The organism is Vibrio sp. QJM3NY_21 (genome assembly GCF_057785975.1).
Genome location: NZ_CM173513.1, coordinates 1,785,191 through 2,246,563 on the forward strand (window position 1 = coordinate 1,785,191; position 461,373 = coordinate 2,246,563).

General features: G+C 44.5%; 339 protein-coding genes, 4 tRNA genes, 6 pseudogenes, 1 riboswitch and 1 other annotated feature (2 of these 351 only partly in view). Of the genes and pseudogenes, 154 read left to right on the top strand and 195 right to left on the bottom strand.

From position 1 onward, the window contains the following. Nucleotides 1-289, top strand: partial view of an N-acetylglucosamine kinase gene (nagK, locus tag AC3CID_RS08185; protein WP_171316372.1) — the final stretch only. The gene continues 620 nt to the left of window position 1, outside the view; the window shows 289 of its 909 coding nt (coding positions 621-909); the start codon falls outside the window, past its left edge; the stop codon is at nucleotides 287-289. 173 nt (nucleotides 290-462) lie between these two features. Here the strand turns inward: nagK and AC3CID_RS08190 are convergent, their stop codons facing one another. From AC3CID_RS08190 to AC3CID_RS08215, 6 genes are all read right to left on the bottom strand, one after another. Beyond that, a complete protein-coding gene (locus tag AC3CID_RS08190; protein WP_004733780.1) occupies nucleotides 463-729 on the bottom strand; it encodes a DUF2960 family protein in 267 nt (88 codons plus the stop codon). 273 nt (nucleotides 730-1,002) lie between these two features. Continuing rightward, nucleotides 1,003-2,820 (bottom strand): bifunctional molybdopterin-guanine dinucleotide biosynthesis adaptor protein MobB/molybdopterin molybdotransferase MoeA, encoded by a 1,818-nt coding sequence (locus AC3CID_RS08195; RefSeq protein ID WP_488526376.1) that lies wholly within the window; start codon nucleotides 2,818-2,820, stop codon nucleotides 1,003-1,005. Next, entirely contained in the window at nucleotides 2,820-3,404 is a 585-nt protein-coding gene (gene mobA, locus AC3CID_RS08200) for a molybdenum cofactor guanylyltransferase MobA (RefSeq protein WP_488526377.1), read from the bottom strand. Before mobA ends, AC3CID_RS08195 begins: the two co-directional genes overlap by 1 nt. After that, nucleotides 3,382-4,101: an energy-coupling factor ABC transporter ATP-binding protein gene (locus AC3CID_RS08205; RefSeq protein ID WP_171308280.1), complete on the bottom strand. Its 720-nt coding sequence runs from the start codon at nucleotides 4,099-4,101 to the stop codon at nucleotides 3,382-3,384. The genes mobA and AC3CID_RS08205 overlap by 23 nt, the downstream gene beginning before the upstream one ends. 10 nt (nucleotides 4,102-4,111) lie before the next feature. Continuing rightward, nucleotides 4,112-4,810 carry an ABC transporter permease gene (locus AC3CID_RS08210; protein ID WP_017068184.1) on the bottom strand — a complete coding sequence of 233 codons (699 nt, stop codon included), beginning with the start codon at nucleotides 4,808-4,810 and terminating at the stop codon, nucleotides 4,112-4,114. 189 nt (nucleotides 4,811-4,999) lie between these two features. After that, a complete protein-coding gene (locus AC3CID_RS08215) occupies nucleotides 5,000-5,806 on the bottom strand; it encodes an ABC transporter substrate-binding protein (RefSeq protein ID WP_017077255.1) in 807 nt (268 codons plus the stop codon). A 303-nt stretch (nucleotides 5,807-6,109) separates the two neighbouring features. Here AC3CID_RS08215 and AC3CID_RS08220 point away from each other — a divergent pair, with 303 nt between their 5' ends. From AC3CID_RS08220 to AC3CID_RS08230, 3 genes are all read left to right on the top strand, one after another. Next, nucleotides 6,110-7,573 carry a sigma-54-dependent transcriptional regulator gene (locus AC3CID_RS08220; RefSeq protein WP_488526378.1) on the top strand — a complete coding sequence of 488 codons (1,464 nt, stop codon included), beginning with the start codon at nucleotides 6,110-6,112 and terminating at the stop codon, nucleotides 7,571-7,573. Next, complete coding sequence (locus AC3CID_RS08225; RefSeq protein WP_488526379.1) at nucleotides 7,563-9,590, top strand: sensor histidine kinase; 2,028 nt, start codon at nucleotides 7,563-7,565, stop codon at nucleotides 9,588-9,590. The genes AC3CID_RS08220 and AC3CID_RS08225 overlap by 11 nt, the downstream gene beginning before the upstream one ends. Before the next feature lie 286 nt (nucleotides 9,591-9,876). Next, nucleotides 9,877-11,496, top strand: coding sequence for a methyl-accepting chemotaxis protein (locus AC3CID_RS08230; protein WP_171308283.1), 1,620 nt, complete (start codon nucleotides 9,877-9,879; stop codon nucleotides 11,494-11,496). A gap of 197 nt (nucleotides 11,497-11,693) precedes the next feature. Here the strand turns inward: AC3CID_RS08230 and AC3CID_RS08235 are convergent, their stop codons facing one another. Then, nucleotides 11,694-12,581 carry a mechanosensitive ion channel family protein gene (locus tag AC3CID_RS08235; protein WP_017077251.1) on the bottom strand — a complete coding sequence of 296 codons (888 nt, stop codon included), beginning with the start codon at nucleotides 12,579-12,581 and terminating at the stop codon, nucleotides 11,694-11,696. Nucleotide 12,582: 1 nt separating this feature from the next. Beyond that, nucleotides 12,583-14,928 carry an ATP-binding protein gene (locus AC3CID_RS08240; RefSeq protein WP_488526380.1) on the bottom strand — a complete coding sequence of 782 codons (2,346 nt, stop codon included), beginning with the start codon at nucleotides 14,926-14,928 and terminating at the stop codon, nucleotides 12,583-12,585. Nucleotides 14,929-15,379: 451 nt separating this feature from the next. Between AC3CID_RS08240 and AC3CID_RS08245 the strand changes: the two genes are divergently transcribed. Beyond that, nucleotides 15,380-16,963 carry an ABC-F family ATPase gene (locus tag AC3CID_RS08245; RefSeq protein ID WP_488526381.1) on the top strand — a complete coding sequence of 528 codons (1,584 nt, stop codon included), beginning with the start codon at nucleotides 15,380-15,382 and terminating at the stop codon, nucleotides 16,961-16,963. Between the two features lie 187 nt (nucleotides 16,964-17,150). On the opposite strand, the gene AC3CID_RS08250 is transcribed toward AC3CID_RS08245, so the two are convergent. Both AC3CID_RS08250 and fdhD read right to left on the bottom strand, forming a co-directional pair. Further along, on the bottom strand, nucleotides 17,151-19,040 hold the full coding sequence (locus AC3CID_RS08250) for a methyl-accepting chemotaxis protein (protein ID WP_488526382.1): 1,890 nt from the start codon (nucleotides 19,038-19,040) through the stop codon (nucleotides 17,151-17,153). 336 nt (nucleotides 19,041-19,376) lie between these two features. Further along, complete coding sequence (gene fdhD, locus AC3CID_RS08255) at nucleotides 19,377-20,216, bottom strand: formate dehydrogenase accessory sulfurtransferase FdhD (RefSeq protein WP_237290420.1); 840 nt, start codon at nucleotides 20,214-20,216, stop codon at nucleotides 19,377-19,379. Between the two features lie 354 nt (nucleotides 20,217-20,570). Here fdhD and AC3CID_RS08260 point away from each other — a divergent pair, with 354 nt between their 5' ends. The 11 genes from AC3CID_RS08260 (at nucleotide 20,571) to cobB (ending at nucleotide 32,202) form a co-directional block, all read left to right on the top strand. Beyond that, complete coding sequence (locus tag AC3CID_RS08260) at nucleotides 20,571-21,035, top strand: DUF3305 domain-containing protein (RefSeq protein WP_016788660.1); 465 nt, start codon at nucleotides 20,571-20,573, stop codon at nucleotides 21,033-21,035. Next, nucleotides 21,025-21,708, top strand: a complete 684-nt coding sequence (locus AC3CID_RS08265) for a DUF3306 domain-containing protein (RefSeq protein ID WP_171329808.1) — start codon at nucleotides 21,025-21,027, stop codon at nucleotides 21,706-21,708. The genes AC3CID_RS08260 and AC3CID_RS08265 overlap by 11 nt, the downstream gene beginning before the upstream one ends. Nucleotides 21,709-22,007: 299 nt before the next feature. Beyond that, the gene (locus AC3CID_RS08270) at nucleotides 22,008-23,669 is read left to right on the top strand and encodes a 4Fe-4S dicluster domain-containing protein (protein ID WP_488526383.1); all 1,662 of its coding nucleotides are present in this window, start codon (nucleotides 22,008-22,010) and stop codon (nucleotides 23,667-23,669) included. Between the two features lie 9 nt (nucleotides 23,670-23,678). Then, nucleotides 23,679-24,311: a TorD/DmsD family molecular chaperone gene (locus AC3CID_RS08275; protein ID WP_123301705.1), complete on the top strand. Its 633-nt coding sequence runs from the start codon at nucleotides 23,679-23,681 to the stop codon at nucleotides 24,309-24,311. 76 nt (nucleotides 24,312-24,387) lie between these two features. Then, complete coding sequence (locus AC3CID_RS08280; RefSeq protein WP_004733728.1) at nucleotides 24,388-24,588, top strand: twin-arginine translocation signal domain-containing protein; 201 nt, start codon at nucleotides 24,388-24,390, stop codon at nucleotides 24,586-24,588. Between the two features lie 10 nt (nucleotides 24,589-24,598). Continuing rightward, nucleotides 24,599-27,454, top strand: a complete 2,856-nt coding sequence (locus AC3CID_RS08285; protein ID WP_004733725.1) for a formate dehydrogenase subunit alpha — start codon at nucleotides 24,599-24,601, stop codon at nucleotides 27,452-27,454. An 11-nt stretch (nucleotides 27,455-27,465) separates the two neighbouring features. After that, nucleotides 27,466-28,074 (top strand): formate dehydrogenase FDH3 subunit beta, encoded by a 609-nt coding sequence (gene fdh3B, locus AC3CID_RS08290; RefSeq protein WP_004733723.1) that lies wholly within the window; start codon nucleotides 27,466-27,468, stop codon nucleotides 28,072-28,074. Nucleotides 28,075-28,087: 13 nt separating this feature from the next. Beyond that, nucleotides 28,088-29,161, top strand: coding sequence for a formate dehydrogenase subunit gamma (locus AC3CID_RS08295; RefSeq protein ID WP_054542113.1), 1,074 nt, complete (start codon nucleotides 28,088-28,090; stop codon nucleotides 29,159-29,161). Further along, nucleotides 29,145-29,561 carry a hypothetical protein gene (locus AC3CID_RS08300; RefSeq protein ID WP_017059624.1) on the top strand — a complete coding sequence of 139 codons (417 nt, stop codon included), beginning with the start codon at nucleotides 29,145-29,147 and terminating at the stop codon, nucleotides 29,559-29,561. The genes AC3CID_RS08295 and AC3CID_RS08300 overlap by 17 nt, the downstream gene beginning before the upstream one ends. A 412-nt stretch (nucleotides 29,562-29,973) precedes the next feature. Then, nucleotides 29,974-31,194 (top strand): ammonium transporter, encoded by a 1,221-nt coding sequence (locus AC3CID_RS08305; protein ID WP_065205196.1) that lies wholly within the window; start codon nucleotides 29,974-29,976, stop codon nucleotides 31,192-31,194. 273 nt (nucleotides 31,195-31,467) lie between these two features. Further along, the gene (gene cobB, locus AC3CID_RS08310) at nucleotides 31,468-32,202 is read left to right on the top strand and encodes a Sir2 family NAD+-dependent deacetylase (RefSeq protein WP_017087790.1); all 735 of its coding nucleotides are present in this window, start codon (nucleotides 31,468-31,470) and stop codon (nucleotides 32,200-32,202) included. Nucleotides 32,203-32,333: 131 nt separating this feature from the next. On the opposite strand, the gene AC3CID_RS08315 is transcribed toward cobB, so the two are convergent. The 6 genes from AC3CID_RS08315 to potA form a co-directional block, all read right to left on the bottom strand. Next, nucleotides 32,334-33,119: a GGDEF domain-containing protein gene (locus AC3CID_RS08315; RefSeq protein WP_488526384.1), complete on the bottom strand. Its 786-nt coding sequence runs from the start codon at nucleotides 33,117-33,119 to the stop codon at nucleotides 32,334-32,336. Nucleotides 33,120-33,215: 96 nt separating this feature from the next. After that, nucleotides 33,216-34,253, bottom strand: coding sequence for an extracellular solute-binding protein (locus AC3CID_RS08320; RefSeq protein ID WP_029223699.1), 1,038 nt, complete (start codon nucleotides 34,251-34,253; stop codon nucleotides 33,216-33,218). A gap of 227 nt (nucleotides 34,254-34,480) precedes the next feature. Next, nucleotides 34,481-35,515 carry an extracellular solute-binding protein gene (locus AC3CID_RS08325; protein ID WP_017107107.1) on the bottom strand — a complete coding sequence of 345 codons (1,035 nt, stop codon included), beginning with the start codon at nucleotides 35,513-35,515 and terminating at the stop codon, nucleotides 34,481-34,483. Nucleotides 35,516-35,652: 137 nt separating this feature from the next. Then, complete coding sequence (potC, locus tag AC3CID_RS08330) at nucleotides 35,653-36,423, bottom strand: spermidine/putrescine ABC transporter permease PotC (protein ID WP_004733706.1); 771 nt, start codon at nucleotides 36,421-36,423, stop codon at nucleotides 35,653-35,655. Beyond that, complete coding sequence (gene potB, locus AC3CID_RS08335) at nucleotides 36,423-37,280, bottom strand: spermidine/putrescine ABC transporter permease PotB (protein ID WP_004733704.1); 858 nt, start codon at nucleotides 37,278-37,280, stop codon at nucleotides 36,423-36,425. The genes potC and potB overlap by 1 nt, the downstream gene beginning before the upstream one ends. Next, nucleotides 37,264-38,379, bottom strand: a complete 1,116-nt coding sequence (gene potA / locus AC3CID_RS08340) for a spermidine/putrescine ABC transporter ATP-binding protein PotA (RefSeq protein ID WP_017077234.1) — start codon at nucleotides 38,377-38,379, stop codon at nucleotides 37,264-37,266. The genes potB and potA overlap by 17 nt, the downstream gene beginning before the upstream one ends. Before the next feature lie 329 nt (nucleotides 38,380-38,708). On the opposite strand from potA, the gene AC3CID_RS08345 reads away from it, so the two are divergent. The 4 genes from AC3CID_RS08345 to ttcA all read left to right on the top strand — a co-directional run bounded on the left by AC3CID_RS08345 (nucleotide 38,709) and on the right by ttcA (nucleotide 42,413). Beyond that, nucleotides 38,709-39,563 carry a DUF2189 domain-containing protein gene (locus tag AC3CID_RS08345; RefSeq protein WP_114633566.1) on the top strand — a complete coding sequence of 285 codons (855 nt, stop codon included), beginning with the start codon at nucleotides 38,709-38,711 and terminating at the stop codon, nucleotides 39,561-39,563. After that, the gene (locus AC3CID_RS08350) at nucleotides 39,556-40,404 is read left to right on the top strand and encodes a glucosaminidase domain-containing protein (protein ID WP_104215233.1); all 849 of its coding nucleotides are present in this window, start codon (nucleotides 39,556-39,558) and stop codon (nucleotides 40,402-40,404) included. The genes AC3CID_RS08345 and AC3CID_RS08350 overlap by 8 nt, the downstream gene beginning before the upstream one ends. A gap of 122 nt (nucleotides 40,405-40,526) precedes the next feature. Continuing rightward, entirely contained in the window at nucleotides 40,527-41,177 is a 651-nt protein-coding gene (locus tag AC3CID_RS08355; protein ID WP_102448268.1) for a DUF2987 domain-containing protein, read from the top strand. A gap of 342 nt (nucleotides 41,178-41,519) precedes the next feature. After that, nucleotides 41,520-42,413, top strand: coding sequence for a tRNA 2-thiocytidine(32) synthetase TtcA (gene ttcA / locus AC3CID_RS08360; RefSeq protein WP_004733695.1), 894 nt, complete (start codon nucleotides 41,520-41,522; stop codon nucleotides 42,411-42,413). Nucleotides 42,414-42,513: 100 nt separating this feature from the next. On the opposite strand, the gene uspE is transcribed toward ttcA, so the two are convergent. From uspE to ccoN, 10 genes are all read right to left on the bottom strand, one after another. Then, nucleotides 42,514-43,461 carry a universal stress protein UspE gene (uspE, locus tag AC3CID_RS08365; protein WP_004733693.1) on the bottom strand — a complete coding sequence of 316 codons (948 nt, stop codon included), beginning with the start codon at nucleotides 43,459-43,461 and terminating at the stop codon, nucleotides 42,514-42,516. 132 nt (nucleotides 43,462-43,593) lie between these two features. Continuing rightward, complete coding sequence (gene fnr / locus AC3CID_RS08370) at nucleotides 43,594-44,340, bottom strand: fumarate/nitrate reduction transcriptional regulator Fnr (protein ID WP_004733691.1); 747 nt, start codon at nucleotides 44,338-44,340, stop codon at nucleotides 43,594-43,596. 86 nt (nucleotides 44,341-44,426) lie between these two features. Continuing rightward, complete coding sequence (locus AC3CID_RS08375; RefSeq protein WP_004733688.1) at nucleotides 44,427-45,101, bottom strand: sulfite exporter TauE/SafE family protein; 675 nt, start codon at nucleotides 45,099-45,101, stop codon at nucleotides 44,427-44,429. After that, nucleotides 45,091-45,327: a cbb3-type cytochrome oxidase assembly protein CcoS gene (gene ccoS / locus AC3CID_RS08380; protein ID WP_139683896.1), complete on the bottom strand. Its 237-nt coding sequence runs from the start codon at nucleotides 45,325-45,327 to the stop codon at nucleotides 45,091-45,093. Before ccoS ends, AC3CID_RS08375 begins: the two co-directional genes overlap by 11 nt. Then, nucleotides 45,327-47,699 carry a heavy metal translocating P-type ATPase gene (locus AC3CID_RS08385; RefSeq protein WP_488526385.1) on the bottom strand — a complete coding sequence of 791 codons (2,373 nt, stop codon included), beginning with the start codon at nucleotides 47,697-47,699 and terminating at the stop codon, nucleotides 45,327-45,329. The genes ccoS and AC3CID_RS08385 overlap by 1 nt, the downstream gene beginning before the upstream one ends. A gap of 5 nt (nucleotides 47,700-47,704) precedes the next feature. Next, nucleotides 47,705-48,184 (bottom strand): FixH family protein, encoded by a 480-nt coding sequence (locus tag AC3CID_RS08390; protein ID WP_017074288.1) that lies wholly within the window; start codon nucleotides 48,182-48,184, stop codon nucleotides 47,705-47,707. Nucleotides 48,185-48,292: 108 nt separating this feature from the next. Beyond that, entirely contained in the window at nucleotides 48,293-49,267 is a 975-nt protein-coding gene (ccoP, locus tag AC3CID_RS08395; RefSeq protein ID WP_004733681.1) for a cytochrome-c oxidase, cbb3-type subunit III, read from the bottom strand. Further along, a complete protein-coding gene (locus tag AC3CID_RS08400) occupies nucleotides 49,267-49,440 on the bottom strand; it encodes a CcoQ/FixQ family Cbb3-type cytochrome c oxidase assembly chaperone (RefSeq protein ID WP_004733679.1) in 174 nt (57 codons plus the stop codon). Before AC3CID_RS08400 ends, ccoP begins: the two co-directional genes overlap by 1 nt. A gap of 9 nt (nucleotides 49,441-49,449) precedes the next feature. Continuing rightward, nucleotides 49,450-50,070, bottom strand: a complete 621-nt coding sequence (ccoO, locus tag AC3CID_RS08405; RefSeq protein WP_004733677.1) for a cytochrome-c oxidase, cbb3-type subunit II — start codon at nucleotides 50,068-50,070, stop codon at nucleotides 49,450-49,452. Between the two features lie 11 nt (nucleotides 50,071-50,081). After that, the gene (ccoN, locus tag AC3CID_RS08410) at nucleotides 50,082-51,515 is read right to left on the bottom strand and encodes a cytochrome-c oxidase, cbb3-type subunit I (RefSeq protein WP_102437077.1); all 1,434 of its coding nucleotides are present in this window, start codon (nucleotides 51,513-51,515) and stop codon (nucleotides 50,082-50,084) included. Between the two features lie 252 nt (nucleotides 51,516-51,767). Here ccoN and AC3CID_RS08415 point away from each other — a divergent pair, with 252 nt between their 5' ends. The 5 genes and pseudogenes from AC3CID_RS08415 to AC3CID_RS08435 all read left to right on the top strand — a co-directional run bounded on the left by AC3CID_RS08415 (nucleotide 51,768) and on the right by AC3CID_RS08435 (nucleotide 57,317). Continuing rightward, complete coding sequence (locus tag AC3CID_RS08415; protein ID WP_428784240.1) at nucleotides 51,768-52,133, top strand: hypothetical protein; 366 nt, start codon at nucleotides 51,768-51,770, stop codon at nucleotides 52,131-52,133. A 115-nt stretch (nucleotides 52,134-52,248) separates the two neighbouring features. Then, nucleotides 52,249-53,433, top strand: a complete 1,185-nt coding sequence (locus AC3CID_RS08420; RefSeq protein WP_479299361.1) for an FIST signal transduction protein — start codon at nucleotides 52,249-52,251, stop codon at nucleotides 53,431-53,433. Next, nucleotides 53,433-55,157, top strand: a complete 1,725-nt coding sequence (locus AC3CID_RS08425) for an ATP-binding protein (protein ID WP_065205184.1) — start codon at nucleotides 53,433-53,435, stop codon at nucleotides 55,155-55,157. Before AC3CID_RS08420 ends, AC3CID_RS08425 begins: the two co-directional genes overlap by 1 nt. A gap of 298 nt (nucleotides 55,158-55,455) precedes the next feature. Then, nucleotides 55,456-56,361 (top strand): annotated as a pseudogene (locus tag AC3CID_RS08430) (ISNCY family transposase); the annotation flags it as partial. Between the two features lie 353 nt (nucleotides 56,362-56,714). Further along, a complete protein-coding gene (locus AC3CID_RS08435) occupies nucleotides 56,715-57,317 on the top strand; it encodes a DUF2971 domain-containing protein (protein ID WP_054547722.1) in 603 nt (200 codons plus the stop codon). A 93-nt stretch (nucleotides 57,318-57,410) separates the two neighbouring features. Here the strand turns inward: AC3CID_RS08435 and AC3CID_RS08440 are convergent, their stop codons facing one another. The 4 genes from AC3CID_RS08440 to matP form a co-directional block, all read right to left on the bottom strand. Further along, entirely contained in the window at nucleotides 57,411-58,631 is a 1,221-nt protein-coding gene (locus tag AC3CID_RS08440; protein WP_146454318.1) for a hypothetical protein, read from the bottom strand. A 147-nt stretch (nucleotides 58,632-58,778) separates the two neighbouring features. After that, nucleotides 58,779-59,087: a hypothetical protein gene (locus AC3CID_RS08445; RefSeq protein ID WP_017088515.1), complete on the bottom strand. Its 309-nt coding sequence runs from the start codon at nucleotides 59,085-59,087 to the stop codon at nucleotides 58,779-58,781. A 105-nt stretch (nucleotides 59,088-59,192) separates the two neighbouring features. Next, a complete protein-coding gene (locus AC3CID_RS08450) occupies nucleotides 59,193-59,501 on the bottom strand; it encodes a DUF3634 family protein (protein ID WP_488526386.1) in 309 nt (102 codons plus the stop codon). 23 nt (nucleotides 59,502-59,524) lie between these two features. Next, nucleotides 59,525-59,980, bottom strand: coding sequence for a macrodomain Ter protein MatP (gene matP, locus AC3CID_RS08455; protein ID WP_004733655.1), 456 nt, complete (start codon nucleotides 59,978-59,980; stop codon nucleotides 59,525-59,527). Between the two features lie 188 nt (nucleotides 59,981-60,168). Here matP and AC3CID_RS08460 point away from each other — a divergent pair, with 188 nt between their 5' ends. Then, nucleotides 60,169-61,821, top strand: a complete 1,653-nt coding sequence (locus AC3CID_RS08460) for an AAA family ATPase (protein WP_488526387.1) — start codon at nucleotides 60,169-60,171, stop codon at nucleotides 61,819-61,821. Nucleotides 61,822-61,891: 70 nt separating this feature from the next. Next, nucleotides 61,892-62,407 carry a bifunctional 3-hydroxydecanoyl-ACP dehydratase/trans-2-decenoyl-ACP isomerase gene (fabA, locus tag AC3CID_RS08465; RefSeq protein WP_010440782.1) on the top strand — a complete coding sequence of 172 codons (516 nt, stop codon included), beginning with the start codon at nucleotides 61,892-61,894 and terminating at the stop codon, nucleotides 62,405-62,407. 249 nt (nucleotides 62,408-62,656) lie between these two features. Here the strand turns inward: fabA and rmf are convergent, their stop codons facing one another. The 14 genes from rmf to AC3CID_RS08535 form a co-directional block, all read right to left on the bottom strand. Beyond that, on the bottom strand, nucleotides 62,657-62,830 hold the full coding sequence (gene rmf / locus AC3CID_RS08470) for a ribosome modulation factor (RefSeq protein ID WP_017074275.1): 174 nt from the start codon (nucleotides 62,828-62,830) through the stop codon (nucleotides 62,657-62,659). A gap of 160 nt (nucleotides 62,831-62,990) precedes the next feature. After that, nucleotides 62,991-64,751: a DUF3466 family protein gene (locus AC3CID_RS08475; protein ID WP_237290406.1), complete on the bottom strand. Its 1,761-nt coding sequence runs from the start codon at nucleotides 64,749-64,751 to the stop codon at nucleotides 62,991-62,993. Nucleotides 64,752-64,760: 9 nt separating this feature from the next. Continuing rightward, on the bottom strand, nucleotides 64,761-66,677 hold the full coding sequence (locus AC3CID_RS08480; protein ID WP_488526388.1) for an ABC transporter ATP-binding protein: 1,917 nt from the start codon (nucleotides 66,675-66,677) through the stop codon (nucleotides 64,761-64,763). After that, complete coding sequence (locus AC3CID_RS08485; RefSeq protein ID WP_004733650.1) at nucleotides 66,655-66,873, bottom strand: glutaredoxin family protein; 219 nt, start codon at nucleotides 66,871-66,873, stop codon at nucleotides 66,655-66,657. The genes AC3CID_RS08480 and AC3CID_RS08485 overlap by 23 nt, the downstream gene beginning before the upstream one ends. 67 nt (nucleotides 66,874-66,940) lie before the next feature. Beyond that, complete coding sequence (gene rlmKL, locus AC3CID_RS08490; RefSeq protein ID WP_146454327.1) at nucleotides 66,941-69,061, bottom strand: bifunctional 23S rRNA (guanine(2069)-N(7))-methyltransferase RlmK/23S rRNA (guanine(2445)-N(2))-methyltransferase RlmL; 2,121 nt, start codon at nucleotides 69,059-69,061, stop codon at nucleotides 66,941-66,943. Between the two features lie 547 nt (nucleotides 69,062-69,608). Continuing rightward, nucleotides 69,609-70,157: a cell division protein ZapC gene (locus AC3CID_RS08495; RefSeq protein ID WP_004733648.1), complete on the bottom strand. Its 549-nt coding sequence runs from the start codon at nucleotides 70,155-70,157 to the stop codon at nucleotides 69,609-69,611. Between the two features lie 205 nt (nucleotides 70,158-70,362). Beyond that, the gene (gene pyrD, locus AC3CID_RS08500) at nucleotides 70,363-71,373 is read right to left on the bottom strand and encodes a quinone-dependent dihydroorotate dehydrogenase (RefSeq protein WP_017077215.1); all 1,011 of its coding nucleotides are present in this window, start codon (nucleotides 71,371-71,373) and stop codon (nucleotides 70,363-70,365) included. A 353-nt stretch (nucleotides 71,374-71,726) separates the two neighbouring features. Next, nucleotides 71,727-76,568, bottom strand: coding sequence for an NAD-glutamate dehydrogenase (locus AC3CID_RS08505; RefSeq protein WP_102492077.1), 4,842 nt, complete (start codon nucleotides 76,566-76,568; stop codon nucleotides 71,727-71,729). A gap of 228 nt (nucleotides 76,569-76,796) precedes the next feature. Then, the gene (locus tag AC3CID_RS08510) at nucleotides 76,797-77,015 is read right to left on the bottom strand and encodes a DUF2835 domain-containing protein (RefSeq protein ID WP_004733645.1); all 219 of its coding nucleotides are present in this window, start codon (nucleotides 77,013-77,015) and stop codon (nucleotides 76,797-76,799) included. Nucleotides 77,016-77,251: 236 nt separating this feature from the next. After that, on the bottom strand, nucleotides 77,252-79,858 hold the full coding sequence (gene pepN / locus AC3CID_RS08515) for an aminopeptidase N (protein WP_372244846.1): 2,607 nt from the start codon (nucleotides 79,856-79,858) through the stop codon (nucleotides 77,252-77,254). Nucleotides 79,859-80,076: 218 nt separating this feature from the next. After that, a complete protein-coding gene (locus AC3CID_RS08520; RefSeq protein WP_054547714.1) occupies nucleotides 80,077-80,763 on the bottom strand; it encodes a hypothetical protein in 687 nt (228 codons plus the stop codon). Nucleotides 80,764-81,037: 274 nt separating this feature from the next. Continuing rightward, complete coding sequence (prc, locus tag AC3CID_RS08525; RefSeq protein WP_065205174.1) at nucleotides 81,038-83,032, bottom strand: carboxy terminal-processing peptidase; 1,995 nt, start codon at nucleotides 83,030-83,032, stop codon at nucleotides 81,038-81,040. Between the two features lie 17 nt (nucleotides 83,033-83,049). Further along, a complete protein-coding gene (gene proQ, locus AC3CID_RS08530; RefSeq protein ID WP_054547712.1) occupies nucleotides 83,050-83,673 on the bottom strand; it encodes an RNA chaperone ProQ in 624 nt (207 codons plus the stop codon). A 97-nt stretch (nucleotides 83,674-83,770) separates the two neighbouring features. Beyond that, complete coding sequence (locus AC3CID_RS08535) at nucleotides 83,771-84,262, bottom strand: GAF domain-containing protein (protein WP_017077212.1); 492 nt, start codon at nucleotides 84,260-84,262, stop codon at nucleotides 83,771-83,773. An 89-nt stretch (nucleotides 84,263-84,351) separates the two neighbouring features. Here AC3CID_RS08535 and AC3CID_RS08540 point away from each other — a divergent pair, with 89 nt between their 5' ends. The 4 genes from AC3CID_RS08540 to rsmF all read left to right on the top strand — a co-directional run bounded on the left by AC3CID_RS08540 (nucleotide 84,352) and on the right by rsmF (nucleotide 91,799). Then, the gene (locus AC3CID_RS08540; protein WP_114633583.1) at nucleotides 84,352-86,148 is read left to right on the top strand and encodes an ABC transporter ATP-binding protein; all 1,797 of its coding nucleotides are present in this window, start codon (nucleotides 84,352-84,354) and stop codon (nucleotides 86,146-86,148) included. Nucleotides 86,149-86,226: 78 nt separating this feature from the next. After that, a complete protein-coding gene (locus AC3CID_RS08545) occupies nucleotides 86,227-87,564 on the top strand; it encodes a PqiA/YebS family transporter subunit (protein ID WP_488526389.1) in 1,338 nt (445 codons plus the stop codon). Then, the gene (locus AC3CID_RS08550; protein ID WP_488526390.1) at nucleotides 87,551-90,208 is read left to right on the top strand and encodes an MlaD family protein; all 2,658 of its coding nucleotides are present in this window, start codon (nucleotides 87,551-87,553) and stop codon (nucleotides 90,206-90,208) included. Before AC3CID_RS08545 ends, AC3CID_RS08550 begins: the two co-directional genes overlap by 14 nt. A gap of 169 nt (nucleotides 90,209-90,377) precedes the next feature. Next, the gene (rsmF, locus tag AC3CID_RS08555) at nucleotides 90,378-91,799 is read left to right on the top strand and encodes a 16S rRNA (cytosine(1407)-C(5))-methyltransferase RsmF (protein ID WP_488526391.1); all 1,422 of its coding nucleotides are present in this window, start codon (nucleotides 90,378-90,380) and stop codon (nucleotides 91,797-91,799) included. A gap of 304 nt (nucleotides 91,800-92,103) precedes the next feature. Here the strand turns inward: rsmF and AC3CID_RS08560 are convergent, their stop codons facing one another. Next, nucleotides 92,104-93,012 carry a CvfB family protein gene (locus AC3CID_RS08560; RefSeq protein ID WP_004733627.1) on the bottom strand — a complete coding sequence of 303 codons (909 nt, stop codon included), beginning with the start codon at nucleotides 93,010-93,012 and terminating at the stop codon, nucleotides 92,104-92,106. 28 nt (nucleotides 93,013-93,040) lie between these two features. On the opposite strand from AC3CID_RS08560, the gene AC3CID_RS08565 reads away from it, so the two are divergent. Next, nucleotides 93,041-94,396 (top strand): hypothetical protein, encoded by a 1,356-nt coding sequence (locus tag AC3CID_RS08565; RefSeq protein ID WP_004733628.1) that lies wholly within the window; start codon nucleotides 93,041-93,043, stop codon nucleotides 94,394-94,396. Between the two features lie 123 nt (nucleotides 94,397-94,519). On the opposite strand, the gene AC3CID_RS08570 is transcribed toward AC3CID_RS08565, so the two are convergent. Together AC3CID_RS08570 and AC3CID_RS08575 are read right to left on the bottom strand one after the other, a co-directional pair. Next, complete coding sequence (locus AC3CID_RS08570; protein WP_017082222.1) at nucleotides 94,520-95,005, bottom strand: PaaI family thioesterase; 486 nt, start codon at nucleotides 95,003-95,005, stop codon at nucleotides 94,520-94,522. A gap of 176 nt (nucleotides 95,006-95,181) precedes the next feature. Beyond that, on the bottom strand, nucleotides 95,182-96,069 hold the full coding sequence (locus AC3CID_RS08575) for a putative PEP-binding protein (RefSeq protein WP_171312409.1): 888 nt from the start codon (nucleotides 96,067-96,069) through the stop codon (nucleotides 95,182-95,184). A 207-nt stretch (nucleotides 96,070-96,276) separates the two neighbouring features. Here AC3CID_RS08575 and AC3CID_RS08580 point away from each other — a divergent pair, with 207 nt between their 5' ends. Next, the gene (locus tag AC3CID_RS08580; RefSeq protein ID WP_171312407.1) at nucleotides 96,277-97,335 is read left to right on the top strand and encodes a 3-deoxy-7-phosphoheptulonate synthase; all 1,059 of its coding nucleotides are present in this window, start codon (nucleotides 96,277-96,279) and stop codon (nucleotides 97,333-97,335) included. A 12-nt stretch (nucleotides 97,336-97,347) separates the two neighbouring features. Continuing rightward, a complete protein-coding gene (locus AC3CID_RS08585; RefSeq protein WP_004733632.1) occupies nucleotides 97,348-97,830 on the top strand; it encodes a YajQ family cyclic di-GMP-binding protein in 483 nt (160 codons plus the stop codon). Nucleotides 97,831-98,011: 181 nt separating this feature from the next. On the opposite strand, the gene AC3CID_RS08590 is transcribed toward AC3CID_RS08585, so the two are convergent. Continuing rightward, on the bottom strand, nucleotides 98,012-98,953 hold the full coding sequence (locus AC3CID_RS08590; protein WP_171312406.1) for a precorrin-2 dehydrogenase/sirohydrochlorin ferrochelatase family protein: 942 nt from the start codon (nucleotides 98,951-98,953) through the stop codon (nucleotides 98,012-98,014). Between the two features lie 481 nt (nucleotides 98,954-99,434). Between AC3CID_RS08590 and AC3CID_RS08595 the strand changes: the two genes are divergently transcribed. The 6 genes from AC3CID_RS08595 to AC3CID_RS08620 all read left to right on the top strand — a co-directional run bounded on the left by AC3CID_RS08595 (nucleotide 99,435) and on the right by AC3CID_RS08620 (nucleotide 105,072). Beyond that, entirely contained in the window at nucleotides 99,435-100,463 is a 1,029-nt protein-coding gene (locus AC3CID_RS08595) for an amino acid ABC transporter substrate-binding protein (RefSeq protein ID WP_004733634.1), read from the top strand. 71 nt (nucleotides 100,464-100,534) lie between these two features. Next, a complete protein-coding gene (locus AC3CID_RS08600) occupies nucleotides 100,535-101,740 on the top strand; it encodes an amino acid ABC transporter permease (protein ID WP_054547706.1) in 1,206 nt (401 codons plus the stop codon). 1 nt (nucleotide 101,741) lies between these two features. Then, nucleotides 101,742-102,839, top strand: coding sequence for an amino acid ABC transporter permease (locus AC3CID_RS08605; protein ID WP_004733636.1), 1,098 nt, complete (start codon nucleotides 101,742-101,744; stop codon nucleotides 102,837-102,839). A gap of 22 nt (nucleotides 102,840-102,861) precedes the next feature. Beyond that, nucleotides 102,862-103,626: an amino acid ABC transporter ATP-binding protein gene (locus AC3CID_RS08610; RefSeq protein WP_004733637.1), complete on the top strand. Its 765-nt coding sequence runs from the start codon at nucleotides 102,862-102,864 to the stop codon at nucleotides 103,624-103,626. Between the two features lie 295 nt (nucleotides 103,627-103,921). After that, a complete protein-coding gene (locus AC3CID_RS08615; protein ID WP_016767698.1) occupies nucleotides 103,922-104,587 on the top strand; it encodes a Bax inhibitor-1/YccA family protein in 666 nt (221 codons plus the stop codon). A gap of 155 nt (nucleotides 104,588-104,742) precedes the next feature. Then, nucleotides 104,743-105,072: a TusE/DsrC/DsvC family sulfur relay protein gene (locus tag AC3CID_RS08620; protein WP_004733621.1), complete on the top strand. Its 330-nt coding sequence runs from the start codon at nucleotides 104,743-104,745 to the stop codon at nucleotides 105,070-105,072. 58 nt (nucleotides 105,073-105,130) lie between these two features. On the opposite strand, the gene yccX is transcribed toward AC3CID_RS08620, so the two are convergent. After that, on the bottom strand, nucleotides 105,131-105,418 hold the full coding sequence (gene yccX, locus AC3CID_RS08625; RefSeq protein WP_114633589.1) for an acylphosphatase: 288 nt from the start codon (nucleotides 105,416-105,418) through the stop codon (nucleotides 105,131-105,133). A gap of 88 nt (nucleotides 105,419-105,506) precedes the next feature. Here yccX and AC3CID_RS08630 point away from each other — a divergent pair, with 88 nt between their 5' ends. Next, the gene (locus tag AC3CID_RS08630) at nucleotides 105,507-106,910 is read left to right on the top strand and encodes a methyl-accepting chemotaxis protein (RefSeq protein WP_017088499.1); all 1,404 of its coding nucleotides are present in this window, start codon (nucleotides 105,507-105,509) and stop codon (nucleotides 106,908-106,910) included. Nucleotides 106,911-107,039: 129 nt separating this feature from the next. Then, a complete protein-coding gene (locus tag AC3CID_RS08635; protein ID WP_488526392.1) occupies nucleotides 107,040-108,233 on the top strand; it encodes a class I SAM-dependent methyltransferase in 1,194 nt (397 codons plus the stop codon). 72 nt (nucleotides 108,234-108,305) lie between these two features. Here AC3CID_RS08635 and AC3CID_RS08640 read toward each other — a convergent pair whose 3' ends face one another. Further along, nucleotides 108,306-133,829 (bottom strand): Ig-like domain-containing protein, encoded by a 25,524-nt coding sequence (locus AC3CID_RS08640; protein ID WP_488526393.1) that lies wholly within the window; start codon nucleotides 133,827-133,829, stop codon nucleotides 108,306-108,308. 445 nt (nucleotides 133,830-134,274) lie between these two features. On the opposite strand from AC3CID_RS08640, the gene AC3CID_RS08645 reads away from it, so the two are divergent. From AC3CID_RS08645 to AC3CID_RS08660, 4 genes are all read left to right on the top strand, one after another. Then, complete coding sequence (locus AC3CID_RS08645; RefSeq protein ID WP_004733615.1) at nucleotides 134,275-135,540, top strand: TolC family outer membrane protein; 1,266 nt, start codon at nucleotides 134,275-134,277, stop codon at nucleotides 135,538-135,540. Further along, on the top strand, nucleotides 135,540-136,157 hold the full coding sequence (locus AC3CID_RS08650; RefSeq protein WP_171330661.1) for an OmpA family protein: 618 nt from the start codon (nucleotides 135,540-135,542) through the stop codon (nucleotides 136,155-136,157). Before AC3CID_RS08645 ends, AC3CID_RS08650 begins: the two co-directional genes overlap by 1 nt. A gap of 136 nt (nucleotides 136,158-136,293) precedes the next feature. Beyond that, a complete protein-coding gene (locus AC3CID_RS08655; protein ID WP_004733613.1) occupies nucleotides 136,294-136,644 on the top strand; it encodes a DUF2750 domain-containing protein in 351 nt (116 codons plus the stop codon). A 162-nt stretch (nucleotides 136,645-136,806) separates the two neighbouring features. Next, complete coding sequence (locus AC3CID_RS08660; RefSeq protein WP_488526394.1) at nucleotides 136,807-138,840, top strand: diguanylate cyclase; 2,034 nt, start codon at nucleotides 136,807-136,809, stop codon at nucleotides 138,838-138,840. Here the strand turns inward: AC3CID_RS08660 and queC are convergent. Continuing rightward, nucleotides 138,800-139,495, bottom strand: coding sequence for a 7-cyano-7-deazaguanine synthase QueC (queC, locus tag AC3CID_RS08665; protein ID WP_488526395.1), 696 nt, complete (start codon nucleotides 139,493-139,495; stop codon nucleotides 138,800-138,802). The two genes, AC3CID_RS08660 and queC, sit on opposite strands and share 41 nt — an antisense overlap. 58 nt (nucleotides 139,496-139,553) lie before the next feature. After that, nucleotides 139,554-140,222, bottom strand: a complete 669-nt coding sequence (gene queE, locus AC3CID_RS08670; protein WP_323054484.1) for a 7-carboxy-7-deazaguanine synthase QueE — start codon at nucleotides 140,220-140,222, stop codon at nucleotides 139,554-139,556. A gap of 185 nt (nucleotides 140,223-140,407) precedes the next feature. Here queE and AC3CID_RS08675 point away from each other — a divergent pair, with 185 nt between their 5' ends. Next, nucleotides 140,408-141,217 carry a Cof-type HAD-IIB family hydrolase gene (locus tag AC3CID_RS08675; RefSeq protein WP_488526396.1) on the top strand — a complete coding sequence of 270 codons (810 nt, stop codon included), beginning with the start codon at nucleotides 140,408-140,410 and terminating at the stop codon, nucleotides 141,215-141,217. Nucleotides 141,218-141,322: 105 nt separating this feature from the next. On the opposite strand, the gene AC3CID_RS08680 is transcribed toward AC3CID_RS08675, so the two are convergent. From AC3CID_RS08680 to AC3CID_RS08730, 11 genes are all read right to left on the bottom strand, one after another. Then, a complete protein-coding gene (locus AC3CID_RS08680; protein ID WP_488526397.1) occupies nucleotides 141,323-142,735 on the bottom strand; it encodes a bifunctional NUDIX hydrolase/phosphatase PAP2 family protein in 1,413 nt (470 codons plus the stop codon). Nucleotides 142,736-142,807: 72 nt separating this feature from the next. Then, nucleotides 142,808-143,287, bottom strand: coding sequence for a GNAT family N-acetyltransferase (locus AC3CID_RS08685; RefSeq protein ID WP_488526398.1), 480 nt, complete (start codon nucleotides 143,285-143,287; stop codon nucleotides 142,808-142,810). A gap of 185 nt (nucleotides 143,288-143,472) precedes the next feature. Continuing rightward, nucleotides 143,473-143,874, bottom strand: a complete 402-nt coding sequence (locus tag AC3CID_RS08690) for a YMGG-like glycine zipper-containing protein (protein ID WP_488526399.1) — start codon at nucleotides 143,872-143,874, stop codon at nucleotides 143,473-143,475. Between the two features lie 238 nt (nucleotides 143,875-144,112). Next, a complete protein-coding gene (locus tag AC3CID_RS08695; RefSeq protein ID WP_171330671.1) occupies nucleotides 144,113-144,559 on the bottom strand; it encodes a hypothetical protein in 447 nt (148 codons plus the stop codon). A 147-nt stretch (nucleotides 144,560-144,706) separates the two neighbouring features. Further along, nucleotides 144,707-146,611, bottom strand: a complete 1,905-nt coding sequence (locus AC3CID_RS08700) for a propionyl-CoA synthetase (protein WP_171313466.1) — start codon at nucleotides 146,609-146,611, stop codon at nucleotides 144,707-144,709. A gap of 118 nt (nucleotides 146,612-146,729) precedes the next feature. Further along, a complete protein-coding gene (gene prpF / locus AC3CID_RS08705) occupies nucleotides 146,730-147,902 on the bottom strand; it encodes a 2-methylaconitate cis-trans isomerase PrpF (protein WP_488526400.1) in 1,173 nt (390 codons plus the stop codon). A gap of 9 nt (nucleotides 147,903-147,911) precedes the next feature. Beyond that, on the bottom strand, nucleotides 147,912-150,548 hold the full coding sequence (gene acnD / locus AC3CID_RS08710; RefSeq protein WP_488526401.1) for a Fe/S-dependent 2-methylisocitrate dehydratase AcnD: 2,637 nt from the start codon (nucleotides 150,546-150,548) through the stop codon (nucleotides 147,912-147,914). Between the two features lie 101 nt (nucleotides 150,549-150,649). Beyond that, nucleotides 150,650-151,864 (bottom strand): bifunctional 2-methylcitrate synthase/citrate synthase, encoded by a 1,215-nt coding sequence (gene prpC, locus AC3CID_RS08715; protein ID WP_488526402.1) that lies wholly within the window; start codon nucleotides 151,862-151,864, stop codon nucleotides 150,650-150,652. 146 nt (nucleotides 151,865-152,010) lie between these two features. Then, a complete protein-coding gene (prpB, locus tag AC3CID_RS08720; RefSeq protein ID WP_171330677.1) occupies nucleotides 152,011-152,907 on the bottom strand; it encodes a methylisocitrate lyase in 897 nt (298 codons plus the stop codon). 100 nt (nucleotides 152,908-153,007) lie between these two features. After that, nucleotides 153,008-153,727, bottom strand: coding sequence for a GntR family transcriptional regulator (locus tag AC3CID_RS08725; RefSeq protein WP_488526403.1), 720 nt, complete (start codon nucleotides 153,725-153,727; stop codon nucleotides 153,008-153,010). Between the two features lie 379 nt (nucleotides 153,728-154,106). Then, nucleotides 154,107-155,228, bottom strand: coding sequence for a multidrug effflux MFS transporter (locus AC3CID_RS08730; RefSeq protein WP_488526404.1), 1,122 nt, complete (start codon nucleotides 155,226-155,228; stop codon nucleotides 154,107-154,109). A 98-nt stretch (nucleotides 155,229-155,326) separates the two neighbouring features. Here AC3CID_RS08730 and AC3CID_RS08735 point away from each other — a divergent pair, with 98 nt between their 5' ends. Further along, nucleotides 155,327-156,091, top strand: a complete 765-nt coding sequence (locus tag AC3CID_RS08735) for an AraC family transcriptional regulator (RefSeq protein WP_428784465.1) — start codon at nucleotides 155,327-155,329, stop codon at nucleotides 156,089-156,091. A 31-nt stretch (nucleotides 156,092-156,122) separates the two neighbouring features. On the opposite strand, the gene AC3CID_RS08740 is transcribed toward AC3CID_RS08735, so the two are convergent. Further along, nucleotides 156,123-159,293, bottom strand: coding sequence for an HD domain-containing phosphohydrolase (locus AC3CID_RS08740; RefSeq protein WP_488526405.1), 3,171 nt, complete (start codon nucleotides 159,291-159,293; stop codon nucleotides 156,123-156,125). Between the two features lie 450 nt (nucleotides 159,294-159,743). On the opposite strand from AC3CID_RS08740, the gene AC3CID_RS08745 reads away from it, so the two are divergent. The 5 genes from AC3CID_RS08745 (at nucleotide 159,744) to AC3CID_RS08765 (ending at nucleotide 164,362) form a co-directional block, all read left to right on the top strand. Next, nucleotides 159,744-160,715 carry a tripartite tricarboxylate transporter substrate binding protein gene (locus tag AC3CID_RS08745; protein WP_017076146.1) on the top strand — a complete coding sequence of 324 codons (972 nt, stop codon included), beginning with the start codon at nucleotides 159,744-159,746 and terminating at the stop codon, nucleotides 160,713-160,715. Nucleotides 160,716-160,960: 245 nt separating this feature from the next. Then, a complete protein-coding gene (locus AC3CID_RS08750; protein WP_004733594.1) occupies nucleotides 160,961-161,461 on the top strand; it encodes a tripartite tricarboxylate transporter TctB family protein in 501 nt (166 codons plus the stop codon). Nucleotides 161,462-161,471: 10 nt separating this feature from the next. Next, nucleotides 161,472-162,992, top strand: coding sequence for a tripartite tricarboxylate transporter permease (locus AC3CID_RS08755; protein WP_146456782.1), 1,521 nt, complete (start codon nucleotides 161,472-161,474; stop codon nucleotides 162,990-162,992). A 193-nt stretch (nucleotides 162,993-163,185) separates the two neighbouring features. Then, nucleotides 163,186-163,944, top strand: a complete 759-nt coding sequence (locus AC3CID_RS08760; RefSeq protein ID WP_488526406.1) for a sulfite exporter TauE/SafE family protein — start codon at nucleotides 163,186-163,188, stop codon at nucleotides 163,942-163,944. A 226-nt stretch (nucleotides 163,945-164,170) separates the two neighbouring features. Beyond that, complete coding sequence (locus tag AC3CID_RS08765; RefSeq protein WP_004733590.1) at nucleotides 164,171-164,362, top strand: hypothetical protein; 192 nt, start codon at nucleotides 164,171-164,173, stop codon at nucleotides 164,360-164,362. A 174-nt stretch (nucleotides 164,363-164,536) separates the two neighbouring features. Here AC3CID_RS08765 and AC3CID_RS08770 read toward each other — a convergent pair whose 3' ends face one another. Beyond that, nucleotides 164,537-164,950, bottom strand: coding sequence for a VF530 family protein (locus AC3CID_RS08770; protein WP_004733589.1), 414 nt, complete (start codon nucleotides 164,948-164,950; stop codon nucleotides 164,537-164,539). Between the two features lie 425 nt (nucleotides 164,951-165,375). Here AC3CID_RS08770 and AC3CID_RS08775 point away from each other — a divergent pair, with 425 nt between their 5' ends. After that, nucleotides 165,376-166,536, top strand: coding sequence for an HD-GYP domain-containing protein (locus AC3CID_RS08775; RefSeq protein WP_488526407.1), 1,161 nt, complete (start codon nucleotides 165,376-165,378; stop codon nucleotides 166,534-166,536). A gap of 135 nt (nucleotides 166,537-166,671) precedes the next feature. Here the strand turns inward: AC3CID_RS08775 and gnd are convergent, their stop codons facing one another. From gnd to AC3CID_RS08800, 5 genes are all read right to left on the bottom strand, one after another. Beyond that, nucleotides 166,672-168,120: a decarboxylating NADP(+)-dependent phosphogluconate dehydrogenase gene (gene gnd / locus AC3CID_RS08780; RefSeq protein ID WP_004733587.1), complete on the bottom strand. Its 1,449-nt coding sequence runs from the start codon at nucleotides 168,118-168,120 to the stop codon at nucleotides 166,672-166,674. A gap of 29 nt (nucleotides 168,121-168,149) precedes the next feature. Further along, a complete protein-coding gene (gene pgl, locus AC3CID_RS08785; protein ID WP_171330694.1) occupies nucleotides 168,150-168,884 on the bottom strand; it encodes a 6-phosphogluconolactonase in 735 nt (244 codons plus the stop codon). Further along, a complete protein-coding gene (gene zwf / locus AC3CID_RS08790) occupies nucleotides 168,881-170,383 on the bottom strand; it encodes a glucose-6-phosphate dehydrogenase (RefSeq protein ID WP_171313547.1) in 1,503 nt (500 codons plus the stop codon). Before zwf ends, pgl begins: the two co-directional genes overlap by 4 nt. A gap of 437 nt (nucleotides 170,384-170,820) precedes the next feature. Continuing rightward, nucleotides 170,821-171,516, bottom strand: coding sequence for a response regulator (locus tag AC3CID_RS08795; protein WP_004733584.1), 696 nt, complete (start codon nucleotides 171,514-171,516; stop codon nucleotides 170,821-170,823). A 69-nt stretch (nucleotides 171,517-171,585) separates the two neighbouring features. Next, nucleotides 171,586-173,238, bottom strand: a complete 1,653-nt coding sequence (locus AC3CID_RS08800) for an ATP-binding protein (RefSeq protein ID WP_488526408.1) — start codon at nucleotides 173,236-173,238, stop codon at nucleotides 171,586-171,588. 617 nt (nucleotides 173,239-173,855) lie between these two features. Here AC3CID_RS08800 and AC3CID_RS08805 point away from each other — a divergent pair. The 6 genes from AC3CID_RS08805 (at nucleotide 173,856) to AC3CID_RS08830 (ending at nucleotide 181,410) form a co-directional block, all read left to right on the top strand. Further along, on the top strand, nucleotides 173,856-174,083 hold the full coding sequence (locus AC3CID_RS08805) for a hypothetical protein (RefSeq protein ID WP_004733582.1): 228 nt from the start codon (nucleotides 173,856-173,858) through the stop codon (nucleotides 174,081-174,083). Between the two features lie 215 nt (nucleotides 174,084-174,298). Then, a complete protein-coding gene (locus AC3CID_RS08810; protein ID WP_054547677.1) occupies nucleotides 174,299-175,753 on the top strand; it encodes a TolC family protein in 1,455 nt (484 codons plus the stop codon). A gap of 3 nt (nucleotides 175,754-175,756) precedes the next feature. Further along, the gene (locus AC3CID_RS08815) at nucleotides 175,757-176,731 is read left to right on the top strand and encodes an HlyD family secretion protein (RefSeq protein ID WP_004733580.1); all 975 of its coding nucleotides are present in this window, start codon (nucleotides 175,757-175,759) and stop codon (nucleotides 176,729-176,731) included. Between the two features lie 7 nt (nucleotides 176,732-176,738). Further along, nucleotides 176,739-178,151, top strand: coding sequence for an ABC transporter permease (locus tag AC3CID_RS08820; RefSeq protein ID WP_488526409.1), 1,413 nt, complete (start codon nucleotides 176,739-176,741; stop codon nucleotides 178,149-178,151). Further along, on the top strand, nucleotides 178,148-179,302 hold the full coding sequence (locus AC3CID_RS08825) for an ABC transporter permease (protein ID WP_488526410.1): 1,155 nt from the start codon (nucleotides 178,148-178,150) through the stop codon (nucleotides 179,300-179,302). The genes AC3CID_RS08820 and AC3CID_RS08825 overlap by 4 nt, the downstream gene beginning before the upstream one ends. Nucleotides 179,303-179,868: 566 nt before the next feature. After that, nucleotides 179,869-181,410 carry an alanine/glycine:cation symporter family protein gene (locus AC3CID_RS08830; protein WP_054547673.1) on the top strand — a complete coding sequence of 514 codons (1,542 nt, stop codon included), beginning with the start codon at nucleotides 179,869-179,871 and terminating at the stop codon, nucleotides 181,408-181,410. A gap of 184 nt (nucleotides 181,411-181,594) precedes the next feature. Here AC3CID_RS08830 and AC3CID_RS08835 read toward each other — a convergent pair whose 3' ends face one another. The 3 genes from AC3CID_RS08835 to AC3CID_RS08845 form a co-directional block, all read right to left on the bottom strand. Then, nucleotides 181,595-181,777 carry a hypothetical protein gene (locus AC3CID_RS08835; RefSeq protein WP_114634308.1) on the bottom strand — a complete coding sequence of 61 codons (183 nt, stop codon included), beginning with the start codon at nucleotides 181,775-181,777 and terminating at the stop codon, nucleotides 181,595-181,597. A 323-nt stretch (nucleotides 181,778-182,100) separates the two neighbouring features. Continuing rightward, nucleotides 182,101-182,835 (bottom strand): chromosome partitioning protein ParA, encoded by a 735-nt coding sequence (locus AC3CID_RS08840; RefSeq protein ID WP_171330700.1) that lies wholly within the window; start codon nucleotides 182,833-182,835, stop codon nucleotides 182,101-182,103. 149 nt (nucleotides 182,836-182,984) lie between these two features. Next, the gene (locus AC3CID_RS08845) at nucleotides 182,985-183,143 is read right to left on the bottom strand and encodes a hypothetical protein (RefSeq protein ID WP_004733573.1); all 159 of its coding nucleotides are present in this window, start codon (nucleotides 183,141-183,143) and stop codon (nucleotides 182,985-182,987) included. A gap of 301 nt (nucleotides 183,144-183,444) precedes the next feature. Further along, a riboswitch (glycine riboswitch) is annotated at nucleotides 183,445-183,579 on the top strand. Between the two features lie 128 nt (nucleotides 183,580-183,707). Between AC3CID_RS08845 and AC3CID_RS08850 the strand changes: the two genes are divergently transcribed. From AC3CID_RS08850 to AC3CID_RS08865, 4 genes are all read left to right on the top strand, one after another. Next, nucleotides 183,708-185,078: an alanine/glycine:cation symporter family protein gene (locus AC3CID_RS08850; protein ID WP_171330702.1), complete on the top strand. Its 1,371-nt coding sequence runs from the start codon at nucleotides 183,708-183,710 to the stop codon at nucleotides 185,076-185,078. Nucleotides 185,079-185,454: 376 nt separating this feature from the next. Next, the gene (locus AC3CID_RS08855; protein WP_171330704.1) at nucleotides 185,455-186,315 is read left to right on the top strand and encodes a winged helix-turn-helix domain-containing protein; all 861 of its coding nucleotides are present in this window, start codon (nucleotides 185,455-185,457) and stop codon (nucleotides 186,313-186,315) included. Next, nucleotides 186,312-186,773, top strand: a complete 462-nt coding sequence (locus tag AC3CID_RS08860) for a hypothetical protein (RefSeq protein ID WP_171313520.1) — start codon at nucleotides 186,312-186,314, stop codon at nucleotides 186,771-186,773. Before AC3CID_RS08855 ends, AC3CID_RS08860 begins: the two co-directional genes overlap by 4 nt. Nucleotides 186,774-187,249: 476 nt before the next feature. Beyond that, the gene (locus tag AC3CID_RS08865; protein ID WP_054547668.1) at nucleotides 187,250-188,725 is read left to right on the top strand and encodes an aerolysin family beta-barrel pore-forming toxin; all 1,476 of its coding nucleotides are present in this window, start codon (nucleotides 187,250-187,252) and stop codon (nucleotides 188,723-188,725) included. 154 nt (nucleotides 188,726-188,879) lie between these two features. On the opposite strand, the gene AC3CID_RS08870 is transcribed toward AC3CID_RS08865, so the two are convergent. Continuing rightward, nucleotides 188,880-189,515, bottom strand: coding sequence for a LysE family translocator (locus AC3CID_RS08870; protein ID WP_171330706.1), 636 nt, complete (start codon nucleotides 189,513-189,515; stop codon nucleotides 188,880-188,882). Between the two features lie 313 nt (nucleotides 189,516-189,828). Here AC3CID_RS08870 and AC3CID_RS08875 point away from each other — a divergent pair, with 313 nt between their 5' ends. Next, nucleotides 189,829-191,301, top strand: coding sequence for a carboxypeptidase M32 (locus tag AC3CID_RS08875; protein WP_171330708.1), 1,473 nt, complete (start codon nucleotides 189,829-189,831; stop codon nucleotides 191,299-191,301). Nucleotides 191,302-191,403: 102 nt separating this feature from the next. Here AC3CID_RS08875 and AC3CID_RS08880 read toward each other — a convergent pair whose 3' ends face one another. The 3 genes from AC3CID_RS08880 to AC3CID_RS08890 all read right to left on the bottom strand — a co-directional run bounded on the left by AC3CID_RS08880 (nucleotide 191,404) and on the right by AC3CID_RS08890 (nucleotide 193,999). Beyond that, on the bottom strand, nucleotides 191,404-192,408 hold the full coding sequence (locus AC3CID_RS08880) for a metal-dependent hydrolase (protein ID WP_171330710.1): 1,005 nt from the start codon (nucleotides 192,406-192,408) through the stop codon (nucleotides 191,404-191,406). A gap of 205 nt (nucleotides 192,409-192,613) precedes the next feature. Further along, the gene (locus AC3CID_RS08885; protein WP_171330712.1) at nucleotides 192,614-192,961 is read right to left on the bottom strand and encodes a DUF6404 family protein; all 348 of its coding nucleotides are present in this window, start codon (nucleotides 192,959-192,961) and stop codon (nucleotides 192,614-192,616) included. A gap of 228 nt (nucleotides 192,962-193,189) precedes the next feature. Beyond that, on the bottom strand, nucleotides 193,190-193,999 hold the full coding sequence (locus tag AC3CID_RS08890) for a sulfite exporter TauE/SafE family protein (protein WP_171330714.1): 810 nt from the start codon (nucleotides 193,997-193,999) through the stop codon (nucleotides 193,190-193,192). Nucleotides 194,000-194,342: 343 nt separating this feature from the next. On the opposite strand from AC3CID_RS08890, the gene AC3CID_RS08895 reads away from it, so the two are divergent. Beyond that, nucleotides 194,343-195,320, top strand: coding sequence for a DUF1852 domain-containing protein (locus AC3CID_RS08895; protein ID WP_029224723.1), 978 nt, complete (start codon nucleotides 194,343-194,345; stop codon nucleotides 195,318-195,320). 45 nt (nucleotides 195,321-195,365) lie between these two features. Next, entirely contained in the window at nucleotides 195,366-196,394 is a 1,029-nt protein-coding gene (locus tag AC3CID_RS08900; protein ID WP_050621147.1) for a methionine synthase, read from the top strand. Nucleotides 196,395-196,497: 103 nt separating this feature from the next. On the opposite strand, the gene AC3CID_RS08905 is transcribed toward AC3CID_RS08900, so the two are convergent. Further along, a complete protein-coding gene (locus tag AC3CID_RS08905; RefSeq protein ID WP_017077136.1) occupies nucleotides 196,498-196,935 on the bottom strand; it encodes a MarR family winged helix-turn-helix transcriptional regulator in 438 nt (145 codons plus the stop codon). Nucleotides 196,936-197,019: 84 nt separating this feature from the next. Between AC3CID_RS08905 and AC3CID_RS08910 the strand changes: the two genes are divergently transcribed. Further along, on the top strand, nucleotides 197,020-197,466 hold the full coding sequence (locus AC3CID_RS08910; RefSeq protein WP_065204735.1) for a hypothetical protein: 447 nt from the start codon (nucleotides 197,020-197,022) through the stop codon (nucleotides 197,464-197,466). A gap of 44 nt (nucleotides 197,467-197,510) precedes the next feature. Here AC3CID_RS08910 and AC3CID_RS08915 read toward each other — a convergent pair whose 3' ends face one another. The 13 genes and pseudogenes from AC3CID_RS08915 to AC3CID_RS08975 all read right to left on the bottom strand — a co-directional run bounded on the left by AC3CID_RS08915 (nucleotide 197,511) and on the right by AC3CID_RS08975 (nucleotide 204,604). Then, nucleotides 197,511-197,993, bottom strand: a complete 483-nt coding sequence (locus tag AC3CID_RS08915) for a tetratricopeptide repeat protein (protein WP_171316175.1) — start codon at nucleotides 197,991-197,993, stop codon at nucleotides 197,511-197,513. A 27-nt stretch (nucleotides 197,994-198,020) separates the two neighbouring features. Beyond that, nucleotides 198,021-198,572: a class IV adenylate cyclase gene (gene cyaB, locus AC3CID_RS08920; RefSeq protein ID WP_171330716.1), complete on the bottom strand. Its 552-nt coding sequence runs from the start codon at nucleotides 198,570-198,572 to the stop codon at nucleotides 198,021-198,023. A gap of 89 nt (nucleotides 198,573-198,661) precedes the next feature. Beyond that, nucleotides 198,662-199,054, bottom strand: a complete 393-nt coding sequence (locus AC3CID_RS08925; protein ID WP_171330718.1) for a hypothetical protein — start codon at nucleotides 199,052-199,054, stop codon at nucleotides 198,662-198,664. Next, the gene (locus AC3CID_RS08930) at nucleotides 199,047-199,496 is read right to left on the bottom strand and encodes a GNAT family N-acetyltransferase (RefSeq protein ID WP_171330720.1); all 450 of its coding nucleotides are present in this window, start codon (nucleotides 199,494-199,496) and stop codon (nucleotides 199,047-199,049) included. The genes AC3CID_RS08925 and AC3CID_RS08930 overlap by 8 nt, the downstream gene beginning before the upstream one ends. Nucleotides 199,497-199,581: 85 nt before the next feature. Further along, nucleotides 199,582-200,088, bottom strand: a complete 507-nt coding sequence (locus AC3CID_RS08935) for a GNAT family N-acetyltransferase (protein ID WP_171330722.1) — start codon at nucleotides 200,086-200,088, stop codon at nucleotides 199,582-199,584. An 82-nt stretch (nucleotides 200,089-200,170) separates the two neighbouring features. Then, on the bottom strand, nucleotides 200,171-200,752 hold the full coding sequence (locus AC3CID_RS08940; RefSeq protein WP_488526411.1) for a DJ-1/PfpI family protein: 582 nt from the start codon (nucleotides 200,750-200,752) through the stop codon (nucleotides 200,171-200,173). Nucleotides 200,753-200,858: 106 nt separating this feature from the next. Further along, entirely contained in the window at nucleotides 200,859-201,284 is a 426-nt protein-coding gene (locus AC3CID_RS08945) for a hypothetical protein (protein WP_135456411.1), read from the bottom strand. A 185-nt stretch (nucleotides 201,285-201,469) separates the two neighbouring features. Continuing rightward, complete coding sequence (locus AC3CID_RS08950; RefSeq protein ID WP_488526412.1) at nucleotides 201,470-201,877, bottom strand: GFA family protein; 408 nt, start codon at nucleotides 201,875-201,877, stop codon at nucleotides 201,470-201,472. Nucleotides 201,878-201,931: 54 nt separating this feature from the next. Beyond that, nucleotides 201,932-202,021, bottom strand: a pseudogene (locus AC3CID_RS08955) (opioid growth factor receptor-related protein); the annotation flags it as partial. Nucleotides 202,022-202,126: 105 nt separating this feature from the next. Next, nucleotides 202,127-202,480, bottom strand: coding sequence for a YkgJ family cysteine cluster protein (locus AC3CID_RS08960; protein WP_171316167.1), 354 nt, complete (start codon nucleotides 202,478-202,480; stop codon nucleotides 202,127-202,129). A gap of 229 nt (nucleotides 202,481-202,709) precedes the next feature. Next, nucleotides 202,710-203,177, bottom strand: coding sequence for an RDD family protein (locus AC3CID_RS08965; RefSeq protein WP_017072730.1), 468 nt, complete (start codon nucleotides 203,175-203,177; stop codon nucleotides 202,710-202,712). Nucleotides 203,178-203,323: 146 nt separating this feature from the next. Then, nucleotides 203,324-203,950: a LysE family translocator gene (locus AC3CID_RS08970; protein WP_488526413.1), complete on the bottom strand. Its 627-nt coding sequence runs from the start codon at nucleotides 203,948-203,950 to the stop codon at nucleotides 203,324-203,326. 334 nt (nucleotides 203,951-204,284) lie between these two features. Further along, nucleotides 204,285-204,604, bottom strand: a pseudogene (locus tag AC3CID_RS08975) (NUDIX hydrolase). 9 nt (nucleotides 204,605-204,613) lie between these two features. On the opposite strand from AC3CID_RS08975, the pseudogene AC3CID_RS08980 reads away from it, so the two are divergent. Next, a pseudogene (locus AC3CID_RS08980) lies at nucleotides 204,614-204,955 on the top strand (transposase); the annotation flags it as partial. A 154-nt stretch (nucleotides 204,956-205,109) separates the two neighbouring features. Here the strand turns inward: AC3CID_RS08980 and AC3CID_RS08985 are convergent. From AC3CID_RS08985 to AC3CID_RS09005, 5 genes and pseudogenes are all read right to left on the bottom strand, one after another. Continuing rightward, nucleotides 205,110-205,583, bottom strand: coding sequence for a response regulator (locus AC3CID_RS08985; protein ID WP_017062404.1), 474 nt, complete (start codon nucleotides 205,581-205,583; stop codon nucleotides 205,110-205,112). Further along, complete coding sequence (locus AC3CID_RS08990; protein ID WP_488526414.1) at nucleotides 205,570-206,925, bottom strand: ATP-binding protein; 1,356 nt, start codon at nucleotides 206,923-206,925, stop codon at nucleotides 205,570-205,572. Before AC3CID_RS08990 ends, AC3CID_RS08985 begins: the two co-directional genes overlap by 14 nt. 6 nt (nucleotides 206,926-206,931) lie before the next feature. Beyond that, nucleotides 206,932-208,350, bottom strand: a complete 1,419-nt coding sequence (locus AC3CID_RS08995) for an SLC13 family permease (protein WP_488526415.1) — start codon at nucleotides 208,348-208,350, stop codon at nucleotides 206,932-206,934. Between the two features lie 308 nt (nucleotides 208,351-208,658). Continuing rightward, nucleotides 208,659-208,958, bottom strand: a pseudogene (locus AC3CID_RS09000) (hypothetical protein); the annotation flags it as partial. A gap of 101 nt (nucleotides 208,959-209,059) precedes the next feature. Beyond that, complete coding sequence (locus AC3CID_RS09005; protein WP_488526416.1) at nucleotides 209,060-209,548, bottom strand: hypothetical protein; 489 nt, start codon at nucleotides 209,546-209,548, stop codon at nucleotides 209,060-209,062. 92 nt (nucleotides 209,549-209,640) lie between these two features. On the opposite strand from AC3CID_RS09005, the pseudogene AC3CID_RS09010 reads away from it, so the two are divergent. After that, nucleotides 209,641-210,656: pseudogene (locus tag AC3CID_RS09010) on the top strand (IS110 family RNA-guided transposase). A 354-nt stretch (nucleotides 210,657-211,010) separates the two neighbouring features. On the opposite strand, the gene AC3CID_RS09015 reads toward AC3CID_RS09010, so the two are convergent. The 3 genes from AC3CID_RS09015 to AC3CID_RS09025 all read right to left on the bottom strand — a co-directional run bounded on the left by AC3CID_RS09015 (nucleotide 211,011) and on the right by AC3CID_RS09025 (nucleotide 213,075). Next, nucleotides 211,011-211,625 (bottom strand): hypothetical protein, encoded by a 615-nt coding sequence (locus AC3CID_RS09015; RefSeq protein WP_488526417.1) that lies wholly within the window; start codon nucleotides 211,623-211,625, stop codon nucleotides 211,011-211,013. Nucleotides 211,626-211,771: 146 nt separating this feature from the next. Beyond that, nucleotides 211,772-212,635, bottom strand: a complete 864-nt coding sequence (locus tag AC3CID_RS09020; RefSeq protein WP_488526418.1) for a hypothetical protein — start codon at nucleotides 212,633-212,635, stop codon at nucleotides 211,772-211,774. Between the two features lie 116 nt (nucleotides 212,636-212,751). Beyond that, nucleotides 212,752-213,075: a hypothetical protein gene (locus tag AC3CID_RS09025; RefSeq protein ID WP_488526419.1), complete on the bottom strand. Its 324-nt coding sequence runs from the start codon at nucleotides 213,073-213,075 to the stop codon at nucleotides 212,752-212,754. 625 nt (nucleotides 213,076-213,700) lie between these two features. Here AC3CID_RS09025 and AC3CID_RS09030 point away from each other — a divergent pair. Further along, nucleotides 213,701-215,524 carry a M4 family metallopeptidase gene (locus tag AC3CID_RS09030; RefSeq protein WP_488526420.1) on the top strand — a complete coding sequence of 608 codons (1,824 nt, stop codon included), beginning with the start codon at nucleotides 213,701-213,703 and terminating at the stop codon, nucleotides 215,522-215,524. Nucleotides 215,525-215,849: 325 nt separating this feature from the next. Then, nucleotides 215,850-217,070 carry a DUF3103 domain-containing protein gene (locus AC3CID_RS09035; RefSeq protein ID WP_488526421.1) on the top strand — a complete coding sequence of 407 codons (1,221 nt, stop codon included), beginning with the start codon at nucleotides 215,850-215,852 and terminating at the stop codon, nucleotides 217,068-217,070. A 212-nt stretch (nucleotides 217,071-217,282) separates the two neighbouring features. On the opposite strand, the gene AC3CID_RS09040 is transcribed toward AC3CID_RS09035, so the two are convergent. Together AC3CID_RS09040 and AC3CID_RS09045 are read right to left on the bottom strand one after the other, a co-directional pair. Next, nucleotides 217,283-217,600, bottom strand: a complete 318-nt coding sequence (locus AC3CID_RS09040; RefSeq protein WP_054547427.1) for a Dabb family protein — start codon at nucleotides 217,598-217,600, stop codon at nucleotides 217,283-217,285. A 253-nt stretch (nucleotides 217,601-217,853) separates the two neighbouring features. Continuing rightward, nucleotides 217,854-218,093 (bottom strand): VPA0252 family protein, encoded by a 240-nt coding sequence (locus AC3CID_RS09045; RefSeq protein WP_114633641.1) that lies wholly within the window; start codon nucleotides 218,091-218,093, stop codon nucleotides 217,854-217,856. A 272-nt stretch (nucleotides 218,094-218,365) separates the two neighbouring features. Here AC3CID_RS09045 and AC3CID_RS09050 point away from each other — a divergent pair, with 272 nt between their 5' ends. After that, the gene (locus AC3CID_RS09050; RefSeq protein WP_488526422.1) at nucleotides 218,366-219,250 is read left to right on the top strand and encodes a LysR substrate-binding domain-containing protein; all 885 of its coding nucleotides are present in this window, start codon (nucleotides 218,366-218,368) and stop codon (nucleotides 219,248-219,250) included. A 121-nt stretch (nucleotides 219,251-219,371) separates the two neighbouring features. Here the strand turns inward: AC3CID_RS09050 and tnaA are convergent, their stop codons facing one another. The 3 genes from tnaA to AC3CID_RS09065 form a co-directional block, all read right to left on the bottom strand. Then, on the bottom strand, nucleotides 219,372-220,844 hold the full coding sequence (tnaA, locus tag AC3CID_RS09055) for a tryptophanase (protein ID WP_488526423.1): 1,473 nt from the start codon (nucleotides 220,842-220,844) through the stop codon (nucleotides 219,372-219,374). A 771-nt stretch (nucleotides 220,845-221,615) separates the two neighbouring features. Continuing rightward, nucleotides 221,616-223,280 (bottom strand): GTPase family protein, encoded by a 1,665-nt coding sequence (locus AC3CID_RS09060; RefSeq protein ID WP_488526424.1) that lies wholly within the window; start codon nucleotides 223,278-223,280, stop codon nucleotides 221,616-221,618. After that, nucleotides 223,267-224,379 carry a YcjF family protein gene (locus tag AC3CID_RS09065; RefSeq protein ID WP_488526425.1) on the bottom strand — a complete coding sequence of 371 codons (1,113 nt, stop codon included), beginning with the start codon at nucleotides 224,377-224,379 and terminating at the stop codon, nucleotides 223,267-223,269. The genes AC3CID_RS09060 and AC3CID_RS09065 overlap by 14 nt, the downstream gene beginning before the upstream one ends. A 236-nt stretch (nucleotides 224,380-224,615) precedes the next feature. Here AC3CID_RS09065 and AC3CID_RS09070 point away from each other — a divergent pair, with 236 nt between their 5' ends. Then, nucleotides 224,616-225,140: a peptide-methionine (S)-S-oxide reductase gene (locus AC3CID_RS09070; RefSeq protein WP_488526426.1), complete on the top strand. Its 525-nt coding sequence runs from the start codon at nucleotides 224,616-224,618 to the stop codon at nucleotides 225,138-225,140. Between the two features lie 166 nt (nucleotides 225,141-225,306). On the opposite strand, the gene AC3CID_RS09075 is transcribed toward AC3CID_RS09070, so the two are convergent. Then, nucleotides 225,307-226,923 carry a polysaccharide lyase 6 family protein gene (locus tag AC3CID_RS09075; protein WP_488526427.1) on the bottom strand — a complete coding sequence of 539 codons (1,617 nt, stop codon included), beginning with the start codon at nucleotides 226,921-226,923 and terminating at the stop codon, nucleotides 225,307-225,309. Nucleotides 226,924-227,008: 85 nt separating this feature from the next. After that, on the bottom strand, nucleotides 227,009-228,781 hold the full coding sequence (locus AC3CID_RS09080; RefSeq protein WP_065204759.1) for a sodium:solute symporter family transporter: 1,773 nt from the start codon (nucleotides 228,779-228,781) through the stop codon (nucleotides 227,009-227,011). A 530-nt stretch (nucleotides 228,782-229,311) separates the two neighbouring features. Here AC3CID_RS09080 and AC3CID_RS09085 point away from each other — a divergent pair. The 3 genes from AC3CID_RS09085 to AC3CID_RS09095 all read left to right on the top strand — a co-directional run bounded on the left by AC3CID_RS09085 (nucleotide 229,312) and on the right by AC3CID_RS09095 (nucleotide 233,554). Beyond that, the gene (locus tag AC3CID_RS09085) at nucleotides 229,312-229,920 is read left to right on the top strand and encodes a toxin-antitoxin system YwqK family antitoxin (RefSeq protein WP_114633646.1); all 609 of its coding nucleotides are present in this window, start codon (nucleotides 229,312-229,314) and stop codon (nucleotides 229,918-229,920) included. A 477-nt stretch (nucleotides 229,921-230,397) separates the two neighbouring features. Further along, entirely contained in the window at nucleotides 230,398-231,951 is a 1,554-nt protein-coding gene (locus AC3CID_RS09090) for a methyl-accepting chemotaxis protein (RefSeq protein WP_488526428.1), read from the top strand. An 868-nt stretch (nucleotides 231,952-232,819) separates the two neighbouring features. Next, entirely contained in the window at nucleotides 232,820-233,554 is a 735-nt protein-coding gene (locus AC3CID_RS09095; RefSeq protein WP_488526429.1) for an oligogalacturonate-specific porin KdgM family protein, read from the top strand. A 138-nt stretch (nucleotides 233,555-233,692) separates the two neighbouring features. Here AC3CID_RS09095 and AC3CID_RS09100 read toward each other — a convergent pair whose 3' ends face one another. The 3 genes from AC3CID_RS09100 to AC3CID_RS09110 form a co-directional block, all read right to left on the bottom strand. Continuing rightward, a complete protein-coding gene (locus AC3CID_RS09100) occupies nucleotides 233,693-234,409 on the bottom strand; it encodes a 3'-5' exonuclease (RefSeq protein ID WP_473575552.1) in 717 nt (238 codons plus the stop codon). Then, on the bottom strand, nucleotides 234,409-236,271 hold the full coding sequence (locus tag AC3CID_RS09105) for a DUF294 nucleotidyltransferase-like domain-containing protein (RefSeq protein WP_171313004.1): 1,863 nt from the start codon (nucleotides 236,269-236,271) through the stop codon (nucleotides 234,409-234,411). The genes AC3CID_RS09100 and AC3CID_RS09105 overlap by 1 nt, the downstream gene beginning before the upstream one ends. Before the next feature lie 227 nt (nucleotides 236,272-236,498). Then, nucleotides 236,499-237,218 (bottom strand): FadR/GntR family transcriptional regulator, encoded by a 720-nt coding sequence (locus AC3CID_RS09110; RefSeq protein ID WP_054547416.1) that lies wholly within the window; start codon nucleotides 237,216-237,218, stop codon nucleotides 236,499-236,501. Nucleotides 237,219-237,559: 341 nt separating this feature from the next. Between AC3CID_RS09110 and AC3CID_RS09115 the strand changes: the two genes are divergently transcribed. From AC3CID_RS09115 to AC3CID_RS09125, 3 genes are all read left to right on the top strand, one after another. Further along, nucleotides 237,560-238,336 carry an SDR family NAD(P)-dependent oxidoreductase gene (locus AC3CID_RS09115; protein WP_488526430.1) on the top strand — a complete coding sequence of 259 codons (777 nt, stop codon included), beginning with the start codon at nucleotides 237,560-237,562 and terminating at the stop codon, nucleotides 238,334-238,336. Nucleotides 238,337-238,519: 183 nt separating this feature from the next. Then, entirely contained in the window at nucleotides 238,520-239,242 is a 723-nt protein-coding gene (locus tag AC3CID_RS09120; protein ID WP_171313006.1) for a FadR/GntR family transcriptional regulator, read from the top strand. Nucleotides 239,243-239,390: 148 nt separating this feature from the next. Then, nucleotides 239,391-240,758, top strand: a complete 1,368-nt coding sequence (locus AC3CID_RS09125; RefSeq protein ID WP_146456709.1) for an MATE family efflux transporter — start codon at nucleotides 239,391-239,393, stop codon at nucleotides 240,756-240,758. Nucleotides 240,759-241,015: 257 nt separating this feature from the next. Here AC3CID_RS09125 and AC3CID_RS09130 read toward each other — a convergent pair whose 3' ends face one another. Then, complete coding sequence (locus AC3CID_RS09130) at nucleotides 241,016-242,053, bottom strand: polysaccharide lyase family 7 protein (protein ID WP_054547414.1); 1,038 nt, start codon at nucleotides 242,051-242,053, stop codon at nucleotides 241,016-241,018. Between the two features lie 538 nt (nucleotides 242,054-242,591). Between AC3CID_RS09130 and AC3CID_RS09135 the strand changes: the two genes are divergently transcribed. Both AC3CID_RS09135 and AC3CID_RS09140 read left to right on the top strand, forming a co-directional pair. Then, on the top strand, nucleotides 242,592-243,452 hold the full coding sequence (locus tag AC3CID_RS09135; protein WP_054547413.1) for an oligogalacturonate-specific porin KdgM family protein: 861 nt from the start codon (nucleotides 242,592-242,594) through the stop codon (nucleotides 243,450-243,452). Nucleotides 243,453-243,643: 191 nt separating this feature from the next. Beyond that, nucleotides 243,644-245,443 (top strand): hypothetical protein, encoded by a 1,800-nt coding sequence (locus AC3CID_RS09140; RefSeq protein WP_171313009.1) that lies wholly within the window; start codon nucleotides 243,644-243,646, stop codon nucleotides 245,441-245,443. A 928-nt stretch (nucleotides 245,444-246,371) separates the two neighbouring features. Here AC3CID_RS09140 and AC3CID_RS09145 read toward each other — a convergent pair. The 7 genes from AC3CID_RS09145 to AC3CID_RS09175 all read right to left on the bottom strand — a co-directional run bounded on the left by AC3CID_RS09145 (nucleotide 246,372) and on the right by AC3CID_RS09175 (nucleotide 260,275). Next, nucleotides 246,372-247,940 (bottom strand): polysaccharide lyase family 7 protein, encoded by a 1,569-nt coding sequence (locus tag AC3CID_RS09145; RefSeq protein WP_488526431.1) that lies wholly within the window; start codon nucleotides 247,938-247,940, stop codon nucleotides 246,372-246,374. Nucleotides 247,941-248,362: 422 nt separating this feature from the next. After that, complete coding sequence (locus tag AC3CID_RS09150; RefSeq protein WP_488526432.1) at nucleotides 248,363-250,105, bottom strand: polysaccharide lyase family 7 protein; 1,743 nt, start codon at nucleotides 250,103-250,105, stop codon at nucleotides 248,363-248,365. A gap of 237 nt (nucleotides 250,106-250,342) precedes the next feature. Beyond that, on the bottom strand, nucleotides 250,343-252,214 hold the full coding sequence (locus tag AC3CID_RS09155; RefSeq protein WP_146456814.1) for a methyl-accepting chemotaxis protein: 1,872 nt from the start codon (nucleotides 252,212-252,214) through the stop codon (nucleotides 250,343-250,345). 1,068 nt (nucleotides 252,215-253,282) lie between these two features. Continuing rightward, nucleotides 253,283-254,164 carry an NAD(P)-dependent oxidoreductase gene (locus AC3CID_RS09160; protein WP_017076738.1) on the bottom strand — a complete coding sequence of 294 codons (882 nt, stop codon included), beginning with the start codon at nucleotides 254,162-254,164 and terminating at the stop codon, nucleotides 253,283-253,285. 548 nt (nucleotides 254,165-254,712) lie between these two features. After that, nucleotides 254,713-256,791: a DUF4962 domain-containing protein gene (locus AC3CID_RS09165; protein ID WP_488526433.1), complete on the bottom strand. Its 2,079-nt coding sequence runs from the start codon at nucleotides 256,789-256,791 to the stop codon at nucleotides 254,713-254,715. Between the two features lie 217 nt (nucleotides 256,792-257,008). Further along, nucleotides 257,009-258,787: a sodium:solute symporter family transporter gene (locus tag AC3CID_RS09170; protein ID WP_017092953.1), complete on the bottom strand. Its 1,779-nt coding sequence runs from the start codon at nucleotides 258,785-258,787 to the stop codon at nucleotides 257,009-257,011. Nucleotides 258,788-259,558: 771 nt separating this feature from the next. Further along, the gene (locus tag AC3CID_RS09175) at nucleotides 259,559-260,275 is read right to left on the bottom strand and encodes a FadR/GntR family transcriptional regulator (protein ID WP_171316132.1); all 717 of its coding nucleotides are present in this window, start codon (nucleotides 260,273-260,275) and stop codon (nucleotides 259,559-259,561) included. 265 nt (nucleotides 260,276-260,540) lie between these two features. Between AC3CID_RS09175 and phnD the strand changes: the two genes are divergently transcribed. From phnD to phnE (AC3CID_RS09195), 4 genes are all read left to right on the top strand, one after another. Then, nucleotides 260,541-261,497: a phosphate/phosphite/phosphonate ABC transporter substrate-binding protein gene (gene phnD / locus AC3CID_RS09180; RefSeq protein WP_061021537.1), complete on the top strand. Its 957-nt coding sequence runs from the start codon at nucleotides 260,541-260,543 to the stop codon at nucleotides 261,495-261,497. Between the two features lie 143 nt (nucleotides 261,498-261,640). Then, a complete protein-coding gene (phnC, locus tag AC3CID_RS09185; RefSeq protein WP_171313013.1) occupies nucleotides 261,641-262,459 on the top strand; it encodes a phosphonate ABC transporter ATP-binding protein in 819 nt (272 codons plus the stop codon). Then, nucleotides 262,456-263,340: a phosphonate ABC transporter, permease protein PhnE gene (gene phnE, locus AC3CID_RS09190; protein WP_488526434.1), complete on the top strand. Its 885-nt coding sequence runs from the start codon at nucleotides 262,456-262,458 to the stop codon at nucleotides 263,338-263,340. Before phnC ends, phnE (AC3CID_RS09190) begins: the two co-directional genes overlap by 4 nt. An 11-nt stretch (nucleotides 263,341-263,351) precedes the next feature. Then, nucleotides 263,352-264,182 carry a phosphonate ABC transporter, permease protein PhnE gene (phnE, locus tag AC3CID_RS09195; protein WP_135456477.1) on the top strand — a complete coding sequence of 277 codons (831 nt, stop codon included), beginning with the start codon at nucleotides 263,352-263,354 and terminating at the stop codon, nucleotides 264,180-264,182. Nucleotides 264,183-264,265: 83 nt separating this feature from the next. Here the strand turns inward: phnE (AC3CID_RS09195) and AC3CID_RS09200 are convergent, their stop codons facing one another. The 3 genes from AC3CID_RS09200 to AC3CID_RS09210 form a co-directional block, all read right to left on the bottom strand. After that, complete coding sequence (locus AC3CID_RS09200; RefSeq protein ID WP_488527287.1) at nucleotides 264,266-265,063, bottom strand: fumarylacetoacetate hydrolase family protein; 798 nt, start codon at nucleotides 265,061-265,063, stop codon at nucleotides 264,266-264,268. A 331-nt stretch (nucleotides 265,064-265,394) separates the two neighbouring features. Next, nucleotides 265,395-267,548, bottom strand: coding sequence for a heparinase II/III domain-containing protein (locus AC3CID_RS09205; protein ID WP_488526435.1), 2,154 nt, complete (start codon nucleotides 267,546-267,548; stop codon nucleotides 265,395-265,397). A 2-nt stretch (nucleotides 267,549-267,550) separates the two neighbouring features. Then, entirely contained in the window at nucleotides 267,551-269,749 is a 2,199-nt protein-coding gene (locus AC3CID_RS09210; protein WP_488526436.1) for a heparinase II/III domain-containing protein, read from the bottom strand. Nucleotides 269,750-270,082: 333 nt separating this feature from the next. Here AC3CID_RS09210 and AC3CID_RS09215 point away from each other — a divergent pair, with 333 nt between their 5' ends. The 5 genes from AC3CID_RS09215 to AC3CID_RS09235 all read left to right on the top strand — a co-directional run bounded on the left by AC3CID_RS09215 (nucleotide 270,083) and on the right by AC3CID_RS09235 (nucleotide 275,889). Beyond that, nucleotides 270,083-270,418, top strand: a complete 336-nt coding sequence (locus AC3CID_RS09215) for a cupin domain-containing protein (RefSeq protein WP_010438329.1) — start codon at nucleotides 270,083-270,085, stop codon at nucleotides 270,416-270,418. 34 nt (nucleotides 270,419-270,452) lie between these two features. Further along, complete coding sequence (gene kdgK, locus AC3CID_RS09220) at nucleotides 270,453-271,385, top strand: 2-dehydro-3-deoxygluconokinase (RefSeq protein ID WP_488526437.1); 933 nt, start codon at nucleotides 270,453-270,455, stop codon at nucleotides 271,383-271,385. Between the two features lie 73 nt (nucleotides 271,386-271,458). Further along, nucleotides 271,459-272,085 carry a bifunctional 4-hydroxy-2-oxoglutarate aldolase/2-dehydro-3-deoxy-phosphogluconate aldolase gene (locus AC3CID_RS09225; protein ID WP_017069898.1) on the top strand — a complete coding sequence of 209 codons (627 nt, stop codon included), beginning with the start codon at nucleotides 271,459-271,461 and terminating at the stop codon, nucleotides 272,083-272,085. A gap of 1,002 nt (nucleotides 272,086-273,087) precedes the next feature. Then, complete coding sequence (locus AC3CID_RS09230; RefSeq protein ID WP_065204781.1) at nucleotides 273,088-274,854, top strand: sodium:solute symporter family transporter; 1,767 nt, start codon at nucleotides 273,088-273,090, stop codon at nucleotides 274,852-274,854. A gap of 270 nt (nucleotides 274,855-275,124) precedes the next feature. After that, complete coding sequence (locus tag AC3CID_RS09235) at nucleotides 275,125-275,889, top strand: transporter substrate-binding domain-containing protein (protein WP_171308743.1); 765 nt, start codon at nucleotides 275,125-275,127, stop codon at nucleotides 275,887-275,889. 120 nt (nucleotides 275,890-276,009) lie between these two features. Here the strand turns inward: AC3CID_RS09235 and AC3CID_RS09240 are convergent, their stop codons facing one another. From AC3CID_RS09240 to speA, 3 genes are all read right to left on the bottom strand, one after another. Beyond that, entirely contained in the window at nucleotides 276,010-303,771 is a 27,762-nt protein-coding gene (locus AC3CID_RS09240; protein ID WP_488526438.1) for a retention module-containing protein, read from the bottom strand. 675 nt (nucleotides 303,772-304,446) lie between these two features. After that, a complete protein-coding gene (speB, locus tag AC3CID_RS09245) occupies nucleotides 304,447-305,373 on the bottom strand; it encodes an agmatinase (RefSeq protein ID WP_488526439.1) in 927 nt (308 codons plus the stop codon). After that, nucleotides 305,373-307,262, bottom strand: coding sequence for an arginine decarboxylase (gene speA / locus AC3CID_RS09250; RefSeq protein ID WP_488527288.1), 1,890 nt, complete (start codon nucleotides 307,260-307,262; stop codon nucleotides 305,373-305,375). The genes speB and speA overlap by 1 nt, the downstream gene beginning before the upstream one ends. A 442-nt stretch (nucleotides 307,263-307,704) precedes the next feature. Here speA and AC3CID_RS09255 point away from each other — a divergent pair, with 442 nt between their 5' ends. From AC3CID_RS09255 to AC3CID_RS09275, 5 genes are all read left to right on the top strand, one after another. Further along, nucleotides 307,705-308,409 carry a class I SAM-dependent methyltransferase gene (locus tag AC3CID_RS09255; protein ID WP_488526440.1) on the top strand — a complete coding sequence of 235 codons (705 nt, stop codon included), beginning with the start codon at nucleotides 307,705-307,707 and terminating at the stop codon, nucleotides 308,407-308,409. Nucleotides 308,410-308,641: 232 nt separating this feature from the next. Beyond that, nucleotides 308,642-310,078, top strand: a complete 1,437-nt coding sequence (locus AC3CID_RS09260) for a coniferyl aldehyde dehydrogenase (RefSeq protein ID WP_488526441.1) — start codon at nucleotides 308,642-308,644, stop codon at nucleotides 310,076-310,078. Next, nucleotides 310,075-310,653 (top strand): TetR/AcrR family transcriptional regulator, encoded by a 579-nt coding sequence (locus AC3CID_RS09265; RefSeq protein ID WP_488526442.1) that lies wholly within the window; start codon nucleotides 310,075-310,077, stop codon nucleotides 310,651-310,653. Before AC3CID_RS09260 ends, AC3CID_RS09265 begins: the two co-directional genes overlap by 4 nt. A gap of 471 nt (nucleotides 310,654-311,124) precedes the next feature. Beyond that, nucleotides 311,125-312,699, top strand: coding sequence for an ATP-binding cassette domain-containing protein (locus AC3CID_RS09270; protein ID WP_488526443.1), 1,575 nt, complete (start codon nucleotides 311,125-311,127; stop codon nucleotides 312,697-312,699). Nucleotides 312,700-312,813: 114 nt separating this feature from the next. Then, nucleotides 312,814-314,052 (top strand): leucine-rich repeat-containing protein kinase family protein, encoded by a 1,239-nt coding sequence (locus tag AC3CID_RS09275; RefSeq protein ID WP_488526444.1) that lies wholly within the window; start codon nucleotides 312,814-312,816, stop codon nucleotides 314,050-314,052. Between the two features lie 92 nt (nucleotides 314,053-314,144). Here the strand turns inward: AC3CID_RS09275 and AC3CID_RS09280 are convergent, their stop codons facing one another. The 6 genes from AC3CID_RS09280 to thrS all read right to left on the bottom strand — a co-directional run bounded on the left by AC3CID_RS09280 (nucleotide 314,145) and on the right by thrS (nucleotide 318,358). After that, the gene (locus tag AC3CID_RS09280; RefSeq protein WP_488526445.1) at nucleotides 314,145-314,594 is read right to left on the bottom strand and encodes a hypothetical protein; all 450 of its coding nucleotides are present in this window, start codon (nucleotides 314,592-314,594) and stop codon (nucleotides 314,145-314,147) included. A gap of 69 nt (nucleotides 314,595-314,663) precedes the next feature. Continuing rightward, the gene (yqfB, locus tag AC3CID_RS09285; protein ID WP_488526446.1) at nucleotides 314,664-314,978 is read right to left on the bottom strand and encodes a N(4)-acetylcytidine aminohydrolase; all 315 of its coding nucleotides are present in this window, start codon (nucleotides 314,976-314,978) and stop codon (nucleotides 314,664-314,666) included. A 202-nt stretch (nucleotides 314,979-315,180) separates the two neighbouring features. Continuing rightward, nucleotides 315,181-315,534, bottom strand: a complete 354-nt coding sequence (rplT, locus tag AC3CID_RS09290) for a 50S ribosomal protein L20 (protein ID WP_004733517.1) — start codon at nucleotides 315,532-315,534, stop codon at nucleotides 315,181-315,183. 42 nt (nucleotides 315,535-315,576) lie between these two features. Next, nucleotides 315,577-315,771 (bottom strand): 50S ribosomal protein L35, encoded by a 195-nt coding sequence (gene rpmI, locus AC3CID_RS09295; protein ID WP_004733518.1) that lies wholly within the window; start codon nucleotides 315,769-315,771, stop codon nucleotides 315,577-315,579. Nucleotides 315,772-315,875: 104 nt separating this feature from the next. Beyond that, a complete protein-coding gene (infC, locus tag AC3CID_RS09300; RefSeq protein WP_004733519.1) occupies nucleotides 315,876-316,346 on the bottom strand; it encodes a translation initiation factor IF-3 in 471 nt (156 codons plus the stop codon). Nucleotides 316,347-316,429: 83 nt separating this feature from the next. Then, a complete protein-coding gene (gene thrS, locus AC3CID_RS09305; RefSeq protein ID WP_054547396.1) occupies nucleotides 316,430-318,358 on the bottom strand; it encodes a threonine--tRNA ligase in 1,929 nt (642 codons plus the stop codon). A gap of 403 nt (nucleotides 318,359-318,761) precedes the next feature. On the opposite strand from thrS, the gene AC3CID_RS09310 reads away from it, so the two are divergent. Further along, on the top strand, nucleotides 318,762-319,745 hold the full coding sequence (locus AC3CID_RS09310; RefSeq protein ID WP_488526447.1) for a DUF3187 family protein: 984 nt from the start codon (nucleotides 318,762-318,764) through the stop codon (nucleotides 319,743-319,745). A 116-nt stretch (nucleotides 319,746-319,861) separates the two neighbouring features. On the opposite strand, the gene AC3CID_RS09315 is transcribed toward AC3CID_RS09310, so the two are convergent. Next, nucleotides 319,862-320,605 (bottom strand): sporulation protein, encoded by a 744-nt coding sequence (locus AC3CID_RS09315; protein ID WP_488526448.1) that lies wholly within the window; start codon nucleotides 320,603-320,605, stop codon nucleotides 319,862-319,864. A 181-nt stretch (nucleotides 320,606-320,786) separates the two neighbouring features. Between AC3CID_RS09315 and hutC the strand changes: the two genes are divergently transcribed. The 6 genes from hutC (at nucleotide 320,787) to AC3CID_RS09345 (ending at nucleotide 328,151) form a co-directional block, all read left to right on the top strand. Further along, nucleotides 320,787-321,500, top strand: coding sequence for a histidine utilization transcriptional repressor HutC (gene hutC / locus AC3CID_RS09320; protein WP_488526449.1), 714 nt, complete (start codon nucleotides 320,787-320,789; stop codon nucleotides 321,498-321,500). Between the two features lie 113 nt (nucleotides 321,501-321,613). Further along, complete coding sequence (hutI, locus tag AC3CID_RS09325) at nucleotides 321,614-322,864, top strand: imidazolonepropionase (protein WP_488526450.1); 1,251 nt, start codon at nucleotides 321,614-321,616, stop codon at nucleotides 322,862-322,864. After that, a complete protein-coding gene (gene hutG, locus AC3CID_RS09330) occupies nucleotides 322,851-323,897 on the top strand; it encodes a formimidoylglutamase (RefSeq protein WP_488526451.1) in 1,047 nt (348 codons plus the stop codon). The genes hutI and hutG overlap by 14 nt, the downstream gene beginning before the upstream one ends. A 60-nt stretch (nucleotides 323,898-323,957) precedes the next feature. After that, nucleotides 323,958-325,652: a urocanate hydratase gene (gene hutU / locus AC3CID_RS09335; protein ID WP_488526452.1), complete on the top strand. Its 1,695-nt coding sequence runs from the start codon at nucleotides 323,958-323,960 to the stop codon at nucleotides 325,650-325,652. Between the two features lie 14 nt (nucleotides 325,653-325,666). Beyond that, on the top strand, nucleotides 325,667-327,199 hold the full coding sequence (hutH, locus tag AC3CID_RS09340; protein WP_488526453.1) for a histidine ammonia-lyase: 1,533 nt from the start codon (nucleotides 325,667-325,669) through the stop codon (nucleotides 327,197-327,199). Nucleotides 327,200-327,425: 226 nt separating this feature from the next. Next, nucleotides 327,426-328,151 carry a DUF3581 domain-containing protein gene (locus AC3CID_RS09345; RefSeq protein ID WP_488526454.1) on the top strand — a complete coding sequence of 242 codons (726 nt, stop codon included), beginning with the start codon at nucleotides 327,426-327,428 and terminating at the stop codon, nucleotides 328,149-328,151. 129 nt (nucleotides 328,152-328,280) lie between these two features. Here the strand turns inward: AC3CID_RS09345 and AC3CID_RS09350 are convergent, their stop codons facing one another. Continuing rightward, nucleotides 328,281-328,742: a methyltransferase family protein gene (locus AC3CID_RS09350; protein ID WP_488526455.1), complete on the bottom strand. Its 462-nt coding sequence runs from the start codon at nucleotides 328,740-328,742 to the stop codon at nucleotides 328,281-328,283. 66 nt (nucleotides 328,743-328,808) lie between these two features. After that, complete coding sequence (ydiJ, locus tag AC3CID_RS09355) at nucleotides 328,809-331,844, bottom strand: D-2-hydroxyglutarate dehydrogenase YdiJ (protein ID WP_372244045.1); 3,036 nt, start codon at nucleotides 331,842-331,844, stop codon at nucleotides 328,809-328,811. 222 nt (nucleotides 331,845-332,066) lie between these two features. On the opposite strand from ydiJ, the gene AC3CID_RS09360 reads away from it, so the two are divergent. From AC3CID_RS09360 to AC3CID_RS09390, 7 genes are all read left to right on the top strand, one after another. Beyond that, nucleotides 332,067-332,750: a DUF3334 family protein gene (locus AC3CID_RS09360; protein ID WP_004733423.1), complete on the top strand. Its 684-nt coding sequence runs from the start codon at nucleotides 332,067-332,069 to the stop codon at nucleotides 332,748-332,750. A 208-nt stretch (nucleotides 332,751-332,958) separates the two neighbouring features. Beyond that, nucleotides 332,959-333,648: a DUF2786 domain-containing protein gene (locus AC3CID_RS09365; RefSeq protein ID WP_004733422.1), complete on the top strand. Its 690-nt coding sequence runs from the start codon at nucleotides 332,959-332,961 to the stop codon at nucleotides 333,646-333,648. 142 nt (nucleotides 333,649-333,790) lie between these two features. Continuing rightward, nucleotides 333,791-334,459 (top strand): YiaD family glycine zipper/OmpA-like lipoprotein, encoded by a 669-nt coding sequence (locus AC3CID_RS09370; RefSeq protein ID WP_004733421.1) that lies wholly within the window; start codon nucleotides 333,791-333,793, stop codon nucleotides 334,457-334,459. Nucleotides 334,460-334,616: 157 nt separating this feature from the next. Beyond that, the gene (locus AC3CID_RS09375) at nucleotides 334,617-335,711 is read left to right on the top strand and encodes a tetratricopeptide repeat protein (RefSeq protein WP_488526456.1); all 1,095 of its coding nucleotides are present in this window, start codon (nucleotides 334,617-334,619) and stop codon (nucleotides 335,709-335,711) included. 165 nt (nucleotides 335,712-335,876) lie between these two features. Then, the gene (locus tag AC3CID_RS09380; protein ID WP_479274225.1) at nucleotides 335,877-336,065 is read left to right on the top strand and encodes a hypothetical protein; all 189 of its coding nucleotides are present in this window, start codon (nucleotides 335,877-335,879) and stop codon (nucleotides 336,063-336,065) included. 363 nt (nucleotides 336,066-336,428) lie between these two features. Further along, nucleotides 336,429-336,836 (top strand): SulA-like leucine-rich domain-containing protein, encoded by a 408-nt coding sequence (locus AC3CID_RS09385; RefSeq protein ID WP_488526457.1) that lies wholly within the window; start codon nucleotides 336,429-336,431, stop codon nucleotides 336,834-336,836. Nucleotides 336,837-337,146: 310 nt separating this feature from the next. Next, entirely contained in the window at nucleotides 337,147-338,250 is a 1,104-nt protein-coding gene (locus AC3CID_RS09390; protein WP_004733417.1) for a phosphoribosylaminoimidazolesuccinocarboxamide synthase, read from the top strand. 167 nt (nucleotides 338,251-338,417) lie between these two features. Here AC3CID_RS09390 and AC3CID_RS09395 read toward each other — a convergent pair whose 3' ends face one another. After that, nucleotides 338,418-338,795 (bottom strand): hypothetical protein, encoded by a 378-nt coding sequence (locus tag AC3CID_RS09395; RefSeq protein WP_054547386.1) that lies wholly within the window; start codon nucleotides 338,793-338,795, stop codon nucleotides 338,418-338,420. Nucleotides 338,796-338,998: 203 nt separating this feature from the next. After that, a complete protein-coding gene (locus AC3CID_RS09400; protein ID WP_488526458.1) occupies nucleotides 338,999-341,377 on the bottom strand; it encodes a helicase-related protein in 2,379 nt (792 codons plus the stop codon). Between the two features lie 184 nt (nucleotides 341,378-341,561). Here AC3CID_RS09400 and AC3CID_RS09405 point away from each other — a divergent pair, with 184 nt between their 5' ends. The 3 genes from AC3CID_RS09405 to AC3CID_RS09415 all read left to right on the top strand — a co-directional run bounded on the left by AC3CID_RS09405 (nucleotide 341,562) and on the right by AC3CID_RS09415 (nucleotide 345,833). After that, complete coding sequence (locus tag AC3CID_RS09405) at nucleotides 341,562-343,250, top strand: NAD-dependent malic enzyme (RefSeq protein ID WP_004733414.1); 1,689 nt, start codon at nucleotides 341,562-341,564, stop codon at nucleotides 343,248-343,250. Nucleotides 343,251-343,465: 215 nt separating this feature from the next. Next, nucleotides 343,466-344,266 (top strand): SanA/YdcF family protein, encoded by an 801-nt coding sequence (locus AC3CID_RS09410; RefSeq protein ID WP_488526459.1) that lies wholly within the window; start codon nucleotides 343,466-343,468, stop codon nucleotides 344,264-344,266. Between the two features lie 196 nt (nucleotides 344,267-344,462). After that, nucleotides 344,463-345,833, top strand: coding sequence for an SLC13 family permease (locus AC3CID_RS09415; protein WP_054547383.1), 1,371 nt, complete (start codon nucleotides 344,463-344,465; stop codon nucleotides 345,831-345,833). A gap of 330 nt (nucleotides 345,834-346,163) precedes the next feature. On the opposite strand, the gene AC3CID_RS09420 is transcribed toward AC3CID_RS09415, so the two are convergent. Both AC3CID_RS09420 and AC3CID_RS09425 read right to left on the bottom strand, forming a co-directional pair. Continuing rightward, nucleotides 346,164-346,514 (bottom strand): GlpM family protein, encoded by a 351-nt coding sequence (locus AC3CID_RS09420; protein ID WP_004733411.1) that lies wholly within the window; start codon nucleotides 346,512-346,514, stop codon nucleotides 346,164-346,166. A 124-nt stretch (nucleotides 346,515-346,638) separates the two neighbouring features. Next, complete coding sequence (locus AC3CID_RS09425) at nucleotides 346,639-347,934, bottom strand: GGDEF domain-containing protein (protein WP_488526460.1); 1,296 nt, start codon at nucleotides 347,932-347,934, stop codon at nucleotides 346,639-346,641. 304 nt (nucleotides 347,935-348,238) lie between these two features. Between AC3CID_RS09425 and AC3CID_RS09430 the strand changes: the two genes are divergently transcribed. Beyond that, nucleotides 348,239-349,063 carry a DUF2797 domain-containing protein gene (locus tag AC3CID_RS09430; RefSeq protein WP_017070245.1) on the top strand — a complete coding sequence of 275 codons (825 nt, stop codon included), beginning with the start codon at nucleotides 348,239-348,241 and terminating at the stop codon, nucleotides 349,061-349,063. 285 nt (nucleotides 349,064-349,348) lie between these two features. On the opposite strand, the gene AC3CID_RS09435 is transcribed toward AC3CID_RS09430, so the two are convergent. Next, entirely contained in the window at nucleotides 349,349-350,572 is a 1,224-nt protein-coding gene (locus AC3CID_RS09435) for a sensor domain-containing diguanylate cyclase (RefSeq protein WP_488527289.1), read from the bottom strand. A 401-nt stretch (nucleotides 350,573-350,973) separates the two neighbouring features. Next, nucleotides 350,974-351,858 (bottom strand): LysR family transcriptional regulator, encoded by an 885-nt coding sequence (locus AC3CID_RS09440; protein WP_488526461.1) that lies wholly within the window; start codon nucleotides 351,856-351,858, stop codon nucleotides 350,974-350,976. A gap of 238 nt (nucleotides 351,859-352,096) precedes the next feature. On the opposite strand from AC3CID_RS09440, the gene AC3CID_RS09445 reads away from it, so the two are divergent. After that, on the top strand, nucleotides 352,097-352,768 hold the full coding sequence (locus tag AC3CID_RS09445) for a type 1 glutamine amidotransferase domain-containing protein (RefSeq protein ID WP_102483134.1): 672 nt from the start codon (nucleotides 352,097-352,099) through the stop codon (nucleotides 352,766-352,768). A 127-nt stretch (nucleotides 352,769-352,895) separates the two neighbouring features. Here the strand turns inward: AC3CID_RS09445 and AC3CID_RS09450 are convergent, their stop codons facing one another. After that, nucleotides 352,896-354,131 (bottom strand): cysteine desulfurase-like protein, encoded by a 1,236-nt coding sequence (locus AC3CID_RS09450; protein ID WP_488526462.1) that lies wholly within the window; start codon nucleotides 354,129-354,131, stop codon nucleotides 352,896-352,898. Next, nucleotides 354,115-354,771 carry a 2OG-Fe dioxygenase family protein gene (locus AC3CID_RS09455; RefSeq protein WP_488526463.1) on the bottom strand — a complete coding sequence of 219 codons (657 nt, stop codon included), beginning with the start codon at nucleotides 354,769-354,771 and terminating at the stop codon, nucleotides 354,115-354,117. Before AC3CID_RS09455 ends, AC3CID_RS09450 begins: the two co-directional genes overlap by 17 nt. Nucleotides 354,772-355,577: 806 nt before the next feature. Here AC3CID_RS09455 and AC3CID_RS09460 point away from each other — a divergent pair. The 5 genes from AC3CID_RS09460 to AC3CID_RS09480 all read left to right on the top strand — a co-directional run bounded on the left by AC3CID_RS09460 (nucleotide 355,578) and on the right by AC3CID_RS09480 (nucleotide 363,418). Beyond that, entirely contained in the window at nucleotides 355,578-356,624 is a 1,047-nt protein-coding gene (locus AC3CID_RS09460) for a S1C family serine protease (RefSeq protein ID WP_162929976.1), read from the top strand. A 539-nt stretch (nucleotides 356,625-357,163) separates the two neighbouring features. Beyond that, a complete protein-coding gene (trxB, locus tag AC3CID_RS09465) occupies nucleotides 357,164-358,123 on the top strand; it encodes a thioredoxin-disulfide reductase (RefSeq protein WP_004733400.1) in 960 nt (319 codons plus the stop codon). 161 nt (nucleotides 358,124-358,284) lie between these two features. Continuing rightward, complete coding sequence (cydD, locus tag AC3CID_RS09470) at nucleotides 358,285-360,069, top strand: heme ABC transporter permease/ATP-binding protein CydD (protein ID WP_099165423.1); 1,785 nt, start codon at nucleotides 358,285-358,287, stop codon at nucleotides 360,067-360,069. Beyond that, nucleotides 360,062-361,783, top strand: a complete 1,722-nt coding sequence (gene cydC / locus AC3CID_RS09475) for a heme ABC transporter ATP-binding protein/permease CydC (protein WP_488526464.1) — start codon at nucleotides 360,062-360,064, stop codon at nucleotides 361,781-361,783. Before cydD ends, cydC begins: the two co-directional genes overlap by 8 nt. 231 nt (nucleotides 361,784-362,014) lie before the next feature. Next, nucleotides 362,015-363,418, top strand: a complete 1,404-nt coding sequence (locus AC3CID_RS09480) for a hypothetical protein (protein WP_488526465.1) — start codon at nucleotides 362,015-362,017, stop codon at nucleotides 363,416-363,418. Between the two features lie 78 nt (nucleotides 363,419-363,496). Here the strand turns inward: AC3CID_RS09480 and AC3CID_RS09485 are convergent, their stop codons facing one another. From AC3CID_RS09485 to AC3CID_RS09525, 9 genes are all read right to left on the bottom strand, one after another. Next, entirely contained in the window at nucleotides 363,497-365,380 is a 1,884-nt protein-coding gene (locus AC3CID_RS09485; protein ID WP_065204816.1) for a methyl-accepting chemotaxis protein, read from the bottom strand. A 298-nt stretch (nucleotides 365,381-365,678) separates the two neighbouring features. Further along, entirely contained in the window at nucleotides 365,679-367,250 is a 1,572-nt protein-coding gene (locus AC3CID_RS09490) for a BCCT family transporter (RefSeq protein ID WP_017093820.1), read from the bottom strand. Between the two features lie 272 nt (nucleotides 367,251-367,522). Next, nucleotides 367,523-369,121 carry a BCCT family transporter gene (locus tag AC3CID_RS09495; protein WP_054547371.1) on the bottom strand — a complete coding sequence of 533 codons (1,599 nt, stop codon included), beginning with the start codon at nucleotides 369,119-369,121 and terminating at the stop codon, nucleotides 367,523-367,525. Between the two features lie 169 nt (nucleotides 369,122-369,290). Next, nucleotides 369,291-369,929: a response regulator transcription factor gene (locus AC3CID_RS09500; protein WP_017072956.1), complete on the bottom strand. Its 639-nt coding sequence runs from the start codon at nucleotides 369,927-369,929 to the stop codon at nucleotides 369,291-369,293. Continuing rightward, nucleotides 369,922-371,277, bottom strand: coding sequence for a cache domain-containing protein (locus tag AC3CID_RS09505; RefSeq protein ID WP_017078693.1), 1,356 nt, complete (start codon nucleotides 371,275-371,277; stop codon nucleotides 369,922-369,924). Before AC3CID_RS09505 ends, AC3CID_RS09500 begins: the two co-directional genes overlap by 8 nt. 104 nt (nucleotides 371,278-371,381) lie before the next feature. Further along, complete coding sequence (locus AC3CID_RS09510; protein ID WP_017083881.1) at nucleotides 371,382-372,665, bottom strand: TRAP transporter large permease; 1,284 nt, start codon at nucleotides 372,663-372,665, stop codon at nucleotides 371,382-371,384. A 9-nt stretch (nucleotides 372,666-372,674) separates the two neighbouring features. Continuing rightward, a complete protein-coding gene (locus AC3CID_RS09515) occupies nucleotides 372,675-373,247 on the bottom strand; it encodes a TRAP transporter small permease subunit (protein WP_050546411.1) in 573 nt (190 codons plus the stop codon). 210 nt (nucleotides 373,248-373,457) lie between these two features. Further along, nucleotides 373,458-374,552 (bottom strand): TRAP transporter substrate-binding protein, encoded by a 1,095-nt coding sequence (locus AC3CID_RS09520; protein WP_017060957.1) that lies wholly within the window; start codon nucleotides 374,550-374,552, stop codon nucleotides 373,458-373,460. A 593-nt stretch (nucleotides 374,553-375,145) separates the two neighbouring features. Beyond that, nucleotides 375,146-375,538 carry a hypothetical protein gene (locus tag AC3CID_RS09525; RefSeq protein WP_004733388.1) on the bottom strand — a complete coding sequence of 131 codons (393 nt, stop codon included), beginning with the start codon at nucleotides 375,536-375,538 and terminating at the stop codon, nucleotides 375,146-375,148. 220 nt (nucleotides 375,539-375,758) lie between these two features. Here AC3CID_RS09525 and AC3CID_RS09530 point away from each other — a divergent pair, with 220 nt between their 5' ends. Continuing rightward, nucleotides 375,759-376,574, top strand: coding sequence for a DUF2982 domain-containing protein (locus AC3CID_RS09530; RefSeq protein WP_488526466.1), 816 nt, complete (start codon nucleotides 375,759-375,761; stop codon nucleotides 376,572-376,574). A gap of 122 nt (nucleotides 376,575-376,696) precedes the next feature. Here the strand turns inward: AC3CID_RS09530 and AC3CID_RS09535 are convergent, their stop codons facing one another. The 15 genes from AC3CID_RS09535 to nrfB all read right to left on the bottom strand — a co-directional run bounded on the left by AC3CID_RS09535 (nucleotide 376,697) and on the right by nrfB (nucleotide 391,434). After that, on the bottom strand, nucleotides 376,697-377,350 hold the full coding sequence (locus tag AC3CID_RS09535) for an MBL fold metallo-hydrolase (RefSeq protein ID WP_004733386.1): 654 nt from the start codon (nucleotides 377,348-377,350) through the stop codon (nucleotides 376,697-376,699). A gap of 100 nt (nucleotides 377,351-377,450) precedes the next feature. After that, entirely contained in the window at nucleotides 377,451-377,999 is a 549-nt protein-coding gene (gene mepK / locus AC3CID_RS09540) for a peptidoglycan L,D-endopeptidase MepK (RefSeq protein ID WP_065204824.1), read from the bottom strand. Nucleotides 378,000-378,198: 199 nt separating this feature from the next. Beyond that, on the bottom strand, nucleotides 378,199-379,737 hold the full coding sequence (locus tag AC3CID_RS09545; protein ID WP_488526467.1) for a L,D-transpeptidase family protein: 1,539 nt from the start codon (nucleotides 379,735-379,737) through the stop codon (nucleotides 378,199-378,201). 81 nt (nucleotides 379,738-379,818) lie between these two features. After that, nucleotides 379,819-380,907 (bottom strand): DUF1513 domain-containing protein, encoded by a 1,089-nt coding sequence (locus AC3CID_RS09550; RefSeq protein WP_488526468.1) that lies wholly within the window; start codon nucleotides 380,905-380,907, stop codon nucleotides 379,819-379,821. After that, nucleotides 380,897-381,958: an imelysin family protein gene (locus AC3CID_RS09555; RefSeq protein WP_488526469.1), complete on the bottom strand. Its 1,062-nt coding sequence runs from the start codon at nucleotides 381,956-381,958 to the stop codon at nucleotides 380,897-380,899. The genes AC3CID_RS09550 and AC3CID_RS09555 overlap by 11 nt, the downstream gene beginning before the upstream one ends. Before the next feature lie 158 nt (nucleotides 381,959-382,116). Then, the gene (locus tag AC3CID_RS09560) at nucleotides 382,117-383,505 is read right to left on the bottom strand and encodes a di-heme oxidoreductase family protein (protein ID WP_488526470.1); all 1,389 of its coding nucleotides are present in this window, start codon (nucleotides 383,503-383,505) and stop codon (nucleotides 382,117-382,119) included. 112 nt (nucleotides 383,506-383,617) lie between these two features. Continuing rightward, nucleotides 383,618-384,877 (bottom strand): imelysin family protein, encoded by a 1,260-nt coding sequence (locus AC3CID_RS09565; RefSeq protein ID WP_017083887.1) that lies wholly within the window; start codon nucleotides 384,875-384,877, stop codon nucleotides 383,618-383,620. Between the two features lie 176 nt (nucleotides 384,878-385,053). Beyond that, nucleotides 385,054-385,650, bottom strand: a complete 597-nt coding sequence (locus AC3CID_RS09570) for a GTP cyclohydrolase II (RefSeq protein WP_004733379.1) — start codon at nucleotides 385,648-385,650, stop codon at nucleotides 385,054-385,056. A gap of 249 nt (nucleotides 385,651-385,899) precedes the next feature. Next, the gene (locus AC3CID_RS09575; RefSeq protein WP_017063565.1) at nucleotides 385,900-386,076 is read right to left on the bottom strand and encodes a hypothetical protein; all 177 of its coding nucleotides are present in this window, start codon (nucleotides 386,074-386,076) and stop codon (nucleotides 385,900-385,902) included. An 89-nt stretch (nucleotides 386,077-386,165) separates the two neighbouring features. Next, nucleotides 386,166-386,606 (bottom strand): heme lyase NrfEFG subunit NrfF, encoded by a 441-nt coding sequence (gene nrfF / locus AC3CID_RS09580; protein ID WP_488526471.1) that lies wholly within the window; start codon nucleotides 386,604-386,606, stop codon nucleotides 386,166-386,168. Then, the gene (locus tag AC3CID_RS09585; protein ID WP_004733376.1) at nucleotides 386,603-387,157 is read right to left on the bottom strand and encodes a DsbE family thiol:disulfide interchange protein; all 555 of its coding nucleotides are present in this window, start codon (nucleotides 387,155-387,157) and stop codon (nucleotides 386,603-386,605) included. The genes nrfF and AC3CID_RS09585 overlap by 4 nt, the downstream gene beginning before the upstream one ends. Next, the gene (locus tag AC3CID_RS09590; protein ID WP_488526472.1) at nucleotides 387,138-389,054 is read right to left on the bottom strand and encodes a heme lyase CcmF/NrfE family subunit; all 1,917 of its coding nucleotides are present in this window, start codon (nucleotides 389,052-389,054) and stop codon (nucleotides 387,138-387,140) included. Before AC3CID_RS09590 ends, AC3CID_RS09585 begins: the two co-directional genes overlap by 20 nt. 128 nt (nucleotides 389,055-389,182) lie before the next feature. Continuing rightward, nucleotides 389,183-390,157 (bottom strand): cytochrome c nitrite reductase subunit NrfD, encoded by a 975-nt coding sequence (gene nrfD, locus AC3CID_RS09595; RefSeq protein WP_029222016.1) that lies wholly within the window; start codon nucleotides 390,155-390,157, stop codon nucleotides 389,183-389,185. 2 nt (nucleotides 390,158-390,159) lie between these two features. Then, nucleotides 390,160-390,846, bottom strand: coding sequence for a cytochrome c nitrite reductase Fe-S protein (gene nrfC, locus AC3CID_RS09600; RefSeq protein WP_016797526.1), 687 nt, complete (start codon nucleotides 390,844-390,846; stop codon nucleotides 390,160-390,162). A gap of 3 nt (nucleotides 390,847-390,849) precedes the next feature. Next, nucleotides 390,850-391,434, bottom strand: a complete 585-nt coding sequence (gene nrfB / locus AC3CID_RS09605) for a cytochrome c nitrite reductase pentaheme subunit (RefSeq protein ID WP_004733372.1) — start codon at nucleotides 391,432-391,434, stop codon at nucleotides 390,850-390,852. Nucleotides 391,435-391,915: 481 nt separating this feature from the next. Here nrfB and nrfA point away from each other — a divergent pair, with 481 nt between their 5' ends. Both nrfA and AC3CID_RS09615 read left to right on the top strand, forming a co-directional pair. Next, nucleotides 391,916-393,346 carry an ammonia-forming nitrite reductase cytochrome c552 subunit gene (nrfA, locus tag AC3CID_RS09610; RefSeq protein ID WP_017091593.1) on the top strand — a complete coding sequence of 477 codons (1,431 nt, stop codon included), beginning with the start codon at nucleotides 391,916-391,918 and terminating at the stop codon, nucleotides 393,344-393,346. Between the two features lie 127 nt (nucleotides 393,347-393,473). Continuing rightward, nucleotides 393,474-393,818, top strand: coding sequence for a rhodanese-like domain-containing protein (locus tag AC3CID_RS09615; RefSeq protein ID WP_009848845.1), 345 nt, complete (start codon nucleotides 393,474-393,476; stop codon nucleotides 393,816-393,818). A 51-nt stretch (nucleotides 393,819-393,869) separates the two neighbouring features. Here AC3CID_RS09615 and AC3CID_RS09620 read toward each other — a convergent pair whose 3' ends face one another. Then, nucleotides 393,870-394,499: a TPR domain-containing protein gene (locus AC3CID_RS09620; RefSeq protein WP_488526473.1), complete on the bottom strand. Its 630-nt coding sequence runs from the start codon at nucleotides 394,497-394,499 to the stop codon at nucleotides 393,870-393,872. 200 nt (nucleotides 394,500-394,699) lie between these two features. Next, nucleotides 394,700-397,387 (bottom strand): DNA topoisomerase (ATP-hydrolyzing) subunit A, encoded by a 2,688-nt coding sequence (gene gyrA, locus AC3CID_RS09625; RefSeq protein WP_004733368.1) that lies wholly within the window; start codon nucleotides 397,385-397,387, stop codon nucleotides 394,700-394,702. Between the two features lie 258 nt (nucleotides 397,388-397,645). On the opposite strand from gyrA, the gene ubiG reads away from it, so the two are divergent. The 4 genes from ubiG (at nucleotide 397,646) to yfaE (ending at nucleotide 402,693) form a co-directional block, all read left to right on the top strand. Continuing rightward, nucleotides 397,646-398,389 carry a bifunctional 2-polyprenyl-6-hydroxyphenol methylase/3-demethylubiquinol 3-O-methyltransferase UbiG gene (gene ubiG / locus AC3CID_RS09630; RefSeq protein ID WP_017078713.1) on the top strand — a complete coding sequence of 248 codons (744 nt, stop codon included), beginning with the start codon at nucleotides 397,646-397,648 and terminating at the stop codon, nucleotides 398,387-398,389. Between the two features lie 508 nt (nucleotides 398,390-398,897). Further along, a complete protein-coding gene (gene nrdA, locus AC3CID_RS09635; RefSeq protein WP_108176287.1) occupies nucleotides 398,898-401,180 on the top strand; it encodes a class 1a ribonucleoside-diphosphate reductase subunit alpha in 2,283 nt (760 codons plus the stop codon). A 101-nt stretch (nucleotides 401,181-401,281) separates the two neighbouring features. Then, nucleotides 401,282-402,415, top strand: coding sequence for a class Ia ribonucleoside-diphosphate reductase subunit beta (gene nrdB / locus AC3CID_RS09640; RefSeq protein WP_004733365.1), 1,134 nt, complete (start codon nucleotides 401,282-401,284; stop codon nucleotides 402,413-402,415). Further along, nucleotides 402,415-402,693: a class I ribonucleotide reductase maintenance protein YfaE gene (gene yfaE, locus AC3CID_RS09645; RefSeq protein WP_004733364.1), complete on the top strand. Its 279-nt coding sequence runs from the start codon at nucleotides 402,415-402,417 to the stop codon at nucleotides 402,691-402,693. Before nrdB ends, yfaE begins: the two co-directional genes overlap by 1 nt. Nucleotides 402,694-402,872: 179 nt before the next feature. Here yfaE and napF read toward each other — a convergent pair whose 3' ends face one another. Then, on the bottom strand, nucleotides 402,873-403,385 hold the full coding sequence (gene napF, locus AC3CID_RS09650; RefSeq protein WP_488526474.1) for a ferredoxin-type protein NapF: 513 nt from the start codon (nucleotides 403,383-403,385) through the stop codon (nucleotides 402,873-402,875). Then, nucleotides 403,385-403,951 carry a molecular chaperone TorD family protein gene (locus AC3CID_RS09655; protein ID WP_054547352.1) on the bottom strand — a complete coding sequence of 189 codons (567 nt, stop codon included), beginning with the start codon at nucleotides 403,949-403,951 and terminating at the stop codon, nucleotides 403,385-403,387. The genes napF and AC3CID_RS09655 overlap by 1 nt, the downstream gene beginning before the upstream one ends. A 198-nt stretch (nucleotides 403,952-404,149) precedes the next feature. On the opposite strand from AC3CID_RS09655, the gene AC3CID_RS09660 reads away from it, so the two are divergent. The 3 genes from AC3CID_RS09660 to AC3CID_RS09670 are packed head-to-tail and all read left to right on the top strand — an operon-like array spanning nucleotide 404,150 to nucleotide 408,067. Continuing rightward, nucleotides 404,150-406,588, top strand: a complete 2,439-nt coding sequence (locus AC3CID_RS09660; RefSeq protein WP_488526475.1) for a DmsA/YnfE/YnfF family dimethyl sulfoxide reductase — start codon at nucleotides 404,150-404,152, stop codon at nucleotides 406,586-406,588. An 11-nt stretch (nucleotides 406,589-406,599) separates the two neighbouring features. Beyond that, nucleotides 406,600-407,220 (top strand): DMSO/selenate family reductase complex B subunit, encoded by a 621-nt coding sequence (locus AC3CID_RS09665; protein ID WP_004733360.1) that lies wholly within the window; start codon nucleotides 406,600-406,602, stop codon nucleotides 407,218-407,220. A gap of 1 nt (nucleotide 407,221) precedes the next feature. After that, nucleotides 407,222-408,067 (top strand): dimethyl sulfoxide reductase anchor subunit family protein, encoded by an 846-nt coding sequence (locus tag AC3CID_RS09670; protein ID WP_488526476.1) that lies wholly within the window; start codon nucleotides 407,222-407,224, stop codon nucleotides 408,065-408,067. A gap of 177 nt (nucleotides 408,068-408,244) precedes the next feature. On the opposite strand, the gene AC3CID_RS09675 is transcribed toward AC3CID_RS09670, so the two are convergent. Next, nucleotides 408,245-409,483 (bottom strand): CinA family nicotinamide mononucleotide deamidase-related protein, encoded by a 1,239-nt coding sequence (locus AC3CID_RS09675; RefSeq protein ID WP_488526477.1) that lies wholly within the window; start codon nucleotides 409,481-409,483, stop codon nucleotides 408,245-408,247. A 209-nt stretch (nucleotides 409,484-409,692) separates the two neighbouring features. Between AC3CID_RS09675 and AC3CID_RS09680 the strand changes: the two genes are divergently transcribed. From AC3CID_RS09680 to AC3CID_RS09695, 4 genes are all read left to right on the top strand, one after another. After that, nucleotides 409,693-410,601: a DUF3943 domain-containing protein gene (locus AC3CID_RS09680; protein WP_286293022.1), complete on the top strand. Its 909-nt coding sequence runs from the start codon at nucleotides 409,693-409,695 to the stop codon at nucleotides 410,599-410,601. Between the two features lie 253 nt (nucleotides 410,602-410,854). Continuing rightward, the gene (locus AC3CID_RS09685) at nucleotides 410,855-411,367 is read left to right on the top strand and encodes a glycine cleavage system transcriptional repressor (protein WP_065204842.1); all 513 of its coding nucleotides are present in this window, start codon (nucleotides 410,855-410,857) and stop codon (nucleotides 411,365-411,367) included. 183 nt (nucleotides 411,368-411,550) lie between these two features. Then, nucleotides 411,551-413,191 (top strand): Lcl C-terminal domain-containing protein, encoded by a 1,641-nt coding sequence (locus AC3CID_RS09690; RefSeq protein WP_488526478.1) that lies wholly within the window; start codon nucleotides 411,551-411,553, stop codon nucleotides 413,189-413,191. After that, nucleotides 413,191-413,733, top strand: a complete 543-nt coding sequence (locus AC3CID_RS09695; protein WP_488526479.1) for an Lcl C-terminal domain-containing protein — start codon at nucleotides 413,191-413,193, stop codon at nucleotides 413,731-413,733. The genes AC3CID_RS09690 and AC3CID_RS09695 overlap by 1 nt, the downstream gene beginning before the upstream one ends. A gap of 73 nt (nucleotides 413,734-413,806) precedes the next feature. On the opposite strand, the gene nspC is transcribed toward AC3CID_RS09695, so the two are convergent. The 10 genes from nspC to uvrY form a co-directional block, all read right to left on the bottom strand. Beyond that, complete coding sequence (gene nspC, locus AC3CID_RS09700) at nucleotides 413,807-414,940, bottom strand: carboxynorspermidine decarboxylase (RefSeq protein ID WP_488526480.1); 1,134 nt, start codon at nucleotides 414,938-414,940, stop codon at nucleotides 413,807-413,809. Nucleotides 414,941-415,150: 210 nt separating this feature from the next. Next, entirely contained in the window at nucleotides 415,151-416,401 is a 1,251-nt protein-coding gene (locus AC3CID_RS09705; RefSeq protein WP_488526481.1) for a carboxynorspermidine synthase, read from the bottom strand. 8 nt (nucleotides 416,402-416,409) lie between these two features. Further along, complete coding sequence (locus AC3CID_RS09710; RefSeq protein ID WP_488526482.1) at nucleotides 416,410-419,361, bottom strand: diaminobutyrate--2-oxoglutarate transaminase family protein; 2,952 nt, start codon at nucleotides 419,359-419,361, stop codon at nucleotides 416,410-416,412. A gap of 664 nt (nucleotides 419,362-420,025) precedes the next feature. Next, nucleotides 420,026-420,101: transfer RNA gene (locus AC3CID_RS09715), tRNA-Gly, on the bottom strand. A 36-nt stretch (nucleotides 420,102-420,137) separates the two neighbouring features. Next, nucleotides 420,138-420,224: transfer RNA gene (locus tag AC3CID_RS09720), tRNA-Leu, on the bottom strand. Between the two features lie 80 nt (nucleotides 420,225-420,304). Next, nucleotides 420,305-420,380: transfer RNA gene (locus AC3CID_RS09725), tRNA-Gly, on the bottom strand. Nucleotides 420,381-420,427: 47 nt separating this feature from the next. Next, nucleotides 420,428-420,501, bottom strand: a tRNA-Cys gene (locus AC3CID_RS09730). A 266-nt stretch (nucleotides 420,502-420,767) separates the two neighbouring features. Then, the gene (gene pgsA, locus AC3CID_RS09735; protein ID WP_017078221.1) at nucleotides 420,768-421,325 is read right to left on the bottom strand and encodes a CDP-diacylglycerol--glycerol-3-phosphate 3-phosphatidyltransferase; all 558 of its coding nucleotides are present in this window, start codon (nucleotides 421,323-421,325) and stop codon (nucleotides 420,768-420,770) included. Nucleotides 421,326-421,371: 46 nt separating this feature from the next. Continuing rightward, the gene (gene uvrC / locus AC3CID_RS09740; RefSeq protein WP_488526483.1) at nucleotides 421,372-423,204 is read right to left on the bottom strand and encodes an excinuclease ABC subunit UvrC; all 1,833 of its coding nucleotides are present in this window, start codon (nucleotides 423,202-423,204) and stop codon (nucleotides 421,372-421,374) included. A gap of 15 nt (nucleotides 423,205-423,219) precedes the next feature. Continuing rightward, a complete protein-coding gene (uvrY, locus tag AC3CID_RS09745; RefSeq protein WP_004729778.1) occupies nucleotides 423,220-423,864 on the bottom strand; it encodes a UvrY/SirA/GacA family response regulator transcription factor in 645 nt (214 codons plus the stop codon). A gap of 426 nt (nucleotides 423,865-424,290) precedes the next feature. Here uvrY and AC3CID_RS09750 point away from each other — a divergent pair, with 426 nt between their 5' ends. Then, on the top strand, nucleotides 424,291-426,654 hold the full coding sequence (locus AC3CID_RS09750) for a DNA polymerase II (protein ID WP_488526484.1): 2,364 nt from the start codon (nucleotides 424,291-424,293) through the stop codon (nucleotides 426,652-426,654). A 133-nt stretch (nucleotides 426,655-426,787) separates the two neighbouring features. On the opposite strand, the gene AC3CID_RS09755 is transcribed toward AC3CID_RS09750, so the two are convergent. Further along, nucleotides 426,788-427,555, bottom strand: a complete 768-nt coding sequence (locus AC3CID_RS09755; protein ID WP_004729780.1) for a nucleotidyltransferase family protein — start codon at nucleotides 427,553-427,555, stop codon at nucleotides 426,788-426,790. 137 nt (nucleotides 427,556-427,692) lie between these two features. Here AC3CID_RS09755 and efpL point away from each other — a divergent pair, with 137 nt between their 5' ends. The 3 genes from efpL to AC3CID_RS09770 all read left to right on the top strand — a co-directional run bounded on the left by efpL (nucleotide 427,693) and on the right by AC3CID_RS09770 (nucleotide 429,183). Continuing rightward, nucleotides 427,693-428,262 carry an elongation factor P-like protein EfpL gene (efpL, locus tag AC3CID_RS09760; protein WP_114633732.1) on the top strand — a complete coding sequence of 190 codons (570 nt, stop codon included), beginning with the start codon at nucleotides 427,693-427,695 and terminating at the stop codon, nucleotides 428,260-428,262. A gap of 10 nt (nucleotides 428,263-428,272) precedes the next feature. Next, entirely contained in the window at nucleotides 428,273-428,602 is a 330-nt protein-coding gene (locus AC3CID_RS09765) for an HI1450 family dsDNA-mimic protein (RefSeq protein ID WP_488526485.1), read from the top strand. An 89-nt stretch (nucleotides 428,603-428,691) separates the two neighbouring features. Next, nucleotides 428,692-429,183, top strand: a complete 492-nt coding sequence (locus AC3CID_RS09770; protein ID WP_004729783.1) for an RNA methyltransferase — start codon at nucleotides 428,692-428,694, stop codon at nucleotides 429,181-429,183. A gap of 204 nt (nucleotides 429,184-429,387) precedes the next feature. Here the strand turns inward: AC3CID_RS09770 and rluB are convergent, their stop codons facing one another. The 3 genes from rluB to rnm form a co-directional block, all read right to left on the bottom strand. Further along, nucleotides 429,388-430,416 (bottom strand): 23S rRNA pseudouridine(2605) synthase RluB, encoded by a 1,029-nt coding sequence (gene rluB / locus AC3CID_RS09775; RefSeq protein ID WP_004729784.1) that lies wholly within the window; start codon nucleotides 430,414-430,416, stop codon nucleotides 429,388-429,390. A gap of 159 nt (nucleotides 430,417-430,575) precedes the next feature. Then, entirely contained in the window at nucleotides 430,576-431,196 is a 621-nt protein-coding gene (locus AC3CID_RS09780) for an L-threonylcarbamoyladenylate synthase (RefSeq protein WP_017076369.1), read from the bottom strand. A gap of 55 nt (nucleotides 431,197-431,251) precedes the next feature. Continuing rightward, complete coding sequence (gene rnm, locus AC3CID_RS09785) at nucleotides 431,252-432,121, bottom strand: RNase RNM (RefSeq protein WP_488526486.1); 870 nt, start codon at nucleotides 432,119-432,121, stop codon at nucleotides 431,252-431,254. A 120-nt stretch (nucleotides 432,122-432,241) separates the two neighbouring features. Between rnm and trpL2 the strand changes: the two genes are divergently transcribed. The 7 genes from trpL2 to trpA all read left to right on the top strand — a co-directional run bounded on the left by trpL2 (nucleotide 432,242) and on the right by trpA (nucleotide 439,395). Beyond that, nucleotides 432,242-432,367, top strand: a complete 126-nt coding sequence (gene trpL2 / locus AC3CID_RS09790) for a tryptophan operon leader peptide (RefSeq protein WP_009848753.1) — start codon at nucleotides 432,242-432,244, stop codon at nucleotides 432,365-432,367. Continuing rightward, nucleotides 432,314-432,428 (top strand) — a sequence feature (Trp leader region). It overlaps the preceding gene by 54 nt. Before the next feature lie 125 nt (nucleotides 432,429-432,553). Further along, nucleotides 432,554-434,161: an anthranilate synthase component 1 gene (locus AC3CID_RS09795; RefSeq protein ID WP_488526487.1), complete on the top strand. Its 1,608-nt coding sequence runs from the start codon at nucleotides 432,554-432,556 to the stop codon at nucleotides 434,159-434,161. Nucleotides 434,162-434,163: 2 nt separating this feature from the next. After that, complete coding sequence (locus AC3CID_RS09800) at nucleotides 434,164-434,790, top strand: aminodeoxychorismate/anthranilate synthase component II (protein ID WP_004729794.1); 627 nt, start codon at nucleotides 434,164-434,166, stop codon at nucleotides 434,788-434,790. Nucleotides 434,791-434,799: 9 nt separating this feature from the next. Further along, nucleotides 434,800-435,795 carry an anthranilate phosphoribosyltransferase gene (trpD, locus tag AC3CID_RS09805; protein WP_171330543.1) on the top strand — a complete coding sequence of 332 codons (996 nt, stop codon included), beginning with the start codon at nucleotides 434,800-434,802 and terminating at the stop codon, nucleotides 435,793-435,795. A gap of 20 nt (nucleotides 435,796-435,815) precedes the next feature. Beyond that, on the top strand, nucleotides 435,816-437,267 hold the full coding sequence (gene trpCF, locus AC3CID_RS09810; protein ID WP_488526488.1) for a bifunctional indole-3-glycerol-phosphate synthase TrpC/phosphoribosylanthranilate isomerase TrpF: 1,452 nt from the start codon (nucleotides 435,816-435,818) through the stop codon (nucleotides 437,265-437,267). Between the two features lie 131 nt (nucleotides 437,268-437,398). Then, nucleotides 437,399-438,589, top strand: coding sequence for a tryptophan synthase subunit beta (gene trpB / locus AC3CID_RS09815; RefSeq protein WP_054547336.1), 1,191 nt, complete (start codon nucleotides 437,399-437,401; stop codon nucleotides 438,587-438,589). After that, on the top strand, nucleotides 438,589-439,395 hold the full coding sequence (gene trpA / locus AC3CID_RS09820) for a tryptophan synthase subunit alpha (protein ID WP_488526489.1): 807 nt from the start codon (nucleotides 438,589-438,591) through the stop codon (nucleotides 439,393-439,395). The genes trpB and trpA overlap by 1 nt, the downstream gene beginning before the upstream one ends. A gap of 116 nt (nucleotides 439,396-439,511) precedes the next feature. Here trpA and AC3CID_RS09825 read toward each other — a convergent pair whose 3' ends face one another. Together AC3CID_RS09825 and AC3CID_RS09830 are read right to left on the bottom strand one after the other, a co-directional pair. Continuing rightward, nucleotides 439,512-440,309 carry a slipin family protein gene (locus AC3CID_RS09825; protein ID WP_065204854.1) on the bottom strand — a complete coding sequence of 266 codons (798 nt, stop codon included), beginning with the start codon at nucleotides 440,307-440,309 and terminating at the stop codon, nucleotides 439,512-439,514. 69 nt (nucleotides 440,310-440,378) lie between these two features. Then, a complete protein-coding gene (locus tag AC3CID_RS09830; protein ID WP_488526490.1) occupies nucleotides 440,379-441,785 on the bottom strand; it encodes an NfeD family protein in 1,407 nt (468 codons plus the stop codon). 410 nt (nucleotides 441,786-442,195) lie between these two features. Between AC3CID_RS09830 and AC3CID_RS09835 the strand changes: the two genes are divergently transcribed. Continuing rightward, the gene (locus AC3CID_RS09835; RefSeq protein ID WP_422641388.1) at nucleotides 442,196-443,515 is read left to right on the top strand and encodes a dicarboxylate/amino acid:cation symporter; all 1,320 of its coding nucleotides are present in this window, start codon (nucleotides 442,196-442,198) and stop codon (nucleotides 443,513-443,515) included. A 101-nt stretch (nucleotides 443,516-443,616) separates the two neighbouring features. Here the strand turns inward: AC3CID_RS09835 and AC3CID_RS09840 are convergent, their stop codons facing one another. From AC3CID_RS09840 to hisC, 5 genes are all read right to left on the bottom strand, one after another. Further along, complete coding sequence (locus AC3CID_RS09840; protein WP_017078210.1) at nucleotides 443,617-444,924, bottom strand: TRAP transporter large permease; 1,308 nt, start codon at nucleotides 444,922-444,924, stop codon at nucleotides 443,617-443,619. A 21-nt stretch (nucleotides 444,925-444,945) separates the two neighbouring features. Then, nucleotides 444,946-445,425 carry a TRAP transporter small permease gene (locus AC3CID_RS09845; RefSeq protein ID WP_488526491.1) on the bottom strand — a complete coding sequence of 160 codons (480 nt, stop codon included), beginning with the start codon at nucleotides 445,423-445,425 and terminating at the stop codon, nucleotides 444,946-444,948. Nucleotides 445,426-445,492: 67 nt separating this feature from the next. After that, entirely contained in the window at nucleotides 445,493-446,452 is a 960-nt protein-coding gene (locus AC3CID_RS09850; RefSeq protein WP_017076380.1) for a TRAP transporter substrate-binding protein, read from the bottom strand. A 586-nt stretch (nucleotides 446,453-447,038) separates the two neighbouring features. Further along, nucleotides 447,039-447,812, bottom strand: a complete 774-nt coding sequence (locus tag AC3CID_RS09855; protein ID WP_171309102.1) for an ABC transporter substrate-binding protein — start codon at nucleotides 447,810-447,812, stop codon at nucleotides 447,039-447,041. A gap of 10 nt (nucleotides 447,813-447,822) precedes the next feature. Then, a complete protein-coding gene (gene hisC, locus AC3CID_RS09860; RefSeq protein WP_114633740.1) occupies nucleotides 447,823-448,965 on the bottom strand; it encodes a histidinol-phosphate transaminase in 1,143 nt (380 codons plus the stop codon). Nucleotides 448,966-449,146: 181 nt separating this feature from the next. Here hisC and AC3CID_RS09865 point away from each other — a divergent pair, with 181 nt between their 5' ends. The 6 genes from AC3CID_RS09865 (at nucleotide 449,147) to AC3CID_RS09890 (ending at nucleotide 452,794) form a co-directional block, all read left to right on the top strand. Beyond that, complete coding sequence (locus tag AC3CID_RS09865) at nucleotides 449,147-450,034, top strand: LysR substrate-binding domain-containing protein (protein ID WP_054547331.1); 888 nt, start codon at nucleotides 449,147-449,149, stop codon at nucleotides 450,032-450,034. Between the two features lie 286 nt (nucleotides 450,035-450,320). Beyond that, nucleotides 450,321-450,569: a hypothetical protein gene (locus AC3CID_RS09870; protein ID WP_004736516.1), complete on the top strand. Its 249-nt coding sequence runs from the start codon at nucleotides 450,321-450,323 to the stop codon at nucleotides 450,567-450,569. A gap of 146 nt (nucleotides 450,570-450,715) precedes the next feature. Next, the gene (locus AC3CID_RS09875; RefSeq protein WP_054547330.1) at nucleotides 450,716-451,318 is read left to right on the top strand and encodes a septation protein A; all 603 of its coding nucleotides are present in this window, start codon (nucleotides 450,716-450,718) and stop codon (nucleotides 451,316-451,318) included. A gap of 186 nt (nucleotides 451,319-451,504) precedes the next feature. After that, nucleotides 451,505-451,903 carry an acyl-CoA thioester hydrolase YciA gene (gene yciA / locus AC3CID_RS09880; protein WP_017061510.1) on the top strand — a complete coding sequence of 133 codons (399 nt, stop codon included), beginning with the start codon at nucleotides 451,505-451,507 and terminating at the stop codon, nucleotides 451,901-451,903. 194 nt (nucleotides 451,904-452,097) lie between these two features. After that, nucleotides 452,098-452,394: a YciI family protein gene (locus tag AC3CID_RS09885; protein ID WP_004736512.1), complete on the top strand. Its 297-nt coding sequence runs from the start codon at nucleotides 452,098-452,100 to the stop codon at nucleotides 452,392-452,394. Nucleotide 452,395: 1 nt separating this feature from the next. Further along, a complete protein-coding gene (locus AC3CID_RS09890; RefSeq protein ID WP_029225239.1) occupies nucleotides 452,396-452,794 on the top strand; it encodes a GspS/AspS pilotin family protein in 399 nt (132 codons plus the stop codon). A gap of 108 nt (nucleotides 452,795-452,902) precedes the next feature. Here AC3CID_RS09890 and metE read toward each other — a convergent pair whose 3' ends face one another. Next, the gene (gene metE, locus AC3CID_RS09895; RefSeq protein ID WP_054547329.1) at nucleotides 452,903-455,251 is read right to left on the bottom strand and encodes a 5-methyltetrahydropteroyltriglutamate--homocysteine S-methyltransferase; all 2,349 of its coding nucleotides are present in this window, start codon (nucleotides 455,249-455,251) and stop codon (nucleotides 452,903-452,905) included. A gap of 278 nt (nucleotides 455,252-455,529) precedes the next feature. Here metE and AC3CID_RS09900 point away from each other — a divergent pair, with 278 nt between their 5' ends. Then, nucleotides 455,530-456,441 carry a LysR substrate-binding domain-containing protein gene (locus AC3CID_RS09900; protein ID WP_017076389.1) on the top strand — a complete coding sequence of 304 codons (912 nt, stop codon included), beginning with the start codon at nucleotides 455,530-455,532 and terminating at the stop codon, nucleotides 456,439-456,441. 230 nt (nucleotides 456,442-456,671) lie between these two features. On the opposite strand, the gene AC3CID_RS09905 is transcribed toward AC3CID_RS09900, so the two are convergent. Beyond that, nucleotides 456,672-456,872, bottom strand: a complete 201-nt coding sequence (locus AC3CID_RS09905) for a DUF4250 domain-containing protein (RefSeq protein WP_004736508.1) — start codon at nucleotides 456,870-456,872, stop codon at nucleotides 456,672-456,674. Nucleotides 456,873-456,993: 121 nt separating this feature from the next. Next, nucleotides 456,994-457,674 carry a hypothetical protein gene (locus AC3CID_RS09910; protein WP_054547328.1) on the bottom strand — a complete coding sequence of 227 codons (681 nt, stop codon included), beginning with the start codon at nucleotides 457,672-457,674 and terminating at the stop codon, nucleotides 456,994-456,996. 330 nt (nucleotides 457,675-458,004) lie between these two features. Between AC3CID_RS09910 and AC3CID_RS09915 the strand changes: the two genes are divergently transcribed. Then, nucleotides 458,005-460,317, top strand: coding sequence for a YgiQ family radical SAM protein (locus AC3CID_RS09915; RefSeq protein WP_488527290.1), 2,313 nt, complete (start codon nucleotides 458,005-458,007; stop codon nucleotides 460,315-460,317). A 125-nt stretch (nucleotides 460,318-460,442) separates the two neighbouring features. Here the strand turns inward: AC3CID_RS09915 and AC3CID_RS09920 are convergent, their stop codons facing one another. Then, nucleotides 460,443-460,907: a GtrA family protein gene (locus AC3CID_RS09920; RefSeq protein WP_054547326.1), complete on the bottom strand. Its 465-nt coding sequence runs from the start codon at nucleotides 460,905-460,907 to the stop codon at nucleotides 460,443-460,445. After that, nucleotides 460,900-461,373, bottom strand: partial view of an ArnT family glycosyltransferase gene (locus tag AC3CID_RS09925; protein WP_473575783.1) — the 3' end only. Its footprint extends 1,008 nt past the window's final position; only the last 474 of its 1,482 coding nucleotides appear in the window; its start codon lies off the right edge, out of view; it ends in the stop codon at nucleotides 460,900-460,902. Before AC3CID_RS09925 ends, AC3CID_RS09920 begins: the two co-directional genes overlap by 8 nt.

Consider the following 461,373-nt stretch of genomic DNA (forward strand, 5'->3'; position numbering starts at 1 on the left):
AGCGATTGAAATCATCGAAGCGTACAACGAAGGCGAAGCAAAAGCAGCTGAGCACGTTGACCGTTTCATGGAGCTATTGGCTATCTGTTTTGCGAATCTGTTTACGGGTCTTGACCCACATGTTGTTGCACTGGGTGGCGGTCTTTCAAACTTCGAACTTATCTACGAAGAAATGCCAAAGCGTATACCTAAGTACCTACTGTCTGTAGCGAAGTGTCCTAAGATCATCAAAGCGAAACACGGTGATTCAGGCGGCGTTCGTGGTGCTGCATTCCTTAACATTAAGTAATCGAAACTTAACGTTAAGCTAGTTAAAAAGCACAAATAAAAATGCCGCAATCTCGAAAGAGGTTGCGGCATTTTTATTTGTTTGGTTTTCGTTTCTTTAGCTCTTAACTTCTTAGCTCTCAAGTGCAAACGAAAAGCTAGAAGCTACAGATCGAGAAAAAGAAGCCAGAGGGCTTACTTCTTCTTTTTACCAACACCAAGGTTGTCTTTTTGCTTCAACGTAAGCTTAGTAAAGCCTAGCTTACGGAAATAGTTGTCTTGGTAGTTACGAACCGCTTTAGTATCAGAAATAAACTCAAGCTGTTGCTCAGTTTTTAGATACTCAGTGATGTCGATACCTTCAGCTGCAGCGACAGCTTCTTGGATCGTGCGGTGTTCTTGTTTCGAAAACAGTAACTCTTTGTCTTCGTCTTTGTAAGTGTACAGAATGGTACGAGCCATGATGCTCTCCAATAGAATTATTACTTTGCGCGCACTCTACATAAAAACAGTACGTGGCTCAAGGTTATGATAAAAAATCTTAAGATTATCGTTCTTCAGGCTTATCGCTATTTAAGCTTTTCGTCTTTTAAGGAACGAACAGGTTGTCTTTTACAAAACGAACAGAAAAGAAAGCCCCATAACATCGAAAGCTCGATAGAAGGGGCTTCATCTATGTTTTGGCAAAGAGCTTATAAAAAGCGGCCAAGTCAATTTAGGTGTTTGAGCTTTGAATCAAACGCGACCTTGTAGCGGAATGATCGTCACTGTCTCGCCAACTTTCACAGCATCAACCGCTGGCGAGATTTCGATTAAGCAGTTCGCTTCGCTCATTGAACGTAAAATACCTGAACCTTGCTTGCCCGTCGTTTTTACTTCAAGCACACCCGATTCATTCATCGAGAACACACCACGGCTGAACTCAGTACGACCTTGGCGTGAACGCAATTGTTCAGTCGCTACCGCGTTCGCTTTAACTGGTGTCCAGTTGGTTTGACCTTGTAGCTTACGGATCGCTGGCTCTACAAAGTTAATGAACGACACCATCACAGCAACTGGGTTACCCGGTAAACCGAAGAAAGGTTTGTCTTCAATTTTGCCGTAAGCAAGAGGGCGACCCGGACGCATGTTGATGCGCCAGAAGTTAATCTCACCCAGCTTATCTAATGCGAGTTTGATGTAATCAGCATCACCGACAGACACACCACCTGAAGTCAGAACCATATCGGTCTCTAACGACGCAGCGTGAAGTACATCCATCATCTTTTGTTCGTCATCTTCAATGATGCCGTAGTCAACAATGTCACAACCTAGCTTTTGAAGCATGCCGATGATCGTAAAACGGTTCGAGTCGTAGATAGAGTTCGGCTTCTGCTCGCTACCCGGTGCTTGAACTTCATCACCCGTAGAGAACACACCGACTTTTACCTTACGTAGAACAGGGCAGCTACCAAAACCTAACGACGCCATCATGCCCATTTCAGGTGCTTCGATGCGTGTACCACGAGTAAAGACAGGTTGGCCGATTTCTAAATCTTCACCAGCCATACGGACATTTTGTCCAATTGTGATTTTCGCACCTGGGAAGCTAACCTTATCGCCATCTTGGACGGCTTGTTCGCGCATCACAACAACATCAACGCCTTCAGGCATTGGTGCACCCGTCATGATCTTAACGGCTTCACCTTGTTGAACAGTTTGCTCGTAGCTGTGACCAGCCATAACTTCAGCAACCAGTTGGTAACTATCCAGTTCTAAATCTTCACTACGAATTGCGTAGCCGTCCATTGCTGAGTTGGTGTTTTGAGGCACATTGATTGGCGAGATTATATCTTCAGCCAAAACACGACCGTAGCCCTGCAATAGTTCAACTCTCTCTGTGAGATCGAGCGCGTCAATGCTATCAACAATCTTTTGTTGGCCTTGAGTAACGGTTAAACCAGCAGGAGAGAAGGAGTCACAACATACAACAGGTGAATCGTCTTTTGAAGATGAACACGACGCTGTTTTGCTTGTTTTCGATGAAGGGTCGAATGACTGAGCATATTCAATGATGAAATCACGAATTGCCTCTAAGTCGCTGATCGCCATTTGTGGCAAGTCTGATTCAACTTGGCTGTCTGCAGCAATGGCAATAATGTTGTCATCGTTCGGGTATAACCAAGGTTTACCGACTTCATCTCTGTGCAATTCAATTTTAGGGAAAGCTATGTTCTTGCAGCCTTCAACCAAAATCAAGTCCAGCGTGTTGGTATCGAAACGTGTCAGAAGGTAATCAAAATCAGCTTCGGCTTCTGGCGTTTCTGTCATCATCACGTGACGGTTACGAGAAGCGATCAACATTTGATTCGCGCCCGCTTTACGTAAGCGGTAACTGTCTTTACCCGGCTTATCGACATCGAAATCGTGGTGAGCGTGTTTAAGAACACCCACTTTTAAACCCGCATTAGTCAGCAGAGGCAGCAACGCTTCAAGTACTGTTGTTTTGCCTGTGCCGCTGTAAGCCGCAAAGCCCAATAAAGGAAGGTTAGGGCGTTGTTTTGAATCTTTCATTATTGAAGCGTTCCAAATTGGGTGAGTTCTTCTGGCGTATTCAGATTAACAAAGCAGTTCGGCGCGTCGCTAAAGTCGACGTACTCAGTCACACACTCTTTGTACAGCAAGATGATCTTGCGGTCGCCACGCTCTAAAAACGCTTCTAACTTTGGCAGAACACGTTTGTGGAACAGGGTGAATACAGGTTGCTTAAATTCGCCATCGTGAGCCACAAGAATGTCGCTGTCTTCTTTTACTGCTGCACAAAAACGCTCAACAAGGTCGTCACTGATTTGAGGGCTGTCGCAAGGAACAAAGCCTACCCAATCTGTGGACGCGTTTTTAAGGCCAGCGTGAATCCCACCCAAAGGGCCTGGGTAGTCAGGGAAAGAGTCGGAAACAACCGGTGCAAATGCTTGGTAACTGTCTAAGTTACGGTTGGCGTTGATGGTAATGCTGACATCTTGTTGAGACAGCTTGTCTATAACGTATTGAATAAGCGGAGAACCGTTGAGCTCAACGAGTCCTTTATCTTTTCCGCCCATGCGGCTGGCTTGACCGCCAGCCAAAATAACCCAACTAGTTTGCGTTGGAAGCAGCATAAATATTCTCTTGTGCTTTGTTCTTTTTAATAACTTGAAGAAGCGGTGATTCGGTCAAAGTGTTGTCCTTGATCCACCACTGCTTCTTACATAAATCGGTTAGCGCGTTAGTTTGGTGGCTAGTGATGACCAAACTCGCGCCTCTCTGAAGAAGATCTTCGGCCATAATGACCAATCTTTCAATAGATTCTTTGTCTAAAGAAGCACTTGGTTCGTCCATCAGCAAAATTGAAGGCTTAAGAATCCAGGCTCGTGCCATTGCAACGCGTTGACGCTCACCACCAGACAACACAGAAATGTGTTCATCTGCCAAGGTTTCTAAACCTACCATTCTCAGCGCATTAATTATTTGAGCTCGCTTATCTTTTTGGCTCTCTTTGTTAAAGCGAATGCCATAAGCGACATTTTGGTATACCGAACCATCAAAAAGATAGGGGGTTTGATGCAGGTAGATAATGTCTTTGAACTTGAGCCTAGGGAATAAGATCTGCTGCCAACTTTGTGTCGGAGACTGAATGCGGCCAGAGCTTGGCTGAATCAATCCAGACAATATTTTAAGTAGGGTCGTTTTACCCACACCATTATCTCCTTTGAGATAAACGGCATCGTTGGGGCCGATCGACAATTCGGGAATATGGAACAAAACACGCTCTTTGTAGCGCATTGAAATTTGCTGCGTTGTTATTTTTATACTCATGACAGCGTTCCTAAGTTCTTAAATAGCCTTTTCCTCTCACACTGGAAAGGAAAAAGTTAAGGGCTAATGCCAATGCTAATAACACCATACCGAGGGCGACACCTTGAGCGAATGCGCCTTTGTGGCTTTCCATAGCGATAGCTGTTGGGATGTTTCTTGTCATCCCCATAATGTTGCCACCGACCATCATTGAACAACCAACCTCAGTGACGATACGAGAGAAGGCAGCGATAGTTGCCGCTAAAAGAGGGAAGCGCGTTTCCCAAATTAACGTACACGCCACACGAGTCGTTGATACGCCAAGCGTGCGCGCCGTTTCAACTGCTCGGCGGTCACTGGCTTGGAGAGCGCCGTGCATCATCGCGACTAGGATTGGGAAACAGATCAGCATCTGACCTAGAATCATCGCCTTTTGGGTGAACAGTAATTCCCAATCACCGAGTGGGCCAGAACGAGAGAGCATCATGTACATCAACAAACCGATAACCACGGTTGGGATAGCTTGCAGGGTGTTGATCACCGATAACAATGCCCACTTCCCGGGGAACTCGGTATAAGCCAATAAGAAAGCCATAAGGATTGCAGGAACAATCACTAATGAGATGGCGGACAAAGATACGCTGAAAGATACCGCGACGATTTTCCACAATTCGTGGTCAAAACTCACCAGTAGGTTCATTGCATCAATCGTTGTTTGCCATAGGGTCATGAAGTATCTCGTGTGAATCGATAATAGGTCTTTATCGGTAATGACTGATGTTAATCATAGCTGACACAAACTATTTGAGCTTGAATTGGCCAGCTATTGTTTTTAAGAGTGTTTCGTTAACTGTTTAGCTAAGTGTAGTGCTTGTTAGTTTTGGCTAGACCTTCAACGCTACGCTTTACTTACAACCAACTATTCTGCGCTCGCAACAAACAGCTGTTTGCCGTGCAGTTTAAAGTCGTTAATCAATTTCTGACCTTTAGGGTTTACCAGCCAGTCACTGAATACTTTCGCAGCTTGGTAGTTGATGCTCGGGTAGCGTTCTGGGTTAACAAGAATCACTTGGTAAGGGTTAAACAGGTTCTTGTCACCTTGGAAAAGGATTTTAAGATCCAATTTGTTTTGGTAAGCCAACCAAGTACCACGGTCTGTCATGGTGTAGCCTTGCATCTCTGACGCCATGTTCAGAGTAGGGCCCATGCCTTGACCAACACTGCGATAACCACCGAAGTTTGGTTCCATTTTAGTTTGTGCCCAAATACCCATCTCTTTCTTATGAGTACCAGAGTCGTCACCACGAGAAACGAAGGTCACGTTATTGTTCGCGATTGCTTTGAACACATCAGTCACTGCTTTTTGAGATTCGATCTTCGCTGGATCGCTTTGAGGACCAACAATGACAAAGTCGTTGTACATCAGCTTGCGAGGTAGAACCCCGTAACCTTGTTCAACGAAATTCGCTTCAGCCTTTGGTGCGTGAGTCATCACTAGGTCTACATCGCCATTCTCACCCATGCGAAGTGATTTACCTGTACCCGCCGCTAAAACATCAACTTTGATACCAGAATCTTTTTCGAACTCAGGTAATAAGTAGTCAAGTAGACCTGAGTGGTAGGTACTTGTGGTGGTCGCCAATTTGATATGGGTGGTGTCTTCCGCGCTGCTAGCCGTGTAACTGACGATAGATAGAGCTGCAATAGTTAGGGGAATTGCTTTCATTATTATTATGTCCATTCTGTTATAAATGAATGACATGCCTTCAGTTTTAAAGGGCTCACAAAAGGGCATGTGCATAAGACGCTAATTGTTGTAATTAGAAATCTACACCTTATAAGCAATCTTAATGCCAATAAATCATGCATCAGATCTCATTAAATTGCTGTTATTTCGGACAAAACTGCGTCATTTAGCCCTCTAAAATGAATCAAAACATGAGCTAGGACAAAATGTCGCACATTGTCCCTGTTGCACAAAAGGTTAATTGGTACACTCTGTCCCAACTTTCCCCACCGGCTAATCATTATGTCTTTACCTAGTTCATCTACACCCAACCTCAACCCGAACACATTGACTCAATATCAAGCGTTTTCCGTCTTGGTTGTGGATGATGAAATAGGTATGCAAGCTATTTTAAAGAAAGCACTGGGTAAGTTCTTTGGCAAGGTATCGAGTGCGGGGTCGGTTGAAGAAGCCGAAATACTACGTTCGAGCGAGCATTTTGATCTCATTGTTCTTGATATCAACCTGCCAGGTCGGTCTGGTATTGAGTGGGAAGAGGCGTTTAACGACAACGACAAACGTGCCGATGTGATTTTCATGACAGGTTATGCTGATTTAGAGATGACGATATCTGCGCTTAAGCTTGGTGCTTCAGATTTTATTCTTAAGCCGTTCAACCTCGAACAAATGATACAAGCGGTTCTGCGTTGTATGGACAAGCGCCTAGACCAAAGGATGCAATACGCGTTGAAGCGCGATGTTAGCCGTCATATCAAAACCGAACTGATCGGCAACTCAGATAAAACCAAACAGCTTAAACAACTCATCAGTCAATTCGCACCATCAAGAGCATCGGTGTTAATCGAAGGCGAGTCAGGGACGGGTAAAGAGTTAGTTGCTCGTGGCGTACATGAAGCCAGCAAACGAACAGGGCCATTTGTACCAATCAACTGTGGAGCGATTGCTCCTGAGCTTTTAGAAAGTGAATTGTTTGGCCACACCTCTGGTGCCTTTACTGGTGCGAAGAAAAACCGAGAAGGCCTATTTAGAGTCGCAAGTGGCGGCACACTGTTCCTTGATGAAATCGGGGAAATGCCACTGCCAATGCAAGCAGCGCTTTTACGCGTTTTAGAACAACGCACAATTCGTCCGGTAGGCAGTGAGAAAGAGATCGCGGTTGATGTACGAGTTGTAGCAGCAACCAACCGAAACCTTCAAGAAGAGGTCGACAAAGGACACTTCCGCCGCGATCTGTTCTACCGACTCAATGTACTCAAGATTGATGTCGTGCCATTAAGAGAACGTCCATCGGATCTGATTGAGCTGGTTCCATATTTCACCCGTTTGTTATCGAGTGAGCTGGGTGTGCCTGTTCCAAACTGGGCGCATGAAGATATCTTGGCGATGAACGAATACGAGTGGCCAGGAAATATTCGTGAACTTAAGAACTTAGTGGAACGTTGCATCTTATTAGACAAGCCACCAGCTCACTATTGGCGTGAGATTAACGGCGACCCAGCGCCCACCAGCATTTCAGTGACGGTGTCACACGGTGCTGAATTGCCTAATTTGGATAACAATGATGCCGTTGAAGGTTATCCGAACACTTGGACGCTCAAAGATGTTGAGAAAGCACATATAGAACAGTTGGTTAGTTTTCATGATGGAAACAAATCAGCGGCGTCTCGAGATCTTGGCGTTGCTCGTAAAACGTTAGAGCGTAAATACAAAGAGTGGAATACAGAAGGCTCTGAATATGCCGATTAGACGTCAATGGTGGTCAAAGTGGGCGTTCCGATTCAGAACCATGGTGCGGTATCGCCTGCTATTTTTAACGTCTGCGCCGATCATCTTAACTTTATGTGCTCTGGTTGCGATCACTTTGTACTGGTCTGTTCATTACACATGGCAGGGCGCATTGATCGATGTCGATGAGCGCTTGGATGTTGCCGACAACAGTATCCATCTAATTCAGAACCAACAGGCCTATAACGTTCAAGCATTTGCTGAGTCTTACAACTTCCGAATCAAACTCACGAGTGATATTTCGAAAGAAGAGCTCGCACGTTGGGTTTCTGAAAACAAATCTCGCTATGAACTCGATTTCCTGCGCTGGCGTAGCGTCGAGAGCATGGAGAAAAAGCTTGAATACCTCAACATGACACACAAAGAATCGTTCTTTAGTGTATTGAGCCAAAACGAACTCAACGATTTAGACCAAAACCTTGCCAGGCAAGCCGAAGTCCCAATGCTCAATAGTCTAAACGTTGAAACTCGGGGGTTAGTTAGCCGCACCGTTGTGTCGATTCGTGACAAGAATGATCACGTAATTGGTTTTCTTGATGGGGGGATCCTCCTTAATAACAGCACACAGTTGGTTGATCAGATCAGCAATCTCATTTATCCGCAACGCGAGGGGTTCAATCGTCGTATTGGCACCGTTACTGTGTTTCTTGATGACCTACGTGTCAGCACTAATGTACCGTTGAGCAGCGAAGAAAGTGCAGGGCGCGCAATTGGTACTCGTGTTTCTCACGAGGTTCATTCTAAAGTATTGAATGAAGGCAAAGAGTGGCTAGATAGAGCGTATGTTTACGACGCTTGGTACATCACTGCGTATCAACCGATTCATGACCAATTCGATAACGTCATCGGCATGCTTTATACCGGTTATTTGATTTGGCCATTGGTGGAAACGTACTTAACCAACCTTGGTGAAATCAGTATTACGATTGTGTTGTTGTTACTGGCTTCTGGTTTGATCGTTCACCGTGGCGCACGTGATCTTTTCAACCCAATTGAGCGCATCCATAAAGTCGTCAAGCTAGTACAGATGGGGCAAGACAAGCGAATCGGCACTCTTGGTTTGAACGATCAACACGAGCTGACTTTACTCGCTAAACAATTCGACAAGATGTTAGATTTGCTGCACGAACGTAATCAAGAGATCCAACAAGCCGCTTCAGAACTCGAATGTAAGGTTCATTCTCGTACTGCTAGCTTGAAAGAGAAAACCGAAGAACTCGAACTACATATCAAACTATTAAACCAAGCTCGAGACAAGCTGGTGGTCAATGAAAAATTAGCCGCGCTAGGCGAATTAACCGCGGGCATCGCCCATGAGATTAACAACCCGACAGCGGTGATTCTTGGCAACGTCGAATTGATGAAGTTTGAACTCGGTGACGAAGTCGCTCGTGTAGACGAAGAAGTCCACGCCATCATGGAACAGATCGACCGAATTCGAAATATCACACGAAGCCTGCTTCAATATAGCCGTCATGGCGGTGTACAAGATGAGATCACTTGGCAACACATTAATCCAATCGTGGATGAGAGTATTACGCTTGTCAAAACGGGGGCTAAGAAGAAGGGCATTGTGTACGTATCCCAACTGCACGCGAAAACGTCTGTCGAAGTGAACCGCAACCAATTGCTGCAGATTCTGGTTAATCTACAGATGAATGCGATTCACGCTATGGACGGAAAGGGCACATTGACTATTTCAAGTGAAGACTGGATTGAAAATGGCGTGTCTCATGGTGCAATCGTTCATGTTGAAGATGAAGGGTGTGGTATCAAAGAAGAACAATTGAAACGCATCTTTTCACCTTTCTACACCACCAAACGTGACGGTACAGGCTTAGGCTTGTCAGTATCTCAAAGTATCTTGAGCCAAACGGGCGGTGAGATACGTGTCGAATCAGAAGTTGGCAAGGGAAGCCGCTTTAGTATCTACCTTCAGCAAAAAGCGACACCACAGTTATTGGTGTCTAACCTATAATTTTTTTAGCTTTAAGCTCGAATCGAATCCAACCATATTATCACCTGATAATATTTCTACTGCGCTTGGGCTGTTACATGAACGTTTCAGCCCAAGCACGAAAATCCTGCACTACTAAACTATCGCCAACTAAATCTCAACCTCTGACTGTTTGACGAGCACCTCTTTTTAAATATGTAACACAGTGTATATCTTTTGATCTTGATGCATATCATCTGAACTGTACGGATTTTTGATACATTGACTCCAAATTCATAATCAAAAAATATAATAAAGTCAGTCAGCTATGAAATTAAGTAATCTATCTATTAAATCAAAACTTATCTCCATCGTCATTTTATCGGTTGTTCTATTGGTAATGGCGTCATCTTTCAACCTAATGCAACAACGTGAAAGCTCAATGCAAGAGCGCCAAGATAAACTCAGTGCTCAAGTCGAAACCGCGGTCAGCTTAGCGAACTACTATTACAGCCAACGTAACGTACTCGGTGAAGAAGTAGCAAAGAAACAAGCGCTGCAAGCGATTGAAACGCTTCGTTACGACACCACCAATTATTTCTGGATCTTAAACCAACAACTCAACGTTGTTATCCATCCATTAAAACCTGAACTCAATGGCAAGAACGCAGGTAACTTTAAAGATGGTGCAGGTAAACACCACTGGCGTGAGATGGTCACCATTTCACGTACCCCAGAGGAGAAAGGTTTTCTTGATTATCAATGGATGAGCCCGCAAGGTGAACTTAAAGACAAGATCTCATATGTACAGCTATTCCCTGAGTGGAATTGGATTGTTGGCTCGGGAATCTTAGTTGCGGATATTCAAGACGCTTTCTATGCACTAGCGCTCAAAGAGGGACTGGTCGCAGTTGTATTATCAGGCCTGTTGTTTGCTATGGGCTACGCGATTTCTAACAATATCCTTGTGCCACTTAACAAGCTTATCGACAACACCCATAAGATTGCAGATGGGGATCTTCGTGTACGCATGAACATGACACGCAAAGATGAACTGGGCGATATGAGTAATCAAATTGATACCATGCTCAACAAGTTACAAAGCACGCTTCGTACAGCGAATGAATCAGCAGGTTTATCCAGCAACATGGCGAGTCACATTGCACAAGCCAGTGAAGAGGCTGCGACCAGTGTTAACTCACAGCATGCACAGCTTGAGTTGCTATCGACAGCGATGACAGAAATGAGTGCCACCATTTCTGATGTCGCTGTTAATGCTGAAAATACTGCCGCAAGCACCAATAAGGTTGTCGAGCACGCAAATCAGAACGACCAGAACATGCAAGTAACGTCTAAAACCATATCTCAAGTTTCAGAAAACATTTCGACCGCGAACGATCTCGTCAGAGACTTGCAATCTGGTGTCACAGAGATAAGCCAAGTGGTGAGCGTGATACGTGATGTATCTGAGCAAACTAACTTGTTAGCGCTTAATGCGGCAATAGAAGCAGCCCGAGCGGGTGAGCAAGGAAGAGGGTTCGCGGTAGTCGCAGATGAAGTCCGTAACCTCGCAAGCCGCACTCAAAACTCAACCAATGAAGTTCAATCGACGATTGAAAAACTGACTCAGCAAGCAGAGCGTACCTTTAAAGCAATGCAAAGCAGCAATGAGAAAGTCGATCACAGTGTTGTCGCGTCTAACGAAACTCGCCAACAACTCGATGTGATAGTGAATGAGCTTCATAACGCCAACGACATGGTCGCACAGATCGCCGCCGCATCGGAGCAACAAAGCACGGTAGCAACCGAAATGAGTGAAAGTGTCACAGGGATTCATCTTGCGGCAAATGAAGTATTGCAGGCCTCACAATCGCTCGCAGAAGACAGTCAGAAAATGGCCAACACTACCGAGCACCTAACCGATCAGTTGAAGTACTTTAAGGTTTAACCGCTAAGGTTTTTCATAACGAACTATGCCAGTCACAGGTTTCTTATCTTCAAGAGATTAATCCAAGAAGCCCATAACAAAACACCTCCGTACTTGAGATAAGTTCGGAGGTGTTTTCGTTTGTAGATAACTGGATTGTTAGCTCGCTCAACAAAAGAAGAGCATTAAGAAAAAAGAAGAGTGTTAAGCCAATCTTGTTAATGTGCAGTCACTGAAATCTTCGGAGGGTTGATATTGTGTTTTCTAAACTCTTTCATCACACGCAAGGTAATATCGGTTTCAAACAGCTTCTCATACGCCGTGTCGACCACATAGGCCTTACAAGTTAGCTGTATCGCCAAGTAATTATCCGTGATCGTCTGTTTGACCAGAACCGTAACAGGCTTCGGCAAATGGATGTAACGACTAGAAGACGCCGCTTCTTGAATCAAGTCTCGAGCTAGGGTGATGTCTTCATTCATACCGACATAAAATGGAATCACCACCTGCATATCCAGCGCGCCATAGTTACCACTGGTCGTTACTTCGTTTAAGAACTTGTTATTCGGGATCGTGATAATGTCGTCGTTTAGGGTTCTCATTCGAACAGAACGCAAACCAATGGTAATGATGTCGCCATAGTTACCTTCAAACGTGACACGGTCACCAACTTGAAAAGGTCTGTCAATCATCACAGTGATACCGGCGATGAATGATGCTGCCAAGTCTTTAAGCGCAAAGCCGACCGACACGGCGAGGGTACCACCAATCAAAGCCAGTATTTGATCGTTGATTCGAAAGCTCATCATGAACACGATAAGGCCGGTGCTCACGTAAATAAAGAATTGAGTAAACGACTGCAGTTTTTGTAGCAGCATTCGATATTGCACGAACTGACTACCAAAACTGGTCACCAACGAATTGATGAACTTAAGCAACAACCACATTGCGGCAATAACGATCATGGAGAAGAACACGCCGCTCCAACGCACTAAACTCGCAATCTTTGAGATGTTTTCTACGTTAGCTAACTCTTCCGTCGCGAAGGTCGGGAAACTGACAACACTTGCCAAGCCAACAAATAGTAGGATAAATAACTTCTTCATTTTACTTCACCAGTAGATGTTGACGGTCGAGAACATTAGTAATGTGGCGGAACCAGTGCTCAGAAATTCGAGCCTTTTCTTCATGCCAACCAATATAACCACGGCTTTCAAAATAACGTAGAATCCCGGTTATCTCTGCAATGCTCAGCTGAGTACATTCAGACAACACTTCCGGAGACGCTATCTCCAGTTGTACGATAGAGCGAAGTACAGCCAGCATAGGTTTTGGCATATTCTCTAGTTCCTGCGCTTCAGGAACATGGAACAGACGCACCACGGCTTGATCTGTCTCTTTATTGCGGTTCAAAGAGAGCCTAAAGAATCGCAGCGCAACGGTAGGGTTGCCATCAGAGTAGTGCCACAAGATTCGATAGAAGCCTTGGCGTGCACGTTCTTCTTCACTCATGTCATCTTGATCCCACTGCTTAGGGACAACTAAACCATCAAACGATAACGGCTTTTCAAGATCGGTATTGATGCGGCTAGTCAGTAGCTCACCAACTTGTTTCTCTGTCCAACGAGGTAGGAAACACACCAAGTCAAACAGCAGACGCTCGCCACGCGCTCTATCAACAAATCGCCAGCTTGATTTGGCAATCGATATCACGACACGGTGATTCTTTTTAGAACGACGGAGAAGGTTGGTTAAACGAATCAAATCAGACAGGCCACCGACCATTGGCTTAACTAATCGTTGGGCATTATCAATCGCAATTAGGTACGTGGTGTTACTTTTACGTAGGTGCGCCAAGATCTGAATCTCAGTCGCTTCTTCTTCCAAGCCGATGCTCACGGCTAGATGCGCTAAGAGCTCTTGGTAACCCGCGTATGGGCAACTCACGTAAACAGGCTCTGCGTTGGATACTTTATGCAGCAAGGTATAAAGCAACGTTGTCGCACCCACACCACGTTCGCCTGAAACAATACAAATAGCAGGGCTGTCAGACATTAAGTAACGAGAGAGTTGCTTAACCTCATCGCCCGCGTAATCAATTAAGGTGCTATCGATATTACCCGGCAGAATGTACTCATAGGTTTTGTCTCCTTTGATTCGAACCAAGTTTTGTTGGTTTTTATCAAGATCAGACTGCTTAGCCACTTCGATTCGAAAGAGATAAGCTAAGGCCTGACTAAACAACGTGTAACTAGAAAGCAATGCCATGATTCGATGTTGGAAGTTGTAAACACTCAACCAGACAATTCCAATTGCCGTCGCCAGTATATTAAGTAAGAAGGTTTCCTTGCGGTTTACTGCCCAGTTAACCCACACCGGACGATCGGAGATGTGTTGCAGCGTATCGAAGACTTTCGCTCTCCATAATCTAAGTACCGATATCGTGACCAGCACGAACCAGAAAAACAGCGCACTGTAGATCCAGCTGTAAATGGTGCCTTTACCTAGTGTGATGCTCGATATCTGCAAAGTCAGACCTGCAACAATAATACTCCAAACATACCGACGAATAGTCGATAGTCTCAGCGCGATGGCTTCTTGGTTTGATGTGCGACCCAAGCGATACGCAAATTCAAGAATAAAGCTAATAGCAATCGAACCACCTAGAATCCACCACGTGAATATTTCTAGGAAAATCAGGTGCTGCAGGCTAGGAATGCTAGAAAGCACTCTCAAAGAAAGTGTGATGGCGATTAACCAAGCAATCGCACGTTCAGCGCGGCTGATATACCAAATCACACGAACCAGAAAAGGAGGGTTCGTTTTCGCTTCGAGAAAGTTAACTCGAAACAACTCAATCAAGCGAGTGCTGTTGGCAAGCCACCATACTAAACCGAAGTAAATGAATAGCACCTTTAGAGAAGCCCAAATGACAGGCACTGGAGAAATAAAAATGTCTTTAACTAATGCTTTAAAGCTACGAATTTGGAAGTAAACAAGATACTCAATATTGAGTTTGGTTAATTCCCACTCTTGTTTAAATTGAGTCACGCCGTATGGGCCAAAACCGGTTAAGCGCTCTTTGTTCGCAGAGTTGGTCTGCTCTAACAGGTGCTGCTTACTAACGTTCAAGCTATTCAAAGTAACGTAGCTGGTTTGAACGACAAACCATTGATCGGCGTCGTTGTTATCTCTGTAGGCTTTTATCTGTTGCTCGAAGGTTTTGATTTCCTGCTTTTGAACTCGCAGGACTTCGGCAAGCAGGATGTTGACTTGGCGTCTGTCCGACTGCTCCATAAAGAGGGGATCCGGTAGGGAATCAATACGCTTATCCAGATCTACAGCACTATTAGATACCTGAGGCTGAGATTGTAAGTCATATTCCAAGTTGGCATGACTCGGCCAAGAGAGAATGGCCAAAGTGAAGATTAAGAAGCGCGAAAGTGAACGCATAAAAGTCTCTTAGAATTATGAGGTTAGGATTACTATAGTTAGTTAATCTTACTTTGTGAAATCCAACCCCGTATCGGGGGCGAGTACTTTATTCCCGTTTCGGCTGATTTTGTCATGAAATTGTCAGAGATTAGGCTAGTCTTGCCTATGTCTGTTGTTGCTTTGGTCAGGTTAGTTTTACTGTGACCAATCAGCATACGATATATTCAATGGTTGGCATGATTTGGGACGTTATATACCGCCCATTATGGGGCGCTGTTCGATATTTTGTTTTTCCTAAAAATAGATAGTTTTTTAACGACAAATAGAAAATCAAAAATGTGAGTCAGCTCAAACTATGATTTGGCTAGGTTATCACTCACTTAATGGCGAGTAATTGCAATCAAGACTTGCAGTTAAAGCCCTGAAGAAGTAACGTTGCGGCGTTTTTCACATTAAAAAGGTAACGGCATTGATCTCCACAGCAAATATCACCCAACAATTCGGCGCTAAGCCACTTTTCGAAAATATTTCAGTTAAGTTCGGCGAAGGCAACCGCTACGGTTTAATCGGCGCGAATGGCTGTGGTAAATCGACGTTCATGAAGATTCTATCTGGTGAACTTGAGCCGACTGGCGGTAACGTAAGCTACGATCCAAATGAGCGCGTTGCTAAGCTAAACCAAGACCAATTTGCTTACGAAGAATTCACGGTAATCGACACGGTTATCATGGGTCACAAAGAGCTTTGGGAAATCAAACAAGAACGTGACCGTATTTACTCGCTTCCAGAAATGAGCGAAGAAGACGGCATGAAAGTAGCCGACCTTGAAGTTCAGTTCGCTGAAATGGATGGTTACATGGCAGAAGCGAAAGCAGGTGAACTACTTCTTGCTGTAGGTATTGAAGAATCACTGCACTTCGGTCTAATGAGCGAAGTGGCACCAGGTTGGAAACTTCGTGTTCTATTGTCTCAAGTACTGTTTGCAGACCCGCATATCATGCTTCTTGACGAACCAACGAACAACCTGGACATGGACACCATCAAGTGGTTGGAAGATACGCTAAACCAACGTAACTGCACAATGATCATCATTTCGCATGACCGTCACTTCCTAAACTCAGTTTGTACACACATGGCTGACCTTGATTACGGCGCACTTCGTCTGTTCCCTGGTAACTACGATGAGTACATGACAGCAGCGACACAAGCTCGTGAACGTCTACTTTCTGATAACGCGAAGAAGAAAGCACAAATTGCTGAACTTCAAACGTTCGTTTCTCGTTTCTCTGCTAACGCATCTAAAGCGAAACAAGCGACATCTCGTGCTAAACAGATCGACAAGATTCAACTAGATGAAGTAAAAGCGTCTAGCCGTCAAAACCCATTCATCCGTTTCGAACAGTCTAAAGAGCTATTTCGTAACGCACTTGTGGTTGAAAACCTAGCTCAAGGTTTTGAAGAAGACCTATACAACAAGTTCGATGCGATTTTCGAAGTAGGTGAGCGTGTTGCTATCATCGGCGAGAACGGTGTGGGTAAAACAACACTACTTAACACACTAGCGGGTGCCCTAGAAGCGCGTACTGGTGAATATAAGTGGTCTGAAAACTCAAACATCGGTTACTACGCTCAAGATCACGCACATGATTTTGAAGAAGATCTAAACCTGTTTGACTGGATGAGCCAATGGCGTCAAGAAGGCGAAGACGAGCAAGTTGTTCGTAGCTTCCTAGGTCGTATGCTATTTGGCCAAGACGACATCAAAAAGTCGGTAAAGGTTATCTCTGGTGGTGAGCAAGGTCGTATGCTTCTTGGCAAGATCATGATGCACAAGCCAAACATCCTGCTAATGGATGAACCAACAAACCACATGGATATGGAATCTATCGAAGCGCTTAACTTGGCTCTTGAGAACTACAAAGGCACATTGTTCTTCGTTTCTCACGACCGTGTATTCGTAGACTCTCTAGCGACTCGTGTTCTTGAAATCAAAGACGGCAAGATCAACGATTTCCGCGGTACTTACGCTGAGTTCTTGAAAGCACGCGCTTAGTACGCATTAAACATGAATACGTAATACAACGTTAGTACGTATCCCTGATTAAAAAGGCCTCTATCTTTATGAATAAGATAGAGGCCTTTTGTTTTTCATATCAGTTTTTTATATCAGTCTCTTTGTGTTAAAAAACGTCGAGTGGTTGGTCGAAAATACCTTTACTCATCAATGCTTACACTGCTCATTAATACTTAAACTGCGCGACAATCTTCTCAAGCTTCACACTCACGCTCGATACTTGTTCACTACAACGAACTGAACCTGAAATCACGGTATGAGTATCATTGGCTAAATGAGCGATATCGGTAATATTCCGATCGATGTCCGCTGAAACCATGGATTGCTCTTCAGACGCCGTGGCAATCTGGCTGTTTAAGTCGAACATATCTCCAACCTGAAAGTGTATACCTTCAATCGCATTCACCACGTCTTTGGTTTGGTGTTTAACTAATCCCGTTTGTTCTAGGCTTACCGACATCTTAGCGACCGTTTTTGCTATTCCAGACGTTAGGCCATGAATGGTCGATTCAATTTGATGGGTTGAATCGTTTGTCATTAGCGAAAGCTCTCTTACTTCAGACGCCACGACTGCAAACCCACGTCCATGGTCACCAGCACGTGCAGCTTCTATCGCTGCATTTAGCGCGAGTAGGTTAGTTTGTTCCGCAATGCCTTGAATGGTAGTAACGACTTGATTGATTTCGCGACTCTGATCTTCGAGCTGAACAATTAGGTTTTGTGACTCAGCAATATTCTCGGCCAGCACATTAATGCTGTCATTAGTTGCATGAGTTTCTTGTAACGCCTGATGTGCATTGTCTTTGATCTTCTCTGCGTTCATCGCTGCGTTTTCTATGTTCGCCGTCACTTCATTACTGGTCATCACCAGCTCATTAACTGCCGTCGCTACTGATTCAGATTGTTGCTTCTGCTTTTCAGCATTACTCATACTTTTGATTGCCGCTTCTTCAGAGCTGCACGAACTATCGGTCAACACCGTCATCACGCCAGACAACTCTTTAATATTGCCATGCAGTTTATTGATGAAGGTATCGAAGGAATGCGCCAACTGAGCAAGTTCATCGTTGCCTTTGGCATTCATGCGCACGGTTAAGTCACCATCTCCATTCGCAATTGACTCCATCATCACGTTTATCGCTTTGATTCGCGCAAGTATGTTGCGCCCAATGAACACTAACAACAGAGAGAGCAGAGCTACGATAGCCGCACCAAAAAGATGTAGTGTGTTTTTGGTATGTGTACTCGCCGCTGAGATAGCTTGGCTTATCTCGGTTTGTACCGCTTCAATGGCTTGTTCTGTTTGGTGGACGTTGCTACGTAAGGCGCCTCTAAGGCCGATCTCTGCCGACAAGCCTAAATTGGTGTTAGCCAGCAGAAGCGTTTCAACCGCAACTTTGTAGTCCGAATAGGCTTGCTCTGTCGCAACCGACGTTTGAGAATAGGGTTCAAACTCTTTAAGAGCATCAGCTAACGCCATATGTGTTTGGTCATTGATATGAGCGAGATAGTGGAAGTCTTTTTCAATCAACTCCAATAGCGCAAGCTCTAGAGCCAAACTCGATTCAGATTCGATCGCTGATTTTAACGCGGTTCTTTTGCCATCTAACGCAGCGACAAAACCTAAAGGTGCGGTCGTACGTTCAATGTTATTTACTTGTTCAACGATTTGGTGAAACTGTTTTTGATATTGATGAAGAGTGTCCGAAATCCTTGTCATTTGGTCAGACAGGTGCAGCTCGTGCGAGGTGAGAGTTTGGTTCAAAGTCACCAATCGTTGATTCAGGGTGTTGGCGGTTTTGTCGAAGCGTTCTGCGTATTTTTGATCGTGGCGAGACAAGAAATCTTTCTCGTGTCTCCTGAGCGTTAGCAAGTCAACTGAACTCCTGAGGTTTTCAGTCGCAGCGCGCTCCAAGGATTCAAGCTTGTCTAAGCTAAACTGTTCGTAAATGGCGTATATGAAAACTGAAACAAACAAGGTGAGGTTGATTAGAATAAATTTACTGCGTATTGAAAGAGACAGCGAACGACGCTGAGGTTCCGACGGATTACTCATGGTTAATTCCCTTTAAGCCAGTGACGTTAATATTCATCTTTGTTTTGTAATTAATAGATGTATTTAAATGATGAATATGTAACTAATAGCCTATAAGGTTGTTAAAGCAAGATTCGTTTACGACTAAGGTCGAGGGAGCCGTTATTTATCTACAAGCAAAAATCAGTGGGTACCGTTGAGAGAAACCTCCAAGCTATATAGCTTACTAGGCATATCTTGAAATAAACTTTGAACAAATAAAAAATGCCACTAATCAAGGTTATGAGCGGCATTGTTGTTTAGCTATATCATTCGCCTAAAATCAGCTTTAATTAGGCATGAACAGGGCTTTTGAATCTAGCTTTCAGACGAAGCCTGTTCGCCTTTCACATCAAAGTCGATCTTCTCTGCGCCAGTGAACACTTGGAAACGCAGGCCTTTAGCGCGAGCAATGGTCGTGATACCAAATTGCTGAGCCAAATCTAAGCCCATTTGTGTTACGCCAGAGCGTGATAGCAGAACAGGAATACCCATCTGCGCTACTTTGATGACCATTTCAGAAGTCAGGCGGCCTGTAGTGTAAAAAATCTTATCTTCACCAGACTCTTTGTTAAGCCACATCTCACCAGCTAACGTATCTACCGCATTGTGACGGCCAACATCTTCAACAAACGATAGAACCTTGTCGTCTTTGCAAACTGCGCAACCATGTACCGCGCCAGCTTTCTTGTAGGTGTCGTTGTAATGAGTCAGCGCTTCTAAAGCCGTGTAAATTTCAGATTGCTTAATCTTGGTTTGAGGCACCTGGTAATCTTCCAACTGCTTCATCACGTTTCCAAACATGGTGCCCTGACCACAGCCAGAGGTCACCGTCTTCTTCTTAAGCGCTTGCTCAAGTTGGCTCGTATCTTCTTTGGTGATAACCGCTGCAGAGCTGGTTTCCCAATCGATGATGATAGACTCAACCGCTTCAGGGTCAGAAAGGAAGCTTTGGTTCTTCAAATAACCCAAGACTAAGGATTCAGGGCGTGAGCCGAGCGTCATCAGGGTTACGATCTCTTTCCAGTTCAACATAACGGTAAGAGGGCGTTCACAAGCGATCTGTTTGGTTAGCTTCTCACCATATTCATCAAACACTTCAACTTCAATTGTCTGAAGTGGGTTTTCGCTAGTTTTTATTATGTTTGGTTTTACCACAATCACTTCCTACTTAATGAGATAGGGTTGTAACAAGACGGTCTAACGCCACTCTTGTTAATCGATTCTTTAGCCCATGCTTAAAGCAAATCTTATTCCAAAATAACGGGTATTCAGGAAAACATGAAGCATTCGATTAAAATAGCGCAAAATATGAGAGTTCACCGAGTGGAGTTGTCTGAAATAACCAGTATCGACTAACGTTATAGTGACAACTTGATAACGAGCGCTATAGATACGCTCTCGCAGTTAATCCGTATTGGCGTGTTTATTGCTTTATGGGGTGTATATGATTGCGCACAGTACAAAATGTCCTAAGTGCATTCAGACCAAAGAAAATCAATTGGGTGAAGTATGTCTGAGATAAAAGAATTCAAAGAACAATATGAAAAAACAGAAGCAGCTTGGCCAATCGGTGTCCAAAGAATAGAGAAAGAGATCAAAACAGGTATCTGGGTAACGACACAATGGGAATTGAAGGGGTTTGAACTGTCGCCAGAAGACGATGCCCAAGACGTTTGTTTACTCCAATTACATAAAGACGAGCGTACAGACTATCGTTTCAACCTAAGCTCTCAGCAACCTAAGCTTTTCTTAGTGATGGATAATGTCGATTCTGGTGTTAAGCCAGTTATTCAGTTACTTACAGCATCACAAACCGTTGCAGGGCAATACATGGACGGTGACAACCAAGTCCTTTCATACGACATTCCGCTACCTGTGCAAGCTTGGATGGAAGCCTTCATAGGCCGTCATGGTGAGTTGCTAGAAGCAAGACGTAAGAAACGTAAAGGTGCGGGTAGATCAAATGGCAACTAACTTCTTTAGCCGTTGGTCTCAACGAAAGCTTGACGAATCCACTGACGAAGCTTTGGAAGTAGAGCAAACACTGGAAGCACCGGAACTCACTTCCTCTGATTCTTCTGAGATTTCGTCTGCTGATCTTTCTTCTGAAATGGAAGCAGCAGCGCCTCAGTCTTTAGATAGTGATGCTTTAGAAACCAATGAAGAAGTTCATGCTTCTGACGTTCAAGATCCCGCACCAGAAGCCACTGAAGACTTGTCTGTTGCTCAATTATTGGTATCAGAAGCCTCAGAAAGCGTAAAAAAAGCCGCATTGCGTAAATTATTCCTCTCAGAAGAATTCAATGTTCGTGATGGTTTAGATGATTACGACGACGATTACAGTAATTTAAAGTCTCTTTCTGAAGGGGTTGCGGAAACCCTGCGTGATTGGGTTAAAGATAAAACGGAAGAAGACACTACGCCAGAAGAAGACCAAGTCATTGATAATAAAGATGAAGGCTCAGTTTTAGAAACTTCTGAAAGCGATCTTGAGGCATCTGATAATGAACTTGAAACTTCAGAAAGTGCCGAAATAACCGAACAAGAAAAAGAACTGTATGAAAACACAGTATCAGATAAAAGCGCTACCACATCAGACGAAGATGACCTGAAAGAGATGGGACAAAATATACCACACAAAGAATAGGTACATTTTGACTAAATACTCAATGAACCGCTTGCGACAAAATGTCCCAAGCGGTTTTTTTATACGCACAATAAACGCTATAAAGAATTAAATTACTGATATATAAGGTTTATTAAATTGGCATGGCATTTGCTAAATAACGTTTATTATCAACTTTTTTGTAGATAGACGAATTCATAGTCTGACGAGCGAGACACTGGCTAAAGGGTTAGTTGTTAACGGATTACTCAGCAAGTTCTCTATCGCTTACTACAATGAAGGTTGAACAGATTATCCATGTCCAAAGATGGAACTGAGCAATGCTTAAACAATTATTAGAACAAGCAACTTCAAATAACGCTAAAGCAAGACTGTATGCATTTGAAAATACAGTTGAGTTAACAAATCTGATTCCACCTACTGTTAGCTACGAAAGCGGCGGTAATACTCTTGTTATTGGTCCAACTGCGATCATTGAAAGTGCTGCGGCTCAATTACCTCAATTGACGAGCTTAACCTTATTGTCGACAGACGGCGAAAAGGGCAAAAACCCAGAACTGTACTTCGCGAATTCGGTTCAAGTATCCGGTTTCCTTGGTACGTTTGAAGTCGTGATTGAGAGTAAAGGCACATCAAGCAACTTGGCGAAAATCGCGATTAATCACGATTGTTTCGATGTTGTTCTAGACCTATGTCTGAATAGCTGCATGACAGAAGAAGTGCCTGTACCGGGTTATTACCCAGTGGGCCGAGGCTATCCAAAACTGGCCGAAGCACTGGAAGAGATTCCAACGCTAATGGGCACATTTGATAAGCCTAAGTTCTTCCGTTTAGACACTGACCTTTGTGCGCACAGTTCTCGTGGCGTAAAAGGGTGTGAACGTTGTGTTGATGCTTGTCCTGCTGGCGCGCTATCAAGTGAAGGCTCAGACAAAACAGGTCACAAGATCGAGATTAACCCTTATCTATGTCAAGGCGTCGGAACTTGTGCAACAAGCTGTCCTACAGAAGCGATTACCTATGCGCTTCCAAACCCTGACGATACTCAAAAGTTCATTGAACGTACGCTAGCTAACTATGAACATGCGGGCGGTCTGGATCCAATCGTACTTATCTGTAGCTCTCGTCATGAGACTTACAATGTAATGGCGCTAAAAGCACTACCAGATAACGTTATTCCAATCGTTGTTGAAGAACTGCCTTCTATTGGTATTGATACTTGGTTTGCAGCACTAGTGAATGGGGCGACTCAGGTTCTGTTTGCGGCTTCTCGTTTTATGCCAGAGACGATCATTCGTGTTCTGAATAACGAAGTAGGGATTGCTCAAGAGCTACTAGACCAAATCGGTGTTCCAAAAGAAACCATCGATATCCTGTATTTAGAATCTCTACGTGAAGGACCTCCAACACTGTGCGTTGATTCATTCGACCTTGCACTTGGCGATCTTCAAGGCAACAAACGTCAACGTCTGTTCACTGCACTCGATGCAATGTCTTCATCTCGCATTCCTGTTGAGAACATTGTTGAGCTTCCTTCGAATGCTCCATACGGCACGGTTTCGTGTGAAAGCAAAGATTGTACTTTGTGTATGAGTTGTGTGGCTGTGTGTCCAACACGTGCTCTGCATACCGACGGCGCGTCTCCATCACTTAAGTTTGTAGAACAAGACTGTATTCAATGTGGTCTGTGTGAAAAGGCATGTCCTGAGAATGTTCTTACTCTGACACCTCGTATGAATTGGGTGAAAGAAGAACGTCAACAAGCAGTTGTGATTCATGAAGAGAAAGCGGCGGAATGTTTACGCTGCCATAAGCCATTCGCTCCACAGTCTATGATTGACATGTTACAGAGCAAGTTACGCGGTCACTCTCATTTTTCAGATGAAACTGCGATTAATCGTATTGCGATGTGTGAAGACTGTCGTGTAGTGGACATGTTCGACTCAATGGCTCAAGACCCATTGAATCAATTGAAATACTAGGAGTTGGCATTGGAAACTAATTTAGATCAAGAACAGACACTAAGAACTGAAATCTATTTGGTTCTTTCTGCATTGTTCCGTAGCGCACCTTCTGAAGAGGTCATTGATTTCCTAAAGACGTTAGACATTGAAGCGTCTGAGAGTGCAATGCAAAAAGCTTGGATTGCCATTCAACAAGCAGCAACGGAATCAAATCGCGAAGCGTTAGAAGACGAATATCAAGATCTGTTCATTGGCATTGGCCGTGGAGAGATTGTTCCATTTGGTTCTTGGCATAGAACTGGCGCCATGATGGAAAAACCATTAGCAGAGATTCGTCATGATTTAGAGCTTTTAGGCATTGAACGTGATGATCAAGTGAAAGAGCCAGAAGATCATATTGCGGCATTGTGTGAAGTAATGGCAATGCTAACCGGTGAAGAAGAAGCGCTTCAACAAGCTGTTTTCAATAAGCACCTTGGTCCTTGGTTCAACTCTTTTACGCGTCAGCTTGAAAGTGCAGAAAGTGCGAACTTCTACAAATCGGCAGCACAGCTGTGTGAAGCATTCCTAACGTTAGAGCAAGTGCGTTTTAGCGTGAATACAAAAAGCAGTAAGCATAAATTAAAGATTGATGTGAAAAACGTCACTGATTACGAGTAATCGAGCAGTACGCGATTATATCGATAGAGGGGCATTAAGCCTCCAAAAAGATCTACCGCAAGGTAAGGAAGCAATGATGAAAGATAATAAAGAAATAAACACAAGCCGTAGGGACTTACTCAAAGGCTTAACAACTGCAGCCGTAGCGGGTGCCGTTGTCGCTGGAACAACGAAGGTGGCAACTGCTTCAGAAACGGTTGAAATGCCGAAAGAAGACATGAAGAAGACGGGCTATCGTGAAACGCAACACATTCGCGATTACTACGACACGCTTTAGGAGATAACGGATGAAACTTGTCAAACGCTCCGATAGTGTGAGCAAAGAAACCAATCAACTGGGTGTGTCTCGACGTGCCTTCATGAAAAACACCTCTCTAGCGGCTGGTGGTGCGGTAGTCGGCGCTGGTCTATTCGCTCCGGGTATGATGAAAAAGGCGCAAGCTAAGTCAGTCGACCCTGAAGCGAAAACAGAAGTGAAACGCACTATCTGTTCTCACTGTTCTGTGGGTTGTGGTATTTACGCTGAAGTTCAAAACGGTGTTTGGACGGGTCAAGAGCCTGCATTCGATCACCCATTCAACGCTGGTGGACACTGTGCAAAAGGCGCAGCTCTGCGTGAGCACGGCCACGGTGAACGTCGCCTTAAGTACCCAATGAAATTGGAAGGCGGTAAGTGGAAGAAGCTTTCTTGGGAACAAGCGATTGAAGAGATCGGTAATAAAGCGCTAGAACTTCGTAAAGAGTCTGGTCCTGATTCCGTTTACTTCTTGGGTAGTGCAAAACACAGTAACGAGCAAGCTTACGCATTCCGTAAGATGGCGTCGCTTTGGGGCACCAACAACGTTGACCACCAAGCGCGTATTTGTCACTCAACCACAGTAGCCGGTGTTGCAAACACTTGGGGTTACGGCGCGATGACAAACTCGTTCAATGACATGCACAACTGTAAGTCGATGCTGTTCATTGGTTCAAACCCTGCAGAAGCTCACCCAGTTGCGATGCAACACATCCTAATCGCGAAAGAGAAGAACAACTGTAAGATCGTTGTTGCGGATCCTCGTCGTACGCGTACTGCTGCGAAATCTGATCACTATGTTTCTCTACGCCCGGGTTCAGATGTTGCGTTTATCTGGGGTCTGTTATGGCATGTCTTTGCTAACAAATGGGAAGACCAAGAATTCATCCGCCAACGTGTATTCGGCATGGACGAGATCCGTGAAGAAGTTGCGAAGTGGAACCCAGCAGAAGTTGAGCGTGTAACAGGCGTTAGCGAAGAAGACGTTTACCACACAGCAAAACTACTTTCAGAAAACCGTCCGGGTTGTATCGTTTGGTGTATGGGTGGTACTCAACATACTACGGGTAACAACAACACACGTGCTTACTGTGTCCTTGAGCTTGCGCTAGGTAACATAGGTAAATCAGGTGGCGGTGCAAACATTTTCCGTGGTCACGATAACGTACAAGGCGCAACTGACCTTGGCGTACTATCAGACACGCTACCGGGTTACTACGGCTTGTCTGAAGGTTCGTGGCGCCATTGGTCTAAAGTTTGGGATATCGACTTTGACTGGGTTAAAGGACGATTTGACGACAACGCATACGGTGGTCAAAAACCAATGAACAGTGCAGGTATTCCTGTGTCTCGTTGGGTTGATGGCGTGCTTGAAGACAAAGACAAGATTCGCCAACGCGAAAACATCCGCGCCATGTTCTACTGGGGTCACGCGGTGAACTCTCAGACTCGTGGTCCAGAGATGAAGAAGGCGATGCAGAAGCTGGATATGATGGTTATCGTTGACCCATACCCAACAGTCGCGGCAGTAATGAACGATCGTACTGATGGCGTTTACTTGCTTCCAGCAACCACTCAATTTGAAACCTACGGCAGTGTAACGGCATCAAACCGTTCTCTACAGTGGCGTGACAAGGTTGTTGATCCTCTGTTCGAATCAAAGCCTGACCACGAAATCATGTACCTTCTTTCTAAGAAGCTTGGTTTCTCTGATCAACTGTTCAAAAACATCCGTGTTGAGAACAATCAACCATTGATTGAAGACATCACTCGTGAATTCAACAAAGGTATGTGGACGATCGGCTATACAGGTCAAAGCCCAGAGCGTTTGAAAGAGCACCAACAAAACTGGCACACGTTCCACAAAACCACGCTTGCTGCAGAAGGCGGCCCAGCGAATGGCGAAACTTACGGTCTGCCTTGGCCATGTTGGGGCAACCCAGAAATGAAACACCCAGGGACGCATATCCTTTACGATACGTCTAAACCTGTTGCTGAGGGCGGCGGTAACTTCCGTACTCGTTTCGGTGTGGAATTTGAAGGTCAAAGCCTATTGGCTGAAGACAGCTACTCAAAAGGCAGCGAAATCAAAGATGGTTACCCAGAGTTCAGTGACAAACTGCTGAAACAACTGGGTTGGTGGGACGATCTAACAGCAGAAGAGAAAGCCTCTGCTGAAGGTAAAAACTGGAAAACCGACGTTTCTGGTGGTATCCAACGTGTTGCTATCAAGCATGGTTGTATTCCGTTTGGTAATGCGAAAGCGCGTGCGATTGTTTGGACATTCCCAGACCGCGTGCCACTGCACCGTGAGCCACTTTACACACCACGTCGTGATCTAGTCGCTGACTACCCAACGTGGGACGACAAAGAAGCGATTTTCCGTGTTCCTACGTTGTACAAATCCATTCAAGACCAAGATAAGTCTGGTGAATACCCGATTATTCTTACGTCTGGTCGTCTGGTTGAGTACGAGGGTGGTGGTGAAGAAACACGTTCTAATCCTTGGCTAGCAGAACTACAACAAGAGATGTTTGTTGAAGTGAACCCGAAAGACGCAAACGACATTGGCTTCAAAGATGGCGATGATGTTTGGGTTGAAGGTGCAGAGAAAGGCCGTATCAAGGTGAAAGCGATGGTCACTCGTCGTGTGAAACCGGGTTTAGCGTTCTTGCCGTTCCACTTCGGTGGTAAGTTTGAAGGCGAAGATTTGCGTTCTAAATACCCTGAAGGCACTGATCCTTACGTTATTGGCGAAGCAGCCAATACAGCAACCACATATGGTTACGACCCTGTCACGTTGATGCAGGAAACGAAAGTAACCCTTTGTAATATTCGTAAAGCGTAAGGAGTCTTAAAATGGCTAGAATGAAATTTCTTTGTGACACCAAACGTTGTATCGAATGTAACGGTTGTGTCACTGCATGTAAGAATGAAAATGATGATGCTCTGGAATGGGGTATTCAACGTCGCCGCGTTGTCACACTGAACGATGGCGAACCGGGTGAAAACTCTATCTCAGTCGCATGTATGCACTGTACTGATGCCCCTTGTATGGCAGTTTGCCCAGCAGACTGTTTTGAACATACAGAAGACGGCATCGTACTTCACAATAAAGATCTGTGTATCGGTTGTGGTTACTGCTTGTTTGCTTGTCCGTTTGGCGCACCTCAATTTCCTAAACAGGAAGCCTTTGGTGAGCGCGGTAAAATGGACAAATGTACCTTCTGTGCTGGCGGCCCAGAAACAGAGCCAGGTTCTGTGGAAGAGCGTCAGAAATACGGTGCGAACCGTATTGCTGAAGGCAAGCTACCAATGTGTGCTTCTTTATGTTCAACCAAAGCACTGCTAGCGGGTGATGCAGAGAAAGTCTCTGATGTATTCCGTCAGCGTGTTGTTGAGCGTGGTGCGAAGGGTGCAGGCTGGACAGACGGCAATGACCTTTCTTACGATGCGATGAAGAGCTAGTTAGGAGAGACATATGCTTACAATGTTTAAGCGTCTCTTCCTTGTTGTGCTGCCAATGTTGGCAGCACTAACAATGCTGTCTCCTTTGAGTCATGCATCTGAGACGAACTCATCACAAACTCAATCGAGTAGCGCAGAAAGAGAAATCACACAACTTGCTGGCGCTGATTTTTGGCGACAAGTAAGAAACGGTGAAGAAGGTTACACCACATCTCAATCTGCTGAGCACGGTGTGTTGATCAGTACTCCAGGCCAAACGTGGTACATATTGAAAGAGAAGTGGATGTCACCAGCGGGTGCTGTCGCTATCTTTGGCAGTATTGCTTTCGTTACCTTAATGTACGTTGTGATTGGCCCACTAATGCTGAGTGCGCCGAGAACAGGTCGTAAGATCAAACGTTGGTCGCGACTTGACCGCGCATTGCACTGGAGTATGGCGTTTACCTTCTTAACACTGGCTTTCAGTGGTTTGATGTTGGTTTACGGTAAACACTTCTTGAAACCTTATATCCCAACTGATTTATGGGGCTTCATCGTTCTATTGGCGAAGCAATACCACAACTACATCGGCCCGATTTTCTATGTGCTGTTGATGGCTGTTCTCATCAAGTGGTGGCGCAAGTCGATCTTCAAGATGGTCGATATCCAGTGGTTCATAAAACTGGGTGGTATGGTCGGGAAACATAAAGGTTCTCATCCATCTGCAGAGTTTTCTAACGCCGGTGAGAAAGCGCTATTCTGGCTATTGATTGTTATGGGTAGTGTCGCTGCGATCAGTGGCTTGGTTTTGGACTTCCCAATTTTCGGTCAAACCCGTCGAGATATGGAGCTTTCAAACCTAGTCCATATGTTGGCTGCTCTGATCCTTATCTGTGGCTTTGTGTTCCACATCTACATCGGCTTGTTCGGTATGGAAGGTGCACTTGAGGGTATGGTAACAGGCGAAGTTGATGAAACTTGGGCTAAAGAGCACCATGATCTTTGGTACAAAGAAGTGATGGAACAAGAGAAAAACGGCGCTGAACAAAGCGCAAACGCAGCAACAGAGAAAACAGAAGAGGTGAATAAGAATGAACAAACCTCATAAAGGTATTTGGGTCGCTTACATCCTAAGCTGCTTTACACCATTTACTTGTCTTCTCTCTGGTGTGGTCGCGATTATCTACGCAGGCTATCGTTTAGATAAAGGGGAAGACGGCGAAGTCGTGGATACGCATTATTACGGCTTAATTCGCTCGTTCTTCTTGAACCTGACGTTCTTTGTTGTGCTTATCGTCACGGTAGCGACCTCTAATGGCGTGTTGATCGGTGTGAACGATTACTGGTATCAAAACCATATAATCGATGATATCGCTTACTACATTCCCTATGTCGGTATGTTGTTTGGTGGTGTGGCGATTGTGGTGTGGTTTATTCGTATGTATCAAGGCATGCAGCGCTTAAGTCAAAACCTACCGCAAAACCCGACAACAGGACCAAACCTTTAAGCGTTTATATGTAAGTCGTTTGGGTTACCAAACTCGATAATAGCTCCTTTGTCGATGAGTTAACTTTAATCAGCGAAAGACATTAAAAGCCTAGTGATTCATTTCACTGGGCTTTTTGTCGCTTGGTCGCTAGGTAACTGATCTAATGCTCTATATTAACCGCATCAATATGGTGCAACTCCCTCAATTGGTGCAATCAATTATCGAACATTTTCTCTCCTTGAGAACCAACAAAGTGCACTTTAGAAATTAACCACAAATAATCAATAACTTAAAATCAAAATCTGTTGCACGTTTTTTGCGTAACCAAGTTGGAACGCATCTTGCGTTTACTGTTGAGTCTTTAATTAATTACGACATCAATTCGCACGGTTCTAGTGCAATTGAGACAAAGCTAAGGGAGAGAGCTTTAATGAGTCAAACGGTTACCCAAGTTCATAGCGCAGTAGAGAGCTTGACGCAGAGTTCAGACACTCTATTTCTATTATTAGGCGCCATCATGGTCTTCTTAATGCACGCAGGCTTTGCATTTTTGGAAGTAGGTACAGTAAGAAAGAAAAACCAAGTGAACGCGCTGGTTAAGATCCTCTCGGATTTCGGCGTTTCTGCCATTGCCTATTTCTTTATCGGTTACTGGGTGGCTTACGGTGCGCATTTCTTTGCAGATGCAGAAACCTTATCGCAAGGTAATGGTTACGAGCTGGTGAAGTTTTTCTTCTTGATGACGTTTGCTGCGGCGATTCCAGCGATCGTTTCTGGTGGTATCGCTGAGCGTGCACGTTTCTATCCAATACTCATCGCAACACTTTTCACCGTTGGGTTTGTTTATCCATTCTTTGAAGGCATCATTTGGAATGGTAATTTTGGTTTCCAAGATTGGCTTGAAGCGCAATTCGGTTATGGATTCCATGACTTCGCAGGCTCTGTAGTAGTTCACGGCGTTGGCGGTTGGATTGCTTTGGTCGCGGTTTACTTCTTAGGTATGCGTAAAGGTCGTATTCGTGCAGGTAAACACACTAACTTCGCACCATCTAACATCCCATTCTTAGCACTGGGTTCTTGGATCCTATGTGTGGGTTGGTTTGGCTTCAACGTGATGTCAGCTCAAGCTATCAATGGCATCAGCGGCCTAGTAGCCATGAACTCACTTATGGCGATGGTCGGTGGCATTCTAGCGGCTTTAGTCGCAGGTAAAAATGACCCAGGCTTCATCCACAATGGTCCTTTGGCTGGTCTCGTAGCGATTTGTGCAGGTTCAGACTTAATGCACCCACTTGGCGCTCTCGTTACAGGTGGTGTAGCAGGCGCATTGTTCGTTTACCTGTTTACTTACATGCAGAACAAAACACAGATTGATGATGTGCTGGGTGTATGGCCATTGCACGGCGTGTGTGGCGCTTGGGGTGGCATTGCAGCTGGCATCTTCGGCCAGCAAGCCCTCTGGGGACTAGGTGGCGTGAGCTTTGGTGCGCAAGTAATGGGAACACTTGCAGGAATTATCGTCGCTCTAGTCGGTGCATTGGTTGTATACGGTGTTCTAAGTAAAGTGACAGGCCTACGTTTAAGTGAAGAAGACGAGTTCAACGGTGCGGATCTTTCAATCCATAAGATCTCTTCGATTAACGAAGACTAACGTCATCAATCTTGATGAGTGTTAAGCCCTTGCTAGACACAAATTAAATTATAACTAAGCGGCTTCGGCCGCTTTTTTGCGTTTATGGAAAATAGAAAGCAATACGAGTCAGTCAGAAAGGAGATTGAGAAAGAACGAAGGAGAACAAGCGAGTTATGTCACAAATAATCAATGAATTCAGTTGGCTAAGACTATGGTCTAATCCCTAAAACTATTGTTGGAATTTGAACAGTGCTAAGCTGTTACAAAGTGACATATTGAAAAGGACGTTATATGCATTTCCCATATCGAAATATCGTAATTCTTACTGGCGCCGGCATCTCTGCGGAGTCGGGGATTCAAACATTCCGAGCACAAGACGGATTATGGGAAAACCATAAAATCGAAGATGTCGCGACACCAGAGGGTTTTGCAAAAGATCCAGACTTGGTGCAAGAGTTCTACAATAAGCGTCGCCATGGCTTACAGAACGAAAGTATTCTGCCAAACTCTGCCCATAAGGCGCTAGGTGAGCTCGAAGAGAAGCTAGACGGCAAAGTAACGATCATCACTCAAAACATCGACAACCTGCACGAGAGAGGCGGTAGCAACAATATTATTCACATGCATGGTGAACTTCTTAAGGCACGTTGCAGCGAATCAAACCAAGTTCTAGAGCACAAAGACGATATCCATACCGGTGAATTGTGCCATTGTTGCCAGATTCCCGCGCAAATGCGTCCTCATATTGTTTGGTTTGGCGAAATGCCATTAAGAATGGGCGACATCTATTCAGCGTTAGAAGAAGCTGATCTGTTTATCTCGATCGGCACATCAGGTGTGGTTTATCCAGCGGCTGGTTTTGTACATGACGCAAGAATGCATGGCGCACATACCATTGAAATCAACCTCGAGCCAAGTGCGGTTGAGAGCGAATTTGAAGAGAAACGTTACGGTAAAGCCAGTATTGAAGTGCCGAAATTAGTCGGTGAGCTGTTGTGTTCAGAGAAAGGCTCTTTAACGGCTTAACTAATCTTTATCCACTATATATAAGCAAATATACATTGACCTAAAGAGAATTAGAGTCGTATGTATGTTTGCTTTTTGTCTCTATTTTTTACCTGCCTTACGGCCAAATCAGCCACTAAATAATGGAGTAATTAAGCTCGTTGATCTGTTCGCTGCGCTTTTTTCATTTCGTACATCGCTTTATCTGACTCATCAAGCGCCTGTTTAAAGTTCTCTCGACTCGTTACTTCAATACCGTAAGAGAAGCCGATGTTCTCTCCATGTAATAGATTCGTCACTTGGCTTACAAACTCGCCACCACGACCAAGTTGTGCAGTCGCGACAAACTCATCACCGCCAACACGAAACACCATTTCATCTTCTAAGGCGGCTTGGTCGAGCGCTTGAGAGAAGCGAACGATCATTAGATCGCCAACTTTATGGCCTTTACGGTCATTGACTCGCTTTAACCCATCCAAATCGAAATATATGAGTTCGAATTCTTTCAGCGTGATTGCGTCAAACTTCTTACGATTATACAAGCCTGTCAGCTCATCTTGCTTGCTTTGATCTTTCAATTTGGTTGTAAGTTCAGTTATACCGTAAGCAATAAGTAGGAAGGCTATTTGCAACAATCCATCTTCAAGAAAGGTGTCGAGTAACTCGTTTCGGTCGGCCCATTCATCGAGGTGTTTGAGCTCTGTGAACACATCATAAAGCAAGTTAAAAATAAGTAGTAAAGCACCATAGCGAAGGGCTTTATGAGGGCGAATAGCATGACGAGCAACGTAGTAGATGTACATTATAATCACGAGCGTGTTCGTTTCAAAAAACAGATCGTAATTGGAATCTATGTGAATAAAAGAACTCAGCCCAAGCATCAAGAATGACGCGAGAAGCATCAGTGTCACAACCAATAAAATAGGGTTTGCTAGCATATTAAATCGAACTCTATATTGTTTGGTGCAATCCTATATAAAGTGTAGATAAAAATAAAGCGGCTTACGCCGCTTTATTAACCTGTCAGTGACAATCTAGTTGTTTACTTTAAGTTTTTGGAAGTACTCGTCATAAATAACGCTCGCTTCGCCAACTTCATCTTGCCAAACGCCGTTATCCATCACTGATTGCGGTGGGAAAACGTTCTTATCTTCAGCAAATTCTTTAGGAAGAAGAGGGTAAGCCGTTTTAACTGGCGTCGGGTAACCGATCTCTAAAGCAATCTTAGCTGCGTTTTCAGGGCGAAGAAGGAAGTCGATCATCTTATGTGCCGCTTCAGTGTTCTTAGCGCCTGCTGGAATCGCTAGGCTGTCCATCCAGAAGATAGCGCCTTTCTCTGGCCAGATGATGTCAATTGTTGCGCCTTCTTGGCGTGCCATGTAAGCAGAGCCATTCCAAAGCATACCAAGAGACACTTCACCCGCGAGGTAAGGGTTCGCAGGGAAGTCTGAGTTAAATACCAATACGTTTGGCATTAGCTTACGAAGTTCTTCGTACGCTTCTTTGATTTCTTCAGGGTTCGTTGTGTTTGGAGAGTAACCCAGTTTAGACAGTGCGATATGGAAAACCTCACGAGAGTCATCCATCATCATCAGTTGACCTTCCCATTGTGTATCCCACAGATCGCCCCAGTTTTTAATTGAAGACTTGTCTAGCATATCTGAGTTGATACCAATACCCGTTGCGCCCCAGATGTATGGGATCGAGTAGTTGTTGTTTGGGTCAAATGGCTTATCTAAGTAATTTGGGTCCAAATCTGCAAAGTGGCTTAGCTTAGTTTTATCAAGCTCTTGAAGCATGCCTTCTTTACGCATCTTAGAAACGAAGTAAGTAGAAGGAACCACTAAGTCGTAACCCGTACCTTGAGTTTTTAACTTAGCGTACATGCTTTCGTTAGACTCATAAGTTGAGTAATAGACTTTAATGCCAGTCTCTTCTGTGAAGTCTTCTAGTACTTCATTTGGAATATATTCAGACCAGTTGTAAAAATACAGTTCTTGGTCAGCTGCGAAAGAGGGTGTAGAAAGTAAAGTAGCAGCACACAATGCGCCGGTATACAGTGTTTTTTTCATTACTGTTCCGTTCATTTGTTTGATTTGGAGCTGGGTATTGAACCCAAAGTAAATGGATTTCTAAAAATCGCGCTGAATTATAGCAGTGATATAACAAAATAGGCAGCTTAAGCTGCCTATTCGTTGATATTCTTATTTTTAACTTGTTGATTACCTAACTAGACTTGTTAAGTAAACCAGTTACTTATTAGCCTCTGTTGACCAAAGCAATTAGATAACGAACTCGTTTACTGACCGGCTTTAAGCTTCATGAAGTAATCTTCGTACTTCACTGTCTTATCGCCAACCGCAGCTTGCCATTCCACACGGTCAAGGTCTTCTTGTGATGGGAACAAAGCAGGGCTGTCTTTGAACTTCTCGTTAGACGCTTTAACTGCCGTTAGGTAGCCTGTGTCACGAGATATTTGCTCTGCGATTTCTGGGCGAAGTAGGAAGTCGATCATCTTATGAGCCGCTTCTACATTTACTGCGCCAGAACTGATAGCGAAGTTATCAACCCAACCGATGCCGCCTTCTTTAGGGAAAACCAGTTTAATCGGCAGACCTTCATTTTGCGCTGCAGCAGCAGAACCGTTCCAAAGCATACCAAGACCCACTTCACCAGACATGTATGGCGCGCCAGGGTTATCTGAGTTAAACACAAGAACGTTTGGCATCAGCTTACGCAGTTCAGCGTAGGCTTCGTCGATTTCTTGCTCGTTAGTCGTGTTACCTGAGTAACCTAACTTACGCAGTGCGATGTGGAACACTTCACGCGTGTCGTCCATCATCATCAGCTGACCTTCAAGCTCTGGCTTCCATAGATCAGCCCAGCTTTGGAAATCTTCTGGATCGTACATGTCTGTGTTAACAGCTAGGCCAGTGATCGCCACTACGTGTGGAATAGAGTAGTCATTGTTCGGATCATATGGCTTATCTAGGTAGTTTGTATCTAGATTCGCAAAATTGTTCAGCTTGGTTTTGTCGATCTTTTGAAGCATGCCTTCGTCGCGCATTTTAGACACGAAGTAGGTTGAAGGAACCACAAGGTCGTAACCTTTATTGTGCGTTTTCAATTTTGCGTACAAAGTTTCATTCGACTCGTAAGTCGAGTAAATCACTTTGATGCCAGTCTCATCCGTGAACTGTTCTAAGATCTCACTGTTGATGTAAGGTCCCCAGTTCATGAATACCAATTCTTTGTTATCTTTTGCAAACGATGGTGCAGATAACATTGAAAGCGCACATGCACTACCAGCTAATAGAGTAGCCCATTTTTTCATTGACGTTAGCTCCAAACTAAACGTTGCCCGAAGGCACTAGATAGAAAAACAGAATGGCAATTTACCATTCTGTTTATGAATAACACTTTTGTTAAACTTGAATCTTATCAAGTCTGTCTCAGTTAAGAGTAGGAGACTTACTTAATTTTCTCTCTCGCTAACAACTGAGAAATAATCACCAGTATTAACGACACCACTAACATCACTGTTGCTAGGGCATTGACCTCTGGAGATATACCGACTTTAACCATCGAGTAAATCTTCAGTGGTAATATTTCGTAGGTTGGCCCTGTAACAAAAGAGCTGATGATCACATCGTCCAAAGACAGAGTGAAGCTCAATAACCAACCCGCAGCAACCGCTGGCTTAGCAAGAGGAAGGATGATCTGTTTTAGAATCGTCCATTCACTTGCCCCTAAATCTTTTGCGGCTTCTAGCATCTTCACATCAAAGCCATTCAAGCGACTGTAAACCGTGACAACAACGAACGGCAGACAGAAAGTAATGTGCGCTGCAAGTAGCGTGAAGAACCCAAGTTGTACACCCATAACTAAGAATAGCGCAAGAAGCGAAATCGCCATTACGATATCTGGAGACATCATCACGATGAACAACATGCCATTGACTATACCTTTACCTTTAAATTGGTAACGGAATAAGGCTACTGCTGTCAGGCTGCCAACAATCGTTGCGGCAGTTGCTGAGAACACCGCGACGTTGATCGAGTGCCACGCAGCCTGCATTAGGCTATCGTTGTTAATCAGCGCGTCATACCACTTGGTGGTAAAGCCACCCCATTTCATACCAAACTTATTGGCATTAAAAGAGTTGGCAATTAATACGATAATAGGTAGGTATAGAAAAGCGTATACCAGCGCCATAAAGCTGAACTTAACTGTGCGACCCATTAGTCTAGCTCCACCTTCTTATTCAATAACTTGCCTGCACGGTAGTAGGCGTAAAGCATCACGGCCATAGCGGTAGTCAGTGCAATACTGGTTGCGGCGCCAAACGGCCAATCACGGGCATTAAGGACTTGGCTCTTAATGACGTTACCGATCAACAGGTTCTTAGCACCGCCCAACAAGTCTGAAATGTAGAACATTCCAAGCGCAGGGAGCAATACAAGTAAACAACCACCGATAATACCTGGCATCGTTAGAGGTAAAACAACCTTCAATAGCGTTTGAAGTTTGTTCGCACCTAAGTCTTTAGCCGCTTCTAAATAAGTATCGTCTAGCTTTTCTATCGCTGAGTACAACGGCAAAATCATGAAAGGTAATAGGATATACACTAACCCGATCATTACTGCCGTTTCTGAATACATGATACGAAGTGGTTTATCGATAATGTCTAACGCCAACAAACCTTTGTTCAACACACCTTGAGTACCCAGAACCACTTTTAACCCGTAAGTACGAATCAAAGAGTTGGTCCAGAATGGCACAATCACTAAGAACAACATGATTGGGCGCCATTTCGTAGGCATTTTTGCCACAATATAGGCAAATGGATAACCAATAATTAAACAAAGTAGGGTTGCGACAATCGCCATATAGAAAGAGTGCATCAGCACTTTAAAATACAGCGGATCAGCCAAACGCAAGTAGTTATCGAGAGTGAAAGTCATCTCGATCAAGTTCGCTTCATCACGAGTTAGAAAGCTAGTACCGATGATCATGATGTTTGGAATCATCACGAACAGCACTAACCAACCTGTGATTAAAGCAACAATCGCGTTTTGTAAATTAAACTTCTTGCTCATCTTCTAACACCACTTCCCAGCTCTCAACCCAAGTTACTGCAACTTTTTGGCCCAGTGAGTGATCAACATCAGGGTCATCTTCGTTGAAGAATTCGCTAACCATGACACGCATACCTGATTCAAGTTCTACGACTGAATCTAATGTCATGCCTTTGTAGGTTCGCTCGACAATGTGGCCGACAATACCGCTTTGATCCGACTCTTTAATTTCTTCGATACGAAGATCTTCAGGGCGAAGTAGTACTTGCAGTTTTTGGCCCGGTGCTACGTCTTTATCATGATAGATAATTGACTCTTCACCTTCGATTGTCGCAACAATGCGCTTTTCGTCTTGACGAGATTTCGCGGTCGCTTCGAATACGTTAATTTCACCAATGAAACGAGCAACAAATAAGTTCTTAGGCTCTTCGTAGATTTCTCTTGGTGTTCCGTCTTGTTCAATCACGCCATCACGCATAACAATAATACGATCAGACATGGACAATGCTTCTTCTTGGTCATGCGTTACAAAAATGAACGTGATACCAAGTTGGCGTTGCAGTTGTTTAAGCTCGATTTGCATCTGTTTACGTAGTTTGTAATCTAGAGCAGAGAGAGACTCATCCAACAAAAGAACTTTAGGCTTATTAACGACAGCACGAGCGATTGCGATACGTTGCTGTTGGCCACCGGATAGCTGGTGTGGCTTTCGTTGTGCCATTTGTTCTAGGCGCACCATTTTTAAAGCATCCATGACACGAGGTTCAATCTCGGTGTTTGGCACTTTTTGCATGCGTAAACCAAATGCCACATTGTCGAAAACGGTCATATGTGGGAATAGGGCATAGCTTTGGAATACAGTGTTAACATGCCTTTGTTCAGCAGGAACTTGGGTTACATTCTGTTGAGCTAATAGTATTTCACCACTATCTGCCGTTTCAAACCCTGCAATCATCCTTAGTACCGTGGTTTTACCGCAACCGGACGGACCTAATATCGTGAGAAACTCACCATGATTTACGTTTAGATCAAGATTGCCGATGACTTCCTTACCATCGAAACTTTTACTAATGCCAGTTAACTGTACGACTGGCTTTCCTACTGATTTTTTAGCGTTCAACGTCTGTTTTTCTCCACCTTGGTTCTATTTGAGACCTGTTGCTATACACCTTTAAGGCGCGCATCATAATCACCAAAAACGTGAATTCAAAGCATTTTTTACCATTCATAGATAAAAAAATTCGCAGGTAAAAGTAAACATCCTTTACCATACTGTTATTTATTGGGTTCACACCCTAACAAGTGTCTAATTATTAACCATTAAGACGCAAAAGCAAGCCTTGTTACAGATTCATATTTTAGTTTGCAGCCGACATATGGGTATAATGAAGGCAATTTTTTATCAATAAGTTAGGTGGCTTCGTTTAGTTGGCGCACCTAGGTATCAATATGAACAACGACATCGAAAAAGATTTTAATTTGGGCGGTAGTATCGACCGTGCACTTTCCGGCGATTATGAGCTCAAAGCAACGGCTGTATTCCAAGAAGCTTGGAAACATACGATAAGTCACTTTCTTTCGTTTTCCCCTGCGATTGTTGCGCTGATGTTCGTGCAATTGGCTATCTTTTATATCGCACTAAAACTGCAGCTTGGTGACCCCGCGATTATCTTAGATGCGGTTATCGATCCAGAGGCATTTACACCACAGGTCGTTGAATCCATTTTTATTGCTAACTTCAGCTACGAAGTAATCAGCGCGCCTATCTATGCTGGCATCTGTTTAATGGCAATGAGCCACGCCGCAGGCTTACAAACCAAAGTGCGTCATATCGGAAAAGGTTTACAGTTCACGGTTCCAGTCATTCTCGTTACTTTGTTCAGCCTCATGCTTCAAGGCATTGCAGGTATGCTTTTGCCATTTTTGTCTATCTACTTCTCACTAGCATTCAGCAATTCAATTCTGCTGATTTGTGATAAGAAAGTACCACCAATGCAATCGCTGCTGCTTTCTCTAAGAGCGGTAAATAAGAAAATCTTCGTCGTCGCATCTATCTACTTAATGGTTATGCTGATGTTCATTGTGGCGGCAATGATGTACGGCATTGGCTTGATATTCGTTCTTCCGTTTTTCTTTCATGTGAAAGGCATCATCTACCGCGAAATGTTTGGTATCAAACTGAAGGTTATTGCGTCAGATCGACATAATAGTGATGACGACAACAGCAACGGCGACAGTAATAACGACGGCAACAACAGTAACGATGGTAACAAAAACAAAAACCCTCAGGTGTTCGATGCGTAATAATGTCAAAGGCAGCGCAAGTAAATCACTTGCGCTAAAGGTAACTGCACTAGCGATTGTGGGGTCTATCTCACTGGTTGGTCCATACATTTACCAAGAAGAAGAGCGCCGACGTTCGGCAGACCAAAGTTCAAATACATCAAGTGAGTTTGGTGATTTGACCGTGGCTTCAGATCGACCAAATTTTGCTGCTATCGAAGATGTGAACGTGAAAAAAGACACATTCTTTTCGTTCCTTCGCCCAAGCATCAATATTGAAAACAAACGTATCACCAAAGAACGCGCGTTTTTAACTAAGCTATCTGAATCTGGTTTGAGCAATATTGACTCTGAAGACGCGTCTTATGCGAAAAGGCTAGGGAAGTTGTACAGCTTACCAGTGCCTAGTGAAGGTTTAGAACAGGCATGGCTGACAGAGATGCTGAGCCGTGTCAACGTGCTGCCAGAGGCGCTAGTACTGACACAGGCTGCTAATGAATCGGCTTGGGGGACATCGCGTTTCGCCACCAAAGCCAACAACTATTTCGGACACTGGTGTTACACCAAAGGTTGTGGACTTGTTCCGCTACAACGTAACGAAGGTAGCTCGCATGAAGTCGCAACATTCTCTTCAAGCCAAGAATCGGTGCATCGTTACTTCATGAATCTTAACCGCAACCGTGCTTACGCTGATTTAAGAGCCATTCGTGCAAAACTTGCTGCACAAGGTGATGATCTTTTAACTACCGAAACAGCGACAGAGCTCACTAACGGCTTGTTAAAATATTCTGAGCGAGGTTCAGACTATGTGACTGATTTACAAGCTATGATCCGTCACAACAAGGTATACTGGAAAAAGTAACTCATTTTGATACCAACTTGGTTGCCTTCGAAAGTCGGCTTACACCAGTAACATCACAAAAAGAGCAGCTCATTGGCTGCTCTTTCTATTTATAAACGCTCAACTTCGACAAGATTATAATAATGAAAAAGACAGTACTCGCTCTATTAGCCACTTTAAGCCTTGGCGTTTCTCTTCCTGCTTCGGCGCAAGAATACATGTTCACGTATTCTAAACTCTATACTCAGCTGAAAAACAACACCAAAGAAGGGCACGATGATGTCAAAGTTGCGGTCTTCTTTGTTGACCAACAAGCACAGAAAACCTGTCACATCAGCAAAGCTTGGATGGAGAAAGAAGAGCATTACGAAGAGTTAAAAGTGTCTCCTGCGAATGAACTTCTTCTACCGGTAGATAAAAACCTACGCTCAGCAAACCCTCTTATCTTTGTACAAACCCAAGAACAAGAATGCGCGTATTCGCTCGTCGTAATGACTCAGGAACCTTTGGCTGGAACGGTTGAGGTTGCACAGTTAGAAAGCCTATTACCACAGATGCAAGCGATGCTAGAAGACGTCAGCGGCATGTTCTCTAGTTGGTTCACTCCTGATATTCAAGGTTTGACGCTAGAATTTGATAGTAAACTTGAAGGCAATATTGCCCTGTCTAATGGTAAGCAAATCCCAATCAAAGAAGGGCGTGCGAAATTCACGCTGGACGAACTGAACGGAAGTGACAGCATCACGTTACCAGAAGCCACAGTTCGCGTTTTGCCTTACATCCCTGCGCAATAATAACTACCGGCCAGAAGCTGTTTGCTCAGCTTAAGATCTTGACGAAACAGCCTGTTCTTCTTTAAACAGGCTGTTTTCGTTTAAAGTCTTAAATCTAAACCTCTAAATCTTGCCAAATCACATATCTCAACGGCCTTTAATCTTTGATTCTTACCTCTTATTGCGACATATTTTTCTCACCGCTAGAGGACAGATCGTATGATAAGGCGGAATCTTTCTCCTGCTTGGCTTGTTTATCCTGTCGTTACTGTTCCAACCTGAAATAAAAATCCGTATAATCCACGCCCTAAAACAGTCCCACTAGCAATCTACAGTCGGTAATACGACGGTGTGAGAGTCGCAATGAACCAAAACGAAAATAAAAAAGATACACTTGAATTCAACAAGCTTCAGAAACTTCTAAGAAGAAATGTTGGGAATGCCATCGTCGACTACAACATGATCGAAGAGAATGACGTAGTAATGGCGTGTATTAGTGGCGGTAAAGATTCATTTGCGATGCTAGACATTTTGCTACGTTTGCGTGAAGCAGCACCCATCAAATTTGATGTTGTTGCCGTAAACCTAGACCAAAAACAACCGGGGTTCCCTGAGCATATTCTTCCTGAGTACTTTGAAACTTTGAACATTCCTTACTACATCGTAGATAAAGATACATACTCAGTGGTAAAAGAAAAAGTGCCAGAAGGTAAGACAACTTGTGGCCTTTGTTCACGTCTGCGTCGCGGTACTTTGTACTCGTTTGCAGAGAAGATTGGCGCAACGAAGATTGCTCTAGGTCACCACCTAGACGACATTGTTGAGACTATGTTCCTGAACATGTTCCACGGTGCTCGCCTCAAGGCTATGCCACCTAAGCTTCGCTCTGACGATGGTCGTAACGTTGTAATCCGTCCTCTGACTTACTGTCGCGAAACGGACCTAATCAAATACGCAGAGCATAAAGAGTTTCCGATCATTCCGTGTAACCTATGTGGCTCTCAAGAAAACCTACAGCGTCAAAACATCAAAGCGATGCTAATTGATTGGGATAAACAGACTCCAGGCCGTGTTGAGAAGGTCTTCAAGTCAATTCAGAACGTGAGCCCAAGCCAATTGGCAGACCGCGAGTTGTTTGATTTCATTAACCTTCCACTGGATCGTAGCGAAGATCGCAAAGCATACGAATTCGAAGAAGCTGAAATCTCGTCTTCAAACATTGATGAGTCAATGTTCATCGACGTAACTAACGTATAACGCGATATAAACGGTTCTGTTGTTGGAATCGCGTAAGCTTTAGATAAACAAAAACGCCTCAAGCATTGCTTGAGGCGTTTTTTTATAATTAAAAAACCAACTATTTAGACAGGTTCGGATCGAGCGGGCTAACGTAACCTGACGGTTTAAGAGCCAGTACATCGCAGTTAATCTTATCGATGACATGTTCCGCAGTATTGCCGATAAACACGGCAGACAAGCCAGTACGACCTGTTGTACCAAGGATAACCATAGCAGCATTGTGTTCAGACGCTACACGAGGAATAACATCTTCAGGCAAGCCTTGCTCAACCACGGTTTGCTCTTCACACATACCGTGTTTCTGGCGTAGTGCTTTCATCGCGGTTAAGTGATGGCCACGAACCGCATCAGTATAAGAGGTTGGGTCAAACTCTGGCAATTCGATTGTGATATTCGCAGGTGTCACCGGGTAGGCGTTCACCAAGAACGGTTCAGCATCCAAACGACCAGTGATCTCAAGTAATCTGTCGACCATCGTATCATTGAGCTCTAAGTGAGCTTCTGTTTCAGAGCCAACATGGACGGAAGCGTAGATCTTCGCGTGTTCTGGCCAGAAATCATTTTTAACCAACAGCACTGGGCTAGGGCACTTTCTTAATAGGTGCCAGTCGGTTGGAGTAAAGATGACCGATTCTAAGGTATCGTGCTTACGCGTGCCTTTGATCAAAATGTCATGCTCGCCACTGTAAACCTCAGCAATGATCGCTTCATACGGGCGATTATGCCAAACCACTTGTACGTTAAATTCAATAGAATCATCAAGGTAAGGAGCAGCAACCTTATTCATCCAAATTTCACGCTGATGAATTACGCCTTTGCGCATTGCGTCTCTCTCATCGACAGAGAGCATAGATGTCATTTCATACGAGAAGTCGTAGATCGACAAAAAGAAAGTGATGTGGCTTGTTGAAGTGCTTTTCTTGGCAAGTTGGATAGCACGAACTAGAGCAGGTTGCTCATCGTGATTAATGTCTGCGACAACTAAAATTTTGTTATAGATACTCATAACTAAGCCTACTTTTCAGACCGAACATATAAATAATGTAGCGTAGTTATGGAGAGAATAAGAGAAATATAAGAGGTTTTAAGAGAGAAACATGATGTAGCTCATTATTGAACTACATCATTGATATCTAGACTATTCTTTTGAAACGCCAGCAAGTTCCATCAACGCATCGTGATCTTCGATAGTGATGTATTTACCTTTAACGCTCAAGATGTCCGCTTTTTGGAAACGACCTAACAGACGGCTGATTGTTTCAACAGTCAAACCAAGGTAGTTACCAATATCGCCACGAGTCATCGTTAAGCGGAACTCACGAGGGCTGAAGCCACGCTGAGAGAAGCGAGTTGAAAGGTTGTAAAGGAATGCCGCAAGGCGCTCTTCCGCGTTCTTTTTAGAAAGAAGCAGAATCATTTCCTGGTCACCTTTAATCTCATTACTCATCAAACGCATAATTTGCTGACGCAATTTAGGCATTTTCCCTGATAAGTCATCGAGAATCTCATATGGAATTTCACATACCATAGAAGTTTCCAAAGCTTGAGCGAAACTAGGGTGTTCGTCACCCGTGATCGCGTCAAAGCCAACAAGATCGCCCGCTAAGTGGAATGCAGTAATCTGCTCATCACCTTGCTCGGTAATCGTATAGCTTTTAATCGTTCCAGAGCGAATAGCATAAAGAGACTTAAGTTCGTCTCCCGCTTTAAATAGCTCTTGGCCTTTTTGAATAGGTTTCTTTCTTTCAATGATCTGATCAAGTTGATCTAGCTCAGATTCATTCAAAGTAAATGGGATACAGAGTTGGCTAATACTACAATCTTGGCAGTGGATCGCACAGCCACCAGACTGAACTCGTTTCGTCACAGGCTTTTCAGAAATCATAACAATCTTTCACTATTTGATATACGTCAATATTTTAGCATTCCTTAATCCTAAAGGGTAGTAAAAAAACCGGATTAAAGACACCGCTATACGGTATAAATAATGAGCTGTAGCGCCATATAACCGGTATAGAAGCCGTAAATGAGGATTAAAATTGCGCCAAACTGGCGAAATAAGTCAGCTTGTTGCAGTTTTTTGAGGAAATTGGCGCCCATTCCAACCGTGAGCATCGCTGGAAGAGTACCTAAACCGAAAGCAAGCATGATACCCGCTCCGTTATACCAACTTCCTGACACTGCCGCCCACGTTAGCATTGAGTAAACAAGACCACATGGAAGCCAACCCCAGATAAAACCAAAAGGTAAAGCATGGCTAGGGTGCTTCAATGGTAGAAATGATTTGCCTAAAGGAGAGATATAACGCCATAGCTTCTGTCCAACTTTTTCAAAGAACAACAAGCCAAACCACCATTTACCGATATACAAACCTAAGACGATCATAAAGCCAGCAGCAAATAATCGCAGCCAACCTAACAGAGCGTTAAAATCGCTTAGCTGACCTATCGAAGAAATTGCACCGCCAATCACACCGCCAATCACGGCATAGCTTAGCAAGCGTCCTAGGTTATAAAGCAGGGGAATGACAGGGGAAGGTTTACTGTTGCCAATTGAAAGAAGCGACGCAATGCCACCACACATTCCCATGCAGTGACCTGCGCCGATCAACCCAACAACAAAGGCTCCGATCCAATCAGGCGTCATCGTTCTTTTTGTCTAAGTTAGTTTGGCTTTCTACGTTAGCTTTCTCGTTCTTAACAGGCTTACTATCAGAATGATGATGAGCATTAGTGTCTTCATCAAACAGAATGTTGTGGCCTTGACGCTCAAGGTCTTCAAACTGCTCGCTCTTCACTGCCCATAGAAAGATTCCAACCGCGATACATACAAGTACGATCGCAATTGGAATGAGTATGTATAAACTTTCCATTATTTACCTTGCTCTTTTAAAAGCCTTAACGAGTTAGATACTACAATAATAGAGCTAGCAGACATGCCAACAACGGCAATGTATGGAGCAACCAAACCTGCGACAGCCAATGGAAGAATAAGTAAGTTATATCCTAGTGACCAAGCTAGGTTTTCACGGATTATCCTACGCGTTTTTAGCGCCAAAGTACGGGACTTAAGTAATCTATCGAGCTTATCACCCAATAGCACCATATCCGCAGAGGCTTTCGCCACATCAGTACCGCCGCCCATAGCAACAGACAGGTGAGCACCGGCCAGAATAGGGGCGTCATTGATACCGTCACCAACCATCATGGTGATGTCACTTGCGTCTCTAGAGTTTAAATAAGCCAGCTTGTCTTCCGGCTTCGCGTTAGCAACAATGTCAGTAATACCAATCTCTGCTGCAACAGGCTTCGCATTAATCAAAGAGTCGCCAGTCAGCAGCGTGGTTTTGATTCCCGCTTCTTTGAATTGCTTAATGAACTCGATACTTTCTTTACGAATCGGATCTTCATAAGTGAATGTTGCAATATGACGACCAGACATCGACAAGTAAATACCGTTACTTTCAGATGGCTGAGCTTCACCTAGAATGAACTCGCTGCTACCAATCGCCACTTCTCGCCCATTCAACTCGCCAGTAATGCCCGAGCCAATCACGTTGTTTACCGACTCTACTTCGATACCATCAGAAATATAAGTTTTGAACGCTTTAGCGATAGGGTGGTTAGCGTGTTGCTCTAGGCTTGCTGCAACTTGCAAACAAGTGTCTTTATCAAGGTCAGCAAACGTCTCGACTTTACTGATACGAATATCACCTTCAGTCAGAGTGCCCGTTTTATCGATGATTAAGTGGTTTACCTTGCACAAGGTTTCAAACACATGGCCTTTGCGCAACAAGATACCGAAGTTACCCATGCGAGATGTTGAACACGTAATCGCGGTCGGCGTCGCAAGAGACAGAGCGCAAGGGCAGGTCGCTACTAATACTGAAAGCATGATCCAGAAAGCGTCTTCTGGTCGTGTTTGATGCCAGTAGAACCAAGTCCCGAATGAAATGATTAAGATAACCGCGACAAAGTATCGAGCCACCACATCGGCGATTTCAGCAATTCGGGGTTTAGACAATTGAGCTTCATCTTGAAGACGAACGATATTAGAAATAACCGAATCCGCTTTAGAGGTCATCACTTCCAATTCAAACGATTCATCACCATTCAATGTGCCAGCAAAGACCGTATCACCTTCATTCTTAACCACATGGATAGATTCGCCAGTCAGCATGGATTCATCGATATGAATTCTGCCAGACAATACTTTGCCATCTGCGGGAATATGTTCACCCGGAAGAACGCGAATCTGGTCGCCAACTTTTAAGGTTTTTACCGGAACTTGCTCACCGTCTAGCGTTGTCGCCATCGCAGGAACGAGCTTAAGCAGGTTACCGCTAGCTGCTGCAGCTTTACGACGCGCGCGCATCTCAAGGAAACGACCAAGCAACAAGAAGAAGGTGAACATCGAGATAGATTCAAAGAACACTTCACCTTGCTCTGTCACTGTTGCCACTAAACTCGCAACGTAAGCAAATAGCAGAGCGATCGAAACGGGTACATCCATACCCAATGTTCGGCCTTTAATACTGCGCCACGCATTAATATAGAAAGGTAACGCAGAGTATAGGAGAACAGGTGTTGCGAAGATCAAACTTACCCAACGGAAGTAACTTTTGAATTCAGGTTCAAGGCTGCCAAATACTTCGAGGTAGAGCGCTACAGCTAACATCATGACTTGCATGGTCGCTAAACCAGCAATACCAAGACGATAGAGATAATTCTTCATCGATCGATGATAGGCGGCTTCTTGTTGATCAGCCTCGAATGGAGCGGCTTTGTAGCCTAGGGTATGGATTGCAGACAACAGCTCGCTCAGTTTAGCCTGAGTGTTGTCCCAGCTGAGCAGGGCGCGGTTAGTCGTGGTATTAACACGAATGCTAACAACCCCTAACTTTGAAGAGACTTGCTTTTCAATAAGCCATGCACAAGCAGCACAAGAGACACCTTCGAGTGACAATGTCACTTCAGATGTATTTTCAGAGTTACGGACGAACTCCAATTGAACATCTTCGTTGTCGTAATGACTGAGTGCCAGAAGTTGCTCTGGCACGAGATCCGCTTTTTCAGCCGGAGCGGTACGATATTGGTAATAAGAGACCAAACCGCTATCAACGATTGTCTGTGCTACGGTTTCGCAACCTGGACAACACATCGGTCGAACCGATCCTAAGATTTCTACTTTAAAATCCGTTTCCGCTGGTACATCTTCACCGCAGTGATAACAGGATTCACACATAAGCTTTAGTTCGTTAGTTGAGTAGGAGTATCAATTGGGAAGTTCATGCGACCTTGCACTAACCATTCAGAATCATGCGGAGAAAGCTCGATAAACCATGGACCTTGCATTTCATGGTCCAGAGTCAACGTGTAGTTGCCGCTCGCATCAGCGGTCAGTAGCTGAGTAAAATCACGGTCAGGGAGCGTTCGGTGCACGAACATTGCGCTAATAGCAGGGAAGTGGTCTAGCTTGCCTTTGTCTAGGGTAATGATAACTGAATTACCTTTCTCGCTAACTGAAGCTGATAGGCCAAGCTCTTTAGCAACGTTTACTTTTGAAATGTCGACATTAATACCTTTACCTTTTTTATAGTAATCTTCAGTGACAACGTTAACTGAATGGTTGGTAAGTATCGCGACTCGAACCAATGTTAGCATAGAAACGCCAACGGTTAGGAAGATCAAAAACCACGGCCAAAACTGCTTATACCAAGGTTGTACCATATTATTATTCTCAATATATCCAATGAAATAAAACTAAATTTTACAAACACTTAAGGTTATAACTGTAAAAGAAAGACAGCCCCTTAAAAAGGGGCTGTTATTATTATGTTACTCTTTATCTGAGTTGCTGAGGCTCCAGACGTAGGCAGCGACGAGCTGAACCTTATCCTCACCGAGGATGTCCTTCCAAGCCGGCATTACACCAGAACGACCGTTCATTACTGTTTCAGTTACATCAGCACGAGAATCGCCAAACAACCAATCGCGGTCTGTTAGGTCAGGAGCACCAACAGCAGGGTTACCCTTGCCATCTGTACCGTGACACGCAGCACACACTACGAAACGTGCTTTACCAGCTTCTGCTTCACGTACGTTCACGCTACGACCAGAAAGGCTAAGAGTGTAGCTAACCACTTCTTTAACGCCTTCTTCGCCAAGTGCGTCTTTCCACGCTGGCATTTGACCGACACGACCATGCATGATGGTAGTAACGATCGCTTGTGGTTCACCGCCATATAGCCATGCATCGTCAGTCAAGTTAGGGAAGCCCTTTTGACCACGAGCATCAGAACCATGACACTGAGAACAGTTTTGCAGGAACAAGCGTTGACCAACTTTGATTGCGTCAGCATCTGATGCAATGTCAGGAACAGAACGAAGACCGTTCTCATCATGAGCTAGCTTCTTAAATGCTTCGCCAAAGTAAGTGTTCGCGTCATCAAGCTCTTTTGCATACTCATCTAACTGTTTGTTAGCTTGAGCTGCAGCGATTGCAGAGCGAGACTCTTCTACGCTACGAACTGTTTGGTTTGAACTCGTCCAACCTAGTAGACCTTTAAAGTTGCCAAGGCCTGGGTATAGAGCAAGATAAACAGCTGCAAACACAATTGTGCTAACGAAAAGGTATGTCCACCATTTAGGTAGTGGGTTATTAAGCTCACGAATACCATCGTATTCATGGCCCATGTCATGACCTTCTTCTACACCTGTTTTATCGTTGGAACACCAACGAAGTAAGGCTGCACAGCCAATCAGCGTACCGATTGTGATGACTGTTACCCAAATACTCCAGAATGTACTCATTACTTCGTCACTCCTTGATTTTTATCTTTCGCAGGTGCTTCATCAGCGAACACTAGGTTTGCATCTTCGTCGAAGCGCGACTTACGATTTTTACCGAAAGCCCACCAAACGATGCCGATGAAACAAGCAAAAACAGTAACAGTCCAAACACTTTGAAATGTAATAATGTCCATAATTATTCCTTATTTCATTGCGTGGCCAAGCGATTGAAGGTAAGCGATGATTGCATCCATCTCTGTTTTTCCTTCAACATCTTGTTTAGCGTTAGCAATTTGTTCGTCTGTGTAAGGAACACCAAATTGATTACGGAAGATTTCAAGCTTCTGCTTAGTCAATTTGCCATCAAGTACATTCTCAGCAAGCCATGGGAAACCAGGCATGTTTGATTCAGGAACAAGTTCGCGAGGGTCGAGAAGGTGAACACGGTGCCACTCATCAGAGTAACGATCACCAACACGCGCTAGATCTGGGCCAGTACGCTTAGAACCCCATAGGAATGGATGTTCCCAAACACTTTCGCCAGCTACAGAGTAGTGACCGTAACGTTCAGTTTCAGAGCGGAAAGGACGAATCATTTGGCTGTGACATACGTTACAACCTTCACGAATGTAAATATCACGACCTTCCATTTCCAGAGCAGAGTAAACGCGTAGGTTTTCTACAGGTTCAGTCGTTTGCTTTTGGAAAATAAGTGGGGTGATTTCTACTAAAGCACCAAAGCTGATTGCGATAACAATTAGGATCGCGAGTAGACCAACGTTTTTCTCGACCAACTCATGGCGATTATTTGAATTTGAGCTCATTCTAAATCTCCTTAAGCCGGTTGAGGGATAGCTTTAAGGCTATCTTTAGGTGCAGAAACAGTTTTGTACGTGTTGTATGCCAGTAAGAACATACCAGATAGGAAGATAAGACCACCTAAGAAACGTACAAAGTAGAACGGGTAAGAAGCTTCTACAGACTCTACGAAGCTGTAAGTCAATGTACCGTCAGAGTTAACTGCACGCCACATCAGACCTTGCATCACACCAGAAATCCACATTGCAACAATGTAGAAAACCGTACCAATCGTTGCTAACCAGAAGTGAACATTGATTAGGGATACAGAGTACATACGCTCTTGACCAAATAGTTTTGGAACTAAGTGGTAAACCGAACCGATAGAAACCATAGCAACCCAACCTAACGCACCAGAGTGAACGTGACCGATAGTCCAGTCCGTGTAGTGAGATAGTGCGTTAACCGTTTTAATTGCCATCATAGGGCCTTCGAAAGTCGACATGCCGTAGAATGATAGAGAAACGATTAGGAAACGTAGGATTGGGTCGTAACGTAGCTTATGCCACGCACCAGATAGAGTCATAATACCGTTGATCATGCCACCCCAAGATGGAGCAAACAGAACCAAAGACATAACCATACCTAGAGACTGAGTCCAGTCTGGAAGTGCAGTGTAGTGTAGGTGGTGAGGACCAGCCCAGATATACAGTGACACAAGAGCCCAGAAGTGAACAATCGACAAACGGTAAGAGTAAACAGGGCGACCAGCTTGTTTAGGAACGAAGTAATACATCATACCTAGGAAACCAGCTGTCAATAGGAAGCCTACCGCATTGTGTCCGTACCACCATTGCACCATTGCATCGATCGCTCCGGAATAAATCGAGTACGATTTAAACGCAGATACAGGAACAGCTAGGCTGTTAACGATGTGCAACACGGCAACCGTGATGATGAAGGCTCCGAAGAACCAGTTAGCTACATAAATGTGCGATGTCTTACGCTTAATCATAGTTCCGAAGAACACGACCGCATAAGCTACCCACACAAGAGTAATAGCAATATCGATTGGCCATTCAAGTTCTGCGTATTCTTTACCAGAGGTTAGACCTAACGGTAAAGTAATTGCAGCGGACAGGATAATCGCTTGCCAACCCCAAAAGGTAAAGGCTACGAGAGGGCCACCAAAGAGACGCGTCTGACAGGTACGTTGTACAACATAATATGATGTTGCAAACAGCGCACTTGTACCGAACGCAAAAATAACCGCATTAGTATGCAGGGGACGTAAACGACTGTACGTCAGCCACGGCGTATCAAAGTTTAGCTGTGGCCAAACTAATTGAGCGGCAATCAAAACACCAACGCCCATACCGACAATACCCCACAAAATTGTAACGAGGGTAAATTGACGGACGACCGTATAGTTGTAGTTTTGTTCAAGCTGCTTTTCTTGGCTCATTTGCATGCTTCCAATTTCTTATTTACTACACTTTACTTCCAACACGACTCACGTCGTAATGCCACCCAAATTAGAAAAGGAAATTCAGCCTATTCAGGGCTTTATTTCCACTTGCTGATTTTAAAAAAAAGTGGCATTTTCAACGCGACACTATACTTGAATTAACAAATCAATGACAGAGTAGTAACCTTACGCTTGGTCTGGAATTGGATTTTTATTTAAAAACTTTGAACTTTGTAACAAGGAGTAAAGATTATAATGGCGGCACAAAAGCTAACAAAAGGCAGGCTTGTTCAAATTATCGTCATGTTGGTTGTTTTAATAGCGGCATTTACTTGGAGAACAGTAACATACGATAATCACGAAACAGTAAGCTGTATAATTTCAAAACCGTGTGAATTTGGTATTGATAATCATAATGTTTTAATTTCGGGCGATAGATCAGGGTATTCAATCGAAACATCTAAAACTGGCAAATTTATCATTAGCTACAATGAGAGTGGAATTCTAGAAGAAAAAGGGCCATCGAATTGGCTGTTACAAACTAATGATAAGACATCCTCAATAACAGTTACATTTCCACAACAGATAAGCACGTTTTCCGTAAACCTTTCTAAAGAGTAATAGAGGAAAAACTGAGTCGCGCCTCGGTTCTTTTGATAGAAATATGTACCAAATCAGTGAAACACCATGCATTAAAGTGTTATAAAGAGGACATTAATAAAGTTTCCCGGAATCTATGAAATTTCTATCAAAAGTCTCTTATTCCCTAGACGATAAAATCGCAGTAGATGAGTTGCTCAATGGGGTAGAAAACCCTGACGATATTGCCTGTCTTATTTGCTACTGCACAGAAGAGTACTCAACACTCGCTGTGCAGAGATATTTCGTAGATGCTCTCCCTAACACCCCAATACATGGCTGCACCACTTGTCACGGCATTATGACCGAAACTGGGTTCCACTCCGGCCCAGTGATAGGCGTACTCATCATCTATGACTCTGGGATCAACGCCTATGGTACGGGTATCGAGCACTTTAGCGACTCCATAAACCAAAGCACCTTCAGCGCCATCGATAAAGCACTTAAGAACGCCAACCGAGAAGGTGAAATCCCTGATCTTATCTTATTGCATTCCACTCCAGGCAATGAAGAGAAGGTCATGGCGGCTATCGATAAGAAGTTTGGTACTGAGGTACCTGTTATTGGCGGCAGCGCGGCAGACAATCAGGTTTCTGGAAACTGGAGTATCTTTACCGAAGAGTCACTCTCTATCAATGGCGTATCTTTAACTGTGGTATTTGCATCTCAGTCCATCTATTCGTCTTTTAGTGCAGGCCATACGCCCACTCGCTATTCTGGGACCGTGACCAAAGTAAGAAACCGAATATTGTTGGAGATTGACCATAGACCAGCCGTCACCGTTTATAACGAATGGACCAATTTCCATCTAGGTGGTAGTGATGATGGCTATATATTCGAAAAGTCATCCGTGTATCCGCTAGGGCGAAAAGTTGGCTCTTCATACGACTACCCATATTTCAAATTGTCCCACTCAATCAGAGAAACAGAGTGCAATGGAATCGAGCTATTCACAGATATCAATGAAGGCGACACCATTTATTTGATGCAAGGATCTAAACAGCAATTGATAAGCCGTGCCGCCAATATTATTCACTCTTCTTACTACAACGATATGGATTTAGAAGAGAAACTAGGTGCGATCAATATCTTCTGTGCAGGTCCAATGTTGAACCTTAAGCAAGATATGGACGAAGTATGCGATCAAATAAATCAAGCACTTAACGGACTCCCATACATATGCCCATTCACCTTTGGCGAGCAAGGAAGATTATCTGGCGGTGAGAGCGCGCACGGAAATTTAATGGTATCGTCTGCAACGTTTTATAGGTTGAAAAAGTAATGGGTTCTGAAGGTCAAGAAGCGCTACAAGAAGCTCGTATTGAACTACAAAAACTAAAAGCCCGTGAGCGAAAACTGGCTGAAGAGAACAGGGTGATCTTATCAACCATCTCTGCGATCAGTAAGGCAAGTAACATATCTGAGATATTTTATAGCCTTGAATTTGTGCTCAAAAAATACATTAAATTTGATGACTTTATCGTAATATCTAGGGTAGGGAACGAAGGCAATTTCAAAACCCTTCTAACCAATAACAAAGTCTTCGAACAAATGAATTGGAGTGATTGTGGCAAGCTATCTCGAGTGATCAATGGAGAATGCGCCATCCTTTTTGAACCCAAGTCTCTGGGTGAATTCAATTCCTTACATCCCATTATCCTCGATCAAATCAACTCTGTTCTAATTACTGGTATCGATAGCGGACTAACACAATCCGTAATCATCTTTATCCACTCCAATACCAAGCACTTTAGTGTTGAAACAAAAGCAACCCTAAACCGCTTTAGACCACTAATTGAGCGTGCTGTTTTCGATATTGAAAACAAAGAAAAGCTTGAAGCAACCGTTCGAGAGCGTACAGCAGAGCTTGTCACAGCAAGAAAAGACGCAGAAAGAGCCAACAAGGCCAAGTCTGAATTCCTCGCAATGATGAGTCATGAATTAAGAACACCGCTAAATGCCATCATTGGCTTGATAGACGCCCTAAAATCCACATCACTGAACGAAGAGCAACAGTCTATACTGCTTAATATGAGCACATCATCTGAGCTTTTATTGGCAATTATCAGTGACGTATTGGATTTTTCTAAGATTGAATCTGGATGTTTCTCACTAGCACCTCAATGGAGCAACGTAAGAGACACTGTAACTTTTGTATTGTCTGAACAAAAGAAGACAGCAGACAATAAAGGTTTGGCGCTAACAATATCCAGCGATATCCCTGAAGGTGAACTTCATTACATCGACCCAAGTCGCTTGGCACAAATCCTATTTAATTTGATCGGTAACGCGATTAAGTTCACTGAGCGTGGGCATGTCCATGTTTCGATCAAATACCTGCAGAGCTCATTCTATATAACAGTAGAAGACACCGGGATTGGCATTAGCTCACAACAACTTTCGTCGCTATTCAGCCCATTCGTGCAAGCTGATAGTACAATCACACGCAGATTTGGTGGCACCGGTTTAGGTCTGGCAATAACCAAGCGACTGGTAGAACTAATGCGAGGACGCATATCTGTAGAGAGTGAACCCGGAAAAGGCTCTAAATTCGAAGTACAGTTACCAGTACTTACCAGAGTCACGAACAATCTAGCTCACTGTGAAGAGGACAAATCTTCAAGAGAACTCAGAAGCCGCTATTCAGTTTTAGTTGTCGAAGACAATCCTACAAATCAAATGGTGATTAAATTGATTCTAACGCGACAAGGCCACGAAGTTTTTATCGCAAGTAACGGTGAAGAAGCAATAGGATTTGTTGAAAGAGGAAACGACTCGATAGATATTATCTTGATGGATGTGTCGATGCCCGTAATGGATGGCCTAACGACAACTAAATACATGAGAGACGCGAACATCAAAACGCCAATCGTCGCGCTAACAGCACACACATCACTAGAAGATAAATATTCGTGCTTAGATGTAGGCATGAATGATTTCGTCACCAAACCAGTAAGAACCAAAGAGATCACAGAGGCTATCGATCGATTAATGCTTGAAATCTAATAAACGTATTCTTAATCGAAGATTAGGATATATGTTTATTAGGTATTTTATGGTAAATAGCCTTACTGTTAAATAGAACGCCAATTTGGTAGATAAACAAGAGGCAGGGCATCACACAAAGATACCTGCCTATAAACACTAAACTCAATTTAACATAATATACATAATGCGCACTGAGCTTGTAAGCGCAAAGTTGTAATGTCACTATTTTCCAAAGTTAAAATGTCCCTTTAGCTCATCACCACTAGGCTTAATTGATATTGGTAAACGCTATGGACATAACAACATGCTGGTGACTATGAGTGATTCAGAGATCAATCGTTTTAAAGTAATTGAAGATGTGTGTCAGCGACGGATACGTCGGGCCGATGCTGCCGAGATCCTCAGCTTGAGTGTCCGTCACATCCAACGCCTGATGAACCGACTTCGTAAATACGGTGCGAGCGGATTGGCTCATCGCGCTCGCGGTAAGCCTAGCAATCATCGCTATTCAAGTGGTTATCGAAACTCGGTGCTAAGCCTTGTCCGTGAAAACTACGGCGACTTCTCACCAACACTCGCTCAAGAAAAGTTATCTGAGCTGCACAACTTGCCCATATCAAACGAAACTTTACGTCAATGGATGATCGCCGACGGACTGTGGCTTCCACATTCACAACGCAAACCTCGGGTCTATCAGCCTCGTTACCGTCGTGATTGCTTGGGTGAACTTATCCAAATTGACGGCTCCCATCATGACTGGTTTGAAGGCCGCTGTGACAAATGCTGCCTATTGGTGTTCATTGATGATGCGACTGGCCGTCTGATGAACCTAAGATTCAGCGAGACAGAATCCGCGTTTGACTACATGATGACCACGCGTGAATACCTCAATGAGCACGGCAAGCCCATCGCATTTTACAGTGACAAGCACTCTATTTTTCGAGTGAATCAGGAGAAACACAAACAAGTTGGCCAAACTCAATACGGGCGCGTGTTGAAAGAACTGGCGATAGAACTCATCTGTGCCAACAGCTCCCAAGCCAAAGGTCGCGTTGAGCGAGCCAACCTCACGCTGCAAGACCGACTGGTTAAAGAGATGCGCTTACAAGGTATCGACACCATCGAACAAGCCAACGCCTGGCTTCCCTACTTCATCGCCGATTTTAACCATCGCTTTGCTAAGCCCGCTCAATCCCCGAAAGACATGCATCGTCAGGTTCGATAATCCAAGCAAGAACTCGGCAATATTTTCGATTGGCAGGAAACGCACAAGAGTCAACTAGAACACTTCCTTTATTAACTTAACCTTACGATTCTCAAATACTAAGCCTAAGCTATTTAGTCTAAGCAAAAAAGTTACGTTGTATCTTATTTGCAACTAACCTACTTTAGTTCGCTATTGCTCTACTGCAAAACAAACCACTTAAACCGGTCACTATTTCGTGTTTAAATTTTGATCTATCAAACAGTTGTGCCAATAAATTTGGTGATTGAGCAATCAAATGCTATGCATTCGGGTATGAGTTATGAATTAAAGTGTTAACATCAAGCAATGTTGTAAACTAGGTGTTTGATATGTTGCCTAAACTTTATAAGTTCAGATCTCTCCACGACAGAAACATACAATCTATTGCTGAATGTTCGTTATGGTTTGATTACGCTAAGACCTTTAATAACCCATTTGAGTCTAACCATCTGCTCGACAAAGAACTTCAGAACGATTTCAAGGTTGTGTGTTTTTCTCAGTCGAGTGACCACCCAATACTATGGTCTCAGTATGGCGACAACTTTAAAGGCATGTGCATCGAGTATGACCTCAATTGTTATAATGGTGAGGCCAAGCTCAATTGCTTTGAAGTCCAGTATAAAGACGACCCAAACATGTTCCACTTAGAATCGTTGAATGAATTCCAAACATCTGAATTGGAAGCAGAAATATTTAAGATCAAGCATTCTAATTGGCGTTACGAAAAGGAATATCGCTGGGTGTTGCCTAATCAGGAGATGCTCGGCAATAAGCTGTACCTTAATAGAGAATGCCTAAGCTCTGTGATCCTCTCTGAACACGCTCCTGCCGACAGGAAGCTGAAAGTTCTGATGACTTGCCAACGTCTTGGTATTCCTGTTAAACACGCAACAGCCAAACAAGAGTCGTTTACATTCGAAGTCGTCAGCTAATATAACCAACTGATTTTTATTGGAAATAATAGTAACCACCCAAGGTTACGGTGTAACAAATGAGCCAGGTTTAATGTGGCTCCCTTTTCTTATTTACATGTTCGTTGTCAGTTTTCCAGGCACTCTATCCTGCATTTGTTCAATTGTCGTTATAGACATTTGAACTGTGGAAAACCAATAAGGGCGATGCTTAAAGTTAAACAATTCGCTGTTATCTAACGCTTCAAAAATAGAAAATTTTCTTCCCTGAGCGAGAGCTGCACCATAAACTGTTCGCTCAAGCACGGGGATATCATTCACTTCCTCTAGAAGCGCCTCCTTTATAAATTGGTTACCCGGGCTCCAATCTATAAACTCAACAAAATTTTTGAGTAGCTTAAGATCCAATTGATCTATCATGGTCTCGAGAAACTGTGTGTTTGGGAGGATTTCAGTACAAGCATAATACTCATCATGCTTGTCACTTGCTTCACGATAGCCAAGCATCGTTTTTACCAATGCATCTTCAAATATTGAAGAAAAATGGTTACAAATCAAAAACAAAGGCAGAACCCTCAAAACACCCAGTAGAATACCGACGTTAGGATCCTTTATCGACGTGTCTTGAAGTCGAATCCGAGTCGCATTAGAAGTTACGACTAAATGTTGCCAAACCTTAGGAGTAATGTGCTTGATGTTGCCATCACTCCATTTAATTAGTTTCTGGCTCATTAGTAATGGAAACAATAAACGACAGTTGTCTATACCTATCTGCTGTGCTGCAACCTTAGGGTCGAGAATCATTTTAGACTTTCTACCGTATTTCTCAGAAAACTCCGGATTGGAAACAAACTCTATTAAATTTGAACTCAACAATCTGCTCGTATCTAAAATCTGATGGATCTTAGAAAAGTTTAAGGATGGCGTATACACAACACTAGCAAACTGGTTGTAGTCTGGTAGCTCTGAAAACAATGTGCTTATTAAGGTTCCTTGAAGCTTCTCAAGCATAAGCGCAGTGGCAGCATTACTGACATCTTCAATCACGTAGCGCAATGTTTGTTGCTTCGCGACAACTTTCTCACGATGAGCGTTAACTCTATCTTGTTCACAACGCAATAGAATACGTTGATTGTGAGATATGCGGTCAGATTCATCAAATATAACGCTATCACAGTATCTATTTTCCAAACTCAGCAATGTATCTACCGTAGATTGCTCGAGTTTATATTCCGGTGAGATCAGCCACCGATTAAAGCGAGCCTCAACATTGATTGAGACTTTTCTAGATATCTCAATCACTTCAGGGGGGTAATTTTTATGTGCTAACAACAACCGTGACTTTCCTTTGCCCTAAATGCTCTTTTGCCGGCATATCCTGCCTTTATAATAAAACTAATATTAATAGAAATTAGAGATTGGTTCACGTGATTGTTTCAATAAAATTAAGGTTATTTAGTTATAGTGCATGAAATCGGATTATTATGTGATATGGAGGCGGATGTACTTTTCAGGAAAGCTGTATTTGAACTTTTTCTTCCTCGGCAAGTGCTTTTTAGCTTGTTTGCATGCTTTGCTATCGCCAGATGCCCTAACCTTTTTAATTCTGGCATAACCTTTAGAGTGTTTCATTTCTATCATCAGGTCGCAATAACCATCAAAATCAATATTACTCTTGTTGAGCCCTTTCAGCACTGTGGCTTTAATTTTTTTGGCTACGGGGTTAACCAATGCATCGTCGGCAAAAACGAATGGGGATAAAAAACACGACAAGAATATTAGATATCTCATACTGCTCTCTCTTTATTGGGGGTGGGAACAGTATGCTTACAGTTAAGGGGGATGAAGAATTAACTAAGTATGACGTTTTACCAGATAACGCGTAATTCTCGACAGTTACGCTTTCTTTGAACCTGTGGATTTAAATCCATTATGCGGAAATACGTTACGAATACGTTGTTGAACGCTTTTAGGCACATCTTTAGTGAACTTGAGATTGTAACCAGAGCGTTTAGCATACACTTTCAGTTCGCCCTTGAAGGAATTATTGTGGCCAATTTCTTGAAGGTTGTGCTTAAAGCTCGGTGGAAGATGACCTTTAACTTGTTCGATCGCCCCGTCACTAAACTTGATTTTCAATACCGGCCGATCAACTGCGACTAACCAAAAAACCAACGCTGCACCAATTAAGATTACATACATCATAATGTCACCACTACTGTTGACGGTTATTTATCGTCAGAAAGGAGCTTACTCAAATCTTCTTTAAGACTAGTAACCGTCTTGCTGGCCTGCTCACTTCGAGACGCTTCGCTAACCAAATACTCTATCGCATCAGATAACGTACAACCGAGTTCGTTTGCTCGTTGAGATAACTTCTCCCAGACTCGATAATCAAGATCGATAGACTTCTTTTTAGTATGAACTTGCTCAGCGTTGAAATGGCGCTTACGTTTGGCTCTGATCGCTTGCTTGAGCTTGTTATCAAGCTCAGGCGACATGTTATTTGAGATCCACTCAAGAACCCCTGTAGGTTGGTGTTCTAGCTCCAACAAAGCTTTCACGGCAACATCAGCTTCACTTGAATCAATATGGCAAGTGATCGAATCACCTTCTTTCCATTTTTTTACCAAGTAGTTCCATTTCCAACCACATTCTAAATTTTCAAGCTGCTGATATTTCATGTCTAATCTCGAGAGCTAACCTAGTGACAGCGTAACCCATAATAGGTCACTTAACAATTATTGTCTTGAAAGAATAGACCAAGATCATACTTATATTAGCTTAGTGTTTAGTAACTACAACATAGACCTATATGAGTCCTCGGTTTTTCTATATACTCCCTACCTTATTATCATAATCAGACATTTAAATGACTCAAGTAGATTGGCGACATGTTACGCCTCAGTACGATGAATATAGCGCTCAACTAGAGCAATTCCCTGACATATCTCCTTTCACATTCTCAGATATTCAACATAGATTTAGAGATGCGCTAACCCGTTTTGTACGCCTATCCAATCTTTCACGAGTTCTACTTGTTAATGCGCCTGACAACTCAATCTATCGTCAACTTATCGTTGAATCTTTGACGACAGAGTTAAAAGACGATGCTCAGCCTGTTATAAAAACCGAATCTTTAAATGCAGCCGCTTTATTTGACCAAGTTCAGTCTAAAAATGGTGAAATTGTAGCGACAAAGCCAGGTCTACTTTCTAGAGCGAACAATGGTTACCTCGTTGTCTCAGCGAATATGATTCTTGCAAATCCAGGAAGTTGGTTGTTATTGAAATCCGCACTTCTCGGTGAAGCAGTCGAACCAATTAGCAGTTTTCCAGAGCATCTAAATCAAACGCCTATCGCTGCACTGACATACAACATTAAGTTGATTGTTGTCGGAGACCGCGCTCAACTTGGTGATCTGGATTATCTAGATGGCGATATTCAAACAGGGTTTTGCCTATTCAGTGAAATAGAACAAGATATTAAGCTTTCACACGATACTTTGACCCAATATCTTGGGTATCTAAGATGGCTTCAGCAACGTTATAACCTCCCATATATTACGCAACAAGCACTAATTGGGATTCTTACCGCTGGCGCGCGTGAGACTGAAGATCAGAGCTATATCCCTTTATGCCCTATTTGGCACAATGCGCTATTGAGCGAAGCTTTGGTTGAAGCGGACAATGGTGACATTGATATTCACCATATTCAGCAAGCTCAACAACACAAATACAACCGCGAGTCTTACCTTCCTGAACGTGCTCTCGATGATATTCGAGATGGCCAAGTCATCATCGAAACAGAGGGTGAGCAAGTAGGACAAGTTAACGGCCTGACGGTTATTGACGTTCCTGGACACCCTATTTCTTATGGTGAACCAGCTCGTATTTCCTGTGTTATTCACTTTGGCGATGGTGACATTACCGATGTAGAAAGAAAAGCAGAGCTTGGTGGCAACCTTCACGCTAAAGGCATGATGATCATGCAAGCGTTTGTAAGTAGCGCGCTAAACCTTGAAGATCCGTTGCCATATGCTGCTTCTGTTGTGTTTGAGCAATCATACTGCGAAGTTGATGGCGATAGTGCTTCTCTTGCTGAGCTTTGCTCTCTGGTAAGTGCTTTGTCGGAATACCCTATCAATCAACAAATAGCGGTAACAGGCGCAGTTGACCAATTCGGCCGTGTACAAGCCGTTGGTGGGCTAAACGAGAAAATCGAGGGCTTCTACCATGTGTGTAAACACAACGGGCTAACTGGCGAACAAGGTGTGATCCTTCCAAGATCTAACTTAAGACACCTTGCTCTGAAGCCAGACCTAATTGAAAGCATCAAAAACAAAGAGTTCCATATCTGGTCTGTGTCTAATGTAGATGAAGCGATTCCTCTTATTATGAACGCACCATTTAGGGACGAAGAACAAGAAAGCGTTCTGAGTAAAATCGCGGAACGTATTGAAAATTTTGAAAGACATGAGCACCCTATTGGAATCGTTGGACGCATTAAAAACTGGTTTGTCTAGTACTGATCGGACTTGTTTAGCGTACACCTGTTCACTAATATGCACCTATCAAAAATCGGAGTAATTGATAATGCAAAACAAACGTGATTCTTACACTCGCGAAGATCTTCTAGCATCAAGCCAAGGCGAGCTATGGCCAGAAGGTCCTCAACTACCAGCACCGAACATGTTGATGATGGATCGCATCACTAAAATGTCTGAGACTGAAGGTGATTTCGGTAAAGGTTTGATTCTTGCTGAACTGGATATTACTCCTGACCTATGGTTCTTCGACTGTCACTTCCCTGGCGACCCAGTAATGCCTGGTTGTCTAGGCCTTGATGCAATGTGGCAGCTTGTTGGCTTCTACCTTGGTTGGGTTGGCGGCAAAGGCAAAGGCCGTGCTCTAGGTGTTGGTGAAGTTAAATTCACTGGCCAAATCTTACCTACGGCTAAAAAAGTAACTTACGAAATTCACATGAAGCGTGTTGTTAACCGTCGCCTAGTAATGGGCCTTGCAGACGGTCGCGTTCTTGTTGATGGTAAAGAGATCTATGTTGCTAAAGATTTGAAAGTTGGTCTTTTCCAAGACACATCAGCATTCTAGTCTAATAGTTAGATTTTTAATAAAGCAGCTAATGGTTGCTTTATTTTTATTTCAACATATTTAGTTATAGTGCACTAAGATGTAACTAAGTAACCGTCATCAATTATATGTCCACCAGCGAAACAACCTTAAATCACTTTCTAATCAGCCAGTTCTCGGTTTATAAGGCCTTGTATGATTCTCAGATACTAACAAGGCTCCAGCTGTTATACAGCATGGAGCCTTGACCTTTGAATATGTTCGCCCTATCTACTTATAGAGACCTGAATGCTTATCATCTTTGGCATCACGCCAACCACCTAACCAATACGATTTAGAATCCATTTGGCTGTATGGGCAAGCTTCTTGTGACCTGCCGTTTAAACCAGCTTTGTAACCTTGAGATTGTGCTCGTTCTAGGCGATCACGCTTTTGTCTCTTCATAGTGCAGTCCTTATACGGGTGTTAATTTACTAACATACAATGATTACAACTTAGCGGAGTTTTTGTGACTCCAACTTTAAGAATCGATCAACTTTTCACTTTTCTCAAGGTGAAAAAAAGCCCGAGTTCAAAATTGTGAACTCGGGCTCAAGAGATAAAATTATTTAAATTTTCTACGGAACCCTAACAAGCCAAGTACAGTCAAACCTAACCAACCTAAGCCTGCACCTTGGCGGTCAACTTTTTCTGTGTCTGTGCTACGAGTCTGGATATCTTCTTCAGTAGCACCGCTAATAGGAATCAACTTAACCGCGACAACCTCTTCAACTGCGTTGGAAGCAGCTCCGCCACAGTAGGAGTTATGTGCAGTTGTGTCATAAGGTTGCGCTGTGCCATTTACAGTACACTTAATGGCAGTTCCCGATATAACACCTGCATCATTAATGTCTGTCGCATCGATCACACGGAAATAATTATTAGCGTTAGAATAATCCTGACCATCAGTATTAGCACCATTAGTTAAGTCATCTAACCACCACGATTTGCTGCGAAAAACCCCACTGTAACGTTCCGTCAACGTACCTGAGACATCATCAGATTTATAGGGATAAATAAAACCACGGTGTCGACGCTCACTGCCATCTACTTCTCGAATCGGCTCAGCATCAATCTGCCCGACAAATTCATTAAAGTTGTTTACCGCTTTTGCTTCACCACCAGATCCAGTAAAGAAAATACCACCGGATAAGAATGTTGCACTAGGATTAGAAGCATCTTTGACAAAGAAAGCTTTGTTGGCTGCACTTCCACTTTCAGGAACATATCCATTTCGCTTCGCGTAACCTATAGCCAACAAGTTCTTGTTTATATCTGTAACTACAGAATTACTGTATCTAGCATCATCATTAGATGAGCCAGAATTCACCTGTGCACCACTAACCTGTGTAGTAGTCCATTTGGCACTAGTCAGATCTAATGAGTCACTCACAAAAACACTGGCATTCATGTCTTGTAAATCGCCATTACCATCTACAGTGTTATAGCCTACACCGTAAAAAAGAGAGTTTGACTCGGTAATTGAGCGCATGCTGCCTTGGGCAAAGTAATCACCTTGTTGGGCGTTGCCACCTCTGACCCAATCAATTTCTTCTGTATTAGTTCCATCCCAGATTGCTGCTTTTGAACTAAACGTTGTATTTGAAGTGTCTGTTTTAGGGCCTTTCGTAGATACACTACCTACGTTATAAACAGTACCGTTACTTGCTGTTATAGCTTTCCATACACGAGTTTCTGAACTTCCGGCAGGCGCAGCTGTCGTCGTAAACAATGCATTATTGCGAATGTCACCTTCAGATTTAACCCCCACTGGTTTAGCATTATCATCTAGGGAGTTGATTACCGTATTGCGAGCTTCAAAAGTATCACCACCTTCTACAAATGCTTTTGCATTTACATAACTTAGGTCATTTCGTTCATTATTCCAAGTGTCATACCAGCGGATGGATGCCCAACTTTCACACGTAGAGTATCGCAGCTCTCGATCACAATAGTTTTCGAAATCATCGCGCTCTTGGATGTATTGAAATCGAGCATCCATTGCGAATGGAACTTCTTCCCGGTAGCTAATTGCTTCAACGGTGTTACGTGTCTCGCCTGCGAGTTTAAATGTACTATCGGCACAGTTAGTTGCATTAGAATCAAAACAACCTAGAAGTAACTCATCATCAGGTAATGCTGGCAATACTGCGTTAACGTTGACAGCTTTACCTGGCTGAATTGCAACACCAAATATCTCAGATATTTCAGGTTCATCAGCAAAAGAAGGCGTTACTTCAACTACCTTGTAAAGCGCAGCATTCGCGTTAGTTGCAGCAAATACTAATGCTGCAACTGTTGTTAATTTAAATTTAGTACAAGTCATTATTACTTCTTAACTTTCCTGTTGTAGTGCCTCGAGCTCTTCCCAGCGCTCAAAAGCAACTTCAAGCTCCTGCTCTACTGCAGATAGCTTATCTAAAACTGGTTGTGTCTGCTCTACAGATTTTGAGAAGAAGTCTGGATCATTAACTTCTTGCTGCAGAGTTTCAATTTCGGTTTCCAATTCTTCTAAACGCATTGGTAGCGCTTCTAGTTCTCGTTGTAGCTTATACGATAACTTCTTAGGTTTAGCTTTAACTGGCGCAGTTTTGGGAGTTTCCTCAACAACTTTCTCCGCCTTTGCTGGCTTTTCAGCCTGACGATACTCCAGTGCTTGTGCTCTTTGTTTCTGAGCATCGTGGTAACCACCAACAAACTCTTCAACTACACCGTTACCTTCAAATATCCAACTCGTCATTACCGTATTATCAACGAACTGACGATCGTGGCTCACGAGAAGCAACGTACCCTCATAGTTGGCAAGCAAATCTTCTAAAAGTTCCAATGTTTCGATATCTAAATCATTGGTAGGCTCATCGAGAATCAACAAGTTATTCGATTTAAGGAAGATACGAGCCAATAACAATCGGTTTTTCTCGCCACCAGACAGTGCTTTAACAGGGGTACGAGCACGTTTAGGAGAGAACAAGAAATCTTGTAAGTAGCTCAGTGCATGACGCTCACGTCCGCCTACTGTTACTTCTTGCTTACCATCAGCCAGGTTATCAATCACCGACTTCTCAGGGTCTAGAATTTCGCGGTATTGGTCAAAGTAAGCCACTTCAAGCTTAGTACCACAATGCAAACGACCTGAATCGGGTTTAAGTTGATCAAGAAGCAGTTTAAGCACCGTACTCTTACCACAGCCATTTGGCCCGATAAGGGCGATACGGTCGCCACGCATGATGTTGAAGCTAAAGTCTGTAACGATCTCTTTGCCTTCAAATGCAAAGTTAAGGTTCTCAGCTTCAAATACGATTTTACCTGAACGTGCAGACGTATCGATTTGGATATTCGCTTTACCTTGTACTTCACGACGATCTTGACGCTCTTCGCGAAGCTTTTTAAGGGCACGAACACGGCCTTCATTACGCGTACGACGCGCTTTGATGCCTTGACGAATCCAAACTTCTTCTTGCGCTAGCTTTTTGTCAAATTCTGCGTTTTGCATCTCTTCAACACGTAGTGCTTCTTCTTTCTCTAGCAAGTAGTTGTCGTAATCACCAGGGAAAGAACTTAGCTTGCCACGGTCAAGATCAACAATGCGTGTTGCCATTGATTTGATGAAAGCACGGTCATGCGAGATAAAGATGATTGAACCACGGAAGTCTTTTAAGAAAGCTTCTAACCATTCGATCGTTGCTACGTCTAAGTGGTTGGTAGGCTCATCAAGCAGTAATACATCTGGGTCACATACAAGCGCACGTGCAAGTGCGGCTTTACGTTGCCAACCACCTGACAGTTCCGTCAGTTTAGTATTTGCTGTGAGTTTAAGTGCAGCAAGAACATTACTTACGCGATCTTCAAAACGCCAAGCATTTGCATGATCCAATTTTTCTTGAACGCGAGTAAGGCGATTTAAATTCTTCTCGCTAGGATCTTCTGCAATCACATCAAGTAAGTTGTGGTATTCCTTAAGCAACTCACCTACCTCAGCCAAACCACCCGAGACGTATTCGTAAACAGAACCTTTCTCATTACGCGGTGGATCTTGCTCTAGACGAGATACAACCACATCTTGTGTGATCTGCATCTTTCCGTCATCCATGATGATGTTACCAGACAAGATCTTCATCAACGTTGATTTACCTGCACCATTACGGCCAACCAAACACACACGTTCGTTTTCTTGCAGTGCGAAATCCGCACCATCTAATAATGGGTGATCACCAAACGCTAATTGCCCATTATGAATTGTAAGTAATGCCATTCTTCTTTAACCAATCGTTAAGTTCTAACAAGCCAAAAGGCCAGTTAAGCTCTGAGTGTTTAGACAAGTCAGAGCTTTCAAATTTGAGTACCGGAATAGTGACCCCGTAACGGGAGAAGAGCTCATCATCCAATGCGATATCCACCACATTGATCTGATGACTTATATTCAGCTGTTCCGTGAGTTTGAATGCCATCTCACATAGATGGCACCCTTCTGTACTGTAGAGAGTCAGCACTATATATCCTTATACAATCTCTTAATTACTTATGAGTAATCAACCAGCAGTTATGAATGTGCTTGTTGCGAGAGAAATCCAGAGGCAACGTCTTAGACGAGATATTCTGAGCTTTAAGACCCAGTTCTTCCAGCCCTTCCATATCCATCTTGAAATGACGCTTGTTGTTAGAGAATACAATCGTGCCTTCTTCTCTTAGAAGACGCTTTAAATCTTCCATCAACTGGATGTGGTCACGTTGAACATCAAAAGATTGATCCATACGCTTAGAGTTTGAGAACGTCGGTGGATCAATAAAGATCAAGTCGTAAGATCCTTGCTCTTTCGCCAACCATTGTAAGCAGTCAGCTTGAACGAATTGATGTTGACGACCAACACGGCCGTTCAGCTCCATGTTCTCTTTTGCCCACTCAAGATACGTGTTCGACATATCTACAGTCGTTGTAGAGCGAGCGCCACCGACTGCAGCATGAACAGAAGCACTGCCTGTGTAAGCAAACAGGTTCAAGAAGTCTTTACCACCAGCCATCTCACCAATACGACGACGAGTGATCTTATGATCTAAGAACAAGCCTGTATCTAGGTAGTCATGAAGGTTAACAATCAGCTTAACGCCATATTCGTTTACTTCTAGGTTCGAAGAGTCTTGAGCCATCTTCTGGTATTGAGAACGGCCTTTCTGCTTCTGACGAACCTTAAGCACGACGTTGTTCGCTTCAACGCCAGTCACTTGGATAGAAGCACGGATGATATCGGTTAAGCGACGCTTAGCTTTGTCTTCCGGCACATCTTTAGGTGCTGCGTATTCTTGAATCACAAGGTGACCCGGATATACGTCAATCGCTACATTGTATTCTGGTAAGTCAGCATCGTAGATACGGTAGCAATCTAGCTGCTCTTTCTTAGCCCACTTACCGATTTTGCCGATGTTCTTTTTAAGACGGTTCGCGAAATCAGGTGCAATCAGTTGTTCTTGTTCGCCAGTTGGACGTTCAGACATAGGACGGTCTGAAATTGAGTAGTTCTTCTGGTGACACGGTAACGCACCGTTGTTCAGTTTGAACTGTTTGTCTGCACGCATACGCAAGCAGCTAAGTAATTCATCAGAACTTGAGAAGATAGAAGCGTTGCAACCGCCAAACTCAGCCTTCAGTTGAGCACCAAATGCTGTGTACAGTGCAATTAAGCCAGGCTCTGTACCTAAACGCTCACCATAAGGCGGGTTTGACACAATCACACCATCATTGAACTCTGTAGGACGTTTAAGCTTTGCAGCGTCACCTACTTCGAATTCAATCAACTCTTCAACGCCAGCACGACGTGCATTGTCACGCGCCGTTTTGATCATGCGTTCGTCATTATCATAACCGAAGAACTTACATCCTACTTTCTTAACGCCACGACGGCCTTGAACGTTCGCTTCAGCTTTAACTTCAGCCCAAAGCTCAGGTTCGAAATCTTCTAGTGATTCAAAACACCATTTCTGACGTTTCACACCAGGTGCCATGTTTGCAGCCATCATCGCAGCTTCAATTACTAACGTACCTGAACCACACATAGGATCTAGGAAAGGTTTGGTTGCATCCCAGCCACTACGAAGAAGAATCGCTGCAGCAAGAGTTTCACGCAATGGTGCGCGACCGGATTCTGGACGGTAGCCACGTTGATGAAGGCCACTGCCTACCATATCTACACCAAGGATCGCCTTGTCACGATGCAGACGAACGTGAATACGAATATCTGGATTTTCTTTGCTAATAGATGGGCGCGGTAAAGACTTCTTCTCGAAGCAATCTACAACGGCATCTTTTACTTTCATCGCACCGTATTGGCTATTACGGATTTCGTTGTTCGTACCATTGAAGTCAACAACGAAACGCTTGGTGCTATGGAATTGATTTACCCAGTTAACCGCAGTGGTCGATAGGTAAAGATCCATGTCATCCATACAAGTGAATTCTGAAAGGACACGTACAAATCGAGAAGCCAAACGGCTCCACAAACAACAACGATAAATTTGCTCATTGGTGGCTTTGAATTTAACACCTGCTTGAACAGGTTTTGCGTTTGTAATCCCTAGTTGGGTTAGTTCTTCAACTAATAAATTCTCAAGGCCATTTGAGGTAACCGCTAGATATTGATTCATAGTGTTCTTTTATTGATAAAAATGAGCTCGATTATACCTGAATTTGCTATTAGAGCATCACACTAAACTCGTCTTTTCATTGAATCTTTCTACTAACTGCTTAGCAAATGGTCAGTCATGAAGCGATCGCTTACTCGCATCCCCTTACAACACAACAACTCTCAATCTCACAGAAATAACACTCATCGATAGGCTTAAATCATTAAGTGCATTTATATTCACCCCAAAGCTGGTATATACCAGAGGTAAATTTAAGTTGAAATTTAGCAACAAAAGACCCCAAACAGGGAATAAACAGAGGAAATCCACCATCGATAATAAGAGAATCGGTCGAAATTGAGGTTAAAAAAGATACGTTTTTTACAAATTAAATAAGTGAACAACGTCATTCAAATGAATGAACTACGTCGTATTTATTGAAATAGGCTTTTTTAGGCACAAAAAAATCGGCTATTAAGCCGATTATGGGGAAGGTATTACAGGTTTATTCGTAGCGATGGTTGGGTGAAATAATGCTCTAGTGATGCTCTAGGTTAGAGATTAGAGATTAACCCACCATCGCAATATGCGTTTGATGAAGGATGGCATTTGCGTCAGTCATTCTATCGTGCATGACTTTAATCGAGTCTCCAAAGCGTAACCCTTTTGAAGGCGTTAACAGGAACTCTTCTAAGTCTACAAATGCACATAAGCTCGCACACTCTCCTACTTCTAATACAATGAAGTAACCAAGACTATGCTCGTTATTCATTTGTACAATATCCCCTTCTTGAGGATATTCATGGCCAGCGCCTTGTGAGTCGAAGAACCAGCTTTTAGGCTGCACAGGCTTATGGAAACGCTTTGCAGCCACACAATAAAGTGCAAGCTCAGCTTGTCGTGGCTCAGACAGTTCTAAGCCAGAAATTTGTTCTTTGAAGGTTTGGTAGGAAGATGCATCATCAACAGTGAATTCATTATCTTTAAAAGCGCAGTCCACCAGCTTATTGCGGACCAGATTCGTTTTAAAAATCATATCCTCTCCGAGGTTTAGCATCAATGAACATTGCTGCTCATCGTAATACCAACTCCATGTATCGCTAGGTTTAAGCATCATTTCGTCTCACACTGTTGAACCATTCCATTAGGTAAAACGCAAAATTACCTTCAATTACAGTAATTTTACTGTGCGATAGGCAAAAAAAAAGAGGAAATGAATTCCTCTTTCTTATTGCTTTTCTCTACAACTCAGTGAGTTACAGTGTCTCTTTTATTAAGACGATGCCGGATTGTAGTCTTTGGACTAAGATCGTTTTTACGAACTATAGATTTTTGACGATGTCGCCTACAAGGCCTGGACCTTTGTAGATGAAACCAGAGTAAACTTGTACAAGCTTCGCGCCCGCCATCATTTTCTCTTTTGCAGCAACGTAAGAGTCAACACCGCCTACCCCGATGATCGGTAATTGGTCACCCAGCTCTTCGTGAAGTTTACGAACAACTTCAGTACTGCGAGATTGAACCGGACGTCCACTAAGGCCACCCGCTTCATCGCAATGCTTCATGCCTTCAACAATGCTGCGATCTAATGTTGTGTTTGTTGCGATCACACCGTCGATCTTATTTTTGATCAATGATTCGCAAATCTGACTGATTTCGTCATCACTTAGATCCGGCGCGATCTTAAGAGCAAGCGGGACATATTTGCCATGCTTCGCTTCTAATTCAGATTGCTTGGTTTTTAGTTCAGACAACAGATCATCAAGTGCTTCGCCATATTGTAGCGAACGAAGTCCTGGAGTATTTGGTGAAGAGATATTTACCGCAATGTAACCCGCGTATTGGTAAACCTTCTCCATACAGATAATGTAATCTTCTGCGCCCTTTTCAATTGGCGTGTCTTTGTTCTTACCAATATTGATGCCTAAGATGCCGTCATAGTTCGACTTCTTAACATTCTCAATTAGGTTATCTACGCCTAGGTTGTTAAAACCCATACGATTGATAATACCTTCGGCTTCAACAAGACGGAACAAACGTGGTTTGTCATTACCTGCTTGTGGACGAGGAGTCACAGTCCCTACTTCTACAAAGCCAAAACCCATTGCGCCAAATGCATCAATACATTCGCCGTTTTTGTCTAGGCCGGCAGCAAGGCCAACTGGGTTTTTAAAAGTAAGACCCATGCACTCTACAGGTCGGTGAGGTAATTGTTGGCGATACAAAAGATCAATAGGTGTGCCAGTGAAGCGTTTGAAATTTTGAATTGCAAGATCATGAGCCTTTTCGGCATCAAGTTGGAAAAAGCCAGTTCTGGCTAGACGGTAAAGCATTGTGCCTCCGATAGAAAAAAGCGCCGTGTAAACGGGGCGATATTATTTACTTATTTACCCAACTATTCAATCTATTACTGTCTGTAAGGGTAAGATAATCGAGTTTGCTAACGAAAGAGGTTTATTATTAAGCAAACGTTACCGTATCCTCCAACGGATGGTCCATTTGACTATCATTTATGTAACGAGCATCAGCCAGCTCGACCAATTAGAAGCTAACTTGACCGAGTATAAGTGACTCAACGAAATAATTGGACACGTCATTGACTATTCAGCCAAATAACACTGTTCTGCCAAACAAAAAAGGCAGACCTAATGGCCTGCCCTTGTTTCTTTTAGTTTTTATCTAATCGCTAGTCTGTCGACATGCAATTTAGATTCAGTAGCATCAATTCACGTAGTGCTACTGAGAACTTAGCAAACTCATGAACCGAACCTACTTTGAATTCGTTCAAGATGCTTTCCCAACGATGCAGAGAAACCGAGTTGCTTTCCATCCAATCATCAAGCGCTTTAATCACATCAATATCTGAAGCACAACCGCAGTTAAGTACTTGGCCAGTTAACTGACGTTGCTGCCAATCCAGATCTTCTCTGAATGCGGCACGTGCCAATGCTTGCCAGTTGTTGTCTACTGCTTGGCCATTGATTTGCTTCAAGAACCAGTGCAAAGACAAGCGGTCACCAAGGTTGAAGTAAAGCTTGGACGCTTGTTGTACTGTTTTACCTGTTTCACGAGCCACTGTGGATATATCCAGTGCCGAGTACAAGCTAGACAAACGTGCAACTGAATTAGCCAACTCAGCGTTTACGCCTTGGTCAATCCATAGCTGTGCCATTGCGTTATGCTCTTCTACTTCAGAAGCCACTAGGTTTTCATCCAGTTTCTCTGTGATAGTTAGAACATCACCTTGGTAAAGTTCAATCAGTGCTTTCACTGACTGTTTACCGGTACGGTTTCTTAGCAACCAACGAGCCAAGCGACGAAGTGTACGGCGAACATGGTAAATCAATTCATATTGAGCTTCAGAACTTGAAACATTATCCAGTTCACGGATGCTCTTCAGAACATGGCCAAGACCGTAGATTTCACGTGATGCCGCGTAAGCATTTGCAATATCAACGATATTTGCACCCGTCTCTTCTTGCAGACGAGTAACAAAGTTACAACCCATTTCGTTAACCATTTGGTTAGCCAGTGCCGTCGCAATAATTTCAGAGCGTAGTGGATGGTTATCCATGTGCTGAGAATAGTTACGACGTAACGCTGTTGGGAAGTATTGCATAAGCTGTTGAGCATGGAATTCATCATTAGCGATATCATCACTAACAAGATCTTCTTTAAGCACCATTTTTCCGTAAGCAACAAGTACAGAAAGCTCTGGTCTTGTTAGGCCTTGGCCCTGCTTTTCACGCTCAAGCAATGTTTCGTCGTCTGGGATGTATTCCAAACCACGATCCAAGTACCCTGCTTTTTCCATAGTATGGATGAAGCGGATTTGCTCTTTGACTAAGCCAACACCTTGATGCTCAGTAACCGAAATAGACTCAGCTTGGCAATATGCGTCGTCTAGTACGATTTCGCCCACTTCATCTTCCATCGATTCAAGCACTTGGTTACGTTGCTTAACGGTTAGATCACCGTTAGAAACTAAACCATTCAAGAAGATCTTAATGTTTACTTCGTTATCCGAACAGTCAACACCACCAACGTTATCAACGAAGTCGGTATTAACGCGGCCACCCGTTAGCGCGTATTCGATACGACCCAGTTGAGTCATACCCAAGTTACCGCCTTCACCAACAACCTTAGCTTTCAGGTCACGGCCATCGATACGAAGCACGTCATTTGCACGGTCACCAACATCAGTATGAGTCTCGTTTGAAGACTTAACGTAAGTACCAATACCGCCATTCCAAAGAAGATCAACCTGCATAGACAAGATCGCTTTGATCAAGTCATTCGGTGCCATTGATGCTTTCTTAGTACCCAGCATTTTCTGAATTTCAGGTGTCAGAGAGATAGACTTCGCTCGACGAGAGAAGATGCCACCACCTTGAGAAATCAGGTCTTTGTTGTAATCTTCCCAGCTTGAGCGAGGTAGATTAAACAAGCGCTCACGCTCTACCCAGCTAGAGGCAGATTCTGGATTCGGATCGATGAAGATATGCATGTGGTTAAACGCAGCTTGCATACGAATATGCTTAGACAACAGCATGCCGTTACCAAACACATCGCCCGCCATATCACCTACACCAATAGCAGTGAAGTCCGTTGTTTGACAGTTGATGCCCATTTCACGGAAGTGACGCTTAACAGATTCCCAACCACCTTTCGCCGTGATACCCATGGCTTTATGGTCGTAACCGTTAGAACCACCAGAGGCAAACGCATCGCCTAACCAGAAGTTGTACTCATCAGATACTGAGTTTGCGAGATCTGAGAACGTTGCTGTACCTTTATCGGCAGCAACAACCAAGTACGGATCATCTTCATCGTGACGAACAACACTCTTCGGTGGGATAACCTCACCTTCAATAATGTTGTCTGATACATCTAGTAGCGCACGAATGAAACGCTTGTAACAACGTTGACCTTCAGCGAAGATTTCATCACGGCCGGACATCATGTGCTGACGCTTACAAACGAAACCACCCTTTGCACCAACCGGTACAATTACAGTGTTCTTAACTTGTTGTGCTTTAACTAGGCCTAGAATCTCAGTACGGAAATCCTCTTGGCGATCTGACCAACGTAAACCACCACGAGCGACTTTACCGCCACGTAGATGCACACCTTCAATGTCTGGTGCGTAAACAAAGATCTCAAACGCAGGAACCGGCGCTGGAATATCTGGAATCTCGCTTGGTCTCATTTTCAGAGCCAACCAAGGTTTAGACTGTTTGTTGTCGTCTAACTGATAGTAGTTAGTACGAAGCGTTGCTGTGATCATTTCCATGTAGCGACGAATGATACGATCATCATCCAAGCTTTCTACATGATCCAACTGTTCAGTGATCTTCTTAATAAGATCTTGTTGGCCTTTCGCGCTGCCCTTCAATTTAGGATCAAAACGCTTGCCGAATAAGCTCACTAATCCTTTCGCTAGATCTGGGTAATGAGACAGTGTGTCTTCAATGTATTGTTGGCTAAATGGGAAACCAACTTGGCGCATGTAACGCGCATACGCACGTAAGATTGAGATTTCACGTCCAGAAAGACCTGCACCCAATACCAAACGGTTGAAACCATCGCTGTCTAACTCACCCGCCCAAATCGCAGCAAAGGCTTGTTGGAATAGATCGCGAGCTTCACGAAGATCAATCGTCTTGTCACTCTTGTGCAGCATCGAGAAATCAAGGATCCAATAAGTCACCCCATTGGTCTTGCGCACTTCATAAGGTGATTCACCAATAACGCGCAGGCCAAAGTTTTCAAGCATTGGCATAACATCAGACAGGTGAATCGGCTCATCACTGTGGTAGAACAGTTTCAAACGAACGGCTTTAGAGTCTGCCGCCTCTTCTTGAGGACGGTAGAAAAGCATGCCAAGTTTGTTATCTTCACTCAGTGCTTCTAGACGCTCGATGTCTGCAACAGCAGAACCAGGCATCATGTCTTCTTTGTACGAACGTGGGAATGCACGCATGTATTCTTTCGATAATGGAAGACCTTTGCTCTCACCGAAGTTAGCAACGATTGATTCAGACAGGCGGTCATCCCACGTAGACGATACTTCCATTAAATTTTGCTCAATTGTTTTCACGTCCACATCCATGTTGTTGTTATCAACACGAACAATATAGTGCGTTCTTGCCAGTGGGCTTTCAGAGAAGTATGTCGTGAATTCGACTTCTTCTTCACAACCGAAGTATTGCTTCAAGATGCGCTGGGTTTGACGACGAAGCTCGGTGTTGTAACGATCTTTTGTTACGTAAACCATACAGCTGAAGAAACGGCCAAACGGGTCTTTTCGAACGAACAAACGCAGAAGGTCGCGATCTTGCATTTGTACTACACCCGTACCCACTTCGAGTAACTCCTCTTCTCGAGCTTGAAGCAGTTCATCACGTGGGTAGTTTTCAAGAATGTTGTGCAGAGCTTTGTAAGAGTATGAACCCTTACGGTAACCACTTGCATCTAAGATACGCTCAACTTTCTCGCGAACTAGAGGAATGGTTTCAACGGTTTGGTTATAAACGGCAGAAGTGTAAAGACCCGTAAAGCGGTGCTCACCAATAACCTTGCCGTTTTTATCAAACTTCTTGATACCGATGTAATCATTGTAAGCTGGGCGGTGAATGCGTGAAGCCGTGTTGCCCTTGGTTACGATCAATACATACGGTTTTTTTGCTTCTAAGCGTGCCGAGTCAGAAAACTCAGACAGCTTAACGTTGCGTACACGATCTGAATTTGCGAACAAACCAAGGCCTTGCTCCTTGGTAGGTTGTAGTTCCGTGTCGCCATTTACAGAAACAAGGTCATATTCCTTGTAGCCCATAAACGTAAAGTTGTGCTCGCCTAACCAACGAAGGAACGCCAGAGTTTCATCAAAACGCTGGCTATCAACTGGGATCGTCTCTTTTTGCTGTTCAACTTGATTGGTTACTTCTTCAAGTCTTTCTACCATTTGTAGCCAGTCATTAACAACAAGGCCAGTATCGGTAAAGATATCCAGCAGCTCGGTTTTAAGCGCTGTCATTTCAGCTTTGCTACTAAGACGGTCAACCTCAATATGGAAAAGCGATTGGAATGCACCTTCATTGTTACTGACACCAACAACACTTCCCTTATCAGAACGGGAGATTTGTGTTGGGTTGTGAAGCATAAGATGAGAAGAGAGGTCGAGGCGAGTTAATGCCATTTTTACAGAATCAACGAGGAATGGGCTATCTGGTACCACTATCTCGACGATAGTGTGAGTAGATTGCCAGCCTTGGCGACTTACTGTCGGGTTAAAAACACGGACAGAGATTTCGTCGGCTTTCTTTTCATTGATGTGATGCCATAAACTAACTACAGCACCGTATAAATCGGATTCGTTTCTCTGAGTCAGGTCGTCGTGAGAAACGTTACTAAACAAGTGTTGAGCAAGTTGAGTTACGAGAGGTCGATGAGCAAGGTCAAGTTTGTCTTGAATCAGTTTGTACACTTTTTCAAGTAAAACTGGAACCACAGTTTCACGTGCGGTCATAGTCACACTCCACAATTAGAATTATATTTTATTATTAGGGGGCTTACTTAAGCTAGTGTTTGAATTGAGCCGTTGAGCTCTTTCCTACTAACGAGTTAAGCAAAGGTAATGCATTCATTTATTGTAAAAGCATTATTGATAAATAGTTAATTGTTTTGGAGGTGGTAAGAGGTGAAATGTTTGATTATGTGATTAAGATTCCTTTTAACTCACTAGGCACGCCAAGGTTTACAGAGCTTCCAACTTAATAAACTTATTTTTTTGGTCAGTTGTCAGTCTAAACTGCCCTCTAACCCCTATTTGTGTAAGAAAAGGTCTGAACCGAGTTGCAGGTAACTGTAGGCGTAATCCAGTAGTCGTTATCACTTGGACTTTACTTGCCGCACCAGAATAGCTGGCCAAAAACTGCTGATATGAGATGTTAAGTTGGAAAATATAGCGATTCATACAATACCTGTGTAAATATACAGTACCAGTACTTTTTGGCACTTAACGATGTCTGACTGTACAACTGAGCTTGAAACTGCTCTAGCTTATCGAAAATTCGATAACCCAGAAACAAAAAAATCAGTGGCAGATATTATCTACCACTGATGACTTTTTGTTATTAGTAAACCGTTTGTTAGCAAGCCGCTTATTAGCAAACCGCATATTAACAAACAGTTACGTGAATGAGCGCGAGCTTAAGCCTCTAGTGCTTTTGCCACTTTCTCGAATAAGTCATTCGCTAGGTTGTCCATGTTCTTCAGCGTCTCAAGTTCTTTCTTGATTAGAGCTTGGCGTTCATCATCATATTTACGGAACTTAAGCAGCGGGTCAATCAAGCGCGAAGCCACTTGCGGGTTGCTGCTATTCAGCTCACGTAGGATCTCGCCAGCAAACGCATAACCTTGTCCTGACTTGTTGTGGAATTGGACCGGGTTCATATTTAAGAACGAACCAACCAAGTTGCGAGTACGGTTCGGGTTCTTCAAACTGAATGCTTGGTGTGACATAGACGCCTTGATCACCTCAAGTGCATTTGAACTTGGGTTTGTTCCTTGAAGAGCAAACCATTTGTCCATGACAAGACCATCATGTTTCCACTTGTCGCTGTAATCCGCCATTAAAGTTTCACGACATGGGAGTTGTGCAATGTTCGCCGCGCCCATTGCTGCCATTGTGTCTGTCATGTTGTTTGCTTGCTGGTACATAGCGACAACCAAGTCATCACCCTTTTCAGTATGAGCCAAGTAACTTAGACAAACTTTACGCAGAGTTCGCTTACCAATTGAATCATGGTCAATCGTGTATTCTGTTAATGCGTGACTGTGGTAAACCGCAGCAAGTTCATCTTCGAGCTCTTTCGCTAGCGTCACTTTCATCGCTTTCAATACAGATGCAACCGCATCGATATCGACACGCTCATACCAACCAGACACTTCATTATGACTTGGTAGAGAAAGCATCTCTGCAATAAACGCAGGTTCTAACGAATCGCTGAGTAATACACCACGGAATGCATCAACGACTTCAGAAGAAAGTGCAAACTTTTGACCTTGCTGAACGTTATCTACGTTGCTACGGATGTATTTCGCTAGCAGCATTTGCCCTGCATCCCAACGAGAGAATTCGTTACGAGCATTCACCATCAAGAAGATCAGCTCTTCGTCTGAATAATTGTATTCAAGTTTCACTGGCGCAGAAAACTCACGCAGCAGAGATGGAACTGGTTGCTCTGAAACGTTTTCAAACACGAACGTTTGTTCCGCTTCTTTCACGTCTAATACATTGTGAACTGGCTGACCGTTACATTGTAACTCAATCACTTCACCTGACGCTGTGTATAGCTCGATATCTAGAGGAATATGCAGAGCCTGCTTTTCAGTTTGCTCATGAGTTGGCGCTGTTACTTGGCGAGTCGTTAACGTGTACTCTTCTTTCTCTGCATCGTAATGGCTTTCAACAGAAAGCGTCGGCGTACCAGATTGGCTGTACCATAAACGGAACTGAGACAGGTCAACGCCCGATGCATCTTCCATTGCCGCTACGAAGTCTTCACATGTTGCAGCCGTGCCATCGTGACGTTCAAAGTACAGCTTCATGCCTTTTTGGAAACCTTCCTCACCCAACAGTGTGTGGATCATTCTGATCACTTCACTGCCCTTTTCGTATACTGTCAACGTGTAGAAGTTGTTCATTTCTATCACTTTTTCAGGGCGAATTGGGTGAGACATTGGGCTCGCATCTTCAGCGAATTGTGGCCCGCGGATAATGCGAACATTGTTGATACGGTTAACTGCGCGAGAGCCAAGATCAGAAGAGAACTCTTGGTCACGGAATACCGTTAAACCTTCTTTCAAGCTTAACTGGAACCAATCGCGACACGTTACTCGGTTGCCAGTCCAGTTATGGAAATATTCGTGACCGATAACCGCTTCTATACCTAGGTAATCTGTATCAGTTGCTGTTTGGTCATTTGCTAAAACGAACTTAGAGTTGAATACGTTCAGGCCTTTGTTTTCCATCGCACCCATGTTGAAGAAATCAACGGCTACGATCATGTAGATGTCTAAGTCATACTCAAGATTGAAACGCTCTTCGTCCCACTTCATTGAGTTAATCAAAGAAACCATCGCGTGGTTTGCGCGGTCGAGGTTGCCTTTGTCGACAAAGATTTCTAGATCGACATTGCGACCAGATTGTGTGGTGTATGCGTCACGAAGTACATCGAAGTCACCCGCAACTAAAGCAAACAGATACGCAGGTTTTGGATGTGGGTCTTGCCATTTCACCCAGTGACGACCATTTTCAGCTTCGCCTTCGTCTACACGGTTACCGTTACTGAGTAGGAATGGATTTTCGGCTCTGTCTGCGATAACCGTTGTCGTGAATTTCGCCAATACATCTGGGCGGTCCATGTAATATGTAATACGGCGGAAACCTTCAGCTTCACATTGAGTACAGAACGCACCACCCGATTTGTACAAGCCTTCAAGTGCACTGTTTCCTTCAGGGTCGACTTCAGTCACGATCGTTAGCGTAAATTCTTTCGGAAGGTAATTCAAAGTAAGTAGAGTTTCAGACTGTTCGTACTGCGTCCACTCCGTACCTTCAACCAGAACAGACACCAACTTCAAGCCTTCACCATCAAGTACTAATGTCGAGCTTTCTTTCTCCTGCTTAACACTAGAAACAGCGGTAATAATGGACGCCGAATCGTACAAATCGAAAGTAAGATCGATTTCAGAAATAGTGTGAGATGGTGATTGATAATCTTTACGATACTTGGCTTGAGGTGTATGTGCCATGACGGGTTCCTTTTGATCGTTATACGTAATTATTTTTTAACTGTATATATCTAAAGGTTGAGCGCCAATAAAACAAGGGGAATATTGAAAAAAGGAGGCATTGTAGGAAAATGCCTCCATGTTTTGCTATTTTATCAATCAAATCAGACAGGAACGGCTAAGAAATGAACTGTGAACCATATTATCAACGAGCCCGACTTAACAGCAAGATATAGTGCTTAACGAATGCGATTGAGCACCGCAAACATGTCTCCTTCTTCACCTTGAAGCGTCAACACATCACTGTTCAGTGTGTAACGAGTACCGTGTTCGCCATTTTCATACAGCAGTACTAATTGGTCGCCTTCGGTGTAATACACTCCACGACGAATGACTTCCCCCCCTTCTTCATCAGACACTCGGAACATGAAGATAAAGTCAGGTTGAAGCACTAAATCCATTTTTTGAATGTTACTGGCACGCAAATCGCTCCCGGAAAGTTCTGCGCTTGACCATATTCCCGCCAGGGCGTTGGGCAAGGCTTTGGTGAACATCACACCGTTAAGATTCAGCATATTGTGATTACTGCTGTAAGCGTAAACCTGAGGCTCAGAAGTATTTAAACCCAAAATAATCGTGTCTTCATTGGCGTTATACAAACCTTCCCAATGGTCGACACTATAGTCTTTCTTCTGAATATCAATAGAGAAAGAGTAGTTTGAATCGAGAGTGAGTTTGATTGCTCTAAAGTTTTCAGTACCTTGCTCAGGATCTGGGTTCATCAAATACCAATCACCAAGCAACAGAGGAAGGTCAAAATGAGATAGATTGCTATCACTTTTTGATTGTTGATCGCTCGAAGCAGCTACCTCACTCCCAAAAGCAACAAAACTTAAACAAGATAAAAATAGTAGAATCCATTTCATACGCGCCCCCTCGTTTTCTTTAAGCTTAGGCACGTAATGAATAGAAAGCGAAAAAATATGATCCAAGTCACTAAATTTTAAGTGCAAAGTAACTTAAGTGTCATTATTCGATGCAAAATAGAGCTAAATGACCCTGAGTATTGAGTGTTCTTTGCGACAATCTCAACGGTTACAATCAGGTATTCCTGTCAAATCATAGACACAAAAAAAGCGAGCCTAGGCTCGCTTTTTAAATTGTGCATCTTTAAACAATCACCTTTAACAGGTATTTGCTCTATTTCTTGATCATATCCAGCATGATAGCAACAGACTCATCAAGATAAGCATCCGGGGCTTCATAGTCTTTAGGAATATCATCTAACGTTTTAAATGCCTCTAATTTAGCGGCCTTTTGACGTTGGTTAATACGATCTAGACGAAGCGTATCCGCATCATCGCTCTCTTGCTGACGTACCTTTTCATTCAAAGAAAGGTCGTTATCGTCTTTATCTGCCTTATATTTTTCAATATCTTGCGCAATAAAGCCGAATTCCATGTCAGTAGCAATGCGAGCTTGATGTTGGGCAGTCAAAGCAATTATTTCTTCATCGTTACGCTGTAACACTGAATAATTTGCTTTATCAATACTGTCCCAAGGCAGAGCATTATCTTCAACACTTTCACCGGTATCAGCAGGATCAATTGGCGTTGGGTAAGCAATATCAGGTACTACACCTTTGTTTTGCGTACTGCCACCATTGATTCGATAGAATTTCTGGATTGTGTATTGAACATAGCCCAACTCTTTATCGAATAAATCATAGATATGATTCAAAGAGCGATGTTGTTGCACCGTTCCTTTGCCGAAAGAGTTTTCGCCAAGAATGATTGCACGACCGTAATCTTGCATCGCTGCCGCAAAGATCTCAGAGGCTGAAGCACTGTAGCGATTGACCAATACCGTTAGTGGGCCTTGGTAACTAATTTCGCCATCAGTATCACTGTTCACTTTGACACGACCGTAGCTATCACGCACCTGAACAACGGGTCCCTCTTTGATAAACAAACCAGAGAGTTCAGTTGCTTCAGTGAGTGCACCACCACCGTTGTTTCTCAGATCAACAATAATACCTTCAACACCTTGCCCTTTAAGCTCAGTGATCAGTTTGTCTGTATCTTTAGAAAGACCAACATAGAAACTTGGTACTTCGAGTACACCAATCTTCTTGCCATCTTTCTCGATAACTTCTGATTTAACAGCGCGGTCTTCTAAACGAATCTTATCGCGTACAATTGTGACAACGTGACTTTTTGCATCTTTACCATCTGGCAAGATCTGTAGCTTAACTTTGGTCCCTTTCGGTCCTTTGATTAATTGCACTACATCGTCTAGACGCCAGCCGATAACATCAACAATCTCTTCGCCATCTTGACCAACACCAACAATACGATCGCCGTCGCTCAATTGTTTGCTGTTTGACGCAGGGCCACCAGCAACGAGAGATCGAATAACGGTGTAGTCGTCAGTCATCTGAAGTACAGCACCAATACCTTCTAGAGATAGATTCATCTCTGATTGGAATTGCTCTGCATTTCTTGGAGAAAGGTAGCTGGTGTGAGGATCAACTTCACGCGCAAATGCGTTCATGTAGATTTGGAAAGCATCTTCATTATGCGACTGCGTGATACGCTTCATCGCATTGTTGTAACGCTTTTCCAAAACTTCTTGAATCTCTGGCCATTCTTTACCAGTAAGTTTTAGGTTCAACGCATCGTATTTAACACGCTTCCTCCAAAGCTCATTCACTTCGGCGATATCTTTTGGCCATTTCGCTTCATTGCGATTGAGCTCAATACTTTCATCGGTATCAAACTTAATCTCAGTGTCTAGCAAAGACAGCGCATACTGAAAACGTTCAAAACGCTTCTGCATAGAAAGATTATAAACATCGAAAGCAATCTGGTTATTACCCGCTTTCAGCTGATCATCAATTTGAACAGATGATGAGGAGAAAGAGTCAATATCAGCTTGAGTGAAGATATTACGATTATAATCCAGCATCTCTAAATAACGATTAAAGATAGCTTGAGAGAAATCATCGTTGAGATTGAAGTGTTTATAGTGAGAACGAGTAAATCGAGAAGTAACACGTTTACTAGCAGTTTCGTGTTGGGCCTCAGGAACGAGTAAAGGTAAATCGTCCTGATCTAATTTGGCTTCAAGAGCCTGAGCTGAAGCTGCTAGACAAAAGCTAGCAGCAATCAGTGTCAATTTTGAACGGCATTTCATGCGTAGGAGTATCTCCTTTAAGCGCGCAAGTGCTCCGCTTTAACAACCATTTGTAGGCCGTTTGCTAACTGAACACGCACATCTTCCTTATTGATTTCAACAATGGTCGCAGCCATGTTTCCTGTACCCATGTTCACATTTACTTCTTTGCCAGCGATGAATTCGTCAGCGTTCAAAGCGCGTGTTTCTACAGGCTTTTCTACTTTCGGTGCTTTAGGCGCTTGACGACGAGGCTGTTGAGCTTTCTTCGCCTTAGCTTTCGCTTTGCCTTCTTCACGAGCTTTCTGTGCTTGTTCTTTACGACGAGCCTGAACTTTCGCTTTGCTTTCTGCAAGTGTAGCCTTAGCGTGCTCAACGTGCTCTTCTTCTAATGTGCCACACGCGTTGCCGTCTAGGTCAACACGATCTGCACCAGCTTTTACGCCGTGCAGGTAACGCCATGATGATGTGTACTGTCTTAACGCTGCACGAAGCTGAGTCTTACTTACTTTTTCGTCTTCATTTAGACGTTCAGCAAGATCTTGAAAAATACCAATTTTAAGTGGTTTTGCTTCACCTTCTAGAGTAAAGCATTTAGGGAAACATTCAGCAATATATGCGATAACTTCTTTGCTGTTTTTTAACTTTTCAGTGTTTTCCATGTGGGTTCCTGGTTTTTGCGGTTTTCCGCGAGCATTAAGAAAATATTTTTACGTATTATAGAGAGATGCTTGGGAAAAACCACAGTAAGAGAATAATTTATGCCTTGTTCGCGTGCGAATTAAGCACCTTTTCCACTTCAGCCATAAAAAATGTCAATCCGTCTTCATCAATTTGAGAAAAACGACCAATATTTGGACTATCGATATCAAGAACACCCACAACTTTGCCATCAATAGAGAATGGAATAACGATTTCTGAGTTACTTGCCGCGTCACAAGCGATGTGACCTTCGAACTCATGCACATCATGAATACGCTGAACTGTATTTGTCGCAACCGCAGTTCCACACACACCGCGCCCTACCGGAATTCGAACACAGGCAGGTTGACCTTGGAATGGACCCAGAACTAGTTCGTCTTTTTCCTTAGCTAGGTCTTGCTTGATTAAATAGAAACCCGCCCAATTCAGTTCATCCAATTCCATGAATAATAATGAACTAATGTTTGCAAGATTTGCAATTAGATCGGTTTCAGATTCAATTAATGCAACGGCTTGTTTGGTTAAGCGTTGGTAATGTTCTATTTTCATATTAACTTCCAATTAAATTGAGACTTCCATTATCAAGAGAACGCAGTAAAATGCGGCCATCAAACTAAATAGGACTTATTCTCATTACAATGAACAATTCAGAAGACACTATTAGCCGTTCTTGGTTGATAACTCAAGTAAAAAAACACAAGTCCAAATTACTGTTTGCTAACTTTGTTGCCATTATTGCAACCCTAATTAGCGTCCCTATCCCTCTACTTATGCCACTCATGGTCGATGAAGTTTTGCTTGATAAGCCAGCTTCAGGGTTAGAGATGATGAATCAGCTACTTCCAGTCTCATTGCAAACGCCGACTGGTTATATTGCGCTTACTCTCTTGTTGGTTATCTTAATGCGCTCGGCCAGCCAAGCGCTGAATATTCTACAAGGTCGCCAATTTACTTTGGTTTCCAAAACGATCACCTACCAGATGCGTAGCAAGATGATCGATAAACTTGGCCGCATTAGCATCCGACAATATGAAACCAAGGGCAGCGGCGGTATTAATGCCCACCTAATTACAGACATAGAGACCATTGATAAGTTCATTGGCTCGACCCTTTCTAAATTTATCATCAGTTTCTTAACGGTATTCGGAACCGCTATCGTCCTACTATGGTTAGAGTGGCGACTTGGGCTATTTATTTTACTCGTCAATCCTGTTGTTATTTATTTTTCTCGTAAACTCGGCAGCCGAGTTAAACACCTCAAAAAATATGAGAACCAGTCTTTTGAGCGTTTTCAGAATCGCTTAGTTGAAACCTTGGATGGCATCTATCAACTCCGCGCCGCTAATAAGGAGCGTATCTTTCTTGATGAACTTAAAGTTCAAGCAAACCAAGTAAGAATTGATGCCGATAAATACGCTTGGCAATCGGAAGCTGCCGGCCGTGTTTCGTTTCTACTGTTCCTATTAGGTTTTGAACTATTCCGTGCCGTCGCAATGCTAATGGTGTTATTCAGTGACTTGACGATAGGTCAGATTTTTGCGGTGTTCGGCTATTTATGGTTCATGTTAGGCCCTGTCCAAGAATTGCTAGGGATTCAATTCTCTTGGTATAGCGCGAAAGCAGCGCTGCAACGTATTAACGACCTACTGCAACTAGAAGAAGAACATCGCCCTGTTAGCAAGGTAAACCCTTTTGATGACCATAAAGAAGTGACAGTCGACATTGAAGACGTTACATTCTCTTACACATTAGAAAACACTGTTTTAAATAGGCTATCGCTACACATTCCAGCAGGAAAAAAAGTCGCCCTAGTGGGTGCTAGCGGTGGTGGTAAATCAACGTTGATCCAGTTGTTAATTGGGGTTTATCAGGCGGACTCTGGTTGTATACGCTTTAATGGTGAAACAACGGACGACATCAGTTTTGACATAATACGCAGTCAAATTGCCGTTGTTTTACAACAACCTATACTCTTTAACGATACATTAAGGCATAATCTGACCCTTGGTGCTGAATACGATGAAATGTCGTTGTGGCGCGCGCTTGAAGTCTCTCAAATGCAAGATGTAATCAAACAGCTGAGTAATGGCTTGGATACGCAAATTGGTAGGAATGGCGTTCGACTGTCTGGCGGTCAACGACAACGCTTAGCGATCGCCCGCATGGTGCTGAGTAATCCTAAGTTTGTTATTCTTGACGAAGCGACATCTGCCTTGGATACAGCAACAGAGTCAGCACTGCATAAAGCACTAAGCGAGTTTTTGAAAGATCGCACAACTTTGATAGTGGCTCATCGATTATCAGCGGTGAAACAGGCCGATCTAATCTATGTTTTAGAAGATGGGCAAGTCACACAGACGGGAACGCATGGTGAATTGGTTGAACAACAAGGACTATATCAAACACTCTATGGCAGTGTGCAATCGCACGCCTGATGTTTATTGTTCTAGAGATTTAAGTCAGTGTAGTTCTAGGCATTTAAATCAGCTTAAAAGTCTGATTAGTGTTTCAACTTGGGAGGTCGCGTGACCTCCCCATCCGAAACCAACTCTTTATCGACTCAGCACCAGTTGTCAACTAAGTCCTCGTTGACAACTAAGTCTCCGTTAAGAACCAAGCACCTGTGCGACAGCAGCTCTGTACGTCTGTGTCAGGGCTGTGAACTCCCCGTTGATAAAATGGATATCCCTCTAGGGAAATCCGCATATTGTCCAAGGTGTGGCACTCAGCTTTACCGAGGCGGTACACCTAGCCTGTCTGGAAACCTAGCAATCGCGATTACCTGCTTATTGCTATTTATCCCCTCACACTTTTTTGAATTTATCAGTATTCGTCTGATTGGCGTCATGATACCTGCGACGTTACCATCAGGAGTCTTTACTTTAATGGGTGAAGGCTTCCCTCTACTAGGCCTACTCATCCTATTCTGTAGTTCGATCGCCCCGTTACTCGTTTGTACCTCTGTACTCGTCACTCATGCAGCACTGCGCTTTAAGATTTTCACGCCATTTAAGTATGCGTTATCCATCATCCAAACATTAAAGCATTGGATGATGTTGGATGTATTTCTGGTAAGTTTGGCTGTCTCATGCTTCAAACTGCAGGATTACTCAGATATTTTTGTCGGCCCTGGTTTAGTTGGATTGATTTTACTGCAGCTTTTCAGTGTATTACTGGTAAGCCGTATCAGTGTACGTCGCTATTGGGAAGCTTGGGCTCAAGAGTCTGATTACTCTTTTGTAGAAAGTAAGAACGTACACTGCCACAACTGCCATCTTTCTCAACCTGACGGTCATACTTGCGTACGTTGTCACCATGACTTATATCACCGTAAGCCCTACTCTATACAGAAGACATGGGCTCTGTTGTTTGCTGCGTCAGTGGCTATCATACCAGCCAACGTTATTCCTATTTCTATCCTTATTACAAACGGACAAAGGCTAGAAGACACGATAATTTCTGGTGTCGCTTCGCTAATCAATAGCGACATGTATGGCATCGCAGCGATCATTTTTATTGCCAGTATCGTCGTGCCTGTTGCGAAAATACTTGGCCTAACGTACATCTTAATTTGTATCAAGATGAAGCGCGCGGTTTACCACAGGCAGCGCATGACCATCTATTTCATTGTGAAGTGGGTGGGAAAATGGTCGGTGATGGATCTGTTCGTTATTTCGATCATGATGACCTTGGTCGACCGTGGACAGATTTTAAACTTTACACCAGGTTATGGTGCAGTCGCTTTTGGTGTCGTTGTTGTTCTCACGATGCTGGCAGCGGAAAGCTTAGATCCTAGGCTAATTTGGGATAACTACACCTCTAAAGATGAGTCAGTGAATGAACAACGATAACCAATCACAAACGTCATATTCACCAGAAGTAAGGAAAAACAAAGGCATTTCACCTTTGTGGATTCTGCCGATATTAACCGTCGCATTAGCCGGTTGGTTAGTCATGAAATCGATACACGATGCAGGGCAACGTGTGCAGATATACTTCTCAGATGCCGCAGGTTTAGTCGCAGGTCGAACAACAATTCGTTACCAAGGCTTAGAGGTCGGTATGGTGCGCGACATCACCTTGTCCAAAGATTTATCGAGTATCTATGTCGATGCTGACATCTACCCAGAAGCGAAGAAGCTACTTTCAAAGGGCACACGTTTCTGGCTCGTAAAACCAACGGCGAGTTTGTCTGGTATCTCAGGGTTAGACGCGCTTGTTTCGGGTAACTACATTGCTATTCATCCTAGCGAAATCAAAGAAGAACCAGAAACCGTTTTCCAAGCTCTAGAATCCTCCCCTTCTGATTTATTGGCCTCTGAAGGTCTAAATATCTCACTGACGACCAAAGATCTGGGCGGTGTGTCTGTTGGCTCTCAAATCGTTTATCGTAAAATTCCAATTGGTGAGGTTTACAACTACCAGTTAAACGACAACGCGAAGTCCGTTACGATCCAAGCGTCGATTAAAGATGAATACAGCCATATCATTACCGACCAAAGCCGTTTTTGGAATGTCAGTGGCTTAGGTGCCAGTATTGGATTTTCAGGCGTCGATGTGCGCTTAGAAAGCCTAAGCGCGCTGCTTGGCGGTTCAATTGCGGTTGACTCTCCCGGAGAAGGTCAGCCCGTCGAGATGAACACCAAGTTCAAGCTCTACCCAGATTTGAAAACTGCCGGTCGTGGCATCTCTATCAAAATCGCCGTGCCAGATGACAACAAGATCAGCGCAACTGGCGCTCCGATCATGTATCGAGGCATAGAAATCGGTCAGATCACGGATTTATCTTTAAGTGAAGGTCGCGAAAACGTGGTTGCATCTGCCGCTATCCAACCGGCATTCAGCGACTTTTTAAATAGCGGGAGTAAATTCGTTTTAGAAGAAGCTGAATTGTCACTCACTGGTATGAAAAACATTGCCAACTTAGTGACAGGTAACTTTTTAACCTTAGTACCGGGCGAAGGTGAAAAGGCACGTCGATTTACTGCGATTCGTAAAAACGAGTTCAGTCAGGAACAAGAAAAGTCAGTCGCGATTCGCTTAACATCAAACAACTCATTCGGATTGGATGTCGGTACACAACTGCTCTACAAAGGTATTGCCGTTGGCTCTATCATTCAAGTTGGCTTAGTTGATGGTGTTGGCACTGGCTCTGACAAGCACGAAGTGTTTATGGATGCGCTTATCGATAACGAATATGCGCACCTAATCAAAAGTCACAACCGTTTCTTTGTGACAGGCAGTGCGACCGCAGAGCTGACCGAATCAGGTTTAAGTGTTACGGTTCCACCGGCAAAGCAGCTTCTTACTGGCTCGATCAGCTTTGTGAGTGAAGGTAAACCTGAAGCTCGAACTGACTACCAACTTTTCCAAAGCAAATCGTTAGCAGAAATCGCTAAGTTTAATCAGTCAGGCTCAAAAACGCTTTCATTATTTGCTAGTGAGTTACCTTCAATTTCTAAAGGCAGCCCACTGCTCTACCGTAACCTACAAGTGGGTAGTATTTCGGATTTTCAGCTTGCTGATGGTGGTGTAAGAATCAAAGTCACGATCGAAAATCGTTACACGCACTTACTCAATAAACATACCGTTTTTTGGAACCGCTCAGGCGTTGAGATTGATGCTTCGCTATCGGGTATTAGTATTAAAGCGGCACCCGTTAAAACGCTAATTCAAGGTGGTATTGCTTTTGATTCGCTTCCCGGTATAGACAATAAGCTTGGTGATGTGTGGAAGCTGTACAAAGATTCTAAATCCGCTCGAAAGTTTGGCCGCGCGATTACGATTACCTCTTCTGGCGATCAAGAAGTCAGCAAGGGTATGGCTATCAAATACCAAGGTGTCACTGTTGGTGAGGTTACTTTGGTGATTCCTAACTTCAATAAAGGCGGCATTGAAATTACCGCGCGAATCTTACCTGAGTACGTTGGCAAGATTGCCGTGGCGAACAGTCACTTCTGGTTGGCAGAACCTGAGATCGGCCTTAATGGCATCAAAAACGTCTCTGCGCTTCTCTCTAAGCACATCAACGTAGATCCGGGCAATGGTGACAGAAGTACGAAGTTTAAGCTTAGCAAAGGGCCAGTGCAGCCTGAAGGCAAGATATTCCAGCTACAAAGCGAAACGCGAGGCTCGGTGTCTGAAGGCACACCTATCCTATTCCGTGAACTAGAAATCGGTAGTGTTATCGATGTTCAACTAGGCGAGTTTGCTGACCGCATCATCTCTACGATTCAAATAGAGCCTGACTACGCGTATCTGATCCGCGCAAACACAGTGTTCTGGAACGTGTCGGGTGTAGATGTCTCTATCGGTCTCTCTGGTGCAAACATCAAAGCCGGAACGGTCGACAGTTTATTAAGAGGCGGAATTACCTTCTCAACGCCTCCGACGAGTGAACTTCAGCCTGTGGCAAGCGAAGATCAGTCTTTCTACCTATACCCTCAAGCAGAAGATGAGTGGAAGTCATGGAGAACAGCGATTCCTCGCCCATAGAGTGAATCCTCAGAAGCTCCATGCAAATTAATACAGCTTAACGAAGATTAATTCTTCATCAAAATGCAGCCATTCGGCTGCATTTTTGTTGTTTGCCGTAAATATGGTTTAGGACGACCTCATTTTGCTTTAAACTCCCCGCATTAATGCAATAATTCGAGATACTCTTTTGCACGCTAACGTATATATCCCTGAAGAATTTCTAACTCACATTGAAGGCATCATGCCAAGCCATTTAGATATGGCTTCTTTTGTCGCATCTTGTCAAAAGCCACTTCGTAAAAGCATTCGTGTAAACACACTGAAGATTAGTGTCGAAGACTTCCTCGTACGTGCAAAAGATAAAGGGTGGGAACTGGAACCTGTACCGTGGTGTGAAACGGGATTTTGGATCACTGCCGATGAAAGTGAAGCGCCTCTAGGCAATACGGCAGAACACATGTCTGGGCTTTTCTACATCCAAGAAGCCAGCTCTATGATGCCGCCTTCTGCGCTATTTCAAGGCGAAGAAGATTATCAAGCCGTGTTAGATACAGCTGCAGCACCAGGTTCGAAAACGACCCAAATTGCAGCATTAATGAATAACCGTGGAGTATTGGTTGCCAATGAATACGCGGCAAGCCGAGTAAAAGTACTTCATGCAAACATCGAACGTTGTGGTGTTCGTAATGCCGCACTCAGTAACTTCGATGGTCGAGTTTTCGGTGGTTGGTTGCCAGAACAGTTTGATGCTGTCTTGCTGGATGCACCCTGCTCTGGCGAAGGTACTATTCGTAAAGACGCTGATGCGATGAAGAACTGGACGTATCAATCTGTAGTCGATATTGCCGACACGCAAAAAGACCTGATTGAAAGTGCATTCCATGCTCTTAAACCTAATGGTGTTTTGGTTTACTCAACATGTACGTTAAGCACTGAAGAGAACCAACAAGTGTGCCATCACCTAAAAGAAACCTTTGGTGATGCGGTTGAGTTTGAATCTCTTGGATCACTGTTCGACAACGCAAAAGCAACGACGACTGAAGAAGGCTTTCTTCACATCTTCCCTCAGGTGTATGACTCTGAAGGTTTCTTTGTTGCACGTATCCGTAAACTAGCGTCTGTGACTCCACCAGAAGTTAAAAAACGCATGGGTAAGTTCCCATTTGAAAAAGCGTCAAAGAAAGCTCAGCAAGAAGTCGCTGAACAACTTCTTAGTGCTCTCGATATCGAACTACCAAGTGATACTCAAGTTTGGATCCGAGATAAAGACGTTTGGCTATTCCCTGAGGCGCTTGAGCCTATGATCGGTGCATTCCGTTTCTCTCGTATGGGCATCAAGATCGCTGAAACCCATAAAAAAGGTTACCGATGGCAACACCAAGTCGCGACAACGCTCGCGACAGGTCATGAAGCTAACATCGTAGACCTCAACATCGAAGATGCTCGAGAATGGTTCATGGGCCGCGACGTTCGCCCAGAAGGCTTGTCAGGCAAAGGCGAAGTGCTAGTAAAATACAACGGCGCAATCATCGGCCTTGGTAAATGGGTAGGTAACCGAGTAAAGAACGGCTTACCAAGAGAGCTAGTTCGCGACAAAAACCTGTTCTAGTCGTTCGATTAAAGCTCACACTGTACTCAGAAAAACAAAAAGCCCAAACAACCTTCATTGTTTGGGCTTTTTCTATTCTTGTCGGCTAGTTCACTTCAAGGGAAGCACTGAAAAATCAACACTTAGTTACACAAATATCAATTCAAGTCACTATTTCCAATAACAAAAATCGCTTATTAGGGAATTTAAACTAGACTTCAGTCTAACAGTCAAAGAATTAAAACGATTAGCGTAGGCTCTTCGGAGCCCTTTCCCCTAAGCCCAAACAGGAAGGTTTGGGCTTTTTTTTGACCAACAAGCTCGCTTATTTAACTAGGCTGATGCCTTCTTTGTCGATAGTGATCTTGCCAGACTTGTACAAACCACCAATTGTCTTCTTGAACGTACCTTTGCTGGTTCTGAATGCAGAGAAAATAACTTCCGGAGAAGATTTATCATTCAAAGGTAAGTAACCACCTTTCTTCTCAAGCAGATCTAGAACCTTAGTGCTTAGGTCATCCATTTTAGCCACACCAATTTTCTGAAGAGACAAGTCAATCTTACCGTCTTCTTCACGAACGTTTTTAATGTAGCCTTTTAGCGCTTTACCTATGAACAGCTTACCGATGATGTCTGATGGGAAAATCATGCCCCAATGCTCACCGTTCACGATCGCTTTGTAACCTAACTGGCTGCGCTCAGCGATAATGAGATCCACTTGTTCGTTTTGCTTATAAGTCGCAGGCGTGTTGTCTAACCACTTGTTGAACTTTGTTGTACCTACAATGCGGCTAGATGCTTTATCAATATACACATATACTAAGATTGACTGACCTTCGTTTAAACGGCCACGTTGCTCGCTGAAAGGAACAAGAAGATCTTTACCTTTCACGCCCCAGCTCATGAATGCACCGGTGCTGTTTACGCCTTCAACCGTCATCAAGCCAAACTGCCCCACTTGAGCAATTGGTTTTTCAGTCGTTGCAGCGATCTGGTTGTCAGAATCAATGTATAAGAAAACATCCAGTTTTTGACCAATTTCAACACCTTCAGGAGTAAATCGTTTTGGCAGCAACACGGTTCCATAGTCGCTAGCGTCAAGGAATACACCGAAGTCGGCTTGCTTTACTACTTCTAAGTTGTTTATTTGACCAATATTAATCATCAAGATTTTCTCTACTTTAAATTTGGCGGTGATTATACGTGATCTCTGATATGCTTTCGCTAGTTTCATTCATATTTTTACATTCTAGGAGACATCGTTGATCACCGTTGATAAACAAGATGCGATAACACTCAAAATTAACCATGCAATGGCGAAGACCAAAAAGCTCGACATGGACGTTTATCTATTCATCCCCGGTGAACTCGGACTCACTCCCGAAGTACTTTCTGAAAGTGCCTTTTTCTACAGCTCAATTACTCAAAAGCGCGCCTACTACAGTGACAAAACACTGTTACCTTTGGTACACAGTCGCTTGGCAAAACGTGGACGCTTATCAACGACACAGTATCGTGTGAGTTTGAGTTTGTTCGCATATCAATATGTTATTGCTTTAGATAAAGCCGTGAGCAGTCTAAATAAGACTGATAGTGACGACGTAACAGCGGATGAGGTTGATGAAGTCATTGAGCTCGCGTTAGACATCTTGAAGAAGCTTCGCCGAAGTATTCCTTATGAAGAAAACCTCAAACGCTACTACGCAAACATTGATAACTACCTTTCTTGGTACACAGAGCAAAAGTTCTTATCTCTGGTCTCTCATATGCCGCGTGGCAGTGAATACTCGACGATAAAAGAGCGACTCTTGACGCTGTGTGACAAAGAAACAGCCCATCGTAAACTTAATCGCTATAACTCAGCCAAAGTTCGTGAAGACGTAACGCGCCTGAGTAACAAGATGCGACTGCTGCGACGTTTGATAGAACACCCTATCGTACTCAAGGAGAAGACCACCTCCATGGGTAAAAACGTTAAGCGTGCCGTTAAAGGCATTGCGACAGGCTTAGTCATGGTGGTCGTGACGACAACCGTCATATTGGCTCGTGATTTTCTAGGAGAGATTACCGCTTCTTTCATCGTGTCGATGTCATTTATCTACGCACTGCGTGAAATATTTAAAGATGACTTGAGAGACATCCTTTGGCGTTGGCTTCGTAAAGGCAAACCCAAGTGGAAGCGTCGCTACTTTGACCCTACAACCAATAAATCTGTCGGCCACAAGCTTGAATGGTTGGACTATGCGAACTTTTCCAAGTTAGCTGACCGTATTCAATCAATACGCAAGAAACGTGTCGTTCAGCGTGAAGAGCAAGTCTTGCACTATCGTTCACATACCGAGATGTCGACGTCAACATTCATGAGTGGTTACGAGGAGACTCGTGAAACGTTATCGATCAGCCTGAGAGCGCTGACACGCTTGATGGACAAGGGGTCAAATAACGTATATCGCCTGAATGAAGGGCAAGTAAGCCGTGAGTCTGTCGAAAAGCGTCACCTGCTCAACCTGATCATTAAAGAGAACAATCACGATACTGAACCGACCTATTACCGTTGGAAAATCGTAATGAACCGTTCAAAGATCGTTGATATCGAGCAAATCACTCAAGAATCTTAACTTTGCTACGGTGTGCGTCACGGTATGTGGATACTAGATTCACATACCGCCCTTCCACTCATTCAACGATTACCTTCTGTTGAACTATGATCTTCAGATTCCGCCCAACCTTATACTTCCGAGCTATTTTCTAGAAGGAACTTTCTTAATCGAAAGCGTCAGCGTGAACTCCGCCATTGGTTCGTCGCCATGCAAAGACGGACAAGTCGCGATTATGGTCACGGGTTGATTCACACGCTCGCCAGTAGACATAGTTTCAGCCAGCATAGTGTTGATCAGCTCACCATCGTTACAAGTGAAGTGTACGTCACCTTCCGGGCGCTTCAAGAAGTTACCTGTCACCTCTTTGAATGCCAGCGAGATCTTTTCGCCTTGCTGCTGGGATTTACTCATTGCAAGAAAGCCTCCCGCCACATCAGCACCTACAGCTAACACACCAAAGTACATGCTATTGAGGTGGTTCTTAGTTCGTCTTTTGAGAGGAATTTTCACTTCAACATGTTGATTATCCAGCGCGAGCAGCTTTGGTCGGCATAGCCAGATCAGAGGCACTTTGAAAAAGCCAAACATGCTCAAGTAGAAATTTGCTTTTTGTAGAGGGGTCAACATTCGAGTTACCTAGTCAAATAAGTCATCAGACCAGTTAATCGATTAGCGCTAGAGATGTCAAAAAAATGTTACAAAAAAGAGATATCATCGCATAATGATATCTCTTTCATTCTCAAAGCTTTATTGCTTTAAATAAACTCATACAGCAAGTTGATTTATTTAGACAATAAGCTGGTCTATGCAGTAACGACTGTCTCTACACCGTCAAGATCAGCGATGAAGCCTTGTAGACGCGGGTAGTCCACCAAGCCTTGAGTCACAAGCAGGACGGGCTTCTTCGCGTTCAGCGTTGCTTTAACAATCATACTCAACAAGGTAATAACTGCCTCGTTTTGTGGATCAAAAGCGTGTTGCTGAGCTTCATTGTGCTTGTCCACGCCTAAAGTGAAAGACGCTAAGCTATCAACGTTCACTACAACACCATCAAAGTAATGCAGCAATCTTTCGCTCAGTAGCACTGCAGACGGCACATCGCACGAGAACAGTACTTTCAAACCATTAAGGCCTCGCGGTAAGCCTTGCTCTGCAAGCAAATCAATAATCTTAGCGGCATCGCTTAATGCTCGTACATACGGTACAACCACTTCAACGTTAATACCCTGCTCTCGCAACGCTTTAATTACCTGACACTCTAAAGCGAATGCTTTGCTGTACTCTGATGTTGCATAACGAGCAACCCCTCGAACACCTAGTGCCGGGTTTATCTCTTCGGCTTCACAGCTACCACCAAGTAGTGAACGGAAGCCATAGCTGTCAGCATTACTTAACGCGATACGAACAGAGGTATGATTTGGCTGAACGGCAGCTTGGATGGCAATCACTAAGGTCGAAACAAAATGCTCATCGACTGTTTTATCGCCAAGGATCGCATCTAAAGAGGTTTTTTCGATATCAGTCAGTGTATCTAAATGACTTTCAATACTTGGGTGATAGAAGATACGATCCATAACCAATTCAGATAATGAAACGTATAAGTGGTTAGAATTATTATTATCGTTGTAAGAAGGCAGCACATCACCTAAGACTAGTTCTGGGTGCAAAGTGCTTTGATTTTCTTGAGTCATTGCTGCTCCAGCATTTTTATGTTGTGTTCAAACGAAAATACCGATAGCTGCCTGTTAATACAAGTGAAAATCCCTTATTTGGCGCTGGCCTGCTGATAAAAATAAGAATATTAGCAATAACAGAGATAACTTTGACTTAAGAGAGTTTATTCCTCTGTTCAATTCCGTTATCTTAACCACTTCGCAATAGAATAAAAAAGCCATCACATGCCATTAAAAACTGATGAGTTGAGAACCCAAGCTCTGGGTCCTATGCCAACTCCTGCCGAACTAGGCAATGCACATCCTATTACTGACGACGTTGCTGAGCGCATTAAAAATTCTCGCCGCCAAATCGAAGATATTCTAACGGGTCGTGATAACCGCCTATTAGTTATCGTAGGCCCTTGCTCTGTTCACGATACAGAAGCGGCACTTGATTACGCTGAGCGTCTAAGTCAGATTCAAGACCAGTACAAAGGTGAACTGTTCGTTGTAATGAGAACCTACTTCGAGAAACCTCGTACTGTTGTAGGTTGGAAGGGTTTGATTACCGATCCTAACCTTGATGGGTCATATGCACTTGAAACAGGCTTGAACAAAGCTCGTAAGCTTCTACTAGATATCAACAAGCTTGGCCTAGCTACCGCGACTGAATTCCTTGATATGATCACCGGTCAGTACATCGCAGACCTTATCACTTGGGGCGCAATTGGCGCTCGTACGACTGAATCTCAGATTCACCGTGAAATGGCTTCTGCACTGTCTTGCCCAGTTGGTTTCAAGAACGCAACTAACGGCAACATCAAAATTGCTATTGATGCGATTCGTGCTGCGCATGCATCACACTACTTCTACTCTCCAGATAAGAACGGCCGTATGACGGTTTACCGTACTTCTGGCAACCCATACGGTCACGTAATTCTACGTGGTGGTGATAAAGGCCCTAACTTTGATGCTGAATCTGTAGATAACGCATGTAAGCAACTGGCTGAATTCGATCTACCTCAACGTTTGGTTGTAGACTTTAGCCACGCTAACTGTCAGAAACAACACCGTAAACAGTTAGAAGTTGCACAAGACATTTGTGAGCAAATCAAATCTAACAAGAATCAAATTGCAGGCATCATGGCAGAAAGCTTCATTGTTGAAGGCAACCAGCCAATGACAGATATCAACAACCTAGAATACGGCAAGTCTATTACTGACCCATGCCTAAGCTGGGAAGATACTGCAACAATGCTAGATATGCTTGCAACAGCAATTAAAGATAGAAACTTAGCTTAAGGAAATAACACAATGCCATCATTTGACATTATCTCTGAAGTAGAAGCAGTAGAACTGCGTAACGCGGTAGACAACGCAAACCGTGAACTGTCGACTCGTTTCGATTTTCGCGGCGTTGAAGCAAGCTTTGATTACAAAGATGAATCAGTAAAATTGACTGCTCAAGACGATTTTCAACTGAAGCAAATGCGCGATATCCTTCGTAGCAACCTAACAAAGCGTAATGTTGATCCTAACGCGATGGAAGCGAAAGCGGCAGACCAAACAGGTCGCACTTGGCACCAAACGGTTATCTTTAAGCAAGGCATCGAAACGGATGTCGCTAAGAAAATCGTTAAGCTAATCAAAGACAACAAAGTTAAAGTTCAAGCTTCTATCCAAGGCGACAAAGTTCGTGTAACCGGTAAGAAGCGTGATGACCTACAAGCTGTTATGGCTCTAGTTCGCAGCGGTGAACTTGGTCAACCTTTCCAGTTTGACAACTTCCGTGATTAATTTTTGAGTTTGAGCGACCGCTTATTTGGGTTGCTCATTCATCAGCACAATGTCGTGTTCGAAATAGCAAAAAGCCACTTCTTTGGGAAGTGGCTTTTTATTTATCGGGTCATTCTTATTCTGCGTCTCTAGCCGATTTCAAACAACTAGAAAGCGCTCACTTCAACTAAAATCTATCAACTCAACTGAGCACTTTGGCAACAGACAGTTTAAGGTCTTTGCCGGCCAGTAAATTGAACTCAACACTCGCTGGTGGAATAAAGACACACACTCGCAATTTCTCGGCCCTCGCTTGCTCAAGCTTGGTCGACAGCTCTCCACTGTCAGCATAACCTTCTCTTTCTGCGTCTCGGCGGCACAGGTCAACAAATTCAAACGGACAATCGCTCGGTGAAAGCACTAACTCAGCTTCTTGCATCAAACGTAGGGCCTTCATAGGTAATAACTCAACGTCTTGCTCAAATTCAATCCAAGTTACCTGACCTTCATTATCAACTTGCTCAGTCAGCGACTGTTGATAATACGATTCAAGTTGCTCCCTATCCGTCACTTGATTGATAAAACTGGATGACAAAAAGCGTTCCCAGAATTTACGGCGTTCATCAACAGTAGGAAAGGACTCCTTAATCGAATTGCGTTTTGATGCACCAAAGTCCGCAATCAAACCTATGTTTTGTGGCAATACCGTTTCGAGTTTTTCTCTAATATTTCTCACCAAAACAGGTGATGCGCCCCCACTTGAGATCGCAATTTGGATTCTTCCGCGATTTATCATTGAGGGAGTGATGAAGTCACAATAGGGTAAGTCATCGACCACATTGACAAGAATACCCATTTTTTTTGCATCATTATGTACTTGATGATTTAGGTTTGGGTTGTCTGTTGTTGCCCACACTTGTAAGTAGTTTTTCGAGATAAGTTGTGAAGAGTAAAAATTTTGAATCCAATGTAATTTATTATCATCGACAAGCTGCTTTAAGTAAGGCTCTACCTTTGGGGACACTAACGTGACATCCGCCCCAGCTCTTAACAAGCTATCGACTTTTCGGCAAGCAACCTCACCCCCACCCACCACTAAGATCGGCTTATTTTCTACATCTAAAAACATTGGGAAATAACGCATGTTCTTCCTTGAGGTGACTTCAATAACTATTCAACCATGCTACCAAATTTGGAGCATATTAATAACTATCCAAGTGCAATAAAAATATTTATTCACCAAATTTCAATCTTTCTGAAGTTTAATGTTTCATCATTGTGATACTGATTCAGAATATTAACCTAGTCAATTGTCAATATAAAAATCTAAATCTCGTTGCACCAACAGTGTGAAGCGCTGCACTATTTACATTAAGTTAACATTTGGTCATTCTAATTGTGTTCGGATTTGTGATTTCATTCAAAATTCTTTTTAAATTATACATTTGTGAAAGTACGGATCCTTTCCTAACCTTATAAATAGTTGTTTAAATCGCACACAGTTTCATTTGCAAAATGCAACCAGTTTGATTTGAGTAACAAGGTCATAGAAAACGCAACACATATAGAAAAACTCAAATGAGCACGAGTATCAGGTGTCACCTGGTTAACAAGGAAGGATACAAATGACAAATAAACTAACACTTCTTGCTTCAGTAGTAGCTGCATCAACTGCGATGATGGCAACATCAGCATCAGCGGCAGAAAGCACTCTGGACAAAGTCACATCTCAAGGTTTTCTAACTTGTGGTGTAAGTACCGGTCTTCCAGGGTTCTCTAACCCTAACTCAAAAGGTGAATGGGAAGGAATTGATGTTGAGTATTGTCAAGCTCTTGCAGCGGCTGTACTCGGTGACAAAACTAAAGTTAAGTATGTACCTCTTACTGCTAAAGAACGTTTTACCGCGCTTCAATCTGGCGAAATCGACGTACTATCTCGTAACACAACATGGACACTACATCGTGACACAGCTCTAGGTCTGAACTTCGTAGGCGTTAACTACTACGATGGTCAAGGCTTCATGGTTAAGAAAGAACTCGGTCTTACAAGTGCTCAAGAGCTTGATGGCGCTTCTGTATGTGTTCAATCAGGTACAACGACTGAACTTAACCTAGCCGATTACTTCCGTAACAGTGGCATGTCTTACAAGCCAGTGGTATTCGATACGGCAGCACAAACATCTAAAGGCTTCGACGCGGGTCGTTGTGATGTGCTAACGACTGACCAATCTGGTCTTTACGCACTTCGCCTAAACTTAGCTGATCCTAAATCTGCACAGGTACTTCCTGAAATCATCTCTAAAGAGCCACTAGGCCCTGTTGTTCGTCAAGATGATGACAAGTGGTTCAACGTCGCTAAATGGACACTTTCAGCAATGATTAACGCGGAAGAGTACGGTATCTCATCTAAGAATGCTGACGAAATGCTTAAGTCAAAAGATCCAAACATCAAACGTATTCTTGGTGTCGACGGTCCTAAAGGCAAAGGCCTTGGTATTCGTGACGATTGGGGTTACCAAGTCATTAAACAAGTTGGTAACTACGGTGAGAGCTTCGAACGTACTGTTGGTACAGGTTCACCACTACAGATCTCTCGTGGCGTAAACGCACTATGGAATGCGGGCGGCTTTATGTACGCTCCACCAATCCGTTAATAAATTTACAAGCATCAATTAGGGCGGACTTTTCCGCCCTATTTATTAAATGGATTTGAGGTTATAGCAGTATGAAACCTAATGAAACTATTTCTCCAGCTCAGGCAAAGCCACAGCCCAAAAGTGCCAACCTTTTTTACAACCCCACTTTTCGCTCAATTGTTTTCCAAATTATCGCCGTCGGGGCGCTTTGTGCTTTCTTTTATACGATTGTAAATAATGCACTCACTAACTTAGATTCCCGTGGTATCGCCACTGGTTTTGATTTTTTATCCCAAGAAGCTGGTTTTGGTATCGGCTTAACACTGATTGAATACGACGAAACATTCTCATACGGTCGTACCTTCTTTATCGGTCTTCTCAATACCGCTTTGGTTTCTGTACTCGGCATAATGTTAGCCACGGTACTGGGCTTTAGTATGGGTATTGCAAGGCTCTCTTCAAATTGGTTAGTTAGCCGATTTGCAGCTATCTATATTGAGATATTCCGAAACATCCCTCTTCTGTTGCAAATCTTTTTCTGGTATTTCGCCGTTCTACAAGCCTTACCTTCTGCTCGTCAAAGCATGAGCCTTGGTGAAGCCATTTTCTTGAACGTACGTGGTTTGTACTTCCCTGCACCAGTGTTAGAGCAAGGCAGTAGCATCGTGATCGCATCATTGATTACTGGTGTCATCGCTACTTTTGTTATCAACATCTGGGCTAATAACAAACAAAAGCTAACTGGCCAACAAACACCAATGTTGCGAATTGCTGCGGCACTGATTGTGGGCTTACCGTTGGTAACTTACTTTGTTATGGGCATGCCTATCTCTGCGGAGTACCCAGTTTTGAAAGGGTTTAACTTCAAGGGCGGTATTAGCATCATTCCTGAACTAGCAGCGTTGATGCTTGCTTTAAGTATCTACACAGCAGCGTTCATCGCCGAGATTGTGCGTTCAGGTATTAACGCGGTAAACCATGGGCAAACAGAGGCTGCGATGTCTCTAGGTCTCCCTAGAACACGAACCCTCAAGCTGGTGATTATTCCACAAGCATTAAGAATTATCATTCCACCATTAACCAGTCAGTATTTGAATCTAACCAAAAACTCATCACTTGCGATGGCCATTGGTTATCCCGATCTTGTGTCTGTATTTGCAGGGACAACATTGAACCAAACTGGACAAGCTATCGAAGTAATCGCGATGACAATGGGCGTCTACCTGACTCTAAGCCTATTAACATCCGCTCTAATGAACATATACAACCGCAAAGTAGCGTTGGTGGAGAGATAAGATGAGTACACATCAATTTCAACCTGATCTTCCGCCTCCAGCGAATACTGTTGGACCTGTCGGTTGGTTAAGAAAAAATCTATTTAATGGACCAATTAACAGTGTCGTCACTGTGGTCCTTGGTTATTTTGCTTTCACTTTATTGTGGGCAATAGCAGATTGGGCATTCATTAATGCTGATTGGATTGGAACAACACGCGATGCCTGTACTAGCGACGGTGCTTGTTGGGTTTTCATTAGTGTTCGTTGGGACCAATTCATGTACGGCTTTTATCCAGAAGCTGAACTGTGGCGCCCTCGCCTTTTCTACGCAACGTTAGCTATTTTTGTCGTTTTGTTAGCTTACGAAAAAACACCTAAGCGCACGTGGATTTGGTTGTTCTTCGTAAACATCTACCCGTTTATCATTGCTGGCTTATTATACGGTGGTGTATTTGGACTAGAGGTTGTTGATACCCATAAATGGGGCGGTCTACTGGTTACGCTGATCATAGCACTTGTTGGTATTGTAGTGTCACTTCCTATTGGCGTTGCATTGGCACTTGGGCGTCGTTCAGAGATGCCGATCATCCGCAGTATGTGTACCGTTTACATCGAAATTTGGCGTGGTGTACCGCTGATTACGGTTCTATTTATGGCCTCGGTAATGCTTCCGCTCTTTTTATCAGAAGGGATGGAAACCGATAAACTGATCAGAGCGTTGGTTGGGGTAGTACTATTTAGTGCGGCTTATATGGCAGAGGTAATCCGTGGTGGTTTGCAAGCAATACCAAAAGGTCAATACGAAGCCGCTGATGCTTTAGGGTTGAGCTACTGGAAAAAAACAGGGCTTATCATTCTACCTCAAGCTCTTAAAATCACGATTCCTTCAATTGTGAATACCTTTATTGGTTTGTTCAAAGATACCAGTCTGGTTTTAATTATCGGTATGTTTGATGTATTGGGAATTGGCCAAGCCGCGAATACCGATCCTGAATGGCTTGGGTTTTCAACAGAAAGTTATGTATTTGTCGCGTTAGTGTTCTGGGTGTTTTGTTTTGGCATGTCGAGATACTCGATTTGGCTAGAAAACAGACTTCACACCGGTCACAAACGATAATTAACAAGATCAAGGACGTATTATGACGCAGCAAACAGAAAACAACTCTCAAGGTCTTATGATCGAGTTAAAAGACATGAACAAGTGGTACGGTGAGTTCCACGTTCTTAAAAACATCAATTTGGAAGTTAGAAAAGGCGAGAAAATTGTAATTTGTGGCCCTTCCGGTTCAGGTAAATCCACGATGATTCGCTGTATCAACCGATTAGAAGAGCACCAAAAAGGTCATATCTTTGTATCCGGTAATGAGCTGACGGAAGACCTGAAAAACATTGAAGCCGTTCGCCGCGATGTGGGTATGTGTTTCCAGCATTTCAACTTGTTCCCTCACCTAACGGTATTGGAAAACTGCACCCTAGCACCAATCTGGGTGAAGAAGATGCCGAAAGAAGAAGCCGAAGCGATCGCGATGAAATTCCTCGAACGTGTAAAAATACCAGAGCAAGCGGATAAGTTCCCAGGCCAACTGTCTGGTGGCCAACAACAACGTGTAGCAATCGCTCGTTCTTTATGTATGAACCCTCAAGTCATGTTGTTTGATGAACCAACCTCGGCACTCGACCCGGAAATGGTTCGTGAAGTACTAGACGTTATGGTTGAGCTTGCCGAAGAAGGCATGACGATGTTGTGTGTAACGCACGAGATGGGTTTTGCTAAAGAAGTTGCCGATCGCGTTATCTTTATGGATGCAGGTGAAATCATAGAAGAGAACAACCCTGTCGACTTCTTTGAAAACCCACAATCGGACAGAACGCAGAACTTCTTGAGCCAAATCTTGCACCATTAATGTGTTATGATGCATAAACTATAGAGGCGGCCTAGGTCGCCTCTTTATTTTTCAAGGTTATAGATAGTTTTTCAAAGGTTATAAATCATTAGCCAGTAACTATAAAAGTTTGAACATCGAGTATTGGCGACACTTTATACGTCATTAGAAACATTTTGTTACACCTTAAGAAACACTTAACCGACTATTTTGATTATTATTTTAGGTATACAAAAGGAATGAAAGACTTGATTTTTCGAACTTTCAGCCCCATAAATGTACTAATAACTATTGAAGTCACCTTACGAGGAAGATTATGAACAGCCCTATGTTTTCACGCACAGCATCTCAAGAAAGTGCTCTGCAAACCAATAAAGTGTTGCGTAACACCTATGCACTACTGTCTATGACACTACTTTGGTCTGCTGTAGTAGCAGGCGTATCTATGGCGATGAACCTTCCTCGCCCTGGTCTTATCATTATGCTAGTTGGTTTCTACGGCCTACTGTTCCTAACAGAAAAGAACCGTGACAACAGCATGGGTCTAGTCTTCACATTCCTATTTACAGGTTTCTTAGGCTACACCATTGGTCCAATCTTAAACATGTACGTTGGCGCAGGTATGGGTGATGTCATCCTTACTGCACTTGGTGGTACAGCATTAGCATTTATGGGTGCATCAGCTTACGCACTGACGACTAAACGTGACCTTTCATTCCTTAACGGTATGCTAATGGCTGGTTTTGTTGTTCTGCTAGTAGGGATGGTTGCAAACATCTTCCTACAAATGCCTCTACTGTCTTTAGCAATGAGCGGTATGTTCATCCTATTCTCGACTGGTGTTATTTTGCTAACAACGCAAAGCATCATCCGCGGCGGTGAAACAAACTACATCTCAGCAACGATTAGCTTGTATGTTTCTATCTACAACATCTTCATCAGCCTACTAAGCATCTTAGGTATTATGAACAGCAACGACTAATCATAGTTCGTTCAAAATTGAGCCCAAGAGCCTATCTCTTGGGCTTTTTTGTATCTATAGTTGCAATATTCCTAGAGATAACGACGATATTTCTTGAGAAAGGCAAACGTGGTCATGTACCCTATTTACTGAGTTAAACTGATTCTGGACTAAACATGTTTGAATATAATGGCAAACAAATTGAAACCGACGCTCAAGGCTACCTATTGGACTACACACAATGGGAAGAAGGTATGATTGAGATTCTTGCTCAAGACGAGGCGATTGAACTGACTGATGCGCACTTAGAAGTGGTACATTTTGTAAGAAGCTTTTACGAAGAATTCAAAACCTCTCCGGCTGTTCGTATGCTCGTTAAAGCGATGGAAAAAGCGCACGGCCCAGAGAAAGGTAACAGTAAGTACCTATTCAAATTGTTCAAGAAAGGCCCCGCTAAACAAGCAACCAAGCTCGCAGGTTTACCTAAACCAGCAAAATGCTTGTAACGCTTAAACAACTTTAGGTTACTCTCAAGGTAAAAAGGCAAATACTGTAGTGCGCTAGCTACAGTATTTTAAACTCATCTATACGTACATCCTGTCGCTCACTTTCTTTAACTCGATGCATCACTACTTGGTCTACTGTCGCACTCGAAGGGCCAATATTGAGCCATGCGTGGAACTTCTCTATGTCCTTACCCTTTCCGACAGCTAACACTTCAACTCGGCCATCATTTAGGTTCTTTGCATAGCCTGAAATGCCCAGAGCTTGTGCCTGCCTACTGGTGTGATAGCGAAAACCAACACACTGAACTACGCCTGATACGACAAAAATATATTGTGAACTTTCCATAACGTTGCCTCATAAATTGTATGAATGATATAGTTGCGACTCTATTCATTCACCGCTTATTGGTGGACTTACTTCGAGTATAACGATTATGAAAGAAATCCCATTTCGTTGGATTGACAAATATCTCATTCACCTAAAAATCCAAGAAAAGTTCTATCTACTCTTCTTATTACCTCTTCTCGCCCTGGTTATATTAACTCTTGTTTTAGATAGCGCCGCAGATTCTTTGCTTGCTCATCTTTATCAAGAAGAAATGCTCTTGATGAAAGGACTTATCGAAGCGGGTCAACTGACGAAAGATCAAGTTGCTCAACTTGTCAGTAATTCTGAAACCATCTCTTTAGGCTATGGTGTTGGTTCCGTCTCAGTTATGAACGGTGCATTCAGCTTAGTTGCAAACCATGACCAAAACTTATGGTCAGCTCTATCTACGACTCAGGTTTCAATTATCGCAGTAACCCTAACGCTGATCGCTCTGGGTGTTTACTACATCATGACTTTCATCGGTGGCGCAATGTTCTCTATGAACAAAGCGTTAAGCACGCTAGCGAGTGGTGATCTCACCTGCCGTATGAACTACTTCCTTGTTCGTGATGAGTTCAGTGAAATCGCAATTACTATTGATAAAGTAGCAGAACGTGAACAAAACATGGTTCTATCAATCCAAGAGTCTGTCGCACTCATGCAGCAGATCAGTTCTGACTTAAACCAGTCGACACAACAGAGCTCAGACATCTCGGGTAACCAACAAGAACACCTGAATAGTTTAGCAAGTGCAACGGAACAAATGGCAGCTACGATTCGTGAAGTAGCTACCCTTGCTCATGAGTCTAGCTCTCAAACTATGGACGCTCGCGGTGTTGCACAGAGTGGCCAAGTAAAAGTTTCAAATACATTGGAATCTATCTCAAGCCTATCTCAAGAAATTCAATCAGCTTCGCAAGCGGTAGAAGAGCTTGATGCTAACGCAGCGCAAATTGATGAAGTGGTCGCAACCATCAATGGCATCTCTGAACAAACTAACCTATTAGCCCTGAATGCTGCCATTGAGGCTGCACGTGCTGGCGAGCAAGGTCGTGGATTTGCTGTTGTTGCCGATGAAGTCCGTGCCCTTGCCGGCCGTACTCAACAAGCAACGGTTGAAATCCAGAGCATGATCGAATCATTACAACGTAACAGCCAATCACTGACAAAATTGATGGAAGTGACTGTTAGCAATGCTAACGAAGGTCAAACATTGATGTCGGAAGTAAACGTTGAGATTGGATCGTTAGCTGAAAAGAACCAATCTATTTCTGATAGCAGCACTCAAATTGCTACTGCTGCTGAAGAGCAAGGTGTTGTTGCTGACAACATTGCACAAAGTGTTGAAGAGATCCGTCATCAATCAGACAGCATCTGTGAAATGATCAGTAAGAGTAATGTAAATGTTGACCAACTTCGTAAGCAAAGCGATACGATGGAAGGTTTGCTGACAGGTCTTAAAGCTTAATACTCACATCTAACCACTATGTGTTAATTAATCATTGCTAGGGCTGCTTCTGCAGCCCTTTCTTATTTGCTTTTCCCTTGTACTTCCCCGACAATACCCCTCCTTCAAATTCAACAAACAGAGTAAATTATGACTCCTTCAATTCATCTAGCTAAAGGCCGAGATAAATCACTACGCCGTAAACACCCTTGGGTATTTTCACGCGGTATCGATAAGGTCGAAGGCGAACCACAACAAGGTGAAACTGTAGACGTATATGCTCAAAATGGTCAGTGGCTCGCAAAAGCAGCTTACTCACCAGAATCTCAAATTCGCGCTCGTGTTTGGACATTTGAAAAAGAAGAAATCAATAAAGCGTTTTTCATCAAAAGATTTAAAGACGCACAATCACTACGTGACGATATCATCGAACGTGACGGCCTAACGGGGTACCGATTAACAGCGGCTGAATCTGACGGCCTACCAGGTATTACTATCGACAAGTACCAAGACTTCTTAGTTTGCCAACTACTGAGTGCTGGCGCGGAATTCAACAAAAGCGTTATCGTTGAAGCTTTAGTTGAATGCTTCCCTGAATGTAATATTTACGAACGCTCTGACGTAGCGGTTCGTAAAAAAGAAGGTTTAGAGCAAACCGTCGGCGCACTGCATGGCGAAGAGCCACCTAAGTCAGTAGTCATTGAAGAAAACGGCGTGAAGATCAGCGTGAACATTATGGAAGGCCACAAAACGGGCTTCTACATGGATCAACGTGATAGCCGTAAAGAATCTATGAAATACGTTAAAGGCAAAGATGTCCTTAACTGTTTCTCATACACCGGTGGCTTTGGCCTTTACGCACTTAAAGGCGACGCGAAGCGTGTGATCAACGCAGACGTATCTCAACTTGCTCTTGATACAGCTAAGTTCAACGCTGAACTTAACGAGTTTGATATCTCGAAAAAGCGTGCTGTATTCCTAAACGCCGACGTATTCAAACTACTTCGAGAATACCGCGACCAGGGCACTAAGTTTGACGTAGTGATCATGGACCCACCAAAGTTTGTTTCAAGCAAGAACAACCTAACTTCAGGCGCTAACGGCTACAAAGACGTTAACATGCTAGCAATGCAAATCCTGAAGCCAGGTGGAACACTACTCACCTACTCTTGCTCAGGTTTGATGGGGGCTGACCTATTCCAAAAAATCATCGCTGACGCCGCTCTAGATGCGGGCAGAACAGTGAAGTTTGTTGAACGCTTCGAGCAAGCTGCCGATCACTTGATCGATACAGCTTACCCAGAAGGTTTCTACCTAAAAGGTTTTGCTTGTAAGGTACTTTAATTTTTGTGCTTTAGAGTCTAGCTTTTATAGCAAAACAGACGTATTAAAAAAGGGCCTTTCGGCCCTTTTTTGTTATTGGTCTGGTAAGTTCACAAAGAGTTGATTAACCAAGTTGCTCAAATCACTGCTTATCACGCTGCCATCACCTTGAGCGTTCACAGAGTCAAACTGATTCCCCGTATTATCAAGTACAATCGTTTGTGTTTGACCTCCACTATTCGCATCTTCAGAAATAGTAATAACCAAATCCTTATCACCGCCCCCGTTATCGACTTTCTCAATAGTGATATGCTCAAGAAGATCAGACATTGAATTTTCCGTTGGCAATAATTGTGAAATATCTAGGTGGTCTTCACCTAAAGCGAAATCAGTAATCGTATCAACATCACCTTGGAACGGTTCATCAACCCATTGGAACAGGTCATCGCCGTCACCTCCAACTAAGATATCGTCACCTAATCCACCGATAAGCGTATCTTCACCACCTTGACCATAGAGAATGTCATCACCTAATCCACCGGTAATGGTATCATCGCCACCACGCGTATCACTGTCTGCGTTAAACAACTCATGGTTATCTTTAACATATTCGTAGATTTCCATGTCTGTAGGTTCTGCACCATTCAACATCTGTAAGAACGTTGTTAGAGCTTCCATACCCGAACCATCAGCTAACGCATCTGGACGAACAAGGCCATTATCATCCCATGGCAAGTTATCAGTATTGATAACATCACCAAACAAAATATCGTTACCGGCACCGCCGCTTAGATCATCACTACCTACAGGCAGTAGCGTGATTTCGTTGCTACCTTCCTCAAGTGCAGCATCTAAGCCTTGACTTGACTGAACGATTTCAACGTCGCCTGTCGTACTTGTTACTGTCTTGATTGCAAAGTTGTCTAAGTATACGTCTGCCGTGTAACCGCTTTGATCTTCATAAACAGAGAGTACTAACTGGTACTTACCTTCATGAAGTAGATCTGTTTCAATCGAGCCAGTACTACTTCCAGATGAGACACTTACCCATGCTTGAGCTTGTTCATCAAATTTCTGAACACTCCACCCAAACGTATCGCCGCCACCGAAATAGCTACCCTGTGATGCGTCGAATGTCAGTACTGACGCTTCGCCGCTAGCAACAACAAACTCAGGGCTGGTCATTGAAGCTGAGCTATTAATGTCACCCGTATCGGTTAGCAAGATGCTTGAGCTAGTCAGTACTGCTGTGCCACCGGAAACCGCAAAGTTCTCAAGGCTCCAAGATTCACCTGTACTAGAGCTAAAGTTTGCAAGTTGCGTTGTAGTTGATGAATACGTGTACGAAGAACCATTATCACTAACGAAGTGTTCTAATATTTCAGAATCAATACCATCTCCGATACCTATCGTTCTAACTTTTGATACATCCGCTAGCTCATCGAAAGCAGTAACAGAGTCAGCAAACTCATCAAACTGGGTGGTAGAGCCGCTGTTGTTTGAACTGTTCGACACAGTTGGTTTCCCATCAGTTAAGAAGAACGTTAAGTTTTCATAACTCGACGGTTGATCATCATCAGCAAACCAATCTTTAGCTGAATCAAAAGCAGCCTCGTAGTTAGTTGCGCCATCCGCAGTCAAATCATTGATCGCTGAGTTAACTGTCTGCTCTAAGTCTGACTCTTCTAAGTTATGCAAGTCTATTTCTATACTCGCGCTCGCCTCGAAACCAATTAACGCCAAATTAATAATACCGGGATGAGACGCAATATCTGCCAACATAGCAATGAGTGAAGCTTTAACCACGGCTAACTTAGATTGGCTACTGTTGTTATTGAGTGCGTCTCTCATACTGCCTGAAGTATCGACTACTAAAGCAATATTGTAGTTGGTTGGTGCAATAGAGTTATCAACTACACCACCAGTATCACCTAGCAATACATCATCACCATCAAAACCAATAATTGTATTATCGCCATTCGTGCTTTCACTTGCCGTAAAGATCGTTCCGGTTTGAGTATCTGCGTACATTTCTGAATCTAATGCATGACCTTGATCATCAACTTCTTGAGCGCCGGCGGTAACCGTTAGTACTGGTGTAGTATTTACAGGCGCTTCAACAATCACAGTCAGCTTACCTTCGCTATCAAGTTCACTAGGCTCAATAACCCAAGTACCATCTGCTTGCTTAGTACCTATAGATAAAACTACATCACTTGGTACGTCGCTAATCACGAGTGAAGTTACTTGCTCGCTACCGTCGTTATCATATAAGTCGATATCGATGCTTAACTCAAATACCTCAGAAACCTTAGTCAATTGACCGTCTGACACATCAAACTTACCATCCTGTAGATATAACGTTTCAAGGCCATAAAAATCATGATTCGCCAAGATATTGTTATCTGGATCACCATCTACGTCTTTTATTAAGCGGAAGTCCCAAGGTTGACCATTACCAGAAACATATTCAAGTTCGGAAGAAGAGGCAGGCAAATACGCTACGTCTGTTCCATCTAAACCACGATAGGCCGTTGTACGGTCAGAGTTCTGAGATACTAAAATATCTTCTCCACTGTCAGATATCGAGTCGCCTCGAAGCTCTATCGAACCACCATCAAGGGCACTACCTACCAAAATATCGTCTCCGGCACCACCATCAATTATGTCGTTAACGGACGATCCACCCAGTAATATATCGTTACCTTCACCACCGTTTGCTAAATAATGGGTTCCAGATCCATATTCGATAAGATCGCCTAAGTTAGTACCAGCCACCTGTGTTCCATCAGTAACAATGTTGGCTCCATCGCCATACAAACTATTATTATAACTAGCCTGGCCTGTACTTTGCACTTGAGATACAAAGCTTAAGACATCATCTGAGACTCCAAAACTCAACGCAGCTAAGTCTGCAGAAACAACTAGCCCATTACTAATTGGAGTAACTGATGTAGTAACAACTGCCGTATCAGTAAGACCAGAGCTATCAACGATTGTATACGTAAATGACGCACTACCCGTTACATTACTGTTTGGCGTGAAGGTTATTTCACCACTGTTCTGATCATATGACACAGTTCCATCAGCCGAACTAAACCCATCGGCGACAATAGTAAAACTATCACCTGTATTTGGATCATAATCATTAGCAACAAGAAGTGACGAGTCTACAGTCAAAGATTCACCCTCTCGTACAGATAGAACATCGCCAATCAATGGGAAGTCGTTTAAATCGTGCTCACCATTGTTGTAATTACCATTACCATCTACAGTACCCAAATTAATATCTAGATTAGCAGCACCACCTTGGTCCCAATAAACGACTTCAATTGAGTGGTAACCCGAACTATCGATAGTAAATGAATCATGAAGGGTTGTTGTAGAAGATTGATTTTGGTCGACCGTTGCCACCGCAACACCATCAATCAGAATGGTATAACCATCATCTGCTGTAACTTTAAATGCAAAGTCCCCTTGCTCTAGATAAATAGAGCCGCTCATCTTAATGACACCATCTGTGTGATCAGCAACTGAACCTTCTAACGATGAAGCATCACTGTTCAAGAAGTCTTCAAATTGAGCCTGTGAACTTAAGCCATTAGTATTTCCATTCAGGGTGTAATTAATGTCTCTAGCTTCAAACGTAAGATCTGCATCTTGGCTTGATATGACATTTAATGCGTCTTGAACAGAGTCTATATTACCGTTAATACTATCATTAGAGCCGTAATAGTAACCAGATAGGCCACCGAACACAGAGACTGTATCGTCTTGTGCAACGGGAGATTGTCCCGCCGAATTATCTGTAATTGTTAACTGAGCAGTTTCGTCACTCAGCAGACCTCCTGAGTCTACCGATTTATAATCTATTTCTTCAGTAAGTTCCGCACTGACTACATCGACTCCTTTCAATGTAATATTTGAGTTCTTATCGGGGTCATCTGAACCGTCTTGCGTAGTGAAAACTCGCAACTCAGTAAATCCATCAGGAACAGAGACATTAACAGTAGCATTACCATTATTGTCGATAGAAAGAGCATGATCGCCAGTTTCGTCACTATCAAAATAGAAAGTACCAACTACATTACCGTCTGAATCAAGCGCGAGGACATTAATACGACCTCCAGCAGTATTTCCGGCATTATAATTTCCGAATACACTACCAAAATCAATATTGGCTTCTGTAATGGTTGCACCAGATTGAGAATAATCAACAGAGATATATTCCTGATTGCCACCGTTAACTACATCCAACTCTCCGCTAGTTGAATTCGCGTTAGTTGACACACCAAAGCCATCCTCTTGGTTTTGACTGTCGTAAACTAAATAAGAATTTGTATCGACTACATTAGCGTCAGTTGGGGAGCTACCGTCGTAAATACCAGAGCTTATGATTACGCTCCCTTGTAGATAACTTACACTGCTGGATCCATTATTAACTTGGTTTGCGAAAGTACTAGCTACGAAATCAAGTTTATCTACCGCGTTGGGGTCTTGTTCATACTCTACTTGAGCGTCACTACTTATTATATCGTTTGCTTCAATTAATACTTTTCCACCACCTGAAACATCATACAACTTACCGAACAATGGCTCTTCAAGGATCTGTACATCGACCGGTGTCCCTGAAGTATCATCTTCAATATCTGCAACATTATTTTCATTACCAAACTGTCCAGAGTCGAATGTAAAGAAAGCTTCTTCGTTGTTGTCTAAACCTACAGCGAAATCTTCTGCAATCGGTGCGTCGTTTACCGTATCGACGCCTAGGTTCAGGCTGTTGCCCGTACCATTGTTGCCGTCCACGTCGGTGTACTTGTCATCGGCAACCGTAATGCTCGCCTGGCCATCGAAGTTCGCCTCTGGCGTGAACGTCGCAGTCCAGATGCTTGGGTCGGTCGCATCTTGCGTTAGGTTGGTCAGCGTGCCGCCTGTGGTCACGATATCGGTCGCATCGAAGCCTGCCACCGCTTCACTGAAGTCGAACGTGATGGTCGCGGTTTCGCCGCCGATCAAGTTCGCATCATTGCTGGTGATGGTCAGTTCTGGCGCATCCGTATCGACGCCTAGGTTCAGGCTGTTGCCCGTACCATTGTTGCCGTCCACGTCGGTGTACTTGTCATCGGCAACCGTAATGCTCGCCTGGCCATCGAAGTTCGCCTCTGGCGTGAACGTCGCAGTCCAGATGCTTGGGTCGGTCGCATCTTGCGTTAGGTTGGTCAGCGTGCCGCCTGTGGTCACGATATCGGTCGCATCGAAGCCTGCCACCGCTTCACTGAAGTCGAACGTGATGGTCGCGGTTTCGCCGCCGATCAAGTTCGCATCATTGCTGGTGATGGTCAGTTCTGGCGCATCCGTATCGACGCCTAGGTTCAGGCTGTTGCCCGTACCATTGTTGCCGTCCACGTCGGTGTACTTGTCATCGGCAACCGTAATGCTCGCCTGGCCATCGAAGTTCGCCTCTGGCGTGAACGTCGCAGTCCAGATGCTTGGGTCGGTCGCATCTTGCGTTAGGTTGGTCAGCGTGCCGCCTGTGGTCACGATATCGGTCGCATCGAAGCCTGCCACCGCTTCACTGAAGTCGAACGTGATGGTCGCGGTTTCGCCGCCGATCAAGTTCGCATCATTGCTGGTGATGGTCAGTTCTGGCGCATCCGTATCGACGCCTAGGTTCAGGCTGTTGCCCGTACCATTGTTGCCGTCCACGTCGGTGTACTTGTCATCGGCAACCGTAATGCTCGCCTGGCCATCGAAGTTCGCCTCTGGCGTGAACGTCGCAGTCCAGATGCTTGGGTCGGTCGCATCTTGCGTTAGGTTGGTCAGCGTGCCGCCTGTGGTCACGATATCGGTCGCATCGAAGCCTGCCACCGCTTCACTGAAGTCGAACGTGATGGTCGCGGTTTCGCCGCCGATCAAGTTCGCATCATTGCTGGTGATGGTCAGTTCTGGCGCATCCGTATCGACGCCTAGGTTCAGGCTGTTGCCCGTACCATTGTTGCCGTCCACGTCGGTGTACTTGTCATCGGCAACCGTAATGCTCGCCTGGCCATCGAAGTTCGCCTCTGGCGTGAACGTCGCAGTCCAGATGCTTGGGTCGGTCGCATCTTGCGTTAGGTTGGTCAGCGTGCCGCCTGTGGTCACGATATCGGTCGCATCGAAGCCTGCCACCGCTTCACTGAAGTCGAACGTGATGGTCGCGGTTTCGCCGCCGATCAAGTTCGCATCATTGCTGGTGATGGTCAGTTCTGGCGCATCCGTATCGACGCCTAGGTTCAGGCTGTTGCCCGTACCATTGTTGCCGTCCACGTCGGTGTACTTGTCATCGGCAACCGTAATGCTCGCCTGGCCATCGAAGTTCGCCTCTGGCGTGAACGTCGCAGTCCAGATGCTTGGGTCGGTCGCATCTTGCGTTAGGTTGGTCAGCGTGCCGCCTGTGGTCACGATATCGGTCGCATCGAAGCCTGCCACCGCTTCACTGAAGTCGAACGTGATGGTCGCGGTTTCGCCGCCGATCAAGTTCGCATCATTGCTGGTGATGGTCAGTTCTGGCGCATCCGTATCGACGCCTAGGTTCAGGCTGTTGCCCGTACCATTGTTGCCGTCCACGTCGGTGTACTTGTCATCGGCAACCGTAATGCTCGCCTGGCCATCGAAGTTCGCCTCTGGCGTGAACGTCGCAGTCCAGATGCTTGGGTCGGTCGCATCTTGCGTTAGGTTGGTCAGCGTGCCGCCTGTGGTCACGATATCGGTCGCATCGAAGCCTGCCACCGCTTCACTGAAGTCGAACGTGATGGTCGCGGTTTCGCCGCCGATCAAGTTCGCATCATTGCTGGTGATGGTCAGTTCTGGCGCATCCGTATCGACGCCTAGGTTCAGGCTGTTGCCCGTACCATTGTTGCCGTCCACGTCGGTGTACTTGTCATCGGCAACCGTAATGCTCGCCTGGCCATCGAAGTTCGCCTCTGGCGTGAACGTCGCAGTCCAGATGCTTGGGTCGGTCGCATCTTGCGTTAGGTTGGTCAGCGTGCCGCCTGTGGTCACGATATCGGTCGCATCGAAGCCTGCCACCGCTTCACTGAAGTCGAACGTGATGGTCGCGGTTTCGCCGCCGATCAAGTTCGCATCATTGCTGGTGATGGTCAGTTCTGGCGCATCCGTATCGACGCCTAGGTTCAGGCTGTTGCCCGTACCATTGTTGCCGTCCACGTCGGTGTACTTGTCATCGGCAACCGTAATGCTCGCCTGGCCATCGAAGTTCGCCTCTGGCGTGAACGTCGCAGTCCAGATGCTTGGGTCGGTCGCATCTTGCGTTAGGTTGGTCAGCGTGCCGCCTGTGGTCACGATATCGGTCGCATCGAAGCCTGCCACCGCTTCACTGAAGTCGAACGTGATGGTCGCGGTTTCGCCGCCGATCAAGTTCGCATCATTGCTGGTGATGGTCAGTTCTGGCGCATCCGTATCGACGCCTAGGTTCAGGCTGTTGCCCGTACCATTGTTGCCGTCCACGTCGGTGTACTTGTCATCGGCAACCGTAATGCTCGCCTGGCCATCGAAGTTCGCCTCTGGCGTGAACGTCGCAGTCCAGATGCTTGGGTCGGTCGCATCTTGCGTTAGGTTGGTCAGCGTGCCGCCTGTGGTCACGATATCGGTCGCATCGAAGCCTGCCACCGCTTCACTGAAGTCGAACGTGATGGTCGCGGTTTCGCCGCCGATCAAGTTCGCATCATTGCTGGTGATGGTCAGTTCTGGCGCATCCGTATCGACGCCTAGGTTCAGGCTGTTGCCCGTACCATTGTTGCCGTCCACGTCGGTGTACTTGTCATCGGCAACCGTAATGCTCGCCTGGCCATCGAAGTTCGCCTCTGGCGTGAACGTCGCAGTCCAGATGCTTGGGTCGGTCGCATCTTGCGTTAGGTTGGTCAGCGTGCCGCCTGTGGTCACGATATCGGTCGCATCGAAGCCTGCCACCGCTTCACTGAAGTCGAACGTGATGGTCGCGGTTTCGCCGCCGATCAAGTTCGCATCATTGCTGGTGATGGTCAGTTCTGGCGCATCCGTATCGACGCCTAGGTTCAGGCTGTTGCCCGTACCATTGTTGCCGTCCACGTCGGTGTACTTGTCATCGGCAACCGTAATGCTCGCCTGGCCATCGAAGTTCGCCTCTGGCGTGAACGTCGCAGTCCAGATGCTTGGGTCGGTCGCATCTTGCGTTAGGTTGGTCAGCGTGCCGCCTGTGGTCACGATATCGGTCGCATCGAAGCCTGCCACCGCTTCACTGAAGTCGAACGTGATGGTCGCGGTTTCGCCGCCGATCAAGTTCGCATCATTGCTGGTGATGGTCAGTTCTGGCGCATCCGTATCGACGCCTAGGTTCAGGCTGTTGCCCGTACCATTGTTGCCGTCCACGTCGGTGTACTTGTCATCGGCAACCGTAATGCTCGCCTGGCCATCGAAGTTCGCCTCTGGCGTGAACGTCGCAGTCCAGATGCTTGGGTCGGTCGCATCTTGCGTTAGGTTGGTCAGCGTGCCGCCTGTGGTCACGATATCGGTCGCATCGAAGCCTGCCACCGCTTCACTGAAGTCGAACGTGATGGTCGCGGTTTCGCCGCCGATCAAGTTCGCATCATTGCTGGTGATGGTCAGTTCTGGCGCATCCGTATCGACGCCTAGGTTCAGGCTGTTGCCCGTACCATTGTTGCCGTCCACGTCGGTGTACTTGTCATCGGCAACCGTAATGCTCGCCTGGCCATCGAAGTTCGCCTCTGGCGTGAACGTCGCAGTCCAGATGCTTGGGTCGGTCGCATCTTGCGTTAGGTTGGTCAGCGTGCCGCCTGTGGTCACGATATCGGTCGCATCGAAGCCTGCCACCGCTTCACTGAAGTCGAACGTGATGGTCGCGGTTTCGCCGCCGATCAAGTTCGCATCATTGCTGGTGATGGTCAGTTCTGGCGCATCCGTATCGACGCCTAGGTTCAGGCTGTTGCCCGTACCATTGTTGCCGTCCACGTCGGTGTACTTGTCATCGGCAACCGTAATGCTCGCCTGGCCATCGAAGTTCGCCTCTGGCGTGAACGTCGCAGTCCAGATGCTTGGGTCGGTCGCATCTTGCGTTAGGTTGGTCAGCGTGCCGCCTGTGGTCACGATATCGGTCGCATCGAAGCCTGCCACCGCTTCACTGAAGTCGAACGTGATGGTCGCGGTTTCGCCGCCGATCAAGTTCGCATCATTGCTGGTGATGGTCAGTTCTGGCGCATCCGTATCGACGCCTAGGTTCAGGCTGTTGCCCGTACCATTGTTGCCGTCCACGTCGGTGTACTTGTCATCGGCAACCGTAATGCTCGCCTGGCCATCGAAGTTCGCCTCTGGCGTGAACGTCGCAGTCCAGATGCTTGGGTCGGTCGCATCTTGCGTTAGGTTGGTCAGCGTGCCGCCTGTGGTCACGATATCGGTCGCATCGAAGCCTGCCACCGCTTCACTGAAGTCGAACGTGATGGTCGCGGTTTCGCCGCCGATCAAGTTCGCATCATTGCTGGTGATGGTCAGTTCTGGCGCATCCGTATCGACGCCTAGGTTCAGGCTGTTGCCCGTACCATTGTTGCCGTCCACGTCGGTGTACTTGTCATCGGCAACCGTAATGCTCGCCTGGCCATCGAAGTTCGCCTCTGGCGTGAACGTCGCAGTCCAGATGCTTGGGTCGGTCGCATCTTGCGTTAGGTTGGTCAGCGTGCCGCCTGTGGTCACGATATCGGTCGCATCGAAGCCTGCCACCGCTTCACTGAAGTCGAACGTGATGGTCGCGGTTTCGCCGCCGATCAAGTTCGCATCATTGCTGGTGATGGTCAGTTCTGGCGCATCCGTATCGACGCCTAGGTTCAGGCTGTTGCCCGTACCATTGTTGCCGTCCACGTCGGTGTACTTGTCATCGGCAACCGTAATGCTCGCCTGGCCATCGAAGTTCGCCTCTGGCGTGAACGTCGCAGTCCAGATGCTTGGGTCGGTCGCATCTTGCGTTAGGTTGGTCAGCGTGCCGCCTGTGGTCACGATATCGGTCGCATCGAAGCCTGCCACCGCTTCACTGAAGTCGAACGTGATGGTCGCGGTTTCGCCGCCGATCAAGTTCGCATCATTGCTGGTGATGGTCAGTTCTGGCGCATCCGTATCGACGCCTAGGTTCAGGCTGTTGCCCGTACCATTGTTGCCGTCCACGTCGGTGTACTTGTCATCGGCAACCGTAATGCTCGCCTGGCCATCGAAGTTCGCCTCTGGCGTGAACGTCGCAGTCCAGATGCTTGGGTCGGTCGCATCTTGCGTTAGGTTGGTCAGCGTGCCGCCTGTGGTCACGATATCGGTCGCATCGAAGCCTGCCACCGCTTCACTGAAGTCGAACGTGATGGTCGCGGTTTCGCCGCCGATCAAGTTCGCATCATTGCTGGTGATGGTCAGTTCTGGCGCATCCGTATCGACGCCTAGGTTCAGGCTGTTGCCCGTACCATTGTTGCCGTCCACGTCGGTGTACTTGTCATCGGCAACCGTAATGCTCGCCTGGCCATCGAAGTTCGCCTCTGGCGTGAACGTCGCAGTCCAGATGCTTGGGTCGGTCGCATCTTGCGTTAGGTTGGTCAGCGTGCCGCCTGTGGTCACGATATCGGTCGCATCGAAGCCTGCCACCGCTTCACTGAAGTCGAACGTGATGGTCGCGGTTTCGCCGCCGATCAAGTTCGCATCATTGCTGGTGATGGTCAGTTCTGGCGCATCCGTATCGACGCCTAGGTTCAGGCTGTTGCCCGTACCATTGTTGCCGTCCACGTCGGTGTACTTGTCATCGGCAACCGTAATGCTCGCCTGGCCATCGAAGTTCGCCTCTGGCGTGAACGTCGCAGTCCAGATGCTTGGGTCGGTCGCATCTTGCGTTAGGTTGGTCAGCGTGCCGCCTGTGGTCACGATATCGGTCGCATCGAAGCCTGCCACCGCTTCACTGAAGTCGAACGTGATGGTCGCGGTTTCGCCGCCGATCAAGTTCGCATCATTGCTGGTGATGGTCAGTTCTGGCGCATCCGTATCGACGCCTAGGTTCAGGCTGTTGCCCGTACCATTGTTGCCGTCCACGTCGGTGTACTTGTCATCGGCAACCGTAATGCTCGCCTGGCCATCGAAGTTCGCCTCTGGCGTGAACGTCGCAGTCCAGATGCTTGGGTCGGTCGCATCTTGCGTTAGGTTGGTCAGCGTGCCGCCTGTGGTCACGATATCGGTCGCATCGAAGCCTGCCACCGCTTCACTGAAGTCGAACGTGATGGTCGCGGTTTCGCCGCCGATCAAGTTCGCATCATTGCTGGTGATGGTCAGTTCTGGCGCATCCGTATCGACGCCTAGGTTCAGGCTGTTGCCCGTACCATTGTTGCCGTCCACGTCGGTGTACTTGTCATCGGCAACCGTAATGCTCGCCTGGCCATCGAAGTTCGCCTCTGGCGTGAACGTCGCAGTCCAGATGCTTGGGTCGGTCGCATCTTGCGTTAGGTTGGTCAGCGTGCCGCCTGTGGTCACGATATCGGTCGCATCGAAGCCTGCCACCGCTTCACTGAAGTCGAACGTGATGGTCGCGGTTTCGCCGCCGATCAAGTTCGCATCATTGCTGGTGATGGTCAGTTCTGGCGCATCCGTATCGACGCCTAGGTTCAGGCTGTTGCCCGTACCATTGTTGCCGTCCACGTCGGTGTACTTGTCATCGGCAACCGTAATGCTCGCCTGGCCATCGAAGTTCGCCTCTGGCGTGAACGTCGCAGTCCAGATGCTTGGGTCGGTCGCATCTTGCGTTAGGTTGGTCAGCGTGCCGCCTGTGGTCACGATATCGGTCGCATCGAAGCCTGCCACCGCTTCACTGAAGTCGAACGTGATGGTCGCGGTTTCGCCGCCGATCAAGTTCGCATCATTGCTGGTGATGGTCAGTTCTGGCGCATCCGTATCGACGCCTAGGTTCAGGCTGTTGCCCGTACCATTGTTGCCGTCCACGTCGGTGTACTTGTCATCGGCAACCGTAATGCTCGCCTGGCCATCGAAGTTCGCCTCTGGCGTGAACGTCGCAGTCCAGATGCTTGGGTCGGTCGCATCTTGCGTTAGGTTGGTCAGCGTGCCGCCTGTGGTCACGATATCGGTCGCATCGAAGCCTGCCACCGCTTCACTGAAGTCGAACGTGATGGTCGCGGTTTCGCCGCCGATCAAGTTCGCATCATTGCTGGTGATGGTCAGTTCTGGCGCATCCGTATCGACGCCTAGGTTCAGGCTGTTGCCCGTACCATTGTTGCCGTCCACGTCGGTGTACTTGTCATCGGCAACCGTAATGCTCGCCTGGCCATCGAAGTTCGCCTCTGGCGTGAACGTCGCAGTCCAGATGCTTGGGTCGGTCGCATCTTGCGTTAGGTTGGTCAGCGTGCCGCCTGTGGTCACGATATCGGTCGCATCGAAGCCTGCCACCGCTTCACTGAAGTCGAACGTGATGGTCGCGGTTTCGCCGCCGATCAAGTTCGCATCATTGCTGGTGATGGTCAGTTCTGGCGCATCCGTATCGACGCCTAGGTTCAGGCTGTTGCCCGTACCATTGTTGCCGTCCACGTCGGTGTACTTGTCATCGGCAACCGTAATGCTCGCCTGGCCATCGAAGTTCGCCTCTGGCGTGAACGTCGCAGTCCAGATGCTTGGGTCGGTCGCATCTTGCGTTAGGTTGGTCAGCGTGCCGCCTGTGGTCACGATATCGGTCGCATCGAAGCCTGCCACCGCTTCACTGAAGTCGAACGTGATGGTCGCGGTTTCGCCGCCGATCAAGTTCGCATCATTGCTGGTGATGGTCAGTTCTGGCGCATCCGTATCGACGCCTAGGTTCAGGCTGTTGCCCGTACCATTGTTGCCGTCCACGTCGGTGTACTTGTCATCGGCAACCGTAATGCTCGCCTGGCCATCGAAGTTCGCCTCTGGCGTGAACGTCGCAGTCCAGATGCTTGGGTCGGTCGCATCTTGCGTTAGGTTGGTCAGCGTGCCGCCTGTGGTCACGATATCGGTCGCATCGAAGCCTGCCACCGCTTCACTGAAGTCGAACGTGATGGTCGCGGTTTCGCCGCCGATCAAGTTCGCATCATTGCTGGTGATGGTCAGTTCTGGCGCATCCGTATCGACGCCTAGGTTCAGGCTGTTGCCCGTACCATTGTTGCCGTCCACGTCGGTGTACTTGTCATCGGCAACCGTAATGCTCGCCTGGCCATCGAAGTTCGCCTCTGGCGTGAACGTCGCAGTCCAGATGCTTGGGTCGGTCGCATCTTGCGTTAGGTTGGTCAGCGTGCCGCCTGTGGTCACGATATCGGTCGCATCGAAGCCTGCCACCGCTTCACTGAAGTCGAACGTGATGGTCGCGGTTTCGCCGCCGATCAAGTTCGCATCATTGCTGGTGATGGTCAGTTCTGGCGCATCCGTATCGACGCCTAGGTTCAGGCTGTTGCCCGTACCATTGTTGCCGTCCACGTCGGTGTACTTGTCATCGGCAACCGTAATGCTCGCCTGGCCATCGAAGTTCGCCTCTGGCGTGAACGTCGCAGTCCAGATGCTTGGGTCGGTCGCATCTTGCGTTAGGTTGGTCAGCGTGCCGCCTGTGGTCACGATATCGGTCGCATCGAAGCCTGCCACCGCTTCACTGAAGTCGAACGTGATGGTCGCGGTTTCGCCGCCGATCAAGTTCGCATCATTGCTGGTGATGGTCAGTTCTGGCGCATCCGTATCGACGCCTAGGTTCAGGCTGTTGCCCGTACCATTGTTGCCGTCCACGTCGGTGTACTTGTCATCGGCAACCGTAATGCTCGCCTGGCCATCGAAGTTCGCCTCTGGCGTGAACGTCGCAGTCCAGATGCTTGGGTCGGTCGCATCTTGCGTTAGGTTGGTCAGCGTGCCGCCTGTGGTCACGATATCGGTCGCATCGAAGCCTGCCACCGCTTCACTGAAGTCGAACGTGATGGTCGCGGTTTCGCCGCCGATCAAGTTCGCATCATTGCTGGTGATGGTCAGTTCTGGCGCATCCGTATCGACGCCTAGGTTCAGGCTGTTGCCCGTACCATTGTTGCCGTCCACGTCGGTGTACTTGTCATCGGCAACCGTAATGCTCGCCTGGCCATCGAAGTTCGCCTCTGGCGTGAACGTCGCAGTCCAGATGCTTGGGTCGGTCGCATCTTGCGTTAGGTTGGTCAGCGTGCCGCCTGTGGTCACGATATCGGTCGCATCGAAGCCTGCCACCGCTTCACTGAAGTCGAACGTGATGGTCGCGGTTTCGCCGCCGATCAAGTTCGCATCATTGCTGGTGATGGTCAGTTCTGGCGCATCCGTATCGACGCCTAGGTTCAGGCTGTTGCCCGTACCATTGTTGCCGTCCACGTCGGTGTACTTGTCATCGGCAACCGTAATGCTCGCCTGGCCATCGAAGTTCGCCTCTGGCGTGAACGTCGCAGTCCAGATGCTTGGGTCGGTCGCATCTTGCGTTAGGTTGGTCAGCGTGCCGCCTGTGGTCACGATATCGGTCGCATCGAAGCCTGCCACCGCTTCACTGAAGTCGAACGTGATGGTCGCGGTTTCGCCGCCGATCAAGTTCGCATCATTGCTGGTGATGGTCAGTTCTGGCGCATCCGTATCGACGCCTAGGTTCAGGCTGTTGCCCGTACCATTGTTGCCGTCCACGTCGGTGTACTTGTCATCGGCAACCGTAATGCTCGCCTGGCCATCGAAGTTCGCCTCTGGCGTGAACGTCGCAGTCCAGATGCTTGGGTCGGTCGCATCTTGCGTTAGGTTGGTCAGCGTGCCGCCTGTGGTCACGATATCGGTCGCATCGAAGCCTGCCACCGCTTCACTGAAGTCGAACGTGATGGTCGCGGTTTCGCCGCCGATCAAGTTCGCATCATTGCTGGTGATGGTCAGTTCTGGCGCATCCGTATCGACGCCTAGGTTCAGGCTGTTGCCCGTACCATTGTTGCCGTCCACGTCGGTGTACTTGTCATCGGCAACCGTAATGCTCGCCTGGCCATCGAAGTTCGCCTCTGGCGTGAACGTCGCAGTCCAGATGCTTGGGTCGGTCGCATCTTGCGTTAGGTTGGTCAGCGTGCCGCCTGTGGTCACGATATCGGTCGCATCGAAGCCTGCCACCGCTTCACTGAAGTCGAACGTGATGGTCGCGGTTTCGCCGCCGATCAAGTTCGCATCATTGCTGGTGATGGTCAGTTCTGGCGCATCCGTATCGACGCCTAGGTTCAGGCTGTTGCCCGTACCATTGTTGCCGTCCACGTCGGTGTACTTGTCATCGGCAACCGTAATGCTCGCCTGGCCATCGAAGTTCGCCTCTGGCGTGAACGTCGCAGTCCAGATGCTTGGGTCGGTCGCATCTTGCGTTAGGTTGGTCAGCGTGCCGCCTGTGGTCACGATATCGGTCGCATCGAAGCCTGCCACCGCTTCACTGAAGTCGAACGTGATGGTCGCGGTTTCGCCGCCGATCAAGTTCGCATCATTGCTGGTGATGGTCAGTTCTGGCGCATCCGTATCGACGCCTAGGTTCAGGCTGTTGCCCGTACCATTGTTGCCGTCCACGTCGGTGTACTTGTCATCGGCAACCGTAATGCTCGCCTGGCCATCGAAGTTCGCCTCTGGCGTGAACGTCGCAGTCCAGATGCTTGGGTCGGTCGCATCTTGCGTTAGGTTGGTCAGCGTGCCGCCTGTGGTCACGATATCGGTCGCATCGAAGCCTGCCACCGCTTCACTGAAGTCGAACGTGATGGTCGCGGTTTCGCCGCCGATCAAGTTCGCATCATTGCTGGTGATGGTCAGTTCTGGCGCATCCGTATCGACGCCTAGGTTCAGGCTGTTGCCCGTACCATTGTTGCCGTCCACGTCGGTGTACTTGTCATCGGCAACCGTAATGCTCGCCTGGCCATCGAAGTTCGCCTCTGGCGTGAACGTCGCAGTCCAGATGCTTGGGTCGGTCGCATCTTGCGTTAGGTTGGTCAGCGTGCCGCCTGTGGTCACGATATCGGTCGCATCGAAGCCTGCCACCGCTTCACTGAAGTCGAACGTGATGGTCGCGGTTTCGCCGCCGATCAAGTTCGCATCATTGCTGGTGATGGTCAGTTCTGGCGCATCCGTATCGACGCCTAGGTTCAGGCTGTTGCCCGTACCATTGTTGCCGTCCACGTCGGTGTACTTGTCATCGGCAACCGTAATGCTCGCCTGGCCATCGAAGTTCGCCTCTGGCGTGAACGTCGCAGTCCAGATGCTTGGGTCGGTCGCATCTTGCGTTAGGTTGGTCAGCGTGCCGCCTGTGGTCACGATATCGGTCGCATCGAAGCCTGCCACCGCTTCACTGAAGTCGAACGTGATGGTCGCGGTTTCGCCGCCGATCAAGTTCGCATCATTGCTGGTGATGGTCAGTTCTGGCGCATCCGTATCGACGCCTAGGTTCAGGCTGTTGCCCGTACCATTGTTGCCGTCCACGTCGGTGTACTTGTCATCGGCAACCGTAATGCTCGCCTGGCCATCGAAGTTCGCCTCTGGCGTGAACGTCGCAGTCCAGATGCTTGGGTCGGTCGCATCTTGCGTTAGGTTGGTCAGCGTGCCGCCTGTGGTCACGATATCGGTCGCATCGAAGCCTGCCACCGCTTCACTGAAGTCGAACGTGATGGTCGCGGTTTCGCCGCCGATCAAGTTCGCATCATTGCTGGTGATGGTCAGTTCTGGCGCATCCGTATCGACGCCTAGGTTCAGGCTGTTGCCCGTACCATTGTTGCCGTCCACGTCGGTGTACTTGTCATCGGCAACCGTAATGCTCGCCTGGCCATCGAAGTTCGCCTCTGGCGTGAACGTCGCAGTCCAGATGCTTGGGTCGGTCGCATCTTGCGTTAGGTTGGTCAGCGTGCCGCCTGTGGTCACGATATCGGTCGCATCGAAGCCTGCCACCGCTTCACTGAAGTCGAACGTGATGGTCGCGGTTTCGCCGCCGATCAAGTTCGCATCATTGCTGGTGATGGTCAGTTCTGGCGCATCCGTATCGACGCCTAGGTTCAGGCTGTTGCCCGTACCATTGTTGCCGTCCACGTCGGTGTACTTGTCATCGGCAACCGTAATGCTCGCCTGGCCATCGAAGTTCGCCTCTGGCGTGAACGTCGCAGTCCAGATGCTTGGGTCGGTCGCATCTTGCGTTAGGTTGGTCAGCGTGCCGCCTGTGGTCACGATATCGGTCGCATCGAAGCCTGCCACCGCTTCACTGAAGTCGAACGTGATGGTCGCGGTTTCGCCGCCGATCAAGTTCGCATCATTGCTGGTGATGGTCAGTTCTGGCGCATCCGTATCGACGCCTAGGTTCAGGCTGTTGCCCGTACCATTGTTGCCGTCCACGTCGGTGTACTTGTCATCGGCAACCGTAATGCTCGCCTGGCCATCGAAGTTCGCCTCTGGCGTGAACGTCGCAGTCCAGATGCTTGGGTCGGTCGCATCTTGCGTTAGGTTGGTCAGCGTGCCGCCTGTGGTCACGATATCGGTCGCATCGAAGCCTGCCACCGCTTCACTGAAGTCGAACGTGATGGTCGCGGTTTCGCCGCCGATCAAGTTCGCATCATTGCTGGTGATGGTCAGTTCTGGCGCATCCGTATCGACGCCTAGGTTCAGGCTGTTGCCCGTACCATTGTTGCCGTCCACGTCGGTGTACTTGTCATCGGCAACCGTAATGCTCGCCTGGCCATCGAAGTTCGCCTCTGGCGTGAACGTCGCAGTCCAGATGCTTGGGTCGGTCGCATCTTGCGTTAGGTTGGTCAGCGTGCCGCCTGTGGTCACGATATCGGTCGCATCGAAGCCTGCCACCGCTTCACTGAAGTCGAACGTGATGGTCGCGGTTTCGCCGCCGATCAAGTTCGCATCATTGCTGGTGATGGTCAGTTCTGGCGCATCCGTATCGACGCCTAGGTTCAGGCTGTTGCCCGTACCATTGTTGCCGTCCACGTCGGTGTACTTGTCATCGGCAACCGTAATGCTCGCCTGGCCATCGAAGTTCGCCTCTGGCGTGAACGTCGCAGTCCAGATGCTTGGGTCGGTCGCATCTTGCGTTAGGTTGGTCAGCGTGCCGCCTGTGGTCACGATATCGGTCGCATCGAAGCCTGCCACCGCTTCACTGAAGTCGAACGTGATGGTCGCGGTTTCGCCGCCGATCAAGTTCGCATCATTGCTGGTGATGGTCAGTTCTGGCGCATCCGTATCGACGCCTAGGTTCAGGCTGTTGCCCGTACCATTGTTGCCGTCCACGTCGGTGTACTTGTCATCGGCAACCGTAATGCTCGCCTGGCCATCGAAGTTCGCCTCTGGCGTGAACGTCGCAGTCCAGATGCTTGGGTCGGTCGCATCTTGCGTTAGGTTGGTCAGCGTGCCGCCTGTGGTCACGATATCGGTCGCATCGAAGCCTGCCACCGCTTCACTGAAGTCGAACGTGATGGTCGCGGTTTCGCCGCCGATCAAGTTCGCATCATTGCTGGTGATGGTCAGTTCTGGCGCATCCGTATCGACGCCTAGGTTCAGGCTGTTGCCCGTACCATTGTTGCCGTCCACGTCGGTGTACTTGTCATCGGCAACCGTAATGCTCGCCTGGCCATCGAAGTTCGCCTCTGGCGTGAACGTCGCAGTCCAGATGCTTGGGTCGGTCGCATCTTGCGTTAGGTTGGTCAGCGTGCCGCCTGTGGTCACGATATCGGTCGCATCGAAGCCTGCCACCGCTTCACTGAAGTCGAACGTGATGGTCGCGGTTTCGCCGCCGATCAAGTTCGCATCATTGCTGGTGATGGTCAGTTCTGGCGCATCCGTATCGACGCCTAGGTTCAGGCTGTTGCCCGTACCATTGTTGCCGTCCACGTCGGTGTACTTGTCATCGGCAACCGTAATGCTCGCCTGGCCATCGAAGTTCGCCTCTGGCGTGAACGTCGCAGTCCAGATGCTTGGGTCGGTCGCATCTTGCGTTAGGTTGGTCAGCGTGCCGCCTGTGGTCACGATATCGGTCGCATCGAAGCCTGCCACCGCTTCACTGAAGTCGAACGTGATGGTCGCGGTTTCGCCGCCGATCAAGTTCGCATCATTGCTGGTGATGGTCAGTTCTGGCGCATCCGTATCGACGCCTAGGTTCAGGCTGTTGCCCGTACCATTGTTGCCGTCCACGTCGGTGTACTTGTCATCGGCAACCGTAATGCTCGCCTGGCCATCGAAGTTCGCCTCTGGCGTGAACGTCGCAGTCCAGATGCTTGGGTCGGTCGCATCTTGCGTTAGGTTGGTCAGCGTGCCGCCTGTGGTCACGATATCGGTCGCATCGAAGCCTGCCACCGCTTCACTGAAGTCGAACGTGATGGTCGCGGTTTCGCCGCCGATCAAGTTCGCATCATTGCTGGTGATGGTCAGTTCTGGCGCATCCGTATCGACGCCTAGGTTCAGGCTGTTGCCCGTACCATTGTTGCCGTCCACGTCGGTGTACTTGTCATCGGCAACCGTAATGCTCGCCTGGCCATCGAAGTTCGCCTCTGGCGTGAACGTCGCAGTCCAGATGCTTGGGTCGGTCGCATCTTGCGTTAGGTTGGTCAGCGTGCCGCCTGTGGTCACGATATCGGTCGCATCGAAGCCTGCCACCGCTTCACTGAAGTCGAACGTGATGGTCGCGGTTTCGCCGCCGATCAAGTTCGCATCATTGCTGGTGATGGTCAGTTCTGGCGCATCCGTATCGACGCCTAGGTTCAGGCTGTTGCCCGTACCATTGTTGCCGTCCACGTCGGTGTACTTGTCATCGGCAACCGTAATGCTCGCCTGGCCATCGAAGTTCGCCTCTGGCGTGAACGTCGCAGTCCAGATGCTTGGGTCGGTCGCATCTTGCGTTAGGTTGGTCAGCGTGCCGCCTGTGGTCACGATATCGGTCGCATCGAAGCCTGCCACCGCTTCACTGAAGTCGAACGTGATGGTCGCGGTTTCGCCGCCGATCAAGTTCGCATCATTGCTGGTGATGGTCAGTTCTGGCGCATCCGTATCGACGCCTAGGTTCAGGCTGTTGCCCGTACCATTGTTGCCGTCCACGTCGGTGTACTTGTCATCGGCAACCGTAATGCTCGCCTGGCCATCGAAGTTCGCCTCTGGCGTGAACGTCGCAGTCCAGATGCTTGGGTCGGTCGCATCTTGCGTTAGGTTGGTCAGCGTGCCGCCTGTGGTCACGATATCGGTCGCATCGAAGCCTGCCACCGCTTCACTGAAGTCGAACGTGATGGTCGCGGTTTCGCCGCCGATCAAGTTCGCATCATTGCTGGTGATGGTCAGTTCTGGCGCATCCGTATCGACGCCTAGGTTCAGGCTGTTGCCCGTACCATTGTTGCCGTCCACGTCGGTGTACTTGTCATCGGCAACCGTAATGCTCGCCTGGCCATCGAAGTTCGCCTCTGGCGTGAACGTCGCAGTCCAGATGCTTGGGTCGGTCGCATCTTGCGTTAGGTTGGTCAGCGTGCCGCCTGTGGTCACGATATCGGTCGCATCGAAGCCTGCCACCGCTTCACTGAAGTCGAACGTGATGGTCGCGGTTTCGCCGCCGATCAAGTTCGCATCATTGCTGGTGATGGTCAGTTCTGGCGCATCCGTATCGACGCCTAGGTTCAGGCTGTTGCCCGTACCATTGTTGCCGTCCACGTCGGTGTACTTGTCATCGGCAACCGTAATGCTCGCCTGGCCATCGAAGTTCGCCTCTGGCGTGAACGTCGCAGTCCAGATGCTTGGGTCGGTCGCATCTTGCGTTAGGTTGGTCAGCGTGCCGCCTGTGGTCACGATATCGGTCGCATCGAAGCCTGCCACCGCTTCACTGAAGTCGAACGTGATGGTCGCGGTTTCGCCGCCGATCAAGTTCGCATCATTGCTGGTGATGGTCAGTTCTGGCGCATCCGTATCGACGCCTAGGTTCAGGCTGTTGCCCGTACCATTGTTGCCGTCCACGTCGGTGTACTTGTCATCGGCAACCGTAATGCTCGCCTGGCCATCGAAGTTCGCCTCTGGCGTGAACGTCGCAGTCCAGATGCTTGGGTCGGTCGCATCTTGCGTTAGGTTGGTCAGCGTGCCGCCTGTGGTCACGATATCGGTCGCATCGAAGCCTGCCACCGCTTCACTGAAGTCGAACGTGATGGTCGCGGTTTCGCCGCCGATCAAGTTCGCATCATTGCTGGTGATGGTCAGTTCTGGCGCATCCGTATCGACGCCTAGGTTCAGGCTGTTGCCCGTACCATTGTTGCCGTCCACGTCGGTGTACTTGTCATCGGCAACCGTAATGCTCGCCTGGCCATCGAAGTTCGCCTCTGGCGTGAACGTCGCAGTCCAGATGCTTGGGTCGGTCGCATCTTGCGTTAGGTTGGTCAGCGTGCCGCCTGTGGTCACGATATCGGTCGCATCGAAGCCTGCCACCGCTTCACTGAAGTCGAACGTGATGGTCGCGGTTTCGCCGCCGATCAAGTTCGCATCATTGCTGGTGATGGTCAGTTCTGGCGCATCCGTATCGACGCCTAGGTTCAGGCTGTTGCCCGTACCATTGTTGCCGTCCACGTCGGTGTACTTGTCATCGGCAACCGTAATGCTCGCCTGGCCATCGAAGTTCGCCTCTGGCGTGAACGTCGCAGTCCAGATGCTTGGGTCGGTCGCATCTTGCGTTAGGTTGGTCAGCGTGCCGCCTGTGGTCACGATATCGGTCGCATCGAAGCCTGCCACCGCTTCACTGAAGTCGAACGTGATGGTCGCGGTTTCGCCGCCGATCAAGTTCGCATCATTGCTGGTGATGGTCAGTTCTGGCGCATCCGTATCGACGCCTAGGTTCAGGCTGTTGCCCGTACCATTGTTGCCGTCCACGTCGGTGTACTTGTCATCGGCAACCGTAATGCTCGCCTGGCCATCGAAGTTCGCCTCTGGCGTGAACGTCGCAGTCCAGATGCTTGGGTCGGTCGCATCTTGCGTTAGGTTGGTCAGCGTGCCGCCTGTGGTCACGATATCGGTCGCATCGAAGCCTGCCACCGCTTCACTGAAGTCGAACGTGATGGTCGCGGTTTCGCCGCCGATCAAGTTCGCATCATTGCTGGTGATGGTCAGTTCTGGCGCATCCGTATCGACGCCTAGGTTCAGGCTGTTGCCCGTACCATTGTTGCCGTCCACGTCGGTGTACTTGTCATCGGCAACCGTAATGCTCGCCTGGCCATCGAAGTTCGCCTCTGGCGTGAACGTCGCAGTCCAGATGCTTGGGTCGGTCGCATCTTGCGTTAGGTTGGTCAGCGTGCCGCCTGTGGTCACGATATCGGTCGCATCGAAGCCTGCCACCGCTTCACTGAAGTCGAACGTGATGGTCGCGGTTTCGCCGCCGATCAAGTTCGCATCATTGCTGGTGATGGTCAGTTCTGGCGCATCCGTATCGACGCCTAGGTTCAGGCTGTTGCCCGTACCATTGTTGCCGTCCACGTCGGTGTACTTGTCATCGGCAACCGTAATGCTCGCCTGGCCATCGAAGTTCGCCTCTGGCGTGAACGTCGCAGTCCAGATGCTTGGGTCGGTCGCATCTTGCGTTAGGTTGGTCAGCGTGCCGCCTGTGGTCACGATATCGGTCGCATCGAAGCCTGCCACCGCTTCACTGAAGTCGAACGTGATGGTCGCGGTTTCGCCGCCGATCAAGTTCGCATCATTGCTGGTGATGGTCAGTTCTGGCGCATCCGTATCGACGCCTAGGTTCAGGCTGTTGCCCGTACCATTGTTGCCGTCCACGTCGGTGTACTTGTCATCGGCAACCGTAATGCTCGCCTGGCCATCGAAGTTCGCCTCTGGCGTGAACGTCGCAGTCCAGATGCTTGGGTCGGTCGCATCTTGCGTTAGGTTGGTCAGCGTGCCGCCTGTGGTCACGATATCGGTCGCATCGAAGCCTGCCACCGCTTCACTGAAGTCGAACGTGATGGTCGCGGTTTCGCCGCCGATCAAGTTCGCATCATTGCTGGTGATGGTCAGTTCTGGCGCATCCGTATCGACGCCTAGGTTCAGGCTGTTGCCCGTACCATTGTTGCCGTCCACGTCGGTGTACTTGTCATCGGCAACCGTAATGCTCGCCTGGCCATCGAAGTTCGCCTCTGGCGTGAACGTCGCAGTCCAGATGCTTGGGTCGGTCGCATCTTGCGTTAGGTTGGTCAGCGTGCCGCCTGTGGTCACGATATCGGTCGCATCGAAGCCTGCCACCGCTTCACTGAAGTCGAACGTGATGGTCGCGGTTTCGCCGCCGATCAAGTTCGCATCATTGCTGGTGATGGTCAGTTCTGGCGCATCCGTATCGATAACCCCAACATCAATCGTAATCGTATCTGTACCGCCATTCCCATCACTTACGACGGCAGTGAAACTATCAGAACCGTTATAGTTTTCATCTGGAGTATAGGTCCAATTACCATCTTCATCGACAGTAACAGTGCCATTTGATGGATCGGTGCCTTTCGTAAAAGATAAAGAATCGTTATCTTCATCGGTTGCAGAAAAACTACCACTGAATGGAGTATCCTCGTCTGTTGTTATTGAAACACTATCACCGAGTGGGTCGCCATTACCATCAACCAGGATTGGGGCATCGTTGACTGCATTCACACCCACATTAACTGTCAGCGTATCAGTTCCGCCCTGGCCGTCAGAGACAATGACCGTGAAGCTGTCGCTGCCGTTGTAGTCTTCGTTTGGTGTGTAGGTCCAGTTGCCGTTTTCATCAACAGTCACTGACCCATTAGACGGGTCGCTACCTTTTGAGAAGCTTAATGAGTCGTCATCGTCGTCTGATGCAGAAAGAGAACCGCTAATTGGCGTATCTTCGTCAGTCGTGACTGCAACACTGTCACCGAGTGGGTCGCCATTACCATCAACCAGGATTGGAGTATCGTTGACCGGATTCACACCCACATTCACTGTCAGCGTATCAGTTCCGCCCTGGCCGTCAGAGACAATAACCGTGAAGCTGTCACTGCCGTTGTAGTCTTCGTTTGGTGTGTAGCTCCAGTTGCCGTTTTCATCAACAGTCACTGACCCATTAGACGGATCGCTGCCTTTTGAGAAGCTTAGTGAGTCATTGTCACCATCTGATGCAGAAAGAGAACCGCTAACTGGCGTATCTTCGTCAGTCGTGACTGCAACACTGTCACCGAGTGGGTCGCCATTACCATCAACCAGGATTGGTGCATCGTTGACTGGATTCACACCCACATTCACTGTCAGTGTATCAGTCCCGCCCTGGCCGTCAGAGACAATAACCGTGAAGCTGTCGCTGCCGTTGTAATCTTCGTTTGGTGTGTAGCTCCAGTTGCCGTTTTCATCAACAGTCACTGACCCATTAGACGGATCGCTGCCTTTTGAGAAGCTTAGCGAGTCGTTATCGTCGTCTGATGCAGAAAGAGAACCGCTAACTGGCGTATCTTCGTCAGTCGTGACTGCAACACTGTCACCGAGTGGGTCGCTATTACCATCAACCAGGATTGGTGCATCGTTGACTGGATTCACACCCACATTCACTGTCAGCGTATCAGTCCCGCCCTGGCCGTCAGAGACAATAACCGTGAAGCTGTCGCTGCCGTTGTAATCTTCGTTTGGTGTGTAGGTCCAGTTGCCGTTTTCATCAACAGTCACTGACCCATTAGACGGATCGCTGCCTTTTGAGAAGCTTAACGAGTCGTTATCGTCATCTGATGCGGACAGTGAGCCGCTCACTGGTGTGTCTTCATCGCTGGTTACCGCCACGCTGTCGCCAAGTGGGTCGCCATTACCATCAACCAGCGTTGGCGCATCATTAACTGGGGTAACGCCAACATTCACAGTGATCGTATCAGTGCCACCTTGACCATCTGAAACCACGACTGAGAAACTATCATTGCCGTTGAAGTCATTATCTGGTGTGTACGTCCAACTACCGTCGTTATTTAGAACAACTGAGCCATTGTTTGGGGATTGAGAAAGCGAGAACGTCAAAGCATCACTGTCTTCGTCAAGGGCATTTAGAACACCATTAACAGGTGTATCTTCATCTGTCGTAAAGGTGACGACGTCACTAGCTTCAGCATTGTTTGAGTCAACAAAAGATGGGTTGCTGTTTAAAGGCGTTGCTGCTTCAGTCAATGAACGATAAGCGTCAAGTAGGCTTAGGCTTTGAGTGCGAGATAAGCCCAATGATTCGAAACCCGTAGTAACGAACTCTGTACCAGGAATGGTTTCTTCACCATCACGTTCAATAGTTCCGCTAGAAGCCAAACTTGAACCGTTTTGACCTGCTGCCGTTGCGAACTCCTCACCTAGCTCGGTCGGGTCTTGACCTTCTTCTAATGCGGCAAAGATATTCGCAATATCTTGGTCGAGCTCAATTTCGCCTTCTTCTGATGAGAAGCGTTTTGCCGATACCTGAGGTTCATTGGATCCGTTCTGGGATTCAAGAACGACATCCCCTGTTTGTAGTGGTTGGCCTTCTTCTAAGACTTTAATCGTACCATCTACCGAGATAACAATGCGCTGGCCAAGTGCTAATGCACCACCCAAATTCAATGTTGTCATGTCCATATAAACCCCTAAAAAAGCATTTCTTGTCATTAACGTCAAAATAGTGACATTATATTTATAATATTAGTTAAAATATAACACTTAAAGTCATATAATTCCTAGTTATGAATCTAGTATTTAACAACTTGAGTGACAAGCTAATGACGGTGATCACATCGCATAACAATCTTAGTGCTCACACCAGTAATATAAGTTATTGTGTTTGCGGAAAATAATAGATTTAAAAACGTAAGATTGACGTGTCTAAAAACACCATAAAACGCACGCTGATCGGTTAACATTTTGACAACCATTTGCGAACGCCAGCTTAGCGATCGTAATTTTTTTGGCGGTTCATCTAAATTTCGTATATAACAGCACAAATTCAAGACTTAGATGCGAGCTAACTTTAGGGAGATGCACATTGAATAGGCTTCAAAAGACAACATTAGGGTTAGCTATAAGTATGAGCTTACCGACGACAGCACAAACCCTAGAGCAAGCCGTTGCGTTCACTTTAGAAAGTAATCCTGAAATCAAAAGTGCTTATAACGAATATGTCAGTAAGCGATATCTTAATGATGCTTCTGGCGGTGCTTATCGTCCAAGTATAGACTTGGATGGAGGTATTGGTTACGAGCATACCGATCTAGCAACTAACTCAAGCACGACCGATCTGACTCGGAAAGAAGCGACAATTACGCTAACCCAGCTTATCTGGGATGGGGCTAATACATCGAATGATATTGACCGTACCGCTGCTGATGCGGAATCAGTGCGTTATCAATTGATATCTAATGCCCAAGATATCGCATTAGAAGTGACCAAGGTTTATCTCGATGCGGTAAAAGCTTATGAAGTGCTTTCACTCTCTGAAAATAACCTCGCAACCCACAAAAAAATATACAGCGATATTCGCAAGCGTGTTGAGTCAGGTATTGGCTCAACAGCAGATATGTCACAGGTAGAAGCACGTATTGCTAAAGCGCACGGTAATTTACTTGCGGCGCAAAACAACCTTTTTGACACTCATACGCAATTCAAAAGGCTCGTGGGTCAATCTCCGCTAGGGTTAACCTTCCCTCGCGCAGATGCAGGCGCTATCCCTTACACGGTTGATGGCGCATTAGCAAAAGCGTTTAATCAGCACCCAGTAATTAAGATTGCACAAGCCGATGTAGACTCAGCGAAATTTCAATACAAGCAATCTAAGAGCACCAACTACCCAACGGTTTCTTTTGAAGCCGCTCAAACCTGGCGCGATGATGCCGGTGGCACTCCAGGCAGCAGTGACGAGTTTTCTGCGATGGTTCGTTTAAGATACAACCTTTACAACGGCGGTTCAGACCAAGACCGTGCAGAAAGTGCCGCTTATCAACTAAACAAAGCGAAAGACCTCCGCGAGAGTACTTACCGTAATGTAGAAGAGAGCTTGCGTCTTTCATGGAGCGCACTTGATTTAACCGTTCAACAGAAAGAGTTTCTATCTGACCACGTAGACTCGGCATCAGACACCGTTATCTCTTATGAGAAACAATACCGTATCGGTAAACGTACCCTTCTCGATTTGCTTAACACCGAGAACGAACTATTCGAAGCCCGTAAGGGCTATCTGGATGCCAAGTACGACGAACAATACGCGAAGTACCGAGTAATGAATGCAACAGGAAACCTGTTAACTGGGTTACGCGTCGAAACCCCTCAAGAATGGAATGAAAAGGTAGAATACTAATGAAGCTGATAAAGACTGTATTTCCGCTTTGTCTCATGATTGTCTCTGCCAACGTTTTAGCTGAAACAAGCAATGAAGAATTTGAATATCGGGCTCTTCCAGACATCACGCAAATTTATGATCTCGAAGATGATGATAATGACGGCGTAATTAACGCGCGAGATCTATGTCCCGATACGCAAATTGGTGCAGATATCGATAACGACGGTTGTGGTTCATATTTTGAATCCTCAGAAAAGAAAGAGCTCCACATACTCTTTGCTAATAACTCTACGGAAATTAATCCTGTTTTCCTAGGGCAGATACGCCAGATGGCTGCGTTTTTGAAGCGTTACGAGGGTACATCGATTGAGTTGCAAGGTTATGCCAGTAAAGTGGGCAATGCCAAACACAATTTAAAACTGTCAAAAGAGCGAGCATCCCACGTAAGGCGAGCCCTTATCAGTAATGGTATTCAACCATCTCGAGTCAATATCGTGGGTCATGGTGATTCTGAATTCAGCAGTGATGACAGCCAAATTAATCACGCACTACATCGAAAAGTTGTCGCTTCCGTTGTTGGATTTAAAGGCAACATCAAAGAAGAGTGGCACATCTTCACCAAAATAAAAAAGTAGGCTCTATCCTGCGCTTACCATACTGAAACGTGATCTTTAGTTAACGTTTCAGTATGGTGATAATTCCTTGAATAGCATGTACCTAAGCCGTCTATAATGTTAATCTTGCCTCGTTATCAACATAGAGAATTAATCCATGAGCAAACTAACAGCTGATACTCAAGCAAATCTAGAACTTTTCGTTTCTGAAACACAAGAAACTAAACTGGTATGGGGCCTTCGTAATGAAGAAGGTTGGCTAGCATGTGACTCAAGTGAATTCGAAAGCAGCGAAGTGATGCCTTTTTGGTCTTCAAAAGAAGATGCTCAGACTCACAACGTTGAAGAGTGGGCTGACTTCGAAGTATTAGAAATTCCACTAGATATCTTTGTAGAAGATTGGTTACTGACTCTAGCTGAAGACGGCGTTCTTGTTGGTATTAACTGGAATGCAACATTAGAAGGCAAAGAACTTGAGCCTTCTGATCTAGCGAAATTATACATCTAATTTCCGATATCGGTCGTGCGAACAGTACGACCGATACACCTCTGATAAATATCAACAAATTAGAGACTTACCTCGCATAACCTCCTACCCATACCATTCAAAATTTGAAGCAACATCAAACTAATAATAGAATATCGTTCTTTATCTGATAGATAGTTTCTTGTGACTCACTCTGTTTTTATTACCCTTCTACTGTTCATTAGCTTTTATTCTCATGGCCAAGTATCAACACAAGATCGTCACCAGGGCTCTCCTTTCAACTCATCTAATTTGGATTCAAACACGACTCCAAATACTGATTGGAATGCACTCTATCTCTCGACTCTAACTCATTCCCCATCGCGTGCATTAAACATGCTGCAAACCCGTTACACTGGTTCTACCGTCTATGGGGATAAGCTTTACCTTTCATCTCTGTTATATCAATACATGAGCCACCGGGATCAACCGTTCTATGGAATCGCTTCAAACGACAGTGAGTACCAAGCGATTGAAGAAGCGTTTATTTCTGCATTGATGAAAGATGGCCAAGGCCAATATGAGGAAGCGCAACAAAGCTTTCTGACACTATTGGCGAAGATGCAATCACGCAGTGATTTGACTGGAAGAGCCCTGCTAAAATACCAGCTATGCCGATCGCTTAACGAGCAAGCTAAATATCATCAAGCGAACTATTACTGTTCTGCGCTTCAATCAGATTTACATAACATCGCTGACCCTGTGTTACCAAAGTTTGGTACTTATCGAGTCATCGCTAACAATCACCATTTCCGCAGTGACTATCAAGCCGCGCTAGATACCTACCTATCACTGATAAACGTGTTCCCACAAGGACATGACATTTCGGGGATCTATAACGATGTGGGTAATTTGCTCAAAGAGCTCAAGCAATACGACAAATCAGCGCAGTACCTAGAACAAGCGCTCGAACTCAGAGCCGATGCTTCATATTTGATGAAAGCTCAAGTACATCATAGCTTGGCTGACTTGTATCTTAGTCAAGGTCAAAGCAACCTAGCGATTTCCCACTTTAAGCAAGCCAAAGTACTGTTGAGTACCTCATCTCATAACTACGGCATCGCTCTGACAAACCTTGGTTTAGGCAAAGCCTACACACAAACCAACAACTATGATTTGGCGAGAGACTATTTAGTCGAGTCTCTGTCCGACTCCAACGCACTAAACAACGATGTCATTCGCATCAACGCGTACTTAGCGATCAGCGACATGTTCGAAGAAAGGAAGCTAACTCAGGAAGCATTGAATTATGCACAGCAAGCTTTAGAGTTGGCTGAGCAAGTCACAAGGCATAAGTACATTGCCAAAGCCCTTCTTCAGCTTTCTGACATTCATCAAGCATTGATCGATTACCAACAGGCGTTTTACTTTTACCAACGATACTCGTCGATACAGATGGAAGCGCGAGACATCGATAATCGATTAGCTTTTGAAGCACTAGACCTGACTCACGCTAAGTATGAGCAACAACTAGAAAGCTCGTTCTTGGCCAATCAAACACGAATCGACCGCTTTCAAATCGAAAAAATGGAACACCAGCGATTGATGTACAACATCCTTATTATTTTATTGCTGTGTACTGCGAGCTTTACGATATTGGTGAACAAAACGGTTCGTGCGAAAGCGGCTGTTGACTCAATGACAAAAGCGTACGGCAGAACCGAAATAATACGAAGAATCAAACGAGTGAAACGCAGTAAAGACGCGAACAGGCAACACGTTCTGGTTTTGCTAGACCTCGATAAGTTCAAAAAGATAAATGACCAACATGGCCACCCTACTGGTGATCGAGCACTCGTCCATATTAGTCAACAAATTAGAAAGCACTTAATGAAGGGTGAATTGTTTGGTCGCTTAGGCGGTGAAGAGTTTGTCATAATGCTAACCGATACCAAACCATCAGAGGTACGAGAACGTGTTGAAGAATTGCACTACGCTATTTCAAGCACTGTCTTCTTATCTGAAAGCAAAAAGTCACTTAATGTAACCGCGAGCTTTGCTTATCTAGCAACCTCAAACGCATTAAGTGACTTTGATGACCTGTATTCGGTGCTTGACCAAGCACTCTATCAAGCTAAAAGCAACGGCCGAAACTGCATCATCGATGCTTATAACGACCCGATCGACTTACCTGATGTTATTTATTCTCGGTCTGTTTGCGAATCAACTCCGCCATAATGCTTTCGCGATCACCGAGGTAATCGTTAAGGCCAACTTTTCTTAGTTCACATGCAGGGCAATCGCCACAACCATCACCAACAATGCCGTTATAACAAGTCAGAGTTTTATTGCGAACAAGCTCAAGTGCTGAGTACTGGTCTGCTAATGCCCATGTCTCAGCCTTGTTTAGCCACATTAGTGGTGTTTTGATATCAAGCTTCTTGTCCATGCCCTGTACAAGCGCAGAATTCATCGCTTTTACAAAATCATTGCGACAATCAGGATAGCCAGAGAAATCTGTTTCACACACACCTGTAATCACGGTTTCAGCGCCGATTTGGTACGCGTAAATACCTGCCAGCGTTAAGAAAAGAATATTACGACCAGGAACGAATGAGTTCGGCAAACCATTCTCTTGTAGCTCATGAGATACAGGAATATCGTCACGAGTCAGAGAGCTAATAGCCAGTTCATTCAACAGAGTCACATCCATCACTTTGTGCGCTTTCACACCAAGTTCTTTCGACAATGACTCAGCCACTTCAATCTCGAGTCTATGGCGCTGACCATAATCAAATGTAATTGCATGAACTTCATCATACTCTTTTAATGCTTGAACAAGACATGTTGTTGAGTCTTGACCACCACTGAATACTACCACTGCTTTTTTCATCTTAAATCCTTACGACAACCTTCTACTTGCGACTTATCTTGCCCAGCAAAAATACAACCTATGCGATGCTCAAATATTTGTGAGTTTGTATTGATAAGCGCCAATTGCGCTCAATGCAGGTATCAATACAAAGCTGAGTAGCGCGGTCTTTTTGGCTGATTGGTTGCAGAGCAATCACAGTGTCGTTAGGAACTGCTGCTCGCTCCAATAAACCGTCAAGCTGTTCGATGTCTTTGCTTGTACCTACTGGATGCTTAATTTCGTTAGCGCGTTGCAAGGCGCTATCTAAGATTTCCAGTTTCGCTTTCATCGCCACTTTCGGTGACACCGTAACCCAAGTGTCCGATGTGGCTTTAACTTCTGATGTTCCGCTAGTCTCAATTTGACAGCGACAACCGTGCTGCTCAAATGCTTCAGTAAGAGGAACAAGATCATAAATGCACGGCTCACCACCGGTAATCACAATGTGCTTAGCCGTGTAACCTTGCTTGATGTATTCATTCACGATTCCTTGAGCATCAATTGCTGACCAAGTTGGTGAATCTTCTGTCTTAACCATAATATCGCCAAGGCTGGTTTCATCTTCTGGCAACGCTTCCCAGGTCTGTTTAGTATCGCACCAAGAACAGCCCACTGGGCAAATTTGCAGACGAACAAAAACAGCGGGGACGCCAGTAAACACGCCCTCACCCTGAATGGTTTCAAACATTTCATTAATCTTGTACAACTTTCCCTCAGCTCAATCATTTGATGAAATTAATCAACCGCAGACCTTAAAGCACTTCCCCCTTTTGGTCAAACAAATGAGTACTGATAAATGAGTTGATCAAAGCCCTAGCCTGAAGTTTCAAGTTCCCTTATCCTTTCGTCCATTAGATTTTGTTAGCTTTTAATTTTTTAGTAAGGAACAACATGTACAAACTGATTGCTCTTGATATGGATGGCACACTACTCAACAGTGAAAAAGTGATTTCTCAAGAGAACAAAGACGCAATCGCCAAAGCACGAGCTGCAGGTGTGAAAGTGGTTCTCGCTTCTGGTCGCCCTTTAGAAGGCATGCAAAGCAAATTAGATGAGCTTTCGATTGACGGCGAAGATGACTTTGTACTCTTCTACAACGGCTCTATGGTTCAGAACGTATCGACAAAAGAGATCATTCACAGTGAGATCAGCAACGGTAAGGCTGCGAAAGAGATCACAGCACTAGCTGAACAGCTTGGTGGTTATGTTCATGCATTCAGCAAGGTTCACGGCTTAATCACACCTGAAAACAATGAGTTCACCGCTATTGAAGCACGTATTAACGGCTTAGAGATTACCGAGTTCGATTTTTCTCAACTAGAAGATGACCACGAAATCATCAAGACCATGATTGTCGCTGAACCAAGCAAGCTAGCTGAAATCATCGGCAAGCTGCCACAAGAGCTTAAGACTCAGTTTACTATCGTACAAAGTGCACCATTCTTCTTAGAGTTCCTAAACCCAAAATCAAACAAGGGTGTCGGTATTGAAGCGATAGCGAAACACTTAGGCATTAAATCGGAAGAAGTAATCTGCATGGGTGATGCTGAAAACGATCACCATATGCTTGAATACGCAGGCCTTGGCATTGCAATGGACAACGCAATGGAAGAAACCAAGAAACTGGCGGATCACATCACAGCAAGCAACGACGACCATGGTGTAGCGGTCGCGATTGAGAAGTTTATCTTCAACTCGTAAGCACTAGATAGAGCCCTCTACTTTATCTAACTCACCTAAAATACATTGATATAAAGAAGGCTGTGCATTGCACAGCCTTCTTTTTTACATGAGTCGTTCTACTTATTATTTTCTAGCCCAAGGCAGACGAAATGCCACCACACCAAACAGAATCAAGATTGGGAAACGTAACGTTTCAATAATAAATGAAGCAATACCACTGAAAGAGACAAAGCTTCCAGTCCAGCTAATCAGCAGATTCCCCGCTAACAACATCGCCATCACTCCAAGAACGATCTTGAATGAGAACTGACCAACCAAAGGTTTCGAGTCTGTTAACGTCACTAGGCATGCAATCGTCATTAAAATCGCCACCCAGAATGAGAATGTTGGCAGTGGCCATATCACCGTGAGAACAATCGACAGTAAGCACAATGCCCACCAAACACCTTTAGAACTTAATAAAGCACTGATATCTACATCCGGTTTCGCGTCTAATCTCACGATATGCCACGTCGTTAATGCACCTAATACTCCACCCATTAATACATCACTAAAAAACGCACTGCCTGAATAAGACTTAAATAGCATGATCCACAGCAGGCCTGCGAGCACTATCAGAATAGCTTTTTGCTCCAAGAGGCGATTTAGTTTCCAAAAGACTAACAAGGTTAAACTTACCCATAACGCAGCTAATAGACTTGGGAAACTATACCCGCTACTCATCACCAGTTTCAATGTTGGCAAGTAAGCGTGTGGACGTGGAAAACCAAAACCTTGATGTGCGATCAAAGTAAGCAGTGTCACCGAGATCAAAGTGAAGCCAAACTTCAACGCGAAGTTACGGCCAAAGTACCAAGCAATTAGTGGCAATATCACAATGAAAACCCATGGCTTCGCTAACAAGTCTGTCAAAAGCACAGTATTCGCAAACACGCTTGGCATCTTATCGAACGCGTTTTGAAGCGACACAATCCAATTTAATTCAACTTGATGGACTTTCGGTGCCGCGCCCACCAGCTCAGTCACATACGTCACAGGTTGATCTGTCGCGGATAGAAAGAATTCGTTAATCTCAGACCATTGCTCTGGGTAACGGTATTGATTGGCTTGCAACTCCGTAGGTGGCAATAACATCGCGCGACTGACTTCCACACCATAATGAGGAGCAAACCAGATTGGTAGCTCAAAGCCACCTAACTCATTTCGAGCTTTGTAACTGATCACTTCAGAGTCAGAGACACAATCATACACAACGGCACTGTCGGTATATCCCAACACATCACCGACCGTCACGGACAAGCCCGCCTCTTCCCAAGTTTCTCGTTGCGCCGCGACCGCTGGCGGCTCACCAGAAACCACAGTGCCTCCCGGTAGAGACAATTGCCCCGTGATCAATTCATCAACCAATACGATTTGGTTATCAGCACGTACTACACACAAAGCGCCCGCGATATGATCGGGCAAAGTGTTGCTCGCCCAAGCGGAAGTAGTACTCAAAAGAGATAATATGAAAACTAATAAATATCGAATAGCCAACGAGTTTACCTAAAAATAAGAGAAAAAGTTAAAGACTGCTCTAGTGTAATCAAACACGCACAAAATCGCTGTCTACGTTTTGTGCAAAGCCTTCCTCATCCATTGAATGTGAGGTGTGAACCCCATTTTTTGATAGAAGTCCTTGGCAGGTGAATTAAAGTCCCAAACCTCTACAAAGACTTGTTCAACCCCACAATCATCAAAAGTCGCTTCAACTTTGCTAAACAACTTTTCAGCAATCGATTCTTTTCGATAATCAGGCAAGACAAACAGTTCATCGACACTCCCCATCGGCACCGGTTTACTCACCGTTGAGATAAGCTCACAAAAATGTCCGGAGATAAAGCCAACAATGAGCTCACCTTTTAATGCCACATAAACCAAGCATTCAGGATCATCCAAGTAACGTGCAATGCTTTTTTCCTGCTCAATCTCTTCTGCCGTTTTAAAGTGCTCTGGGCTAGCAAGGTGGTGATGATGGTGGAGATCGAACATTAACTCGTTAAGTTGTTCCAAATCCGTATGCTTTGCAGCCCTTAAGGTGACATTCATGACTATTGCGCTTCTCAAACCAAATTAATATCTAAACTGAGTCTAGTTTACTTGGCGTGAGTATCTATACAAGTTATTGAATTAATTCATTGTTTGAAGTGCGTATTTTAGATACAAAAACGGCCACATTACGTGGCCATTCTGTTTGAATGATTTTGAATTAAACGAATATCTAGGCTTTAGCTTTATGCACCGTTGTCCTCTTTCTCTTCTTTGAGTTCAGCAAACTGTTGTTCTAGTTCAATAAGCTTAATTTCAGCCTCTACTTCAGCAACTCGCTTTTCTGCATCGGTGCGATTGTCTTGCGCTAGACCATCCGCAGTGACTTGGGTTCGTTGTGCGTTTCTCGCATCATCCGTATCTTTCATTGAACCAGCAACACCACCGGTCACACCACCTAATGCAGCGCCCTTAACCGCTAAGCTCGCGTCTCCGGTCAGCGCTCCAGCCGTCGCTCCTAATAAAGCACCACCAATAGCACCACGATTACGCGCTGCGTTTTCATTTTCGTTATCCATTGCTGGTGACGCGCAACCAGAAAGAGTCACAATCAGTGTCGCTAAAAGAAAAGATTTAGTGAATTTCATAGGAGTCTCGCTTAGTTCTTCGTTTGGAGTAGAGTCATCTTAAGCAGAACCGTGAATGAGATAAATAAAGCCACGTTTAGACGATACATCATGTTCAGTTATATATCATTCAACCATCGCATAAGTGCTTATTGATATATATCTTTGAGCTCCCTTTAGCCTGACAAACAAAAAAGGCGACCAATAAGGTCGCCTCAATCGCTCTTTCTCTATAATTCTTCTCTTTCAGATGCCACTCTTAGCCTTTGGACCAAAAGTTTTGCATATTTTCTGCGCTAGGTGGTGGCCTAACACCGCAATCTCGATAATGATTTTTATCGCCGATCCCCAGTATTTTGCCATTTTCATCGTCAATCATTGCGGCAACTTTAACACCGTCTCCCACATGACGAGTTAACACGACAATTTCACCGGCTCTTTCAGACCTTATCGCACCTAAGATTTGATATTCGTAGCGACCTTTTCTTGAATTGACGATCATCTTCGAGTTAATTGGATCAGCATCATACCCGACACCAATATCAAACACGGCTTGATAGAGATCGACGCCAGTCTTGGATACACATTTAAATACCTTGGGATGGCTCAAAGGCTCTAACAACGCTCTACTCGCTTCATCCCTTGAAATACTGGCACTAGCAGCACCACTGACCAGTAAAGCAATCAACAAAAAGTAAGCTCGCATAAAAAGACCTCAATATGTGGGATTCATAATGAGGTCATAGTAAACGTAATGGATAAGCGGATGAATAAAGTAGAGTTTAGGTAAACCATCACGCTGGCTTATGTATAAATCAACAAGCCGAAAATGATACTTCCTAAACTACGACGTCTATTTACCTAGCTTTTCAGCAATTTCAGTTAAGCTGGTAGGGTCGTCAATCGTCGAAGGCACCACATATTGTTCACCTTCTGCGATCTGTCGGATAGTTCTGCGTAAGATCTTACCTGAACGTGTCTTAGGTAACCTCTCAACAACCAAGGCTTGCTTAAAACAGGCGACCGCGCCAATCTCATTGCGAACCTTGCCAACCAACTCCGCTTGCAACTCAATGCCATCTACTTTTACGCCATCTTTCAGCACAACTAAACCAAGAGGTAGCTGCCCTTTTAAGTCATCGTGAATACCGACTACCGCACATTCTGCAATGGCTGGGTGACCACCCACTATCTCTTCCATTTCTCCGGTCGACAGACGGTGTCCCGCTACGTTTATCACATCGTCGATACGGCCCATGATAAATAGATACCCATCTTCATCAAGATAGCCACCGTCCCCAGAAACATAATAGCCCGGGAACTGACTCAAATAACCCGATTCAAACCGATCATGATTGCGCCATACCGTGGGTAAGCAACCAGGCGGCAATGGTCGTTTAAGTGCCACAAACCCTTGTTGATTCGTTTGTGCGATTTCACCCAATTCATTGAGGATCTCCACTTGGTAACCGGGTACTGGCTTGGTTGAAGAACCCGCTTTTACAGGCAAAGATTCAAGCCCTGTCGGATTTGCAGAAATAGCCCAACCCGTTTCTGTTTGCCACCAATGATCGATAACCGGTTTATTGGTATGAGACTCGACCCAATCCAATGTTGGCGGGTCCAAACGCTCTCCCGCCATAAAAATCGACTTGAGCGATGATAAGTCATACTTGGTGAGCAACTCACCTTCAGGATCTTCTTTCTTGATTGCTCTAAACGCTGTTGGGGCAGAAAACAGCACATCAACATTGTATTCTTCACAAACACGCCAGAATGCGCCTGGATCGGGTGTTCTTACCGGCTTGCCTTCAAACAGAATAGAGGTGCAACCGTGAATCAGTGGCGCATACACAATATAGGAGTGCCCCACGACCCAACCGACATCAGAAGCTGCCCAAAACACACCATCTTGCGGCATATCGTAGATAGTGCTCATCGAGTATTTCATCGCGACCGCGTGACCACCATTATCACGCACCACGCCTTTTGGCTTACCCGTCGTCCCTGATGTATACAGTATGTATAGTGGATCAGTAGCTAGAACAGGCACACACACATGAGGTAATGCATCGCTAACCGCTTGTTGCCAAAGTACATCACGTTCATTGTTCAATTCGGCTAGAGACTGCTCTCTTTGGAATACCACGACTTTTTCTGGTTTCCAACGGCTGTCCATGATCGCTCTGTCAACCATTGGCTTATATGGTAGAACCTTGTTTATCTCGACTCCACAAGACGCTGTAATCAACACCTTCGGCTCAGCATCTTCAATTCGAACGGCAAGCTCATGAGGAGCAAACCCACCAAACACCACCGAATGCACCGCGCCTAGTCGTGCACAGGCCAACATTGCCATCGCCGCTTCAGGAATCATTGGCATGTAGATCACCACACGATCGCCTTTGGTAACGCCTTGCGTGGCTAACATACCAGCGACTTTAGCCACTTGGTCACGCAGTTGTTTGTAAGTGTACGAGGATTGAGTTCCTGTAACTGGAGAGTCGTAAATCAGCGCGGTATTGTCACCTCGCCCATTTTCACAATGATAATCAAGCGCCAGCCAGCACGTGTTCATCACCCCATCAGGAAACCAGCGCTCAATACCGTTATCGTCAGTTTGTAATATCGTTTTTGGTGGTTCAAACCAATCTATCGCTTGTGATTGTGTTTCCCAAAACGAATTAGGGTCTTCCCTAGCCCATTGGTACTCGGTGATATAGTCTGTTTTTCTGTTCATTTGATTCGTAGCAGACATAGTGCCTCCTCCATGCTTTATCCATTTGTCCAAGCGACTAGCTTTTAGCAGTGTCACTTGGGTGCACTCTTTTCTCAGCGTTGTGTTCGTGAATATTTAACCGTTCACGACAATCGCTTTACTTAGGAAAAGGCACACGGATGGCACCTTCCATGATCACTCGGGCACTACGACTCATAATCGCCCTCTCAATTTTCCACCCACTTTCGGTCTGCAACGCTTTCGCACCTACCTTTAAGGTTCCTGACGGGTGGCCAAAGGTCACCGATTCACGTTGGCCTTCACCAGCAGCCAAATTAACAAGAGTTCCAGGAACACTTGCAGCAGAAGCAATCGCAACCGCAGCCGTTCCCATCATGGCGTGATGAAGTTGTCCCATAGACAAAGCACGCACCAGAAGGTCAGTATCTTCGGCAGCAACCGATTTACCACTAGATGCTTGGTACGCTTGAGGCTTAGCAACAAACGCGACTTTCGGTGTGTGTTGGCGTGATTCAGCTTGTTCTAAAGAATCAATCAAACCCATCGCAACCGCACCGTGCGCTCGGATAGATTCAAAAAGTGCCAAAGCTTTGGCATCACTATTGATATCAGATTGAAGCTCTGTGCCTTGATAACCCACTGATTCAGCATCAACAAAAATGGTTGGTATCCCTGCATTGATATATGTTGCTTTGATGCAACCCAATTCGGGAACATCTAAAAAATCGACAACACTCCCTGTAGGGAACATCGAACCACTCGCATCGGCAGGGTCAAGAAAATCGACTTGGATCTCAGCGGCAGGAAAAGTCACACCATCAAGCTCAAAGTCACCTAACTCTTGGACTTCACCATTGGTGATAGGCACATGAACAATAATGGTTTTCTGGATATTCACTTGCCATACTCGCACCTCAACAACACCGTTTTCAGGGATACGAGTCAAGTCAACCAAGCCACTATGAATAGCAAACGGACCGACCGCTGCAGACAAGTTCCCACAGTTACCACTCCAATCCACAAACGGCTTATCTATCGCCACTTGGCCGAATAGGTAATCAACATCGTGATCGGCTTTACTGCTTTTCGAAACAATCACGGTTTTACTGGTACTCGATGTTGCACCACCCATACCATCGGTTTGTTTACCATAAGGGTCTGGACTGCCAATCACTCGTAAGAGTAATTCATCTCTCGCTTCACCCACCATTTTCGCCGCTTCAGGTAAGTCTTCTAGATTGAAGAAAACCCCTTTGCTCGTGCCTCCTCGCATATAAGTTGCAGGCACTTTGATCTGTTTGTTTGTCATCATAAGCTCCTACTGTGCGAGAAAGTCTTTAGCAAAACGCTGCAACACACCACCAGCGCTATACACATTCACTTCATCTGCAGTGTCTAGTCGACAGGTTACTGGCACATCAAGCTTTTCACCGCTTTTACGAGTGATTACTAAAGCCAAGTCTGAACCTGCTTCAATGTCACCGTACACGTCGTAAAGTTCGGTACCGTCGAGTTGTAAGGTATTCCGATTCGTTCCCGCTTTAAACTGCAAAGGCAGCACGCCCATGCCAACCAAGTTGGTTCTGTGAATTCGTTCAAAGCCTTCGGCAACAATCACTTCAACACCCGCTAAACGCACACCTTTGGCTGCCCAATCACGTGATGAACCTTGTCCATAATCGGCACCCGCCACTACAATCAAAGGCTGTTTACGGTTCATGTAGGTTTCTATCGCTTCCCACATTCGCGTAACTTGACCTTCGGGTTCAACTCTTGCTAGTGAACCTTGCACGACTTCTCCAGCGTCCTTCACCATTTCGTTAAACAGCTTAGGGTTGGCGAATGTTGCTCGTTGCGCGGTTAAGTGATCGCCTCGATGGGTCGCGTAAGAGTTAAAGTCCTCTTCCGGCACTTCCATTTTGGTGAGGTATTCCCCCGCTGCGCTCGAAGCGAGAATCGCATTTGAAGGGGATAAGTGATCCGTAGTAATGTTGTCACCCAGAATCGCTAAAGGTCTCATACCAGATAGACTTCGTTCTCCCGCAAGAGCTCCTTCCCAATAAGGGGGTCTGCGAATATAGGTACTTTGAGGTCGCCAGTCATAAAGCGGCTCAGTAGTCACCTGCTCCTCGTCTGGTTGGAACATTTTCACGTAGATTTGTTGGAATTGCTGAGGCTTAACATGCTCACCGACAACCGCATCAATTTCTGCATCACTTGGCCACAAATCACTTAGATAGATTGGTTGACCATTGTTGTCTGTACCTAAGCTGTCTTTTTCGATATCAAAGCGAATCGTACCCGCTAAAGCGTAAGCAACCACCAATGGCGGTGACGCTAAAAACGCTTGTTTAGCATAAGGATGAATTCGACCATCGAAATTTCGATTCCCAGATAACACAGCGGTTGAGTACAGGTCGCGGTCGATGATCTCTTGTTGGATTTTAGGATCTAACGCCCCACTCATTCCGTTACAGGTAGTGCACGCATAGCCCACGATACCAAAACCAAGCTGTTCCAATTCAGGAAGCAAACCTGCAGATTCAAGATAGAGCTTGGCAACTTTAGAACCCGGAGCAAAAGAGGTTTTCACCCATGGCTTACGAACTAACCCAAGCTGATTGGCCTTCTTAGCCACCAATGCTGCGGCGACTACGTTTCTTGGATTACTGGTGTTTGTACAAGAAGTAATTGCAGCAATAATCACAGCACCATCGGGCATTTGTTCATCGCTATATTTCGCCGAATGTTGTTCTTTCCACGATGATTGGCTAATGCCTTGTTTGGCAAGTTCACTGGTTGGTAAACGACGATGGGGATTGGATGGCCCTGCAAGGTTGCGCTCAACTTTAGACAAATCAAACTCAAGCACACGTTCGTATTGAGCGGAATCTAAATCATCGGCCCATAAGCCAGTTTGCTTAGCGTATAGCTCAACTAACTCAACCTGTTCAGGCTCGCGTCCTGTCAGCTTTAGGTATTGTATGGTCTGTTCATCGATATAGAACATACCTGCTGTCGCGCCGTATTCTGGTGTCATATTCGATATAGTGGCGCGGTCGCCAATAGTCAGTGCACGAGCACCTTCACCAAAGAACTCTAAGTAACTAGAAACCACTTTTTCATTTCGAAGGAACTCAGTAATCGCAAGCACAATATCCGTTGCGGTTATCCCTTCTTGTCGTTGACCCGTCAGTTTAACGCCCACGATGTCTGGCAAACGCATCATAGACGGACGACCGAGCATCACAGTCTCAGCTTCCAAACCACCTACACCTATTGCAATAACACCCAGAGCATCAACATGAGGAGTATGACTATCGGTACCAACACAGGTATCTGGGAACGCGATGCCTTCTTTAGATTGAATAACCGGAGACATTTTCTCCAAGTTAATCTGGTGCATGATCCCGTTACCCGCAGGGATCACACTCACGTTTTTAAACGCGGTTTTACACCATTCAATAAAATGAAAACGGTCTTCGTTTCTGCGCTCTTCAATCGCGCGGTTTTTATCAAAGGCTTCACTATCAAAGCCTGCATGTTCCACGGCTAAAGAGTGATCAACAATCAATTGGGTTTCGACTACTGGGTTTACCTTGGCAGGGTCTCCGCCTTGGTCGGCAATCGCGTCTCTTAATCCAGCCAAATCTACTAAGGCTGTTTGACCTAGAATGTCATGACACACTACGCGCGCAGGATACCAAGGAAAATCTAGGTCGCTCTTACGTTCAATGATCTGTTTTAAGCTGTCTTCAAGCGTTTCAGAATCACAGCGTCTTACCAATTGTTCCGCCAACACTCGCGACGTATAAGGCAAGGTTTTATAAGCGCCCGGGGATATTGCTTCTACCGCTTCGCAAGCATCGAAATACTCTAAATGAGTTCCGGGTAAAAGTTTTCGGTACTGATTTTTATCAAGGTACTGAGCTTGTTCAAGTTTCACATCAGACATACATCCACCATTATCTGTTAAATTCTATTCGTTGGTTCTTGAGGCCTTGTCGTATCAAGACGGAAGTCACCTCAAGACATAAGTCGGCTCGTTATAGAGGGCTAACGTAGATGAATAGGTAACCATTCTTGATGCTCTGGCCCTGTGTAGTCTGCACTTGGACGAATGATGCGATTGTTTTCTCTTTGTTCGAACACATGCGCCGTCCAACCTGTAAGGCGGCTCATCACAAAGATCGGAGTAAACAATTTGGTTGGGATGTCCATGAAGTGATATGCCGATGCATGGAAGAAGTCAGCATTACAGAACAAGCCTTTCTCGCGCTTCATAACCGCTTCAACACGTTCTGAAACGGCGTAAAGCTGTTTATCACCGACCTCTTGAGCTAGCTCTTTTGACCAACGCTTGATTAGAGCATTTCGTGGGTCGCTTTCACGATAAATGGCATGACCGAAGCCCATGATTTTGTCTTTGTTAGCAAGCATCTGCATGATGTTAGTTTCTGCTTCATCGGCGGTTTTCCAATCTTGGATCATTTCCATTGCCGCTTCATTCGCACCGCCATGTAAAGGACCTCTTAGTGTGCCAATTGCTGCTGTAACGCACGAATGAATATCTGACAGTGTTGATGCACAGACACGGGCAGCAAAAGTAGATGCGTTAAACTCATGCTCTGCGTAAAGCGTTAGCGAACAGTGCATTACCTGCTTATGCAGTTCACTCGGCGCTTTATCTGTTAGCATTTTCAAGAAGTAGCCACCCAGACAGGCTTCGCTTTGATCTTCAGTATCAATGCGCACGCCATCGTGGCTAAAGCGATACCAATAACAAATAATCGCAGGGAAAAGCGCAAGCATTCGTTCGGTCGCGAACAGTTGCTCAGAGAAGTCAGACTCTTGCTCTAGATTACCTAACATTGAACAACCCGTTCTCATCACATCCATTGGATGAGCGTCTGCAGGAATAAGCTCTAGTGCTGCTTTCAAAGGTTGAGGTAAGCCGCGTAGACCAACCAACAATATTTTGTAATCATCGAGCTCTTTTTCAGTGGGTAAGTGACCTCTTAGTAGCAGATGCGCCACTTCTTCGAACTGAGCATGATTAGCAAGGTCGGTAATATCATAACCACGGTAGGTTAAGCCGGTTCCTGATGTTCCTACCGTACATAGCGCCGTAGTTCCGGCACTCTGACCACGTAGACCAGCACCACCGATTGCAGGTGCGCTGGCTGGTGCACTTTCTGTATTTGCGTTTTGTTGTTGATTTTCTGTTGAAGCCTTATCGACAGCTGCTTTATCACTCAAAGATACAGACATGGTGAACTCCTTTTCTGTGTTAGCCGCCTGCACTCTTTGGTGCTGCCTGTTTATATGTCCGATGATCTTTATCATCGGTACTGGATATGGCGACTAACCATTTCACGTTATTGGATTAAGTTGATTTTTGATTAATTGAAACTGGTTTACCCTTCACTTGAAAACAACTGATCAAGCTTATTCTCGTAGTCGTGGTAATTCAGGTGTTCGTAAAGCTCTTTACGGGTTTGCATTGAATCCAACAGAGCTTCTTGATTACCTTCAACTAACAAGTGTCTGTAAACATTCTCCGCTGCTTTGTTCATTGCACGGAACGCACTCAACGGGTAGAGCACCATGTCGACACTTGATTGGGCCAACTCGTTACAGTTGTAGAGTGGCGTTTGGCCAAACTCAGTGATGTTCGCAAGAATAGGTACGTGCTTACCCGTTGCTGATTTCAACGCCGCCGAGAACTTCACGTATTGGTCTAGCTGATTCATCGCCTCAGGGAAAATCATGTCAGCGCCCGCTTCAACACACGCAATCGCTCGTTCAATCGCACTATCAATGCCTTCAACCGCCAATGCATCCGTACGCGCCATAATCACAAAGCTCTCATCGGTTCTAGCATCGGTTGCCGCTTTGACTCTATCGACCATCTCTTGCTGGCTCACAATCGCTTTATTTGGTCGATGACCACAGCGTTTCTGGGCCACTTGATCTTCCATATGAATTGCAGCTGCGCCTGCCTTCTCCATCGCTCGAATGGTACGTGCAATATTAAATGCGCCACCAAAACCCGTATCGATATCCACCAGCAAAGGCAGATCACACGCATTGGTAATACGTTCAACATCCACCAACACATCGTTCAATGTCGTAATACCTAAATCAGGCAAACCATAAGACGCATTGGCGATACCTCCACCCGACAAATAGATCGCCTGATGCCCCAAGTTCTTTGCCATCATCGCGCAATACGGATTCACCGTACCGACGATCTGCAATGGGTCGTTGTCTTGCACAGCTTGTCGGAACTTTGCTCCTGCTGATAACTTCATAATGACGCTCCCTGTTAATTGTTTATTTCTAGCTAACCTTTAAGACTTACGGCTTTTGGTTATCGCCAGCACTGATCCGCTGACAGATTCCAATGGTCGCTTAATCAAGATCTTTGGATTGAATTTGTTGTTCTATAAGCAATCGACTACCCGAGATGTGTCGTCGCATTAGCATTTCTGCGAGCTCTTCATCGCGATTACGAATCGCTTGGAGGATGTATTTGTGTTCATCAAGCGCCTCTTTTGGTCGAGACTGAGCCCTAGGCGATTGATAGCGGTACATACGTAATAGGTGATAAAGCTCATCACACAGCAGCGAAATGAGTTTGCTATTACGACTCGCTTTGATAATGCGGTAATGGAAATCGAAATCCCCATGTTGATGAAAGTAAGAAGAACCTTCGACTTCATCGATGTGCTTTGAGTGTGTCGACAATAACCCTTCAAGCCCGATAAGCTCTTCTTGTGTGATATGTCGCGCTGCTAAGCGAGCCGCCATGCCTTCCAATGCCTCCCGCACCGCGTAAAGCTCTAGCAGTTTGTCAGCCGAAAAAGTAATAACTCGAGCGCCGACATGAGGAATTCGCTCAATCAGGCCAAGCCCTTCGATACGCATTATCGCTTCACGTAATGGTCCTCGACTTACCTCGAAGCGTTTAGCCAGTTCAGGCTCCGAGATCTTACTGCCCGGTGGTAATTCACCGTTAACAATCGCCTCAACGAGATACCCTGTCAGATTTTCCGACTTGGTGTTTTCTTTGTCGCTCACACGTGTTTTCGTGTTTGCACTTAAGGTGGGATCTTTTATCGCAGTATTCATATTCACGCTGCTCACTTCTGATTGCCGACCCTAACTGTCAACAATTTCATAACATGAACATAAAATACATGATTAAATTGTCGACAATCAAGCTAATTGTCGACAATTTAGACTAAGGTAGTACTTTTACTAATCGGTAGAGAAGTAGTAAACGAAGCCATAAAAGAAAATAAATAGATGTTATTCATCAAGTTAAATCGTGAGCAAGCTTCAAACCCTTACCCACCCCAAATTTGCTCGAAAACAATGTGTCGACAACTTGCCATCCACCTTTTAGATATAGTATTCATTTCTACTCATCAGCGATTTAGACCAAAAAAAAAGAGAAGCAATGATCGCCTCTCTTTATTATTCACAAGATTAACACTCTCAAAATTGGTTAATCACGAGACATCAACATAGTGCTTGCCAATAAAGACATTCCTATTAGCACTATCCCTAAGTTACCAATCTCACCAGCAAGCCCTAATCCCCCACCAATTAAACAGTAATACAACAACCCTAGAACCGCCCCGGCCGTGCCTGCTTGGTGCTTATAATTGACCAACGCCGTACTAAATATATTAGGACTTGCCATACCAAACCCTACAACCACAGCAGCCATTCCTAATAGAAACCAAAGGTTGTCTTGGTAAAAGTACACCTGAATAGCCCCAATAAAGCTGATTAACACCGCGATCTGAATGAGTCGTTGGGAACCCCATTCTTTTACTAGCAATCGTTTATTCATCGAGCTTCCTAAAACAGATGCTGCCGCTAATATCACGCCACTGTAACCAAATTCAATGGAACTTAAGCCAAACTGGCTGAACATAAATGGCGCTAAAGAATAATAGCTAAACATCATGACGTTAAAGCAAGCCACAAGAATCGCACTTTTCCAAATATCCCTATCTTTTAGCATTACCGTGAAAATACCAATAAAGCTGACTGTTTTAGTATCAGCAGGTTTCGTTTCTGGTAAGGAAAAGGCCGATACGATCAGCAATATAAAAGCCATGACAAGCAGTAAACTGAACACGACTAAGTGTCCAAAATATTCAGCAATCAATCCTCCTGACATTAAACCAACAACAGGGCTGATTGATACTGCAACAATTGCTAGCGAAAACACTTTCCCTAGCTCTTTGCCTTCATAGCTATCTCGCAATATTGTTTGACCAATAACTGAGCCTACCGCCGCCCCAAAAGCTGAAACAACCCGCGCAATCATGACCATATCAAATTGAGTTGCCGTGATGGCTAACAGGCAACCAACGCCATAAGTAAACAAACCACACAACATCGCTTTTCTTCGGCCAATAAGATCAGAAACTCGTCCCCAAAAAACAACACCCATAGCAAAAGAAATAAAGTAAATCGACAAGGTTTGACTAGCGCTTGCCATTGATACACCAAAATAATCAACTAAGTGCGGCAATACTGGGCTGTAGATAGTTTCAACAATTTGGGGGAACATCAGCAGAATGATGATCAGTCCCATATGGGGTTTTTTATTCATATTATTCTCTTCTAAAACTGGAATAATAGAAGTATATGGATTTCATTTATGTTCAAATATCAACAATAGAACAACAAACATCAAAATAAGGACAAATCATGTTGATCGATGACAACACACCTTTTTATGTTGATGGAATGCCCTATCCCTTTGTCGGCATTGCCGCCCAAGTCGGCAGGCACGATTCTGGTATGCATACACACAACCGTGCACAATTGTTATTTGCACCACATGGTTGCATCAGTATTACCCTCGACGGAATGCATTGTGTGTTGCCGCCCACCAAAGTTGCCTGGATACCTGCGGGAATTGAGCATTGTGCAACCATGACCAATGTCGTGGCCTATCGTTCGCTTTATTTTGATCCTCTTCGCATTAAAAACTTGCCTGAAGAGTTAAGTATTCTTAACGTCACACCACTACTAAAGGAGTTGATCGAACGAATGGCTTTTTGGGATTGGGATAAACCTAGTGAAGAGCAAAAAAACACATTGGCGTTGTGTTGCGAGGAACTTTCTTACGCAGAAAGGAACGAGCTAACGCTACCTTTACCCAAAGATAAACGATTAGCGTTGTGGTTAGAAAAAGTAAAACTAGGAACACAGTTACCTCAACCACTCAATGAAATGGCCAAGCATATTGGAGCAAGCAGCAAGACCGTTAGCCGATTATTCATCAAAGAAACGGGGATGCCTTACCAAGCTTGGCGTCAACAATGGAGGCTGTTAAGTGCCATTGAGCAATTGTCAGAAAAAAAGAGTGTCTCTGTTGTTGCCCACGAATTAGAGTTCTCCAGTGACAGTGCGTTTATTCATTTCTTTAAGCAACACACCGGAGAAACCCCCACTCACTACATGAAGTGAGGTCAACAGCCATTCATGCTTTCTGGCAAAGTTAAGCAGCGACGCTTTCAACTACATATTTTGATAGGTCTACATGATCGATCTGTTCCGGTTTTAAATACGTTTCGGCATAACGGATATGTGTCCCGCTAGTTAGAAACAACCTAAACAGTTCTATATCGAGATGCTCGTCCAACGCCATTTTGTACATGATATCGACAGCAACACTGATTGGCTTCGCTTTCTTGTACGGCCTATCCGCAGCAGTTAGCGCCTCAAAAATATCCGATATCACGAGAATACGTTCTGGAATTGAAAGATCGTCGCCAGTCAACCTCCTTGGATACCCAGTGCCTTTGAGTGTTTCATGGTGCGTCGAAGCATAGCGAGGAACACGGCTTAGTTCTTTCGGGAATGGCAGGTTCTCAAGCATCTTAATCGTGCCAAGCATATGCTCATTTATCTTGAATCGGTCTTCAGCAGTTAACGTGCCACGTGCAATGCTCAGATTGTAGACTTCGCCTAAGTTGTATAGGTGCTCCGGCACATCCATTTTGATTTGATGTTTCGGGTCAAACTCTAACGGCCTATCTCTTTTCACTATATGTTCAGGCTTATCACTTAACAGCAGCTCTGTCGCGGGCAAAATTGAACTCGATTCTCGATTCAAGGCTTCTATCGGTGATAGACCAAGTTGATCATCAAAGTTACGCATCCAAGTCGTCTCAGCTATCGAACGAATACGAGCAACTTTGTCGTCACTCATGAACTCACCACCAACGTTTGATATCGCGATAAAGGCAAAGTCATCTTGTAGCTGCTGTTTCGTTGCCGCAAGCTCATCGGCTATCAGTTGCGTTGATAGCGTACCTTCAAGTTGTTTTCTCAAAGCAGTGATTTCCGCATCACGCCAAAGTACTTCAAAACGAGTTCTCACCTCGTGGATTCGGTTGTAGTTCGCTTCTAGCTTCGTACCTTTATCGACGATATGTTCCGGTGTCGTGATCTTGCCACAATCATGAAGCCAAGCCGCAATTCTAAACTCACGGCGTTCGTCATCATTTTTAAACTCAAAGTCTTTGAAGTGCTCAGATTGTGATTGTTCAGCCGCGTCAGCCAGCATCAAACCGAGTTCTGGTACACGATTACAATGCCCTGCCGTATAAGCGGACTTATCATCGATCGCTTGAGCGATGAGCTTGATAAACGACTCAACAAACGCCTCTTGCATCTGTTCATGTCGTTTAATCTCCATAGCCATATCTTTTACGGCAACAGATAATTCCCACACTTCTTTAATTCGAGTATCAAGAATTGTCACGTTGTCATAATCACGCAGCTTAACCTTATGAGTCTCTTCCTCTAATTGGCGAATTGGATGCACTATCGGCGCACCAAAAGCCCAAGCAATAGGCAACGTCAAACTCATCAGTAACACCGTTACACCAACAGAGGTTGCTAGACGTTTATTGACTGTACTGAAGACTTCAGATTCGGGAATCAATACCGCAAAATACTCAGAGTAGTGTTCGCCCGTGTCTATTTTCTTTAAATAGAGATGTTTGATCTCGCCATTCAACTCTACCCTTACCATACTGCCTTCAACCGTTGCTTCCTTAGTCAAATCATAAAGTTCAGTATAAGGAACCGTCGTATTCGTATTAAAGCCGGTATCATGCAGCCACTTTTTCGCTAAGGCATCAAGTTGTTCACCACTTAACTTGCTGATAGCTTGATCAATGATTGGAAGCAATTGTCTATGCTTGCTCTGCAGCACCAAATGGAATTGGTTTGAGTAGTTCTGTTTTAGATCTTCTAGAGTCCCATTGACAACAAGGCCTGGCTGGAAAAACCTATCTAATGCAAACGAGAGTACCGGTTCTGCTTCTAAGAAAGCAAAGTTCTCTTCGCTTTCAATTGAATTAAATGCAGACTCTAGGTTTTCAAATTCAACTAAATCAATGTTCGGAAAATCCTCTCTCAACTTAGGAATAATTGACCACCCAGATAAAATGGCAACTTTTTTACCCTCAAGCTCGGCATAATTAGTGACAACCTTCGCGCCGACCCTTGTCACGATAGAAAATGGCAATTCATAAATTGGAGCCGTGTATAGGCCATCTATGCCATTATTTTTATAATTTTGAACCGATTGCAGGCCATCAATACTTCCTTCTTGAAACTTACTGACAAGCTCGCCCCAAGAGAAACCATTAACAAATTCAAACCTGATCCCTGTCATCTCACCAATCATTTTAAGAAGGTCTATCGCATAGCCGTTTGGTTTTCCCGCCACTGAAAAGTCCATCGGCCCCCAATCATTTTGATTAGACACTAACAGCGGAGGGGTATCGTTAACCAAGGCTTGCTGCTCAGACGATAGCATCAATGTTGGTACATCAAACTCCGATTCCTGATTGTTAACCTTGAGGTTAGACGCAATAATATTACCCGATTTCGAATATAAGAAAGACTCCACCTTACTGTCTTCTGCTAAGCCAAGCGCCGCACTTGATAGTTTGCTAGCCAAAGAAGACAACACAATATCAATACCAATCACATGTTGAACTTCAGATTCTATTTTTGAATCAAACGCTAAAGAATAAGTTTGCCCGGTAATTTGTAAATGCTGGAAAAGATATGGCTGAGTTTTTTCGACCGACTGAACATTAGCAGAAACATACCAAGGCCTGGTCGTTGGAAGGTAGTTGCTCTGCTCCGTAGTTGAGTTTCTTAGCGTAAACTCTTGGTCAAAATATTTCGTCGTACGGACGCGCTCCTCCCCTATATTATGAATCTCAACCACAACCCAACGGTCCGTTTGTTGTGCACCGATTTTTTCTCTAACGACAGGGGCAGATTCTAGATTAATAATTTGGAAGAAGTTTTCATTAGACGAGCCAATGTAAATACTATAAAAGAGAGGGTTATCTTTAATTGCTTCTGAAAGAATAGTACGCGACTCTTCTTTCGATATTTTGTTACTTATAGAACGTTTCACTGAAGAAAGTAAACGCGCGGTATTGGCTGCGTCAGAATCAACCGCGCCGATATAGTTACTCAGCTCTTGGGACACCATCGTCAACTTTGATAGGGTATTCTCAGTCGCCATTTTTTTACTGAAGTAATATTGCAGTGAAACCGCAACAACAGCGGTAAAAAATGTCGCGAGTAAAAACATTCCTCCAACAGTAAATCGTAACGAAATTTTTTTGTCTGTCATTATTCGATCCTTGAATAACCACTAGCTCAGAAATGTAACGTGCCAGCTATAATCATATTATTACAGTAGCACTGCACACCTAGCAACATATTATTCTATATATTAAAGAGCGCCTCTCCATATCACTCTTTGTGTCGCAATAAGTACCCTCTTTAATGATACACAGCAGTATAAAGCGACCAGCAGTCAAAAAAATTGTTCACATAAACTCAAGAAAAACCTAGTTATTATTGCTGGAAGAGTCCTATAGCCACGCCTCCGTAAACTTTATGAACTTTATTCACCCAATGTTCTTTATCCTCAATATCGCCGCATTAAAGACAATTCGTTAACACATCGTTAACTTTAACCTCATCTGCTAAGCAATGCTCTACTCGTGTGTTTAGCAGCTGGATATAAAACATAAGTTTCTCTCCATTGAAGAGATCCCCTACATAAGGAACGTGAACCATGTTCAAGGCACTGAAACCTACTCTTGCGGCTTCTATTATCGCAGCAACCTTTTCTTTCAACACTTTTGCTGCTGACCTAGAGAAAATCCACTTCCTAATCCCTGGCGGTGCTGGCGGCGGTTGGGATATGACGGCTCGTGGTACGGGTGATGTATTAGTGAAATCAGACATCGTTGAAAATGTCTCTTTCCAAAACTTGTCTGGTGGCGGCGGCGGTAAAGCCATTGCACACCTAATCGAAACAGCTCAACGCCAAGAAGACACGCTGATGGTGAACTCAACGCCTATCGTTGTTCGTTCACTGACGGGGATCTTTCCTCAATCTTTCCGTGACCTAACTCCTGTCGCTGCAACCATTGCCGATTACGGTGCAATCGTCGCGTCTGCGGATTCGAAGTACGACACTTGGGAAGATGTAGTAAAAGAGTTCGAAACCAACCCACGTAAAGTGAAAATCGCAGGTGGTTCAGCTCGTGGCAGTATGGATCACCTTGTGGTAGCAGCGGCGTTCAAAGGCGAAGGTTTCGACGCTAAGAAAGTACGTTACATCGCCTACGATGCAGGCGGCAAAGCAATGGCAGCGCTACTGTCTGGCGAAACACAGCTTCTTTCTACTGGCCTTGGTGAAGTGCTAGAGATGTCTAAATCTGGCCAAGTGAAAGTGCTTGCTGTAACGGCACCAAAGCGTCTTGACGCTGCACCTAACATCCCAACACTGACTGAGTACGGCAACGAAACCGTATTCGCTAACTGGCGTGGTTTCTTTGCAGCACCGGGCACAAGCCAAGCGAAGATCGACGAATGGAATGTAGCGCTTGGCAAAATGTACAAAACCGATGAGTGGCAAGTGGTTCGTGACCGTAACGGTTGGATCGACAACTACAAAGCTGACAAAGATTTTTACGCCTTCCTAGAAGACCAAGAAAAACAGATGGGCGACCTAATGCGTGAGCTTGGTTTCTTGAAATAACCAACAACCATAGAGGGCCTATGTGCCCTCTTACTCTTTCCTTGTTTCGCCGTACATGAGTTAACTTCAAACTCCTTTGTTTATTCGTAGACGTATTACTAACACTTGCCGATTCGTTGTAAACGCAAGTGGCTGATAAACCAGTACCGTAATTCGCTTACCTTTGGTTAGTGATCCCAGACATTTCATTGACTCGCTCATGTACGGCTTTTTTATTTTTTATACCACCCCAAATGGAGTTGGATATGTCGGACTTACCAACCAAATTTCTGAGTAAGGAATCTTTGCTTTCGAAGGATCGCATCGGAGCCATGCTCTTTATGCTTGCGTGTTTATGCTATGGCTACCAAACCACGCTGATTCCTTTGTTCCCCGGTGACGAGTACGAACCCTTCACAGCAAGAACCTTACCTATCCTGCTAACGTTTATCGGCATTGGCCTTTCGTTGATCCTGCTTATAACCGGACAGCCGGATAAAAAAGTCACATGCGACACTACGCCGCTGAACTGGAAACTGCTTATTGGCTTCTTGGTGTTAATGGCTCTGTACGGTGTTGGGCTGACTTATCTTGGCTTTGTTTTAGCAACCAGCTTCTTCTTACTTGCAGGCTTTTACCTACTGGGTGAGCGCCGCAAAGCTGTCTTATTTGGCGCGTCGTTTCCTTTCGTTATCGCGTTCTTTCTTTTATTAACTCAAGGCTTAGATATCTACCTAGAGCCTGGTTTAATCTTCACTCTTTGGTAGGGATAACATTATGTTAGACGGAATTTTACAAGGACTTTCGACCGCCGTGATGCCAATGAACATCATGATGGTAATTGTTGGCTGTTTTGTTGGTACCTTTATTGGAATGCTACCGGGACTCGGTCCAATTTCAGCAATCGCGTTGATGATCCCGATTACATACGGCCTAGACCCTTCTTCTGGCCTAATCTTGATGGCTGGTGTGTACTACGGCGCTGTATTTGGTGGCTCGACGTCATCAATCTTAATCAACGCTCCGGGTTGTTCTTCAACGGTAGTAACCGCATTCGATGGCTACCCGATGGCACAAAAAGGCCAAGCTGGTAAAGCGTTGGCACTCGCGGCTTACTCTTCTTTCACTGGCGGCACGCTTTCGGCAATAATGCTTTTGATTGCGGCTCCGGCTTTAGCTAGCGTCTCATTGAGCTTCCAGTCTTCAGACTACTTCGCATTGATGCTCTTAGGTTTATCGGCAGTAGCGGCGTTTGCGGGCCCAGGTCAGGTGATCAAGGCATGGATGATGACCATTCTTGGTTTGATGCTATCTACTGTTGGTATCGATAAAGGCGTCGGTGTTGAACGTTTCACTTTCGGCCTAACGGATCTGATGGATGGCTTTAGTTTCCTACTTCTTGCTATGGCAACCTTCGCTTTAGGTGAAACTTTAATGGGTATTTTGAAACCAGAGAAAGACACTAGCGGCGAAGAAAGCCAAAAGATGGCTGATATTGGTAGCATGAAAATTACCAAAGAAGAGTTCAAAGAAGTGGCGCCAGTTTCGATTCGCTCCTCTATTCTAGGTTTCTTTACGGGTGTGTTACCGGGCGCAGGTGCAACTATTGCGGCATTCCTAAGCTACGGTATGGAACGTAGCCTTGCGCCAAAAGACAAACAGAAAGAGTTTGGTAAAGGCAGTATTCGTGGTCTTGTTGCTCCTGAATCTGCAAACAACGCAGCTTCAAGTGGTTCATTCGTTCCGCTGTTAACGCTTGGTATTCCTGGCTCTGGTACTACCGCAATCATGCTTGGCGCCCTAATCGCTTACGGTATTCAGCCGGGCCCTCGCTTGTTTGTTGAACACCCAGATGTATTTTGGTCAGTAATTATCTCGATGTACTTTGGTAACATCGTACTGGTTATCTTAAATCTGCCTTTAATCCCTTACATCTCTAAACTGCTCGCGGTACCAAGAACGGTACTACTGCCAATGATTATCTTCTTCTCAATCACAGGCGTGTACTTGGTGTCTTTCAACACGATGGATGTTTTTGTAATGCTCATTGTTGCGATGGTTGCGATTGCGCTGAGGTTAGCTAACTTCCCACTTGCCCCATTACTCCTAGGCTTTATCCTTGGTGGATTAATGGAAGAGAACCTACGACGTGCATTAATGATCAGCGATGGCGAGCTGAGCTTCCTATGGGAACGACCAATCACCATGACATTCACTATCTTGGCGGTATTGGTTCTCTCTAGTCCGATTCTCGTTAAGCTGTTCAAGAGCTTTAGAGCAAAGCCTGTTGAAGTTTAGGCTCAGAACATCACTTATTTAAACTAAACAGAAGGAGCCTCAGGCTCCTTTTTTCGTATCCGTTATTTCAAAAAAACACAGCTCTAAGATGGTAGTAAACTCACAATCCGACTCCTGAAAAACACATATCCCTGATATTAATAACAAAATCAAGTAAGGTGATTCATCATTTAACGCATTGGATTCTAAAACTATGGATTGGTTGATTCTATTCTTGTCAGGCGTGATTGGCGGTGTACTTAACTCCATTGCTGGTGGAGGCAGCTTCATCACCTTCCCCGCTCTATTATTTGCTGGTGTTCCACCAATAGCAGCCAACGCGACCAATACCTTTGCTTCATGCGCTGGCTACATGAGCGGAGCCTACGCTCTACGCCACGAAATTCAATCTGGTACTAAGCAGCTAAAACTGACCATTGGTTTGTGTGTAATTGGTGGAGGTATTGGTGCGTTTTTACTATTGCACACACCAGAAGCCCTATTTACTCAATCCGTTCCTTGGTTGCTACTTTTTGCAGCACTTCTATTCACCTTTGGCGGAACGCTTAATAAATGGCTCAAAAAAGTTACGGCTAAACACAAACACGCCACCAGCGCAGGGGTATTCTTTTCAGCTGTATTACTTTTGATCGTGTGTATTTATGGTGGTTATTTTAATGCAGGTTTGGGGATAGTAACGTTGAGTTACTTAGCTCTGGCTGGTTACACCAACATTAATGTAATGAATGGCATCAAATTGTTGGTGTCTGCGTGTGCATCACTCGCGGCAATCGTGTTCTTTGTTGTGAATGGTTCGATTGATTGGCCGTCTGGCATGGCAGTATTATTTGGTACATTGGTTGGTGGTTATTATTCAGCAAAAATCTCTCGCCGTATCCCACAACAACATGTTCGTACCACAGTGATCATCGCTAGCTTTTTGATCACCGCTTACTTTTTCTATGCTAACTAGACGTTCAGTTCAATAAGGCTTTCAACATGAAAGACAGACCGAAAAGACTCCACTCTCTCAATACCTATTTCGCTATTTTATTGCTCATAAAATAGCCAAGGTGAAATATGTGAGGCGAGTCCTTCAATTAGCAAATTTGATAACAATTTAGACTGTTTTTTAGCCTTTATTTTGCCAAAGGTGGGATAATTCTCCTGTCGAAAGTGAGACTTCATTAGGAGGCGTTATGAACATTAAACTCGGTCATGTCATGTCATCAAGTCGACTCATTTGCTTTGTCGCTTTTCTTGCTGCCACATTCGCGTGGATTCTAAAAATGCCCGCTCTGTTTTCTGTGTCAGCGCTATTCCTACTGATCAGCGCCATTGTCTATGTCGTTGACCTTTGGAAGAATCAAAGAAAGAACCGCGAAGCTTAAGACGAATGACTAAAGCGACACGCACTAAAAAAGGAGCGCTTAGGCTCCTTTTGTATTTTGCAGTCAAGGCTTTGTCTATCTGACGATGCTCAACTTACGCCTTTACATAAAGACGTTAAAACTAACGACGCGCTCTTTAAATGCAGACGCCTTTCTATTAACGACGCCCTATTACTAGCGACGAAAGTTACGACCGTTACCGCCGCGGCGCTCTTTAAATGCAGACGCTGCTTTAGCTTGTGATGCTAGAATCGATTCAACCGTCAATTCCATTGGCTCACGAGGTTCTAACCCATGACGGAATGTACGTGAACGCGGAGGCATCTGGTATTCGATATCAGAAGCTTTAGGCATGCGCTTGAAACGGTAAAGGTAGAAATTCTCAACCTTCTCGCGAGCCCACTCTGTTTTCTTCAAATATTTAACGGCACTTGCTACTGTCGGCTTAGTGTTAAAGCAGTTCATGCGCATTGCAGCATCCAAAATTTCCCAACCGTAATGATCCACTAATTCAGTGATCATAGTATCTAGCTTTAAGCCGTGCAGTGGGTTGTTTTGTTGCAGTTCGATTCTTTCTTCTTCAGTCATATCTTTACCTTTTCCAAGGCAACTAAAGGCCTTGAATATACTCTAGAACACCGTCATCACTGACCATATCTAGCTCAATCATTTGGGCATTACATCCATTGCCCTTATCTATGCCTTTATGATGGCATAAAGCATGCTCGTTATCCTATTTATCTTTCAATTTAATTTTAAAATGGTCACTTACTATCCTAATATTGCGTGCAATACCGCCATGCACTCCCGACGAGTGCTTCTCTTAGATTTCGACCAAATTCGTTCAAGTTAACAAAAACCATGATAGAAGCATGAAATATCCATAATTTAAGTAATGAATTATAAATTTATTAGAACGCAGTATTGCTAATTAACAGCACGATGCTATGTTAGAAGTGGTATAGAAACCTACAAATAACGATATTAAACAATGATATAATTATAAATAAAGGTTGGCTTTGACCATGTTTGACTACTCAAAAATCAGCAGAGTAGCCGCCCAAGATAAAGACATTATCGCCATCGTTGATGATCTCTTTCGGCTAGCTCGCGAACATTACCCCATTCTGTCTAGGCTCTCGGTTGTGCTATGCAACGAAAATAGAGCGTCGAATTACTTTGTTTCGGACACTCTGTGCCAAGAAGCCGAACATCGCTACGTTGAGCAAGAACTTACGCCAGAATCGGCTTTGTCGCGCATGGCTGAGTCTTTAGATACCCGGATCATCAACGACCTCACCACCATTAGCTCAACCAAACAAATATCTCACCTGCTCGATCTCGGTCATCAAAGCAGTTATACAACACCGATTCATCATCAAGAAAGTAATCTTGGGTTTGTATTTATCAATGCTTCATCAACAGGATTTTTTGCTAACCAAACTATTCAGTGTGATATCGCCTATCTCACTCAAGTCATCTCTAGCCTTTTCGTTCAGTGGTTTGAGCGCCAGCGTCACTTTCAATCTTCTTTAGCGATCGCTTTAAACATGGGTCATGCTCGAGATCCAGAAACCAAAGAACACCTAATTCGCATGGGTAAATACAGTGAACAAATTGCTCGCACGCTGTCGCAGACCAAAAGAGAAATTACCCATCAATTCATTCATCGAATTCGGTTGTATGCGCCCTTCCACGACATAGGTAAATATCGAATTCCAGATAAGGTGTTATTCAGTAGCGCGCGTTTCAATGACGAAGAAAGAAACATCATGAACAATCACACCTTGTATGGCGAAGAGATGATTGATGACGTGGTTGCCCTATCCCACCACAGCTCGATGTGCAGCGAAGAGGTTCAATTCATAAAGAATATTGTGCGCCACCATCATGAACGGTTTGATGGCTCTGGATTGCCTGATGCTTTGAGTAATACAGCGATACCACTAGAGGCTCGAATAGTGACATTAGCCGACGTATTCGATGCGCTGATGAGCAAAAGAGCTTATAAGCACGCGTGGTCACTCGATGAAGTGATGGAATACATAGAAGCGCAGAACGGTTCAATGTTCGACCCCGAGTGTGTTGTGGCTCTTAAACAGAACCTAGACGGCTTTATGGCAATTCGGGAGCAATACAATGACGATGCTCAGCCGCATTTAATGACAGCTTAAACTATGGCACCTTTGTTATTCAGGCCTAAGTAAGAGAACGCGAACCAACAAAAAAGGATGCCACTGAGGCATCCTTTTGTTTTCTAGTTTGCAGCTGAAAGAACAAATTTGTTCTCTACTGATTCTAACTAACGATTATACGTCGTAAGTTGTAGAAGCAGTGTCGCCGCCTGTACCAGTCCAGTTTGTGTGAAAGAATTCACCACGTGGACGGTCAGTACGCTCGTAAGTGTGAGCACCGAAGTAGTCACGTTGAGCTTGCAGAAGGTTCGCTGGAAGACGAGCTGTAGTGTAGCCGTCTAGGAACGTTAGTGCAGAAGTCATACATGGCATTGGGATGCCTGATTCCATAGACTTAGCTGCAACTTTACGCCAAGCGCCCATGCAGTTGTCTAGGATGCCTTTGAAGTATGCATCTGAACCTAGGAAAGCGATCTCTGGATTCGCTTCGTAAGCATCACGAATGTTGCCTAGGAATGCAGAGCGGATGATACAACCGCCACGCCACATAAGTGCAACGTTACCGTAGTTTAGATCCCAGCCGTTTTCGTTCGACGCTTCACGCATTAGCATGAAACCTTGAGCGTAAGAGATGATCTTAGAAGCAAGTAGAGCCTGACGGATTGCATCAACCCACTCTTGCTTGTCGCCTTCAACTGGAGCAACAGTCTTGCCGAACAGTTTCTCAGCTTCAACACGTTGGTCTTTAAGTGCAGACAGGCAACGAGAGAATACAGACTCAGTGATTAGAGTCAGTGGGATACCCATGTCTAGTGCGTTGATACCTGTCCATTTGCCTGTACCTTTTTGGCCAGCAGTGTCTAGGATCTTCTCAACTAGCGCTTCACCGTCTTCATCTTTGTAGCCAAGGATGTCAGCAGTGATTTCTACTAGGTAGCTGTCTAGCTCAGTTTTGTTCCAGTCAGCAAATACAGCCTGCATTTCGTCGTGGTTCATACCTAGGCCATCTTTCATGAACTGGTATGCTTCAGTGATAAGCTGCATGTCACCGTATTCGATGCCATTGTGAACCATCTTAACGAAGTGACCAGCACCGTCGTTACCAACCCAATCACAACAAGGCTCACCCGCGTCAGTTTTCGCAGAGATACCTTGGAAGATAGGTTTAACCGCTTCCCAAGCTTCAGGAGAACCGCCTGGCATGATAGAGGGACCGAAACGAGCACCTTCTTCACCACCAGAAACACCCGTACCGATGAAGTGGATGCCTTTCTCGCGAAGAGCAGCAACACGACGGTTAGTGTCTGGGAAGTTAGTGTTACCACCATCAATGATGATGTCGCCTTTGTCTAGAAGTGGTACAAGCTTGTCGATGAACGTATCTACAACGTCACCAGCACGAACCATAAGCATCACTTTACGTGGCGCTTCTAGCTTCTCAACTAGCTCTTCTAGAGAGTAAGCACCAACAATGTTAGTACCTTTAGCTGGGCCTTCTAGGAACTCGTCTACTTTCGCAGCAGTACGGTTGTGAGCCACAACTTTGAAGCCGTGGTCGTTCATGTTTAGGATAAGGTTCTGACCCATTACTGCTAGGCCAATTACACCGATATCACCTTTCATTATTTATATCTCCTTGCGGCTATTCGCACTTATGCGATAGCACTTGCTGCATTTGAATCTAGGAACCACTCTGTTTCGCCAGTTTTAGACTGGATTTTCGCTGCCGGGTAAGGCAGTTCTGAAGCAGGAGTTGTATGAATTTCTTTAACGATCTCGACTTTACCTGCGCCAAGCACTAGGTAGCTGATTCGTTTTGCTGCTTCTAAAACTTTCGCTGTTTTAGAAACACGGATCTGACCCGACTCTGGGTGAGAAGCTAATACAGATAGGTTCTCATCTTGGTAGTCAGTTACACCCGGGAATAGTGAAGCTGTGTGGCCGTCTGCGCCAACACCGAGCAGAATCCAATCGAATACAGGCGTGCCGTTTTCAGTTGGAATCACGTCTGCCATCTCTTTTGCGAAACGCTCTGCTTCTGCTTTAGGCTCATCTTCACCACGGATGCGGTGGATGTTCTCTGCCGGAAAGTTTACTTGAGAAAATTCTCTTAGTTTTGAAAACAATAGCGCGTTCGCTTCGCCGAAGTTGCTTTCTGCATCGTCTGGTGCAACGCAACGTTCGTCGCCCCACCAGAAGTGAAGGTTATTCCATTTAATACCTTCCGCGTATGGAGCTTGGGCTAAAAGCTTGAAAAGCATTTTTGGCGTGCTGCCACCAGACAGTGAAATGTGAACAGGTTTGCCCTGCTCGCTGTATGCTTTCATTTCATTTGCTAGGTTTTCAACGACCAATTCTGGCGTTGCAAAGATCTTGTGGTTGATCATAGTTCGCAGTAATCCGTGTCTGTTAGGTTTTTACATGGGAAACGCCATGCGCGGCCATCACGTTGCAGAAGCTCATCCGCTTCTTGCGGGCCCCAAGTACCACAAGCATAGCCAAACAGTGCTTGAGGGTCTTGTTTAAAGTCTAAGATTGGTTGAACGTACTTCCAACACGCTTCTACTGCATCGGTACGTGCAAACAGAGTCGCATCACCGTTCAGTGCATCAAGAAGAAGACGCTCATAAGCCGTTAGCATTTGAGTTTCAGGCAAGTCAGAGTAAGAGAAGTTCATTTTCACTTCTTTTGCTTTGAAACCTGCACCCGGCTCTTTCAAACCAAAACTCATCTGAATACCTTCATCCGGTTGGATACGGATAATCAGCTTATTCTCTGGTGCATCTTGACCAAACACTGGGTGTGGCGTGTTCTTAAAGTGAATAACGATTTCAGTCACACGTGTTGGTAAACGTTTACCTGTACGTACATAGAAAGGAACCCCATTCCAACGCCAGTTGTTGATGTGTGCTTTAAGACCAATGTACGTTTCAGTGCGAGAGTCATCTGCGACACCCTGCTCTTCGCGGTAACCAGGCAAGTGCTGACCACGAACGTCTGATGCTGTGTATTGACCTAATACTAAGTCTTTACGTAGGTCATCTTCTTCCAGTGGTTTCAGACACTGAAGTACTTTAACCACTTCGTCACGAATTGAATCCGCATTGATTTGAGCTGGTGGCTCCATGCCAACCATTGCTAATACTTGTAGCAAGTGGTTTTGGAACATGTCACGAACTGCGCCAGAACCGTCGTAGTATCCGCCTCGCTCTTCAACGCCAAGGAACTCAGCACCTGTGATTTCAACGTATTCAATAAAGTTACGGTTCCACAGTGGTTCAAACATCGCATTTGAGAAACGAAGCACTAGAAGGTTTTGAACCGTCTCTTTACCAAGGTAATGGTCGATACGGTAGATCTGGTGTTCTTGGAAGTGATGATGGATCTCTTCATCTAACGCTTGAGCTGATGCTAAGTCGTAACCAAATGGTTTCTCGATGATCAGACGACGCCAGCCGTTCTTTTCATCGTTCAGGCCATGCGCAGCAAGGTTTGCTGGAATCACACCGTATAGGCTTGGCGGGGTTGCCAAGTAGAACAATGTGTTATGGTTTTCGAATTGGTAGTCTTGCTCAAGCTTGTCTAGACGTTGTGCTAAACGAGCGTAGTCGTCTACATCTGAAGTGTTGATCGCTTGGTAATGCAGATGTTCAATAAATGCATTCAGCGTCTCTGGCTCAGTTTTTTCCATTTCCTGAAGAGACTTCTTCAGCTTCTCACGGTAAGACTCATCGCTGTACTCAGTACGGCTCACTCCAAGAATCGCAAAGGATTTTGGTAGTTGATTGCTAGCATACAGGTGGTACAAAGCAGGAATTAACTTGCGGTAAGTTAGATCTCCCGATGCACCAAAAATAACGATGCTGCTGTTTTCAGGTATTACCATCATCTTTCCTATAAAAACAAGGTTTTTAGTATTCGCCAAAGGTATCAGCGACATACGAAAATAGATAATAGGTCTTGGCTATTACATCAATAGCGAGTGCCTATTACACTTGAGAATGCGTTTGGTAAACGAGGGTGAAAGCTATCACCTCTATTCGGGACAGTATTGTCTATGAGTATTTGATTTACATCAACCACTGTGAAAGCAATCGATTAAATATTGACTCATTTCGAACAAATTCTAATCGATAGCGCAGTTAGCCGAGCCCGAGAGTGAAGCAAATCGGTATTCTCAAACATTGTAGTCAAGAAAGAACGGTATCTGGTCGGTGGAGTGAATAATAGGAAATGGAGAGAAAGGCAAAACCAGCCTATTCAACTGGCTTTATATTTATTTGACAGCATCGCGTTTGTCTTTGTGACTTGTTGTCGCTAAATCTATCTTCTAGCTTTGTTGTAGCAGCGTTCTGGGCGGCCTACTGACCCGTAATTTAAGTCAGCCACTAACTCGCCAGTCGTGATTAGAAATTCCAAATAGCGTCGAGCGGTGGTTCGACTCGCTCCAATCCGTTCACCTGCTTCATCTGCTGTAATATCAGCAATGTCGGCTTGTTGAAAAATGGCTCTAATTTTATCAAGCGTTACGCCATCAATTCCTTTGGGTAATGTTGACACTTTTCCTGAGTCCGCTTTCGCGTTGGCTTGCAGCATCTTATCGACCAAACCTTGGTTCAAATCAGACACACTTTCAAACTCTTGCAGCTGCGATTGATATTTTTTCAGCGCCGCTTCTAAGCGAGGAAACATCACAGGTTTCAGCAGATAGTCCACGACTCCACCGCGCATTGCCTGTTGCAAGGTATCGACGTCTCGCGCAGCAGTAATCAAAATCACATCACAACCCTGATTACTACCACGAACGTGGTTCAAAATATCAAGCCCGCATCCATCCGGCAGATACACATCCAACAAAACCAAGTCAGGCTTTAATATGTCTAATTGCATTAACGCTTCAGACTGCGTGGTCGCAATCCCCACCACATCAAAGCCACCCATCTGTTCTAAATAACGATGGTGTAGCTCTGCAATCGCAATATCATCTTCAATGACCATGACTCTCGTGATTGCGCTCATTTATGTTCTTCCTTTAACCATGCTTTTTCCGTCACGATGATCTTCACTCGATCACTTCGCGCTTAATTATTATTGTGCTTCTTTTGGCAGATAAACCGTCATTCGCGTACCAAAATCGTGGTTGTCGACCATTTCAAGCTGTCCTTGATATCGGTCTGCCAGTTGCTTTATTAAATACAAACCGACGCCGCGATTCTGTTTCGCTTTGCTTGATACGCCTTTTTCGGTGAGTGCTTTCGTCGCCAAGTCTTTCGGCAAACCACACCCTTTGTCTTCTACTTCTACGATAATTTCATTACCAAAATCACTGATTGAAACTTCAATAACTCGACGCGCTGGAGTAATTTGACCCTCTTGCTTAATAGCCGTCATAGTGGCATCAAACGCGTTATCTATCAGGTTGCCAAGAATCGTCACGACATCCTCTGCGTTTAACCAAGCGGGTAATGCCTCAAGCCTTGATCCCTCTTCAACTTTAAGCTCTAACCCAATCTCTCGAGCTCGCTCTGTTTTGCCTAAAAGCATGCCTGCAATAAGAGGGGCTTTCACCGTCTCTCTTAAGAATTCAATTAAGCTCTGGTAATGAGCGGTTTCTTGACCAATCAATTGTTGAACAGAGTCCAGCTCACCCATTTGAATCAAGCCACTGATCGTATTGAGCTTGTTTTGATGTTCATGCGTTTGCGAACGAAGTAAATCTGCATACTCTTTAGTCTGAGAAAGCTGATCGGTTAAATCGTTAATCTCATCTCGCAATCGGAAGCTGGATACCGCCCCAACGACTTCACCCGCCACGATAATTGGGCTGCGGTTGGCAACGATTCGCTTATTGTTCAGGTACAGCTCAACATCGTGATCGGTATCGCCAGTCGTTAACAGCAGTTCTAAGTCACTGCCCGCTAATACATCAGAAAGGCGCTTTTGGTTGAGTGCAGACTCCCTATCGATAGACAAAATATCGCAAGCACTTTTGTTTATTGAACGCAAAATACCGTTCTTATCAATACTCAAGATACCTTCTTTCACGGTACTCATAGTCACATCAAGTTCTACATATAAGCGACCGATCTCTTCGGGTTCAAAGCCTAAAATAGCGCGTTGAAAGCGACGAGACACATAGCTTGAAATCAAAGCGTTGACCGCAACCACCAGCAACGCCATCACAATCAAAAAGGCTAAATAAGGTTCGATTCGGTCTTGTAACGAGTCCAACAAATAGCCAACCGACACCACGCCAATGACAGTGCCTTGTGGGTCTTTAACCGCGGATTTCCCACGGACAGAGAAGCCAAGTGATCCTTTGGCCGTCGACACATAAGATTCACCCAACACCAATGCTTTTTGGTTATCACCACCGCGCATTGGTTTACCAAGCCTGTCATCATAAGGGTGAATCAGGCGGATACCTTTATCATCTCCCACAACGATAAACGCCGCGCCAATGAGCTGGGTAAGGTTTCGAAATTTAACTTGAGTTTCTTCAGACAGAACGTAGGGAGCGCCATTAGGGCCCATCGTTCCATTTTCTTGAATAATGTTGGTGACAAGTGGCGATTCAGACAGAAATTCAGCAACACCTAACGCTTTCAAACCCATCTCTTGTTCTTGAGATTGTTTGATATAATAAAAACCAGCCGCTGAAAGTATCAAAAGTTCAACAAGACCAGTGACCGTCATGATAATCAGCAGCCTTTTACGGAAGCTGATACTACTCCATTTCATATTTCACCGTCCCTAGTGTTAGACGAGCAATGTTAACACCAAGTTAATTAGATGACCTTTCTACGTACGCGAATTTGTGACTGTTACTCAACTAAATAATTGAGCAGATTATTAATTGATAATCCTTTACGTTGTTCACCTCGATTAATCGTTCGCTTTTAGAACGGATTAGCTTAAAAATCAAAATAAACGAATAAATATTGAGCTAGATCACTAAGCTTTTAGGTGTTTTTTAGGTTGTTTAAAATAAATACAATTATAATAGTTGCATATGAAGAAGTTTATTGTTGCCAAGCCATCAGTCATGATTTTCAGACTCTGCTTTAAATCGAAATTTCGGTTAACAAAAAGACAACAACTCTTCGCTCACTGGACGTATCTATAACGAAACGTTGCACGCTCGCCGCTAGGATTGTTGAACAAACAGGTTATCAACCTAACCTCATTCATACATCTCTATTCACACTATAGGCCAGCATGACAACTCAGAGGTGCCTGATAAAGCAGCGCCCAATAATAAAACATTGATGAGCAGGAAGTATCGATCAGTGGCAACGTCCAATAGAAACAGGATTAAAAACATAACGTATAAACATTGTTGAAAAGGAAACCAGGCAATGAAACGCGATAATTTTGGAATTTGTCTTACTAAGACCATGCTGTTCAAACACTTGCAATCGACTTTTACTCACGTAAGAGCCTATGAGAAAGACGGTACCTCCCCTCTCGATCTCAAGGTATTGTTAGCGTTCCCGCAAATGTCGGGCAGAGATTTATTACAAACAATGCAAGGCTCAAGACAATTGGTGTGGCGCGCCGATCACCATTGTCCTGGCTTTAAATAAGCCGCTTCATTTTGTAAAAACGCTTCTATACTGAACTTAAAAAGCACGCTTATGCGTGCTTTTTAAGTTTCATTTATCTCTGATATCTTCATCACTCAATCCTATTTACACTTGGTTAACGAGTTATGAGACTTTCTCTAAGTGTGAGAGAATCTAATCAAGACAAATGACTATTGCCCTGTTAACATTAGAGTTAATACTCTAATTGGTATTTAATGCAGATGACCAAACCAAAATTTCGATACCTTGCGATCGCCAGTATGCTTCTCGGCACTGTGACTTCGCCAGGCTATGCTGCCCCGCTCACTTTTTCTGAAGCGTGGCAAATATTACAAGAAAACAACAACTCACTTGCGGCTCAACAAGCCAATGTTGAACGTTATCAACATCTTCAGAACTCAACGAGTAGCCTCAACTTGCCTTCTATTACCTTAGGGGCTAACTACACGCACCTTGATAGTGACGTGACGATTAATGGTGAGCAGTTCACTGACAGCTTAAGTGGCGTGCCAAATTTAGGCGCAGTTGGAGGTATTCTTCAGCCTATATTAAGTGGGCTTGGCGGCGTTACCTCAACCATTACAGAACAAGACATCTTTAGCTCTTCCATTCGCGCGGTTTGGCCTATCTTCACAGGCGGGCGAATTACCGCTGCGCAAAATGCTGCTGAAGGTAAAAGCGAAGAAGCGCAAAGCCAGTTGTTGATGGAAAGACAAGCTCGCTACGAAGACTTAAGTAAATATTACTTCTCGGTGATCTTAGCGGAAGACGTCGTGAAAACGCGTCAAGCCGTTGAAGCTGGCTTAACTCAGCATCGTGATTTCGCCATCAAGCTTGAACAACAAGGGCAAATCGCACGAGTAGAACGCTTGCAAGCGGATGCGTCACTAGACAAAGCAGTTGTCGAGCGAACTAAAGCTCAAAACGATCTTAAGATTGCTCAATTAGCGCTGACTCAAATCCTTGGCCAGAGCCAAAGTGTAGAACCTTCAGAGCAACTGTTTATCAATAAGAACCTGCCTCATATGGATGTGTTCATTGATCAAACACTCATGACCTATCCCGGCCTTAAGATTCTTGATGCAAAAGAGAAACAAGCAAGCAGCTTAATTAAAGCTGAGAAAGGTAAATACTATCCAGAAGTGTACCTTTACGGTGATTACAGCCTGTATGAAGATGACTCTCTCGCCAGCGAAATGAAACCCGATTGGTTAGTTGGCATTGGTGTGAATGTGCCGCTGCTTGATACTTCTGGCCGTTCAGACAAAGTAGCCGCCGCTCACAGTGCTGTCTCACAGGTTCAATTCCTGAAGTCGCAAGCTAAGCAAGACTTAACCGTGTTGGTACAGAAGACTTACCTTGAAGCAAACCAAGCAATTGAAGAGGTTCAAGGCCTCAACTCAAGCTTGGCTTTGGCTCAAGAAAACCTATTACTCCGTAAAAAAGCCTTCACTCAAGGACTCTCGAACTCGCTAGAAGTGGTTGATGCAGAGCTCTACCTTGCGAGCATCAAAACCCAACAATCTGCTGCGCGATTCAAATACCTAATCTCTCTGAACAAGCTATTAGCGCTAACCAGCGAAATGAATGCTTACTCGAGTTACTTAACCTCTTCTGTTCCGTCTGACTTCGACTCAAAAACAGACACCGATAGCCAGTCAAAAGGATAATTCATGAAACCTATTAAGCCCCTTCTTCTATCTTTAGTTGGTATCGGCGTTATTGGCTGGGTCGGATACAGTTTCTACCAAGCTTACCAACCTCAGCCGGTTAAGCTTCAAGGTCAAATCGATGCGCAGCAATACAGCATCTCATCGAAAGTACCTGGCAGAATTGATGAAATATTCGTGCGTAAAGGCGATTCAGTTGAAAAAGGCGAATTGATCTTTTCTCTTCTTAGCCCTGAGATTGACGCGAAGCTAGAACAAGCAAAAGCAGGTCAAAAAGCTGCTGGCGCATTAGCAAAACAAGCAGAGAATGGTGCCCGTACTCAGCAAATCCAAGCCGCTAAAGACCAATGGTTGAAAGCAAAAGCGGCAGCCGATCTTATGGACAAAACCTACCAACGTGTAAACAACCTTTACAACGATGGTGTCGTTGCCGAGCAAAAACGCGATGAAGCAAAAACACAGTGGCAAGCGGCGAAGTACACCGAAAGTGCTGCGTTCCAAATGTATCAATTAGCACGAGAAGGCGCTCGTGACGAAACCAAAGTGGCAGCCGCTCAAAAAGCATTAATGGCGGCAGGTGCGGTGGCGGAAGTTGAAGCTTACGCAAAAGACACACAGATCCACAGTTGGTTTAATGGCGAAGTGTCTCAGGTGCTATTAAGCAGCGGTGAGCTCGCACCACAAGGTTTTCCTGTTGTGACTGTTATCGACACCAAGGATGCATGGGCAGTACTTAATGTGCGTGAAGATATGCTTAAGCATTTCGAGAAAGGCAGCCAGTTTGAAGCGTACCTACCGGCTCTGGATAAATCATTAACTTTCCAAGTGACTCACATCGCCGTAATGGGTGATTTCGCGACTTGGCGTTCAACAGATGCAGCACAAGGCTTCGACTTACGTACTTTTGAAGTAGAAGCGCACCCTGTTAATACTAGCGAAACACTGCGTATGGGCATGAGCCTTGTGGTTGAGCTTTAGGTGACGTATGTCTGCTAACTTTCGATCGATAGGCTCGCGATCTACAGCCTCGCAATCTAGAGGCTCGCAATCTACAGCCCCACAATCTACAGGCTCACAATCTACAGGCTCACAATCTAGAGGCTCGCAATCAATTGAGCATCATAGAGCGAAGAATACCTTGCTTAGGCAGTGGGCGATTGTCCGCAAAGACAAATGGTTGTTGTCTTGCCTAACTTGGATACCTTTGCTTCTTGCTGCCAGTATTTGGCTGATTTTTTCGCAAGGGATCGCTCGTGACTTACCGGTTGCGGTTGTTGACTTGGAACACAGCCAAATTTCGCAGCAGTTCACACGTCTTGTTGATGCATCACCAACGCTGCAAGTCACTCAGAAATACAGCTCGGCGAGTGAAGCGGCGAAAGCGATGATTGAACGCGATATCTACGGTTATGTTGTGATACCAAGGCATTTTGACCGAGACCTTCTGCTCGGATTGAATCCGCAAGTGTCTGTGTTCTACAACAGCCAATTTATCTTGATAGGTAAGCTAGTGAATTCAGCGTTGTTGCAGGCTCAGGGGACTTTTAACGCGCAACTTGAGGTCGTTAAGCAGTTATCACACGGTGATACCACTGTGCAATCAGCATTAGGCCAAGCAGTAACAGTGCAAAGCCAGATCACGCCACTGTTCAACAAGAACACCAGTTATGCTCAGTTCTTGGTGTCTGCGGTTATTCCTGCACTATGGCAGATCATGATTGTGGTGGGCACGATATTGGTTTTGACGGCGAACGTTAGAGCTCGTGGTCTTCATGCTTGGTTATCCAACGCCCCGATGAAATCACTAACATCAACACTAGCGCCCTACCTTGTCTTGTTTTTGATGTTTGGTATCGCGTTTAGCTTTTGGTTCTATGTCCTCTTAGACTGGCCGTTTAACGGCAGTTTTGTGGCACTGACTGTCGCCCAACTGCTTACCGTCATCAGTTGTATCATCATGGGTTGTTTATTTTTCTTCTTAACGCTTGATCCTGCAAGGGCGATGAGTTTCGCTGGCGCCTTTACAGCACCAAGCTTTGCGTTCATGGGGATTACCTTTCCAGTAACCGACATGAACACAGCAGCGCAAATCTGGAGAAGCTTATTGCCCGTGAGTCACTACATCGAAGTACAAACAGCACAATCAAGTTATGGCGCGAGCGCGGCACAGTCGCTTATCAGCCTCTCCTCAATGTTTTGGTATGCGATTCCTGCTTTCGTGGTGATGTTGTTGATTAAGAAACACTTGGCGCAATCGAATCTGTCTGCACAAACGGATCTAACAGCCCAAGCAGCCCTATCTGCAAAAGCAACACCTTCAACACCTTCAACACCTTCAACACCTTCAACACAACAAGAGAAATCTGAACAATCAGCACCACAAGGAGTAAAACGATGAGCTTTACTCAACTGCTCAAGCAAGAACTGTTAGCGGTACTGCGTAACCCTGTTGTACTTCTTACGGTATTTGGTGGTGTGGTCTTCTATTCATTCTTGTATCCATTGCCTTACGCGCACCAAGTTCCTCAGCAGCTTAGAGCCTCGGTAGTAAACTTGGACAAGAGTCAAAGCAGCTACCAATTAGAACGAATGGTGGATGCCACCTCTCAAATCGAATTGGTACGTCGAGACTCCAGCATCGCAGATGCAAAACAAGCCGTACTTAACCAAGAGATCGGTGGGTTCCTCGTCATTCCAGAAGACTTCTATAAAGACCTGCTGCTCGGTAAGAGCCCGACGCTTTCTTACGCCGGCGATGCTTCTTACTTCTTAGTGTATGGAACCATTGTTGAAGGGCTTGCCAAGGCGGGTGGCACGTTAGCTGCACAAGTTAAGGTCAGTCACTTGTTAGTAGAAGGAGTACCTTTAGAGTCCGCAGCCAAAGGCTACAGCGCGTTTAGCTTGAACCTAAAACCAACGTTCAATAGCCGCATGGGATACATCGATTACGTAGTTCCAGCCGTCTTTGTGTTGATCCTGCAACAAACCTTAGCCATGGCTTCTGGTTTAGTTGGGGCAACCCAAAACGCTCAATCTACGTTTGGCTATTGGAGTAAGACCTCTCCGGCAAAACTGATGCTTGCTCGCTGCTGTACTTTAGTTGGCATTTATTACTTGTTGTCGATGTACTACTTCGGCGCGAGCTTTTCGATGTATGGAATAAATTTGCTCGCCTCAACGACACAGATTTTGACTTTACTTCTGCCCTTCTTATTGGCCAGTTGTTTGATCGGGATTTTTATTGGTGAGCTAGTGCCAAGAAGAGAGTTAGTCACGGTTGTGGTGTTAATCAGTTCAATGCCGCTGATTTTCTCTTCAGGTTTTATCTGGCCTGTTGAAATGATGCCTGAATGGTTAGTACTGCTTTCACAGTTATTCCCAAGCACACCAGCTATCCAAGGTTTCTTAGCGCTTAATCAGATGGGTGCATCTTGGCAAGAAGTGGCGTCTCAATGGACATTGCTATGGGGACAAGTCGCTTTATGGAGTTCGTTATTAGCACTAAAGCTTTACCACAAGTCGAGTAAACGTATTACTAGATCCGTGTAGCGCTAGTCTCTAAACGCTAAGCCTCATGTTCATGTTCATGTTCATCGTAAACCATTAAAAAGGCTCTGATAAAGGGCCTTTTTAATACCCTCTGGCCTGATTCCATCTTCAGCCATCAATTGTTTAAACACTTCACAAGCACATATCGAATATTCAAACTCGCCGACTTCCCTGTCATCCCCCACTATAATTCACCTTAGCCCGTCGCTATAACAGCTACTGCATATGCCTTTTACAACCTAAAAAGCACCGACTTATTCCAAAACAATGACAAAACCCGAACAATTGTAAATTTATTGTAAAAATTTCTTTGAGGGTATTATTTTTATGTATAGGATTATCAGTAGGACTTGGTAGGCCGAATGCCATAGTCTTATTGGTTCACATACCAAAAGGATATCCATACAAAGCAAGATCAGTACTTATATTTATTTCGTTTTTCGACCTAGCTACAGCCGTTTATGTTGCCGTCGAATGAAGTAGATAAATCACTGAGATGTAAAAAATCAAATAAAAAACAAACACAACAGCAGCAAACATAATTTAATAAAAAGACAGGGAAAACCATGAAAAACTTACGTGAATTATTTTTTGGGTTTATATTATTGTTTAGTTCCAGTGCATTTGCAGAAGAAGGATCATTTAGTCAAAGTATCAGTAACTTGAGCCAAAGTGTTGATGGTTTTTTTAATGACTACACAGGTTGGTTCGTTGGATTAATATTTAAAAGTGTTCCACTTGGTGAAGCAAACTTCCCAATCATTGTTGGCTGGCTATTGCTCGCTGCGATCATCTTTACTGTTTACTTTGGCTTTGTTCAATTTAAACGTGTCGGGATGGCAATAGACATTATTAAAGGTAAGTACACAGACCCTAACTCCAAACACGAAGGGGAAGTTTCTCACTTTCAAGCGTTAACAACCGCGCTTTCTGGAACTGTTGGGCTTGGTAATATTGCCGGTGTGGGTGCTGCACTCGCAATTGGTGGTCCTGGTGCGACATTCTGGATGATCTTGTGTGGTCTTCTGGGTATGGCGTCTAAGTTCTGTGAATGTACCTTAGGTGTGAAATACCGAACTATTCTACCTTCCGGTGTTGTTTCAGGTGGTCCAATGTACTACCTAAGCCAAGGCCTAAGCGAAAGAGGACTCGGTGGACTAGGTAAAGCCCTTGCAATTGGTTTTGCGTTAATGTGTATTTTAGGTGCGTTGGGCGGCGGTAACATGTTCCAAGCTAACCAAGCACATGCCATGTTAACTTACGCATTCGATGTACCGAGTGAATACGGTGTGATCACTGGCCTTGTACTCGCAGCTTTAGTTTTCTCTGTGATTGTTGGTGGTATGCCTTCTATCGCATCGGTAACGGAAAAAGTTGTTCCTTGGATGGCTGCTCTGTATATCGGTATGGCTCTGATTGTTATCGGTTCTAATCTTGATCAAGTTGGCCCTGCGTTCAGCGCAATCTTTACAGGTGCATTTACCGGTGAAGGTGTGGTTGGTGGATTCATTGGTGCCCTAATCCAAGGTCTAAAACGTGCAACATTCTCAAATGAAGCAGGTGTAGGTTCAGCAGCAATTGCTCACTCAGCAGTAAAAACAAAAGAACCAATCACTGAAGGTCTTGTATCACTACTAGAACCATTCGTTGATACGGTAATCATTTGTACAATGACGGCATTGGTAATCACTATCGCTGGCTTAAACGTAGGTCCATATGATGGAACAGGTTTAACGGGCGTAACGCTTACTGCTGCATCGTTTACTGAAACTGCAGAAGTGTTCAAATACACACTTGCTCTCGCGGTAATCATGTTTGCGTTCTCGACGATGATTTCTTGGTCGTACTACGGTCTTAAGGCTTGGACTTACCTATTTGGTGAAGGCAAAACAACGGAACTGATTTTCAAAGTGATGTTCTGTGTGTTTGTTGTTATTGGTGCGACGATTCAGTTTGGCGCGGTAATCGACTTCTCTGATGCAGCCATCTTTGCGATGTCTATCTTCAACATTCTTGGCCTGTACTTCCTAATGCCTGTTGTGAAGAAAGAACTGCAATCATTTGTTGCTCGTGTGAAATCAGGTGAAATCAAAACTTACGATAAATAACGTTTAGTAGAATGATGTTGATCTGATAACTAGTTTAGGTCTCATAACGATACAGTTCTAATAAACGAGACTGTTCTAAAAATTTTTGTAAGACCCTTTGCTTGAGAAAGCGAGAACAGGACTGCAACTTATCCAAATCCCTACTAGCTTTGCTTGTGGGGATTTTTATGCCTGAATGGTTGGGCTATTTACTATCCTCAATGCCCTGCTCACTCTTTTCGCCCTTTTCACTCTTTTCATCATCGTGCTCAACGTCGAAACGACGAACTAATTCTTCTACTTCGATCATCTCTTTTTGCGCTAGTGGCGAACGACAATCATCGAAACAATAAGCTATGGTGCAGTTCTCACAAAGGTACTCTGGCATCACTTCATCCCTTGTCGTCAAAGCAGCCAAATGCGAGCTAGCAATCGACTGCGTGTTCATCCTGAACAATACTATTATGCAGCGACTCTGATCTGAAAATATGTATGCAAAGTCATTTAATAGACAACAAGTAACATATCATTGTGGATATACGTAACTATTCACAAATATCTAAGCAAACAATGAAAACACTCAAATAATCAATAATGGGAAAGCACCGGATCTATGCTCCCCAGAAAACGCAAAACGCCCACATCACGTGTGTGATGTGGGCGTTTCAATATTTACTGTAAACTATCTTTGGGTTGAATAAAGCCTGTGGCTTATAGACCCATCTCTTCAGTGAGCGTTTTGATCTGCTTAAGATCCATGGTGTGGACTTCAATCATTTGTCTGATATCACTCAGACGAGAGTTGGCGTTATCCTGCTTCTCACACGCGTCAGATTTAGCATCCCATGATGTGCCATCTAAGAAAACGTCGCACGCTTTCTTTAGAGAACCAAGGTTCTGCTCAAGTTCATTTTTTTCTTTCTCAAGCTTTTCAAGTTCTTGAGAGATCTGCAATTCTTTTCGGAAAACTTCACGCGAACGCTCAAACAAGGTCGATTGCATGTCAGCCTGACGATTAAGTTTCTGGTTGTCTTGCTGAGTTTGCTCTAACGTTTGCTTCTGTTCGTTTAGCTGCTGCTCTAACGAGTAGTTCGCTTTCTCTAAAACCGAAGACTGCTTCGCTAGGTCTTGGAGCTCTTTTTGATGTTCTTCTGTTTGTTTTACTAGAGCGGCTTCTACTTTTTCATCGATTTCGGTATCGACTTTTGCCACTTTAGTTTCAACGGATGTCATCAACTGTGTTTTGCTGTCATTCAGTTCTTGATAACGAGTTTCGAGTACCTGATAAGTGGACTCCCACTTCGAAGCCGTGATTGTAGAACCGATCAAGCCACCTAACGCCAAACCTATAACCGCAGCAATGCCGATATAAAGCTGACTGCGCTTATCGCGTTCTTCAATAACAACCACTTCATCTTGTTCGCTTTGTCCAGATTGCTGGTTCACTAGCGGGTACTCCCAAAAATTTGTTTAACGTTACACGGTCACTGATACTGATACTGATACTGATACTTTAAGCTCAGTTAAACCTATTGCCCAAGCCAGAAGCACTTGAGCTTTGCTAACACGTTTATCCTATCTGCTCACAGACAGATTTAACGAGTTAACTCCGAAATCATCAAGCTGGCCGTATACAAAAGGAAGCTGCTAACGATAACAATCACTACCCATTTTTGCAGTTTTTCGTTTGTCCGGTAACGAAACAGCACAAATGCCAAAGCCAATAAAAAAACAATCGCTATTAATCGAGTCATAACTCCTCCTTGTTTCTCTATTTTATACCATTTAAATAAGCAAGTTACGTCAGAGACTCGTTGTTTGATCATTTAGTTGAACAACATTTGAGCAAACAGATATTTTGTAGCTGACATCACATTTTATATGATCTAGGATACGCCTACAGATTACCTAATTATTTAGGTAATTGTTCCGATGAAGACTGCAGGAGAGTGGTTTTTAACTAAATATTAACATTTAGTTAGATAAACCCGCCGAAGAAGTAAATCTTTCAGGTGCTTTATGCTGGAGAAATCCAGAAAAGTGAGGACTGTCGTTGGAGGAACCTCTGGAGAGAACCGTACTACTTTTTTTGTAGCAAGCGGTCGCCGAAGGAGCAAGCTTAGTGCCCGTTACTTATCTATAAGTGATTCGCTAAGTGAAACTCTCAGGCAAAAGGACAGAGGAGTGGAAAGCAACAGCCTTAATTAACAAAAGAATTCTATCTAGAAATCCGTCTGTATTAAGTAGTGCTATCGATCCCTGAGATCCGCACTGCCTTCCCTCTTCTCCTTAAATTTTATATTTATTAAGGGGAAACTATGAACCATCTACAAGCTACACTACAAACCATCAACCAATTCGTTTGGGGACCACCACTGCTTATTCTGCTAGTGGGAACGGGGATCTACTTTACTTTTCGCTTAGGCTTACTCCAGTTTAGACACCTCCCAACCGCACTAAAAATGGTGTTCACCAAAGACAAATCCGGTACGGGTGACGTATCGAGTTTCGCCGCTTTGTGTACAGCACTTTCAGCAACTATTGGTACAGGTAACATCGTTGGTGTAGCTACCGCAATTAAGATTGGTGGCCCTGGAGCCCTATTCTGGATGTGGCTTGCCGCTGTCTTTGGTATGGCGACCAAATACGCAGAATGTCTACTTGCCGTTAAATACCGCAGAACCGATAGCAATGGCGAAATGGTTGGCGGCCCAATGTACTACCTGCAATACGGTGTCGGCTCACGAATCTTAGCGGTAATGTTCGCTGTCTTCGCGTTAGGTGTTGCCTGCTTCGGTATTGGTACCTTCCCACAAGTCAACGCTATCTTAGACGCAACTCAAATTTCGTTTGGTGCTTCTCGTGAGATGTCTGCTGTCGTTCTTACGATATTGGTGGCAGTTGTAACCCTTGGTGGTATTCAATCTATCGCGAAGGTAGCAGGAAAAGTGGTTCCAACCATGGCAATTATGTACATCGTCGCGTGTTTGAGCGTGCTGGTTTCAAATGCCGACCAACTACTGAATGCCATTACCCTTGTGGTTACCTCTGCGTTTACCAACACCGCTGCAACTGGTGGTTTCTTTGGTGCAAGCATCATGCTTGCTATCCAATCAGGTATCGCTCGTGGTGTATTCTCGAACGAATCTGGTCTTGGTAGTGCGCCTATGGCAGCAGCAGCGGCTAAAACGGACTCGTGCGTGAAGCAAGGCCTTATCTCGATGACAGGTACCTTCTTTGACACCATCATCATCTGTACGATGACAGGCTTGGCGCTTATCTTAACGGGTGCTTGGCAAACCGACCTCTCTGGTGCTGCGATGACCACTCATGCATTCGCTGTGGGTTTAAACGCCGATACTCTAGGTCCAATGTTAGTTTCGATTGGCTTAATCTTCTTTGCGTTTACAACGATTTTAGGCTGGAACTACTATGGTGAGCGCTGTGTTGTTTTCTTACTAGGTACCAAAGCCGTACTACCTTACAAAATCATCTTCATTGCGTTGGTTGCCTCTGGTGCATTCCTAAAGCTCGACATGATCTGGCTGATGGCGGATATCGTGAACGGCCTAATGGCTATTCCTAACCTAATCGGTCTTATCTTGTTACGCCACGTTGTCATCGAAGAAACAAAGCTATTCTTCAAACCTTTAACTTCTTCAAATGATTGTGAAGCCGTTGAAGCATAACTTGAATTGATTGAACACCAAGCCCGCAATAAATGCGGGCTTTTTTATTGATTCAACACTTCAAATGACTACATTATTACTTGTCCTATATACCCAAAAATATAATAGGATATTTATTCGGCGACTGTTCTAATTAAAATAACGAAAAGACTAATAAAAAGTTCACTAATAAAACCAACGCTTAATTAGATGTTACTTATATTTAACAGGTTGTGTCTAAATAGCGTCATTTTTATCATAAACGAATAATAAACATTTTGTTTCAACCACACAAAAAAACACCATAATAAAATATGTGACTTTAATTCACATATGAGTCAGTTTATAGTCATCTACACTCTTGAGAGAATTATAATAAAAATAAAATGTTGGCTATATGATCAAATTTGACCCAATTAAAAACCGTATTTATAACGACGAACGTTCTATTAAAATAGGATATCGTGAGACTCGTGTTTTAGAGTTATTACTTAAAAAATCTCCTGAGATTGTGCGCAAACAAGATATTATTAGTTTCGCATGGGGAAGCGAATTCATTGGTGATACGTCACTAGCGAAATGTATCAGCTTGCTTCGCCAAGGATTCGTTAAGCTCGGTATCAAAGAGACGCCAATCGTGACTGTGCCAAAGGTTGGTTACCGCCTTATCGATGGTTGTGTCTTGATCGAATCGCAGCCACAAAGTGGAGCCACTATACTTCTCACTCCAGTGAGCGACCACATATCACTAAGTCATACCAGTTCACTAAGTCATAGCAGTTCATTAGGTAATCGCTGTTCACAAGGTCACGGCAGTATTGCGGCCTCTATTACAAGTAGCCATGAATCTGAATCTAAACAGACGACACCTGCTTATCAGCAAGTCGGCTCATACCGAAATAGACTGTGTTACTTCACTACTGGATGTTTGCTGCTGGCATCCGCGTTATTGGCTTTCGCTAAAGTCAATGAGAGAAACCTCAGTGATATCAAGCCAGTTAACCGACTCAACGAGCAGTGGATTGGTCAAGTACAAGTTTTCCAAGATCCTGAAATGGCGATGACTCCTGAGCTAGAAAGCATCCTCTATCAGTATCAATGTGACTGTGTGGCGTACGTTAGCGAAGAGCCCGGCTATTCAGAACTCTCTGTACTCAACAAAGCAACACGCCAGTCTGTCAATATCTTTTACACGTCAACACAATTGGATAAAGCCAGTACCGAGTTGGCGCTATTCCTAGAGAGAGGCCAGCTATGATGCCATTCGTTGCACTCATTTCCGCATTCGCTTTATTAGTTGGCATATGGAATATCCCTTCGCCCCAACCAAAAGAAGAGCATCGCTATCAACATAGTGTGGTGGACTTCATAGTGGATGACAATGTATTACGTACCGATGGATTAACAAAAATAAGTAACAACGAAGTCCTGCATCTTATGTCAGTCCAGGACGACAACATGCCCAACCCGATTGTCCTGAGATTCAAAGGAAAAGCTAACCCTTCTCAATCATTTTTCTTTTCTATATCTGGTACCATCGACTTAGTCTCTGTACAAAAAATAAATAAAACAATGAATGACAGCCTATTGTCACCTTATCTTTTAATCAACAATGACCCATTAACGATAAAGATTGATATCTTAAGTTCAAATGATTTATTTGCCATAATAAAAACGTGTAATACAGGCCGAACACAACTTCTGGCTAAGCGATAATTAGGAACAGTTTTTCCACCAGCAACCGCTACTTTATTATCAAATGACGATCCTTGCCGATATTACACATAGAAAACGGATGGTTATTTTTATTCTTCTATCAGTAATACAATGGCGACTTTATCCTAACTTAAAGTTACGAACATTGTGAATGGTTATATCTAGCTTTCTACTTAACCATTCACATCAAGCGTAACGAAATAACATCAAAGCGTTTTGACGTTTAAGCCCAAATAATAACACTCTATTTTTCTAAAAACGGTTTGAGCCCCATCAAATAATTTCCTTTAAGTTGCATACACTTTCACCATATAAACACATTTAACAATACAACCCGATGAATTAAAAGGGTAAATTAATTCAAGCCTTTTCAGTATCTATCTATTTATCAACATGAAAAAGTGAACTTGTCTTGTTAACTACACGGCACACAAAACATTATCAAAATAGAAAAATTACAAACGAGGGAATTGTTAATGATTAGTATAAACAGAAGTCTCTTAGCAACCGCAGTGTTGTCTGTTCTATCAACCGGTGTAAACGCAAAGGTGTACCCGGACCAAATAGTGTTTGACCAACTTGGTGAAGATGTATGTCGCTCTGGTTATCGCCCTTTAGACCGTTATGAGGCTGAAGAACAAAAGAGTGCTTTGGTCGCTCGTATGGGCACTTGGCAGATCACAGGGCTGAAAGGAAACTGGGTGATCATGGGGCCTGGTTATCATGGCGAAATTAAACAATCAAACAGCGGGTCAACGTTCTGCTATCCGAACAATGACCAATCTGAAATTCCAAACTACTCTGCCAAAGCCGTCACAGAAGGTAGCGAGATAGACGTTGAATATGACTTAGTGAACAACCGCAATGATTTTGTACGTCCTCTGAGCTACCTAGCTCACAACCTAGGTTATGCATGGGTTGGCGGTAACAACAGTCAGTATGTTGGTGAGGACATGACCATTAACCGCTCGGGTGACTCTTGGGTAATACAAGGTAACAACAGTGGCTCTTGTGATGGTTATCGTTGTAACGAAAAGACTAAGATCACCGTCGATAACTTCACCTACACCGTTAACGACAATAATTTTTGGCACGGCGATGTCGTCGAGTCCGATCGTGAACTGGTTAAGACCGTTTATGCAACGGCAAGAAACAGAAGCGACATCGCGCAGCAAGTCGTTGTCGACCTAAAAGTCGATGAGTCTACAAATTGGTCGAAAACGAATAGCTATGGGTTCTCCGAAAGTGTTCAAACAGAGAATACATTCAAGTGGCCTTTGGTTGGCGAGACTAAGCTTACAATTAAGTTAGAAGCGAACCAGAGCTTTGCTGAAACCAATGGCAACTCCACTAGCGAGCAAGTAACACTGCAAGCTCGTCCTATGGTTCCAGCGAATTCGGAGCTGCCGATTCGAGTTGAGTTGTATCGTTCAACCATCTCTTATCCGTACCGATTCAACGCTGACATCAGTTACGATGTTGAATTTAACGGCTTCCTTCGTTGGGGTGGTAACGCATGGCACACCCACCCAGACAACCGCCCTTACAAAGCTCACACCTTCACTATGGGTCGCAGCAGCAATGAATCAGCCGATATTCGTTACCAATGGGATCACAGATACATTCCAGGCGAAACGAAATGGTGGGACTGGGGTTGGGCGATCAAAGAAGCCGGTTTATCAAGCATGCAGTACGCGACTGGAGGAAGCTTACGCCCATTCCACTCTTACGTATCTGGCGACTTTAACGCTGAATCTCAATTTGCAGGCACCATTGAAATTGGCCAAGCAACACCAATTACCAACAGTGTTCGTAGCAAAAGAAGCGTTGATTCAGTCAGCGAAACCACTGAGCGCATTGGTGATATCGAAGTTACCACCAACTTTAATGCAGATGAGTTAAGTGACTTAGGTTTCGAAGGCGCTGAGATGAACATTAGCGTTGTCGAATAACGCAGTAGCTCACATCTAACACTCGATTTACCAGTAACAAAAAAGCCCACGGCAGTGTTTATATACAAACCTAACGTGGGCTTTCTTCTTTTTAATTCAATTGTGTAGAGCCTTTAGGACGACTCTCAATAACCTATACCCAAAACGGTTCAGCTTATACTGGCTCTTCCATCAGAAGCTTAACACCCAGCCCCACCAGCACCATACCCGTCACACCTTCCATCCACTTCATAAAGCTCGCGTTCTTAAGCAAGTTTTTAGCGGAGTTCAATGCCCCAGCCAAACTGCATTGCCACACCATCGCAATCATAAAGTGCACCGAAGCCATCAGCATAGATTGCAATAAAGGCGATCCTTCAGGGTTTACGAATTGAGGCAGAAAAGCCAAATAGAAAACCGCCGTTTTCGGGTTCAGCACATTAGATAAGAAGCCTTCGCGTAGAGAGCGCTTGGCACTGTATGCTTGCTTAGCTTGCTCCCCGACCTGCATCCCACCGCCATTTTTCATCAAAGCGCGTAGACTGCTTAAGCCAAGCCAAATCAGGTAAACCGCACCTACCATTTTAACGGCTTGAAAGAGTTCTGCAGATTGGGCGAGAATTGCAGATATACCTACAGCAGAGAAAAACGCGTGCACATACAAGCCGCTACAAATACCAAAGCTGGTCATTACACCGTCAGATAAACCCGAGCGGCTCGTGTTGCGAATCACCAACGCAGTATCTAAGCCCGGCGTTAGCGTTAAAATAGTGATGGCAATTAGAAATGCCTCAAAGTTCAAAATATCCATATTATTGTCATTGTTGTTCAGCGATCTATCATCAATACCGCTTATCTGAACAATTCGCAAGCAACAATTGCCATTTGCTATACAAGTCACTGATTTTGTGCACAATGGAACAGTTTGATTTGTTAAGAAATAGTAAATTCTAGGCATCGTACTACCTCATGCTTTTATCGCTATATCTTCTATCGCTGTATCTTCAACTACGAAGTACTGCGTCATTAAAAAGCAGAGCCATAATCAAAGTACACGAGAGATGAACCTTAAAGCTGACGCTGTCCTAAGGATCATTTAAATAAACCAAATTAAGAGTAGTCAAATGAGCGCATTCAAAAAACTAGTCGAGCACTCTCAAAAATGTTCACGCTTTCAACACCTAGCCTCTATTTGCGGTTGGGACCAGGCTTCAATGATGCCATCTGGTGGTAATCAAGCTCGTAGTGAAGCGATGGCCGAGCTTTCGGTTCATATTCACGGGTTAATGACTCAACCACAGCTTGGCGATTGGATTTCAGACGCTGAAAACGAAGCTTTGAATGGCGAGCAACAATCGTCTCTGCGCGAAATTAAACGCCAATGGCAACAAGCGAACCTACTTCCAGAAAAGCTGGTTGAAGCGAAATCTCTAGCGGGTTCAAAATGTGAACATGCATGGCGCAGCCAACGTGGTAACAACGATTGGGTTGGGTTCGAAAAGAACTGGCGTGAAGTGGTTGAGCTATCTCGTGAAGAAGCGCAGATCCGCGCCGATGCAGCGAACCTTACGCCTTATGATGCCATGCTGGATATCTATGAACCGGGCACCAGCTCTGCTTCTCTTGATATCTTGTTTGCAGACGTTAAAACCTGGCTACCAAGCCTGATTGACGAAGTGATCGAAAAACAGTCGAGCGAGCAATTCAATGCGCCATCGGGTATCTATTCGACCGAGAAACAGAAAGCACTTGGTTTAGAAGTCATGAAGCTGCTTCAGTTCGATTTTGAACACGGTCGACTAGATGAAAGTGTTCACCCATTCTGTGGCGGCGTGCCTTCAGACGTGCGCATCACAACCCGATACGACGAAGCGGAGTTCGTTCAAAGCTTAATGGGTATCGTGCACGAAACTGGGCACGCGCGTTACGAACAAGGCTTACCAAAACACCTAGCAGGCCAACCGGCGGGCGAAGCGCGCTCTATGGGCATCCACGAATCTCAATCTTTGTTCTTCGAGATGCAAGTTGGCCGCAGCGACCCATTCATTGGGCACTTAGCGAACCTCGCTGGTCAGCAATTTTCAGGCTCAGAATTTGAGAAAGAGAACTTCCAGAAGATCTACACTCGCGTGAAGAAAGACTTCATCCGTGTGGACGCTGATGAGCTTACCTACCCTGCGCACGTTATCTTGCGCTACGAAATTGAACGTGACTTGATCAACGGAAAGATCAAACACACCGACGTTCCAGAGTTATGGAATACCAAGATGCAGTCATACCTTGGCTTAAACACTCAAGGAAATTTCACTAATGGCTGCATGCAGGATATTCACTGGACAGACGGCGCATTCGGTTACTTCCCATCTTACACACTAGGTGCGATGTACGCGGCTCAGTTCATGGCTTCAATGAAGAAAACAGTCGATGTGAACTCTGTGATTGAAAGTGGCGACCTATCACCTATCTTCACTTGGTTAGAATCGAATATTTGGAGTAAAGGCAGCCTGCTTAACACCGATGACTTGGTGAAAGGCGCAACGGGCGAAACCTTGAATGCGCAGTACTTCAAAGACCACCTAAGAAGCCGTTACCTTTAGTGTTTTATTAAAGAGTTTTCGAACAAAGAAAACTAGGTAATAGACGAATAAAAAAGGCTGAGCAGATTATCTGGCTCAGCCTTTTTACTCTTCAGACCTAGATCATTTATCTCCCGTGAGCATGCTGAAGAAGGTCTGTCTCGACTCTGGTGTGTTGTCTCTATGAGTTTCGTATTTTACATGCGTGTTTGCATCAACTGCTTTTGATAGCTTGATGCTCCAAAGCGCTTTCATTTGGTTCGGTACAATTGAATATCGGACATCGATAATACGTAGCTCGTCTGTTGGGTCCTGAGCAATATAACCATTTGAAAACCAGCGGAAACGTTCAATGTCTTTGGCTTGTTGAGAATCAGGATCGAGCCAAGGCAAATCCCTGCCAACGTTCAGCTTAACGATCGACTCTCCGGGATACGTGCTGACCGATGAACCAACCCGTACTGCGTCTACATGATAATGAGCCTCTGTTTCGTACACCACTTTCCAAACCAAGATGTTAGCAAAGCTCGGTTTTGCCTCTAATCGAATCGGCGTGTGTTGTCTTTGTTCCGCTAATTGCCACCCAATCGCCTCTGCCCTATCTCGCTGAATCATCCCTAATGTTGGGTAAACCAAAGCCCAAGCAAATGCGACACGTGCTAGCCAAGGTGCTCGTTTCAACGTTGCAAACACAAGTAAAATTAAGATGGGAAGCGTATAAACAGGATCGATTATTGATATGGTATTCCAAGCAAAACGCGCGTTGGTCAAAGGCCAAAGTAACTGCGTGCCATAAGTGGTACAAGCGTCTAACAGTGCATGAGTGCCGTAACCTAGAGTACAAAACAGCCAGCTTTGTTTGAAAGAAAGCCCGCGCCTTTTTGCAATGAGATGATGCAAAACCAAGGCACAGATCAAACTGCCAATGGGGATAAAGAAGAGTGAATGGGTAAATTGTCGATGAAACTCCAAAGCCAACAAAGGATCAGTCTGTGACTTAATCAGTGCATCTAAATCTGGAGCCAATCCAGAGAGTAGACCTAATACCCCAGCGACAACCAAGTTCTGTTTTTGGCTTGCCGACTGTGACAAAGAAGCGCCTAACACGCCCTGCGTTAAAGGATCCATAAACCACTCATTGATAGCATTCCGTTGAATCAAACAAGATACATTTAGCTATAGCAGTGAATCCCGTTAAACAACAAGATTTCATCAACATACTCATATACATAATCGTATAAATGTAGACTGGCAAACAAAAAAGAGCAGCCTCGTGACTGCTCTTTTTGTTTGAATTTAACGATAGTTCTTACTTCTATATCGCTTTGTTAGCTTACAACTCTTCCCAATTTGTCAGATCGCACTTCCTATATGTCCAAAGGTAATACGCACTCATAAAAACAGAATAAAATGCACCAGCGATGAATGATTCGTACAGCAAGTTTGAAAAGGTCATTCCCTCTCTCGATATACTTAACAGCGATATCAAAGGAAGGAAAAAGACAAAGAATTCGACAAAGCGCACCACTACATTTCGTCCAAAAGACACATAATAAGGCGGCCTTAACTTAAGTCCTGCCTTTCTTAACCATTGATGCAATGGCGGGTTGTAGTTCCATTTTAGAATTTTGGCGGCTTGGAGTTGCAAGAATGCCCTTTCAAGCTTTGTTGTATAACTCATGTTGGAGATTTCCCGCGGCATCATAAATTCCTTTGGGTAAGTGTTTGACCAAATTTAAAATATTTATAAAACAGGACAATTTTATTATGAGCCATGATGCATTAAAAGGCGTTAATGCGGCGATTGATAGACTCAGATCGCAATTAGACATTTACATGCATTTTCTCGCACCTAAATGTCTAATTGATAAAGAAACTGAATCAGTACAGGCCAGAGGGCGGTCTTTAATTAACGCGCCACCATGCTTGCCGCGATAACCACCAACAATACTGAAAAGATTTTCTTAATCGTTGGAACCGGTAAATGGTTGGTTGCTTTTGCACCTAATGGAGCCGTAAACCAAGACGTGCACACAATACCCAACAGCGCAGGCAGATAAACAAAACCAGCAAAACCGTCAGTTAGAGCAAAGTGGCTGCTGCCCGAACTGATATAGCCGATTGAACCAAATAACGCGATAACAATGCCACAAGCAGACGCACAACCGATGGCCTTTTTCATATCGACAGAGAAAAACGTCAACAGCGGAACCAGTAATGCACCACCACCAATGCCAATCATCGCAGACAAACCGCCCGTGATCGTTGTCAGGACGGTTAAGATGCCCCTATTTGGCAGTTTTCTTTCTTTAGGCGCGTCGTTTTTGCTGCTTAAGAACATCTTTATTGCGATAAGAACCACACTCACTGCAAACACAATACGAACAACTTTTTCTGGCAACAAAGCCGCCATAAAGCCACTAACCAATGCGCCAAGAGCAACCCCTAACATGATCCAAGGCGCCAGGTCCCAAGGCACGTTTCCATTCTTGTGGTGAGCAAGTGCAGAAGAAGTTGAGGTGAACAGTATCGATGCCAACGAGGTAGCGATGGCCGCAACAACCACTTGATCCGCAGGTAGAATCTCTAAGTGAAGTAAAATGCTGCTTAGCACCGGAACAATGATCAGCCCTCCGCCAATCCCCAAAAGCCCGGCAAGAAAACCAACACCACTGCCTAATAATGCACAGTATAAAATCAACAACAGCAATTCACTCATTTCATCCATCTCTTAATTAAATTAATTGTCTTAAATAACGCACTATTAATGTGGTTATATTTCCATCAAGCTAATTAATATAACTGACACCGACTTAAACATTCAAACAGAATAGATCATGAATATTCCTCATGTTCAATGTGAAGTAATACCATTGTTAATGGTGAACCTATCAACGTATAAAAACCTTAAGCGATTAACTTTATACGACATTAATTCTACTAAGCATTAATGTCAGACAGCATAGCCTTCGATTCTTAATCCGGTCACAAGCTAAAAATAAAAGCCGTTTTAATACTAAAGACCGAGAGAATCAGAAAACAAATTGGGATACCAAATCAGCATGAATAAAGAATTTAATTTTACGATTAAGAGCATTAGCCTCGACGAAAACTACCAGCCTGCAGACAGCACGCGTATCACAACCAACTTTGCTAACCTGGCTCGCGGTGACAGCCGTCAAGCGAACTTACGTAATGCACTACAAATGATCGATAACAGTTTCAACGCGTTAGCACACTGGGACAACCCTAAGGGCGACCGTTACTCTGTTGAGCTTGAAATCATTTCTGTTGATATGGACATTGAAAGCAACGGCGAAGCATTCCCTTCAATTGAAGTGCTGAAAACCAATATTCTAGACCGCAAAACCAACGAGCGTATTGAAGGCATTATCGGAAATAACTTCTCTTCTTATGTTCGAGATTATGACTTTAGCGTACTTCTGTTGGATCATAATAAAGGCCAAGATAAATTCAGCATTCCAGAAGATTTTGGTGATTTACACGGCAAGCTTTTTAAATATTTCGTTAACTCTGAAGCTTACAAACAGAACTTTAATAAACCACCTGTTATTTGCTTAAGTGTGTCAGATAATAAAACCTATTACCGCACTGAAAACCAACACCCAGTATTAGGTTTTGAATACCAACCGAATGAGTCTTCTTTAACTGAGCAATATTTCAAGAAGATGGGCTTACAGGTTCGTTATTTCATGCCGCCAAACAGTGTTGCACCTTTGGCTTTCTATTTCTTTGGTGATCTGCTGAACGATTACTCTAACCTAGAGCTTATCAGCACCATCAGTACCATGGGTACGTTCCAAAAAATCTACCGACCTGAGATTTACAACGCGAACGCGGTTGCGGGCAACTGTTACCAACCAAACTTGAAAAACTTGGATCACTCGCTAACTCAAATCGTGTACGACCGTGAAGAGCGAGGCCAGCTAGCGGTTGAGCAAGGTAAGTTCGCAGAAGAGAATTTCATTAAGCCATACCAATCAGTTCTCGATAACTGGTCGGCAAATTACGCACTTTAATCGTCTATTGCGCGCTCAAATCATCCAAGGATAGGCAGTATTATTATGAAAACACTATTACCGACTTCAACAGCGGGCAGCTTGCCGAAGCCGTCTTGGCTTGCACAACCAGAGACGCTTTGGTCGCCATGGAAACTTCAAGGTGATGAACTCACAGACGGCAAACAAGATGCACTGCGTGTCTCTCTGCACGAGCAGCAGCAAGCAGGCATTGATATTGTGAGTGACGGCGAACAAACACGTCAGCACTTCGTAACGACCTTCATTGAACACTTGAATGGCGTTGATTTTGAAAAGCGTGAAACCGTTAAAATCCGCGACCGTTACGATGCAAGTGTTCCTACAGTCGTTGGCCCTGTTTCTCGTCAGAAATCAGTGTTTGTCGAAGATGCGAAATTCTTACGTCAACAAACCGATCAACCGATCAAATGGGCTCTGCCGGGGCCTATGACCATGATTGATACACTTTACGATGCGCATTACCAAAGCCGTGAAAAGCTCGCGTGGGAATTTGCAAAGATCCTCAACGAAGAAGCGAAAGAGTTAGAAGCAGCAGGCGTTGATATTATTCAGTTCGATGAACCTGCGTTTAACGTGTTCTTTGATGAAGTGAATGATTGGGGCATCGCGTGCTTAGAAAGAGCCATTGAAGGGCTTAAGTGCGAAACAGCAGTGCATATTTGTTATGGCTACGGCATTAAAGCGAATACGGATTGGAAAAAAACGTTAGGCACAGAGTGGCGCCAATACGAAGAAGTATTTCCTAAGCTGCAGCAATCGAATATCGATATTATCTCTTTAGAGTGTCACAACTCTCATGTACCTCTTGAGCTACTTGAACTGGTACGAGGTAAGAAAGTGATGGTCGGTGCGATCGATGTGGCTACCGATTCCATTGAAACACCGGAAGAAGTGGCTAGCACTCTTAGAGAAACACTTAAGTACGTTGATGCCGATAAGCTCTACCCTTGCACTAACTGCGGCATGGCACCCCTGCCTCGCGAAATTGCCTCAGCGAAGCTTAATGCGCTCAGTGCTGGCGCAGAGATCGTTCGTAAAGAGCTTTCAGCGTAACGCTTTCCTAAAGAACAAAAGCCATCCCCTGAAGCCTAAGTATCATATCGATGCTTAGGCTTCCGTACTCTTCTCAACTTCCACTCTCTATTTATCTATTTATCTATTTATCTAAGAAGGTAGCCATCTTCTTCAAAGTGATTAGCGCCTTATCAAGCTCGTCTCTTTCAATGCTTTCAGCGCCACTTTCAGCCCATACTTCCTGTTTTTTATCTAATAGCGAATACGCTTCCTTGCCCTTTTCAGTCATGTTAACCAGCTTTGCTTTTTTGTGATTCGGGTTATCAAGCCAAGTTAGCAGGCCATCTTTCACCATGATGTCGGTAACACGCTGAGTCGCTTGTCTGCTTTGCCCCATAATACGAGCAATTTGAGAAACCGTGACCAGATCATCGGACTTCTCGATCGCACCCATCACCTTCCATCTGGCACTGCTTAACCCTAACTCTTCGGTTAATTTGTCACCCTCAGCATTCAATAGACCACTGACCTTAAAGATCTCTAGTGCGATCTTTGTGAAAACTTCTCCATTCGTATCCATAACACTCACTTTGACAACATGCTGTCATTAAATTAGACTTAAACCAAGTTGACAACATGTTACCAAACTAAAGGCGCAAATGATATGAAACCAATAATCCACAAAACAGCAGCATTAACAGCAACACTGTGTGTCGCGACATTCTTTACCAGCACATTGTTTGTAGAACTGTTTGGCACTTTGGAATCAGTGAAGCTAGTCAAGTCGATGATCGTTTTTCCGGGCTTGTTTATTCTTGTCCCAGCCATTGCGATCACTGGTGCGACCGGTGCAGCTATGGCAAAACAACGTAAAGGGAAAATAGTTGAGCGTAAGAGTAAACGCATGCCAATTATCGCGTTCAACGGGATCGTTATTTTGATTCCGGCCGCTTACTTTTTAAATCAGTGGGCAAGTTTAGGAGAGTTCGACTCAGTGTTTTATGGCGTTCAGGTTTTAGAACTGATAGCAGGCGCGACCAACCTAACACTGATGTCTTTGAATATCATGGATGGCAGAAAGTTTCGCCCTAAGAAGATAAAACAAGGCTAAGCTCATCGTGTTTAAGCAAACAGATGAGCTTTATACGCGGCTGTTTACCAGGTTTTATCTAGGTCTTGAGCATATAAAGAGATCGCTCGTTGGTACTCTTTGATCGCTTCGCTATTCGTGGTGGAAACCAAAAGCTCAAGTAACAGCGATGTCGCCTCTTTATGGCGACCTAAATTGTACAAACACATTGCGTAGAAAGGTTTCACTTCTATCGAGTCAGGATACTCAGCCATAGTCTGTTCGAAATAGCCTAAAGCCTCTGCATAAAGGCCAAGGCTTCGATAAGTACTCGCCAAACCGAAAAGCGCATCAAAACGCTCTACTGAAGAAAGCACACCAGACAGAGACAATACATAGTGCTCAATCGCCTGTTGCTCTTTGCCCTGGTTGTCGTAAGACCACGCAATCTGTAAATGTGCTTTCGCTGCATAGTTTTCATCAGAGAGTAGCGTTGCCAGTAAGTCACGCGACTCTTGATACTTATCTTCTTTTCGCAATTCGATTGCTTGTTTGATAATGGTGTCCATAACTCTCCCTGACGCTTAAACGCTGTACTATGCGTTCATTTCCTCGAACATCTGTTTATAAGACTGAGTTTGCAGCGCCGATTGAGTCAACCCGAACTTACTGGCTAACAACTCAAGCTCACTTTTATACACAGACAACTTAGACTCATCGTCCGTCATGATAGCAAACTCAGCAAAATCACCGATACCCGCAAGAGAATCGACCGTGATGTGGAACTCTCCAACAAAGTAAATACTGCGAGTTTTCTGCGCTTTAAGAATCACTTCGTATCCCAAGTTCTCTAGCATGCTCTTGGCATTCGTCGCATCGGTGATATTTGTCGCTTCACATCGATCAGGCTCAGGGCCTTTTACAATCCATAACTTGATACCCGACGGCTCCATAGTACGAATACACAAGCTTTTGTTCTGAGCCTGTAAGCTTCTATCAGGGCTATCGAAATACCAGTCGCATTCTAGGTTGTCTTGCAGCATTACTTCATGAGGCATTAGGTTCAAAGTTTTCAAGAACTCAGACTTAGAGCTAAGTTGATACTTCAGCTCAACCTCATATTTACCTTTGAAATGATCGTTAGTCATAGATTAGCTCGATGCAAAAAAGGCGATACTAGCACACGAACCGCATCCGAAATACAAACTGACACACAACACAAACTAAAGCCGTAAAACTATGTCCGACACGCTAACACACGCTTCCATTCTTCTTGGTTCATAGCACCTTTAGGAAGGTAGATATTGCGTTTTTGCATCGCTCCTTTCGTGTATGAAAGCTTGATAACTGACCCGATATCAAAAGGAAGAATATTTCCCTGTAACTTGATATCGCAAGCGTGACCATCGAAACAGACATGATTGTTCGATACTTCAAAAGAGCTATTGCGAAACTGCCACCATAGCGTCACGACTTTTAATACCGCAACAGAACTGAGCATCAACCCAATAGTAGGCAGTGATTGAGGGTTACCATCAAATAGCCAATAAACAGACAACAATAAGAATGCAGCGAGTGCGAACTCAAGCAGTGTATATTTAACAAAATTTAATTGGATACGGTTATCCATGACACTCTCTCAATGATGATCCTAAAAGCAGCTCCATTTCAACGAGCCCTTTAACTTCAGAAACCTTTGTAAAACCTTTTGATTGATATAGCTTAATGGCGGGATTCTCACTGAACACTCGTAACACTAACTGAGTCGATGATTGATTGTTCGCATGTTCAATCACTAAATCCAAACATTTAGAACCAAAGCCTCTGCCTTGGTATTCAGCTAATATCTGCAAGTCCCTAAGAAACGTTGTATCACTGGTGTAACTGAAGCGAATAACACCAATACGGCTATCCCCCACATAAGCCTCATAGTTATCCAGCTCATCCCAGCTACGTAAAAACTGACTATGGCCCCAAGCGATACCTCGAGCTTGGTAGTAATTCGTCATATTCGTTTTGGTGATCGATTCAGCGAACTTAGGATCGGAACCTTTGACTAACCTTACTTCCATATAGTGTCCTTTGTTTCTAAATCAAACATTGAGCAATACGTAATTAAAGTACCAAGAGTATTGCATCGTGTTTGAACCATCCTAATCAATCTGATTCCTTGTTTAACACCTTCTCTAACCACATTGAACTGATGTATTGAGCGTTTTTCTTCGCATATTCATTGAACACTCCGACTTCTCGAAATCCAAAACGTTTATGAAGTGCTATTGAAGCCTCATTAGGTAAAGCAACACCTGAGAGTACGCGGTGAACACCATAATCACTAATCGATGCAAATAGCTGAGAATAAAGCTTAGAGCCTAAACCTTTACCTTGAGCTTCTGCCGCAAGATAAATAGTGACCTCTGCAGTGTCTTCAAATGCCGACATAGCCCGGTATTGCTGAGAACACGCGAAACCTAATAACGCACCATTTTCTATCGCGACATAAAGTTGATGTTTGCTGTTGTTTGAAAACTGAGCGAACCACTGCTGGCGATTTTCCAACGAAAATTTCTCTTCTTCAAAACGCGCGTTGGTATGTGCAATATAGAAGTTGAAAATATCAGTGATTCCTTCAACGTCAGACAATGTTCCTATTCTAATGTCCATGTAATGTCCTTTTTCATTTGTGCTTTAAACACCCAAACCAACACATAAAATACACAACACACATAGAGTCATCTTTGGAGGGTTAGTATGTAGACTCTTGCCAGTTGTACTCCATTTGCCGAGCGACTACCGTGGCAAACTCTAAACCATAGCGCTCAGACATCAGATGTAAGCTCATATCTATACCAGCAGAAATACCACCTGAAGTTGTGAACTTACCTGATGTCACCCAGCGCTGATCGGCAGTCACATTTAAATCAGGGAACTGTAATGCTAAGTCGGAAATATCTTCCCAATGGGTAGTAACTGTTAACCCCTTAAGTAAGCCCGCTTTAGCCAATAAAAACACGCCAGTGCAAACTGACACAACTTGTTCAGCATTTGGCTCAACGGATACCAACCAATCCAGTACATTCGACTTGTTCATCTCGTCAGTATGCACACCGCCAACTACCATTAACAAATCTATCTCTGGATGATTTTGTAACGAGTAGTCAGTCAGAACCTTAAACCCACCACGGGCGACAGCTGGCTCGGCGTGCTCAGAAACCATGAATACATTTAGATCTTCAGCACCTAAGCGCTTTGCCGTACTAAAAACTTCAAATGGGCCAGAGAAATCGAGAACTTCTGCTTGATTATAAATATATATACCGATGTTCATTGTACCTCCATGTACAAAATGATGAATATTTTGGCCTACCTTCGCATCTTATTTAACTAATTAACACACCTGTTTAAAAACTCGAACATGTAGATAATTGACTTGTTTACAGCTGCCTATTTTCAACTGCGATAGAAAGAAGATGTGCCTGTATAACAGAGATCGTGAACACGATTAACGGCACGACTATTGAAAATAACGAGACGAAAATTATAAAGCCAGACATAAACAACTTCTCAATGTAACCAGTGCTATGAGCCCAATCCGCAACGTGGCCGTCTGCAAAAAGACCGAATGCACCATAATAATAAAATGCATAAATCACAGCAGACTTATGCCATGAACCTCGTTGAAGGTCATCTATTGTATAAATCGATGCGAAGCCAGCTAAAACAACGCCCAACCATAAGAACACAAAGTCGATCGGGTAAACTGACGCTGTAGCTAGATAGTCTCCTCGAGAAATTAGCCATACAATTCCAAATCCTATAGTAAGCGTAATGAACGCATTTTTAATAATTAACCATCTCATACTTTCCTCCTGGATTTAGTATGGATAGATGCCAATATAGAATTGTATGAAAACCCGATCTTTTCGAGCTGCCTCAATAAATTTGGAGAGAGGCGTCAACGTGCGTTAAGAATTGGGCAACACCAAGCACGTTAACCATAATCACTGTGCATTCAATATTTGCGATTCAAAGAATCGAAGATCGATTAACTTGTTCGCCCTTCTGAATGCGTAGGTAAGTCTGGCTGTAATTCACACCAGTTCGCTTTGTAGTTGGTGTAAATCTGAGCATCGATTTTGACTGGAATATCCACGTCGAATGTCGATATCGCTAGTTCGATGTTTTCTACAGGTTCACCTTTTACTCTGAAGCCTAAACTTGAACCACAATTGGAGCAGAATGTTCGTGTTGTGCCGTTTGGTGCGACAAACTCTTTGAGTCGATCTTTACCTGAAAGCCAGCTCAACCCTTGAACACCAACTAACGTACCAAAAGCTGCGCCGTGAAATTTTCGGCACATTGAACAATGACAGTTGGCTGCCTTTTCGCAGAACCCATCAACCGAAAAGCGAACACTTCCACACAAACACGAACCTTTAAAACCTGTACTCATCCTGAGTCTCCTTCCCTTTCATATACTGTGTTACCCACTGGTTAAATTGGACTTCTAACCATCTAACACATTGCGCCAATATTGCACTGTTTTATCCGAGACATAACCCGTTTCACAGGCCGCTGCGATCAAGAAGTCACATAATCGCCACTTCTTCATTGCCTAACAAGCACGAAACTAAAAATGCTATCAAGTGAGCTATCTTTAATGCTTATGTGATTGTGGGTGCTCTGTTGGCTATCGAGCCAACTACACTAAAACTTGGCGAGTGTTCCTGATGAAGTAATGCACCTGACGTTCAATTTTTAAATCGACCATCTCTGTTGGACGACACCCATTTGGACATGCCATACGAGGTGTTGTGCCAAATAATCGACAGATTAGTGGCCTTTCTTCATACACTTCGCACCCATTAGGCCCTAAGTGCACACAATTATATTCATTTAAGGCAGCTTCATGTTCCGCGTCAGATTTCATCGGTAATCGCGACATTTCTTCCGAGGAGGTCGTCACTGGCCCACAACAATCATGACAACCCTTAACGCATTCAAACGCTGGAATACTCTCGCGGAGGTATGCAATGATTTCTCTATTATTGTTCATCAATATCTTCTTCTCATGTAATGCGCGATCATTATAGAGCAATACATAATTCGCTAGAAGTTGAGAACTAACCTAAATCTAAGGCACCGCGGTCTGGCGAAGTCATCAGGACCACTACGTATGCAAATCATCGGTACGTATGCAGAACGCAGAACGATAGTTATACCAATTACACCAAACCAAGTTGGAACAAAAAACATCATGCATTAACTATCAGTTGGAATTATTCTTAAGCTCGCTTTCCAAACTTTACGGGTTCAATACCTTTATTTGTAGGTCTAACAACGACTGTATTGGCAATTAAATCATGCCAACCTTGTTTCTTTCCGCTAAACGCAATCCAAACAAAACCAAAACACAGTGGAAGAATACTTACGTAATACGCAAGGTACCTTAAAATTGATTTGCCCGTAGACAGCGCCTCTCCGGTCTCCGCATTCACAACTTGAAGCTTCAAAGCAATTTTTCCTGGAGTGCCTGATCGATAAACCCAGAATATAACCGTTGCGATAAAAGGGAACACCCAATTTAACAACATATCCCAGCCGCCTAAGATGAACTCATCTGAATCAAAATAGTAGTCACCATATACCCAATACAATAAAGGCATAGTCACCAGCAAGAACAGGAAGGTATCAATCAACGCAGCTCCTAATCGCACCCAAAAGCCTGCATACTCTAATTGCTCATTGTCCATAAAATATCCTATCTGTTTTGTTTAAATCACATTGCAGCCGAGCGCTCTGTTGAATTGTGATTACGACTATCAACTAAAACGATTGGCACCCAAAGTAAAAATGCCAAACGTTGTGAATCTTAATAAATCAATGCCTAGCGCACAGATTATCGCTGCTTCATAAACGCCACAGCTAACCCAGAAGATACAAATGTAATACCTGCACCAATATTCAACCCTGACACTAACTTAGGCTTGTTCCTGAACCACTCTGACAATTGAGACGAGAAAACACCCATTAAGCTAAAGCCAACTGCCGTTAATAAAGCAAACCAAACGCCATAACCGATCATTTGAGTTGTCACTGACCCTAAACTTGGGTTTACAAATTGGGGTACAAAAGCAAGAACAAACATACCTGGCTTTGGATTAAGCGCGGCAGATAAAAAACCCGTAGAAAAGATGACTTTTAGAGGCTGTTTTTTCGCTGGTTCTAATGTGAACAAATTTCTCGTACGAAGCACTTTCAAACCCAACCAAATTAGGTAAGCTGCGCCAACGAGTTTGACAACGTAAAACGCTACTTCAGAAGTTTGAATGAGAAGGGTAAGCCCAAAGGTCGCGGCAACGACATGAAATAGAATACCCACCCCAGAAGACATACCTGACATTATTGCTGCCAATCGGCCTTGGCTTAAACCTCGACCTATAGCGAGCAAATTATCCGGCCCCGGCGAGATAACTAGCAGTAAACAAGCCAGCGTGTAAGTAACAAATATATCTAATGGAAACATAAAACCTCCTTGTAGTATGGCTCTTAGTGCTAACGTCACGTTATTAGTGAGAGACACATCCACATCGACTGTTTCATCGTACACACAAAAATCGACTGAGACGTGAGCCCGTATTACGCAAACACGAGTTAGCCTATTATGAATCCAGCGTCACTTCAAAACATATATATCGGCGTTAATGTGGTAAGTCCCAGTTAGATATTCACATCCGTCCACCAGACTTATTTTTACTCAATAGAACAGGTAAAAACTGCGAATCGCTCGCGTTAGCCGAAGATCGCTTGTCATGTTTCCTCCGTGAAACTAACGATGAATAAAGATGGTGGTGATGTGACTAGCGTATTTGAGAAGCAAACCGGCTCAAATGGTGCCTATAAACTCGATATCTGCGCGATAAAAATCATCAAGAGAAATAGCTTAGGGCTCTAGCCAATAGAAAGTTTGCTGTCTTTCTGCTTCGACCATTTTAGGCTCATCATTCTGAACCGCACGCTAAACTACATAATGAATCTCACCACCGACGTTATTCAAAGCTTGATGAGTACCGAGAAGTTGTAAATCTTTAAGACCTGTATCTTCCCACAATTCTCTAATTGCGGTTTGGCTACCCGACTCACCGGAATCAACTGAACCTCCAGGGAATTCAAAAACCATACCTTGACCATGCCTAAACCTCGTAACAAAACGACCAACTGGAAGCAATACAACCAATCACTCATTAATCGCGGATCTCTGACCGTTTGGATTAGTGAAGAAGCGATAAGCGGGTGGGCGCAAAGCAAACATAATAAGCACGGGAGGCCACGTCGGTTCAGTGAGTTGGCTATCACGACTGCGCTCATGGTGAAGCGAGTTTTTTCTATGCCACTGAGAGCGCTGCAAGGATTTATCGACTCGATATTTAGACTTGCCAATGTTCCATTAAGTTGTCCACATTACACCTGCATCAGTCGTAGAACCAAGCAGGTTGAGGTCTCATTTAAGACTAAAATGAGAGGAGCAATATATGCACCGAATGATTACGTCTTTCAAAGACAAACTCCTTCAGAAAGCTTCCTTCAGTGCATATAATTTCAAGCGACTGACATAAATGACTAGCGCAAGAAACTAACGTAAATAACTAACGTAAATAGCTAACGTAAATAGTTAACGCAAGAGACTAACGCAAGCGTCTCAACACAACCTGCTGGTCGAGCTCATTCTGATAGTCTGTGTAATCAAGCCCTTGATCAAATATGTACTCAGTGACAAGAGTACGGATGCACTCAACTAATGTACTTGCTTGCCAAGGCTTTTCAAAGTAACGGTCGATGCCTGCTGCGTTAATCGCATTGATGGTATCAGTATGAGTGGCCTGCCCCGTAAGAAGGATTTTCTTTGTATTCGGAAAGCGGCTGTCATGGAACACTTCAGTGAGTAACTCCACACCCGTTTTCCCTGGCATCACATGATCAGACACGATGACGGTAATGTGTTCGCCTTCTGCGTCAAGTTCATCAATGAGATCAAGCACTTCTTGCGCTGATTCACAATCTTCAATATTCAGCCAACTCGCCAGCGGCTCTAAATCTTGTACCACTGCGCTCAGTACTTCTCTCTGGTCATCGACACAGATTAAATTAAGCTTCTCCATGTTCACCCTCTATTGGTAACTTGATTCTAAATACAGTTTTAGAAGCATCACTTTTCACAATGATACTTCCGCCATAACCCGCCACAATCCGCTTAACTATTGATAAACCCAAGCCCAATCCAAACGATAAACCACCTTTTTTAGTGGTGAAGTTGGGCTGAAATACCTTTCTACGAGTCCCCTCGTCTATCTCAGGGCCGTTATTCGCAATCGTAACTAATATTCTTTTCTTACTTAATCTGGTTTGAATTTCTATTGCAGCATCGTCTGAATTCGACATTGCATCACAAGCATTCTTTACAATGTTGACCCAAATCTGAACGAGCTCTGTTTTCGAGCCTTTAAAAGTCGGCAAATCTGCAGGGCTCAATCGCACAGACACTCTACGTAACTCACTTTGTAACAACGATAAGGCATGGTTAATGGAGTCATTAATATCAACCGCTTCTTCGGTGTCAATATCAACTCTGCCAAGTTGTTTAACCGATTTTACGATGCCGACGGTGTGTCTAGATGCCAAACGTAAATCATGTAAATCACAGCCCATTTGCCAAAAGCGAATCGCTTCTTCTGGGTTTTTCAGCCAATGTTTTGAAATAACGTCTGTTGCAGATGAAGCGTCAATTGGAATCGCCTTCGCAAGAGAGCGTGCAATGTTTTTGTCTAAACCATATTTTCTTTCAAATTGTCGCCCACGTGTTCGCGCTTCTGACGACGACGTTTTCTGACCATGCATTAACCCAAAATCGAAAAATTGACTGGCTTCTGGATGCACTTCTTCAAGTAGCTCCATGATGACCGTTTCAAGTCGACCAGATTTACTATTTACTACACCAATAGCGTTGTTAAGCTCATGGGCAATCCCTGCAGCCAATTGACCCAAGGTCGTCATTTGCTCAGCAGTATGTAACTTCTCTAGCGCTTTTTGTTTCGCTATCGCTTCTTGTGTTGCACGGCGTTGACGACGCGACAACTCATTGACAATCACAGGTGTGAACTGTGCGGTAAGAGGGCCAAATTTACGTTCATCTTCTGCCGGCGTGTCTTTGTCGATCCACGCTAACTCAACATCGGTTTTAGCAACAACCGTTGAAGATGCTGTCCAATTACCTGAAAAGAAGCTATGAACGCCTATAAAAGCCCCACTACCCGCGCTAAACACGCGTACTCGCGGTGCATTCGCTTCGGCATAAAAGCCTTCCAGTTCTCCACTAAACACATAATACAAGCGAGTGTTTAACGCTGATTGTTCAATAATGGTGTTACCGGCACGGCACGTCACCCGACGTTCTGTCTGATTAAAATAACGATCGATAAGTGCTTCTAGCTTTTGTTGATACACGTATCGTTATCCTATGTGACCAATTGAATGTAGCACCCACACCATAACAAAACTCAGTAGCACACCAACCACACCCAAAATAATACCGATTCTGGCCATTTGATTACTTTGCACATGACCAGTGGCATGAGCCAACGCATTCGGTGGCGTACTGATTGGCAGCGACATACCTAATGAAGCGGCAAAAGTCACAACCAGAATTAACGTTAACTCACCGCCTAATGGCGTGAGTGAAGCCATAGACGAACCTAATGCAGCCATAATTGGCATTAACAAGTTAGCCGTTGCGGTATGAGACATAAAGTTTGCCATTACCAAACACAAGAACGCTGCTCCGAACAACACCACATATGGTGAATAAGAATCAAACGGAATGCTGTGTACCACGAGCCTTGCTAAGCCCGTTTTATCGAGAGCTAAACCAAGCGCAATACCACCTGATACAAGCCACAATACGTCCCAAGAAATTTTCTTCAGGTCTTCTTTATTGATGATCCCTGTGAGTGAGAACACAGCAACAGGAATCAGAGCGACGGTATAAGAGTTCATGCCATGGCTTGATCCCATTAACCAAAGAATGATGGTCAGCGCAAAAGTGACGTATACCGCAATGGCTTTGGGCGTTTTAAGGAATTTACCTTTGATACTTAGCTCGATTTTCTTTTGGTCAGCTTTGTACATAAAGCCTATTAAAAACCACGCTAACGCCATCATAATAACGACAAACGGCACACCAAATGCCATCCATTCGCCGAACGTAATGAGGTTATCGCCAACTAAATATTTAAGTGCGATAGCGTTCGGCGGGGTACCGATCGGGGTACCAATGCCACCGATGTTAGCGGCAACAGGGATACAAAGCGCAAACGCTATACGACCGGGGTCTTTCGGGCCAAACACAGCCAGTACCGGCGTTAAAATAGAGAGCATCATTGCCGTTGTTGCCGTGTTAGACATAAACATCGAAAAGATACCAGTGATCAACATTAAGCCGAGCATCACAAACTTTGGGTCTTGTCCAAATGGCTTCAATAATACACGGGCTAAGTTTACGTCTAATCGATACTTAGTGGCGGCCATCGCTAAGAAGAAACCACCTAAAAACAGCATGATGATTGGGCTGGCGAATGTCGCCATGATATCGCTGTATTTTAACAGCTCACCAAAATGTTCCTCCCCATGCTCAAACCTTAAAAAGATCAGCCCTTTATCCGACAACATCAACAATTGCAGAACGATAATAACAACAGACGTCGCGTAGATCGGGATGGGCTCGAACACCCAGCACAATGCCGCTAATAAAAAGATCGCGATAACGCGTTGTTGAATAATCGTAAGGCCTTCAAATGGAAACGCTGATAGCGGCATTACGAGGATAATGAAAGGAATTAAAATAGGGATAATATATTTAATATAGGGGCGCATAGCACAAAAACTCTTCCTGAGATAACAACTACTTAGAAATTAGATTTAAAGTTCTAATTTAGTCCGACAACGAATTATCGACCTCTTATCACTATCTCACTATCGGCTAGATCAATGATTACGTAATCGCGATATCCCCTTTTTCGATTCTGTGCGCTACCTCTACGTTTGTATGTGATTTACTGCTGCAACTAAATTCCGAGAAACAAAAGGCAAACGTTCGCCTTTGCGTGGGAGATCCGTTATATGTGAGCTATATTTGACACCTGATTGGTTTTCAGAAGTAAAGAGCATAGCTGCATTATCGAGTAGCTCTTGTTCTCATACCATTGCATTAAAGCGGCATACGCAGCTGTGTATACCCCGTTATCCAATATCCTTTGAATACGAAAATCCGTAAGCTTTGGCGCTTGTAGCGTTGCAGAGTACTCGCCTAAAAATTCAATCTCAGTTTGGTCTATCAGCTCACTCGTTTTAAGCCACACATTGTCTGATTTAGCGAAATACCCATTTAGATAATTCGCAGCCAAGTAAGCTTTTAGAGAATGAGGTTGATGGATGCTGGCACTGCTATAAAGTGCCTTTTCCAATAGTTGGTCGCTTGTCATGTTTCCTCCATGAAACGTGACCCTTAACTCTATGCTGAGAGATGACGCCATGTGGGATGAAAATACAGCCAAAAACTAATCATTGACGCCATAGTCGTTTGTTATGTGCACACACTTGGCTCTTTCGACAAACTATCAATTAAGCTATCTATTTTGTCACAATTCAAATTTGGTAAGTGATTGCTACAATAATTTCGAATCAAAGGTAACAAGTATTCATCAGCTTTATTTGGTGATGTTCTCCTAAGCTCTTTATGTGCGAGAAGCGATGTAGTAAACACGTCTTCTAAAGTCTCTATTGACTGCTTCGAAACATCGCTAGCGAACATTGCGTTCAGAATTAGAGCATGAATTACCTCCTTTTTATCTTCACCTTTCAGTTCACACAACGTGTGATTTATAGATGCATTTGAGACTTTAATAAGAGTTTCAGCGGTATTTGTATTATGGTATTTAAATAACTCGTATTCTTTCTTTAAGCGTTTGTTATGCTTTTCGTCTAAATCATTTAGAGTCATGGAAGCTAAATAATACATCCCTCCAACACCAATAAAAAAACTAACTAGAGCTACTGAAATGTACTTGATCATATTGCACCCCCTGTGCACATAACGAATAACATGGATTCCCCCTACCGAGGATCTGCCACACTTATGTGGTACTTAAATGCATCGGAGGCACCATGTCTGATTATTCTTATTTCTGCGGTATCGACCTAGCTAAAAACCACTTTAGCCTTCATGCCGTAGACCAAAATGGTAAGGTCATACTTCATAAGTCGGTAACTCGCTCTAAACTACTGACTACAATAGCAAATATTCCACTCATGCGTATAGGCGTTGAAGCGTGTGGTGGTGCACATTATTGGGTAAGAACACTCAATAAACTGCCCGTATCATGGCCGTTAAATACGTGGTTCCTTATCGAACTAAAGGGAAGAACGACCTTAATGATGCTGTTGCTATCTGCGAAGCTGTTCAGCGACCATCCACTCGCTTTGTGCCCGTAAAATCCCCCGAGCAACAAGCCATCTTATCGGTACATGGAATGAGAGAGCATTGGGTTCGTGAGCGCACCGCGCTTATGAATTGCATACGTGCCCTATTCTCTGAATTTGGGTTGATCATACCTGTTGGCCGCTCTTCGTTAATGAAGCACGTTCCCTTAATGCTGGAAGACGCAGAAAATGAGCTGCAACACCTCGCAAGAACAGTGATTGCCGATGCTTATCACCACCTTGGAGAATTGAATCAACGTATCGCCGATACTGAGCAAGTCTTCGATTCTTTTGCTAAGGTCAGCGCTAATGTTCAACGAGTGATGAAGGTTCGTGGCATTGGACCGCAAACCGCTACTGCGATACTTGCGTCGATAGGCAATGGTTCTCAATTTGATAAAAGCCGTGATTTCTCAGCTTGGCTAGGACTAGTACCAAAACAATATTCGACGGGAGGAAAGCCTCGCTTAGGTCGGATAACCAAACACGGCGACAAATACTTACGAACACTATTAGTTCACGGCGCAAGGACCGTGATTGCCAACCTTGGCGACAAGCAAGATAAGTTAAGTCAGTGGTGCAGAGGCGTTCTGGAACGAAGAGGAATGAACCGAGCAATAGTGGCACTTGCTGCGAAGAACGCACGAATTATATGGTCGCTTTTACACAATCAAACAGAATATGAAAACTATGCTGCTTAAGTAAAAACCTAAGCAGCATAAGGAGTTAAACCTACCGGGTCATTGCAGACGCTAATGATGGAGATAGGTTAAGACCACTTGCGGAGAGCCTGTTAATGCGGCGGACACACTAGATGTCATCTAACGAATAAGGCACCGCAGTCGCGCAAGTCATCAGGGCCACGACGTATGCGAATCGTCGATAAGTAGGCCGAATGTAGAGCGGCAGTCCAAAACCCATCAGCATAAGTTTAGCGGATGTTTGACAACCTGGGGGGAATCCATGTAGCCGCGTTAAGCGGACAAAAATTGTGGGTTATAATGTGTAGCGAAGCGAAACGTAACCCACTGTTTTTGTTCCGTTTAAACGCCTTGTTAAATTTTTAGTTTCGACAGTTTGATTGCTGCATGCCTACCCCAAGTAGTCCAATGAACGTATAAGCCCATAAAGATCATAACGAAACCAAGTCCAGCCATCGAGAAACCAGGTTGAACTGGTAGGTACTTAAGTACAGTAGCGAAAAAGAACAGCAACAAAGATATAAAACCTAACAAGACGACTCCGATGGAAAACCAAGTAACGACGTTATTTATCCAGACATCTTTTCTACCAACTTTTAACTCTACTCGCCCCGACTCACCAAGAGACATAAATGGGTAAGCTCTTCTCAAAAAGAACCAGCGGGCTTGATTTGGATACTTCTTGTTTATATTTATTAACGCATCTCGATACGGTTTATCAGCCCGTATGCCATGACTTTGATAAAATAATTGAGCTTCAATATTTTCTTGAATTGCGAACTTCACATTGTCACTGAGATGATGGTTATCCAAGCACTTAATTAACAAATCTAACTGCTTAGATTTTCGTTCGTGCAGACCTTTATAGACTCCCGAAAGATCAATCTTATATAGCCAAAAAAGCACAACTGACAATGTAATGATAGACAGTTGTGCTTTTTCTATAATTTGAACTACTTCTGATAGCACTCGATACTCCTAATTGAAATTTAACGCCGCATTAAGGTGTGAGCAACGCTACCACGAAACTTAACCTTACCACCGTAAACACCGAACTCAACGATGGAATGAAAAATGCCAAGCGTTGGGAATCACTCTTAAATGCTTTGTTATATTTAAATTTCCGTTATGTACAGTTTTGTAGTTTCGATAATCTCATTAGCATTACCTTTAGTTGCAATAACTGGGTCGCTGCCTTCAATATATAGAGAGTTACTTCTTGCATGCTTCGATTTTTTCGGAAGAAATACGTCATACCCGCCAACCTTTGCGACATTGAAACCGTTAAGGATGTTTATATCAAATGAATAAAGGTATCGTTCATCACTTAAGCGACTGATTTCTATTGTACTCAAACAATCAACAGCTTTGTCTTTGTAATTGAGCCCAATAGTTTTGCCATCTCTATCCTTTTTCGTAGATAATAGCTCTTTATATTTCCCACTTATTTCACATAAATCAAAGCTCTGCTTGGTTGGAAACTCATTTATCCCAACAGCCAAGCTAAAGTTCTCAGAGTCTTTTTTATTCTCAATTGCAAAATGAAAGACAGCAATATTGTCACTATCGAGACCAATAGAGTGGTTATTTTTAACTGGTACGAAAACAGGAGCCTCTTTATCAATTACAGTTTTTGTCCGTGAATTGATCTGAGCTAACCGATCCTCGAAATACTTTAAGCGATCCGCTTTTTCTTTTAGTCCGATCCCGGATTGTGCAAAGAGAGAAGTTAGATCTGAAGTGATGTTTCTAACTTCATTGGTATCCTTAAGCACTTTGGCTTTTTCTTGGAACACGACTCTTGCATCACCTATACCGAACTCTTTTACATGATTTTCTCTAGCTATTTTCAAAAAATCATTCAATGTTCCTGATGGTATAACTAACCAAAACGCCATAACTAAAGCTGGCCACTTCATTATAGGTACGAATGACAACATCAATTCTTGCCAAAACTCCCTAGAATGCTGTTCTTCCATTAATACCTCCGAAATAGAATTAAATATAACGCCGCGCTAAGCGGACTAAAATAGTTGGTCAAACTTGTTGAGGCACGAAACATGACCAACTGTTTTTGTTCCGTTTAAGCGCCTTGTTAGTTTTTTGGTTGCAACCATGAAGTGAGTATATTTACACCAAGGGCACCTACAACTGCAGGAAACATAACAGCCCAAATATTAGCTACACTTTTTCCTGAAGAGGCATCTTCGGTAGATATTTTAGAAGCAGCTTCAAGAGCCTCGTACATTAATTGAAAACTATTCATTAAAGCAAGACTAGCTGTTGCAGTAATTAACAAAGCAATACCGCATGCTAGAGCTTTTTTACTATTTACATCAGATCCTTTGTAAATAGATAAGATAATTAAAGTTGGTATAATTGCTGTAATTATACTTGCCCAATTTGCTAAACCACCCATATTACGACTCCATTTATGATTAAAACTAACAGCTATTAGACAGAGAAATTCTGTACTTAAATACAGAATTTTTCTATCTAGTTTCTTATGTAGCCTATCTTAAGCTACTTACCCCTTTCATAACAATGACTTATCCTTCTTAGTTTGTAATTGAGCAAGAAAATGTAGAATTTTTCTATCTAACAGGACTAAATGTAGAAAAGATGAGATCTGTGCTTAGTGGTATTGTTAAAATAAGATTACTATTGATAATAAAGACAATATTGGAACTAAGAAAAACTCAGTTATTTACAAACTTATAATTAGGGTAAAAACAGAGAAATATCGAAATTAACTTAGAAAAATTCATTCTATAGATTCAAACAACGCGGATTTTAATAACTCCCGAGCCTTCATATGTTTACGATAAATAATAAAATTGGATTTTATAAAAACAATTTGATCAATAAGAACTTTTGTAAACTTTGAATTACATACTCTAAAAATAAATCTCCCTGATAAACTTGTCATAAATCCAAATGCTCTTCCAATCTTGATTCGCAACACATGGCATTAGCGTGTTGCATATAGACTTCCTATAAAGCCGTTGGGAAGAAGGAGTTTATATTAAAATCAGGAACGAAAAATGAACCAACAACGTCAACTAAGCTGGAAAATAGCAGCTATTCTAGGTACATCTTTTGGCTTTACTGCACACGCTGCAGAAATGGTCAGAGTCGATAATGATGCATTACTACAACAAAGCCTCGTCGCTCAGTCGAAGAGTGTTGCCCCACTAGAATTAGGTTTTTCTGAAGTAAAACGGGTGGTACTGCCCAATGGAAAAACCAAAGTCCGCTATCAACAAACTCACCTAGGTTTACCCATCTTTAATACTTCGGTCGTGGCCACCCTTTCCAAGAACCAACCCACTCAAGTGTTCGGTTCAATGGCACAGGGGATCAGTGGTGACCTATCCAGCATCGCGCCAAAACTGAATCAAGAGCAAGCGATTGAAGCCGCATTGTCTGCTCATCGCACGTTTACCGTCGGCAAAAAGTCCATTGAAAATAAAAACGCGAAACTGATGGTGAGACTGGATGAGAACCAAGTCGCCCAAGTGGTGTATCTGGTCGATTTCTTTATCGCGTCCTCTATGCCAGAGCGCCCTTTTTACTTTATTGATGCCACGACTGGCGATGTGCTCCAAAAATGGAATGGACTAAACCACGCTAAAGCATTAGGTACTGGCCCCGGTGGCAACCTCAAAACCACTCGATATGAATATGGCAGCGACTTCCCTAGCTTTCCCATCGACAAGACAGGCACAACTTGTACGTTAGAAAATGATTCAGTTAAGACAATCGATTTGAGGAACGGAACCTCCGGCACCGCAGCCTACAGTTACAACTGTGCCGACGGCACCAACTACACCGATCATAAATACATTAACGGGGCTTATTCGCCTCTCAACGATGCTCATTACTTCGGTAATGTCGTATTCGATATGTACAAAGAGTGGATGAACACATCGCCTTTAACTTTCCAACTGACAATGCGCGTTCATTACGGTACCGACTATGAAAATGCCTTTTGGAATGGCTCATCGATGACCTTTGGGGATGGTGGAAGCACCTTTTACCCATTGGTCGATATCAACGTAAGTGCTCACGAGGTTAGCCACGGGTTCACCGAGCAAAACTCCGGCTTGGTGTACCAAAACATGTCAGGCGGTATGAATGAAGCGTTCTCCGATATTGCGGGCGAAGCGGCTGAATACTACTTACGTGGCAATGTGGATTGGGTGGTCGGTAGCGACATATTCAAGTCTGAAGGTGGCTTGCGTTACTTTGATCAACCTTCAAAAGATGGTCGCTCGATTGATCATGCCTCTCAATACTACGATGGTTTGAACGTTCACTTATCTAGCGGTGTTTACAACCGCGCCTTTTACCTTTTAGCGAACAAGTCTGGCTGGGATGTGCGTAAGGGTTTTGAGATCTTCACGGTCGCAAACCAATTGTATTGGACGGCAAACAGTACCTTTGACGCTGGTGCTTGTGGTGTCGCGAAAGCCACAGCTGACATGGGTTATGTGGTTGCCGATGTTGAAGATGCCTTTAACACCGTCGGTGTGAATGCAAGCTGTGGTGTCACACCTCCAACTGGCAATGTATTAACGAAAGGCACACCGATTGCGAACCTAAGCGGGAATCAATCTTCGGAGAGCTTCTACACGTTCACCGTTGATTCTGCATCAAGCGTGACGGTTTCAATGTCTGGTGGTTCAGGTGATGCCGATCTCTACGTGAAATCAGGCAGTAAGCCAACGACATCAAGTTACGATTGTCGCCCTTATCGTGCTGGAAACAACGAACAGTGCAGTGTGAGCGCGCAACCGGGCGTGACCTATCATGTATTACTGCGCGGATACTCAAACTACTCAGGCCTAACATTGCGTTTAGATTGAGTTAGAACGAGCCTCTTAAACAGGTTATAAAACGAAGAACTAGCGGTTAACCGCGAAATAAAAACCTACTCACGTTGAGTAGGTTTTTTCATGAAACACCAGTGTAGTTAATAATATTGTAAATTATTTACTGATACGTTTATTAATTTATAAATATCAAGGTTACTTAGGTATTGTTTTATAAAAACAGTTTAAATTGAGATCCTGTGCTGCACAACGAAACAAAAATGACTGACTAACTTTTGAACACATTCACGTTACTGATAGGTTAATCCTTATAGGGCAAATGCTCTATTAATGATAAAAATTAAAATAAGGATTATTTATGAGACCATCTTTTTCTATCAGTATGGTGCTTGCAACGACAGTGGTTGGCTTCCAGTCTTTTGCGCAAAATATTGAGACAACTGATTCATTAGGTATTGCAGAAAGTAGCGCAGCGCAAAAGCAATCTTTGGCTTTACAAATCAGCGAGCGTTATTCCGATCTTGAGCTTTCCCTAAAGGCTCAAATTTCAGAAAAGAACTTGTCCACGCCTGTCGATAAATTGAGCTCTACTCAGCCCTACTCTGCATTTTCAAGCAGGATGCAGAAAGCGGACCTTGGTTATCGCAAGATGAAAGGGATCAACGACTTCAGCAACTCTGTGTTAGAGGTTCGCATGGCCGATGAAACGATGATTGAAGCCTGGAAAAACGGTGAAAGCCCATTATTCGCATTTGAACCATCAGGTGATGATTCGAATTGGCAATACATTGAAGCGTATGACGTGTACGGACAGGTTCATGAACTAGATGTGTACCAAATGCCAGACGTCCCAGTATTTGTCGTCGATAGCAACGATGCTGAAGAGCTCAAAGCAGGCTTAATGGCAATGCAGGCTGAAATGCAGAAGCTGGGTACAACAACGCAAATTAATTCAGGCTCCAAAAACACAAGCAGCAACAGTGAAAGCCGCAGCACTAAGACACAAACATTTATTGGTAAGGCTACGCGCTCCATGGCTATGTCAGAACCTGAGCCGTTGAATACCACTCAGTTAAAAAAGATTCGTTTGGCTGTAGACCAAGAACCGTGGATCTCTGGCAAAGCTGAAATCTACGCCATTGTGACAGGGGTAGATTCAAGCCGCTTAGAGCCACAAATAGATCTAGTAGAAATGCCTTATCTGGACTACGACAAACAGACGTACTACCCAAATCAAACGGTCATTTTCTGGCCTCGCTACCGCTGGGGCGCTGCGGATATGATCTTAATGGAGCACGATGATGGCACAGACTATAAAGCGCTAGCAAAGCTCTTGGTTCAAGCCGCAGAAGAGATATTGAAGATGATTCCTGATCCTGAAGTTCAGGGTTATGCGATCATCCCTCAGATCACCGGTAAGATTATCGATGTAATTCCTGATGGCGTATTAGTCAATGATGATGACTTTGTGGACGTGTACTACACCTTAATGCAAAACACCTCTTATGTTGATCACCCAGGTGCCGGCGGAAATGCAGTAGCTTCGTTCGCCCCGGTGACTATCTCTCCTACAGAGTAGTTGGTACTTTCTTGATTAGGGCTTTCTCGGTTAGGGCTCTGCCACACAAGCCCTAACGCTTCGTTATTCGAGATGACTCAGCGTATATACCTCGTGTAAATAAACTTTAGGTATATACGCTTTTATGGCTTTTATTGCTTTTAGCTTAGGGCTTTGGGCTTTGGGCTTTTAGCTTTGGTTTTAGGCTTTAGGGAGCATGCAGAGAGGACCAATTATAGGGAGTAATCAAACACGATGATGTCGTCTAACAACGGACGAAATACATCTTTCAGCGCATCATGCTCTGGGTGCGGAAGATAGTTTTGACGCCCCGCTTCATCTGCGAACGTCATTAAAACGGAATGGGTATAACCTTGGTTCTTGTTTTCTGGGCTGTCATTCAAGCCCCACTCTACCGAGTCAACACCTTCCACCTTACTGGGCATCGCTTCAAACAGTCCTTTCAGTTTCTCTATTTCAGAAGCTTCAGCCTCTTCTTTAAACTTAATCAGCAAAATATGACGAATCATTCCCGTTTCTTTTTGAGTCATTCCTTGTCCTTTTCGAATCGTTCGCTTACTGGCTTGTAATGCTTAACCAACACCTAATAGCGATCTAGAGTTAGAGTTAGAGTTAGAGTTAGAGTTAGAGTTAGAGTTAGAGTTAGAGAACAAAATGCCACACGTTACACAACATGCCAAGGCTAGATCACTAGGGTTTATAAAATACTCCAAATCCCAAAACAAAAAATGCTGCACCCGAGGGCGCAGCATTTCTTATGACAATGATAGTAAGGTTAATACATTAATCTCGGCGGCCATTCAACTGGATCGCTTGGTCTTGATCAACGTTCTTTTGGAATTTTATTCCACCATTAGCGGCTTCATTTCTTCCTTCAAGAGTAGGGTTAGACTCGACACGCTCTGCGTTTACCTGGTTACCCTCGCTTCTTGTCATATCGATGGTTCCTGTATAAGTTCCATCAGCAGCAAAAGCAGTATTCATTGAGATAGCCATCAAGCCTAGTGCGATTAACTTTTTCATACATCACCTCTTATGATTTTTTAATATTATATTTGTTTGGTTGTTGAGTTTATTTGTTGAAATAACTTTAGCAACCGAATATCAGCTTTTCGAGGAAAACCAATATTTACTAAATGGAAACTCGTTGAAAAATCAAAGAAATAGTTCACATCTTGACGTTGTGCTGTCTTAAAAACTGGCAGTGATGATTATGATATTAGAGTCAGATGGTCTTTAGGCTTTCACTGCGCCAAAGATTAGCATCGTTATCATCTAAGCAATTCGGAGTGCTTGTGGACATCAATCTCGATATTCAGAATATCTTGGTCATCAAACGTATGTATGAGCTTCGTAATGTTGGCTTAGTTGCAGAATCACTAGGAAAAACCCCAGGGGCGATCAGTAAGAACCTTTCGAAATTAAGAGTACAACTGGACGACCCACTGTTCATTCAAACCAAGCATGGTTTCGAACCAACGACATTTATTGAAAACAATATTGATAATTTTGAGCAGATACTAAGCAGTGTCGAGGCGATAAAGCATCAAGAGTTCTGCCCTGTATCTTATCAGGGAGATGTAAAAATCTACGCCAATACACTTTTTTGGGAGCGCTTTGGTTCTAAGCTTTACCTCACTCTGAGTAAAGAAGCCCCGCATGTTCGCTTCTCACTGGAGAGATGGAGCACTAATGTAAAAAACAGAATCATCGAGGGTGAAGACGCAATAGCCGTTCACTACTTTGATGAAAGCCTGCCGCAGTCCATTTCACAGAAAGAGATTGGAAAAGGAAAAGTCGTATTCTTTGTGAGAGAAGATCATAAAGCACAAAGCTTTAAATCGCTCGTCAACTATCCAATCATCTTATTTAAAACCCCGGGTTGGAATGACAATAAATACCCTATTCTCGATCGCCTTCGAAATATCGGATTTCATGTCGATCCAAAAGTGGAAGCCGATCACCCCGCAATGATCCACGATATTGTGCTGAAATCCGATTATTTTGGAATCACCTTAGATGGCAGTGTGCCAGAAGGGTGTCGCAGCATTGATTTACCAGAAAAGCTCACGATTGATGTGAGTTATGTGATGAGTTGCCGTCGTTCTCAGAAAGATGCTCCATTGAATCAGTGGTTGTTCCAAATATTGAAGTCGACCCTGGAAAACAAACAAGCGTAGCCTCAATCAATCTGCTCATGCTCAACCTCCCACGATTTCACTTCCCAACTTCCGCAAAAGAAAAGGCTCCCGAGGGAGCCTTTGATTATGTTTCTAGTGACTATTCGCTTATGTTTTTATTTTAAAATGCTTCTTCGAGCGTTTGTTCATTCTTTTTTCCTGCTTGCTTCTCGCTTATTTCTACCTCTTTCAAGCGCGCTGTAAAGTGTCTTAACACAGGCGGTTCATAGGTAAAGTCGAGCCCTTTTACTTTCCCAGCGTTCTCTTTCACTTTTTCGAATGCTTCGATAATGAAATCCATGTGGGTTTGTGTGTACGTCGCTCTAGGAATAGTAAGACGCAATAGCTCCGCAGGGCATGGGTGCTGTTCACCTGTCGCTGGATCGCGGCCTTGCAGCAATGAACCAATCTCAACCGCTCTAATACCTGCCACTTTGTACAGTTCGCACGCCAAAGCATGTGCGGGGAACTGACTAGCAGGAATGTGTGGAAGCAGTTTACCCGCATCGACAAATGCAGCATGACCGCCGGCTTGCTGGCACACGATACCCATTGCTTCTAGTCCATCAACAAGGTATTGAACCTGACCAATACGGTACTCTAACCAATCTTGACGCATGCCGTCATACAGGCCAACCGCAAGACGCTCCATCGCGCCACCTTCTAAGCCACCATAGGTTGGGAAGCCCTCTTGAACTACACACAGTGTTCGACACTCTGTGTACACATCCATGAAAGAATCGTCTTTGAAGCACAACAAGCCACCCATTTGCACCATCGCATCTTTCTTTGCAGACATCGCTAAACCATCCGCGTATTTGTAAGACTCACGCGTGATTTGCTCGATTGTCCAATCTTGATAACCCGCTTCGCGCTGTTGAATGAAGAAGGCATTTTCAGCGTAGCGTGCAGAATCCATAATCACTGGAATATCGTACTTCTGAGCCACGTCATACACAGCTTTCAAGTTCGCGATTGATACCGGCTGTCCACCAGCAGAGTTACAGGTAATGGTACTCACGATGTAAGGAACGTTGGCAGTTCCCGCTTCTAAGATCGCTTCTTCCAGTTTCACAACGTCGAAGTTGCCTTTAAAGTCGGCATTGACTGAAGTATCGAACGCTTCTTTGGTGTAGACGTTTTTCGCTACACAACAGTTCACTTGAGTGTGACCTTGTGTTGTATCGAAGAAGTAGTTAGACAGGGCGACCATTTTGCTGCGATCCAATCCCTTTTCCATTTCACGCTTCTTGATAAGAACAGGAATGTAGATCTGCTCGGCTCCACGCCCTTGGTGTGTTGGAATCGTCAGTTGGTAACCAAAAATATCTTTCACTGCATTCGCCAACGCATAGTAACTTCGGCTACCACTGTAAGCTTCATCACCCATTAGCATCGCAGCTTGCATGCGTTGGGTGATAGATCCGGTTCCGCTGTCTGTCAGTAAGTCGATAAACACATCATCACTATCCAGTAAGAATGGGTTCATGCCCGCGTCAACAATGGCTTGCTCACGATATGCAGAGGTTGTTCTTTTTACTGGTTCTACAACGCGAATACGAAACGGTTCTGGTAGATGCTTGAAGTTTTCCATAATAGTACCTTTCAACAAATTCAGCCTAAACGAGAAAAGCCAAATTCATTATTTTTAAATGTCACGAGTCATCACCATTAATTTAATTTAACGCACGATCACTCTCGTGATAATTACGATGAAAAATTAATAGCTAGAAATAATTTATTTAATCAATAACGTATTGATTAGGATCCAATTAATAATAACTAAGAGATAAGAACCTCATGCACAACAACACAAATAGCGGCCGCATGGGTTACGAAGCTTCTTAAATACAAAATTAACAGGATTGGCAAAGCTCAAAGACTCTGCTGGCGCGTGACGCCTAGAGGGTACTACTCTGAAGAAAGGAGAAACGAGAGCTGGTGATCTAAAGTATACCAAGCTAACAAGGTTAGCCATGTGGTTGATTGCCATTTCAGATACATGTTCACAATATATCCCTACGTTGAAATCAAGGTGATCCGAAATTTAAATATAGTGTAATTGTTTTATAAATACAGCGAAAGAAAGTATAAATGTGATCAATATTTAGAATGGCAATTAAATACCATAGCATGGTATATAAACTGTGAATTCCATCCGTTTATATACTATTAAACTAGTTCGTTGAGTTACTTAATAATATCGAATCTCTTTTAAACTCAATACTTATCTAATAAGGGGCGAAGATGGCTGTTTTCTAAAAAGCTATCATCTAATAAAGCCAAGCACTAAAAATCGCCGATCTAGAATAGCTAAGTTCTGATGAGCCTCAAGCCCCACCAGAACCGTATTAGCAGTGAAGACTTACTTTTTCTTCACAACTTGCTTGATGGCCATTTCAGCCAGTTTTGGTGTCGCTGCTTTCAATGCACTTGGTGCGACCTTCTTACCGGCCTTCACTACTTTGTTCAGTTGACCTTTAACCGATGTTCCCCGTTTCATTGCCTCCAAACGTTGGCGGTTTCTTTGCACATTATTAGCATCAGCTATGCCTTCGATTAGCATCTGCTTGAGTGCTTCTAAACCAAAAATCGTCTTTTCTGGCGCAATAGCGAGCGGCAACACGATATCAGACTGCAGCAATATATGGTTGTATTCGAGTGCTTGAGCAATGATCTTCGCTTTGGCCGATGTTGGGTTCTCTAAGTCATACGGAGGCTGCCACTCATCAACAGGCTTTAATCGATCGACCTGATTCACAACCGAAACAACGATTGGCTTCTTGCGTGAGATGTTTTTAGGATCGTCATAGAAAGCATCAAACTTGCCCTTCAATTGCTTATCCAGTTCACGAGCCGATTGATTGGCTTTAAGAACCCAAAGCACAACATCGGCTTGGGTCATCTCTTTAAGCATCAGAGCTTCGGTTTTGGCATTGCCATCCAGCCCTTGAAGATCAACCACTCGAACATCATTGTCATCGACAAACGCGTTGTATACGGTTGAAGTGTCGGTTGATGGCAATACATCCACCTCGGCTACGAGCTCCTGCTTGAGCGCATTAATCAGTGACGATTTACCTGAGCTTGTTTGCCCCACCAGCACAATTCTTACTGGCTCTAATTCTGGTGCAAAGCGTTGTTCATCTATTTGAGAAACATCAGACGCTCTTAATGCTTCATCTTCAATGCTGAATCGACCGCTATAGAGATCTATCGCTACCGCAGCCACCTCATCGAGTAAGGCTTGTTTCGCGGCGTATTGCATGTCATCCACCACGCCTTTGGTCATAGATGATGTCGCTTGCTCTCGACCTAAATCAGAAACAACTTTTAGCGGGTTCAAATACAGATTCTTAAGGTGATTGCCCCAGATAGCGGCTTTAACGATCTTCTGCCCTAGCTCACCGTACTTGTCATAGGCTTCGTAGCCCGCTTTGATATAGGAAACCTTAAGATACTCAATTCCCGGTATATGTTCCCGTACCACTAACTTGTATCGTCGGCTCACTTCTTCAAACAGCTTCAGCCCTTCAGGGATTGAAAAATCGAGTGATTTCTTATCAAACTTTTTGGCGACGAACTCAAGTACCTCTAAACCGGTTTGGTCGAGATTACCCCACTCGATGTCGACCATTAACTGTTGTCGTACATGGTGTTTCGAGTCGTTCCAGATTGATAGCTCTGCTTGAGACCATTCATCAGACGCTTTAACCAGCGCATCATTGATGTCTGAATTCTTGGGCGATGCTCCAGCTTCAGGCTGATCGTCACTTTCATCATGTGAAGAAGAGTCGCTATAAGTTGGTTTACGCGAAGAGCGGCTAGAAATGAATAAAGGAATCGTGAACACCAAGGTACTCACCGCAATGGCAATCGACATTTCCAATAGGTAGCCATATTTGATCGCCAAAAAAAGACCAAAAGCCATCATGATGATGCTCGGGAAGATGGCCGAAATCAGAGCAATACCCCAACGTCCACTAGACAGAACGGCCAATAATCGAAATAGGTTTCTAATTTTCTTCATAGCCCGACGCCGCCTTACCTTTTTTCAGGGATTCTTTGTAAATCTTTTGCATCTCTTTTTCAGAGACTTCTTCGCCTTTGTTCTTATGATAGAAGTAAAAACAAGCCGCGCGACCTAAACCATAGCTGGTACCGAAACTCATGGCGGCGGCTGCAACCGCTCCGACCGTTTGACCATAAACCGGAATCAACTTTATCAGCTGTCGAGTGCCCAGCTTCATTCCGTATTGCAAAGCAAAGCTGCTTCCCAGAGTGCCTATCAACTCAGTGAAGACTCTCTTGTTCCATTCGACCCCATATTGGTTTGCCAAACTGTGAAGCATTTTCGCTTGAATCGCAGGTACAGACACTAAGCCAACACCCGGAATCAGGTCGCTCGCCGCTGCGCTTCCCGCGTACCAAAGCACTTCGTTTTCGACTTGGTCAAAGTTGGCTTCTTCTTGAGTGGAATGCTCTTTGTCTACCACCATCATTCCAATAACAGGAAGGATGTTGGTCAGCTTTTCTAACAAAACGTCATAGTTGTAAACTGAGCCACTGTTATTGCTCAAGTCATCCGTTTCGAAATCCACCGCAACCGATTCCAATCCCTTACCCCAAACCGTTTCTACTTGGTTGATGTTGAATTGAATTTGTCTTGCGCGGTCTGTTTCATTGGAAGACAAAACTGCAGTATGAACAAGCAACAAGTGTTTAATTTTCTTTTGTTTCTTAATCTGTTTCAGAGCTGTAAGTACGGCAGACTGTTCAGGCTCATCAGCTTTCATCACCACGACTAACGCATTACCCGCTTGGCCGATCTCTTCTAGATCCTCTTTAGGATCATAATCCGCCTCACCCAACCCTCTGGTATCGAGGAATCGCATTACCGGCTTAATTTGAGGAAACTCATACGACATTGCCGTCATAGTGCATGGAGCAAAGCCATTCCCCACTTCAATAGAGGAATCACCCGTGACCGCTTGAATAAACGATGACTTGCCCGCTCCCGTTTTCCCCAACAGCCACAGCGTCGGCAGATGCTGACGTTGGTATTCCTGAGCCTGTGTGAGGTCTGGATTCTTACTCGGATTGATGAAATCTTTTATTTGATCAAACATGGTTGGCTAACGCTCACTTAATCTTGAAATTCGGGGTGGTGACAACGCAATACTAGCTTATATAATCACAAATCCTATTAGACTTATGTTTGTTCAGTCGCACAGGTTTACAATACCTAAACACTTGTTTTTATGTGCACACTTATTTTGTATACACGCTTTTTTATACGTGCGTGTATCACTATATTGATTCACGCATCGAACGAACAACAAACACAGAGAAGTAAAAGGTAAGTATGGAACAAATCTATTTGGCGGGCGGTTGCTTGTGGGGTGTACAAGAATTTATCAAATACGTTCCGGGTGTCATCAGCACAGAAGCAGGCCGTGCGAATGGAAACTCCGCACAGACACCAATCGATGCCGTAAAAAGCAATACAACAGAAAACGGTACATCAAATAATAGTGACTATGATGGCTACGCGGAGTGTGTCCAGATAGAGTTTGACCCAAGCATCACTTCAGTAACCATTCTGATGGAACATCTGTTTGAGATCATCGACCCATACAGCGTCAATAAACAGGGCGTCGATGTGGGTGAGAAATATCGCACTGGTGTTTACAGCACTAATGCCCTGCACTTAACTGAAGCTGAGCGCTATATTACCTCTCGCGATGATGCAGACCGCATTGCTATCGAGATCTTACCATTGACCAGTTATGCCGCCAGTGATGATATCCACCAGCATCACCTTAGCCAGTTCCCTGAAGACCACCACTTGTGCAATATTCCTTGGGATCTGCTGCATAAGTATAAATAACAGTAGTCACGACGTAAGATTGAGATGGTCACGACGTAAGATCGATAAAGCCTCAACAAGCATTACCCGTTGAGGCTTTTTAAGTTTTAATGACCCAGACAGCTATCGTAAATTTGTTTGATAGCTCAAACCATTAAGCGTTTAGCGTTTAGCATTAACCAATAAGTTACTTAGTCGTATTCTCAAGCACGTAATCTGGACCCGCTGTTTCAGCCGTCACTAACGCAAGTTTAGACACGTCTGCACCTTCGCCTTGGTAAGCGTTAATGCCGTTCTCAACCGTCATTTTTGGCAGCTCAACTGAGTAGCTCGAGATCTGCTCAGATGCTGTCACTTGGCCAACATATGTTTCATTGTCATACGTTGCGTTCACTAACGGATAATCTTCCGTTGCGCGAACACTGACAAACTCTGGAGACTCTGAATTGTCGACAACGTTATTATTAAACGCGATATCAACACCGGCATAAATCTTTTCAACTTCGGCATTATTGAACAAGCTCACACGGTGAGTTTGATTGCCATAGATAATGCCCCACTGTGTATCAACCAACGAGTTGTTCTCGATGGTGATGTTTTTAGGCGTCCACTGTTTGTTAAGCTCTTTGCCTTTAACCGACTGATCTAGCTCTTCGCCGTTTGCCACATCAATGATACCTGTATTAATCACGATACCACCACGTAGGTCAGCATTGCCTTCAATCACACCGTCACGTCCACGTATATTCGCAATGTAGTTATTACGGATAACATGGTCTTCATCATAGATTCGAATGCCACCAGTTAAGTTCTTTTTATTACCTAGAATAATGTTATTTTCAACACTACTTCCTTTACCATGACGCAAAGAAATCAAAGCAGAACTTTCAAAAATTGTATTACCAGAAATTGTGTTGCCACCCGACTTAACTGAGACAAGCTCGCGCTCGCCATCCATGTCGATCATCAAGTTATTAACGAATTTTGAATTGGAATCCCACTGAGAGGATTTTGAATCACCAATACGAAGTGCTTCCCAGCTATTGCCGTTGTAACGAATCGCTTCTTTGATGTCGAATTCATTAAACTGATTCGGTTTCTGGTCCATGAAGATGTTATTAGCAATCAAGTGATTGTCTGCAGAATCATCTTTTTGTACACCAATCAACGTACCGCGCTTTTGTTTGCCTTCAAAGCGATTGTTAATCACTTTGCCGTCTTTACCCCACAGAGAAACCCACAGGTATCTCGGGTATTCGGAACGACGCTCATCCGGTTGATATTCATAAGCGTGGTTAAAGTAGTAAAAGGTTGAATTCTGTAAAGTGTTGTTGTCGCCCATCATTCGAACGCCGCCAAATCTTTCGTTTGGACCACCTTCGGTAAAGACTAAGCCATCTAGCGTGATGTCATCACCTTTAAGTTCAAACTGAACTAGGCCAGTTAACCATACAGAACCGGCTTGCTCTGCTTTAACGGTAATGTCATTCGCGGTAATAGTTATTTGACCTAAGTTCGCGTATTTACCGTTAGGAATAACAACTTCGTCGCCATCTTTTAGGTTTTCAAATTGTGCTTTAAGCGCGGCTACTTGCTCTTCTGATGCAACATTTATTGTATTGCCATCCACCTCAGTTAAGCGGTCACTACTCAATAAGTAACTACGGTCGATTTCGCTAATAGCAGGCGTAGCTTGTTCAGCGACACTGACTACCGGTGCTGTTTTTTCTTGTGTTGTACAGCCTGTTGCAAAAGCGAGCGTGAACGCGCTAATAATGCTTACCGATAATAGTTTTTTGTTCATCGTACATCTCACGTTAAAGTTTGGATTATAAAAATGACGACCACCCATTTAGGTGGCCGTGATGTTATTTAGGATGCGTATTAAATTAGCCTTCGGCTGGAGTCACTTCGTCTTGTTGCTCGACTTTGTCATCGACTGCTTTAACAAGTAACAGACCAACAGAGAACACAATCAAGCCACACAGAACGAATACCATGCGTCCCCACATTGGGTTTGGCAGTACAAACATAGTCATTACGCCCACACCCGCTACCGCGATAAGTGAACCCAACATACGACGTTGCTTGTTATCCAGTTTCTTCTGTTCATTACTTTCAGCAACTAATGGTGTCGCTAGGTTGTTGAAGAACTTGTCTACGTCTTTCTCACGGTGCGCCGGTAATGGCTTGTAGAACAGCGTTGAAAGAACAAAGAAGCCAGCAGTAAATATGATGTGACCGATAAGACCGATAGCCACTTTTAGGTCAGACCATTCACGGCCTGTCAGTTCATTCAAACCGAACCAGTTTTGGATCATGTCCGCTGTGATAACGAAACCAACGAAGTAAGAAACCACACCACCGACTACTAGCGTGCCCCAGCCAGCCCAATCCGGTGTTTTACGGATAAAGAAGCCACAGAATGCTGGAATCGTCATTGGGAAGCCGATCAACGCACCCACGTACATCATGGTGTCGAAAAGGCTCAGACCTTTAAGAGAGTTAATGAACAGAGCAACCAAGATGATCGCGATGCCGAAGAAAGTAGACGTGAGTTTAGAAACGACCATTAGCTCTTTCTCTGTCGCTTTAGGGCGAAGAATCGGCTCGTAGAAGTTCTTAACAAAAATACCTGAGTTACGGTTTAGACCTGAATCCATTGAAGACATGGTTGCAGCGAACATCGCGGCAATCAGAAGGCCAACCATACCTGCAGGCATGTACTCTTGAACGAAGTAAAGGTATGCGAAATCAGCGGCTTTGCTGCCAGCTTCAGGGTAAGCGGCTGCTAAATCAACACCTTGACCAGCCATGAACCAAGAAGGCATGAACCAAATGATTGGACCAAGCGTCATCAGGATACAGGCAAGTAAAGCTGCTTTACGTGCGTTGTTTGAGTCTTTCGCTGCAAGATAACGGTAAGAGTTCAGCATGTTGTTCGTGATGCTGAACTGCTTCAAGAAGATGAACACTGCCCAGATGCTGAAGATGCTTAGGTAATTAAGGTTATCACCCGTAATGAATGAATCGGTTGGGAAGTCATTGATGATTTGTGTAACGCCGCCACCGTGGTAGACCGCTACTACAGCACACGTTACGGTCACTGCCATAATGATAACCATCTGCATAAAGTCAGATGCGATTACTGCCCATGAGCCGCCTGTTACTGACATTACCAATACAACCAAACCCGTTAGGATAATCGTTGTCGTCATGTCAAAGCCGAAGATACCCGATGCGATGATCGCAAGGCCGTTCAGCCAGATACCCGCAGAGATAACGCTGTTTGGCATGCCCGACCAAGTAAACACTTGCTCATTAACCTTACCAAAACGCATACGAATCGCTTCAATAACCGTCACAACGCGCAGTTGGCGGAACTTCGGAGCGAAGTATAGGTAGTTCATCAAGTAACCAAATGCGTTAGCGATGAAGATAATCGCTACTGCAAAGCCATCAGTAAAGGCTTTACCTGCTGCACCAGTAAATGTCCACGCACTGAACTGGGTCATAAATGCGGTTGCACCTACCATCCACCACAGCATATTACCTCCCCCACGGAAGTAATCACTCGTCGTACTTGTAAACGTTCTGAACATCCACCCTATTGCAATTAAGAATAGGAAGTAGATGCCAACTATCAGGGTATTGAGTTCCATCTTGAGACCTTTTATTTATGTTTTTTTGTTAGGTTCACTATAGATAGATGACAAGTATATTTGTACTACAATAACTTAAATGCGTGACGACGATCTTAGACTATTACACACTAATAATCATACAAGTGATCGAGTTCAAAGTTGCACCGTTCGAGAGCATAATTCATCAAGCCAGTGCAGTCTCTGGCAACCAAAGTCTTTATATTGAGGCGAAAAGCCCTCTAAATGTGAATTAAATCTCAAAAAAAGACTAAATCATCATTAGAAAATTTTAATCGTAACTAGAAAATCCACGACCAGACCTCATAACAAGCATTTCATATAATTTATAAAGATGATTCAATCCAACTCATTTGTATTACAAATATGACAATCTTAACGTCCAATTTCGCTTTAAAAAGTTCCCTTTATTAGACCGTTAATAATGCAAACTTGAAAACCATTATTAGATACTGACAGTGGTTCTCGGAAGTGAAATGCTTTTAACACACCAGTTACACTTTCCCCTCGTCCATTAAAAAGGTGTCATTATGAAGAAATACGTTCCAATCTTAATTGCTCTTAGTACGGTATCTTCTATGAGCTATGCAGCCACCAGCGATGATGCTGTTGACTACTTACAAATGCGCAAAGGTGTGGCTTATCAAGTAAACCACTCAAAACCCTTTACTGGTCAATTTGAAGAGAAGTTCGATAACGGCCAAGTCGCGACCCAAGCCCAATTTGCCGATGGCCTAGAACTTGGATTAGAAACCAACTGGTACCCAAATGGCCAAGTTGCCTCTAAAGTGAATTACGTTAAAGGTGAACTGCAAGGTAAGGCCGAGACATGGTATCCAAACGGACAGAAAAAAGCGGAGCTCAACTATAAAGACAATGAACTGTCGGGTGTTGCCTCTCGCTGGTATCCGAATGGCGAACAAAGCTTAACAGCCGAATACAGTGACGGGCAAAAAGATGGATTGGTAACGGACTACTACCCTAATGGCAATAAGGCCAGCCAAGCGAAATTTGATGAAGGCGAAGTAGCAAACGGGAAACTCACTCGCTGGAATACTAACGGAGACAAGGTTGAAGAACTGACCTTTAAAGACCACAAAGTCACGTCTAAGCAGGTTTGGATGCCGACGGAAAGCTAATACTAAAAAACGGCTCTCACAGGGTTAGTCTCCATACATATAAACGACTACAACTAAACGACTGCAGCGAATCCGTCTACAGCGAATCCGTCTACAGCGAATCCGTCTGCAATTAAGCGACAAGAGCAAGAGACATGACAAGAGAAACGAGCATTCATGTGACTAAGCGTGAATGTTCGTGGCTTTTTCACTTGCTCTTTTCACTACCACTTCCCCTCATCACTTTGGTCCGACTATACCTCAATCTCTCGTTATTATTTACAGCACTCCATCTAGTGATAAAACAATCACCAATAGTCATTGAAAATAATAAATATTTAACTTGCGCATAACCTTTCCATAAAATACTGTAAGCAAACGTTTCCGTTGTGAGTCAGATCCCAGTTATCCGCTTGTAAGCTACTGATCACGCAAATAAGAGAAACGAGATTCCCAAATACGTTGTTGAGTCATATTGTTTTGCTTTGGTGCCTGCCTATGAAAATTAAAACCTCCCTTTTTAGCCTTGCTTGTTTATCCATTGTCTCTTTATTGGTTGTCGTTTCATTTACTGAAATGGCAAACCTAAAGCTGATCAAACTTGAGAAAACCCTGATCAAGGTGAAATCGCTTGAAGTTTCGATGCTTCAACTAAATCGAACGGAACTAGAGTTTCTAATCAGTCACGACAAAGCCCTCAAGCCTGAATTCGCCAAACAGTATTCACACTTTCAACAGTTGATGAATAGCTTCTCTGTTTTACTCAAAGAGTCAGACATTGCTGTACCAGAGTTAGACAAGCTGACACGAGAAGTAAAACAATACGACAAAGATTTTTCCTTGATGGTAGACGCGATTGAACGCAACCCAACAAAGGTCAGTGAATTGAAATCAGAAATGAAAATGCTGTTTGAAGATATCATCTCGATATTTACCGGCGTTGAAGGTCGTTTAGAGCAACAGGTCGAATCGATTCAACAAACCATCACTACGTTTATTGTGAGTTCCGTAATCGCCGTCACTGGATTACTGATCGCGCTGTCCTTTGGGATCTCATCGCGTGTCGCTAAGAAGATAGCCTCGTTAAACGCAACCATGTTGCACGTATCCCAACAACGTGACTTTACCGTTAAAGCGGAAGACAGCGGTTCAGATGAAATTGCGGATATTGCCAAGTCATTTAACACCGTCTTAGAAGATATTCGTCAACTTGTTGGTCAAGTACAAGGGTCGATCCAAGAGCTCGGCAACATTTCGAACCAGTTGCAACACGACGGCATAGAAGTGGAAAGCGCTTTAAACAAGCAGCAACGACAAACAGAAAATATTGCGACCGCGATAAATCAAATGGGCAGCAATATCCAAAGTGTTGCGACCAATAGTGAAAATGCATCATCAAATGCACAGACCAGCTTCTCCACGGCGAATGATGGCCTGAACGATGTGGCCTTCACCAGAGACACAATCAATACGCTTTCAACTGACTTAGTGAGTGCGAGTGAAGAAGTGAATCGCCTTTCTGTGCACTCAGAAAAGATCAATACCGTACTAGAAGTGATCAAAGAAATTGCTGAACAAACCAACCTACTCGCTTTGAACGCCGCTATTGAAGCAGCGCGCGCTGGAGAGCAAGGTCGTGGTTTTGCGGTCGTCGCCGATGAAGTGAGAACCTTGGCTGGCAGAACACAGCTTTCAACCGAAGAGATCTCAACCATTATTCAAGGGGTTCAAGATCAAACCCAAACGGTGGTTAACACGATTCAAAATTGTTGTGAAAAAGGTAACAGCAGTGTCGACTCTTGTGAGAAGGCACATTCAAGAATCACATCGGTTATCGCAGACATGGAAACCATTCTAAATAACAGTTTAGAAGTCTCCAATGCTATGAAGGAGCAAAGTGAAGTTACGTCAGAGATCATCGAAAACGTAGATGCCATTAAACAGCTGACACTGACAAATGTAACGAGCGCTTCAAAAAACGCCGCTTCTGCAACTTCAGTAGTAGAACAGACAAACTCACTTGAACGCGCTGTCATTAACCTAAAAGCCTAGCTCTTAAGCCGCGGCTTACACGCTTATTGCGCTTCAAACGACTCTCTACTCAAATTTCAGATAAAAAAACGCTCATGTTGCCTGTATCAACATGAGCGCAAGGGTAGATCTTCGACTACCGTCTCCTACCTTTCTAAACGAAAGCAGAAGTTATAATTAGAATAGTTGGGAGCAATAATCAAAATGCTTTCGCAAGCACTTCAACGATTTCTTCTTTGTCGCTAATAAGAACAACGGGTAACCATTCGAACCCTGTTCATTCCTATCAAGTTCATATCTATATAGCAGGCTATGTCACTGCCTTGCCTACTACATTTCAAATCATCTCTGGTCGAGCTCTATAACACCTAAAACAAATGCCTAGCGGTTTAAAGTATTTTGGCTTTTAGCCATTTTCCTTTCTAACCATTGAGCCTTTAAATCATTTTTACTTATCCGCTTCGCAGCGTCAGTTCATGCAATCAACACAGCAAAGTTATGTGTTGCTACAGAAAGTTAGTAAATAATAATGTATTACAAATAAAAATGACATCTAAAGATTCAATTTTTTGCTGTAGCGCACATTAATTGATGAACAAAACCCTTAAAAACCATTATCAACAGACAAATAAAACACTAAAAATCATAAACTTACATAGGAAAACTGACTTTGTAACCCTTTGTAAATAGTGGTTTTGTCTCCACAACACGATCCAATTCACAGATCATGCACCTTCAAATCGTTAGCATATTTGTATTATTTAAATGCAAAACAAACTTGAAATGGCTAAGAAATCGTTTCAACAAAAAAATGCATTGAAGACAAGAACTACTCTATTTGGCTTGTAATTATGGCCAATACTCAACCTATAAATATGGAATTAATACCATGAATAAAACTAAAATCGTGATTGCTGTGGCATCTGTACTCGCTGCTGGCTCTGTATCTGCGGCGTCTTTCGATATGAGACACGAATACAAGAGTCATACAGATCAACACGCTACTCGTGTAAAGCTGGGCGATAGCATTGGCAACTTCCTTGTAGATATCGAAGCGAAATTCAAGGGAGAAGACGGTAAATTCATGGAAGATTTGAAGAATAACGGTTGGGAACTTGGTCTAAATTACCGTCATGTACTAAACGATAACTGGACAATGACTTACGGTATGCCAATTGAAGGTCGTGAATCTGGCATTACGTACAAACCTCAAGTTCGTGCGACATACAGCGTTGATAGCATCGACGGATTAAGCTTAAGCGCACGTTACCGTTACGATATGAGACAAAATACTAAATCTATCGCAACAGACTCTGACGGAAAACCAATTCTGGAAGACGGAAACCTTACTTATGAAAATGATAGTAACCAGCGTCGTCACCGTCTAACGGCAAACGTTAGCTACTCAATGGAAAACTGGCGCTTTGGTTTAGAAGGTAACTACTACAAAGCGGATGGATATGACATCTACGACAACGACGACACCAACTACGAGTTGAACGCAAGTATTCGCCACATGATGGGCCAATGGGCACCATATGTAGAGTTTGGTGATGTGAGCACTTCATCGACTAAAGCGACTCGTGAACTACGTAGCCGTGTTGGTCTAACTTACAGCTTCTAATCGATAGCTATATAAATAATCTAAGATAATTACTGTCCTAATTTTCTTAGACCTAAACAAAAGCCAGCTTAATCGCTGGCTTTTTTCCTTTCAAATCGATTCGTTCAAATAAGAGCCGAGTACTTAACGCTCCTAACTCTAGTGACTGATCCGATAGAGAAATGCAACGGTCACGTCATCGTTAGGCACAACTCTCTTTTGTTGAGCTAAAAACAATTCTGCAGTTGATACTGCATCAGCAAGCGCATTATGATTGTTGTATTCAGGAAGCCCGTATCTTTGGCGAGTGCCTGCAAGAGTCAAATCCACTTCTTGATGGTTGCTGATCGCTTTCTCCATACTCTTTTCGATACACAATGTGTCTAGCCAAAGCAGAGGAATCGCTCGTAAACCGTAGCAGCGAAGAAGATATTGGCTAATGAACCTCTCTTCAACCATGCACGCGTGCGCGACAATAATCTTGCCTTTCGCTGCTTCGAAGAACGTCAGCATCGCATCATGAATAGAAGCGCCCTCTTCCAACATTTGCGGCGTAATATGGTTGATCACGGCGGTTTCGGCGTTGATCTGCGAATCGTTATCCAGGTAAATATGCGTGGCGGACGCTAAGTCTATTCGCCCCTTGACCACATCGACCCAACCCATGGACAGAATCAGATCTTGTTCGCTGTCTAGACCCGTGGTCTCAAGATCCAACACGATATAGTCACTGTCTTTGGCCAAGTCCGCCATCTCTGGACACGGCTGTTCAACAAGATCGTGTAGTGCTTCAGGCAGTTTAACCGTGTTTAGGTATTGTTTTCGCTTGCGCTTGACTCGCTCAAGCGGATGAAAATAATTTAACAATGCTCTCATTAGCGCGCTCCAAAACGAATCTTCGCTGCTTCTTGAAGGTCAGCAATGATCCTAAAGGCATCTTTCAAGTGTTTACGCTCAAAGCTACCAAAGCTATCTGGGTTGATGTTGTTGTCAGGCACATCCCCGTTCTTCAGCGCTTCAAGTTGATGACCAAATCGGAAAGAGAGAATGAACTGGTAAGCACCCAGAATGTTCTTAAATGCGTCATCGCTCAGCATGCCTTTTTCATTGGCAGCAGCGAAACGTTCATCAGTGGCCGACAAGTCGCACTCTACAGCAAGGCCATAAATACGTGCTAAATCAATAATCAAGTTAATGGCGTATTTCTTCACGTTCAAGGTTTTCTTGTTCTCACCCGATTTCTCTAACACCAAGCTGTTGAAGATACCCAAAGGTGGATTGGTATTGACCGCATCTTTCACGAGCGTACTTAGGAACTCACGGTTGCCGCGAATATTCGTATGCAGCTCATCACGAAGAATGCCTTCGAACTCACTGTTGCCATAAATAGTACGGATCTCTAGGAACACACTGATGTTGAGTAGGCGTTCGTACTCCGGGTTGGCGACCCATTTTTTATAGTAGTGCTTCCAAACATTGAGTGGCTGACACCATTTTGGCGTCGCTGCCATGAATTTACCTGGGCATAACGGATAATCGCAGCTTGCCAACCCGTTGGTCACCATCATCGCTAAGTGTTTGAAGTAAATACGGTCACTGTCTGTCGCATCATCAGCCAGTACAATCGCACTGTCTTGATCCGACAGCATGTGAACTTCGTTACGCGCGTGTGAGCCAGCTACGATCCAAGAGAAATCACACGGTGGTGGGCCTAACTTATCAATCGCGATCTGAATCAATCGGCGGGTGTAGGCATCCATGATCATGGTCATTACCTTACCGACGGTTTCCGGTGCAACCTTACCTTCCACCAGCGCTTCAAAAATAGCTTGTCGCTCTGGCGTAAACGAAGACATGGTTTTCACACTGCCCGCGTATTTGATTTTCTCGATTAAGAAGATCGCTTGGACACGGTGGTTTTGAACTAAGTGAGACGTGGTGAGGAGACCAACGACCTTATTCTCTTTCACGACGGGCAAGTTACGGATATTGAATTGCATCATTATAGATGCAGCATGCAGCACTAAATCATCCGGCTTCACTGTGAGTGGAGAGTGTGTCATTACCTCTGAGATCAGGCTATCAGTGCTGACACCGTGGGCGATCACTCGCTTAGTCATGTCTCGGTCGGTGATCAAACCAACAATGGTGTCACCTTCATAGATCACCGCACACGGTGAGCGTTGATGAAGCATTTCAACCGCAACCGACTGGATGCTTTGCTCAGACTTAACAATGGCCACCTGCCCGCTTGCTACTTCCTCGACTTTACGAATGAATAGGCCTTTCTCTTTATTTGACCACACCACATCCAATGCCGACTTTAAGCGAACCTGCGCCTGTGAAGCGAAGTGTTCTGCGCAACTTGGAAAGGCTTTGAAAAGCGTTTGAAGTGCCGAGTGTGGAATCACATAAAGTAAGGTGTTCTCAATTGCGATGGCTCTGTAGCCTTTCTCGTCGTTAACTTCAGAATCTAAGAATGTAAAACCGAACAAGTCTTCGCTACCTAGACGTGCGCGAAGCACACCGTCCGATTTTCGTTGCTCCATAGAGCCAGTTCGAATGATATAGAGCGACTTTTCCTTGCCCGATTCACACAGATCAACCACATCCCCTTTGCCGAGGTAAGTTATCTGAACATTAGAGGCAAGTTCACGCAGCGCTTCTTTAGGGATCTTATCGAAAGGGTCTATCTGACCGATAAACTGAAGAATATTTGGTAATAAAGACTGAGGCATAATCACACTCGCAATAATTTGATTAGTATTATTATATAACTAACGAGACTGGTTGCTAGTGGTTTTAACAAAACAGCAAAGAATAGGTTAAATATTGGACACTGGTCAGGTTTTCATCAAATTTAGATACAAAAAAAGCACGTATTAAACGTGCTTTCCTGATGTGCCTTTTAGTTCCAATGAACTCATTCCAACAAAGATTCAAAGTAAAAATCTTTTTAAAACCATTAACTAGCGATTGGTAATCTGTGGTTCGTTTCTAGCAAGTGACTCGCTGACGCTTGACGCGCTTTATCACTGTTCCCCGCCATGATTGCTTCATAAATTTGGCGGTGTTCTTCAATGCAGGTACTTCCCTCTTCAGAAGAGTGAGAAATAAAGTTAACAAACATGGTCGTCAAAATATTACCGAACGGTAGGTAGAAGTCGTTACCCGTTGCGTTAAAAATCAGGCTATGGAACTTCATATCAATATCTAGCCAACGCTCTTTATCAAGAATCTCTTCGCTAGATATCTCCACCATTTTTTGGAAAATTTCTGATAGTTCAATTCGTTGTTCCGCAGTTGCAAATTTAGCGGCCAACGCACAAGCTTCAGGTTCGATGGCACGGCGCAAGCCTAAAAACTGATGGCAGAATTGGTCGGTGTCAGCTAAACCGTCCATCCATTCGATCAATTGTGGATCTAAGAAGTTCCAGAACGCGCGGTCAACAACACGAGTACCAATCTTAGGGCGAGATTCTAATAGGCCTTTTGAAGTAAGAAGCTTAACCGCTTCTCTTAATGCTGTTCTACTGATGCCAAATTGCTCACACAGAGCCATTTCACCAGGGATAATAGAACCTTGAGGCAAATTGCCCGACAAAATACCACGGGCGATTTCACGTGCAACTTGCACATGAAGGCTTCGCTTAGAGCCTGAAATAGAATTGAAATGACCAGCCATGTGTCTACTTACTTATTAGATATGTATTATTTAATTCGTACTATAACACTGATTTATATCTCTACCAACTCAGCATCAGAATAACGTGAGGTCACGACCAATATAGGCTTGAGCATTATTTTGATAATCTTGTAAGTATTAAGATTATCAAACCAAACAAACCCATTTATTCATACAAATAGTTCTTATTTACACATTTTTGTATGCGTGAACTCACAAAACCACTCTTACTCTCACTATTTATGTCGGTAATGATCAGTTTTTAGATGAACACTCTTGAATATGGCAAGTGTTATTGTATGATTTATTAACGTAAATAATCTACAATATAGGCGACTCTGATGTTTAACGATTTAAAAGGCAAACGCATTTTAATTACTGGCTCTACTGCTGGTATGGGCTTAGCTACTGCACGCATTTTTGCAAAGTACGGCGCAAAGATTGGCATCAATAGTCGTGCTTTCAGCCCAAAAGTCGATGACGTTCTTACCGAACTCACCGCATTGGGTGGCGATGTTGCGTTTTTTCCTGCAAACCTAATGGACACATTAGAGTGCGAAAGGTTAGTCAAAGAGTTCACCGACCATTTTGGCGGCATGGATGTGTTGATTAACAACGCAGGTGGCCTTGGTGGGCGTGCAAATCTAGAAAATATCGATGACGAGTTTTATGAGCGAGTGATGAATCTAAATGTTCGGTCCGCGCTGATGACAACTAAGTTCTCTATCCCACACTTGCGTGCATCTGCTGCTCTATCGGGGCAAACATCGTGTGTGATTAGCACGGGCTCTATTGCCGCTCGCGAAGGCGGTGGTGTGGGTGCTGGTATCTATGCCGCATCTAAAGCGTGGTTACACGACATTCACCGCAATTGGGTGAAAGAGTTCGCGCAAGACAATATCCGTTTCAACATTGTTTCACCGGGCACTATCGACACCGCATTTCACGAGGGCAAGAGCGACGATCTGAAAGCGACCATTGCTAACAATATTCCAATGGGACGCTTTGGCAATATTGATGAAGTTGCTCCTTCATTTGCTTTCTTTGCATCGCACGCTTGCAGCGGGTACATCACAGGGCAAATCCTAGATGTTAACGGCGGACAGATAACGCCCTAGCTAGCTGACTTATATAAACTCATTAAGTTATATAAAGTCGTTAAGATCGTCACACTAAATAAGGTCATCAGACCCAAGTAGATGAGGGAAAACCTCACACTATATTAGACGTATACACTGACACTAAGCGCCAGATTCGTCTGGCTTTTTTTGTTTTCAAAGTTTCAATTTCAGGTGGTTTAAATGTCAATATTTACATTGGTGGAAGATTCAAGCCGCCGAATTCATGTTCAAGTCGCGAGACAAATTGCTCGCAAAATCTTGTCTGGCGAGTTGAAAGAAAATCAGAAGTTACCTAGCGAAATGGATCTGTGCGAGATCTTTGGAGTCAGCAGAACTGCCCTTCGAGAATCCACTAAGCTGCTTTCAGCAAAAGGGTTGATTGAATCAAAGCCTAAAGTGGGCACTCGTATCAAACCAAGAACGCAATGGCACTTTTTAGATCCGCAATTACTGTATTGGATCCAAGACTTAGAAGACACTAAACCCTTCTTATCTCAATTCTTAGGCTTAAGAAAAGCGATTGACCCAGAAGCGTGTGCGCTTGCGGCATCCAACGCTACGGTAGAGCAACGCAAAGAGCTTTCGATTCTTTTCCAAAAGATGACCATCGCGGCAAACGGCTTTGATTATCAAGAGTGGACAACCAACGATCATCTGTTTCACCAAACGATTTTCTTATCGACGGGCAACCAATTTTACATTCCGTTCGCGAACATTCTGTCGACGATTTTCAAACAATTTATCGACCACTCTGCGGAAGGCGGTCGTTTCTGTTTAGAAGAGCACAAAGCCATATACGACGCGATTATGTCAGGCAATGCGAATCAGGCTCGAATAGCCTCTCAAGCTTTACTTGATGATGAAAATCAAAAGCTGTCTAGGGTTGAACTCGCCATCGCATAACCAAGATTGACCAGACTGACTCGTGTATCCCAAGACACGAGTCAGTCATGTTTTAGCTCCCATTTTTAACCATCCATTACCGTAGTGTTTCATCTTTAAATGTTGAACTCGGGTCCTCTCAGAGAAAACTTACGGTTACACACATAAGGTGTTGTTTGTGTCTACACAATCGTATGTAAGGAAAAATTTCTCTCTCGCCTGGCCCCTAGCCCTAAACGGTATATTGATGCAGTCGATGTTGATGATCGATACACTGCTGGTTTCTCCTCTTGGTGAAATACCTTTGGCTGCCATGGGAATTGCGACGACTATGGTTGCCTTTGTACTCGGTATTCAAATGGCGCTGGCAAACGGCACTCAGCTAGTATTGAGCCGCGCCGTGGGTTCTGGCATCACCGCTTCATTATCCAAAGCGTTTTGGGCAGGTCTGTTCATCAACTTAGGTATCGCGACAATATTTTGGTTTCTGCTCACCTTTTTAGAACAGCCTTTAATTCAAGCCTTAACCGACGATAAAGCCCTTTACCTAGAAATTAGCCACTACCTTGATATCTCAAAGTATCTCGTCATTTTCACAGCATTAACGCAAGTGATTATCGCCCTATTTAATGCATTAGGAAGAACCAAAATACCGTTTAAAGGGTATTTGATTGAATTGCCGATCAACGCTGTACTTTCTTATGGACTCATTCACGGCTTTTCGAACTTCGAAGGTATTGGTGTTCAAGGCGCCGCGCTAGGCAGTGTTATTGCTATCACCCTTCGCCTTGTGTATCTGGTTCTTTGCGTGTATTTGAGCTCAGCAATTTCACTCAAATTAGATGCCCAGCGATCTGAGTTCATGACAAACGTTCGTCGTCACTTTATCGAGATATTCCCTGTCGCAGCAAATGTAACCATGCTATTGATTGGCGCAACGATTTATCAGTTACTGTATTCGCAACTTAACATCAACGCGTATGTTGCGATTACTTTAGTGATGCCTTGGATCAGGGCTGTCTCTCAATTTATTACTGCTTGGGCTCACTCTTCCGCGATTACTATCAGCCAAGCGATTGGCTCTAAAAAGATGGATGACCTAGTCAAAAATGTCGATACCAGTATTGATATTGCGGTTGTCATTTCTTTTGTGTGTGCAATCTTGTTCGCAGGATTAAGTCTGGTTATTGGTGACATTTACCCGAACTTGGATGAGTCTACCTATCAAGCATTGGCCGTTATCGCCCCACTCTACATCTTCTTACCGATTGTTCGTGGCTACAACACGGTTCATGGGAATGTATTAAGAGCCCTAGGAAAAACGACCGCAGTCTTCAAAATCAACTTTACTGGTCAATGGGTAATTTCAATTCCATTGTGTGCATTGATCATCTTTGGATTAGACGGTTCTATCTTTTGGGCGTTTGCTATCCAACCATTCGAAGAGATAGTTAAAGCTTTCCCATTCCGTCACTTGGCTCGTAAGTCTCTTAAAGAGTTTAATGCCGACAAAGCCAAAGAGTTGATGTATGACTAAACTCCGTATCTAATTGCCACCAGAGCTTTACTCGAACTTTCTAAAACAACCTTGTCTTTTGACAAGGTTGTTTTGTTTTAGCTGTACTTTTCATTGGTAGGCTTCAGGTACACCCTCATTGATATCAAGGTCACATTAATACCAAGGTCATCTTAAAGCTCATATAAAACAAAAAGACCACTCAACAATCGGTTAAGTGGTCTTCGATAATATTCCTTAAGGACTGCGTCTAGTTAGCTTATTGGTTATGCTATGTACTATTTACCATTCAACTTAAGTGCTGAGAAAGTCACACTGTTGTAATCGCCATTCTTTTTATCGACAGCGAAATCGCCAGTACCGCCACAACCAGGCCCCCATACAGGGTGAGAATCGCTCACGCTACATTGGCCGTATGCGCCCGCTTTGTAATAGAAATCATCTTCAGCATAACCCGTTGGTGAGTCAAGCTCATCAATACCCTTGCTCAGGTCGATTTCATACTTAACCGTATCGTGACGCTCTGTTTCAAACGTTAGGTACATCATGGTGCCTTTCACTTCCACTTTGTAGCTAAACTCTTCACCAAGAGCAATGCCCGCTTCACCCGGCTCTGCAGGGTTTTCCCAAGTGTTACCCCACACTGGATAAGCGATATCGGCACGGTTAGGATCTTTTTTCTCTAGGTTACGTTCATAGTTCCAGAATACTGAACCCATTTCTTGATCAGGAAACTTCTTATAGAAGATCTTTAGTGGTTCATTGCCGTGACCGTAACCGGTTCCTGCTTTGATTAACTCGTTGTGTTTTTTAGCATGAATCTGACCAACCACAACAGAATGCGCTGGGTATTTTTCTGGGTACTTTGCGTTAACTGAAACGTGATTCACTTTTAGTGTCGCTTCTAGTGTACCGCCAACCGCACTGTACTCGTTTGCTGATGGATGGCTCGACAGTGCCCACTGGTTTCCTTTATCAGCCGTATCGATAGAGAAGTCAGCGCCTCGTGGCATTTGTCGTAATTCAGAACGCGCATTCTTCGAATTTTTTGTCGTAATCGCTTGGTTTTGAACTTCAAATACAAGGTTACCGTCTTTATCAAGATGGAAGAAATCACTATGTGAGTAGCTCATCATGGCTACCCCCTCTATTTCATCAACACGACCATCTTCATTAATATCTGAAGGTATGGTTATTTTCCAATTATGCATATCGAATTTATCGGCAGGTACGGGGTAAGAAACACCGTTATTTGCGAAAGTAACCATTGGTACAGTCGCTAATAACGCCACTGCTAATATGTTTTTCTTAAACATGACTCATCCTTTATTGTTAACAGATACTGAGTACACTCTCAGCACAAAAACTACTTTTGAACACGAATTAGTACTAAATATTTTCTCTTCGACTTAAATAAACCAATCAATAAATAGAATTTACATTTCGCCATCTTTTAACTTTTACCAAACATTTGACGGTGGTTTATATCTATATCCCTCAACATGCTCCGCTATGTTTAAACCACAATAACTAGAACATCGATATGAAAGTGTGGGAATACCCTTATATTTGTATTATTTTAACACATGCATGTAGCTGAGCTTACAAGGTTTGTTAATATGAGAACTGAGTCATGATTGATTTGATTAGTAAGCCATAAATTGGGATATTCATAACATTTAGCTATATAAATAGGCCATTAGTCGGAACTTTTGATAGATCTCACAGAAATCTACCCTAGGAATAAATACTATATTTGTCATACATTAATTTAATACCACGTAAGGTATTGGTTTGTGAGCCAGGGGTACATTGGATGTATCCAGAATAAAAAAATAATAGTGAGACAAAGGTATGAATTCTGTTACAAAAATTGCTGCAGCTGTTGCATGTACTCTTTTAGCGGGCACAGCTGCTGGTGCATCTCTTGATTATCGTTACGAGTATCGTGCTGCGACGGATTATACAAAGACTAATGGTGATACGGCTCACGTAGACGCTCGCCATCAGCACCGAGTTAAGCTAGGTGAAAGCTTTAAACTTTCAGACAAGTGGAAGCACTCTACTGGCCTGGAACTTAAGTTTCACACTGATGATTCATACTACGATGAAGATTCAGGTTCTGTTAAATCAGCGAACAGTAAAAGCTTCTACGATGGCAATTGGTACATCTATGGTATGGAGATTGATAACACAGCGACATACAAAATAGACAACAATTGGTATCTACAAATGGGTATGCCTATTGCCTGGGATTGGGATGAGCCTAATGCTAATGATGGCGATTGGAAGATGAAGAAGGTTACGTTCAAACCTCAGTTCCGCGTTGGTTATAAAGCAGACATGGGTTTAACGACCGCTATTCGTTACCGTCATGAATATGCTGATTTCCGCAACCACACACAATTTGGTGACAAAGATTCTGAAACTGGCGAACGTTTAGAATCAGCTCAAAAGTCTAAAGTTACACTGACGGGTTCTTACAAAATTGAATCTCTACCTAAGCTTGGCCTTTCCTACGAAGCAAACTATGTAAAATCTTTGGATAACGTACTTCTTTATAATAGTGATGACTGGGAATGGGATGCTGGCTTAAAAGTAAACTACAAGTTCGGTTCTTGGAAACCTTTTGCTGAAATCTGGTCTTCTGATATCAGTTCATCGTCTAAAGATCGTGAAGCTAAATACCGTGTTGGTATTGCTTACTCATTCTAATAATAAAATAGTCAAACTATAAAATGGCCCTCTCCTCTTGTAATTTATTTGGGCATATTTTAATTACTTTATTTTAAATAATAGGATGTTCTAATCAGAATTAGCTTCATCCTAATAATATTTAACGACTATTCATTATCTATTTCTTATGTGATTTACATATGGATTTAATATCATAAAGAGAATATTTTATGCAGATTTCTAAAGTCGCTACAGCTGTCGCTCTTTCGACAGGTTTATTATTCGGTTGTAACAGTGATGGTTTACCCATCCCAACTGAACCTACTCCCGATCCTAGTACTCCTACTTTAACTGCGGGTTACTGGCAAATTAGTGATAGTAATTCTAGTTCAATATCTGCGTCATCAAACGCAGACCTTCCAAATGTGTATGTTTTCCAAGAAGACGGCAACCATAAATACTATGACGACGATGACAACTTAGGCACATACACAATTAAAGATGCAAGTGCATCTACAAATAATTATGACGAAGAAGCAGGTACCGTTTCTTTTACTTACTATGAAACAGGATCATCCACTCTTGAAATTTTGGATGGTGTTTTCACCCTAGATGATTCGGGCGCTCTGATAGTTACTGATAGTTCTTCAGGAATCAATTACTCAGGTTCAGATCAAACTGAGGTCGAAGGCGTGCAAGATGCTATCACTGACGCCAATGACCTAGTTGGTATTGACGGCTACGTTCAAATTTTAGATACAAACCATAATGGTAGTAAAACTGACTCAGGAGAGTTACGTTTAAAATTATCTGACAGTAGTACAGATGCAACTGTAGATACTATTGCATCAGGGAAAATGACTGTAGATCTAATCTACCAAGTGGACGAAGATACGACACAAGAAGAAAATACCTCAGGTAATAACGCATACATTAGCCTCTTTGCTTCAGGTACATCTAATATCAACCTGCACGGTGAAGTCATTTTCAACGCTGGGGAAATTTTCTACCGTTCTACGGTGGTTGAAGATGGTAAACCTCAAATTTCTGATGAGCCTGTTGGTACTTACACTTTGGGCGAAGACCTAGCTGTTGAAATCAGTTGGGCTGACGGTTATTACAGTTTCAAGGTAAATGACAACGTATATGACAATGATGGAAACGGTTTTGAATCTTTTGATAAAGCTGCAGTTACTGTCATATCATTAAAGCTTGGTGATACTTCAAATACAACGCATTACGAAATGATTGCGGATAACTTTAAAGTTTACTCAAACGACACGACTACTGACGAGTTAGTATTTGAAGATGATTTTAATGGGTACCCTAATGGTCACTCTTTATCAGGTAACCCCTATAACAGCGCCACAGCTGAAGCAACTGTTATTGTTGACGGTGACAGCACTGAACCAGACCCTGAGCCGGGAGAAGTGACAGACAACTTCGATTCTTATACTGTAGATACGCAGATCGATGTGGCTAACACTGCATACAAGACAAAAGGTGTTGATGGGGTTTTAAATACAGCAGTAATCAGTAGTGACTTTGCCAAGTCGGGCTCTAATTCTTTACGCATTGAAGATGGTGCGGACTCAACCACTGATAATAACAAACCTATCGTTGGCCGTGACTTTGCTAATGGCGCAGCAGAAACTGGCTCTGTTTCTACATCTGTATACATCCCTAGCGATGGCTATGTAAAAGCATCATACATTTTCTTAGGTTCTAATAACGACGCATCATCTAGTGGTCGCTTCACTGAAGTTGTATTTACATCTAGTATGATTAAATTCCGCGACGAAACAGGCAGCCAAGTTGACCTTGCTTCATACTCAAAAGACACATGGGTAGATGTGACCGTCAAATGGGTGAATGATGATGTTACAGTAAATATTGATGGCACAGATTATTCTAGCTTAAAGGCTGAAAATGCAGGTGGTTTCCCGACCGCTATTGCACTATATACTGGTGACAATGGTTCAAAAGGGACATACACCTACTTTGACAACCTAGATTCAGACTTGTTCTAGCTCTCACTAGAAAAGTCAGGCTCGATTGCTAGATAAAATAATCCCTATCAAATATGTTGATAGGGATTTTTTACTCCTAGCTCAAAAATAGAAATCAGATTGGCGATTCAGTTAAGCTCTCTGACTCAGCGGAACTTTACTTCAGCGTTGAATATGGACCGATGCTGCTAGTAAGGAATAGTCCCTGCATTCTTACTTATTTAGCCCTATCAAAGCCCTGTATCTATCATAGATAGACCAAAACCCTCAGCCCTATACTCAACCCACAAATTATTATTTAGTGTCACAGACCATTTAAGGCCTGCAAGCAACTAACGCTAAACCGCATACCCTTGAGCTGTTAGAGTCGTTAGGTCATCGACTTCAACCTACCTATGTATTTCATAAAGCATAAGAGCTAATAGAGTAATGGCTAACCCTACCCTCCTATTTATGAAAGAGTTAAAGCACTACTTATGGCTGTTGTTAGGAGCCTCGCTCAACAATCCAAGCGTGACGGTTCCAAGAACAGTACGGGAGTAGTCAGCCGAGCTAACGCTTATTAGTAGACCACACACAATGCGACGTTCGTGTATAGACGTCGCATTGGTAAATACTTTGAGAACAAAGTCAAAGTTTTCGAGCTATGGTGATTACGATAAACATAACGACATTATTTGGGTTTAAATCCCCGACAAGTTGGCCTACTGGTAACCGAGATTAATCATGAGCGAGGTTAATGGTGATCGGCGCTTGGGGGGTTAATAGTGACTGAAACTGATAATGACTAAAGTTAATACTGAATGAGCTTAATGATAATGTCTTAAACTCTGTGCAACTGATAACTACCCCTCTCCTACTCAATTAAATCATACGCTTAAGCCCAAACAACAGACACAAAAAAGCCTCCGAACTCTGGGAGTTGGAGGCTTTGGTTTATAGGGTTAGATTACTTTTTGTATTGATCGTGCGATACATCTAGTTGGTAGAAAGTCGCTTGTGAGTAATCGTCTAGGTCGCCGCTGATGTTTTGGTTGTAAACACCCGCTTTGAAGTACATGTACTTACCACCTGCGTCGTAGCCGCTTTCGCTCATATCAACCACTTGCACTACGTCGTCTTTGCCTTCACGCATTAGAGTGACAGTCATCGTGTTACCCTTAACTGCGATGCGGTAGCTGAACACTTCGCCAAGCGCGATACCATCTTCACCAACTTCAGCAGTCATGCCACCAACTAGAGGGTAGAAGTCCTCTTTTGTCGCGTCTTGGCTTTCGTGTGCGAAGTAAACCGCACCCGTTGCTTGGTTTGGCAGTTTACGGTAGTACAAACGAATTGGCTCATCGTTTTGATCATGAATCTGACCAATGATAAAGCGGCCTACTTCGTTCGCATTACCTGTCGTTGTTGCGTGATCGATTTTCAAGGTAGCTTCTAGAACACCATCAATACCCGCTGCCGCTTCTAAATCTGATTCAGGCGCGCTTGAAAATACCCAGTTGTTCTTGTTAACACCCTTAGTGCTAATAGACTGATCACCACGACGCATCATTTCACGAAGCTCTGTACGCGCGTACTTAGTGTTTTTAGATGTACGTACACCTTTCACGTAAGCTTTAAATACTAGGCCGCCGTCGTCAGCTGTGTAGAAGATTTCAGGGTGTTGGTAACCGTTTGCAAGGTTCCACTCAGAAACATCATCAGGCTTCCCATTTTTATCATGATCGAAAGGCTGAGATAGATACCAATGAGTCATATCAAAGTTTTCGCTAGGTGCATTACCTGCTAGAGGTGTCTCAGGTAAGCCCATTGGTAGAGGTAGCGCAGTGCGTGTTTCACATTTAACTGTTGTCTCACAAGGGTAAACCGCTGCTACACCGAAGTTACCAGAACGAAGATCTTTGCGCGCATCTTTGCGTGCTTTTTCCGCCGCTTTCATTTCAGCGATCATTGCAGCTTCCGCAGCTACCACGTCTGAAGTAATGATATGGCTAGCAGGACAAGCGTTAATGCTACAGTTAACCGCAGCTAATCCCGTTACACTGTTCCAACCGTTTTTGGTATTACCGTGACCAACGTATCTTACGTAGCGTGCTTGCACTGCTGGCTCGAATTGGAAACGCTCTAGGCCGATCGCTTTACCTGAGCTTAGTTGGTTTTCTAGTACCGTTGTCCAGCTTTCGCCATCGACACTCACTTGAATATCAAATTTAGATTGGCGCTGATTACCTTTACTGAAAGATGCCTGAACCGCGTCAAACTCTTGTACTGAACCATAGTCTAGCGTTGCCCACTCGCCGTCACCCGCAGATGACCAACGTGTAGTTAGGTCTTGGTCAACGAGACGATCAGGTCCGTTACCATCATGGCTACTTGCGGTAACAGCAACTGGCGTCACAAGCGCTTCACCAGTTTCTTTGTTATTTGGAAAATCAGTAGTAGGCGTGCTCGTGCTCGCACAACCAACCGCAAGTAGAATAGAAGAAGCGAGTAAAGTTTTTAGAGTAATTTGTTTCATATTTAATCCATTATTATAATACAAAGACAGCGTTCGTAAGTGAAAGCCAAATCAGCAAACACGAGCTATAAGGCGATTTACCTATCAGTATTTGCGATAACATGAAAATATTACGTAATCTTATAATACAAATAAAACACTTCATTGGATAAATGAGACTAGGAACACTTTCCGATTTTTCCATACTTTAACTGGATCACATTTCCTATTGATAAAAGACAATATATAAGAGTTTAGAATGCGAAATGAGCTAGCAAGGGCAGAATCAACGAGCTGTAATCGTGTGCATTTGAATGATTCGAGCAGAACATTTGTCCTTCCAAACAATCACTGTAAGTGTCCAAAAACAAAAAAAGACCACATTGTTAGGCGTCAATATGGTCATCTTCTTTACCGACATGGCTAATCAAACATCTGAGAACTCAGTTATGCTCTACTCTTAGAGAACTAAAGCTCGCATCAAACACTTCACCCGCATAGTCGCTATCAGGCTTAAATTGTGGGTAGATGCCCGCTTTGAAATAGAAAGCAACATCTGTCGATACCCAATCTGACGTTAACGACACCGTGTCCCCATCCTTATCAGTGTAATCTTGCCCCCAAAGGATTGAGTGAGAAACAGTATTGGTTCCATCTAAATCATGAGTCGCCAAGTAGACACCGTCTTGATCAGCGCGAATCGTATATCGCCACTCTTCACTTGCCGAATAAGTACCTAACTCGACACTGAATGGGTCACAATGGTTACAGTCTTGGTTGTTGCGTTCAAAATCGGAGTTCAGTATCACTCTTACTGGCTTACTCTCTCCTTCCCATAACAACTTCACCAATGCTTGATTGATCTTCCAACCATGGATTTGCCCAACTACCACTTTTGGATCTTGATTATTAATGTTCGGGTAGTCTTCAATTCGTAAGCTTGCGGTTAACTCGTGACTGGTAGCGTTCGTTCTAGTGTCCTCCAAATACCAACTTGTATCTTCATCGCTGGTGCTACAATCCGGTTGAGCACTGCTTTGATACAACTCCCTAAGCTCAGAACGAATATAGCTAGAGTTTTGTGTACTAGTGCCATATCCCATGTCAGCTCTAAAGTGCATTCTTCCGTCATCGGTATTGAAATAAGAAAGACCAATATCGCTGTCGTAGACATCACTGTTATTGGCGAGAAGGCCTTTGCTCGATTCGCAGCGCTCAGGTTCTAGTTCAGCAGCACTGTCACCCCCACTTCCATACCAAGTGTCTTTACTCGCAGGGATCGTCAACTTCCAATCGCTAATATCCCAATCGTTTGAGCCGTTGACCTGTGTTGTAGTGTATCGCAAAGCCTGAAAGTGGGCCGTAGCTTCACCATTTTCAAATTGATTATAGATACCTGCTTTAAAGTAACTCAGTAGGTGCTGCCAGTAGGTGATGTCTTCGTCGACTTTAACTTCATCGTTCACTTTGAGCGAAAGGGTGTTTTCATAAACAGAAAGATCAAACTTGGTGAAACTATCGAGATCCGCCTCTCCCAAATCGTAGCGATTATATGAAGTGGCGTAACAATCCGAAGAGTCAGCAGCACTGCTACAGTCAATGGCATTGTTTTTCATGACCGCCCAGTAGTGACCTGTGAGGCCATCTCGTTCCTGCTCCCAAACTACACGCAATAGCGGATGAGGGATATAACCCGTACCATTCTCGTCAGTGCCCTTATTGTGTATCTGTAGCAACGTCACTTCATCATGATCAGCGGGTGAACTCGCCATTGCATGTTCGATATCAGGTAAGCTTATTTCCGCATACAGGCTTCGTCTTACACCAGTTTCATTGATATCGAAGTTTTCTCCCTCACGAACCTCTGAACGCATCTTATAGTTCGCCATTTTGAAGATTAGGTTTTCCGTCTCTTCATCCGCGTAAAAATAATCACTGATGTAGCCATCGAAATCCCCACCTTTAACTTCAGAAGTTTTATTACCCTCTGTGCCATTAGGATCCGATACCTGAAGGTCAGAACTCGAGAGGATGTTTTGATACTTAGCAATATCATAAGGCGCAACAACACCATAAGAAGTACCTGGACTGGTGTTATCAGAAGAGTCATTGCTATCGCTTGAGCTGCTTCCACCGCAGCCGTATGTGAGCGAAGCGAGCGCAACGATGATGATTGGCTTATTCACATTTATCTCACTTATCCATAAGAGTAGAGTGATAATGTATATTTGTACTATTTTATGTCAATTATCTATTTATCAGAATGTGAGATGCGGCAAATGAAGTGAAATTAACGGATATTGCGTAGAATTAGATTCAAGAACAACGCAGAAAAGCCACTCTAAACTCGACAGTTAATGAGTGGCTCTCAGATCAACAACTAAACTTAGTATGTTGATTTTTAGATATAAATATTAGAAAGATTAAACCTTAAAGCTGCTCATCAACTCACTAACGCTACCGTTAAGTGTTTTGATTTCTGCTGATTCAGTCAACTGATCTTGGCTTAGCTTATTAAGTTCCTCAACAAAGCTTTCAATCTTATGCATGTTCTTAGCAATGCTCTGAATAAGGGCGTTTTGCTCAACAGATGAACCCGAAATGTCATTGTTGAAACGACTTACTGTTTCCATTTGCTCAGTTAGCTTCGCCAACATGTTTACCGCTTGAACAACTTGAGCGCGAGTCATCTCACAATTACTTTTGGTCAGTTCAATCGATTTAACTAAACCATCCGATTTCGACTGTAAACCCAATAACGCCTCTTCTATTTCCGAGGTGCTGATTTGCGTTCGGTTGGCTAACGCACGGACTTCATCAGCAACCACCGCGAAACCTCGACCATGTTCACCCGCTCTCGCCGCTTCAATTGACGCATTCAATGCCAGCAAATTAGTTTGTTCCGCAATCCCGCCAATCACAGACACGATAGACTGGATGCTCTGCGTTTCATTGGCCATTGAGCGAATATCATCAGAAGTGGTGCAGACTTGCTTCTCAAGATCACTGATATAGGTTTCCGTCACGGTGTTAATCTGTTTAGTCTCATCACTGAACACAGCCGCTTCTCTTGCTGCTTCTGCCGCGGACTGAGAACTCTTCTCTACTTCATTCGATGCTTCAGACAAGCCGTTAATCGCAGAGACCACTTGAACCGTTTCATCAGTATGAACTTGCAGTACGTCGCTGGTTTCTTTGCAGCCTTCGCGAATACTCAGTACCTTGGTATCGAGATCCGAGTTCTTATATTTCACATCCTTAACCATCTCTTGTAAGCCGATAATGAACAAGTTGATGTCTTTGGCGATATGTCCTAAGTCATCATTCCCCTTCTCAGCAAGCCTTTGAGTCAGGTCTCCGTTACCTTGAGATAGGTCGTGGACGATTTTGCGCAGTGACACGATTGGGCGATAAAAACGATTTAGAAGCAAAATCATCAATATCACCGAGCCAAACACACAAGCCACGATAAGGATGCGCGCACTCGACATCACGCCATTCAACTGATTGAGCGCGAGTTCAGGGTCAATACTAGAGATCATGAACCACTCTTTCTGGCTGCCAATATCCACTTTCTTGGCCATCAATATTCTCTGGTTACCATCAATCACACCCTCAATGAATTGATCAGGCTGTTCAATGGCACTGTTGAGTTTCATCTGCGTATCTGCGGAAGATATATTGCTTTGCGGAAGTACGTTTTCGATTGTTGAAGCGACCACCATGCCCTTCTCGTCGATGATAATGCCTTTGGCTTCGTAGATGCTGTCCAACTGTTCAAGCTGCGTTTCCAAATCGTCAAAACGTATGTCGGCCATGATGACGCGGTCTTGGTATGAGTACGTCACACCAATCATAGGCACTTGAGTACTCTTAGTGAAAAACAGATCACTAAAAGATAAGCCTGATTTCAATTTCGCTTGTTGATACCAAGGTCGAGTGGTTGGATTGTACTTTTCTTTGATTCCAACACCGTTAGGGAAAGACTCTGACGGACGAGAAGTGTAAGAACGGCCGTCGTCAAAACCAACTACGATTTTATCAATGCCACCGAGCTTGGCTGCGTAATGCATAAGTGCTTCACTAGGCACTTGGTATGGGGATTTCATGAACTCTTGTGCGACAGAGTTTACGGTATCGATAGTGCGCTGAACGGTACTTTCTATTTGATTAATTTCTATCGTTAGCGAGTGGTCAATCTCGTTATAAATCGTTTGGTTTACCTGGTCTGCTGCTAAGTCAAGCGTAAACCAGTTCGTAAATGCCAACGCACTAGAACTGACGATCGCCACCATTAAAATCAATTTTCCTTTAAACCCTAGAGACAATTTTGAATTCATAAAACTCATCATCCATATCAACCTATGTCTATTATTTTCATCCGAATGAAATGGTCATTTTTTACATTTTCGAAGATACGGGAAGCGAAACTTGTTCATGCCGATTCATCGTCACAACCATTACTTTAATTAATATTGTATGTTTAATTAACGGAACTTTCTGTGAGCGATATTGACATATTAAAACTGGCTAAAACCACCCTGTGACATAGGTATCATTTATGAGTCTTGGCTTTTAACGCGATTGGGAAAGAGCAAGTAAATCACGAAAAATGATCGAATTTTAAATAACCATCAAACAAATTCGCCGATAATGCTTCTAATCAAATTATTGATATCAATTTCGATTCGCTGACTAGAAAGTGAGCTTTAAGTCACATTCTCACTAACCAACCATTCACTAAAGTCATTCAACCTTTAGATTTATTTGTAATACAATAACCCCTAATGTATGGTGTACTTGAATCATAACTTAAGTTATTTCTGGATGCTTTTGTGCAATTCAAAGTGGTAATTGAAGCAACGCGCTTTAAGGTCATTGAACACGTTTAATGTAGAGACTGTCGGGGGATCTCGTTAATCGTTATTTTACTTGTCTTGTTCATTGGTTTTTCCAGACGGCTAGTCCGAATACGCCCACACAGTCACCAGCTGTGTGGGCTTTTTTTTACTTTCTTTTCAGACCAGACATTCGAGCAGTGTTAAGCCACCACCAACAATCAGTTAAGTGCACTGGTTTAAGCTTGCGAGGAAAAGTGAGTGAACGAGTGGGTGCTAGAAGGCTTTGAATTTGCCGTTAGAAATAGATATAGATATAGAAAAAACAGGAATTGAGGCAGTAGCAGAGTTAAACAGAGTTTTGATTAGGTGTAGCTGAGGGAATTGAAGTAGAAGTAGAAGTAGAAGTAGAAGTAGAAGATTTTAAACAGGGAACAAAAGATTGGATATGGCAGATAAAAACGAACCTCGCCGAGGTATCGCCGCCTAGAAGACAAGCAATACCCTAGCGAGGTCGTACGTCGATTACTTCTCTAGTTTAGCGAAGTAGTCGAAGATTACTGGTACGTCGTTGTTACCCATGCCTGCATCAACAGCAGCTTGTAGGCTTGTTGCAGTACCTTGAGCGATTAGAGACTCAGTACCTAGCTCGTCACAAAGAGCAAGGAAGTAACCAAGGTCTTTGTTTGCGTTCGCAACAGAGAAACCTAGCTTCTCTTCGCCGTCTACTGCGTAGAACTTACAGAATTGCATGAACGGAGAGTTAGATGGACCTGCAGACATGATATCAAACAGTTGTTGGCCATCAACACCAGCGCGTTGAGCAACAGCGAAAGCTTGAGACATAGTCGCAACAGTTGTCATGCCCATGAAGTTGTTTACAAGCTTAGTTACGTGACCAGAACCTAGAGCGCCTAGGTGGAATACGTTTTCGCCTTGCTCTTCAAGAACAGGTTTAACTTTGTTGAAAGTTTCCATGTCGCCAGCAGCCATGATGTTCAGAAGACCATCTTTAGCGTGTGCAGGAGTACGACCTAGAGGTGCGTCGATCATGCCCGCGCCTTTTTCAGCAAGAGCTGCGCCGATTTTCTTAGTAGAAGCAGGGATAGAAGTACCGAAGTCTACTAGTACTGCGCCTTCTTTGATGCCCGCTAGAACACCGTCTTCGCCGTATACGATTTTTTCAACAACAGCTGAAGTTGTAAGACAAAACTGAACAATGTCACTTGCCGCAGCGAGTTCTTTAGCAGAAGTGAATGCAGTCGCATTACCGCGGTCTGTAACGCGAGCAACAGCTTCAGCGCTTAGATCCATTACGTTTACGTGGTAGCCGCGCTTTTGCAGGTTTTCAACCATGTTGCCGCCCATAAGACCTAGGCCAATGAAACCGATTACAGGTTTAGTCATGTTCAAACTCCAAATATAGTATTGTATGATTATATGCTCATTATAATAACTACGTCTTTCTCGTTTCGCAATAGTTTTAGGGCATTGATTTGATGGTTAGACGCAAGTTGTGACGGGGGTTCACTTTACGAGAAAATATGGGGCACGCTTTGTACTTACAGGAACTATATGCCACCTAAAAAACCGTCTATTGATGAAATAACATACGTTAAATGTCATACGATTAGTAAGAACAAGCTACGCCTTTACCTATGTATAGTTCACTACTCCCTTACTCAGCCAGTGACGAAGGTAGTTCACTGTAAAACTGACTAAACCGCCGTGACGCTAACTAAACCGTTGTAAGGCTGGGCTCAGTGCTTGAGTTACTTAAGACGGTGGTTTCCACCAGGCCAATCAAGTTTTCTTTCAACCTGATCGGTTTGCCACTTATCCAACTTAACTAACTAACTAGCTAACTAGCTAACTAGCTAACTAACTAGACAAACAAAAAAACTCCGAGCTTTCACTCGGAGTTTTTAGTATCTAGCTTCTGTTACTTCAGCGGATTACAGTTCGATTGAAACCGTTTCACCGTCAACATTGAGTAGTAGCGTGTTGCCTTCAAGCTTATGAGACACTTCAACTTGCTCGCCTTCGTTCTTATTAGGAACGAGAAGCGTCAGGATGTTGTGCTCTTTCGATGGCTTGAATTCCACTTCAACGTGACGGTGGATTTCAAGATCTTTGAACTCGTATGGATCAACTTCGCCGAAGCCTTCAACGTTCTTAACTGAAGTGATGTTATCAGCAGACTCGTTGATGAAGTTTACGTCTAGGTGTGCAACTTCGCCGCGGATAGTGAAAGACTTGTCTGCCACTTCATTTGCGAAAGTTGTGTGCATTAGCCAAGTCATGTCTTTATCTTCAGAAAGCGTAGCCTTGTCTTGCATTACGAATACTTTACCTTGAACGAACCAAACCTTACGCTTGTAAGATTCGATTTCAGGAACGAAGTACTTGTAAGATGCCGTTGCATCACCTTCAACCATCTTCACATCAGATTCAGTGTCGAAGTCAGAGATAGTGCCGCCCGCTTCGATACAGAAGCGATCTTGGTGGTTTTCGTAGCCTGTGTTCTTGTTCTCGCCGTACTGACCTTTACCGCCAAACAGTGGAAGGTTTTTAGAGAACGTTTGACGACGCCACTTAGTGTGCATGTCTACACCAAATCCACCGTAGTAACCTGTTATTGACGCTAGCGTTTCACCAAATGCATGAAGCGTAAATGCGTTTTGGTCACCGTGAGAGTGGCTGATTGAGCCAAACGGAGAACATTTGAATACCATGTGAATATGGTTATCACGCTCAGTCATCTTGTTGTGGAATGCAGCCCAACCCGTGATTGGGAATACTTTCAACAGTGGATCGTTTGATGGTGCTTTCTCTTCAGGTGCATCCCAAAGGAAGTTAAAACGAAGATCGTCGTAGCCGAAATCCCACCAACCAAAGTTGTAGAATTTGGTGTGCGCTTCAGTATCACGGCCTTTCAGTTGGTTGTAGTACCAAACGTACTCAGGCTTCTGGTTAACACCTGCGTAGTGCTTGATGTTGTAAGCCAATTTTAAACCTGGGAAATCGCCGATTGAAGACTGGTCACAGAAGCTCGCGCGCTTAGAGTGAACAGGCATACAATAAAGCGGGAAGTCACCGGTGTTTTCATAGAATGTTTTGTTAAACATGTCTACGCCACAGTATGCTTTCAATAGGTCGAATGCTTCGCCTAGGAATGCCGTTTGTGTGTTCCAGTAGTCTGGACCTTCAGCCCAACCGCCGTCTACACCGCCCCATGGTGGGTAGTGTACTGCGTAGTATTCTAGAGCGTAAGCGATGTACTCGCCTGCTTTCGGGTGATCGTGGTAAAGCGCGATACACGTTGGGATGATAGCAGAAGAGATAGAACGAACACCGTGGCTGTTTAGCGGGTTGTTTAATAGGTCAACCGTCACTTTCAGGTGGTGCATGATTTCGTCTAGACGCTCAATTAAAGCATCTTGAACTTGCTGACGTTCTTCATCTGTGAAGTAGCCGTGTAGCCAGTCGTAACCCCAAGCCATAGCAGCGATAACACGGAAAGCCGCTTCATCGTTATAGCCACGAGAAGTCACGCCTTCTGGATCGTACGTAGACAGTTTTAGAGTCCAAGCTTTTGCTTTCGCAATGAGCGCTTCATCTTCTTTCACAACACCAGCAATCGCTAGGTTACGTGTCGCGTTCAGTGCCATTTGGCAATCAACGTACATTTGACGCCAATAAGGACGCCATAGAGAAGCTTTACCTACCGTCTCAGCTGGGTACGCTTGAGGCTCTTCAAAAGGAGCAGTCTCAAGGAACTTAACTGTCGAGTTGTTGTAGAAGTCATCAAACATGCAGTGAGCTTCATCAGCTTTCACTTTCGCTTTGAATTCTTCTAACTGATCAGCTTGAACAAGAAGACGCGGACGTGCTTCGCTCAAGGTGTCTAGGAATGATAGGTCAAAGTCACGTGTTTGAACTTCGATAGGGAGTAGGTCTACAAGATTACCTGCTGAAGTATCGTTTTCCAGCTTCATCTTCCTGATTGCATCAAGAGATTTTTGGTCGCTCATTCTAACTCACTTATTTTCAAGTTGATTGAAAGGAATTGCGATCAATATACGTCTTATTGTAGGACAATTGAATATATTTCGATTCGATTGAACCACTTTGTACAGTTTTCGTGATTTAGGTCAGATATCTTTCACCTGACGGTTTTCCGGTTCCGCAGAATAAAAAATGCGACGCCCTTTCGAGTCGTCGCATTCTATTATAAACGTTTTCTATGTATTAGCTTTCTGTTACTGCTTTCGCTTGCTTGCCGCCGTCATCGACCGCTTTCACAAGTAGAACACCGACACCACCAACTATCACACCACATAAGATGAAGACTAGGCGTCCCCACATTGGGTTAGTAAGAAGAGCCATCAACATGATACCAACACCCGCTACCGCAATCAGTTTACCAAGCATTTGACGTTGTTTGTTATCCAACACTTTTTGCTCTGCCGATTCTGCTACTAATGGTGTATCTAAGTTGCCAAAGAACTTATCAACATCCGCTTGACGTTCTTTTGATAGAGGCTTGTAGAACATCGTAGATAGTACGAAGAAGCCACCAGTTAGCGTGATGTGAGCAATCAGACCAATCGCAACTTTAACATCAGACCATTCACGTCCTGTTAGAGTATCAAGACCAAACGCCGCTGCTACCATCTCCGCGTTGATAACAAAACCAACCACATAAGATACGATACCACCAACAACTAGCGTACCCCAACCAGCCCAGTCCGGAGTCTTCTTGATGAAGAAACCAAGGAATGCAGGAATCGTCATAGGGAAACCGATTAACGCACCTACGTACATCATCGTATCAAACAGGCTCAAACCTTTAAGCGAGTTGATGAACTGTGCGATAAGGATAATAGCGAAGCCAAATACCGCTGAAGTAATTTTAGATACGGTTACTAACTCTTTCTCAGATGCTTGACCTTTACGAACGATTGTTTCGTAGAAGTTCTTAACGAAGATACCTGAGTTACGGTTTAGACCAGAATCCATTGAAGACATTGTCGCTGCAAACATCGCGGCAACTAATAGACCAACCATACCTGCTGGCATGTACTCTTGTACAAAGTATAGGTAAGCAAAATCACCCGCTTTTTTTCCTGCATTCGGGTAAGCCGCTGATAAATCAACACCTTGGCCTGCAATGAACCAAGAAGGCATGAACCAAATAAACACACCACACAACATCAACACACAAGCAAGCAGTGCGGCTTTCTTTGCATTCTTTGAGTCTTTAGCCGCTAGGTAACGGTAAGAGTTAAGCATGTTGTTAGTAATAGAGAACTGCTTAACGAAGATGAAGAATGCCCAAATCGTAAAGATGCTTAGGTAGTTGATGTTGTTGCCCCAAAGGAACGAACCACCATCTTGTACTGGGAAGTTGTTAACAATCTCACCAACACCACCACCTTGAACAACCGCTACAACCGCGCAAGTTACCGTTACCGCCATGATGATAACCATCTGCATGAAGTCAGATGCGATTACCGCCCATGAACCACCTGTTACCGACATCGCCAATACCACTAGGCCAGTCACCCAGATAGTCATGTTCATGTCGAAACCGAAGATACCCGAAGCGATGATTGCTAATGCGTTTAACCACACACCCGCAGATACCACTGAGTTCGGCATTGAAGACCAAGTGAATACTTGTTCGTTGGTCGCACCAAAACGCATACGAATCGCTTCAATTACCGTAACAACGCGAAGTTGACGGAATTTCGGCGCGAAGTACGCGTAGTTCATGAAGTAACCAAATGCGTTGGCTACGAAGATGACCGCTACAGCGAAACCATCGTTATACGCTTTACCTGCTGCACCGGTGAATGTCCATGCACTAAACTGGGTCATAAAGGCGGTTGCACCAACCATCCACCACAACATGTTACCGCCCCCGCGGAAGTAGTCACTAGTAGTGCTTGTAAATGTTCTAAACATCCAACCTATCGCAATCAAGAATAGGAAATAAATGCCGACAATAATCGTGTTGAGTTCCATCGTGTATCCTTTGTCCGTTATAATTTGTTACGAGGACTATAGGAAATTCGACCCTTTATTTGTAGTACAATAATCCAAATAAGTGATGGTGATCTTATTTTGATTGATTAAGTTAATTATATATATGACATAGGATGGAATATGACTAATCCATTAAGCAAATTGTTAGGGTTTTAGGTGAAAACCCCAAAGATCAAACACTTAAAATAAGTTTCACTTTAAAAACAACAACTTAAAACAAAAGTGAGACTTTGCACACTTATTAACAAATACAACCGAACACATATAAACATAAAGACCTAAAAAATAATAAAAGAGAATTTGAGACCAAATTCACATCATTCATCACACAATAAACCAGTGTTTTTATCAAAATCGAGCGGGTAATATCATTAGAATTCAATTTAAATATCTAAGTATTCTAAATCCACGAACCCTGTTTGTGTTATCGCAGATTTAGAATACTTAGAGGTAAAAAATCCCGACTGTCGCATAACTATTTGTCTGATACGGACAGTCTAAAAATGTGTGTTTAGAACGATGATTTGGGATTGTTACGTTGACGTTAAAAATAAGGCGGATTGTAACGTGGAAGAATAGCTTAAGAGACGTAGCGAAAAGGCTGCCCCAAAATAGTGCTACAGATGGTGCAACACGAGGCCTAAAAACCAAAAAGGCATGCGCTTGGCATACCTTTTTAAGTCGTTTATCTGAGCGTGTGGCTGTTCATCTCAATGTGAGATGGCTCAGATGCACTCTAAATCGTTTCTATTACGCAGTCGCCAAACGGTGGTTAGCATCTTGCAAGTGAACGGCAGAAGCAATTCTCGCCTTGTCACAATCACCGGCCATGATAGCTTCATAGATTCTACGGTGTTCATTGATACACGTACTTCCTTCTTCAGAAGAGTGCACGATGAAGTTGATGAACATCGTAGTCAGAATGTTACCAAATGGCAGGTAAAAATCGTTTCCGGTCGCATTGAAGATCAAGCTGTGAAAACGAGTATCAATGTCTGTCCAACGCTCTTGGTCAAACACTTCAGCTTCATCCACTTCGACCATCTTTTGGAAGATCTCTGAAAGCTCAATACGTTGCTCAGCGGTCGCAAATTTTGCCGCCAGCGCACACGCTTCAGGTTCAATCGCACGGCGAAGACCTAAGAACTGTGAACAGAATTGATCTACGTCGGTTAGGCCATCCATCCATTCAATCAGTTGAGGATCAAGGAAATTCCAGTATGCGCGGTCGACTACACGAGTACCGATTTTCGGGCGAGACTCTAACAGACCTTTAGAGGTCAATAGTTTAACAGCTTCGCGAAGTGCCGTTCGGCTGATACCAAACTGTTCACACAACGCCATTTCACCAGGAATAATAGAACCTTGTGGCAGTTCGCCAGACAAGATTCCACGAGCGATTTCACGAGCTACTTGCACGTGCAGGCTGCGCTTCGAGCCCGAAATTGAATTAAAAGTGGTAACCATAAGTTCACTTATTTTATATGTTATGTTTATGTATTATTTAAGGATCACTATAACAGTATTTCAACCTACAGCCAATTGAGTAAAATCCAAACGAATCACAGGCTATTAATTTAGTTGCCTAATCAAACACTTAGAAAGTATCTAATTCTACTCCGCTAGAAACATTATGTTACACCATTCATAAATCCGTCATCAAAAAGCATCGGTTCTGTCATCCTCGATTCCTATACTTCCTTCCAACAAATCACTCAATTGGACTGACATAATGAAACCGACAAAAACAAATCTCACGCTTAAAAGCGCTATTACTGCTGCGCTGATTTTTTCTGGTTCTGCATTAGCGATGGATACGCGATACGAAGACCGCTCTGGTAACTTGGTCGCCGATGTACCCCAAGATGAATCACAATGGGTGGATCCAAACACGCTAATTTTTGCTTACACGCCAGTTGAAGATCCAGCAGTATACGCTGATGTGTGGAGCGAGTTTTTGAGCCACCTTGAAAAAACAACGGAAAAAACGGTTCGTTTCTTCCCTGTTCAAAATAACGCAGCTCAAATTGAAGCAATGCGTTCAGGTCGTCTACATATCGCAGGTTTCAACACAGGTTCAACGCCACTTGCAGTTAACTGTGCTGGCTTTGCTCCATTCACCATGATGGCGGCTGAAGATGGCTCTTTCGGTTACGAAATGGAAATCATCACGCACCCAGGTTCAGGCATCGAAAAGGTTGAAGACCTAAAAGGCAAAAACCTAGCATTCACATCGCAAACGTCAAACTCTGGTTTCAAAGCCCCTTCTGCGATTCTGGATGCTGAATACCAGCTTCAACCTGAGCGTGATTTCAAACCTGCTTTCTCTGGCGCGCACGACAACTCCATTTTGGGTGTGGCACACAAAGATTACGACGCAGCAGCCGTCGCTAACTCAGTATTGAACCGTATGCTTTCACGTGAAGTTGTGAAAGAAGGTCAAATCAAGAGCATCTATAAGTCACAAACCTTCCCAACAACGGCTTACGGCACAGCGCACAACCTAACACCAGAGCTTCAAGAGAAGATTCAAAAAGCGTTCTTCACTTTCGACTGGGAAGGCACCAAGCTTCAAGAAGAATTTGAGCGTAACGGTGAAGCGAAATTTGTTCCGATCACTTACCAAGAGCACTGGGAAGTGATCCGCACTATCGATACCGCTAATAAAGTGTCTTACACGTGTAGCTAAGTTCAACCGAACTAAAAAGCCAATTACACATTGATAAAACTAACTGCAGGCTTACGCGCCTGCAGTTACTCACCACTCTCAGCGGTTTGCTTCCGATTTCTGCCTCAGGCGAACTGTTAGTACACCGTCCTTATAGGAATTCTATGTCTACTCTTACCCTTAAAGGGCTTACCAAGCACTACTCCAGTTCTGATAAAGCCCTGACCAACGTTAGCTTGTCGGTGAATGCCGGCGAAGTCGTTGGATTGATTGGCCCATCTGGTGCGGGTAAATCAACGCTGATTCGCTGTATTAACCGACTAACCGAGCCCACCAGCGGCGAAGTTATCTTCTCCAACACCAACCTTGAGACCTTGTCTAAACGACAACTGAGACATTCACGACGTGAAATTGGGATGATTTTCCAAGAGTACGCATTGATTGAGCGCTTAACGGTCATGGAGAATGTGCTTTCAGGGCGTTTAGGTTACGTAAACTTCTGGCAAAGCTTTACTCGTCGTTTCCCAGAATCGGATATCCAAGCCGCTTATGCGCTACTCGACCGCGTTGGGTTATTAGAGCACGCCAATAAAAGAGCCGATGCCCTATCAGGTGGACAGCGCCAACGTGTAGGTATTGCTCGCGCACTCGCTCAGAAACCGAAATTACTGTTGATTGATGAACCAACGGCCGCGCTGGACCCACGTACAGCGCGCCAGATCATGCGATTGATTAGCGAGATTTGTTCAGAACAACAACTCCCTGCGATCATCAATATTCACGATGTTCAGTTAGCCAAACAGTTTGTGGATCGCGTTGTCGGCCTAAATGCAGGCTGTGTGGTATTTGATGACAAACCAACCTTGCTCACCGAAGACGTGCTCACACAGATCTACGGTGAAGAGGATTGGAGCCAACAGGTAGAAGAAGAGGAAGATGACCTGATCATCACTCACCCTCATTTGTCTGAGGCAACAATATGACTCAGCCATATCCAAACCAAGCTCAGCATCATTCAAACCAAGCTCAACATCATTCAAAATCAGCTCAACAAGATCCCAAATTAGCTCAGCAATACCCAACACAGTGGACAAAGCCACCACTGATTTCAAATCCATGGTTACGTTGGAGCTTAGTTATCATTGTTGCGGTTTACTTATATCTCGCGACGCAATCGGTACACGTCAACTGGACTCGAATTTACGAAGGCAGCGAACGTGGTTGGCAGTTCATTTTGGCCTTCATGAATCCAGATTTCGGTGGACGTTGGGACAACATCTCGCAAGGTTTGATTGAAAGTTTAACCATGACACTCACGTCAACCGTGGCAGGCGTCATTCTGTCCATTCCGTTTGGATTAGGTGCGGCCAAAAACCTAGCTCCGACTCCTGTTTACCTATTCTGCCGCTCGTTTATTTCTGTCGCTCGCAGCTTACAAGAGATCATTGTTGCGATTTTGTGTGTGGCTCTGTTTGGCTTTGGTACGTTTGCGGGGTTTGTCACGCTAACATTCGCCACCATCGGCTTTCTCGCAAAGCTGTTCGCCGATGAGATTGAAGCGATAGATCCTGCACCGCTGACCGCAATGCGTGCAACTGGCGCTAGCTGGCTACAACAGGTGAACTACGCGATCCAAGCACAGGTGATGCCACGCTTTATCGGGCTTTCGATGTACCGACTCGACATCAATTTTCGTGAATCTGCTGTAATCGGTATTGTTGGCGCAGGTGGTATTGGCGCTACGTTAAACACCGCGATGGACCGTTATGAGTACAGTGCAGCCGCCGCTATTCTATTGATTATTATCGTGATTGTGATGTTGTGTGAATACCTATCGACCATCATCCGTAAGCATGTGCAGTAAGGAACGACTAAATGAGCACGCTAAATGACACACCTTCAAGCGCCATGAATCGTACCCAATGGCAGCGTTACGACAGCAAACAGAGCCTAATGCTTTGGCTCGGTTGGCTTTGCTTTGTTGCTTTAACCGTTTTTGCCTGGCAGGTCATGAATAAAGAGACTATCTGGTATTTTGTAACGGATTCACCTAATCAACTTGCTGATATTTCTTCACGCATGTGGCCACCAAGATGGAGCTATTTAGAGTCACTTTGGAGCCCTTTGTGGGACACCATTAATATCGCAACACTTGGCACCCTATTAGGGATCGTACTGGCATTTCCAGTTGCATTCTTAGCCGCACGCAACACAACGCCAAGCACTACGTTTATCAGGCCTATCGCACTGTTCATCATTGCGGCAAGTCGTTCGATCAACTCGCTAATTTGGGCGCTCCTGTTGGTGGCAATCATAGGCCCTGGATTACTGGCCGGTATTATCGCGATTGCTCTGCGCTCAATTGGTTTCGTGGCTAAATTGATGTACGAAGCGATTGAAGAAGTGAACGTCACGCAAATGTCAGCGATTCAATCGACGGGGGCATCTCCACTACAAGTCTTGAACTACGGCATTCTTCCGCAAGTAATGCCAAGTTTCATCGGCACGAGCTTGTTCCGTTGGGACATCAATATTCGAGAGTCTACCGTCTTAGGTTTGGTGGGCGCTGGCGGTATCGGCTTAAAACTGCAAGAGTCGATGGCGATGCTGGCATGGCCTCAAGTAACGGTGATTTTCTTTGCGATTTTAGTGACAGTCGTCTTCTCTGAATGGTTAGCAGCCAAAGCAAGAAAAGCCTTTATCTAATCAATGCATCATGGATGTCTATCAAAGCCTACTTGCAGAGTAGGCTTTTTTGTTCATGGACAAACGATAAGCAGGTTTCAAAATTAGAAACGTATTTCATTAGTGACAGTGCCTACCCCTTTGATCGTGACCGACACTTGATCTTTATCGACCAATGCATGGGTTCTCCCCGGTGTGCCCATGAACACTAGGTCACCCGGTTTTAATGTAAAATAGTGGCTCAAATAACTGACGACTTTGCGCGGCTTGTGGATCATAAACGAGGTGTTCTCTTGCTGAACGATATCGCCGTTAACACGCGTTGTAAGTTCGACATTGTTATAATCAATGCCTTTCACAATAGTGTGACCAATCGGTCCAAACCCATCGGAAGCTTTCGCTCGAAGCCATTGTAAATCCGTGCCTTGCCAGCTTCGTTCTGTAATATCGTTACCCACTGCGACACCAAAGATCGCTTGTTCGGCTTCTTCTTCACTGGCTTGGCTTAGCTCTTTACCAATCACAACCACCAACTCGCCTTCAAAATGAACGTTTCTTGCTTTTGGTGGCACTTGAATAACTTCGCCCGTGAGAATCAAAGAAGAAGGAAGTTTAAGAAACATCGGCGGTGGTGCATCGGCAGGTGAAGCTAAGTGGCTAGCGAAGTTCATCCCGACGGCGAAGACTTTCTCTGGTTTTGTCGGCAGTAACACCTCAACCGACTCTAACGGGATCGAATTTTTTGCTACCGAATATTCTCCAAAGATATCGCCACTGACCGGTAACACAACGTCATTGTCTAGTTTTCCATAGCTGACTTTGTCTTGGTATTGATAACGGACGAAATGCTCACTGCTCACCTCAACATTGTTATTTTCTGCCGCCAATGCGACGCCAGACATCGTAACTATTGCCAATAACCACTTCATCCTTGAGTCCCTTTATTTTAAATCCTAAATTATACTTTAGCCCACTCTGTAGGATTCGAAGGAAAAGGGAAGCTCTGTTGTCCTCTCCTCTCCTCTCCCTTCTTCCCCCTATAAAAGCAACACGCATAAAAAAACCGAGCAACTCGCTATGAGTTACTCGGTTTGACTTATTCCCGATGTTTTCAGTCGTTGTTGGTTTCAACGAACGATTTTTCAATCACGACTGAATTTCAATGTGATGCTTCGTTCCCGCAAAGCACCACATCAATACATGCCATCGTTAAACGGCATGTATTTTAATCATTTACAGTTGAGCAAATGATCCTTCCCACGAGTATGTCTCACCCGCGAACTCAACAGTGTGAGTTGCTTGCTGCGTGTCTTCAGCTTGGTTTGAAATACCATAATGGTAAGTGTTGCCAGAAGTAGTCTGAATGCGAACAACAGTCCCGACACTGTTATGGCCCACAACAGATACTGATTTAACTAGACCACGAGCGCCTACAGAGGCTTCGATAGACTCGTTAAAGTAACCATGCGTTTCTAGTACAGAAGCAAACACGTGGTTTTGACCAGACTGACGTAAGATGAACGCAGGCTCACTCTTAAGGTTGAAGTCTGGATCGTTAGCACCAGTGCGAGCAAAAATCACTTCGCTGCCCGCATTCGCGCTGGTTACTAGGCTGTAGTAGCTGCTGTCATGTAGCCAGCTGACTAGAGAACCTTCTTCGTTCACTTTGCCTGAAGCAACGTTCCATAAGTGTTGGTAACCGTTGTCTTCACCTAATGGCTTAAGCGTTTTTTCCATGTTGTAATCGAAGTCAGTACGGATGATTTGACCAGAGTGGTGAACTGGCAAGTCGTACTGGTGCTCAGCGTCAGCTTCGATGCGGTAAACATCAATCACTAACGGCTTCTCGAACTCAGGAAGTTCAGCAAGAATCACGCTGCGTTGCATGTCTACGCCTGTGTAGTACTCAGAAATGGTTCCGCTCATGCCTTGTAGAGACTGGTCGTCTGCTACGAAGAAGTGTTTCTGACCAAACTTAGACTCAGCTAATGCTGTGTTGAAGTTGTTCTGCGTTTTCTGATCAACCGTTACTGTGTTGTGAGCAACCGTCTGCTTACAGTAAGACTTGTTCTCTGGAATGTAACGACCGCCAAACTTAGGCTCAACGTTTACCCAGCGACCGAAGCCGTAATCGTGCAACACTTCGTGGCCACGGTTGAATACGCTTAGGTGCAAGCCATCATAGTGACCGTGGTCTAGTGCAGAGTGGTACTGGTGATCGCTGCCGTGTTGACCGAACCAGATCAACGCCATGGTGTCGTCGTCTTTCTCATCACGGTGACGAAGAATGCTAACGCCGCCTTTCTCACCTTCAGGGCCGTCTGTAACGAACAGGCTACCCCAGTTAAATGGTGTGATTCCATCAGCTGCTTCAACAGCGTCAGACAATGTTTTACCTGAAGCATGAACCCAAACGTTTTGTTGGTGGTTAGCCATACCAAGCAGAGTTTCAGTCTGTTCGTAACGGTGGTAACACACAGACGTTGCCATGATAACGCCTTCATCGTTGATAGAGATTGTCTTCGATGAATCGTTCAGAGCTGGCAATGTACCGTCTGGGAATGCCGTTTTGAATACAGAGTAAGACGTTGTCTTGATCACTGAATCGTTGAATTCATAGATACCAACTTCAGGCTGACGACGTTCAATCGCTTCTGCGAACAGGTAGATTGGACGTAGAGAGAAACGGTGGTAGTAAGGACCTTCCATGTAGTAGCCGTCTGGCGAAAACAGTTGGTCAAGTTGCGCTAAGAAACCGCCGCTTACTTTGTCTAGTTTCAGGCCGTATAGTGCTTTGTCTACAGATTCTTGGTCGTTGATTGCGTAACCACAGATACCTACCGCTGCCACTGCCCATAAGCCGTGGTTGTGCACTATATCGAAGTCGTGTGCGTAAGTAACAACGAACATTTCGATCATTTGCTTCAGAAGATCGTCTTCGATCAGACGCTTTTGCTCTTCAGAGATAGTGTGGTAGATGCAGCTGTACGCACAAGAAGCGTAAAGCATCCACATGTTCTCGTTCAACGTTTGGTGGAACAGCTTACCCGGAGGGTTAGAGTCACGGCTTACGTTGCTTTCAAGTGTTGGGTATACCGTCGCGTACGCAGTTAGCATATCAACGATGTAATCACGGTACTTTGTTTCCTCAGTGATAAGGAACAAACGGCCCGCTAGATCCATGTGGATATAGTTTTGCTTATGACGGTTATGTTCGTAACCGCCGCCTTCACCGTGACCTGGAACTTCAATGCCAACTTCCGCCATGTAAGCGTCAGTTTGTTTAATATCGCGAGTCAATGCGTTACCTAAAAGGCTATCCTTGCCAAGTTCTTTACGAAGCTCTGCTGCTTCATCAAAGTTAAGTAAAAGTGGTTGATAGCTCATTATTATTTCCCCTGCTCTGCTGTGCTTGCTAATTCTGGGTTTAAAATTGTTTCTACTGAGTAGAAGCCTGTCCAGCTGTATACTTTGCCGTTCAGTTCTACTTTGTGTTCAGTGCTGTCAGTTGCGCCAAGTTGGTTGCTGATCATCACTGTCACGTTTGATTTCTCTGTGGTGATCTCAACTACCGAACCGACATTGGTGTGAGCCACAACATTGATGTTTTTAACTACACCACGTGCATTAACTGATTGCTCGAATTCTTCGTTGAAGTAACCGTGCGTTTCAACAACAGAAGCAAACAGTGTTGTTTCGCCTTTGCTACGTAGAATGAATGCAGGCTCTGAACGTAGGTTGAAACTTGGATCGTTAGCGCCAGTGCGAGTAAAAATCACTTCAGCATTGTCGTTAGACGTTGCACCTAGCCACGTGTAGTAAGTGTTGTTTTGTAGCCAGCTTACAAGTGCTGTGCCCTTCACTTCACCGCTTGCCACGTTCCATAAGTGTTGGTAACCGAAATCGTCACCTAGAGTGTTCAGCTCTTTGTTTGCTTGGTATTCAAAGTTAGTGCGAACAATCTGACCTTGATATTGGTGTGAGTAGTCGTATTGATGTTCGCCTTCGCCGCCTTTCTCAGAATCTAAACGATAAAGGTCTAATAGTAGCGGAGATTCTAATTCTTCAAGGTTTAGCATGAACACGCTGCGTTGCATGTCAAAGCCTTGGTAGTGATCGTTAGCAAATGCACTCATTCCGTTGATTCGCTCGTCTTCTACTTTAAAGAAGTGAGGTAAACCGTGTACAGAGTCTGCACGTTCAACGTCAAAGTTGTTCTGACATTTTTCATCAATCGTGACTGCATTGTGAGCAATCGTTTGGCGAGCGTAAGATTTGTTTTCGTCTAGGTAACGGCCGCCGAATTTAGGCTCAACGTTAACCCAACGACAGAAGCCGTATTCACGTAGCACTTCTTGACCGCGGTTAAAGAAAGAAATACCCAGCGTATCAAAGTTGCCGTGACCCATGCCGTGTTGGCCGTAGTTCATAACAAGTTGAGAAACGTCGCCTTTCTTATCCTGCATACGGATAAAGCCTTGCGCGCCGTTGTGACCTTGAGGGCCTTCGTTCAATTCAACACTTGGCCAGAAAGGCATGCCGATTTCTTTCTCAGCAGAAGTGGCTTCGTAGGCTTTAGATAACTCAAGACCACATGGATGCATCCATACTGCGTCTTGAATCTTCGCCATACCGAGAATGTTTTGGTCTACGCCGTTTTCAGAAGAGTAATGCTTGCTGTAAACACTGACGGCAACTTGAACACCCATGTCTGTGATACCCATAGTACGAGAAGCATCATTCAGAGCCGGGAACTCACCGTTCGGGTAAGCCGTCGCAAGCATCGCTTGTACTGTGTTGCCAATCACGCCGCCTTTGTAGTTGTAGATATCAACTTCAGGCATGTGGCGGTGAATCACTTCAGCGAACACACACGTTGGGCGAATCGCATAACGGTGGTAGTAAGGGCCTTCCATGTAGTAACCAGAAGGTGCAAACAGTTGAGAAACTTGCGCTAAGAAACCGCCAGTGTCGTTACGGTCGATGCCGTACACTGACATTTCAAGGTACTCACGCTTGCCTAAAGCAAGACCACAGATACCCACAGCGGCTACAGCCCAAATACCGTGGTTGTGAATGCGGTCGAAGTCGTGTGCGTATTTAACGGTGAACATTTCTAGCATTGGTTCGAAAATGCGAGACTCAATGTTGTCACGTTGTTCTTGTGTCAGTGTTGAAGCAACACAAGAGTAAGCTAAGCTTGAGAACATTAACCAGCAGTGTTCGTTCAGAATTTGGTGGAACAAACGGCCGGTAGGGTTGGTGTTTTTCTGTACGTGATAATCAAACGTTAGATATTTGTCTGCGTACTCTTCTAGTAATTCTGTAACAAAGTCAGCGTACTTTTGCTCTTTAGTGATCAAGAACATGCGACCAGCTAGATTCATGTACGTGTAATTTTGCTTATGGCGGTTATGTTCGTAACCCCCTGCTTCACCGTGACCTGGAACATCAATAGGTAAACGCATGAATGCTTCTAGGTCTTTCGCGTTCGCTGCAATGGTTTTGCCCATTAAGCTAGAACGGCCCACTTCAAGGTGAAGCTGCTCGATTTCAGCTTCAGTCAACAATACTGGTTTAGTCGTCATATTCTTTGTCACCCTCAATAAAGAGTTTATCTGCTTAAACTTTGATTAAATTCTCAAACTCCATATAAAGTAATACAATAAGAGCTTTAATTATACCTATTCGTTACCAAATGATGATTAGAGTCACACAATCAACCGTAAGTCATTGATGTGAATGACTAATGATAAATATCGGTCATTTATTAAGTTATTGATTTATTTACGCTATATAAAGTATCGCTTGATCAATATCACACAAATTTAGATATATTGTATTACAATTGAACTCATTCCCTTATGATGGATGCAAGTTAAGTAACACTTAAAAGATTTAAACAGATTAGGAGATACACAATGAACTCTTTCTTTATGCTAGATGAAAACCCATGGGAAGAACTTGGTGGCGGTATTAAACGTAAAATCGTTGCTTACACTGACGATCTAATGGCTGTACACCTGTGTTTTGATAAGGGTGCCATTGGCCATCCTCACACACACGAAATTCATGACCAAATCGGTTATGTTGTTCGTGGTAGCTTTGAAGCTGAGATTGAAGGCGAGAAGAGAGTACTTAAAGAAGGCGACGCTTACTTCGCTCGTAAACACATGATGCACGGTGCGGTTGCACTAGAGCAAGACAGCATCCTTCTTGATATCTTCAACCCTGCGCGTGAAGACTTTTTAAAATAATGAATAGCGCAACCTCAGTTGCTAAGGTAAGCATATGAAATCATTAAACATCGCGGTCATTGGCGAGTGCATGGTTGAGCTACAAAAGAAACAAGATGGGCTTAAGCAAAGTTTTGGTGGCGATACGCTAAATACTGCACTTTACCTGTCACGCTTAACAAAAGAACATGGCATCCAAACAAGCTATGTAACAGCACTGGGCACTGACCCATTCAGTACTGACATGTTAGAAAAGTGGCAAGCTGAAGGTATCGACACAAGCTTGGTGGCTCAGCTCGATCACAAACAACCAGGGCTTTATTACATCGAGACCGATGAAACTGGTGAGCGTAGCTTCCACTACTGGCGTAGTGATGCTGCAGCGAAGTTCATGTTTGATCAGCAAGACACGCCTGCTCTACTTGATAAGCTGTTCTCTTTTGATGCGGTTTACCTAAGTGGCATTACGCTTGCTATCTTGACAGAAAATGGTCGCACACAGCTGTTTAACTTCTTAGACAAATTTAAAGCTCAAGGCGGTCAAGTATTCTTCGACAATAACTACCGTCCTAAACTTTGGGAAAGCCAACAAGAAGCAATTTCTTGGTACTTGAAAATGCTTAAGTACACCGACACGGCTCTACTAACGTTTGATGATGAACAAGAGTTATACGGCGACGAAAGCATTGAACAATGTATTGCTCGTACGTCTGAGTCTGGTGTGAAAGAGATCGTGATCAAACGTGGCGCGAAAGACTGTTTAGTCGTCGAAAGCCAAAGTGCTCAATATGTAGCTCCAAAACCAGTTGACAACATCGTAGATACTACGGCTGCTGGCGACTCGTTCAGTGCTGGCTTCTTGGCTAAGCGTTTGAGCGGCGGTAATGCTCGTGACGCAGCATTTGCAGGTCATATTGTGGCAGGAACCGTGATTCAGCATCCAGGGGCTATCATTCCTGTAGATGCGACGCCTGATCTGTCTCTATAATTACGCACTTTAACTATTAATCAAGGGTTTGCTTAGTTGAAAGCAGGCCCACATTTAACGTGAGAAAGAATTTATGACGACATTAAATGAACAACTAGCAAACCTAAAAGTAATTCCTGTAATCGCTATCAACCGTGCTGAAGACGCAATCCCTCTAGGTAAAGCACTTGTTGAAAACGGCATGCCATGTGCAGAAATCACACTACGTACAGAATGTGCAATCGAAGCGATTCGCATCATGCGTAAAGAGTTCCCTGACATGCTAATCGGTTCAGGTACAGTACTGACTAACGAGCAAGTTGACGCATCTATCGAAGCGGGTGTTGATTTCATCGTAAGCCCAGGTTTCAACCCGCGTACTGTTCAATACTGTATCGATAAAGGTGTTGCAATCGTACCGGGTGTTAACAACCCAAGCCTAGTTGAGCAAGCAATGGAAATGGGTCTTCGCACGTTGAAGTTCTTCCCTGCTGAGCCTTCAGGCGGTACTGGTATGCTTAAAGCACTAACAGCAGTTTACCCTGTTAAATTCATGCCTACTGGTGGCGTAAGCTTGAAGAATGTTGATGAATACCTATCGATCCCTTCTGTTCTTGCGTGTGGCGGTACTTGGATGGTTCCAACTAACCTTATCGATGAAGGTAAGTGGGACGAACTAGGCAAGCTTGTTCGTGACGCAGTTGATCACGTTAACGCTTAATCTGTTTTAGATTTGGTGATAAAGCCTCACTTCGGTGGGGCTTTTTGTTATCTGAGGTTTTTCAATAACTGGATTTTGTTATCTAAATCTTTTGGGTAACTGAAGTTTGATCGTTGATAGTTTGAGGCTGTTACCTGAAGAGCACGACGCTCAAACAAGTTAAGACCTCTCAATACATTCCCGTTTATCAGGCCATCCACCAGCTTTGTGACTGGTAATTTGTAATTTTGTGCACGTGCTATCTCACTGTGCTAAAACGCCTTACACGACCTGGCAAACACTCTAAGCACTCACTTATGTAATCTAACTCACTCGACTCATACCGTGTCTTGAGCCCTGTATCGACGCATCCGCCCTTACTCACCATTAAGCATACAAACCTCTTACATATGGTTAGAAATCGCCATGAAGCAATACAAGGCTTATGGCTATGATTATCGCTTATCGGATATCGGATATTGGGTATAATTCTCGCTAGCGCCTACTCCAATTTCGAGCGGTTGGACAAACCAAGACTCTAAACACAAGAACAGCAGAAAAATTGAGCGGATAAATCGCGTAGATAAATAGTACGGATAAATAATGAGCAATTCAGGGCGTGAAATAGAAAATAGCGACATAAAAACAATAAGCTACACTTAAATGCTAGAAACAATATTTTGCGATTTAGTACGGAGATTTAACGTGAATCCCGTCGCACAACCACGTTCAGTTGTAGCACATTTGTTACGGTTATAATTAAAATCTTATAAATAAGGCAAACTAAAGCCTTATTACTTATATTGTAATACATATAAACATTTGAGCTTCAATTTATCTTGGATCTAGAGCAATTCATAAAAACAATTAAAGACAATAAAAACAGCAGGTTAAGCTAGCTTGTCGTGTGTGCTCAAAAATCAATGCGACCTAGATCATACTAAAGACATATTGTAGTACAAATAAACCTTTGGACGCGTTAATCTAAGCCCAGTTAATTATGATATTTAAAAGGCTGAAAAGATGACTATTGATACTTTTGTTGTTCTCGCCTACTTCTTCTTTTTAATCGCTATTGGTTGGATGTTCCGTAAGTTCACCACGTCGACTAGTGATTACTTCAGAGGGGGCGGCAAAATGTTGTGGTGGATGGTTGGTGCAACCGCCTTCATGACACAGTTTTCAGCATGGACGTTTACTGGAGCCGCAGGACGCGCATTCTCCGATGGTTTTGTTATTGTAATTCTGTTCTTAGCCAATGCATTTGGTTATTTCATGAACTACATGTACTTTGCCCCAAAGTTCCGTCAACTTCGTGTTGTAACCGCGATTGAAGCAATCAGACAGCGTTTTGGTAAAACTTCAGAGCAGTTCTTTACTTGGTTCGGTATGCCGGACAGCCTAATTTCTGCAGGTATTTGGCTAAATGGTCTAGCAATCTTTGTTGCTGCTGTATTTAATATCCCTATGGAAACCACCATCATCTTCACCGGTGCTGTGTTAGTCATCATGTCGGTAACTGGTGGGTCTTGGGCCGTTGTCGCATCTGACTTCATGCAAATGCTAGTTATCATGGCGGTTACGATCACTTGTGCGGTTGCTGCTTACTTCCACGGTGGTGGCATTACGAACATTGTTGATAATTTCCAAGGTGACTTCATGTTGGGGAATAACCTCAACTATGTAAGTGTATTCGTACTATGGGTTGTTTTCATCTTTGTGAAGCAGTTCGGTGTAATGAATAACAGTATCAATGCTTATCGTTACTTATGTGCTAAAGACAGTGAAAATGCGCGTAAAGCGGCAGGCTTAGCATGTATCCTAATGGTTGTTGGCCCTCTTATCTGGTTCCTACCACCTTGGTACGTAAGTGCATTCATGCCTGATTTCGCATTGGAGTACGCTTCAATGGGTGATAAAGCGGGTGATGCTGCTTACCTAGCATTCGTACAAAACGTAATGCCAGCAGGTATGGTTGGTCTATTAATGTCTGCGATGTTCGCTGCAACAATGTCTTCTATGGATTCAGGTTTGAACCGTAACGCTGGCATCTTTGTAATGAACTTCTATAGCCCTGTTCTTCGCAAGAATGCAGAGCAAAAAGAACTCGTGATTGTAAGTAAGCTAACGACAATTCTGATGGGTATAATCATTATCTCGATTGGCCTATACATTAACTCGTTACGTCACTTAAGCTTATTTGATATCGTAATGAACGTGGGTGCATTAATCGGCTTCCCAATGCTTATTCCAATCTTCCTAGGTATGATTATTCGTAAAACACCAGATTGGTCGGCTTGGACTACATTGATTGTCGGTGGTTTTGTTTCTTACATCTTTGGTATTTCTCTACAAGCAGAAGATATTGAACACCTATTTGGTTTAGAGCAACAATTGACTGGTCGTGAGTGGGCAGATCTTAAAGTTGGCTTAAGCTTAGCTGCACACGTAATCTTTACTGGTGGCTTCTTCTTAGCAACTCAATTCTTCTATAAACCTTTATCAACTGAGCGTGAGAAAGAAGTTGATACATTGTTTACTAACTGGAATACACCACTTGTTGCTGAAGGTGAAGAGCAACAAAACCTAGATACTAAACAGCGTTCAATGCTTGGTAAGCTTATCAGCACAGCAGGTTTCGGTATTCTAGCAATGGCTCTAATTCCAAACGAACCAACAGGACGCTTGTTGTTCTTACTATGTGGTTCGATGGTACTAACCGTTGGTATCCTACTGGTTAATGCATCTAAAGGTCCGGCTAAGATGAACAACGAGTCAGTTGCTAAGTAGCTAAGTAGCTAAACAGCTAAAATAAGCAGCTAACAAGTTAAACCAATAATGAAGCCCATGTTACTCATTCGAGAACATGGGCTTTTTGTTGCCTACGATTTATCAAAATAGAACTTAATACGTACATGCCTCTATTTTCAAGACTCTATGCAAATCCCCTAACCTTCCCTCGGTGTTCATCTTCTTAACAACCATTTCCAATGGTTTGATCTCTTTCTGCTTTTCTTTCTGTTACTTTGAATGACAACACAAACACAACAGATAATTACAATGAAAAAAACATCACTATTACTTGCTTCCATTACTCTGGCAGTTTCTGGTGTCGCACAAGCTGACCAATTAGAAGACATCCAAAAATCAGGCACACTTCGCGTTGGCACCACAGGCGACTACAAGCCTTTTTCTTACTTTGACGGCAAAACCTACTCTGGTTATGACATTGACGTAGCCAAGCATGTTGCTGAGCAGTTGGGCGTTGAATTACAGATTGTTCGTACCACATGGAAAGATCTACTGACCGATCTAGACAGCGATAAATACGACATCGCGATGGGCGGTATCACACGTAAAATGCAGCGTCAGTTAAACGCAGAACAAACTCAAGGCTACATGACCTTTGGTAAGTGTTTCTTAGTTGCGAAAGGCAAAGCAGAACAATACAACAGCATTGAGAAAGTGAACCTTTCTTCGGTGCGTGTTGGCGTTAATATCGGCGGGACTAACGAGATTTTTGCGGATGCTAACTTACAAGACGCGAGCTTTACACGTTACGAGAACAACCTAGACGTTCCGCAAGCCGTTGCGGAAGGTAAAGTTGATGTAATGGTGACAGAAACTCCTGAGGGCCTGTTCTATCAAGTGACAGACGAGCGCCTTGAAGCCGCTCGTTGTGAGACACCGTTTACCAACAGTCAGTTCGGTTACCTGATTCCAAAAGGTGAACAACGTTTATTGAACACGGTGAACTTCATTATGGATGAGATGAAACTAAAAGGCGTTGAAGAAGAGTTCCTGATCCACAACTCTCTTAAGTAACTCTTTACGATTTATACAGTGGCAAAAACGAGGCCAGCAATGCTGGCCTCTATCGTTATGGTTTAATTGTTCGCTTTTAGTTTAATCGTTAGATTCTAATAGCTAGCTTCCAATTTAGCGTTAACCGTGAGTGATGACATTTTGTTGCACTAACGCATCTAGAATGTCTGACGGCATTGTGCTGCTTAGCGTCAACTGAGGTGCAAGATCTTCAACCACAATCACCTGTTCCGTGGTACCTAAACCATCAGACTTGATCGTAAGCTCAATATCATCCCCGTCCACTTTCGCGTCTATCTGTTGTAGCAATGCAGACATGTCTGGAGATGTATTCTTCAGCTCAGGTAATACTTCACGGAGATCGATTTGGTCCCCTTCAGACAGGCTGAAATCGGTAATGGTGTCTTCAACGCCATCTTCAATATTGAGCCATACAAACGAATCCATACCATTGCCACCGGTTAGGATATCGGAACCACCTCCACCAATGAGTGTATCGTTACCATCACCACCAATAAGGGTGTCATCCCCCGACCCACCTACAAGTCGGTCATTTCCAGTACCGCCAGTGAGGTTTGTATCAAAGTTACTCGCTAAAAGTTGCACATCGTCTGTTTCAGAAGACAGATCGAGATCTATTGGATTGGCAACAATATTGAGATTCAGATCGATGTTTTGAGATATCGCAATATCGTTGTTGTCCGCCTCTTCAGATACCGCCTCAACTTTCAAGGTGTAATTACCCGGGGTTAACGGCTTGCCTAATGATGACTGCTCGACGAGTCTGAGACTATCGATCGCATCAGCCGTCGCTATCCAAGTATCACCCACCAGCGAAACCGTACCCACATCACTGGTTACATCAACACCATCCGGGACATCACTTATCTTCAACGTCAACTCTTCAGTAATGTCCGTCAATGCAGCGACAATTCCAACTAAAGCGACTCCACTACTAGCGACCACTGATGAGCTGGTCGTAATGTTTCTCACATAGTTAAATGCCGGATCAATAGACAAGGTTGGCGCATTAGCCACTGGTGTCACCGCGATGTTATAAACTACAGGTGTTGTCTCTATCGCGATACCAGAAGGGTTTCCGCTGTCTTTGGCGACAACTTCTAAGCCAATGCTATTGGTTGGAGACAAGCTCGCATCTAAGTAGACACCATTCGGACTGGTTGGCGTATCAATCAGCGCATTCAAGTCACCCAAAGTACCAACTAAGATAACCGAACCAGTATTGTTACCGTTGACCATCACTGTCGTCACTGCCGGAAGTGATACGTTCAATGTACCGTAATCCACCGTCAGCGTGACGGTCATGAGATCATCGGAAAATGTATCAATATAATCAGGGTCACTGACGTTGATACCACTCAATAGCTGACCAGCATCCTCGTCAATAACCATAGTGACACTGTCACCGTTAACAACAGGCGTATCGTTCACTCCATCGACAATCGCGGTGATCTCTGCAGTATCCGTTAGGAAGTCATTAGCGCCGTTGGTTGTACCATCATCCTCGACGGTATAGGTGAACTTAACGTTACCGTTGTATTCATCAGCAGCCGTAAATATCCAGTACGGGCCAGTAATCATAGCGTCATCAGCGCCGCCGACGTTCTCAAAGCGCTGTAACTGGCCTTGGCCTTCGTCGAGCACCAGATTGGTCACGGTAATCGTGTCGTTTTCCGGATCGCTCGTCGCAGTAATTAAGTCGCCCTCTTTGATGATCAACTGGCCTTCTTCAAGGATGTTTCCTAAGTCAATGTCCGTAGCCACCGGCTGATCATTCACTTCCGTTACCACAACGCTGATTTCGCCAGTGTCTGTTAAGAAATCATTAGCGCCGTTGGTTGTACCATCGTCCTCAACGGTATAAGTGAACTTAACATCACCGCTGTATTCGTTGGCTGCGGTAAATACCCAGTACGGACCAGTAATCGTAGCGTCATCAGCTCCGCCCACGTTCTCAAAGCGCTGTAATTGACCCTGACCTTGATCGAGCACCAAGCTGTTCACAGTAATCGTGTCGTTTTCCGGATCAGTGGTTGCTGAAATCAGGTCTTCCTCTTTGATGATCAACTGACCTTCTTCAAGCATGGTGCCCAAATCAATATCCGATGCCACTGGCTGGTCATTGACTTCAGTAACTAAAAGGCTAATTTCAGCATTATCAGTTAAGAAATCATCCACATCGTTGGTGGTACCGTCATCAATGATGTCGTAATTGAACTTCACATCGCCATTGAAATCATTGGCTGCAATGAATATCCAGAATGGCCCCGTAATCGCTGCGTCATCAGCACCGCCAGCATTTTCATAGCGTGTAAGCTGACCTTGCCCTTGAGTAAGAGTCACACCGGTTACTGTGAGATTATGGTTTTCTAGATCAGAACTGGCTGCAATCAAGTCACTTTCAACAATCACGATTTGACCGTCTTCCGCAATCGAGCCTAAATCGACATCAGTCGCCACCGGAGCGTCATTCACTTCCGTCACCTTAATGGTGAACGTAGTTTGATTGGTTTGAGCGGTATTCGGATCACCCGCGTCAATCAAGCCGTTATTACCACCATCATCGAGCGTTGCATTGATTGTGACTAAACCACTCTGGTTGAGGTAGTTTTGGTCTGGGTCGGGTTTGAATGTCACAGCCCCATTGGTCAATGCGGTATTGATGTCAGCTTCTTTACCTGTAATCACAAGCGAGCCGTCAGGTTGCAATACAAACGTCACGTCAGATGAGCTCGTAAACTCAAACACACCTTGCGCTCCCGGCAGTGTTTGATCCACTTGTAACGTAAGAACATACGGTGCATCTGGGTTATCAAAGTTAGCGTCAACATCGTAGATACTGAAGTTGTCGATAGCGATGCTAATATCTTCCGGCGTTTCAATGTTGGTCACATTCACAAACGTCGGTTGATCGTTGATAGGATCAATCACTAAATCAACATCGAAGCTGGTTGGCGTACCTAAGTATTCGGTGTTGTCAGCGTCGGTATCCACCGAGCGAACCGTAATTTGCAATGGTCCGTTAATGCCAAGCACATTGCCCGTATCGCTGTTGTGTTCACCTGAGTTGAATACGATCTTATCTAACGACTGAGCAGGAACATCAAGTGTCCATAGTTGTGTCGCCGGATCGTAGCTGCCCAAGGTCGTGCCATCTGGATAGAAAATAGAAGCATCTTGAGGCACACCCGCCACTTCAACTCGAAGTGTTTCAGGAGCATTTTCAGTAAACGTTCCACTTCCTGTTGCAGACAGCTCTTTGTCCAAAATCGTCGCATTGATTTCGATATCAATGTTTTGGCCTTCATTGCCTGTCACAGAATCGGTTGGGTTGGTATCAACATCATCACCAACAGGTACCACATGCAGTTTGAAGCTTGGCAAGTTTGCCGCCGCAGTAGGCACACCCAGCAACGATTCTTGAGTAAAGACTTCCACACCAAACTCAGCGGTACCACTGAAGTTTTTAGGCGGCAAGATCGAAATCTCACTTAAATCGAATGACAACCCCGAAGCTTGAGGCAGTTGAACACTCCACTCTCCATTACCATTATTTTTCACGGTATATGTCGAGCCTGCATCTGCACGCATTTGGAAGCCATCAGGGACATCTGTAAACTTAATCGACACAAACTGTTCTGAACCATCAAGGTCAGTCAGTGCAATCGATACAGGCCCTGTACCCGACAGAGAGATGAGCTGGTCTTCGTTGCCAGTAATCTCGATAACATCCGGATCGCTACCCGGTCCAGTGACAGACACGTCATCGACCACAGGAACGACTTCAAAGCTGACACTTGTAGAGAAAGTATCGGAGTCTGTTGCCGTACCCGCAGGAGAAGCAGGATCATTATAGGTTGCGGTATCTGTGACTGTACCGCTGACATTAACCTGCACTTGGTTAATATCATTACTCGTTGGGTAATTTTCGATTGCCCTAAAGAGCACGTTATCGAGTGCACCCGCTGCTATTTCAGCCTGATTAAACGTAACAGATGTGCCTAGTGAAGTACCCGTGTTGTCATAGAATGCACCTATAGAAGGGTCGTCCAACGTTAAAGTAATGGACGTAAACGCTTCTTGGCCGCCTTCGACGCCGGAAACCTGATCCGAAATGGTCGAATTGAAGTCGAGCTGAATATAGGTGTCTTCGTAACCCACCGGATCTTGCCCAGCTTGACCGTCGGTATCAACAGGATTAAAGGCATCATCAAGAGAACCCACGACATTCACCTCAATCGTTGGATCCGTCTCAGCATCTGGTGCGACTTTGATGATAACTTCAGTCACTAAAGTCTTCTCATCGCCAGATTGTAAATCTTTGGTCACTATGGTCATTGGCAACCTAAAGTCACCAGAGTAGTTTGGTGGCAGATTCAATAACAAACCCGATGAATCGACGGTTACGCCCTGTTCGACAGTCGTCTCGTAAACATATTTTCCGTTCACAAAGTCAACATCACTTGTTCCCGACAGGCTAATTGGGAATGATGTTGTAGCATCAATGACCAGAGTACCATCAATGATCACCGTCACTTGGTCAGTAGAATCATCGCGACCCGTCAAGCTCAAAATGCCGTTGAGTGCCGCGCCGAGATCAAGCTGAGTATCCTCAACGGCGTCGATAACACTGTCTGGCACAATCGCAATATCTGCAGCAACTTTGTCAGGTGCCGTCAGCACCTCAGGATAAGAAAGCGTTACCTCTCCGGTGCGTTGCACTTGGGCGGACGTTTCATTGTTAGCGTCACCAGGATCTGATACTAAAGTGAAAATTGTCATCTTGACATCATTGAAATCAGTAGCGACATCATCCGCATCATTGGCAGGGGTGAAATCTAATCCATTGGGAGCACTAACGCTAAAGGCATCTTCATTGGTCACAACCCAACGGCCACCGCCTTCGTAAGAGGCACCCGTTACTAAAAGTTGCCCTAAGATATCATCAGATAACGCGCTTCCGTCGGTGTTAGTCAACTGAACAATCACTTCGTCGACTTGCTCTTCTACTGTGCTTAAATCCGTTTCTTGGTATCGGACGACGTATTCACCGTCCCAGATTTCATCTCCATTAGTATCCGTCGTTTGGTTATCACTGTTGGTTGTAAATTTAATTACGCCATTAGCGTCAGCCGTAATCGTAGTCAGATCTCCAGAGCCATCTTCGTTTGAAACAACAATCTTGTTGTCGGCATCTCCAGGCTCAACGACAGGCCGCACGACAACATTAATCGTACCGGTGATCGTCGCCGTTACAATGCCTTGCCCAGGGTTTGAAGCATCGACATATTCATGATCTCGCTCTTCAATCATTACCACAGTATCGAGTGTAAAATCAGCACTGGAATCTTGAGCTGGCGTTATTTGAATAAAGTTATTATTCAGCGCGATCTGAGTAAACTCTTCAGCAGTTTGACCGCTCTTCGGAGTAATGGTTAAAGTGCCTGCTGCGGCATCGTAAACCCAAGTTACATCGCCATTAACCACAACACTTTCAACATCTGTCGGAATGTCATTGATGACAATAGAAGTGAAATGCTCATCATCATCAATATAGTCAGTACCCTCTGGGTGCCAATCAATATTGATAGCAGTATCTTCATTCCCACGAGTCACTGTATTGTACGTCGCAGAGGTATCGATTATAGGTTCGACTAGTACTCGAATTTCTTGATCAAACGTAAGCGTGTGACCATCATTCTCGGTCACAATCACTTTACCTTGGATGTGGATATTCTCTGTCGATGAGTCGACAGGTCGAATTCGAATGCCTGAGGTTTTACCTGCCTCAGTAATGTTCGCTTCGTAGATAGGTTTCGATAGATCAGGACTACCGCCCGGTCCAGTTTCGTAACCGACAAAGTTAAGATCGATCACCGTACCGTCGCCGTCTTCGAGAATAACGCCATCAGGAATACCCGAGAGGATAACGGTTATGGATTCTGAACCATCGTCAGGCAATGGGGTTTGATCTACAGCTGCCGGATCAGGTCTTCTTTCTCCAGATAACACAGTGAAGTCAAGCAGAGCAAAGTTATCACCGTTTTGACTTTCTTGAATCGTGGTTTGAACGCCGGTTATGCCACCTTCATTAAACGTCGTCCAATCTGTACCATTGGTCCCACCATAAGGCGTGTCGGCAACACCTTTGACCTCGACGTTGACCGTCTTAGTACCCAGTATTTCTTCATCGACTTGCGCACCTGAAGAAAGGTTCGCGGTGTCTTTAACCACACCGGTGACATCGAAAGTAAAATCCACATTGCTGTGTTTAGTTGGAACAACTTCCACGTTAGCCAAATCGGAATACGCGATTTCTTGATAATCCACACCATTGATCGTGATAGTCGGAACGACTGTCGTGGTGCCTAAGAAGTAAAGTACCGCGCCTTCAGTAACATTACTGATGCGCACAAACAGTTCTTCAGAACTGTCAGAATCGACCGAACCTGTCATGGTGATGACTTCGTCTAACGTAAACGCGTCTTTATTGTCCAAAGGACCAATGTAATCAGGGTCATCGATGTTATCTTCGTTGATCTTGATACGACTAACACTGAATTTACCCGGGTCGGCGTCAGCAGTGACATCAATAATGATATTTTGCTCTACAGAACGAGCCGTCGTCTTATCGTTTGCTCCACCGTTGGCTGAATCATCGTATGGGTTAAGCGTCTCTTCCGTAATTGCCGTCGCTTTGAACTCAATCTGGCCTGAGAAGTTATCAATAGGGTTAACTACAGTGCTATTGATATCAGCAGATGCGATGATATAAACACCATTAACGGGCGTTAACACATTGCCATTTTGATCAAGTAGCTCAAACTTCCCGTCGCCTTGAACTGCTTCAAGTTCATAGGTAATCGTCTCAGTATTACTGTTATCTTGCGACTCTGCGTTCAGCTGCAACGTGACATTGTCTTCATCTTCGTTGACTTGATACTGATACGTGCTGTTGGAATCATCCCAAGTCGCAATATCCGCTACCGCTTCAATCTCGATTCTGAAGTTTGAGTTAATGGTGTGCTCCGTAGTGCCATTTTTCTCAATTTCAAGCTCATAACGAACTCGCCCACCAGTTTCATCCGAACTAGCGTGTTGGTCTGGAACAAAGAACAGGTTGTCTATCGTCGCGATAGTTTGTCTTGGTTCACTCGGGTTTGGAGCGAAGCTTTGTTCGAGTTCAGGAGAGCCAAATATAATGCTCCCATTTGACTCAGGCACTAATTCAATGTACTTAGCGCTAACACTATCAAAGTAATAGAAAGTACCTTGGTGACTGTCACCTCCGTTCGGGCTTTTAATCGTCAACTGCCCAATAGATTCAGCGTTATCTTGGTCATACAGATTAACTTGCAGCGCAACTTGCGCTGGTGCATCAGGCAAATCAATCTGGTTATCTTGAACATTCTCAAAAGTCGGCTCATCGCCTGTTGCGTAAGGTATGGTTGAGTCTCTACCCGCATCCTCGAAGGTAGTTACTTTCAGCGCGATTCTTGTAGAGTCCCTATCAGTAATAGAAATATCTAACGGAGTTTCAGAGGTGTCTAAGTCTCCATCCGTCGCAATCACGTTAATCGAGAAGTCGATAGTGTCTAGGCCGTCATGGTCGAGATAGCCGTTAGCTCTGAATTCAACTTCACCATTTGAGTTGATGCGCAGTCGACCAAGCTCACGAGTATCTGCACCACCATTCGTCTGCTCGTAGACTCGAATCTGTTGGCTGCCACTATTTAAATCGAAACCGCTACTGTATGGTCCGTTATTTCCTGTACGGAAAACAATATCTGCACCATTATTTGAGATACCCTCAATTCGACTCAGTACCGCACCATCAGCCCCCACATCCGTCGCATTAGCAAACATGTCGACTTTAGAGTTGTTGTAACCCTGCCCTTCAAGACGAGTAATCGATTGAGTGGTCACCAACGGAACATCATCAGTAACCGTGATTTTTAAATCGATCGCGTTTGATTGGTCTTGATCAAAATCTTCAGCCACGACCGAGAAATCGAGTTCGATGTTGTTTTCATCGGCACCATCAGGATGTTTCAGAGGTTTAAACAGTTCAAACTGATAACTGTTGTTTGAGGTATCGAAAACAATCTCGAACACTGTGTCATTGCTCGTCACCGTTTGAGCAACGTAGGTAAACGTGCTTCCTGAGATAGAAACAGGCAGCCACTCTAAATTTTCCCCATCGGAAGTTAAGCCAGCCAGAACCAAATCTTCATCAACCAGTTCATACTTCACAACGCCATCGGCACCTTCATCGACTGTGAACAGTCCATTGATAATGGTGTCTTCCGTTTGATCCGAACCAATTCCAGTAAGATCGTCTTCATCAACAACCGTTTCACCCGTTGGCGCACTCATTACTGGCGCATCGTCTAGCACCTCAATTGGCAATACATATTGGTTAGAATCATCGCCATCACCGTCAATGGCAACAACATCAAACGGTATTGTTAATGTATCGAGGTTACTCGGTGTCGTGGCGTGATTGAGAGGGCCCAACAAGGTAAAGGTGTAAGCACCATCATCAGTCAATACTAATGTAAAAATTGGCGTTCCACTTGGGTCGGTTGCACCTTGGTAGGTGGTCGTATTAGCAGCACCGGTAATTTCGGTGATCTTAATACCTTCACTGCCCGACGATAGCGTTGCTTCCAGCGTTGAGATATTACGCAGCTCGTAAACCTCAACTTGGTCTGCACCTTCTGTGGTAACAAACGAACCCGTTGCTTGTGCCAGAGTGCCTAAATCATCTTCATCAACCACAAACGTACTTGCGACAGTGGTGTCAGTAATGGTTGGCACATCATCGGTAATGGTCACAGTAAGAGGTTTCATCGCTGAGTCAGTGTTGTCTTTGTCGACTGCGATAACTGGCAAGGTGAAGATTTGATCGTTATTACCCTGTACTGGCAAGTGATCTAACTCTTCCAGTAAGGTGAATGTGTACTCTCCTAGAACCACGCTGCTAAACGTGATGGTGAAGATATCTGTTTGGACACCGCCGCTCTCAACGTAACCAATATAATTATCGCTGTTCAGAGGATCTTCTTTTAGTTGAACCACCAAACCATCCGATTTTAGATCGCCAGACGTGTTGAACTGAGTGGTATCAATGCGGAAGTAGCTAACATCATCACTTCCTGCTGTGAAAGCAATGGTTTCAGTTTGGCTCACAGGTAAACCCGGTAAAGAACCATCAATCAGATTTGCTTCAGCCAACGCGACAGTCGGTACGGTGTCGATAGTTGGTGGCGCGCCATCTGCAATAGTTAGCGTTACCGTCGAAGTAACAATATCACCATCTTTATCTTCCGAGGTCACCGTAATGGTCTTGACGATGTTACCACCCGAATGATCGAGATTACGGTTAGGTTCGAAACGTACATCACCTTCAAGATTGATAAACAGAGAACCTTCAGTGAACACAAATTCTTGCTCACCCGTATCAGTTTGTACCAGAGACTCTTCAGGTTGGCTGCCATAGGTAAACTTAGTGATTGTGGCACCATCTGCACTTTGCGCAGGCATCACATCAAAGACTGTTGTAGTCGGTGTTCCCGTGGTTGGCTCAGTAATGTTGAGCACACCTGACTGCATCAGCTGAACATCATCGGTGATGGTGACTGTAAGCGGTTTAGACGCTGAAATATCACCATCGGTATCTTCTACATAAACAGAAAGATCAAAACTCAGATCGTTATTTCCTAAGCCATCAACATGGTCTAAACGTTCAAGCAGAGTAAACGTATATTGACTCGGATTCGTGTCATCAAAGTCTAGAGTAAAGATAACTTTCTCAACACCCGAACCATCCGTCGTGAATGCGATGTAGTCACCAGAGTTTGCAGGGTCTTCACGCAAACTCAGTGACAAACCATCCGACTTCAACGCGCCGTTGGTATTGAACAACCCTACTTCCACCACTATTTCAGCAATATCATCACTGCTTGCAAGTGAAGTAATGGTTTGAGTCATACTCACAGGGTTTACACTAGGCGTCGAACCATCCGCAAGTAAGCTTTCTGACAATGCCACACCCGGCACAACGTCGATTGTTGGTCCATCACCATCAACAATGGTGAGCGTAACCGTCGACGAAAAGATATCGTTATCAAAGTCTGAAGACGTGAACACGATTGACTTAACAATGTTACCCGCAGAGTGATCAAGGTTTCGATTTGGCTCAAACCTTACGTCACCATCTAATGTTACAAACAGTGAACCTTCAGTGAAAACAAACTCTTGTTCGCCACTGATGTTCTGATTCAGAGTAATTGGAGAACCACCGTCATACGTGAACTGCGTAATGTTCGCGCCGTCTGCACTTGGTATTGGCATCACATCAACGGTAGTTGTTGTTGGAGTACCAGAATTTGGCTCGGTAATGGTTAAGAAGCCATCTTGCATTTGCTGGATGTCATCTTCTAGCGTAACCACCACATCGCGCTTCGTTGATTCAGAATCATCTGTATCAACAGCATAGATAGGCAAACGGAACGTAAGATCGTTGTAAAGCACACCATCAAGGTGATCAAGCGCCTCAATCAAGGTAAATGTAAACTGAGCTTTGTTTGCACTATCAAAGCTAATGGTAAATACATCGGTAACGTTACCCATACCATCATCGGTATAACCAATGTAGTCACCAGCAGAAGCAGGATCTTCTTTTAGTTGAACAACAAGACCACTTGATTTCAACAGATCGCCAGGATTGAATTCGTTGGTCGCAATTCTAAAGTGACTAAAATCATCACTTCCTTCGGTGTAAGTGATTGTGTGAGTCGAACTTACCGGAGAACCAGTTGGCGTAGAGCCATCCGCTAGGTTGACTTCCGATAAGTTAACATCTGGAACCACGTCAATAACCGGATCGATACCGTCTTTGATCGTTAAGGTGACATCCGCGGTATCGGTATCGTTATCAAAATCACTGGTGGTGACGACAATCGTTCTTACGATGTCACCGGATGAATGGTCGAGATCTCGGTTCGGCTCAAAACGAACCTCCCCTTCAATGGTGATGTACAGTAAGCCATCGGTTACGGTAAAGACTTGTTCTGTAGAGATGCTTGGGTCTAACGTTACAGCTGTGCCACCATCGTAAGTAAACTGTGTCACTTTCGCGCCATCAGCACTCTGCGTTGGCATAACATCAATGATTGCCGTCGTAGGTGGCGTACCCGCAGCCAAATCAGCTAATGAAGGCTCAGTGATACTCAAGGTACCATCTTGAACACCTTGTACGTCATCGGTGATCGCAACCGTCATTGGCGACATTGCAGAATCATCACCATCCGCATCAACCGCTAACACAGGGACATCGAAGCTTAGTATATTGTTTTGTAATCCATCGACATGATCTAACGCTTCAAGCAGTGTGAACGTGTATTGCCCTAAATTGCTCGTCGAGAAGCTGATCGTGAAGACGTTGGTTTCTACGTTAGAACCGTCTTTAACGAAGCCAATGTAATTACCAGAATTAGCTGGCTGCTCTTTTATCTCGACATCTAGACCGTTCGATTTCAAAGCCCCTAAAGTATTAAACTGCGTAGGGTCAATTCTGAAATGGCTTACGTCGTCACTACCCGCTGTGTAAGTAATGGTTTGTGTCATTGTCACTGGATTACCGGTTGGCGCAGAGCCATCAGCCAGATCCACTTCAGATAACGTAATTCCGGGAACAAGGTCAATAGTAGGAAGGTCACCATCAACAATCTTCAGCGTCACGGTCGATGTAACAATATCGCCATCGAGGTCAACAGACGTCACCTCAATCGACTTGGTAATATCACCACCTGCATGGTTTTGATTGCGCACCGGTTCGAAACGTATCTCACCTTCCGTCGTAATGAATACCGAACCTTCCGTGAAGACGAACTCTTGTTCACCATTCACATTCAAATCAAGACTTTCTGCAGTGTTACCGTCAAAAACAAATGAAGTGACTTTGGCTCCATCAGCACTTTGGTTTGGCATCACATCAAAGGTATTCGATGTTTCTACACTTGTTGCAGGCTCACGACTGGTGATTGTGCCGCCTTGCATCAACTGCACATCGTCGCCAATGGTCACGCCAAGCTGAGAAACTAACGAATCATCGCCATCACTATCAACCGCATACACAGGTAGATTAAAGCTTAAATCGTTGTTGCCGCGCGCATCTTGATGATCGAGAGCTTCGATTAAAGTAAATGTGTATTCGCCTAAGGTTCCGGAGTTGAAGTCCAGTGTAAATACTGTCGTCTCTACATTAGACGAACTGGTAGTAAAACCGATGTACTGACCAGAGCCTTGAGGATCTTCACGCAGTTCGACCGCTAAGCCATTCGATTTAAGTGCATCGTTGGTATTGAACTCGGTTGGTTCTAGGCGGAAACGAACCACATCGTCACTTTGGTTGGTGAAAGTAATCGTCTGTGTTGAGCTGACCGCGCCGGCGCTTGGAACCGAACCATCCGCTAAGTTTGTTTCTGAGAGAGTAACGCTTGGCACAGCACCAATGGTTGGAATGTCACCATCGGTAATGGTCAGCGTAACGGTTGAGGTCACCGGATCGTTATCAAAATCACTTGAAGTTACCACTATCGACTTCACGATATCTTCGTTGGTCGTGTGGTCAAGGTCACGAGTAGGTTCAAAGCGCACTTGGCCTTGAATAGTGATGAATAACTCACCTTCGGTAAAACTAAACTGCTGCTCGCCTACGATGCTTTGATCGAGTGTTTTGACAATACCGCCAAATGAGAATTCAGTGATTGTCGCACCATCGGCACTCTGATTTGGCATCACATCAATGGTGTTGGTTGTGATTGTTCCGTCTGCAAGATTTGGCTCAGTGATATCTAACGTATCGTCTTGCATTATTTGGACATCATCGCCAATGGTCACATTGAGTTGAGACACCAGTGAATCATCGCCATCACTGTCGACAGCGTAAACAGGCAGGCCAAAGCTTAAGCTGTTATTCGCAAGGCCATCTACATGGTCTAACGCTTCCAGTAAGGTAAAGGTGTACTCACCTAGCGTGGTTGCCGAGAAACTAATGGTAAACACTGGAACTTCAGCGCTCGAACCATTGGTAATAAAACCGATGTAAGTACCCGGATTAGCAGAGTCTTCTTTTATCTCGACCGCAAAACCGTTCGATTTTAGTGCACCACCGACATTGAACTCTGTTGGTTCAATACGGAAGTTAGTCACATCATCACTCTGATTAGTAAAGCTAATCGTCTCGGTTTGACTTACCGCGCTACCGCTCGGGCTAGAGCCATCGCTAAGGTTAGTTTCAGATAGAGTAACACTCGGCACTGCATCGATGGTTGGGATATCACCATCGGTAATCGTCAGCGTAACCGTTGCTGTCACTGGATCGTTATCGAAGTCACTTGAAGTCACCATAATCGACTTCACGATGTCTTCGCTGAGCGTGTGGTCTAAATTACGATTTGGTTCAAAGCGAACTTCACCTTGCAATGTGATGAACAGTGAACCTTCAGCAAAGACAAACTTTTGTTCACCCGTATCGTTTTGATCGAGCGTTATTACCGCCCCGCCATCGTAAGTAAACTGAGTGATTGTCGCGCCATCGGCACTTTGACTAGGCATCACATCAACAGTAGCTGTCGTCGGAGTACCTGCAGCCAAATCAGCAACCGTTGGCTCAATAATATTAAGCGCTTGGTTTTGCATGACCTGTACATCATTACCAATGGTCACATTCAGTTGAGACACCAGTGAATCATCACCATCGCTATCAACCGCATAAACAGGAAGATCAAAAGTCAGATCATTCTTCACTAAGCCATCTACATGATCCAACGCTTCAAGTAAGGTGAAGGTGTATTGACCTAAATTGGTATCCGAGAAGCTAATCGTAAATACGTTGGTTTCAACGTTTGAGCCATCTGTAACATAACCGATGTAGCCACCCGGAGTGGTTGGGTCGGCTTTTAGCTCAACCGCTAATCCGTTTGATGTGAGAGCACCACCAATATTGAACTCTGTTGGTTCAATACGGAAACTTGTCACATCATCACTTTGATTGGTAAAGGTAATGGTTTGAGTTGAACTAACCGCACTGCCACTTGGAGCAGAGCCATCACTCAGATTCGTTTCTGATAGCGTAACGCTTGGCACTGTGTCAATGGTTGGGATATCGCCATCGGTAATGGTTAGCGTTACCGTTGAAGACACAAGATCGTTATCAGAATCACTTGAGGTTACGACTATCGACTTCACGATATCGCCACTAGTATGGTCTAAGTTACGATTTGGTTCGAAACGAATATCGCCTTGCAGAGTGATATACAAAGACCCGTCAGCAACCACAAACTTTTGCTCACCCGCATCGTTTTGATCAAGCGTTAATACCGCACCGCCATCATAAGTGAACTGAGTAATAGTCGTGCCATCAGCACCTTCTTCATCAAGTACATTAACGGTAGTTGTCGTCGGAGTACCTGCTGCCAAATCTGCAACCGTTGGCTCTTCAATTGTGAGAGAGTCATTAACCATCACTTGAAAATCATCAGTGACAGTTACAGCCAGTGGCGACATTAGCGAATCATCACCGTCGCTATCGACAGCGTAGACTGGCAAGTTGAATGTTAGATCGTTATTGCCTTGAACAGGCGTGTGGTCAATCGCTTCCAGAAGCGTGAAGGTGTACTCACCCAAAGTGGTACTGCTGAAATCGAGTGTAAACACAGTGGTTTCGACATTCGAAATATCAGTCGTGAAACCAATGTAATTGCCTGAACCTGTTGGCTCTTCTCGAATCTCAATGATTAAGCCATCGGACTTGAGCGCGTTGTTGGTATTAAATTCACTTGGTTCTAAACGGAATTTCTCAACATCATCACTTTGATTAGTGAAAGTGATGGTTTCCGTTTGACTGACTGCGCTACCACTTGGCGATGAGCCGTCAGTTAAGTCAGCTTCTTCAAGTACAATGCTCGGTACCGAATCGATAGTCGGATTGTCACCATCAGTAATGGTCAGCGTAATGGTTGAAGTCACCGGATCGTTATCAAAGTCACTTGAAGTCACCACAATCGACTTCACGATGTCTTCGCTAACGGAATGGTCTAGATCGCGATTAGGTTCAAAGCGCACTTCCCCTTCAAGGGTGATAAACAACTCGCCTTCTGTGAAGCTGAATTGCTGCTCGCCTGAAATACTTTGATCCAGTGTGTTTACGACACCGTCATAAGTGAACTGAGTGATCGTCGCGCCATCCGCACTTTGGTTTGGCATCACATCAATAGTGTTGGTTGTGATTGTTCCATCAGCCAGATTTGGCTCGATAATATCTAACGTACCATCTTGCATGATTTGAACATCATCACCAATGGTCACATTAAGCTGAGACACCAATGAATCGTCGCCGTCGGTATCCACAGCATAAACAGGCAGATCGAAGCTCAGATCGTTGTTATCTAGACCATCCACATGGTCTAACGCTTCAAGTAAGGTAAAGGTGTATTCGCCCAACGTACTCGTAGAGAAGGCAATCGTGAATACAGGAACTTCAGTGTTCGAACCATTGGTAATAAAGCCGATGTAAGTGCCCGGATTAGCAGAGTCTTCTTTCATCTCGACCGCAAAGCCATTCGATTTCAGTGCACCTCCTACATTAAACTCGGTTGGCTCAATACGGAAACTCGCCACATCATCACTTTGATTGGTAAAGGTGATGGTCTCAGTTTGACTGACTGCGCTGCCGCTTGGCGCTGAGCCGTCACTAAGGTTGGTTTCAGACAGAGTAACGCTAGGCACTGCATCAATGGTTGGGATATCACCATCGGTAATGGTCAGCGTCACTGTGGAGGTCAGTACGTCATTGTCTGAATCGCTTGAGGTCACCACTATCGATTTGACAATGTCTTCGTTAACCGTGTGGTCTAGATTACGGTTTGGCTCAAAGCGCACGTCACCTTGAAGAGTGATGAACAACTCACCTTCTGTGAAGCTAAATTGCTGCTCACCATTGTCAGTTTGATCCAGAGTGCGAACTTGCCCGTCATAAGTAAACTGAGTGATCGTCGCGCCATCGGCACTTTGCTCTGGCATCACATCGATGGTGTTAGTTGAAACAGTGCCAGCAGCCAAATTCGGTTCAGTGATATCTAAGGCACCATCCTGCATGATTTGAACATCATCACCGATGGTTACATTGAGTTGAGACACCAGTGAATCATCGCCATCGCTATCAACTGCGTAGACTGGAAGATCAAAGGTCAGATCATTCTTGGCCAAGCCATCAACATGGTCTAACGCTTCAAGTAAGGTGAAGGTGTATTGGCTTAAATTGGTATTTGAAAAACTAATCGTGAACACGTTGGTTTCAACGTTCGAACCATCCGTAACATAACCGATGTAACCGCCCGGGGTGGTTGGGTCGGCTTTTAACTCGACTGCCAATCCGTTTGATGTGAGAGCGCCACCAACATTAAATTCGGTTGGTTCAATACGGAAACTTGTTACATCATCACTTTGATTGGTAAAGGTAATTGTTTGAGTTGAGCTAACCGCACTGGCACTTGGCGCAGAGCCGTCACTCAGATTGGTTTCCGACAAAGTCACAGTTGGGACATTATCAATGGTTGGGATATCACCATCGGTAATGGTCAGCGTGACGGTTGAGGTCAGCACATCGTTATCCGAATCGCTAGACGTCACCACAATCGATTTCACGATGTCTTCGTTCAGCTTGTGGTCTAGATTACGATTTGGCTCAAAGCGTACTTCACCTTCAAGAGTGATGAACAGTTCACCTTCTGTGAAGCTAAACTGCTGCTCGCCATTATCATTTTGGTCAAGCGTTCGAAGTTGACCATCATAAGTAAACTGAGTGATCGTCGCGCCATCGGCACTTTGATTTTGCATCACATCAATGGTGTTAGTTGTCACTGTGCCAGCGGCCAAATCTGCGACGGTTGGCTCGTCGATATCTAACGCACCGTCTTGCATGATTTGAACATCATCGCCGATAGTGACATTTAACGGAGACATCAGTGAATCATCGCCGTCACTGTCTACCGCATAAACGGGTAAATCAAAACTGAGGTCATTGTTGCCACGGGCATCTTGATGATCCAAAGCCTCAAGCAAAGTGAAGGTATATTCACCTAATGTTGTGCTAGAGAAAGTCAGCGTAAATACTGTGGTTTCTACATTCGTCGCACTGGTCGTAAAACCAATATAATTACCCGAACCTTGTGGATCTTCCCGTAACTCAACGGCTAAACCGTTCGATTTAAGATCATCGTTAGTATTAAATTCCGTTGGTTCAATACGGAATTTCTCAACATCATCACTTTGATTGGTGAACGTGATGGTTTGAGTCGAGCTTACCGCGCTGCCACTTGGAGCAGAGCCATCACTCAGATTAGTTTCAGAAAGGGTAACGCTTGGAATAACGTCAATCGTAGGGTTGTCACCATCGGTGATTGTCAGCGTTACGGTTGAAGTCAGAGAGTCGTTATCGAAGTCATTTGAAGTGACCACAATCGACTTCACGATGTCTTCATTAACTGAGTGGTCTAGGTCGCGGTTCGGCTCAAAGCGCACTTCACCTTCAAGAGTGATAAACAATTCGCCTTCTGTGAAGCTGAATTGCTGTTCGCCATTGTCATTTTGGTCAAGCGTTCGTAGCTGACCATCATAAGTAAACTGAGTGAGCGTCGCACCATCGGCACTTTGATTTGGCATCACATCAATGGTATTGGTTGTGACTGTGCCGTCGGCAAGATTTGGCTCGATGATATCTAACGTACCATCTTGCATGATTTGAACATCATCACCGATGGTCACATTCAGTTGAGCCACCAATGAATCATCGCCATCCGTATCAACCGCATAAACAGGAAGATCAAAGCTCAGGTCGTTGTTGTCTAAACCGTCCACATGGTCTAACGCTTCAAGTAAGGTAAAGGTGTATTCGCCTAATGTTGTTGCCGAGAAACTAATGGTGAACACTGGGATTTCAGTGTTCGAACCATCGGTAATAAAACCGATGTAAGTGCCCGGATTAGCAGAGTCTTCTTTTATCTCGACCGAAAAGCCATTCGATTTCAGTACTCCACCCACATTGAACTCGGTTGGCTCAATACGGAAACTCGCCACATCATCACTTTGATTAGTGAAAGTAATCGTCTCAGTTTGGCTTACTGCACTGCCGCTAGGCGCAGAGCCGTCACTTAAGTTAGTTTCCGAAAGCGTAACGCTTGGCACTGCATCAATGGTTGGGATATCACCATCGGTAATGGTCAGCGTCACTGTGGAGGTCAGTACGTCATTGTCTGAATCGCTTGAGGTCACCACTATCGATTTGACGATGTCTTCGCTAAGCGTGTGGTCTAGATTACGGTTTGGCTCAAAGCGCACTTCACCTTGAAGAGTGATGAACAACTCACCTTCTGTGAAGCTAAATTGCTGCTCACCATTGTCAGTTTGATCCAGAGTGCGAACTTGCCCGTCATAAGTAAACTGAGTGATCGTCGCGCCATCGGCACTTTGCTCTGGCATCACATCAATGGTATTGGTGCTCACCGTGCCATCTGCAAGGTTGGGCTCAGTGATATCTAAGGCACCGCCCTGCACAATTTGAACATCATCACCAATGGTTACATTTAATTGAGACACGAGTGAATCATCACCATCGCTATCGACAGCGTAAACAGGAAGATCAAAGCTCAAGTTATTATTCAACAAGCCATCAGCATGGTCTAACGCTTCAAGCAAGGTGAATGTGTATTGGCCCAAGTTAGTATCTGAGAAGCTAATCATAAACACGTTGGTTTCAACGTTCGAGCCATCAGTCACAAAACCGATGTAACCGCCCGGTGTGGTTGGGTCAGCTTTCAGTTCAACGGCCAATCCACTTGATGTCAAAGCACCACCAACATTGAACTCAGTCGGTTCAATACGGAAACTGGTCACATCATCACTTTGAGTGGTGTAAGTAATAGTTTGAGTGGAGCTCACTGCGCTACCACTTGGCGCAGAGCCATCATTCAGATTAGTTTCGGAAAGAGTAACGCTTGGCACCGAATCAATGGTTGGGATATCACCATCAGTAATGGTCAACGTGACGGTTGAAGTCAGCACATCGTTATCGGAATCGCTAGACGTCACCACGATTGATTTAACGATGTCTTCGTTCAGCGCGTGGTCTAGATTACGATTGGGCTCAAAACGGACTTCACCTTGAAGCGTGATGAACAACTCTCCTTCCGTGAAGCTAAACTGCTGCTCACCATTATCATTTTGGTCAAGCGTTCGAAGCTGACCATCATAAGTGAATTGAGTGAGCGTCGCGCCATCGGCACTTTGAGCTGGCATCACATCGAAAATGCTAGTTGTTACCGTACCATCAGCAAGATTTGGTTCAACGATATCTAACGTACCGTTTTGCATGATTTGAACATCATCGCCGATGGTGACGTTTAACGGAGACATCAATGAATCATCACCATCACTGTCTACCGCATAAACAGGTAAATCAAAGCTAAGCTCGTTGTTGCCACGGGCATCTTGGTGGTCTAACGCTTCGATGAGCGTGAACGTGTATTCGCCTAATGCCCCAGAATTAAAGCTTAATGTGAATACTGTAGTTTCTATGTTTGTGGCACTGGTCGTAAAACCAATATAGTCACCCGACCCTACCGGCTCTTCACGCAACTCAACGGCTAGACCGTTCGATTTAAGATCATCGTTAGTATTGAACTCTGCTGGCTCAATACGGAAACGAACCACATCATCACTTTGATTGGTAAAAGTAATGGTTTGAGTCGAGCTTACCGCGCTGCCACTTGGAGCAGATCCATCACTCAGATTCGTTTCAGAAAGCGTAACGCTAGGAATAACGTCAATCGTAGGGTTATCACCATCAGTGATTGTCAGCGTTACAGTTGAAGTGAGAGAGTCGTTATCGAAGTCATTTGAAGTGACCACAATCGACTTCACGATGTCTTCACTAACTGAGTGGTCTAGGTCGCGGTTCGGCTCAAAGCGCACTTCACCTTCAAGAGTGATAAACAGTTCACCTTCCGTGAAGGTGAATTGCTGCTCGCCAGTGTCATTTTGGTCAAGCGTTCGTAGCTGACCATCATAAGTAAACTGAGTGATTGTCGCGCCATCGGCACTCTGATTTGGCATCACATCAATGGTGTTGGTTGTGATTATTCCGTCAGCCAGATTTGGCTCGGTGATATCTAACGTACCGTCTTGCATGATCTGAACATCATCACCGATGGTCACATTAAGCTGGGATACCAGTGAATCGTCGCCGTCCGTATCAACCGCATAAACAGGCAGATCGAAGCTCAGATCGTTGTTATCTAAACCATCCACATGATCTAACGCTTCAAGTAAAGTAAAGGTGTATTCACCAAGTGTGGTTACCGAGAAACTAATGGTGAACACTGGGATTTCAGTATTCGAACCATCGGTAATAAAACCGATATAAGTTCCCGGATTAGCAGAGTCTTCTTTTATCTCGACCGCAAATCCATTCGATTTCAGTGCTCCACCCACATTGAACTCAGTAGGTTCAATACGGAAGCTGGTCACATCATCACTTTGATTCGTAAAGGTAATCGTCTCAGTCTGACTGACTACACTGCCGCTTGGAGCAGAACCGTCTGCTAAATTAGATTCCGAAAGCGTAACACTTGGCACTGCATCAATCGTTGGAATATCACCATCGGTAATGGTGAGAGTAACAATTGAAGTCAGTACGTCATTGTCTGAATCGCTTGAGGTCACCACAATCGACTTCACGATGTCTTCGCTAGCCGTGTGGTCTAAATTACGATTGGGTTCAAAGCGTACTTCACCTTCAAGAGTGATGAACAACTCACCTTCTGTGAAGCTAAATTGCTGCTCACCATTGTCGTTTTGGTCGAGTGTTATTGCCGTCCCACCGTCGTAAGTAAACTGAGTGATCGTCGCGCCGTCAGCGCTTTGCTCAGGCATCACATCGATGGTATTAGTTGAAACAGTGCCATCAGCAAGGTTTGGCTCAGTGATATCAAACGTACCATCTTGCATGATTTGAACATCATCACCGATGGTTACGTTAAGCTGAGACACCAGTGAATCATCACCATCGCTGTCAACCGCATAAACCGGCAGATCAAAGCTCAGATCGTTATTTGCAAGGCCATCCGCATGGTCTAATGCTTCAAGTAAAGTGAAGGTGTATTGACCTAAATTGGTATCCGAAAAACTAATCGTGAACACGTTGGTTTCAACGTTCGAACCATCCGTAACATAACCGATGTAGCCGCCCGGTGTGGTTGGGTCGGCTTTCAATTCGACTGCCAGACCGTTTGATGTCAAAGCACCACCGACGTTGAACTCAGTCGGTTCAATACGGAAACTTGTTACATCATCACTTTGATTGGTAAAGGTAATGGTTTGAGTTGAACTAACCGTGCTGCCACTTGGCGCAGAGCCGTCACTCAGATTCGTTTCTGACAAGTTCACAGTTGGAACATTATCAATGGTCGGGATATCACCATCGGTAATGGTCAACGTGACCGTTGAGGTCAGCACATCGTTATCGGAGTCACTAGACGTCACCACGATCGATTTCACGATGTCTTCGCTGAGTGTGTGGTCTAGATTACGATTAGGTTCGAAACGAACGTCACCTTGAAGAGTGATGAACAGTTCACCTTCCGTGAAGCTAAACTGCTGCTCACCATTGTCATTTTGGTCAAGCGTTCGAAGTTGGCCATCATAAGTGAATTGCGTCACAGTTGCGCCATCGGCACTTTGATTTGGCATCACATCAATGGTGGTGGTTGTCACAGTGCCATCGGCAAGATTTGGCTCGATGATGTCTAACTTACTATCTTGCATGATTTGAACATCATCGCCGATAGTGACATTTAACGGAGACATCAGTGAATCATCGCCGTCACTGTCTACCGCATAAACAGGTAGATCAAAGCTGAGGTCGTTGTTACCTCGAGCAGCTTGGTGGTCCAACGCTTCAAGTAAAGTGAAGGTGTATTCACCTAGGGTGGTGCTAGAGAAACTCAGCGTAAATACCGTGGTTTCTACATTCGTCGCACTGGTCGTAAAGCCAATGTAGTCACCCGACCCAATCGGATCTTCACGCAGCTCAACGGCTAAGCCGTTCGATTTAAGTGCATCGTTGGTGTTGAATTCCGTTGGTTCAATGCGGAAGCGAACCACATCATCACTTTGATTGGTGAAAGTGATGGTTTGAGTTGAGCTTACCGAGCTACCACTTGGAGCAGAGCCATCGCTTAGATTAGTTTCAGAAAGAGTAACGCTTGGAATAACGTCAATCGTAGGATTATCACCATCAATGATCGTCAACGTTACGGTTGAAGTCACCGGATCGTTATCAAAATCACTTGAAGTTACTACTATCGACGTCACGATGTCTTCATTAACTGAGTGGTCTAGATCGCGGTTCGGCTCAAAGCGCACTTCACCTTCAAGGGTGATAAACAGTTCGCCTTCCGTGAAGCTGAATTGCTGTTCGCCAGTGTCATTTTGATCAAGTATTCGTAGCTGACCGTCATAGGTAAACTGAGTGATCGTCGCACCATCGGCACTTTGGTTTGGCATCACATCAATGGTATTGGTCGTGATTGTGCCGTCTGCAAGGTTTGGCTCGATGATATCTAACGTACCGTCTTGCATGATTTGGACATCATCACCAATGGTCACGTTAAGTTGAGACACCAGTGAATCATCACCATCGCTGTCTACCGCATAAACGGGTAGATCAAAGATCAAGTCATTGTTATCTAAACCATCCACATGATCTAACGCTTCAAGCAGAGTAAAGGTGTATTCACCCAATACACTCGTAGAGAAGCTAATGCTAAATACTGGAACTTCAGTGTTAGAACCGTTGGTAATAAAGCCTATGTAAGTGCCCGGATTAGCAGAGTCTTCTTTTATCTCGACCGCAGCTCCGTTCGATTTTAGTGCTCCACTCACATTGAACTCGGTTGGCTCAATACGGAAACTCGCCACATCATCACTTTGATTAGTGAAAGTAATCGTCTCAGTTTGGCTTACTGCACTGCCGCTAGGCGCAGAGCCGTCACTTAAGTTAGTTTCCGAAAGCGTAACGCTTGGCACTGCATCAATGGTTGGGATATCACCATCGGTAATGGTCAGCGTCACTGTGGAGGTCAGTACGTCATTGTCTGAATCGCTTGAGGTCACCACTATCGATTTGACGATGTCTTCGCTAAGCGTGTGGTCTAGATTACGGTTTGGCTCAAAGCGCACTTCACCTTGAAGAGTGATGAACAACTCACCTTCTGTGAAGCTAAATTGCTGCTCACCATTGTCAGTTTGATCCAGAGTGCGAACTTGCCCGTCATAAGTAAACTGAGTGATCGTCGCGCCATCGGCACTTTGCTCTGGCATCACATCAATGGTATTGGTGCTCACCGTGCCATCTGCAAGGTTGGGCTCAGTGATATCTAAGGCACCGCCCTGCACAATTTGAACATCATCACCAATGGTTACATTTAATTGAGACACGAGTGAATCATCACCATCGCTATCGACAGCGTAAACAGGAAGATCAAAGCTCAAGTTATTATTCAACAAGCCATCAGCATGGTCTAACGCTTCAAGCAAGGTGAATGTGTATTGGCCCAAGTTAGTATCTGAGAAGCTAATCATAAACACGTTGGTTTCAACGTTCGAGCCATCAGTCACAAAACCGATGTAACCGCCCGGTGTGGTTGGGTCAGCTTTCAGTTCAACGGCCAATCCACTTGATGTCAAAGCACCACCAACATTGAACTCAGTCGGTTCAATACGGAAACTGGTCACATCATCACTTTGAGTGGTGTAAGTAATAGTTTGAGTGGAGCTCACTGCGCTACCACTTGGCGCAGAGCCATCATTCAGATTAGTTTCAGAAAGAGTAACGCTTGGCACCGAATCAATGGTTGGGATATCACCATCGGTAATGGTCAGCTTTACTGTTGCAGTCAGCACATCGTTATCAGAATCACTTGACGTCACCACGATCGATTTCACGATGTCTTCGCTCAGCGTATGGTCTAGATTACGATTCGGCTCGAAGCGCACTTCACCTTGAAGCGTGATGAACAGTTCGCCTTCCGTGAAGCTAAACTGCTGCTCACCATTGTCATTTTGGTCAAGCGTTCGAAGTTGGCCATCATAAGTGAACTGATTGATCGTCGCGCCATCGGCACTTTGAGCTGGCATCACATCGAAAATGCTAGTTGTTACCGTGCCATCAGCAAGATTTGGTTCAACGATATCTAACGTACCGTCTTGCATGATTTGAACATCATCGCCGATGGTGACGTTTAACGGAGACATCAATGAATCATCACCATCACTGTCTACCGCATAAACAGGTAAATCAAAGCTAAGCTCGTTGTTGCCACGGGCATCTTGGTGGTCTAACGCTTCGATGAGCGTAAACGTGTATTCGCCTAATGCCCCAGAATTAAAGCTTAATGTGAATACTTTAGTTTCTATGTTTGTGGCACTGGTCGTAAAACCAATATAGTCACCCGACCCTACCGGCTCTTCACGTAACTCAACGGCTAGATCGTTCGATTTAAGATCATCGTTAGTATTGAACTCTGTTGGCTCAATACGGAAACGAACCACATCATCACTTTGATTGGTAAAAGTAATGGTCTGGGTTGAACTGACTGCACCGGCGCTTGGCGCAGAACCATCAACCAAGTTTGTTTCTGAGAGCGTAACGCTTGGCACCGCATCGATGGTTGGAATATCACCATCAGTAATGGTTAACGTAACGGTTGAAGTCAGAGAATCGTTATCGAAATCGCTTGAGGTAACGACAATCGACTTCACGATGTCTTCGCTAACGGAATGGTCTAGATCGCGATTAGGTTCAAAGCGCACTTCACCTTCAAGGGTGATAAACAATTCACCTTCCGTGAAGCTAAACTGCTGTTCGCCTGAAATACTTTGATCGAGTGTGTTTACGACGCCGTCATAAGTAAACTGAGTGATCGTCGCGCCATCGGCACTCTGATTTGGCATCACATCAATGGTATTGGTTGTGATTGTTCCATCAGCCAGATTTGGCTCAACAATATCTAACGTCCCGTCTTGCATAATTTGGACATCATCACCAATCGTGACGTTAAGCTGAGACACCAGTGAATCATCACCATCGCTATCAACAGCGTAAACAGGCAGATCGAAGCTCAGATAGTTGTTATCTAAACCATCCGCATGGTCTATAGCTTCAATTAAAGTAAAGGTGTATTCACCAAGTGTGGTGGTTGAGAAGGCAATGGTGAATACCGGAACTTCAGTATTCGAACCATCGGTAATAAAACCGATATAAGTTCCCGGATTAGCAGAGTCTTCTTTTATCTCGACCTCAAAACCATTCGATTTTAGTGCACCGCCCACATTGAACTCGGTTGGTTCAATACGGAAACTCGCCACATCATCACTGCCTGCGGTAAAGGTAATCGTTTCAGTCGCGCTCACTGTACTTCCGCTTGGCGCAGAACCGTCAGCAAGATTTGTTTCAGATAGAGTAACCGGCGGGATCAGGTCAATGATCGGATCTTGACCATCGGTAATACTTAGCTCAAGCGTCGAAGTATCAGTATCGCCATCACCATCTTCAGCTAAAAATGAAAACTGTTTGACGATAGTTTCGCTGCTTGAATGGTCGATATCACGAGCGACTTCAAAACTGAAATCACCATTCAGTGAGATAGTGACCACACCCTCCGTAAAACTGAAGGTTTGATCAGCATCAGGCAATAAACTTTGATCTAATAGGTAATCAACACCGTCGTAGTTGAACGATTGAATTGTCGAACTATCGGCGCCTTCGAAGTTGAATAGGTTGTACGAAACAACGGTATCGCCCGCTAAGGTCGGCTCGGTGACTGATTCAACCTTATAAATTAACTCAACAACATCATCTGTGACATTGACGAGGATCTCAGCAGCTTCTGGTATGTTCGAACCTCCAGACAGTGCAGAGCGGTCACCATCCGCATCCACCGCATAAATTGGCAGAGCAAAAGTTAATAACGCATCTTCAGCACCTTGATGTGAAAGGTCTTCATACAGATTAAATTCGTAGCTCCCCAATGAAGGGCTATCCACTTTAACGTCAAAGACCGTAATTCTAGAACCATTGACCTCAACATAACCTTCGTAAGTTCTTACACCATTGGTCTCACTAATCAACTCAAGCAGCACAGCCTCGCCATTTGAAACCAAGCTGCCACCAGTATTAAATTCTGCCGGTTCGAGTTCATAATGGTCAATGATGTCACTTTCAAAAATATCCGCGGTAATACTGCCGCTACCAGACACTGGCGCTGTGCCCTCTTGTGAGCCGCCAACAATGCCTGCTTCATCAACATCAATACTGTCAACATTAATGATAACAGGGCTATCACCATCAGTAATAGCAATGTTGATAGTATTGGTTACAACATCTTGGTCAAAATCAGTAATAGTGATCGGCAAAGCGAACGTCAGTGAATCGGTACCTACTTGTTCTATCGGATTAGATTGCTCGAATTTATAGGTACCATCAGTATCAAGCGAGATAGTGAGAACAACCTCACCTCGGCCTTGGATGGACAGAGTAATCGTTGTTCCATCGTCAGACAGTCTCGCAAGCGTGTTTTGATTGTCACTGAGCAACCCATCAAACTGGTCGAGTGCGCTTGCATCAAATACGGCTGATTGAAGGATATCACTACCAATATTTGAGAACGTCCCTTCGATTGTCGAGCTGCTAGTTTCAACGTTAGTGATATTGACACTTTCAACAGACGGATCTATCCCGTCAAACACTGAAACCTGTGCGTTGACGGGTGTTGCTAGCGGATTTCCAGCAGTATCTACGCCTTGAATATCAAAGGTAATATCTATTTGATCGCCAGTGTAGGAAACCTGACCACCGCCAACAGACGGTACGTGATCAATCGGCTGAGAAATCGTTATGGTTAGAGAAAGCTCAATGTTATTGCCAACACTGACGGCATCAATGTCGATGCGTAATACTTCGTCAGTACCTTGAACACCAACGATAGAATTTGATGCCAAATCATAAGTAAACGTGACAGGTTGACCGCTTGAGGTAATGTCGCTATTTAGCTCACTAAGCAGTGAAGCAAGGGATGAAGCTTCTGGAACAAAAGAATTAGATGCGAGCGCTAAGCTGCCAGCAATTATCGTCTCTGTAGATGTAATAGATTGGGGATAGGTATTATCAGAAATGGAACCTTCAGTGAGCACTTCACTGATTGATTGACCACCAGAAGAACGGGTTATCGATCGGAACTCTTCTCGAGGTTCTTCTATAACTTCGTCGTCTAGCCCGGAGGTTTCAAAGAAAGTTGTCGGTTGAGTTTGCGTATAGTTGTAATCGATGGTTACGAAGCCCGCATTTGCAGAACCCAGACCGCCACCAGCAGCCGTTGCCTCTAAGATTTGAGTTGGATCGGCACCACCTAAAATTGCGTCTTGGATAGCAGCAAGATCATCGTCGCTAAAGGTTCCGGCGTCCGTTTGCTCTGAATCGAAATTAACCTCACCGGCAATTGGCGCTTCTGCCCACGCAGAATTTTCGTCAACACAGCCTACACAATTCTCTCCAACCGGAATCGAATCATTCTGAACGCCTAATACAACTTCAGATCCATTCGAGGTAATAACGATCTCATTCTCACGGATGATATCACCAACTGAAATCTTTCTTGCGCTACCGTCAGGCTTAACTACGACGACATCTCCACTCACAGCTTCAACTACTGCAGCCTGGCGCGAAACCTCAATATCCATACATCCCCCGTTGTCACAAAGCACTCTTCTCAAGCGCTGTGAAAATTATCTGTAATAGCAATTTCAGGCTTTAATTCAACTCATACTTAACTCTTATCCGTGGTAATCCACTTTTATGTCTAAACCACCGAAAAAAGAGTGTATTTCGCCTGTTTTATTATATTTTACTTACCCTTAAGCCTAGTCTTCCCCATAAAAAATGCCATGTCTGTGCGAAGAGACATCTTTTCGCAAATCCAAGTATTCTTTCAAGGCTTGAAAACACTAGTTAAAAGTTAGTAGGATGCTGATTAATATGCAAATGAGCTCACAATATAAATACACCTCTTCATTTTATAAATATATACAGCAATAAAGTTGATAAATCATTAGCGAATACAGGGCATTAATTGAGGTGAGCTCTGCATCCTTAGTAAAGCAGAGGCAAGTCCCATCTTTGAGACACCTATAATAATCAATGTGATGGTTTTTTACTCACAAACCATGAGATAGGCCGTAGAATACGAACCTTTTAGCATGTTAGTTCACAGTCAAGAAAAGACTACTTACTGAGATGCAAGAGTAGAATTTTTTGCTGCTCGACAAAACACAAAAGCCCACCAAGTTAAACCTGGTGGGCTTTAAATAAATAGGTGATACGTTCGGTTAGCTAACTAATACTGTTAACCACCGTTGTCATTTTGTTAGGTTATTCGCTGTCCAAACATAAAGTAGCTCAAGCGCAATCGTCGCACCAGCCAATGCTGTAATCTCGCTTTGGTCATACGCTGGAGAAACTTCTACAACGTCCATACCAACCATGTTGATGCCTTGTAGGCCACGGATGATTTTCAGCACTTTATCTGAATTCAAACCGCCGCATACTGGTGTGCCCGTACCCGGAGCAAAAGCAGGATCGAGACAGTCGATATCAAACGTTAGGTAAACAGGCTTATCACCAACAATACCTTTCACTTGAGCAATGATCTCGCCCACGCTCATGTCATTCGCTTGCATCGCATTAATGACATTAAAGCCGTGACCTTCCTGTTTATACTCGGTACGAATGCCGATCTGCACCGAGTGTTCTGGCGAGATTAAACCTTCATTAGGCGCATGGTAGAACATGGTACCGTGATCGTAACGACTGCCCTGACTGTATGTGTCAGTGTGCGCGTCGAAGTGAATCAGCGCCATCTCACCGTACTTCTTGCCGTATGCTCTTAGCAAAGGCAATGTAATGAAGTGATCGCCACCTAAACCTAACAATGTTTTACCGCTGTTTAGAATCGCATCAGCGGCTGCTTCTAAACGCTGAGTTAAGTCTTCAGCATCACCGCAATCAAACACAAGATCGCCCGCATCAATCACCGAGGTATGTTCGAATACATTGAAGTCCCAAGGAAACTTTTTGCCTTCCCACGCCAAGTTTACCGACGCACGACGAATCGCATCCGGTCCCATACGCGCGCCCGGACGACCCGAGGTCGCCATATCTAACGGTGCGCCCAACACAACAATATCAGCATCGTTATCGATTGGATTCTGTACCAATGGGCGACGCATAAACGTCATCGCATTAGAGTACAGCGAGTAATCTGGTTTGGTAAATAGATCGTTCATTAAAAATCCTCAAGATAGGTGTAACCCATCAAGCCTTGCTCTAACTCTTCAAGTACACTTTGTTGCTCTTGCGCAGGTACTTTCGTCGTGACCAAATCTTTGTAGTTCTGGCGAATCAGATCTGTATCAATGTGAACATAACGCATCATGTCTTCAACCGTATCGCCTTCGTTGATGTAGTCGATATTCGCTTGACCACTTTCATCAACATTCACCACTACGCTGTGGGTATCACCAAATAGATTGTGCATATCGCCCAAGATTTCTTGGTATGCGCCAACTAAGAAAAAGCCCATCAGGTATGGTTCATCTGGGTTCCACGCTGGCACTGGCAATGTTGTTTCAATGCCTTGGCCATCAACATACTGGTCAATCGTACCGTCGGAGTCACAAGTGATGTCCAACACCACAGCACGACGCTCATCCGCATTGTCTAAACCACTCAATGGCAATACAGGGAAAACCTGATCAATACCCCAAGCGTCTGGCAATGACTGGAACAAAGAGAAGTTCACGAAGAACTTATCTGCTAGACGCTCGCTCAACTCGTCCAAAATAGGACGGTGGTAGCGGTTCTTAGTACTCATACGAGAGCTAAGTTCGTAGTTAATACGCAAAGACATCTGCTCTGCCCAAGCACGGTGCTGCAGATTCAGCATACCTGTCGCAAATTGGTTGTGCGCCTCTGCGATATCGCTCTGCGTGTCGTTGTAGATCTCAATCAACGCTCGGTCATCATTGCCCGCATCTAGCTCTAAGAAGTTCTTCCACATGTTGTTTAGCAACATTGGTGCGTCAGCTTCAGGTGCCGCCATATCTTCCGGAGAATAGCTTTCTGTGCCAATCACGTTGGTCACAAGCACGGCATGATGCGCAGTCAACGAACGACCAGATTCAGAAATAATCACAGGTTGTGGCTGATTGTAGAGTTTACAAATATCCCCTACTGTCATCACGATGTTACGAGCGTACTCAAGCAAGCCGTAGTTCATTGAGTTTGACGACTGGCTGCGTGTGCCATCGTAATCCACCGCCAAGCCGCCACCGACATCGAGGTACTTCAATTGAGCACCGATATCGCGCAGTTCACAGTAGAAACGCGCCGCTTCGCTCACGCCATTTCGTACATCACGAATATTGGCCATTTGTGAGCCAAGATGGAAATGCACTAACTCTAGAACATCGAGTTGGTCTTCTGCTTTTAAACGTTCAATAACGGTAAGTACTTGTGATGCAGACAAACCGAACTTCGACTTCTCACCACCACTTGCTTGCCATTTACCAGCGCCTTGAGAAGCAAGACGAATACGCAAACCTAAACGAGGTTTCACGCCAAGCGCTTTCGCTTCAGAAAGAACAAGATCAAGCTCTGACAGCTTCTCTAGAACGATAAATACTTTATGACCCAGCTTTTCGCCAATCAACGCAAGACGGATGTATTCTCTGTCTTTGTAACCGTTACACACGATCACCGAGCTCGCTTTTTGAGCCAGCGCCAATACCGCTAATAGTTCAGGCTTGCTACCCGCTTCTAGGCCCAATTGCTTCTGCTCTAATTGAGCTTGGCTCGCTAAGATCTCATCAACCACTTCTTTCTGCTGGTTCACCTTAATCGGGTAAACAAGCAGGTAACGGTTGTCGTACTGATATTCGTCGATCGCTTGGTTAAATGCGTTACAGATATTGTGCACACGTTGATGCACTATTTGAGGAAAACGCACAAGAGCAGGCAAACCAATATTTCGCTGCTCTAACTGTTTTACGATCTGACTAAGCGGAACTTGATGATCGGTTTCGCTCGGTGAAACATACACCTCGCCGTTATCATCAATTCCATAAAAACCTTGGCTCCAGTGCTTTACATTATACTCAGCACGGATGCGTTCCAAATTAACCGAATTTTCCAATTCTAGAGACCTCACACTATAGGGCCATCGACAGAAGATACCTCATTGGAATAGCGAGGTATAACCCAACAAAAAACGTTCAAAAACGATTTGTTGGCTGCATTAACCGATATTATTAAGAGTGAGTCCAACCATTGATATTTGTGGTTACGATTACGCTTTTTTATCGACGATCCGACTTAAAGTGACAGGTAAGGAATTACAAGGTTTTAGGCCAAAAAACAGGCTGAAGCGCATGAGATTTAAAGCACTTTCTAACAAAAAAGCAGGTGAATAAAATACCAAAGACACATAAAATCCTTGGCTATTCTGGTCAAGTTAAGTCAGGGTTGTGCCAAATATAACCACTTCTCTACCACAACTCTCGCTATCACCGACATAGCTTGTATCCTGTTATTCCATGCCTATTGATGAGTGCTAAATCATGTCTGAAATGTACACCACCTACGCTAAGCAATACGACTCGGCTGCCCGCGATAATATTTACAATGCCTTACTTGAGCGTCCATCAACGATAGCTTTGCTCGATGATGTAAAAGGCATGGATATTGTCGACCTAGGTTGTGGCTCTGGCATTTACGCGCAATGGTTTATTGACCAAGGCGTAAATAAAGTGACGTGTACCGATCTCTCTCAGGATATGGTCGACTTAGTGAACGGAAAACAAATCAAAAATGTTTCCGCTTATGCTCAAGATGCTGCCCTTGGTCTGCCGAATGAAAAAGACAACAGTGCCGATGTCATCGTGTGTCCGCTAGTCTTACACTACATTGAAGATCTAAAACCCGTCTTTGATGATATTCATCGGGTCCTTAAGCCAGGTGGTTACATTGTCTTTTCAACACACCACCCTTTTGCTGACTTTGAATGTACGATTTCTGGCAATTACTACGAACGTGAATTCATTCAAGAAGAGTGGAACACGGTAGGTACACCCGTTCAAGTGAGCTTCTACCGCCGTTCTTTAACCGAACTTTGCCAAGCGGTTACTCAATCAGGCTTGCTGATTTCAAAAATCACGGAAGGCACTATCGATGAGAAAGCTAAAGAAATTTCTGAAGCGACATACGAGCGACTGTCAAAAAACGTTAACTTTATCTTTATCCGTTGCGAGAAAGCCCCTGCGTAGTCATTAAACGCTTAACTTAGTGCCTTTGATTCCCTCAAAGGCGCTTCTTATCTTCTTACGATAGCTATTATCACCCAGCGTCTAAGTCACTTTTCCTCAATTTCCCTTCGAACAAACAACGTGCAACTGAACAAAAAATAAACTTTTCTCGCACATATCTTGTATTCGGTTCAATCTTCTTGTAATTTTAACCGACCAACCAATCGGTCAGCTTTCGAATTTAGGGGATACTATGAGCCATAATCTAGACCTTGAACCAACCACGTCGAACATCAACGACATGGATCAAATATTCAACCGACAAAAAGATCACTACCGCAGTAATGTTAATCCGGCGCTTGAGCAGAGAAGAAAAGACCTCTCAAAATTAAAAGCGTTGCTCATGCGCTACCAAGGGCAATTGATTGATGCGGTGTCTGAAGATTATGGCCATCGAGCAAAACACGACAGCTTGATTGCTGATATCACCCCTTCTCTTCACCAGATCAATTACAGCCTGAAGAACCTTAAGAAATGGTTGAAGCCATCTCGTAGAAAAGCTGGCTTAATGCTGACACCCGCGAAGATCACCGTTCATTATCAGCCAGTGGGTGTTGTCGGTATCATTGTTCCTTGGAACTTCCCGGTGATGCTCTCTTTAGGGCCCCTCATTACTGCGTTGGCGGCAGGTAATACTGCAATGCTAAAGATGTCTGAGTTCACTCCAGCGACAAACCGAGTTTTAAAAGCGATGTTGGCTGAAGGGTTTAACGAAGATCAGGTTGCGATTATCGAAGGTGAAGCTGACGTTTCCGCGAAATTTAGCCAACTCCCGTTTGATCATATTCTATTCACAGGGTCGACCTCTGTGGGTAAGCACGTAATGAGAGCAGCAGCCAACAACTTAACGCCAGTCACTTTGGAATTGGGTGGCAAGTCTCCAACGATTATTGCTCCGGACTTTGATGTTGCAGACGCCGTTGAACGCATCCTGTTTGCAAAAAGCTTAAACGCTGGCCAGATTTGCGTGGCACCCGATTATATCTTATTGCCACGAGAAAAAGCCGACGCGTTCATCACGGCTTATAAGCAGTACTTCAAAAAGCTCTATAAAGCCGGTATTGAAAGCAAAGACTTAACCTCAGTGATCGATATGCGCCAATACAATCGTTTGAAGGGTGTGATTGCAGATGCTCAGTCTAAAGGTGCGGTTATTCACACTGTCACCGAGCAAGCACAAGACGATGTGAACCACAGAATGACGCCACACCTCCTAACCGAAGTGAACGACGACATGATCGCAATGCAAGAAGAGTTGTTTGGCCCTATTCTGCCTATCGTGCCTTATGATTCTATTGAAGAAGCGATCAGCTACATCACAGCAAGAGAACGTCCACTTGCTCTGTATCTGATGAGTCATGATAAACAGACCCAAGACCAGTTCTTATCGAATACGCATTCTGGCGGTGTTTGTATTAACGACTCGCTAGTGCATGTGGCAGCGGAAGACGCACCGTTTGGTGGTATTGGCCCTTCAGGCATGGGACACTACCACGGCATTGAAGGCTTCAAGACCTTTAGCCATGCCAAAACCGTTCTAAGTAGAGGAAAAATTAACTTCACCAAGTTAATGCACCCTCCTTACAACAACCCAATTAAAAAGATTCTGTTCAAAGTACTAAATAGATGATTACGAAAAGGCAAAAAATCCTAGATGCTGCGCTCCTGCTCTTCTCTCAGCAAGGGCTAGAGGGCACATCTACAGGACAAATAGCGAAAACAGCAGGCGTCGCAAAAGCGACACTGTTTCATCACTTTGAGAACAAATCTCTACTGATTGATGAACTGTTTCGTGAACTGAAAATAGAGCTATTTTCTACCCTTGACCAGCACACAGAAATCGCTGAACAAGATCGCTATCAAGCCTTTAAGTTCATGTGGATCACAGGGCTTGAATGGGCGTTAGAAAATCCAGTTGCGATGAAGTTTTTCACCAATGTTCATTTCGACCCGACGACTCAAACTCGAGAAGTCATCGTCTCACAGATGTTCGCATCGCTAGATGAAATCGTTCTGAAAGGACAAGAAGCCGGTGAGCTGATGGTGTTAGACATCAACCTTGTTAGACACTTCATCCATAGCCATTTTTTGATTTGTGCAAACTGGTTGATTGAGCAGAATGAGTTACCACCAGAGCAGTCAGCCAAGTACATCAGCGATAGCTTTGACATGTGCTGGCGTGCCGTCGGTGGTCAGAAGCTGTAATTCCCTAGTTCCTCGAAAAGTCTGGTTTCCAAAGAACGTTCTAGAGCGCCTCACTGGCGCTTTAATTATTTGGATACATTTTAGTCACTTCATCATATTGACTTTCAACACCTTCTTTCAGTAACATCCCACCATCATTTCAAAAGAGAATAACGCCATAATGAAGTACTAACATCCTGACATCCGATTTATTTTTATAAAAATCATTTGGACACTCGGGGTTAGTGGGCGTTACTTCGTCATCTATTTCTTGAAAAATCAAGCTATTGAAGAGCAGTCGATTTAAGACCAACCTCTTTAAGATCAGCACCTTGAATAAAGAAAGCACTTCAGCAAGATAACCTCTATCTTTTGCTGTCATCCTACTTAAGTAACGTCTTTGGCGATCTAGACATAGAATTCCACGTAGGAATCTATGCAAAAAAGCGCCTCACCCCTTTTACTCGTTTACACGTAAAGGGAGGTATTTCTATGCCTACTATATTAGCCAACAATCTCTCATTCCAACTCGATACTGGTGAGTGGTTATTCAAAGACATCACCTTTAGTTTGAGCAGTCGCCTGACAGGCTTAGTCGGAAGAAATGGCGCTGGAAAGTCATTACTACTTTCGTTACTGGTCGGGAAAACACAACCCACATCAGGCAGTGTTTCCAAACAAGGCTCGATCGGCTTTTACTCTCAGTTGCCATCAAACCTGTTGGATAGCGCAATCAGCATTGCTGACTTCTTGGGGATCACCGAAAAGTTAGACGCATTACACGCCATAGAGCAAGGGAGTTGCGAACTTCGGCACTTCAATATCGTTGGTGATGATTGGGATTTACAAGCGAACACCAAGCAACTTTTAGCCACATTGAAAATAACCAGTGGGTTGACCACACCGTGCTATACATTGAGTGGTGGGCAACTCGCCCTGCTACAGCTTCATCAGCTGTTCGTATCAAATAACGACATACTGATCCTCGATGAGCCTTCAAACCATTTGGATAGCGACGGACGTAATTGGTTACTAGAACAGTACCAGTTGTTTGAAGGCAAAGTGCTTGTCGTCAGTCACGATCGAAGCTTATTGAGACACATGGACGGGATCTATCACCTCAACAGTTTGTGCGTACGTTTCTATAAAGGAAATTATGATGATTACTTCAAACAAGTGTCTAGCCAAAGCGAAGCGCTAGACAAACAGATTGCGCATCATCAGTCCGAAAAGAAACGACTCGAGCGTCAAGCTCAAACCAACAAGGAAAAGGCGCAGCAGCGAGAATCTCAGGGAAACCGACTCCGAAAATCGGGTAGCCAACCCAAGATATTATTGGATGCAATGAAAGATAAAGCAGGGCGAACCCAAGGTGCATCAGCAACAAGCCACAAGAACTTAAAGGATCAAAACCAACATAAACTTCAATCTCTTAAAGAACAACAAGAACAACTGAAGCCACAAGCGTTATACCTACAACAAGCGAATGGTTCTAAAAAACACTCACTATTAACCGTTGAAGAGTGTCGCCTAAGTTTTGGTTCTGGTGCTCCTATTAGCTTCTCGCTATCACAAGGGGAACGATGTTATCTAACCGGGGCTAATGGGTGCGGAAAATCGACACTATTAAAAGCCATTCATGGCCAACACTCGAACTATACCGGTTCCATCAAGCGCTTAGGGGCGACGGTATACTTGGATCAACACTTTGGCCTGTTAGACACCAACGACACCATGTTCGATAGCCTGATGACACACAGCTTTGGGTTAGCAGAAAGTGACGCACGAACCTTGCTCGCTGGAATTGGGTTCAGGCGAGACTCCGTATACCGAAAAGTGGCACATTTAAGTGGTGGTGAAAAAATGAAATTGGCGATGTTGATCGTTAGCCACAAGCAAGACAGCCCGCTTCTATTGCTCGATGAACCGGACAACCACCTAGACATCGACTCAAAGCAAATACTGGCGTCCGCTTTACGTGAATACCAAGGCGCGTTTATCTTGGTGAGTCATGACAGCGACTTTGTTGAGGAGGTCGGCGTCAGCCAAAACCATATACAGCTTTAACCTTCGTAAATTCGTTCACTTAGTTTAGTTAAACGAGCATCGTTCCGGTGCTCGCCTTTCTTGATTGAGACAAGTAAACTACGCGCCTCGAACATCTATTCATAAGGCTAAGGTTTGCATACTCTAGAACAATTAAAATCAGGGCAACTCAAAGGTATTAAGCGCTTAAAACTGTCAGAAGGTCTCACTGAGTTTCCATTAGAGATCTTAGAACTCGCTGATTCTCTTGAGATTCTAGACCTATCAGGTAATCAACTGTCAGATTTACCTGAAGAGTTATCGCAACTGACCAACCTGCGTATTATGTTCGCGTCGAATAACCTGTTTACGCACCTTCCTGATGTTCTCGGTATCCTTCCTAAGCTTGAAATGGTTGGCTTCAAAACGAACCAAATCAAAACCGTTAGCGAGCAATCTTTGCCAGCTCAATTACGTTGGTTGATCCTGACAGACAATGCGATCGAGGTTCTCCCTCACTCTTTAGGTAAAAGACCACGACTTCAAAAGCTCGCATTGGCGGGTAACAAGCTTCGCGTTTTACCAGAAAGCATGGAAAACTTATCAAACCTTGAGCTAGTTCGCCTATCTGCAAACCAACTGACTGAATTCCCAGAGCTCCTTATCAAGCTACCAAAACTGGCTTGGTTAGCGTTTGCGGGTAACCCGTTTTGCAAACACCCAAGCAGCTTAGATAGCGTGCCAGCCGTGAGCTCGCGATGCTACTCACTCAATCAAGTGCTGGGCCAAGGTGCATCTGGCGTGATTTCTCATGCTAACTGGTTAAACAGTGACTTTGATTTCCCACAAGAAGTGGCCGTTAAAGTATTCAAAGGCGAAGTCACCAGTGATGGCTACCCACACGATGAGCTAGAAGCTTGTTTGCAGACTGGCTACCATGGCAATTTAGTGAAATCTATTGCCCAAGTTGATGAAGATGACTATTTGGCTTTGGTCATGGAGCTTATCCCAAGCAGCTATTACAACCTAGGTTTGCCCCCTACTCTTGAAAGCTGTACTCGCGATACGTTCAACGAAGGCTTTGAGCTTTCAATTGCTCAGATCAATAGCATTACCGAGCAGATGATTGATGTGTTTGAACACCTTCATCAAAACAAAGTTTGTCACGGTGATTTGTACGCACACAACACCTTGGTCAATGAACAAGGTCAGATGATCTTTGGTGACTTCGGAGCTGCAACTATCTACGGTTACCTGACTGGAGAGCAGCAACAAGGCATTCGTCGAATTGAAGCACGTGCATTAAAGTACTTTATTGATGACCTACTAACCGTATGCGCAAAGCAAGATCAAGACAGCGAGCTTTATACTCGATTGGCGAACTTCGAAGCTTAATAGCTTAAACTACTCAGTCGAATTGAAAACAACAAAGCCAACATCACTGTTGGCTTTTTCATATGTTCATAAAACGAATCATCGCTAAACGTTTAGCGTTCAACTTGAACCAGCTTCAAGTACGAATGCAGCTCACCGTTCTTATACTCTACCGCAGAATGAATCTTAAGATCAGCACGAGCCACAACAGCAAACTGGTAGCGGTTGTCACCCTTCAGAATCTCGACGTGTAACAAACCGTCTGCTAACTGCCACTGCCCTGTTGTTTCAAATCGATCGAACAAACGGTATTCAGTTAGAGAACCGTCAGCATTAAAGTGCACTTCAGTGATATAGCCGCCGGGGCAACTCTTCACCCACACTCGACTCTCGATATCACTGACAGTAAAGTCACGCTTTGTATCACGCCACGCTAGAAAGCCTGCACTATCATAAAGATCAATGTCGAGATCAATTCGAGAAATTAACGGCAGCTCAGTTTGCTCACGACAATAAAGTTGAAGCAAAATTTGCTGAACTGTTCCGTTCAGTAATTCACTCATTGTGACTTCCCTTTCTTATTGCTCAGCAATTAAAGGCTGTAGTGATCAACAAATTTCATTTAAAGCGGGTTACACAAACTCGTAAGAAACCACATACAGCTGAGAGATACCCGGATAGATATCTTGAATCACGTCTTTGAGTACTTGCAGCGTCATGTTCTCTTGCTGAGCATGGAATTCACCTAAGTCATCAAACAGGATTGGTTCAACACTGATGATCTTAAGGTTACAGAACACACGGCCTTGCTCTAGCGTCGATACTTCCACAACGCTACCTGGCTGGTAGTCGCGTTCAGATTCATCGCGAATAGTAATGGTCTTTTTGCCAGAAAGGATGTCAGTTTCAAAACGTTCGAAGAACGTCATAGTGGTAGGTGCGGTCATTTATCTCGGTCGCTTAACATTAGAGGTTATATAGATGTTTATATACCAGAATGCCTGTTCAAGCGAATAAAAATTAGATGCGAGATGCGAGATGCGAGATGCGAGATGCGAGATGCGAGAGAATATGGCAAAGACAAATTGCAGGCAATAAAAAAGGAGAACCGAAGTTCTCCTTTTCTTAAACCTTTAAGCTAACTCTAAATTATAGAGATGCTTTCGCTTTTTCAACTAGAACAGCAAATGCTGCTTTGTCGAATACTGCGATGTCAGCAAGAATCTTACGGTCGATCTCGATAGATGCTTTCTTAAGGCCATTGATGAAACGGCTGTAAGATAGACCATTTTGACGAGATGCCGCATTGATACGTGCAATCCAAAGTTGACGGAATTGACGTTTCTTGTTGCGACGGTCACGGTAAGCGTATTGACCAGCTTTGGTAACTGCTTGGAAAGCTACGCGGTAAACACGTGAACGTGCTCCGTAGTAACCTTTAGCTTGTTTTAGAACTTTCTTATGACGTGCACGAGCTTGTACACCACGTTTTACGCGAGGCATTATGCTTCTCCTAAACTAAACGAATTTATAAACTAAAAAGAATTAAGCGTATGGCATCATACGTAGAACTGCAGCCACTTCACATTTTGGAAGGATTGAGTTCGGACGAAGCTGACGCTTGTTCTTAGTAGTACGCTTAGTCAGGATGTGACGTTTACCAGCGTGCTTAAACTTAATACCACCAGCAGTTTTCTGGAAACGCTTAGCAGCACCTTTGTTGGTTTTCATCTTAGGCATGATGAATAACTCCGCATTGTTGAGTTGTTAATAACATAGTAATTAGGGCGAATAAAACCCTACAGCCTATGGCTGCAAGGTTTAATTACTTGTAAAGCCGTTAATTACTTCTTTTTAGGGGCCAACACCATGATCATCTGGCGACCTTCAATTCTCGTTGGGAAAGATTCGACAACTGCAAATTCTTCAGTATCGATTTTCAAACGATTAAGAACGTCAACACCGATTTCTTGGTGAGCCATTTCGCGGCCACGGAAGCGAATTGTTACCTTCACTTTGTTGCCGTCTTCAAGGAAACCAGTCAGGTTGCGTAGTTTTACCTGATAGTCTCCAATATCAGTTCCAGGTCGGAATTTAATTTCCTTGATCTGAACCTGCTTTTGCTTTTTCTTCTGCTCTTTCGCAGCTTTGCTCTTCTCGAAGAGGAACTTACCGTAGTCCATCACACGACAAACTGGCGGCTCGGCGTTAGGGCTGATCTCTACGAGATCCATACCAGCTTCATTTGCAGCTTCCATCGCTTCAGCGATTGTTACTACACCAACAGCTTCGCCGTCTGCGCCAGTTAGACGCACTTCACGAACGCCACGAATGTCACCGTTTAAACGGTGCTGGTTTTGTTTGGCCGGTTGTTGGCCACGTCTTCCGCCTTTAATAGCTATTCCTCCAGATTGAGCTTACGGTTTGAAACCTCGGCTTGGATGTATGAAATAAAGTCATCCACTTTAAATTTACCAAGGTCCTTACCTTTACGTGTACGTACTGCAATTTCGCCGGCTTCCATTTCTTGGTCACCACACACAAGCATGAACGGTACACGTTTCAAAGTATGTTCGCGGATTTTAAAGCCAATCTTCTCATTTCTCAAGTCTGCTTTGACTCTAAATCCACTTTTTTGCAGTTTTTTCGCAATTTCTTGTACATATTCAGACTGTTTGTCTGTAATGCCCATAACAATTGCTTGTTCTGGCGCCAACCACGTTGGGAAGAAGCCAGCGTATTCTTCAATAAGAATACCGATGAAGCGTTCTAGTGAACCTAAAATCGCGCGGTGAATCATAACTGGCGTGTGACGCTCGTTATCTTCACCTACGTAAGTTGCACCTAAACGTTCTGGTAATGCAAAATCGAGCTGCACTGTACCACATTGCCATGCGCGGTCCAAACAATCATGCAAAGTAAATTCAATCTTAGGTCCGTAGAACGCACCCTCGCCTTCTTGAATCTCGTATGCAATCTCCATAGCCTCAAGCGCTTGCTTAAGATCGGCCTCTGCACGGTCCCACATTTCGTCTGAACCTACACGCTGTTCCGGACGAGTAGATAGCTTAACAACAATGCTATCGAAGCCGAAAGTTGTGTAAGTATCGTAAACCATTTCGATACAAGCTTTAACTTCTTGCTGAACTTGGTCTTCAGTACAGAATACGTGAGCATCATCTTGAGTGAAGCCACGAACACGCATAATGCCGTGAAGTGCGCCAGACGGCTCGTTACGGTGACATGAGCCGAACTCAGCCATACGTAGCGGAAGATCACGGTAAGATTTCAAACCTTGGTTGAAGATTTGAACGTGACCAGGACAGTTCATTGGCTTAATCGCGTATTCACGGTTCTCTGAAGAAGTCGTGAACATCGCTTCAGCGTACTTATCCCAGTGACCAGAACGTTCCCAAAGAACACGGTCCATCATTAATGGGCCTTTAACTTCTTGGTAATCGTACTCAGTCAGCTTCTGACGAATAAATACTTCTAGCTCACGGAAGATAGTCCAACCATTGTGATGCCAGAACACCATGCCTGGTGCTTCTTGCTGCATGTGGAATAGATCTAAGTGCTTACCGATTTTACGGTGATCACGCTTAGCCGCTTCTTCTAGGCGCACTAGGTGAGCCTTAAGCGCTTTCTTGTCGTGGAATGCAGTACCGTAGATACGTTGAAGCATCTTGTTGTCACTGTTACCACGCCAGTAAGCACCCGCTACGTTAAGTAACGTGAAGTGTTGGCAGAAGCCCATATGTGGAACGTGTGGACCACGACACATATCGATGTATTCTTCATGATGGTACAGGCCTGGACGATCGTCTTTAGAAACGTTCTCATCCAAGATTTCGATTTTGTAAGTCTCGCCGCGAGCTTCGAATGCGTCACGCGCTTCCTGCCAGCTAACTTTCTTCTTAACAACCTGATACTTGGTCTTCGCTAGCTCTTTCATACGCTTTTCAATCTTTTCTAGATCTTCTTGCGTTAGAGAGTGCTCAAGGTCGATATCGTAGTAGAAACCGTTATCGATGGTAGGACCGATCGCCATTTTCGCTTCTGGAAAAAGCTGCTTAATCGCGTGACCTAAAAGGTGAGCACAAGAGTGACGAACGATCTCAAGGCCATCAACTTCATCTTTAGCTGTGATGATTTCTAGGCTTGCATCGTTTTCGATAAGATCACAAGCATCAACACGCTCGCCGTCTACACGACCAGCAATGGTTGCTTTCGCAAGACCAGGGCCGATTGATAGGGCAACATCTAGAGTTGATACAGGGTTGTCAAATTGACGCTGACTACCGTCAGGAAGAGTAATAATTGGCATTATTTGTCCTTTACAGTGGTGTTGCACACCAAGCAACACATGAAAATGTTTAATATATGTTTTTCAACCAACAAGTATGTTGATCGGAGATATATGCATAATAAAGATACCCACATAGAAGCAAATACAGATGCCCCATTTGTGAGTAGCCGAACATTGTAACGAAATTATATGAAATGACAATGACAGAGAGAATCTGCCCGCTCTCCAACCACTTCGTTTGATAAGGTTTTATCATAATAGCGGTAACTTCCCTGCCCCTCCGAACCCTCTTTCCAATCGAGCAGTATCAACCCTACTAATTCTCCTACCTCCTGTAAGGTCGCTCTTCCAACTTATCTCTTACAAACGAGTTATTTAGAACTAAGCTATATAGAAGCAACGGATTGCGGATGAGGTGCATATGGGAAAACAGGCTACTTTTATATCGCTCATACCACCTTTATCGTTAATAGTAGCCACAGCTATGTATGCTCCCGCGACATGGGCCAACAAAGATTACGGCCCGCTAATCAGTTATACCCAAGCACCATTACAGTCCGTTCGTCTTACTCCAACGCTCCGCTCTGGCTTTCCGCTCGAAGAAAACAAGCTTGAAGTGTTTGCTTCTTTAACCGCCGCGAGTATATGGGCTAACTCCCACGACTATCATTTAGACTATTATCAGAATCAACTTCAAACAGGATTGAAATGGCAACTAACGACTGCATGGCAAGTCGAGCTCAATTACCGTTGGCTATATGCCGCCAATAATCACCTTGATAAGGTCATCATCAATTACCACGATCTATTTGGCATCGACCAAGCAGGGCGGGAACGTAAAGACAGACACCAATTTGATGTTTACGCGCCAAGCCATGGCATCAATATCAGTGACTTCTCTGGCGACACGCTGACAAGTGCTTTCACACTCTACACTCAATACCAAATCATAGACCTTGAAAACCACGGACTATCTTTTGGTGTCTCCCTTTATCACAACAACGTCAACCACGGTGCATTTAAGGGAAACAGCACCGAACAAAGCGCTCAACTCAACTATGCATACCAACTCGACATCAATACCTTCTATACAAGCTTAGGGTTGGCCAATCAGTCTAATCGAGAGGTGAAAAATAGTTTTACACATAAGAAAGCAACATGGTCATGGATGGGAGGATATCAACTCACGCTATTTGAAAACCATGAGTTGCACCTTGAGTATCGTTGGTATGAAGGCGCCGAAGACGGCGACACTGAGTTTTCAGAAGCCGCAAATGAAATAATGCTTGGATATCGCTATCTCATGCAACGTTCAGCGATCGAGATATCCATTATCGAAAACATCTTCAACATGGACAACTCCACCGACGTTGCCTTCCAATTGGCTTATCGTCATCAGTGGTAAGTCCATTTAAGGTCGAGATAGTAGAATTAAAAAAGCCGAACGGTTAAGTTCGGCTATAGAAATCGTACTGTCTTGTCTCTATTAATAGAAAGAGCATCTACTAACAGAGAGAGCAACTACGCACTCATGATTCTTGATACAGCGTTGCGAATGTCTGAATCGGCCGCGTTAGCTGGCAAGCTGAATGAGATGTATTGGTCGCCACGAAAGCTCATTGAGCGGTCGATTTCTGCTAGGCAGTGAACCATTGAACCTTCAACGATGAATGACAGCTCGATCTCTTTGTTATTCATAAAGCCGCCGCTGCGAAATTCAATCTCTTGGTAACAGCCAGAGCGAGAAGTAAAGCTGTTGCCTTTCAAGAAGCCCTTCTCTACATCTGCTTTCACCATTGCCATACCCGATGCTTCCACGCCTTGGATGATTTCAGCAACTGTTGGCAGTGGGTGTACGGAGATAAAGTCACGGTCTTTAGGGTCAATCGCGAAGCCTATATCTAGGTTGGTTTCAACCCACACATGGCATTGGTTCATTTGTGCGTTCAACGCGGTGACTGGCGTTTCATCATTTAACTTAAGACGGAATGGCACCAGTTTGGTTTCGCCCGGTTGGATAACGAAAGGTTCTACGGCTTGAATGCGACCCAGTGAAAAGGTTTCGTAGCTGGTGCTGTCTTCCGTTTCTACTTTTACTTCTGTGTTGAGAACCAAGTTGATCAGGTCGATTTGTTGCTCAACGTCGCCACCAACAATGTGAACATTGCCAGACAACTCTCCACCTTGGAAAACTTCAATATTATCTAAGACAGTATCAACCTTTGCTGCACCGATGCCCAACGAGGCCTTTAATTTCTTAAACATATTATTTCCCTTTCTAATTATCTGATTTACGAATAGTTATTGCGTGACAATTTGCGACACTTGCCTCACAGAATCAAGCAATTTGCCCCATCTATGTTGAATAAGGTCACATTGCCCGAGGAAATGTTGAAATCGTGAATAAATCCGTTACTCTATTTGTATAGTCAAATAAGGTTTCATTATGTCGAAAGCACCGCTCTACCTTCAGATAAAACAGTTCATAGATGACAAGATCAGCAGTGGTCATTGGCCGGTGGGTTACCAAATCACCACAGAACTCGAACTTACCGAGCAGTTCAATGTGAGTCGAATGACGGTCAATAAAGCCATTCGAGATCTGGTGTCTGAAGGCAAGCTCATCAGGAAACCAAGACTGGGGACTTTTGTTTGTGAACCCGACGAAAAAGCGCAATCTCCGTTGCTTGATATCAACAACATAGCGCAAGAGATCAAAGACCGAGGCCAAACGTATACTAACCAAGTTATCAAGCACGATAGTATCAAGGCTGATGAAAGCACGGCTACACGGTTAGGTGTGATGATTAACGCAGAAGTGTTCTATAGTGAAATCATACACTTTGCGGACAACGCACCGATACAACTGGAAGCACGCTGGGTGAATTCTCAAGCCGCCCCAAAATACCTAGAGCAAGACTTTTCAACCTCTACGCCCAACGAATACCTTTCAAAAAACTGCCCGTTGAGTGCTATCGAGCATACGGTTGAAGCCATTATTCCTGACTCTCAAATCAGAACGTCACTAAAGCTATCTGAATCAGAGCCTTGCCTACTTTTGAATAGAAGAACATGGAGTAAAGAGCGCCTCATCAGCTTTGCATTGCTCTACCATCCTGGTTCTAAGTACAAATTAAGCTCCAAGATACTTCTAAATTAAAGAACATCATCCTGATCGCCGATCACATTTTTGCAACATCGACTTGATTCGGGTCAGCGTTTAGCCTATTTATTTGTATATACATTTAATGTTTAGCAAAGATCTAGGTGATTATGAATTTGATCCTCAAAAATGCACGAGTGGTTTCCATGAGCTCGGGAGTCGACGGTTATCAGCCCTCTTCCCCTCAAGATATCGTTATCGAAAGCGGTAAAATCGTGTCCATCTCTTGTTCAAACCAAGGCGCACTTGCTTCTGAGTTAGAACAAGTACGTGTTGATGGTTCTTTGGATTACGTCACCTATGACTGCAAGAACAAGCTAGTGACACCCGGATTAATTGATTGCCACACTCACCTCGTATTTTCGGGTAATCGTGCCAATGAATTTGAGCAGCGTTTGAATGGTGTGTCTTACACCGACATCGCCAAGCAAGGCGGCGGCATTCTAGCGACAGTCACTGCAACACGCGCAGCGCAAGAGTCTGAGCTGGTTGAAATGGCATTACCGAGACTTGATGGCCTACTAAGAAGTGGCGTAACCAGCATCGAAGTAAAATCTGGCTATGGTTTAACACTTGATGATGAACTCAAAATGTTACGCGCAGCCAAAGCTTTAGAGAATCATCGCCGAATTAAGATCACCACTACTCTCCTTGCAGCGCATGCTGTGCCACCCGAATACAAAGAGCAACCGGACAGCTATATCGATCTGGTTTGCCAAGAGATCATTCCTAAAGCTGCAGAGCAAGGGCTCGCCGATGCAGTTGACGTGTTTTGCGAATCTATCGGCTTCAACCTAGAACAAACCGAACGTGTATTTGCAGCAGCCAAAGCACATGGCCTCGCGATTAAAGGCCACACTGAACAACTTTCGAATATGGGTGGCAGCGCGCTTGCAGCTAAATACGGCGCACTCTCTGTTGACCATGTTGAATACCTTGATGAAACCGGAGTAAAAGCACTGGCAGAATCAGGCACAGTTGCCACCTTGCTACCCGGTGCTTTCTACTTCCTGAAAGAGACTCAACAGCCTCCTATTGCTTTACTTCGTGAACACAACATTCCAATGGCAATAGCGACCGACTTAAACCCCGGCACCTCCCCTTTTGCAGACTTAACGCTGATGATGAACATGAGCTGCACCCTGTTTGGTACGACGCCTGAAGAAGCGCTACGCGGTGTTACTTGTAACGCGGCGGCTGCCATTGGCGACTCACAAACCAAAGGCAAAGTCGAAGTAGGTTATGCCGCTGATTTAGCTATCTGGAATATCGATCACCCTGCCGACTTAAGCTATCAAGTCGGTGTTCCTCATCTGCATAAACGTATTGTTAATGGCGAGGTGTGTCATGACTCAATCTAAGTCTAACGGCATTCAAAAGAACGCAACAGCCGAACATGATTTTATATGGACGGGACGCAATGATCTTGAAGATGGCGCACTCGGCACACGCGTTCATCACATTACCAGACAAGTAAAAAGTTGTGATTTAAGTAACGAACTTACTGATAACTCTATCGCTTTGGTCGGCTTTGCCAGCGACGCCGGTGTTGCAAGAAACAAAGGACGCGTAGGTGCGAAACAAGCACCCAACCTGATTCGCCAAGCTCTGGCTAATATGGCTTGGCACAGTGACGCCCACATCGCGGATCTTGGTGATATCGAGTGCAATGATGGTCAATTAGAAGTCAGCCAAAAACAGTGTGCATCTGTGATTGCCAATGCCTTATCAAAAAACAAAGTGATTACCCTCGGCGGTGGTCACGAAGTGGCTTGGGCATCTTTCCAAGGCCTCGCTGAGCATTTACATAAAGCGGAACGCCTCCAAAAAGATCAGCCAGAACAGAAACCTAAGATCGGCATCGTTAACTTTGATGCTCACTTTGATCTTCGAGAATTCGAAAGCGACATTGCTGATGTTAAACCCAGTTCAGGTACGCCTTTTAATCAGATCAGCGATTACTGCCACAAACATCAGTGGCCGTTTCATTACGCTTGTCTTGGTGTAAGTGCTGCCAGCAATACCAAAGCGCTGTTTAATAAAGCTGACCAACTGGGCGTTTGGTATGAACACGACCGCAACATGATCCAAGTAAACCAAGCCGCTCAACTGGTTAAGTTGCAAAAATTCATCGCTGAGTGTGATTACCTCTATCTCACTATCGATCTAGACGTATTCCCAGCGGCGACTGCGCCGGGCGTCAGTGCACCAGCGGCAAGAGGCGTGAGCTATGAAGCACTCGCTCCTTTTCTAGAACAGATTTTCCAACACAGTGAAAAACTCATTATCGCGGACATTGCGGAATACAACCCAGACTACGACGTCGATAGCCAAACGGCTCGATTGGCGGCACGTTTGTGTTGGGATATAGCCAGTGCAATGGCCAGCGACTAATCCAGCTATACCGATAACTACAACTACAACGATATAACGTGAAACAGAAGGAATTCCAAAATGACGGAACACCACAACAGTGACCCTCGTCTCGACACGACTCGCGAAATTCGCGCACCTCATGGCACCACTTTGCGCGCTAAATCTTGGTTAACAGAAGCACCACTGCGTATGCTGATGAACAACCTAGACCCTGATGTGGCAGAACACCCACATGCACTGGTTGTGTATGGTGGTATCGGTCGCGCGGCGCGTGATTGGAAATGTTATGACAAGATTGTTGAAGTATTAGAGCGTTTAGAAGACGACCAAACGTTACTTGTTCAATCAGGTAAACCTGTGGGCGTGTTCCCGACTCATAAAAACGCACCTCGCGTATTGATCGCGAATTCTAACCTTGTTCCACACTGGGCGAACTGGGAGCACTTCAACGAGCTCGATAAAGAAGGCTTAATGATGTACGGCCAAATGACAGCAGGCAGCTGGATTTACATTGGCTCACAAGGCATCGTTCAAGGTACTTATGAAACGTTTGTTGCTATCGCGAAAAAGCACTTCCAAGGCGAAGCAAACGGCAAATGGGTTCTTACTGGTGGCCTCGGCGGTATGGGTGGTGCTCAACCTCTCGCAGCGACTATGGCTGGCTTCTCGATGATTGCGGTTGAATGTGATGAATCACGAATCGATTACCGCTTGCGTACAGGCTATGTCGACAAAAAAGCCACCAGCATAGATGAAGCGATGGCAATGATTAAAGAATCAGACACACCAATCTCTGTTGGCCTACTCGGTAACGCAGCAGACGTATTCCCAGAGCTTGTTGAACGCAATATCACGCCTGACGTAGTGACTGACCAAACCTCTGCCCACGATCCGCTGAACGGCTACTTGCCGCAAGGTTGGACGATGGAGAAAGCAGCACAAGAACGTTTAATTGATGAAGCGAAAGTAGTGAAAGCCGCAAAACAATCGATGGCGATTCAAGTTCAAGCTATGTTAGCTCTTCAGTACCGTGGTGCTGCGACTGTAGATTACGGTAATAACATTCGCCAAATGGCATTGGAAGAAGGTGTGGAGAATGCATTTGATTTCCCAGGTTTCGTTCCCGCATATATACGACCTTTATTTTGTGAAGGCGTCGGTCCGTTCCGTTGGGCTGCCCTTTCTGGCGACCCAGAAGACATCTACAAAACAGACCAAAAAGTAAAAGAACTGATTCCAGACAACCCACATTTGCACAACTGGTTAGATATGGCGCGTGAACGCATTCAGTTCCAAGGCTTACCAGCGCGTATCTGTTGGGTTGGCTTGAAAGATCGTGAACGTTTAGGCCAAGCATTCAATGAAATGGTTAAAAATGGCGAACTGAAAGCACCAGTTGTTATCGGTCGTGACCACCTAGATTCAGGTTCAGTGGCAAGCCCGAACCGTGAAACAGAAGGCATGATGGATGGCTCAGATGCCGTTTCAGATTGGCCTCTATTGAACGCTCTGCTGAATACTGCAGGCGGCGCAACATGGGTTTCTCTCCACCATGGTGGCGGCGTTGGCATGGGCTTCTCACAACACTCAGGTATGGTGATTTGTTGTGACGGCAGTGAAGATGCATCACAGCGTATTGCTCGTGTACTTCACAATGATCCGGCAACTGGCGTTATGCGTCATGCTGATGCGGGTTACGATATTGCCAAGCAGTGTGCTAAAGAGCAGAAGCTTGATTTACCTATGCTAAACGAAGAACTTCGTCGCCTTTAATGTCTGGAGAATACATGTTGAATTTATTACTTAAACCAGGACTTCTTGGCCTACCTGAACTGCGTAAGATTAGCCGTAGCCCTGTAAATTTATCACTCGACCCTGCTGCAATCCCTGATATTGAAGCGAGCATGCACGTTGTCGAACAAGTGATCGCTGAAGATCGCACTGTGTATGGCATCAATACAGGTTTTGGCTTATTAGCGAATACCAAAATCGCCCCAGAAGATTTAGAAGTACTACAGAAAAGTATCGTGCTTTCTCACGCGGCGGGCATCGGCAAGTTCATGTCTGATGAAACTGTGCGTTTGATGATGGTGTTAAAGATTAACAGCTTGTCTCGTGGTTACTCGGGTATTGGCCTGAAAGTGATTAACGCTCTTATCGATCTAGTGAACGCGCAGGTTTACCCATGTGTTCCTCAAAAAGGCTCGGTTGGTGCATCAGGAGATCTCGCTCCCCTAGCCCACATGAGTACAGTACTGCTAGGTGAAGGCCAAGCACGCCACAACGGTAAAATCATCACAGGCTTAGAAGCTATGCAGATCGCAGGCTTAGAGCCTATTACGCTAGCTCCTAAAGAAGGCTTAGCGCTGTTAAACGGCACACAAGCATCGACAGCATTTGCATTAGAAGGTCTGTTCGCAGCTGAAGACTTGTTTGCGTCTGCAACCGTGTGTGGTGCAATGTCTGTTGAAGCCGCGCTGGGTAGCCGTCGTCCGTTTGATCCGCGTATTCATCGCGTTCGTGGTCACCGTGGGCAAATGGATGCAGCCCTTGCTTACCGCCATATGCTTGATCAAAAGAGTGAGATTGGTGAATCACACACTTGTTGTGAAAAGGTTCAAGACCCTTATTCGCTGCGTTGCCAGCCTCAAGTGATGGGGGCGTGTTTACAGCAGATTCGTAATTCAGCAGAAACCTTAAACATTGAAGCAAATGCCGTATCCGACAACCCACTTGTTTTTGCTGAAGACGGTGACATCATTTCAGGTGGTAACTTCCACGCCGAACCCGTCGCAATGGCAGCCGATAACCTTGCATTGGCAATCGCCGAGATAGGTAGCTTGTCAGAACGAAGAATGGCACTGTTAATCGATAGCGCGCTAAGCAAACTTCCACCTTTCTTGGTAGATAACGGCGGCGTGAACTCAGGATTTATGATTGCTCAGGTAACGTCTGCAGCATTGGCGAGTGAGAACAAAACACTGGCTCATCCAGCGTCAATAGATAGCCTACCAACTTCTGCAAACCAAGAAGACCACGTATCGATGGCAACCTTCGCAGCACGCAGGCTTAGATACATGGCCGAAAATACACGAGGGATTTTGGCCGTAGAATATTTAGCTGCAGCACAAGGGTTAGACTTCCGAGCGCCAAACCTTTCGTCTCCTCGCGTAGAAGAGGCGAAACAAATTCTGCGTGAGAAGGTCAGCTTCTACGACAAAGATCGCTACTTCTCACCTGATATTGAACAAGCGAACCTGTTACTTAAGTTGTCCGTTCATAACCATCTAATGCCAGAAGGCACTCTGTGTAGTTTTTAAAGCAAAAACACTCTAAACAACACCTCTTAAAGTGTTGTATAAACAAGGGCTATTGATTAGCCCTTGTTGCATGGAGTCAAAGACCATACCCTCTTAAAAATCGTCACATACCATCCAACGTATTTATCTAATTGGCTGATATATATACAAAGTTAACTGGATAGACCATTAGATCGAAGTTAGTTAGCTATAATCCACGCCAGATTTGATGACTAATAGCGATACTATGTTTCTGACACCTTACTTTTCTACTGAAGACAATCAATTTCAATTCACTCGTGAACAGGCTAGCCACTTTGCTAAAAAAGTAGCAGCTGACTTCAACCCAATTCACGATGAAGACAATAAGCGCTTCTGCGTGCCTGGCGATCTTTTGTTTGCAGTACTCCTGCAAAAAGAAGGCATCAGCCAAAAAATGCGTTTTGATTTTTCAGGTATGGTGGGTAACGGTATTGCGCTAAGCGTTGACAACAAGTGTGAGAAAGAAAGCTCACTGGTTGACGAGAAAGGCAAAGAGTACCTACACATGTCTTGTGAAGGTGAAAAGAGCCACGATCAAGCGTTCATTGAGCACGTAGTAACAAACTACGTTAAGTTCTCTGGTATGAACTTCCCACATATCATGGTTCCTCTTATGGAAGAGCAACAGATGATGATCAACTGCCAACGCCCTCTTGTGATTTACGAGAGCATGGTAGTTGAATTTACTCGCCTAGACCTATCTCACCCAGAAGTTGAATTCTCTGGTGCGACTTTTGATGTTGAAGGCAAGCGTGGCATCGTGACACTGAACTTTGATTTCAAAGAAGACGGCGAAGTTGTCGGTAAAGGCGTGAAACGCATGGTAGCAAGTGGCCTTAAGCCATACGACCAAGCTTCTGTAGACGACCTAGTAAACCGCTTCAACGAGCGTAAAGAGATGTTTCTAGCTCAGTTCGCAGCTGCCGCTTAATCAGCATCCTTATTTACACATCTCGATGTAAATAAGCTCTAGAACAAGATCAATAAAGCCCAGCTTGATATCCTCAAGCTGGGCTTTTTTAGTACGATCCCTGACTACACGAAGACACTCAAGTCAATACTAAATCCAGCGCCTAACCTTTTGTTTGTAATCAACATATTCCGCACCGAACAATTGCTCTAGAGCGCGCTCTTCTGGCTTAATTTGGAACTGAGTCATGTAAATCACGAATACAAAGCTAAGCAAAACACTGAATAGGTTTTGGAAGAAGTAACCGAAGCAAAACAGTAGGATGAATAGACCTAGATACATTGGGTTTCGCGTGTAGCCAAAGATACCGCTGTCCACGACTGACGAGGCGGTTTCGACTTTGATCGGATTAACAGTGGTTTTCTGTTTTCGAAACTCCCATATGCCTGATATTCCAATAACGCCACTCAATACAATCCCGATACCGAGCACAACCATTCCATAAGGCAGTGCCAATGCTCCTTGGCTCAACTGCTGAGCGCAGAAGTATGATGCTACGAATACAATAATGAACAGTGCAACGGGTGGTACTTTTAATTCTAGAAATTTCATACTTTTCCTTATTAACATTCCTTTGTTAGTTTAGAAAAAAGCCCAGCAATTGCTGGGCTAAATGTATTAAAGAATTTTTGCTAGCGCCTGTAATGGGTGAGCAAGCTTCTCACCTTCAAAACGCTTCACTTGGCTACGGCAAGAATAACCTGTCACCAAACAACGATCTTTTGGTAAGTCCTGCATTCGAGGCTTCCAGCTTAAACCGTATATGTCTTTCGACATTTGCAGCTTATCGACCTCGTGACCGAAAGTACCCGCCATACCACAACAGCCGACAGGAACGCTGGTTAACGCAGCGCCAAAATGTTTAAAGATAGCGCCCCACTCTTTTTCAGCGTTCGGCATTTTGGTTTTCTCAGTACAGTGAGCGAACAAGTACCACATATCTTCACTTGCTGAGCGCGCTTCGAACTCACCTAACGATGGCATTAACCATTCATGCACGGTGAGCACATCAAAGTCGCCACGCTTGTCACCTAAGATCTCGACGTATTCATCGCGATAACAAAGTACCAGTGCAGGATCAACACCCACCAAAGGAATGCCGATATCCGCCACCATCGACAAAAAATCCGATGTGGATTTCGCTTCACGCGCAAAGCGACTTAAGAAGCCTTTAATGTGCAGCGCTTTTCCATTTGGCTTAAACGGCAGCAGTACCGGTGTTTTGCCAAGCTTTTGAGCCAGAGTAACGAAGTCTTCAACTACCTCTGCATCATAAAAGCTAGTAAACGGGTCTTGAACGATAAGTACATGCTGTTTCTTCTGCTCAGAAGAGAGCCCTTCTAGGTACTGTAAATCGAAGAGTTGCAGCTCTTTGCTCGCCAGACGATTTTTTAGCGTAGGCACCGACATCAGTGGTGCATCAACATAACCGACCGTTTTAGCCGTTGCGGTTTGTATCCACTTTTGACCCAATGCTGCGTTCACGACTTTCGGCGCTTTCGCCATCAGCGGCAGCATGGTTTCAATGTTGGCAACTAAATAGTCTTTTGCTGGGCGCTGATAACGCGAGTAATAGATGTTCAAGAATCGGGAACGGAAGCTCGGCACATCGACTTTAATAGGACACTGGCTCGCACACGCTTTACATGCAAGACAACCGTTCATCGCTTCGTGAACTTCATGCGAGAAATCGTACTCATGGCGTTTGTTCATCGTGTTACGAACACGCTCAACCATGGTTTTAACCGGAGTATTGTCCTTCAGCGCTTCCTGCTCTAAATCGAGAATATCGACGCCTTGTTCCGTTAACTGACGCAACCACTCTCTTACCAAACCTGCGCGGCCTTTTGGTGAATGACGACGGTCAGCCGTGACTTTCATCGAAGGACACATTGGCGAGCTCGTATCGTAGTTGAAGCACAAGCCGTTACCGTTACATTCCATAGCTTGTTTGAAGCTATCACGAACTTGTACGTCGATCTGACGGTCGTAGAAGCCACGCTTGGTATCGGTGACTTTCACCAACTCAGCATCGCTTTCTAATGGCGTACAGATCTTTCCTGGGTTCATCTTGTTGTGCGGGTCGAACGCTGCTTTAACCCGTCTTAATTCGGTAAACAGTTCCTCACCAAAGAAGTCAGGGCCATACTCAGAGCGGAAGCCTTTTCCGTGTTCTCCCCACATCAAGCCGCCGTATTTCGCCACCAGCTTAACCACTTCATCAGAGACTTCGTGCATTAATGCTTCTTGCATCGGATCACACAGATCAAGTGCTGGACGAACATGCAGTACGCCCGCATCCACGTGACCAAACATGCCGTAGTTCAACTCTTTTGAATCGAGTAAGACTCTAAATTCAGAGATGAAGTCGGCCAAGTTTTCCGGTGGTACACAGGTATCTTCAGCAAAAGCGACTGGCTTAGCTCGGCCTTTCGCCGCACCCAATAAACCTACCGCTTTCTTACGCATGTTGTAGATTCGGCCAATGCTCGCTAAGTCACTGCATACTTGGAAGCCAATCACACCAGCTTCTTCGGTTTCAAGCATGCTTTCAAGTTGTGCCGTCAGTGCTTGAACTTGTTGTTCAACTTCCGCTTCATCTTGGCCTGCAAACTCAACCATGTTGATGCCAAGCATCTCTTTATTGGGAACATCCATAAGCAGGTCGCTCACAGTGTGCCAAACGATGTCTTGCTTCGCTAGGTTCAATACTCTTGAATCAACCGTCTCAACAGACAGCGCTTTCGCTTCTACCATGAACGGCGCATTACGCAGCGCAGAATCGAACGTGTTGTATTTCACGTTGACCAGCGTTCGCGCTTTGGGAATCGGCGTTAGGTTGAGCTTAGCTTCCGTAATGAAGGCTAATGAGCCCTCGGCACCACATAGGACGCGAGTCAGATCAAAGGTGTCATCTTGTTCGTTGATTGCGTTCTTTAGGTCGTAACCTGTTAAGAAGCGGTTCAGCGGTGGGAATTTATTAAGAATTTGAGCGCGCTTGTCTCGACAAACGGCTTCAGTAACCGCAAGGGCATGGTGAGCAAACTCACCCTCAACTGGCAAGCCGTGTGATAAATCAGACTCTAGACACGAACCATCCGCGAACACCGCTTGCAATGACAATACATGATCTGACGTTTTTCCGTACTTCAACGACCCTTGGCCCGAAGCATCGGTATTGATCATGCCACCTAAGGTTGCTCGGTTACTGGTAGAAAGGTCTGGAGAGAAAAAGTAACCGTAGGGACGTACCGCATCATTCAATTGGTCTTTAACGACGCCAGACTGAACTCTTACCCAGCCCTCTTTCTCGTTAATCTCAAGAACTTTATTCATGTGTCGTGAAAGGTCAACCACGACACCTTTTGTTAAAGATTGTCCGTTGGTTCCGGTACCGCCGCCACGAGGGGAAAAGGTCACGCGTTCGTAAGCGGATTTAGCACCCAACTGACCGAGCAACACAACGTCTTGAGTTGTTTTAGGAAGGATGACCGCCTGCGGCAATTGCTGATAGACACTGTTATCAGTCGCCACAGCCAAACGGCTAGAATATTGAGATTCAATGTCGCCAGTAAAGCCCGCTGTTTTTAGTTCATCTAAAAAGCGTACGACTACTGGATCGACATCAGCATTAAGTTGAAGTCTTGGTAACATTTGCTTCCTGCCCCTACTTCGCTGATCCTATCAGCATTGGGTTATCTGAGATTTTTAATAATTTTCTTTGAATTTCGTCACTTTACTACTATTAAGATCATATAAAAAGGTGATCAAATCAGAATCTCAGTGCAAGAATGGAGAATATAGTCACTTTCGTCTTAATTCAGTCCAATATACTGAATAACATTTTGTTTAAGACATCTCCATGAGCACATCACAATGAAAAAAAACAAAACAGTCACAACTGAAGATATTCTTCTTAAGCTATGCCAATCAGTCTCAAGCGTACTCACTTCAGCGACGGCTTCTCAGGTGTCCTATTCAGCTATGGTTCAAAAGATCAACAAGACAAGTCTGAAGCCAGACTTTGGTTGTTTCGTCTTATTTGACGGTGGCTTTTCTGGTCTTGTTGTCATCAATTTTACGTCTAAAGCCGCGCTAGAGATCTATACCAATTACATGCGTAACATGGGCATGCCAGAAGATGAGCTGGCAGTACTTCACACGTCTGACGAAGTGGGCGATGTTTTGGGTGAGTTAATGAACCAGTTAGTTGGTGATTTCACCAATAAGATCCGTAAAGAACTGCAAACCAACATCACACAGAACCAACCGAAAATGCTGGCATTGAACAAGCAAGTAAACCTTTCTGTTGATACTAACCTAGATCGTCCACAAGCTCGCCGAGTGACCTTCTCGACTGCAAACAACAACATCTTCTATCTAGAGCTTGCAATGGATAAGACAGAATTCATCCAATTAGAAGAATTTGAGATCGCTGAAGACGAATGTCCAGACAGTATTCTTGAGGCTACTCAGAAAAAAATGCAGGAAGCGAATAAGCCCGCTCAAAGTTCAGGTAATGATTCGGCAGCCGATCTACTCGATGAACTTGGTATCTAGTTTGCTAATGCTCTAGTTAATCCGGAAAATCGTGTCACTAACGCCATCAATACGCTTGATGGCGTTTTTGTATGACCCAGAAGCCGCCTCTTCCATCCTTCATAATGGCTCACCGCGTAATAACAAATGACTTTTGACTTTGCTGTTACCTGCCAAAACATGTAAAATGTCGGACTTTTCAAAATTTGCGGTAATGATTAAGTAGTCGATGGATAAGAAAAAAGCCCTAAAGAAAATTGCCAAGTGCCTTGAGCTTGGAAATTCTGCGAACGTCAATGAAGCGGCCAATGCGATAAAAATGGCGCATAACTTGATGCTGAAATATGGTCTCGAGAAAGACGATATTGAATTTATCAAGATGGGGAAAACTCAGTCCAGTCATCTGTTACCTGCAAATATCAGCTCTACACTGCTGCGTGTTATTCGTGGTATTAACACCAAGTTTGGCGTAGAAGCCGTATTACTGAACCACAAAGGCCTTAAGCGTGTGGAGTTCATTGGTGAAGCTGATCGAGCAATCTTTGCTGCCTTTGCTTTCGATATTATTTATCGCGAATTGAACGAGCATACGGGTCAATTCAGAAACAGCTTTGCAGGATCTGGTACCGGAACTCTCGAAGTCACTCGTCGTGTGAACTCTTACGTCTCTGGTTGGGTAGAAGGTGCGCTTGAAAAGTTGCCAATCATTACCCCGGACGACGAGTCAAACAACAAAATCAATAACTACATTGATAAAGAATTTGAAAATATTGACCGTGAAACCTTCAAACAACAACTCAGAGAAGCGATGAAAAACCTCACCGCTGACTATGAAGTTGGCTTGAAGAAAGGTCGTAAGCTTTCGGTAAACCGCCCTGTTGGCGGAACTCAAGCAGCTAAAAAAATCACCAAATCGTAGAGCATGCCATTTAGCTAAATCATAATGCTTGCTCTTTACATTTTCTCAGCACATTGTTAAAACCATCAATAATACTTATAGGACTATATGTTTGTCATTCGCAATCCATGCGTTTGACAGAAGTACATGATGGAGAAATACGTTGAAAAAAATCACACTAGCCCTAGCGCTTACTGTCGCTCTAACGGGTTGTCAGGCAACTCAACGCCAAAATGCTACAACAGGCGAATCTGAGACGAACTCTGCAACTCAAGGCGCTCTAATTGGTGCAATCGCTGGTGCCGTTGCTGGTGCTGCTACTGGTGACGATTCTAAAGATCGCCGTAAACGTGCACTCATCGGTGCTGCTGGTGGCGCCGCCGTTGGTGGTGGTATCGGTTACTACTTCGACCAACAAGAAGCTGCACTTCGTGAAGAGCTCATGAACTCTGGTGTTCAAGTTGAACGCGTTGGTGAGAACCAGCTTCTACTTCGCCTAGAAAACGGCATTGGTTTTGGTTCTGGCTCTTACGCTTTAGAGTCTAGTATTCACAACACACTACGTGGTGTTGCTCGTATCTTAGTTGAATACCCAGACACTAGCCTAGTGATCGACGGTCACACTGACAGCACTGGCAGCGAGTCGTCTAACCAAATCCTTTCTGAGCGTCGTGCTGAATCTGTTCGTGCATTCTTGATCTCTCAAGACGTTGCTGCAGGTCGTGCCATTGCTCGTGGTAACGGTGAACGTTACCCTCTATGTGACAACAACACCTCTCAAGGTCGTGCTTGTAACCGTCGCGTAGAAATTCAAATCTTGCCGCTTAAGTAGCACGATTAAAGCCCAGTTACCTTTATCTATTGAATTAACCACTATATAGTTGCTTGTCATTCGTATCGCTTATTTTAAGCGTTACGACTTAACACTCAGGCACATAGCGTATTCATCCTGATACATCGGGACTGGGCTTTTTTACGAGACTTATCTTTTGCTTATCCTATCCAACTTTCTGTCATCGTCATTTCTTAGGCCTCTATTTCTAGCCCTCATCTTTTCCACGATACCGTTGTCCACTCCACATTTCGTTCACGCAGAAAGCAGTGATGAGTTTTCACTAAAGTCACAACCTCAAGAGTCACAACCTCAAGATCCAGTTTCTCAATACCAATTAGCTCAAGCTTATGAATCGGGTGTCGACGTCCCTTTGAGCACCAGCGATGCATTTTATTGGTACTCGCAATCAGCGGATAACGGCAATGCAAATGCGCAATTTAGGCTGGCTGAATTATATTTATCAGGGACAGGTGTAGAGCAAAGCAACAAGCTAGCTTTAGAATGGTTTATCAAATCAGCATTGCAAGGTAACAAACGCGCCTCAGTTGAGGTCGCAAAGATCTATGAGTCCTCGCTTGAGAAAGATCTACTCCAACCATTAGATGCAGCACAGCTATGGTATGAAGCGGCCCTAAAAGACAACCCTGATGCAGAAGATGGTTACAATCGCGTTCTGGAAGCACAATTTAACCAACAACGCGCCAAGCAGATCTCTTCGATTGAGCAGCTCAATGACAACGTCAGTGCAGAAGCCAATACGAATCAACCGAGCACCTTCCCTTCGGCACTAACTTCTAGAGACCAAGCAACACATTCTAACCTAACAAGCTCTGACTATATAAGTGGCGCAGTACTGGCCGTTTTAATTGCAATAGTGAGTATCAGCGCGACTCTGGTTATATCGCGAAAGCGACAGATCCTGAAGTCTGGTGAGTTAAATCAGCAACAACAGATATTTGAAGCGCAGCTTAGCGCGAAAGACTTCACCATCAAACAGCAAAAGCGCCAACTTCAGACTATCTATAACGAACTGAAGAAGCAGAAAAATAACAAGAGCTTGAACAATTTTCAGGTAGCCTGTGCGCTATTTGGCTACACGCCTAGCTCAATTCTGGACCAGAAAAGCATCAAGATACGATACAAACAATTATCAAAGATCTACCATCCAGATGGTCACGGATGTGACGAAGAAATGAAACGTTTGAACAATGCGCTAAAAACCATTTTACAAAATGTTACAAAACCGTAAACAACCACACATATTAAATTTGCAAGGTCGCAAAGATATCGATTTTATTAGTGTTGCAATCGATCCCCCTCTCAAAAACGGGTAACAAACTATTAACTAATGGGTCTTACTTGTGTCATAATTTGCGCCGAAAATACACCTGACTTAAACAGGTGAGGAGAGAATATGTTCACAGTAGAAGGCGTTTGTGATTGGTGCAAAAAGCCAAGCCTAGTTAAAAAGCACGACTACCTAGATGGTAAGTGTCATCATGCATGTAATGAGTGCAATGATATTGCAACCATTGATGTTCGCCAGTTCAATATTGGTGAAATGGAAATGAGAGCAAAACTCTCCCAAGCGACATTGAGATAAGCAACACCGTTGAAATATAAGAAAGCGCCTAAGGCGCTTTTTTTGTGTCTGTGGTTTTAGATTTTTTCTCTTCTCTTCTCTCTTCTCTCTTCTCTCTTCTCTCTTCTCTCTTCTATACAGGCGTATACAGTACTTTTCTATCAAAACCACTGTATACACCTGTATAAAGCTCACATTTTTTCAACTTATGAGACAAAACAGAAAATTCATTCGAATTTAATTTATTAAATAATTTCAATCACTTAACAACATCACACCTATAACTTCAAACAGAATCGTCCAATAATCCCGCAAAAAACGCTTGATCTTATAAGTAACTAAAACTACTGTATACACATACAGCATGTATATAAGGACAGCAAAATGATTCAAGCACACGTTAAAGCCCAACACTCTAGCCCGCTAGTTCACTGCGCATTTACATCAGTTTCTCGTAAAAGCAAAAATTCAAACGAGAAAGCGTTATTTGCAAGAATGGCGTTGCTGTCCAACCAACATCAGTGGCTACTGTTTACCGCTCAAACACCGAGACCATCCGCTAAGCAGCTAAAGCAACATAATGTTTGCTGCGACCGAGTTATTCATATGAAAGCCTCTCATCAGATGACTGAGGTAGAAACCGTCGAGAAAGCCATTCGCTCTAAGAATGCGAGTGCGATTGTGGCAAGTGCATCGATTGATCAATTCAGTCAGCAATACCTAAGAACACTAGGAATGCGCTTTCAGTGTGAAGTGTTCTTTATGGATGCGAATTCAGAGCGCATTCACTAAGCTACCTTGCTTAATAACATGTTGGCTCAAAAACATGGCCCACAAACATAACTTAATCGTTTAGCTAACAAACTTAAGTTAACTTAACCGCATAGCTCCAAAACACAGTCCAAATATACTGCCTTCCCCTGCCCTACGATTCGCCTATTTTTTGGCGAATTGTTAGGCGGGGGTTTTTATTTAAACAATAGATTTAGCAATCGTTTGCTTTTTATCTGGAAGGAAATAGTAGATTGAGTATAATGCCCGTCTAATCATGTGCACACCGCACTTCTCTGTATGACGTTTGATAAAAGATAGGAATGTCTAAATGAGCCTTGCTGATCAAGTTCTTGCCGTAAATGATGACCTACCAATCCGTACTGACAAACCTGTCCACAGTGGCAAAGTTCGCTCAGTCTATTGGTTAACTGAAGAAGATAGTCAACGACTAATTAAAGAGAAAGGCTACGATGTAGCACCAGATGCGCCTTTAGCAATCATGGTGATCAGTGACCGTATCTCTGCATTTGATTGTATCTGGCGTGGTGAAGGTAATCTTAAAGGTGTTCCAGGAAAAGGAGCAGCTTTGAATGCTATCTCTAACCACTGGTTCAAATTGTTTAAAGACAACGGACTTGCTGACAGTCATATTCTTGATATCCCTCACCCGTTTGTATGGATTGTACAAAAAGCTCGCCCAGTCATGATCGAAGCGATTTGTCGTCAATACATCACCGGCTCAATGTGGCGTGCATACGCAAACGGCGAGCGTGAATTCTGCGGTATCGAGATGCCTGAAGGCCTTGAGAAAGACAAGAAGCTCCCTGAGCTACTGATCACGCCTTCAACAAAAGGGATTTTGAAAGGTATCCCTGGTGTTCCAGAAGCTGACGATGTGAACATCTCGCGTAACAACATCGAAGATAACTTCGCAGCGTTCAACTTTACTCAAGCAAGCGATATCGCACACTACGAGAAGCTGCTAAAAGAAGGCTTCAACGTTATCAGCCAAGCACTCGCGAAAGTCGACCAAACCTTTGTGGATACAAAGTTTGAATTTGGTTACGTCAACGATGCTCAAGGTAAAGAAAAGCTGATCTACATGGACGAAGTGGGTACTCCAGATTCATCTCGCATTTGGGATACTCAGGAATACAACAAAGGCAACATCGTTGAAAACTCGAAAGAGGGGTTCCGTCAGTTCTTGCTTAACTACTTTCCTGATGCAGACATCCTTTTGAACAAAGAACGCATGCCAGAACGTGAAGCATTAGCTCGTGACAATGAGTTGCCTCTTGATTCACTGATGTCTCTGTCTCGTACTTATCTTGATATCGCAGCGAAAATCACAGGTGCAGAGATCGTACTGAGCGAAAATCCTAAGCAAGAAATTATCGATGTACTGCGTGCTGACTATGGTCTAGTTGACTGATTGCATTCTAGAAAGCGAGTAAGCTCGTAAACACAAGTTCCAGATACTAAAAGGGCCTCATCATTATTGAGGCCCTTTTTACATGTGCGGTTTTAATATTCTTTAAGCTAGTTTCTAAGCTGCATGCTCTAAGCTCTAAGCTCTAAGCTCTAAGCAATACTGAGAGATTACAGCTTGATAGTAAACTCTTCTCCAGTATTCTCGGCGATCACCAAATGACTGCGCGTCTCGATGTACTCTATCTGCTCTTCTTCAAGAGAATATGGCATAACAACTTTGAGCTCATTGATCCCTTCCAGCCTAGCTAGCTTAAGTAAGGTAACAATGTTTGACTCATCACTTTTACGCGTCGACATTGATTTTAATGCCATCTGCCATAAACGATCTTCAGGGCTTGCTAGCTCTTTAATGCTATCTCGCCAGACGGTACTGAATACTGGCGCAATTGTGGTTAGTGCTTCCAGAAAAGTCCATTTTTTACTGCATGAGGCGCCAAGAAAGGTTGTGTAATCGAACTCTACACGCGTCTCTATCTGTTTATCCATGATGTCCCCCGACACTTTGACAACACAATATACTCAATATCTATCAACTCTTTCTTTATAGCAATAGGATATAGAAGAATAGTCTTTTATGACCTTTTGATTGGTTAAAAAGGCATATAAAAATCAATTTTGTAACAAAATAAGCACTGAATAATCATATATGCACCTATTTGATTAATATTTTAGAGATAAAACTTATCTATCTATTTTATATCAATTATCCGGCTCGCTTTTTTGTATTGAATACGCCAGCCAGACCATATTGGCAGCTCCCAGCGTTTTGGTGATAACTTTCGGCTACCCGATTGATAGTGCACGTAAATCAGCTTTCGCGCGGGCAAGTATTCTACATCGAGTTGTAAGTCGGCAAGGCTCAGTGCAAACGGGTATTTTTCAGAGAACTCTGAATAGAGCCATTCTGGGATACCATCAAATGAAATGTCTGAATGTTCAAACATTTCTAGCTCACTGACATCGGTAACCCCTAACACCTCAAGCTGTTGTATAAACCATAGTTCAAAGCTAAGTTGCTCGATCTCAGGAGTATATTTTGTTTGTTCATCGAGCCCAAGTTTTACATACAACTGCCAGTGTCTGATTTCTTGAGTACGAACCTTTGCAAAACCGGGCAGTTGGACGCCTTTTAACACAAGATCGACAATAGGCTTTAATGATAGTTGCCCTTCAGCCGCGACGAGCTTAGTCGTAATTGTACGGCCTGCATACACCAAAGCCATCTCGGTAAAGACACCATCATCATTTACTCTTGTTTCACCTTGCTCCCACTCTCCGAGTTCCGCTTCAATGATAAGCTCAAGAGGAATAGGTGCCGTGACCGTCGCTAAGGTCAGTGTTTGCTTAACACCTCTTCCCGGCAAACTATGGGTATCAAGTACCAACATCGCTTGTGCATTGTCCGGGAAACGATTCTGACGGCCGAGTACTACCTCTAACACTCCATTGGCAAAGGCTTCTTTCCTCTTCAGTCGGCGCACAAACACCAGCTCAGGATGCAAATTCACAATAGTCTTAAGCAGTTCAATACGCAGGAAACGTGACGCGACTTCTAATTGAGGAAGTTCAAACACCTCACGCATTTGCTTTGCCAGCCCTTGTGCTTCATTCAGTGCCTGTTGGTCGATTTCTAAATGCGGATAATCGCGACCACGAACAATCTGAATCAACAGGCTTAAATCACACCCTTCCTTTTCTTGCTGAGCCAGCGCTTCAAGATGTTCTGCATTGTTTGGTAATTGGTATAAGCGAGCAGGAACGGACAACGCCGCTGTGAGATCGACCATCGCTTCTTTTAATGCTTTGGTTTTGATTCGAGTCACAATATCGGCATACAAAGCATCAATCGGCAGCGGATACAGCTTTTTGCCATGCTCGGTAATTTTATGGTCGCTATTAATCGCCTCCATCGTCAGCAAGGTTTGAGTCGCGCTGTTTAATGACTTCTCAGGAATAGGATCAAGGAAGGACAAGCTCTCAAACGGAGCACCACAACATGCCGCGGCCAACATAGGTTCAGTCAACTCTTCACGCTGCAATTCAGGTGGCGTGACTAACTCTAACGCCGCATGCTCGCCATACAGACGAACGCAGACACCATCCATCACCCTACCCGCGCGGCCAGCTCGTTGTTTGGCACTCGCTCGTGATATGGACTTAAGCATCAGTGTGGTTCTTCCGTTTCGTTGAACGGTGCGTCTTTCTAACCCTGAATCTATCACCACGCCAATATCAGGTATGGTGAGGGAGGTTTCAGCAACGTTGGTCGCAAGTATGACCTTTCTCAGACCATTACCTTCAGTATTGATATTACGACCCGATAACGCTAAATCTCGCTCTTTTTCACTGACCGACGCATGCAATTTCACTACTTGGATGTCTGGATTCTTTGCCAAGGCTTGTTCACATTGCACGATCTCTTTTTTACCCGGTAGGAAAACCAAGATATCGCCATGTGAAGCGAGCAGTTGATGATTCACTTCTTCAGCAATGCGTTGCTCTAGATGTCGAATGTCGGGCAATGCTCTTGATTCATTCGCTCTGTGCTCAATCTCAACTTGATAAGTTCGCCCCTCACAGCTAATTCGATTCGCATCCAAGTAATGAGCAAGACGCTCCCCTTCAATGGTTGCTGAAGTGATCACCAAGCGATGGCTCTCTTTTTGTTTGAGAATCGCCACCAGCAGATCAATGTCCCAACGCCTCTCGTGAAACTCATCCACCACAATCACATCAAAACTGGCTAATCCGTCTTCTGATAACCAACGCAGCGCGATACCGGGCGTCACAAAAACAACGTTAGTTTGCTCGTTGTACTCCGACTCAAGCTTAATCGCATAACCAACCTTGCTACCAAGCTTCTCACCCGATTGCTGTGCGAGGTATTTAGCTAATGACGTACACGCGATACGTCTTGGTTCCACCACCAGCACTCGTCCATGCTGAGAAGCCCAAAGTGGCAAACGCGTTGATTTACCCGATCCGGTTTCAGCTTCGACTACAAGGTGAGAATTGGCGATTTGCTCGTGGAATACGTTTTGATAAGAATCGATAGGAAGTAATGACATAAAAAGGAGGAGTCGCGAAAAAGTGTGAGCGAAGTATAACGAATTATGGCGCTAGAATTCGATAAGTGTGGGACATGGGTAAGAATATCATTTTGTTTGCAAAGATCGGAGGGAAACTATTTACAATTGAATAACTAAACCGTTATCATTTTTCGGTTACCCTTTCTCCCATATTAGGCATCCAATGAACAACGATAAACGCCCTCTATATATCCCTTATGCTGGTCCTGCTCTACTAAGTACCCCTCTTCTAAACAAAGGCAGCGCATTCTCTGCTGAAGAGCGCAGTTCTTTCAACCTTGAAGGCTTGTTACCGGAAACGACCGAAACAATCCAAGAGCAAGTAGGACGTGCATACAAGCAATATTGTAACTTCGAAAGTGATATGGATAAGCATATCTACCTTCGTAACATCCAAGACACTAATGAAACGCTTTTTTATCGTTTAGTTCAAAACCACATTTCTGAAATGATGCCTATCATTTACACGCCAACGGTTGGCGCAGCATGTGAGAACTTCTCAAATATTTACCGTCGTGGCCGTGGTCTGTTTATCTCATACCCGAACCGCGATCGTATCGATGACCTACTGAACAATGCGACAAACCACAACGTTAAAGTTATCGTGGTTACGGATGGTGAGCGTATTCTTGGTTTGGGAGACCAAGGTATCGGTGGCATGGGTATTCCAATTGGTAAGCTAGCACTGTACACAGCTTGTGGCGGTATCAGCCCAGCTTACATGCTACCTATCGTGCTCGATGTGGGTACAAACAACCCTCAACGTCTTGCAGACCCAATGTACATGGGCTGGCGTCACCCTCGTATCACAGGTGCTGACTACGATGCATTCGTTGAAGAGTTCATCCAAGCGGTTCAACGCCGTTGGCCTGATGCATTAGTTCAGTTCGAAGATTTCGCACAAAAGAACGCAATGCCACTGCTTGAGCGTTACAAAGATCGCCTCTGTTGTTTCAACGATGACATCCAAGGCACAGCAGCCGTAACGGTTGGTTCTCTACTTGCAGCATGTAAAGCAGCAAACAGCAAACTTTCAGATCAACGCATCACCTTCTTAGGTGCGGGTTCTGCAGGTTGTGGTATTGCTGAAGCTATCATTGCTCAAATGGTGTCTGAAGGTATCAGCGATGCACAAGCACGCTCTCAAGTTTACATGGTTGACCGTTGGGGTCTGCTACAGGAAGGCATGCAAAACCTGCTTGATTTCCAACAGCGTCTCGTTCAAACCAACGAAAACACCAAAGACTGGGAAAGCGACGGCACTGGTTTCTCTCTACTAGACGTTGTTCGTCATGCGAAACCAACAGTATTAGTTGGTGTATCTGGTGCTCCAGGTCTGTTCAGCAAAGAAGTCATCAAAGAGATGAACCTACACTGTGAACGCCCTATCGTGTTCCCACTGTCTAACCCAACAAGCCGTGTTGAAGCAACTCCAAACGACATTATTCGTTGGACTGATGGCCAAGCACTGGTTGCGACAGGTAGCCCGTTTGAGCCAGTAACTCATAACGGCACCACTTACCCAATCGCTCAGTGTAACAACAGCTACATCTTCCCAGGTATTGGCCTTGGTGTATTGGCTGTGAATGCTTCACGTATCACTGATGAAATGCTGATGGAATCAAGCCGTGCGCTTGCTACGTGCTCTCCACTTGCTATCAATGGTTCAGGTGCGCTACTTCCACCATTGGAAGAGATTCACACCGTATCTAAGAAGATTGCTCTTGCCGTTGGTAAAAAAGCGATTGAGCAGGGTGTTGCACTAGAGATCACTGAAGAAGCTCTTCAACAAGCGATTGACCAGCATTTCTGGCAGCCGGTTTACCGTCGCTACAAGCGTACTGCATTCTAATAAAGCGTGCTGCGCTCTCAATAAAGCGTACTGCGCTTGGAATAATGCGTACTGCGCTTTGAATAAAGAGCGTTAACGACTCTTATATGAGCCTCTGCAATTGCAGGGGCTTTTTTCTTTACACTGTCTTGTCTTTTTAACTGATTTTTCTCATTTTTATTTGGTATTATCGAGCACTCAAAAAAATAATGCTCAGTCAAAGGACCATACCGAGAGTGAAATTTGATTCTCACATTTCCCGTAGCTACTTATCAAAAGCTTACAAAAAACTGCAAGGTTTTCTGTTTGGCGCTTTCCTCGTGTTCTTAGTTGGCAGCGCTGCGATTATTACGATCGATTATTGGGTTTCATGGCAAGCGGAAGATCGCATCATCTACGATATTGATGACGTGCCCGAGCTTGAGGTCGCGGTTGTTCTTGGCACAAGCAAATATCTGGGTAGAACACTCAACGACTATTATAAACACCGAATCGAAGCCGCGATTGAGCTGTTCGATCGTGAAAAAGTGGATCAATTTCTACTGAGTGGCGATAACGCTCATCGCTCTTACAATGAACCGTGGACGATGAAACGCGACTTGTTGAAAGCGGGTGTCCCCGATGAACGCATCAATCTAGATTACGCGGGTTTTAGAACCTTGGACTCGATTGTTCGCGCCAAAAAGATATTCGATACTGATAATTTTCTGATCATCACTCAGAAATTCCACTGTGAAAGAGCGCTATTCATCGCCAATTCTTACGATATTCATGCGCAGTGTTTGGCCGTTTCAGGACCAACCCACCATTCGGGAACCTCAATACGTTTACGTGAAGTGTTTGCGCGCACCAAAGCATTCCTTGATCTGTATATTATGGGGACAACGCCAAAGTTCCTTGGGCCTAAAGAGCCAATTCAACCCAGTCCAAAACCGGAATTATTTCCGATTCCAAACCCTATTACTGACCCCACTGTAAACCCTATAGCAGATCCCTCAGCAAGCCCTATTTTAGAACCAACAGAGACCGATGTGTAGAAAACTACACATTTTGAATTTGTTGCCTCACACTTCCCCATTGTTAAGCAAAAACACACCAACACTCCTTTATTAACTTGAGTAACATTCTTCCAACAAAGTCTGACCCTACATCAAGCTATATACCTCGAAAATAATAAGCACGACTCAATGAAGTCGTGCACCAATAAAACGAGGATAACAAAAGGAGCGTCTTATGACGGCACTTGTTACTACACTGAAACACTGGTTGTTTACCCGCAACAGCATGATCTTAATTGGTAATTTCACGTTATTTGCACTTTTGCTCAATACCCTGCCATTCGAAGCGCAAGTGAATACAGGTTTGAGTATTCTCGTGTTCGTTGCCATTCTATGGTTAACAGAAGCGATTCACGTCAGCATCACCGCTTTGCTCGTTCCCCTATTGGCTGTCTTGTTTGGTGTATTCAACACGCCCGCTGCGCTGGCTAACTTTTCGAACCCAATCATCTTCTTGTTCATGGGTGGCTTCGCATTGGCAGCTGCGCTGAACAAGCAAGAGCTAGATAAAGCGATTGCTGACAAAGTACTATTGATTGCAAAAGGCAGAATGTCAGTGGCCGTGTTCATGTTATTCGGCGTGAGCGCCGGGTTATCAATGTGGATCTCAAACACCGCAACCACAGCAATGATGCTTCCTCTTGTTCTAGGCATCATGAACAAAGTTGACCAAAGTGAAGACCGTAACACCTACGTGTTTGTGCTACTAGGCATCGCTTACTGTGCATCGATTGGTGGCATCGCAACCTTAGTGGGTAGCCCACCAAACGCAATTGCTGCGGCAGAAGTCGGCTTGAGCTTCACAGAGTGGATGGCACTTGGCCTACCTATCTCAATGATCTTATTGCCAATCACGATGATTGTTTTATACGTGATGACTAAGCCCAAGCTCGACCATAAATTCGAGCTAGACCACGCTCCTGTAGAGTGGACGAACAGCAAAAAAATCACACTGTCTATCTTCCTTTTAACCGTAACTCTTTGGATATTCGGAAAACCAATCAACGCAATGATTGGCGGTTTCTCTAAATTTGATAGCTTGGTGGCGATTGGTGCCATTGTACTGCTTGGCGCTTCAAGAGCGGTTGAATGGAAAGATGTCGAGAAGACAACGGATTGGGGTGTGCTTATCCTGTTCGGTGGCGGTATCTGTTTAAGTAATATTCTGAAAGCGACTGGAACCAGCGTATTCCTAGCACATTCACTAAGCGGATTTTTAGAAACAGCAGGCGTGCTTCTTACGATTCTAGCCGTGGTAGCGTTCGTGGTATTCCTAACGGAATTTGCGAGTAACACAGCGAGTGCAGCATTGCTTGTCCCTGTATTTGCAACCATTGCTGAAGCGCTGGGTATGTCGCCAGTTATCTTGTCTGCACTAATTGCGATTGCCGCATCTTGTGCCTTCATGCTACCAGTCGCGACACCACCTAATGCGATTGTATTTGGCTCTGGTCATATCAAACAAAAAGAAATGATGCGAGTCGGTATGGTGTTGAACCTAGTTTGTATCCTAGTGCTAACACTGTTCGCGTGGATCTTCTGGTAAGCAGCAAACACTTATAGAGAAAGCTTTATAGGCAAGTGCTTAGAAACACATATTTATAGGTAAATGCTTATAGATAAATGTTTACAGGAATGCCCCCCCAAAAATCTGGTTGCAGCCTCCCCCGGCTCAACCAGTACAAAAATGCCCGCTCAGCTCACAAGATCAGTTTAACGAGCAAGATCCGTTTAACTAACCAGATCAGTTTAACTAACAAAATCAGCTAAACGGGCATCTAAAAACAAGAAACGCTTTTCCCTTTTGGTGGCCCCGCGCCACCTTTTTTGTATCAACTTGCCACCAAGCACACATTACCGTTCTAAGATCTGGCTCTCACGCCACACTTGGCACCAAACGCGTCCAACCTAACAGCAACATAGAAGCACACATAACCCAAACGACAGTGGCTAAAGAGAGCGTCGATACCAAATTGTAGCGATAACTGAACACATAAACCGCGCCAAGATAAGCCGCGTATGGCACAAGCGAGAACAAGCCAAAGAGTGCCGTGGTACGTAACTCCACCATGGTTTGTTCCGTGCCAACAATGTAGTGAGCAATCAAAGCAAAGGTTGGAAACAACGGCACTAAGCCCGCGATGTAAAAGCTCTTACTTTTCGACAGCAGCGCAATCAACAAAACAGCCGCCGCACCGAGCAGGCATTTAAAGAACAGTGAGATCATTTTTTATACGTTATCCAAGCAAATCAACAAAGGCTCTAGAGGGTAAACTCATATAGCGCCCATAAAAATGCCACACGTCACATATGCACGTGTGGCTTATAAACTAACCAAAACAATTCTCAGATTAGTGACTCAAGATCACCTGATTTCGACCTGAATGCTTCGCTTGATATAGAGCTTCATCAGCGCGAGCAATGGTCTCTGTCACCCGCTCTTGTTTCATCTCGGCAACACCAATACTGCAAGTGAGTGGATCGCCATGAACCCAAAGGTGCTGGCTGACTAAAAGTCGGATTTTCTCGGCCTTTCTTTGTGCTTCGCCAAGATCAGTCTCCGGGCAAAAAACAATGAACTCTTCACCACCCCATCTCACCAATTTGTCGGAAGCGCTGATCGAACTGCCGACCACCATGCTGAATTCTCGTAAAATATGATCACCCATTTGGTGTCCGTATTTATCGTTGACGCTCTTAAAGTAGTCAATGTCGAGATACAACATACTCAGCTTTCCATGCCCCTGCTTTACCTGCTGAGACTGCATTTTTAGCCAATCACGAATCGCGTGTCGGTTGAGAATCCCAGTCAGTTCATCACGATGAGCCTTTTCTGAAAACTCAAAGTTTTGCTCTCTCAGTGCTCGATTGACGTTCTTTAAGTGATGATGTCTTTTCTCTGCAAGCACCATACGTTTTCTTGAACGGTTTAACTCAGACAATAAGAATACGGTGCCCGTACCAACCCAAACAAACAGTAGAATCAAGAACAAGCTTTCGCCTGAAATATAAGATCCCTCGAACTCAATACTACGGATGACTATTCTGTGGTGACCCAGTTTCGCACCAGACGCGGTAGCAAACTCGACCATATTCACATTCGAATACTCAGGCGCTGAATGCTCTAGCGCAATCTTGTTATCCGCTAACCACCATGTCATTACTTGCAGGTTTTTGATCGGAATCTCAATCACACCACCATCCACGCCAGGAGAAAACTCCATCCCGTTGTACTTATGCGTGTACTCGTCATCAGGAACCGAATAAGCAGGATTATAATTACGCAGGTAAGTTCGTAAACGACCGCTAGAATCGGCCTCCGCATGGTAATCAATATTGACTCTAAAGGTGTGGTACTGCGAAAGGTCAAGGCCAGTGGTAATGTCTGGGTTGATACGAATCGATAGGCCGCAATAAGGCCACGGATACTCAGATTCTTTAAGCTCACAGTCGAGAATATACTGGCCATTTTGATAAGATAATTGGGACGTACTGACACCCCTATCCACTTGATCGCTGGTCGCGATAAACTCATATTTATCCGGCGTAATTGCCGTTATCACACGATTTCCGCTCACACGGTAATACTGGACAATCGCCAGTGTCGTGATAACTAAAAAGATGACTATTTTATGGATCCACTTCACGTCTAAGCTTCCGGCTTAAGGTCCCTATAGTTGGGATTTTACGATAAAAAATAAGTAAGTTAAATTAGTGATCTTAATGCCAATAATTTACTAAAAAACGTTATATCACGCCTGAACAAAATGTCATACCATAATTTTGAGCGAGCGTTTACTCATCAATTATCCATCGCAATAATCAAGTAATATTGCGTATTAAAACGGACTCTATTTGTTATACTCATCGCATAATCATCGTTAACCGTAGCGCCTGCTTACAGAGCGTCCGAGTCGACGAAATAATAATCAAAATACAACGAGTAATGTCATGTCTTTATTAGCAAAAGGAACACTCAAGAAAATGAGTGCTTCGCTCGATGGTGCGGTTACCTACCGTTTACCTGTCGGTGAAGAGTTTGTAGAGCTAAACCCTCTGATTGGTAAAACCATCAACCTCACTCACACCGGTAATATTTTTTGCTGCTCGTGTGGCAAGAAAACCAAGAAAAGCTACTCTCAAGGCCACTGCTTTGTGTGCATGAGAAAGCTCGCAAGCTGCGACATGTGCATCATGAAGCCAGAAACTTGCCACTACGATGAAGGTACTTGTCGTGAGCCTGAATGGGGCGAAGCGAACTGCATGGTTGATCACTTCGTTTACCTATCGAACACATCAAGCCTAAAAGTGGGTATCACTCGTCACACTCAAATTCCTACTCGCTGGATTGACCAAGGAGCCACTCAAGGCCTACCGATCTTGAAGGTAAAAACACGTCAGATTTCTGGCCTGATTGAAGTTGAGTTAGCCAAACACATTGCCGACAAAACCAACTGGCGCACGCTGTTAAAAGGCGACGGTGACGATATGGAGTTGGTAGAAAAAGCCAAAGAGCTGTTGCCATTGGTTGAGGATAAAATCCAAGAGATCAGAGCGAAGTTTGGCGACGATGCCATCGAGATTCTTAGTGAGAACATCACTTCACTGAGCTACCCAGTTGAGCAGCACCCGGTGAAGATTGTTTCTCATAACTTTGACAAGAACCCTGAAGTATCTGGCGTGCTGCAAGGCATTAAAGGCCAATACCTTATCTTGGATACTGGTGTGATTAACATCCGTAAATTTGGCTCTTACGAAGTAGAAGTTTCTGCTTAATAAGCCAATCGCTGTTTTGATAAACCAAAGCTAAACGGCTTTGATGAGCTAAACGGTTTTGATGAACTAAAACTAAAATGCCCTCAGCAATTGCTTGAGGGCATTTTTGTATCATGACCAGACATTATAACGGGGTGACACCTTAGTTAGCTTTATTTTTTATGCTTCTAGATTTATGGCTTAAGCTTCTAGATTAATAGCTTATGCTTCTAAATTTATGGCTTTAGCTTCTAGATTTATTGAGTGAGCTAAATTGATCGAGTTTACTCAATAGATTGAAGTCGTCTAATGCGGTAATGCTTGGCTTATATCGCTGGAAAACACTTCTCCGCACACGCAGTTCTTTCCATTCGCTTTGGCTCGATACAAAGATTGGTCTGTGAGGTTGACGAGTGCATCGATGGACACTTTTCCTTCGCAAGATCGACTATCACTCACTCCGATACTCACACTCACATTGAAACGAATCTGTTCGCCCACTTTGAACTCAACCTGATTAAATTGCTGTCGGATCTGATCAGAAACTTCTCGCGAAACGTTAGGTGACGCATTGGGAATAAAGAGAATAAACTCTTCTCCACCCCAGCGGCCTGCCACACCGCCCACTCTCTCAACATTACGTTTAGTAATGTTAGCCAATGCGCAAATAACCTCATCGCCCACCATATGGCCGTATACATCATTGATCGATTTGAAGTCATCGATATCAAGCAGCATACTGACGACATGAGTATCAGAGGCAATATGTTCCCTTAACCACTCATAAATCGCTCTGCGATTGAGTAAGTCAGTCATTTCATCGTAATTCGCTTGATGAACCAATTGCTTTTCCAACATCACTTTTTGAGTGACATCTTCGAGCACAACCTGAACAGCCGGCTGACCTCGCCAAGTAATCGCATTATCGTAAATATTGAAGAATCGATGAATGCCATCGAACCCAATGTTTTCAACCACAGTGCTGGTTCCCGACAACTCACCCGACACGATCGCTTGATAGTGCTTACTAATGCCATCCGTATTCTGTTTTGGCACCAATGTAAGGATAGAGTCCAGCTTTAAAACTTGCTCTATGGAAGAACCACCCTGCATTTTAACCCACGATTGATTGACCATCAGCGGTTTGAACTCTCGGTGAACCAAGATGCCCTGCCCTGATTGCATGATCATATCGTGATACATCTTATCTTGTTCACGCACCGCATTTTGTAGCAGGATCGCAGGGGAAAGATCGATCACCGTGACTTGCAGTGCTGGCCGACCTTGCCACTCTGTCACATGGTCAATAGAGAACACTGTGAACTCTCGACCATTGCGATCAACATTAACATAGGTGTGGACCTGCGGATCGCGTTGACCACTGATCGTTTCAAGGTAATTTTGATAGGCTAAAACATGGTATTCTTCTGAGATTAGATCTAGGAAGCTATCTATATTAGTAAGTAGTTCTTCGGGTGATTGGTATCCATAGATGCGAGCATAATTAGCGTCAACACTAACTACATTCATATCTTGAATAGTTATTACACCGTACGTGGATTCGAAATTTATTGAAGACATTGCCAACTCCGCACTCTCGCTACACTCCACAAACTGGAGCATAACAACACATCCTGCCAACGCTTCCACACAATCTTTCACGCGTTAGGGGCATTAATATGGTATCTAGTATATCGTACTGCTACAGGCTTCTCTACAATTCTATCGCTAACACGAGTCACTAAAAGTAGACAAGTATCTCAATCCTATTACTCGCGTCAAAAAACAAAAAAAGATAACGTATATCTATGTAAGCATTAGCTTTTCTGTTTTCCTCTTTCAAATAGGTAGCTAGAGCTAATCACGACTCTTTTCAAATCCGTTCGTTATTCACTTCTATCTTGTTGGCTGTTCGCTTGAAACCTTGTCGGTTATTCATTCCAATCCGAAAAGTAAGCGACTAAGTAGTCGATCGCCAATCTTGCTCTCTGGGGTAAAAAGCGGCGGTTTTGATATACGACCCAACTGCTGGTTCCCGCTCCCCAATACTCTTCTAGCACCGGGACCAGTTTTCCATTACTAAGGCCACCATTGAAACTGCTCTTAGGTAGGTAGACAACACCAAGCCCCTCTTCACATGCTTTAAGTACTGCACTCGAATTATTACTGCGCCAGCGCCCATGCACTCGCACTGCATTTAACGGTTTGCCCTCTTTCTCAAATAGCCACTGATCACTGTTGGCGATAATACAGCTATGCATTTTTAACTGCTCTGGATGAGTGGGCGTACCAAATTGCTCTATGTAGTCTTTACTGGCTGCTGCCGCCATCGGGCGATCGACGAGCTTTCTTGCCACCAATCCTGAATCGTCCAATCGGCCATAACGAATCGCGAAGTCGATGCCATCTTCGATGAAATTAACCATCTTGGTATTGAAATTCATTTCTATGGTGAGCTCAGGATGCTCTTTGGCAAATTCCATCAGCGCCGCCGCGACATGATTTTCTGCAAATGCGCCTGCCGCACTCACACGCAAAGTACCGCTAAGCTGAGTCTGCTGAGAAGTCACTTGCTCGTTCGCTTGCTGAAGCCCAATGACCAAATCTCTACACTGCTGATAATAGGTGTGACCCGATTCGGTCAGGCTCACCATTCGTGTAGAGCGTGCAAGCAGTGCCACACCCACTCTCTCTTCTAACCTTGAAACTTGACGGCTTACATGACTGGTACTGCAACCCAACTGTTTTGCTGCTGCAGAAAAGCCGTGACACTCGGCGACCGCAACAAACTCATTAATACCTTCAAAGCTATCCATACTTCACCTGTTTACATATAACGAATTCACATCCGACTAATTCTCACCCTACTATTGCCATATAGCAATAATGTTTTGCCTATTCGGCATATTATCACTCAAATGGTTTACTACTAGTATTACAGGTAACGAAACAGCGGTATCTAAATTGAAAACTTTGGTTTTCTAAATAAAAACCACGATGCCTATAGCAAACAACGACGCTGAAACCAAACAAACGTGCTCAAAGGGACGAATCATGAAAAAAATACTAATACCTGTAACTAACCACGCAACACTAGGCGATACAGATCAAGCGAACGGTACTTACGCGCCTGAACTGACTCATGCTCTCAAAGAGATCATTGCTGCGGGTTTTGAATACGACATCGCTTCTATCAAGGGTGGCAAAGGCCCATTGTATGGAACCGATATTGAAGGGGATTCAGTAAACGCCGAGATCTTGGCTGATGATGACTTCCAGAACCGCATTAACAACACAATTCCTGTAAGCCAAGTTAATGTAGAAAGCTACGATGCTATCTTCTACCCAGGTGGATTCGGCCTACTTTCTGACTTAGCAACCGATGAGCAATTTGCAACGATTGCCGCTAAGCATTATGAAGATGGCGGTGTGATCGCATCAGTATGTCACGGTCCAGCAGCACTGCTTCCGATTGTCCTAAGCAACGGCGAGAAGCTATTAAGCTCTAAATCGGTGACTGGCTTTACACGCGAAGAAGAGATCGACTTTGGCACCATCAATGACATTCCGTTCTTATTGGAAGAATCTCTTGCTCGTAGCGCAGCGCGTTTCAATAAGGTTCAACCTTGGCATGAGCTTGTGATTGTTGATGAGCGAGTGATTACCGGTCAGAACCCAACCAGTGCGCACGCAGTAGGTGCAGCTCTGGTTAAGCACCTGTCTTAGTTAAATCAAGGGCTTATTCGAATAACTGGCGTTGATCAAATAAGCTCAATCAAACAAAAAGAGCATGCTTCCTACTCAATATTCTTGAGAGAAGCATGCTCTTTTCTAATTCTATAGCTATTAAGTGCTAGTGGCTTCGCAAGATCCCTTCAAGCACATTAAACAACAAGTCAATCTCTTCAATCGAGTTGTAATGCATACAACCAATACGCACCACGCCCTGCTCTTCAATACCCAACTGCTTCACCAGCCCTAATGCGTAGAAGTGACCATTCCACACACAGATATTATGCTCACCCAGCTTTTTAGCGATGAACTCTGGAGAATGGTTATCAAAGGTAACCGCAAACGTTGGGGTTCTTAGATTCGAATCAAACTCGGTTTTCCCATAAAGCTTTGCCCCTTCAAGATCGGACAAGCGCTTAAGGAAGTATTCACTGAGCTGGCTTTCGTGCTTATTATAAAGCGCATAGCTTTGCTCTAAACGAGAACGCAATGAATCGGCTGGATCACCCAACTGCGCCAAGTAATCTACCGCCGCAATCACGCCGGCAAGGCCTTCGAAGCTTTGCGTGCCTGTCTCAAAACGACCTGGGCCGATATTGGTTGCAGGTTCAACCTTGTAAGGCTTTAAAGTATGCAGCCATTGAGGCGCAACATAAGCAATGCCCACATGCGGGCCGAAGAACTTATACGCTGAACACGCTAAGAAATCACAATTCAGTTGCTGAACATCAATCAAATGATGTGGTGCGTAATGAACGGCATCGACATAAACCTGCGCGCCATATTGATGTGCAAGTTCGATCACTTTCGCCATGTCGACAATCGAGCCAGTGGTATTCGAAGCAAACGTCACCGCGACAAGCTTGGTTTTCTCGTTAAGCAGCGATTCAAAATGCGCCATATCCAAACTACAATCCGACTCGTCTACACGAACTTGGCGAACAATCGCGCCTTTGTCGTCTGCCGCTTGCTGCCAGCTCGATACATTTGAGTAATGGTCTAACGCCGTGACGATAACTTCATCGCCCTCTTTCCAATCGCGGCTGATCGCTCGGCTAAGTTGGAAGGTCAGCGATGTCATGTTCGCGCCGAACACAACGTTGCCAGAAGACTCCGCATTAAGCAGTGCTTGCGCCGCTTCTCTTGCTTGCTGCATTAAGCTCGTGGTCTTTTGGCTAGAAAAATAGTGGCCACCTAGGTTTGAATTGAAATGCCCTAGGTATTCGGTCATTGAAGCTAAAACATTCTCAGGCACCTGAGATCCGCCTGGCCCATCAAAAAAGGTCACAGGTTTGCCGTTATGATATTGGCCTAAAGCACTAAATTGTTGGCGTACATCATTAAGAGTGAAGGACATTGCGCGCATCCTTAGCCGTTAGAACAAACACATCCATATAGCCCATCTCATCGTGGTCTATGGTGCGAATCGGTTGTGCATTGTGCCAAAGCTTACTGTCTGCCAGCATCGCAACCTCGCCATCACCTAGCACCTTTCTAAAGAATGGCGCTTCATGTGAGTCTTGGTACAACATAATTTCGCCACCCACAATGTTGTGTCGGTTCACACAGATTAAAGCGATGTGGTCAAAACCATCTTGGTGAACCCCTTCAGGAGCAACCTGAGTCTCTTCAAAAATAGCGGCAATACGAATTTGATGGATTTCGATTTCCTGCCCGTCTTCAAGCCCATTGGTTTCAATAAACAGCTCACACATTTCTTGCATGCCTTCACTGCCTAAAATATTCGCTTCAATCGGCTCGAACTGACGAACAACGTCACCTTGAAAGTGATTAATGTTTTCAGACTGAACAAAGTTATGTTTGTCTTGCTCAACGACTTGTCCATTACTGAATTGAACCACCGAGTATCTTCTCAATCGAAACTGGCCATCCGCATGCTCTGTGCTTGGTAGCTTAGAGAATGATGGTGACAACTCCTCAACCGCGTGGTTACTGAGGTGGGTAATATGTAGGGTATTTTCGTGAGCATGTAACATCATCGACTCCTTAATGATTGTTAATTTACTTTCGATATTTAACGTTTTGTTTACATAAAGGATACTTGAAGATCTTGTCAAATCAACATTAAACAATCATTTATCCCGTCAGATTTAATAATTCAGACACTAAATCCAACTTAAAAATCAAAAGCAGTGTATAACACCAGAATAAAAGATGACCAACTCTTAAAACTAGCACACTCCACTAGCTAGTTATAAATCCCTACAAATTTAAATTTAACGATATTATTAACTGGCTAGCCATGTTTCGTATTGTGTCAGCCCTTTCGCTTCAATACGCCAGCCTCCTTGCATGAGCTCAGGCATCACGCTCGCCATCATTCATTTCTATGCTTTTGCACCGCGAAATACGACTTACCTATCAATTGCCAAGCTATTGATTATTTACACAACAAACTGAAATTGGTTAATTTATGAGTACGCCAGAAACCAAACGCCTTTGCTTGCGCGTCTGGAACAGGTCGAGTTCGGGGGGAACTCGGCCGCCCTCAAATAACAATTACTTTCTTTTAAGGTTACGCCTTTCTCAATGCCAACTCAGTTTGTGGTGTGTTCTCCTAATATCAGCTAAGGCTCGTATTTGAGTTAATCTGGAGAGCTTGATAATAAAGTGCTTTAAAAACGTAGATTCCAGCACTGATGTGCTAATTCCTATCCGTTACTTTTCTAATACACTATCTAGCTACTTCGAGCTTTTTCGTAGCATTTTGAAACGAATTATCAATCAAATAACCATGAGGTTAATGGTAGAATTCTGCCCCTTTTTTGTTTTGGAGATGTTCGTGAAAAAGTTACTTTTGTTATGTATGGTGTCTTTGTCTTTAATGGGGTGTGTGTCATCACAAGTAGCCATTGTGGATAACACTGCTATAGGTAACAATAACATTCATGTTGTGATTGAAAGTGACGCGGTTGAGGATCAAATTGGTGTTGGTCCGGTTATCTTGAAGTATTTAGAAGATAAACAAATCTCATCAGAACTTGGTCATGGCGGCAAACATTTTGCGCAATCAGGCACTGGCAGCGGTTTCTTGGTGGCTGAAAACAAATGGCTCACCAATTACCATGTAATAAAGGATTTAGATGATATTACTATCAGTTATGCAGGGAAGAACATTCCGGCTACCGTTATTGCTACTGATGAACATAATGATCTAGCCCTCCTAGAGGCAGACAGCGGTGATTTGAAATCAATAAAATTCGCTCCAGCTGAAGTTGGAAATAGTATTTACGTATCGGGTTACCCGCTCTCTTCTATGCTGGGCGATTATGCAAGACTGACAACGGGTAATATAAGCAGTTTGTATGGGTTTGATGGTAACACTAGCAACATACAAATTACGGCCCCAATCTCTCCAGGGAACTCAGGAGGACCTGTAACAAATACCGACTTTGAAGCTGTAGGTGTAGTCGTAAGCACGGCAAATACAGTCGCGATGGCCAATAGAATCGGTTCGCTACCTCAAGGCTTAAACTTCGCTGTATCTCCGAACGTTGCCGCAGGGTTTTTGTTGCAAAATGGTGTTGAGACACCACAAGAAACAATAGATAGCGTTCAGGCGCTTCTCAGTAGTACAGCATTAATTTGGAATGGCAATTCAACAAAGCAGAAGCGAACTTATATCGCCAAGTTTACTTATAGATATTATTGGGACCTAGGTAACCATCTGTCGTATATGAGATTGCACCTTATTGATAGCAATACCGGCGAAACAGTTTTAAAGTCATCCCTCGAAGCTGATTCAATGGGTATCCAAGGTCCAGTTTATGACATGATGGACAAGATCACCACGGAATTAGCGGTAGGTCACAATCAAACCAACATGTGATTTTGATAGACAAGAGTCAATATCAAAGAGTCGTTCTACTTAGTTAGTTCGGCTTTTTTGGCTGCAAGTTATCACTCGAAATTAAAGTTCTGATAGGTTTGGTTTATGGGTGGCCTTTATCTACGCCTTGTGTATTTAAAGCACTTTTGCTTAACTGCCCTAAATCAGTAGAGCTAGACGCTCCTGTAAGCGACTTTCCAACCCCAAAAGTTGCCCGAATTCTCGAATTTAAGTATTTTTTGTACTATTAATTATAAACTTCAAAGCCTACATACTCTCTGAGCACTAGAACATGCCTACTCGTCCACTAGTTTTTGAAGCACCCTAACAAGCGATAGTGCTGCTGACCTCCCCACTACACCTTAAACCTTGGGATGTTCTCACTGATTCATCCAGCCACGAAAACGTTTGTCCCCATTAAGTTCTAACGTATAACGAATAATTACACTTCAGCCCTTGTTTAACCTTTTATTGCCTCCATATTTTCCATACAATCCTAAGCGATTATAAATAAAAACAATTTCAATTTCGGAGTCCTCATGAGCGACGTAAAGCACTGTAATTTATTGATTCTTGGTTCTGGCCCTGCTGGCTATACAGCTGCAGTTTACGCTGCTCGTGCAAACCTAAACCCAGTACTTGTTACCGGTATGCAGCAAGGTGGTCAGCTTACAACCACAACAGAAGTTGAAAACTGGCCGGGTGATGCTGAAGGTTTAACGGGTCCAGCTCTAATGGATCGCATGAAAGAGCACGCAGAGCGCTTTGAAACAGAGATCCTGTTCGACCACATTAACGAAGTAGACCTATCTAACCGCCCTTTCCGTCTTAAAGGCGATTCAGGCGAGTACACGTGTGATGCGTTGATCATCTCAACGGGTGCATCAGCTAAGTACCTAGGTTTAGATTCTGAAGAAGCATTCAAAGGCCGTGGCGTTTCTGCTTGTGCTACATGTGATGGTTTCTTCTACCGCAACCAGAAAGTGGCGGTTGTTGGTGGTGGTAACACCGCTGTTGAAGAAGCACTTTACCTGTCTAACATCGCATCTGAAGTTCACCTAGTTCACCGCCGTGACACGTTCCGCGCTGAAAAGATTCTAGTTAAACGTTTAATGGACAAAGTAGAGAACGGCAACATTGTTCTTCACACTGACCGCACGCTAGATGAAGTTCTGGGCGACGACATGGGCGTAACTGGCGTTCGTATTAAAGATACTCAGTCTGATAAAACAGAAGACATCGAAGTAATGGGCGCCTTCATTGCTATCGGTCACCAACCAAACACTGAAATCTTCAAAGGCCAAGTCGACATGAAAGATGACTACATCATCGTTCAGTCAGGTCTTGAAGGTAATGCAACACAAACTAGCATCCCAGGTGTGTTCGCTGCAGGTGATGTAATGGACCACAACTATCGCCAAGCAATCACTTCTGCTGGTACAGGTTGTATGGCTGCACTGGATGCTGAACGCTTCCTAGATGGCCTTAACGATAAGTAAATCTGAGATTGCAGATTTGATTATCGGTGCTCTCGCCTCAGTAGATGCAGGGCGTCATCACATTTTGTTGTAAATCCCTAGAGCCCAGTGGTATATCCACTGGGCTTTCTTTTGTATACTAGCCGCCCTCAACAAATAATAATTATCATTAAGCCTTCATAATGGATAAGAAAAAACAACGCAGCTTGAACAAGTGGCTTAAGCAACAGAGTAAGTTAGCGAAACGCTGGCTTATGATTGCGATTAGCCTTGGCGTACTTTCAAGCGTGTTCTTAATTGCTCAAGCAGCTCTTCTCGCCTCTATTCTTCACCAGCTGATCATCGAGAATGTCGATAAATCTGAACTGGTTGGTCATTTCGCAGGCTTGGCATTATCGGTCGTTGGCCGTGCTGGCTGTACATGGGGACGTGAAATCGCAGGTTATCGCTGTGGTGAACAAATCCGTGTCTACATCAGGCAACTCATCCTCGATAAGTTACGAGAGTTAGGCCCTGCTTATATCAAAGGCAAACCTGCGGGCACGTGGGCAACGCTGTTGCTAGAACAAGTAGAAGACATGCAAGACTTCTTCTCTCGTTACTTACCTCAGATGTCTTTATCGGTAATGATTCCATTCATTATTTTGGTTGTGGTGTTCCCGGTAAACTGGGCAGCAGGCCTGATCTTCTTGATTACTGCTCCACTGGTGCCGATGTTCATGGCGCTTGTGGGTATGAAAGCGGCCGATGCAAACCGTAAAAACTTCAAAGCGCTACAGCGTCTTTCTGGTCACTTTTACGACCGTCTTCAGTCGATGACAACCATTCGTCTATTTGACCGCACCAACGCTGAAACAGAAGTACTTAAAGGTGCATCTGAAGTGTTCAGAACGCGTACCATGGATGTGTTGAAAATCGCTTTCTTGTCTTCTGCGGTACTTGAGTTCTTCACGTCTATCTCTATCGCGATGACGGCGGTTTACTTTGGTTTCACCTACATCGGTGAGCTTAACTTCGGCCACTACGGTGCAGGCATTACGCTATTCGCAGGTTTGTTTATCCTTATCTTAGCGCCAGAGTTTTACCAACCTCTGCGTGACTTAGGTACTTTCTACCATGCGAAGCAACAAGCGGTTGGCGCAGCCGAAAGTATTGTCGAGTTCCTAGAAACAGACATCACTAAGGTTAAATCAGGCAACACTCAGCTCGATCCGGCTCAAGGCATCAATATTGAAGCTACCGACCTAAAAGTGTTAAGCCCTGAAGGTGTTCAATTAGTCGGTCCTATCTCGTTCGCATTGAACACTCGCCAATCAACTGCGTTAGTTGGCCCAAGTGGTGCGGGTAAAACGAGTTTGATCAACGCTATTCTTGGTTTCATGCCTTATGAAGGGAGCTTGAAAATCAATGGTATTGAATTGCGTGACCTCGACTTAGCCTCTTGGCGTAAAACCATTAGCTGGGTTGGTCAAAACCCATTGTTGTTGCACGGCAGCATTCGTGACAACGTCACCCTAGGTAAGCACGATATCGCTGACCAAGTTGTCGAGAATGCACTTGAGCAATCATTTGCTAGCGAATTTGTAAACGAGCACGGCTTGGATTACATGATTTCTGATCGCTCTGGCGGCCTTTCTGTTGGTCAATCTCAGCGTTTGGCTCTGGCTCGCGCAATGATTCAAGACGGTCAGTTCTGGTTATTAGATGAACCAACAGCCAGCCTAGATACTCGTAGCGAACAGTTAGTGATGAAAGGCATCAATAGCAACATTGAAAGCCGCACTGCCCTACTTGTGACGCACCAACTCGCTCCTCTTAAATCAGTCGATAATATTCTGGTTATGCGCGATGGTGGTCTGGTTGAACAAGGTCATTACTCTCAGCTTTCGACTGCGGGTGGTTTGTTTGAAGAGATGCTGAACGCGAACTTAGCTCAACAAGATAATAAGGGTAATTTAGATGCGTGATTTACTGCCTTACCTAAAACTCTATAAAAAGCATTGGTTTGGCCTATCGCTAGGCATGCTATTGGCTTTCGCTACTTTGTCGGCTTCTATTGGCTTATTAACTCTATCAGGCTGGTTCATTTCAGCTTCTGCGGTTGCTGGCCTTACTATTGCACGTGAAACCTTCAACTACATGCTACCGGGTGGTGGTGTACGTGGTTTGGCAATGAGCCGTACTGCGGGTCGTTGGGGTGAACGTGTTGTCAGCCACAATGCAACATTCAAACTGTTAACTGATCTGCGTATCTTCTTCTTCAAGAAGCTGGCTCCGCTGATCCCAGGTCGTATCTCAAACCTTCGTGATGCTGACCTTCTCAACCGCTTGGTTGCTGATGTCGATGCAATGGATCACGTGTACTTGCGCTTAGTAAGCCCAGTGACGGTGGGTGTGTTTGGGATCTTCTTCCTGACTCTATTCTTGATGTGGTTCGATAGTTCGCTTGGTTTAATCTTGGGTTCTATCCTTCTGATCATGCTAGTGGTTTGGCCGGTCTTGTTCTACAAATTGGGCAAACGTAACGGCGGTGAACTAACACAGAACAAAGCTGATCTTCGTGTGACTACGCTAGATTGGATTGAAGGCTACAGCGAACTGACTCTGTTCGGTGCAGAAGAACGTTACCGTAATGCGATTCTAGAAACACAGCAGAAGCTGATGGCGAATCAGTTTGTGAATGCTAACCTAACCGGTATGGCGTCAGCAGCTCTGATGCTGTTCAACGGTTTGACACTTGTTCTTATGCTTTGGCTTGCGGCTGACGGCGTGGGTGGTAATGCACCAGACCCGTTCATCGCGCTAATGGCATTCGCAACTATGGCAAGCTTCGAGCTGCTAATGCCAATTGCAGGTGCGTTCCAGCATTTAGGTCAGACTCTGTCTTCTGCGCGTCGCTTGAACGAAGTGATTCTGTCAGAGCCTGAAGTTCAGTTTGCTGAAGAGAAACTCGACATCAGCAAGCCGCTGGATATTACGTTCTCAAACGTGACGTTCAACTACCCTGATTCTGAGCGTAGTGTTCTGAACGCTGTTGACCTAACGATCCCTGCCACACACAAGGTTGCGATTGTTGGCCAAACGGGTTCGGGCAAATCGACTCTGATTCAGCTTCTGACTCGCTACTGGGATCCTAAAAAGGGCTACATCTCAATCGCGGGAATTGAACTAACACAATGGAACGAGTCACAACTGCGTGAATCAATCAGTGTAGTAAGCCAACGTGTCGACATTCTAAATGGCACTTTGCGTGACAACTTGTTGATTGCAAGACCAGAAGCGACCGATGATCACTTAGCGAATATCCTAAAAGACGTTGGCTTAGAAAAGCTGCTTGAGAATAACGCGCTTGATAGCTGGTTGGGTGACGGTGGTCGTCAACTGTCTGGTGGTGAGAAGCGCCGTATTGGTATCGCACGTGCGATTCTTCATGATGCTCCTATCCTGCTTCTAGATGAGCCAACAGAAGGCTTAGATAAGCAAACAGAACACAGCATCATGACGCTGTTCGAGAAGCACTTCGAAGGCAAGACGGTTATCTTCATTACGCACCGTTTGATTGGTCTAGAATCGATGGATTCTATCGTTCTGATTGAACAAGGCGAGATTGTAGAAAATGGTTCTCACGAGAAGCTATTAAAAGAAAAAGGACGTTATTTCCAACTTCGCCAGGCAATCTAGCTCCTCATAAGTTATAAAGAAAACCATTCAAAGCCCGAGTTTATACTCGGGCTTTTTTGTGTCTGTGATTCTAGTATCGAGCAGCTACCAACCGACAACCAATAGCTTCAATAAATAACAAGTTATTAATTTGTAAGCACCATCAATACAAAACTTACAAAGGCTTACCAAGAGCAAATGCCATTTCTTGTAACATGCTGGCTTTATAGCTTGCAGATAACTTGGTTCCCTATGGTATACAAACTCACTATTCCAACTCTTGTTCTGACTACGATGCTCACTGCATGCGGCGGCAGCGACAGCAATAACACTAGCGCGTCAAAGAATGTAATCGATGCATCAAGCGCAAAATCCGTTGTTAGCTTAGGAAGCAATTACACACTGCATTTCAGCGTGAAGTCGCTTGCTGCGGGTACAGACAAAAACGTGAACATTGATATTACTCAGTATGGTAATAATCTAAAATCTAGCGGCAGCTTCGCACAAGTTCACGGCGTTCCTGAGCGCAATTACAAAACTCAAAGCGATGCCGATATCACCTTCTCTGTAACGGCAACAGACTCAGCGGGTAAAACGTTCAACGTTGAAAACTTCGATATTTACTACGAAAACTTTAACTCAACGAGCACCCTTGAAAAGCTTGCTATTGCAGAAGTTGAAAACAACATAAATAACGTCATTCGATGGAAAAAATCGGACACCGTAACCATCAATAAGCAATTCATTCTTGATAATATTGGCGTCAAATTTAATATCGATCAAATGAGACCTATGAACCTCTATGTTCGTGTTGGCAACACCCTGAGCAATGGCATTCAATTTGTTCCATCCTTCGCTCAAAGTGCCTCAGAGACATTCTCACGAGTGCCTACAGCTGACTGTTCTGTTATCTCAAATACAACGGGTGAGCTGCTTACAAATGGCATCAAGCAACAAACTTGCGTAGAAGCTCATGGCTATAAGATCCCACTATTAATTGAAGACAAATCTGCAAACAATTCGGAAGCAAAGGTCGCTCATGTTAAGAACATCATGGAGTACTACCTTGATAGCTTCCCTGCTGAAGTGACTAAGGCAATTTACGACAGTAAAGCGACCATGGCATTCTTTTACGATAAAGATTGGTCTGACAGAGATGGCGGTGACTTCTTAGATGAAAATTACCGCTTCCAAGATCTGTTTGCAGAAGAGACTACCGTACCAACATCTAATGAAACTAAACCTCTGCTTAACTACCCATATCTTAGAGACGCTGCGTTTGAAGAGATCATTCACTTTGTTCACGATTACGGTGTGATGAACTTAGCGGTACAATCATCTTCATCGAAATGGGCAACGATGCAAAAAGAATTAGATGTATTAAATGAGAAAGCGATTCTCGCAGGTTCTTACTTTCCAAACGGAAAAGACTCGACTAAGGATGAAGCAGACTTAGATGCAGAATCTTATGACCAAGAGTACCTAGCCTATTCTCTGTATGCCTACTACGACCTTAATCATAAAGGTTACAGCGCTGATGAGTTAAGTTCTGCGACATTCACAGAGCTACAAGCGAACGACCCTGCGATGGTTAAATTTATGGCGCACTATTTCCCTACTCGTGCAGCACTTAAAGCTAAGTTCCCAGGTTCATAACTCTAACTAGCACGCACAAAAAAGCCGAATGTGATATTCACATTCGGCTTTTAAATAATGCTATTACAGATTAATCACTTAAAGCTTGAAGCGGCTGATTTCGCTTTCTAGCTCGTGAGACAGTTCAGACAGCTGAGCAGCTTGCTCTGCAGCTTGGTGTGCTTCATCTGCTAGCTCGTTAGATACGTCACGGATTCCCTCAGTGTTACGAGTAATCTCAGACGTTACTGATGCTTGCTCTTCTGCAGCAGAAGCAATCTGTGTCGCCATGTCACTAATGCGTTCAACAGCAGCGTGGATTTGCGTTAGGCTTGCAGCCGCTGAGTTCGCGTCATCAACACTGGTTTCAGCAAGACTACGGCTATCGTTCATGATGCTAACCGCTTTACCTGTTGTACCTTGTAGCAACTCAATAGTTTGCTGAATCTCTTGCGTTGAACCGTGTGTACGTTGGCTCAGAACTCGAACTTCATCCGCTACTACTGCGAAACCACGACCTTGCTCACCCGCACGTGCTGCTTCAATAGCGGCGTTAAGTGCAAGTAGGTTCGTTTGTTCTGCAATACCTTGAATGTTAGACAAGATAGCGTTGATGCTGTTGCCGTGCTCTTCAAGTTCTAGGATCACGTTAGTTGCGATTTGAACTTCTTGAGCAAGGTTTTGGATAGAGCTTTGAGTCTGTGTCACTTGACCAGTACCGTGCTCACACGCGCCAACGGCTTCAGATGAGTTCTGTGCAGTGTGGTCAGCGTTACCCGCGATCTCTTGTGTTGCTGCAGCCATTTCGTTAACGGCTGTTGCTACCATGTTGATTTCGTCTTGTTGCATTTGGATACGAGCACTACGTTCTTCAGCTTGAGAAGCCGTTTGACGTGCTTGGTTGCCTAGCGCAGCAGATACTTCGCTTAGCTTGATCACCATGGTGTGCATGTTGCCTACAAAACGGTTGAAGTTTTCAGCAAGCTTACCAATTTCGTCATCGCTCTTAGGCTCAAGACGTTGAGTAAGGTCGCCCTCACCTGAAGCAATTTCTTCAAGTGCCGCTGAAACACGGTTCAAATCGCGGAATAGGAAGCTCACTAACCAAGACACTAATACGATTACGATTAACGTAATAATGATAGCCGTTGTGATCAACTGAGTAAGTAGTGTTGAGTGGTTCGCTTCTTCTGTTGCTTTGTCCATCTGAACCGCGAAGATCCAGTTAGTGTTAGGCACCTTTGTGAAGTAAAGCAGCTTCTCAGCGCCGCGCTCTTTGATGATCTCGATGCTACCCGTACGCACTGCGTTCTCGATAATTGGCATAGAGATGTCGTTTGAAAGCTGGCTTACCGGCTTCAGGCTCAGTGCTGAGTCTGGGTGTGCTAGGAATGTGCCGTCAGAGGCATCAATTAGCATTGCGTAAGCATTGTCACCAACATCAAGGCTGATTACATCGTTCACTAGTTGGTCGATAAGTACGTCTGCACCCACTACACCAACAAGTTTGCCGTTATGACGCACAGGCTCTGCAATTGTTACTAGCAATGCTTTGGTGATTGCATCTTGGTAAGCCGTTGTGATGATTTGCTTACCTGCGGCGTTTGCTTCTTGGTACCAAGGACGTTGACGAGGATCGTAACCAGCGCGATTACGTTCAGGATGTGAACGGTACATTCCGCCTTCTGGAGTACCTAAAAAGATATCGTCAAAGCCACCCGCTACACGAGCTTGTTTAAGGAAAGGAACAACATCATCCTCTCGTGAAAAGTCATTAAATGCTGATGCGATATCGGTACGGATATCAATCCAGTTTTTAATACCTTCAGATGCTGCTTCTGATACGCTTTCAGCTCGTAGGTATACGCCATTACGAGTCTGTTCAAATAATTGGTTTGCTGACAACCAAGTCAACGCTGTAGCCATAACGACAACAGCAGATAGGCTAGCACCTATCAACTTCTGCTTTAGTGTTAGTTTCATGTCAAAGTTTCACGAGTGGTGGGAAATCTCGCGCATACTACCCAATATCAGTATTAAATTCGAGCGATTTTATAATTTAATAACGTAATATAATTTTAAGCAAACCATTGGCTTATCGAATGTCAATTACTTGGCTAATCGCCAAATTTAAGACGTTATTTTGAAGGTAATTCCATCGAAATATACTGTTCTCTAGACTGTAAAATAGATACAAAAAAGGCAGGAGAGTTTCCTCTTCTGCCTTTCTTTTTACTTTATATTCGACTTCAACTAAATGGAAAGTCGATTAACGATCAGTCTATCGTTTCTCGGTGCGCATACCCATTAGCAAGCTAACACACATCAGTAATAGAATGATGGTGAATGGCAATGCCGTCGAGATAGCACCCGCTTGTAGAGCCTGTACTGCTTCTGTACCGCCAACCCACAATAGAGCGACTGCAATCGCACCTTCAAGGAACGCCCAGAACACACGTTGAGGTACAGGCGTATCAACTTTACCACCTGCGGTGATGCTGTCGATTACTAGAGAGCCTGAGTCAGACGATGTAATGAAGAATACTAGAACTAAGATAACCGCAATGATTGATAGCAGCGTACCGAACGGTAGAGCATCAAACATTTGGAACATCGCTAGTGATACATCAGTCAAACCATCTTGACCAAGGATACCCACGTTATTCACGATTTGGTCAATCGCCATGCCACCAAATACTGACATCCAAATGATAGTAACAGTCGTTGGAACAATCAGAACCGCTGTGATGAACTCACGAACCGTACGACCTTTAGAAACACGCGCGATAAACATACCTACGAATGGTGACCATGAAATCCACCAAGCCCAGTAGAATACCGTCCAGCCGTGCATCCACGCTTCATCTTCACGACCATGAGGGTTACTCAAAGGAATGATGTTTTCAACGTATGCCATAAAGGTTGTTGGGATAGAACCTAAACTCACCGCATAGCCGATTAGAGCCACTAAGATAAGCAGTAGGAAAGCAACCAACATGTTGATGTTACTGATAACTTTAACGCCGCCATCAATACCGCGAAGCACTGACACGACCGCTAATAACGTTACTACGGTAATAACAACAACTTGTAACCCTAAGCCAGCCTCGATTCCGAAGACATGTTGAATACCACTTGCTGCTTGTTGTGCACCTAAGCCCAGCGACGTCGCCAAACCAAACAGCGTTGCAAGAACCGCCAGAATATCAACAATGTGACCAGCCCACCCCCACGCTCTATCACCCAAGATTGGGTAGAAAATAGAACGAATAGAAAGAGGCAATCCCTTGTTGTAAGAGAAAAACGCAAGTGACAGTGCTACTACGCCATAAATCGCCCAAGGGTGTAGACCCCAGTGATACATGGTTGCACCTAGCGCCAACTTAGCAGCTTCTGGTGTGTTTGGTTCAACACCTAACGGGGTTTCAAACCAACCCGTGAAGTAAGCAGCGGGTTCCGCCACACTCCAGAACATTAGGCCGATACCCATACCTGCGGCAAACAACATCGATAGCCAAGACATGAATGAGTAATCTGCCGTCGCATCAACACCACCAAGGCGGATTTTACCATACGGAGAAACAATTAAGCCTAAGCAGAAAACAACGAAAACATTACCCGACCAGATGAAAAGCCAATCAAACGAATTGATGATCTGGCCTTTAACGCCATCGAGTGCTGCCTTTGCTGAAGCGGTATCTGTAATCAGAATGCCGATCAGGAACAAAGCAATAAGTCCTGCACTGATACCAAATACTGGGTTATGAACATCAAAACCCCATTTTTGGACGTTATCTTGACCGACAGTGTAATCCGTACTGTCGATACTGTATTTATCTATACCTTTAGTCATTATCCCTCTCTACGGAATATTGATAGGGTCTGTTGACCTTACTATCCCTTACTTACTTGTGACTGAATCACAAATTCGAACACACGATCCAAGTAATACAAGCTGTTGTCACAATAATTCAAATACTTGGATGTCTGAAGTTTAGCAGGTTAACTTATTGTTTTCAGTAAACCAGAATCGGTTCGATGGGTTTTCATCCAATATTCACGTAATTACTCAAATTACTGACGAAAAAAAGGCCGAACAAGTCGGCCGTTATTTGAATAATACTTTTAACTCAAAGCATTTTGCTGCTTAACCAATTGATTTTCGGTACGCAAACCTAGCAATAAGCTTAGGCACATAAGCAATAATATGAACGCAAATGGTAGCGCCATTGATACCGTTCCAGCTTGCAGCGCTTGAATGGATTCCGTACCGCCAACCCACAATAGAACAGCTGCAATCGCACCGCCCATCAACGCCCAAAATACACGTTGAGGAACAGGGGCATCAACTTTACCGCCAGAAGTAATGCTGTCGATAACTAATGAGCCTGAATCTGACGAGGTGATGAAGAACACCATAATCAAACCAATCGATACTACAGAAAGCACAGAACTCATTGGCAGCGCATCATAAGTGTGGAATAGAGAAAGCGTAATATCTTGCAAACCATTCACGCCTATCTCACCCACCTTGTTCGCCACTTGATCAATCGCGATACCACCGAAAATAGCCATCCAGATGATGATTACTGTCGTTGGGATGAACAATACAGCGACGATGAATTCACGAATCGTACGACCTTTAGAGATACGCGCGATGAACATGCCTACGAATGGTGACCAAGACATCCACCAAGCCCAGTAGAATACCGTCCAACCCTGCATCCAAGTTTCATCATCACGACCATGAGGATTACTTAGAGGAATAAAGTTTTCAATGTAGCCCATTAGCGCGGTTGGGATTGCTTTAATACCCGCCATACCACCAGCGATCGTTACGAAGATAAGCAAGCCCAAAGCAACCAACATGTTGATGTTACTTAAAACCTTCACGCCACCGTTAATACCGCGAACCACTGACATTGTTGCTAAGAAAGTGACCACTGCGATAACAATCAACTGCATGCCAATACCACCATCGGTACCAAACACATGGTTAATACCACTGGTTGCTTGCTGTGCGCCTAGGCCAAGCGATGTTGCAAGGCCAAATAGCGTAGCCAGTACCGCGACGATATCAACAATATGACCAAACCAGCCCCAAGTTCTATCACCTAATAGTGGGTAAAAGATTGAGCGAATTGAAAGCGGTAAGCCTTTATTGAAGGTGAAGAAAGCGAGGGCTAGAGCAACAACAGCGTAAATCGACCAACCGTGAAGACCCCAGTTGTAGATGGTTGCACCTAATGCCAACTTAGCTGCTTCAGGAGAATAAGCTTCAACACCGAGCGGTGTTTCATACCAACCAGTAAAGTAAGCTACTGGCTCTGCAACACCCCAGAACATCAAACCAATACCCATTCCCGCGGCGAATAACATCGACATCCAAGATAGGTTGGAGTGCTCTGCTTTGGCATCATTGCCACCTATACGTATCTTGCCATACGGGGAGACAATGAGGGCAAAACAGAAAATAACAAAGATGTTTGCTGCCCACATGAAGAAACCATCGAAGTTACCGATGACTTTCCATTTTATTCCATCCAATGCTGATTTTGCGGTTTCAGGATCAGCGATCAAAAGTGCAACCAGGAAGATGATAATCGCTCCTGCACTGATTCCAAATACTGGGTTATGGACGTCAAAACCCCATTTCTGAACGTTATCTTGTCCTACTGTATAATCGGTATTTTCAATACTATACCTATCTTTTACAGGCTCCATGTTTCCTCTCTAATTTGTAGCGCACAGTTTGCAACATTGCATTCGGCGCTTAAATTTCGAAAAGAAGGATATCAACCTGTCGCAAAAATACTAAAAAAACCGCCAAAAATCAGGCATAAATTACAACTTTAGTAATTAAATTACACATTTAATGTAATTTAGCGTAAGATCACTCTACAAGCCCAGAATTAACAGCATATTTAGCTAGCTCTGCCGTAGAGTGAATATCCAGCTTATGCTTAATGTTTTGTCTATGAGTTTCGACGGTTCGGTAACTGATATTCAGCGCCTTTGCGACCTCTTTACTGCTCTCCCCTTTTGCGACTAATTTCAATACCGCTTCTTCACGCCTGCTCAATGGATTCTTCACAGATTGCGTGGGAGTAATCGGCTGAGTAAACAAATTCTGTGTCACTTTTTCACAAAAATAGGTCGAGCCTTGATTGACCGTTTTGATCGCCTGCACCATTTTTTCAGCCGAAATCTCTTTCAACATATAGCCGACTGCGCCCGATTGCATCACCTTCATGATGTATTCACGGTTGTTATGCATAGTCAGCATCAACACCTTCGCTTCTGGGTCTTCTTCTTTAATCAGATGGGTCGCATCAATGCCGTTCATGATAGGCATGCTGATATCCATCAACACCACATCAGGCCGCAGAGACTTAACGACCTCAACCGCTTCTAATCCATTACTGGCCGTACCTATCACGCTAATATCTGGCTCAAGTTCCAATCTCGCCATAAAGCCATCCAGTACCACTTGGTGATCGTCAGCGATCACAACTCGAATAACTTCACTCATTCATTAATCCCTCTAGTGTCAGTAACACTGTAATTTCCGTTCCAAGGCCAATCTCACTCATCAATTCAAAATCACCACCGATGAATTCCACTCGCTCTCTCATGTTACGCAGACCGATCCCTCGTTTTTCCATCGCTTTATAGGTGTTGAAACCGACACCGTTGTCTTGGATTAGAAGCTGTAACACGTTGCCAATTTGCTGTGCGATAACCGTTACTTTGGTCGCTTGTGCGTGTTTCTCTATGTTATTTAGGGACTCTTGCACCACTCGATATAAGGTCGTCGCGGCCTCTGATTTCAATTTTCCGGGCTGAGTACTAAACAAGGTTTCAACCTCAATGCCCGAGTGCGCCTGAAAATCTAATAACAACGAAGACAGAGCCGCTTCTAAGCCGATATCATCCAAAGAACTTGGTCGAAGTTGATGCGAAATATGCCTCACCTCTTCGATTGCCCGCATCAGTGAATGCTGAGACTTATTCAAGTGCGCCTTGAGATCTTCATTTTGTAACTTATTACCAAGTAGTTCTAAGTGGCAACGACTTGATACTAATAATTGATTAATACCGTCATGCAGCTCTCGCGCTAAATGCTTCTTCTCGTCTTCTTGGAACATCACTGTTTTATGGGCGAGCTCTTTTAAATTATTATCCGCGATTCGATGCTCGTGCATGTTGATGGCCAACGTCAGCACGATAATAACCGCCACGGTCACGCTTAAAATGACCACAATGGAAAAGAACGTGGTTTCAATATTCTTGTTGATTGCAGCCTGCATCGAAGCGACTTCTTGGTGCACGTCTTCAATATACAAACCCGTGCCAATCATCCAATCCCAACGCTCTAACCAAGCGGCGTAACTCAACTTGGAGACCACTTCCCCAGTCGAGGGCTTTTGCCACAAATACTGGTGGAATCCTCCTCCGGTTTGCGCCTCTCTTAGCAGAGCTTCGATCAGAAAGTCGCCATCTTCATCTTGTAATTGAAGTAGATTTTTTCCAATCAATTCCGGCTGTATTGGATGAACCAAATTGGTTCCGTGGCGATCATATGCGAAGAAATAACCATCAGAGCCATACCTAAGTTTAGACAATATGGTTCGAACTTCTTTTTTGGCTTGCGCTTCTTTGATATCGGGGTCGTTGTAGATGTGTTCAATGGCGTCGAATGCGAGGTCGACCGTGTCTTTAAGGGCGTTTTCACGCGACTTGATTAGGCTGTCCCTGAAGATCTCAACCTCTTTCGCACCCAACGTCTTGGTTTGGTGTAACGAGATCCAACTTATGCTCGCCGTGACCAGTAGCAACGGGAGTAGCGTCAGCAAAATCAGCTTAGCTTTTAGAGGCATTCCTTTCCCTCACAAAAAACGGCTTACTGAACATCAATAAGCCGTTTTACTTTAGCAATTTATAGATAGCCGTTGAAACATATCATTCACATTCTTGGCTTCACTCACATTCCATAGAAAGAAGGGAAAGCGAGAAGTGATCCAAGTACGAGGATTTGAATCAGAATGAACGGCATCACGCCTCGATAGATGTCTTTTGTGGTGACGCCTTTCGGTGCAACCCCTTTCAAATAGAACAAACTAAAACCAAATGGCGGCGTTAAGAAGGAGGTTTGTAGGTTCATCGCGATAAGGATAGCGAACCAAGTCATGTTGATGCCCATCAGTTCAGCAACAGGCGCAATGATCGGCACAATGATGAAACAGATTTCTACGAAGTCGATGAAGAAACCAAGAATCAAAATCACCAACATGGTAATGATCAAGAAGCCCCATTTTTCACCCGGCAACTGCAGCATCCACTCTTCAACCAGATAATCACCGCCAGTATAGGTAAACGCCATCGAGAATGCCGTCGCACCAAGCAAGATAGCAAAGACCATTGCCGTGACTTTCACTGTTTCTTTGGACGCTTCATACACCATCGACCAACTGAATTGACCGTACAGCAAAGCAAGTACCAAGGCACCCGCGCCACCTAATGCAGCTGACTCTGTCGGCGTGGCAACACCCGCGAAGATAGAGCCCAATACCACAATGATCAGCGCGAGTGGCGGTACGATAGCTTTCAGTGCATTGATGACTTCTTGTTTACGACTAATTGAGTCATCACGTTCAATCGGTTGAGCCGCTTCTGGGTTAAGTTTTGCGTATATCAAGATATAAACGATATACGCGCCCACCAACATTACGCCCGGCCAAATCGCCGCTTGGAACAAGTCCCCTACTGGCACACCGAGTACATCACCTAATAAGATCAGTACGATAGAAGGCGGAATGATTTGCCCTAACGTGCCAGACGCACAAATAGTGCCGCAGGCTAAGCCTTTGTCGTAGTTGTACTTGAGCATAACTGGCAACGAGATAAGACCCATGGCAACCACAGAAGCACCTACTACGCCCGTTGAAGCCGCAAGCAGTGAACCCACAAGTACCGTCGAGATAGCAATACCACCACGAACACCACCAAACAGTCGTCCCATTGACTCTAGCAACTGCTCAGCAAGCTTGGTCTTTTGTAGAACAAGCCCCATGAAAACGAACAATGGAACGGCCATCAGCACCGTATTTTCCATGATCGATTGAATTCGATATGGCATGAAGGCGAACATTTCGATGCCTTCAGCCCAAACACCAAAGATTAACGCGATACCACCAAAGGTGAACGCGACCGGGAAGCCAAGTAAAAGTGCAAACAAGGCTACGAAAAACATTACTATTCCAATCATGTTCAGCCTCTACTTATTCTTTGTGTGAGTATTGTTTGCATGCGTGTTATTTGCATGGATAAGGTGCGGATTAAAAATCTTATTCAGAGAATGCAGAATCAAACCGACGCCACTGACTGCCATCAAGAAAAACGACAGTGGGATCATCGCTTTAATGATCCAACGATACGGCAAACCACCGGGATCGCCCGACGTTTCACCCAGGTTATAACTCTCTTTGGCAACATCGATACCAAACCAAGCCACCAGCAAACAGAAAGGAAGCAGGAAGACAACGGTACCTATTAGGTCAATAATCGCTTGTGCCTTGAAGCTGAGTTGTTCGTAAAAAACATCCACTCGCACGTGGCCACCCGCTTTGATGGCATAAGGAACACCTAATAGGAAAACAGCTGAGAATAGATGCCATTCCATCTCTTGGAAGGCGATAGACACATCGTTAAAGGCGTATCGCATCACAACGTCATACACAACGTTAGCAACAAGAAGGATAAACAACATACTGGAAAGCCATCCCAGTGCATCACCGATACGATTAAATAGGCGTTCAATATAAATTAGACTTCGCATTCCCGACTCCATGGAATTTGAAAAAACATCGCGCCATAGAGCTAGTTCAGCTAAACAATTAGCGCTAACAATATGCTCGACGTAGAAAGGGTTCTTGGGATCTTGTTACAGGATTTATCCTGCTTAATTATTATGGTTAAAATGAACCCGCCGCTTAGTCACTCTTAGTTACCTAACAAGAACAGCTTTGGGTTCATTTAGCTTCAGTTCAACAACTGTCGATTATTTCGCTTGGCTATTTAGATAAGCTCTGTGTGAAATATCCGTCCATGAGCGCACTTGCTCTAGGTAGCTGGCTTGTGAAGCTTGGATCTCTTTCGCCAGCTCATCTTTCTCAGCATGTGCAGCAAGTAGGCGATCGTTCGCTTCTTTCAGTGCCGACATTACTTCTGGCGGGAAATCTTTAACTTGTACGTCTGGGTATTCTGTTTTCATTGAAACCCAGTTCTTGCCACTTTCGTGCGTTGCTTGTGTGTACATGTCGTAAGCCGCTGTACGCATTGCAACACGCAAGATTTCTTGTAGGTCTTCAGGAAGCTTGTTCCATGTACGTTTGTTCACTAGGAATTGAAGCTCTGAACCCGGCTCGTGCCAACCTGTGTAGTAGTACGGCGCGATTTTGTGGAAACCCATACGCAAATCAAGTGATGGACCCACCCACTCTAGCGCATCGATTGTGCGACGCTCTAAAGACGTGTAAAGCTCACCAGGGGCAATGTTAGTCGGCTTAGCACCTAGCTCCGCAAGGATCTCACCAGCAAAGCCTGGGATTCGCATTTTCAGGCCTTGTAGATCTTCAACGCTGTTGATCTCTTTTTGAAACCAACCGCCCATCTGGATATCCGTATTACCACCTGGGAACGACATTAGGTTGTGTGGAGAGTAAACCTGCTCCATCAACTCCATACCGCCACCGTGATAGAACCACGCATATTGTTCAGCTGGCGTCATACCGAAAGGCATAGAAGTGAAGTAAAGAGTGTTTGGAACTTTACCTTTCCAGTAGTAAGAGCCTGAGTGACCCATGTCGTATTGACCAGACTTAACCATGTCAAAAACGCCAAGCGGTGCTTTGTGTTTGTTTGCTGAATCGATTCTGATTTGAAGTCGACCATTCGACATCTTCTCAGCCATCGCAGCCATGTTTTTGGTTGCATCACCGAAAACAGGGAAGTTTGGTCCCCATGTTTCAGCGAGCTTCAAGCGATAAACCTTATCAGCAGCTGTGGCGCCAGTTGCGACCAAAGCTAAACAAGCCGCTGCAGTAACCGCAACGTTTTTAAAAACTCGTGTGAGGGAGTTAGAAATGAGACTCATGTTCACGTCCTTTTGTTGGATTAACACTCTTTCTGTGAGTATTTTTTATGGTTCAACATAAGAGTGCACCTTGATGAGGCAACTAGATATCAGGGAGAGCACGCACGACAGACCCACAAAAACTGCGTATTAGACCAAAGGATTACGTAGAACTACGTAGGAGATAATTGAGTTATGTCGGTTTTAAAGGACTTACTCTATTCATCAGGAGAATGCTTATTGATAAGTACCTAAGTATTAATAATTAAATATCGTTAACAATTGATTGCCATTTCGTGATCAGGCTCTATTCACACCACACATCAAATATGCACCTAAATGCATTAAGTCCATGAGAATCAAGGTTTCACAGAATCAGACGCCCTACTTTGGTGCTTACTGATTCGAAACATCGGACACGCGAAAGACAGAGGAATAACGGAAGGGGTCAGCCGATTGGAAATAAGGCTTCTGGGGCTAGGTTCGAATGCTAGGTATGAATATGAGTTTAGGGTTTTGGTTTTGGTTTTGGGATTAACATGATCCGCCAGATACAAAAAAGCCTCGAAAATCGAGGCTTAAAAACTTAACGAAGCGAATGTAATCCCACAGGATTAGATAGCTTTGTAGATAACCTTGTTACCTGCAAGTTGCTCTTTCGCTACTAGGTTTTCTTCAAGAAGTTTTTTCAATGCGCCTGTTGCCCATGAAGCTGCTTTCGCGTCTTCTTGACCAGCTGCTAGGCCGATACCTTTAGGGTTAATGCCTTCAGCATTGCTAACAACGATGTCTAGAACTTGTTGTTGCTTAGGAGTCAGTGCTACTGCAACTTCTTTAGTTGCTGCTACTGCTTTCTCTACCGCTGGTTTTGCTGCTACAGTTTTTTCTGCTACAACTTTCTCTGCGACAGGCTTCGCTTTTTTCGGCGTTGCCACTGCTTTAACTACAGCCGCTTTAGTGCGTTTCTGCAGTTTAGCCTGCACCTTACGCTTATGAGCAAGTCTCATTGAATATTTCTCCAGTTCACTGCTCTTTTCGCAGTGGTGAAAATTTGAAGCGCGATTTATACCAAAAAACAGGAGCTATTTGTAGAGTGAAGCGCCGAAAGTCGACGAAAAATACCGATATTGTCTACTAGCGTCTATTATTTAATCATCGACTTATCAATTCAGGGTCATATACACTGGTTATCCATCCAGACAAAAATATGAAAACTTGGTGTTGCCTATGGACACTCGTCACCTTACAAATTTCTCTTTGCCTTCGTTCACACGTTCGTACCGTATTCTGGCCGTTGTTTTAGGCTTCCTTTGCTTGATCGTTGCTCTGTACAGTGACAATCCAAAGTTACTGATCGTGGGTGCATTTTGCATTATTGCCCTACTCGGAACTGGCTATTATTTAATGTTGCGCAGCAGAGTGATGTTCACTCTCACACCGACTCATTTTCAGCAGCATTTTTATAAAGGTGGGTGGGTTTTAAAGTGGAGCAATATTGAAAAGATTGGCCTATGTACTTACGAACAAGATGGGTGGCATCAACCTCTTCCTTGGATTGGTATCAAGGTTAAAGATTACTCGCCCTACCTCGATTCAATTTGCCCTAAAATCACTTGCGAGTTATTGCTGAGCCAGCGAGCACTTTTGTATCTGGGCGCCAAGCAAGCGGGTAAAGAGTCAAACTTTGAAGATATGGTTCTCGACTCATCGCATTACCATGCGCGCTGCACTGAGAGCGGTTGTGTGGAACTGAACAGATATAAAGAGTCACAAAATACTGACGAGATTATCTTCAACGATAGCCAAACACAGACTAGCCCTAGTTCATCCCATGAATCGAAATCCCATAAATCGAATGCGAAAAACGCAGTGATTAAAGACTATTCCGGGTTACAGGCGATGCTTGCGAACAGGATGAAATATCAGAGGGGTTTCCACGGTTACGATATTTTCATATCAACTCAAGATTTGAATATGAGTGGAGAGGAGTTTATTGGACTTGCTCGACGCTACTTGGCGGCTGCCGAGCGTCTTTCTGATTAAAATTAAACAGGTTTAAAAATAAACTCGCACGCAATAAAAAAGCTTAGCTTTCATAGGAAAAGCTAAGCTTCATTTTCAATCAATCGCAACACGAATAATCGGCCGGATAATCAAATACTTAATTAGTACAGGGGCATTTCATCCGCGACAAACGGGTTTGATGCGCGTTCACGACCAAATGTCGATTCAGGGCCATGACCCGGAACGAATGTTACGTCGCTGCCTAGTGGCCAAAGCTTAGTCTTGATTGAAGCAATCAGCGTGTTGAAGTCGCCTTGTGGGAAATCCGTACGACCAATAGCACCGTTAAATAAAACATCACCAACAAACGCCATGCGCGCTTGCTCACTGAACAGTACAACGTGACCTGGCGTATGACCCGGAGTATGAATCACATCAATCACTTGGTTACCAAAAGTAACTTTGTCGCCCTCTTCCAACCATGTGTTTGGTTCAAAAGCTTTACACAATGGGAAACCAAACATCTGACTTTGATTCTCTAGGCCTTGAAGCCAAAAGTTATCGGCTTTATGCGGGCCAACAATGTTCACGTTCAAGATCTCAGCAAGCGGTACAGTGCCGCCAACATGATCTAAGTGACCGTGCGTCAGGACCAAGTTCACCACTTTAACACCGAGCTCTTCAATGATCGCAGCCAGCTGTTGAACATCACCGCCCGGATCGACAACGATGCCTTCCATTGTCTCATCACACCACACAATTGAGCAGTTTTGAGAGAAAGAGGTAACAGGGACAACTTGATACTTGAGAGACATATACAAACCTTAAAGGGCAAACTGAAATTTGGGCAAACTATGACATTGGATGTCTACTTTGACAAGTCCCTACCGTTTCGCTCGCAATCTAAGCTTAGCGCTACCAGCTACGAACTGGGCCAGTATCGATATGGATAAAGTTGCTACGTGCATAATAACCTACACCACCCGCATTCAGGCTTTTGGCTACGTCTCTTAATTCTTTTAGGTTGACGCCATCAATACGGAAATCAATCGCTTTACCCAACATGTGGTAGCTCTTCTTAGCTACGCCACTCGACTTAGAGCGCAATGCCTCATTGGTCGCTGGAGAGCGGTAGCCAGAGATGATCTGAACTTCTTTATGAATACCTAAGACATTTTGAATCTGAGTGATCTGATCAAACAGGTTCTTGTCCATTGGGTGAATTTCATTACGGCGGAAATCACGACATAGTTTGCTGAGGCGTGCCATCTCATCACCAACATAGTTAGTGCCATCGAAATAACAGGTCTCTAATCGTTCACCAGTGTGAAGATTGTTCATGCTAATCGTTCTTGGTTGATCAGGGTATGAAGCAAAAGCGATAGAAGGAGTAATTGAGGCGACAACAGCGGTACCACCAGCGTAAGTCAGAAACTGACGGCGTGAAAATAAACTTTGAGACATACAGCAAAAAAACCAATTAGATCGAACGAAAAATGCACGATACATAATGGTAATTGCTGCGTCAACGTACAAAAACCGCCCAAAAGGTTAGTATTTGTAACCTTTGCACGGTTAGTTATTGATCCACATTATAATTTTATCAATAGAAGCTTAGTTGTCATTTTTTGGTCAAGATCACCCTTATTGGCTTCACTGATAATTAACCACCCTCTTTATCATATTGATAGATGTCACCACGATACTGTATGCCCCCTTCTTCAAACAATACGGTTTGATAAATGATATGTACGGGGATTCGCTTCTTGAGTCGCACCTTAGTATTAGGTGCTAAGTCGCCACCTTGATTAGGAACCTTTCTGACCTTGGTCGCGAACAGTAACTCAGCCAGTTGTTCGGCATGTTCGACTCGTATACAACCTGAACTATAAGCACGAAAGTCGTCATTAAACAGACCTTTACTTGGCGTATCGTGCAAATAGATCGCACGCTTATTAGGTGTATTGAACTTGTACAAACCTAACGCATTACGCGAGCCGGCCTGTTGACGCATTCGATATGGGAACGAATTGAAATTAATGGTCTGCCAGTCAATATCTGTCGTATCAACCGTTTCCATCGTGCGCCAGCCGTCAATCACTTGGAAATTGTGTGTTTCTAGATAGCTTTCGTCCGCTTTCACCTTAGGCAAAATGTCTTTCACCATGATTTTCCATGGCACATTCCAAGTCGGATTTAGAATGACCGAATCTAGGTTTATCTCTAAAAGCGGCGTTTTTCGAGACTTTCTACCCACGACGACTTTGGATTCAAATACCTCTTCGCCATCTTCCCAATACTTCATATCAAAGCTGGGCACGTTAACCACGATGAGAGAATCTCGGTCTCTTGGCCACAAGCGAACGCGTTCTGCATTCAAAGCTAATGACGTCAATCGATCATCAAAGCTCATATTGATCCACTTGATCGTATCTGGCCCAATGATCCCGTCTGCCGTAAGGCCATGCATCTGTTGAAACGATTTAATTGCACTTTCTAGGTCACGATCGAACTTAGGAAAGTCAACAGCGACCAACGACGTGTCGACACCGACTAAAGCTATGCGTTCCACAAGAACAGCCTTGTCTGAAAGCTCATCGCCCAAGCGCTTTAAGCCTTTTTGTTTGTATCTTTCGATGGAAAGTTCCGATGCGGTTTCTAAGACTGAGTAGGTCGCCTTAAATTGGTCAAAATCCCCTACAGGCGGAGCGTAGGACAGCACCATCTCCAATAAATAATCATCGGAAACACTACTTTTTAATCTCATCAGAATATGAGGAGAAGGCGCGGGCAACTTGGAATGTAGCTTTCCAGAAAAATACCATTCCTTTCCCATTAGTGGTGCATTTTCAACGTAACTTAAGTAGTAGATGAAGGTATCGGTTAAAAGAACGTCCAACTCTTGCCATTGACCGCGGGATTGATACTGACGGATTTGTTTAAGTTGTCTATCAAAAAGCGGTGCCATTTGCGCTTGTTCTATAAGTGACAATTGGAATTCAAACGCCTTAACAAGTTCAGGCGAATCCCAAAGGATAGGAAGAGAAGAGTCTTGGTAAATGCTCTGGGTAAGCTCAGGATAAATGAGCATGAAAGAGAGTTCTGAATCAGCCGGGATAAATCGGCTCTCGTCAGAACTCGTATAGCTCCATGCATGCACAGAAACTAACACCAATAATCCACAGAAGTATTTCGCTAACATGCTTAACCCCATCACCAATCATCTCATAAGTATGGCAAAGAAATTGGAGTAAGCATGTTATTTTTTAAGGGGTTTTATGCATTAGACTGCACTCCAGTGGTTATCCCACTGGACGGATGATTGCTGACTGGATTTTTTATAAGGCTTGCGTTGGCTCACTACACTGCCCGCTCCAGAGCTGAGTCTAAACTCTCCATCAAGCAACACTGCACCAGAAGCATCTGATAAAGCAGACAGTTCCACTAGCTCTTTAGTCGCTTTAGACCAAATACCGTAACAATTCCCTCTTGGCGAAGTAGCGATAATCCAATCATCAGAAGCTGCGATACTCGCAATGTAATGATTAAACCTTGCCCATTGCTCTGGCTCTGCGTTCAGTGATTCAAACTGCCCGCCTTTGGTATGCATGGCCAACAACGAAGGATACTCGTCAGGCTCGCCACGATATTGCTGACCACAAAGTACGGTTTCAGCACCATCATGGGCTAAATGTCGAATGCTCAGCTTCTTGTCTAGCAATTCAACCTGATCAAGCAGCGCACCTTCAGATGAAACATAACTTAAACTCGGTTGCATTGAATCCAAGTTTTTCGGTGTTCTTCCGTCAGTATGAACGCCACCAACGCCAATCGCGAGATTTCCATCCGGCATGATGATCACTTCATGAGGGCCAATACCAAAACCAGTGAACTCCTCGACCTTACGATAACCTTGTGCGACATCGTAAACGCCAATCACCCCTTGGCTGCTGTCCGTTTTCCCTTCAGTGGCATACAGTAATTTACCATCTAATGAGTAAACGCCATGACCATAAAAGTGACGATTATTCCCTTTCACTACTAACTTGATTTGCTCACCGCTTTTATAGTCAAACACCATAAAATAGTCACCAGGACGACGAGCAAACACCACTGCATGCGATGAAGTTGGGCAAATCGCGACGCCATGGCCACGATCCGGGATCGGCAGTTGACTCAATGGCATTCCATATTCGTCAGCCACAACCGCTGAATATTGACCTCGCCCATTCAGCGCACAACCGATTAATTGAGGCTCACGAGATGAGCTCACAGCACCAGAGCGACTAGCACAGCCAAATGGAAGTACAGGAACAGCTGCACAACCCAGTGCAGCCTTGAGTAGCGTTCTTCGCGTAGTATCAGTCACCATCGGTAGCATTAAACCCTATTACCACGCCAAGCTCTATCGCTACTTCTTCATGAATCAGGTACTTCAAACGTTCTAGTTTGTTGTATTGAGTCAGCACATCTCGGTAGCCTTCTTTGCTCTGCAATAACTCAAACAAGCTTGAGTCTGTAGGCCATGTATCTAGCGTCAACGTGAACTGGTCAGCAACGCGATCAGCAAGGTCATTTAAGCCCTTTTCTCTTAACAAGCCATCAAGACCATTGCTATCAGCCAGATAAAGCTTTTGAAGTGCTGCTACATTCGCTTTTAGTTGAGTCATCGAGGTTTGTGCACGCCATGATTCTGAAAAATACGGACGCGGATGACCGATTTTCGCCATCGGACGACTCAGCTTTTTCATGCTGTAATCAAGTTGGTTGGTCAATAAAGCGATGTATTCAGACTCCCAACGAGTCTCATCTAGCGCTAACCAAGGGTTAACTTGCCATGCCTGTGCAATCGAAGATGACTTAACCGCTAAGTTTTCAGTAATCGCTTGCGACGATTGGCAACCTAACGCTTTGTCTTGAAGCAGTGGCGATTGCTCGTCATAAAGCGACCATTCCAACGCACCTAGCCCTTGAACGGTCACACTCTGCTGCGCGATTTCGTCTTGAGACCAAGATTTATCTTGCTGGGTCAACTGGCGCATTTTAAGACCAGTGGTGTTCTTTTTGTCTGGCCAGAACTGAACATTCCAGCTCTCTTCAAGCGCCGCTGTTGGGCCTCTTTCTTGGCCTTGTAGCGCCATCCAGCTGTTCATGGTGAGCTGCCACTGATTTTTCAATGCATCTAACTCAACATCATTGGTTTGGCAGTAACCCTGCATCAAGACTTCTAGCTCATTGGCTTGCTTGGCAAATAGGACGGCTGAATCAAACTCTTGTTGATAGACACTGCGACTGATGTGATCGGTCGTGTCTGCTTGATAAGACACACCGTTAACCTCAGATGAAGAGGCTTGCTCACCCGATGATTGGCAGCCTGCCATAATTAATACCGACAAAGGCATTAACAAAAATTTATGTGTCATGCTGTTACCTTACTTCCTAATTTTTCTTTTAATTATATGAGTTCATTAAATACGAAACGACCGCTGGCCTCGTATTCCTACAAGTTCAGCGGTGCTAAGTGGTTTGATAGCGGCTTTCTTAAGTCATTAGCCGTTAACTAAACTGAATGCAACTCAGCCTATAACGAGTTTAAGAACGCCAATAGCGCTTCACGCTCGCTGCTACTAAGAGCTAAAACGTTTTGTTTCGCCATTTCTGCTTCACCGCCATGCCAAAGCACAGCTTCCATAACATTTCTCGCACGACCATCATGAAGTAAGAACGTGTGACCATTCACTTCTTTGGTATAGCCTAATCCCCATAAAGGTGTTGTGCGCCATTCTTGGCCATTCGCAAGATACTCAGGACGGTTATCCGCTAAGCCTTCACCCATATCGTGCAGCAACATATCGGTATATGGGCTAATTAACTGCTTAGACAACGCAGGCAAACCTTCACGCTCTGCCGTGCGGAATTCAGCTTGGTGACAACTTTGACAACCCGCGTCTTTAAACAGCTTTTTACCCTGAACAACGACTGGATTGTCGACGTTACGACGAATAGGTACCGCTAGATGCTGCGAATAGAACTCAACAAAATCTAAGATGTTGTCGCTGACTTCTGGTTCTCCACCATTTGGAAAATCATCACAAGTTGATTGCGCTGATGTGCAGTTTTCATTCGGGAATAAGCGACTCGTTAAGCCCAAATCACCGTTAAACGCCGCCGCATTTTGCTGCATTAGGTTTGGCTGTCCAGCTTTCCAACCAAAACGGCCTAGAGCCATTTCGTTGGTTTGAACATCGAGAACATAGTTAGCTTTACCAGAAATACCTTGTTTGTCGGCCAATTGCTGATCAGCAAATCCAAGAATGGTTTCTTGCGGGATACTTTCAAGTAAACCAAGGCCAATCATTGGTGGCGCAACGCGCGCAGAAAATTCAGTTTTAGGATGCATCTCGCCAAAAGCAAGTTCAGTAATTTTTAAAGTAGGTTTACGCAGAGTAACGACGGTACCATCTTTAAATTCAACAGGAACATCGGTGTAACTGATATTCACTTTACCCTCTGGTTTAACACCTTGAAGCGCGAAATCTTGTAGCTGTCCACCGTAAGTCGGTTCTGGAATGCCACCATCGCGAATAAAGGCTTGTCTCTGCTCTGGCGTTTCAGCCGGAATGCTTAAACGAACCAACATGGATACTGCGTTCTCATCGCCCTTTTCTGGCGCGTGACCACGACCATCTTTGATGTGACAGTTTTGACAACCGTTGGTGTTGAATAGTGGGCCTAACCCATCACGCGCATCGGTTGATGAGGGTGCAGGTACCCAAGGATTTCTAAAGAAGCTGTTACCGACACTGAAATCCAAGCGTTTGCTCATTGGTAGATTGGCTGCAGGAAGAGAAAAAGCATTCGCTCCCTCTTTCTTCACAGTCGTTTTACCACCAGAGTAAGTTTCATGGGCATGTAATGGCGATAAGAAAAACAGTGCGGTTAATAGTGAGGCTGATAGATACGACTTCATACATTGCCTTGCTGTGTTTTTGATTTTAGTTTTTATTTGGGAGTAACTTTCATGAGTAACAAACAATTAAGGGCTCAATGAGAGCCCTTACAATAGTTTTGGACTCGGGTTCTTAGAACTCGTGATCAGCCGTGTCTGGGTTTAGGCTATCAATGCCAATAACACCTGCAGCACGCTCGATTGCAGCTGTTTGAGACACTAGCGCAACAATTGTTTTGTTTACTAGTGCATTACCTGCAGCGTTGTCAGCAGCAATTAGCTGATCGAAGTGCTGGTTGTTTTTCTCTGCAGAAACAACGAGCTGACCAACTTGTGCACGTGCTAGGTCAAACTGCTTTTGAATCTCTTTCGCAGCTTGCTCGTCTTTTTGCTCAACTAGGTCAAACAGGCTAGGACCTGAAAGTAGAGAACCATCTTCACGCTTGTACAAGCCAGTGTATACGTTGTAGATACCTTGCTCGTTGTAGTAGTGAGAGTTGTGCGTGTTATCAGAGAAACAGTCGTGCTCATCTTCAGTAGAGTTTGCTTCTAGTGCAACCTTCATACGCTCACCCGCTAGTTCACCTAGAGACAGTGAACCCATGCCAAATAGCATTTTACGTAGGCCGTTGTCGCTAGATTCAGAAAGAAGCTCCTGACGGTAGTTGCCCTTCTCGCCTTCAGCCCACTGCTTTTCCATCCACTCTAGGTCTTGGATAAGAAGTTCAGCTGATGCTTTTAGGTATGCGCCACGACGGTCACAGTTGCCATTAGTACACTCTGCGCCAACAACGAAATCAGTGTAAGCACGCTCACCTGCACCACTGTTTGTGCCGTTTAAATCTTGGCCCCAAAGTAGGAATTCAATCGCATGGTAACCAGATGCTACGTTTGCTTCAGAACCGCCTATCTCGTTAAGGTCTGCGATTAGCTCAGGAGTAATGTTGGTTGCGTCTACTGTAGTTTGACCAATTTGGAACGTTTTGTTCGCAACGATGTTTGCGCTAGCGCCTTCGTTACCAAGCTCATATTGGTAATCAGTCGAAACGTAATCGATAAGGCCTTCATCTAGTGGCCATGCGTTTAATTGGCCTTCCCAATCATCAACAACAACGTTACCAAAGCGGAATACTTCTGACTGTTGGTAAGGTACGCGAGACTCAAGCCAAGCTTGTTTTACTTGTTCGAAGTTGCCAGCAGAAGGAGAAGCTAAGAAGGTATCAATAGAAGAGTTCAACGCTTTTGCTGTAATTACTGAATCTGCAAACACGGCATGAGCAATATCTGCGTAATGTTCTACAACTTGATCTTGAGTTACTGCTGCGAAAGAAGAAGCAGAGGCAAAAAGGAGTGACGAAGTTACGGCTTTTGTCACTAAAGATTTAATAGTCATGAAGCGTCCTTGTTGAGCTTTAAATTATTATTCGTAGTAATAGTGCAAACCATTATCATTTGCACTACGGATTGGAATAATACAAACTTACAATTTTATTGCAAGATAAATACAAAAAAACCTCACATATGTGAGGTCTTTAAACATTTTTATGTTAAGCGCAACAAAGAGGCTAATCAGATATCCAGATTATGCTTACCGTGTGAGACTTTTGCCTTCAGGTAGCTTTCATTACCCGACTTAACATGAGCAGAGGTGTTCACCACTTCTTCAATCTCAATACCAAAAGATTTCAGCTCATTAATTTTCTTGGGGTTGTTAGTGACTAGGCGAATTTTTGTGGTTCCTAAAGCACGAAGCATTTCTGCCGCTTCAGTAAAATCACGCAAATCATCACCGAAACCTAGATGGTTATTGGCTTCGTAAGTGTTCATACCTTCACTTTGCAGGCGGTATGCATCGATTTTATTGTATAAACCAATACCACGACCTTCTTGGCGTAAGTAAAGAATCACTCCACCCGTCTCACCCATAATTCTAATGGTTTCGTCTAGCTGCTCGCCACAGTCACAGCGAGAGGAATGGAAAACATCACCAGTCAGGCACTCAGAGTGCATACGAACAAGAGGTATGTCTTGTGTCTTGTCTGCTGATTTAAATATCACAGCAACATGCTCTTTATCTGTTTTCAATCCATGAAAAGACAGAAGTTCAGCATCAATACTGCTTGTTACCCCTACTTTGAAATCTATTCTGGCACGCACTTCCGCCATAGCTATACTCACTTGAAAATTCGATGTATTTAACAACACTACATTATATGTCTAGGCAATATTTTGTAGCTAATTATCTAATGATAGACACTATGAGGCTGTTAACAATTTTTTTCAAGGTCGACCATGCACTAATTGTTATATTATAACAATAATTTTTCAGGTAAGAAAAAACCCCACATTGGAATGACCAACATGGGGTTATAAATTAATCAGTTGCGGCTAAGACTACGATTTTTTACAGAACGATCAACTTACTTGAGTTTGCTTCCAGATGACAAGCTGAACCCAAGCGTTCTCTAATTCGGTTAACTCTTCTTGAGTAAGCGTAGAAATGCTCGACTTTGCACTGTATTTTTCTGCCCATTTGTCAGATCGGACATGAGTATGGAACTCTTTCTTTAAATTTGAGATTACGTTATCCACAGATACATCCTTATATAACAGTGCTTAGCCTTTATAATCCTTTAATGTTACAAAATACAGGTCAATTGGTAAACAGTAATACATAATTTTTATGAGCTCTTTCTAACACTTTTTACTGATAGATATATAAATAAGAGAAATAATACGCTCGGAAGTAGCCAAAGTAATAAGTTTGAAACACTCATTGCTGGTTTATAGAGCACAAATTCACCGAACCTTTCCGTCATATATTGAGTAATTTCATTATTACTCTTCCCTACTTTCACCATATTGAATACAACGAGGCGTAAGTCTTTTGCAATTGGAGAGTTCGACTCAATCAGGTTTTGATTCTGGCATTGCGGGCAACGTAGGGTTTTTGCCAATGTAATAGCGCGTTGCTGCTGTTCTGGGTTTTCAAACTCAAACAGTTCAACTTGAATACTCGTGTCCTTATTACTGGCTGTAAACAGATCTTCTGCCAAAGTCGGAAAACTAATAACCATAAGCGTAGACAGCATAACGAGTGCTTGTATTAAAGGCTTCATCATCCATTCGCACCATCAAAATACATCGCAAGTTCTTCTTGCCACACGGATTCGTTGATTACGCCCAGTAACTTCTTAATGATTTGGCCGTCAGCGTCGACCAGATACGTTTCAGGAGTACCGATTACGCCGAGTTCTAACGCTAGCTTACCTTGAGGATCACTGATCACCGTTGAGTACGGATTGCCATCACTCGATAACACATTGATCGCTGCCCCAGAGTTATCTCGATAATTGAGCCCAACAATTGGAATACCTTTATCATGAAGTTTGAGTAAAAAGGCGTGCTCGGTTTTACATATGCCGCACCAAGAAGCCCAAACATTAACCAGTTGATAAGGATGCTGAGTGACATCAGCCAACGTAATTTCCTGTTTACTACTGATGCCTTCACTATTCGCTAACGCAGTAGATATGAATTCTGGAAATGCCCTTTTTTGCTCCGACACAATCGTCGATTGCTGTTTATTATTGAGCGCAAAGGCAAAACCCAACACCACCATTAATGCCAAGATAATTAACGTGATGAGCTTGTTACGAACGCTGGTATGCATACTGTGACGCCTTAACGGTTTTCTTTTTACGATGAGTCAATGAGAGTAAAGCGCCAAGAATGGAGAACAACCCACCAAACCAGATCCAGCGTGCATACGCCTTGTATTGCACTCGAAATGCATAAGCGGTGGAATCTACTTTCTCGCCCATGGTGATATAAACATCGCCATGCCAGAACCACTTCATTGCAGGCTCGCTCATGTTCATGACTCGAACTTGGTAGTGTCTTCTTTCTGGCGCGATGGTAAAGCTTTTCTCACCAGTATCTAAGTTTAGTATCGCCTTCTCTGCGGTAAAATTTGAGGCTACATAAAGCTCAGTATCACGATGAGAAAGCGTCCAATCCATGAACTCTACTTGTGTGCCTGGGCTTAGTTTATAGCTGCGCTCAAACGAGTGATAGCTATTCATTGCAGCGCCTACGGCGAGCACCGCAATCCCAACATGAGCAAAGGTCATCACCCAGACTTTGCGTTGGAACTTGGAGCTGCGCGTCACCACCAAGCCATAAACATGAGTGAGTAAAACCCAAAATGCGAGTGACCATGTCATTAGTACCATCACTTGTGTTTGCTCGACTTGCAAAGCGTAACAGGCGAACCCTAGACCAATAGATACTAGAGCGATCAGCGTAATAACACCTTTAGTCGCTTGAGGTTTAATACTCAGTAAAGGGGCTAAGCCGACGACGGCTAACGCAAGCAAAGCCAAAGGAGCAATCAACAGATTAAAGTAAGGCGCACCTACCGATATGTTCCCCAACCCAAGCAGTTCAAAGACCATTGGATAAAACGTACCAAACACCACAACAGCGGTCGCCAGGACAAAGATGAGCACCGCGACTAGGCTTAAAAAGCTCTTACTCGCGAAGCTAGTAATCGGGTTAGATTCAAAAGACTCTCCTCTGATGATAAGCAGAGAAAATGAGCTTACCAGTACCAACACTAATATAAGTAGCAGTGCGATACCTTTGGTTGGGTCAACGGCAAAAGCATGCACCGACGTTAATACGCCAGAACGAACAATAAAGGTGCCTAAGATACTCAAACAAAACGTAATGAAAGCAAGGCTGAGAGACCACTTCAGAAGCTGTTGTTTGCCCTTAGCAACGCCTAAGCTATGCAGTAATGCTGTTGAAGTAAGCCACGGCAACAAGCTGGCATTTTCAACAGGATCCCAGAACCACCAGCCGCCCCAGCCTAATTCGTAATACGCCCACCAAGAGCCAAGAATGATCCCTGCGGTTAAAAAGGTCCAAGCGACTAGACACCAACTGCGACAATGAGCAACCCAATCAAATTCAATTGGATCAACCAGCAAAGCGGCAACTGCAAATGCCAGCACCACAGAAAAGCCGACATAGCCAAGGTAAAGTAATGGCGGGTGAAAGATCAGACCGACATCTTGCAACATTGGGTTAAGGTCACGCCCTTCTAGCGGCAAGATCGAATTCATTTCAAACGGATTTGATGCGAATAACGTGAACCAAGCAAATATCGCGAGCAGTAGGTTCATCACCCACAGCACTCGGCTTTGGTATTCATTCGAATAGTGTTTTTGTAAGGCGATCACGCCAGACCAGACGCTGATCGTCAGCACCCAAAATAACAAGGAACCTTCATGGCCTGCCCATACGGCTGCGAGCTTAAAAAATGAGGGTAATTGAGTATTTGAATGTTCAGCGACATAGAGGATAGAGAAGTCATCACTGACAAAAGCGTAGCCAAGCAATGCGACAGAAGTGAGAGAAAACAGCGTACTTGAAAGAGAGAAACTGCGGATTAAACCTATATTTTGCGTCCGTTTGTTTAGCATTTGATAAAACGAATGCACACCAATAATGCTACTGAGTACAGCAACCAACACTAAACTAAACAGCCCCAAAGAACCGACCATATCACCTCAATAAGGCTCCGCTTGAGCAGAGCCAATCTGAACACGCATCTCATGTTTATTTAAAGCATGTTCATTAATAAGCAGATATTCAGTATCTAACATCTGCTCACTAATAAACTTGAGCAAAATTAAGCTATCGTTAACTGCCCTGCATAAAGAACAAAAGTTCGTAGCATCAATACGCCCATTAGGCTTAGCGAAGTCACGGAGAAAATATACACCGAGCTATGGCGGATTGAGGTTGGTGTAACGGCATTCAGCAGCAACGGTAAAACCATACCGACACCGATGACACCATACCAGAACCAACTTGCCCAGAAGCCACTGCCAATTGCGTTCCATACTGCTTGTTCACTTTGACCACCAGCGAAGATAAGCCCAGTAAAGAAAGTAATAAGAACAAACAATTCAAACATCACGACTGGACGTTCGAATCCGTGGATCCATGAAATAGTCGGGCTATGAGGTGATTCTTTAAAGACCAGCACACCAAATAAAATACACGCCGCCGCTCCCGAAGATAAGCTCGAGAATAAGAACAAAATCGGCAGCACTGGGTTATTCAATAGTGGGAAGGTATTTAAAGCTGAAAGCAAGAATCCGGTATAAGCGGCAAGCATCAGAGCAAGAACAGCTAAGAATATTTCCAGAGCATTCTCAAACACTTCTAATTTGCCAATCCAATTACCGACAAAATCAAGTCGCCCTTTTAACCATGCTTGATCATTCAAGAACACGACTATTTGATCCCTAAATATAATGCCGATCCAAAGGAATAAGATCACCATATATACTTGGAATAAGATCACCCCCATCGACATCACAGACGTTGGATTATAGAAGATCATGATCTTCCAAAAGGATAACGGTTTTGTCAGGTGGAAAACCAAGATAAGCAGACCTGAAATGATCCCAAATGGCGCAAGAAAAGCCGTGGCCTTTAACACACCATTATGAGCAGGATCGCCTTCAATGACCTTACGCTTTAGGTAAATGGAGATCATTACGGCACCGGCCGACATCCCCGCGAGAAATAGATAGATTGCTATAATCCAGTCCCATACCACCGTACCAGACTGAAAAGCTGCGTCCCATGCACTCATAATCAAATCTCCCCTTTTTGGTGTGGCACTTTATAGAGCTTTGGTTGAGTACCTAGATAAGCTTTATCTCTGTAAACCACCTCAGATTGAAGCACCTGGTTTATCTCACTCTTAGGGTCATTTAGATCGCCAAAGACCAGCGCATTGGTCGGGCAAGATTCGACACAAGCAGGCAACTTCCCTTGTGCTAGATTGGTATCACGACAGAAGTTACATTTATCTGCGGACTTGTTCTCTGGATGGAAAAAGCGCACTTGATATGGGCAAGCCAATAGACAATAACCACAACCGACACACTTCTCTTGATGAACGTCGACAATGCCGGTTTTTTCATCTTTGTAGGCCGCGCCTGTTGGGCAAACCATCACACAAGGTGCGTTATCACAATGTTGGCAAGAGTTACGAGTAAAACGGTAATCAACATTGGGATATTCGCCTTGGGGCTCACTCTTAATAATTTCTAAGCGCGATACACCTTCAGGTACTTTGTTTACTTCACGACATGCTTCAGTACAGGCGGTACAACCAATACAAGCGGTTTCGTCATGAATCATTCCATAACGTTTAGTGCCATCTTCTTGAACATTGGCTAGCGTCTTGCGACTTGTTACTGCCGCAGTTCCCGCTACACCTGTGGTAAAAATAACGGCACCAGCGCCTGCTAAAAAGTTTCTTCTTGAGCAGCTCATAGATTACTCCTCTTCTTTCTTCTGGTTGAAGTCTGAATGGCAATCCACACACAGCTTGATGGTTTGCTTCTTATCTAAGCCCAACACCTTTGCTTCAGTCGCATGAACATCATGGCAGTTTGAACACGTTAAGTTTTGCGCGTGAACATCGTGAGTCCAACTCGCTTCACGCAGATCATCAGGCTTGTGACAATCGATACATTGGCTATTGGCATCTAAAATTAAGCTAGGGTCTAGGAAAACCTTTTCAGTTCCCGGTTGTGATTGAGCCTCGCGATACTTCACCACTTCAGGCGCACCTTCACGGTGATCGGGGCTAATAGAACTATGACAGTCGGTACAATTTACTTCGCGGCCAAGCAAAGCGTGTGCACTTTCACCATGTGAACCCAATACCGTTTCTTTTGAATCTTTATGGCATTGAACACACTTGTAGTCTTTGTCGCGGATTAATTCGACTTCATGTCTTGTTGATTCTCCTACTGGTGTAACAGCAGGCTCAGCAACAGCATGAATGGAATAACCATAGAGGCAGAATGCTAGAAGGGATTTAAGCATTATGACTATGGCCAATTTAATATTGCCCATTTTATCCTTTCCTTATACCGGCATTATTTAACTCTCAACTAAATAATATTCCGGTTAAACAAAAGTACCCTTAAACGATATTATTACCGCTTAAATGATATCAATTCTTATTTTGGATAAGCCACAACGCTTTCTATAGTTAGAATATACCTCTAATTGGGTAATACGAAATTTGGATGGGTTAATCTGTGAACGCAATCACCCTATTTATACCATGGTCAATTTAGGTAATTGATTGTTATATATGATAATAATTCTCAATTAAATTTTAATAACACTGCCCACTAATACCCCTTTAGGGGTATATAAACTTCAACGTGATTGAAGTCACTACCATTAATTGATCTAAGACAAGCTATATCCAACACGTAACAAAATGTGTTTGTTTATGAATTAATATAAACAGGAATTCTCCAGTTCTTAATTTGAATAGCAAACTCACAACGCTTGGTATAAGAATCAGTATATTGGAGATATCACTGTGAAAAAGCATTGGATACGTAATTCGGTCACAGCACTATTAATGGTTAGCGCATCACTAGCAAGCGCGACCAGTTTTGCTGCGTCTGAACAAAAAGAAATTGGCGATCCTCGTAACGACCAGTTCGAGCAAAACCACCCAGATCAATATCATTCATGGAGACAGACTTCAGAAAGCGAAGTTATTGAAGACGCACTAAAAGAAGATCCCAACATGGTTATCATGTGGGCTGGCTACGGCTTCGCAAAAGATTACAACAAGGCACGTGGTCACTTTTATGCGATTGACGATGTACGACAAACGCTTCGTACTGGCGGCCCAACAGACGAAAGCTCAGGCCCAATGCCAATGGCATGTTGGAGCTGTAAGAGCCCAGACGTAGCACGTGTTATTGAAGAACGTGGCGAAGATGGTTACTTCGAAGGTAAGTGGGCGCGTCTTGGCAACGAGATCATTAACCCTATTGGCTGTTCAGACTGTCACGATACCAAAAGCGAAGGCTTTAAAAATGGTGAACCAGCACTTAAGGTGACTCGTCCTTACGTTGAACGTGCATTTGAAACGATTGGTAAAAAGTTTGATGAACAAAGCCGCTTAGACCAACAAGCTTCTGTTTGTGCTCAGTGCCACGTGGAATACTACTTCACAGGGCCAACCAAAGGTGTGAAATTCCCTTGGGACCAAGGTACAACCGTTGGCGACATGGAACGTTACTATGATGCAATCAACTTTAAAGATTGGACGCATAAAGTATCGAAAGCACCCATGCTGAAAGCACAGCACCCAGGTTTCGAAACATGGCGCGAAGGCATCCACGGTAAGAACAAAGTCGTTTGTGCTGACTGTCATATGCCGAAAGTGACCAAAGAAGATGGCACCGTTTATACCGACCATAAAGTGGGTAACCCATTCGACCGCTTCGAAGATACGTGTGCAAACTGTCATACTCAATCGAAAGAAACCATGCGTAACATCGTTTCAAGCCGTAAAGCGCAAGTTCTGAACATGAAGCTAACTGCTGAGAAGCAAATCGTAGCCGCTCACTTTGAAGCAGGCGCGGCATGGGAAGCGGGTGCGACAGAGCAAGAGATGGAGCCTATTCTACTGGATATCCGTCACGCTCAATGGCGTTGGGACTACGCGATTGCGTCTCACGGCATTCATATGCATGCACCTGAAATCGCTCTAGAAGTGCTAGGTACTGCCGTTGACCGCGCCGCGGATGCTCGTACTAAGATTGTTCGTCTATTGGCGAAGAAAGGCATCACCGATCCAATCGAGATTCCAGATATCTCGACAAAAGAAGCGGCTCAAAAAGCGCTTGGAATGGACATGGATAAGATGAACGCTGAGAAACAACACTTCTTAGACACGGTTGTTCCTAAATGGGAAGAGCAAGCTGAAAAGCGTGAAGCCAACTACGAATACTAGTTTCTTCAATTAGACCATTAAGTAAAAACCAGTCACACTATTGTTGTGTGGCTGGTTTTTTTAGGTTTTTGGGGAATACACATCAATATCGAGCCCCCGATCCACTCGCCAATTCAAGGGATAAACAATGAAAATCTTACTTTCGCTTTCGGCATTATGTATTGCACTACTCAGTTCAAGCGTTCACGCATCTGAGCGTGCTGAGACAGGGTGGGAATTAATAGAGAAAGGTGCATTAGTGGTTGATGTCAGAACACCCGCAGAGTTCGAACAAGGGCATCTAGACAACGCCATCAACTACCCTCTTTCTGAAGTGGCTACTCACTTTGCTAAGATAGATAAAGACCAACCCATCGTGTTGTATTGCCGCAGTGGCAATCGTTCAGGGCAAGCTTATCAATTCTTGCGCGCTCAAGGGTTTACTCAAATCCACAATGCTGGTGGCTTAATCGAAATGCAGGAAAACCAATAGTCTTAGAAATGAGCTCTTAAGTAAGATTGCTTCTTTAGCAATTAGCCAAGCTTAACGGATCATCTGTTTGGCTTGGTTGATCGAATGGATAATAGAGACACGATCAATGCCCTTTTGATTGGAATCTAAGATTTGAGTCCACGCATCGATCGCTTGTTGATAGCGCATACTGATGAAGTGATCGGTCGCAATCAACATCAATGCCGTACGATCATTGGGATCAAGCTGCATTGAGTGATCCAATAACGCATTCACGTCATCGCTCATAGCTTGAGAACTAAGATAATAAAGTGCCGTTGCTTTGGCAGCATAGAGGCCAGAAGGCGCTTGAGGGTCTAAACGAATCGCATAATCGTAGCAAGTGAATGCCGCATCAAACTCCCCTTTCTGCATATACACACCACCCAGATTAAACCACAAATCGGATTGATTCGGATCTTGCTCAAGGCTTTGCTGAAGTTCATCTTGGAAATCTGTTGCCGTGTAGTTATTGTTATCATCCAAAGGCAGTTGAGGTATTTCTTGTTTCAGTTGAGACCAAACAAGCACACTCAAAGCCACAGCAGTAAGTGAAATCATCACATTGCCTTTTAGATGACTGCCATTGTTGTTCGCGGCAATAACGATCACAATCAAAAACAGGCTCATTAGTACCAACGCAACCAACAACCAGATATCCATTTCACACTCCTTTTTTATTCCCCTCTACTCTATCGTTTTCATCTCCTCGCTATATTGATCAAGGTTTAGCTATCGATATTTTGACGATCACAGTTCAACGATAAAGTCAGAGCAAGATCCACACATAGCAGGCAATAAAAAACCGAGCACTTAGGCTCGGTTTTTTCATTGGTAAGCTAAATTACTTAACGTAATCGAGATTACTCAGTGTCTTGCTCGCTATCACTTTCAGAGTCAGAAGCATCTGATGCTTGCTCTTCACTTGATTCAGAAACGACCGTTCCTTCTGCATTAACTGTTTCTGCGTTTACTGCGTCAGCATTTGCTTCTTCAGTTTCTTCGCCTTCAACAATCTCAGCTTCTTCTACTTCGTCGATACGTTGTAGACCTACAACATTCTCGTCTTCAGCAGTACGAATCAGTGTTACACCTTGAGTGTTACGACCAACTTGGCTCACTTCCGCTACGCGAGTACGTACTAGTGTACCTGCGTCGGTGATCATCATCATTTCATCGCCTTCTTCAACCTGAACAGCACCAACTACTGGGCCATTACGATCAGAGACTTTGATAGATACTACACCTTGCGTTGCACGGCCTTTCGTTGGGTATTCAGCTAGCTCAGTACGCTTACCGTAACCGTTTTGAGTCACAGTTAGGATATCGCCTTCGTTTGAAGGAACAATCAGTGAAACCACTTGATCGTCTTCTGGAAGCTTCATACCACGAACACCAGAGGCAGTACGACCCATTGGACGTACTTTGTCCTCGTTAAAGCGAACAACTTTGCCCGATTTAGAGAACAGCATGATGTCGCTATTACCATCAGTAATATCAACGCCAATCAGTGAATCATCGTCACGTAGGTTAACTGCGATTAGGCCGTTAGCACGTACGTTTGCGAATTGATCCAGTGATGTCTTCTTAACTGTACCGTCGCCTGTTGCCATGAAGATGAATTTCTCGTTAGAGAACTCAGAAACAGGCAGGATAGCCGTAATACGCTCACCTTCTTCTAGAGGAAGAATGTTAACGATAGGCTTACCACGAGCGGTGCGGCTTGCTTGAGGAAGTTGGTAAACTTTCAGGCGGTACGTTTTACCACGAGTAGAGAAACATAAGATGTTATCGTGAGTATTAGCAACAAGCAGACGCTCAATGTAATCCTCATCTTTCATCTTAGTTGCACTCTTACCTTTACCACCACGACGCTGAGCTTCGTAGTCGCTTAGGATTTGGTACTTAACGTAACCTGCGTTAGAAAGCGTTACTACCACGTCTTCTTGAGCAATTAGCTCTTCCATGTCGATGTCATGAACCGCTGCTGTGATTTCTGTACGACGCTCGTCGCCATAGATATCACGTACCGCTTCAAGTTCTTCACGGATCACTTCCATCAAACGCTCAGTGCTTGCAAGAATATGCATTAGCTCAGCGATCTCTTCTAGAAGTGCTTTGTACTCGTCTAGAATCTTCTCGTGCTCAAGGCCAGTTAGGCGGTGAAGACGAAGTTCTAGAATAGCTTGCGCTTGAGTTTCCGTTAGGAAGTATTGACCATCACGGATACCGTATTGGTCTTCAAGCCAATCTGGACGAGCTGCATCAGTACCAGCACGTTCAAGCATTGATGCAACGTTACCAAGATCCCAACCACGAGATACTAGACCAACTTTAGCTTCTGCTGGTGTTGGTGCGTTCTTGATCAGTTCAATGATTTCATCAATGTTTGCAAGCGCTAAAGATAGAGCTTCCAAGATATGTGCACGGTCGCGCGCTTTCTTCAATTCGAAGATAGTACGACGAGTCACAACTTCACGACGGTGATCAACAAAACACTTCAACATATCTTTAATGTTGAAAAGTTGTGGTTGGCCGTTGTTCAGAGCAACCATGTTGATGCCGAAAGTTGTTTGCAGTTGAGTTTGTGAGTAAAGGTTGTTTAGTACAACTTCACCGACAGCGTCACGCTTACATTCAATAACAATACGCATACCATCTTTATCAGATTCGTCACGCAGTGCACTGATGCCTTCAACTTTCTTGTCTTTTACAAGTTCTGCAATCTTCTCGATCAGACGAGCTTTGTTCACTTGATATGGAATTTCAGTAACGATAATTGTTTCTTTACCGTTCTTTTCCATTTCAATGTTCGCGCGCGAGCGCATGTAAACTTTGCCACGACCAGTCTTATATGCATCGACAATGCCCTTACGGCCACTGATTAATGCTGCTGTCGGGAAGTCTGGACCCGGGATGTAGTCCATTAGCTCATCAATAGTGATGTCTTCATTATTAATAAATGCTAAACAGCCATCAACAACTTCGCCAAGGTTATGTGGCGGGATGTTGGTAGCCATACCTACTGCGATACCAGAAGCACCGTTAACCAATAGGTTTGGTATTTTTGTTGGTAAAACTGCTGGTATTTGCTCGGTTCCATCATAGTTAGGAACGAAGTCAACCGTATCTTTATCAAGATCCGTTAATAGCTCACCAGCTATTTTTGACATACGAACTTCGGTATAACGCATTGCCGCAGCTGAATCGCCGTCAACCGAACCAAAGTTACCTTGGCCATCGACTAACATATAGCGTAGTGAAAACGGCTGAGCCATACGAACAATTGACTCGTATACCGCACTATCACCGTGTGGGTGATATTTACCGATTACATCGCCTACTACACGAGCAGACTTTTTATATGCTTTGTTCCAATCATTACCTAGTACATTCATCGCGAACAAAACGCGGCGGTGTACTGGTTTTAGGCCATCACGCACATCTGGAAGGGCACGACCAACGATGACGGACATCGCGTAGTCTAGGTATGAACCTCTAAGCTCATCTTCAATATTTACGGGCGTGATCTCTTTCGCTAGATCGCTCATAGAGCCATTTTCCCTCTATAGTCAGATCGTATTTTTGAATACGTATAAGACCGAAAAATATAACACAAATTTACCTACGGAGGCATCACTTTCCCTCTCCTTTTACCATCTTGTGACCCTTGTAGCCAATCTATTGATGAGAAATTGCACCTCAGCGTCATATCTTGCTGAAACATGGTCACTTTACACCCAATAAACTAGCAAAATTGTAGATCTTCTGGTCAGCAGGAAAAGGCAAGTTATAATGCCTGCAATTTCATGGATGCATTATTTAACTTGGAAATGCCGATTATGACTAAATCACAGAACGTAGACCCAGCAGAAATCAAAAAATTCGAAGACATGGCGTCGCGCTGGTGGGATCTAGAAGGCGAGTTTAAGCCACTACATCAAATCAATCCGTTGCGCTTAAATTACGTGCTAGAGAAAACCGAAGGCCTTTTTGGTAAGAAAGTTCTCGATGTTGGCTGCGGCGGCGGTATTCTGGCTGAAAGCATGGCTGTAGAGGGTGCGGTAGTCACCGGACTAGATATGGGTAAAGAACCGCTAGAAGTCGCTCGTCTGCACGCATTAGAAACCGGCACCAAGCTCGATTACATCCAAAGCACCATTGAAGACCATGCAGAGCAAAACCCACACACTTACGATGTGGTGACGTGCATGGAAATGCTAGAGCACGTTCCTGACCCACAATCAGTTATCTCGGCTTGCTCAAAATTAGTGAAACCGGGCGGCCATGTGTTCTTCTCAACATTGAACCGTAACTTTAAGTCTTACCTGTTCGCTATTGTTGGTGCAGAGAAGTTACTTAAGATTGTGCCAGAAGGTACTCACGACCACGAAAAGTTCATTCGCCCTGCTGAGCTTATCAAAATGGTTGATAACACTCCGCTTCAAGAACTAGGGATTACAGGACTACACTATAACCCATTAACGAACACCTACCGTTTAGGCCAAAAAGTCGATGTGAACTACATCGTTCACACTCAAAACTTGGGCTAAAAAATATCGGTAGCCCTACCGTAAAATATTTTGTAAAAAAGACGAATGAAAAGAGTTGCAATTACCATAAGTTTGCGACTTTTTTCAGTCTAAATTTCGTGCGCTAGCTTCCATTTTGACCACCTCGATTTAAATTTAATCGTCCAAAATCCATTGCCTATTTTACCCAAAGATCAAGGGATTTTTTTTTATGGGCGTGCAAAAATAAAGCATCCTTAAAAGGCGACTTTTGTACAATCAAGTCACGTCTAACGTCATCAGTTAGTGGTCACTTACAGTTTTTTTTCAATCCACCACTTATCCACAAGCAACCCCATTTCTTTACCTTGAAAAATATCAGTTGTAGCACTATCTTGTAACCCAACAAACAAATGACCCCTATATGTTGTGTTTGAACTACAATATATGGGTAGACCAAGATCACAAAGCCGAAACGTAATTTACAAAAATTACACAGAAATACACAAAAACACGGCCTTGTTCAGTTTTGTTAGGGAAATTAAGCAGAATGAACCAACAACTTACTGTTACCAAGCGTAACGGGCGCAAAGAAACGATCGATTTAGAGAAAATCCATCGAGTGATCACATGGGCAGCTGAAGGCTTGCACAATGTTTCTGTATCACAAGTAGAATTGAAAGCTCACATTCAATTTTACGATGGCATCACCACAACTGACATCCATGAGACAATCATCAAGTCAGCTGCGGATTTAATCTCTGAAGAGACTCCTGATTACCAATATTTAGCAGCACGTCTGTCAGTGTTCCACCTACGTAAAAAAGCGTACGGTGAATACGAGCCGCCTGCTCTTTATGACCATGTTGCAAAACTGGTTGATATGGGTAAATACGATAGCCACCTAATGGAAGACTACACGAAAGCTGAGTTCGAAGAGCTTGACGCGTACATCGACCACAAGCGTGACTTAAACTTTTCTTACGCGGCGGTTAAACAGCTTGAAGGTAAATACTTCGTGCAGAACCGTGTAACAAAAGAAATCTACGAGAGTGCTCAGTTCCTTTACATTTTAGTTGCTGCGTGTTTATTCGGTAAATACCCGAAATCGACTCGTCTTGACTACATCAAACGTTTTTACGACGCATCGTCTACGTTTAAGATTTCTCTACCTACACCAATTATGTCTGGTGTACGTACGCCTACTCGTCAATTCAGTTCATGTGTACTGATTGAGTGTGGTGACAGCCTTGATTCTATCAACGCAACAGCAAGCTCTATTGTTCGTTACGTATCTCAACGTGCTGGTATTGGTATCAACGCAGGTCGTATCCGTGCGCTTGGTTCTGAAATCCGTAATGGTGAAGCGTTCCACACTGGCTGTATCCCTTTCTACAAATACTTCCAAACAGCAGTAAAATGTTGTTCTCAAGGTGGTGTTCGTGGCGGCGCAGCAACAGTGTTCTACCCACTATGGCACGGTGAAGTTCAGTCTCTATTAGTACTGAAAAACAACCGCGGCGTTGAAGAGAACCGTGTTCGTCACATGGATTACGGCGTACAGCTGAACAAGCTAATGTACTCTCGCCTAGTTCAAGGTGGCAACATCAGCCTGTTCTCTCCTTCAGACGTACCTGGCCTTTACGACGCGTTCTTCGAAAACCAAGAGCGTTTTGAAGCACTTTACGTGAAGTACGAAAACGATCCTTCAGTGAAGCGTGAAACGGTTAAAGCCGTTGAGCTATTCTCTCTGCTAATGCAAGAGCGTGCTTCTACTGGTCGTATCTACATTCAGAACGTTGACCACTGTAATACACACAGCCCGTTTGATTCTGAAGTAGCCCCTGTTCGTCAATCGAACCTATGTTTAGAAATCGCGCTACCAACTAAGCCGCTTTCTAACGTAGAAGATGACGAAGGTGAGATTGCACTATGTACGCTTTCGGCGTTTAACCTAGGCGCAATCAACGAGCTAGACGATCTGGCTGAACTTTCTGAACTGGTTGTTCGTGCTCTAGATGCGCTACTTGATTACCAAGACTACCCGCTTCCAGCAGCACGTAAGTCGACAATGAACCGTCGTACTCTAGGTGTGGGTGTAATCAACTACGCATACTACCTTGCGAAGAATGGTGTTAAGTACTCTGATGGCAGCGCAAATGGCCTGACTCACCGTACTTTTGAAGCAATTCAATACCACTTGCTAAAAGCGTCTGTTGAACTAGCGAAAGAGCAAGGCCGTTGCCCATCTTTCCACGAGACCAACTACGCGAAAGGCCTACTACCAATCGATACTTACAAAAAAGATATCGACTTAGTATGTGAAGAGCCACTGCACTACGATTGGGACACGCTACGTGAAGAGATCATGGAGCACGGCCTACGTAACTCTACACTGACAGCGCTTATGCCTTCTGAGACTTCGTCTCAAATCTCGAACGCGACTAACGGTATAGAGCCACCACGTGGTTATGTATCAGTTAAAGCGTCGAAAGACGGCATCCTGAAGCAAGTTGTTCCAGATTTCCTAAATCTTAAAGAGAACTACGAGCTACTTTGGAACATTGGTACTAACGATGGTTACCTGCACTTAGTGGGTATCATGCAAAAATTCGTTGACCAAGCTATCTCTGCAAACACTAACTATGATCCAAGTGTTTACGACAGCGGTAAGGTACCAATGAAGCAGCTGCTTAAAGACTTGCTAACAGCGTACAAGTACGGTGTTAAGACGCTTTACTACCATAACACTCGTGATGGTGCTAAAGACGACCAAGGCGATGCAGTTCAAGTGCCGGAAGAAGATTGTGAAGGCGGCGGTTGTAAGATCTAAACCGCAATAAACATTAAGACCCCAGAGAAGTTATCTTCTCTGGGTTTAAAGCATTAACAGGGTCCGTTTTATTGCGGGTCTTTAAAGGATTTGAGGCATTTATGGCTTACAGTACTTTTTCTCAACAAAAAAATGACCAACTAAAAGAACCAATGTTCTTGGGTCAGTCGGTAAACGTTGCACGTTACGACCAACAGAAATTCGAAATCTTCGAAAAGTTGATCGAAAAGCAGCTTTCTTTCTTCTGGCGTCCAGAAGAAGTAGACGTGTCTAGCGACCGTATCGACTACAACAAGCTTCCTGAGCATGAAAAGCACATCTTCATCTCTAACCTGAAGTACCAAACGCTTCTAGATTCTATCCAAGGCCGCAGCCCTAACGTTGCCCTACTTCCTTTGGTATCACTACCAGAAGTTGAAACTTGGATTGAGACTTGGTCATTCTCTGAAACGATTCACTCTCGTTCATACACGCACATCATCCGAAACATCGTGAATGATCCAGGCGTAGTATTCGACGATATCGTTGAGAACGAAGAGATCCTGAAACGTGCGAAAGACATCGCGTTTTACTACGACGACTTGATCAAGCTGACGGCTGACTACCACCGCTACGGTGAAGGAAACCACAACATCAACGGCGAAGACGTTAAGATTTCACTTCATGACCTGAAGAAGAAGCTTTACGTATGTCTAATGTCTGTGAACGCACTGGAAGCGATTCGTTTCTACGTAAGCTTTGCATGTTCATTCGCATTCGCAGAGCGTGAGCTAATGGAAGGTAACGCGAAGATCATCAAGCTAATCGCTCGTGATGAAGCACTTCACCTTACTGGTACACAGCACATGATCAACTTGCTACGTAATGGCCAAGATGACTTCGAATTCATGCAGATCGCTGAAGAGTGTAAGCAAGAGTGTTTCGACCTATTCAAAGAAGCGGCTGAGCAAGAAAAAGAGTGGGCAGAATACCTATTCAAAGATGGTTCTATGATTGGTCTAAACAAAGATATTCTTTGCCAATACGTTGAGTACATCACTAACATCCGTATGCAGGCTGTTGGCCTAGGTACCGCTTACCCAGAAGCAACGTCGAATCCAATTCCATGGATCAACGCTTGGTTGTCTTCAGATAACGTTCAAGTCGCTCCACAAGAAGCTGAAATCAGTTCTTACCTAGTTGGCCAAATCGACAACGAAGTAAAAGCTGACGACTTTGAAGGGTTTGAGCTGTAATGCCAACAATCAAAATCAACAAGCTGACTTCTATTGAATCTAACCCTTCAAATACTCTATTGGAAACAATGGAACAAGCGGGTTTAGAGCCGGAATACAACTGCCGAGATGGCCACTGTGGCGCTTGCCGCTGTACGTTGGATTCTGGTGAAGTCGAGTACGTTGGTTTTGCTATGGCTTACACACAAGCCAATGAAATTTTGCCATGCATCTGCAAAGCAAAAACTGAGTTATCGCTGAGTAACGTTATTCATAGAAGCAAACAAAAACGCGCATAAGCCAACTGGCTTTAGGTCGCTTTGCTCGAATAACTTCAATAAGAACTAAAAAGGGTCCGCTTCCTCTAGGAATGCGGACCCTTTTCTATTTATGTCTTTAGGAATCTGAGACGACTCGCCTCTCACTCAACCAAAGCCTTTCTGCTAGCTCGCTGCCACAAAGCCAAACCAGACGTTTACTACTGAATAAGGTTCAAAGTCACTGAGCCAATGTAACAAGCGCTTCGGCACTCTCCGCAGCCGTTACACTTATCTTTGTCCACCGTAGGCAACTCCCCTGCTTCGATTTGAATCGCACTTGCTGAACAAGCGGTTTGGCACGCATTACAATCCATTTGCATGTAATTGTTACAGCTATCAGCAAAGCTAGGCTTCAAGTCAATATAAGGCGTGACCGTTGGATGAAGCGCGCCAGTCGCACACACTTCACTGCACTTGTTACACATAGAACAACTGTTGTAATCCAAATTCAGCAGCGCACTGCCCTCTAGCATCTCTATGACACTATTCGGACACGTATGCTCACACAGCCCACAACCGTCGCAAAGACGTTCAAACAGCACCTCATCGACCGCTTTTGGCGGCCTTGCATACGAGCGTTGTGACTTCTCTTCATAATTCGCGGCGGCTTTAACCGGTTTAGAAAGTCGAGTTAAGAAACCACGCCTATTTGAATTTATTTGTTCAGGCATTAATCGATATATAACTTTTTAGTAGCAACGTTTAGATTATATTCAGATGTTAATTGCTCAAGCCAATATATTACATCACTTGATAGCTTCTTATAAAAAGATAACTCTGATGCTGAATTAAATCTCTCTAAATAAACTGATGACCAAGTTAATAAATGAGACTCTAATAATTCACGAGATGAATCAATATTATTATTTTCTAACAAATACGCATGTGCGAGTAGCATTAAACCAAATTGGTCTTCTGGCTCTCTTAAGCCTGTATCTAACTCAATATGATTCAATTCTAAAAACTGTCGATATTCCACAGTCGATGCGCCAAACACAATACGGTCTTTATCGAGATAAACAGAGCCCCAAGGCGGTGCTGGCATGTCGCCAACGCCTTCAAACAGTCGACTAAACTCTGCAGCGAGCGCATCTTCCTGTTCGTTTTGGAGTGCCAGTAAACAATCTTCTGATAAAACTTGGCTCTCTACTAAGGCCTGAACAATATCTATTAACTGTTCTTTATTAGTTGCTTGATAAAATAATGAACCGAGCAATTTATGCGTATCAATAATCATTCTTATTTATACCGTAATTGGTTTAACGACAATTATATAAATAATACGATTGGATTCTTTGATCTGTTTTATACATTCGATTCATAATATTTTAATTCCGATCTTATTTGATGCCAATCAATCAATAATTAGAAATAAAAACATAGAGACTAAACTACCTATAAAGTGCTAGTCATCAATAACAATAGGCATCTTAGAATGACGAATAAGAAAGAATCTGGGGTAATGAATCTTACTCGAAGAGGCTTCATGAAAGCTTCTTCTGCGGTAGGTAGCGCAGCCGCACTCGCGGGCGGTATCGCTTTACCTTTCAAATCCAAACCAGTAGCGGCTGCGGTTGCTGAGAGTGTGGATGAGAAAATCGTATGGAGTGCATGTACTGTAAACTGTGGCTCTCGCTGCCCATTACGTATGCATGTGCAAAACGGTGAAATCAAATACGTAGAAACCGACAACACTGGTACTGACGAATACGGTCATCACCAAGTTCGTGCTTGTCTACGTGGTCGCTCTATGCGCCGCCGTGTTTACAACCCAGATCGCCTGAAATACCCGATGAAACGTTTGGGTAAACGTGGTGAAGGTAAATTCAAACGTATTAGCTGGGAAGAAGCTTACGATGAAGTTGCTGGCACCATGCAACGCCTTATCAAAGACTACGGTAACGACACCATCTACCTAAACTACGGGACAGGTACACTTGGCGGTACAGTAACTAAGTCTTGGCCACCAGCACAAACGCTGATTGCTCGTCTAATGAACCTAAGTGGTGGTTATCTAAACCATTACGGTGACTACTCAACAGCGCAAATCGCGAAAGGCTTGAGCTACACCTACGGTGGTTGGGCAAACAACAACTCTTTCTCTGACCTAGAGAACACCAAGCTTAACATCCAGTTTGGTAACAACCCTGCCGAGACACGCATGTCTGGCGGCGGTCTGATCCACCACTATGTAGAAAGCAAAAACAAGTCGAACGCAAGAACGATCATCATCGACCCTCGCTACACCGATACTGCCGGTGGCCGTGAAGATCAATGGATCCCAATCCGTCCTTCTACAGATGCTGCATTGGTTGCTGGTCTTGCGCACGTGATGATCACTGAAGACCTTGTCGACCAACCGTTCCTAGATAAATACTGCGTAGGTTACGACGAGAAGACACTGCCGGCATCGGCGCCTAAAAACAGCGACTACAAATCTTACATCCTAGGTTTAAGCGAAGATGGCGTAGAGAAGACACCAGAATGGGCTTCTAAGATCACCGGTATTCCCGTTGATACTATCGTCAAGCTTGGTCGCGAGATGGGCACAGCGAAACCATGTGCGATTCACCAAGGCTGGGGCTTACAACGCACTGCGAACGGTGAGCTAGCGTGTCGTGCAATCGCTATGCTGTCATTACTAACCGGTTCTGTGGGTGTATCTGGCGGTTCAACAGGCGCTCGTGAAAGTGACATCAACATTCCGTTTGTTCGCTTCCCTACTGTGCCAAACCCAGTTGAAACTTCAATTTCAATGTTCATGTGGACAGACGCGATTTACCGTCACCATGAAATGACCGACATCACTGACGGTGTTCGCGGTGCAGAGCGCCTTAAGAACCCAATTAAGATGATCTGGAACTACGCAGGTAACTGCATCATTAACCAGCACTCAGACATCAACAAGACTCACGCGATTCTTCAAGATGAAAGTGCGTGTGAAATGATTGTCGTGGTTGATAACCATATGACGTCTTCAGCGAAATACGCCGATATCATCCTGCCAGACTTAACAACGTCTGAGCAAGACGACTGGTGTATGGATGGTAAAGCAGCGAATATGCCTTACTTCATCTACGCGCAGAAAGCGATCGAACCTCAATTCGAAGCGAAATCTATCTATGAAATGTGCTCTCAGTTGGCTAAGCGCATGGGCGTCGAAAAAGAGTTCACAGAAGGCCGTACTCAAGAGCAATGGATTGAACACCTTTACGCAGAAACTCGTAAGAACGATCCAACACTGCCAACCTTCGAAGAGATGAAAGAGCTGGGTATCTACAAACGTAGCTATGACCACCACTACATCGCTTACGAAGATTTCCGCAAAGATCCTGAAGCGAACCCACTGACCACACCAAGTGGCAAGATTGAGATCTACTCGGAGCAACTGGCTGATATCGCGAAGACTTGGAAACTGAAAGAAGACGAAGTAATTCACCCACTTCCCGTTTACGCGGACTCTTTTGAAGGTCACAACGACCCACTGGCTGCGAAGTACCCACTTCAGCTAACCGGCTTCCACTACAAGGCGCGTACTCACTCCACTTACGGCAACGTTGCAGAGATCAAAGCAGCAGCACCGCAAGAGTTGTGGATCAACCCGATTGATGCGAAAGAACGTGGTATCGAAAACGGCGACATGGTGAGTATTTTTAACGACCGTGGCGAAGTTCATATTCCAGCGAAAGTGACACCAAGGATCCTTCCTCGAGTTGTCGCACTAGGCGAAGGTGCATGGTACGCACCAGATGGTCAGAAGATCGACCATGCAGGCTCTATTAACGTGCTGACCACTCAGCGCCCGAGCCCACTTGCTAAGGGTAACCCTCAGCATACAAACCTAGTTCAAATCAAAGCGCTAAAGAAAGCATAAGGTAGGTTGGAATGAAACAATACGGCTTTTACATTGATTCAAGTAAATGCACGGGTTGTAAAACCTGTCAGCTTGCTTGTAAAGATTATAACGATCTAGACATCAAAACGAACTACCGTCGCGTATACGAATACGCAGGTGGTGGCTTCACTCAAGATGGCGATACCTGGGTTCAGAAAGATGTCTTTTCTTACTACCTTTCTATCGCTTGTAACCACTGTACTAACCCTGCGTGTGTGAAAGTGTGTCCTTCAGGCGCAATGCACAAACGTGACGAAGATGGTTTGGTTGTGGTTGACGAAAGTGTGTGTATTGGTTGTCAGCACTGTAGCAATGCGTGCCCTTACGGCGCACCACAATACAATGCGAAGAAAGGTCACATGACTAAATGCGATGGTTGCTACCAACGTGTTTCTGAAGGCAAACAGCCTATCTGTGTTGAGTCTTGCCCACTTCGTGCATTGGAGTTCGGTGAAATCAATACACTTCGCGAGAAGTACGGCTCTGGTGCAGATGTAGCGCCACTACCATCTTCAACCGAAACGCTGCCAAACATCGTGATTAAGCTGAACAAAAACGCGAAGCCTACTGGCGATACCAGTGGTCACCTAGCAAACCCGAAGGAGGTTTAAGATGATTTTTCATGAGTGGTCTTTGATCTTCTTTACGGTACTGGCGCAAACAGCCGTGGGTGGTTACTTACTTATTGGCGCACGTGCACTGGTACTTGGTCATGACGAAGAGAAACTGAACAGCTACAAGGTTCCAATGTTCATTCTGTGGGCATTGATGGGTCTTGGTTTCATGTTCTCGACAACGCACCTTGGTTCTCCACTGCGCGCGTTTAACGCTTTTAACCAACTAGGTTCTGCTTGGTTGTCTAACGAAGTGTTCTTCGGTGCGGCATTCTTCGCTGTCGGTGGCCTGCAATGGCTATTGTCTGTGCTTAAGAAAGGTGGCGTTGCTATCCAGAAAGCACTGATGGTCGGCGCTATGGTGCTGGGTGTTATCTTCATGTACGCGATGATCAACGTATACATGATCAACACAGTACCAACATGGGACAACATCTACACACCGCTAAGCTTCACCATGACCATGGTTGTGGGTGGCTTACTGCTGTCTCAATTCGTGATTGTTTTCGCCAATGACAGCCGCTTCACGGTTGACCGTAACATCACGATGCTGGCTGTGATTGCGGTTGCGATCAGCTTACTTGTGACAGTAGGCAAACTGAACTTAATCGGTGACATCCAAACTTCAGTAGCTAAAGCCTCTGAGTTGGTTGACGGTTTAGGTGGCTATGTGATTCTTCAAGTGGCATTGCTAATGGCAAGCTTGTTGATTTGGATTCTACCTATGCTGAACAAAGCAAAAGTGAACCCAGTAAACCTTGGCTTAGCATTGGTACTGTTCTTAGCTTCAGAACTCATTGGCCGTGGTTTGTTCTATAGTCTACATATGACAAGCGGTTTGTAATCAAGTTCTTACAGACATGAGTTACGTGTAAACATCGCAGCTTGTCTGGTTATCTAGAAGGCTAGATAAACAAAAGGCCCAACACCTATTTAGATGTTGGGCCTTTTTATTTGTTCTGTCTTAACCTTAGTTCAAGAGGTCTTGGCTCAAGAGAACTTGGCTAGCGACAAGAGCTGCTTACTTGATGATAGCCGAAGGGATAAACATATCCTTCACGCGTTTTAATGAAGAGTAATCACCAAACATAGGTTTGTTGTCTAGGTGTCTTCTCAACATATCTGCCGCAACGGTTTTGATAATGGTGCGCGCATCTTCGCGGTTGTATTGACGGTAGAACTCAAGCACCTGGCCCCACTCACCCGCTTCGCTCGATAGCGCAATGCTGAATGTGTTACCTTCCAACTTGCCCGTTACCAAGGCTAATTCAGTGCCACACTTTTCTCTTGTTGCGCCAGCTAATGCAAACGTAGCCGCCAGTGGGTCGCTCTTCTCAAGCTCACTCTCTTTTGGTTCAGCCATTACCCAAGAGTGCCCAAAGCAATCTTCAATCTGCTCATTCGATTGCAACCAAGCTGACAATGCACCTTTGGTCGACACTTCAGAAACAGATAGAGTCTTCTTTCTCTCAGCCATGATGTGTCCGATATGGTCAATCATCGGCTCATCAACGCTCACTACATTGCTCTCTAACAGCTTGTACACCATTTGTAGCAGCTTAACGCGCGTTTCTAAGCCTGACTTAGGCCCAAACAATTTCACCTCAATGAACGGCAGATAAGAGCGATAACCCAACTCATAACCTTCCGGAAGTTTCAATTGATCCAACACATCAGAGATACCCGACTCAGATAAGCCAAAGGTAAATAGTCGACTGCATTCAGAGGCAACTACTTGAGGGTAAGCGCGTGACAAATCAGGCAGGATTTCAAAGGTCACCATACGCTTGAATTCACTCGGTACACCCGGCGTGAAATAGAACGTCGCATCGTTAATTTTCAGCTTGAAGCCACATGCAGTACCGACTGGATTATCGACAATCTCAGAGCTTGCTGGCAACAAAGCTTGTTTAAGGTTGCTGTCAGGCATCGGCATGCCACGTCCAGAAAACATCTCTTCCATACGATCCAGCCATTCAGGGAACATGACTAATTTCTGCTCTGACGCTGCTGCAGCGGCGGCCGCACTCATGTCATCAGTTGTTGGCCCTAACCCGCCATTGACGATAACCACATCATAGTTAAAGCTCAGCATCAGCAGTTCTTCAATGAGCGCATTCATTTGGTCACCCACAGTGGAACGTTTGGCGAGAGCAAAGCCGTGTTGGTAGAACTCTCCAGACATCCAAGCTGCGTTTGTGTCTACAATGTCTCCATGAAGAACTTCTTCACCTGTGCTTAACATTGCGATTTTCGTCATATTTCTATCCCTTGTGGTCATAAAAAGACACTGCATTATTCATAAACTGGTCTATGGTTGAATTTGAGACATTCCAGCTTTTCACAAATATTATTAATGTTAAATCTAAGGTTTTCTTAGGAAAAGCGATAAATTATTAGTTCCCTAAATCAGGCATTTAATAGATAATTGTGACTCTGATCAATTCTTAACTTCTCATGGAGACCCTTGTGGCCAAATCACCGTTACTAGCGAAGGTTACTGCTGCATTTTCAATGCTAATGTCAGTTAACTCGGTTGCAAGCCAATACGACTTCGACCAGCCAATCAACCTTTCTTATTCGGATGAATGTGCTCAAGACTACTGTGTTAATGATAGCTTGTACACCTACAAGCCAAGTGCCAATTACGCACTGAGCGAATCAAGTGACGAGTACGACTTCTCAATCCAACAACCAAAACATATGTTGGTGAGTCAAGAGAAGGATTGGGATTATCTAATGGGTCAAACCTACACTATTCTGGGTTTAAGTGTCGCTACAGTGGGTCTAATGACTCTGCTACCTGAAAGTATCACTAAGTGGGATGATGACCAACGTGATATCAGCTCATTAGGTAAAAAGTGGAAAGATAACGTGTCTGAAGGCCCAGTATGGGACCGTGATGAACACTTCCTAAACTACGTAATGCACCCATATTTTGGTGGTGTTTACTACACCGCAGCTCGACACGCAGGTTACGATGAGTTTGAGTCTTTCTTATATTCTTGGACCATGTCGACATTCTTCTGGGAATACGGCGTAGAAGCGTTTGCTGAAGTACCATCATGGCAAGATCTGTTTATCACACCATTCTTTGGTGCGGTTGTCGGTGAAATGATGCTAGAAGCAGAACAAGACATCGTTGCTTCAGGTGGTGAAGTGATGGGTTCTCAAACCATGGGTGATGTGTCTCTATTCTTCTTAAACCCTGTTGGCCACATTCACTACTGGGTAAGTGACGCTTGGGGCGGTGACGCAGAAGTTAATCTGAATACTAACCCTTGGTGGGATAACCAAGACGCAGCTCGATTCGCCTACGATGCTGGCGCACGATACGATTCTCAATTTGTTGGTATGAACTTTAAAGTAACGTTCTAAATCGTCTTTCAGTCTATGAATTTCAAGTTACTGCATTCCTAATAAAAGCGACAACTCTTCTAAAAAGCGGCTCTCTAGCCGCTTTTTTTGTGCCCTACTCTTCATTCTCTTTTTTTACATCACAGCTTAGTTTCAAAAATTGACATAGGTCAAACATTGTTCGATGTAACCTTCTACACTGAAATTAAAGAACTTTATCGCGTGATATCAAACATTTAATTAGTAACGAATCATTGAAATTTTGGGGGCTGATATGAACAGTACATTTATCGTAAACTTTATCGGAAAAGCATCACCAGCAACAATCAAACAACTTGCTGCTGTTACTCACGAAAACGACGGCAAATGGCTCATCAGTAAAGTTAATTTTATTGAAGACCAGGTCGCAGGCGTACTCAAGGTTCAACTTCCAGCCATCAACGAATCGATTGTGAAAGAGGCTTTCAGCGCCAATGCTGACTTGATCGTGCAGTTTGTTGATTCAGACCACACTCACAACGCACAAGATACAATCCATCACTTAAGGCTCGACTCTAACGACAGAGCAGGTATCGTCAACGAAGTGACACATGTATTAGACAGACAAGGGATCAGCATTCTCGATATGGACTGCCACCGTGTCTTCATCGCTGGCGGCGGTGGCGTTAGCTCAAGCCTATTTACTTCCAAGATTGCCGTTAAGCTGCCAATTGAAGTTCTGATTGATGATGTCGTCAACGAGTTAGAAACGCTCAGTGAAGATACTCGTGTGATGATTGAGAGTTAAGTTACCTACCCTCCCGACAATGGATTCGTTGTTGGGAGGCTAACTAATGAGAAACACACTTCACTTACATAAATACGAATAAAAAGGATAGAAAAACATAACCTAGACATATGAAACCAAGCATTTATATAAATTTATTGTTATCATAGATATCTTATATAATTTAGTAGCTTAGGTTGATACATGGAAAGAAAAAGGTCGAGTTGGCAACTCAATGCCATCTCAGTAATCCTTCTCACAACACTATTTAGCGGCTGTAAAAGCGGCCATGAAAATAATGACAGTGGAACAACAACGACAGGAACCAGTACTGGTTCATCCTCTTCCCCGGTTACTGTTAGCCTCCCTAATAGTGTTTCATTGTCTGAACCACAATCAGGGTCAAAAACAGAGTCGATCACCGTTTCTCTTTCCGAAGCCTTAAGCCAAGATCTAACCTTGACGATCTCAACCAGTGACGTGACGACACGTTCCAGTGGCGCGTTCAAGAACTACGATGTTATCTCTAGCCAAAACGTCAAAATTGCGGCAGGAGCAACAAATGCCGCTCTGCCATTAAACCTTGTGCACAATAATCTGTATGAAGGAAGCAAAACTCTTCATTATTCTATTAGTTCTGATAACGGTGCAAACTACATTCTTTCAAACGAACGAACTGTAGTCACCATCAATGACAGCGATACCCAACCTACAGTTAGCTTTAGTAATGACTTAAGTACCGTTGTAGAGGGCGATAGTATTATTCAACGAGCTGTTTTGAGTCATTACACCTCTCAAGATGTAACTCTCACTCTCACTCAAACTGGTATTGCCGCTCCTGAGGACTTTACTGTTGATATATCAGAGTTAACCCTCAAGTTACCAGCAGAGACCGTCTCAACAAATATCACTTTTTCTGCCCGTGATGATAGCTTCGATGAAGGTGGCGAATCGGTAATCTACACAATAGCTTCCGTTGGTAACGCGACAATCGATTCAAGTAAAAGCACTCTCGCGTTCTATATTCCCGGACAGAAGAGTTTCAATGATACTGGTTATGTCACCTATTTTGATGGCACAGCTTACGACAGCGTCACTCCTCCAGCCTCGCACCCTAATCAAGATGCTGATTTTGGTTTAGATAAAACAGATGGAAGTGAACACGCTGATGGGGAATATGGCTTCCGCTATACCAAGCTAGATGCTCACGGAAACCCTCTAACACCTAGCGCTACTGATTGGCGCTGTGTCAAAGATGAGCATACCGGGTTATATATTGAAGCAAAGCAAGACCCGATAGCACTGCCTAGTCAGTCAGAAGTTGATACATGGATTAAGAACCACAAAGACGACCCTGACGCCAACCCTTACCCATGGGGGAGCCAGTCAAGCTCATGGCGAAGCGCTTCGTACACATATACTTGGCACGACTCTGATAATACAACCAATGGTGGCTATGCCGGGGCACCCAATGATCTATTGTACAGCGCCGGCCCGATCTCTTCTCAATGTGCGTACATTAATGATGGTTCAGGAAGTAACTACTGTAATACAAGTAGTTATATTAGTAGCCTAAACAGTCGCTCTATTTGCGGTATTACAGATTGGCGCTTACCTTCACCTGTTGAAGCTCGTTCATTTATCAACTTCAATGTCGGCACTGCACCAGCAGGAGCCATTGATTTCTTTCCTAATCTTGGAGACCGACTCTTCACGCACTCTAGCTCTGTTAAACAAGATGGTAGTGCTAGATGTATCGACTCTCAAAATGGAGAGCTTGAACTTTGTAATAAAAACATCGCAGGCTCGACAGGAATTGTGGCTGTAAGTGGAGGTATTGAGTAATGAAACTAAAACTATGCTTAGGTGTAATTGCCTCTCTGTTAAGTGCAAATAGCATCGCGCAAACCTGTGTGAAAACTCAAACTCCCTCTCACCAAGACGGGCAATTTATTGACCGTAAAGATGGGACATTACTCGACGTAACGACAAATTTGCTTTGGTCAAAATGCAACCTAGGCGAAACCTACAATCAATCCAATAACACATGTGATGGTACCGCGATTAAATATCAAAATTGGCAGGATGCGCTCATCGCAACTGAAGATTCGAATCTGACCACTATCGCAGGTCAGGTTGGTTTTAGGTTGCCTAATATCAAAGAGTTAAGTTCAATCGTTGACTATAGCTGTACTAGACCAGCAATCAACCTGACACACTTCCCAACGACTACCAATGAGCCATATTGGACCAACACTCCTGACGCTCATGTAATAAATAACGACTATGATGGTTTAATCATTGATTTTGAAGAAGCTTTAGAAGTCATTACAGACCCAGATGATATTCCACATCCTCTTGTTCGCTTAGTGAAAACATTTAATTAGGTTTATCACGGTACAGAAACAAAAAGAGCAGCTCATCGGCTGCTCTTTTTATTGTTCTGAAGCTATAACTCAGTTACTTAACTGACCACTGTGACAGAGAACGTTTGAAGTCTTCATAGCCGAATTCATTCAATTTCTGAACTTCGCCATTGCTGCGCTCGCAGTAGATTGAAGGCATTTTAAGGCCGTTGAACCAGTTCAGTTTCACCATAGTGTAACCCGCACTGTCCAAGAGATGCAGCTTTTGACCAATTTTCAGCGGCTCATCAAAACTCGCTTCGCAGAACTGATCGCCAGCCAAGCATGAACATGAACCAATCACATAGTCGTGACTGCCTGTTTCTGAGGCTTCTAGCACCGATGCTGGTTCATTATAGATAAGCGTATCAAGGCGGTGTGCCTCAGTCGCTGAATCCACTATCGCTGTTTTCTTCACGTTCTCAACAATATCAACCACTGTCACAACTAGATCGGTTGTTTTAGTGATGATCGCTTCACCCGGCTCAAGGTACATCTGCACGCCGTGCTTTTCAGAGAAGGCTTTTAGCGCAAGACCAAGCTTTTCAATGTCATAGCCCGGCCATGTGAAGAACACACCACCACCCATGCTCACCCAGTCCAATTTATCTAAATGCTCACCAAACTGTTCTGAGATTGAATCAAGCAAGCCTATAAACGCGTCGACATCTTTGTTCTCGCAGTTCATGTGGAACATCACGCCATTAATCTCATCGAAGATTTCTGGTTTGATGTGGTCAGCTTGCACACCCAAACGCGAGAATTGACGCGCAGGGTTTGCCAAGTCTTGCCCTGCGTAGCTCACTCCTGGATTTAAACGTAAACCCAGCGAAGCCTTACCTTCAACGATATGACGGTACGCTGCGAACTGGCTTTGTGAGTTGAAGATCATCTTATCGCAGATATCCGCAACTTCTCTCACGTCATCTTCGCTGTAACCCACACTGTAAGCGTGCGTTTCACCACCGAAAGTTTCATGACCAAGCTTCACTTCGTATGGACCAGAGCTTGTCGTGCCATCGAGGTAAGGTTTGATGATGTCAAACACACCCCATGTCGAGAAACACTTGAGTGCCAATACCAACTTCACACCTGAAATCTCTTTCAGCTGCTTAGCTATCTCTAGATTCGCAATCAACTTGTCTTCGTTGATCATGAAATAAGGCGTTTTTAGTTCGTTATTTTGCATGTTAATACCTTGCGGCCCTCGAGTTCACGAAGGCACATGATAATCGAACAAAGCCGACGCAACAGCATCGGCTTGTAATTATACGTTCTCGTCAATCATATGACTTTGAATGGAATTCGCAGAGCTTTGACCTTGTCGCTAGGACATCGCGCGGAGTTTACGAACGTAAATGAGCACGATGGACAACGCGACAAGGGCAAAGAGCAAGAATTACTTCAAAGTATGGATTAGAGGTAGACCGGCTGTAGGCTCTAGCTCTTGAACGTGCCAATCTAGACCGATTTCAGGCATTGTTGCTAGGAACGGGTCTGGGTTTAACTGTTCCATGTTGAACACGCCTTTATCAGCCCATTCGCCACGGAAGAACTGAAGTGCAGCGGTAATTGCTGGAACACCTGTTGTGTAAGAGATCGCTTGGTGCTCTACGTCTTCGTAAGCCACTTCGTGGTCTGCGTTATTGTAGATGAATACGCTGCGCTCTTTACCGTCTTTCTTACCTTGAACCCAAGTACCGATACACGTTAAACCAGTGTAACCCGGAGCTAGAGATGTTGGATCTGGAAGCAGCGCTTTAAGAACATGTAGAGGCTGAACCACAGTGCCATCGTGCAATGTTAGCGGATCTGGGCTAAGAAGGCCGATATCACGCATGCAGTTGAAGTAGTTTAGGTATACGTCACCAAAGCCCATCCAGAATTCGATACGCTTAGCTGGGATGAACTCTTTCATCGAACGAACTTCATCGTGTGCCATTGAGTACACTTTATGAGAGCCACAGTTAGGGAATTCGAACTCAAGCATACGAGAGTGACAAGCTACTTGTTTCCACTCTTCGTTTTCCCAGTAGAAAGAATCGCCTTGGATCTCTAGCATGTTGGTTTCTGGGTCAAAGTTTGTCGCAAACTTCTTGCCGTGATCGCCAGCATTCACGTCCATCACGTCAATTGAGTCAATCTCATCGAACAAGTGCTTAACCGCGTACGCTGCAAAGATTGATACCACACCTGGATCGAAACCCGCGCCAAGAATACCTGTGATGCCCGCTTCAGCGAACTTCTCACGGTAGCCCCATTGCCAATCGTAGGCTTGTGGTACTTGTTGACCTTCAGAACATAGGTCAACCGCTACCGATGTATCTAGGTAAGAGACTTTAGATTGGTAACACGCTTCCATGATCGCCATGTTTACCCAAGGAGGACCAGCGTTGATCACTAGATCCGGCTTAACTTCTTTAATCAAAGCAACAAGCGCATCAACATCGTCAGCGTCTACTGAACGTGCTTCTAGTTTCTTAGTTGAATCTTTAAGGTTGTTTTTACCCTTGATAGATTCGATGATTTTTTCACACTTCGCGATTGTGCGAGAAGCGATCGTGATATCACCCAGTACTTCGTTATTTTGTGCTGCTTTATGTGCAACAACCCAACCGACGCCGCCTGCACCAATTTGTAGAATAGCCATAGTTTTAATTACCCTTGTTGTTCTGCTAGCTCAATAGCTAAAGTTTGAATTTTGTTAATTAGAGATTTGAAATCTGATGTCGTTAAGCACGGATTCAAGATAGTGAATTTCAGCGCGCTTTTACCATCAACGACCGTTTCGCCAAGCACGGCAACGCCACGAGTCAGCGCTTCCAGCCTTAACGTTTGATTCAGTTTGTCCAAATCCATAGCGCTGTTTACTGATTGTCCATTGCTAGGCACCGAACGGAACAGCACAGTAGACAATGATGGCTCAGCAAGTAGTTCAAAATCGTCATGCTTCTGAATCAGGTCAGCAACTTGAAGTGTCTGCTCTAGGAGATGATCGTACATATCACCCAGTTGCTTTGGCCCAACGCTTTGCATCGTCATGAAGACTTTCAGTGCATCGAAACGCTTGGTAGTCGCGATAGACTTATCGACTAGATTCGGCAGCTCATCGTGCTCGCGGTTTAAGTAGTCTGCGTGATGCAGTAGGTACTTAAAGTTCGCTTTGTCTTTGAGAAGCACAGCACCACAGCTGATTGTTTGGAAGAACAACTTGTGGAAATCAACGCTGACTGAGTCCGCTTTTTCGATGCCTTTCAGACGAGCTTTATGGCTACTTAAGATAAGCGCGCCACCGTAAGCACTGTCGACATGGAACCAAAGATCTTGTTGGTTGGCGATATCAGCTATCGCTTCCAGGTCATCAATAGCACCGTGATCGGTTGTACCCGCAGTGCCGACAACAGCAAAAGGAATCAGACCTTGTGCTTTAAGCGCTTTCACTTCTGCATCTAACAAGTCAGCTTTAATAGTGCCGTTTGCATTGGTATCAACACAGCACACTGCCGCTTCACCCAATCCCATTAGAGAGGCGGATTTTTGAACCGTAAAGTGAGATTTCTTTGAACATAAGATACGCAGTTTCTTCGCGTACTCTGGCAAGCCCAACTTTTGAATAGAATGGCCATCGTGCTTATCGGCCACCCAATCTCTAGCAAGCAATAGACCCATAAGGTTACTTTGCGTGCCACCGCTGGTGAAAACACCGTCAGCTTGTTCGCCAAGTTGATACTTTTCACACATCCAATCAACGACTCGTTGCTCAACATAGGTCGCAGCCGATGCTTGATCCCATGAATCCATTGATTGATTCAAAGCAGCAATAATCGATTCCGCAGCGACAGAAGCCATAAGAGGAGGAGTGTGAAGGTGTGCAATGCAGTCTGGGTGTTGTACAAAGATGGAGTTTGCTGCGACTAAGTCAGCTGTGCTATCCACAACATCAACCAAAGCGTGTTGGTTGTTATCGAGGTCAACAGCATTGATAGCTGCTTCTAGCACTTTTGGATCTAAACCCGAATAAGGAGTTTCAACCTGTTCAAAAACGGCTTTCATCGCTTGAGTGGTTTGGTTCATCACGTTAGCAAACTCGTCGCTACCGCCTAAACCCGTCTGGATGAAATGCTTGTTCCATTCCTGATTTGATTCTTCGCTTTGTGTTTGGTCTTGTCGTAAGCCGCCACCTGCTGCGAGGATAGCTTCTTCCATCACACGTAATGCAAAGTCGATCTGCTCGAAAGAGATAATCATTGGTGGAAGGAAGCGAATTACCGAACCATCACGACCACCCTTTTCAACCATCAAACCGCGTTCTAATGCCGCTCGTTGAATCGCTAGGGTTAGATCGCCGTCTGATTGTGGTTCGCCAAACTTATTAAGCTCACCATTTGGTTGCTTGATCTCAGCGCCAAGCATCAAGCCTTTGCCACGAACTTCAGCAATACAGTTCACACGCGATTGAATCTTCTCAAGCCCATGACGTAAGTATTGACCTGCGATGTTCGCGTGTTCAACCAAACCATCTCGCTCGATGATTTCTAATGCTTTAGCGCCAGATACCATTGCTAATTGGTTACCACGGAATGTACCGGTGTGCTCACCCGCTTTCCATGTATCGATGCTCTTATCAAATACAAGCAGCGACATAGGCAGTCCGCCGCCAATCGCTTTAGACAAGCATAAGATATCAGGGTTAACACCTGATTCTTCAAACGCAAAGCGATGACCTGTTTTACCAACGCCACACTGAATTTCATCAAAGATAAGCAAGATACCATGCTCATCACAGATGCGACGTAAACCTTGTAACCAAGATGCAGGAGCAGGAATCACACCACCCTCACCTTGCACTGGCTCAACAATCATGGCAGCCGGTTTCATAATGCCAGACTCGTCGTCATTCAACATACGTTCGATGTAACGAATACTCGCGTTGGCACCCGCTTCACCACCAATGCCAAATGGACAGCGAAGGTTGTACGGGAAAGGCATGAAATGTACGTCAGACATCAAGCCGCTGCGACGTTCTTTTGTACCTAGGTTGCCCATCATACCCATGGTGCCATTAGTCATACCATGGTATGCGCCACGGAAAGCAAACATGGTGTTGCGACCTGTGGTTTGCTTCGCGAGCTTGATCGCCGCTTCTACAGCGTCAGCGCCAGATGGGCCACAAAATTGGATCACCGAGTTAGTTGAAAAGTCTTGAGGAAGAAAGGCTTTAACTCGCTTGATAAACGTATCTTTCGCTTGCGTCGTGATATCAAGCGTTTGGTATGGCAAACCTGAATCGAGTTGATCTTTGAGTGCTTGGTTGATTTCAGGGTGGTTATAACCCAGAGAAAGTGTACCTGCACCGGCTAAACAATCGAGAAAGAGTTGGCCACGAGTATCTTCAACTAAAACGCCACATGCTCTCTTAATTGCAATAGGTAGGCGTCTTGGGTAAGAGCGTACATCCGACTCATGCTGTTCTTGCTCAAGCAAAATAGCGTCAGGTGTTAGGTCGTAAGTTCCCTCAACGATAGGAACCATAGTTGAAAATGAATTTGCGATAGTATTAATATCGACTTCAAAGGCGGTAGTCATAAAAGTCCCCTTGAATCTGTTCATACTCATCTCCATCAGACGCAATGACACACTAACCCTCTGCTGATTTTGAGAGAGTTCACCGTGAAACACGCGTATTGTCTAGAAATGAGATATAGCTGTACGCTCGCATAAGTCAAATGACGAATACGAAATTAGGCCGTCTTAGGACAGCAAAAATTAGTTAGCGCGAGCTCAAGGTTCAGTAATGCTACTGTTTTGAAGAATTGGACATTTTTGCAGTATCGGACAGCTATGAAGAACTGGCCCTTTTGGAAATGCAGAGCTGATTAGCAATGTTGTTATTAGTGTATTCAATGTTGGGTTTCCCATTAGCATGGCGAATTGCGCCATAAGTATCCCGTCTATCAGCTAAAGGATTAGCCGATACCTACCCTACGTAATGTCCCAATCAGCAAGAATGGTCACTACGCGTATCCCCCAGAAGTAATCGCTGCTCTTTTTGAACATCGGTCATTCCGAGATTGCGCAGGAAAGTAACACAAAGTGAAACGAACGATCAATAGTTTTTAATAATCGCTTTATAAATACTAGATTTGATTGGGTTATTGATTTAAATATCACCAATCTAAGCTCAGGGGTTGAACAAGAAGAGTTCGGGAGATGAGTAAAAACAGATACAGCAAAAACAAAAAAGCCCGAACATTTCTGTTCGGGCTTCTTGATTTGGAGCGATACATCGGGTTCGAACCGATGACCTCAACCTTGGCAAGGTTGCGCTCTACCAACTGAGCTAGTATCGCATTTGCTACATCCGTTAAGACGTAGACTTTAATAGATGGTGCCCCGGGCCGGACTTGAACCGGCACAGCGCGAACGCCGAGGGATTTTAAATCCCTTGTGTCTACCAATTCCACCACCAGGGCACGCAATTCTTTATTGCGATGCCGATTACTGAAAAGTAAAACACCATCTTAATGCTGACGCCAATCAACATTACAAATTTTGGAGCGATACATCGGGTTCGAACCGATGACCTCAACCTTGGCAAGGTTGCGCTCTACCAACTGAGCTAGTATCGCATTTTCATTATTCTTACCTCTTCTCATTAACTAAGAAAAAGAGATAATGGAGGCGCCTCCCGGAGTCGAACCGAGGTCCACGGATTTGCAATCCGCTGCATAGCCACTCTGCCAAGGCGCCTTAGTAACTCCAATCGAATCGCTTATTGCCATCCTCTTGGGTACGGGATGCATTCTACGGATTCAGAGGATTGAGTCAATATTATTTTTGTATTTTTAATTCGTTTGAATAGATTTCATACGAAACAGGCTAAATAGCTGACTTTGTGTGCAAAGGACTTTGTGGACAGGCCATTCAAAGGCGATCTATATCACATTAGATATCCACTATTGATAACTTAACCTTAGGTTAAAGATCAAAAAAGCGAGCCTCAGCTCGCTTCTTCATCAATGATGTTTTTCGTCTAACAAATCATCTTTGGCAGCCATCAAGTATTGCGCCATTGACCAGTAAGTCAGAACAGTTGCGACATAGAGCGCAATGTAACCTACCCACACCATCCAGTCGTCATATCGCCAGATCAGTACCCAAAGAGCGAACATCTGAGAAACGGTTTTGACTTTACCAACCCAAGATACCGCAACGCTTGCACGTTTACCGATTTCAGCCATCCATTCACGAAGCGCCGAAATGATAATCTCACGAGCAATCATGGTCACCGCTGGAATCGTTATCCAAATCGAATGGTAATGCTCAGTCATCAAGATAAGAGCCGTAGCAACCAGCACTTTATCCGCTACAGGGTCAATAAAGGCACCGAAGCGAGACGTTTGCCCGAGTTTACGAGCCAGCATGCCATCTAGCCAGTCAGTAAAACCCGCTACCCAAAACACCATTGCAGCAGCAAAAGGAGCCCATTGGTAAGGTAGGTAAAAAACAACAACGAATACTGGGATCAAAAATAGTCTCAGTAAGGACAAAATGTTAGGTATATTCAAACGCATATTATTGGGCTCTTATTAATTGCGCTTTAATGGTGCGGGATTTTTACTATTGTTTCAATGCTTGATAAATGTTTTCTGCCAAAGAATGACTAATGCCCGGTACTTTGGCTATTTCTTCGACAGTTGCACGCTTAAGTTCTTGTAAGCCACCCATATATTTCAGCAAAGATTGACGGCGCTTAGGCCCTACCCCTTCAATTCCTTCAAGTGCACTGGTTCTACGCGTTTTACCACGTTTTGCTCTATGCCCTGCAATCGCATGATTATGGCTTTCATCACGTATATGTTGGATAAGGTGTAGTGCTGGCGCATCACTTGGTAAATTAAACTCTTCACCTTCAAGGGTCACCAAGGTTTCCAAACCCGGTTTACGTGTTACCCCTTTCGCAATACCCATCATTCTAGGTCGAAACGGCCAATCATCCCAATATTTGGAAATGATCTCATGGGCACGATTCAACTGACCTTTACCGCCATCGATAAAAATGATGTCTGGGATCTTGTCGACATCGAGTTGTTTTGAATAGCGTCTCTCAAGCGCCTGAGCCATTGCAGCGTAGTCATCACCACCGGTAATACCTGTGATGTTGTAACGACGGTATTCCGGTTTAACTGGCCCTTCTTGATTGAAGACCACGCAAGATGCAATCGTACTTTCACCCATGGTGTGACTGATATCGAAACATTCCATGCGTTTGATAACGTCCATCGACAGCACTTCTTGAAGTTCCTTAAATCGCTGATTGATCGTCATCTTGTGATTAATCTTGGTGGTAATGGCTGTTAATGCATTGGTGTTAGACAGTTTAAGGTAGCGACCACGAGTTCCAGAAGGATTGGTATTGAAGTGAATCTTACGACCCGCAACTTCACACAAGGCTTCTTGAATCGGTGTGACATCTTTCATCAAATCAGCATTAAGGATGAGACGAGTTGGTATAGTTCTCGCTTCATTATGTGCAAGATAATATTGGCTTAAAAAGCTCGAAAAGACTTCCTCTCGCACGGTATTGTTTGGAATTTTCGGGAAATGGCTTCTACTGCCTAACACCTTTCCTTGGCGAATCATCAAGATGTGAATACAAGCCACGCCATTTTCTTGAGCGAAACCTAACACGTCCATATCTTCCATTGAGTCGTCAGATACGTACTGTTGCTCTTGCACGCGTCGAATCGCTTGGATCTGGTCACGGAAAGCAGCAGCTTGCTCAAAGCGAAGCTCTTGGCTTGCCTTGTCCATTTTGTCGATGAGTGTCTCAAGAACTAGCTTGTCTTTCCCTTGGAGGAATAAACGAACGTAGTCGATAAGCTCGCTGTACTCTTCATCAGAGATAATTGAGCTAACACAAGGCGCAGCACAACGACCAATCTGATACATCAAACACGGGCGCGTTCTGTTGGCATAAACCGTATCCTCACACTGACGAGCAGGAAAGATTTTCTGTATTAGGTGCAACGTCTCACGCACAGCACCGGAATCAGGATAAGGACCAAAGTACTCTCCCTTTTTCTTCTTAGCACCACGATGCATCGACAAACGAGGATGTTTGTGACCGCTAATAAAAATATAGGGATACGACTTATCATCACGCAGAAGTACGTTGTATTTCGGTAGGTACTGCTTGATGTAGTTGTGCTCAAGGATAAGAGCTTCTGTTTCTGTATGCGTTACAGTGACATCGATTTTATCGATATTGCTAACTAAAGCGCGCGTTTTTTCACTGTCGACTTTTTTACGGAAATAACTGGAAAGGCGTTTTTTGAGGTTCTTTGCTTTACCGACGTAGATAACAACAGCCTCGGCGTTATACATACGATAAACGCCGGGCTGTTCTGTTACTGTCTTGAGAAATGACACTGAGTCAAACAAGTTGGTCACTATACGATCTCAGTGTTAAAGGGTCTCAGTGTCTAACATTCCATGTCTAATCGCTAAATGCGTCAGCTCTACATCGCCACTGATATCCAATTTGCTGAACAAACGGTAGCGGTAACTGTTGACTGTTTTAGGACTTAGATTGAGTTGTTCTGAAATATCCGTCACTTTCTGACCTTTGGTAATCATCATCATGATTTGAAGTTCACGCTCAGATAAGTCTGCGAATGGATTTTCAGACGCAGGCGAGAATTGGCTCAAAGCCATCTGCTGCGCAATTTCTGGTGAAATGTATCGTTGGCCACTATTAACCACTCGAATTGCATTTACCATTTCATCCGGACCTGCCCCTTTAGTAAGGTAACCAGCAGCTCCAGCTTGCATCACTTTAGTTGGAAACGGATTTTCCGTATGAACAGTTAAAACGATGATTTTAACATCAGGGTTGAAACGCAAGATTTTCTTGGTTGCTTCTAAGCCACCAATACCAGGCATATTCATATCCATCAAAATAACGTCAGTATTATTAGTACGACACCATTTTGCAGCATCTTCACCGCTTTCAGCTTCCCCTGCTACGTTCATTCCACGGACGTCTTCAATAATACGTCGTATCCCTGTGCGAACCAGCTCGTGATCATCTACAAGGAAAACATTTATCAAACTTGTATCTCCACACTATTAATTGGCTCTGCAACCACTGTGTCATTTCATCTGTTTGAAACAATTGAACAAAGGAACAGTGGATCGCAGCATTGAGTACATCTTAACTTAATTACTAAAAAAAAGCTCTGTTGAATATGTGCTGAAACACGAACTTTAGCAAGTACTTATTAACAAATAAGCTAACTAAAACAACAAGCTTTTTCTAAAAATCAACCAGTTAAAACAACACCCAATAAAATTACACAAGATAAAGATATTTTCAATACCATTGAATAGCCATTCGCGACAATTTCACTTATTTGCTTATTGAGTCCCGTTATTTGCCTCTGTTAACTAGAATTTAGTTAGTATTTTGGTTGCCTATTGTGCGCAGAGAGCCGCTAGATGGTAGTATTCGATTCCCAATTTCAATAGGTTACTACATTGGATATTCAGCAAGGCTTTGTACTCACAAGACAAGCGAGAGACTTTTCAGGGCGTACCCAAATTGACTTGTGGTTAAGCTCCCCTCAAGGCCCAACTCTGTTGACGATTCAAAATGAAAAACCTGTATTTTTCGTCGCTCAATCTGACGTTGAAGAATGTCAGGCAATCGCAGCGAAAGAGTCGATCGATTGCCAATTCAAGTCTCTAGAACTAGCCACATTCGATCAAACTCCTCTCGCCGCATGTTACACCTCACTTTCGAGAAGTAGCTTTGGCTTAGCACAAGCCTTTCACAGCGAAGAGATTCAGACCTTTGAAAGCGATATTCGACTCGCCGATCGATATCTGATGGAACGCTTTATCAAAGGCAGCATTGAGTTCACTGGGACTGCCGTGCAAAAAAGTCAGCATCTTAGAGTCTCCAATGCAAAATGCAGAGCGGGCGAATACTTACCCAGTTTATCTGTGGTTTCGCTTGATATTGAATGCTCAGAAAAAGGTGTGCTTTATTCCATTGGCTTAGACAGCCCGATGGACAGCCGAGTCATCATGGTCGGCGAACCACAAGAGGCTGACACAAACATCCAATGGGTCCCTAATGAGAAAGCTCTACTAGAGGCGATGATTAGATGGTTTTCTGAATTTGACCCCGACATCATCATCGGATGGAATGTCATTGATTTCGATTTTAGGCTGCTGCACAAACGTTCAGAATGGAACGAAGTGAAGCTCAATATTGGTAGAGACAATCAACCAAGTTTCTTCCGTAGTTCTGCACAAAACCAGCAAGGCTTTATCACTATTCCAGGCCGCGTTGTGTTGGATGGCATCGACATGCTCAAGACAGCGACCTACCACTTCCGCTCTTGGTCTCTTGAATCGGTATCTCAGGAGCTACTCGGCGAAGGTAAGGACATCCATAACGTTCACGACCGCATGGATGAGATAAACCGGATGTTTAAGTTCGATAAGCCTTCGCTCGCCAAGTACAACCTGCAAGACTGCGTGCTAGTAAACCGCATCTTCGAGCACACTCACCTACTCGACTTCGCGATTGAGCGCTCTCGATTAACCGGTGTCGAACTGGATCGTGTTGGTGGCTCTGTTGCGGCCTTTACTAATTTATACATGCCTCAAATACACCGAGCAGGTTACGTCGCGCCTAATTTAGAGCCCGAGAACTGGATTGCCAGCCCCGGCGGCTACGTGATGGATTCCATTCCTAATCTATACGACTCGGTTTTGGTACTCGATTTTAAGAGCCTTTACCCATCGATCATTCGTTCTTTCTTGATTGATCCAATGGGGCTGATAGAAGGACTAAAGTTAGAGTTAGGCTCTGAAGAAGACCAAGCGGTGGCTGGGTTTCGTGGCGGTCAGTTCCATCGCTCTAAACACTTTCTACCAGAGATGATCGAAAACCTGTGGGCAGCACGTGACGTTGCAAAGAAGAACAACGAAAAAGCATTCTCTCAAGCGATTAAGATCATCATGAACTCCTTCTATGGTGTGCTTGGCTCTTCTGGCTGTCGCTTCTTCGATACCCGTTTGGCCTCATCGATCACTATGCGTGGGCATGAGATCATGAAGCAAACCAAGGTTCTAATCGAGGATAAAGGTTATCAAGTAATTTACGGAGATACCGATTCAACCTTCGTATCGCTAAACGGCAGTTATGATCAGAAAAAAGCAGATGAGATCGGAAACACATTAGTCGCTTACATCAACGACTGGTGGACGAATCACTTAAAAGAAACCTACAACCTAACCTCAATACTTGAATTGGAATACGAAACTCACTATCGCAAGTTTCTAATGCCAACTATTAGAGGTTCAGAAACCGGCTCGAAGAAACGCTATGCAGGCTTGATCAATCAAGGCGACCAAGAGAAGATCATCTTTAAAGGGCTTGAAAGTGCGCGAACCGATTGGACACCTCTCGCGCAGCAATTCCAACAAACCCTGTATGAGATGGTGTTTCACGACCAAGATCCAACGGACTATGTCAGACAGTTTGTCGATGAAACCGCTGCCGGTAAACACGATGATTTACTGGTGTACCAAAAGCGTTTGCGCCGCAAACTACACGAGTATCAAAAAAACATTCCGCCACAGGTTCGCGCAGCTCGTATGGCCGATGAGATAAATGCCAAACTTGGTCGCCCGCTTCAATACCAAAACAAAGGGCGTATTGAATATTTGATTACGCTGAGTGGCCCTGAGCCAAAGGAGTATTTGAAGAGTGGCATCGATTATCAGCATTACATCGACAAACAAATCAAACCGGTCGCAGAAGCTATCTTGCCCTTCATCGGTTTAGATTTTGAACGAGTCAGCGGGCAGCAGCTAGGTCTGTTCTAGATTGAACCCTCTTTTCTAGGCGACATTAGACTCGAGGTATCTATTAAAACTCGAGCCAGGCATCAACACGAAAAAAGCAGAGGAGTTCATAACTCGCTCTGCTTTTTCATATCAATGGATAGCTTACGAACCCCTACCCGATTCGAAACTCAGTTTTCTGATACTGCTTAACCAGCCACTCGCCAAAGCCATCAAGAATCCCTATCACCGAACGTTTAGGAATCGGTCTACCAGAAAGTAAAATGCCTAACCTTTGGATTTCGACGTCTTTATCTGGGTGATACTTCAAGAACTGTTGACCACACTCTATTGGGTCATCGAACCAATATTTGTCACGATACATCACCAAAGAGTAACTCGCTCGCAGTAGCTTTTTAGCAATGATCACCTGTGCTGCAACTTGTTGTTCTGGCGTTGTTGCTCGGGCGATCTTATTGCGATACACCGCTAACCAGTTTTCCGCATCCATATTCCAGTGCTTAGCGATTTCCCAACTTGTTTCAAAATCACCATAACAATCCGATAAATCTTCACCATGCACGCACACAGCTAAATGCTTGAGCATAAAGCCCCACGTGAATATGTTGTCGAAATCAACGATCTCGCTCACCAAGGTAGTTTTAATCGCCACTTGAGTGACCTGCGGGAAGCTCTTTTGAAAACGCCATTTGATGGTATTCAGCAGCGTGGTTCGTTGATCTGGGAAAGGACGATGGGTAACCACAACCACATCTAGATTCGAGCGACCGACGACGGCTTGTTTGCGTGCCACACTGCCATAAACATAGACACTGTGTAGATTGGATCCTAACCCACCTTTTAAAAAGGTAATCAGATCGTTAACCACAGGTTGGAATTCAGGTTGAAATGGCTGTGTTGGGTCAATAACAGGTAGCTGCATAGGTCGTTTCGGTAAATAAAATAATGATTTAACTGTCTCTCTATGATCGCTTAGGTGACTTTATGATTCAAGCTATTCCTATTTATAGCGTCTACGAGATATAATCACCGGATAGACCCAATAAGGACAAACACAAAATGCCTAGAGCAAGTGAGATTAAAAAAGGTTTTGCGATCAACGTTGATGGCAAAACAGTACTAGTAAAAGATATCGAAGTGACAACACCAGGTGGCCGTGGCGGTCAAAAGATTTACCGCTTCCGTGGTCACGATGTAGCAACTGGCGTTAAAACAGAAGTTCGCCACAAGGCTGACGAAATCGTTGAAACTATCGACGTAACTAAGCGTGCAGTGATGTTCTCTTACGTTGACGGCAACGAGTACATCTTCATGGATAACGAAGATTACTCACAGTTCATCTTCAACGGTGAAATGATCGAAGACGAACTGCTGTTCATCAACGAAGATACGCAAGGTATGTACGCGATTCTTATCGACGGTACTGCGGCGACTCTTGAACTACCAACTTCAGTTGAGCTAGTAATCGAAGAAACAGACCCTTCAATCAAAGGTGCATCTGCTTCAGCTCGTACTAAGCCAGCCCGTCTGTCTACAGGCCTTACTGTTCAAGTTCCTGAGTACATTGCAACTGGCGACAAAGTTGTTGTGAACACAGCTGAACGTAAATACATGAACCGCGCAAGCTAAGATATTTATTATGACCGAAGCTAACGACCTAATGTCTTACGACGACGCAATTGACACTGCATACGACATATTTCTAGAGATGGCTCCTGATAACCTTGAACCAGCAGACGTGATCCTATTCACGGCTCAGTTTGAAGATCGTGGCGCTGCAGAACTTGTTGAAACTGGTGACGATTGGGTTGAACATGTTGGCTTTGAAGTCGACAAAGAGATCTACGCTGAAGTACGTATTGGTCTTGTAAATGAAGCTGATGATGTCTTAGATGACGTTTTCGCTTGTCTGCTGATCAGCCGTGACCCTGAACACAAGTTCTGTCACATGTTGTGGAAACGCGACTAGGCTCTTCTTAAACCAGCTCAGAGTACTGAGCTGGTTTTCTTACGACTTCATAGCCTCATCACTTTACCAAACTGCAACTCTACAAAATTATGACCAAAGCAAAGACAGATACCCTATCCAAAGGCTACGCCTGTGTTGGATTAGTAAATCCCAAAACCCCCGAAAATGTTGGCTCAGTAATGCGAGCAGCTGGTTGCTACGGAGCAAACTCTGTATTTTATACGGGCACCCGTTATGACCACGCTCGACAGTTTCATACCGACACCAAAGAAAAGCACCTTGAGCTACCATTAATTGGTGTTGAAGACCTGAAAGACATTATTCCAGTTGGCTGCGTACCAATCGCGGTTGATTTGATAGAAGGCGCTAAGCCTCTGCCTGATTATAAACACCCACCTCGTGCTTTTTATATCTTCGGCCCTGAAGATGGGACTCTGAAAAAAGAGATCACGGACTTCTGTCGTGAAACCATCTACGTTCCGACCAATGGCTGCATGAATCTTGCTGCCGCGGTCAATGTTATTTTGTATGACCGCATGGCGAAGGGTGATAATTTTTCTAATCATTTGAAAGTGACCTAATACCAATCGTAGTCCATAGCTAGTCACCCTAGCTAGTGAAGCACTTCTACCTGGTTAATCGTTTCTACTTGGTAAGCACTTCCACATGATTTGAACTGCGCTATATTCAAGACGAAAAAAAACCTGCTAAGTTAGCAGGTTTTTTAGTATTCGAAACGTTGGATTAAGCTTTAAGCTTAAGAACTGTAGCAACTACTGGTGTAATTACTTACGTGATCTTGGCTTAGCCGGTTTAGCCGGGCGTCCGTTGTTCAATTTAGGCTTTTTGGTAGCCTGAGGTTTGCCATTGGTCGCTGGAGCACTACGACCTGAATCAGGTGTTGTAGTACCGCGAGTAGCAGGCTTCTTACGCTTAGTCTGGTTACTACGGCCTTTAGGAGCATTTGCACGCTCTTCGTGACGCTTAACAGCACGACGAATTTTCTGGCTACGAGAACGCTCACGCTTACGAGAAGTGTTTGCAGGATCAAGATCCAACAGTGTCTCTTTTTCTGGCTGAAGTTCTACAAGCTCACGCAAGTAGTTTACTTCTTGAAGATCTAGCTCTTTCCAACCGCCACGAGGCAGTTTCTTATCAAGGTAGATATCACCGTAACGTACACGTTTCAGACGGCTTACTGTTGTTTCTTGTGATTCCCAAAGACGACGAACCTCACGGTTACGACCTTCGTTAATTGCTACGTAGAAAGTATGGTTCATACCTTCACCGCCAGCGTAAACCACATCTTCGAAACGAGCCATACCATCTTCAAGTTGAACGCCACGAGTCACGTTCTTAACTTTTTGCTCGGTTACTTCACCAAATACACGTACTAGGTACTCACGCTCAACCTGACGGCTTGGGTGCATTAGGCGGTTTGCTAGTTCACCATCGGTTGTGAACAACAGTAGGCCTGATGTGTTTGCATCAAGACGACCAACTGAAATCCAACGAGAACCACGGATCTTAGGTAGACGATCGAAAACAGTACGGCGACCTTCAGGATCGTGACGAGTACAAAGCTCACCTTCAGGTTTGTAGTAAGCAAGTACACGACAAACCACTTCTTCAGAGGCTTTGCCTGTAATAGTGTGGCCATCGATACGGATCACTGAGTTCTCGTCTTCAAGACGCTCACCCAATTTCGCAACTTGACCGTTAACACTTACACGACCAGATTTGATTAAACCTTCTAGTTCACGACGAGAACCGTGACCAGCTCGCGCTAAAACCTTCTGTAATTTTTCGCTCATTTACTCTTTTCTACCTAATTGTCGTCTTCACAGACGTCGAATGAATTTTTCGCGACCAAATCGCGGTCGCGTATTATCGCAAATAACCTACCAAAAAGCACTTGTTATTTACTCTGGCAGGTTTGCTGTTTCGTTACAGACTGTTAATCAGTAACGCTATTATTCAAACGGCGCTGGATCGCCGGCACCACGACGTAAAACAACGGCATCATCGTCACTGAAGTCAATAACCGTAGTCGGTTGCTCACCTAGATAGCCGCCATTCAAAATGACATCAACCGCATGCTCTAGGCTGTCGCGAATTTCTTCTGGATCCGATTCAGTTGTCTCGTTACCCGGAAGAATTAGAGACGTCGACATCAATGGCTCGCCCATTGCTTCCAACAGGTCAAGTGCAATTTTGTTGTCTGGTACACGAATACCAATCGTTTTACGTTTCGCGTTCATCAAACGTTTCGGCACTTCTTTGGTTGCTTTGAAGATAAACGTGTAAGCACCGGGCGTGTGCGCCTTAAGCAGACGGAAAGCAACGTTATCAACTCGTGCATACAGTGACAACTCAGAAAGATCACGGCATAACAAGGTGAAATTGTGCTTATCATCGATTCGACGAATTTTACAGATGCGTTCAAGTGCTTGTTTATTTTCAAGCTGACAGCCCAGCGCATAACCGGAATCTGTTGGATAAACCACCACACCACCACTACGAATAATCGCAACAGCTTGAGTAATTAAGCGCGCTTGTGGGTTATCTGGGTGTACATAAAAAAACTGGCTCATTGTTGATCCTCGTTATCGAATCTCTCGACTCTATCATCAGAAGGAGCTGGTTCACCTAAATACTGTCATCAGTATCAGTTAGTGAAACCGTTTGAAACTCCCAATCTTTCCATACTTCTTCGACCCCAGAAGGTAGCCAGAGATTACGTCCAAGTTCCATCCACGGAGATGGATAATGGAAGTCACTGCCTTGGGAGGCTAATAGTTTGTATTGTATAGCATAATCCGCAAGTGTGCGTCTTTCTTGTTGTGCTTGCTGAGGTTGAGCCACTTCCATAGCGTCACCATTTGCTTCAACAAATGCAGCGAGCAGACGTTTAACCCACTTGGCTGTAAGTCCATATCGCGCAGGGTGAGCCAATACCGCTTGACCGCCAGCCGCATGAATAGCCGTTACAGCATCACTCATTGAGCACCATGTTGGCGGCACATAACCTGGATTGTTGCGCGTAAGAAACTTTTTAAACACTTGCTGCATGGTTTTCGCGTAGCCGTTGTCGACTAACCACTTCGCAAAGTGCGCTCGAGTAATTGGTGCATCACCAGCAATCAATTTAACTTCTTCCAAAACGCCTTCACGGGTCGCTTTCTCGAGTCGTTGAGCAATCATCTCAGCACGCCCAATACGATGAAGCTTTTGTTGTTCTATTAACGCTTTCAATTCTGGTGATTCAGGATCGACGTTTAACCCAACAATATGGATATCTTTGTTTTGCCAAACGGTTGAGATCTCGATGCCGTTAATCAACTGAATAGGAAGATTGTTATCAGCAATATAGCTGCGAGCTTCAGCAAGCCCATCAGTCGTATCATGATCTGTAATCGCTAACGCTTCGATGTTAAAGCCTAACGCTCGGTCAATCAGTTCAGGTGGAGTAAGTCGGCCATCTGAGGCTGTTGTATGACTATGTAGATCAATTCTCATATATTCTTTTTCATTGTTTTCAATTTTTATCGTTATATTTGTGTCAACGCACTTGACCTGCAAGCGCAAAACTAGTTAACTAGTACACAAATACGAAGTATCACATTTGATAGGTTCACTATGTTACAAGAATTTAACCAAAACCATAAAGATAAAGTTTTAGAACTTTCTTCAGTAGAAGCAAGTTCAGAGCTTAATTGGTGGCGCACTTGGACAAGTTCTTGGTGGGCCAACGTGTACTTCTAATTAAACAGTTTGTTTATAAAAAAGTTATCACTAAGCCCGCTTTCATAGCGGGCTTTTTAATTTGTCGAACATCTCACATTCAACTGACTAACAAATCAACGAATTGACCATATTCTAGATTGGGTGAAAGGTATCTTTATGCGACTATGTACGGCAGGAAATTTAAAGAATCATAAAGGAGGTCTTGTGAACAAGGCCATTGAAATCAAAAAGCTGGGAACCATTGAGGTCATCAATTCTTCCGTTCCTTACTCGCAAGATCCAACCAGTGTTTTTCATACTCTGTGTGAAAACAAAACAGACAGTCTGTTGTTGGAATCTGCTGAGATTGAATCTAAACAGAACCTGACAAGCCTACTCCTTATCGACTCTGCTGTTCGCATCGTATGTCGCGGACATGAAGTAACCTTTCAAGCGTTGACTCAAAATGGTCAAGCGCTAATCGAACACCTAGCTCAAAACGTTAAAACAGAGATCAAATCTGACCTTACCGCTAACGTTTTGACGCTGATTTTTGTCGAACCAAGCAACGAATTAGATGAAGACTCACGTTTAAGAGAAGCTTCTTCATTCGATGCACTGCGTTTGGTTCAACACAGCTTTGAGCAAGACGCTGATAACAAGCACGCGTTATTCATGGCTGGCCTATTCGCTTACGACATTGTGGCGAACTTTGAACCGCTAGGCGATGCGGAAGCGACTAACAACTGCCCTGACTTTGTTTTCTACGTTGCTGAAACACTATTGCGTTTCGATCACCAAGAGAACGAAGGTCTGCTTCACGCCAGCTTATTCACTCAAGATGAAAACATCAGAACACAGTTAACTGAACGTCTAGCTGACATTCAAACACAATGTCAGTCATTGAAAGCCATCACAGAAGTAACGCCGCTCGACAACGTTGAAGCTGTACCAAGCGTTTCAGATGAAGACTTCTGCCAAACGGTTCGTGACTTAAAAGAATACGTAGTAAAAGGCGATGTATTCCAAGTTGTACCTTCACGCCGCTTCACGCTGCCTTGCCCTGCTCCACTGGCGGCTTATAAAGAGCTCAAGCAAAGTAATCCAAGCCCTTACATGTTCTATATGCAAGACGAGCTATTTACTCTGTTTGGTGCTTCTCCAGAAAGTGCTCTGAAATACGAGACAGAAACCAACCAAATCGAGATTTACCCAATTGCTGGTACTCGTCGCCGCGGTAAGCGCCCGAATGGCCAAATCGATTTCGATCTAGACAGCCGTATTGAGCTTGAACTGCGTACCGACAAGAAAGAAAACGCCGAGCACATGATGCTTGTTGACCTAGCACGTAACGATGTGGCTCGTATTGCCGAAGCAGGCACTCGCCACGTAGCAGACTTGTTGAAAGTGGATCGCTACAGCCATGTGATGCACTTGGTTTCTCGTGTTGTTGGTCAGCTACGTGAAGACTTAGATGCACTGCACGCTTACCAAGCTTGTATGAACATGGGTACGCTAACGGGCGCACCTAAAATTCGTGCAATGCAGCTTATCCGCGACGTAGAAAAAACGCGTCGTGGTAGCTACGGTGGTGCAGTCGGTTATCTAACCGGTGAAGGGACTCTAGATACTTGTATCGTGATTCGTTCTGCTTACGTTGAAGATGGCGTTGCACAAGTACAAGCTGGCGCTGGTGTGGTGTTCGATTCAGACCCACAAGCAGAAGCCGATGAAACTCGCGGCAAAGCACAAGCGGTTATCTCAGCGATCCAAGCAGCTCACACTAAGAGCTCTGCTACAAACCAACACTCATCAAGTAAGAAGGAGTCGTAATCATGGCTGATATTGTATTCATCGACAACTTCGACTCGTTCACTTACAACCTTGTAGACCAGTTTCGTTCATTAGGTCACAGCGTAAAGATTTACCGTAACAACATTCCTGCAAAAGTAGTTGAAGCGGCGATCAACGAACTAGACAACCCTGTTGCACTGCTTTCACCAGGCCCTGGCGCTCCAGCGGATGCGGGCTGCATGCCTGAGCTAATTCAGCTGCTAAAAGGCAAAGTGCCAATGATTGGTATTTGCTTAGGCCACCAAGCGATTGTTGAAGCCTACGGCGGCACCGTTGCAGGCGCTGGCGAAATCATTCATGGTAAGGTGTCGATGATGGAACACCAAAACCATGCGACTTACCAAGGCTTACCTTCGCCGCTGGCTATCGCTCGCTACCACTCTTTAGTGGCAACGCATGTATCCGATAGCCTAACAGTGACCGCTGAAGTCGATGATTTGGTAATGTCTGTAGTTCAAGAACAAGACAAGGTTTGTGGATTCCAATTCCACCCTGAATCGATTATGACGACCTACGGTGCAACGCTTCTAGCGAACGCTATCGAATGGGCTCTTGAGAAACCTCTTCATCTAGAGAAAAGCTCTACTCTTGATAAAAAGACTAACTAGGAAACGATCATGGAACAGATTAATAAACTTTACGAACAACAGTCTCTTACTCAAGAAGAAAGCCAACAACTGTTTGATGTGATCATCAAGGGCGAACTAGACCCAATTTTGATGGCTTCTGCGCTTACTGCACTGAAAATCAAAGGCGAAACGCCGGATGAAATCGCTGGCGCAGCGAAAGCACTGCTTGCCAATGCAAACCCGTTCCCACGTCCTGATTACGATTTTGCAGACATCGTAGGTACAGGTGGCGACGGTCATGACACCATCAACATTTCTACAACTTCTGCATTTGTAGCAGCAGCGTGTGGTTTAAAAATAGCTAAGCACGGCAACCGCAGCGTATCAAGCAAATCAGGCTCTTCTGACTTACTGGATTCGTTCGGTATTAACCTAGCGATGACAGCAGAAGACACTCGTACTGCTGTCGATGAACTTGGCGTAGCATTCCTATTTGCTCCGCAATATCACGTCGGTGTACGTCACGCGATGCCTGTTCGTCAAACAATGAAAACACGCACTATCTTCAACATCCTTGGTCCATTGATTAACCCTGCTCGCCCTAACATCGAGCTGATGGGTGTTTACAGCAAAGAGCTAGTACGCCCTATCGCGGAAACCATGCTGCAAATGGGCATGAAGCGTGCTGCCGTTGTGCATGGTAGTGGCCTTGATGAAGTGGCTATTCATGGCGAGACAATCGTTGCTGAAATTAAAGATGGCAAAATTCACGAGTACACAGTGACACCGTCAGACTTTGGCCTGAACACTCACCCTCTTGAAGCAATCAAGGGCGGCGAGCCAGAAGAGAACAAAGCCATCACAACCGATATCCTGACGGGTAAAGGCACAGATGCTCAAGTTGGCGCTGTGGCAGTCAACGTTGCTCTGCTAATGCGTCTATTTGGTCACGAAGATCTAAAAGCCAACACACAGCAAGCGATTGACGCAATGAACTCTGGCAAAGCGTACGAGCTTGTACAAAAGCTTGCTGCACACGCCTAACGAACGACGAGACAAAGAACATGACACAGACTACCGATAAACTGTCGACCCACGTTTCAGTCAAAGAAGCTGAAATGGCGGAAGTATTAGCAAAAATCGTTCGTGACAAATACCAATGGGTTGAAGCGCGTAAGCAAACTCAACCATTGGACGAGTTTAAAGCAGCGTTAACCGCAACAGACCGCAGCTTTTATGATGCACTGAGCAGCGAACAAACGGTTTTCATCACTGAATGTAAGAAGGCATCTCCGTCAAAAGGTTTAATTCGTGACGAGTTTGATTTGGACTACATTGCATCGGTGTACAACAACCACGCCAACGCAATTTCAGTACTGACAGACGAGAAATACTTTCAAGGTGACTTTGAGTTTTTACCAAAGGTTCGCAGCATTGCTAAGCAACCTATTCTTTGTAAAGACTTCATGGTTGATACCTACCAAGTTTACCTAGCTCGTCACTACTCAGCTGACGCAATTTTGCTAATGCTATCGGTATTAGATGACGAAGAATACAAAGCACTTGCTAACGTCGCTCACTCACTAAATATGGGTGTACTAACCGAAGTCAGCAACGAAGAAGAGCTTCACCGCGCAGTCGCTTTAAAAGCAAAAGTGATCGGTATTAATAACCGTAACCTGCGTGACCTTTCGACTGATTTGAACCGTACCAAAGAGTTGGCTCCGCTGATTCGCGAACTGGCTCCAAACGCAGTCGTGATTTCAGAGTCTGGCATCTACAACCATCAGCAAGTACGTGACCTTTCAACATTTGCAGACGGCTTCCTAATCGGCAGCTCTCTGATGGCAGAGAAGAACCTTGAACTCGCAGTGCGTAAAGTAACACTCGGTGAAAACAAGGTGTGTGGTTTAACTCACTCTGACGATGCAGCGAAAGCGTATCAAGCCGGCGCGGTATTCGGTGGTTTGATTTTCGTTGAAGCATCTAAGCGTCATGTGGGTATCGAAGCGGCTCGTTTAACCATGAGCGGTGCACCTTTGAACTACGTGGGCGTGTTCCAAAATCATAGCGTTACTGACGTTGCGAAAACGGTTTCTGAGCTAGGTTTACTTGCGGTGCAACTGCACGGTGATGAGTCTCAAGCATTTGTCGATGAACTAAAACAATCACTACCTGAAAGCGTTGAGATTTGGAAAGCTTACGGTGTTGCTTCTGGTGCTGAAAACGGTGCTAAAAGCGCGCTACCAGAATTACTGAAAAGCAACGTGACTCGTCACCTGCTAGATACTAAAGTGGGTTCTCAAACGGGTGGTACAGGTCAAGCGTTCGATTGGAGCCTAATCAACAACCAAAGCGCAATCATGTTGGCGGGTGGCCTAAACCCAGACAATGCTAACCAAGCAGCTAAGTTGGGTTGTTTAGGATTAGACCTAAACTCTGGTGTTGAATCGGCTCCAGGTAAAAAAGACGCAGACAAACTGCAACGCGCTTTTGCAGCGATTCGTAATTACTAGTCCAAGCTCGGCGCTAGAAATTAGAAAGCAGAAACTAAAAACATATTTGTGAGCTTTGCCTTTTGCGAAGCTCAAGCAAGATTAAATGACTTGGTGTGAATACACATCGATAGAATTGAAGGAATAACACAATGGCTAAACTCGATGCCTACTTTGGTGAATACGGTGGTCAATACGTACCGCAGATCCTAGTGCCAGCACTAGACCAACTGGAACAAGCATTTATCGATGCACAAGCAGATCCTGAGTTCCGCAGTGAATTCATGACACTTCTACAAGAGTATGCTGGTCGTCCAACGGCACTAACGCTAACGCGTAACCTGACTAAAGGTACAAAAACCAAACTGTACCTAAAGCGTGAAGATCTACTGCACGGCGGTGCTCACAAGACAAACCAAGTTCTTGGCCAAGCATTGCTAGCAAAACGTATGGGTAAACAGGAAATAATCGCTGAAACTGGCGCAGGCCAACATGGTGTTGCAACGGCTCTAGCTTGTGCTCTATTGGGCCTTAAGTGTCGTGTTTACATGGGTGCAAAAGACGTTGAGCGTCAAAGCCCGAACGTATTCCGCATGAAGCTAATGGGCGCAGAGGTTATCCCTGTTCATTCTGGCTCTTCAACGCTAAAAGATGCATGTAACGAAGCACTACGTGACTGGTCTGCAACTTATGAAGACGCGCACTACCTATTGGGTACTGCGGCTGGCCCTCACCCATTCCCAACGATTGTTCGTGATTTCCAACGCATGATTGGTGAAGAAACGAAGCACCAAATCTTAGCTCGTGAAGGTCGCCTTCCAGATGCGGTTATCGCTTGTGTCGGCGGTGGTTCAAACGCTATCGGTATGTTCGCTGACTTCATTGAAGAAGAGTCTGTTCGCCTGATCGGTGTAGAGCCTGCTGGTAAAGGTATTGATACCGACCAACACGGCGCGCCGCTAAAGCACGGTAAAACCGGTATTTTCTTCGGCATGAAAGCGCCACTGATGCAAGATGAGAATGGCCAAGTAGAAGAGTCTTACTCTGTTTCTGCGGGTCTAGATTTCCCATCAGTGGGTCCTCAACACGCTCACCTAAATGCCATTGGCCGTGCTGAATACGACAACGTGACCGATGACGAAGCGCTAGAAGCGTTCCAATTGATTGCACGTAAAGAAGGTATTATCGCAGCGCTAGAGTCATCTCATGCTGTGGCTCACGCTGTCAAAATGGCTCACGAAGACCCTGAGAAAGAACAGCTATTAGTGGTTAATCTATCTGGTCGTGGTGACAAAGACATTTTCTCTGTACACGACATTCTTAAAGAGAAAGGAGCATTATAATGGATCGCTATCAATCACTCTTCACTCGCTTAGCTGAAAAGAATCAGGGCGCATTCGTACCATTCGTAACGGTTGGCGATCCTAACCCAGAGCAGTCTCTTAAGATCATGGAAACGCTAGTTGAAGCGGGTGCTGACGCACTTGAGCTTGGTATCCCATTCTCAGATCCGCTTGCAGATGGCCCAACAATCCAAGGTGCGAACATTCGTGCTTTAGATTCAAAAGTAACGCCAGATGTGTGCTTCGATCTTATTGGTCAAATCCGTGCTAAATACCCAGAGCTACCAATCGGCCTACTGATGTACGCGAACTTGGTTTACGCACGTGGTATAGAAAATTTTTACGAACGCTGCGCAAACGCAGGTATCGATTCAGTATTAATTGCTGATGTACCAACCAATGAAAGCGGCGAGTTTGTTGCTGCAGCTGAAAAGTTTGGCGTTCACCCAATCTTTATTGCTCCACCAACTGCAAGCGATGAAACGCTTCAATCAGTTTCTGAGCTAGGTGGTGGTTACACCTACCTACTTTCGCGTTCTGGTGTAACGGGTGCTGAAACAAAAGCAAACATGCCAGTAACGGCACTGCTTGATCGCTTGAACAAGTTCGACGCGCCACCAGCACTGCTTGGTTTCGGTATCTCAGCTCCTGAACAAGTGAAAGAAGCGATTGTAGCTGGCGCTGCCGGTGCTATCTCTGGCTCAGCGGTTGTGAGAATCATTGAAAACAACGTTGAACAACCAGAAGCAATGCTTAAAGCACTTGCGGAGTTTGTTACGCCAATGAAAGCGGCTACGCAGAAATAATCGACGGTCATTAAATAGACACTCGTAATCAATGGTCATGAAATAGGACCGATGATTCAAATAGTAAAAGGCTCCACAGTTGTGGAGCCTTTTTTATTGCTCTTCATTTAAGCGAATTAGTCATCGGCTTTCATCGCTTTCTTGATTGCAGCCTCATTGAGCGTCGCTTTGATCGGATCGGTTATCTTCTCGACCAGATCGATGGGCATTGGGAATATGATTGTAGAAGTTCGCTCATTCGCTACTTCTGTTAGTGTTTGCATGTAACGCAGCTGAATCGCATTGGGCGCTTGATTAAGAACCTCTGCAGCCTCTTTCAGCTTGGTTGATGCTTCTAGTTCCCCTGTTGCATGGATCACCTTAGCTCGACGTGAACGTTCGGCTTCCGCTTGTTTAGCAAGGGCTCGCACCATACTGTCATCCAGATCAACATGCTTGATCTCGACATTGGCAATCTTGATCCCCCAGTTATCCGTGTGTTGATCCAGTATCGCTTGTAAGTCTCTATTTAACTCTTCTCGTTCAGACAGCAATTCATCCAACTCATGCTGTCCTAATACTGAACGCAGCGTTGTTTGTGACAGTTGACTGGTCGCTTCGAGGTAATTCTCTACGTTATTGATCGCCATCTTCGGATCGAGCACTCGAAAATAGACCACGGCATTCACCTTCACCGACACATTGTCCCGAGTGATCAAATCTTGTGTTGGAACATCCAACACGATAGTTCGTAGATCCACTCGCACAATTTGTTGGATGAAAGGAATGATGATAATTAACCCCGGCCCTTTAACACCGTAAAAGCGCCCAAGGAAAAACACCACTGCACGTTCATATTCGCGCAGTACTCTGAACATGCTGGCTATCAACAAGATAACGAGCACAATAACAATACCGATAGTGTGTATAAACATAACCGCCCCCTAATGGTAACGATGGATAAGCAATTAATAATTCAATAACGTTTGTACTAGCATGTCGCGCTAGCTAGGTTTCGATGATGTATCATCGGTCAGCGCCTCAACATCCAAAGATAGCCCCGTCAGCTTGGTCACTCTGATGATCTGCCCCACTTGCAATTCACTCGCACATTTAGCTTGCCAGATCTCACCTTCGACTAGCACACGCCCCGCACCGGGGAAGCCGCTTACAACTTTGCCCGTGTCACCGACTACCGCTTCCATCCCCGTAGTCACTGGTTTGTTTCTCACTCGGACTAGCATTGATATTGTTACGACGATAAAGGCAACAGAGAACAAACTGATCCCGATAATTAGCGGCAATGCGATTTGATAACCAGGCACTTCGGTGTCCATCAGCATGATTGAACCCAACGTAAACGCAGCAACCCCACCCAAACCGAAAATACCAAAGCTAGGGCTAAAGGCCTCTGCGACCATCAAAGCAATTCCCAATAGGATTAAAGCAAGGCCCGCGTAACTCACTGGCAGCATTTGTAAGGAGTACATCGCCAATAACAGACAGATACCGCCCAATACACCCGGTAAGCCGACTCCAGGATTATAGAATTCGAGTAACAAACCGTAGATACCAATCAGCATCAAAATATATGCAACGTTCGGGTTCGTGATCACTGACAGCAAACTAAAGCGCCAGTCTTGTTCTCGCTCGACAAAAGCAACATCACTAAGTTGGACTTCCTGACTGACACCGTTGATTATGACGGTGCGTCCGTTACTCAGTTCAACCAATTGCTGAAGGTCACTGGCAATAAAATCAATCACGTTAAGAGTCAGTGCATTCTCAGAATCCAAACTCGCTGCCTCTCGCACCGCTTTTTCTGCCCATTCTTCATTGCGATTGTGTAGCTTAGCCAAACTGACAATGTAGGCTGCAGCATCATTGATGACTTTCTTCTCCATCGCAGTGGTGGCTTTTACTTGATCTGAATTCTCCTGTTTCGTTTCGTCTTGCTCACTCGCTGACGTGTTGTCATCTTTATTAGCATCGTCTTGAGGAGATAACGGATTAGCAGGCGCTTTGCCACCACCGAGCGACACAGGAGTTGCTGCACCTAGATTAGTTCCGGGCGCCATGGAAGCAACGTGGCTGGCAAGTAAAATATAGGTTCCGGCGCTCGCTGCTCGTGAACCCGCAGGCCCAACCCAAGTTGCTATCGGAATCGGTGATGTGGTGATGGATCGAATAATGTCACGCATCGACGAATCTAACCCGCCAGGCGTGTTCATTTTCAAAATGATGAGCTTTGCTTGCTCATCGTGAGCTTGTTCTATTTCTCTAGTGAGGTAATCACTGGTCGCCGGACCTATCCCTCCGTTCACCTCAATCACCCAGGCATCATCGGCCTGAGCGAACACAGAGCTGAACAGCAGAAGAAACGCAAACAAGTACTTCAATATAAAAGTCATAGCCCCTCTCCTTACAACTGAGATGCTAGATAGACGTTTTATTTAAAGCGCAGAGGTAACATCTTGGTAATAAATAGATACCTTAAGCATAGTTCAGGCTAAATTTCACACAACACGTAGCTGTGAATTCACTCCAACATAAGCGTTCAAAAAACACTCGCAAATGAAATCAAAATGTTAACAAGACGTTTTCAATACCAGCGCTTGCAAATCATTCACAAAATCTCCAGCGAAAAGCCTTTTATAAATTCAACAAATAACATCGCAATAAAAAACCAAGGCAAACGATTGCATTGTTGTGCAAAATCAACAAATGACATTAGACCACCAGTTTTTCAGAGACTTTCACCTCTGCTCATATTGATAAATGTAAAGGATACGTGTAAAACTCGTCGCGAAATATTAATCCAATGGTACATCGTACATTGGTGAGTAGTTCTGGGATTTTTATATTTAGTAGCACAGAGGTTATGGAAGTGTTAAAAGAAAAGAGTTTACTAAGCAACATCGGCGTTCAAGTCGTTATTGCAATGATCATCGGTACCGCTGTCGGTGCAATGATGGGTGACAGCGCAACAATGTTCGCTCCACTGGGCGCAATCTTCATCAATTTAATCAAGATGCTGGTTATTCCTCTAGTCGCAGTTGCCCTAATTTCAGGTGCTGCAGGTCTAGGTAATAGCTCATCAGCAGGTAAAGTTGGTGTGGTTACACTGGGTTACTTTGCACTAACGTCTGCACTTGCTGTAGCACTAGCGCTTGTAATGGGTGAAGTATTCGAACCGGGTCGTGGTATCGATGTTTCTGGCGTTGAAGGTATGTTCTCTTCTGAATACGCTGCGAAAGGCGAACTTCCAACGTTCTGGGCAACCATCACGGGCATGATCCCTACCAACGTTTTCCAGTCACTGAACGAAGCTAACATTCTGCAAATTCTCGTTTTCTGCTTATTCTTCGGTATTGCGATTTCTAAACAAGCGAAAGAAAAACGTGACCCAATCATCAATGGCGTAAACGCGATTGTTGACTCTATGGTTTGGATGATCAACAAGGTTATGATCATTGCACCACTTGGCGTATTCGGCCTAATGGCAGAAGCAGTCGGTACATTCGGTTTTGGCGCACTTATGGTCGTGTTCAAGCTGTTCATTGTCTACATTGCTGCGATTCTTATCTTCGGCTTTGTGGCTTACCCACTGATGATTCAAATTTTCACTAAGACTTCAGCTAAGAAGTTCCTAGTGGCAATGAAGAAACCTCAAGCGGTTGCACTATCAACAGCCTCTTCAATGGCGACACTGCCAGTAACAATGGAAACGGTAGAGAAAGAACTTGGTGTTCGCAACTCTACGGCTTCATTCGTTCTGCCACTTGGTGCGACGATCAACATGTCTGGTAACGCAATTTACTACGGCCTAGTTGCTATCTTCTTCGCACAGCTGTTCAACATCGACCTGTCTATGGGCGCTTACGTTGCTATCATCGTAACGTCGACTCTAGGCGCAGTTGGTCAAGCAGGTGTTCCAGGTCCTTCTTTCCTAGTGGTTGCGGTTCTTCTAGCAGCTGGTATCCCTATCGAAGGTCTACCTCTGTTGTTCGCTCTAGACCGTATCTTCGACATGATCCGTACTGCTCTGAACATCACTGGTGATGCAGCATGTGCAGTAATCGTTGATTCTCTAATCGAAGACGAAGCGAAAGAAACTGAGCTACAAAAACAGCAAGCGTAATATTAAGCTTCAGTTTGATTGATAAATAAAACCGCCTTCATGAGGCGGTTTTTTATTAGGTAATGATCGATATTGATTCGGTAAATCTTACCCTTGTAAGGCTAATTGATTAATCCAAACGCACGAGGCAGAGCCAAACTAATTTCAGGAATAAAAGTAATGGCCAACAGTGTGACGATCAATACGGCACAAAACGGCATGATACTTCTTATAACATTCTCAATCTTGGAGCCACTGACACTACAACCAACAAATAGCGCCGTACCAACGGGTGGCGTTGCAATGCCAATACATAAGTTGAAAATAATCATCATCGCAAAGTGAATTGGATGCATGCCTAAATGCTCAGCAATCGGCATAAAGATAGGGGTAAAGATCAATACGGCTGGCGTAAGGTCCATAAACATACCCACGATCAGTAGAATCAGATTCATCAGAATAAAGATGATAATCGGATTATCTGAAATAGAGAGCATCCAATCGCTGATCATTGTTGGTAGACCAGTAAAAGCCATTGCCCATGACATGATGGTTGAAGCACCAATCAAGAACAGCATAATGCCAGTGACCTGAACGGTTTCTCTACAAATTATCGGGAAGTGCGCCCATTTGAGGGTTCGGTAACAGAGTGACAATATAAAAGAGTAAAGAACCGCTATACATGCTCCTTCTGTTGCAGTGAATATACCACCAATAATACCGCCAATAACAACAACAATAAGCCCTAAGCTTGGCGTTGCTTGCCAAACAATATTCAGCACATCTTTTGCTGTGAAGCCGTCATTCGCACTTGTTTTGTAGCCCTTCTTTTTAGCGATAAAATAGGCGACGACCATACAACTTAAACCCATTAAAATACCTGGGACATAACCTGCGATAAACAGCGCCGCTACGGATGTTCCACCCGATACCACTGAAAATACGATCAATGAATTACTCGGCGGTATTAGTAAGCCTGCCGGGCAAGATGCAACGTTTACTGCTGTTGCTAAGTTTTTATCATAACCATCTTTTTCTAATTCAGGGCCTAAGGTTTTACCAACCGCTGCTGCTGCTGCAACGGCTGATCCTGAAACGGCGCCAAACATCATATTGGCGAAGATGTTGACGTGAAAAAGTGAGCCCGGGATCCAACCAACCAAGAGCTTTGCAAGGTTGATAAGCCGACTCGCGATGCCACCCACATTCATTATATTCCCAGCAAGGATAAAGAAAGGGATGGCTAATAAACTGAAACTATCAATACCGGTAATAATTTTTTGACCCGCAGTAATACTGGCGACTTCAAACGGTAAGATGAAATACATGATCGTTAAAGATGACATGGCAATTGCAATCGCAATGGGCATACTAATCGCGATCATGAATAAGAATAGGCCTAGCAGCCAAACACCAATGGACAAATCCATAATATAGAGTCCTTTTAAAACTTACTTTTTGTTGGATTCACAAAAAAGATCAAACGTATTCATGACCAAATAGATGAGGATAATAACGGCTGAAATCGGCAATATTGAATAAACCGTCGACATCGGTAATTGCAGTGCTGGAGAGAGTTGTTGTGTAGTTCTTCCCATTAGGGCGATGCCACCTTGAAGCATTGCTAGAAATACAAATGCGCCAGAAATGATATTGATGAGTACATGTAATGCGATATGTGCTTTACCCTTAAGATAACCATCCAATAACGTTATTGCTAAGTGTCCTTTGATACCGAATAAGTAGCTTGCTCCTAATAAGCCAAGCCATACCATCGCATAACGAGCAAGTTCATCAGTCCAGTTACTTGGATCATTCAAAACATAACGACTAAAGACCTGCCAAGTGACAGTAACGACAAGTAACATTAGTGCAAAAGAAGAGACAAAAAGAATCAGCCTATCAAGTAGGTTTCTGAAAGTTGCTAACATGGTGTGATACCTCAAAAAATTTTGCCTCAGCAAAGCCAAGGCAAAATTATATTTTCACTAAGACTGATTAAAGAGCTTCAATTTTTTCAATGAATGGAGCTAGTTTTGGATCTTTTTTCGCCTCATCAATCATAGGTTTAACAGCTGCACGGAAAGGGGCTTTATCAACTTCAACAAACGTTACGCCTTCTTTCATTCCTTTCTCTTTGTTCATGTCATCTGTTGCGTCCCAGATTTTGATCTGCTCTTCAAGAGACTCAGCAGCAGCTTCTTTTAAGATTTTTTGCTCTTCTGCCGTTAATGAACCCCATTTGTATTCTGAAATGATGATCACGTCAGGTGTCATCATGTGCTGATCCATAGAGTAAAATTTGGCAACTTCACTGTGTTTCATTTCAACTAAGCTAGAAATATTATTTTCAGCACCGTCAATTACGCCTTGTTGCAGCGCCGTGTATACCTCATTGAAAGGTACAGGCGTTGCTTTACCACCTAATAGGTTAACCATTTCCATCATCGTTGGAGAACCCGGAACTCGAACTTTCATACCAGCGAGATCAGCCGGTGAGTTAATGGCTTTTTTAGCGTAGAAGCTACGTGTGCCTGAGTCATAGAACGTAAGACCGATGAAGCCTTTACCTTCACTTGAAAGCAACATCTCTTGTGCTGCTTCACTTCGCATGAACGTTCTCATATGTGGAACGTCACGAAATAAGAAAGGCAGTGCATTAACTTTAAACGTGGGTTCAAAAGATTCGGCTAGCCCACCGTTGATTTTAGCCATATCAATCGCGCCGGTAACAACTTGCTCAGCTTGATCACGTTCAGAGCCTAATTGACCGTTTGGAAAGATCTTAATCGTAAGGTCACCATTCGATTTTTCTTTCACTTTATCAGCCATGATCACCATGCCTTGGTGAGCTGCGCTTTCTAATGACATTGCATGCCCTAAGGTCAAAGTTTTTGCTTGAGCGCCAAATGCCATAAGAATTGAAGCCGCTGCAATCGTCAGTAGGTGTTTTTTCATGTTCTTCTCCAGAATCCATTTTGTAAGAGGTACAGTTTTTATATGCAACGCTACAGCTGAGTTTGAAATCTAACGTTCAATTGCATACCGCTCATAACAGTAACGTTTCATTACAATATTCTTACCTTGTGAATTTTGTATTACAATAATATGTGTATATTTTGTGAGCTAAGGTTTATCTATTGGCTTGTGAACCGAATTGATTGTGATACCAATCATATTTCGCATCAATTGGACCATTAAGTAGTCTAACTTCGGGTTTTGGGGGATTTCGATCACTTCCAACTGCTTTTAGAACAATCTGTTGGCAAAAAATATACTTGCATATTTGTGTTATTTTAAAACCTTGGAGCCATTTGTAGAGCACGAGCAAAGAAGGTCTTATCGATTGAAAAGCGAGTCGTGAACTGCGATTTCTGAGGTGGTAGAGGTGAGGTTTTAGGCTGAGCGTATGGAACAAGAGTGGATAAGCAGGGATAAAGACAACGGTGGGAATCTTACTAGGACGAATTGTTTGTAACAAAAATCCGAGAGCCTCACAGCCCTCGGATTTTTTTGGTGGTCTAGTTTTTAGGCTTTAGACGAATTACAAATCAGCGCCATAAATATCAAACGTGAAGTACTTAGCAGCGATCTTGTCGTAAGTACCGTTCGCTCTGATCTCTTCAATCGCGGCATTAAATTGTTTCGCCAGTTTTGAATCCTGCTTTCTTAACGCTAGTGCCGTGCCTTCGCCAATGTAGGCTTTGTCGGTCACTGCTTTGCCTTTGAATTCAAAACCCTCACCTTCTTTCTTGTCTAAGAAAGCCAATGACAGCTGATCTGAGTTGCCGAAGGTTAGATCTAGACGACCGTTTTGCAGATCCAGATACACCTCATCTTGGCCGGTATAACGCTTAATGTTTGCGACATCCCCAAACTTGTCTGTTACGTAGCGATCGTGAATCGTTCCTTGCTGTACTCCAATAGTTTTACCATCGAGACCTTGCTTATCAATATCAAACTTTACACTTTTGGCAGCAACAAATACGGCTGGTGTTTGGTAATACTTATCGGTGAACAAAATCTTGCGCTTACGCTCTTCGGTAATACGCATTGAAGCCATGATCACATCTGACTTTCTTGCCAGCAAACTTGGAATTAGCGAGTCCCAACTTTGTGAAACCCAAGTACAATCGAGTTTGGCTTGCTCACACAAGGCATCAGCTATCTCAATGTCAAACCCGACAGGCACACCATCACTGTTTTTGTAGTTGAATGGCGGATAGGTAAAGTCTGACGCCAAACGGATTTCTTTCGCCTGTACCGTTGTACCAAGTAAAGCGGCCGCACAAGCGAGTCCTAGTATTATCTTTTTCATCATTGCCATCCTAGATATGATTTTTATCGAGTTGAGATTGAGTTTCTTTATGTTGAGATTGTTGAACTTGTTTGCTTTGTTGATTCTTTTCTAATTCGGTTTGGTAACGTGTAAGTGACGTTATCACTTCTAGCATGCTCTCTTGGCTACCAATACTGATTCGTACACAGTTACGCAAAGCAGGTTCGTGGTTTTGATTCCTTGTCACAATGCCATCCTTCGCCAACACACTGAACACTTGATGCCCAGGTTTTTGACGCAGCAAAATAAAGTTCGTCGATGAAGGGTAAACAGACTCGATGAAATCAAACTGCGTTAACTCACAAGCAAACCAGTTACGTAGTTCGACCAGCTTTTGTGTGGCGTCTTGCATCACTGAGACTCGTTCATCAGACAAAGCGTCTAACACGATTTGCGATGAGCAATCCGGCATCGGATAAGGTGGAATCAGCTTCGCAACATACTGCATCACATTTTGACTCGCTAAGATAAAGCCACATCGAACCGCAGCCAGTCCAAACGCCTTAGACAAGGTGCGAATCACTACCAAATGCGGATAACGCTCAATAAGGCCCACCGCTGACGTTTGTGGTTCAAACTCGATATACGCTTCATCGACTACCACTAGAGACTTTCCAATCGTGCCTTCCAGTACCTGAATCAAATCCGATTTAGGAATCACATTACCCGTTGGGTTGTTTGGTGAGCAAAGAAACACGATATTAGTCAACTTCGCTTTGTTCACGATATCAGCGACGTTCAGGCTGAAATCTTGCTGCAATGGAGAGTCCAAGGTATTAATCGCCAATGCATCAGCGCAAAACTCATACATCGCATACGTGGGTGAACAGATAAGTATGTTGTCGCTTGCCGGTTTACAGAATGTTCTGATCAGCAAATCAATCGCTTCATCGGCGCCACGAACGGCAACAGTCGCAGCATCAGTGCCACAGTAATCTTGGTAAGCCTTAGCAATATCTTGTGGTAAGAAGTCTGGGTATCGGTTGTGACTTACTTCTCCTTGAAACAGCGAGCTTTCCAATTCATTGGCGTTTAGCCAGACACGTCCATCACCGCCAATTCTTCTTGCTGATTGATAAGGTATTAATTTTTTTACAGCCTGAGGTACTAAACTATCGATAAAAGATGTCAAGAAGCTATCCCTTTCACAAAATCACAATGTCTTCACCACTGCCTTCATATTCAAAAAATGTGACTTATACACATATTGAATCACAAATGATGATTAAGTATTTACATTCAAACAGAACACTATTGATAAATGAATCGAAATAATCACATAATAGCCATGATAAAAAGTCATAGGTAAAGATATGAATCGCACACTTCCTTCAACTAAAACCTTGCTCGCGTTCTTGTCGACGGCAAGGCATCTCAACTTTACGCGAGCGGCACATGAGCTCAATGTGACGCAAGGTGCAGTAAGTCGTCAGATATTGTCGTTTGAAGAAAGCCTTGGCTGTGATCTCTTCTATCGCCATGCTCGAGGATTGTCTTTAACACCGAAAGGAGAAGAGCTGGTTCCTCTGATACAAGGAACGATTCATCAACTGCAATCGGCTCTCAATCAAGTCGCAAGTTCTCCCTCTAAGATCAAACTCAACGCCCCCAGCTGTATTACCTCTTGGCTGCTACCCAAGTTGATGTCTTTTCAGCAAGCCTACCCTGAAATTGATGTCGAGCTCACGTCGACCATCAAGCACGTTTTTGAACCAAGCTTTGACCCGTTTGACGCCGTAATCACCTATGGTAAGAAGCCAAACCAACAATCGATTGTGAGCCAGTTATTGTTCAACGAACAGCTGGCTCCGGTCTGCCAGGCGCAAAGCATTACTCAGAGCCATCTTGTAAGTAGCGCTTCTACTATCATCAAGCCACACAAGCTCGCTCAATACACTTGGTTACACGCCAACAATGAGCAAAGTGATTGGCGACTATGGTTAGATCACATAGGCAGCCACGACCTTTCAAGCAAGAACAACCAACAATTCGCGACACTTGATCAAGCGATGAATGCAGCCATTCAAGGATTTGGCATTGCCATAGGCGACATCACGCTGGCCAAGCAAGATATCGATTTGGGCAGGTTGGTGAAAGTGAGTGAAGGCAGTATCTTTTCTGGAAATGGTTACTTCTTGCTGCAGCCTAAGAATCGACAAAATACATCTTTATCTACGCTTGTTGATTGGCTTGTCGATTAGCGGCAATCACCGTAGATAGAACCACACTATAAACGGCAGTAGAGCGTCATAATGAGAATTTCATCGTTCTCAAAATGAAACTATTTTATGTCTGTTACGTATTGGTTGTCAGAGAATAGAACGTACCTCGCCTTAACTATTTGAAAAGAAGTTCAATTCTATCTAGTAGGGAAAATGTTCCGTTCAATTAGAGAAAATGGCATTCGAATTGCTTTGTCATAGATAACCCAACCAATATACAGCAGGTTGCAACAGTTTCACTGCAGCTTGTCACGGAGGATAGGCTATGACCTTACAAAGACATACGTATTACGGCTTGATTCACCATGGAATTAAAACCTTATTAATGGACAGAATTGGCCACTTCACAGAGCGTGAATATCACGAATATCTCGACCTAACGACAGGCAAATCGACGTGTTTTGCCATGAGTGAGCAAGAGCTCGAAAACACCTTAGACAGCTTAAAGAGTGAAGGTTACCTTGAAGACATCAAGAAGCTAATACCTCGCTACCAAACCACATCAATGCGATAACGTTATCCAACTCGATGATGAAAAGATCCGACTCGATAAAGCAATTAGATGGAATTAATTAGCACCCAATTGTCTCGGGCTATTTAGCATCGAGACAGTTTTCGTTAGACTGTCTGCAACTCAACTAACTGGACAGTCAGTGCCACATGAAGCAAATCCTTGATTTCATTCCTCTCATTATTTTCTTTGCGCTGTATAAGATGTATGACATCTACACGGCTACAGGTGCATTGATTGTTGCTTCCGCAGTACAAATCGTTTTGACATACGTCATCTACAAGAAAGTAGAGAAAATGCAGATCATCACATTTCTGATGGTTGCCGTATTTGGTGGCATGACCATTTTCTTGCACGATGACAACTTCATTAAATGGAAAGTAACCATCGTTTATGCATTGTTCGCTATCGGCCTGACCGTCAGTCACCTAATGGGTAAGTCAGCGATTAAAGGCATGCTGGGTAAAGAGATCACACTTCCTGAAGCGGTATGGAGCAAGATCAACTGGGCTTGGACTTTATTCTTTACTCTATGTGCCGTTCTCAACGTTTACGTTGCTTTCAGCCTACCCTTGGATGTTTGGGTAAACTTCAAAGTGTTTGGCTTACTGATCGCTACTTTTGCATTTACCTTGCTAACGGGTGTTTACATCTACAAGCATCTACCAAAAGATCAGCATTTGCCAAAAGACCAGCATCTACAAAAAGACCAGCAGAACGAGTTAACGGATAAAAATACCGACGAGAAGTAACCCTAAGGGATGAGTCCTCATCCCCTTTTTGATACAATTATTATCAATATGCTATTTAACAGTGGCCAATGATACTCGTGATCATTGGCCACTGATTGTTTGTGTTCTGTGAATACGTTAAAAATACGAGCCCCGCAAACACATCTATTTAAATTTAAAACAATCAATACCATTAAGAGTACAACAATGACTATTCAATCAACTTTGAACCCGATTGGTTCTTTACTTCTTCGCACTTTGGCGATGCCTTCTGATACCAATGCAGCAGGCCAGATTTTCGGTGGTTGGATAATGTCTCAGCTCGACCTTGCTGGCGGGATACTGGCGAAAGAGATCTCTAACGGCAAGATAGTCACGGTTTCAGTATCGAGTATCGAGTTCAAACAACCAGTTTCAGTGGGTGATGTGGTATGTGTTTATGGTGACTGCACCAAGATTGGTCGTAGCTCGATGAATATCGACTTAGAAGTATGGGTTAAGCCGGTACTTGATCACGGCATCGGCGATCGTTACAAGGTATGTGGCGCGACATTCAACTACGTTGCTGTAGATGAAAGCGGTAAACCTCGCCCAATCAACAAATAGTCCTTCGACGACCCTATCGCACTTTAAGGTCTTTAGTCGTTTCGATTAAAAATGCTAAAGACCTTCTCACTCTGCCGCACCATTTCACAATTTCTTATCATTAGCTCTTCCAATACCAATTAGTTCGCGTAAATTAGCAAGATAGCGAATTTAAACGCCCTCAATTTAGTGAAGTAAAATAAGGATATCTCAATATGTGGTACGTGATTTTTTCTCAAGACGTCGAAAATTCATTAGAAAAACGCCTAAGTGTTCGCCCACAACATCTAGAACGCCTACAAACACTTCACGATGAAGGCCGCCTTTTGACAGCAGGTCCAATGCCAGCGATTGATTCAGATAACCCTGGTGAAGCGGGCTTCACAGGCTCTACTGTGATTGCTGAATTTAATTCTTTAGACGATGCACAGGCATGGGCAGACGCAGACCCGTACATTGCTGCTGGTGTGTACCAAAATGTGATTGTTAAACCATTCAAGAAAGTATTTTAACGTGAAAAAATGGATTATCGGTTCACTGGCTGCTGTTCTGCTTGCAGGCTGTAGCTCATCAAGTGAACAAGACAAACAAAGACAGCTAGAAATGATGGCGCAACATCGCGCTGGCGTTTTATCCGCAGGCTTGCCGATTGAGTATGGCCCGCTATCGGTCATGCGCGTACTGGCAAAAAACACGGTTATCGAAATCATGATGATCTACAACCAAGATGCAAAAGGTGCTAAACCTTTAAACCAAGTTGTAGACATGAGTGTGAATAGCTACTGCACCAACTCTGAAGTAAGAGCAAATCTCGACATGGGCTTGGCTTACAACATCAAGATTCGCAACACTCGCGGACAACTGATCGTTGAGAAGCTGATCAGTAAAGAGACGTGTCAAAGTAGCAGCTAGTTTCTAGCTCGAAATTCGAACAAGTATAAAACCAGAAGGCCTCGCAAATGCGAGGCCTTTGTTGTGGTTCATCGTGGATTAACGGATCAATCAAAATCTTAGACTGAATTATACCTCAGCTGATTCCCACTCTTTACGCAGTGTCTTCGTCGCCGAAACTAAGTTAGTGAGTGCCGCTTCTGTCTCTGCCCAGTTACGAGTCTTTAATCCGCAATCAGGGTTTGCCCACAAACGTTCTGCTGGAATTTTCTCTGCCGCTTTCTTAAGTAAATCAACAATCCACTCTTCTGACGGAATGTTTGGCGAGTGAATATCGTAAACACCCGGTCCAATCGCATTCGGGTAGTTGAACTCTTCAAACGCTTTCAGTAGCTCCATGTTCGAGCGAGAAGTCTCAATGGTAATCACATCGGCATCTAGCGCGGCTACTGAATCAATGATCTCGTTGAACTCGCTGTAACACATATGGGTATGGATCTGAGTTTCTGGTTTAGCACTCGCCGCTGAGATCTTAAAGGCATCGACCGCCCACTCTAGGTATTCTGCGTGGTCGCGCTTTTTCAGTGGTAAACCTTCACGAATAGCAGGTTCATCGATTTGAATAATGTTGATACCTGCATCTTGCAAATCAGACACCTCATCACGCAGAGCAAACGCCAGTTGGTTAGTGATCTCTTTGCGTGAGATGTCTTCACGTGGGAATGTCCAACATAGAATAGTGACGGGTCCTGTCAGCATGCCTTTCATCTGCTTTGAAGTCAGAGATTGAGCATAGGTCGACCATTCTACCGTCATCGGTTTCTCACGTTCTATATCCGCGACCACAATCGCTGGCTTCACGCAGCGAGAGCCATAGCTTTGTACCCAACCAAACTTGGTGGTTTGAAAGCCTGCTAGATTTTCCGCAAAGTACTCCACCATGTCATTACGTTCAGCTTCGCCATGAACAAGCACATCCAAATCCAGTGCTTCTTGACGCTTAACAGCATCTGCGATGTGACCTTTCAGTGCAGTGTTGTATTCCGACTCATTCAGTTTTCCAGTGCGGTAAGCACTGCGTTGAAGACGAATTTCCCCTGTTTGTGGGAACGAACCAATGGTTGTGGTTGGTAATAGCGGTAAACCCAACACCTCAGACTGATGCGCTGCGCGTTCTGCGTATGGAGCACTGCGCTCTGCTAGTGCTTTAGTAATGGTATTGAGTCGAGCTTGAACTTGCGGCTTATTCACATGAGTCGCGCTCTTACGTGCAACGATAGGTTGGCTGTAAGTCTCACACGCCAAAATGGCATTTTGATCGCCGTCTAACGCCGCACCCAATAAGCTCACCTCGGTCACTTTCTGTTTTGCAAAGGCAAACCAACTCTTCACTTCTTCGCTAAGCGTCTCTTCTAACTCCAAATCTACTGGGCTATGCAGCAGCGAACATGAACTTGCCACCCACAGCTTGTCTCCCAGCTTCTCTTTCACAGGTTGCAGTAACTCAAGCTGAGAAGCTAAGTCTGCTCGCCAAACATTGCGTCCATTGATTGCACCCGCAGAAAGTACCCAATCTTCCGGTAACTTATTCACCACTTCATCAAGTTGCTGCGGTGCGGCAGCCAAGTCGATGTGTAAGCCGTTGACGGGCAATTCCACGATCTTGCCTAACGTATCAGTCACAGAATCAAAGTAAGTGGTCAGCAATAGTTTCACATCGCCTTGAATCACTTGATAAGCCAGTTTGAATGAATCAGCCCACTGCTTTTCAAGTTCCAGAGAAAGGATAGGTTCATCGATTTGCACCCACTCAACGCCCAACTTGGCGAGTTTTGCCAAAATCGCTTGGTAAGCAGTAAGCAAACGTGGAAGCAAGGTTAAGCGGTCAAAGCCCTCTTCCACTTCTTTGCCTAGATATAAGTAAGACAGCGGGCCGAGAAGGACTGGCTTCACCTTATGCCCGGCTTTAATCGCTTCACTCACTTCGTCAAACAATTGTGGCCAACTCACCTCAAACGAATCGTCTTTGCTGAACTCAGGAACAATGTAGTGGTAATTGGTGTTGAACCACTTAGTCATGTCAGAAGCCGCCGAACTGTCTTTAGTGCCATCATTAGACGTATGCGTACCACCGCAACAGGTAGACTGAACTTGAGACTGACCACGGCCAACACGAAACAAGGTATCCAGATCTGGGAAGGCTTTTTCATCTTCAGAACCACCAGCATGACGCTTTGGAACGTGGCCTAGAAGTAGAGTCGTTGTCAGAACATGGTCGTACCATGCGAAGTCACCCGCAGTTGCAAAGCTTAGATTCGCGTCAGCTTGTACATTCCAGTTACGATTTCTTAATTCGCTGCCGAGTTGCTTGAGCTCAGATTGATCGATTTCACCGCGCCAGTATTTCTCGAGCGTGAATTTAAGTTCGCGTTTTTCACCAATGCGTGGGTAGCCAAGAATATGCGTTGTTGTCGTCATGAGTCTGTTCCTTATTCGATAATTTTAATTTCCGGTCAGACTGCCTTTGATGTTTTAATTTTCCACAAAGGCGTCTGGATGGCTAAACTATCACCTTAATCCGATCTATGGACAACGTCCAAATATTCATCTTGTTTATTAATAATATTCATCTTTAATCATTCAAAGATGAACAATTTAAATCCGTCTGGACATCTAGACGTTTACAAAAGATCAAAAACACCGTAGGGTGATTATTAAGAAATATTGAATTGGCTTAGGGAATATGAGGAATACTCATGATAGAGCTTAAACACCTTCGAACATTGACCACCTTGAGAGACAGCGGATCGTTAACAGCCACTGCGACCTCTCTTCACCTGACTCAGTCGGCGCTTTCTCATCAATTAAAAGATCTTGAAGCGCGTATTGGCGGTCAGCTTTTCCTACGAAAAACTAGGCCAGTAAAATTCACCTCTGAGGGTGAGATCTTGCTTAAGCTTGCCGATGAAATACAGCCAAGAATAGCTAAAGCAGAGAACGAACTCGCAAGCCTGAAAGAGGATGTGAATGGTCGCTTGCACATGGCGATTGAGTGTCACTCATGCTTCCAATGGCTAATGCCCGCTTTGAAAGAGTACCAAGTTGCTTGGCCAAGCGTGACGCTCGATTTCTCGTCAGGCTTTGGTTTTGAGCCGCTGCCCGCATTAATGGCAGGTGAGTTAGATTTGGTGATCACCTCTGATATTCAACCGCGTTCGGAAGTCCATTACGAACCGCTTTTTGATTTCGAGATGCGTTTGATTACAGCAATCAATTCACCTTTGGCCGAAAAATCGAGCATTGATCCGCAAGATCTTAGCGATATCACTATGCTCACCTACCCGGTTCAAAAACAGCGTTTAGATGTCGTGAAGCACTTTTTGCAGCCAGCGGGTGTTGAACCTAAAAAATGGAAACAGGCAGACAACACACTAATGCTGGTTCAAATGGTGTCGGCAGGGCTCGGAGTTGCAGCTTTGCCTAACTGGGCAATTAGTGAATTTTCAAGACAAGGACTCATTGCCAGCAAACCATTAGGCAAAGGGCTTTCAAGAAGGTTGTTCGCAGCGGTAAGAAACTCAGAAAAAGACAAACGTTACCTGCAAGCTTTCTTTAGCACGGCAAGACAGCAAAGTAAGAGTCACCTAGATGGCATTGAGGTCGTTTAAGAGACTCGTTGTTGGGTTAGTTTATGCCTGCGTTGAACCTGATAGGCATGCGCCAGAAACAAAAAAGTCACAGATTATCTGTGACTTTTTTCTTTTAGCTTTAGTACCGACAATGGCGGTACTTGTTCATTCACGATACTAGCTCACTCTCGATAACTAGTTCATTCTCGATAACTGGCTCACAATCGATAACTAACTCGCTATCAATAGAACATGCGCCAGTTTGCTGCTTATCTTGGATAAGACTTAAACTGGTTAGTTAATGGATCGTATTGATAGCCAAGCATATCAAGCTTACCTACAACACTTTCTATATCCATTTCATACATACTGATCAGCTCTTCAAAGCTATCGCATTCTAAGCGAAGTTTTTCATTCACGATTCCCAGCAAAATAATGCTATCGAAACCTTTGACGTTGCTTAAATCCATCCCGTACTCCTAACGAACACACCGACTAGATTTAAGTTTAGAACGCTTACCAACACCACGCTAAAAAACAGATCACACTTTTTCGATTCAACACTGAAAGGCTTGTGAGATCAGTAACCTTCTACATCGCCCAAACTGGCGTTAAACCAACAGCCGCCGCCAATAACATCAACAATGAAAGAGTCAGCTGAAGCTTTTCAGGGGTTTTGACAAACAGCAAATGCCAACACCAAACCACGATAGAAGAGATAAGCAAAGCAAAGCTAAACAACAAAGTTGAAATAACAGGTTCTAGTTGCGCTTCAGACAGTGAATAAACGTTAATCACGGTCGCCAACACCACCAACATGCCACTTAATACGCCCACAACAGGCAGAACACGGTGAAATGCTTGTAAGCGCGTTCTTGCAATCGTCAGCAGTAAATGACCAAACGCAGACCCCAACAGTGCCACCAGCAGTAAAGTAGTAATAATACCGACGGTAGTTGCTTGCTCAGTCGCTTGAATAGCAACGTATGAAAGCGCCAAACCACACGCAAGGTACATCACCCAGATAGGGCCTGAGTCACGTGTCTTCTTAGTTTGAACTTGAGAATAGAAATAGAAGATAGCGAATACGATCAGAAACGCTTCAATTCTTAATGAAGCAACAGCAAGCCAAAGCACGCCAATCGCAGGTAACATCTTGTGAATACGGCCACGTTGACCAGGGCAAATGTCACCCTTCACTAAGATTAAAGTTAAGATCAGTTGGGCTCCTAATAGCATGGGAGCAAATTGTACTAATAATGATTCGACCATTGTGGATCTACTTATTCAGACTTATTTTCGCGAATAATATCAAAAACTGCTGCGAACACTAATCAAAATCACAAATTAGCGACGTTATTCAAGGCTTCAACTATGCTGTTGTATGGTTCTTTTGTCAGCATTATCTGCAAAATGGCGAAAGACATCAGAACTAACAGGGGCATGTTCTACTGGCTAGTCTAGGCTCATGCCGCTATAATTCCCGCCTCAAAAATCAGAGGTTGAAATATGTACAGCGATATCACTCCTATTCACGAACACAAAAAATACTGGGCCGAGTGCTACGGAACAGCACCCTTTTTGCCTACCAGTAGAAAGGAGATGGATGCTCTTGGATGGGATAGCTGTGACATTATTATTGTAACTGGTGACGCTTATGTCGATCACCCGAGCTTTGGTATGGCTATCATTGGCCGTTTGCTTGAAGCTCAAGGCTTCCGCGTGGGCATCATTGCCCAACCAAAGTGGGACAGTAAAGATGCCTTTATGGAACTGGGTAGACCTAACCTATTCTTCGGCATCACAGCGGGTAACATGGATTCCATGATCAACCGCTACACCTCTGATCGCAAACTTCGTCACGACGATGCCTACACACCAAACAATGAAGGTGGTAAGCGTCCTGACCGTGCAACTCTGATTTATTCTCAACGTTGTCGTGAAGCCTACAAAGGCACGCCAATCGTTCTTGGTGGTATTGAAGCCAGCTTACGTCGAGTTGCGCACTACGACTACTGGTCTGATAAAGTTCGTCGCTCTGTATTGTTTGATGCAAAAGCAGACATTCTTCTTTTCGGTAACGCTGAGCGTGCACTGGTTGAAGTGGCACACCGCATTGCCGATGGCGAAGACATGTCTACGCTGACAAACATTCGTGGTACTGCTATCAACTTGCCTGCAGCGCCTGAAGGTTACAAAATTATTGATTCTTCTCGTATCGAAAAACCGAACAAAGCCTACGTTCCGGTTAACCCGTACGAAGTAGAAACGCAATGTGATACCAAGAAAGATGAAAAAGAAGAAGTAAAAGCGCAGCCAATTACGATTCGTCCTTCTCGTCACGATGCAAAAACAACCGCGGTTCGTATCCCTGGTTTCGAAAAGCTCAATAACGACCGTATTCTTTACGCTCACGCTAGCCGTATTCTGCACCTAGAGACCAACCCGTATTCAGGTCGTGCTCTTATTCAACGTCACGGTGACCGCGAACTATGGGTAAACCAAGCGCCAATTCCTCTTGCAACTGAAGAGATGGATTACGTGTTTGGCCTTGCGTACAAGCGTGTTCCGCACCCTATGTATGGCAAAGCAAAGATCCCTGCATACGACATGATTAAAACTTCGGTTAACATCATGCGTGGTTGTTTTGGTGGTTGTTCTTTCTGTTCAATCACAGAGCACGAAGGTCGTATCATTCAGAACCGTTCGAAAGAATCGATCTTGGATGAAATCGAAGACATTAAAGATAAAGTACCTGGCTTTACCGGTACGATTTCTGACTTGGGTGGACCAACGGCGAACATGTATCGTCTAGGTTGTTCTGATCCTAAAGCTGAAATTAACTGTCGTCGCCCATCATGTGTGTTCCCTAAAATCTGTGAAAAACTGAACACAGACCACCAGCACACCATTGACCTTTACCGCTCAGCGAGAAAGGTTCCGGGCATCAAGAAAGTGATGATCGCATCAGGCGTTCGTTATGACCTTGCGATTGAGTCTCCAGAATACGTACGTGAGCTTGTGACTCACCACGTTGGTGGTTACTTGAAGATTGCTCCAGAGCATACTGAAAAAGGCCCTCTGGATCTGATGATGAAACCGGGCATGGGCACTTACGATCGTTTCAAAGAGATGTTCGAGAAGTACAGCGCTGAAGCCGGTAAGAAACAGTACCTAATTCCTTACTTCATCTCTGCTCACCCGGGTACGGAAGATGAAGACATGCTCAACCTTGCGTTGTGGCTGAAAAAGCACAACTACGAGTGTGACCAAGTACAGAACTTCTACCCATCGCCAATGTGTAATGCGACGTCGATGTACTACTCAGAGACCAACCCTCTGAAGCGCGTGAAATACAAAAAACGTGAAGATGTTCCAGTGCCTAAAGGCGATCGTCAACGTCGTCTGCATAAAGCATTGCTTCGTTATCACGATCCAGAAAACTGGAAGATCATCCGTGAAGCACTGACCAGCATGGGCAAAAAGCACCTAATTGGCGACAAAGCGAACTGTTTAGTACCAGAAGAAGATTTTGAAGCTCTGACACCCGCACAGCGTCGTAAGTCTGGTCGTCACGGCTCACAACGTTTTGCAACTAAGCACAGTAAAGCTCAACCGGGTCTTGGCGGCGAAAGCCCACGTAACCATTCTAAGCCAGGTGGCAATAAGCCTAAACCGGGTGGTAAGAAGCCAACAGGTAGCCAAGGTAACGGCAATCAGGGCAACGGAAAGCAGAACGGTAATGGTAACGCGAATAAACCAGCGACTGGTTTCATCAAAAAAGCCCCTGCTAGCCAGCAATCGCAAGGCAATGGCGGCGGGAATGGCAAGCCAAACCGCAGCAAAGCGGGTAATGGTCAAGGTGGTAAGCCTGCGAGTAACGGAAAGAATCGCCAGCGCGCAACACAGCGTTAATATCGCGACCCCATTTACTTGGTGATCATAAAAATACAAAGCGCAGCTATTTAGCTGCGCTTTTTTGTGTCTGTTACTAATGAACGACCCGAAGGTTTCACTTGGTTATGTGATTACAAGGGATTCTAACGGGTGAAGACCCAATACTGGCTAAACAAATAGTTAGTGACCATGCCCACCAAGATACCTACGGCCATTGCGATAAATACAGCCCCAGTAAATGCAGGAAGCAATTCAGTCATCAGCTTAAAGCACAGCAAATTAGGTATCGCCGATATCGATGCGGAAAACATGAACTTTTGCCACTGAATCAACTTCTCTGACCAACTATCCTGCCCTTTGAAGTCAAAAGTTAGCACTCGATTACCAAACCATGTTGTCGTGGCGGCTGCAATGAAAGATCCTATCCGTGCACTCATCAAAGGCAGCCCAACGGCATAATGCAGTAATGCAAAAACTAAGCAATCAACAACAAATCCGCCAACACCAACCACAGCAAATCGAACCACCTTGTGGTGAGACTGTAACCTCTGACTGTGCGTTTGAAGCTTGTTGTTGAACATTCGTAACCCCGAGTTAACGCTAAACATCGCTGCCACTTTGAATATGACTCAACGATAGATTTGGCTTGATACTTGAGCTATGACAGCTGAATAAAGCACGCTTTATTTTCACCGTTGGCTCTAGAATACACGTTAATGCGTTCTCTTTAATCTTGGTTTCCACTTCAGATCTTTTACCAATCAGATAGAACTTATCAATGCCATCTAGCTGCTCGATATCGAGAAGTCTTTTCGCTTGACCATGACTGTAAAATTGCCCAGAGAATGGTCGTTTACCCACGTAAAAGCTTGGCGCAGAATCCGTAATCTGTTCGAAGATAATGCGGTCACTTTTCTCGTTCGCCTTGCCGAGATTCAGGTAGACCATCGCAATCATTAGCAACACAGGTAGAACCAAAGCCACGCTCGAGAACCACTTCTTATCTTTTTCCACTACGAGTATAGCAATCAACAAGCCAAGGGCCGGAATACCTGGCAGGACGTAAGCTGGGAG

Excerpts from the sequence above, each read along its gene's own strand:
- metE (WP_054547329.1), bottom strand. The coding sequence starts at position 455,251 with ATGACGACAACAACGCATATTCTTGGCTACCCACGCATTGGTGAAAAA.
- AC3CID_RS08900 (WP_050621147.1), top strand. The coding sequence starts at position 195,366 with ATGAAAACACTATTACCGACTTCAACAGCGGGCAGCTTGCCGAAGCCG.
- AC3CID_RS09665 (WP_004733360.1), top strand. The coding sequence starts at position 406,600 with ATGAAACAATACGGCTTTTACATTGATTCAAGTAAATGCACGGGTTGT.
- AC3CID_RS09910 (WP_054547328.1), bottom strand. The coding sequence starts at position 457,674 with ATGGTCGAATCATTATTAGTACAATTTGCTCCCATGCTATTAGGAGCC.
- AC3CID_RS08825 (WP_488526410.1), top strand. The coding sequence starts at position 178,148 with ATGAGCTTTACTCAACTGCTCAAGCAAGAACTGTTAGCGGTACTGCGT.
- AC3CID_RS08540 (WP_114633583.1), top strand. The coding sequence starts at position 84,352 with ATGAACAATTCAGAAGACACTATTAGCCGTTCTTGGTTGATAACTCAA.
- AC3CID_RS08595 (WP_004733634.1), top strand. The coding sequence starts at position 99,435 with ATGACAAATAAACTAACACTTCTTGCTTCAGTAGTAGCTGCATCAACT.
- AC3CID_RS09765 (WP_488526485.1), top strand. The coding sequence starts at position 428,273 with ATGACCGAAGCTAACGACCTAATGTCTTACGACGACGCAATTGACACT.
- AC3CID_RS08425 (WP_065205184.1), top strand. The coding sequence starts at position 53,433 with ATGGGTTCTGAAGGTCAAGAAGCGCTACAAGAAGCTCGTATTGAACTA.
- AC3CID_RS08230 (WP_171308283.1), top strand. The coding sequence starts at position 9,877 with ATGAAATTAAGTAATCTATCTATTAAATCAAAACTTATCTCCATCGTC.
- AC3CID_RS09560 (WP_488526470.1), bottom strand. The coding sequence starts at position 383,505 with ATGAAGTCGTATCTATCAGCCTCACTATTAACCGCACTGTTTTTCTTA.
- zwf (WP_171313547.1), bottom strand. The coding sequence starts at position 170,383 with ATGGTAATACCTGAAAACAGCAGCATCGTTATTTTTGGTGCATCGGGA.
- AC3CID_RS08650 (WP_171330661.1), top strand. The coding sequence starts at position 135,540 with ATGAAGCTGATAAAGACTGTATTTCCGCTTTGTCTCATGATTGTCTCT.
- AC3CID_RS09095 (WP_488526429.1), top strand. The coding sequence starts at position 232,820 with ATGAATAAAACTAAAATCGTGATTGCTGTGGCATCTGTACTCGCTGCT.
- cydD (WP_099165423.1), top strand. The coding sequence starts at position 358,285 with ATGGATAAGAAAAAACAACGCAGCTTGAACAAGTGGCTTAAGCAACAG.
- AC3CID_RS09620 (WP_488526473.1), bottom strand. The coding sequence starts at position 394,499 with ATGGATATCTGGTTGTTGGTTGCGTTGGTACTAATGAGCCTGTTTTTG.
- AC3CID_RS08735 (WP_428784465.1), top strand. The coding sequence starts at position 155,327 with ATGTTGATCGATGACAACACACCTTTTTATGTTGATGGAATGCCCTAT.
- hutU (WP_488526452.1), top strand. The coding sequence starts at position 323,958 with ATGACGGAACACCACAACAGTGACCCTCGTCTCGACACGACTCGCGAA.
- AC3CID_RS08805 (WP_004733582.1), top strand. The coding sequence starts at position 173,856 with ATGAAACGCGATAATTTTGGAATTTGTCTTACTAAGACCATGCTGTTC.
- AC3CID_RS09905 (WP_004736508.1), bottom strand. The coding sequence starts at position 456,872 with ATGGATTTAAGCAACGTCAAAGGTTTCGATAGCATTATTTTGCTGGGA.
- ccoO (WP_004733677.1), bottom strand. The coding sequence starts at position 50,070 with ATGAGCTCAAATTCAAATAATCGCCATGAGTTGGTCGAGAAAAACGTT.
- AC3CID_RS08895 (WP_029224723.1), top strand. The coding sequence starts at position 194,343 with ATGAATAAAGAATTTAATTTTACGATTAAGAGCATTAGCCTCGACGAA.
- AC3CID_RS08295 (WP_054542113.1), top strand. The coding sequence starts at position 28,088 with ATGCTTACAATGTTTAAGCGTCTCTTCCTTGTTGTGCTGCCAATGTTG.
- AC3CID_RS09100 (WP_473575552.1), bottom strand. The coding sequence starts at position 234,409 with ATGAGAGCATTGTTAAATTATTTTCATCCGCTTGAGCGAGTCAAGCGC.
- AC3CID_RS09900 (WP_017076389.1), top strand. The coding sequence starts at position 455,530 with ATGATAGAGCTTAAACACCTTCGAACATTGACCACCTTGAGAGACAGC.
- AC3CID_RS09800 (WP_004729794.1), top strand. The coding sequence starts at position 434,164 with ATGGCTGATATTGTATTCATCGACAACTTCGACTCGTTCACTTACAAC.
- gnd (WP_004733587.1), bottom strand. The coding sequence starts at position 168,120 with ATGAAAGGTGATATCGGTGTAATTGGCCTAGCAGTAATGGGTCAGAAC.
- AC3CID_RS09515 (WP_050546411.1), bottom strand. The coding sequence starts at position 373,247 with ATGGAGTCGGGAATGCGAAGTCTAATTTATATTGAACGCCTATTTAAT.
- AC3CID_RS08320 (WP_029223699.1), bottom strand. The coding sequence starts at position 34,253 with ATGAAAAAAACACTGTATACCGGCGCATTGTGTGCTGCTACTTTACTT.
- AC3CID_RS08590 (WP_171312406.1), bottom strand. The coding sequence starts at position 98,953 with ATGCGTTATTTCCCAATGTTTTTAGATGTAGAAAATAAGCCGATCTTA.
- AC3CID_RS09385 (WP_488526457.1), top strand. The coding sequence starts at position 336,429 with ATGATTCAAGCACACGTTAAAGCCCAACACTCTAGCCCGCTAGTTCAC.
- yfaE (WP_004733364.1), top strand. The coding sequence starts at position 402,415 with ATGCCAACAATCAAAATCAACAAGCTGACTTCTATTGAATCTAACCCT.
- AC3CID_RS08985 (WP_017062404.1), bottom strand. The coding sequence starts at position 205,583 with ATGGAGAAGCTTAATTTAATCTGTGTCGATGACCAGAGAGAAGTACTG.
- AC3CID_RS08820 (WP_488526409.1), top strand. The coding sequence starts at position 176,739 with ATGTCTGCTAACTTTCGATCGATAGGCTCGCGATCTACAGCCTCGCAA.
- AC3CID_RS08575 (WP_171312409.1), bottom strand. The coding sequence starts at position 96,069 with ATGACTCAAGAAAATCAAAGCACTTTGCACCCAGAACTAGTCTTAGGT.
- cyaB (WP_171330716.1), bottom strand. The coding sequence starts at position 198,572 with ATGACTAACGATCATTTCAAAGGTAAATATGAGGTTGAGCTGAAGTAT.
- AC3CID_RS08860 (WP_171313520.1), top strand. The coding sequence starts at position 186,312 with ATGATGCCATTCGTTGCACTCATTTCCGCATTCGCTTTATTAGTTGGC.
- kdgK (WP_488526437.1), top strand. The coding sequence starts at position 270,453 with ATGAAATCATTAAACATCGCGGTCATTGGCGAGTGCATGGTTGAGCTA.
- AC3CID_RS08635 (WP_488526392.1), top strand. The coding sequence starts at position 107,040 with ATGACTCCTTCAATTCATCTAGCTAAAGGCCGAGATAAATCACTACGC.
- AC3CID_RS08280 (WP_004733728.1), top strand. The coding sequence starts at position 24,388 with ATGAAAGATAATAAAGAAATAAACACAAGCCGTAGGGACTTACTCAAA.
- AC3CID_RS08315 (WP_488526384.1), bottom strand. The coding sequence starts at position 33,119 with ATGCTAGCAAACCCTATTTTATTGGTTGTGACACTGATGCTTCTCGCG.
- AC3CID_RS09480 (WP_488526465.1), top strand. The coding sequence starts at position 362,015 with ATGGTATACAAACTCACTATTCCAACTCTTGTTCTGACTACGATGCTC.
- prc (WP_065205174.1), bottom strand. The coding sequence starts at position 83,032 with ATGAAATGCCGTTCAAAATTGACACTGATTGCTGCTAGCTTTTGTCTA.
- AC3CID_RS09435 (WP_488527289.1), bottom strand. The coding sequence starts at position 350,572 with ATGAATGTAGTTAGTGTTGACGCTAATTATGCTCGCATCTATGGATAC.
- AC3CID_RS08845 (WP_004733573.1), bottom strand. The coding sequence starts at position 183,143 with ATGACTCGATTAATAGCGATTGTTTTTTTATTGGCTTTGGCATTTGTG.
- pgl (WP_171330694.1), bottom strand. The coding sequence starts at position 168,884 with ATGATCAACCACAAGATCTTTGCAACGCCAGAATTGGTCGTTGAAAAC.
- AC3CID_RS08795 (WP_004733584.1), bottom strand. The coding sequence starts at position 171,516 with ATGAGCGCAATCACGAGAGTCATGGTCATTGAAGATGATATTGCGATT.
- AC3CID_RS09835 (WP_422641388.1), top strand. The coding sequence starts at position 442,196 with ATGGTACATCGTACATTGGTGAGTAGTTCTGGGATTTTTATATTTAGT.
- AC3CID_RS08480 (WP_488526388.1), bottom strand. The coding sequence starts at position 66,677 with ATGGCATTACTTACAATTCATAATGGGCAATTAGCGTTTGGTGATCAC.
- AC3CID_RS09420 (WP_004733411.1), bottom strand. The coding sequence starts at position 346,514 with ATGATCTCACTGTTCTTTAAATGCCTGCTCGGTGCGGCGGCTGTTTTG.
- AC3CID_RS08485 (WP_004733650.1), bottom strand. The coding sequence starts at position 66,873 with ATGGCATTCAAACTCACGGAACAGCTGAATATAAGTCATCAGATCAAT.
- AC3CID_RS08960 (WP_171316167.1), bottom strand. The coding sequence starts at position 202,480 with ATGAACAATAATAGAGAAATCATTGCATACCTCCGCGAGAGTATTCCA.
- AC3CID_RS09865 (WP_054547331.1), top strand. The coding sequence starts at position 449,147 with ATGAATCGCACACTTCCTTCAACTAAAACCTTGCTCGCGTTCTTGTCG.
- AC3CID_RS09885 (WP_004736512.1), top strand. The coding sequence starts at position 452,098 with ATGTGGTACGTGATTTTTTCTCAAGACGTCGAAAATTCATTAGAAAAA.
- AC3CID_RS09550 (WP_488526468.1), bottom strand. The coding sequence starts at position 380,907 with ATGGTGACTGATACTACGCGAAGAACGCTACTCAAGGCTGCACTGGGT.
- AC3CID_RS09260 (WP_488526441.1), top strand. The coding sequence starts at position 308,642 with ATGAGCCATAATCTAGACCTTGAACCAACCACGTCGAACATCAACGAC.
- AC3CID_RS09440 (WP_488526461.1), bottom strand. The coding sequence starts at position 351,858 with ATGGATAGCTTTGAAGGTATTAATGAGTTTGTTGCGGTCGCCGAGTGT.
- AC3CID_RS08870 (WP_171330706.1), bottom strand. The coding sequence starts at position 189,515 with ATGGATATTTTGAACTTTGAGGCATTTCTAATTGCCATCACTATTTTA.
- AC3CID_RS09350 (WP_488526455.1), bottom strand. The coding sequence starts at position 328,742 with ATGAAATTTCTAGAATTAAAAGTACCACCCGTTGCACTGTTCATTATT.
- AC3CID_RS08460 (WP_488526387.1), top strand. The coding sequence starts at position 60,169 with ATGACTCAAGTAGATTGGCGACATGTTACGCCTCAGTACGATGAATAT.
- AC3CID_RS08505 (WP_102492077.1), bottom strand. The coding sequence starts at position 76,568 with ATGACCGCACGTGAAACTGTGGTTCCAGTTTTACTTGAAAAAGTGTAC.
- AC3CID_RS08750 (WP_004733594.1), top strand. The coding sequence starts at position 160,961 with ATGTCGGACTTACCAACCAAATTTCTGAGTAAGGAATCTTTGCTTTCG.
- AC3CID_RS08615 (WP_016767698.1), top strand. The coding sequence starts at position 103,922 with ATGAACAGCCCTATGTTTTCACGCACAGCATCTCAAGAAAGTGCTCTG.
- AC3CID_RS08995 (WP_488526415.1), bottom strand. The coding sequence starts at position 208,350 with ATGCGCCCCTATATTAAATATATTATCCCTATTTTAATTCCTTTCATT.
- AC3CID_RS08585 (WP_004733632.1), top strand. The coding sequence starts at position 97,348 with ATGCCATCATTTGACATTATCTCTGAAGTAGAAGCAGTAGAACTGCGT.
- AC3CID_RS08190 (WP_004733780.1), bottom strand. The coding sequence starts at position 729 with ATGGCTCGTACCATTCTGTACACTTACAAAGACGAAGACAAAGAGTTA.
- AC3CID_RS08265 (WP_171329808.1), top strand. The coding sequence starts at position 21,025 with ATGGCAACTAACTTCTTTAGCCGTTGGTCTCAACGAAAGCTTGACGAA.
- nrfF (WP_488526471.1), bottom strand. The coding sequence starts at position 386,606 with ATGATGAAGCCTTTAATACAAGCACTCGTTATGCTGTCTACGCTTATG.
- AC3CID_RS08580 (WP_171312407.1), top strand. The coding sequence starts at position 96,277 with ATGCCATTAAAAACTGATGAGTTGAGAACCCAAGCTCTGGGTCCTATG.
- AC3CID_RS09235 (WP_171308743.1), top strand. The coding sequence starts at position 275,125 with ATGAAAAAAACATCACTATTACTTGCTTCCATTACTCTGGCAGTTTCT.
- AC3CID_RS09520 (WP_017060957.1), bottom strand. The coding sequence starts at position 374,552 with ATGAGTCTCATTTCTAACTCCCTCACACGAGTTTTTAAAAACGTTGCG.
- AC3CID_RS09380 (WP_479274225.1), top strand. The coding sequence starts at position 335,877 with ATGTTCACAGTAGAAGGCGTTTGTGATTGGTGCAAAAAGCCAAGCCTA.
- AC3CID_RS09920 (WP_054547326.1), bottom strand. The coding sequence starts at position 460,907 with ATGTTTAGCGTTAACTCGGGGTTACGAATGTTCAACAACAAGCTTCAA.
- AC3CID_RS09020 (WP_488526418.1), bottom strand. The coding sequence starts at position 212,635 with ATGGAAGAACAGCATTCTAGGGAGTTTTGGCAAGAATTGATGTTGTCA.
- AC3CID_RS08225 (WP_488526379.1), top strand. The coding sequence starts at position 7,563 with ATGCCGATTAGACGTCAATGGTGGTCAAAGTGGGCGTTCCGATTCAGA.
- AC3CID_RS09365 (WP_004733422.1), top strand. The coding sequence starts at position 332,959 with ATGGATAAGAAAAAAGCCCTAAAGAAAATTGCCAAGTGCCTTGAGCTT.
- AC3CID_RS08300 (WP_017059624.1), top strand. The coding sequence starts at position 29,145 with ATGAACAAACCTCATAAAGGTATTTGGGTCGCTTACATCCTAAGCTGC.
- rluB (WP_004729784.1), bottom strand. The coding sequence starts at position 430,416 with ATGAGCGAAAAATTACAGAAGGTTTTAGCGCGAGCTGGTCACGGTTCT.
- AC3CID_RS08740 (WP_488526405.1), bottom strand. The coding sequence starts at position 159,293 with ATGACAGACAAAAAAATTTCGTTACGATTTACTGTTGGAGGAATGTTT.
- prpC (WP_488526402.1), bottom strand. The coding sequence starts at position 151,864 with ATGTCTGTATCTTTGAGTGATAAAGCAGCTGTCGATAAGGCTTCAACA.
- AC3CID_RS09615 (WP_009848845.1), top strand. The coding sequence starts at position 393,474 with ATGAAAATCTTACTTTCGCTTTCGGCATTATGTATTGCACTACTCAGT.
- pgsA (WP_017078221.1), bottom strand. The coding sequence starts at position 421,325 with ATGCGTTTGAATATACCTAACATTTTGTCCTTACTGAGACTATTTTTG.
- AC3CID_RS09710 (WP_488526482.1), bottom strand. The coding sequence starts at position 419,361 with ATGAACAGATTCAAGGGGACTTTTATGACTACCGCCTTTGAAGTCGAT.
- AC3CID_RS09655 (WP_054547352.1), bottom strand. The coding sequence starts at position 403,951 with ATGATTATTGATACGCATAAATTGCTCGGTTCATTATTTTATCAAGCA.
- AC3CID_RS08880 (WP_171330710.1), bottom strand. The coding sequence starts at position 192,408 with ATGGATCCTTTAACGCAGGGCGTGTTAGGCGCTTCTTTGTCACAGTCG.
- AC3CID_RS09585 (WP_004733376.1), bottom strand. The coding sequence starts at position 387,157 with ATGCATACCAGCGTTCGTAACAAGCTCATCACGTTAATTATCTTGGCA.
- pyrD (WP_017077215.1), bottom strand. The coding sequence starts at position 71,373 with ATGCTTTACCGTCTAGCCAGAACTGGCTTTTTCCAACTTGATGCCGAA.
- AC3CID_RS08345 (WP_114633566.1), top strand. The coding sequence starts at position 38,709 with ATGAACAACGACATCGAAAAAGATTTTAATTTGGGCGGTAGTATCGAC.
- AC3CID_RS08325 (WP_017107107.1), bottom strand. The coding sequence starts at position 35,515 with ATGAAAAAATGGGCTACTCTATTAGCTGGTAGTGCATGTGCGCTTTCA.
- AC3CID_RS09395 (WP_054547386.1), bottom strand. The coding sequence starts at position 338,795 with ATGGATAAACAGATAGAGACGCGTGTAGAGTTCGATTACACAACCTTT.
- AC3CID_RS08600 (WP_054547706.1), top strand. The coding sequence starts at position 100,535 with ATGAAACCTAATGAAACTATTTCTCCAGCTCAGGCAAAGCCACAGCCC.
- AC3CID_RS08945 (WP_135456411.1), bottom strand. The coding sequence starts at position 201,284 with ATGAGATGGTTAATTATTAAAAATGCGTTCATTACGCTTACTATAGGA.
- rplT (WP_004733517.1), bottom strand. The coding sequence starts at position 315,534 with ATGCCTCGCGTAAAACGTGGTGTACAAGCTCGTGCACGTCATAAGAAA.
- ydiJ (WP_372244045.1), bottom strand. The coding sequence starts at position 331,844 with ATGTTACCAAGACTTCAACTTAATGCTGATGTCGATCCAGTAGTCGTA.
- AC3CID_RS08570 (WP_017082222.1), bottom strand. The coding sequence starts at position 95,005 with ATGTTGACCCCTCTACAAAAAGCAAATTTCTACTTGAGCATGTTTGGC.
- fdh3B (WP_004733723.1), top strand. The coding sequence starts at position 27,466 with ATGGCTAGAATGAAATTTCTTTGTGACACCAAACGTTGTATCGAATGT.
- AC3CID_RS08250 (WP_488526382.1), bottom strand. The coding sequence starts at position 19,040 with ATGAGTAATCCGTCGGAACCTCAGCGTCGTTCGCTGTCTCTTTCAATA.
- AC3CID_RS09230 (WP_065204781.1), top strand. The coding sequence starts at position 273,088 with ATGACTATTGATACTTTTGTTGTTCTCGCCTACTTCTTCTTTTTAATC.
- AC3CID_RS08350 (WP_104215233.1), top strand. The coding sequence starts at position 39,556 with ATGCGTAATAATGTCAAAGGCAGCGCAAGTAAATCACTTGCGCTAAAG.
- AC3CID_RS09030 (WP_488526420.1), top strand. The coding sequence starts at position 213,701 with ATGAACCAACAACGTCAACTAAGCTGGAAAATAGCAGCTATTCTAGGT.
- AC3CID_RS08930 (WP_171330720.1), bottom strand. The coding sequence starts at position 199,496 with ATGGAAGTAAGGTTAGTCAAAGGTTCCGATCCTAAGTTCGCTGAATCG.
- AC3CID_RS09035 (WP_488526421.1), top strand. The coding sequence starts at position 215,850 with ATGAGACCATCTTTTTCTATCAGTATGGTGCTTGCAACGACAGTGGTT.
- AC3CID_RS08260 (WP_016788660.1), top strand. The coding sequence starts at position 20,571 with ATGTCTGAGATAAAAGAATTCAAAGAACAATATGAAAAAACAGAAGCA.
- AC3CID_RS08220 (WP_488526378.1), top strand. The coding sequence starts at position 6,110 with ATGTCTTTACCTAGTTCATCTACACCCAACCTCAACCCGAACACATTG.
- AC3CID_RS08535 (WP_017077212.1), bottom strand. The coding sequence starts at position 84,262 with ATGAAAATAGAACATTACCAACGCTTAACCAAACAAGCCGTTGCATTA.
- prpB (WP_171330677.1), bottom strand. The coding sequence starts at position 152,907 with ATGAAGTTATCAGCAGGAGCAAAGTTCCGACAAGCTGTGCAAGACAAC.
- AC3CID_RS09825 (WP_065204854.1), bottom strand. The coding sequence starts at position 440,309 with ATGTTTATACACACTATCGGTATTGTTATTGTGCTCGTTATCTTGTTG.
- phnC (WP_171313013.1), top strand. The coding sequence starts at position 261,641 with ATGTCTACTCTTACCCTTAAAGGGCTTACCAAGCACTACTCCAGTTCT.
- trpA (WP_488526489.1), top strand. The coding sequence starts at position 438,589 with ATGGATCGCTATCAATCACTCTTCACTCGCTTAGCTGAAAAGAATCAG.
- trxB (WP_004733400.1), top strand. The coding sequence starts at position 357,164 with ATGAGCGACGTAAAGCACTGTAATTTATTGATTCTTGGTTCTGGCCCT.
- AC3CID_RS08935 (WP_171330722.1), bottom strand. The coding sequence starts at position 200,088 with ATGGACATTAGAATAGGAACATTGTCTGACGTTGAAGGAATCACTGAT.
- AC3CID_RS08695 (WP_171330671.1), bottom strand. The coding sequence starts at position 144,559 with ATGCGAGCTTACTTTTTGTTGATTGCTTTACTGGTCAGTGGTGCTGCT.
- AC3CID_RS08390 (WP_017074288.1), bottom strand. The coding sequence starts at position 48,184 with ATGGTACAACCTTGGTATAAGCAGTTTTGGCCGTGGTTTTTGATCTTC.
- AC3CID_RS09075 (WP_488526427.1), bottom strand. The coding sequence starts at position 226,923 with ATGAACAAAAAACTATTATCGGTAAGCATTATTAGCGCGTTCACGCTC.
- AC3CID_RS09705 (WP_488526481.1), bottom strand. The coding sequence starts at position 416,401 with ATGGCTATTCTACAAATTGGTGCAGGCGGCGTCGGTTGGGTTGTTGCA.
- rlmKL (WP_146454327.1), bottom strand. The coding sequence starts at position 69,061 with ATGAATCAATATCTAGCGGTTACCTCAAATGGCCTTGAGAATTTATTA.
- pepN (WP_372244846.1), bottom strand. The coding sequence starts at position 79,858 with ATGGCACATACACCTCAAGCCAAGTATCGTAAAGATTATCAATCACCA.
- AC3CID_RS08800 (WP_488526408.1), bottom strand. The coding sequence starts at position 173,238 with ATGAAATGGAGTAGTATCAGCTTCCGTAAAAGGCTGCTGATTATCATG.
- yciA (WP_017061510.1), top strand. The coding sequence starts at position 451,505 with ATGACTATTCAATCAACTTTGAACCCGATTGGTTCTTTACTTCTTCGC.
- AC3CID_RS08210 (WP_017068184.1), bottom strand. The coding sequence starts at position 4,810 with ATGACCCTATGGCAAACAACGATTGATGCAATGAACCTACTGGTGAGT.
- AC3CID_RS09145 (WP_488526431.1), bottom strand. The coding sequence starts at position 247,940 with ATGAAACAAATTACTCTAAAAACTTTACTCGCTTCTTCTATTCTACTT.
- AC3CID_RS09155 (WP_146456814.1), bottom strand. The coding sequence starts at position 252,214 with ATGGTGGCGATCGTCAGTTCTAGTGCGTTGGCATTTACGAACTGGTTT.
- nrfD (WP_029222016.1), bottom strand. The coding sequence starts at position 390,157 with ATGAGTGCATGGGACGCAGCTTTTCAGTCTGGTACGGTGGTATGGGAC.
- AC3CID_RS09200 (WP_488527287.1), bottom strand. The coding sequence starts at position 265,063 with ATGTCTGGCGTCGCATTGGCGGCAGAAAATAACAATGTTGAGGTGAGC.
- AC3CID_RS09450 (WP_488526462.1), bottom strand. The coding sequence starts at position 354,131 with ATGTCCTTCACTCTTAATGATGTACGCCAACAATTTAGTGCTTTAGGC.
- rmf (WP_017074275.1), bottom strand. The coding sequence starts at position 62,830 with ATGAAGAGACAAAAGCGTGATCGCCTAGAACGAGCACAATCTCAAGGT.
- AC3CID_RS08450 (WP_488526386.1), bottom strand. The coding sequence starts at position 59,501 with ATGATGTATGTAATCTTAATTGGTGCAGCGTTGGTTTTTTGGTTAGTC.
- AC3CID_RS08620 (WP_004733621.1), top strand. The coding sequence starts at position 104,743 with ATGTTTGAATATAATGGCAAACAAATTGAAACCGACGCTCAAGGCTAC.
- nrdA (WP_108176287.1), top strand. The coding sequence starts at position 398,898 with ATGAACCAACAACTTACTGTTACCAAGCGTAACGGGCGCAAAGAAACG.
- AC3CID_RS09170 (WP_017092953.1), bottom strand. The coding sequence starts at position 258,787 with ATGGAACTCAACACGATTATTGTCGGCATTTATTTCCTATTCTTGATT.
- AC3CID_RS09080 (WP_065204759.1), bottom strand. The coding sequence starts at position 228,781 with ATGGAACTCAATACCCTGATAGTTGGCATCTACTTCCTATTCTTAATT.
- AC3CID_RS09445 (WP_102483134.1), top strand. The coding sequence starts at position 352,097 with ATGAAAAAAATACTAATACCTGTAACTAACCACGCAACACTAGGCGAT.
- thrS (WP_054547396.1), bottom strand. The coding sequence starts at position 318,358 with ATGCCAATTATTACTCTTCCTGACGGTAGTCAGCGTCAATTTGACAAC.
- phnD (WP_061021537.1), top strand. The coding sequence starts at position 260,541 with ATGAAACCGACAAAAACAAATCTCACGCTTAAAAGCGCTATTACTGCT.
- AC3CID_RS09660 (WP_488526475.1), top strand. The coding sequence starts at position 404,150 with ATGACGAATAAGAAAGAATCTGGGGTAATGAATCTTACTCGAAGAGGC.
- AC3CID_RS09565 (WP_017083887.1), bottom strand. The coding sequence starts at position 384,877 with ATGACTATTAAATCTTTAGTGACAAAAGCCGTAACTTCGTCACTCCTT.
- AC3CID_RS08770 (WP_004733589.1), bottom strand. The coding sequence starts at position 164,950 with ATGACTGAAGAAGAAAGAATCGAACTGCAACAAAACAACCCACTGCAC.
- queC (WP_488526395.1), bottom strand. The coding sequence starts at position 139,495 with ATGAAAAAAGCAGTGGTAGTATTCAGTGGTGGTCAAGACTCAACAACA.
- AC3CID_RS09855 (WP_171309102.1), bottom strand. The coding sequence starts at position 447,812 with ATGAAAAAGATAATACTAGGACTCGCTTGTGCGGCCGCTTTACTTGGT.
- AC3CID_RS09205 (WP_488526435.1), bottom strand. The coding sequence starts at position 267,548 with ATGAGCTATCAACCACTTTTACTTAACTTTGATGAAGCAGCAGAGCTT.
- AC3CID_RS09265 (WP_488526442.1), top strand. The coding sequence starts at position 310,075 with ATGATTACGAAAAGGCAAAAAATCCTAGATGCTGCGCTCCTGCTCTTC.
- trpB (WP_054547336.1), top strand. The coding sequence starts at position 437,399 with ATGGCTAAACTCGATGCCTACTTTGGTGAATACGGTGGTCAATACGTA.
- AC3CID_RS09120 (WP_171313006.1), top strand. The coding sequence starts at position 238,520 with ATGTCAATATTTACATTGGTGGAAGATTCAAGCCGCCGAATTCATGTT.
- AC3CID_RS08400 (WP_004733679.1), bottom strand. The coding sequence starts at position 49,440 with ATGGACATTATTACATTTCAAAGTGTTTGGACTGTTACTGTTTTTGCT.
- speB (WP_488526439.1), bottom strand. The coding sequence starts at position 305,373 with ATGAACGATCTATTTACCAAACCAGATTACTCGCTGTACTCTAATGCG.
- AC3CID_RS09485 (WP_065204816.1), bottom strand. The coding sequence starts at position 365,380 with ATGAAACTAACACTAAAGCAGAAGTTGATAGGTGCTAGCCTATCTGCT.
- phnE (WP_488526434.1), top strand. The coding sequence starts at position 262,456 with ATGACTCAGCCATATCCAAACCAAGCTCAGCATCATTCAAACCAAGCT.
- AC3CID_RS09065 (WP_488526425.1), bottom strand. The coding sequence starts at position 224,379 with ATGTTTGATCAAATAAAAGATTTCATCAATCCGAGTAAGAATCCAGAC.
- cobB (WP_017087790.1), top strand. The coding sequence starts at position 31,468 with ATGCATTTCCCATATCGAAATATCGTAATTCTTACTGGCGCCGGCATC.
- AC3CID_RS09165 (WP_488526433.1), bottom strand. The coding sequence starts at position 256,791 with ATGAGCGACCAAAAATCTCTTGATGCAATCAGGAAGATGAAGCTGGAA.
- AC3CID_RS09430 (WP_017070245.1), top strand. The coding sequence starts at position 348,239 with ATGTCTTTATTAGCAAAAGGAACACTCAAGAAAATGAGTGCTTCGCTC.
- AC3CID_RS08940 (WP_488526411.1), bottom strand. The coding sequence starts at position 200,752 with ATGAACATCGGTATATATATTTATAATCAAGCAGAAGTTCTCGATTTC.
- AC3CID_RS09415 (WP_054547383.1), top strand. The coding sequence starts at position 344,463 with ATGACGGCACTTGTTACTACACTGAAACACTGGTTGTTTACCCGCAAC.
- AC3CID_RS09695 (WP_488526479.1), top strand. The coding sequence starts at position 413,191 with ATGAAACTAAAACTATGCTTAGGTGTAATTGCCTCTCTGTTAAGTGCA.
- acnD (WP_488526401.1), bottom strand. The coding sequence starts at position 150,548 with ATGTCTGATGTGAAACTTGAACAAGCTCAGTACCTTGATAAAAATCAG.
- fabA (WP_010440782.1), top strand. The coding sequence starts at position 61,892 with ATGCAAAACAAACGTGATTCTTACACTCGCGAAGATCTTCTAGCATCA.
- AC3CID_RS08285 (WP_004733725.1), top strand. The coding sequence starts at position 24,599 with ATGAAACTTGTCAAACGCTCCGATAGTGTGAGCAAAGAAACCAATCAA.
- AC3CID_RS09685 (WP_065204842.1), top strand. The coding sequence starts at position 410,855 with ATGAACAGTACATTTATCGTAAACTTTATCGGAAAAGCATCACCAGCA.
- AC3CID_RS08445 (WP_017088515.1), bottom strand. The coding sequence starts at position 59,087 with ATGAGATATCTAATATTCTTGTCGTGTTTTTTATCCCCATTCGTTTTT.
- nrfC (WP_016797526.1), bottom strand. The coding sequence starts at position 390,846 with ATGAGCTGCTCAAGAAGAAACTTTTTAGCAGGCGCTGGTGCCGTTATT.
- AC3CID_RS09505 (WP_017078693.1), bottom strand. The coding sequence starts at position 371,277 with ATGCCTCTAAAAGCTAAGCTGATTTTGCTGACGCTACTCCCGTTGCTA.
- AC3CID_RS08850 (WP_171330702.1), top strand. The coding sequence starts at position 183,708 with ATGAACCATCTACAAGCTACACTACAAACCATCAACCAATTCGTTTGG.
- AC3CID_RS08685 (WP_488526398.1), bottom strand. The coding sequence starts at position 143,287 with ATGAATGTCACCTTAAGGGCTGCAAAGCATACGGATTTGGAACAACTT.
- AC3CID_RS08765 (WP_004733590.1), top strand. The coding sequence starts at position 164,171 with ATGAACATTAAACTCGGTCATGTCATGTCATCAAGTCGACTCATTTGC.
- AC3CID_RS09175 (WP_171316132.1), bottom strand. The coding sequence starts at position 260,275 with ATGGTTACCACTTTTAATTCAATTTCGGGCTCGAAGCGCAGCCTGCAC.
- hutG (WP_488526451.1), top strand. The coding sequence starts at position 322,851 with ATGACTCAATCTAAGTCTAACGGCATTCAAAAGAACGCAACAGCCGAA.
- AC3CID_RS08645 (WP_004733615.1), top strand. The coding sequence starts at position 134,275 with ATGAGCTTACCGACGACAGCACAAACCCTAGAGCAAGCCGTTGCGTTC.
- AC3CID_RS09110 (WP_054547416.1), bottom strand. The coding sequence starts at position 237,218 with ATGGCTGGTCATTTCAATTCTATTTCAGGCTCTAAGCGAAGCCTTCAT.
- AC3CID_RS09040 (WP_054547427.1), bottom strand. The coding sequence starts at position 217,600 with ATGACTCAAAAAGAAACGGGAATGATTCGTCATATTTTGCTGATTAAG.
- AC3CID_RS09830 (WP_488526490.1), bottom strand. The coding sequence starts at position 441,785 with ATGACTTTTATATTGAAGTACTTGTTTGCGTTTCTTCTGCTGTTCAGC.
- AC3CID_RS08415 (WP_428784240.1), top strand. The coding sequence starts at position 51,768 with ATGGCGGCACAAAAGCTAACAAAAGGCAGGCTTGTTCAAATTATCGTC.
- AC3CID_RS08655 (WP_004733613.1), top strand. The coding sequence starts at position 136,294 with ATGAGCAAACTAACAGCTGATACTCAAGCAAATCTAGAACTTTTCGTT.
- AC3CID_RS08910 (WP_065204735.1), top strand. The coding sequence starts at position 197,020 with ATGAAACCAATAATCCACAAAACAGCAGCATTAACAGCAACACTGTGT.
- AC3CID_RS09090 (WP_488526428.1), top strand. The coding sequence starts at position 230,398 with ATGAAAATTAAAACCTCCCTTTTTAGCCTTGCTTGTTTATCCATTGTC.
- AC3CID_RS08240 (WP_488526380.1), bottom strand. The coding sequence starts at position 14,928 with ATGCGTTCACTTTCGCGCTTCTTAATCTTCACTTTGGCCATTCTCTCT.
- AC3CID_RS09135 (WP_054547413.1), top strand. The coding sequence starts at position 242,592 with ATGAATTCTGTTACAAAAATTGCTGCAGCTGTTGCATGTACTCTTTTA.
- AC3CID_RS08700 (WP_171313466.1), bottom strand. The coding sequence starts at position 146,611 with ATGTCTGCTACGAATCAAATGAACAGAAAAACAGACTATATCACCGAG.
- AC3CID_RS09215 (WP_010438329.1), top strand. The coding sequence starts at position 270,083 with ATGAACTCTTTCTTTATGCTAGATGAAAACCCATGGGAAGAACTTGGT.
- AC3CID_RS08675 (WP_488526396.1), top strand. The coding sequence starts at position 140,408 with ATGTACAAACTGATTGCTCTTGATATGGATGGCACACTACTCAACAGT.
- nrfB (WP_004733372.1), bottom strand. The coding sequence starts at position 391,434 with ATGGGCAATATTAAATTGGCCATAGTCATAATGCTTAAATCCCTTCTA.
- AC3CID_RS08855 (WP_171330704.1), top strand. The coding sequence starts at position 185,455 with ATGATCAAATTTGACCCAATTAAAAACCGTATTTATAACGACGAACGT.
- hutC (WP_488526449.1), top strand. The coding sequence starts at position 320,787 with ATGTCGAAAGCACCGCTCTACCTTCAGATAAAACAGTTCATAGATGAC.
- potC (WP_004733706.1), bottom strand. The coding sequence starts at position 36,423 with ATGGGTCGCACAGTTAAGTTCAGCTTTATGGCGCTGGTATACGCTTTT.
- AC3CID_RS09770 (WP_004729783.1), top strand. The coding sequence starts at position 428,692 with ATGACCAAAGCAAAGACAGATACCCTATCCAAAGGCTACGCCTGTGTT.
- AC3CID_RS08905 (WP_017077136.1), bottom strand. The coding sequence starts at position 196,935 with ATGGATACGAATGGAGAAGTTTTCACAAAGATCGCACTAGAGATCTTT.
- AC3CID_RS09315 (WP_488526448.1), bottom strand. The coding sequence starts at position 320,605 with ATGTTTAAGAAATTAAAGGCCTCGTTGGGCATCGGTGCAGCAAAGGTT.
- AC3CID_RS08205 (WP_171308280.1), bottom strand. The coding sequence starts at position 4,101 with ATGAGTATAAAAATAACAACGCAGCAAATTTCAATGCGCTACAAAGAG.
- AC3CID_RS09915 (WP_488527290.1), top strand. The coding sequence starts at position 458,005 with ATGGATGCTCTTGGATGGGATAGCTGTGACATTATTATTGTAACTGGT.
- AC3CID_RS08495 (WP_004733648.1), bottom strand. The coding sequence starts at position 70,157 with ATGATGCTTAAACCTAGCGATACATGGAGTTGGTATTACGATGAGCAG.
- tnaA (WP_488526423.1), bottom strand. The coding sequence starts at position 220,844 with ATGGAAAACTTCAAGCATCTACCAGAACCGTTTCGTATTCGCGTTGTA.
- AC3CID_RS09875 (WP_054547330.1), top strand. The coding sequence starts at position 450,716 with ATGAAGCAAATCCTTGATTTCATTCCTCTCATTATTTTCTTTGCGCTG.
- AC3CID_RS08950 (WP_488526412.1), bottom strand. The coding sequence starts at position 201,877 with ATGAGTACAGGTTTTAAAGGTTCGTGTTTGTGTGGAAGTGTTCGCTTT.
- AC3CID_RS08890 (WP_171330714.1), bottom strand. The coding sequence starts at position 193,999 with ATGAGTGAATTGCTGTTGTTGATTTTATACTGTGCATTATTAGGCAGT.
- AC3CID_RS09490 (WP_017093820.1), bottom strand. The coding sequence starts at position 367,250 with ATGACTAAAGGTATAGATAAATACAGTATCGACAGTACGGATTACACT.
- AC3CID_RS09535 (WP_004733386.1), bottom strand. The coding sequence starts at position 377,350 with ATGTCTCTCAAGTATCAAGTTGTCCCTGTTACCTCTTTCTCTCAAAAC.
- AC3CID_RS09005 (WP_488526416.1), bottom strand. The coding sequence starts at position 209,548 with ATGATCAAGTACATTTCAGTAGCTCTAGTTAGTTTTTTTATTGGTGTT.
- AC3CID_RS09060 (WP_488526424.1), bottom strand. The coding sequence starts at position 223,280 with ATGAAGAAAATTAGAAACCTATTTCGATTATTGGCCGTTCTGTCTAGT.
- AC3CID_RS09590 (WP_488526472.1), bottom strand. The coding sequence starts at position 389,054 with ATGGTCGGTTCTTTGGGGCTGTTTAGTTTAGTGTTGGTTGCTGTACTC.
- ccoN (WP_102437077.1), bottom strand. The coding sequence starts at position 51,515 with ATGCAAATGAGCCAAGAAAAGCAGCTTGAACAAAACTACAACTATACG.
- cydC (WP_488526464.1), top strand. The coding sequence starts at position 360,062 with ATGCGTGATTTACTGCCTTACCTAAAACTCTATAAAAAGCATTGGTTT.
- AC3CID_RS09085 (WP_114633646.1), top strand. The coding sequence starts at position 229,312 with ATGAAGAAATACGTTCCAATCTTAATTGCTCTTAGTACGGTATCTTCT.
- AC3CID_RS09545 (WP_488526467.1), bottom strand. The coding sequence starts at position 379,737 with ATGTTAGCGAAATACTTCTGTGGATTATTGGTGTTAGTTTCTGTGCAT.
- ubiG (WP_017078713.1), top strand. The coding sequence starts at position 397,646 with ATGGATGCATTATTTAACTTGGAAATGCCGATTATGACTAAATCACAG.
- efpL (WP_114633732.1), top strand. The coding sequence starts at position 427,693 with ATGCCTAGAGCAAGTGAGATTAAAAAAGGTTTTGCGATCAACGTTGAT.
- ttcA (WP_004733695.1), top strand. The coding sequence starts at position 41,520 with ATGAACCAAAACGAAAATAAAAAAGATACACTTGAATTCAACAAGCTT.
- mobA (WP_488526377.1), bottom strand. The coding sequence starts at position 3,404 with ATGCTGCTTCCAACGCAAACTAGTTGGGTTATTTTGGCTGGCGGTCAA.
- mepK (WP_065204824.1), bottom strand. The coding sequence starts at position 377,999 with ATGTCTCAAAGTTTATTTTCACGCCGTCAGTTTCTGACTTACGCTGGT.
- AC3CID_RS08215 (WP_017077255.1), bottom strand. The coding sequence starts at position 5,806 with ATGAAAGCAATTCCCCTAACTATTGCAGCTCTATCTATCGTCAGTTAC.
- AC3CID_RS08630 (WP_017088499.1), top strand. The coding sequence starts at position 105,507 with ATGAAAGAAATCCCATTTCGTTGGATTGACAAATATCTCATTCACCTA.
- AC3CID_RS08965 (WP_017072730.1), bottom strand. The coding sequence starts at position 203,177 with ATGGACAATGAGCAATTAGAGTATGCAGGCTTTTGGGTGCGATTAGGA.
- AC3CID_RS08745 (WP_017076146.1), top strand. The coding sequence starts at position 159,744 with ATGTTCAAGGCACTGAAACCTACTCTTGCGGCTTCTATTATCGCAGCA.
- AC3CID_RS08830 (WP_054547673.1), top strand. The coding sequence starts at position 179,869 with ATGAAAAACTTACGTGAATTATTTTTTGGGTTTATATTATTGTTTAGT.
- AC3CID_RS09840 (WP_017078210.1), bottom strand. The coding sequence starts at position 444,924 with ATGGATTTGTCCATTGGTGTTTGGCTGCTAGGCCTATTCTTATTCATG.
- AC3CID_RS09870 (WP_004736516.1), top strand. The coding sequence starts at position 450,321 with ATGACCTTACAAAGACATACGTATTACGGCTTGATTCACCATGGAATT.
- AC3CID_RS09025 (WP_488526419.1), bottom strand. The coding sequence starts at position 213,075 with ATGGGTGGTTTAGCAAATTGGGCAAGTATAATTACAGCAATTATACCA.
- AC3CID_RS09845 (WP_488526491.1), bottom strand. The coding sequence starts at position 445,425 with ATGTTAGCAACTTTCAGAAACCTACTTGATAGGCTGATTCTTTTTGTC.
- AC3CID_RS09530 (WP_488526466.1), top strand. The coding sequence starts at position 375,759 with ATGGACACTCGTCACCTTACAAATTTCTCTTTGCCTTCGTTCACACGT.
- AC3CID_RS09130 (WP_054547414.1), bottom strand. The coding sequence starts at position 242,053 with ATGTTTAAGAAAAACATATTAGCAGTGGCGTTATTAGCGACTGTACCA.
- trpCF (WP_488526488.1), top strand. The coding sequence starts at position 435,816 with ATGACACAGACTACCGATAAACTGTCGACCCACGTTTCAGTCAAAGAA.
- AC3CID_RS09105 (WP_171313004.1), bottom strand. The coding sequence starts at position 236,271 with ATGCCTCAGTCTTTATTACCAAATATTCTTCAGTTTATCGGTCAGATA.
- AC3CID_RS08865 (WP_054547668.1), top strand. The coding sequence starts at position 187,250 with ATGATTAGTATAAACAGAAGTCTCTTAGCAACCGCAGTGTTGTCTGTT.
- AC3CID_RS08925 (WP_171330718.1), bottom strand. The coding sequence starts at position 199,054 with ATGGATAACCGTATCCAATTAAATTTTGTTAAATATACACTGCTTGAG.
- prpF (WP_488526400.1), bottom strand. The coding sequence starts at position 147,902 with ATGACAAACAAACAGATCAAAGTGCCTGCAACTTATATGCGAGGAGGC.
- AC3CID_RS08195 (WP_488526376.1), bottom strand. The coding sequence starts at position 2,820 with ATGAAAGATTCAAAACAACGCCCTAACCTTCCTTTATTGGGCTTTGCG.
- AC3CID_RS08690 (WP_488526399.1), bottom strand. The coding sequence starts at position 143,874 with ATGAAATTCACTAAATCTTTTCTTTTAGCGACACTGATTGTGACTCTT.
- AC3CID_RS08610 (WP_004733637.1), top strand. The coding sequence starts at position 102,862 with ATGACGCAGCAAACAGAAAACAACTCTCAAGGTCTTATGATCGAGTTA.
- AC3CID_RS09690 (WP_488526478.1), top strand. The coding sequence starts at position 411,551 with ATGGAAAGAAAAAGGTCGAGTTGGCAACTCAATGCCATCTCAGTAATC.
- AC3CID_RS08730 (WP_488526404.1), bottom strand. The coding sequence starts at position 155,228 with ATGAATAAAAAACCCCATATGGGACTGATCATCATTCTGCTGATGTTC.
- AC3CID_RS09270 (WP_488526443.1), top strand. The coding sequence starts at position 311,125 with ATGCCTACTATATTAGCCAACAATCTCTCATTCCAACTCGATACTGGT.
- AC3CID_RS08725 (WP_488526403.1), bottom strand. The coding sequence starts at position 153,727 with ATGAATACTGCGATAAAAGATCCCACCTTAAGTGCAAACACGAAAACA.
- AC3CID_RS08875 (WP_171330708.1), top strand. The coding sequence starts at position 189,829 with ATGAGCGCATTCAAAAAACTAGTCGAGCACTCTCAAAAATGTTCACGC.
- rpmI (WP_004733518.1), bottom strand. The coding sequence starts at position 315,771 with ATGCCTAAGATGAAAACCAACAAAGGTGCTGCTAAGCGTTTCCAGAAA.
- AC3CID_RS08435 (WP_054547722.1), top strand. The coding sequence starts at position 56,715 with ATGTTGCCTAAACTTTATAAGTTCAGATCTCTCCACGACAGAAACATA.
- AC3CID_RS08560 (WP_004733627.1), bottom strand. The coding sequence starts at position 93,012 with ATGAAACTAGCGAAAGCATATCAGAGATCACGTATAATCACCGCCAAA.
- AC3CID_RS09160 (WP_017076738.1), bottom strand. The coding sequence starts at position 254,164 with ATGACTAAACCTGTAATCGGTTTCATTGGCCTAGGTCTTATGGGCGGC.
- AC3CID_RS09255 (WP_488526440.1), top strand. The coding sequence starts at position 307,705 with ATGTCTGAAATGTACACCACCTACGCTAAGCAATACGACTCGGCTGCC.
- ccoP (WP_004733681.1), bottom strand. The coding sequence starts at position 49,267 with ATGAGTACATTCTGGAGTATTTGGGTAACAGTCATCACAATCGGTACG.
- AC3CID_RS09495 (WP_054547371.1), bottom strand. The coding sequence starts at position 369,121 with ATGGAGCCTGTAAAAGATAGGTATAGTATTGAAAATACCGATTATACA.
- AC3CID_RS08885 (WP_171330712.1), bottom strand. The coding sequence starts at position 192,961 with ATGAGTTATACAACAAAGCTTGAAAGGGCATTCTTGCAACTCCAAGCC.
- AC3CID_RS08355 (WP_102448268.1), top strand. The coding sequence starts at position 40,527 with ATGAAAAAGACAGTACTCGCTCTATTAGCCACTTTAAGCCTTGGCGTT.
- AC3CID_RS09240 (WP_488526438.1), bottom strand. The coding sequence starts at position 303,771 with ATGGATATTGAGGTTTCGCGCCAGGCTGCAGTAGTTGAAGCTGTGAGT.
- trpD (WP_171330543.1), top strand. The coding sequence starts at position 434,800 with ATGGAACAGATTAATAAACTTTACGAACAACAGTCTCTTACTCAAGAA.
- AC3CID_RS09280 (WP_488526445.1), bottom strand. The coding sequence starts at position 314,594 with ATGAGTGAATTACTGAACGGAACAGTTCAGCAAATTTTGCTTCAACTT.
- AC3CID_RS08640 (WP_488526393.1), bottom strand. The coding sequence starts at position 133,829 with ATGGACATGACAACATTGAATTTGGGTGGTGCATTAGCACTTGGCCAG.
- AC3CID_RS09345 (WP_488526454.1), top strand. The coding sequence starts at position 327,426 with ATGTTTCTGACACCTTACTTTTCTACTGAAGACAATCAATTTCAATTC.
- phnE (WP_135456477.1), top strand. The coding sequence starts at position 263,352 with ATGAGCACGCTAAATGACACACCTTCAAGCGCCATGAATCGTACCCAA.
- AC3CID_RS09225 (WP_017069898.1), top strand. The coding sequence starts at position 271,459 with ATGACGACATTAAATGAACAACTAGCAAACCTAAAAGTAATTCCTGTA.
- AC3CID_RS09140 (WP_171313009.1), top strand. The coding sequence starts at position 243,644 with ATGCAGATTTCTAAAGTCGCTACAGCTGTCGCTCTTTCGACAGGTTTA.
- AC3CID_RS08270 (WP_488526383.1), top strand. The coding sequence starts at position 22,008 with ATGCTTAAACAATTATTAGAACAAGCAACTTCAAATAACGCTAAAGCA.
- AC3CID_RS09115 (WP_488526430.1), top strand. The coding sequence starts at position 237,560 with ATGTTTAACGATTTAAAAGGCAAACGCATTTTAATTACTGGCTCTACT.
- rnm (WP_488526486.1), bottom strand. The coding sequence starts at position 432,121 with ATGAGAATTGATCTACATAGTCATACAACAGCCTCAGATGGCCGACTT.
- yccX (WP_114633589.1), bottom strand. The coding sequence starts at position 105,418 with ATGGAAAGTTCACAATATATTTTTGTCGTATCAGGCGTAGTTCAGTGT.
- AC3CID_RS08550 (WP_488526390.1), top strand. The coding sequence starts at position 87,551 with ATGAACAACGATAACCAATCACAAACGTCATATTCACCAGAAGTAAGG.
- AC3CID_RS08520 (WP_054547714.1), bottom strand. The coding sequence starts at position 80,763 with ATGAAATGGATTCTACTATTTTTATCTTGTTTAAGTTTTGTTGCTTTT.
- AC3CID_RS08810 (WP_054547677.1), top strand. The coding sequence starts at position 174,299 with ATGCAGATGACCAAACCAAAATTTCGATACCTTGCGATCGCCAGTATG.
- AC3CID_RS08420 (WP_479299361.1), top strand. The coding sequence starts at position 52,249 with ATGAAATTTCTATCAAAAGTCTCTTATTCCCTAGACGATAAAATCGCA.
- AC3CID_RS09405 (WP_004733414.1), top strand. The coding sequence starts at position 341,562 with ATGAACAACGATAAACGCCCTCTATATATCCCTTATGCTGGTCCTGCT.
- gyrA (WP_004733368.1), bottom strand. The coding sequence starts at position 397,387 with ATGAGCGATCTAGCGAAAGAGATCACGCCCGTAAATATTGAAGATGAG.
- AC3CID_RS08510 (WP_004733645.1), bottom strand. The coding sequence starts at position 77,015 with ATGAATCGCTATATTTTCCAACTTAACATCTCATATCAGCAGTTTTTG.
- AC3CID_RS09455 (WP_488526463.1), bottom strand. The coding sequence starts at position 354,771 with ATGTTACATGCTCACGAAAATACCCTACATATTACCCACCTCAGTAAC.
- AC3CID_RS09045 (WP_114633641.1), bottom strand. The coding sequence starts at position 218,093 with ATGAAAAAGTTAATCGCACTAGGCTTGATGGCTATCTCAATGAATACT.
- napF (WP_488526474.1), bottom strand. The coding sequence starts at position 403,385 with ATGCCTGAACAAATAAATTCAAATAGGCGTGGTTTCTTAACTCGACTT.
- nspC (WP_488526480.1), bottom strand. The coding sequence starts at position 414,940 with ATGCAAAATAACGAACTAAAAACGCCTTATTTCATGATCAACGAAGAC.
- hutH (WP_488526453.1), top strand. The coding sequence starts at position 325,667 with ATGTTGAATTTATTACTTAAACCAGGACTTCTTGGCCTACCTGAACTG.
- AC3CID_RS09675 (WP_488526477.1), bottom strand. The coding sequence starts at position 409,483 with ATGACGAAAATCGCAATGTTAAGCACAGGTGAAGAAGTTCTTCATGGA.
- AC3CID_RS08970 (WP_488526413.1), bottom strand. The coding sequence starts at position 203,950 with ATGTTTCCATTAGATATATTTGTTACTTACACGCTGGCTTGTTTACTG.
- AC3CID_RS09510 (WP_017083881.1), bottom strand. The coding sequence starts at position 372,665 with ATGATTGGAATAGTAATGTTTTTCGTAGCCTTGTTTGCACTTTTACTT.
- AC3CID_RS08835 (WP_114634308.1), bottom strand. The coding sequence starts at position 181,777 with ATGCCAGAGTACCTTTGTGAGAACTGCACCATAGCTTATTGTTTCGAT.
- AC3CID_RS09525 (WP_004733388.1), bottom strand. The coding sequence starts at position 375,538 with ATGAGACTTGCTCATAAGCGTAAGGTGCAGGCTAAACTGCAGAAACGC.
- AC3CID_RS08755 (WP_146456782.1), top strand. The coding sequence starts at position 161,472 with ATGTTAGACGGAATTTTACAAGGACTTTCGACCGCCGTGATGCCAATG.
- AC3CID_RS08760 (WP_488526406.1), top strand. The coding sequence starts at position 163,186 with ATGGATTGGTTGATTCTATTCTTGTCAGGCGTGATTGGCGGTGTACTT.
- AC3CID_RS09070 (WP_488526426.1), top strand. The coding sequence starts at position 224,616 with ATGGAACAAATCTATTTGGCGGGCGGTTGCTTGTGGGGTGTACAAGAA.
- AC3CID_RS09780 (WP_017076369.1), bottom strand. The coding sequence starts at position 431,196 with ATGAGCCAGTTTTTTTATGTACACCCAGATAACCCACAAGCGCGCTTA.
- nrdB (WP_004733365.1), top strand. The coding sequence starts at position 401,282 with ATGGCTTACAGTACTTTTTCTCAACAAAAAAATGACCAACTAAAAGAA.
- hutI (WP_488526450.1), top strand. The coding sequence starts at position 321,614 with ATGAATTTGATCCTCAAAAATGCACGAGTGGTTTCCATGAGCTCGGGA.
- AC3CID_RS08475 (WP_237290406.1), bottom strand. The coding sequence starts at position 64,751 with ATGACTTGTACTAAATTTAAATTAACAACAGTTGCAGCATTAGTATTT.
- potB (WP_004733704.1), bottom strand. The coding sequence starts at position 37,280 with ATGAGCAAGAAGTTTAATTTACAAAACGCGATTGTTGCTTTAATCACA.
- AC3CID_RS09670 (WP_488526476.1), top strand. The coding sequence starts at position 407,222 with ATGATTTTTCATGAGTGGTCTTTGATCTTCTTTACGGTACTGGCGCAA.
- AC3CID_RS09555 (WP_488526469.1), bottom strand. The coding sequence starts at position 381,958 with ATGACACATAAATTTTTGTTAATGCCTTTGTCGGTATTAATTATGGCA.
- AC3CID_RS08385 (WP_488526385.1), bottom strand. The coding sequence starts at position 47,699 with ATGTGTGAATCCTGTTATCACTGCGGTGAAGATGTACCAGCGGAAACG.
- AC3CID_RS09210 (WP_488526436.1), bottom strand. The coding sequence starts at position 269,749 with ATGACGACTAAACCAGTATTGTTGACTGAAGCTGAAATCGAGCAGCTT.
- AC3CID_RS09755 (WP_004729780.1), bottom strand. The coding sequence starts at position 427,555 with ATGCAGCTACCTGTTATTGACCCAACACAGCCATTTCAACCTGAATTC.
- fnr (WP_004733691.1), bottom strand. The coding sequence starts at position 44,340 with ATGATTTCTGAAAAGCCTGTGACGAAACGAGTTCAGTCTGGTGGCTGT.
- yqfB (WP_488526446.1), bottom strand. The coding sequence starts at position 314,978 with ATGACCGCACCTACCACTATGACGTTCTTCGAACGTTTTGAAACTGAC.
- AC3CID_RS09400 (WP_488526458.1), bottom strand. The coding sequence starts at position 341,377 with ATGTCATTACTTCCTATCGATTCTTATCAAAACGTATTCCACGAGCAA.
- trpL2 (WP_009848753.1), top strand. The coding sequence starts at position 432,242 with ATGTTACAAGAATTTAACCAAAACCATAAAGATAAAGTTTTAGAACTT.
- AC3CID_RS08815 (WP_004733580.1), top strand. The coding sequence starts at position 175,757 with ATGAAACCTATTAAGCCCCTTCTTCTATCTTTAGTTGGTATCGGCGTT.
- AC3CID_RS08305 (WP_065205196.1), top strand. The coding sequence starts at position 29,974 with ATGAGTCAAACGGTTACCCAAGTTCATAGCGCAGTAGAGAGCTTGACG.
- AC3CID_RS09850 (WP_017076380.1), bottom strand. The coding sequence starts at position 446,452 with ATGAAAAAACACCTACTGACGATTGCAGCGGCTTCAATTCTTATGGCA.
- AC3CID_RS09310 (WP_488526447.1), top strand. The coding sequence starts at position 318,762 with ATGGGAAAACAGGCTACTTTTATATCGCTCATACCACCTTTATCGTTA.
- AC3CID_RS09500 (WP_017072956.1), bottom strand. The coding sequence starts at position 369,929 with ATGAGTGAAGTTATTCGAGTTGTGATCGCTGACGATCACCAAGTGGTA.
- AC3CID_RS08375 (WP_004733688.1), bottom strand. The coding sequence starts at position 45,101 with ATGACGCCTGATTGGATCGGAGCCTTTGTTGTTGGGTTGATCGGCGCA.
- proQ (WP_054547712.1), bottom strand. The coding sequence starts at position 83,673 with ATGGAAAACACTGAAAAGTTAAAAAACAGCAAAGAAGTTATCGCATAT.
- AC3CID_RS09390 (WP_004733417.1), top strand. The coding sequence starts at position 337,147 with ATGAGCCTTGCTGATCAAGTTCTTGCCGTAAATGATGACCTACCAATC.
- AC3CID_RS09360 (WP_004733423.1), top strand. The coding sequence starts at position 332,067 with ATGAAAAAAAACAAAACAGTCACAACTGAAGATATTCTTCTTAAGCTA.
- AC3CID_RS08915 (WP_171316175.1), bottom strand. The coding sequence starts at position 197,993 with ATGGACACCATTATCAAACAAGCAATCGAATTGCGAAAAGAAGATAAG.
- uspE (WP_004733693.1), bottom strand. The coding sequence starts at position 43,461 with ATGAGTATCTATAACAAAATTTTAGTTGTCGCAGACATTAATCACGAT.
- AC3CID_RS08605 (WP_004733636.1), top strand. The coding sequence starts at position 101,742 with ATGAGTACACATCAATTTCAACCTGATCTTCCGCCTCCAGCGAATACT.
- AC3CID_RS09570 (WP_004733379.1), bottom strand. The coding sequence starts at position 385,650 with ATGGCGGAAGTGCGTGCCAGAATAGATTTCAAAGTAGGGGTAACAAGC.
- matP (WP_004733655.1), bottom strand. The coding sequence starts at position 59,980 with ATGAAATATCAGCAGCTTGAAAATTTAGAATGTGGTTGGAAATGGAAC.
- AC3CID_RS08235 (WP_017077251.1), bottom strand. The coding sequence starts at position 12,581 with ATGAAGAAGTTATTTATCCTACTATTTGTTGGCTTGGCAAGTGTTGTC.
- ccoS (WP_139683896.1), bottom strand. The coding sequence starts at position 45,327 with ATGGAAAGTTTATACATACTCATTCCAATTGCGATCGTACTTGTATGT.